Source organism: Aquincola agrisoli, assembly GCF_036621135.1.
Classification (GTDB): Bacteria; Pseudomonadota; Gammaproteobacteria; order Burkholderiales; family Burkholderiaceae_C; genus Aquincola; species Aquincola agrisoli.
Genome location: NZ_JAZIBG010000036.1, coordinates 1 through 451,182 on the forward strand (window position 1 = coordinate 1; position 451,182 = coordinate 451,182).

Consider the following 451,182-nt stretch of genomic DNA (forward strand, 5'->3'; position numbering starts at 1 on the left):
GAAGCGCGGCGCGGCGCGGCGCGGCGGCGCCCGGGCCGCCGGGCGGCGTGGGGCGTGCGCGGCCGCCCTTCTCGGCCCAGGTGCGCGTCCAGCGGATCTGCACGACACGCAGCATCCCGAGCATCGCCACCGCCAGCAGCGTGAAGGCGACGAAGCCCCACAGGTACGTGCCGGTGAACTGCTTCGACAGCCCCATCGCGTTGGGCAGGAACCCGCCGCCGAGCGCGCCGACCTCGCCGATCATCGAGCCGGCCACCGCGGTGGTGAGCGGCCAGCGCAGCGGCACGAGCTGGAAGAGGGCGCCGTTGCCGGCCCCGAGCGCGGCGAAGCACAGCATGAACAGCAGCGTCGTCACCGGCAGCGAGCCGCCCGCGAAGCCGCAGGCCAGCAGGCTGATCGCCACCATCACCAGCACGCCCGACAGCGTGGTGATGCCGCCGAGCCGGTCCGACACGTGGCCGCCGATCACGCGCACGCCCGAGCCCATCAGCGTGGCGAGCATCGTGAGCTGGCCCGCCTCGACCTTGGTGACGCCGAACTGGTCATGGAAGTAGGTGGGCAGGAAGCTCGCGAGGCCGATGAAGCCGCCGAAGGTCACCACGTAGATCAGGCTGAAGGCCCAGCCGTCCTTCTCGAACAGGCAGGCGACGTGCTCGCGGAAGGTCTGGTGCTCGCGGTCGGGCGGCTCCTTCGCGGCCCACCACATCACGGCCAGCGGCAGCAGCATCGTCAGCGCGGCCAGGCCGTACACGGCCTGCCAGCCGAACTTCATCGCCAGCGGCGGCGCGAAGAGCACCGCCAGCACGGTGCCGCTGTTGCCGGCGCCCGCGATGCCCATGGCCAGGCCCTTGTACTGCGCCGGGAACCAGCCGCTGCCCAGGCTGAGCGCCACGCCGAAGCTTGCGCCGGCGATGCCCAGCAGCACGCCCATCGCCAGCACGCCGTCGTAGCTGTCGACGAAGAAGTAGCCGAAGCCGAGCGCCAGCACGATCAGCCCCATCTCGACCATCGCGGCGTTCTTGCGGCCGATGTACTGCGCGAGCACACCCAGCGGGAAGCGCATCAGCGCGCCGGCCAGGATCGGCACCGACACCATGAAGCCCTTCTGCGCCGCCGAGAGCCCGTAGGTCTCGCTGATGAACGGCCCCATCGCGCCATTGAGCACCCAGACGGCGAAGCAGAAGTCGAAGTAGAGGAACGAGGCGGCGAGCGTCGGCCAGTGGCCGGCGCGCAGGAAGGTCTTGAAGCCTGCCATGGCGTTCACGCCTGCGGGGCACCACAAGCCGGTGCGGCGGGACGGGGCAGGCGGGTGGTGCTGCGCTGGGGCAGCGGCGACGGGCTTGCAAAAGCCCCCATGGCAGGTGACAACGACGACGGCACGATGCTCCTCCGAGAGCGGAACGGGATCGGCGAACGGATTCGCCGGGAGGGTCATGGCTGCGCACGTCGGTGTGCACGGCAACCGCTGCAGGACAGCGGCCGGGGCGCTTCACTGCGCCTTGCACGGAAAAAAGCAGGTTCCATGCCAAACGCCCAGCCCTGGGACGGCGCCAGCGTTTTCCCTGGTGTGGTGCCGTCATCGCGCTTGCAACCATGGTCACGCCGCATCGCGGTGCGCACAATGCACGTCGATGGGACGCGGGAAGCGGGAGGGCCGGTGAAGAAGTTTCAGGCACGAGGCCGACCAAACTGCTTCAAGCTAGGGAGAATGGGCGCCGCATATGCTTCGGTGCTTGCTTCGCCCGCACCTGCCATTCACCATAGACCGACGCCCGCGGGCCGCATACGAACGGCGCGCAGAATGCTTCGATGGATTTGTCCAGCCTTCGCCCACCCGATCCCCAGCCCCCGGCGTTGACGGCGCCTGCGCCCGCAACCCCGGCCCTGGAGGCCGCCTTCGCGCTGGTGCTCCCCGCGTTGCTGGAGCGCCAGGGTGCGCTGTTGGCCGTGAAGGACCTCGCCAGCGGCGCCTACCTGCACGTGAACGACGCGATGGCCCAGTGGCTGGGCGCCGAGCCGGCGCAGGTGCTGGGCCGCACCGATGCCGACCTGCTCGAGCCCGCGCTCGTCACCCCGCTGCGGGCGGCGGAGCAGACCGCCGTCGCCCAGGGCCAGCCCCTGACCAGCGAGCACCGCTTCGAGCGCCAGGGCAACAAGTTCGACTACCGCGTGCTGCGGCTGGTGACGCCGCCCGACGCCGAAGGCCGGCGCCTGCTGTGCAGCATCTGGACCGACCAGGCCGCGCAGAAGGCCAAGGACGCCCAGCTGCGCGCGGCGCTGGAGCAACTCGAGAAGATGCAGCGCGGGGCCGAGGCGCTGCGCCGCGAGCTGCAGGACCAGACGCTGCGCGACACCCGCACCGGTCTCTACACGCGGGCGCACTTTGACGACCAGCTGCGCCGCGAGGTCGATCTCTCGACGCGGGAGCACCGCGAGTTCGCCTTGGTGGCCGTGGCGATCGATCCGCCATCGGGCCGGGTGGCCGAACTGGGCGCACCCGCGCAGGCGCGCATCTTCGAGACCCTGGGCCGCCTGCTGCGCGGCAACACGCGGGCGATGGACGCCTCCTGCCGGGTCGACGAAACACGTTTCGCGGTGCTGCTGTCCGGCGTGGGCCTCGCCACGGCGCACGCCCGTGTCGAGAGCCTGCGGCGCGAATGCGCGACGCAGATCGTCGTGCTGGATGGCGAGGAGCTGCGCTTCAGCGTGTCGATGGGCGTCGCGAGCTACCCGCACACCGCACACACCCAGGACGAACTGCGCGAGGCCTGCGACGCCGCGCTGGCCGAGGCGCAGCGCCGCGGCGGCAACGTGGTGACGCTGGCCGGCATCAAGTTCGAACGGGCCGGCTGAGGGCCGCGCGGCGCGCAGCCGGCCGGCGTCAGGCCGTCAGGCCGCGGTAGAGCATGTAGGCGGCCAGCACGTAGAGCACCAGCGCGAAGACCCGCTTGAGCCGGGCGACGTCCATGCCGTGCGCCACCCGCGCCCCGACCGGGGCCGTCACCACGCTGGCGACGGCGATGACCGCCAGCGCCGGCAGGTAGAGGTAGCCCAGCGCACCGGGCAGCGGCGCGGGCATCGACCAGCCGCCCACCACGTAACCCGCCGTGTTGGCCAGCGCGATCGGGAAGCCCAGCGCGGCGCTGGTGGCGACGGCGTTGTGCATCGACACGTTGCACCAGGTCATGAAGGGCACCGAGACGAATCCTCCACCCGCGCCGACCAGCCCCGAGAGGAAGCCCACCACGCCGCCCGCAGCACCCAGCCCGAGCGGCCCGGGCAGCTGGCGTGTCGGCTTGGGCTTGCGGTTGCGCAGCATCTGCGTGGCCGAGAAGCCGACGAACGCGGCGAACGACAGCGCCAGCGTGCTGCCCTTCAGCACCGCGAACACACCTGCGCCCGCGACGAGGCCGCCGAGCACGATGCCGGGCGCCAGGCCGCGCACGACGTCCCAGCGCACCGCGCCGCGGCGGTGGTGGGCGCGCACGCTCGACAGCGAGGTGAAGAGGATGGTCGCCATCGAGGTCGCGATGGCCATCTTGACGGCGAGCGCGGCGGGCACGCCGCGGGCCGACAACAGGTAGGTGAGGAAGGGCACCATCAGCATGCCCCCGCCCACGCCGAGCAGGCCGGCCATGAAGCCGGTGAAGGTGCCCAGCAGGAGCAGGGCGGCGACGAGCGTGATGTCCATCGGGTCTACGCGGGTTGCAGCAGCGCGCATACCGCGTGCCATTCGGTGTCGGTGACCGGCGTGATCGACAGCCGGTTGCCGGGCTTCAGCACCCGCATCGAGGCCAGCTCGGGGCGTTGCCGCATGTCGGGCAGGCTCAGCAGGCGGGTCTTGCGGCCGCGGTGCACGTCGACGTGCAGCCAGCGCGGCTGGTCCGGGCTCGATTTGGCGTCGTGGTAAGGACTGGCCGGATCGAACTGCGTGGCGTCCGGGTACGCCGCGCTGGCCACCTCGGCGACGCCGGCGATGCCCGGCTGGGGGCAGGACGAGTGGTAGAAAAGCACGCCGTCGCCGATGCGCATCGCGTCGCGCATGAAGTTGCGCGCCTGGTAGTTGCGCACGCCGGTCCAGGGCACGCGGCCCAGGCGAACGAGGTCGTCGATCGAGCACTCGTCGGGCTCGCTCTTCATCAGCCAGTAGCCCACGGCGGAGTGCGTCGAAGAAGAAAGGGAAGGGTGTCCGCCACGAGCCGCGAGCCGCATTCCCGAACCCCAAAGGGAAGTTCAGGTGGGCGAGGTCAGCGAGGCTTCGGGTTCATCTGACGCGAGACGATCACACCAGCCAAGCGATGTTCCAAGCCCTTGGTCATAGACCATCGGTTCGAGGAAATATAGGACCCGCGCGAACGCGGCGGACAAATCCATTCTAAGGCGCTCAGGCCCCGCAGGCCGTAGGACTTCGCCGCCATCTCCATGGCGCCCGGCGGGTCTCGACGGTTTGTCTTGCGCTGGCCGCCGAAGCCGTGTCAGAGGAGGTGGCCGTCGTCGCCCAGTGCGGTGTCGATGCGCCGCACGAGCTGCCCGATGTCGATGGCCGGTGCGGGGGCCTCGCCCTCGGCGGGGGGTGCCGGCGGACGCTCCGCCAGCTGGTAGGCGAGGTTGAGCGCGGCGAGCACCGCGATGCGCTCGCGCGCCTTGACGCGGCCGGCGTCGCGGATGGCGCTCATCTCGCGGTCGACGCTGGCCACCGCGGCCATCAGCGAGCTTTCGCCGCCGTCGGGGCAGCCCAGGATGTAGCTCTGCCCGAGGATGGTGACTTCCATCTGCTTCATGGTGCGTCGCCTCCGGCGCCGGCGTTGTTGGCGGGCAGGCGGTCGAGCAGGGCATCGATGCGCGCGCGTGCCGCGTTCAGGCGCGAGCGCAGCTGGTCGCGCTCGGTGGTGACCGATTCGAGCTGTTGCATCAGCAGGGTGTTGGTGCGCTTGAGTTCCTCGTGGCGCAGCACGAGTCGTTCGATCCGCTCGGCGAGGTCTTCGAGGGTGGGCATGGCAGGGGACGGTCGGGGGGCGGTCCTGATTGTAGGCGGCGGGCTGGTAGCATCCGGCCCGTTGGTGCCTGGTCCGCGCGTCGTCGCGGCCCGGGGTAAACGGGAAGCAGGGAGGCTCGGTCCGCAACGGTCCGCACCCAACCTGCGCTGCCCCCGCAACGGTAAGCGGACGGAAGGTTGATGTCGTCAACGTTCCGCGTCGGTGCCTTCTGCCACTGGGATGCCGGTTCGCGCCGCGCCTGGGAAGGCTGCACGGACGGTCCGCCAGCCCGGATACCGGCCAACGAGGTGGCCCGCGCCGTGTGCGCGGGCCGTAAGGTGCGAAGCTGCGGGGAAGCGGCTGCGCACGTTTGTCCCCTATTCCCTGTCGTGAACTCCCCATCCAACCTCGGCTGCCGCGCACGCTGGCGCAGCCATGCCCTTGCGGCCACCTCGATCTGCCTGGCCTCCCCGGCCGTCCTGGCGCAGTCCCCGGCTCCGGCCGATACCGTCGTCGTGACCGCCTCGCGCATCGCGCAGCCGCTGTCGCAGGTGCTGGCCGACATGTCGGTGCTCGATCGCGTCGACATCGAGCGCAGCGGCGCCGCCTCCGTGGCGGACCTGCTCGCCCGGCTGCCCGGCATCGAGATCTCGCGCAGCGGCGGCCCGGTGGGTACCACCGGCGTCTTCATCCGCGGCAGCGAGACGCGCCACGTCGCGGTGTTCATCGACGGCCAGCGCATCGATTCGCAATCCACCGGCGGCGCCCTCTGGGAGCAGGTGCCACTGGAGCAGATCGACCGCATCGAGGTCGTGCGCGGGCCGGCCGCGGCGGTGTACGGCTCCGATGCCGTGGGCGGCGTGGTGCAGTTCTTCACCCGCCGCGGCGAGGGCAAGCCGCTGGTGAGCGCTGGCGTGAGCCTCGGCTCCCGGCAGGCGGCGAAGGTCCATGCCGCGGTGAGCGGCGCGGCCGGGGCGCTGGACTACGCGCTGTCCGCTTCGCACGACCGCAGCGACGGCTTCAACTCGCGGCCCATTCCCACCGCCAACCCCGACGACGACGGCTGGCGGCGCAGCGCGATGCATGCGCGTGTGGGCGCGCGTGTCGCCGAGGGCCACCGCGTCGAGGCGACGCTGACGGCCAGCAACATCCGCAGCCAGTACGACGCCTTCGGCACCACGACCGACGACGACACCGGCCGCCACATGCTGCGCAGCGGCGCGCTGTCGTGGCAGGGGCGCTGGTCGCCGGCCTCGCAGACGCGGGTGCAGCTCGGCGAATCGCGCAGCACCTACGAGACGCGGCCCTCGTTCTACCGCACCGAGACGACGCTGCGCGACCTGACCGTGCAGCACGAGCAGCGCTTCGGCGTCCACACGCTGACGGTCACCGCGGAGCGCAAGGAGGACCAGCTGCACAACCCCGCGACGGAGTTCGTGCCGACGCTGGACGGCGACCGCTCGCAGGACGCGCTGGCCCTGGGCTGGCGCGCCGACCTCGGCGCCCACGCGCTGCAGGTCCATGTGCGGCACGACCACGACAGCGAGTTCGGCAACAAGGGCACCGGCAGCGTGGCCTGGGGCTGGACCTTCGCACCGGGATGGCGGGCCAGCGCCTCGGCGGCGACCTCGTTCCGCGCGCCCACGCTGTACCAGCGCTTCAGCGAGTACGGCGTGGCGTCGCTGGTGCCCGAGAGCGGGCGCAATCTCGAGCTGGCCCTGCGCTGGTCGGATGCCGTGACCGAGGTCAGCGCCACCGCCTGGCGCAACCGCGTGCGCAACCTCATCGTCTTTGGGGCGGCCGGCGCGTGCCAGTCCACCTTCGGTTGCTACGAGAGCGTCGGCCGTGCGGAGTACGAAGGGCTGACGCTGGCCGCGCAGCACCGCGCCGCGGGCCTGGCGCTGCGCGGTTCGCTCGACTGGCACGACCCGCGCAACACGGACACCGACAAGATCCTCGCCCGGCGTGCCCGGGTGCTGGCCACCTTCGGTGTCGACGGCCAATGGGCCGGCTGGGGTTGGGGCGCGGAGGTCCAGGCAGCGGGCAAGCGCTACGACGATGCGGCCAACACCCGCCGGCTCGGCGGCTACGGCCTCGTGAACCTGCGCGCGGAACACCGGCTGGCCCGCGGCCTCTCGCTGGAAGCGCGCATCGACAACGTGGCCGACAAGGACTACGAGCTGGCGCGTGACTACGCCACGGCCGGCCGCGTGTTCCAGGTGGGGCTGCGCTGGACGATGGAATGACGGGCGCGGCGCGATGCACGAGCTGATCCTCGGCGGACAGAAGAGCGGCAAGTCGCGCACGGCGGAAGCCCGTGCCGCGGCCTGGCTCGCCGTGCCCGGCCGCGAGGCGGTGCTGCTGGCGACCGCGCTCGCCGGCGATGCCGAGATGGCCGAACGCATCGCGCGCCACCGTGCCGACCGTGCGCTGCGCGTGCCCGGCCTGCGCACGCTCGAGGAGGCGGCCGACCTGCCCGGCGCGCTGGCCGGCGCCTCGGCGCCGCAGCGCCTGGTGGTGGTCGATTGCCTGACGTTGTGGCTGACGCAGGCCGCGATGCCGCTGCCGCCGCACGGCCCCGCGCCCGACGCGGCGGCGCTGGCCGTGCAGCGTGCGCGGCTGTGCGATGCGCTGGCGGCCGCCCCGGGGCCGGTGGTGCTGGTGTCCAACGAGATCGGCCTGGGCGTGTCGCCGATGTCGCGGGAAGTCCGCGCGTTCATCGATGCCCTGGGCCTGCTGCACCAGGCGGTGGCGGCGGCGTGCGCGCGCGTCACGCTGGTGGTGGCGGGCTGCGAGCTGCACGTCAAGGGAGCGCCGGCATGACGGGCTCGCCCCAGCCGCGGCGCGCCGGCGTGCGCCGCGGCCCGGCCAGGCTGGCGGCGGCGCTGGCGCTGCTGGTGGCGGCGCAGGCGCTGGCCGCCGACGTGGTCGACGACCTCGGCCGCCGCTTCCGCTTCGAGGCGCCGGTGCAGCGCATCGTCTCGCTGCTGCCGTCGCTGACCGAAACGGTGTGCGTGCTCGACGCCTGCGGCCGGCTGGTCGGCGTCGACCGCTTCTCCAACTGGCCCGCGGCGGTGCACGGCGTGCCGCAGGTCGGCGGGCTGGAGGATGCGCAGATCGAGCGCATCGTGACGCTCTGGCCCGACGTGGTGCTGGCCGGGTCGTCGTCGCGTGCGATCGACCGCCTGGAAAGCCTGGGCCTGCGGGTGGTGGTGCTGGAGCCGCGCACGCATGCCGACACGCGCCGCACGCTGGAGGCGGTGGCGCAGCTGCTGGGCCGGCCGGGGGCCGGCGAGGCGCTGTGGCGCCAGATCGACGCGCGCATCGACGCCGCGGCCGCGCGCGTGCCGCCCGCGCTGCGCGGCCAGCGCGTGTACTTCGAGGTCGGCGGCGGCCCTTATGCGGCGGGCGAGGTGTCCTTCGTCGGCGAGACGCTGCGGCGGCTGTCGCTGGGCAACATCGTGCCGGCGGCGCTGGGGCCGTTCCCGAAGCTGAACCCCGAGTTCATCCTGCGTGCGCGGCCCGACATCGCGATGGCCCCGCAGTCGAGCATCGACGAGATGTCCGCGCGCCCCGGCTGGTCGACGCTGCCGATGGTGGCGGCGCGCCGTTGGTGCGGCTTCGATGCCGCGGGCTACGACGTGCTCGTGCGCGCCGGCCCCCGGCTGGGCGAAGCGGCCGAGCGCATGGCCGATTGCCTGCAGGCCCTGGGCCGCAAGACACCATGACGGCCATGCCTGCCCCGCGCATGTCCGCTGCACGGCTGGCCGCTGGGCTGCTGGCGGCGATGCTGGTGCTGCTCGCGGCCGGCCTCGCGGCGGGCAGCGAGGGCTGGTCGCTGGCCTGGGCCGACGAGTGGCCGCTGGTCAGCGAGATCCGCGCGCCGCGCACCGTCGGTGCCCTGTTCGCCGGCGCGCTGCTGGGGCTGGCCGGGGCGCTGGCGCAGGGCCTGTTCCGCAACCCGCTGGCCGATCCGTACCTGCTGGGCTCGGCGTCCGGCGCGGGGCTGGGCGTGGTGCTGGTGCTGGCGGCGGGCGGCCTGCTGGGCGTGACGATCGGCATGGCCAGCGTCGGCTGGCTGCTGCGCCTGGGCCTGGTGGGTGCCGCCTTCGTGGGCGCGCTGGCCGGCGTGAGCCTCACGCTGATGTTGTCGCGCGGTGCCGGCCAGCCGCTGCAGCTGCTGCTGTCGGGGGTGGTGGTCGGTGTGCTGCTGGGGGCCGTCGCCGACCTGGTGATGCTGGTGTCGCCCGAGGCGCTGCGCGGCAAGCAGGTGTTCCTGCTGGGCACGACGAGCTTCCTCGGCTGGCCCAGCGTCGGCATGCTGGCCGGCGCGCTGGCGGTGGGCTTGCCGCTGGCGCAGCGCTTCGCCCGCGCCCTGGACGCGCTGGTGCTGGGCGAGGCGAGTGCATCGAGCCTGGGGCTGAACTTGCCGCAGGTGCGGCTGCTGCTGGTGGTGCTGATGGCGCTGGCCACCGGCACCGCGGTGGCGCAGGCGGGCCTGGTGGCCTTCGTCGGCCTGGTATCGCCGCACCTCGTGCGGCGCTGCGTGGTCGTCACGCACGGCGGGTTGCTGGCCCTGTCGGCGCTGTCCGGCGGCGTGCTGCTGCTCGCGGCCGACGTGGCGGCGCGCAGCGTCATCGCGCCGCAGGAGCTGCCGGTGGGCGTGCTGACCGCGGTGGTCGGCGGCTGCTACCTGATGCTGCTGCTGCGGCGGCGGGCGGGGGGCTGAGATGCCGCCGACCGATGTGGTGCTGGCCGCCGAGGGCCTGCAGGTCCGCCGCGGCGGCCGGGTCGTCGTCGACGGCATCGGGCTGCGCCTGCGCGCGGGCGAGTGGCTGGCGATCGTCGGCCCCAACGGCGCCGGCAAGAGCACGCTGCTGTCCGCCCTGGCCGGGCTGCTGCCGGTGCAGGCCGGCAGCGTGCAGCTCGAAGGCCGGCCGCTGCCGGCCTGGCCGGCGCGCGAGCGGGCACGCCGGCTGGCCTGGCTCTCGCAGCAGGGCGAGGCGGACGGCGACATCGCCGTGCGCGACGTGGTCCGCCTGGGGCGGCTGCCGCACCAGGGCCTGTTCGGCGCCGCCACGGCCGCCGACGACGCCGCGGTCGAGGCGGCGATGGCGGAGACGGAGTGCCTGGCGTTTGCGGGACGGCGCCTGAACGCGCTGTCGGGCGGCGAGCGGCAACGGGTGCTGCTGGCCCGCGCGCTGGCCGTGCAGGCGCCGGTGCTGCTGCTGGACGAGCCGACGAGCCACCTGGACGCCCCCCACCAGCGCGCGCTGGTGCGCAGCCTCATGGCCCGGGCCCGCGCCGGCACGGCGGTGGCTTCGGTGCTGCACGAGCTGACGCTCGCGCTGGCGGCCAACCGCCTGCTGGTGATGGCCGCCGGCCGCGTGCGCGCCGAGGGCCCGCCCGCCGACCCCGCGGTGCGTCAGGCGCTGGTCGAGGTGTTCGACCATGCATTCGACATCGAGCGTGTCGCCGGCGGGCGATGGGTGGCGGTGCCCATCCTCTGACGCGGCGCCCCGGCCGGCCGCAACCCCTTGCAGGAGACCCCATGGAGATCGAGTCACCCCCCGTCGACCGCGACACCCCCCGGCCCACCGGCGAGCGCCGCGGGCTCGTGATCGTGCACACCGGCCACGGCAAGGGCAAGAGCACGGCTGCGTTCGGGCTGGCGCTGCGGGCGCATGGGCGCGGCAAGGCGGTGAAGGTCTACCAGTTCATGAAGGTGCCGTCGGCGCGCTTCGGCGAGCACCGGCTCTTCGAGCAGCTCGGCATCCCGATCGAGGGCCTGGGCGACGGCTTCAGCTGGAAGAGCCGCGATCTCGAGCAATCGGCCGCGCTGGCGCGCGAAGGCTGGGAGCGGGCACGGGCCACGCTCCAGGCCGGCACGCATTTCCTCGTCGTGCTCGACGAGATCATGTACCCGCTGCGCTACGGCTGGCTGCCGCTGGCGCCCGTGCTGGAAGCGCTGCGCACCCGGCCGCCTCACGTGCACGTGGTGCTGACCGGCCGCAACGCGCCGCAGGAGCTGATCGACCTCGCCGACACGGTGACCGAGATGGCGCTCGTCAAGCACCATTTCCAGGCCGGGGTGCCGGCGCAGCGGGGCATCGAGGATTGAGCGCCGCCTGGGCCTGGGCCGTGCCCCCGATGGCGATGGGCGTGGCGCTGCTCGCCGACCGGCTGTTCGGCGAGCCGCCTGCGCGCTGGCATCCGGTCGTCGGCATCGGGCGCTACCTGGCCTGGTCCGGCCGCCGGCTGCCGGAGCGGCCCGCGGGCCGGGCCTGGGCGGCGGGCTGCCTCGGCTGGGCCGCGGGCGCCTGCGCGGTGACGGCGGCGGCTGCCGCCGCCGAGCACCTGCTGCGCCGCGGGCTGCCGGACGGCAGCCCGGCCACGGCGCTGGCGCTGGCCGCGGTGCTGGGGCTGCTGCTCAAGCCGATGCTCGCATGGCGGCTGCTGCGCGAGGAGGTGCAGGCGGTGGAAGCGGCGCTGGCGCAGGGGCTCGATGCGGGGCGGGCGCAGGTGGCACGGCTGGCCAGCCGCGACACCGCCGCCTTGAGCGCGGCCCAGGTGCGCGAGACCGCCATCGAGACGCTGGCCGAGAACCTCAACGATTCCGTCATCGCGCCGCTGTTCTGGTTCGCCGTCGCCGGCTTGCCGGGGGCGGTGCTGTTCCGCTACGCCAACACCGCCGACGCCATGTGGGGCTACCGCGGACGCTGGGAATGGGCGGGCAAGTGCGCCGCTCGGGCGGACGATGCGCTGGCCTGGCTGCCGGCGCGGCTGTGCGCGCGGGCCTTGCTGCCGTGGCGCATGGGCTGGCGCCGCCTGGCCGCCGAGGCACGCCGCACGCCGTCGCCCAACGGCGGCTGGCCGATGGGCGCGATGGCGCTGGCGCTGGACGTGCGGCTGCGCAAGCCGGGTGTGTACACGCTGCATGCGCAGGGCCGCGAGCCCGTGGCCACCGATGTGGCCGCGGCCGTGCGGCGCGGCGCCCGCGGCCTGGCAGGGTGTGCCGCGGCGCTGGCCGTGCTGGCCGCTGCGGTCCGCTCGTTCGGGGGCGCGGCATGACGCAGGCGGCGCGGCCGTTCGGGCGATGGGCGGTGCCGCGGCATCCGCCGCGTGTGCATGGCGGCGTCGATGCCGCCGGGCCGCTGCCGCACGATTTCTCGAGCAATGCCAATGCCGCCGGGCCGCTGCCCAGCGTGGCGGCTGCGGTGCGCCGCGCCGACCGCACGCGCTACCCGGACCCCCAGTACCACGCGCTGCGGCAGGTGCTCGCCGGCTGGCACCGGGTGGCGTTCGAGCGGGTGCTGCCGGTGGCGAGCGGCAGCGCGTTCATCCAGCAGTTCACCCGGGCCGCGGCGGCCTGGGCGGGGGTGCGTCGCGTGGTGCTGCCCGTGCCGGGCTATGGCGACTACGCCGCGGCCGCGCGGGCCGAGGGGCTCGCGGCCTGCGCTTACCGGCGCCTGGCGCAGGCGCCGCCGCCGCAGCCGGGCGAGCTGTGGTGGATCACCGAGCCGGCCAGCCCCGAGGGCACGACCGCCGCGCCGCTGCTTGGCGGTTGGCTGCATGCCGCCCATGCGGCGGGCGCCATCGTGGTGCTCGACCTGGCCTACGAGCCGCTGCGGCTGGACCGGGCCGCGCCGGGGCCGGTGCGCACGGATGCCACCGCATGGCAGCTGTGGTCGCCCAACAAGGCCTGCGGCCTGACCGGCGTGCGCGGCGCCTATGCCATTGCGCCGCCGGGCGCCGAAGACACCGCGCAGGCCCTGCTGCGCGACGCTGCCTCGTGGCCGCTGGGCGCCGATGGCGTGGCCCTGCTGCAGGCTTTCGGGACGCCGAAGGCGCAGGCGGAACTGGCGGCGTCCCGCGAGGTGCTGCGTGCATGGCGCGCCGGCCTGGCATCGCTGCTGCGCGGCCGCGGATGGGCGGCCGGCGATGCGGACAGCGTCGTGCCGTTCTTCTGCGCCCGGCCCGCCGTGCCGCCCGATGCGGCCGCCCTGCGGGCGCACGGCGTGCGGCTGCGCGATGCGGCGTCGATGGGCCTGCCCGGTGCGTGGCGCCTCAGCGCACAGCCGCCGGCCGCGCAGCGCGCACTGGCCGACGCCCTGGCGCCGGCCGACATGGAGGCACTGCGATGACGGCGCGGGCGGTGATGGTGCTGGGCTGCACCAGCGGGGCGGGCAAGAGCTGGCTGGCGACGGCGCTGTGCCGCTGGTATGCCCGCCAGGGGCTGGCGGTGCGGCCCTTCAAGGCCCAGAACATGAGCAACCATGCGCGGGTGGTGCAGGGGCCGGGCGGCGAGCCCGGCGAGATCGGCAGCGCGCAGTACTTCCAGGCGCTGGCCGCGGGGGCCGAACCCGAGGTGCGCATGAACCCGGTGCTGCTGAAGCCGGAGGCCGACACCCGCAGCCAGGTCGTGCTGATGGGCCGCGTGCGGCCCGACCTCACCACCATGCCCTGGCGCGAGCGCAGCGCCCACCTGTGGCCGACGGCGCTGGCTGCGCTCGGCGCGCTGCGCGACGAGGCCGAGGTGCTGGTGATCGAGGGCGCCGGGTCGCCGGCCGAGATCAACCTCGCCGCCAGCGACTACGTCAACACCCGTAGCGCGATCGCCGCCGAGGCGGCCTGCCTGCTGGCGGCCGACATCGACCGCGGCGGTGCCTTCGCCCACCTCTACGGCACCCACGCGCTGATGGATGCGCAGGTGCGCGGCCAGGTGCGCGGCTTCGTGCTGAACCGGTTCCGCGGCGATGCCTCGCTGCTCGCGCCGGCGCCGCAGCGGCTCGAGGAACTGACCGGCGTGCCGACCCTCGCCGTGGTGCCGATGCACCGCGACCACGGCCTGCCCGAGGAGGACGCGGTGCCCGGCGCGAGCGCCGGCAGCGGTGCGCCGGACGCACCGCGCGTCGTGGTGCTGGCCACGCCCCACGCCAGCAACCTGGACGAGTTCGAGCCGCTGCGCGCCGCGGGCGTGGCACTGGCCTTCAGCCGCGACGCGGCCGTGCTGCGCGCGGCCGACTGGCTGGTGCTGCCGGGCAGCAAGCACACGCGCGCCGATGCCGAATGGCTGCAGGCCACGGGCCTCGATGGGCCGGTGCGCGCGCACGCCGCGGCCGGCCGGCCGCTGCTGGCGGTGTGCGGCGGACTGCAGCTGCTCGGCGCGCTGCTCGACGATCCGCTGGGCCTCGAAGGCGGCCTGCCCGGCCGCACGGCTGGGCTGGGCGTGCTGCCGCTGGCCACGCATTTCGAGCCCGCCAAGCGGCTGGCGCGTGCACGGCACCGCTTCGGCGGGCTGCAGGGCGCCTGGGCGCCGTTGTCGCACCTGGCGTTCGAAGGCTACGAGATCCACCTCGGCCGCACCGTGCCGATGCCCGGCGCCGGCCCCGCGCTGCAGCCCGCGCTGGCGGGTGCGCCGCACCTCGGCTGGCAGCAGGGCAACGTGCTGGCGCTGTACCTGCACGGGCTCTTCGAGCAGCCCGAGGTGCTGCAGGCGCTGTTCGGCCGTCGGCCGCCGGCGCTTGAGGCCGTGTTCGACGGCCTGGCCGATGTGGTCGACGCCGCTTTTGCGCCGGGCGCGCTGATGGGCCTGCTGCGCCCCTGAACTTCCTCCAACCCCGCATGAACGTTCCAGAGATCCTCCCCATCGCCGATGCCGCACTTGCCGCCCGGCTGCAGCAGCGCATCGACCGCAAGACCAAGCCGCTGGGCGCGCTGGGCCGGCTGGAGGCGCTGGCCTTGCAGCTGGGGCTGGTGCAGCGCACCGAGGCGCCCGTGCTCACCGCACCCCAGCTCGTCGTGTTCGCCGCCGACCACGGGCTGGCGCGCCGCGGCGTCTCGGCCTACCCGCAGGACGTGACCTGGCAGATGGTCGAGAACATGCTGGCCGGTGGCGCCGCGGTGAGTGTGTTCGCGCGGCAGGCGGGCCTGCCGGTGACGCTTGTCGACGCCGGCGTGGCGCACGACTTCGCGCCGCGCGAGGGACTGCTGCTGCGCAAGATCGCCGCCGGCACGGCCGATGCGAGCCAGGGCCCCGCCATGACGGCCGCGCAGTGCGAGGCCGCGCTCGCGGCCGGCGCCGAGGTGGTGCGCAGCCTTCCAGGCAACGTGCTGCTGCTGGGCGAGATGGGCATCGGCAACACCTCCAGCGCGGCGCTGCTGCTGGCTCGTCTGGCCGGCGTGCCGCTGGAGGCGGCCGTGGGCCGGGGCACCGGGCTGGACGCGGCCGGCGTGGTGCGCAAGCGGGCGCTGCTGGCGCAGGTGCTGGAACGCCACGCCGCGCTGCGGGCACCCGCCGACCTGCTGGCGGCGCTGGGCGGTTTCGAGATCGCGATGCTCGCGGGCGCGATGCTGCAGGCGGCGCACGAGCGGCGCGTGATCGTCGTCGACGGCTTCATCGTCGCGGCGGCGGCGCTGGCCGCACGGGCGCTGCGGCCCGCGGTGCGCGACTACTGCGTGTTCTCGCACCGCGGGGCCGAGGCCGGCCACGCCGCCCTGCTGCGCACGCTGCAGGCGCAGCCGCTGCTCGACCTGGAGATGCGCCTCGGCGAAGGCTCGGCCGCGGCACTGGCCTGGCCGCTGGTGCAGGCGGCCGCCGGCATGCTCAACGAGATGGCGAGCTTCGAATCGGCCGGCGTGTCCGACCGGGAAGGTCGCTGACGATGCCACGCGCCGGCCTGCGGCACGAACTGCGGCTCGTGGCGGTCGCCCTGCAGTTCCTCACCCGGGTACCGGTGCGGCTGCGCGATTTCGATCCGGCGTGGCTGCATGCCTGCGCGCGGCACTTCCCGCTCGTGGGGGCGGGGGTCGGTGCCCTCGGCGCGGCCGTGCTGTTCGGTGCCCTGCAGCTGTGGCCGGCGCCGGTGGCGGTGCTGCTGTCGATGGCCGCGACCGTCTGGCTGACCGGCGGCTTCCACGAGGACGGCCTGGCCGACACCTGCGACGGGCTGGGCGGTGCGGTGGCGCGCGAGCGCGCGTTGGCGATCATGAAGGACTCGCGGCTGGGCAGCTACGGCGCGCTGGGGCTGGTGCTGACGCTGGCGCTGAAGGCCGCGGCCCTGTGCGTGCTGGCGTCCGCGGGCTCGGCGGGCGCCGTGGCCGCGGCGCTGGTGATGGCGCACGGCGTGTCGCGGGCGGCCGCCGTCGCGCTGCTCGTGGCCTTGCCCTATGCGGGCGATCCGGACCACGCGAAGGCCAAGCCTTTCGCTCAGCAGGTGGGGGCGGGCAGCCTGGGGGTGGCGCTGGGCTGGGCGGCGCTGCTCGCGGCGGGTGCCGTCGCGGCCGGCTGGCCGCCGGCGAGGGTGGCGGCGTCGCTGGCCGCGGTGGCCGGCGTGGCCTGGGTGTGCGCAGGCTGGCTGCGCCGCCGGCTCGGCGGCTACACCGGCGACGGCCTGGGCGCGACGCAGCAGTGGACGGAGCTGGCCGCCTACCTGGCGCTGGCGGCGCAGGTCGCTTGAGGCGGCTCGTGTCGTCCGTCGCGCACGACGATCCGGGCGGCGCTGGCGCTGCCTGCGCGGCGGCGAGCCTGTGGCTGTGGCGGCATCCGCGCCCGGAGGATGCCGTCGGGCGCTGCATCGGGCGGACCGACCTGGCGATCGATGCCCGCCGGGCCAAGCGGCTGGCGCACCGCATCGAGCGCATCGCCCGCCGCGAGCGCCTCCCGCGCGAGGTGTGGACCTCCCCGCTGCGGCGCTGTGCCGACGTGGGCCGCGCGCTGGCCCGGCGCGGCTACGCCCACCGGATCGACGAGCGGCTGCTGGAGCTGGATTTCGGTGCCTGGGACGGCCTGCCCTGGTCGGCGATCGGGCCCGAGGCCTTTGCACCCTGGGACGCGGATTTCCTGCACCACGGCCCCGGCGGCGGCGAGACGGTCGCGGCGCTGCGTGCCCGCGTGGCGTCGTTCGCGGCGGAGGTGGCCGGCAGGCCGGTGATCGTGGTGGCGCACGCGGGCTGGGTCAATGCGTTGCGGCTGGCGGCCCATCCCGCCCCGACGCCTGCCGACTGGCCGCGGCCCGTGCCCTACGGCGCAGGGCTGGTCATTCCCAACCCGTGTCGTTCCAGGCCTTGCCCTCGCTAGGCCGGCGGTAGGCCACGCCCAGCGCCACGCTGGCCTCGCGCAGCGTGAGCCCGGCGCGGGAGACGAACTGCCGCACCGTCTGCAGCTGCCGGGCCGACCAAGTGATCGGCCGCCCGACCTGCTCGCAGGTGACGACGCCGAACAGCTCGCCGTTGACCGAGTGGCACACGTCGAGCAGCGAGTACACGTCTTCGGGCACCAGGTAGTCGCGCAGGAAGCTGAGCGTCGACGGATGGCTGCGTGCGTCGTCGGCCACCACGCAGCCTTCGTTGAGCAGCGAGGTGAAGTACTCGGGGTGGTCGACGCCGATCATGTCGGTCGGCAGCGCGATCGGTGCGGCGATGCGCTGCGCGGTGCTCGCCCCCACCATGGCCACGCAGTGCAGCGCCGGCCCGCGGTCCGTCTCGACGAAGATCCACAGGCCGGCCCGTGAACAGCCGACCCACCGGGTGAGCAGCTGCGCGATCTCGGTGAGGTAGCCGCGTGCGTCGATCTCACGGTCGCTCAACCGCAGTGCAAGCGTGTGGAGGATGGCGAGATCGACGGTCATGCAACTTCCCTAGCAGCCCCCTGGTGGTCGAGCGCCCGGCCGTGATCGCACCAGGGTCGCACACGGCAGGTTTCGCACAGCGGCCGGCGGGCTTGGCACACGTAGCGACCATGCAGGATGAGCCAGTGGTGCGCATCTGGCAAGTAGTTCTCGGGGACACGTGCGAGCAGTTGTTCCTCGACTTCGAGCACGTTGCGGCCGGGCGCCAGGCCGGTCCGGTTGCTGACACGGAAGATGTGCGTGTCGACCGCCATCGTCGGCTCGCCGAAGACGACGTTGAGCACCACGTTGGCCGTCTTGCGGCCGACGCCCGGCAGCGCCTCCAGGGCCTCGCGCGTGCGCGGCACCCGGCCGCCGTGGCGTTCGACCAGCAGCCGGCAGGTCTCCAGCAGGTTCCTGGCCTTGGTGCGGTACAGGCCGATGGTGCGGATGTGCTCGGTCAGCCCGTCGAGCCCGAGGGCCAGGATCTTCTGCGGCGTATTGGCCACCGGGAACAGCTTGCGCGTCGCCTTGTTGACGCCGACGTCGGTGGCCTGGGCCGACAGCAGCACGGCGGCCAGCAGCTCGAACGGGTTGGTGTATTCCAGCTCGGTTTCCGGCTGCGGGTTGGCGGCCTTCAGGGTGGCGAAGAAGAGCTCAATGTCGGTGGAGTTCATGCCGGGTCGAACGGCGGCGGGGCCGGTGGGGTCTGCGTGCGGGCGCGTGCACGGGCCAGCGCGGCCTCGACCAGGGACCGCTTGCGGTCCAGTGCCTGCGGGTCGGCGAGCCGGCTCGCCGCGGCCAGGTCGGCGAGCTTGGCTTCGGCCTTGGCCGCCAGGCGCGCATCGTTCTCGCGTTCGGCGCGGGCGGTGCGCAACAGGTGGAAGGCGTAGCGCTCGCGCGATTCGCCGGCCTGCTGGGGCGTCCAGGCGGCCCAGCCGCTGCGCCCGCCGCTGGCGTCGACCAGCGCGATGCAGTCGACCGGGCACGCCGGCACGCACAGCTCGCAGCCGGTGCACTGGTCGGCCACCACGGTGTGCATCAGCTTCGGTGCGCCGACGATGCAGTCGACCGGGCAGGCCTTGATGCAGAGCGTGCAGCCGATGCACCAGGCCTCGTCGATCACGGCGCGCAGCAGCGGGCCCTCGGTGCCATGGGCGGGGTCCAGCGGCAACGCGGGGCGGCCGGTGAGCGCGGCCAGGCGCTCGACGCCTTCGGCGCCGCCGGGCGGGCAGCGGTTGATCTCGGCCTCGCCGGCGGCGATGGCCTCGGCGTAGCGCCGGCAGTCGGGGTAGCCGCAGCGGGTGCACTGCGTCTGGGGCAGCAGTGCGTCGATGGCGTCGGTGAGGGAGGCGGCGGTCACGGGACGATTATCCGGCCCGGGCGCCGGGCGGCGCCGCGGGCGGACGGTGCCCGTCAGGCACTGTTGCGCACGCGCACCGGCGCTTTCCTGGCCGCGCGCTTCGGGGCGCCGGCGGGGGCCGGCGTGTCGGCGGTGAGCTGGCGCGGCGCGGGTGCGGCGGCCTGCGGATCGGAGAACCGGGCGATGAAGTCGCGCACCTCGGGGTAGACCTTCTCGCGCCAGCGGCGGCCCGAGAAGATGCCGTAGTGGCCTGCGCCGGCGACGTCGTAGTGGAACTGGCGGTCACGCGGGATGCCGGTGCACAGGTCGTGCGCGGCACGGGTCTGGCCGGCGCCCGAGATGTCGTCGAGTTCGCCTTCGACCGTCAGCAGCGCCGCCTGCTTGATGTCCTGCGGGCGCACCAGCTCGCCGTCGACCTTCCAGGTGCCGTTGACCAGCGCGAAGTCCTGGAACACGACCTTGATGGTCTCGAGGTAGTACTCGGCCGGCAGGTCGAGCACGGCGTTGTATTCGTCGTAGAACGCCCGGTGGCCCTCGGCACTGTCGTCGTCGCCGCGCACGAGGTCGAGGAAGAAGTCGTAGTGGGAGGTCAGGTGGCGGTCCGGGTTCATCGCGACGAAGCCGGTGTGCTGCAGGAAGCCCGGGTACACGCGGCGCCCGGCGCCCGGGTAGTTGACGGGAACGCGGTGGATCACGTTGTTCTCGAACCACTCGAAGCTTTTGTTCATCGCGAGGTTGTTGACCGCGGTGGGCGAGCGGCGGGCGTCGATCGGGCCGCCCATCATCGTCATCGTGCGGGGCACGATGTCGCCGTTGCTGGCCTGCAGCGACACCGCCGCGAGCACCGGCACCGTGGGCTGGCACACCGAGATCACGTTCACCTCGGGGCCGATGTGGCGGATGAACTCCCGCACGTAGGCGACGTAGTCGTCGAGGTGGAAGGGGCCCACCTCGGTCGGCACCATGCGGGCGTCGGTCCAGTCGGTGATGTAGACCTTGTGGTCCTGCAGGAGGCTGCGCACGGTGTCGCGCAGCAGCGTGGCGTGGTGCCCGGACAGCGGTGCGACGACGAGCACGGTGGGCTGCTGCTTCATCCGCTCGAGCACCGGGCCTTCGTCGGTGAAGCGCTTGAAGCGCAGCAGCCGGCAGAACGGCTTGGTGACGGCCACCTGCTCCTGCACGGCCACATCGGTGCCGCCCACGCGCACCGTGGTGATGTTGAACGCGGGCTTCTCGTATTCCTTCGACAAGCGGTGCAGCAGCTCGAACCCCGCCGAGACGCGCTGCGCCAGCGGCGTGTGGGTGAAGGGCGACAGCGGGTGGTCGTAGAGCTTGGAGGTGGCGCTGGCGAATTCGGAGAACGGTGCGAGCAGGGCTCGCTGCGATTCATAGAGCTGGTAGAGCATCGGAAGCAACCTCGGATAGGAGTCTGGGGAGAGCAGACGGCGACAACTGCTGAGCCGACGACCTGTGGAAACGATGGAACGTCGCTGGAACGGGCGCCGTGGACAGGATACCCGTCCACGGCACGCAACGGTGTTCCGCTGAACGGCCTATGCTGTCACCTATGCGACAGCGCCGTACAACGCAAAAGGCCCGGCAAGCCGGGCCTTTTCAGTGCGGGTGAGTTTGGATCACGCCACCTTGGCGATGGCCGAGACCACCGCGTCGATGTTGCGGCTGTTGAGCGCCGCGACACAGATGCGCCCGGAATCGATGCCGTAGACGCCGAATTCGTTGCGCAGGCGGACCATCTGGTCCTTGTTCAGGCCGGAGTAGCTGAACATGCCCTGCTGCCGGGTGATGTAGGACAGGTCGCCCTTCACGCCGGCGGCGGCGAGTTTCTCGACCAGCGCGGTGCGCATCAGCTTGATGCGCGCGCGCATGCCGGAGAGTTCTTCTTCCCACATCCGGCGCAGCTCGGGGGTGGTGAGCACGGTGGCGACCACCTGCGCGCCGTGCGTCGGCGGGTTGGAGTAGTTGGTGCGGATGACGATCTTCAGCTGGCTCAGCACGCGGGACGCCTCCTCGGCGCTTTCGCACACCACCGACAGCGCGCCCACGCGCTCGCCGTAGAGCGAGAAGCTCTTCGAGAACGAGGTGGAGACGAAGAAATCGATGCCGGCGGCCAGGAACTGCTGGATCACCGCGCCGTCCTCGGCGATGCCCTGCCCGAAGCCCTGGTAGGCCATGTCCAGGAAGGCGACGAGGTTGTTGCCCTTGACGACCGCGACGACCTTGTCCCACTGGGCGGGCGTGATGTCGTAGCCGGTCGGGTTGTGGCAGCAGGCGTGCAGCACGACCACCGTGCCGGCGGGGGCGGCCTTCAATGCGGCCAGCATGCCGTCGACGTCGACGCCGCGCCGTTCGGCGTCGTAGTAGGGGTAGGCTTCGACCGCGAAGCCGGCGTTGGTGAACAGCGCGCGGTGGTTCTCCCAGCTCGGATCGCTGATCAGCACCTTGGCCGACGGGCTCAGGCGCTTGAGGAAGTCCGCGCCGATCTTCAGGCCGCCGGTGCCGCCCACCGCCTGCACGGTGGCGACGCGGCCCGACTTGACGGCCTCGCTCTCGGCGCCGAACACCAGGCCCTGGACGGCCTTGTCGTACTGCGCGATGCCGTCGATGGGCAGGTAGCCGCGGGCCTTGGGCGCCTCGACCATCTGCTTCTCGGCGGCCGCCACGCAGGCCAGCAGCGGCAGCTTGCCGTTGTCGTCGTAGTAGACGCCGACGCCGAGATTGACCTTGTTGGGGTTCGGGTCGGCGTTGAACTGTTCGGTCAGTCCCAGGATCGGATCCCGGGGGGCCATTTCGATGGAGGCGAAGAGCGACATTGTGTTTTCCTGAAAAGGCCCGACCTGTTCGGGCTGAAACCTGCGCCGCCGTGCTGCTGTACCCTGCGGGGTTGGCCGGCGCGGCCGTTTGACGGCGCCCGTCATTTTAGGAGATGGCCCCATGACCGCATTGGCGGAAACCGAAGCCGCCACCCCGCCAGCGGGTGAATTCGTCAGCTTCCCCGACTCACCTTTCCAGCTGTTCCAGCCCTATCCGCCGGCGGGCGACCAGCCGCAGGCGATCGCCGAACTGGTGGAGGGCGTGAACGACGGGCTCACCTTCCAGACGCTGCTGGGCGTGACGGGCTCGGGCAAGACCTTCACGATGGCCAACGTCATCGCGCGGCTGGGCCGGCCTGCGATCGTCTTTGCGCCGAACAAGACGCTGGCGGCACAGCTCTACAGCGAGTTCCGCGAGTTCTTCCCGAAGAACGCGGTCGAGTACTTCGTCAGCTACTACGACTACTACCAGCCCGAGGCCTACGTGCCTCAGCGCGACCTGTTCATCGAGAAGGACAGCTCGATCAACGAGCACATCGAGCAGATGCGGCTGTCGGCCACCAAGAGCGTGCTGGAGCGGCGCGACGTGGTGATCGTGGCCAGCGTGAGCGCCATTTACGGCATCGGCAAGCCCGAGGACTACACGCAGATGCGCTTCATCGTGCGGGTGGGCGACAAGGTCGGCCAGCGCGACGCGATCGCGCAGCTGATCCGCATGCAGTACACGCGCAACGAGACGGATTTTTCGCGCGGTACCTTCCGCGTGCGCGGCGACCGCATCGACGTGTTCCCGGCCGAGCACTCGGAGCTGGCGATCCGCCTGGAGCTGTTCGACGACGAGATCGAGTCGCTGTCGCTGTTCGACCCGCTGACCGGCCAGATCCGGCAGAAGATCCCGCGCTTCGTGATCTACCCGTCGAGCCACTACGTGACGCCGCGCGAGAGCGTGCTGCGCGCGATCGAGGGCATCAAGGAGGAGCTGCGCTGGCGGCTGGACGAACTGGTCAAGGCCGGCAAGCTGGTGGAAGCGCAGCGGCTGGAGCAGCGCACGCGCTTCGACCTCGAGATGCTGCAGGAGGTGGGCCACTGCAAGGGCATCGAGAACTACACGCGCCACCTCTCGGGCGCCGCGCCGGGCGATCCGCCGCCGACGCTGGTCGACTACATGCCGAAGGACGCGGTGATGTTCTTCGACGAGTCGCACGTGCTGATCGGCCAGTTCGGCGGCATGTTCAACGGCGACCGGGCGCGCAAGTCCACGCTGGTGGAGTACGGTTTCCGCCTGCCGAGCGCACTCGACAACCGGCCGCTGAAGTTCGACGAGTTCGAGCGCAAGGTGCGGCAGGCGGTGTTCGTCACGGCCACGCCGGCCGACTACGAGAAGCGCAACGCCGGCCAAGTGGTGGAGCAGCTGGTCCGCCCCACCGGCCTGGTCGACCCGATCGTCGAGGTGCGGCCGGCGGCGCAGCAGGTCGACGACGTGCTGCAGGAGATCCGCGACCGCGTGGAGATCGGCGAGCGGGTGCTCATCACCACGCTGACCAAGCGCATGGCCGAGCAGCTCACCGACTACCTCAGCGACAACGGCGTCAAGGTGCGCTACATGCACTCGGACATCGACACCGTCGAGCGGGTCGAGATCCTGCGCGACCTGCGGCTGGGGAGCTTCGACGTGCTGGTGGGCATCAACCTGCTGCGCGAGGGGCTGGACATCCCCGAGGTGTCGCTGGTGGCGATCCTCGATGCCGACAAGGAAGGCTTCCTGCGGGCCGAGCGCAGCCTGATCCAGACCATCGGCCGCGCGGCGCGCAACCTCAACGGCAAGGCCATCCTCTACGGCGACCGCATCACCGACTCGATGCGCAGGGCGATCGACGAGACCGAGCGCCGGCGCGCCAAGCAGATCGCCCACAACGAGGCGATGGGCATCGTGCCGCGCAGCGTGAAGAAGCAGGTGCGCGAGCTGATCGACGGCGTGGTCTCGGACAAGACCGCGAAGGACGACCTGAAGAACGCGCAGGCTGCGGCCGAGGTCGAGGCGATGAGCGAGAAGGACCTCGGCAAGCGCATCAAGCTGCTGGAGAAGCAGATGCTCGAGCATGCGCGCGGCCTGGAATTCGAGAAGGCGGCGCGGGTGCGCGACCAGTTGGCGCTGCTGCGGGAGCAGGCGTTCGGCGCGGCCGGCCACGACAGCAACGTGGTGACGCTGCCGGTGGGCGGCAGGCGATGACGGCGGACGCGGAGGGCGCTGGCGCATGGTGATCCGGCTGGCCAAGGCACTGCTGGGGCAGCACGAGGCCCGGCGCCTCGACGCGGCGGCGCGTTATCGGGTGCTGATGGTCTGCATGGGCAACATCTGCCGTTCGCCCACCGCCGAAGCCGTGTTGCGCCACAAGCTGGATGCGGCCGGCCTGGGCGGCGCGGTGGCCGTGGCTTCCGCCGGCACGACCGGCTACCACGCCGGCGAACGCCCGGATGCACGGGCGATCCGCCATGCCCTGCAACGCGGCTACGACCTCAGCAGCCTGCGCGCCCGGCAGGTGACGGCGGAGGACTTCCGGCGCTTCGACCTGATCCTCGCGATGGACCAGGACAACCTGCGGGCGCTCGGACGGATGCGGCCGCCCGATGCCACCGCCGAAGTGCTGCTGCTGATGTCGCACGCGACCGATCCGCAGCGCTCGAACGCCGAGGGCGTCGTTCCCGACCCTTACTACGGCCCCGCGGGCGGCTTCGACCACGTGCTCGACCTCGTCGAGCACGCCTGCGACGGTGTCGTCGAGCACGTCCGGGCGCGCCTCGCGGCGGTGCCTCGGTAGCAGGGCGGGGTGTTCACCCCTCACGGGGAACTTCGGCCGGCAATGCCGACCGAAATACTCGACTTAGGGTATACTTGAGTAACCCACTCGGAATCAATCGAGGGTTATCCCCCCTGGTCATCCCGCCGGAACTACCCGCCGGTGAATTCCGAAGCAACAGGAGTGATCAATGCGTCTCACCACCAAAGGCCGATTTGCCGTTACCGCGATGATCGATCTGGCCCTGCGGTCGAACAACGGCCCGGTGGCACTCGCGGCCATCAGCCAGCGCCAGCAGATTTCCTTGTCCTATCTTGAGCAGCTGTTCGGCAAGCTGCGCCGTCATGAACTGGTCGAAAGCACCCGCGGCCCGGGCGGCGGCTATTCACTCGGCCGCAAGTCCGACGAGATCACGGTCGCCGACATCATCGTCGCGGTCGACGAGCCGATCGATGCCACCGGGTGCGCCGGCAAGGAAAACTGCATGGGCGACGACTCGGGCCGCTGCATGACGCACGACCTGTGGGCCAGCCTGAACACCAAGATGATCGAGTTCCTCGACTCGATCACGCTGAAGAAGCTGGTCGACGACCAGATCGCCAAGGGCATCTCGATCGAGGAGGCGCCCGTCAAGCGCGCCATCTCGAGCGTGCCCGTCGTCAAGCCGATCAAGGTCACCGCGCCGAATTCCGTCTTCGCGCTCGGTTCCGCGTTCACCAAATAACCCTTCGATTCGAGAGGCTCCGGCCCGCCGCCCGGCGGCGGCCCGCCCACAGCAGCACGCCATGGACATGACCCCGCATTTCCCGATCTACATGGACTACGGCGCCACGACGCCCTGCGACCCGCGCGTGGTCGACGTGATGGTGCCCTGGCTGCGCGAGCACTTCGGCAACCCGGCATCGCGCAGCCATGCATGGGGCTGGGAAGCGGAAGAGGCTGTCGAAAAGGCGCGCCAGCAGGTGGCCGACCTGGTCGGTGCCGATCCTCGCGAGATCATCTGGACTTCGGGCGCCACCGAGTCGAACAACCTGGCGCTCAAGGGCGCGGCGCAGTTCTACAAGACCCGTGGCAAGCACATCGTCACGGTGAAGACCGAGCACAAGGCCGTGCTCGACACCGTGCGCGAACTGGAGCGCCAGGGTTTCGAGGCCACGTACCTCGACGTCCAGGAAGACGGCCTGCTCGACCTGGAGGCGTTCAAGGCCGCGCTGCGGCCCGACACCATCCTGGTCTCGGTGATGTTCGTGAACAACGAGATCGGCGTGATCCAGGACATCCCGGCCATTGGCGCGATCTGCCGCGAGAAGGGCATCATCTTCCACGTGGATGCGGCGCAGGCCACCGGCAAGGTCGCGATCGATCTGAAGACGCTGCCCGTCGACCTGCTGAGCCTGGCCTCGCACAAGACCTACGGCCCCAAGGGCATCGGCGCGCTCTACGTGCGCCGCAAGCCGCGCGTGCGCATCGAGGCGCAGATGCACGGTGGCGGCCACGAGCGCGGCATGCGTTCGGGCACGCTGCCGACGCACCAGATCGTCGGCATGGGCGAGGCCTTCCGCATCGCCAGGGAAGAGATGGGCGCCGAGAACGAGCGCATCCGCATGCTGCAGCAGCGGCTGATCAACGGCCTGTCGGACATCGAGCAGACCTTCCTCAACGGCCATGCCGAACAGCGCGTGCCGCACAACGTCAACATCAGCTTCAACTTCGTCGAGGGCGAGTCGCTGATCATGGGCATCAAGGGCATCGCCGTCAGTTCCGGCTCGGCCTGCACCTCGGCCAGCCTGGAGCCCAGCTACGTGCTGCGCGCGCTCGGGCGCAGTGACGAACTGGCGCACTCCAGCCTGCGCATGACGATCGGCCGCTTCACGACCGAGGAAGAAATCGACTACGCAGTGACCACGCTGAAAGACCGCGTGGCCAAGCTGCGCGAGCTCTCCCCGCTGTGGGAGATGTTCAAGGACGGTGTGGACCTCAGCACGATCCAGTGGTCGGCACATTGAGATTTCAGGAGAACGGACATGGCATACAGCGACAAGGTCATCGACCACTACGAGAACCCGCGCAATGTTGGCGGCTTCGACAAGGGTGACGACACGGTGGGCACCGGCATGGTCGGTGCACCGGCCTGCGGCGACGTGATGAAGCTGCAGATCAAGGTGAACCCGGCCACCGGGCTGATCGAGGACGCCAAGTTCAAGACCTATGGGTGCGGCTCCGCCATCGCCTCCAGCTCGCTGGTGACCGAATGGGTCAAAGGCAAGTCGCTCGACGAGGCGCTGACGATCAAGAACACGCAGATCGCCCAGGAACTGGCGCTGCCGCCGGTCAAGATCCACTGTTCCATCCTGGCCGAGGATGCGATCAAGGCCGCCGTCGAGGACTACCGCAAGAAATTGCAGTGAGGACGGGGACGATGGCTGTCACGCTCACCGAAGCCGCCGCGCGGCACGTCTCCCGTTATCTGGCCCGGCGCGGCAAGGGCGTGGGCGTGCGGCTGGGGGTCAAGACCACCGGCTGTTCGGGCTTGGCCTACAAGCTCGAATACGCCGACGACGTCGCGCCGGAGGACGTGGTCTTCGAGGGCCACGGCGTGAAGGTGTTGATCGACCCGAAAAGCCTGCCTTACATCGACGGGACCGAACTGGACTTCGTCCGCGAGGGGCTGAACGAAGGGTTCAAGTTCCACAACCCCCGCGAGAAGGACCGCTGCGGCTGCGGGGAATCCTTCCGGGTCTGACGCCCGTGGAAAGCGACGCGCGGCTGCCGAGGCGGCCGCGTTTTTTTTGCCCGATGCCTGCTGTATGGCCGTGACCGACATCCAGATCCGCCCGACGCGCCCCGATCATCCCGAGGTCGTCGCGCTGCTCGACGCGCTCGACACCTACCTCGCGAGCCTCTACGCCCCGGAGGACAACCACATCCTCGACGTGCAGGCGCTGCTGGCGCCGCAGGTGCATTTCGTCGCCGCCTGGCAGGGCGGCCGCATCGTCGGCTGCGGCGCGGTGCGGCGCATGCCGGGCGAGCGGGACACTGCCGACCGGCCCTACGGCGAGATCAAGCGCATGTACGTCGACCCCGCGGTGCGCGGCCAGCGCCTGGCCGAGCGATTGCTTGATGCGCTGGAGCAGTCCCTGCCGCCGGCCGGTGTCGGCCATGCCCTGCTGGAGACGGGCCGCGACCAGCATGCCGCGGTGCGCCTCTATGAGCGCTGCGGCTATCGGCGGCGCGGGCCGTTCGGGGGCTACCCCGACAACGGCCTGAGCGTCTTCTACGAGAAGCAGGTGAGCCCATGAACCTCGGCGACGACGACTTCACCCTGTTCGGCCTGCCGCAGCGTTTTGCGATCGACCGCGCCGACCTCGACCAGCGCTGGCGCCGTTTGCAGGGCGAGGTGCATCCCGACCGCTTCGCCGCCGAAGGCGCGGCTGCTCAGCGCGTGGCGATGCAGTGGTCGGTGCGGGTCAACGAGGCCTATGGCCGGCTGAAGGATCCGCTGGCGCGCGCCGCCTACCTGTGCGAGCTGCGGGGTGCACCGATCGACGCCGAGAACAACACCGCGATGCCGGCCAGCTTCCTGATGCAGCAGATGGCCTGGCGCGAATCGCTCGACGATGCGCACGGCGTGGCCGAGGTGGAGGCGCTCGACCGCGAGGTGCGTGAGGCGCAGGCGGCGCTGCACGGGGAACTGGACGCCCTGCTGGGCCCGGCCGGCCCCGAGGCCGGCGCGCAGGCCCTGCAGGCGGCGCAACGGGTCAGAGCCCTCATGTTCGTTGCGCGCTTTCGCCAGGACATCGACCGCAGGCTGGACGCGTTGGGACAATAGGCGTACTTATGGCACTGCTCCAGATCTCAGAACCCGGCCAGGCGCCCGATCCCCACCAGCGCCGCGTGGCCGTGGGCATCGACCTCGGCACCACCCACTCGCTCGTCGCGGCGGTGCGCCACGGCGTGGCGGAATGCCTGCCGGACGAGTCCGGCCGCGCGATCCTGCCTTCGGCGGTGCGCTACCTCGAGGGCGGCCGTCGGCACATCGGTGCCGCCGCGCTCGCGGCACAGGCCGACGACCCTGAAAACACCATCGTCTCGGTGAAGCGTTTCATGGGCCGCACGCTGGCCGACATCGACGGCCACGGCAAGCTGCCGTACCGCTTCGTCGACCGGCCGGACATGGTGTCGCTCGAGACGCGAGACGGCGTGAAGTCGCCGGTGGAGGTCTCGGCTGAGATCCTCGCCGCGCTGCGGCAGCGTGCCGAGGACACCTTCGACACCGACGAGCTCTTCGGCGCGGTGATCACGGTGCCTGCGTATTTCGACGATGCCCAGCGCCAGGCCACGAAGGACGCGGCGCGGCTGGCCGGGCTGAACGTGCTGCGGCTCATCAACGAGCCGACCGCGGCCGCCGTCGCCTACGGGCTGGACAACGGCAGCGAGGGCCTCTACGCGGTGTACGACCTGGGCGGCGGCACCTTCGACATCTCGCTGCTGCGCCTGGCACGCGGGGTGTTCGAGGTGGTCGCCACCGGCGGCGATGCGGCGCTCGGCGGCGACGACTTCGATGGCGCGCTCGCCGACTGGGCCTTGCAGCAGAAGGGGCGCAGCGTGCAGGGCGCGCAGGACAAGCGCGCGCTGCTCGTGGCGGCTCGCGCCGCCAAGGAGGCCTTGACGGACGCGCCTGAGGCCCGGCTCGTCGCCGAGTTGGCCGATGGCCCTTTGGCGGTGGACGTGACACGTGCGCAATTCGACGCGCTGACGCGGCCGCTGGTCGACCGCACGCTCGCGTCGGTGCGCCGCGTGCTGCGCGATGCGAAGGTGCAGCGCGAGGAGGTGCAGGGCGTGGTGCTGGTGGGCGGCTCCACCCGCATGCCGTGCGTGCGGTCGGCCATCGGCGAGGCCTTCGGCCGCGAGCCCCTGACCAACGTGAACCCCGACGAGGTGGTGGCGGTCGGCGCGGCGCTGCAGGCCAATCAGCTGGCGGGCAACGCGCCCGACGGCGAGATCCTGCTGCTCGACGTGATCCCGCTGTCGCTCGGGTTGGAGACCATGGGCGGCCTGGTCGAGCGCGTGATCGAGCGCAACAGCACGATCCCGACCGCCAAGGCGCAGGAGTTCACCACCTTCCAGGACGGACAGACCGCGATGGCGATACACGTCGTCCAGGGCGAGCGCGAACTGGTGAGCGACTGCCGGTCGCTCGCCCGCTTCGAGCTGCGCGGCATTCCGCCGATGGTGGCGGGCGCGGCGCGCATTCGCGTGACCTTCCAGGTCGATGCGGACGGCCTGTTGAACGTGGCGGCGCGCGAGATGCATTCCGGTGTGGAGGCGGCCATCGCCGTCAAGCCGAGCTACGGCCTCGCCGACGACGACATCGCGCGCATGCTCAGCGAAGGGTTCGCCCAGGCCGAAACCGACATGGCGGCCAGGGCGCTGCGGGAATCGCGGGTCGAGGCCGAGCGCATGGTGCTGGCCACGCGCTCGGCGCTGGCCGCCGACGGCGACCTGCTCTCCGATGCCGAACGTGTTGAGATCGACCACCTGATCCAGCGCACCGTCGAGACGGCCACGCAGGACAACCACCACGAGATCGATGCGGCCGTCGAGGCGCTGGCGCACGGCACCGAAGCCTTCGCGGCCCTGCGCATGAACCGCGGCATCCGCCAGGCCCTGGCCGGCCGCAGCATCGACGACGTCTGACCCGAAGCCCCCATGCCTGTCATCAAGATCCTTCCCCACGCCGAGTACTGCCCCGAGGGCCGGTCGATCGAGGCGCCCGCCGGCACGTCGGTGTGCGAAGCGCTGCTGGAAAACGGCATCGAGATCGAGCACGCCTGCGAGATGAGCTGTGCCTGCACGACCTGCCACGTGATCGTGCGCGAAGGCTTCGATTCGCTCGGCGAACTGGACGAAAGCGAGGAGGATCTCCTCGATCGCGCCTGGGGGCTGGAGCCCACGTCCCGGCTGTCTTGCCAGGCGATCCTGGCCGCACAGGACGTGACGATCGAGATCCCCAAGTACACGATCAACCACGCGCGCGAAAAGCACTGATGCGCCTGCGCTGCAACCTGGTGCGCCCGCCCCTCGATCGGGCAAAAAAAAACCTCCCGCTGAACGGGAGGTTGGACAAAACGGGCTGCTCGTGGCCCTGCTGAGGAGATAGACAGACACCGACCGGTGTCGCGTTCACTGCAAGCAAGAGCCATACCGGCTGCTTTTCGTGGGTGCCGGCCGGCCAGGAGCCTCGCCATCGCGCGCCCAGGTGGCCAGCACGCGCGGAACCATCGGCTTGCCGAACAGGTAGCCCTGGAGTTCGTCGCAGCCCAGCCGGCACAGGATCGCCCGCTGGGACTCCGTCTCGACGCCTTCGGCCACCACTTTCAAGCTCAGTGAGTGAGCCAGCCGTATGACCGCATCGACGATGGCGCAGGCGTCGCTCGCCGCTTCCAGGTCGTGTACGAAGCTGCGATCGATCTTCAGTTCGGAGGCCGGCAGGCGCCGCAGGTAGCTGAGGCTGGCATAGCCGGTGCCGAAGTCGTCGATCGACAGCTGCACCCCTGCGGCCACCAGCTCGTGCACGATGGCGAGCGTCGTGCCGGTGTCGTCCATCGCGGCCGATTCGGTGATCTCGCAGGTGAGCTGCGCCGGGTCGACCTGGTGGCGCACCAGGGCTTCGCGGATGCGGCGCACCAGGTCCGGTTGCCGCAGCTGATGCGCCGACAGGTTGATCGACACCCGCATGCGCATGCCTTCCTGGCGCCACGCCTGCATCTGCCGGCAGGCCTCTTCGATCACCCAATGGCCGAGCGCGCCGATCAGGCCGGCCCGTTCGGCCAGCGGCACGAACACCGCCGGGCTGACGACGCCGCGGACCGGGTGCCGCCACCGCAGCAGCGCCTCGGCGCCGGTGACATGGCCACCGGTGGCATGGATCTTCGGTTGGTAGAACAGCGCCAGCTGCCGCCGCTCGACGGCGCGGCGAAGGTCGCGCAGCAGTTCGACGTCCTCCCGCGTGCCCTCCAGCATGTGGGCCTCGAAGAAGCAGTAGGTGCCGCGGCCGTTGCGCTTGGCGTTGCGCATGGCGGCCGCTGCGCGTGTGGGCAGCGACGACATCGCGCCGTCCTCCGGGTACATCGACACGCCGATCGAGCAGGAAGCGCCCAGTTCGCGGCCGTCGAGCAGCATCGGCTCGCCCAGCCGCGCCGCCACGTGGGCCGCGGCGCGGGCGGCCGTCTCGCGGTCCGGGTTGCCGCCGAGCAGCAGCAGGAACTCGTCGCCGCTGGCGCGTGCCGCCATGTCGCTGGCGCCGAGCACCCGCTGCAGGCGCCGGGCCATGGCCTGCAGCAGCGCGTCGCCTGCCGGCGGACCGAAGGATTCATTGATCGCCTTCAGGCCATCGACGTTGATGCACAGGACGGCCACGCGTTGCTGTTGCCGGTCGGCGCGCATCGCAGCCACCTGCAGCCGCTCGTCGAAGCGGCTGCGGTTGGACAAACCCGTCAAGGTGTCGGTGGTCTCGGCATGCGCCAGGTCGTCCCGCATGCACTGGAGCAGCTGGCCAAAGCGCTGCTCGAGCGAGACGGCGACCATCAGCAGGGCCCACACCGCGGGCACGGCCACCAGTGCCAGCGCCGTGGTGCTGTCTCCGTGCATCGTCCAGCCCGTGTGCGGCTCGGCTGACTGCGGTGACTGCGCCGCCGCCAGCATCGCGATCTCCATGCCCAGCATCGCCAGGGCCAATGCGAGGGCGCCGAGCGCCGAGCGGGGCATCGTCGGCCGCTGCCGGAAAACACCGCTCGTGTGGACACCGAGGTAGACCAGGGCGGCGACAGTCGCGCACGCAGCGGCGACGCCCGCGGGCGCGATACGCCACGCTCCGGGCTGTGCACCCGCCGCGGCATGGATCCCCAGCAGCGGTACGGCCACCAGGCCGGCGGCGAGCACGGGTACGCCGAGCGCGAAGCGGAGCGGGGCGGAGGGCGCCCCGGGGCGCTGCAAGGCCAGCGCGGCCACGCCGCACAGCACGGGGGGTATCAGCGCAGCCAGCGCACGCCAGGGCTCGTAGGCCGGCTGTGCGGGCAGCCCGGCCATGGCGATGAAGTGCACGCACCAGGCGCTCGTCGCCAGGGCCAGCGCGCCGCCCCAGCGAGCCCAGCCTGCGCGTTGGCCGGGCCGCAACGGAAGGCTGCGGCAGATGGCCACCGCCACGTACGCGCCCACGAAGGCGTAGGCGGCCAGCAGGGGGGACAGGGGGATGCCCTGCATCCCCGCCGCCGTCTCAGCACCCATCCGATCCTCCCGCCGATGTATCAGGATGGCCGGATGTTAGATATGAAAGACAATGATCAAAGATTCATTAATGCGGTTTTCAGGCCGCAATCCTGTCGGTTCGGCCATGCCGGGTGTAGAGGAAGTCCAGCACTTCCTTGCGGTAGTGCACGTAGCGTGCATCCTCGGCCAGCGCCACGCGGTCCCGCGGGCGGGGCAGTTCCACGTCGAGGATCTCGCCGATGGTGGCCGCCGGCCCGTTGGTCATCATCACGATGCGGTCGGAGAGCAGGACGGCCTCGTCGACGTCGTGCGTGACCATCACGACGGTGCTCTTCGTGCGCGCGACGATCTTGAGCAGCTCGTCCTGCAGGTGGGCGCGGGTGAGGGCGTCCAGCGCGCCGAAGGGTTCGTCCATCAGCAGCACCTTGGGCTCCATCGCCAGCGCGCGGGCGATGCCCACGCGCTGCTTCATGCCGCCCGACACCTCGTGCGGCCGCTTGCCGACGGCGTGGCCCATGCCGACCAGCTCCAGCGCCGCCTGGGTCCGCGCCTGCAGCTGTGCCTTGCGTTCGCTGGCGCCGAATACGCGCTCGACACCGAGGTAGACGTTCTCGAAGCAAGTGAGCCATGGCAGCAGCGAGTGATTCTGGAAGACGACCGCCCGCTCGGGGCCGGGCGCCGCGATCTCGCGGCCGTCGCACAGCAGCACGCCGCTGGTGGGGCGGGTGAGCCCGGCGATCAGGTTGAGCAGCGTCGACTTGCCGCAGCCCGAGTGTCCGATGAGCGTGATGAACTCGCCCTGCGAGACCGCAAGGTCGATGTCGCGCAGCGCATGAAAGCGGCCCTTGCGCGTGTCGAAGACCATCTCGGCCTGCTGCACCTGGATGAAAGCGTTCATGGTGTGCTCCCGGGGATCAGTGGTCGAACGAGAAGCGCTTTGCCACGGCCACCAGCAGTTGCTCCAGCAGCAGCCCGACGATGCCGATGACGAAGATCGCGACCAGGATGTGCTGCACGTTGAGGTTGTTCCACTCATCCCACACCCAGAACCCGATGCCCACGCCGCCGGTGAGCATCTCGGCGGCGACGATGACCAGCCAGGCCGTGCCCACCGACAGCCGCACGCCCGTCAGCATGTAGGGCAGCACGGCGGGGAAAAGGATGCGCGTGATGACCTTCCATTCGCTCAGGTTCAGCACGCGCGCGACGTTCAGGTAGTCCTGCGGTACACGCTGCACGCCCACGGCGGTGTTGATCACCATCGGCCAGATGGAGCATATGAAGATCGTCCAGATGGCGGCGGGGTTGGCCGCCTGGAAGACCAGCAGGCCGATCGGCAGCCAGGCCAGCGGCGACACCGGCCGCAGCAGGCTGATCAGCGGATTGACCATGCGGCTGAGGAACTCGAAGCGCCCGATCAGGAAGCCCAGCGGGATGCCCACCAGCGCCGCCAGGCCGAAGCCCACCGCTACGCGCTCGAGCGAGAACAGGATGTTCCAGCCGATGCCTTGGTCGTTGGGGCCGTTGCTGTAGAACGGGTCCGCGAAGAGCTTGGCGGCGGCCTGGAAGGTGGCCCAGGGCGTGGGGAAGGTGGTACTGCCCTGCGTCAGCAGCGCCCACGCGCCCACCAGCAGGCCGACGCCGAGCACCGGCGGCAGCACGGCCAGCCACAGCGCGCGGGCATCGAACCTCGGCGCGGCGGGGGCAGCCGGTGCAGCCGCGGCAGCGGAGGAGGGGGCGCTGGCCACGGCCTGCGGCGGCTGGCTGGCCTCGAGCGGGGAATGGAAGACGGCACTGACCATGGTGGAGGTCCTTTCTGCGCGTGAGGCTGTTCAGGCCTTGATCTTGAAACCGTCGGCGTACTTGGCGGGGTCCTTGCCGTCCCACACCACGCCGTCGATGAACTTGCTGCTGCGCATCGGCTCCTTGGGCACGCTGATCTTCATCGCGCCGGCCACCTGCTTGTACAAGTCGATCTGGTTGATCTGCCTGGCCACGCCCAGGTAGTCGGGGTGCTCGCGCAGCAAGCCCCAGCGCTTGTGCTGCGTGAGGAACCACATGCCGTCCGACAGGTACGGGAAGTTCACCGCGCCGTCGTTGAAGAACTTCATGTAGTTCGGGTCGTCCCAGGTCTTGCCCAGGCCGTTCTGGTAGCGCCCGAGGATGCGCTGGTTGATGGCGTCGACGCTGGTGTTGACGTAGGACTTGTCGGCCACCGTCTCGGCCATCTTCATCTTGTTCTGCAGGCCGGCGTCGATCCAGCGGCTGGCCTCGAGCACGGCCATCATCACGGCCCGGGTGGTGTTGGGGTACTTCTTGACGAACTCGCCGGTGGTGCCCAGCACCTTCTCGGGGTGGTCCTTCCAGATGTCCTGCGTGGTGACCGCGGTGATGCCGATGCCGTCCATGATCGCGCGGTGGCCCCAGGGCTCGCCCACGCAGTAGCCGTCCATGTTGCCCACGCGCATGTTGGCCACCATCTGCGGCGGCGGCACGGTGATGACCTTGGCGTCCTTCATCGGGTTGATGCCGACGCTGGCGAGCCAGTAGTAGAGCCACATGGCGTGCGTGCCGGTGGGGAAGGTCTGGGCGAAGGTGTAGTCGCGCTTCTCGGCGGCCATGGCCTTGGCGAGCGATGCGCCGTCCACCGCGCCCTTCTCGGCCAGCTTCTTCGACAGCGTGATGGCCTGGCCGTTGTTGTTGAGGGTCATCAGCACGGCCATGTCCTTGCCCTTGTTGCCGGGCATGCCGACGCCGAGGTGCACGCCGTAGACGAGGCCGTACAGCACGTGCGCCATGTCGAGCTCGCCATTGACGAGCTTGTCGCGCACGCCGGCCCAGGAGGCTTCCTTCGTGGGGATGATCTTCACGCCGTACTTCTTGTCGAAGCCCAGCACCGAGGCCATCACGACGGAAGCGCAATCGGTCAGCGGGATGAAGCCGATGCGGACCTCCTCCTTCTCGGGCTTGTCGGAGCCTTGCGCGTACACGGCGGATTGAAGGCCCGGCACGACGCCGGCGGCCGTGGTGGCTGCGGCTGCGGCGACGAGGTTGCGGCGTCCCATGTTGATCTGATCCTTGGCTGGCATGTGGTCCCCGATATTGGCAGGCAAAAACAAAAAAGGCGCCCTCACAGACCCGGGCGCTTCGCCTCGGGGTGTGGGGACGCCTTCGTCCTTTTCGCGGCGCGCCAGCGTTGGTGCACCACGATGTGATCAGGAGATCGCCGTTGACCTCTTGCTGCCCAGGTATTTGCAAGCCCCGTGCCACTGCGGGGCGGCACGCCGCGGGGGTGAAACGTCGCCGGATGCACCAAAGCCGGTGTGCCCGCCTGCCGTGCCGCGCCGACATGGTGCCGGCGCGTTGCGCCGCACGGCCTAGCCGAGCAGGTCGGAGACGTCGACGATGCGCTGCGCCACCTCGGCGAGCTTCAGGCCCTTGTCCATCGCCGTCTTGCGCAGCCGGGCATAGGCTTCTTCCTCGCTGATGGACTGGCGCTTCATGAGGATGCCCTTGGCGCGCTCGATGACCTTGCGCTCGCTGAGCTGGCTGCGCGCTTCCGCCAGGTCTTGGCGCATGCGCTCCTCGTGCTCGAAGCGGGCGAGGGCGATGTCGAGCACCGGCTTGATGCGCTCCGGGGCGAGGCCGGCCACCACGTAGGCGGTGACCCCCGCGGCGATCGCGTCGCGCACGTGCGTGGTGTCCTCGTCGTCGGTGAACAGCACGATGGGCCGGCGCGCATCGCGCGTGGCCATCACCACATGCTCCAGCGTGTCGCGGGCCTCGCTCTCCGCGTCGACGACGATCATGTCGGGCTGGATCTGCGCCAGCCGGTCGGGCAGGAACACATCGACCGGCAGCACCGCCACGATGTTGTAGCCCGCCTCCAGCAGGCCGATGCGCAGGCTGCGCGAACGCTCCGCTTCCCACCAGGCGTCCACGTCGGAAGGTTCGGGGGACAGCGACTCCGGCGCAACGATGACGATGCGCAAGGGCGAGGGCGGCGGCTGCATGGGACGGTGGGCGAGCAAGGTTCGCGCCACGGAAGGAGCGCTGACTACACTGGGCGGCATGAATGTACTCGGCATCGAATCGTCCTGCGACGAAACCGGCGTGGCGCTGGTGGCGGACGACGGCGGCGCCGCGCCGCGCCTGCTGGCGCATGCGCTGCACAGCCAGATCGACATGCACCAGGCCTACGGCGGCGTGGTGCCCGAACTGGCCTCGCGCGACCACATCCGCCGCGTGCTGCCCCTCACGCGGCAGGTCATGGCCGAGGCGGGGCTGGCCCTGGCTGACATCGATCTCGTGGCGTTCACGCGCGGCCCGGGGCTGGCGGGGGCGCTGCTGGTGGGGGCGGGCGTGGCCTGCGCACTGGCTGCCGCGCTGGACCGTCCCACGCTGGGCGTGCACCACCTCGAAGGCCACCTGCTGTCGCCGTTCCTGTCGGCCGATCCGCCGGAATTCCCGTTTGTCGCGCTGCTGGTGTCGGGCGGCCATACGCAGCTGATGCACGTGGCCGGCGTCGGCGACTACGCCCTGCTCGGCGAGACGATCGACGATGCGGCCGGCGAGGCCTTCGACAAGTCGGCCAAGCTGCTGGGGCTGGGCTACCCGGGCGGGCCGGCGTTGTCGCGCATGGCCGCCTTCGGCGATCCGGCGGCGTTTGCGCTGCCGCGGCCGCTGCTTCACAGCGGCAACCTCGATTTTTCGTTCGCGGGCCTCAAGACGGCGGTGCTGACGCAGGTGCGCAAGCTCGGCAGCAACGTCTGCGAGCAGGACCGCGCCAACCTCGCCGCATCGACGCAGGCCGCCATCGTCGAGGTGCTGGTGCGCAAGTCGATGCGGGCGGTGCGCGATGCCGGCACCCGGCGCCTCGTCGTGGCCGGCGGCGTGGGTGCCAACAGCGAACTGCGCGCGCAGCTCGGCGCCGCCTGCCGCAAGGAACGCGTCCGCGTGCACTACCCGGAGCTGGCGCTGTGCACCGACAACGGCGCGATGATCGCGATGGCGGCGGCGATGCGGCTGCGGAGCGGCCGCGCCCAGCCGGCACACGACTACGCGTTCGACGTGCGGCCGCGCTGGGCGCTGGCCGAGGCCTGACGGCACTTTCCCCACTCCTAAAATCCCGCCCCCGCGGCCGGCGGCGCCCCTGGCGCCCCGTTGTCCTCTCCGTTGTCTGGTGATCTTGAAAAGGCGCGTCTCCATGCGTTGGTCTGCGTTGCGTTTCTGTCGGCTGGCGGGGCTTGCCCTGGCTGCCACCCTGGTCGGCCATGGCGCCGTGGCTCAGCCCGCGAAGGAGCCCGTGCGCATCGCGCTGATCGAAGGGCTCTCGGGCCCGTTCGCCAATGCCGGGGAGGCCGTGTTCCGCAACCTGCTGTGGGCGGTGGAGCGCGTCAACGCGCGCGGCGGCGTCCGGCTGCAGGACGGGGCGCATCCGCTGGAATTGGTGCGGCTGGACAGCAAGGGCAACACCGAGGAAGCGCTCGCGATGTTGCGGGCCGCGCTGGACCGGCGCATCGTCTTCGTGGCCCAGGGCAACAGCTCGGCCACGGCCGCGGCCATCGTCGCGGCGCTGGACAGGCACAACGAGCGCGAGCCGACGCGGCGTGCGCTGTTCCTCAACTATTCGGCCGTCGACACGGCACTGACCAACGAGAAGTGCAGCTTCTGGCATTTCCGCTTCGACGCGCATGCCGACATGCGGCTGGCCGCACTCACCGACGCACTGCGCGACGACGCGTCTGTGAAGAAGGTCTATCTGATCGGGCAGGACTACAGCTTCGGCCAGCAGGTGCTGAAGCAGGCGAGGGCGATGATCCAGGCCAAGCGGCCCGACATCGAGTTCGTCGGCGACGAACTGCATCCGATGGGGCGCGTGAAGGACTTCCTGCCCTATGCGGCGAAGATCCGCGCCAGCGGTGCCCAGGCCGTGCTCACCGGCAATTGGGGCAACGACCTGACGCTGCTGGTGAAGGCCGTGCGCGACGCGGGGGCGCCGGTCAAGTTCTACACCTTCTACGCCAACGCACTCGGGGCGCCCGCGGCCATCGGCGACGCGGGCGTCGGCAGTGTGCTGGCCGTGGCCGAATGGGTGCCCAACCTCGGCGGCGCCGGCTCCGACGACTTCTACCAGGCGTTCCGCCAGCGCTTCCCCGATCCGCGCGACGACTATGTGCACGCCCGCATGCAGTCGATGATCGAGATGCTGGCGCGTGCGCTCGAGCGCGCAGGAACGGTCGACGCCGTCGCGGTGGCGCGTGCGCTCGAGGGCGCGAAGCTCGATTCGCAGCCCTTCGGCGGTTTCCACACCGGCACCATGCGTGCGGCCGATCACCAGTTCCAGCAGCCGCTGGTGGTCAGCATGATGGAGAAGGCGGGCACCAGCGGGGTGCGTTTCGACGTCGAGGGCTCGGGCTACGGCTTCCGTGTTGTGCGGCGCCTGGCGCCGTCCGAGGTCGAGCAGCCGACGACGTGCCAGATGGCCCGCCCCTGAGCCGTGGCCGCCGGGAGCGGCCCGCTGGCCTGCCCTCGTGGCGCGTCGCGGCCGGCGGCGGCGCTTGCCGTATAATCGCCGGCTCCGTAGTGCTGTGGCTTGCTGCAGTGTGCGGGACCAGGCACGGCATGGGTTGGTTTCACCCGTGACCGCAAGTGAAACGGCTGCACACCGTCCATTCCATGTGCAGCACATTCGAGACCGTCTTGCCGATGTTGCACAGGGTGCGCGCGCATGGCGTCTCGACCACGAGGAACTCGTCATGGCAATCGCCGATATCAAGAAGGCAGACATCATCCAGGCCCACGCACGGGGCGCCGCCGACACCGGCTCGCCCGAAGTGCAGGTGGCACTGCTCACCAGCCGCATCAACGAGCTGACGCCCCACTTCAAGCTGCACGCCAAGGACCACCACGGCCGCCGCGGCCTGCTGAAGATGGTCAACCAGCGCAAGCGCCTGCTGGCCTACCTGAAGAGCAAGGATGCCGATCGCTACACCTCGCTGATCCAGAAGCTGGGCCTGCGCAAGTAAGCACCGAATGCAAGCAAAGAGCCTGTCTGGAGCCTCCAGCACAGGCTCTTTGCGTTTTGGAGCCGGTTCGTCCACGGCGCTGCTGTGTCATTCCAACGAGGCTGCGGCCTTGCGTTTCGCTGGAATGGCATTGCGCCACCCCGATGAGCCTGCCCCGGGCACCCGGCGCCGCCCGTGAGGCGCCCATACCGGAGAAGAACAGATGAGCCTTTTCAACAAAGTCACCAAGACCTTCCAGTGGGGCCAGCACACCGTGACGCTGGAGACCGGCGAGGTCGCCCGCCAGTCGACCGGCGCCGTGCTGGTCAACATGGACGACACCGTGGTGCTCGCCACCGTCGTGGCCAAGAAGGAGCCCAAGCCGGGCCAGGACTTCTTCCCGCTGACGGTCGACTACATCGAGAAGACCTACGCCGCCGGCAAGATCCCCGGCAGCTTCTTCAAGCGTGAAGGCCGTCCGAGCGAGCTCGAGACCCTGACCAGCCGCCTGATCGACCGCCCGATCCGCCCGCTCTTCCCGGAAGGGTTCATGAACGAGGTGCAGGTCGTCATCCATGTGCTGTCGCTGAACCCCGAAGTGGCGGCCGACATCGCCGCGATGATCGGCACCAGCGCGGCGCTGGCCGTCAGCGGCATCCCGTTCAGCGGCCCGATCGGCGCTGCGCGCGTGGGCTACATCAACGGCGAATACGTGCTGAACCCCAACAAGTCCCAGCTGGCCAACAGCCAGATGGACCTGGTCGTCGCCGGCACCCAGGCTGCCGTGCTGATGGTCGAGTCCGAGGCGCAGCAGCTGTCGGAAGAAGTCATGCTCGGCGCGGTGGTGTTCGGCCACGAGCAGGGCAACGTGGCGATCCAGGCGATCAACGAACTGGTCCGCGACGCCGGCAAGCCGGAGTGGCAGTGGTCGGCGCCGGCCAAGGACGAAGCCTTCATCGGCAAGGTCACCGCGCTGGCCGAAGGCCCGCTGCGCGAGGCCTACCAGATCCGCAGCAAGCAGGCCCGCACCCAGGCGACGCGTGATGCCTACGCCAGCGTGATCGCTTCGCTCAAGGCGGAAGGCGCCGACTTCGACGCGGCCAAGGTCGAAGGCCTGCTGTTCGACATCGAGGCGCGCATCGTGCGCGGCCAGATCCTGTCGGGCGAGCCCCGCATCGACGGCCGCGACACCCGCACCGTGCGCCCGATCGAGATCCGCACCGGCGTGCTTCCGCGCACCCATGGCTCGGCGCTGTTCACGCGCGGCGAGACGCAGGCGCTGGTCGTCGCCACCCTCGGCACCGACCGCGACGCACAGCGCATCGACGCGTTGGCGGGCGAGTTCGAAGACCGCTTCATGCTCCACTACAACATGCCCCCGTTCGCCACCGGCGAAACCGGGCGCGTGGGCTCGCCGAAGCGCCGCGAGATCGGCCACGGCCGCCTCGCCAAGCGCGCGCTGGTCGCGGTGCTGCCCAGCAAGGAAGAGTTCCCGTACGCGATCCGCGTGGTCAGCGAGATCACCGAGTCGAACGGTTCGTCGTCGATGGCCTCGGTCTGCGGCGGCGCGCTGAGCCTGCTCGACGCCGGCGTGCCGCTGAAGGCGCACGTCGCCGGCATCGCGATGGGCCTGATCAAGGAAGGCAACCGCTTCGCCGTGCTGACCGACATCCTGGGCGACGAGGACCACCTCGGCGACATGGACTTCAAGGTCGCGGGCACCACCGGCGGCATCACCGCGCTGCAGATGGACATCAAGATCCAGGGCATCACCAAGGAGATCATGCAGGTCGCCCTGGCGCAGGCCAAGGAAGCGCGCCTGCACATCCTCGGCCGGATGAGCGAATCGGTGGGCGAGGCCAAGGTCGAGGTGTCGCAGTACGCCCCGCGCCTGTACACGATGAAGATCAACCCCGAGAAGATCCGCGACGTGATCGGTAAGGGCGGCGCGACGATCCGTGCGCTGACCGAGGAGACCGGCACGACGATCGACATCGGCGAGGACGGCACGATCACCATCGCGTCGGCCGACGCCGACAAGGCCGCCTATGCACGCAAGCGCATCGAGGAGATCACGGCCGAGGCGGAGATCGGCAAGGTCTACGAAGGCGCCGTCACCAAGATCCTGGATTTCGGTGCGCTCGTGAACATCCTGCCCGGCAAGGACGGCCTGCTGCACATCAGCCAGATCGCGCACCAGCGCGTCGAGAAGGTGACCGACTTCCTGCAGGAAGGCCAGATCATCAAAGTCAAGGTGCTCGAGACCGACGAGAAGGGCCGCATCAAGCTGTCGTTGAAGGCGCTGCTCGACAAGCCGGAAGGCTACGTCGAGGAAGAGCGTCCGCGCCGCGAGTACGGCGACCGTGGTGACCGCGGCGAGCGCCGTGACCGTGGCGATCGTCCGCCGCGCCGCGAGCGCGAGCCGCGCGAGCAGCGCGACGAGGTGTCCGGCGCGTCCGATGCTGCGCCGTCGAACGGCGATTTCGCCAAGCCTTCGCAACCCGAGTGATGCCACTCGCTGCCGCGGCGCCGGCCGGTGCCGCGGCGTTGCACGGAGTTTTTCGATGAATGCAATCGAGATCGCGCAGCCTGGCGGTCCCGAGGTCCTGACCCTCGTGCAGCGGCCCGACCCGGTGCCGGGCGCTGGCGAACTGCTGATCGCGGTGACGGCTTCGGGCGTCAACCGTCCCGACGTGGTGCAACGCAAGGGCCACTATCCGCCGCCGGCGGGGGTGTCCGATCTGCCGGGGCTGGAAGTCGCTGGGACGGTGGTCGCGGGTGCGCAGGCGGACCTGGCGGCGGCAGGTCTCGCGCTGGGCGACCGTGTCTGCGCGCTGGTGGCGGGCGGAGGCTACGCCGAGCTGTGCGTGGCGCCTGCCGGCCAGTGTCTGCCGGTGCCCAAGGGGCTGACGGACGTGGAGGCGGCCTGCCTGCCTGAGACGTTCTTCACCGTCTGGCAGAACGTGTTCCACATCGCCGGCCTGAAAGCGGGCGAGACGCTGCTGGTCCAGGGCGGATCGAGTGGCATCGGCACCACGGCGATCCAGCTGGCCAAGGCGCTGGGCGCCAGTGTGATCGTCACCGCCGGCACCGACGACAAGGTCGGCGCCTGCCTGCGGCTTGGTGCCGACCACGGCATCAACTACCGCACGCAGGATTTCGTCGCCGAGGTGCAGCGCATCACGGGCGGGCGCGGCGTGGACGTCGTGCTCGACATGGTGGGCGGCGACTACGTGGGCCGTGAAGTGGAATGCCTGGCCGTGGACGGCCGGCTGGCGCTGATCGCGGTGCAAGGCGGCACGAAGAGTGCGATCGACGCCGGCCTGGTGTTGCGCAAGCGCCTGTCGATCGTCGGCTCGACGCTGCGTCCCCGGTCGATCGACTACAAGACCCAGCTCGCACGCGCGTTGCGCGGCACCGTTTGGCCGCTCATCGAGGCGGGCCGCATCAAGCCGGTGATCCACAGCGTGTTCCCGGCCGCGCAGGCGGCGCAGGCGCATGCCTTGATGGAGTCCGGTGCCCATGTGGGCAAGATCGTCATGACTTGGTGAGCGCGATGACTACACGACGCAAATTGGTGGTGGGCAACTGGAAGATGCACGGCACCCACAAGGCCAACGCCGAACTCTTCGAGGGGCTCCTGGCGGCAGGTCCGAGCAATGCCGACGTGGCGGTGTGCGTGCCGTTCCCGTTCCTGGCGGAAGCGGCCGTGGCCCTGGCTGCGAGCGATGTCCGCTGGGGTGCCCAGGACTGCTCGGCCCACGAGCAGGGTGCCTACACCGGCGAGGTGTCATGCGGCATGCTGCACGAGTTCGGTTGCCGCTACGTGATCGTTGGACATTCCGAACGGCGCGCCTACCACGCCGAAAGCGATCAACTCGTGGCCGACAAGGCCAAGGCGGCCCTGGCCAAGGGCGTCACGCCCATCGTCTGCGTCGGCGAAACCCTCGCCCAACGCGAATCGGGCGAGACCGAGGCCGTGGTCAAGCGCCAGCTCTCGGCGGTGATCCACACGCTGGGGCATTGCGTGGGCGAAATGGTCGTGGCCTACGAGCCGGTCTGGGCCATCGGCACGGGCAAGACCGCATCGCCGGAGCAGGCCCAGGCGGTGCATGCGCTGCTGCGTGCGCAACTGCAGGCGGCGACGCCGCATGCCGCCGCCATGAAGATCCTCTACGGCGGCAGCGTCAAGCCGGACAACGCCGCAACCCTGTTCGCGCAGCCCGACATCGATGGCGGGCTGATCGGAGGCGCCTCCTTGAAGGCCGCCGACTTCGTGGCGATCTGCCGCGCTGCGCCCTGAAAACCTGGAGTCAAGAAGCATGCAAATCTGGATGAATATCGTTCTGGCAATCCAGCTCATCACGGCGATCGCCATGATCGGCCTGGTGCTGATCCAGCACGGCAAGGGCGCCGACATGGGCGCGTCGTTTGGCAGCGGTGCGTCGGGCAGCCTGTTTGGCGCCACGGGCAGCGCCAACTTCCTGTCGCGTTCGACCGCCGCCTGCGCCACGGTGTTCTTCGTGTGCACGCTGGCGCTGGCCTACCTCAGCAGCAACACGGCCAGCCGTGCTCCGGACGCCGGTGGCTCCATCTTCGAACGTGCCATTCCCACCGCGCCCGCGGTCGAAGGTTCCGTGCCTGCCGCCCCGAGCGCTTCGGAGGCCGCATCTTCTGCGGCCCCGGCGGCCTCCGGGGCCGTCATTCCCAAGCCCTGACGAAGTTTCGATGCATCATGTTGGTGAGAACCCTCGTAGTGCATCGAATTTCGGGCTAGAATACGAGGCTGTTCAGCGAGCAACACCTCACGCAAACTGAGCAGCAAAGCAACAAACACCGCCGACGTGGTGAAATTGGTAGACACGCTATCTTGAGGGGGTAGTGGCGAAAGCTGTGCGAGTTCGAGTCTCGCCGTCGGCACCAGACACAACTAGATAGGTTGCAGGCAAGGTCCTCATCCGGCACTTTGCAAGACAGCGCCCTGACAGCGAGAGCGAACAGGGGACATCGGGCGCGCTAGGGAGCCTTGGCGGTTCCGGCGCGCTTTTTGCTGCCCGGATGGGAGTCGCCGACAACCTAAGCCAAGAGCCATGGACCTGCAACAGTACCTGCCTGTCATCCTGTTCATCCTGGTCGGCGTCGGCGTCGGCATCGTGCCCCAGGTTCTGGGATTCCTGCTGGGGCCGCAACGGCCCGACATGGCGAAGAACTCGCCCTACGAGTGCGGCTTCGAGGCGTTCGAGGACGCACGCATGAAGTTCGACGTGCGCTACTACCTCGTGGCCATCCTCTTCATCCTTTTCGATCTCGAGATCGCCTTCCTGTTTCCCTGGGCCGTTGCGCTCAAGGAGATCGGTCCTGCCGGCTTCTGGGCGATGATGCTGTTCCTCACCATCCTCGTGGTGGGCTTCGTCTACGAGTGGAAAAAGGGCGCCCTCGACTGGGAGTAACTGCAAATGGGTATCGACGGCGTTCTCAAGGAAGGCTTCGTCACCACGTCGGTCGACAAGCTGATCAACTGGTCCAAGACGGGCTCCCTGTGGCCGATGACCTTCGGTCTGGCCTGTTGTGCGGTCGAGATGATGCATGCGGGCGCTGCGCGTTACGACATCGACCGCTTCGGCATGCTGTTCCGCCCCAGTCCGCGGCAATCCGACCTGATGATCGTCGCGGGCACGCTGTGCAACAAGATGGCGCCTGCGCTGCGCAAGGTCTACGACCAGATGGCCGAACCTCGCTGGGTGCTGAGCATGGGTTCGTGCGCCAATGGCGGCGGCTACTACCACTACAGCTACTCCGTGGTTCGTGGGTGCGACCGCATCGTGCCGGTCGATGTCTATGTGCCTGGCTGTCCGCCGACGGCCGAAGCGCTGCTTTACGGCATCCTGCAACTGCAGGCCAAGATCCGGCGAGAAAACACCATCGCGCGCTGATGCGCGCGGCCTCTTACGCGCACGCCATCGCATGACCCAGAAATTAGACCTCCTGCAGTCCACGCTGGAAGCCGTGTTGGGCGACCAGATCAAGGCATTCAAGCGAGAGCGCGGCGAAATCACCGTCACCGTTTCGGCAGCCGCCTATGCGGACGTGGCGAAGCGCCTGCGTGACGAGCCCTCGCTGCATTTCGAGCAATTGATCGATCTGTGCGGGCTCGACTACAGCAGTTGGAAGGACGATGGCAGCTACGAGGGCCCGCGGTTTGCGGTGGTCTCGCACCTGCTGTCGATCAAGCACAACTGGCGCCTGCGGTTGCGCGTGTACTGCCCGGACGACGAACTGCCGCTGGTCGCCTCCGTCAACGACGTCTGGAACTCGGCGAACTGGTTCGAGCGTGAGGCGTTCGACCTCTACGGCATCCTGTTCGAGGGCCACCTCGACCTGCGCCGCATCCTCACCGACTACGGTTTCATCGGCCATCCGTTCCGCAAGGATTTCCCGACCTCCGGCCATGTGGAGATGCGCTACGACCCCGAGCAGAAGCGCGTGATCTACCAGCCCGTGACGATCGAGCCGCGCGAGATCACGCCTCGGATCGTGCGGGAAGACAACTACGGCGGGCTGCACTGAGCGCCGGAAGGCGCGGACAGGTTTTCTCATGGCAGAGATCAAGAACTACACGCTGAATTTCGGCCCCCAGCACCCTGCCGCGCACGGCGTGCTGCGGCTGGTGCTGGAGCTCGACGGCGAGGTGATCCAGCGGGCCGACCCGCACATCGGCCTGCTGCATCGTGCGACGGAAAAGCTCGCGGAGAGCAAGACCTTCATCCAGTCCCTGCCGTACATGGACCGCCTCGACTACGTGTCGATGATGTCCAACGAACACGCGTATTGCCTGGCCATCGAGAAGCTGCTGGGCATCGAGGTGCCGGAGCGGGCGAAGTACATCCGCGTGATGTTCAGCGAGATCACGCGCCTGCTGAACCACCTGCTGTGGCTGGGTTGCCATGGCATGGACTGCGGCGCGATGAACATGCTGATCTACTGCTTCCGCGAGCGGGAAGACCTGTTCGACATGTACGAGGCCGTGTCCGGCGCGCGCATGCATGCGGCGTACTTCCGTCCGGGCGGCGTGTACCGCGATCTGCCCGATGTGATGCCGCAGTACAAGGTTTCGAAGATCCGCAACGCCAAGGCGATCGCGGCGCTGAACGACAACCGTCAGGGCTCGCTGCTCGATTTCATCGAGGACTTCGTCAAGCGTTTCCCGATGATGGTCGACGAGTACGAAACGCTGCTCACCGACAACCGCATCTGGAAGCAGCGCACCGTCGGCATCGGTGTGGTATCGCCGGAGCGCGCCCTGAACCTCGGTTTCACCGGCGCGATGCTGCGCGGCTCGGGCTTCGCCTGGGACCTGCGCAAGACGCAGCCTTACGAGGTGTACGACCGGATGGACTTCGACATACCTGTCGGCGTCAACGGCGATACCTACGACCGCTATCTGGTGCGCATCGAGGAGATGCGCCAGTCGAACCGCATCATCCAGCAGTGTGTCGACTGGCTGCGCAAGAACCCCGGCCCGGTGATCACCGACAACCATAAGGTGGCGCCGCCCTCGCGCGTGGACATGAAGTCCAGCATGGAAGAGCTGATCCACCACTTCAAGTTGTTCACCGAGGGCTTCCATGTGCCCGAAGGGGAGGCCTATGCGGCCGTGGAGCATCCGAAGGGCGAGTTCGGCATCTACCTGGTCAGCGACGGCGCGAACAAGCCTTACCGGCTGAAGATCCGCGCGCCGGGATTCGCACATCTGGCGGCGCTGGACGAAATGGCGCGCGGCCACATGATCGCCGACGCCGTCGCGATCATCGGCACCATGGACATCGTGTTTGGCGAGATCGATCGATGAGTCTGAGCACTGAGATCACCGAGGCCACCTTGGCCCGTTTTGCGAAGGAAGTCGCCAAGTACCCGGCCGATCAGAAGCAGTCCGCCGTGATGGCCTGCCTGTCGATCGTGCAGCAGGAACAAGGCTGGGTATCTCCCCAGAGCGAGTCGACCATCGCCCACTACCTGGGCATGCCGGCGATCGCCGTGCACGAGGTGACGACCTTCTACAACATGTACAACCAGCAGCCGGCGGGGCGTTTCAAGCTCAACGTCTGCACCAACCTTCCTTGCCAGCTGCGAAACGGTCAGCACGCGCTGGAGCATCTGTGCTCTCGGCTAGGCGTGGAAGAGGGTGGGACCACGTCGGACGGTCTGTTCACCGTGCAGAAGACGGAATGCTTGGGCGCCTGCGCGGATGCACCCGTGATGCTGGTCAACGACCGGCAGATGGTCAGCTTCATGTCGGACGAGCGTCTCGATGACCTCGTCGATACCCTCAAGTCGCAGGCGAAGTGAACATGCTCGATCTTTCGAAGTTCCAGGCGACGGGCGGCGAAACCTGCTTCCACGACCGCCACATCGAACCGCAGATCTATGCCGGACTGAACGGCGCGAACTGGTCGCTGAAGGACTATGAGGCACGTGGCGGCTACCAGGCGCTGAGGAAGATCCTCGGTGCCGATGGCGGTGCGGGGATGACGCCGGACCAGGTGATCGCCGAGGTCAAGCTGTCGGGCCTGCGTGGCCGCGGAGGCGCCGGCTTCCCGACGGGATTGAAGTGGAGCTTCATGCCCCGGCAGTTCCCGGGCCAGAAGTACCTCGTCTGCAATTCCGACGAGGGCGAGCCCGGGACGTGCAAGGACCGAGACATCCTCGCCTACAACCCGCACATCGTCATCGAGGGCATGGCCATCGCCGCCTATGCGATGGGCATCAGCGTGGGCTACAACTACATCCACGGCGAGATCTTCGAGGTGTACGAGCGCTTCGAGGCCGCGCTGGAGGAGGCGCGGGCGGCCGGCTACCTGGGAGCCAACATCCTTGGCAGCAGCTACAGCTTCCAGCTGCACGCGCACCACGGCTTCGGCGCCTACATTTGCGGCGAGGAAACGGCACTGCTGGAGTCGCTCGAAGGCAAGAAGGGCCAGCCGCGCTTCAAGCCGCCATTCCCGGCGAGCTTCGGCCTCTACGGCAAGCCGACGACGATCAACAACACCGAGACCTTCGCCGCGGTGCCGTGGATCATCCGCAACGGCGGCCAGCCGTATCTCGACATCGGCAAGCCCAACAACGGCGGCACCAAGATCTTCTCGGTGGTCGGTGATGTGAACCGGCCGGGCAACTACGAGGTTCCGCTGGGCACGCCTTTCACCAAGCTGCTCGAGCTGGCCGGTGGGGTGCGTACGGGCCGCAGGCTGAAGGCGGTGATCCCGGGTGGATCGTCGGCGCCCGTGTTGCCGGCAGCCATCATGAACGAGTGCACCATGGACTACGACTCGATCGCCAAGGCGGGGTCAATGCTGGGTTCGGGGGCGGTCATCGTGATGGACGACTCCCGCTGCATGGTGCGCAGCCTGCTGCGCCTGTCGTACTTCTACATGCATGAAAGCTGCGGCCAGTGCACGCCGTGCCGCGAGGGCACGGGCTGGCTGTGGCGCATGGTCGACCGCATCGCGAACGGCCAAGGCCGTCCGGAAGACGTCGATCTGCTGAACTCCGTGGCGGACAACATCCAGGGCCGCACGATCTGCGCGCTGGGAGATGCCGCGGCCATGCCGGTGCGCGCCATGCTCAAGCACTTCCGCGACGAGTTCGTCCACCTCATCGAACACAAGACTTCCAAGGTTCCGCAGCCGGCTTCGGCCGTTCATGCCTGACGGCCGCGGGGCATCCCAACATGGTTGAAATCGAACTCGACGGCAAGAAGGTCAACGTTGTCGAAGGCAGCATGGTGATGCATGCCGCCGACGCTGCCGGCACCTACATTCCGCACTTCTGCTACCACAAGAAGCTGAGCATCGCGGCCAACTGCCGCATGTGCCTCGTGGAAGTGGAGAAAGCGCCCAAGCCGATGCCGGCCTGCGCCACACCTGTCACCAACGGCATGATCGTCCGCACCAAGAGCGACAAGGCGATCAAGGCGCAGCAGGGCGTCATGGAGTTCCTGCTGATCAACCATCCGCTGGATTGCCCGATCTGCGACCAGGGCGGCGAGTGCCAGTTGCAGGATCTGGCGGTCGGCTATGGCGGCTCCTCGTCTCGCTACCAGGAAGAGAAGCGCGTCGTCTTCCACAAGGACGTCGGCCCGCTGATCTCGATGGAGGAGATGTCGCGCTGCATCCATTGCACCCGCTGCGTGCGCTTCGGCCAGGAAGTGGCCGGCGTCATGGAACTGGGCATGATCCATCGCGGCGAGCACTCCGAGATCACCACGGTGACGGGCAACACCGTCGATTCCGAGCTCTCCGGCAACATGATCGACCTGTGCCCGGTCGGCGCGCTGACGAGCAAGCCTTTCCGCTACAGCGCGCGTACCTGGGAACTGTCGCGGCGCAAGAGCGTGAGCCCGCACGATGGCGTCGGCGCCAACCTGATCGTGCAGGTCAAGTCGAGCAAGGTCGTTCGCGTGGTGCCGCTGGACAACGAGGCGGTCAACGAGTGCTGGCTTGCCGACCGCGACCGCTTCTCGTATGAAGCCGTCAACAGCGAGTCGCGCCTCACCACGCCGATGATCAAGCAGGGCGGCCAATGGCAGGCCGTCGACTGGAACACCGCACTCGGCTACGTGGCCGACGGCTTGAAGCGCGTGAAGGCCGAGTTCGGCACGTCCGGCATCGGTGCGCTGGGCTCCGCGCATTCGACCGTCGAGGAACTGCACCTGCTGGCCAAGCTCGTGCGTGGCCTGGGCAGCGAGAACATCGACTATCGCACCCGGCATGCGGATTTCGGCCTGGAGCAGGGCGGTGTCCGATGGCTGGGCACGTCGATCGCTTCGCTGTCGAAGCTGCAGCGGGCCCTCGTGATCGGATCGTTCCTTCGCAAGGATCAGCCGCTGTTCGCGCAGCGGCTGCGGCAGGCCGCGCGGCACGGCGCTCACGTCCACAGCCTGGGCGCCGTCAATGACGACTGGTTGATGCCGATGGGTACGCGCCTCGTCGCCGCGCCGAGCGCGTGGGTGTCGGCGCTGGCCGAAGTGGCTGCAGCCGTCGCCGACGCCACCGGCGCTGCCTGGCCGCTGCCCGAGCAGAACAAGGTGGATCCGGGCGAGGCGGCGCGTGCGATCGCGACGTCGCTGCTGTCCGGCCAGCAGAAGGCCGTTCTGCTCGGCAACGCCGCCGCACAACATCCGCAGGCGTCGCAACTGCTGGCGCTGGCGGGCTTCATTGCACGCCACACGGGTGCCACGGTCGGCTACCTGACCGAGGCCGCCAACTCCGTAGGGGCCCAGCTGGTGCATGCGATGCCGCGCGAAGGCGGCCTGAACGCAGGGCAGATGCTTTCGCAACCGATGAAGGCGTTGCTGCTGCTGAACGTGGAGCCGGCGCTCGACGCAGCCGATGCCGCGGCAGCGACTGCTGCGCTGCAGGCCTCCGGCCTCGTGGTGGCCCTGACGCCGTTCAAGGATGCGCGGGTCGAGAACGCGGATGTGCTGCTCCCCATCGCGCCTTTCACCGAGACGTCCGGCACGTTCGTCAATGCCGAAGGCCGTGCGCAGAGCTTTCACGGCGTGGTCAAGCCGCTGGGGGATGCACGGCCCGCCTGGAAAGTGCTGCGTGTGCTCGGCAACCTGCTGGGGCTGGACGGCTTCGACCACGAGACCAGCGAAGCGGTGCGTGGCGAAGCACTCGGTGATGCGGAGGCCGTGGTGTCGAAGCTCAGCAACGAAGCGACGCCCAGCGCCGGCTTGGCGAGCGGCTCGGCCGATGGCCTCGAACGACTGGCCGACGTGCCTATCTACAGCACCGACTCGCTGGTCCGTAGGGCCACGTCGCTGCAGTTGACGGCCGATGCTCGCCCGCCGGTGGCGAGCCTGCCTTCGGCCCTGTGGTCCGCACTGGCATTGAAGCCGGGCGACCGCGTGCGCGTTTCGCAAGGTGCCGCCACTGCGGTGCTCCCGGCGGTCGAAGACGCCACGCTGTCGTCGTCGACGGTCCGCGTGCCCGCAGGCCACGACCACACCGCGACCCTCGGCGCCATGTTTGGCGCGCTGACCATCGAAAAAGCCTGACCATGCTGGATTCCCTCCAACAAGCCGGCACCTCGCTGCTCGGTCCGACGCTCTGGCTGGTGGTCTGGAGCCTCATCAAGATCGTCGTCGTCGTGGCGCCGTTGATGGGCTGCGTCGCCTACCTCACGCTCTGGGAGCGCAAGGCCATCGGCTGGACACAGATCCGCCCGGGCCCGAACCGGGTCGGCCCCTTCGGCCTGCTGACGCCGATCGCCGATGCGGTCAAGCTGATCTTCAAGGAGATCATCCGTCCGACGGCGGCCAACAAGGGCCTGTTCTTCCTGGGCCCGATCATGACCATCATGCCGGCGCTGGCCGCGTGGGCCGTGGTGCCGTTCGGTCCGGAGGTGGTGCTCGCGAACGTCAACGCAGGCCTGCTGTTCCTGATGGCGATCACCTCGCTCGAGGTCTACGGCGTCATCATCGCCGGCTGGGCGTCCAACTCGAAGTACGCCTTCCTCGGCGCGCTGCGGGCTTCCGCGCAGATGGTCAGCTACGAGATCGCGATGGGGTTCTGCTTCGTCGTGGTGCTGATGGTGTCCGGCACCCTCAACATGAGCGACATCGTGCTGGGGCAGGGCAAGGGCATCTTTGCCGACAAGGGCCTGGGCATCCTGTCGTGGAACTGGCTGCCGCTGCTGCCGATCTTCGTCGTCTACTTCATCTCGGGCTTGGCCGAGACCAACCGCCATCCGTTCGACGTCGTGGAAGGTGAGTCGGAGATCGTCGCCGGCCACATGATCGAGTACTCGGGCATGTCCTTCGCGATGTTCTTCCTGGCCGAGTACGCCAACATGATCCTCGTCTCCACGCTGGCGGTGATCCTGTTCCTCGGCGGTTGGCTCAGCCCCTTCGCGTTCCTCGACTTCATCCCCGGCTGGATCTGGCTGGCGATCAAGGTCTTCGTCGTGGTCACGATGTTCCTGTGGGTGCGCGCTACCTTCCCGCGCTTCCGCTATGACCAGATCATGCGCCTGGGCTGGAAGATCTTCATTCCCGTCACGCTGGTCTGGCTGGTCGTGATCGGCCTGTGGATCCAGTCGCCCTGGAACGTCTGGGCCTGACGGCGCCCATCCTGCATACAGAGGTCAACCCCATGTCTGCTGTCAAAGACTTCGTTTCCAGCTTCATGCTGCTGGAACTGCTGAAGGGCCTGAAGCTCACCGGTCGGCACTTCTTCCAGAAGAAGATCACCATCCAGTTCCCTGAAGAGAAAACGCCGCTGTCGCCGCGCTTTCGCGGCCTGCATGCATTGCGCCGCTACGACAACGGCGAAGAGCGCTGCATTGCATGCAAGCTGTGCGAGGCCGTGTGCCCAGCGATGGCGATCACCATCGAATCTGATGTCCGCGACGACGGCTCGCGCCGGACCACGCGCTACGACATCGACCTGACCAAGTGCATCTTCTGCGGCTTCTGCGAAGAAAGCTGCCCGGTCGACTCGATCGTCGAAACCCACATCTTCGAATACCACGGCGAAAAGCGCGGCGACCTTTATTTCACGAAGGACATGCTGCTGGCTGTCGGCGACCGCTACGAGCGTGAAATCGCCGCCAACAAGGAGGCCGACGCGAAGTACCGCTGAAGCTTCGGCCGCACCGGCGGCCCGAGGCTCGCGAGTGTCCGCGCGAGAAACATGAATACGACGACCGCTCTCTTCTACGTCTTTTCAGCGGTACTGCTGTTTGCCGCGTTCCGTGTCATCACGGCGCGCAGCACGGTGCATGCTGCGCTGTTCCTGGTCCTGGCCTTCTTCAGCGCATCCTGCGTCTGGATGCTGCTGAAGGCCGAGTTCCTCGCCATCACCCTGGTGCTGGTCTACGTCGGCGCCGTGATGGTGCTGTTCCTGTTCGTGGTGATGATGCTGGACATCAACACCGACGCATTCCGGCAGAACTTCTGGCGCCACTTCCCCGTCGCCGGCCTCATCGGCGCGGTGATCGCTCTGGAGATGGCCGCCGTGCTGTACCAGGGCTTCTACGTGCCGGAGGCACCGGCGTTGAGTGAAGCGGCCATCCAGGCGGGCAACACGAAGATGCTTGGCATCGAGATGTACACCAAGTACCTCTACCCGCTCCAGATCGCGGCCGTGCTCTTGCTGGTGGCCATCATCGCGGCGATCGCGTTGACACTGCGCCGGCGCAAGGATTCGCGTGCCATGAATCCGTCCGAGCAGGTCCGTGTCAAGAAGGCGGATCGTGTGCGCCTCGTCAAGATGAAGCCCACGATCGAAACGCCGGCCGCCGCGGCCGTCCAGCCTGAGGGGAAGCAGTGATGCTGGGTTCTGTCTCTCTCGGCCACTACCTGTCGCTGGGCGCCGTGCTGTTCGCGTTGTCGGTGATCGGCATCTTCTTGAACCGTCGCAACCTGATCGTGCTGCTGATGGCGATCGAACTGATGCTGCTGGCCGTCAACCTCAACTTCGTGGCGTTTTCGCACTACCTGCCTGTTGCTGCCGACCAGATGGCGGGCCAGGTGTTCGTCTTTTTCATTCTGACGGTGGCGGCCGCCGAGTCGGCGATCGGGCTTGCGATCCTGGTCGTGCTCTTCCGCAACCGTGCATCGATCAATGTCGAGGAACTCGACACCTTGAAGGGCTGATGAGCATGTCGGCAACCCTGTCCCAGAACATGCTCGTTGCGGTGCCGTTGGCACCGCTCGTGGGCTCCATCATCGCCGGCTTCTTCGGCAAGGCCGTGGGGCGCCGTGGCTCGCACATCGTCACCATCCTCGGAGTCGCGATCGCGTTCGTGCTGTCGGCGCTGGTGTTGAAGAGCGTCGTCGTCGACGGCGCGCGGTTCAACGCCACCATCTACGAGTGGATGCGGCTCGGCGATCTGAAGATGGAGATCGGCTTCCTCGTCGATGGCCTCACTGCGATGATGATGTGCGTCGTGACCTTCGTGTCGCTGATGGTCCACATCTACACGATCGGCTACATGGAGGAAGACCCGGGCTACCAGCGGTTCTTCTCGTACATCTCGCTGTTCACGTTCTCGATGCTGATGCTCGTGATGAGCAACAACTTCCTCCAGCTGTTCTTCGGCTGGGAGGCCGTGGGCTTGGTCTCCTACCTGCTGATCGGCTTCTGGTTCAAGAAGCCGACCGCGATCTTCGCCAACATGAAGGCTTTCCTGGTGAACCGGGTCGGCGACTTCGGTTTCATCCTGGGCATCGGCCTGCTGCTGGCGTTCACCGGCACGCTCAACTACGGCGAGACCTTCGCGAAGAGCGGTGAACTGGCGCAGCTGACGCTGCCGGGTACGAACTGGATGCTGCTGTCCGTCGCCTGCATCTGCCTGTTCATCGGTGCGATGGGCAAGAGCGCCCAGGTCCCGCTGCATGTCTGGCTCCCGGACTCGATGGAAGGCCCGACGCCCATCTCCGCGCTGATCCACGCGGCGACGATGGTCACGGCCGGCATCTTCATGGTGGCTCGCATGTCGCCGCTGTTTGAACTGTCGGACACGGCGCTGTCCTTCGTGCTGGTGATCGGTTCGATCACTGCGCTGTTCATGGGGTTCCTGGGCATCATCCAGAACGACATCAAGCGCGTGGTGGCGTATTCCACACTGAGCCAATTGGGCTACATGACCGTCGCGCTGGGCGTGTCCGCGTACTCGGTGGCGGTGTTCCACCTGATGACGCATGCCTTCTTCAAGGCCCTGCTCTTCCTGGGTGCCGGCTCGGTCATCATCGGGATGCACCACGATCAGGACATCCGCAACATGGGCGGCCTGCGCAAGTACATGCCCATCACGTGGATCACGTCTCTGCTGGGATCGTTGGCGTTGATCGGCACGCCGCTGTTCTCTGGCTTCTACTCGAAGGACAGCATCATCGAGGCGGTGCACGAAAGCCATCTGTGGGGGGCGGGTTTCGCCAACTTCGCGGTCTTGGCGGGCGTGTTCGTGACGGCTTTCTACTCGTTCCGGATGTATTTCTTGGTCTTCCATGGCAAGGAGAATTTCCGCCACAAGCCGTTCCCCGGGGAGCACGACCACCATGACGACCATGAGGGGCATCACGAGCCCCATGTGCCGCACGAGTCGCCGTGGGTGGTGACGGCGCCGCTGGTGCTGCTTGCCATCCCGTCCGTGGTCATCGGCTACCTCACGATCGAGCCGCTGTTGTACGGCGAGTTCTTCAAGGATGCGATCTTCGTGGACAGCGCCCGGCACCCGGCCATGGCCGAGCTCAAGGAGGCATTCCATGGCGCTTCGGCGATGGCCTTGCACGGCCTGTCGACGGCCCCGTTCTGGCTCGCGCTGGGCGGCGTCGTGGTGGCTTGGTGGTTCTATCTGATTCAGCCCGCGATTCCGGCGGCGATCAAGGCGCGTTCAGGCTTCCTCTACAAGCTGCTCGAGAACAAGTACTACATGGATGCCTTCAACGAGAAGGTCATCGCTGCGGGCGCCCGCATGCTGGGCATCGGCTTGTGGAAGGGCGGCGACGTCGGCCTGATCGACGGCGCGGTCGTCAACGGTTCGGCACGCCTGGTGGGCGGCATCGCTTCGCTGACACGCTTCCTGCAGACAGGCCATCTCTACTGGTATGCGTTGGTGATGCTGCTGGGTGTCTTCGGCTTGATGACCTGGCAACTGTGGCCCACGCTGGGCGGCCTCTTCGGGCGCTGAGGCAGGGCGGAGAACAAGAACATGGGATTGTTGAGTGTTGCCATCTGGCTGCCGATCGTCTTCGGCACCGTTCTGCTCGCGTTGGGCAGTGACAGGCATGTACAGGCCGTGCGGTGGCTCGCCCTGATCGGTGCCGTCCTCGGCTTCGTCGTCACGTTGCCGCTGATCACCGGATTCGATGCAGGCACTGCAGCCATGCAGTACCAGGAAAACCTGGCCTGGATCGACCGGTTCAATGTGCGTTACCACCTGGGCGTCGACGGACTGTCCGTGTGGTTCGTCCTCCTCACGGCCTTCATCACCGTGATCGTGGTCATTTCCGCGTGGGAGGTGATCACGGACCGCGTGAACCAGTACATGGGTGCGTTCCTGATCCTGTCAGGGATCATGATCGGCGTCTTCTCGGCGCTGGACGGCCTGCTGTTCTATGTTTTCTTCGAGGCGACGCTGATCCCGATGTACATCATCATCGGCGTGTGGGGTGGCCCGCGGCGTGTCTATGCGGCGTTCAAGTTCTTCCTCTACACGCTGCTCGGTTCACTGCTGATGCTCATCGCGCTGCTGTACCTGTACTACAAGTCGGGCGGCAGCTTCTCGATCCTCGACTGGCACCGGTTGCCGCTGGGTGATACACCCCAGACCCTGCTGTTCTTCGCCTTCTTCGCGGCGTTCGCCGTCAAGGTGCCGATGTGGCCGGTGCACACCTGGCTGCCCGACGCGCACGTGGAGGCGCCGACGGGTGGCTCGGTCGTGCTGGCGGCCATCATGCTGAAGCTCGGAGCCTACGGCTTCGTCCGCTTCTCCATGCCCATCGCGCCCGATGCGTCGCACGAGTGGGCGTGGCTGATGGTCGCGCTGTCGCTCGTCGCGGTGATCTACGTCGGCCTGGTGGCGCTGGTGCAGCAGGACATGAAGAAGCTCGTCGCCTATTCGTCCATCGCCCACATGGGTTTCGTGACGCTGGGATTCTTCCTCTTCAGCGAACTCGGCGTGGCCGGCGGCATCGTGCAGATGCTGAGCCACGGCTTCGTCTCGGGTGCAATGTTCCTGTGCATCGGCGTGCTCTACGACCGTGTGCACTCGCGTGAAATCAAGGCCTATGGCGGCGTGGTCAACACCATGCCCAAGTTCGCTGCATTCGCGGTGTTCTTCGCGATGGCCAATGCGGGCCTGCCAGGCACGAGCGGCTTCATCGGCGAATGGATGGTGATCCTGGCGGCAGTGAAGTTCAGCTTCGTGATCGGCCTGCTGGCCGCAACCGCGCTGATCCTCGGGGCGGCTTACAACCTGTGGATGGTCAAGCGGGTCTATTTCGGAGAGGTCGCCAACGACGACGTGCGGGCGCTCACGGACGTCAACACCCGGGAATTCCTGATGCTGGCGATCCTGGCGACCGCGACGCTGGCGATGGGCGTGTACCCGAAGCCGGTGACTGATGTCATGCACGTCTCGGTCAACGAACTTCTGAAGCATGTGGCAATTTCCAAACTTCCCTGACGGACGGCCACAACCATGATGCATATGAACTGGCCGGTCATCTACCCCGAACTCCTGCTGCTCGTGCTGGCTTGTGCCGTCGCGCTCGTCGATCTGTTCGTTCAAGACCCGAAGCGGCGTCCAACCTTCTGGCTGGCGCAGGTCTCGCTGGCCGTGGTTGCTGCCTTGCACTTGCTGCAGGCACATGAGGGCGTGACGCTCTACGGCATGCAGGACATGGTCGTCGCCGACCCGATGGGCCATCTGCTGGCGTTTTTCTCTGCGGTGGCCGTGATGGTCACGCTGGCCTATGCGCAGCCGTACATCGGCCCGCGCGACATGCTCAAGGGCGAATTCTTCACGTTGGCGATGTTCGTGTTGCTGGGCATCTGCGTGATGGTCTCCGCCAACAATTTCCTGGTCGTGTACCTTGGCCTGGAGTTGATGAGCCTGTCGCTTTACGCATTGGTGGCACTGCGCCGTGACAACGCCACCGCGACAGAAGCCGCGATGAAGTACTTCGTGCTGGGTGCGCTGGCCAGCGGCTTCCTGTTGTACGGCCTGTCGATGATGTACGGGGCCACCGGCACGCTGGAGATTCCCGGCGTGCTCGCCGCCATCAGCACCGGGCAGGTCAACGACACGGTGCTGGTTTTCGGGCTGGTGTTCGTCGTGGCCGGCCTCGCGTTCAAACTCGGGGCAGCGCCGTTCCACATGTGGGTGCCCGATGTCTACCACGGTGCTCCCACGGCCGTGACGCTGCTGATCGCCGGGGCTCCCAAGCTGGCGGCGTTTGGCATGACGATCCGCGTCCTGGTCGACGGCCTGTTCGGGCTGGCGGTCGAGTGGCAGCAGATGCTGATCGTGCTGGCGCTCGCTTCGTTGGTGCTGGGCAACCTGGCCGCGATCGCGCAAAGCAATCTCAAGCGCATGCTGGCGTATTCGGCGATCGCGCAGATGGGTTTCATGCTGCTGGCGCTGGCCTCCGGCGTGGTGGGGCAGGAAGACGCCGATCGGGTGCACAACGCCTACAGCTCCGCCATGTTCTACATGGTCACCTACACGCTGACCACGTTGGGCACGATGGGCCTGGTCATGCTGTTGTCCCGTGAAGGCTTCGAGAGCGAGGAGATCACCGACCTGGCCGGGCTGTCCCGCCGCGCGCCGTGGATGGCGGGCGTCATGGCCGTCTTCATGTTCTCGCTCGCCGGCATTCCGCCCACGGTGGGCTTCTACGCCAAGCTTGCCGTGCTGCAGGCGCTGGTGACCACGGGCGTGTCCGGTTACGTGTGGCTGGCGATCATCGCCGTGCTGCTGTCGCTCATCGGTGCCTTCTACTACCTGCGGATCGTGAAGGTGATGTACTTCGATGAGCCGCCGCAGGGGGCTCCCGCGGTGCTGCAAGGTTCGGGCGTCAATGCGCTGCTCGCGGTCAACGGTGCTGCGGTGCTGGTGCTGGGCATACTGCCCAGCGGCCTGATGGCGATGTGCCGCGACGCCATCGTCAAAGCATTGACCAGCTGAGCATTGGCCCGTGACGGGACACTCGGCCGAGGTCTGGCTGGTCTTGCTGGTGGCGGCAGTTGCTGCCAACCTGCCGTTTCTGACCGACAAGCTGCTGTTTGTCGGGCCGCTTCGGGTGCCGAAGCCTTGGGCTTGGCGCTTGCTCGAGCTGGCCTTGATGGCCGCACTGGCGTTGCTGGTGGGCCTGGCGCTCGAGTCGCGGGTCGGGCAGCGGCAGCCGCAGGGCTGGGAGTTCTATGTCGCGGGGATCTGCCTGTTTCTGACGCTGGCTTTCCCCGGCTTTGTCTGGCGCGTCCTGCGCCGCCACCACGGATAGCGCATGGCTGACGAAGACCGGCATCTGATCGAGACGCGCTTGTCTAGCCAGCAGGTATATCGAGGCAACTTCCTCGATGTTCGACGCGATGTCATCGGTCTGCCCGGCGGGGGCACCGCGACGCGGGAATACATCGTCCATCCCGGTGCCGTGGTGGTGGTACCGATGCTGGATGACGGCAGGCTCGTTCTGGTCAGGCAGCATCGCTATCCGTTGAGCCGCGTGTTGCTGGAGTTCCCCGCAGGCAAGATCGATCCTGGCGAAGACACGATGAGGTGCGGGCTTCGAGAGCTGGCCGAAGAAACGGGTTATCGCGCTTCCGAATGTGCGCGTGCCGGCGTCCTCCACAACGCGGCAGCGTATTCCAACGAGCACATCGAGATCTTCTTTGCCCGGGGGTTGGTGGAGGGCAGCCAACGCCTGGACCATGGCGAACTGATCGATGTGCACGTGCATGCCCCAGAGGAACTCGATGCGATGGCCGGCCGGGGGGAGCTCACGGATGCCAAGACGCTGATCTGCCTGTTGTGGCTGCAACGCTGGAAGGCGGGTGCCTGGGCGCTGGACTGGCAGGCGGTGCGCTGAGGTACCCTCGGTGCACCACTATCATCATCAAATGAAGGTACTCGATCTTTGCTGTGGCCGAGGCCATGGGTTCGAAGGCTGGTTCGCGTCCGATGAGGACTTCGTTGATCAACACGACCGGCAGCTGATCGAGTGCCCGCTCTGCGCAGACAAGTCGATCTCCAAGCGGCCCAGCGCACCGAGGCTGAACCTCTCCGGCGCACGGGAATCGGTCGCCGCACCAGGCATGGCTGGTGAACCTCAGGCGCTAGGCAGCGTCCTGCAGGCCGCGTGGATGAAGGCGGTTCGGCACGTGGTGCAGAACACCGAGGATGTCGGCGAGCGGTTCTCCGACGAAGCGCGCCGGATGCACTATGGGGAAGTTGCTGCGCGCAGCATCCGGGGTCTGGCAACCGCCGCACAACGGGAAGCGTTGGCGGACGAGGGCATTCCCATCGCCACCTTGGCCATCCCCGAAGCGCTCAAGGAGCCGCTGCAGTAGCGCAGGCCGTCCATCACTTCAGGCTGAGCAGCGACATGACCCGGCTGCGGTTCACGCTGACCAGCGCTGGAGCGACCGCGGCATAGACTTCGTAGTCCGGCGCCTGCGCCCGTGCCCCGAATTCCTCGGCGAATGTTGCTGCCCACGCCGCATCGGCCGCCCGCACCGTGCTTTGCTTGGCGCGCTCCAGCGCCTCTCGGACTTGCTGTGCCACACGCCGGACGTGCTCCAGCGCCTGGGTCACTTCTTGCAGCGTGCTGCGCAAGGCGGCTGCGTCGCCGGTGCCCCATGCTGCGGGTGTCAGCGCTTCTTCCTGCGCTTCGGCCTTTGCACGATGCGCCTGCCCTGCAGGAAGGCGAATGCCGCCGCCCTTGATGGCGAGCGTGTCGCGCACCTGCGTCCAGGCCGTCTCCGCAACGCTGAAGATCGTCTCGCCGGCACCGTTGAGGGATACGCCCACGCCCATCGGAGCGAGCGCGCGATCGAGCTTGCGGACGTTGTCTTGCAGCGAAGCACCTGCTTCGAGCGTGATGCTCGCGGTGCTCTGCCGGCCTTGACCGATGGAGAAGGTAAGCGTTTCGCGCTCGCCGGTGGCCAGGGTCGAGCTGTCGAGCCCTCGGACGGAGAAGTGGCGCGTAGCCGGCGCAGCAATGTTGAAGCGCAGCTGGCTGTCGAGGCTGCTGCCGGTCATCGGATCGCGCTGGCGCCACAGGTCGTCGAGCGACTGCAACTGGCGGTCCAAGGCGGACGTCGTGCCGTTGTTGCTGCCCGCTGTGGCGCGCTGGCTGATCAGTTGCGCGCTCAGCGTGCTCTTCAGCTGCTGCAGCTGCGCCGTCATGCGCTCGAGGTAGTCGAGCGTGCGTTGCGTATCGGCTGTCTGCTGGTTGCGCTGCGGATTCCAGTCCTGCCGCGTGATGCGCAGGGGTTGCGCTTCGCGAAGGCCTTCGGCCATCGACGACGTGCCGGACGAGCGCGTGGCCGTCGCGCCGGTCGCCCGAGAGGCCGGTGCGTTGACGCTGGACGAAACCGGTTGCATGGCCTGGACCGGCGGTTAGATCACGTCGAAGAGCGACAGGCCGCTGACCTTCGCATAGGCCTTCTGCGTGGCCTGCAGCGCGGTGGTGTAGCCCTCCAGCTTCACTGCCGCCTCGCTGTAGTCCAGGGCACCCAGACTCAGGCCCGCCTGCTGGTTCGACAAGCTGACGTTGGCATGGTTGTCGCCCAGCGTCTGCAGTGTGTTCTGTGCGCCGCCCAGGCGGGCGATGTGGGTGGTGATCGTCTCGATCCCGTTGTCGATGGCGGTCAGCGTCGCCGTCGTCTCGGCGCGCACGGCCGCATCGTTGATGTTGATGCCCGGTGTCTCGAACGTGCCGATGATGCGGTCGAGCTGGTTCAGCAGCGCGCCCATCTCGTCCAGGTTGACGTTGGCTGCCTGCGTGATGCCGTTGCCCACGACCACCAACTGCTCACCGGTGTTTCCTGTCCACGTGTAGCGCGAACCGACGGCGGCGGTGGCATCGTGGGTGACGGTTGCCGTGCTCGTGGCCGTGCCCGAGAACATGTAGCGGCCCTCCTGATCGCGGCTGTTGGCGGTGTAGAAGAGGCTGTCGCGCAGCGACTTCAGCGAATTCGCCATCGCCGCGACGTCTTCCGCCGTGTTGCCGCCATCGGCGCCCCAGACCATGAGATCGCGTGCTTCGAGCAAGTCCGTGCTCATGCCGTCGAGCAGAGCCTCGTTCTGCTGGAGCCGCGTGGACAGTGCGCCGATGTTGTCGCGGTACTGGGTGAGGGCTGCTTCCTCGCGGGTCAACCGGGACAGGCGCACCGCCCTGACCGGATCCTCCGACGGCACGCTCAGCCGCTTTCCGCTGGCAATGCGTTCGAGCATCTCCTGGGCGCGTGCGGAGGCGTTCTGCAGCGCGGTATTCATCGTGCTGTGGTACTGGGTGCTGGCGATGCGCATCGTGCTGTTCCTGTCAGATCATCGCCAACGTGCTGTCGAACAGCTCGTTGGCCACGGCGATGACTTTCATGTTGGCCTGGTACATCTGCTGGTACTGCAGGAGGTTCACCGCCTCTTCGTCCTGATTGACCCCGCTGGTCGATTTCCAGCTCGATTCGGCCTGGTTTCGTACCGTCTGCGCGGTGTTCAACGCGGCCTGGTTCTGCTGGCTGTCGGTCGCGAGCTTTCCCACGAGTTGCGAGTACACATCGCCGAGCAGCACGCTGCCCAGAGAGGTGAGGGTGATCGGCTGTTGCTGCAGCTTGATCACGTCGAGCAGATTGTCGCTGGCACCCGGCTGGGCCGGATCGCTCGAAAAGCCGAGCTTTTGCGGCAGCACGGCGGGGTTGATCTTCAGCATGCTGGTTGCGCTCGTCGGATCGAAGACGAAGAGGGGCATCCCTGCCAGGCCGTCCAGGCCGTAGCCCGCGGTGAACTTGCTGTTGACGCCGGCGGACAGTTGGTCCGCCATCTCCGTGATCGACTTCGCCAGCGGGGCCAGTACCTTGGCCTGCAGGTCGTCGAGTCCGCCCAACTGACCGCCGAAGGCGGTGCCGGCCAGCGAGAAGGTCTGTGAGGCGAAGTCGAGCTTGAGCGTCTGCGAGCCGTCGGGGTTGACCTCTGCACGCAGCGTCGAGGCGGTCGATCCCACCACCAGCGGCTGGCCGCCTTGCAGCGACAGGCTGCGCGATCCGTCCGGCTGGTTGACGACCTGCAGGGAGACCAACGACGCCATCTCGTTGATCTTCTTGTCCCGTTCGTCGATCAGGCCGGAGGCATTCACGCCGATGCCCGTGGCCGCTGCAATCTTGTCGTTCAGGCGGGCCACGTCGAGCGACAGGCTGTTCACCTGATCGAGGATGGTGCTGCGCTGCTGGTAGATGGCCGTGCGTTGGTTGGACAGCACCGTCTGCAGGCTGTTGAACCGTTGCGCCAGGGCGTCCGCGGCCGTGATCACCTGCTGGCGAAGGGGAGAAGACCCCGGCTCGACGCTCGCGGCGTTGAGCGCGGCGAAGAACTTGTCCAGGCCGCCGCTGATGCCCGATTCGTCGTCGCCCATCACCTGCTCGAGCTGCGTGAGGTAGGGCTGCGCGACGTCCCGTTTTCCGACCTCCGACGCCGCAGACCACATCTGCAGGTTCTTGTAGCTGTCGCTGAAGCGGATGAGCGCCGGTACGTTGACACCGCTGCCCACCGAGGTCGCACCGGAGCGGTTGGGTTGCACCGTCGTCAGGTTGACGCCCTGGCGGGTATAGCCGGCCGTCATCACGTTGGCGATGTTCTGGCTGGTCACATCCAACCCGATCTGGGCTGCACGCGTGCCGGAAAGGGCGGTCTGGATGATGCTCATGGCTTGCCTGTTGTGGATGGCAGGCCGCGCTGAGCCTGCTCGTCATGAAAGGGCGACCGCTGCCAGGGGTTACTTAAGCGGGCGGCTGGGGAGGCACCTCGGGCGCCGTGGGCAGCAACTGTCGGAGCAAGGCGTCGGCGATGCCGAATGCGCGCTGGCTCGCGAGCTGGTCGCCCAGCAAGCCGTCCGCCAGGTCCAGCATGTCGTCGTTGACCTTGTTCTTCAGCGGGCTGTCCTCGTCGGCCAGTTCGCGCATGCTCCGGCGCATCTGCCGCAGCATCTGCGTGATCATGTGGGCCTCGAACTTCTCGGCCGCCTTGCCCGCCTGGGCGCGGATGGCGTCGTCCTCGCTCGAGGAACTTGCAGGGGCGTGGGAGGGTGTCAGGGGGGTGATCATGCTGCGTGCTCCAGGTCAGATGACCACGAGTTCCCCATCGATCGCGCCGGCCTGGTCGAGTGCCTGCAGGATCGACATGATGTCGTCCGGCGTCGCGCCGATGCTGTTGATGGCGTCGATGATGGTTTGCAGGTTGGCGCTGGCCGGCCACTGGAACATGTGGCCCGAGCCCTGGTCCACGTTCACGCGCGACTGCGGCACCACCTGGGTATTGCCGCGGCCGAACGCGTTCGGCTGGCTGACCTGCGGGCTCTCGGAGATCACGACCTTCAAGGAACCGTGCGACACGGCCGCCGGCTTCACGGTGACGCCGTCGGCGATCACCACCGTGCCGGTGCGCGAATTGAAGATGACCTTGGGCACCTCGCGGCCCACGTCGATGGGCAGTGCTTCCAGCGCAGCCACGAAGGCCACGCGCTGCGTCGGGTCCTGGGGCGCCACCACCTCGACGCTGGTGGCGTCGCGGGTGCTCGCCACGGTGCCGTAGGCCCGGTTGATCGATTCGACGATGTTGGTCGCGGTCTGGAAGTGCGGACGCTTCAGGCTCAGCCGCACCGTGGGGCGGGTGTCGAAGTCGGTTTCGATCTCCCGCTCGATCGACGCGCCGTTTGGTACGCGGCCGGACGTGGGGGTGTTGATGGTCACGCTCGAGCCACTGTTGCCGCTGGCGTTGAGCCCGCCCACGACCAGGTTGCCCTGGCCCAGCGCGTACACCTCGCCATCGGCGGCGCGCAGCGGCGTCAGCAGCAGCGTGCCGCCGCGCAGGCTCTTGGCGTCGCCCAGCGAGGACACGGTCACGTCGATCGTCTGCCCCTTGCGGTAGCCCGGTGGGAACACGGCGCTCACCATCACGGTCGCGACGTTTTTCGACTTGGCATCGACCTTCTCGGGCAGCTTCACGCCGAACTGCTTCAGCAGGTTGTTCATCGACTGGCCGGTGGCCTTCGACTGCGTGCTGTCGCCCGAGCCGTTCAGGCCGACGACCAGGCCATAGCCGATGAGCTGGTTCTCGCGCACGCCTTCCACGCTGACCAGGTTGCGCAGCGCGCGCAGGTTCTTCGCGGGCAGCGCCTCCGCCGGCACCTTGGTGCGAGGCGTCGTCGCGGACACGGAAGGCCCCGGCAGCACGAGCAGGGCGGACATGCACAGTGCGGCGAAGCGGATGGCGAGGCGGGTGGGCTGCATGGCGGTGGTTGTCAGAAGGGCATCCAGGGGCTGGTGAAGAAGCGCGTCAGCCACCCGGCGTTGTTGGCGTCGGCCAGGGTGCCGCGGCCGGAGTACGCGATGCGCGCATTGGCGATGCGCTGCGACGACACGCGGTTGTCGGTGTCGATGTCGGCACTGCGCACGTAGCCGGCCAGGCGCACGAACTCCTCGCCCTGGTTGAGGTAGAGGCTCTTTTCGCCCGCGACCCGCAGCAGGCCGCCCGGCATGACCTCGTGCACGATCACCGTGATCGCGCCCTGCAGCGTGTTCTGCTGGCTGCTGGTGGCCGAGCCGTTGAAATCGCGCGATGCGCTCGCGCCGATGTTGCTCTTGATCGTCTTGGTGCCGAAGATCGTCGGCGACACCGCTACATTGCTTTCCTTGCCGAACTGCGTGTCGGCCGACTTGCTCGCCTGCGTGGTCTCGTTGAGCACCACGGTGAGCACGTCGCCCGGCCGGAAGGCCCGGCTGTCGCTGTGCAGGCTCCAGGCCGCATCGGGGGCGAACACGCCGCCTGACTGGCCCTTGCGCGCCACCGCCTGCAGCATCGGCAGCGGCTTCTCTTCCGCCAGTGCAGGCGCCTGCGGCGGCTCGATGTGCGCGCAGGCGGACAGCAGCAGTGCGGCGAGCGCCGTGGTCAGTGCGGTCGCGTTCATGGTCAGCGGGCGGCCTGTGCCAGGTACTGCAGCATGTTGTCAGCGGCGGACAACACCTTGGTGTTCATCTCGTAGGTGCGCTGCGCGGCGATCATCTCGACCATCTCCTCGACGACCTGCACGTTGGAGCCTTCGAGCGCGTACTGCTTCAGCTTGCCCAGGCCTTCGTCACCGGGGTTGCCGACGGTCGGCGCGCCGCTGGCGGCGGTCTCGGTGTAGAGGTTGTCGCCCATGGCGAGCAGGCCCGCCGGGTTGACGAAGCCCGCGATCGTCAGCTGGCCGATCTCCTGGGGTGCCGTCTGGCCCGGCATGGTGACCGACACCATGCCGTTCTCCCCGATCGTCACGCCGGTCGCGGTGGCGGGGATGGTGATTTCGGGCATCACCGGCAGGCCCTGCGCGGTGACGATCTGGCCCTCGGGGCTGCGCTGCAGCTGGCCGGCACGGGTGTAGGCGGTGTCGCCGTTGGGCATGGCCACCTGCAGGAAGCCCTGGCCGACGATCGCCACGTCCAGCGGCTGGCTGGTCGTCTGCAGGTTGCCGGTGGTGAACACCTTCTGGGTGCCCAGCACCTTCGTGCCGTTGCCCAGCTGCGTGCCTGACGGCGACATCGTGTTGTCGTCGCGCTGGGTGCCGGGTTGCTGGTCGACCTGGTAGAAGAGGTCCTGGAACATCACACGGTCGCGCTTGAAGCCGACCGTGTTGACGTTGGCGAGGTTGTTCGCAATCGCCTGGAGCTTGGCGTCCTGGGCCTGCACACCGGTCTTGCTGATCCACATTGCGGGGTTCATCGCAGCTCTCCTTACTCTCTGATCAATCGGTTGCCGGCCTCGGCCATCGCGTCGGCGGACTTGTAGAGCTTCATCTGCACCTCGAAGTCGCGGTTCAGGCTCATCGTGGCCACCATCTCCTCGACGGCCGACACGTTGCTGCCCTCGAGGTGGCCGCCTTGCACCTGCACCGTGTCGTCGACCGGCAGCGGCTGGCCGTCGCGCGCCACGATCAGCCCGGCCTCGTTCTTGGCCAGCTGGCCGGCTTCGGGCCTGACGAGCTTCAGGCGATCGACCGCCTGCATCTCGACCTCGCCCGGCGCCTGGATCGACAGCGTGCCGTCCACGCCGATGGCGAGCTTCTCGTAGGGCGGCAGGACGATCGGGCCGCCGTCGCCCATCACGGCGCGGCCATCGATGCGCAGCGCACCGTCCGCGTCGATCTGGATCGCACCGGCGCGCGTATAGGCCTCGCCGTCCGCCCACTGCACCGCCAGGTAGCCATTGCCGTGCACGGCGACGTCGAGATCGCGGCCCGTGGCCTTGATGGCGCCGGCCCGCGAGGTCACCGCACCCGTCTCCAGCTTGGCCATGTGGCGCGCGTCGAAGCCCGTGCCGGGCACGGCTTCGCTCAGTGCGATGTCCAGGTCGGCCCGGAATCCGGCCGTATCGAGGTTGGCCAGGTTGTTTGCATGCACCTGCTGAGCGCGCATCGAGCGCTCGGCGCCGCTCATCAGGGTGTAGATCAAGGCGTCCATGGCAGCTTGCTTTCAGCGTCCTGCGTCAGACGGCCTGCATCAGGGACTGCATCATCTCGTTCTGCGTCGAGATCACCTTCGTGTTGGCCTGGTAGTTGCGCTGCGCGGACATCAGTCCCACCAGCTCACCCGTCATGTCGACGTTGGACTGTTCGATCGCACCCGTGGTCAGCTTGCCCGTCATGCCGGTGCCGGCCGCGAACATCAAGGCTTCGCCGGAGGCGGATGACGAGATCCAGCTCGTGTCGCTGACCGGCGTCAGCGCGCCTTCGGCCGGGAAAGCTGCCAGTGCCAACGTGCCCACGCGTTGCTTCTCGCCGTTGCTGTATTGCGCGAGCACAGCGCCGTTCTCGTCGATCGACGTGGAGATCAGCGTGCCGGAGGCGTAGCCGTTGGACGCGTTGACGGTCGGGACCGACTCGCCTGCGTACTGCGTCGTGCCGGTGTAGTCGATCGCCACGGTCAGTGCATTGGCGCCGGCGGGGGTGCCCAGGCCGAGCGAGACCGCCGTGGTCGGCGACGTCAGCACGCCGTTGGTGTCGAAGGTCAGGGCCTGCGTGCTGGCGACCGGGGCCCCGTCGAACGCGTAGTGCACGTTGATGGCGTTGGTGCCGGTCTTCACGAAGTACTGCGTGACGGAGTGCTTGGTGCCCAGCGAGTCGTAGACCACCGAGACATTGGAGCTGTTGAAGCTCAGAGGATCGGCCGCGTTGAACGGCGCGACCGTGGGCACCGTCCAGTCGCGCGACAGGTTGCTCACGTAGTTCAGCTTGTCGGTGGCCTTGGCGGCGATCTGGCCGTTGGGCACCTTCAGGTCTCCCAGCACGCCGAGGGCGTCGCTGCCGGGCAGGGCGGCATAGCCCTGGACCTTGCGGCCGTTGCCGTCGATGACGAAGCCGGTCTTGTCGACCGAGAACATGCCCACGCGGCTGTAGACCATCTGGCCATTCGTGTCGCGCGAGACGAAGAACCCGCGGCCGCTGATCGCGGCGTCCATGCCGCGGCCTGTCGTCAGGATGCCGCCGCCCTCATCGATCGACTGCGTCACCGAGGAGACCTCCACGCCGGTGGCCTGCGTGCCGGCGTACATCGACGAGAAGTTGGCCCGCCCGGACTTGAAGCCGTAGGTGCCGGAGTTGGCGATGTTGTTCGAGATGGTGTCCAGCTCGGAGTTGATGGCGTTGATGCCGGACAGTGCGATGGCGAAGCTCATGTCTTGTTCCCTCGTCTAGAAGTGTTCAGGGTGTCGCGGTGGCCGGTCGGCCATGGAAGGCGGTGATGGCGTCCGGGGCGGTCTGCCCGACGTTGGACACGTCGACCACGACGCTGCCGTTGGATCCCAGGCGCACGCTGCCCAGCGTGCCGATCACGCTGGCGGCCGGGGCGGCCTGGTCGGCTGCTTCGATGCGCAGGCCGTATGTGCCGGCCGCCAGGCCCAGCGTGCCGCGATCGAGGCTGAAGTCGACCTTGCCGGCGGCCTTGGTGCCCAGTTCAATGCGCCGCTCCGCGCCGTCGCTGGCCGTCAACACGAGCGTGGTCTTCGTGCTTGGCGAACCCAGCTCGAAGCTGCCGGCCACGGCGGTGTCGCCGAGCTGCACTTCGTCGGTGCCGACCGTGACCAGCGAGCCCACCTGGCCGCCCAGCCCCAGCGTCTGCAGGCTTTCGAGCAGGGCGCCGTTGAGCGCGGTCTGGCTCGACAGGCCCTGCAGCGTTTCCATCTGGCTCAGCTGCGTCAGCTGCGCGACGAACTCCGCCGGGTCCGTGGGTTCGAGCGGGTTTTGATTCTTGATCTGCGCGACCAGCAGGGTGGTGAAGAGCTGCGAGACCTCGCCGTTGCCGCCGATCGCGCTTGCGAAGGCGCCGGTGGGCTGGGAGGTGCCGGTGTCGTTGGTGACGAGCGATGCCATGGTGGTCAGGCCTCGCCCAGCTTCAGCAGCGACTGCTGCATGCCCTTGACGCGTGCGAGCACCTCCACGTTGGTCTCGAAGGCGCGCGACGCGGACATCATGTCCGTCATCTCCGCCACCGGGCTCACGTTCGGGTAGAACACCATGCCCTCGTCGTTGGCGAGCGGGTGGTCCGGCTCGTAGGACTTGCGCAGCGGCTCGGTGCTCTGGACCACGTCCAGCACCTGCACCGAACTGCCACCCGCCTTGCCGATGGCGGCGAAGACCGGCTTGCGCGCGTGGTACGTCGCCTCTTCGCTGCCGGAAGCGGACTGCGCGTTGGCCAGGTTGCTGGCGATGGTGTTCAGCCGCACGGTTTGCGCCGACATGGCGGAACCGGCGATCTCGGCGATGTTGCGGAATGCCATCTCAATGCCCCTCGATGGCCTTGGCCAGGCCGCGCAGCTTCATGTTCACGAACGTCAGGCTGGTCTGGAAGTCGGACGCGTTCTGCGAGAACGCTGCCTGCTCGACGCCGAGTTCGACCGTGTTGCCGTCCTGCGTGGCGTGGAACGGAACGCGATACTTCGGGTCTTCCGCACCGGTGTCTAATGACAGCCCGCCTTCGTCCTCGCCTGCCGCTGCCTGGCTCAGTGCAGCGGCGAAGTCGACGTCGCGGGCCTGGTAGCCCGGCGTACTTTCGTTGGCGATGTTGGATGCCAGGATCTTTGTGCGCTCGGCACGCAGGGCCAGCGTGTTGGCGTGCGTGCCCAGCGCCTGTTTGAAGTCGATGCTCATGCTGCTCCTTTGCCTTTCGAAAAAGTGGATACCTGCCGGGCTGGCGGCGGCCTTCGCGGCGGTGGTGTCCGCCGCGCCCGCCGTGCCTTCCATGGAGGCCGCGGTGGCCGATGCCGCACGCGAGGCGCTGGCCCAGCAGGCCGAACGCGACGGCTTGCTGGCGCCTGAAATCGGGGTGAGCGTGGCCGCCAGCGGCGGCAAGGAGGCGCCGCGCTGCGCGCAGGCGCCGGTGGTCGATGCGGTCGACACGCGCTTCGCCAGCCGCATGCGCTTCGCCGCGCGCTGCCCAGGCATGGATGACACGCGCAGGGTGTTCGTGGTGCGCGGTTCGCTCAGCGCCGACGTGGTGGTGGCCGCGACCTCGGTGCCCTCGGGCAAGCCGCTGGCGGCGGCCGATCTCACGCTCGACCGGCGCGACGTGTCGTCGCTGGCCGATCCGCTGTCCGACATCGACGAAGCCTCAGGGCAGGCGCCGCTGCGTCCGCTGCGCGCAGGCCAGGTGCTGCAGAAACGGCTGCTGACCGCGCCGGTGCTCGTCAAGCGCGGCGATTCGGTGCTGATCGATGCCCGCAGGGGGCCCGTGCAGGTCACGGCCAGCGGCGAGGCCTTGGAGCCCGGCAAGCGCGACGAGGTCGTGCGGGTGCGCAACGTCAACACCGGCAAGGTGATCCGCGCCCGCATCGTCGATGCCGGCGTGGTCGAGCCGGCCGACATGCCCTGAGGGCGCGCAGTCGTCTTCATCGGCCGCCTGCTCATGGCGCCTCCGCGGCGGAAGGCCGGCTGCGCAGGCGGTTCACGACGCTCACCAGCTTGTTGGCGTAGTTCGGGTCGGTGGCGTAGCCGCCGCGCGCCAGCGCATCGGCGTAGGCGCGGACGTCGGTGCCCGTGTTGAGCGCCGCTTCGTAGCGCGGATTGTTCTGGATCAGCTTCGCAAAATCCTGGAAGGCCGAGGCGGTGTCGGCGTAGCTGCGGAAGCGTTCCGTCCGCTTGGTGGCGACACCCTGCTCGTATTCCGTGGTCATGGCATCGGCGCTGTCGCCGCGCCAACTGCTGCCGGCCTTGATGCCGAACAGGTTGTTGGTGCTGCTGCCGGCGGCCTGGCGCAGCGGACGCTGGCCCCAACCGGATTCCAGCGCTGCATGGGCTGCCAGGATGTCCGGCGCCACGCCGAGTTGCTGGCCCGCCTGGGCAGCCCACGGCGCGATCGAGCCGAGAAACGCCTGGTGCTCCGGTGTGCTCGCCGCGGCATCGGCGAGCGAGCCACTGCCTTGGATGGCGGCGAGCGCGCTGGCCGTCGTCAGGCCGCCGCCGGCGTCCTGCAGGCTGGCCATGTAGGCACGGCCGGCCGCGCTGAGTGCAGGCACGCCGTCGCCCTCGGGCGAACCGTTCGCGATGTAGTCGCGGATCTCGCCGTCGACGCGAGCGAAGTGCTGGCTGAACCGGCCGCCGCCCAGGGTGGGCAGGGCAGGCGCCACGGCAGACAAGGGCGCCGTGGCCTGCGTCGCCGGCGTGGCCGCGGGGAAGGCGAGCTCAGGTCGGAGCATAGGTGTCCGTCTCTCCGTCGAGCACGCGCTGCATCATCGCGTGCTGTTCCATCATCAGCCGGCAGTTGCGGGTGTTGAGCGCCTTGCACTCCACCACCAGCGCTTCCAGCGCATTCCACAACTGTGCGACGGCATCGCGGGTGTTCTGCGCGAACAGCGCGATCACGTGCTCCATCGAGGCCGGTGCGCGCAAGCCCAGCAGCGCCACCTGGCGCATGCGCTCGCGGCGGCTCTCGTCCAGCAGCGCGACCTGCGTCGAGATCCTGGTGCCGAGCTCGGCCAACGCCTGGGTGTCGTGGCGCAGTGCCGCGTCGAACTGTTCGTCGAGAAGGCGGCGCAGCGCCTGGTAGCCCGCGTGGTCGGTATGCACGCCGGAGATCACGCTGCGCAGGACGTCGGATCGCTTCACGACCGCCCTCCGTGGTAGCGCTGGATCAGGCCAGCCAGCTTGGCCGCGTCGAAGTGCAGCTCGCCGCGGGCGATGGCATCGCGCAGCTCGGCGACCTTGGCATGGTCGATCTCGGGCATCGTGGCCATGGCGGCCATCGCCGGTCCCAGCACGGCCGACTGCAGCGCCTGGCCGCGGGTGGCCGCGCCGGCACTTGCCGTGGCCGCCGCGTCCGCGGGAGATGCCTGCGCCACAGGGCTCAGGCCGGTGGCTGCAGCCAGCGCCGTGGAGCCGTTGGAGCTGATCCTCATCGGTGCACCTTTGGAAGAGGAGGACTTGGTGGTTCTCATGGCGTGCTCGTGCGAAGAGGTGCCAGCGTGGCCGTGGTGCCGCCGTCGCGGCCGGCGGCCAGCAGCTGGCTGCGCAGCGCCGAGACACCTTGTTCGAGCCTGGCGGGCAGCGCCGACAGGCTGCCCTGCACCAGCGGCTCGCTGCGCGTGGGCATGCCGTACATCGCGCTGACGTTGCGCGCCTGCTCGGGCGTCAGCACCATCAGCTCGATCCGGCGGTTCACGTCGGCGCGGGGGTTGTCTGGCGTCATCGGTGCGCGGTCGGCCATGCCGACGACCTGCAGCACGCTGGCCTCGGGCATGCCGCCGGTCAGCAGGTGGGTGCGGGCGGCCGCGGCGCGGTTGTTCGACAGCGCCCAGTTCGAGAATGCGGTCGGGCTCTTCTCGACGTACGGCAGCGAGTCGGTGTGTCCGACGATCATCAGCTGGTTCTCGATCTGGGCGAAGAGCGGCCCCAGCTCCTGCATCAATGCGCGGAAGCGTTCGGTGGGAATCGCGCTGCCGCGCTTGAACATGCCCTCGCGCTCGGTGTCGTGCAGCATCACGCGCAGCCCGAAAGGCGTGATCACCGAGGAGAGGTTGTCTTCCAGCCCGGCGCGGCGGCTGACGTCGGCCAGCACGCGCGCCAGCTCGTTCATGTCGGAAGCCGACTCGTAGCGCGACTTGGACAGCTTGGGCGTCGGGCCCGCGCCTTCACCGGAGGAGCGCGCGCCGGGGTTGCCGTGGCGGTTGTCGGGATCGTCGCCTCGGCTGGGCACCGGTTCGCGCGAGATCAGGCTGCCCAGGGGGTTGCCCGACTCCGCCGGCACGCGGCCGCCGCCGCCGCCGTCCATCGGCGTGCCGCCCTGCGCCATGCGCAGCTGCTCGGCGGTCTCCTGCTGCTCGCGGGAGGCCATCAGCCACAGCACCAGGAACAGGCACAGCAAGGCCAGGCAGAAGTCGGCGAACGCCACCTTCCAGGCGCCGCCGTGCTCGTCATGGTGCCCCTTGCCGGAGACACGCTTGACGACGGTTTCGCCGTGGCCGTTGCCGTGCGCGTCAGGCTTGGGCACGCTTGTCTCCTGCGCGCCGCTGCGGCGTGGCGTCCGGGTCGCCGGCGTTCTGCATCTTGTCGATCCAGCCTTCGAGGCGGGCGAAGCTCGGCTTGATATTGAGCTGCACCAGGCGGCGGCCGGCGTCGATCGCCAGCAGCGGGGGCTTGCCGGCCACGTGCGTGACCAGCACGACCTTCACCGATTCGAAGGCCTGGAGCTCCTCGGCGACCAGCTGCTTCATCATGCTGCTGATGGGATCGAGCAGGCCGTAGCACATGAAGATGCCGATGAAGGTGCCGACCATCGCGGCCCCCACGCGCACCGCGATCTCGCCGATGCCGGCGCCGTCGGCCACCACGTTCATGGTCATCACGATGCCGAGCACGGCCGCGAGGATGCCGAAGCCGGGCATCGCCTCGCCGATCTTGGCGAGCGACTTGGCCGGTTGGGACATTTCTTCGTGGATGGCTTCGATCTCCTGTTCGAGAACGCCTTCCAGCTCATGTGAGTTGATCTTGCCCATCGCCATGAGGCGAAAGTTGTCGACGATGAAGTGGAGCAGCTTGGGCTCTTCGAGGATCAGCGGATAACGCTTGAAAAGAGCGCTTTCATGCGGCGCTTCCACGTGCGCGTCGAGCGCCTTGAGGCCGCCGGCGGCCGTCTGCAGCAGTTCGTACATCAGCAGCAGCAATTGGCGCTGGAATTCCTCGCCCTGCTTCTTGCGCAGCATGACCTTGCGGACCTGCAGCCACATCTCCGACAGCACGTGGCCCGGATTGCCGAGCACGATGGCGCCAGCGCCGGCGCCCACGATGATCACCAGCTCGACCGGCTGCCAGATGGCACCCAGGTTGCCTCCGTGGAAGGCGAAGCCGCCGAAGACGCAGCCCAGGATGATGAGGATGCCGACGATGGATTGCATGGCAGTGAGCCCGGTTGATGCGGTGTTTTGAGTCAGGCGGGCTGCAGGAAGCTCTTCATCTTCCGCAGCGCGCCCTTGTTGATCTGGCAGATGCGGGCCTCGGTGACGTCGAGGACCGCAGCGATTTCCTTGAGGCTCAGCTCGAACTCGTAATAGAGCTGGATCACGCGCTGCTCGCGCGCGTCGAGCGACTTCAGCGCCTGCTCGAGGCTGCGGCGCAGCACGTACTGCTCTTCCGGCGAGCGCTGGTCGCTGGGCACCAGGCTCAGCTCGGCGACCAGTTCGTCGAAGCTCGACAGCTCCTCGGCGTTCTCGTCGAGCTGGTGCTCGTGCCATTGCTCGGACGTCAGGCGCAGCGCGGCGATGACCTCGGCATCGCTCGGCTCGCGGCCGAGCTTGCGGGTGAGGGCGCGCACGCCGTCCCGGATCTTGTGGCTGTCCTGGCGGACGCCGCGCGGCCGCCAGTCCTGGCGGCGCAGTTCGTCCAGGATGGCACCGCGCACGCGCACGGCGGCATAGCTGCCGAACTTCTCGTCGGGCGGGCCGTAGCGCCGCAGGGCGTCGAGCAGGCCCATCAGGCCGATCTGTTCCATGTCGTCGCGGCCCATGGTCACGCTGACCTGTGCATTGAGCTGCCGGACGATGCGCTTGACCAGGGGGGCGTACGCCATCAGCTGCGCACCTTCGTCGAGCGCACCGTGCGCGATGGCGCCCGACGCTGCACCGTAGGCCGGATCGCCATAGGTGGCCAGGTAGGTCATGCGGCTACTCGATGATGAGCTTGCCGATCATCGCGACCTTGAAGGGCATCTCGCGATGGTCCGCTTCGTAGCTCTTCGCGAAGGCGGCGTTGATCTCGTCGGTGTACTGGTCGATGGTCAGCTTGCCGGCCGTCTCCAGCGTGTGCGCCGACAAGGCCTTCACCGCGACGCTGCGCAGCAGGGGAAGGTGGTCCTTGATGGTCTTTTCCTGCTCGGCCGGCGTCTTGAAGACGAGATCGACCGCCAGGTAGTGCGACAGCGGCTCGCCTTCGCGTCCCCGCAGCATCACGATGATCTTGTCGAGGTTGACGTACTTGTAGACCGTCTTGTCGGTCTTCTTCGCCTCTTCGACGTGTTCGGCCTTGGGCTTCATGTACCACCAGGCGGCGGCGCCGCCACCGCCCAGCAGGAGCACGCTCGCGACGCCGGCGGCCACCAGGACTTGCAGTTTCTTCATCGTTTACTCCAGGATCGATGCGAGGGTGAAGCCGCCTGGCGCGGCGCCTCGTTCGGCTTCGGCCAGCGCCTGGCCGGGACGTTCTTCGGGTTCGCTGCCGTGGCCCTGGCGGCGGCGGCCGTCGGCATCACCCGGCTGGGCGGCGACGTTCACCGATACATCGGTGTATTGGCGCTGCGACAGGTCCTGGCGCAGAGCGTCGCTGATGTGCTGCAGCTGGCGCTGCACATCGGGGTTCGACGCGGTCAGCTGCACGTGCAGCGCGCCCGCCTCGTGGCGCAGGACGATCTCGACGCTGCCCATCATGGGCGGGTCGAGGCGGATCACCGCGTGTTCGCTGCGCTGCGCGATCTGCACGCGCACACGATCGCCCAGGGCCTGCAGGAGCGGTTGGCTCTCGGCGGGCACGGCAGTGGCGGAGGCCTTCTGCACCGCGCTGGTCGATTCGCCTGCCGATGTGGCCGGCATTGCCGCGGCCGCAGCGGTGGCGGCGGGCGCCGCGACGGCCTCTTCGCGTGCCCCGGAGCGCGCCGTCGCATCGGCGATGGCGGCACCCGTGGCGGGCTTGGCCTCGCGCAGTGCGGCGACGCCGGCTGCCGGCGGAAGTTCGGCTCGCGTCGCCGTGGCGGGCGCTGCCGTGGTGGGCGGGGTGGCCTTCGCCACGTCGCCGAACGGGGTGGCCGGTGCGGCCCGCGGTGCCGCGGGTGCTTGTGCCGCAGGCGTTGCAGCCGTGGCGGCGAGGGGCAGCTCGGCGTGGTCCACCGGCAGGGCGTCTTGCGGGGCCGGGGCCGCCATGGACACCGGTGCGGGCAGGCTGACCAGCAGCGTCGCGGCATCGGGTGTCAGGGCGGGCGGCAGCGGAGGCACCGGGGGCGCAGCCGCCAGCACGTCCGGCGCGGCGAGGCCGGCGGTTTCGTGCGCATCGGGCGTGGTGCCGGCTTGCGGATCGGCGTCCGCCGCATCGGCCTCGCCGGCCTCCAGCTCGCCGGAGGCCGCCGGCGGCAGCAGCCCCAGGCTGGCCAGCAACGCATTGAAGGCGGTCGGCGCCGATGCCTCGCCGGGCGCGGCCGCAGCGGCGCCAGCCTGCGCCGTGTCGCGGGGCAGGCCGCCCGTGGCCGGCGCCACGCGTGCCGGCGCTGCCGTGGCGGCAGCGGCGGCCGCGGTGTCGAGCGGAAGGGTTGGGGCGAAGGTGTTCATTCGGTGTCCCAGGCATTGCCGCCGGCATAGGCCAGCCAGCCTTCGCGCTGCTGGCGCATCGCATCGAGCTGGCCACCGATCCGTGACAGCGTCGCAGCGCAGCGTCGCCGTGCGCGCTCGTGGGTGGCCTGCAGCTGCTGCAGGGCCGTGCGTTCGGGGGTGGACCAGGGGCCGGCCGCCGCCAGCGAGGGCAGGCCGGCGGCCAGTTCCTGGTCGGCCTGGGCCAGGGCGGTCCAGTCGTCGTTCTGCGCCGCGGCTTCGAGCCGCTGGCGCCAGCCGACCAGGGTCGGGCGCCTATCCATGGCGTGCCTGCAGGCCGACCCAGCCATGCTTCAGCGTCGTCAGCAGGCCGCTCACCTCGTCGATGATCTGCGGATCCAGCTGCGTGCCGGCGTGGTAGAGCCGGTCCGCGCAGTAGTCGTACAGGCGGTCGAGGTTCTGCACGATGTCGCCGCCGTTGTCGAAGTCGAGCGAGCTGGCCAGGCCGTGCAGGATGTCGATGCACTTGTCCAGGCTGCGTGCCTTCATCTCGTAGCGGCGCGCGACGACGTGCGCCCGCGCCCGCGCCAGCTCCTCCAGCAGGCCGTCGGTGAGGATCAGCACCAGCTGCACCGGCGAGGCCTGTGCAGTCTGCGCACCGAGGTTGACAGCGTGGTAGCTGCGGTAGGCGTCTTGGTTCAGGTTCATGGCTTGCGTCAACTCGACAAGGAGGTGAAGAGGTTGGTGGTCTGGCCCATGCTCTCCTGCAGCGTCTGCAGCTTGGTGAACTGGGCGAGGTACCGGGCGTACAGGCTGTCGTACTGGGCGTCGAGCCGCGTCTGGCGCGACGTGAGGGATTTCTGGGAGAGCGCCAGCGAGTCCTGCCGCTTCTTGATCTGGCCGTTGGTGCTGTTGGTCCACTGCTCGACGTAGGCGTCGAACTTGCCGAACAGTCCGCTGGGTGCGGTCGTGCTGGCGCTGCCGAAGACCTTGTCCAGGCCCGTGGGGTTCGCGGCCAGCGCCTTTTCGAGCTTGGTCTGATCGAGCTGCAGTACGCCTGAACGGTCGATCGTGATGCCGTAGGTGCGCAGGCTGTCGCCCCCGACTTCCTCGCGCAGGATGCTGGCGAGTCTGCTGCGCAGCGAGCGGATGCTGGCGTCGCTGGCGAAGGCGCCGGCCGCCGTGCCCGCGTCGGGCTTGGCGGACTTGGTCATGTCGGTCAGCGTGTTGTTCAGCGCGTTGTACGCGTCGACGAAGCTCTTGACGTTGCCGGCGGTGCCGCTGGCGTCGTTGGCGACCGTCAGCGTGACCGGCGCGTCGCCGGGCGCCATCGCCTTCGTGAAGTTGATCGACACGCCGTCGACCGGCGTGAAGGTGTTCGTGGCCTGCTGCAGCTTGATGCCGGTGGTCTGCGCGCCGAGCCAGACGATCGCGTCCTGCGCGGCCACGAGCGGGTTGCCGCTATCCAGCTTGGCCTTGAGGGCGGCGTCGTTGAGGCCGGTGGTGTTCAGCGTGACCTCGCCTTCTGCACCCGACTTGCCTGACGACAGCACCAGCTGCGACTGGCCGCCGGAGGTGATCACGCTGGCGGTCACGCTGCCCTTGTTGTCGGCATCGTTGTTGATGGCACGCGCCAGTTCGGCCGGCGACAGCTGGCCGTTGCCATCCGCGTCCGCGGCGGCGAAGCTGACGTTGAAGCTGGTGCCGTCGGCCAGCGACAGGCCGAGCGTGCCGGTTTCGGTGGAGTCCGTCAGGTTGGCATAGGCCACCTGGTGCGTCGTCGCCAGCTGCTCGACGAAGAACGAGTACTTGCCCGGCTGCGCGGTCGCGGAGGCGGTGGCGGTGCCGTGGGTGGTCGCGTCGAACGTGGCGCTGTACTTGATGACGCTCTTCTTGCCGGAGAGCGACGCCACCGCGGTGTCGAAGCTCGTCAGTGCCGAGCGCAGCTTGGTCAGTGCGGTCGACGTCGACTGCGCGACGGTGTTCTTGGCCGTCAGCAGGCTCTGGGCGTTTTGCGTGTACGCCGTGGCCAGTTGCTGGGCGGTGGTCGCGGGATCGAACGTGGTGGCCATTGAAATTCTCCTAGGCAGGCAGACGGGCAGGGTTGCCTTGCAGAAGGCGACCGGCTGCGTGCATCACTGAAATCGGCCGCCCGGCGGCGTTCATGAGCGCCCCCGCAACCAGACCTGCGATGCGAGGTCGTCCACGCGCTTCTGCTCGCGCACGCCCTCGGCGCGCTGCAGGGCGTGGGCCTGCTTCTCGACGACCTGGCGCAGCACCTCGTGGCCGCGGGCGGCCTGGTGTAGCGCCTGCTGGGCCACCACCATCTGCGCCTCGTGCGCAGCCAGGTCCGTGCGGTGCGATTCGGCCAGCTGGATCAGCGATTCCTTGTAGCCGGCGAAATTCGCCGCCAGCGCGGGCGAGACGCTGCCGCTGGCACCGCTCTCGCGGCACAGGGCCTGCATGCGCTCGATGTTGCCGACGTAGCGCTGGCGCATCGCCTCGCGGGCGGCGAAGTCGGCCGTCAAGCGGTCGACCTCGCGTTCGCGCAGCTCGACCAGCCGGTTCAGCGGCAGGGCCCTTGTCGTCATGCGGTCACCTCGGCGAGTTGGGCGATGCTGTCGGCCAGCGGCGCGGCCTCGCGCACGCCCTGGTGCAGGAAGCCTTCGATCCGCGGCCAGGCGGCCACGGCACGGTCGGTGACCGGGTCGGCGCCGGGCACGTAGGCGCCCAGCGGCAGCAGGTCGCGCACCTGCGCGTGGCGGGCGGCCATGGCCTTGAGGGTGCGGGCGGCCTGCTGGTGTTCGTGCGTCGTCACCAGCGCCATGCAGCGGCTGATCGACTGCGCGATGTCGATGGCGGGGTAGTGGCCGCGCTCGGCCAGCTCGCGTGACAGCACGATGTGGCCGTCGAGGATGGCGCGGGCGGTGTCGACCACCGGGTCCTGCTGGTCGTCGCCTTCCGCGAGCACGGTGTAGATCGCGCTCATGCTGCCGGCGGCGTTCTCGCCGTTGCCGGCGCTCTCGACGAGCTGCGGCAGCATGCTGAAGACGCTGGGCGGATAGCCTCGCGTGGCCGGCGGCTCGCCGAGCGCCAGCGCCACCTCGCGCCGCGCCATTGCGTAGCGGGTGAGCGAGTCGACGAGCAGCAGCACGTCCTGCCCCTGGTCGCGGAAGTGCGCGGCGATGGCGTGGCACAGCTCGGTGGCGCGCACGCGCATCAGCGGCGATTCGTCGGCCGGCGCCACCACCACCACCGCGCGCGCCAGGCCGGCCTCGCCGAGCGACAGGTCGATGAACTCGCGCACTTCGCGCCCGCGCTCGCCGATCAGGCCGACCACGACGACGTCGGCCACGGTCTGGCGGGTGATGAGGCCCAGCAGCACGCTCTTGCCGACGCCGCTGCCGGCCATCAAGCCGACGCGCTGCCCCTTGCCGAGCGTGAGCATGCCATTGATCGCACGCACGCCGACGTCCAGCGGCTCGTCGACCGGGCGCTTCTTCAGCGGATTGACCCGCGGCGGCTGCGTCTCGAGCACCTGGTCGCCGCCCAGGCGGCCCAGGTCGTCGACCGGTTCGCCGAGGCCGTTGACGATGCGGCCCAGCCACGAGGGGCCGATCTGCAGCGCGCTCTGGTCGGGCTGCGGGAGCACGCGCGCGCCGGTGGCCAGGCCCTCGGGCTGCTTGAACGGCATGAGGTAGGAGACGTCTTCGCGGAAGCCGATCACCTGCGCGTCGATCCAGCTGCCGGTGCCGGTCTCGATGCTGCAGCGCTGGCCGGTGCGCAGCGGGCAGCCGACGCTCTCGAGCAGCAGCCCGGAGGCGCCGACCAGCCGGCCCGTGGGCGTGGCCACCGGCACGGCGCCGAGCTGGACCTGGCGAAGCGCCGCGCCGATCATGCGGCCACCTGCGCGGCGGTGGCCGCCTTGCTGCCGGCCTTGCGCGGGGCGCCCGCCTTGGCGGCGGTCTTGGCTGCCGGGGCGGGGCTGGCGGCTTCGGGCACTGCATCGGCCGCCGGTGCGGCCGCAGCCTTCGGCGTGGCGGCCTTCTTGCGGGCGGCGGCCTTCGGCGGTTCGGCGGATGCGGCCGGGGGCACGGGCGAGGGCCCGGCTTCGGGCTGCGCGGCACCGCGCGGTGGGAGGGCGGCCTCGGTGGCCAGCGCAGCCGCCACCGGGATCGCCACCGGGACCGCGACGGGCGCAGGCGCGAGGCCGGGGCCGGGAGCGGCCGCGCTGCCAGCCGAAGCCGTGGCCGGCTCCGCTGCAGGCGCGTCGTCGAGCAGCTGCGAGCGCACCTGCTCCATGCAGGCGGCCAGGCGCTGGCGGCAGCCTGCGTCGGCTTCGCGGCGGCCAGCGCGCACGCGGCACTCGCCGGCCTCGAGCTGCGCATCGGCCACCAGCGTCCAGCGGGCGGCACGCTCGGGGTCGACTTCGCGGATGCGCTTGAGGTCTTCGACGTTCAGGTGCACTTCGACGCCCTGGTGCGGCGGCGGCATCGTCGCCAGCGTCTCGTCCACCAGCTGCAGCAGCTGCACCGGCTGCAGCGCGAGCTCGCAGCGGATCACCTGGCGTGCCACGCGGGCGACCAGGTCCACCACTTCCTCGCGCAACGCGGTCTGGTAGTCGGCCTGGGCCTGCTGCAGCGCGGCCAGCACGGCATCCACCGGTGCCGCGAGCTTGTCGAAGCGCGCCAGCACTTCGCGCTTGCCTTCCTGCGCGCCGGTGCGGCGGCCCTCGTCGCGGCCGATCGCCTGCCCGTCGTCGCGGCCGCGCTGCAGGCCGGTCTCGTAGCCCTCGCGGTAGCCGAGCTGCTGGCCGTGCTGGAAGCCGTCGGCCAGCGCGGCCTGGGCATCGGGCGAATGGCCGTGGCCTTCTCCCAGCGCCTTGACCACGTTGACCTTGGCCAGCGGCGGAAAGCGGTGCGGCCGATTGATCATCGAAGCACCCCGCGGGCCGGTCCGGGTTGTCCCAGGAGGCGGATCATTCGACCGTCGCCTCGGCGAACAGCTGGATCTCGATCTCGCCGTCGTCGACCAGCGCCTTGACCTGCGCCATGATCTCCTGGCGCGTCTGCTCCACGCGCGACAGCGGCACCGGGCCACTGCGGCGCATGGTGTCCTCGAAGGCCTGGGCCTGGCGGCGGGGCATGGTCTGCAGGATCGCGTCGCGCACGGCCGCCTCGGCGCCCTTGAGCGCGATGGCCCACTGTTCGAGCGGCACGGCCTCGATGATGCGCAGCAGGTTGGGTTCGCTCTGGCGGCCCAGCACGCCGAAGTCGTACATGCTGATCTCCAGCTCGGTGACGACCTCGGGATCGTGTGCGCGCAGCAGCTCGACCATCTGCTGGCGGTTGCCCGGCAGCCGGTTCAGGATCTCGGCGGCCTGGCGGAGGCCCTCGACGCTGGTGCTCTGCGTCGACAGGGTGTCCAGGCAGCGGTCGACCAGCAGGTCGAGCTCGACCAGCAGCTCGCGGTCGATCTCCTTCAGCCGGGCCACGTTCAGCAACACGAGGTCGCGGCCTTCGGCCGGCAGCGCGTCGATCACGCCGCCGGCCATCGCCGACGGCAGGAAGGCGAGGAACACGGCCTGCATGCGCACATGCTCGTTGGCGATCTGGTCGGCCAGCCACTTGGGCGTGGCCCATTGCAGGCGGGCCATCTTCGGGCGGATCGCGTCGCCGTAGATGTTGTTGAGCACGCTGCTGGCGATCTCGCGGCCCAGCGCGAGGTCCAGCGAGCGCTGCAGGTACGAGCGCGATGCGCCGTGCACCCCGCTCTGCTCGCGGTAGTCCTCGAAGAAGTGCTGGATCGAGTGCTTGACCGACTCCACCTTGATGCCGCTCATGCGCGACATCACCTGGGTCACCTCGAGCAGCTCGTCGCGCGACAGGCAGCGCAGCACCGCCGCGGCGGGCTCCTCACCCATGCTCAACAGCACGATGGCCGCCTGCTCCACAGGGCTCATGACGGCGGACTCAGACATCTTGTTCTGCTCGGTCATTTCTCTGCACCCACTGTTTGACGACTTCTGCGACGCGCTCCGGCTCCTTGGCCGCCAGCACCTTCAGGTGGTCGACCAGCACGTCGACCGGCGAGCCGGGCGGCGGGAGGTCGTAGTTCTCGAGGAGCGGGCGCACCGACATGTCGGCCGCGGCCGCCCCCGGGGTGCCCGCCGCGGACGCGGCGGCGTTGGCGATGGCCGCGGCGGCCGGCTCGGCGGATTCCCCGGCGCCCGGCTGCGGCAGTGCGGCGATGGCGGCGTTGCCTGCCGTGCCCAGCGCGGAGGGGCGGTCCACGGTGGCTGCGGCCTGCGGCGCCGGCGGTATCGGCGTGACTGGAGTCACCGTCGACGGCGTGTAGCGGTGCTGCAGCAACTTGAGCACCGGCCGCACCACGAGCAGGAAGCCCAGCAGTGCTGCCAGCGCATAGCCCACGTAGCCGCCGATGTCGACGATGTTGTCGCGCTGCTGCCACCAGGGTTCCGCGGCAGGCCGCGTCGGGAAGGGCAGGGCCGAGACCACGAGCGTGTCGCCGCGGTCGGCGTTGATGCCGAGGCCGCTGCGCAGCATCTTCTCGATGCCGGCGATTTCCTCGTTCGTCCACGCGCCCTTGCCACTGGGCGAGGCCGCGTTGTTCAGCACCACGGCCACGTTCAGCTTGGCCAGGCGGCCGCGGGCCCGCTTGATCTGCGTGATGTTGCGGTCGTAGGCGTACTGGCGGGTCGTCGCGTTCTTGCTGGCGGTGCCGGCGTCGGCGGGTGCGGAGGCAGCCACGGCGACGGGGCGGTTCGACAGCGAGCCCGGGATGCCGAGTGCGACGCCGTCACGGTCCATCTCCTGGCGCATCGCCTCGTTCGTCACCTTCGGCGTGGCGCCGTAGGTCTCGTGCGTTTCCTGGATGCGGTCGTTGTCGACCTCGGCGGTCACGCTGGTCTTGTAATTGTCCTCGCCCAGCACGGGGGCGAGCAGGTCGCGCACGTTGCGGCGGGCTTCTTCGGTGAAGCGCTTGGCCGCATCGCTGACCTGCGCGGTGCCGTCGAAGGTCTCGGCCAGGTCGATGCGCGCGGACAGCAGGTTGCCCGCCTGGTCGACCAGGCTCACGCGCTGCGGGTCGAGGCTGGCGACGCTGCCGGCCACCAGGTTGATGGCCGCGGCGATCTGTTCATGGCTGAGCGTGCGGCCGGGCTTGAGCGCCACCACGACCGAGGCGGAGCTCTTCTCGCCGTCGCTGACGACGAAGGAGGACGACTTGGCGATCGACAGGTGCACCCGCGCCGAGTCGACCGCATCGAAGGTCATGATGCTCTGCGCCAGCTCGCCCTCGAGGCCGCGGCGGAAGCGCACGTCCTGCACGAACTGGCTCACGCCCAGGGGATCGTTGCGGTCCATCAGCTCCAGGCCGCTGGGCAGCTTGGCCACCACGCCCTTGGAGGCCAGCAGCATGCGGATCTTGCCGAGCTGCGCTTCCGGCACCAGCACCTGGCCGCTGTCGGGGTGGATGCGGTAGGGCACGCCCTCGGCATCGAGCACGGCCATCATGTCGGCGGCGGCGATCTTCTCGCGGGCGCCGAACACCGCCTTGTAGCCGGCCTGGTCGCGCCACAGGAACATCAGCACCAGCAGCGTGACGCCGACGGCCAGCGCCAGCAACGGGCCCAGGCTCTTGACGAGGCCGGGCGGCAGCGAGCCGGCGGGGCGCAGGCGGTTCAGAACGGGCTTGAGCGTGGTGATCACGGCGTGGGTGCGGTAGTGGTGCAGTCGGTTGCGGCGGCTGCGGTGACTACAGCTGCAGCTTGATCAGGTCGTCGAAGGCGCCGACGACCTTGTTGCGCACCTGCATCAGCATCGAGAACGACAGGCTGGCCTGCTGGCTGGAGAGCATCGCGCCGACGAGGTCGTCGCTTTGTCCAGCGTCGACGGCGGCGGCCTTGGCGGCGGCTTCGCGGTCGCGGTCGTCGACGGCGTGCAGCATCTGCTTAAAGCTCGCGGCGAAGCCGTCGCCTTGTGAGGAGGCGGCGGCCTCGAAGCCGCCGAAACCGTCGTCGAACGACGTGGCAGGCTGCACGGGCATCGACGGCGTGAGCCGCTCGACGTCACCGGCGATGCGGGTCAGGTCGGCCTGGATCGAAAGCAGTGCAGAGGACATCGGTTCGTGTTCCTTGGCTGGAGACCATGCGGCAGCACAACTCGCCGCGATGGCGGGTTGAACTGAATCGGTTTGGAGGATGCGCTGTGTGCGCTATCGTCAGTCGGCTCGCTGACTTGAGGACTGATTGCGCTCGGGCGCTGAAAACAGGCGCTGCAGGTCGGTCAATATCGGCGCCAGGGTTTTGCCGTCGAGTCTTTGATATTCCTGCATGGGAGGCTTCGGGTGAATTTGGCGCCGGTTTTGGTGCCAAAGAATCAGTCGTGTCGTTGGAGCCAAATGTTACGGAGGCGGCCGGCCTGGGGCAAACCCGAGAAAGGCCCGAACAACCGGCCAATTGCGGCGTTAGGCGGGCGACGTCGGCTGAAGGGGCGGGGTGGGTGGCGGGGCTCAAAGTGCGCTCGGAAGGGGCTGGAAGCCCAGGCGCACGGCCACACGCAAAAGCAGGTCTCCGGGGCGTGCCACACACGCCCCGGACAGCCGGGTCGCACGTCACGCCGCCCGGGAGCGGTGATCGGTGCACCACGCGCTCGGCGTGGCAGGTCCCGTCTGGCGGCCCCGCTGTCCTGTTCACCCGCCGCGGCGGAAGAAGGTAGACCGGAAGCTTTGCGACCCCGGCTTTCGCGCGGGTGTGCCCTGAGGGGGCCGATCCTAGGGCTCTGCCGCCTCGGGCTGCAACCGGCGTTGCCGATGCTGCGCTGCAACGTGTGACTGAATGCACTGCATTCGCAAAAGATCCCAGGCAGGCCGAGAAAACCGGGCCGAGCCGCCACTGGAGATCTTCTGAAATATTCCTGTCATATTGAGGCAGGGCCGAACTCATATTGGTGCGCACCTGCACGGATACGGTGCCGGGCAGCCGGGTGGAGTAGCGGGTTGTCCGGATTTCCGGTCCATATCCGGCGTTCGGCAATGCAGGGCATTCCTAGAATCGAATGGACACCCCCGCCATGCCCGTGACGACATGACCGAATCCACCAACGCCCCCCGCGCCGAACCGCCCATGGTCCTGGACGCGGGCACGCTCGGCCGCCCGGTGCACCTGCTCGCGCGCTTTTCGAAGCAAGTGCGCGAGGACCTGGCCGAGCTGCTGCGGCTGCGCCTGAACGTGCGCTACCGGGCCCGTTTCGAAGTCGAGCACGTCGCAATGCGCCGGCTCGACACCCGGGCGCCGGACGTGCCGTGGCTCACCTTCGACGCCGAGACGGGCGAGATGGGCTGTGCCGTCGATCGCCAGGTGCTGATGAGCGTGCTGGCCTACCGCTACGGCCTGCGCACGCCGCCGGCCGACGAAGGCACCGACGCGCCGCGGGAAACCGCCACCGAGGAGCGGCTGGCCGCCTTGCTCGGGCAGCAGTTCGTGGAACTGCTCGCCGCGCGCATCGATGCCGGCGCCGGCCCGCTGCCGCAGCGCGTGCCGGCCTTCCGCCCGGTGGGCCGCCTACCGCCGGCACGCGGCTCGTGGCTGCTGGAGGCGCGGGTGGTCGAACGCCATCACAACATCACCGGCGGCGTCTGCCTGGCGGTGGGCGAGGGCTGGATGAGCCGCCTGTGGCACCAGCTGACGCCGCTGCGCGCCAAGGCCGGCGAACAGCTCGAGCAGGCCGCGCCGCTGTCCACGCGCCTGTCGCTGACGCTGGTGGCGCGCCTGCTGCAGAAGGACATCCCGCTGGGCCAGCTCGCCGACCTCGCGGTGGGCGATGTGATCCCGATCAGCCTGGGGGCGACCGACGTGCTCGTCGACGACTCCCGGCTCTTCACCGCCACCGTGGCGGAGCACCAGGGCAAGTTGTGCCTGACCTCTTTTGCCGATGTGGATTGACCCATGGACATGACCGACAAGAACGCCATCGACGAGCTGCTCGCCTCCGTGCCCGAAGGGCTGGACGACGAGGAGATCGCAGCGCCCGCGCCGGCCGCGCGCCCGCGCCGCAACATCCCGCAGATGATGCGCAAGATCCCCGTGACGCTGACGCTGGAGGTAGGCTCGGCCCGCGTCTCGCTGCAGGAGCTGATGGACATCCAGACCGACAGCGTCGTGCCGCTGGACACGCTGGCCGGTGAGCCGCTGGTCATCAAGGTCAACGGCACGCCCGTCGGCCGCGCCGAGGTGGTGGTGGCCGGCGAGAAGTACGGCCTGAAGGTCGTCGAACTGGCCGGCCTCGACCTCGACACGCTGGAACACTGACCCGTCCATGAGCATGCAGCGCGCGGTTCTGCGGGCCGCCGTCGGCGGCGCCATGCTCGGCCTGGCCTGGGCCGGGCCGGCCTCGGCCGCGGAGGGCATCCCGATCTTCGGCACGACCACCGGCGGCGTGGCGACCGACTTCACGGTCAAGACGCAGGTCCTGATCATCATGACCCTGCTGGGGCTGCTGCCCTCGCTGGTGCTGATGATGACGAGCTTCACCCGCTTCGTGATCGTGCTGTCGCTGCTGCGCCAGGCGCTGGGCCTGCAGCAGGGCCTGCCCAACCGCATCATGACGGGCATCGCGCTGATCCTCACGCTGCTGGTGATGCGCCCGGTCGGGCTGCAGGTCTGGAACGAGGCCTTCCTGCCCTACGACCAGGACAAGATGGGCCTGCAGGAGGCGCTGAAGACGGCCGAGGTTCCGCTCTCGCGCTTCATGATGGCGCAGACCAGCAAGACGGCGCTCGCGCAGATCTCCCGCCTGGCCGGCGAGCAGAACATCGAGAAGCCCGAGGACCACGCCTTCACCGTCAAGCTCGCCGCCTTCGTGCTGAGCGAGCTGAAGACGGCCTTCCAGATCGGCTGCATGCTGTTCATCCCGTTCCTGGTGATCGACATGGTCGTCGCCTCGGTGCTGATGGCGATGGGGATGATGATGCTGTCGCCGCTGGTCATCTCGCTGCCGCTCAAGCTGCTGCTGTTCGTCCTGGTGGACGGCTGGACGCTGACGGTCAACACGCTGGTCACCAGCATCCAGGGCTACTGACCCCGCCACGACATGATCACGCCTGAAGTTGCCGCGGACCTCGTCGGCGAATCGCTGCAGATCGTGACGCAACTCGTCATGGTCCTGGTGGTGCCCAGCCTCGTCGTCGGGCTGCTGGTCGCGCTGTTCCAGGCGGCGACCTCGATCAACGAGCAGACGCTGAGCTTCCTGCCGCGCCTGCTGGTCACGCTGCTGGTCATCGGGCTGCTGGGCCGCTGGATGGTCGGGCGGCTGATGGACTTCTGCGTCTCGATCTTCGAGCGCGCAGCCACGCTCATCGGCTAGCACGGCCCTTCCTCGGCGATGGAACCCGTCTTCAACCAGCTCCTCGGCCTGCTCGGCGCCTTCTGGTGGCCGTTCTGCCGCGCGATGGCGGTGTTCAGCGCCGCGCCGGTGCTGGGCGAGAACATGACCCCGGTGACCGTGCGAATCCTGCTGTCGCTGGTGCTCGCCGTGATCCTCATGCCGACGGCGCAGACGGCCGTGGCGATCGATCCGTTCTCGCTGCACGGCATCGTCGCGACGATGGAACAGGCGCTCATCGGCTTCGTGATCGGGCTCGCCTTCCACCTGACGATGAGCACGATCATGGTGCTGGGCTTCATCGTGTCGTCGCAGATGGGCCTGGCCATGGCGGTGATGAACGACCCGATGAACGGCACCTCGTCGGACGTGATCTCCACGATGCTCTACATGATGTGCATCCTGGTGTTCTTCTCGATCGACGGCCACCTCGTCGTGACGGGCGTGCTGGCGGCCAGCTTCAAGGCCTTCCCGGTGGGCGCGGGCATCGCCGCGCTCAGCCTGAAGACGCTGCCGCTGGCGATCGCCTGGGTGTTCTCGGCCGCGCTGCTGCTGGCCGTGCCGGTGGTGTTCTCGACCATCGTGGTGCAGTTCGGCGCCGGGCTGCTGAACCGCGTGGCACCGTCCCTCAACCTCTTCTCGCTGGGCTTCGCGGTGGTGACCGTGTTCGGCCTGTTCATGCTCACGCAGGTCGTGCGCTTCGTGCCCGAGCACTACATCCGGATGACCGGCCAGGTGCTCGACCTCATCCACCGCGGCCTGAAGGCCGCCTGAAGGCCGCGCGATGTCCGACAACAGCAGCAGCGGCGACAAGACCGAGCAGCCCTCGGCACAGAAGCTCTCCAAGGCGCGGGAGCAGGGCCAGATCCCGCGCTCGCGCGACTGGTCCACCGCGGTGGGCATCTTCGTCAGCCTGAAGGTGTTCCTGCTGCTGGTGCCGAGCTACCTGGAGGACTTCCGCGCGCTCTTCCACATGGCCTTCGTCGACGTGGGCGGCGACGGCGGGCTGGACAACGCCTGGTCGGACGCCTTCATGTCCGTGCTGGTGCTGATCGCCAAGATGGTGGTGCCGCTCGCGATGATCCCGCTGCTGATCGTCCTGGCATCGCTGTACCCGGGCGGCTGGGCGGCCAGCGCCAAGAACCTGATGCCCAAGCTCAGCCGCATGAGCCCGATCGCCAACCTCGGACGGCAGTTCAGCGGCAAGCACTGGGCGGACTTCGCGACCTCGCTGGCGAAGTGCAGCGTGGTCATCGCCGTGCTGTGGCATGCGACCACGGCGTCCATGCACGACTACATCGGCCTGCAGGCGCAGACCTTCGACCAGGCCCTGATCCAGGGCGCCGGCCTGATGCTGGACGGGGTGATGGCGGTCGCGATCGTGTTCGTGGTGTTCGCGTTCATCGACGTGCCGGTGCAGAAGTTCTTCTTCATGCGCCAGCAGCGCATGACCAAGCAGGAAGTCAAGGAAGAGCACAAGTCGGCGGAAGGCCGGCCCGAGGTGCGCCAGCGCATCCGCCAGGTGCAGCAGCAGCTCTCCCGGCGCAGCGTGCGCAAGACCGTGCCGACGGCCGACGTGGTGGTGGTCAACCCCGAGCACTACGCCGTCGCGCTGAAGTACGACGAGGCGCGTGCCGAAGCGCCGTTCCTCGTGGCCAAGGGCGTCGACGAGATGGCGTTCTACATCCGCCAGGTGGCGCGCGAGCACGGCATCGAGGTGGTGCCGCTGCCGCCGCTGGCACGGGCCATCTACAACACCAGCCAGGTCAACCAGCAGATTCCCGCGCCCCTGTACAAGGCGGTGGCGCTGGTGCTGCGCTATGTGATGCAGATACGTGCCTTCCAGGCCGGGACGCGCAAGGCGGCCCCGGTGCTGCCCGATGACCTGGACATTCCGGCGAAGTTGAGCGAAGCCAGACCATGAACTACCTGAACCGCATGGTGGCGGAACTGCGCCGCCACAAGATCGCGACGCCGCTGTTCCTCATGGCCCTGCTGGCCATGATCATCCTGCCGCTGTCGCCCATCGTGCTGGACGTGCTGTTCACGTTCAACATCGTGCTGGCGTTGATCGTCATCCTGGTCAGCGTGGCGAGCAAGCGGCCGCTGGACTTCAGCGTCTTCCCGACCATCATCCTCACCACCACGCTGATGCGGCTGGCGCTGAACGTCGCTTCGACGCGCGTGGTGCTCCTGCACGGCCACGAGGGCACGCACGCGGCCGGCCAGGTGATCGAGTCGTTTGGCAACGTGGTGATCGGCGGCAACTTCGTCGTCGGCCTCGTGGTCTTCGTCATCCTGATGATCGTGAACTTCGTGGTCGTCACGAAGGGCGCGGAGCGCATCTCGGAGGTGTCGGCCCGCTTCACGCTGGATGCGCTGCCCGGCAAGCAGATGGCGATCGACGCCGACCTGAACGCCGGCGTGATCAGCCAGGAGAAGGCGCAGGAGCGCCGCCGCGACGTGGCGATGGAGGCCGACTTCTACGGCGCCATGGACGGCGCGTCGAAGTTCGTGCGCGGCGACGCGATCGCCAGCATCCTGATCCTGATCATCAACATGATCGGCGGCGTGGCCATCGGCGCGCTGATGTACGACCTGTCGTTCGGCGACGCGTTCAAGCAGTACGCGCTGCTGACCATCGGCGACGGCCTGGTCGCGCAGATCCCGGCGCTGCTGCTGTCGGCCGCGGCCGCCATCATCGTCACCCGCATCAGCGACTCGGGCGATTTCGAGCAGCAGATCGGCTCGCAGCTGCTGGCCTCGCCGGCGGTGCTCGGCAGCGCCGCGGGCGTGATGGTGCTGCTGGCCATCATCCCCGGCATGCCGTGGATCCCGTTCCTCGGATTCGCGGCGGCGCTGGGCTTCGTCGCCTGGCGCATGAGCCAGCGCGTGGACAAGCCCAAGCCGGCCGACACGGCGGCCATTCACCAGGCGCTGGTGGCCGAGCGCAATGCCGACATCGACTGGCAGGCCCTGCCGTTCACCGAGCCGCTGGGCATCGCGGTCGGCTACAAGCTCGTCGGCCTGATCGACCAGGCGCAGGGCGCACCGCTGACCAAGCGGCTGAAGGGCGTGCGCCAGACGCTGAGCGAGAGCATGGGCCTGCTGCTGCCGCCGCTGGGCCTGCGCGACGACCTGGCCCTCAAGCCCTCGCAATACAGCGTGCTGCTCAGCGGCACCGCCATCGCGCAGGCCGAGGTGCACGCCGACCGGCTGATGGCGATTCCCGGCCCGCAGGTGTTCGGCGAGGTGGACGGTGCCCCCGGCATCGACCCCGCCTACGGCCTGCCGGTGACCTGGATCGATCCCGACGACAAGGCGCATGCGCTCGGCCTGGGCTACCAGGTGGTCGAGCCGGCCAGCGTGATCGCCACGCACGTCGCGAAGCTGGTGCGCGACCACCTGCCCGAGATCATCCGCCACGAGGACGTGCCGGCGCTGATGGAACGCCTGGGCGCCCAGGCCCCCAAGCTGGCGGCGGCGCTGGACAAGGCGCTGAACCACAGCCAACTGCTGAAGGTGTTCCGCGTGCTGCTGGCCGAGGGCGTGTCGCTGAAGGACATCGTGCCGATCGCGACGACGCTGCTGGAGAACGCCGAGACCACGAAGGACCCGATCCTGCTCGCGGCCGAGGTGCGCTGCACGCTGCGCCGGCAGATCGTGGCCGGACTCGTCGGCCCCACGGCGCCGATGAACGCCTTCAACCTGAGCGGCGAGCTCGAGAACCTGCTGCTCGGCGCGCTGAACCAGGCCCGCGCCGGCGGCGCCAAGGTGGCGCTGGACAACTACCCGGTCGACCCCAAGCTGCTGTCGCAGCTGCAGACCCACATGCCGATCGCGCGCGACCAGATGAAGCAGCAGGCCGCCACGCCGATGCTGCTGGTGATGCCGCAGGTGCGCCCGCTGCTCGCCCGCTATGCCCGCCTGTTCGCGCCGGGCCTGGCCGTGCTGTCCTACAACGAGATCCCCGAGCAGCGCGAGGTGAACGTGGTCGGTTCGCTCGGCTAGCGCGCGGGTGCGGCGGCGGTGCCGCCTGCGCAGACAATCCGCCGATGAGTACCGAAGCACCCGTCGTGATCGTCGGCGCCGGCCTGGCCGGCCTGAGCGTGGCCTTGACGCTGGCCGAACACCGGCCCGTCGTCGTCCTGGCCAAGCGCCCCTTCGAAGAAGCCGCCACCGCCTGGGCACAGGGGGGCATCGTCGGCGTGCTGGGCGCCGACGACAGCATCGACAGCCATGTGCACGACACGCAGGATGCCGGCGCCGGCCTGGTCGACGAGCGCACCGCGCGTTTCATCGCCGAGCGCAGCGCCCGGGCCGTCGAATGGCTGGTCGCGCAAGGCGTGCCCTTCACCGCCGACCCCGAAGGCCCGCTGGGACTGCACCTCACGCGCGAGGGCGGCCACTCGGTGCGCCGCATCGCGCATGCGGCCGACGCCACGGGCCGGGCGATCCACGAGACCCTGCTCGCGCAGGCCCGGCGCCACCCGCGCATCACGCTGCGCGAACGGTGGATGGCGCTCGACCTGATCGCCCCGCCGCCCGCGCACAGCGGCGAGCCCCGCCGCTGCCAGGGCCTGTATGCGCTCGACATCGACCGCCAGCGCGTCGAGACGCTGCCGGCGGCGGCGGTGGTGCTGGCCACCGGCGGCGCGGGCAAGGTCTACCGCTACACCAGCAACCCCGAGACCGCGACCGGCGACGGCATCGCGATGGCGTGGCGGGCCGGCTGCCGTGTCGCGAACATGGAGTTCGTGCAGTTCCACCCGACCTGCCTCTACCACCCGCAGGAGCGCAGCTTCCTGATCACCGAGGCGCTGCGCGGCGAGGGCGGCCACCTCAAGCTGCCGGGCGTGGCAGGCGAGGGCGCCCGCTTCATGGCGGCGCACGACGTGCGCCTGGAGCTGGCGCCGCGCGACATCGTCGCCCGCGCGATCGACTTCGAGATGAAGAAACACGGCCTCGACCATGTGTGGCTCGACGCCACGCACCTGGGCGAAGCCTTCCTGCGGGAGCACTTCCCCACCATCCACGCGCGCTGCCTGGCGCTGGGCATCGACATCGCGCGCCAGCCCATCCCGGTGGTGCCCGCCGCACACTACACCTGCGGCGGCGTGGTGACGGACCTCGCGGGCCGCAGCGACCTGCCGGGCCTCTACGCCGTCGGCGAGAACGCCTGCACCGGCCTGCACGGTGCCAACCGGCTGGCCAGCAACTCGCTGCTGGAGTGCGTGGTGCTCGGCCATGCCTGCGCGGCCCACATCGCGGCGCAGCCGGCCGCGGCGCCGGCCGGGCTGCCGGCCTGGGACGAGAGCCAGGTGCACGACGCCGACGAGCAGGTGGTCATCGCCCACAACTGGGACGAACTGCGCGGCCTGATGTGGAACTACGTCGGCATCGTGCGCAGCACCAAGCGGCTGGAGCGGGCGCTGCGCCGCATCGAGCTGCTGCGCGGCGAGGTCGACGACTACTACGCGCACTTCCGCGTCAGCCGCGACCTGCTGGAGCTGCGCAACCTGATCGACTGCGCGTCGCTGATCGTGCGTTCCGCCCTGGCGCGGCACGAGAGCCGCGGCCTGCACTACAGCCGCGACCACCCCCACACCCAGCCGGCCAGCCTGCCGACGGTGCTGGTCAACGACCGCGGCATCCGCGCGCGATGACGCGCGGGCCGGTGGAGGTCGATGCCTTCGTCAGCTTCACGCTGGCGATCCTGCTGCTCTTCGCGGGGCGGGAGCTGACACGGCGCATCACGGCGCTGCGCCGCTACAGCATCCCCGAGCCGGTGGTGGGCGGCGTGCTGTGCGCGGCCGTCGTCGGCGTGCTCGACCTGGCGGCCGGCGTGCGGGTGAGCTTCGAGCTCGGTGCCCGCGACATGCTGCTGCTGTACTTCTTCGCCGCGATCGGGTTGAAGTCCGACGTGCGCACGCTGATCGACGGCGGACGGCCGCTGCTGGTGCTGCTCGTGCTGGCCTGCGTGTTCATCGGCCTGCAGAACGGCGTGGGCATGGCGATGGCGGCGGCGTTCGGGCAGGACGCCCGGGCCGGGCTGCTGCTCGGCTCGATCGCGCTGGTGGGCGGCTTCGGCACCACGCTGGCCTGGGCGCCGGACTTCGCCTCCCGCCTCGGCATAGCCCATGCGCTGGAACTGGGCGCGGCGGCCAACATGGTGGGGCTGGTCGCCGCCTGCGTGATCGGCGGCCCGGTCGCGAGCCACCTGATGCGCCGCCACCGGCTGCAGCCGTCGGGCGCGGCCGAGCAGGACGTCGGCGTCGCCAACGATGCGGCCGATCCGCCGCTCGACTACTACGGTGTGCTGCGCGCGTGGCTCTGGCTGAACGTGACGCTGCTGCTCGGCCAGGGCCTGGCTGCGGCGCTGCGCCAGGCCGGGCTGAACCTGCCGGACTTCGTCGGCTGCCTGCTCGCCGGCATCGCGCTGCGCAACCTGCTGCCGCTGGCGTGGCCGAAGGCGCTGGCGCGGCAGTGGGCCGGCACGCGCCGGGGGCTGGCGCTGATCTCCGACATCTGCCTCGGCATGTTCCTGACGATGGCGCTGATGGGCCTGCAGCCGTGGGCACTCGACGGCGTGCTCGGCTTCGTGGCCGCGGTGATGGCGGTGCAGATCGTGCTAGCGGTCGCCTACATCCTCTGGGTCGTCTTCCGCTGCATGGGCGGCGACTACGAGGCCGCCGTGGTCTGCGCGGGCTTCGGCGGCATCGCGCTCGGCTCCACCTCGACCGCCGTGGCCAACATGAGCGCGGTGACGCGCCAGCACGGCGCCGCGCACCGTGCGTTCATCGTCGTGCCGCTGGTGTGCGGCTTCTTCGTCGATGTGGTGAATGCGTTCGTGATCGGCTGGCTGGCGCGCTGAGCGGCCCGCCGCCGCCGTTGCTCAGTTCGCCGGCACGCCACCCGCGCGGGCACGCACGAACTCGAACGCCTCGCGCACCGCGGTGTTCACGGTGCGTGCATGCTCGTTGCGTTCCTTGTCGGTCAGGTAGAAGTGGAAGTCCGCCTGGTGGCGGATGTAGCGCGGCGTCACGCGGTTGAGCGCGAGGCAGGCCACGTCGATCAGCCATTCCTCGTTGCGGGCGATCTCCGGATAGGACTTCGACAAGTCCAGCACCGCCTGGAAGACGCCGTGCTCGTGGTGGTTGTGGACGGAGGAGAAATCCATGGTCGCGCTCCGCGCTGCTGTGAAATCGCGTTCATTGTCAGGAGCGCCCCGGCTGGCAGTGATTGGAACAGGCCGGTCCAGGCTGCGCTTTTCCGAGCGCGGCCCGTTACCACATCGCCGTGTTGCTGCTGCATTGCGGTGATGGGGAACCCCCTTGACTCTGGGGATGGAGACCCTGTGCGCCACCGTGTGAAATGCCGCATTCAAAGAAGCGGTACGTTGCTTTTTTTCGATAAGCCGCAAACGCAGTACCTTGGGACGGGTCGACCGTGTTCCGTATTGCGTGTCCACACGCTCTGTCTCGGGGGGATACCCCATGGTCGACAACCGCCTGCTGTGCGTCATCGCCAGGGGTGTCGCATCGCCGGCCCGGTTGCTTGAGTCGATCGGCTGGGAGGTGTGCGCCATCTCGGATTCGCGCCTGCTCCCCGAGGCGTCCGCGCGGGGCCGCTGCCGTGTCGGGCTGGTGATCGGGCGGGGCCTCGACGACGCCGCCTGCGCCGAGCTCGATGCGCTGCTGCGCGACCACGCTGGCATCGAGTGGGTGGGCGCCTTCGATGCCGCATCGCTCTCGCTGCCGGCCTGCCGCGACCTGATCTTCGAGCACCTGTTCGATCACCACAGCCTGCCGCTCGACATGGAGCGGCTGCGCGTCACGCTGGGCCATGCGCACGGGCGCGGACTGCTGCGCCAGGGGCGTACCCAGCCCGCGCGGCACGACAATTCGCCGCTGATCGGATGCAGCGACGCGAGGGCGCAGCTGCTGCAGCAGGTCAGGCGCATCGCGAAGGTCGACGCGCCGGTGCTGATCTCGGGCGAGAGCGGCAGCGGCAAGGAACTGGCCGCCCGGGCGATCCACGAGGGCTCGGCGCGGGCGGCCGGCCCCCTGGTCACGGTCAACTGCGGCGCGATCCAGCCCACGCTGGTGCAGTCCGAGCTGTTCGGCTACGTCAAGGGCGCCTTCACTGGCGCCGTGCGCGACAAGCGCGGCTTCATCGAGGCGGCCAACGGCGGGACCATCTTCCTCGACGAGATCGGCGACCTGCCGCTCGACATGCAGATCAACCTGCTGCGCTTCCTGCAGGAGGGCACCGTCAACCGGGTCGGCTCCACGCAGCCGATGCCGGTCGACGTGCGGGTGATCGCCGCGACGCACATCAACGTGGAGCAGGCGGTGGCCGCGGGCAAGTTCCGCGAGGATCTCTTCTACCGCCTCAACGTGCTGAGCCTGCACGTGCCGCCGCTGCGCGAGCGGCGCCGTGACGTCGCGGTGCTGGCGCAGCATTTCTTCGAGAAGTTCTCGACCGAGAAGCAGGCCAGCGTCAAGGGCTTCAGCCAGCGCGCGATGCGGGCGATGGACGCCTACGCCTGGCCGGGCAACGTGCGCGAACTCATCAACCGCGTGCGCCGCGCGATGGTCATGTCGGACGGCCGGCTGATCACGGCCGCCGATCTCGGACTGCCGGAAAGCGAAGTGCGCAAGCCCCCCGAAAGACTGGATGCCAGCCGCATGCGGGCCGAGCGGGAGGCCATCCAGGCCGCTCTGCAACAGGCTGGCAACAACGTGAGCCATGCCGCCCGCGAACTCGGCGTTTCGCGCATCACGCTGTATCGGCTGATGGCCAAACACGGCCTGGCGCACTGAGCGTTGCCGCCGCCACGGGGCAGCGCCCCGGAACCGGGGTCCGGCGCATCGCCGGATGCACTTCCGTCCTAGAACTAGGGCCTCCTGAACGGGGGGTGGGTTGCCCCGCGGGACGTGTGCCCTGGGACGTTTCCGTTCATCGGAACCGTGCCTCCGGAGACCCGTCTGGGGCCTCGAACGTCTCAGGCCTGAGACACCTGCCGCGGGCAGGCTCCCGGATGCAGCGCCGGCTGCAAGTGATTGATTTCAAACGCCACCCTGACCAGGGCACCGCCCAGGCAAGGGGTTGCCCCCTGTTTCACGGCTGTGACGCATACACAAAGCGGATTTCGTTACGACTTGTTTGCGCAGGGCCGAATCGCGAGGCGATTCAAGGACTTAGCCGTGATGGCACCCCTTTCGCAATGGTGCAGACGGATCGGCACGACGCCGATCTTGATGTGTCCGACACCAACTCCATCGAGGAGACATAGATGAACAGAACCCTGCTGGCAACTGCGGTCGCCCTTGCCTTTGGCTCAGGCGCGGTCTGGGCAGACCCCAACAACGACAACGATGCCCGGAACACCGGCACCCTCAACCAGACTGCGACGGCCAACAACACGCAGACTGGCAACAGCGGGCCCACCGCGAATGAATCGTCCAGGGCGGTCCAGAAGTCCGATTCGTCGAACAACTCAGACCAGAACAACAACAAGAGCACCGGCGACAACCGCGACAACCGCGGACGCGCCCGGGCCGATGGCTACGGCACGACCGCGGCCAACAACGGCTCCTCCGCCACCGCCAACTTCAGCAACGCGTTCAACAAGAGCGCCGCGGTGGCGATGAGCAAGCTCGAAGGCTCGGTGACCAACATCCGCGTGCACGGCATCGGCAACCAGGCCTACAACAACGGCGACGCCAACGGCGGCGACGGTGGCAAGGGCGGGGCCGGCTACGGCGGCCATGCGAAGGGCGGCGAAGGCCGCGGCGGCAGCGGCGACGGTGCGTCCGGCGGCCGTGGCGGCAGCGGCGGCGACGGCGCCCGGGCCGGCTCGGGCGGCGACGCCCGCAACGGCAGCGTGATGGCCGGTGCCAAGAATGGCAGCGCCACGGGTGCCAACGGCGGAGAAGGCGGCAGCGCACGCGATGCCGACGGTGGCCGCGGCGGCAGTGGCATGGGCATGGGTGGCTCGTCGATCTCTGCCAACCTGCAGAAGAGCGGCTCGGCCACCGCGGACAGCGAAGCCAAGGGCGCCAACGCCGACGCCTACAACAAGTCCTGGGCCGGCGACGGCGCGGGCCTGGGGGCGGGCAAGGGCGGCGGCTCCGACGTGGCCGGCAAGGGCAGCGGCGGCGATGCGATGTCGCACAGCGGCGCGACCGGCGGCAGCGCCGACGGCGGCAATGGCGGGCGTGATCGCGGCGCCGGCAATGCTGGCAACGGCGGGGCGGGCGGCACGGGCGGCGCAGGCACCGACACCGGCGGCGCCTCCTCCGGCGGCGCAGGCTCGTCCACCGGCACGTCCACGGCCGGCAGCGGTACCGGCACCGGCACCGGCACGGGCGGCGCGAGCACCGGCACGGCCACGGCGAGCGGCGGCTCCGCCACCGCAGGTGCATCCACCTCCACCTCCGGCAGCAACACCGGCACGAGCACGAGCACGGCCGGCAACGGCAGCGGCACCGGCGCGGCGGGTGGATCGGCCAGCAACACGGCGGGCAACGGCGGCACGGGCGGCAGCGCCACCAACGGTAGCGCGACCTCGACGGCGAGCAACGGCAATTCCACCGGTGGCAACGGCGGCAACGGCGGCAGCGGCGCGGCCGGCGGCAACGGCGGCGCGGGCGGCAGCGGCACGGGCGGCAACGGCATGGGCGGCACCGCCACGGCCGGCAACGGCAGCGGCGCAGCGGGCGGCACCGGCGGCGCGGCGGGCACCGTCAGCGTGAGCGCAGGGACCTTCAACCTGTCGAACACGATGAGCGGCACGGCGCAGTCGGCGGCCGGCATCCTGGTGATCAGCCAGAACACCGGCATCGCAGCGCTCACGCAGCAAAGCGTCAACGTCCAGGCCAACATGAACCTGGGCCGGTAGCCCGGCCTGTCGCGCCCGCGCGCCTCGTGCGCGCGGGCGCTCCGTTCATCAGCAGGTCGGAGGAGACATGAGAACCAAGACGCGATTGCGCATCGCCAGCGTGCTGCTGGTGGTGCTGGCGAACGGTCCGAATCCGGCGCGTGCCGACGGCCCGCCGGCACAACGTCCTGCACTGTTCGACATGAAGCCCGTCGGTGAATCGGCGCTGGCCGGGCGGCGCGGGGGCACCCAGACCGTGAACGACGTGAAGCTGCGCGGCGTGGTGGCGAACAACCAGGCCGTGGACGTCGTGACCGGCGGCAACAGCATCTCCGACGGCGCCTTCTCGGGCGCCGCGGGCTTGCCGATGGTGATCCAGAACACCGGCAACAACGTGCTGATCCAGAACGCCACCGTGGTCAACGTGAAGGTGCAGTGAGGTGGCCATGCGAAACGCCGCAGCGCTTCTGATCGCCGCGTGGGCGCTGCCGGCGTGGGCAGGGTCGGTGGATCTGCCGATCCAGGTGGGGGGCGCCTTCTCGGTGCCCACCACCAGCCTGAAGGAGGCGCGCAACCGCAGCACCGTGCTGCAGCAGTACGACTTCAGCTGCGGCTCGGCCGCGCTGTCGACGCTGCTGACGCACCACTACCGGTTCACCGCCAGCGAGCAGGCGGTCTTCGAGGCGATGTACCGCCAGGGCGACCAGGAGAAGATCCGGCGCGAGGGCTTCTCGATGCTGGACATGAAGCGCTTCCTCGAGTCGCACGGCTTCCAGGCAGACGGCTTCGAGGCGTCGCTGGACACGCTGGCCAGCGCCAACGTGCCGGCGATCGTGCTCATCAACGAAAACGGCTACGACCACTTCGTGGTCATCAAGGGCCTGCAGCCGGGCCGCGTGCTCATCGGCGACCCCGCCGGCGGCACCCGCGCGCTCCCGCAGGCGGCGTTCGAGTCGATGTGGAAGAACGGCATCCTGTTCGTGATCGCCAACCGGCAGGACCAGGCGCAGTTCAACCAGGCCACCGACTGGGCCGTGGCGCCGAGGGCGCCGCTGGGCGGCGGCGTCAACCGCGAGGGCCTGGCCGGCGTGGTGATGCCCAAGCTGGGCGTCTCGGACTTCTGACGAGGGGAGCCGCGTATGTACACCCCCGGCCCCAAGCTCGCACAGGCCGTCTCGATCGTCGGGATCGGCCTGGCTTCCGCCGCGCCGGCGCTGGCGGCGGCCGAGGACGTCGGCATCGCCGATGCCGCCTCGCTGCCCGCGGCGGCAGCGGCGAGCCCGCTGGCGCCGGACGCCCGCGACGGCGGCGGCGCGCAGGCGCTGCCGCAGGGGTGGACGGAGTCGACGCTTGTCCTTGCGTGCGGCGGCACTGCCTGCGCGCTGGAGACCCTGCGCATCGCGCAGGCGCAACTGCCCGCTGCCCCGGAGATGCCGGCCGCTGGGTCGGCCATGGCGGCGGCCGACGAGCCCGTGCTGGGCGGCTGGGAGGCTCCGCCGCCGGAGATGCCGGTCACCGCCGCGCTCTCGCCGCAGGTGCCCGGCATCGACGCGCCTGCGCTGCGGTCGATGAAGGGATCGCTGGCGCCCATCGCGACGCTGGAGGACGCGGGCGATCCGGCCGGGATGCCGCTCGCTTCCACGCATGCACGGCGTGTGCTCACGGGGCTGCATGAACTGCGGGCCATCGCGCCCGTGCAGGAGCCGGCGGGCGCGGCATCTTCCGTGCTGCCGGAGCGGGCCCCCGTGCCGGTGCAGGTCGCAAGCACGGTCGACATCGAACTCGAGGTCCCCGTGCATGCGCTGCGCAGCACCCTGGTCGACATCCCGCTGGAGCTGTCGGTGGATGTACCACTGGACATGCTGGTCGATATCCTTTTGGATACGCATGTGGACATTCCGCTGGAGATGGCCGTCGACATCGCCCTCGAAGTTCCCCCCGCACCGCTGCCCCAGGCCGAGCCCGTGGCGCCGGCGGTGCCTGCCGCATCGGGCTGGGTGGCCGTCGGAGACAGCCGCCTCGACCGCGTGCGCGGCGGCTTCAGCAACGGCAACCTGAACATCTCTTTCGGCATCGAGCGCGCCGTCTACATCAACGGCAACCTCGTCACGACGACGCGGCTGAACCTCTCCGAACTCGGGGCGATCTCCGGCGGATCCGCCGCGCCGGCCGCCCCCATCGACACCGGCGCGCTCACCGTGCTGCAAAGCGGCCCCGGCAACGTCTTCCAGCCCGGCCGGCTGTCGGGCAACGCGATCGGCACGGTGATCCAGAACACGCTCGACAACCAGAAGATCCAGAGCATCACGGTGATTGACGCCACCGTGAACAGCATGCAGATTCTCAAGGGGCTCAATCTCCAGTCGTCGCTGCGCAGCGCGGTCACCGACTCGCTGCGCCGCTGAAAGCACCCTGCGGTCCGATGCATTGCATGAGGAGGAACCACGATGCCGAATCACTTGATCCCCGGGTGGGGTGCCGGCGCCTGCGCGCTGGCCCTGGCCCAGGCCATCTCCCCGGCGGCGGCCGAACAGGCGGCCGGCGCGGCGCAAGACGATGCCTTGCAACGCCGCGTGGAGGAGCAGGCGCGCGAGATCGAGATGCTCAAGCGGCTCGTCAACGAGCAGGCCGCCAGCCTGCTCGAGGTGCGCCGAGCGATGGGAGTGGACCGCCTGGCGACCCAGCGCGGCACCGGGTTCGGCGCGGCGCCGGCCGCAGCCGCGGTGGCCCAGGCCACGGCGGCGCAGGACGCGACCCAGCAACAGCAGCAGCAGCAACAGCCGGTCGGCCAGGCGCCTGACCGCGACAACCGCGCGCTCGATGTGGCGCCGATCTTCGAACAGCCCGGCGTGCTGACGCCCAAGGGCAAGCTTACGCTGGAGCCGTCGCTGCAGTACTCGTACTCGTCGAGCAACCGCGTGGCGCTCGTGGGGTACACCATCATTCCGGCGATCCTCATCGGCGTGATCGACGTGCGCGAAGTCAAGCGCAACACCTTCACCGCGGCGCTCACCGCCCGCTACGGCCTGACCAACCGCTTCGAGGTCGAGGCGCGCGTGCCCTACGTCTACCGCTCCGACACCAGCGTCGGCCGCGAGATCCTGCAGGGCTCGGCCAGCAGCACGGCCTTCGACGCCAGCGGCAGCAACATCGGCGACATCGAGCTCACCGGCCGCTACCAGTTCAACGACGGCGGGCTCGACAAGCCGTACTACATCGGCAGCCTGCGCTTCAAGAGCCGCACCGGCAGGGATCCGTTCGAGGTCGAGACCGATACCTCCATCCTCGGCCTTCGCGACGGCGTGCAGACCTCGCTGCCCACCGGTTCCGGCTTCTATGGCCTGCAGCCCGCGATCACCGTGCTGTACCCGTCGGACCCGGCGGTGCTGTTCGGCTCGGTCAGCTACCTCTACAGCTTCAAGCGCGACGGCATCCAGCGCCGCACCAGCGACGGGCCGCAGGACCTCGGCTCCATCCAGCCCGGCGGCGTGTGGGGCTTCAACTTCGGCATGGGGGTCGCGCTCAACGAACGGTCGTCGTTCAGCATCGGCTACGACCACAGCTCGGTCGGCAAGACCAAGCAGAACGGCCGCGCCGCGGCCGACTCGGTCCGGGTGCAGCTCGGCACGCTGCTGCTGGGCTATTCGTACCGGCTGAACTCGCAGCGCACGCTGAACGTGTCGATCGGCGCCGGGCTCACGCGCGATACGCCCGACGTCACGCTGACGGTGCGCGTGCCGATGACGCTGTAGGCGCTCGGCCGGTGGCCCCGGCTACAGCGCGTAGCCGAAGAAGCGCGCCGGCGGCATGCCCACCGAGCGCCGCACCATCGCCGTGAAGGCGCTGGCGCTGGCGTAGCCGAGGTCGGCCGCGATGCGCTTCATCGGCTGCCGGTGCGCCGCCATCGCCACCGCCTTGGCCAGCAGCACCTGCTGGCGCCATTGGCCGAAGCTGGTGCCCAGCTCCTGCTGGAAGAGCCTGGCCACCGTGCGTGCGCTGGCGCCGGTGCCGCGGGCCCAGCCCGCCAGCGTCGCGTGGCGCGTCGGATCGTCGATCACCGCTTCGCACAGCGCGCGCAGGCGCTTGTCGGCCGGCAGGTCGACGCCCAGCGGGATGGGCTGCGCCCGGCGCAGTTCGTCGAGGATCAGCGCGCTGAGCCGCGCCTCGCGCTGCAACGTCTCCCGCGGGGGTGGCACGGGGCCGCCGTCGGCATCGGGCACCACGTCCATCGACATCACGAGCGCGCGCAGCAGGTCGGACACCTCCAGCACGCGGCACTGGCGCCACGGTGCCTCCTCGGCGCGCGGCACCTGCGGCCCGCAGCGGCCGGAGGGCTGGAGGAAGTAGAGCGTGAAGAGGTCGGTCTCGCTCAGCACGGTGACGGCGTGCTCGACCCCCGGCGGCACCCAGACCGAGCGCGACGGCGGCACGATGTAGGAGCCGTGCGCGGTGGTCAGCCGCGTGACGCCGGTGCTGGAGAAGACGAACTGCGCCCACGGGTGCGAGTGCGGCACCACGAACTGCTCGGGCGTCAGGCGGTGCCGCTTGGCGCGCACCGGGCGCTCCGCGGTAGGCGTGTACAGGTGCGGCGTCAGCGGCCCGATGCGCCGCTGCGCGGCCCGGTGCGGCGCGGGCGGGGATTCGCGCTGGGGCGTCCGTGGCATGTTCTCGATAGAAGTTGGCCCGCTATCGTAATCCTGCCGGCCGGCCAGCGCCTATCATTTCGGCCATGAGCACACTTGCCGCACCGCCTGCCTCCGCCCCCACGCCGCTGCGCCAGGACGCCGCGGTGATCGGCCTCGTCGGCATCGCCCACCTCATCAGCCACTACAGTCAGCTGCTGCTGGCGCCGCTCTTTCCGTGGCTGAAGACGGAGTTCGCGGTCAGCTACACCGAACTGGGCTTCCTGCTCACCGTGTTCTTCGTCGTCTCGTGCGTCGTGCAGGCGGTCTCGGGCTTTGCGGTCGACCGCTTCGGGCCGCGGCCCATCCTGTTCGCGGGCCTGGGCCTGCTCGGGCTGGCGGCGGTGGGTTATGCCAGCAGCCAGAGCTACTGGATGCTGGCGGCCTGTGCGGTGGTGGCCGGCATCGGCAACGGGGTGTTCCATCCGGTCGACTACACGCTGATCAACCGCAAGGTCGGCAAGGCTCGGCTGGGCCATGCCTACAGCGTGCACGGCATCACCGGCAGCCTGGGCTGGGCGCTGGCGCCGGCCATGCTGGTGCCGCTGGCGGTGGCGTTCTCGTGGCGCGTGGCGCTGCTGTGCGCCGCCGCGCTGATCTTCGGCGTGCTGGCGCTGCTGTTGCTCAACCGCGGGCAGCTGTCGCTGCCGGCCGCGCCGCAGGCTGGCCCCGCGCCGGCTGCGGGCGCGGCCGCGGCGCCGGCGAGCACAGAGGGGCCGTTCGACTTCCTGAAGATCCCAGCCGTGTGGATGTGCTTCGGGTTCTTCTTCTTCTATGCCATTTCGCTCAGCGTGGTGCAGAGCTTCGCGCCCGAGGCCGCGCGGCAGCTGCATGCGGTGCCGGTGCACCTGGTGGCCATGTGCCTGACGATCTACATGGTGTGCAGCTCGGGCGGCATGGTGGTGGGGGGCTTCCTCGCGTCCGACCCGGCGCGCTCCGAACGTGTGGTGGGCCTCGCGTTCGGCACGGCGGCGGCGCTCGCGCTGGTGGTGGGGCTGTCGCGTGTGCCCTCGATGGCGGTGCCGGTGCTGTTCGGCGCGATGGGCTTCTTTGCCGGCATCGCCGGGCCCTCGCGCGATCTGCTGGTCAAGCGCTCCTCACCCGAGAACGCGACGGGGCGGGTGTACGGGGTTGTCTATGCAGGCCTGGACATCGGCCAGGCCCTGTCGCCGCTGTTCTTCGGCGCGCTGATGGACAGGCACCACTACGTGGGCGTGTGGATCGGCTTGGCGGTGGTGCAGGGGGTGTTGATCGTCAGCGCGTTCAATGTGCGGCGGGTGAGGCGGACTAGCAAGGCCATTGGGACTCCCGTACAGGCGTGACCGAGTGGCGGAGGGCAAAGTCCGGTGACTGGGTTCCTGGGATGAGGACCCCATAAAGCAGGGATTGCAAAAAGCAGAATTGAAATTCTAAAAACACAATTGTAACAAAAATATGACGGCAACTTGCAATTTGCGTTTCATTTCAATCATAATTGACGCACATCCTGCTTGATAGCGCAGAGGGGCGTCGCTGCAGGATGGATTTACTCGAACAACAGGAGGATCCATGCATCGAGTCCCATGTAGCGCGGCCGCAGCGAGAAGCGCTCAACGCGGCCAGGGTATGACGGAGTACATCATCATCGTTGCGCTGATCGCGGTGGCGGCCATCGCCACTTATCAGTTCTTCGGTCAAACCATTCGCAGCCAGACTGCGGGTATTGCGCAAGAAGTGTCGGGCCAAACGGCCGACACGGCGATCCGTGAGTCGCAAACGACGGCCGATTCGGCTGCCACCGAGGGTACGACGGTCAAGGGTCTTGATGCGTACTCCAACAACAACTCGCGCGACTGATTTGACGTGAGTTTCGCCAGCCCCAGCAGGGGCTGGCCGGGGATTCGCTCCAGGCAGCGGCAAAAAGGGCAAGCGCTCGTCTACGGGATTTTTGTTCTCGTGGGCGGGTTGGCTGCGCTCTTTTTCTTGTTCAACACCGGTCAGCTTTCTCGCGAGAAAACCAAGCTCGTCAACACTGCGGACGCTGTCGCCTACAGCGCCGGTGTGATGCATGCGCGTGCGCTGAATTTTGATGCCTATACCAATCGTGCGCTGGTGGCCAACGAGGTGTTGGTTGCGCAGATGGTGAGTATTTCATCTTGGGCCCAGTACATGGGCACCCACGCCCAGAATTTTCTTACTCTATTCCCTGGCTGCGCTAGCGTGTACACCTCGTGGGTGGAGGCCCTTCGCGTTGGCGAGTATGCGGCCATGTGCGTTGGGCTCTTCTATGCATATGAATACGTTGCAGATGTCATGGAGCTTGTGCCGGACGTGACGCATGGGATTGTTGCAATTGTCGAAGGTAATAAGCGGATCATCCTCGGTGCCCAGTCCGTGCTTCATGGAACGCTGCCTTTCATGCGGGCACGCGTCATGGATGAAGTCGCCCGGGCCAATTACGCCGCCGTAGAGCGCGGAGATGTGAGCGTGGAACCGAGGATCGTTGCAGCGCCGATGCTTACCAACGAATGGAATGGCTTTACTCGGCAGTATGCCGATGACGACCGAGACCGGTTTGCGGAGGTGGCCCGGCTCGCCGCATATAGCGACGATTTCGTGAAGGCGCGCACTTGGACTTCTCGTGGTCTCGTGCCCGAAAGTGGCGGTGCATGTCTTGCCCGCTGGCGTGTCAGCGAGGTTCGCCGAAGAGGTGGTACAGAGTTGATCGGATTCGATGAATGGAAAGCGGAAGACACTGCTTCGTACCACTCGTGGCGCAGCAAGGGCTTGAGCTGCCGGGCCCGGTCGGACGTGCCGATCGGCTGGGGCGAACAGCAAGCCCACCCCGCGGGCGCTGATCAAGACGAATCGTCAGCCCGCCTGGGTGGCTCGCCGTCCACTAACCCCCGTGCCCATGGCCGAGCGTCGTCGGCAGCCTGGGAGGTCTACAGTGGCCTGCCGCCGTTCTACGAGCTGTCCCCCGCTGCCCTGGCGGAAGAAGACCCGCGCCTGCGCTTCGCGGTGCGTGTGACGCGTGATCGCACCGAGACGGTGGCGTCCGAAGGTCGATCGGCCATGCCGGTCACCGATCGGCTCAACAACTACAGATCGGACATGCCGCGCGATCTGATGGCCGCTGTTGCGACGTCGGAGGCCTATTTCGAACGCCCGGTCGCACACCGCGACAACGTCCATGGCGCAGCCCGCGGCACGCCGCGGGAGCTGGGGAGCCTCTTCAATCCGTACTGGCAAGTCCACTTGGTCGAGTCGCCGACCGACGTGCTGCGTGCCCGCCTGCAGCAAGCGGGCTTTTGATGCAGGGCGAAGTTATGAGGACCAGCAAGCGGACAACGACGGCCAGGCGGCGGGTCACCTGCGTGGCCCGACAGGGGCGATGGCAACGTGGCCAGGCCTACGTCGAGCTCATCGTGATGTCGCTGGCCGTCGTGCCGCTGTTCATGCTGATGCCGATGATCGCCAAGTACCAGGACATCTCGCATGCCGCGCAGATGGCCAGCCGCTACGTCGCGTTCGAGGCGATGAACAATCACCCGGGCAGCACTGGATGGCGCAGTGAAGCGGCCCTGGCAGCGGACGTGCGCCGCCGCTTCTTCGGTGAGTCCTCGGCGCCGATCAAGACCGGCGATACAGCCGGCGAGTTCGATGCGCATCGCAACCTGTTCTGGCGGGCACCCGGTGGCGCGCCGTTGATCACTCGCTTCGATGACGTCACCGTGCAGACCGCCAATGCTGGGAGCCAGGACGGAACGCCGTATCTGCTGCATTCGGCAATGGGGTTGCGTGCCCACGGCATCCATTCGGGCACGGTGATCGTAGCGCTGGCCAACCTGCCGGCGGGCATCCGCAGCCTGGAGCCCTTTGATCGCATCGATCTCTCGATCGTCCGACGGACGAGCCTCGTCCCCGATGCCTGGGCGGCAACATCCCCCGCGCAGGCGGAAAGCCGCTTCGGCGGTTTGGCGCTGGTCAACGAGCTGTTCGATTCCGGCATCGGCGATGTGGTGGGGTTCGGCATCACCGCCTCCGAACTGCTCGGCCGAGTGGCTCCTCCAGCGTTCGGCCAGCTCGACGAGTGGCGCGACGTGGTGCCCGCGGACCGTCTCAAGCCAGCGGAGTGATGATGGCATCGCGTGATCGGAGGCGCAGTACCTTGCCCCAGGCGCTGGTGTGTGCGTGGATGGTGCTCGCGCCCGCGCTGGCTGCTGGCGCCGAATGGCCGGCGGTGCCCTTGCCGGCGGGCCTGCAGGCCTTCGACATCGGCCAGCAGATGAGCGTCAACGGTGTGCCGATGCAGCTTCGTGGCTTTGTCTCCGAGGCTGCCCCCAAGGTGGTTGCCACGGAGTTTGGCAAGGTGCTGGGCGAGCCGCTGGTGCGCAACGAGATGGGCGGCAAGATCGTGCTCGGCCGTCGTGTGGGCGCTGGCGGTGCCGGCGAACTACGCTACCTCACCGTGCAGATCGAAGCGGCCCCCGGCGGCAGCCGCGGCGTCATCGCGATCAGCGACCTGGCAGGGGCGGCCAGCAGCAGCGATCGCAGCCGCGACGACCGTGCGCGCTGGATGGACCGGTTGCCGTCGGGCAGCAAGGTGGTCAACCAGATCCAGTCCCGCGATGGCGACAAGCTCTCGACCTACCTGGTCGCCACCAATCGCCATGCGCTCCGCCTCAATGCAGACCGCTTGATCACCCTGATGGAGCAGGACGGCTATGCGCTCGAGCGCGAGTCCGAGTCGAGCCAGCCCCCTGGCGTGGCGCTGTTCTTCAGGGGCGAGGGCCGTGAAGGCATGGCTGTCGTCAGCCGATCCGGCCCCACCCATTCCACGCTGGTGCTCAACACCATCACCTTGCTGAAGGATTTTCGATGAAGCGCGGCGCACAAGCCGGGCAGTCCATGGTCGAGTACCTCGTCGTCTGTGCGGCGCTGGCCTTGGCGCTGGGTGTCGGCATGACCGATGACGACTCGGTGCTGCGCCAACTGCTCGATGCCTTTGCAGAGGCTTATGACCGATTTGCCTTCGCCCTTTCCTTGCCGTCCTGAGCCATGAAGCGGTTTCTCATCCCCCTCTCCAAAATCAGGCCCAGCAGAACCTGGGCCATCCTGGGCGTTGCCGTGGGCATCGGGTTGCTGGCTGCCATGGCTGCGCGCAACTACTTGTCCAACCAAGTTGCGGCGCTCGAGGCCGGCAAGAAGGGTGCAACGGTCAGCGTCGTCGTTGCGAAGACCGATTTGCCCAAAGGCACGCGGCTGAGCACCGACAACCTGGCCGTGCGGTCGATTCCGAAGGACTATGCCCATTCCGCCGCAGTGATGCCCGAGCAGTTCGAGCATGTCGCGGGCCAGCCGCTGGCCTACCCCGTCAAGGGTGGCGAGATGGTGATCTGGAGCATGCTCGAAGGCAGGAAGGTGCCTACCTTTTCTGCCCGCATCGAAGCGGGGCGGAGGGCAATGACGGTGCCGGTCGACGAGATCAGTTCCATCTCGGGGTTGCTGGAGCCCGGTGACGTCATCGACCTGATGGTCACCGTCGACCGGGCTGATCGCAAGGTCACCATCCCCCTGCTGCAAAGCGTGGTGGTGATGGCCACCGGCCAGCGTTCGGTCGACGATCCCAAGAGCGGCGAACGGCGCCAGTACTCCACCGTGACGCTGGACACCACACCGGAGCAGGCGCAGCACGTCATCGTTGCGCGCGAGGCCGGAAAGATCACCGCCTTGCTGCGCAACCCGGAAGACAAGACGGCGCTGCGGGCGCGCGAAGCCAACCTCGCCGATCTGTGGGGCGGAGGCGCCGGGCCGACGCAACGGCCCATGCTTTCCGGCCCTTCTGATATCCCGGTGCTGTATGGCGGCCAGAGCGGCAAGCTCGTGGGCCCGGCATTGCGGCTCGGCGGGCAGGCGGCCGAGTCGGCAGAGGGGGCGCAACTCATGGTGCCGAACGCCGAACTGTCCGCATCTGCCGCGCCGCTCCCAGTCTCCCGCCGTTGATCCGCCATCGATCGATCCACATGTCATCCTGTCTGCTCCCGTCAACCGGAATGCCGGCCGCCTCTTGCAGGGCGTATGCCGCGAGTACCGTGCTCACCCTCATGGCCTGCGTCGGCGCGGCTTCGGCGCAGAGTGCCACGCCGCCCCCCAACGACATGCCGCCGGCCCCTCGCGTGGTGGCCCCGGTCAACGGTTATGCCGAACACCTGAAGCCCACGGTGCGTCCCGCCGCCCGATCCAAGGAGCCTTACGCGCCAATCCGCATCGATCACGACGCCGGCCCCATGCCGGAGATCGAGATGTTCGTCGGTGAGTCGCGGGTGTTCCCCGCGCCCGGCGTCGCGCGCATCGCGGTCGGCAATGGCTCGCTGATGACGGCCGCGGCGCTCGACGGCCGCGAAGTCATCTTGTTCGCCAATGGCGCGGGCACCTCCTCGCTGTTCATCTGGAACGAGGACGGCCGCTACCAGCGCGTCAAGATCAATATCGTTCCAGGCGATACCTCACGCTACGCGCGGGAGATCTCCTCTTTCCTCGCTGCGATCCCCAATGCGAAGACCTCGGTCATCGGCGACAAGGTCATCGTCGAGGGCGACCAGTTGTCGGACGCCGACCTGGCCAAGATCGGCCAACTGAGCAAGATCTATCCGCAGATCGTCAACTTCACCAACTCGGTCGGCTGGGACCAGATGGTGCTGATCGACGTCAAAGTCGTCGAATTTCCGGTCAACTACCTGCGGGAGGTCGGCTTGCGCTGGACGCCCGTCGGCGGCGCAGCGGTGGGCGCGATCTGGTCACCTGGCCGTCGCGGCCATGCCGGGCCGTACCAGATCGACATCCAGACGGGTGAAGGCAATCCGCCTCCCATCAGCAATCCCGAGGGCGGTGGCGTGATACTGCCCGATGGCCTGAACGTGCTCAGTGCCATCAACCTCGGCCTCAGTGCCCAGCTCGATCTCCTGGCCCAGGAAGGCAAGACGACGGTCCTGGCGCAGCCGCAGCTCTCCACGCGCAATGGCTCCAGCGCCAAGTTCCTGGCGGGCGGCGAGTACCCCTACGTGGTGAGCACGAACAACGGCCCCACCGTCAGCTTCAAGCCCTATGGCATCAAGCTCGACATTTCCCCACGTGTCGACCGCCATGGCGTGATCCGCGCCGACGTGCTGACCGAAGTCAGCCAGATCGACAACTCGGTCACCACGCTCGCCGGGCCGGCCCTGTTGACCCGCCGCACGGAAGCGACGTTCAACGTGAACGGCGGCGAAACGATCGTGCTCAGCGGGCTGATCCAGCGCGAAACCTCCAACACCGTCGACAAGGTGCCTTTCCTGGGCGACATCCCGGTGCTGGGTGCGCTGTTCCGCTCCAAGCGCTATCAGAACAAGGAAACGGAACTGGTCATCTTCCTGACGCCCACGGTGGTGGACAGCCGCACGCCCGCGTTGGCCGGCCGCATCGAGCAGACCCATGAGCGGCTGCGCCAGCGGCTGGGCGAGGCCCCGTACCTGTCGGACCGGGTGCAGCCGGCTGTCGACGGCACGCAGCCCTGAACGGCGAACACCGCCATGCTGCAGATCGAAATCACCGGGCCCGACGGTCGCGTGCAAGTCATGCAGGCACCCGACGAAAGCGTCATCGGCAAAGGAGCGAGCAACGAGGTCCGGCTGGATAGCTGGCGTGTTGCGAAGGAGCACGCGCGGCTCTTTGCAACGCCGGCAGGCGTGCTGCTCGAGGACATGGGCAACGCCTTCTCGGGCGTCCAGGTCAATGGCCGCCGCATCGATACCCAGCATGGCCCGCTCCAGCCCGGCGACCTCATCGGCATCGGCCCTTTCAAGCTCCAGGTGACTTGGCTGCCGGCACCGGATGACGGGTCGGCGCGGGCAGCCTCGCCGCACAGCCGTTCGAGCACGGCGGCGCATCGCAACCAGGTGGCGGCGCAGGACATCGCGCAATCCCGTCAGCGTGCAGAACGGGCAGCGGCCCAGGCGCAGGCCCAGCGACCACCTCGTACGGATCCCGCGTCTGACGGCTATCCGCTCGTGCCGGCGCCCCAGCCGCAGCGGCAACAGCTCGAATTCGAATGGCGCCGCCGCCTGCATGGCCGCCTGCTCGAGACCATGGACCTGCGTCGGCACGACATCTCGGCCATGACCGACGAACAGCTGCGGGGAGAAACCGACGCACTGATCGGCAGCCTGATCGAGCAGCTCAAGTCCGAGATACCGGCCGAGCTCGACCACGGGGTGCTGCGCCTGCAGGTGCTGAACGAAGCCGTCGGCTTGGGCCCGCTGGAGGAGTTGCTTGCAGATGAGTCGGTGACCGAAGTGATGGTGAACCGCTTCGACGAGATCTATGTCGAGCGGGCCGGCCGGCTGCAGCGGCACCCGATGAGCTTCACCGGTGACCGCACCGTGATGGGCGTGATCGAGCGCATCGTCGCGCCGCTGGGGCGCCGGATCGACGAATCGTCGCCGATGGTCGATGCGCGCCTCAAGGACGGCTCGCGCGTCAACGCGATCATCCCGCCACTGGCGTTGAAGGGCCCGACGCTCACGATCCGCAAGTTTGCGAAACACAAGCTCGGGTCGGACGACCTCGTGCGCTTCGGCTCGCTCAGCCCCGACATGGCCGAGTTCCTGCGGGTGTGCGTCGCATCGCGCAAGAACATCATCGTCTCAGGTGGTACCGGGTCGGGCAAGACGACGCTGCTCAACATCCTGTCGAACTTCATCCCGGCCGGCGAGCGGGTGATCACCGTCGAAGACGCGGCCGAACTCCGGCTGCACCATGAGCACCTGATCAGCCTGGAGTCTCGGCCCTCCAATGTCGAAGGCAAGGGCGCCATCACGATCCGCGAGCTGGTTCGCAACACCTTGCGCATGCGGCCGGACCGCATCGTCGTGGGCGAATGCCGGGGTGCCGAAGCACTGGACATGTTGCAGGCGATGAACACGGGCCACGAAGGCTCGCTGACCACGCTGCATGCCAATACGCCGCGCGACGCGCTGGCCCGGCTCGAGACCATGGTGTTGATGGCCGGGATGGAACTCCCGCTGGTCGCCATCCGCGAACAGATTGCGTCCGCGGTGGACGTCATCGTGCAGCAGACCCGGTTTGCCTGCGGCAGCCGCCTCGTCACCAGCATCACCGAACTGACGGGCATGGAGTCCGGAAAGATCCAGGTGCAGGAGCTGTTCCGCTTCGACAACCAGGGCTATGGCGGCCCGGGTGGCCGGGTGCGCGGCAGCTTCAGCGGCTGCGACATGGTGCCCAGCTTCTACGAGGAACTGCGTGCTGCCGGCATGCAGCTCGACATCGGCATCTTCAAGCCGGCAGGCGTGCAGCACTAAGCGGCCATGGAAGACAACAACCTGCTCCTGCTGACTGGCGTGGTGGCGATCAGCGCCGCGATGCTCGTGTGGTTCGTCATCGATGTCGGCACCACGACATTGGCGCGTTACCGCGCCAGCTTCACGGAACGCACCAGCTTCCAGGCGCGAGAGTTCTTCCTCTTCATCGATCCGCGCAAGCTGTTTGTCTTCAACCTCGCGCTGATGGTGCTTGGCGCCTTGGCGCTGTGGTTGCTGACGGGCAGTGCGGTCCTCGCGATTCCGGCGTTCTTTGCGCTGGCCTGGGTGCCGCGCATGCTTTACGCCTGGATGCGCAAGCGGCGCCTGCAGCAGTTCGAGAGCCAACTGCCCGATGCCTTGATGATGCTGTCCGGGGGTATGCGGGCCGGTGTGGGGCTGAACGCCGCCATCTCGCAGTTGGTGCGCGAATCACAGCCGCCGCTGAGCCAGGAGTTCTCGCTGATGCTGCGTGAACAGCGGCTCGGGGTGACGGTGGAGCAGAGCCTCGGCAACCTGAACCGTCGCGTCCCGACGCAAACCACCACGCTCGTCGTGTCGGCCCTGCGCATCGCCTCGGAAACCGGCGGCAGCCTGGCCGAGACGCTGGAGCGTACCGCGCACACCATCCGCAGCCGACTGCAGATGGAGGGCAAGATCGGCGCGCTCACCGCGCAAGGCAAGCTGCAGGCGTGGGTCGTCGGTCTGCTCCCGATGGTGTTGATGTTCATCCTCAACCGCATGGAACCGGAAGCCATGTCCATGCTGTGGAACACCCGGATGGGTTGGGGCGTGCTGGCGGTCATCGCCTTTCTCGAAGTGATGGGCGTCTACGTGATCCGCAAGATCATCGCGATCGACGTCTAGCCATGGCAGGAGACCGCTTGATCTCGCCCGACGTCGCCATCTACCTGTTTGCTCTGGCGATTGGCCTGGCCGCCGCATTGGTCGGCTGGCTGGTCAGCCGCTCCGTCTCCGACGTGCCGCAGGAGGACCGGCAGTACAAGGACCCGCCGCCGCTGGGCTTCAGGTTGATGTGGTTGCCGGTTCAATGGGTCAGCCATCACATCGGCGCGTTCGTGTCGCAGCGCTCGCGGGAGCAGACCGCATCGAAGCTGCGCAAGGCGGGGCTGGACTATGCGCTCAGCCCATTGCAGTTCGTCGCCGCACGTTGGGTGGCGGCTTGTTGTGCGGCTGCCGTGGGCTGGTGGGTGCTCGGATCGTTCGACAACCCCACAGGCGCGGCTGCGCGGCCGGGCATGTCGGGCGCCGCATACTGGCAGGCCGCACTGGCAGGCGCGGCGATGGGCTGGGCCTATCCCGGCATCTGGCTGCGCGACCGGCTCGAGGCGCGGCGCCGCGAGCTGCTCAAGACCTTGCCGTTCTACCTGGACATCATCACGCTGTGCGTCGAGGCGGGGCTCAACTTCCAGGGGGCGATGGGCCAGGCCGTTGCCAAGGGACCCAAGGGAGCGCTGCGCGATGAGTTCCAGCGCGTGCTGCGTGATATCCGTGCTGGCAAGGGCCGGGCCGATTCGCTGCGGGCCATGGCCGATCGCCTCAGCGAGCCCAGCGTGACCAGCTTCATTGCCAGCGTCATCCAGGCCGAGAGCATGGGCATGAACCTCGGCCCCGTGCTGCGGGCGCAGGCCGACCAGCGGCGTACCGAGCGCTTCCTGCGCGCCGAGAAGCTCGCGATGGAGGCACCAGTGAAGATGCTGCTGCCGCTCATCGCCTTCATTTTTCCCTGCACGTTCATCGTGCTGTTCTTCCCGATCGTCATGAAGTTCATGGCGTCCGGCATCTGAGCCGGCGCCTGTGTGGCGGACCTTGTTTCTCACCAACCTTGATTCTCATGACAACAGTCGACCTGTCCCTTGTGTTCCGGCCGTGCCTTCGCCTGTGTGCCGCTGCTGCGCTGGCCGCCATGGTCTCCGCGTGCGGCGGAGGCGGAGGTGAAGGCAGTGGCTCCGATGGGGAGCCGAACGCCAGCACCGTCTTCGCCGCACCGTCCGGGGCGCTGTGCGCCGCGAAGGATGACCGCGGCCACTGCCTGCAGCCGACGGCCAGCGCGGTGACGGCGGAGCAGATGCTGGCCGTGCTCAACGATCCGGAAGGGCCGCAGGTCAAGTTCGAGGGGGTTGGGCAGGTGCTGGGGGGCGCGTGGCGAGTCACCTCCGGGGAGATCCCCGAATACACACACTACACGTATGACCTGGCACGCAAGACTATGGTGATCGGCCGCCACCGGGTGGAGATGGACGGGGAGGTGTATCGCTTCAAGGAATTCGACGGCGAGCGCAAGTACAAGTACGTCAACGATGCCAATACGGGCCTCGTGGAACTGACGCTGTTCAGCGAGGAAGTGCTGACAGTTCTGCGGTCGACCGGTGCAGGCTATGTCACCGGCAGCATTACCACCGGGATAACGTCTGAAGTAGACGACGAGGTCTGGCTGGGTGAGGTCGGACTGCTCACCGACAGGGCAGACGCCGTCACCGGCGACGCCGTGCGATACAAGGGTGTCATCTTTGCCCTCGCCGGGCCGGGTACGCCCATACCGCTGGCTGAGGACAATTTTTACTACAACGCCACATCCGACGGCTGTGAGATCGACCTGGAGTTCAACGCGGTCACCGGCGTGCTGCGGGCCGACCCGACGGCGTGTGCGCCAACCGGCGTGCAATTCACGTTGGCTGAGAACCCCGCCTTCGAGAATTCGGAGCCCAAGCTCAAATCGTCAGACCGCAGCACGGGCGTGGTGACCTATTACGCCAGCCGCAACCTCGACGACCCGATCGTGAGCCTCCCGTTCGGAGCGACCAAGTTCGACGGCGCATTCTTTGGCCGGGGCGCCAAGCGCCTGCACCTGAGCGGCAGCGACGCCAACGGCAGCTTCTACATCAAGGCCGAGCGCCAGTAGACCTTCCCGGGATGCGGCTGGCCGCGGCGCCCGTGGGCGCGCGGCCAGCTTCGCCCTTTCCGTCTCTCCAGAACGACGCCCATGTCTCCAGACAGACAGGCCGATCCCGGCCATGGCCTGGCCATTCGCGTGGCCGATCGCTTCTTTGCGCGCTTCAAAGGCTTGATGCTCAGCCCACCGCTGGCGGCGCACGAGGCGCTGCTCATCACCCGCTGCAAGAGCGTGCACACGGCGTTCATGCGGCAAGCCATCGACCTGGTCTGGCTCGATGCACGGGGCCGCATCGTGGGCTGCGCGCCGCGGCTGGCGCCGTGGCGTGTCGGCTTCGGCGAGCGGGGCGCCGTGCAGGTGCTGGAACTGGCCGCTGGCAGCATTGAGCGCCTCGGTTGGCGCGTGGGTGACGTGATCGCCTTGCCGCGGGCCGTGCCGCCGGCATCACCGCGCCCGCTGCGCCGGCAGCAGGGCTCGGCGATGCTGGAGTTCGTCTTCGCGGGCCCGCTGCTCACGGGCATGGGCCTGGCGGTGCTGCAGTACGGCATGCTGTTCTTCGCGAAGAACCAGTACAACCATGCCGCGTTCATGGCCTCGCGCGCGGGTTCGATGGCGAATGCCAGCCTCGACAGCGTGCGCAACGCCTACGCCGAAGCGCTGGTGCCGGCCTACGGCGGCGGGCGCAATGCGATGGAGCTGGCCGCCTCGCAGCTCTATGCGCGCGATGTCATCAACGGCACGAACCTCAGTGGGCGCAATGCCGACAGCGAGGGCCGGGTGCCGCCCGGGGCGGTGCGCATCGAGCTGCTCAACCCCACGCGAGAGAGCTTCGAAGACTGGAACGACCCCGCGCTGCAGGAACGCATCGGCGGTGGCCGGCGCGTGATCCCGAACACCGGGCTCAGCAGCAACGCGGCCGCCACCGTGAAGGGCAACTCGGGTCAGAACCTTCAGGACGCCAACCTCATCAAGCTGCGCATCACGCACGGCTATGAGCCCAAGGTGCCGCTGATGGGCAACCTGTACGCGCGCATGCTGAGCTGGCTGGATGCGGGCAACGACGGCTTCCACACGACGCTGGTCAACGCGGGGCTGATCCCCGTGGTCACGCACGTGACCTTGCAGATGCAAAGCCCGGCGATCGAGCCGGACAACCCGGTCTCGTTGCCGGGACTGGGCAACGGCGGGGCGCCGAGCGATCCGGGCGATCCGCCGAGCGTGACCGATCCGCCACCCCAGTGCAGCACCTTCGGGTGCAGCGGCGGCGGATCGGGCGGCGGCGGATCGTCCGGCGGTGGCGGCAGCGGCCAGGGCGGCGGTGGCTCCGATGGCGAGGAGCCGGCATGTCCTTGAACAACACGGCGGGGCGTGCCGTTCGCAGCCTGTGGTTGTGGTGGCTGATCGTGGTGATGGCGCTCGTGCCGCTGATGCAGGCGAAGGCAGACCCGCTCGCGGTCGGTGGGGCGGCTGGAGTGGGCACGAGCGCGACGGCCGGCATGTGCCGTCCGCAGACGTGTTTTGCGAACGAGGCTGCGAAGCGGGATTACGCGGCGCGCAACAACTGCTGGTTTGCGGAGGATGTCTGCGAGGGCCCGCGAGATGATGCGCCGCCGCCGGACGCGGACAGGGGTTTCTGGGGCCGCATGTGGGATGGCGTCAAGTCGGGGATGACGCAGGGCTACCAGTTCGTCAAGGGCCTGGTGGCCGGGATGAAGGACCAGGTGGAAGGCCTGATCTCGCTGGTCACCGATTTCGGCGACATCCTCGACGGCCTGATCGCATTGGGCAAGGCCTTCGTCAACGACCCGGAAGGCACGCTGCAAAAGCTGGCTGAGCTGATCGGCCAGGAAGTCGTCGACACCATCCGCCGCGCCACGCAGTGCGGCGCCTACGACACGGGCAAGGTGATCGGCGAGAACGTGAGCCCGGTGCTGGTGTTGAAGCTGGCTGGCAAGCTGGGCAAGTACGCTGGCGACCTGGGCCGTGCGGTTCGAGAGACCAAGCATGAACTGGGCTGTGCCAGCTTTGCAGCGGGCACGCCGGTGCACACCGATGCCGGGACATTGGCCATCGAGCAGATCGTGGCCGGCCAGTGGGTGCGCTCGCGCCATGACGGCGAGTTCTCGGACGCGTTGCAGAAGGTAAGCCGAACCTTCGGGCGCACTGCGCCGTACTACCACGAGTTGCGGACCGAAGCCGAGCAACTGAAGGTCACCGATGAGCATCCGCTATGGTTGCAGGGCAGGGGCTGGACGCCGGTCAAGGACATTCGGCGTGGTGACGTGGTGGCCGCGATCGGCGGCGATGTCACCGTGCTGGCCAACGAGCGGGTGGACCGCCCGCTGCAGGTATTCAACTTCAGCGTCGAGCATACGCCCAGCTACTTCGTGGGCGAGGGGGTTTGGGTTCACAACTCGAAATGTGCCCTGCACGAGCGTTGGGACGAGCTGGACAACAAGCACAAGGGGTTTGCTGCTGAACTGGAAGTTGCTGCGCTGCTGGAAGCAAAAGGCTACACCCCTGTCGGGAAGACGTTCAATATCCGAGATTATCCCGATGTGGAGACTGCATTCCGTTCCTGGGATGGTCAAACAGGAATCGATGGCATCTATAAGAATGCACGCGGGGAATACATAATTATTGAATCCAAGGGGAAGGGAACCTTTGTCAAGGATGAGGTGGAAGGGTGCAGGGACAGGCTATGTGGCACCCAGTTAGACGGTCGGCAATTGAGTATGGTCTGGACTCAGCGGAGACTGGAGAAGCTGATCCCTGACGTTGGAGAAAGAAGGCGTATTCAGTTCGGTCTTCAAAATAACAGTGTCAAAAGAATATACGCCCAAACTGACGGGAATAGAACGATTTTTCACGAAGTTTTAACACCTTTAAAAAACGGCGAGCCAAATTTGATGGACGCTGTGATTGGAGGGCTGTGGCAGCCATGACTATGAGGATGAATAGCTTTTCGAGTGAGCTTGCGGGGAGACTTCTCTGCGATGTTGAGGGGACCTTGTTATTTTATAAGAGGGAGTTTCCTGGTGTGGAAAATGCGGAGGGTGCCAAGAATACGCGCCGGACTTACGTCAACTTGGCCGGCAAGCGGATAAGCATCAAATACATCTCTGGATGTCCGTTGGATGAAATGCAGGCGTTGGTCAAGGAGTCACTGCAGGAAGTGAGTGAGATCCAGCAATGGATTCAGCGGCACGTTCCCCGGCACCCTGATGATCATGTGCTGGTCAACCGACCGCTTTACGGCTTGGACGAAGCCCTTGCCTGGTTGCTGCACGTGTTTTGCCTGCTTCCTGATCGGGCGGACACGGTGGCAGTGGTTCGGCTGTGGCGCCCTTTGCCGAACGATGGAAATGCCCTGATCGACCACTTCTGCCTCGTCCTTGATCCGGAGTACCGGCCGCTCACGCCAATCGATTCGAAGAGGCCCCAACATACCCGGACTTTTCCGGTACTCGCCGCCATCGCGTGCCCGCCCGCCGAACGCGCGCAGGCGCTGGCCACGCACATGAACGGCCGGAACAAGCTGATGGCTCGCTGCGTGGGCTGGAAGCCGAACGTGACGGAGACCTACGACGCCTATCCGTACATGGCCTATGACGTGGCCCTGGCGGTCTGCCTGTACGACATCGACGACAGCAGCTTCCGCGACCACGACAGCTACCCGCGTGACCTTGTCGATCACTACCGCGCGCACTGGCGCCATACCCGCGACGCGGACCGCCCGATCGCGATGGACAGCGGCTTGCCGCCGATGGAGCTGGCTGTCTCCCCCAAGGCAGACCTGTCCAAGAGCAAACGCAAGGGGATCGCTCGTTGGGTGGAACTGGTGTGCGACGGGGACGACAGCGCAGCCGATGCGGTGTTGGAGCAGATTGGCAAGCCGCGCAAAGTCGAGGATCTGTGGGAACTGACCTGCGCACTGTCCGAGCAAACGCCACCGCAGGCGATTCATGCCGACGTGCGTGATGACGAGACCTTGGTAGCGCAGGCAGGTGAACTGTGCATCGCTCGCGCCGAACTGGGCGGTTTCGAGGCCCCGGAGGGGCCCCCGCATGGCGGCATCCGTTGTACCGCTGCACTGCGTGCGCTCGACGGCTGGGCTCGCGCGCGCGGCTACCGGTTGATCGACCTCGACGGGCAGGACGATGCCTGGCACGCCGTGCTGGTGCGCGAGATCTACGCCGCAGAGTTGCTGACACTCAGCCAAAGCCTGGGCCTCGTTGCGCGCGACTCCCGGCAGACCTACACCGACTGATCACCATCATGTTCAACAAGCTTTTCAAGAAGAGCCCGGCCGCGGCCGCCGCCCCACAATACAGCGCAGGCTGCCTGCTGCCTCGCATCAAACACATCGCGTTCTTGCAGGCGTTGCGCGATGCTGGTGTGCCGGCCGAACAGCAGCCGGCGACCTCCGCGCTGTGCGGCGAACTGCTGGTGACCTACGCATTCGACCAGCCCGAGCAGTTCGTGATGGCGACTCCGGGGCTGCTCGCGCGCACCGGCATAGCGCCGCAAGACGCCGCCGCCGTGGCGCTGACCAACCTGCGGCGGCAACTGCCCGAGCCCAAGTACTTCATGAAGGGCGGCTGCATCGCGGCCTACACCGGTGGCGGACTGGAGGCGACGCTATTGCTGCTGGACGACTTGTGGCTGGATCTCCAGCCGCGGTTTCGCGGGGACATCGTGGTGGCAGCGCCGCACCGCGACCGGCTGCTGATGTGCGACAGCGGCGACACGCAAGCACTCGCCACGCTGAGGGACGACAGCCGCCAGTTCCTGGCCGAAGCGGATGATGGGCATGGCTTGTCTGCACAACTGATGGTGCGTCGTGGTGGGCGCTGGCAGTTGCTGGACGCGTCATGACGGCGACCAGCTACGTTCTCGGCAACCTGCTCGGCCGCCTGGTGGCGAGCTGGGTGATCGTGTGGCTGGTGTGCTGGGTGTTCTCGCGCTTTGACTGGCGCGTGGCGCTGCGGCGCAGCCGGCGCTGGCCGGCCTGGCTGGCAGTGGCGGTGCTGTTTGCGCTTGGCCTGGGGCAACTGTTCGGCAAGGGCGCGTCATGACAAACGCAACAAGGGATGCTGGCAACCGTCGCCAGGCCCTGCGGCGGCTGGCGACGGCGATGTGCGCAGGCGTGGCGGCCCCGGTCATCGCGCAGGACAAGGCGCGAGCGCTGCGCGAGATGCAGATCCACCGTGTCGAGGCGCTGGGCCTGGAGATTTGGGTGGAGAACCAGCCACCGTGGGAAACACAATTGATCCAGGGCAAGAGCCTGCCGGTGTTCGCGGCACAGAGCCCGGATCACTACCACCCGCCATCGGTGATGACCTGGGTGAGCCATGCTAGGGCGCAGTCGCCCGGCGAGTTGTTCCCCGCCATGGCCCTGGGGGCGATCCGGGCGGCTGCGCAGAACTACGGGGCGCCCAAGGCCGTGTGGCGGGCACTGTCGCCGGTGGAGGCCCGGCACGGGCTGCTGCAAGGCTTCGAGGCCACGTTTGCAGGCAAGGCGCAGGGCGATGCGGTGGACGTGCGGGTGTTCATCGGCCAGTCGCCTGGGCGGTTTCCGGTGGCGATGCAGGCCTACACGCTGCGCGGCAAGCTCGATCACCTCGACGAGCCGATCCGGCGCTCGTGGGGCAAGGTGAAGTACCTGGGCTGATGGCGCTGGCCCAGGCTTGTCTAGACATTTGTTCCCGATCGTCATGAAGTTCATGGCGTCCGGCATCTGAGCCGGCGCCGGTGTGGCGGACCTTGTTTCTCACCAACCTTGATTCTCATGACAACAGCCGACTTGTCCCTCGTCTTCCGGCCATGCCTTCGCCTGTGTGCCGCTGCTGCGCTGACCGCCATGGTCTCCGCGTGCGGCGGAGGCGGAGGTGAAGGCAGTGGCTCCGATGGGGAGCCGAACGCCAGCACCGTCTTCGCCGCACCGTCCGGGGCGCTGTGCGCCACCAAGGACGATCGCGGCCACTGCCTGCAGCCGACGGCCAGCGCGGTGACGGCCGAGCAGATGCTGGCCGTGCTCAATGATCCGGAAGGGCCGCAGGTGAAGTTCGAGGGCGTGGGGCAGGTGCTGGGCACGGTGTCGCGATCCGTTGGCACTGCCATTCAGCACTTCCAACGGACGTACGACCTGGCCCGCAAGACCGTGGTGATCGGTCGCCAGCGTGTGGAGATCGATGGGAAGGTGTATCGCTTCACGGAGTTCGACGGCGAGCGCACCTACAAGTACGTCAACGATGCCAACACCGGCGGGGTGGAACTGGTGCTGTTCACCGAGGAGGTGCTGGCGATCACCGAATCCACCGGCACGGGCAGCACCACCGGCAGCGTTCCCCACTTGGTCGTTGAGGCAGACACGACGGTCTGGGTGGGCGAGATCGGCCTGCTGACGGACAGGGCGGACGCCGTCACGGGCGACGCCGTGCGCTACCAGGGCGTCGTGTTCGCCATCGGCGGACCGGGCACACCGTTGCCGGAGGGCAATGGCGGCCAGTACCTCAATGGCACGTCCAATGGCTGTGACATCACGCTCGAATTCAACCCGGTGACGGGCGTGTTGCGGGCCGAGCCGACATCCTGCGTTGGCTCCGGCGCACAGTTCACGCTGGCGGATGACCCTGTCTTCGAGAATTCGGAGCCCAAGCTGAAGTCAGCGGCCCGCAGCACCGGCGTGGTGATCGGGCACGCGTTCAGTGATCCGGATGACCCGACGGTGAGCGCCACGTTCGGAGCGACCAAGTTCGACGGCGCATTCTTTGGCCGGGGCGCCAAGCGCCTGCACCTGAGCGGCAGCGACGCCAACGGCAGCTTCTACATCAAGGCCGAGCGCCAGTAGGTCGCCAGCCGCCACCACTGCCTGCGCGCCCCGCATGGAGCGGGGCTTGCGCCGCCATTGTCAGCAGATTCAAGCCTTCGCGGATTTGCTGCCTTTGTCGGCCGCAGCGCCTCCCCGCCTCAATCTGAACGTTCCTTTCATGTACCCAAGAAGCCCGGATGCGCTGCTCGCTGGCTCGGCCCGCCGGGTGGCCGCCCCAACCGGAAGTGCCATGCGCAGCCTGTGGCTGTGGTGGCTGGTCGCGGTGATGGCGCTCGTGCCGCTGATGCAGGCGAAGGCAGACCCGCTCGCGGTCGGTGGGGCGGCTGGAGTGGGCACGAGCGCGACGGCCGGCATGTGCCGTCCGCAGACGTGTTTTGCGAACGAGGCTGCGAAGCGGGATTACGCGGCGCGCAACAACTGCTGGTTTGCGGAGGATGTCTGCGAAGGAAAACGCACAGACCAGGAATCCAGTGCTGCTTCCTATGGACGCAGCTTTTTCAGCGGATTGATCGATGGTTTTCTACAGCAGGCAGTGGACCTGTGGGAGCTGATTGCAAACCCCCTGGAAACGATCAACGGCTTGATCGAGATCGGAAAATCGTTCTACAGGGATCCTGAAGGGACGTTGCAGGCCATCGGTGAAATGTTGGGCGCCGAGGTGCTGGACACCATTCGTCGAGCAACGCAGTGCGGTGCCTATGACACGGGCAAGGTAATCGGGGAAAACGTCAACCCTGTGGTCCTGTTGCGCTTGGGAACCCGACTGGCCAGGTATGGTGGGCGGCTGGAAGACGCTGTCCACGCCACGAAGCGTGATTTCGGTTGTGCGAGTTTCGCGGCCGATACGTTGATTCTGACGCCGCAAGGGGCCCTGCCCATCAAGCAGCTCCAGGTCGGGCAACAGGTGTTATCCCGCGACGAACGGGAGTTCTCGGATGGCCCGCAGGCGATCGAACGCGTATTTCGACGAACAGCGCCGACCCACAGGATATTGCTCACGGAATCGCAGCAACTGCGCGTGACCGATGAACACCCTCTGTGGGTACAGGGGAAGGGCTGGGTTGCAGCGGAGCAGGTGCAGATCGACGACGTGCTCGCCGCTCGGCACGGGGACGAACTGGTTCGTGGCAACGACGTTGTGCCCAGGTCGCTGGAGGTGCACAACTTCAGCGTTGAGAAGACACCGAACTACTTTGTCGGCGAGGTCGGCATATGGGCCCACAACGCCCGGTGCGATCCATCGGTGCCCCGCACAACCGTCGAGGTAAACGTCGTCAACGGACGCGCGCCTGAGTTGAACGATCCCAAACCGAATACCACCTACCGCGTGAACGGGGGGCAACAGGTCTTCGAAGTGGACGAATTGGGCCGTACCACGAAAGCGGAGGCCACCATCACGGAGCATACGCTCGACGCCACGCTACGCAATTGCTACCAGCAGCGGAAAGCGGTTTCTGTCTGCGAAGGCATTCAAGGTGACGACGGCGGGCATATGATTGGCCACAAGTTGGGCGGTGTAGGTGAGCGGGTTAATATATTGCCGCAACTTGCTTCGGTGAATAGGGGTGAGTGGAATCGTATGGAGCGGGAGTGGGGCCGGCTTGCTGCCGATGGGAAAACCGTCAAGGTGACCGTCGTGCCTATTTACGGGTCGGGTGAGGCCAGAAGGCCTATTCGCTTCGAGGTACAGTACGTGGTGGATGATGTGGTTTTTAGAAAGGTCTTTAACAATGAATGATGCATTGCTTCTTAACGTCGTTGACGATGCGCTGACATACTGCCCTACGAACCTCGGTCATGTGCAAATTCATGCTGAGTGGTACTGCTCTGGGGTGCAAGTGGGTCCTGATATCAGTTATTTTGACGTCTCTGGAGGGCGGATCAAAGACGGTTTGGCGGTGGACAAAAGAAGCTCTATAAATCGGCGTCTTGAAATGTTTTTTGGTGATAATAGCTTGGAAAATCACGGAATATTATTGCAGGACGGCGCTACTGCAAATTATTTTATGATGAGAATATGGCCAAATCGCAAGTATGAGTTGGATATTCGTTGTGACCGCGATTTGGACAGACGTAGGCAAGAATTGCTCCGTGCCGAGTTAAGCCCCGCGGAGTTCGATGAGTACTTGAGGGAAACTGAAGAATATTTGGCTCGACGGCGTCAGCGCATGGATCGTAAAGCGGGTGAAATTTCTGAGCATAAACCCCTTGTGCTGAGAGAATCGGATGAACGACCAACGCCGCCGCAACTCTTCAGCGCTATTGTTCAGCAAGTCCAACAAGACGCACCGGCGGACTGGCAAGAACTGGTGATCGACGGCGAGGTCTGGACAGAGCCGAATGCCCAAGGCAAACCCCAGACGCATATCGACGCACATTTCTGGGCTCGCACTGCCGACGGGCAATTACGGCAGGTAAATCCCAAGAATGTGTTCGGGCCGATGAATGCACTGCAAGCCTTGCAAGGCTGCTGGTTCAAGGACGACGGCACACCGTGGCGGCGTATTCGCATCACTTTTGCTCAAGGGGCTTCCAGCGTCGATGTCGACTATGAGCAGCCCGGCCCGCCGCCCGCTACGGCGTGACGCTGGCTGTCCCTGGATGAAGAGTCCCTGGAAGAAGAGGATCTGAACGCATGACGACTTACATCGCAGGCAACCTGCTGGGCCGCCTGGTGGCGAGTTGGGTGATCGTGTGGCTGGTGTGCTGGGTGTTCTCGCGCTTTGACTGGCGCGTGGCGCTGCGGCGCAGCCGGCGCTGGCCGGCATGGCTGGCGGTGGCGGCGCTGTTTGCGCTTGGCCTGGGGCAACTGTTCGGCAAGGGCGCGTCATGACAAACGCAACAAGGGATGCTGGCAACCGTCGCCAGGCCCTGCGGCGGCTGGCGACGGCGATGTGCGCAGGCGTGGCGGCCCCGGTCATCGCGCAGGACAAGGCGCGAGCGCTGCGCGAGATGCAGATCCACCGTGTCGAGGCGCTGGGCCTGGAGATCTGGGTGGAGAACCACGGGGTGCTGCAAGGCTTCGGGGCCACGTTTGCAGGCAAGGCGCAGGGCGATGCGGTGGACGTGCGGGTGTTCATCGGCCAGTCGCCTGGGCGGCTTCCGGTGGCGATGCAGGCCTACACGCTGCGCGGCAAGCTCGATCACCTCGACGAGCCGATCCGGCGCTCGTGGGGCAAGGTGAAGTACCTGGCGTGATGCGTTGGCTGGTTTGGATGCGCCACTGGCTTGTCGCACTGGCGGCCGCCTCGCTGGCTCAGTTGGCCGGTGCGTGGCCCACCACCGTACTCGAGCAACCGCCGTCGGCGCCAGACGCTTGCGCGCTGTTGCCAGTGGCGGCGCTGTGCCCTGGCTCGGGCCCGGCGGTGCTGGGCGCCATGCCGGGCACGCAGGCGATGCTGGGCGACGCCGTCAACCTGGTGGACGGCAGCCTGCGCTGGCGGGAAACCGATCTGCCGGCGTTGCCGGGCGTGCTGGGCCTGGAGATCGTGCGCCACTACCGCAGCGACGCGGCCGGGCGCGTCGGCGCACCGGCCGTTGAAGATGCGCTGGGCCGGGGCTGGCGCCTGAGCTACGACACGCGGTGGCGCCGCGGCCCGGCCGGGCTCGAGATCGAGCAGGCCGATGGCCGCGTGCTCGTGTTTCAGCGGGAAGCCTCGCGCCCCCGTCGCTGGCGGGCCGCACAGGCGGAGTTCGGCGAAGTAGTGCTGCACCCCACGCCGCGCGGCGACGAGCCGGTGTGGCACTGGCCGAACGGTCGGCAACTGCGCTTCGCCGCCGGGGGCTGGCTGGAGCAGATCTTGGCGCCGGGCGGCGGGTTCGTCCGCCTGCAGCACGACCGCGACGGCCGGCTGGTGGCGGTCACGGATCCGCAGGGCCGCAGCCTGCAGCTTCGGTACGAAGCCACGGGCGAAGACGCGCGTGGTGTGCCCGTGGTGCGCCACATCGACAGCCCGGTCGGGCGTTTCAGCTTCGAGTACCAGCCTGTGGCCGGCGACGTGCGGTTGCTGGCCAAGGCGTCGTGGCCCACGCAGTACGACGCCGCGCGACGGCCGCATGCCTTCGCGAACCGCGTCGAAAGCCTGAGCGCCGCCGCTCGCCTGTATCACCACGAGGATCGGGCACACCCTGCGCGCCTGACCGGGGTATCGCACCAGGCGCAGCAGGGGAAGGGGCAATGGACGTCGCAGCGCCTGCAGCGCTGGGCGTTCGATGCGCAGGGTCGCGTGTCGCACATGGAAACGACGCTGCCGGCGCAGCAGGGCCGGTGGGCTCTGCGATGGTCAGCCCCGCCCGAAGGCGATGTGCGGGGCGTGGCCGTCGAAGGCGGGTGGCATGGCGAGGCGGCGCCTGCCGAACGATGGACCAGCCGGCACGAGGCGGGCGCGTGGCGCGTCGTCGAGCGGCTGCAGGGGCGCGCCGACGCAGAGCGCCGCCTGTGGCGCTACGGCCCGGCCGGTGAACTGGTGGGTGAACGCAGGCAGCGCGGAGGCCGGGAACTCGACATTGCGGCCACGCGGGATGCCTTGGGCCGGCTGCGGCAGGTGCGGCTCGTGACGCGCGCGCCCCCCATCTGGCCCCAAACCGCATCGCGCGCGCAGGTGGCGGATCTGGCGTTCGACGGTAGCAGTGCCCGGCCGGCCCGGTTGGCATGGACGAGCACGGTGGCAGGCCGGCGTGCCGAGATCGCGCTGCACTACGGCCCGGCCGGCCAGCCCGTCCGGCTGGACATGGCCGGCTTTTCGCCGGTGGATGGCGAGCCGCTGCGGCAAGGCTGGCGCTGGCGTTATGACACCCAGCAGGGCTCCGACGTGCTGGCCGGCTGGTCGATCGCGGCGCCCGGCGCGCTGCTGCACGAGCATGTGCTGGAGCACGACCTGCAGGGCCACCGGGTGACCGCGATCGTCGCTTTGCCGGGCGGCGACGGGCGCTGGGAACTGCAGGCGGACGCCGTCGGTCGCGTGGCGGGCTGGGTCGATCCAGCGGGCGTGCAGACCGCGGTCGACTTGTCGCCCCGAGGGGAGTGGCTGGCACTCAGGCGCGCGGGCCTGCCGGTGCCGATCGACCCCCCGGCGCTGCGGCCACCGCCCGCCATTGCCGGCCCGGCCGACGAACTGCTGGCCATCGCCGGGCGGATGGCCTGCGATCTGGCCGCCACCGACTGCGACGACTTCGGACGGCCCGTGCGCGATGCGCAGGGCACGCGTGCCTTCGACGCGGCAGGCCGGCTCGCCTGGTCGCGGCAGGCCGACGGCAGCGAGACCCGGTACCGCCGCGACAGGCTGGGCCGGGCCGTGCGCGTCGACCACCGCAGTCCTGGGCGGGAGCCCACGGTCGAGCACTTCCTGTACGACGGCGCCCGCCGTATCGCCCATGCGCGCGTCGCGGGTGGCCGCATCGAGGCCGAGGGTGTCCGGTTGGACGCTGCCGGGCGGCCCTGGGTGCAGGCCAGCCTGCGTCAGGGCCTGGCCGTGCCGTTGACGCGGGCATGGCGTTACCACCCGCAGGGCGGCGTGTCGCACACGTACCTGCCGGACGGCTTGGCCGTGCTGCATGCGCCGGCGGCCGAGGCAGGCTTGCCATGGCCGGCCGTGAGCGTTCGGCATCCCGATGGTTCGACCGAGGCGTTCCCGCTGCGACCGGGGCAGGTGTGGCGTTGCGACGCGGCCTGCGACGACCTGCCGCTGTTCGACCTCGACGCGCAGGGCCGCGTCGCAGCCCATCGCGTGCGTCTGGATGCGCGGCACTGGTTCCGGCTCGAGACCGCGCACGCCGGCGCCGGAGCGGTGGATGCCAGCGGGGCCTGGTCGGCCGTGCGGTCGGCCGACGGGTGGGTGCGGGCGGGTGCGTGGTTGAAATCGTGGTGGCAAAGCCCGGAGGTGACGGGTGCCGGCGGCGCCGCGCCGCCGCTCGCGTGGCGCGTCGCGCCCTGGCGCTGAGCAGCCTCCGTCAAGCCCGCCGCGGGCGCCGGGCGGCCGCTCCCAGCACCAGCGCCGCGCAGATCATCAGCACCGGCCACTCGCGCCATCGCGTCAGAGGCGTTTGCCCCTGCATGCCTTGCACGCTGCCGGCCAGCACGGCTTCCTGCTGCAGCGGCAGCGCGCGCAGTACGCGGCCGCGCTCGTCGATGTGGGCAGTGATGCCAGTGTTGGCCACCCGCAGCACGGGCCGACCGGCTTCGAGGGCGCGCATGCGCGCGATCTGGTGCCGCTGCGCGATGGCGGCGCTGCCGTCGAACCAGGCGAGGTTGCTGGGGTTGATCAGCACCGATGCCGCCTGCGGCCCCGCGCTGGCCCAGCGCAGCGCTTCGCCTGAACCCAGTTCTTCGTGGCAGATCAGGGTGCCGATGCGCTGGAGCCAGCCGTCGTGTTCGAGCACGAACGGTGGTTGGTCCGGTGGACCGGGCGTCAGGTCTTTCAAGGCGATGTCGAGTTCGTTGCCGAACCAGCCGAAGCCGGCCGGGTCGTACTCGCCGAACGGCATCAGGCGCACCTTGTGGTACTGCTGCCAGACAGCGCCGTGGGGCGGTACGTGCACCACGCTGTTGTGGCCCCGGCCTTGCGCCGAGGTGGTGGCGATGCCCAGCATCACATGGCTGCCGCTGCGCTCGACGAAGCCGCGCAACTCGGCAACGGCGTCGGCCGGCAGGTCGGCGAGCATCACGGGCAGGGCGGTCTCGGGCGTGACGACCAGCGTGGCCGCTTGTGTCGTCAGCGCGTGCAGGCTGCGGCGCATCTGCGCGGCCTGCGTCTCGGCGCGGAACTTGTCTTCCTGCGCGACATTGGTCTGCACCAGTGCATAGCGCATGGGCGTGCCGAAGGGCTGCACCCACGCCATGGACTGCAGCAGCGCCCCGGCGGCGGCAGATGCCAGCGAGACGGCCCCGACCTTCCACAGCCGAGCCCCGGGCGCGGTAGCCGCCCATGCCAGGCCGGCGGCAATGGCCAGGCCGACGAGGCTGAGGGCGTACACCCCGGCCACCGGGGCCAGGCCTGCCCAGGGTGTGTCGATCAGCGCATAGCCCAGGGTCAGCGATGTGAAGCCGTTGAACGGCACGCCGCGGGCCATCTCGCCCAGGACCAACAGCGCCGGCAGCGCCGCCCAGGCCCCACGGCCCGTGCGCTGCCGAAGCGCACCCCAAGCCAGGCAGGGCACGGCGGTGAACAGGGCCAGGTACAGCACGAACAGCAGCGTGGCCGCCGCTGCGGCAGGCACGGGCACGCCCGCTTGGCGATGCAGCGCCTCGTAGGCCCAGCCGTGGCCCGTGAGGTGCAAGCCGAGCCCGAACGCCAGCCCGGCCAGGCCGGCCGACCCGACATGACGCGTACGTGCCGCGCAAAGCGCCAGCACGGCATAGCCTGCAATGGCAACGTGCCACCAGCCGGACGGCGCCCAGCCCAGCGGCGCGGCCGCGCCGGCCGCAGCGCACGCCGCCAGCCATGCCATCAGCGGGAGGCCGCGGCCAGATGGATCCGATGCAGGCACCGCGGGTTTCATGTATCAGAGCGATACAAAAAGGAAACAGTCATGGCTCAGCCTGGCGATTTGTGTTGATATCCCATTGTCGATTGCCCCACGGCCACTCGACGACGTATCGACGGCGCTGCTGCCGTTGTCCATCCGCCATCCCTGTCTGCTTCTTCGATCGTCCTGAAGTCCGATCGAGGCACCCGGCGTGCAAGCCGGCGCCGGTCCGGCGAGCCTGACGTTCTTCTTTCGTTACCGTTATGACGATCCGTGTTGCCCGCTCCACCCTCCGTTCCGCCGTTCCGCTGTTGGCCGCAGCTTCGCTGATCATGGTGGTCAGCGGCTGCGGTGGAGGGGGTGGCGGTGGTGATGAAGCTCAGACAGGCGCGGCGGCCAACACCGTCTTCGCCGCTCCCTCCGGGGCGCTGTGCGCCGCCAAGGACGAGCGCGGCTACTGCCTGCAGCCGACCGCCAGCGTCGCGACGGCCGCACAGATGCTGGCGGTGCTCAACGATCCCAACGGGCCCCAGGTGAGGTTCGAGGGTGTGGGGCAGGTGCTGGGGTTCGCCTGGCGCTCGCCCGGCGGCGGTCTCTTCGATGTGTATCGCCAGACCTACGACCTGGCCCGCAAGACCGTGGTGATCGGTCGCCAGCGGGTGGAGATCGATGGCGAGGTGTATCGCTTCACCACGTTCGACGGGACGCGCACTTACAAATTCGTCAACGACGCCGACACCAGCGACGTGGAGGTGGTGCTGTACACCGACGAGGTGTTGTCGATCGTGCAGTCGGCCGCGGTCGGCCAGACCGTTGGCAGCGTCTCCCAGGTGGAGGGCACGGCCTGGAAGGGCGAGATCGGCCTGCTCGCCGACCGGGCGGACGCCGTCACCGGCAACGCCGTGCGCTACAAGGGCGTCATCTTCGCCCTCGGCGGGCCCGGCACGCCCATGCCCGGCGGCCATGGCGGTCAGTACCTCGACGGCACATCCAACGGCTGCGACATCACGCTGGAGTTCAACGCGATGACCGGCGTGCTGCGGGCCGAGCCGACGCCGTGCACCGGCACCGGCGTGCAGTTCAACTTGGTGGAGGAGCCGACTTTCGACCGTTCCGAATCGCAGCTGAAGTCGGCACCCCTCAGCACCGGCGTGGTGACGGGGGCCGCCATCAGCGATGCGGAAGACCCGGCCGTCAGCGCCACCTTCGGGGCGACCAAGTTCGACGGCGCCTTCTTCGGCCGGGGCGCCAAGCGCCTGCACCTGACCGGCAGCAACGCCAACGGCAGCTTCGTCATCCAAGCCGAACGCCAGTAGCGTCCGTCACCTGGCGCGCCGCGCCACCGCGCGGCGCGTGGACGGCCCCGCCAGCGCCCTAGAACCGGTAACTCGCCGTCGCCCCCACCGCCCAGGTGCGCCCGGGCGCCGGCTCGTAGAAGCGCTGGTTCGATTCGTTGACGATCACCGAGCCGACGTAGGCCACGTCGAACAGGTTGTCGATGCGTGCGAACTGGCTGAACTGCCAGCTGCCCACCTTCTGCTCGAAGCCGCCGCGCAGGTTGGCGATCACGTAGCCGGCGGCCGAGGCGGTGTTGGTGTCGTTGGCGATCAGCCGGCTCGCCGCACGCACCTCGGTGGCGCCACTGAAGCCGCTGCCGGCGTGCTTCCAGCCCAGCTCCGCGAACAGCACGTGCCGCGGCACGCCCGGAATGCGCTTGCCCGACAGGTCCACGCCCGCGGGCGTGACCAGGTCGCGGTAGGTGGCCAGCGTCTGCGTGTAGGCCATCGTGGCGTTGAAGCCGTGCGGCAGGGAGGCGTCGAGCGACAGCTCCACGCCCTCGCGCTTGGTCTTGCCGGCGTTGGCGTAGATGGTGCGGCCACCCGACGATCCGGCCGAGACCAGCTCGTTGCGCGTGTCGGCGCGGAACAGCACGGCCGTGGCGCTCACCGCGTTACCCAGCCTGGCCTTCAGCCCGGCCTCGTAGTTGCGGCTGGTCGCGGCCGACAGATCGAAGTTCAGCCCCGGCTCGCCGCCCGGGCGGTAGGCCAGTTCGGCGAAGGTGGGGGTCTCGAAACCGCGGCCGAGCGAGGCGAAGAGGTGCAGGTCGGGCGAGACCTCGTGCAGCACGCCCAGCACCGGGCTCGTGCGCGCGTACCGGGCGCTGCCGCTGTCGTCGGGGTTCTGCGCGGTGATGAAGCGGTCGTCCGATTTGAAGCGCACCACGCTGTGGCGCAGCCCGCCCGAAAGCTTCCACCCCGGCGCGATGCGCCAGTTCGCGATGGCGAACTGGTCGAAGTTCGACACGGTGTCGATCTCGTTGCGCCGCGGGTCGCCGGTGACGCCGGCGTTGTTGACGAAGCCCTGCCGATGCTCGCGCATGCGGTCGTAGGCGATGCCCACCGTCAGCGTGTGACGCTCGCCGGTGTAGCGCCACTGCAGGCCAGTGCCCGCGAACTCGCGGTCGAGGTCGACGACGCCGCCCGACGACGTGGGGCCCTGGTTGGCCACCGGCAGCCCCAGGTGCTGGGTAAGTTGCCGCTGCCCGCCGTACACGCTGGCCTCCAGCGCGCCGCCGGCCACCTGCGGCTGGCGCCACACCACGCCGCCCTGCTGGTGCTTGATGCTCTTGCGCGTGTTCTGCGCGACCGCGTTCGTGCCGGCCTGCCGCGGGTCGTCCTTCAGCTGCGCGGCCGTCAGCCCCAGCGGGTCCTGCGTGTCGGGCTGATCGAGCAGGTTGGCGATCACCACCACGCTGCCGCCGCCCGACAGCCCCAGGCGCAGCCGTGCGTTGGCCAGGTCGCGCCGCGCGGCGCTGTGGTCGCGCCAGCCGTCGGTCTCGAAGCGCGAGACGTTGCCGGTGGCGCCGAAACTGCCGCTCGCGACGCCGAATCGCACGCCGGTGCGCCAGGTGCCGTCGCTGCCGCCCATCACGCTGCCCTCGACCATCGGCGAGCGCGGCGCGTCGTCGCCGATCACGTGGATCACGCCGCCCGAGGCGTTGCCGTACAGCGCCGCGAAGGGGCCGCGCAGCACCTCGATCGATTGCGCGCCGTCCAGGTCGAGCAGCGCGGTCTGGCCCTGGCCGTCGGGCATGGTGAGCGGGATGCCGTCCTGGATCAGCCGCACGCCGCGCACGCCGAAGGTGGCGCGCGCGCCGAAGCCACGCGACGAGACCTGCAGGTCCTGCGCATAGTTCTGCCGGTTGCTCACCACGAGGCCCGGCACGCGGGCGACGCTCTCGGACAGGTTCACGCGCCACTGCTGGCTGCGCAGGGTGTCGCTGTCGACGGTGTCGATCGAGGCGGCGACGTCGAACGCGCGCTCCGGGGAGCGGGTGCCGGTGACGACGACCGATTCGACCGCCTGCGCGGCCGCCGGCGAGGGCAGCAGCGCGGCGATCGCGATGGCGAGCGCGCCTTGCGACAACGGCAGGGCGCAGGGGGCGGGGCGGCGGCGCGCCCGGCGGGCGGCGGCGCGGAGAACGGACATGCTTGTCTCCATGAGGATCGGCCGGGGTGAGCGCCGGTCAGGCGGCTTCCTCGGCTCGTGTGAGCGGGAAATTGAAGGCCGGCCGGAGGTTATCGCAAAGAGGCCGCCAAACGGTACGGGATTCTGTCCTTCGGTACGGCAGGGCCTTGGCTGACAAGCGGTGCGGAACCCTGGCGGCGCGCGGCGGTCCGACCAGCGTGCATCACTCGGAGAAAGCAAGTCCATGCAGGTTCAACTGAACACCGATGACCATGTCCAGGGCGAGGAATCGCTGGCGGCCTGGGCCGAGGGCGAACTCACCGAGAAGCTCAAGCGCTTCCGCGACCACCTCACACGCGTCGAGATCCACCTGAGCGATGCCTCTGCCGCGCGCGAGGGCGCCGCCGACAAGCGCTGCAAGCTGGAGGCCCGGCTGGCGGGCATGCAGCCGATCGTCGTGAGCCACGATGCCGCGAAGGTGGCCGAAGCCTTCCTCGGGGCCGTGGGCAAGCTCCAGCATGCGCTCGACACGGCCGTGGGCCGGGCGCGCGACGCCCATGGCCGCGAGTCGATCCGCGGCGCCGCGGAAGGGCCCGCGGGCTGAACGTCAACCCCGCCCGGCCTGCGTGGCCGGGCGGACCGGCGCATGGGCCTCCAGCCAGGCCCACTCGTCGTCGCTGTAGAGGCGCGAACGGGTGAGGAAGCGCAGGCCGTGCGGCCCCTCCAGCGAGAACATGCCGCCGCGCCCCGGCACCACGTCGATGGTGAGCTGGGTGTGTGCCCAGTACTCGAACTGCGACGCGCTCATGTAGAACGGCACGCCGCCGATCCGGCCCAGCAGCACGTCGCTGCCGCCCAGCAGCAGGTCGCCCTCGGGGTAGCACATCGGCGAGCTGCCGTCGCAGCAGCCGCCCGACTGGTGGAACATCGGCGGGCCGTGCAGGCCCCTGAGCTTGTCGATCAGCGCCAGCGCTGCGGGCGTGGCTGTCACGCGTTCGACCATGGCTGTCTCCTGCGGCCTGAGGCGGCCGTTCAACCGAACACCAGCTTGCCCTTCATCACCGACCAATGGCCGGGGAAGGAGCAGAAGAAGGTGTAGTCGCCGCCCTTGGCGAGCCTGTCGGTCGAAAAACTGATGCGCGTGCTGCCGCCGCCACCGATCACGGGCGTCGAGGCGATCACACGTTCGTCGCCCGGCTTCACGTAGGCCGACGCGGCGCCGGCGTTCATGCCGGCCAGCGCCACCGCGCGTGCGGCGGCCGTTTCGGTCAGCACCCAGTTGTGGCCCATCGCCGAGACGGGCAGTGTGCCGCTGTGCTTGAGCGTCAGGTCGACGGTCTTGCAGTCGGCCGCCACCTTCAGTTCGGCCTGGTCGAACTGCATCTGGTCGTTGGAGCTGATGGTGAGGGCGCAGGTCCTGGCCTGCGCGGCGGCCGTGGCGAGCAGCAGGCAGGCCGCGGCGGCCGCCGATCGGAAGGGGTAGGAACGGGTCATCGTGGGGTCCTTGGGAGGGGGTGTCACCAGTCGGCCGGGCAGCCGGTGCAGCCGTCGAACTGCGCTTCGGAGAACACCGCGAAGCGCACCTTGGTGCCGCGCAGCGAGGCGTTCTTGAAGCTGGCGGCGCTGAACTTGGTTTCCTGCGCGTCGGCGGCGTCGAGCACCGCGCCTTCGTAGCGTGTGCCGACCGACCAGGCGCCCGACAGGTTGGCGGCGGTGAGGTCGGCGCGCGTGAAGTCGGCCTTGCTCATGCGGGCCGATTCGAAGTCGGCACCGGTCAGCTTGGCATCCACGAAACGGGCCTGGGCCAGGTAGGCCTTGCCGAACTGCGCCGCAGGCGCCCTGGCCCCGGTGAAGTCGGCGCCGACCAGGTTGGCGGCCCGCAGGTCGGCACGGCTCAGGTCCGCGCCGCGGAAGTCGGCGCCCTGTAGGTCGCGGCCCACGAGGTCGGCGAAGCGCAGGTCGGCGCCTGCGCACTGGGCCTTGGGTCCCGGCTGGCAGGCCGCCTGCGCGGCAGCGGCGAGCGCGAAACCGCAAGCGCACAAGAGGGATTGGATGATGGTCACAAGGCAGCTCCAACACAGTGGCTTCGCCGAGGCTCGGCCGGGATCCGGCAGCCACCGCGGATCCGGCTTCGCCGGTCCGCTGGTGGCGCCCCCTCGAGGGGGTGCGCCGAAGGCGCTACGGGGGTGGTCAAGATTTCGGCAGCTTGAAGACCCAGAACGAGCCGCCCTGCGTGACGGTCTTCGTCAGGTCGGCCATGTCGCCGCCCCACAGCGGCACGGCGCCGCCGTAGCCCGAGGCGATGCCGATGTACTGCTCGCCGCCCTGCTCCCAGGTGATGGGGATCGAGATGATCCCGGAGCCGGTCTGGAACTTCCACAACTCCTTGCCGTCCTTGGCATCGAAGATCTTCACGTAGCCGTTGGACGTGCCGGTGACGACCAACCCGCCCGCGGTGGCGAGCGTGCCGGCCCACAGCGGGTAGGTCTCCTTGTGCTCCCAGGCGATCTTGCCGGTCTGAGGGTCGAGCGCACGCAGCGTGCCCACGTGGTCGTCATGCAGGCGCTTGATGCGAAAGCCCATGCCCAGGTAGGCGGAGCCCGGCTTGTAGGCCAGGTGCTCGGCCCAGTAGTCCATGCCCCAGTGGTTGGCCGCGATGTAGAAGAGGCCCGTGTCGGGGCTGTAGCTCATCGGGTTCCAGTTCTTGCCACCCAGGAACGGCGGCGACACGAAGACCGACGGACCCTTGTCCTGCCCTTCGGCCGGCTGCCTGGGGCGCTGGCCGTCGTTCTCGATCGGCCGGCCGGTCTTCAGGTCGAAGCCCTTGGCCCAGGTGATGCCGTCGACGAACGGGTAGGCGGCCAGCAGCGCGGTGGGCTTGTTGGGGTAGCCGCTGCCGGTGGCGAGCTTGTCGACGTCGGTGACGAAGAAGAAGCCGTTGCGGTCGGCGTGGGCGCCGGCCTTGACGGTCTTGCCGCTCTTGTCCTTGTAGTCGAACAGCACGATCTCGTTGTTGCCCGAGAAGTCCCAGGTGTCGTTCGGCGTGTGCTGGAAGAAGCCCTTCAGCTCGCCGGTGGAGGCGTCGACGTAGGCCTGGCCGGAGGTGAACAGGCTGTCGTACTTCTTCGGGTCGCCGCCTTGCGGCGTGCGCAGGTTGCCGTTCCACGGCGCGGGGTTGCCGGCGCCGATCACGATGGTGTTGGTCTCGGGGTCGAACGACGCGCTCTGCCAGGGCGCGCCGCCGCCCTGGCTCCAGGGCTGGGCCTTGCCGGTGGCGCTCTTCGCGTCGTCGGGCCACGAAGGCGCCTTCCTGTCGCCGGTGTAGGTGCTCGGCTGGCCGTTCAGGCGGCCCTGGTGGCCCTCCACGAGCGGGCGCGCCCACACTTCCTCGCCCGTCTCCGGGTCGCGCGCGAAGAGCCAGCCCACCACGCCGAACTCGTCGCCCGAGCTGCCGTGGATCAGCAGCACCCGGCCGTTCTTTTCCTTCACCAGCGTGGGCGCGCCGGTCATCGTGTAGCCCACCTTGTGGTCGCCGAACTTCTTGTTCCAAACGACCTTGCCGGTGTCCTTGTTCAGCGCCACCACGCGCGCATCGAGCGTGCCGAAGTACACCTTGTCGCCGTAGATGGCGGCTCCGCGGTTGACCACGTCGCAGCAGGGGCGGATGTCGTCGGGCAGGCGGTGCTCGTAGGCCCAGAGCTGCTTGCCCGTCACCGCGTCGAGCGCGAAGAAGCGCGAGTACGAGGCTGTCACGTAGACCACGCCGCCGTGCACCAGCGCCTGGGCTTCCTGGCCGCGCTGCTTCTCGCCGCCGAAGGAGAAGCTCCAGGCCGGCACGAGCTTGCCGACGTTGTTCCTGTCGATCTGCTTGAGCGACGAGAAGCGCTGGCTCTTCGGGCCCAGGCCGTAGCTGAGCACGTCCTTCGGGGTGGCCTGGTCGTTGGCGATGTCGTCCCAGCTGACCGCCGGGCTGTCGGTCACGTCGTTGGCGGCGGTGGCGAACATCGGCGCCGCGCCGGCGAACAGCAGGGCCAGCGCCACGGCGCGTGCGATCGAGGTCTTCTTCATGGGCTTGTCTCCAGTGGATGGGCGAGGAAAAAGGAGGCCGGGAGCGGTGCCGTCAGTCGGGGCTCTTGGTGTCGACGTAGCTGCGGATCGCCCAGATGGCTTCCTGGGTGAAGATCTCCTTGAACGGCGGCATGTAGACGCGGCCGTCGCGGGTGCGGCCCTGCTGCACCGTGCTCAGGAAGTACTGGTCCATGTCGGCCAGGCAGGCCTTGTCGGGCGACTTGGCGTCGCCGCAGTCGGCGTTGAGCTTGCGCAGGTCGGGGGCGATGCCGCCCGACTTGGCTTCCAGCCCGTGGCAGCGTGCGCAGTTCTGGTTGTAGGCGGAGCTGCCGATGCGCACGGCCTCGGTGTTGGCGGGGCCGGTGCGGTAGGGGTTGGTGCTGTGCGCCTGGGTCCCCAGCTGCGGCAGCGTGTGGGTGTCGACGGCCTGCGGCACCGTGTCGCCGTGGGCCTGTGCGCTGCCCGCGAAGGCCGCGGCCAGGCAGAGGAACAGGCAGGCAGGCAGCGCATGCAGCTTCGTGCGCGGGGTGTTCATGGGTCTTGTCTCCGGAAGATCGGCAATGCAGCGGCCCGGCCTGCCCCTGCGGGCGGGCAGGCGGGGCGTCAGTCGGTTGGGTTCAGGCGCGGCCGGTCAGAAGAAGCCGAGCGCCTTGTCGCTGTAGCTGACCAGCAGGTTCTTGGTCTGCTGGTAGTGGTCGAGCATCATCTTGTGGTTCTCGCGGCCGATGCCCGACTGCTTGTAGCCGCCGAACGCCGCGTGCGCCGGGTAGGCGTGGTAGCAGTTCGTCCACACGCGGCCGGCCTGGATGCCGCGGCCCATGCGGAAGGCGGTGTTCATGTCGCGGCTCCACACGCCGGCGCCCAGGCCGTACAGCGTGTCGTTGGCGATGGCGAGCGCCTCTTCCTCGTCCTTGAAGGTCGTCACCGACACCACCGGGCCGAAGATCTCCTCCTGGAAGATGCGCATCCTGTTGTGGCCGAGGAAGACGGTGGGCTGCACGTAGTAGCCGTCCTTCAGGTCGCCGTCCTGCACCTGGCGGCCGCCGCCGATCAGGCAGGCCGCGCCTTCCTGCTTGCCGATGTCGATGTAGCTCAGGATCTTCTCGAGCTGCTCGCTCGAGGCCTGCGCGCCGATCATCGTGTCCATCTCCAGCGGGTTGCCCTGCTTGATGGCGCGCACGCGTTCCACCGCGCGCTCGATGAAGCGTTCGTAGATCGATTCCTGGATCAGCACGCGCGACGGGCAGGTGCACACCTCGCCCTGGTTCAGCGCGAAGAGCGCGAAGCCTTCGAGCGCCTTGTCGAGGAAGGCGTCGTCCTTGGCCATCACGTCTTCGAAGAACACGTTGGGCGACTTGCCGCCCAGCTCCAGCGTCACCGGGATCAGGTTCTGGCTGGCGTACTGCATGATCAGCCGGCCGGTGGTGGTCTCGCCGGTGAAGGCGATCTTGGCGATGCGCTGGCTGCTGGCCAGCGGCTTGCCGCATTCCAGCCCGAAGCCGTTGACCACGTTGACCACGCCCGGGGGCAGCAGGTCGCCGATGACCTCCATCAGCACGAGGATGGACACCGGCGTCTGCTCGGCGGGCTTGAGCACCACGCAGTTGCCGGCGGCCAGCGCGGGCGCCAGCTTCCACACCGCCATCAGCAGCGGGAAGTTCCACGGGATGATCTGCCCGACGACGCCCAGCGGCTCGTGGAAGTGGTACGCGTAGGTGTTGGCGTCGATTTCGCTGATGCTGCCTTCCTGCGAGCGCACGCAGCCCGCGAAGTAGCGGAAGTGGTCCACCGCCAGCGGCAGGTCGGCAAAGGTCGTCTCGCGGATCGGCTTGCCGTTGTCCCAGGTCTCGGCGGCGGCCAGCATCGGCAGGTTGGCCTCGATGCGGTCGGCGATCCTGTTCAGGATGTTGGCGCGCTCTGCCGGCGAGGTCTTGCCCCACGCGGCCTTGGCGTTGTGCGCTGCGTCCAGCGCGCGCTCCACGTCCTCGGCGCCGGAGCGGGGCACTTCGCAGAAGGCCTTGCCGGTGATGGGCGTGATGTTCTCGAAGTACTGGCCGCCGGCCGGCTCGACCCATTGGCCGTCGATGTAGTTGCCGTAGCGCTTCTTGAAGGCGACGGGGGTGCCGAATTGGCCGGGCTCGAACATGTTCATCGGTGTCTCCTTGAAAGGCGGTGCGCCTGCCTTCCCTTCTGCAGGGCGTGTGCCACGATCCTTGGGGTTTTCACCAGAAGGCGCAGGCCGCCCGAGGCATCGCCATCGTCGCGATCCGATCGCACAATGCGCCCGCCAGCGGCTGTTCGGGGTGCTGCGACAGCGCGGCGGGCGGATTTGTCGCAGGCTGCGACAAACCGTTGCGGCAGGCGATGCGAAGAGCGACAAGGGCGGCGACAACGGCGCGACGACAACGGAGACAGCGGGATGTCCAACCACCACACCGAGGCCGCCGACGTGCATGCGGCACGGCGCCGGTTCTTCGAGGAGGGTGCCGTGCCCGCGGGCGGGCTGTCGCACCACATCGAGCGGTCCTGGCAGCGCTGCCGGGGCCAGGTGCCGGGCCCCGAGCCGCTGGCGCGCGCGGCCTTCGCGAGCCGGCTCGAGGCCTCGCGCCGGTTCATCGACCACGCGCTGCCCGAGATGGACATGCTGGCCGAGCAGATGTCGCACACGCGCAGCGTGCTGATCCTCACCGATGCCCAGGGGCTGATCCTGGAGGAGGGCGGCAGCAGCGAGTTCCTGCGCCGTGCGCAGCGCGTCGCGCTCCAGCCGGGGGTCGACTGGTCGGAGCGCCAGTGCGGCACCAACGCCATCGGCACCGCGCTCGTCGAGCGGCAGGCACTGGAGGTGCGCGGCGCGGAGCACTACCTCGACGAGCACCGCATCCTGCATTGCGCCGCCGCACCCATCCTGTCGCCGCGCGGCGAGGTGCTGGGCGTGCTCGACGTGTCGGGCAGTGCCTCGGAGATGCACCAGCATGCGCTCGCGCTGGTCAAGCTCGCGGGCGAACAGATCGAGCACCGGCTGATCCACGCCGACGGTGCCGCGCCGGCCTGGGGCCGCCGGCTGCTGCGCTTCCATGCCAAGGCGCCGATGCTGGGTACGGCGCGTGAGGCGGTGTTCCTGGTCGACGACGACCGCGTGGTCGGCGCGAACACGATCGCGCTGCGCATGCTGGGCCTGCCCTGGGGCGCGGTGCTCGACCGGTCGATGGACGAGCTGTTCGACCGGCAGTGGCGCACGTTGGGCCAGGGCCGCGGCACGCTGATCACCCAGGGCGGCATCGGCTTCGCGGCAGCCTGGCAGGCGCAGGCCTCCGCGGTGGCCGTGTCCGCACCCCGCCATGCAGCAGCCCGGACGCCCCCGGCCTTCGAGAGCGACGAAACGCTCGAGCCGCTGCTGGCGCGCGCGGTGCGGGTGCTCGACGCGGGCAGCTCGGTGCTGCTGCAAGGGGAGACGGGGTGCGGCAAGGACGTGTTCGCCGGCCTGCTGCACCAGCGCAGCGCGCGTGCGCGCGGGCCGTTCGTTGCGCTCAACTGCGCGGCGCTGCCCGAGACGCTGGTCGAGGCCGAGCTGTTCGGCTACGCGGAGGGCGCCTTCACCGGCGCGCAGCGCAAGGGGCAGCTCGGGCGCGTGCGCGAAGCCGACGGCGGGGTGCTCTTCCTCGACGAGATCGGTGACATGCCGCTGCTGCTGCAATCGCGGCTGCTGCGCGTGCTGCAGGAGCGCAGCGTCACGCCGCTGGGCGGCGGGCGCGCGGTGCCGGTGGACTTCGCGCTGGTCTGCGCGACGCACCGCGACCTCGCGGCGATGGTGGAGGCCGGCAGCTTCCGCGCCGACCTGTTCTACCGGCTGCAGGACTACATCGTGCAGCTGCCGGCGCTGCGCGAGCGGCAGGACATCCCCGCCTTGGTCGAGCGCCTGTTCGTGCACGCCGGCGGCCGCGCAATGGGGCTGACGCTCGCGCCGGAGGCGGTCGCCGAGCTGGCGTCGAGGCCGTGGCCGGGCAACCTGCGGCAGCTGGCGAGCACCTTGCGCACGCTGGTCGCGCTGGCCGATCCGGGCACGGTGATCCATGCCGCGCAGTTGCCGCCGGGCCCACGCACGGCGACGCGCGACGCCTGGCCGCAGCCGGCGCCCGCCGGCCCGCACGAGGCGCCGGCGGCGCCGGTGCCCGACGGCATCGACCTGCGCAGCCTCACCGCCGAGGCGATCGACCGTGCCCTCGCCGCCCACGGCGGCCGCGTCAGCGCGGCCGCACGTGCACTCGGCGTGCATCGCAGCACCGTGTACCGCCACCTCCTGCAGAAGGCCGCGCCGCGCGGCTGACGCACGCGGCCGGCGCGGTGCTCAGCGGCCGCCCGCGGCGCGGGCCGGGGCGGCAGGCGGCGGGGCGGCCGCCGGGCCGAGTTCCCTGCGCGCCTGCGCCAGGCATTCCTCCCTGACCGCGCGCACCGTATGCGCGGCGCAGCGCCGCTGCGCCTGCACCCAGGGATCGCCCGCCGCGCTGGCCGCCGACGCCGGGCGCGCCGGCGCCGATGCCGCGGGGACCGGCCCGGTGCCGTGCGACGGCGCCGCCTGCAGCGGCCCGCAAGCCAGCCACACGGCCACGGCCAGCAGGCACGCCGACCAGTAGGGCCACGTCCCCGAGCGCATCACCGTTCCCGCTGCAGCGTGGAGCGGCGGCGCGCCAGGCTGGCGACGGCGGCGAGGCCGGCGAGGCACAGGGCCCAGGTGGACGGCTCGGGCACGGCCGTGACCTGGCTGAAGCCGGACACGGTGAGCGTTGTGTCGACCGCGCCCACGCCCGCGAACGTGAGGAAGCGGCCCGACACGGCCTGCCCGGTGTCCGACAGCGCCAGCCGCACGACGAAGCTCTCGTTCGGGTTCAGCACCGCGGCGTTCCACTGCAGGCCCATCACCGCGTCGCAGCCCGAGGCGGCCAGGCAGGCCGCGTCGGGCGCGGCGTCGGTGAGGTTGTTGTTGACGGCGAAGCGCGCGCCGATGGCGTCGAACGGGTCGGACGGGAAGGCATGCACCTCGCGCCGCACCGGGTCGCCGGCCACCGCCGCGTCCCACTTCTCCGCCACGGTGTCGAGGAAGTTGAGCTGCTCGCCATCGGGGTTGGCGAACACCATGAAGCGCAGCTGGTTGAAGCTGTCGGTCGTGCTCTTGTTGGTGATGCGGTAGTCGATGGTCAGCAGGCCCGTGCCGCCGCCCGACAGGGTGACGTCGTAGCTCAGCGCCGCGTTGCCGCCCACGACGCTGTTGGGCGCGCCGGCTGCGCCCAGGCCGTTGATGAACAGCATGGGTGCGACCTGGAACACGTTGCCGCTGCCGCCGTAGGCGATGTCGGACAGGTTGCCCGCGATGTCGGGGCCGCTGCTGGGCGTGAGCACCGCGTGCGCCGGCAGCGCAGCGGCACAGGCCAGCGCCGCGGCCGCGGCGAGCGGGCGCCAGCCAGGCCGGCGCTGCGGGATCGAGGCGTGAAGGGATGTCATGGGAAGGCTCCTCCTGGTCATCGGCTCAGCGCGCCGCGCGCTCGGATTCGATCTGCTGAACGAGGTCGTATTCGCGCACCAGGCCCGGTGCTGCGAAGGCCTTCTCCGACGTCTCGATGCGCGTGGCCGGGGCCTGCGAGACGATCACCTTGAGGGCCGGCCGCAGCACGCCGCAGACCGGGCACAGCGGCGGATTGGGGTCGTCGGGATGGGGGTAGGCCTTGCGCAGGGAGATCAGGATCGACATCGAGCCGATCTGGCGCACGCCCTCGTTGTACAGGTCTTCGGCGATCTCGCCGGTCAGCGTGCTGAGCGACTTGGCGAGCTTGGCATCGAGCTTCGGGTCCATCTGCGCATCCGACCAGCCGTCGACCCGCGCGAACTGGATGCCGGCGTCGTCCACCGCGATCACCGCGCTGCCCGGGGCGATGACGTGGTTGAGCTGCCGGCCGGTGGCCGGATCGCGCAGCAGGCCACCAGGCACCGCGAACGCGCGCGGCAGCGTCACCACCTTCTGCAGCGCGTACTGCCGCGCTTCCTTGCCGCGGTCGAGCTCGGTGCCGGCCACCAGCGTCTGCACCGGGAAGAGCCGGGTGGCGCCGGGGGGCGGCAGCGGGATCTCGGACTTCGGGATGCCGACCAGCTCGGCGAAGGCCAGCGCCTGCTTGTAGGCGTCCTCGTCGGTCAGCCTGATCGGCTTGGGCTCCTCGCTCGCCCCGGGCTGGAAGGCCGCGCGGCGGAAGTACTTGATGTTGCCCATGCCGATGTTCTTGCTGTACGACAGCGCCACGTAGCCGCCGGACGGATCGTCGCGCGAGCCGAGGTCCAGCGTGCACAGGCCTTCGTCGGCTTCCTTCGCGGGTGTGGTGGTGATGCGGCAGTCGGGTGCGACGGAGGGCGTGTTGCGGCCGAACACGGCCTGCGACACGCGCCCGGGGACGAACCCGCGCGAGATCGCGCCGTCGGGGCGCACGTTCATCAGCCGGTTGACGACCTCGGAGGGGCCGTTGGGCATGATCGCGGACAGCGAGGCCGCGACCTGCTTCTGCACTTCGTCGAAGCGGCTCTGGGCCTGGGCGGGGACGGCGGCGGCCAGCGCTGCGGCCAGGACGGCCAGGGCGTAGGGTTGCTTGCTCATGGTGTCGAGTCCTTCAGGGGTTGAAGCCGTTCTGGCCCAGCGGGTCGCAGCCCAGGTAGCCCATCCAGGCGTAGTAGCTGCGGCCGGTGGGCGAGCCGAAGGCACCGCTGTTGTTGTAGCGCTCGTGCAGCAAGCGGTTGAGCGCGTTGCCGGCGGTGGGGCCGATCGTCATCGCGGTGGGACACTGGTCCTGGCAGGTGCCGAACCAGTTGAACGGGTCGTAGGCCGCGCAGGCGAACTGGTTGGACTTGTAGTGGTTGGTGACCCAGGCCTTGGCCACCGGCATGAAGTGGCCGTCGAACGCGGTCTCGGCGTAGTTGCCGTTGAAGCTGGAGCTGATCCACATGATCCCGTGGAAGCCCGTCATCACGTGCAGGCCCTTCGCGCTGCCCGTCTCCTTCATCGCCACGCGCATGTTGCTGAAGTAGTTGTCGTTCAGGCTCAGGCAGGACGAGGCGTGCAGGAACTTGAGGTTGCTGTCGCCGACGAAGGTGCTGCTGGCGCCGCCGCCCATGGTCAGGCTGCATTGGTTCTTCCACGAGTTGCGCATCAGCGCGCCCCAGCGGTCGCCCGCGTCGTAGCCGTGGGCGGCGACGATGGCCGCGTCGGGCCAGTCGACGTAGGCGAAGTCGGCGCAGGCCGCGTCGTAGCTGGGGTCGCAGAAGCGGCGCAGCGTCATGTTGCCGTCGACGAACTTGCCGGTCTTGGCATGGCCCATCAGCCCCATCCAGTCGTACCAGGCCGAGGCCATGCCGGGCCAGGAGCCCCGGTCGCTGTCGGTGTCGCCGGGGGCGCAGGTGCCGCCGCTCCAGTTGCCGATCGCGTACATGTCGACCTTGAAGGCGAGGGCGGTCGAGAGCCCGGTGGAGACGGCGGCCGCGGCGAGGAGCCGGATGAGGAGCCGCTGCTGTGGGGGTGCGATGATCTTTCTCAAGGTGGCCTCCTGGGCAGATCGACCACCGGCCGGGGTGCGCGGTGGACGTGCAGCAAAGGTAGGCCGGGGCCTCGCCACCGCCCATCCCCCACGGGCTTCAAGCATGGGAGCCCGGACAGGGGCGCTCTTTGGGGGGAGCCCGCATAAACTGGCCCGCATGAACACACGTCCCGCGGGCCATGCCCTGGTCGAGGCGCTCATTGCGCAAGGTGTCGATACCGCCTTCGGCGTGCCGGGCGAGAGCTACCTCGCGGTGCTCGACGGCTTCCACGAGCACCGGGAGCGCATCCGCTTCATCGCGTGCCGCCACGAAGGGGGCGCGGCCTTCATGGCCGATGCGCAGGGCAAGCTGACGGGGCGCCCGGGCATCTGCTTCGTCACCCGCGGGCCGGGCGCGACCAACGCCAGCATCGGCGTGCACACGGCCTTCCAGGACTCGACGCCGATGGTGCTGTTCGTCGGCCAGGTGGCCAGCGACCAGCGCGACCGCGAGGCCTTCCAGGAGCTGGACTACCGCCAGGTCTTCGGCCCCGGCACGCTGGGGATGGCGAAGTGGGTGGGCGAGGTGCACGACCCCGGCCGCATCCCCGAGTACGTGGCGCGGGCCTTCCACACCGCGCTGCAGGGCCGGCCGGGCCCGGTGGTGCTGGTGCTGCCCGAGGACATGCTGGCCGCCCCGACCGCGGCGCCGGTGCTGCCGCGCATCGAGCCCGCGACGGCCTGGCCCGCCCCCGGTGCGCTGCGCGGCCTGCGTGCGATGCTCGCGGCGGCCGAGCGCCCGCTGGTCATCGCCGGCGGCAGCGGCTGGACGCCGGAGAGCGCGATGGCGCTGCAGCGCTTCGCCGAGAACTGGCAGCTGCCCGTCGGCTGCGGCTTCCGCTTCCAGGACACCTTCGACAACCGGCACCCGCTCTACGCGGGCGACGTGGGCATCGCGATCAACCCCCAGCTCGCGCAGCGCGTGCGGGAGGCCGACCTGGTGCTGGCCGTCGGCGTGCGGCTGGGCGAGATGACGACGAGCGGCTACACGCTGCTCGAGGTGCCGCGGCCCCGCCAGAAGCTGGTGCACATGCACGCCGGCGCGGAGGAACTGGGCCGCGTCTATGCGGCGGACCTGATGCTGCAGAGCGCGATGTCCAACGCCGGCAAGGCACTGGAGACGCTGGCCGCGCCCGCCGGCACGGCGCGCTGGGCCGGCTGGACGGCCGCGGCCCACGCCGACTACGAGGCCAACCATGCGGCGCCCGAAGTGGTGCCGATGGACATGGCGCAGGTGATGAAGACCATCCAGCGGCTGGCGCCCGCGGACACGGTCTACACCAACGGCGCCGGCAACTACGCCGGCTGGCTGCACCGCTACGTGCGCTACTTCGGGCTGCAGCACCACGGCCGCACGCAGCTCGCGCCCACCGCGGGCGCGATGGGCTACGGCGTGCCCGCGGCCGTGGCGGCATCGCTGCTGCAGCCGCAGCGCACCGTGGTCAACATCGCGGGCGACGGCGATTTCCTGATGACCGGACAGGAACTCGCCACGGCCACCGGCTACGGCGCGGCGCGGCTGGTCAGCGTGGTGGTGGACAACGGCACCTACGGCACGATCCGCATGCACCAGGAGCGCGACTACCCGGGCCGCGTGAGCGGCAGCGACCTCTTCAACCCCGACTTCGCCGCGCTGGCCCAGGCCTATGGCTGGCGGGCCGAGCGCATCGACCGCACCGCGCAGTTCGAGCCGGCGTTCCAGGCCGCCCTCGACAGCGGCCGGCCGACGCTGCTGCACGTGAAGCTGGACGCCGACGTCAGCACCACGCGCAGCACGCTGACCGCCATCCGCGAGGCGGCGCGCGCGCGCCGGTAGCCGCGCCCGCCGTCAGCGCGCGCGCGGCCTGCACATCAGCAGCACCACGCCCGCGAGCACGACCGACACCGCGCCCCATTCGTAGCCGGTGACGGTCTCGCCGCCGATCGCCACGCCCAGCAGCATCGCGATCACCGGGTTGACGAAGGTGTAGCTGGAGGCCAGCCCCGCGGGTGCACGCGCCAGCAGCACCATGTAGGCATTGAAGGCGATCAGCGAGCCGGCGACGACGAGGTACAGCCAGGCCGCCGCGGCCTGCGGCGTGGGCGGCCATCGGGGCGTCTCGGCGGTCAGCCAAGACAGCGCCATCAGCACCGCGCCGCCGCACAGCATCTCACTGGCGAAGCCCATGGCGCCGGGGGCCAGCGGCAGGCTGCGCTGGCTCAGCACGCTGCCGACCGACCAGGTCACGCAGGCGATCGTGATGGCCGCGAGGCCGGCCGGCGAGGCCTGGAAGCCCCGGCCCTGCGTGAGCATCAGCACGCCGGCCAGCCCGACCGCGATGCCCGCGGCTTCCAGCGTGCGCGGCCTGACGCCGAAGCCCAGATTGACCAGCGCGATCATCAGCGGCACCACGGCGATGAAGGCCACCACGAGGCCGGAACCCACCGTCAGCTCGGCATACGCGGTGCCGCCCATGCCGCCGCCCAGCATCAGCGTGCCCACCACCAGCGCGTGGCCCCACTGGCGGCGCGAGGGCAGGGGCGCGCCGCGCCAGCGCATCCACGCCAGCAGCAGCCCGCCTGCGGCGAGGAACCGCGTGCCCATCTGGAAAAAGGGCGGGAAGCTCACCAGCGCGAACTTGATCGCGAGGTAGGTCGAGCCCCAGACCAGCCAGGTCGCGGCCAGGCAGGCGAGGATCAGCGGCGAGAGCGTTGCGCCCGGCGCCGGGGAGGAGCTTGCGGCGGTCGTCATGGGCGTCGATGTTAGAAGGCCGCGCCGCGGGTTTCGAGAGGCGGTTCAACGTCTTCACGTTGCAACGCCTTGCAAATCATCGTCTTGTGCGTGCTAGGCTTTGAAGATGTCTTCCGACCTCGACGCGTACGACACCCGCATCCTGGCCGAACTCCAGGCCGATGCCCGGCTCACGATGGCGGAGCTGGGCCGGCGTGTGCACCTGTCGCAGCCGGCCGTGAGCGAGCGGGTGCGCAAGCTCGAGGCATCGGGCGTGATCACCGGCTACCGGGCGAAGGTCAACGTCGGCGCGCTGGGCTACGGCATCCGCGCCGTGATCCGCGTCGGGCGGGCCGAGTACGCGCGGGTGGTCCAGCTCATCCAGGAGACGCCGGAAGTCATCGATGCCTACAACGTGACGGGCGAGGACAGCTGGATCCTGCAGATCGCAGTGATCGACGTGGCGCACCTCGATGCGGTCGTCACCCGCTTCTGCCTGCTGACCGAGACCTCGACGTCCATCATCCTGAACGCCGCCCGCGAGGACAACCCGATGCTGCCGGCGCGGCGCGAGAACATCCGCCCGCCGCTCGTCAAAGTGGAGAATGCCTGATGCCCCCAGCCCCCCGTGATCCGTGCGATCCGCATGATCGTTTCCAGGAGGTCGAGCGATGACGCACAACGACATGAACGCGTGGGTCGCCGTCCCGACCACGCCGCAGCAGCTCGAGACTGCGGCGCGCGCCGCGCGCCGGCTCGTCAACAAGCGCGCAGCGATGGCGGCGGGCGTCGCCACGCTGCCGATCCCCGGCCTCGACTGGGTGACCGACGTGGGCATGCTGGTCAAGCTGCTGCCCGACATCAACCAGATCTTCGGCCTGACGCCGGAGCAGATCGAGCGGCTGGCGCCCGACCGGCAGGTGGTCGTCTACAAGGTGCTCTCGGCAGGCGGCGGCATGGTGGTCGGCAAGCTCGTGACGCGCGAGCTGGTGATCAGGCTGCTGAAGATGGTGGGCGTGCGCCTGACGGCGCAGCAGGCGGCCAAGTACGTCCCGCTCGCGGGCCAGGCCGTCTCGGCCGCACTGACCTTCGCGACGCTGCGCTACGTGTGCGAGCAGCACATTCAGCAGTGCATTGCCGTGGCACGCCAGCTGCAGCTGCCATCACCCACGGTGAGCGTGGGGGAGTGAGCGTTGCCGCAGGCTACAATGCGCGGTCAGTCGGGGCGTAGCGCAGCTTGGTAGCGCGGCTGCTTTGGGAGCAGTAGGTCGCACGTTCGAATCGTGTCGCCCCGACCAGAAGAGATGTTCGGAATCAACGGGTTGACTGCGAAGGCGGTTAGCCCGTTTTTCGTTTTTCGGCACTGCCGGCGCGTCTGGGGAACAGTTGGCGCGTCAACCGGCAGAGCACACTCCGCGTGGTGCTCGGCGTGCGCGAGTTGGCGCGGCCCCGAATCGGTACTGCTGGCGTCGACAAGGTCGTGGCGAAGGCGGTCACGCTCAGGCGGTCGACGCCAGCTGGTGGGCGATGGCGGCTTTGTCGATCAGCGACCAGACGGTGCGAATGCGCAAATCCTCGAACTCATAGAGCACATGCTCGCTGAACGACACTCGCCGTCCGTTCACATCCATGTCAAGAAAGCGGCCCACCGGCCGGCAATCGAAATTGAGCCGGCTCGCCACCGTCGCGGCGTCTGCAACCAGCAGCTGGATATGAAAGCGCAGGTCCGGTATGTCGCGGTAGTTGCCTTGCAGCATGGCGCGGTAGCCGGACAGGCCGATGCGTCTTCCGTTGTAGTGGACGTCGGAATGTACGAAGTCTTCGAGGCGGTCGAGATCGCGGGCGTTCAGGCAGTCGATATAGCGGCGGTAAAGCGAGGACAGGTCGATGTTTGTCATGGCTGGATTGAAACGCGTCGTCTGGGTGATTTTGCGAAGAGATCGTCGCTCGCCGCGCACCGGCTGACGGCACACGCGGCGCAGCGCGAATCGACTGGTGCCTTCTTCCGGCCCAGGCCGCTGCCGTCTGCCGGCCTTTCACATCCGGTCATCGTAATCACCGACTCACCGACCGGCGCTGCCTCGCGACGCGCCCGTTCATCGTTGAGACGCGACGATGGACAGCACGGCTGCGCCTGCGAGGCTGGCAGCGATGCACAGCATGGCCGCACCCAAGGCCTCGGCCATGGCGGCCGGGCTTGGTGAGGGTCCCGCGACGCTGAAGAAGACACCCCCGATGACCGCGACGCCCAGCGACGCGCTGACTTGCAGCGCGGAGTTGGTGACGCCAGAGATCATGCCGGATTCACCCGGCGGGGCACGGTCGATGACGGATCGCACCAGCGTCGGCAAGGCCCAGCCCTGGCCGAAGCCCAGCAAGCCGACGGCGACCGTGACGGCGGACAGGTCGGGCATCCTGGCGGGTGTGTGCCACACCAGCGCCGCCAGAAGCACGCAGCCGGCGACTTCGAGCCACATGCCGATCGCAGTCACCCAGCGGCCGAACATGCGCGTGGCCCACGGCGTGGTCAGCGGGCCGATGAAGAACCCGAGGCCGAACGGCAGGAAGACCAGGCCCGTCGCCAGGGCGTCGATGCCCAGCGCCGATTGCAGGTAGACGGAAAAGACCAGGAAGAAGGCGGACACCACGTAGAAGCAGAGCACGCTTGCCAAGCCGGCCCTCAGCCCCCGCACGCGCATCAGGTCGACGCTGACGAGCGGCACACCGCCCTGGCGCGCATAGGCCTGCTCATGGCGCCAGAAGTGCATGCCGACGAGGGGGGCAGCGACCAGCATGGCACACGCCCACCACGGCCATCCGCGCTCGCGGCCCTCCACCAGCGGCGCGATCAGAAAGCCGAGCGTGCAAGCGCACAGCAGCACGCCGATGCGATCGATCGGCGCCGGGCTGTCCGCGCGTGCATCGGGCAACAGGGGCAGCCCGCCGGCCAGCACCACCGCAACGATGGGCAGGTTCACCAGAAAGATGACGCGCCACGCCAAGTCCAGGATGTTCGCGGCGATCAACGCACCGCCCAGGGCTTGCGCGACCACCGCGGCCAAGCCGATCGTCGCGCCGTAGATGCCCAGGGCGCGTGACCGCTCGTGCAGCGGGAACAAGGCATGGATTGATGCCAGGCCCTGCGGCGCCATGGCGGCGGCGCTCAGGCCTTGCAGCACCCGACCGATGATCAAGACCTGCGGCGACGGCGCCAGCCCGCACATCAGGGACGTCGCCCCGAAGCCGCTGAGGCCGAGCAGGAAGACCCGTCGTCGCCCGAAGAGGTCGCCGAGCCGGCCGCCGGTGATCAGGAACACCGCGTAGGCAGCGGCGTAGCCGGAGATCACGAGCTGCAGTTCGGCGGCACTGGTGTGAAGGCTGCCGCGGATGGACGGCAGCGCCACGTTGACGATGAAGAAGTCCAGCGGTGGCAGGAACGCGCCCACCAGCAAGACCGCGAAGGCGAGCCATCGGCGCTGCTGGGAGGTGGAAGCGTCTGATCGTGCTGAGAGTTGCGCAGACATGGGCATCCTCAGCGACCGTGCTCGAAATCGGTGGCGATCGAAAGGTCGCGCCAGGCGGCGATGTCGGCTCGGAATGCATCGAGTTTGCGCGTCGCGGCCCGGTGGGCCGCAGGGCCCAGGGGCAGGTGCAGGGGTGGGTGCTCGGCGTCGATGGCCCGCAACATCACGGCGACGGCCTTGGCCGGATCGCCCGCCTGCCGGCCATCGTTGCGCTCACGGTAGAGGTGTCGTGCGTGCGCCGTCTCGGCATACGCAGCGATCCTGCGCGCGGCCGAGGCCATCGACCGGCCCAGGAAGTCGGTGCGAAAGGGGCCCGGCTCAACGATGAGCACCCGCACGCCCAGCGGTGCCAGCTCCTCGGCCAGCGCTTCCGAAAGCCCCTCCACCGCAAACTTGGTCGCGTTGTAGAAGCCGGAGCCGGCGGATCCGGCAATGCCGGCGCTGGACGACAGGTTGACGATGCGGGCGCCCCTGCGCCGGCGCAAGGCAGGCAAGGCGGCGCGTGTGGTCTCGATCAGACCGAAGACGTTGGTGTCGAAGAGGGGCCGGTACTCGTCAGGTTCGCCTTCTTCGATGGCGCCGATGAAGCCCGTGCCCGCGTTGTTCACCAGCACGTCCAGGCCGCCAAAGGCCTGCTCGGCCATGGCCACCGCCCTCTGCGCATCACCGGGTCGTGTCACGTCGAGCGACACCGCCCTGACCGTGTCGGGGTGGCGGTCGCACAGAGGCTGCAATGCCGAGGCGCGGCGCGCCGTGGCCACCAGCCGGTCGCCGCGCGCGGCGACGGCATTGGCCAGTGCGCTGCCCAGTCCGGCTGAACAGCCGGTGATCAGCCAAGTCTTGCTCATGGGATCCTTTCAGTGCCGCCCGGTGCCATGCGCCAGCCGCCAGTGGCTGACGAGCCCGGGTGTGGGAGGGTCGGCGGGGCGCCGGGATGCAGCCAATGTCCCAGCTTCAGCTCTGTTCGCCAACTGACAGTGCTGTACGCTCGCCGTTCACTATTGAAGGGGCCGTCGCGTGGAGTGGAGCGACATCCGCATCTTTCTCGCCGTCGCCCGGTCGGGCACCCTGGGGGGTGCAGCCCGGTCCCTGCAGCTGAGTCATCCGACGATCGGGCGCCGTCTGCGTGCGCTCGAGCAGGCGGTGGGCCACACGCTGTTCCAGCGCACCGCCGACGGGCTCGTGCCAACCGACGAAGGCGCCGGCATCATCGCGCTGGCCGAGCAGATGGAAGAGGGCGCGCTGGCAATGGCCCGCCGCCTGGAAGGCCGGGAAGAGAAGCTGCAGGGGCGGTTGCGGATATCGTGCGCCGACTGGTTCGGCGCCTATGTGCTGCCAGCCATCATCGCGGACTACAGCAGGTCATATCCGCACGTCGACGTCGAGATATTGACAGGCACGCGCCTGTTCAATCTGGCGCAGCGCGAGGCGGACATCGCCTTCCGGATCGTGCCTTTCGAAGGGCCTGACGTGGTGCAGCGTCGGCTGGTTCGCCTGCCCTACGGGGTCTACATCGCGGAGGGATCGCCCGACCCGGTGCTGGGGGATGGCGCGGGGTTCAGGCTCATCATGCACGACACGTCGACGGGGCACTTTCCCGACATCGAGTGGCTCAAGGCCAGCTTCCCCAAGGCATGGCCGCTGCTGTCGTCCAACAACCGCCATGTGCAGGCACGCATGTGCCTGCGCGGCATCGGCATCGCCGTGTTGCCGCGGGTGGTCGGCAACCACGTGCAGGGGCTGCGGCGGCTGCAGTTGGCCGACGAACCTCCGAGCCGGGAGATCTGGATGGGCTACCACCGGGACCTGCGCCGGCTGAACCGCTTGCGTGCGTTCATCGGGGTTGTGAGCGATCATGTCGAGGCGATGCACGCCTAGGATCAGCGGCCTGATCGCCAACGCTGACGGCGTGAAGGTGACTTGGCAGGACTCATGCGTCGCACGCGCTGAAGCTACGCTCGACGGGCCGCCTTGACACGGGTGGCCGGTGCATCCGCTGCTGCGACCGCTACTTGAGAGGGTGGTCCATTCGACGGCAAGGCGACGGGTCCCGCCGTCAACTGATCCAGGCTGGCGATGAGATCGGCAAAGCGCTCGCCCTGAACCAGCACGTGACCACGCAAATGCAAGGTAGCTGCCTCGGCGTCGCCATCTCGCAGTGCGTCCAGGATGGCCTGGTGTTCTTCGAAAGAGCCGTTGACACGGTTGCGTACCCTCAACTGCAGGCGGCGGTACGGTCGCAGCCTGCGCTGAAGCGCGACAGCTTCCTCAACGAGGAAGCTGTTATGCGAACCTGCGTAGATCGCGAAGTGAAAGCGTTCATTTGCGTAGAAGTACGCGTCCGTATCACGGCTTGCGGCTGCCTTTCGGCATTCCTCATGAGCGGATTCCAGGGCCGCAATCTCCTGGTCCGTCATGCGACGCGCCGCCAACCGCGCGCACATCGCCTCGAGCTCGGCCATGACCTCGAACATCTCGATCAGGCGCGTGGGCGAAACCTGCGTGACGACCATCCCCCGTGCGCCGGATTCGACGAAGCCCTCGCCGAGCAGCAGGGACAAAGCCTCCCGCACCGGCGTACGGGAGACACCAAAGCGTTTTGCGAGCTCGATCTCTTCAAGCCTCGTCCCGGGAGGCAGCTTTCCGGTTGCGATCTCTGCCTCGATCGACTCGCGCAGACGCTCGGACATTCGGCTCATAACGCGATCTTAGTCCCACGTCGCGCAAGCTGGCACGAGACATCGGCTCACGTCCCGAGGGTCGTGTGCACGCTTCGGCTCAGTGACGACGGATGCGTCTGCGTGCGTACAGAAGCGCCCCCACGCCGGCAAGCATCAGTGCATACGTGCCTGGTTCAGGGACGGCGGTCACCGCCACGTTGTCAAGCTCCATGAAGCCGAGATCATTGCGGAAGTTGAAGCTGAGCAGCGAACTTGAACTGTTAGCGGTGGCGATGAATTCGAAGGCTTGGAAACCAACGGTGGCCGCCGCCGCATCAGACCGGCTCAACAGCGTCACCCCGCCGAAGTCCACAATGAATTGGCCAGGCGCGCTCCCGTCACCGAGGAATGAGAAGCTGATCGTGTACTGTCCGCCGGGGACCGTCGCGATGGCCTGCTGAATCCCGCCCAACGATCCAATGGGGCCGAAATAGGCACCACAGATGCCCTGAGGCACCGCGCCAGCGCCGGGACACTGGACGCCATTGAATGCGCTGTTGCCGACTTCGGTCCAACTGGCGAAGCTGCCGCTTTCGAAGCTGCCGTTGTTCACCAGGTTGGCCTGGGCGAACGTCGAGGCGGACGCGGCGAAAAGCCCGATGTACAAGGCCGACTGGACGCGATTGATTCGTTGCAGTGTCATGGAACCTCTCCTTCAAACCCAGAAAGTTGGTAGTCCGAGTGCACAGCGGCACCCGGTTGTCGTCGTTCAGGGGAGCAAGGGCAACACGCCGCCATTGGTCATCTGCGTTTTCATCGTGTTGACCAGCATCGTCGCGTCGGACGGCAGGAGAAGACGCTGCGCGACCAGGCTCTTGGCGACTTTGTTGGCCTGGAAAAGGTAGTTGCCCAGCGAACCATAGCGCTCGACGATGGACAGGCGCGGGTCGCCGAGTGCAAGGCGCTCGGCCGCTGTACGTGGGAAGGGGATGGACCCGCCGGCGAGCGACTGCTCGCGCCCGGCGAGCGGCCCGCTCTGAATCGGGTTCCAGCCGGTGTATGTGCTCAACGGCATGCGATGGAGCAGCGACCTGAGACCTGCGACCTCGTTGCCGTCGGCGTCAACCTTCGGTGCCAGCGAAGCAATGACTCCCAAGATCGGCGGCGGTACTTTGCTGATCACGCCCGAGCCCAGGCTGTTGCTGAACCCAGGGCCATAGTCGTAGTTGAGCACCGGATTCATCACCCCGTCGGGCGTCGGCGAGCCGGGGATGGCTGGCCAACCCAAGGCTGCCGAATTCGCGGGGACCAGCGTACCGTCACTCACGCGGGGGTATGCACTGGGCGGAGGCAGGGTCCCGTTGCGCACCCATTCGATCATCGCCACGTGGAGCGCACGGTTCGTCTCTCTCTGGCCGTTGGGGTTGTTGATGTGCCTGAGGGGGTTGGTGGAGCGCGCGGCCAGATTCCAGCTCGGCGTGCCGCCGCCGTGGGCGGTGCCCGCGTGGTAGTAGCGCCGGACGTTGGCGGGCAGCGGAAGATCTTCCGACCCGAGGGTACCTGTGATGCCGGGGCTGCCATGGCTGTACCACATTTCGGCACCGCCGTAGGTCTCCATGATCTTTGGACACGTGTTGGTCATGCGGCAGCGGGTGAGAAAGCCCCACGGCTGCCCGCCGCGCACCGGGTCGGCATAGTCTTCCCACCACAAGGTGCCGTTCGCGCCCGGGTCGTACATCTCGGCGATGTCGCCGGGGATGGCGAAGCGGATATTGAAGCTCCCCATCATGCCGGCGATGTTCGGGTTCATGCCGTCGAAGACGATCCTGCCTACCGTGCCGCTGTCGTCTTCATTGAAGCCGTTGTTGAGGAAATGCTTTCCCAGACGCCCTGACTGCGAATTGCCGAAGTTGAGCGCATGTTGGATTCGGCCGGCGACAGGGTTCGCAGTGCCGAAGTCGTCGGCAGCGGCGTAACGGAAAAATGAACTGACATCACGCATCGCTGCCTCTCCTACGCCGAGAACGTAGGGATCCTTGGCAAGGCGCACGAGTTCGTAGCCGCGCTGGCTGTCGAAGCCGCCTCGGATGCAAAGCTGCGTGGCGCTTGGAGTCCCAGGGAAGGGGTTCGCAGCGGAGCAGCTTGCGAAGGCGAAGTCGGCACTCGGAATCTCAACCACATCGGCCTTCACCCCTTCTGGCGACTCGCTGGCGAACGAGATCAAACGCGCCTGCGTCGTGTCCATCGTGGCCAGCGGCCGTGTCGCGATGTCGTCGATGGTCACCTGCAGGCCGCTGGGGCCTATGAAGCGGTCCCAGACCGGGCCCACCACGCCTGTCGCCCGGGGAACGTTGATGCCCAGACTTCCTGTTGTCCCGGTGATCGGAATGTCGCCCTGCCAAGCGACATTGAGGAGCACCTGCCCGTACGCAAAGATCAGGTCGGTGCCGTACGGATTGGCGTTGTTGCCACGGTTCGGTATGAGCTGCATCAAGATGCCGCCGGCCTTACCCATGTCGACCGGCATGAGTAAGGTGAACTGCGTGGCGTAGGTCACCTTGCCATTGGCATTGCGGGGTGCGAGTTCGATGTCGGTGATGACCGCATTGCGTCGATCGAACGGGTCTATCTCCCCTTCCGCTACGCCCCTCCACTCCACATAGGGTCCGACTGGACCTGAGTTGGGCACATTGGTAGAGGTCTGAAAGGTGATCTTCGTGACGCGAGCATCGGCGGCGCTGGTCGCCGTCAGGGCGAGCGTGACCGCTGCGAGCGCAACTGTCCGATGAGAGCGCTGTGGTATGGGCATGGGGCTCCTCCGGTGAAAAGACGGGCGTCGGAACTTGTTGGCCTACGCGGCGGCAGGCGCGCGAGCCCCGAGGACCGCAATTCCCGGGTCGAGGACTCATACATGAATCTATTGCCTGTATACATCCCGGCCATTGGGGTATGCGCGTTATCGGGTTTGACCTAGGGAATGCTGGCGCTGTCGGCGCTGGGATGGGAACCAAGCGCATCAGCCGGGAGCTGGGTTGTAGCGGCAACACGGTGCGCGAGGACCTGCGGCTTGGCGGCTGGCGGCCCAAGGATGTCGCTGCGCGGTGCGGTGTGCTGCAAGTTCACCAGGCGTGGCTGGCCGAGCGGCTGCAGCGCCACCGCGGCAACGCCGATGTGGTGCGGGTCTGGCGCGTGAGCTGGGCATCAGCGTCAGCCCGCGCACGGTGCGAAGTTGAGGTCGCATGGAAGAGGTGTTGTTCCAAGCTCCGCAGGTCGCAACAGGCCTGGGGAGCGAGAGGCAGCGCGCCGTGGTCCCGCTGCGGCGCGAGCTGCGCGCGCAGGCGGAGCCCCCGTGCGCTACGAGACCGCGCCCGGCCAACAACTGCAGATCGGTCACGTTCAACGAACGCTTCCAGGCCTTCTGCCGCCACTGGGGCGTCACGCCGCGGGCCTGCGCGCCGTACCCGGGCGCACCAAGGGCAAGGACGAGCGTGGCGTGGGCTACATCAAGCGCAACGCCAGCGCCGGCCATGCCTTCGAGCACCTGGAGGCGCTGCACGCGCACTTGGCGCGCTGGATGCGCGAGATCGCCGATGCCCGGGTGCACGGCACCACCGGCGCGCATGCCGAGGGCCGGCTGGAGGACAAGCTGCTGCACTTCAGCAAGCCCAAGCTGCTGGTGGTCGATGAGCTGGGCGCTACCTGCCGTTCGAGGCCAATGCGGCGCATCTGTTTTTCCAGCTCGTCAGCCGGCGTTACGAGCGCGGCTCGATGCTGGTGATCGGCAACCGCTCGGTGGCCGAATGGGGCGGCGTGTTCGGCGATGCTGTGGTCGCCACCGCCATCCTTGACCGGCTGCTGCACCACAGCCACGCCGCCACCATCCGGGGCGACAGCTACCGGCTGCGCACGAAGCGCAAACGGTGCACCTGCATCGACTACCAACTGGTCATCAACTGGGGGTCAGTTCTAGATGTCGATTGACAGTGCCCGACGGCACCACGCTGCTTGTTCAACGTTGCCCTAACCCGTTTTCATTGCCATGGCAGGGATCCCACCAGCCGACGAGGGGCCGTGGCCGCCGCCTCGCGTGCACGAGGCCGCGCGCCGGCTCAACCTGCGGACGCGCGGCGCCGGCTCTTCCCTTCCGCCGCCACGCCACCTTCCTTGAGCCGCTGCTCACCACGTTGATGGTGGCGAATGGCGGCGCGGCGTGCGCCTTCCGGGTCGCGCGCGGCGATCGCATCGACGATGGCGCGGTGCTCGCCGCGCACCTGCTCCACCCACTCCTCGCGGCGCGCCTCGTTCGACTTGGTGACGCGCATCCCGTCGAGCAGGTACTGCTCGATGAAAGCGAGCAGCCGCACGAACTGCGGGTTGTGCGTCGCCGCGCCGATCGCACGGTGCAATTCGAAGTCCTCGGTCAATCCCAGCTCGCCCTTCTCGTTGGCGGTGTCGATCGCCTTCAGCGCGCGCTTGAGCGCGGCGATCTCGGCGCGTGTCGCACGCGTTGCAGCGAGCGCCGACATCTCGCCCTCGATCACACGCCGCAACTCCAGCACCTGCAGTACGGCCTCCACCGACTCGAGCACCTTGGGGTCGAAGGTCAAGCCGCGCGGCGGCGGCGCGGCCACGAACATGCCCGAGCCTTGGCGCGAGACGAGCAGGCCTTGCGAGCGCACCTGGTGCACCGCCTCACGGACCACCGAGCGCGAGACGCCGTGCTCGCTCGCCAGCTGGGCCTCGGTGGGCAGCCGATCGCCCGGGCGCATGCGGCCGGCCTCGATCTGCTGGGCCAGCAATGCGGCAAGCCGATCGGACAGTCGCTCGACGGGGGCAAGGGTGAGTGGTTCCATGATTCGTCAGGTTATCAGACAACTTTTAGAAGATCAAACGGGGTATGTCCGCAGGCCGATCGCGGGCAGCGGGGATAGCATCACCGCGTTCACTAAGGAATACGTAGCGATGGCCAATGTCTCGATCGCGTCAGTGAAGAAGCGCTTTGGCGGCGTCGGGGTGCTGCATGGCGTGGGCATCGAGATCCCCGACGGCTCGTTCACCGTGCTGGTCGGTCCCTCGGGCTGCGGCAAGAGCACGCTGCTGCGCATGATCGCGGGGCTCGAGAGCATCAGCGAAGGCGACATCCTGATCGGCGGCAAGGTCGTGAACCAGATGCCGCCGAAGGAGCGCGACATCGCGATGGTGTTCCAGAACTACGCGCTCTATCCGCACATGACGGTGCGGCAGAACATGGCGTTCTCGCTCTCGCTGGCCAAGGTGGATCCGAAGGTCGCCGAGGCGAAGGTGGCGCGCGCGGCCGAGATCCTGGCGCTGGGCGCGCTGCTCGACCGGTATCCGCGCCAGCTGTCGGGCGGCCAGCGGCAGCGCGTCGCGATGGGACGCGCGATCGTCCGCGACCCGCAGGTCTTTCTCTTCGACGAGCCGCTGTCGAACCTCGATGCCAAGCTGCGCGTCGCGATGCGCAGCGAGATCAAGGAGCTGCACCAGCGGCTGAAGACCACGTCGATCTACGTGACGCACGACCAGATCGAGGCGATGACGATGGGCGACCAGATCGTCGTCATGCGCGACGGCCGCATCGAACAGACCGGCAGCCCGCTCGACCTGTACGACCATCCTGCCAACCAGTTCGTCGCCGGCTTCATCGGTTCGCCGGCCATGAATTTCCTGCCGGGCACCTTGCGCCGCCATGGCGGCGAGGTGCAGGTCGAACTGGCCGGGGGCATCGCGGTGCCGGCGCCCCCGGACGCCGGCGGCGCCGACGGCCAGCCGGTGATTCTCGGCACGCGGCCCGAGCACCTGGCGCTGGTGGGCGAGAGCCCGGGCGCCATCGCCGCGGTCGTCGCGGTCACGGAGCCGACCGGCATGGACACCTTCGTGGCCTGCCGGCACCACGGCGTCGACCTGGCAGCGGTGTTCCGCGAACGCCACCAGCTCGCCCCGGGTTCGACGATCCACCTGCGCCCCGACGCGCAGCGCGCCCACGTGTTCGATGCCGCCACCGGGCAGCGGCTGGTCGCCTGATTCACTCACCCGCAGAGGAGACATCACCATGACGTTGCCCATCAACCGCCGTCGATTTCTCGAAGGCTCCGCGGCCACCGCTGCCGCGACGCTCGGCGGCGGTGCCGCCGCAATCTGGGCGCCGGCGGTACACGCCCAGGCGCTGGCGTTGAAGCCCGAAAAGGGCGCCAAGCTCCGGGTGCTGCGCTGGAGCCGCTTCGTGCAGGGCGACATCGACGCCTACATGGCCAACGTCAAGAAGTTTACCGAGAAGACGGGCGTGGAAGTGCGCGTCGACAACGAGAGCTGGGAAGACGTCCGGCCGAAGGCCGCGGTGGCGGCCAACACCGGGGCCGGCCCGGACATCGTGCTGTCGACCAACGACGACGCGAACCTGTATCCCGAAAAGCTGCTGGACATGACGGACGTCGCCGAATACCTGGGCAGGAAGTACGGCGGCTGGTATCCGGCGGTGCATCAGTACCTGAAGCCCGACGGCAAGCGCTGGCTCGGGCTGGGCCTGGGCGCTTCGGGGTCGCTGCTCGTCTATCGCGAAAGCCATGTGAAGGCGGCCGGCTTCGATGCTTTCCCGAAGGACACCGCGGGGTTCCTCGCGCTTCACAAGGCCTTGAAGGAGAAGGGGACGCCGGGCGGCTACGCGCTCGGCAACGCGACCGGCGACAGCCTGTGGACGAACTGGCTGATGTGGTCGCACGGCGCCCAGCTCGTCGACAAGAACAACAAGGTCATCATCGACAGCCCGGAGACGCTGAAGGCGCTGGAGTACGCGAAGGAGCTCTACGCGACCTTCGTGCCCGGCACGCTGTCGTGGCTCGATCCGAACAACAATAAGGCCTTCCTCGACGGCCAGGTCAGCTGCACGAACAACGCCATCTCGATCTACTACACGGCGAAGAACTCGCAGGATGCCAAGGTCAAGGAGCTGGCGTCGGACATCAACCACGCAGCGTTCCCGATCGGGCCGATCGGGGTGCCGACCGAATCGCACCTGTTCTTCAACCAGATGGTCTTCAAGTACACGAAGTACCCGCAGGCGGCCAAGGAGTTCCTGCGTTTCATGATGGAGGAGGAGCAGTTCGATCCTTGGCTCACGGCTTCCAACGGCTACGTCGCCCACCCGCTGGCGGCGTACGAGAAGAGCGCCATCTGGACGTCGGATCCGAAGAACACTGCCTACCGCGACTGCGTGAAGAACATGCGGCCGGCCGGATACGCCGGGCGGCTCGGCTACGCCTCGGCGGGGGCAGGGGCGGACTTCATCATTCCGAACATGGTGGCCGAGGCCGCCAGCGGCTCGAAGAGCCCGAAGGAAGCCGCCGAGCGCGCGCAGAAGCGCGCCGAGCGCTACTACAAGGTCTGAGCGACCGCTCCCGAGCCACCCCCTGCGGTGCGAAAGCCCATGCTTCAGAAACTCCAAGACAGCCGCAACGGCCTCGGCTTCTTATTCATGCTCCCGGCCGCGGTCCTGCTGCTGGTGTTTCTGACGTATCCGCTCGGCCTGGGTACGTGGCTCGGCTTCACCGACGCCAAGGTCGGCCGCGCCGGCGAATGGGTCGGGCTGGAGAACTACCGCTACCTGTGGGGCGACAGCGTGACCCGGCTGGCGCTGTTCAACACGCTCTTCTACACCACGATCGCCAGCGTCCTGAAGTTCGTGCTCGGCCTCTGGCTGGCGCTGCTGCTGAACCGCAACCTCAGGATGAAGACGTTCTTCCGGGCGGTGATCCTGCTGCCCTACATCGTGCCGACGGCGCTCTCGGCCCTGGCGTTCTGGTGGATCTACGACGCGCAGTTCTCCGTGATCAGCTGGGTGCTGGTGAAGCTCGGTGTGATCGACACGTACATCGATTTCCTCGGTGAACCGTGGAACGCGCGCTTCTCGACCATCGCCGCCAACGTGTGGCGCGGCGTGCCGTTCGTCGCCATCACGCTGCTGGCCGGTTTGCAGACGATCTCGCCGTCGTACTACGAGGCATCGGCGATCGATGGCGCGACGCCGTGGCAGCAGTTCCGCCACGTCACCTTGCCGCTGCTGACGCCGATCATCGCCGTGGTGATGACGTTCTCGGTGCTCTTCACCTTCACCGACTTCCAGCTGATCTACGTGTTGACCCGCGGCGGGCCACTGAACGCGACCCACCTGATGGCGACCCTGTCGTTCCAGCGTGCGATCTCGGGCGGGGCGCTCGGCGAAGGCGCGGCCATCTCCATCGCAATGGTGCCGTTCCTCCTGGCGGCCATCATGTTCAGCTACTTCGGCCTCCAGCGCCGAGCATGGCAGCAAGGCGGAGCCGATCGATGAACGCGAACAGCGCCCCCAACGCGACGGCCGCGGCCTCGTCCGTCCGCGCCAGCAGCGCCGTCGCGCGCGCGGCCGCGGCCGAAGACTCGGTCGGCATGGAGTTCCTCGAGAGCCGCTCGCGGCGCATCTTCAAGGTCTACCTCCCGCTCGGCGCGTTCATCTTCACGCTGCTGTTCCCCTTCTACTGGATGGCGATCACGGCGTTCAAGCCGAACAACGAGCTGCTGTCGCGCGAAGGCAATCCGTTCTGGATCTCCGCACCGACGCTGGCGCACGTCAAGAAGCTGCTGTTCGAGACCTCGTACCCGCAGTGGATGTGGAACACGGTGCTGGTCTCGGTCGTGGCCACCTTCGTGTCGCTTGCGGCGTCCGTGTTGGCGGCCTATGCGATCGAGCGGCTGCGTTTCAGCGGCTCGAAGCAGACCGGCCTGGCGATCTTTCTCGCCTACCTCGTGCCGCCGTCCATCCTGTTCATTCCGCTGGCCTCGGTGATCAACAACCTCGGCATCTTCGACACCCGGCTGGCACTCATCCTGACCTATCCCACCTTCCTGATTCCGTTCTGCACCTGGCTGCTGATGGGCTACTTCCGCTCGATCCCCTTCGAGTTGGAAGAGTGCGCGCTGATCGACGGTGCGACGCGCTGGCAGATCCTGTCCAAGATCATCCTGCCGCTGGCGGTGCCGGGGCTGATCTCTGCCGGCATCTTCGCCTTCACGCTGTCGTGGAACGAATTCATCTACGCACTGACGTTCATCTCTTCGAGCGAGATCAAGACCCTGCCGGTCGGCGTCGTCACCGAGCTCGTCGAGGGTGACGTCTACCACTGGGGTTCGCTGATGGCGGGCGCGCTGTTCGGTTCGCTGCCGGTGGCCTTCGTCTATTCGTTCTTCGTCGAGTACTACGTTTCGGGCATGACGGGGTCGGTCAAGGAATGAGCGCTCGCCGCCGCGCTCGCTGCGCGATGGATTCGAGGCGTCGACCGCTCTGCTGATGGAGGCTGGAAGTTTTGTTGCCACACAGTCGCGTTGACAGCGTGTTCGCTGACGCATACGCTATTCTGTCAACCATGGCAGCGCCATGTCCGGCGCCGTCTCGAACAGATTGGTGCTACATGACTACCGTTGAACTATCGAAGTCGCTGCTGGATGCGGGTGAACCATCGAACACCCGTCCGAAGTCGTCGCCGGGCGCTGCGGCCCCCTCGCTGGTCGACCGCGCGTACCACACGATACGCCGCCGCATTCTCGACAACGTCTACCCTCCGGGTGCGCAGGCGCTCGAAAGCGACCTGGCCGTCGAGCTCGGCATCAGCAGAACGCCGTTGCGCGAGGCGTTGATACGTTTGCAGAACGAAGGCCTGATCGAGATCGTCCCGCGGCACGGCATGAGGGTGCTGCCCGTGTCGGCCACGGACATGAAGGAGATCTACGAAGTCCTGACCGCCCTCGAATCGTGCGCGGTCGAGCTCGTGGCGCGCCGCAAGCCGACGCCGGCCGAGATGAAGCCCTTGGTCGATGCGACACGCGAGATGGCGCGCGCGCTCAAGGTCAAGAATCTCGATGCCTGGGCTCAAGCCGACGAGTACTTCCACAAGTTCCTGATCGAGGCCGCCGGCAACCGGCTGCTCGTCGAGGCGATCCAGCAGTACCGCGACCGGGCGCACCGCGCGCTGATGTTCTCCCTGCGCCTGCGGCCGAAGCTGGAGACATCGACCCGAGAGCACCTGGAACTCGTCGATCTCCTGTGCAAGGGGGATGCGGCGGGAGCGGTCCAGGCCAACCGTGCGCACCGCGAGCGCGCCAGTCAGGAGCTGCTGGACATCTTCGAGCGGTACCGGCTCCAGCACCTTTGACCGGCAGCGCAACCGTCGCCTTCCCCATCCTCACTCCGTCCGATTGATCCCCGATGACTTTGCCGCCTCGAAAGCTCCGGTCCGCCGCTTGGTTCGGTACGGCCGACAAAAACGGTTTCATGTACCGCAGCTGGATGAAGAGCCAGGGCATTCCGGACCATGAGTTTCAGGGCAAGCCCATCATCGGGATCTGCAACACCTGGTCGGAGCTGACCCCGTGCAATTCGAATCTCCGCAAGCTGGCGGAGCACGTCAAGCGCGGCGTGTCGGAGGCCGGCGGCTTCCCGGTGGAGTTTCCGGTGTTCAGCAACGGCGAGTCGAATCTGCGGCCGACCGCCATGTTCACGCGCAACCTGGCCAGCATGGACGTGGAGGAGGCGATCCGCGGCAACCCCATCGACGGTGTCGTGCTCCTGGTCGGCTGCGACAAGACGACGCCCGCCCTGTTGATGGGCGCTGCCAGCTGCGACGTGCCGACCATCGCGGTCAGCACCGGGCCGATGCTCAACGGCAAGCATCAGGGGCGTGACATCGGATCGGGCACGGCGGTCTGGCAGCTGTCGGAGCAGGTCAAGGCCGGCAGGATCACGTTGCACGACTTCCTGTCGGCGGAGGCGGGCATGTCCCGGTCGGTCGGCACCTGCAACACCATGGGCACGGCCTCGACGATGGCCTGCGCGGCCGAGGCACTCGGTGTCACGCTGCCGCACAACGCAGCCATCCCTTCGGTCGATGCACGGCGGTACGTGCTGGCCCACATGTCCGGGATGCGCATCGTCGACATGGTGCTCGAAGACCTGACGCTGTCGAAGCTGCTCACGCGCGCTGCATTCGAGAACGCGATCCGCACGATCGCGGCGATCGGCGGCTCGACCAACGCGGTGATCCACCTGAAGGCGATCGCCGGCCGCATCGGCGTGCCGCTCGAACTCGAAGACTGGACGCGCGTCGGCCGCGGTACGCCGACCCTGGTCGACCTGCAACCCTCGGGCCGCTTCCTGATGGAGGAGTTCTACTACGCGGGCGGCCTGCCCGCGGTGCTGCGCCGCCTGGGTGAAGCCGGCCTGCTGCCGCACGCCGAGGCACTCACGGCCAACGGGCGCAGCCTGTGGGACAACGTCAAGGACGCGCCCATCCTCAACGACGAGGTCATCCGGCCCCTCGACAGGCCGCTGGTCGCCGATGGCGGCATGTGCATCCTGCGCGGCAACCTGGCGCCGCGCGGCGCGGTCCTGAAACCCTCGGCGGCCACCGAGAGCTTGCTGCAGCACCGCGGCCGCGCCGTGGTCTTCGAGAACCTGGATGACTACAAGGCGCGCATCGCCGACCCCGAGCTCGATGTCACGCGCGACTCGGTGCTGGTGATGAAGAACTGCGGGCCGCGCGGCTACCCGGGCATGGCCGAGGTCGGCAACATGGGCCTGCCGCCCAAGCTGCTGGCGCAGGGGGTGACCGACATGGTGCGCCTGTCCGACGCCCGCATGAGCGGCACCGCGTACGGCACCGTCGTGCTGCACGTCGCGCCCGAGGCGCGCGCCGGCGGGCCGCTGGCAATCGTGCGGGACGGTGACCTGATCGAACTCGACTGCGCTGCCGGGCGCCTGCACCTGGCCATCAGCGACGACGAGCTGGCGTTGCGCCTCGCGGCCTGGCGCGAGGCCCAGCGCCCCGACCCTCGCGATGCCAGCGGTTACCGGGGGCTGTACGTCGACCGGGTACTGCAGGCCGACGAAGGCTGCGATTTCGACTTCCTCGTCGGCTGCCGCGGCGCCGAAGTCCCGCCTCACTCGCACTAAGCAACCGACATGAATAAAGCTCGCTACAGGGGTGTCTTCCCCGTCGTTCCGACCACGTTCACGGACGCTGGCGAGCTGGACCTCGAGAGCCAGAAGCGCTGCGTCGACTTCATGATCGATGCCGGCTCGAACGGGCTGTGCATCCTCGCCAACTTCTCCGAACAGTTCGTCCTGTCCGATGCCGAGCGCGAGCAGCTGACACGCACGATCCTCACGCACGTGGGCGGTCGGGTGCCGGTGATCGTCACCACCACCCACTTCTCCAGCCGCGTCTGCGCGGAACGCAGCCGCATGGCGCAGGACCTGGGCGCGGCCATGGTGATGGTGATGCCGCCCTACCACGGCGCGACGATCCGCGTGGGCGAGCCGCAGATCCACGAGTTCTACGCCCGTGTGTCGGACGCGATCACGATCCCGATCATGATCCAGGATGCACCGGTCGCGGGCACGCCGCTCAGCGCGGGTTTCCTCGCACGCATGGCGACCGACATCGAGCACGTGGCCTACTTCAAGATCGAGACGGCCGGCGCGGCGTCCAAGCTGCGCGAGTTGATCCGCCTCGGAGGCGATGCGATCGAAGGTCCGTGGGACGGCGAGGAAGCCATCACGCTGATCCCGGACCTGGATGCGGGCGCCACCGGCGCAATGACCGGCGGGGGCTATCCCGACGGCATCCGCCTGATCGTCGACGCCTACGCCGCGGGCCGGCGGGAGCAGGCCTGCGATCTCTATCAGCGCTGGCTGCCGCTCATCAATTACGAGAACCGCCAATGCGGCCTGCTCGCATGCAAGGCCTTGATGAAGGAAGGCGGCGTGATCGAGTGCGAAGCACCGCGCCATCCGCTTCCTGCCATGCATCCCGCGACGCGCGCGGGGCTGATCGAGCTGGCCAGAGGCCTCGACGCCCAGGTGCTGCGCTGGGGCCGCTGATCCTGCGCGCATAGGGGATTCCGCGCTGGCCGGCCTGCGGCCAAGCGCTTGACTGACGCCGGCGTCAGCGCATACATTGTCAAATACGTCATGGCGTACGCGAGATGCGTCAGGCGCTCGAGCTTTTTCGATTCCACCAAGAGGAGACGACAATGCACGGAGTGCATCACCGCGTTCTATCGTTCATCATGTTCATGACGCTGTTCATGAGCAGTTCCTTGGCCTTTGCCGTCACTGCGGCAGATCTCAGAGCTTCGATGCGGGACGCCAATGCGCTGCCCTCGCCAACGGACGTCGAGGAGAGGGCAGCGAGAGGCAACTACCTGCCCTACACCGGGTACTTCGAAGAGACCTACACCACCGGCGCCGCGGCCGGTCGGAAGGCGAGGTTCTATATTCCCCAGGGCGCGTTCGTGCGGGACTACTTCCTGGCGATCGCGCTGCCGAACGGCACGAACGTCGAGGACTTCCTCGTGAACAGCGGGTGGGTCGACGTTGCCGAGGCCAGGCGCATGTCGCTGATCATCCTGATGCCGGACGGCGCCCAATGGGGCTCCTACGCGCAGGAGCAGGGCTACCTGGGGCGGGTGCTCGACGGCTACACCTCGGGCCGCAGGTGGTACTCCGTCCACGGCGTGTTCTATCTCGCCGGGTACGGCAACGGCGGGGACATCCTGCAGCAATGGGCCGGCGAGAACCCCCTGTTCGTGATCAGCCAGGCCTACTTCGATTCCTCGCTGGACGGGGCCACCCTGGCTGCCGCGGGCGAATACTTCTACGTGCCCAGCGGGCAGACGGCGCTGACCTCGGAAGCACCGGGCGTGAGCGCCCCGGGTGCGGGCGTGCCGTGCGGCAGGACCTTCCAGTGCGTCAAGAAGAAGGACATCCCGGTGCCCACCGACCTCTTCGGCACGAGCACGTCGCAGAGCGCGATCAACTACTGGAAGTCCGCCAACGAATGCGGCTTCACCGTGACGCCCGGCGCCGGCGCGCTGGGAAGCGACGTCTGCACGCAGAACAAGGTGAATTCGAAGGCCATCGCCACCGGCGTGAGCAACGTGGTCTCGCGGGTGTCGGTGCTGAATGCCAACGTCAACTACGTTGACCCGCGCGTCACGCAGCAGGTGTACGACAGCCTCACGACCTACACGCGCTACACGAACTCGTCGGCGTGGAGCAATGCGCTGGGCTTCCGGTCCAATTACCAGAAGCTCGGCGTCGAAGTGGTGGACATGTGGCGCATGGAGAACGGCAGGAACGTCAAGCGCCACTACATCGCCTACGTGCCCGCGAAGGTGAAGGACAAAAAGGCCTATCCCAACGGCGCCCCGGTGATCTACGCATTCGGCGGCAACGGCAACAACGCCTTCAACTTCTTCGAGGCCAGCCAGTTCGTCGAGCTGGCCGACACCTACGGCTTCACCATCGTCATGCCCGGCGAGCACACCTCGAACAACGGCGTCACGACGACGTGGAGCATCAACGAGGCCGACTACCAGTTCGTGCTTGCGGTGATGGAAGAAATGAAGGCCAAGCATGGCCAATATTTCGACCCGAAGCGGGTCTACGCCGTCGGGCACTCGCAGGGCGGCGGGATGACGAACTTCCTGTCCGAGCGGGATCCGGACCTGTTCACGGCCTATGCGGTCATGGCCGGCGTGGCGCGCAACTTCGCGGCGGGCACGCCGCCGGCGCCGATGTACGCGATCTACGGCGAGTACGACTCCGTGAGCCCCACCGGCAACAGGACGAACTGGCTGCGCCGCAACAATTTCGAGGCCCCCAATGGCATCGTCACGGATCCGTTCGACCTGCCCGCCAGGTACGACAACCCGATCCAGTACCTGATCTACCCCAACACGCCCGCCTACCCGGGCAACAAGTTCGAAACGACCACGTGGTACACCCCGGAAGGCATCCCGATGTTCGCCGACACCACGGCGTACGGTCGCGAGCACAACAACACCGTTCCTGATGCACGGCGGATCTGGACCGAGTGGTTCTCCCGGTGGGGGCGGGATGAAAGCGGCAACCGCGTGTACGCGCGCACCACGCCGCCGGCGCCCACCCTGCAGGTGGTGCCGGGCGTCTTGAACCTGCGCACGACCGCGGGCCTCGTCACGGCGGTGATCAGCGTGCCTGCGGGCGCCGATCTGCGCGAATGGAGCGTCACGGGCATCTCGGCGGCTGGTGCGCCTGCGGTGTCCACCGCCTACACGGCCGACGGCCGGTCCCTGGTGGTGACGTTCAACAAGGCCCAGCTGAGCAGCCTGCAGGCCGGCGACGTGTCGTTCACGGTGACCGGACATTTCAACCGCTACGGCATGCAGTGGCCCATCAGCGCGGCCGCTGTCGTCAAGGTCGTGAAGTAGAGGGGCGGCGCTCATGAAGACGTTGAGAACGACGATCGCCGCCGCGCTGCTGGCGTGTGCGGCACTGGGCGCACACGCTGCGCCTGGCCCCTACACGAGCAGCTCGTTCGCGAGCGATGCGGTGGCGGTCGCGGGGGCCGTGGCCGACGTGGATTCGAAGGCGAGTCCGCTGGACACGCCACCGTTGATCAGCACCGCGGTGGCCATCAGCGGCGCGGACTTCGCGTCCGCCTCGGGCTTCGCGGGCGGCGGGTTGCTGGTGGCGCAGGCCGAAGCGAGCAGCGCCAGCGAAGCGGTGAGTGCCGTGGGCACGGCGTTCTTCGAGGGCATGTTCAGCATGACCGGCGTGGGGGCGGTGGCGTTCAAGATCGATCTGCTCGAGCAGAACTTCACCGACGCGGGGCAATTCTCGGATGCGTCCCTGTTCTTCAAGCTGACCTTCGAAGGCACGACGTACGCCGATGTGGTGCTCACGGGGGACGACGGCCCGTACGTCCTGAATTTGACCCTCCCTGGCGCGGGCACCGGCATGTTCAGCTTGCTGCTGGCGAGCGAGGCCAACGCGCTGCGGGGCGATGCCTCGAACTTCGCGCAGGCCGAGTTCATGGCGGCCGTGCCGGAGCCGGGCCAGCTGTCTCTGCTGCTGGCGGGCCTCGGGCTGGTTGGCGTGGTCATCCGGTCGCGGCGGCGCATTGGCGCTCCGTCCGCCGCCTGACCTCGCGGTGGCTTGCCGCGCGGCGCGCCCCGCAAGGGCGCGCCGCGTCGATGTGCTGAAGCCCGCGCCTTGCTGCCGTCAGCGCCGCGGCTTCAGGTTCAGCGCCACGCCCGACACGCACAGCAGCATGGCCAGGCATTCGTAGCGCCCCAGCGGATCGCCGTCGACGACGGCACCGGTCACCATGGCCACGACCGGCACGAGCACGGGGCTCAACGCGGCCACATGGGCCGGCACCTTGCGAACGATCGTGAACCACGCGGCGTTGCCGATGGCCATGGGCACGATGCTGATGTAGCCGATCACCGCCAGGCTCGGCCAGGAGGGCACGAACCACTCGCGGTTGCCCAGGGCCAGGGCGACCGTGCCCAGCGGAACGCCGATGCACAGCAGTTGCCACCCGGTGAGCACCGTGCTGCTGACCGGGACCGGGAAACGCTTGAGCAGCAGGGTCCCGCAGGCCCAGCCGATCGCAGCCAGCAAGCCGAGCGCAAAGCCCAGCTGGGTCGACAGGCGGTTGTCCCAGCCGATCAACCCCAGCAGCAGAACGCCCGATCCCCCCAGCGCCAGTGCGGCCAGCGCCCGCCGGTCGAGCCGCTGGCGCAGGAACAGATGTGCCCCCATGGCCGCCCACAAGGGCATCGTGAAGCCGAGCACCGCGGCCTGCCCGGACGGGATGAGCACCGCCGCGTAGGTGCTGGCGACGTTCCACACGCCGAGGTAGACGAGCGCGGCCGAGGCCGTGGTCAGCCAGTAGCGGCGCGGAATGCGCAGCGACTCGCCGCGGCTGTGGCTCCACAGGAGCAGCAGCACGCCCGAGATCACGACGCTGACGGCGCGGAAGGTCCATACGGAGACCTCCTGCACCGCCATCGCGAACAGCGGCCAGTTGGTGCCCCATACGAGGGTCAGCACGGCGACCAGCGGCAACGGTGCGACGGCTTTCGACGCAGAAGGAGGGGAGGGCTGGGTTTGCACGAGCCGAGGTTACCTCGGCGCCGGGGCATTGCGGGGTTGTCCAGACAAGCCGGGCTTCCGGCTGAGCGCGGCGGCGTCGTAGGGCGCATGGACTTTCACGTCCCCGCTTTCCGGAGCCACTTCCCGGCGGAGTCGGCCACAACGATGGCGTTGCGCTTCTGCCGCGGCAGGGCAACGAACTGCGCGCCTCAGCGCCCCGCGGCCGGGTCGCCGGTGTCCGGGCCGGGGGAGGGGTCGCCCGGCCGGCTGGCCAGCCCCGCGCCCCACGCCATGCCCAAGCCCCCGCCGCCGTCCGCTCCCGCGCGCCCGCCCCGGTTGCCGCCCCCCTGGCCCGCGGCACCGCCCTTGCCGCCCGTCCCGCCGAGCCTCAGCGGACCCTGCTTGGGCACCTGGAGTGATGCGGGGATGGGCGCCAGCTCCAGCACCTCGCGGATGAACTGGCGCAGCGAGGCCACCAGGGCGGCCGTTTCCACCGGCCGGCCCGCGACCATCTCCTGGGCGGCGTGGACCGCCAGCCGCACTTGCTCGTCGGTGCCCAGCAGGATGACGTCGGACAGCGCCGCCTCGACCGCGTCGCGCACGCGGCGCGCACGGTCGGAGCCGCCGCCACCGGCCGCCGCATCGGGCGGCAGCTGGCGCAGCTCGCGCAGGTGCCGGGGGTCGACCGCCAACTGGCCGGTGAAGGAGCTGCCCAGCGTCTTGTAGGCCGCTATCAGGGTCTTCAGACGTTCGTTGATCTGGCGGTTCTCCCGCTCGCGCCGCTGCTGCACGGTGTGCATCACCAGCAGCCGGACGCCGACGGCGACCAGCGAGACCAGGGCCAGTCCCAGCACGGTGGACACCAGGGCCTGCCAGGAAGTGAAGTCGAGGGCGTTGCGCATGGGAAGCTGCGGGGCGGGGGATCGGCCGCCTGCACCGCGAGTATCCGGGAAGCCGGGCGATGCAAGGTGTATCTCAGCGGACGTCCTACAGCCCCTGCGCCCTGCAGCCTACGGCCGCCGCGGGCACCCGGTCCTAGATTTGGAAGGCGGCGCAAGGTCGCGCCGCGCATCCGGAGACAGCCATGCAGAACCAGCAAAGCAACCAACCCGGCCAGGGCAACAACCCGAAGCCCGGCCAGCAGCAGGACCAGCAATCGCGTCCTGGTCAGCAGCAGGATGACCAAGGCGGGCGCCAGGGCGGCCAGCAGGGCGGACAGCAGGGCGGCAACCAGAACCCCGGCCAGCAGGATCCGTCGCAGGGCCAGAAGAACCAGCGTCCGTAAGCACGCGCGTTGACCCCTGTGCAGGGCGGCCCCCGAGGGGTGCCGCCCTCTTGGCCGTCTACGGGGCGAGCGGCGCCAGCAGGCGCTCCGTCGCCGGCCGCCGGCCGTTGGCGTAGACGAAGCCCTTGGTCAGGCCGGCTTCGGGCGTCATGCCGTAGAGCGGCTCGCCCGGCAGCCCGTTCGCCAGCGCCGCGCGCCCCGCCGCCAGGCGGCCGAGGTCCACGCCGGTGTCCACACCCATCGACTCGAACATGAAGACGAGGTCCTCGGTCACCACGTTGCCGGATGCGCCGGGCGCATACGGGCAGCCGCCCAGCCCGCCCTGCGAGGCGTCGAAGGTGCGCACGCCGGCCTCGTAGGCGGCCAGGCAGTTCGCGAGGCCAAGGCCACGCGTGTTGTGCATGTGCGCGGCCCCGGCATGCTCGCCGAGCGCGGCGCGCAGCCGTTTGAACAGGCGCTGCACCTGTGCGGGGTTGGCCATGCCGGTGGTGTCCGACAGCCCCGATTCGTCGGCGCCCGCCGCGATGGCCTGCTCGGCCATCCAGATCACGTCGTCCTCGGCGACGGCGCCCTGGATCGTGCAGCCGAAGGCGGTGGAGATGCCGGCCTCGATCTTCACGCCGGGCGCGCGCTCGTCGCGCAGCGCGGCGATGTTGCGGATCTCCTCGATCATCTGCTCGCGCGTCTTGCGCACGTTGGCCAGCGAGTGGGCGGCGCTGGCCGACACCGGCAGGGTCAGCTTGTGCACGCCTGCCGCCAGGGCTGCTTCGGCGCCGCGCAGGTTGGGCACCAGGGCCATCACCGTCAGGCCGGGCTTGCCCAGCGCATGGCGCACGACCTCGGCCGCGTCCGCCATCTGCGGCAGCAGCTTGGCCGGGACGAAGGAGCAGACCTCGATCTCGCGCAGGCCGGCGCCGTGGAGGGCATCGATCCACGCGAGCTTGGCGGCCGTCGGCATCGTCCGGGACACGCTCTGCAGCCCGTCGCGCGGGCCGACTTCGCTGATCAGGACGGAAGGCGGGAGGGCGGTGGTCGTGGGCATCGTCGTGACGGAAGTATGTTCTGTGAAGTAGAACATTATTCTGTCAGACGACCAAACCGGGCGTCCATCGCCCGGCCTGCCTCAATGCCCGATCTGCAAGGCCACCAGGAAGCGCGAGACCATGTTGTAGGCGCCGATGGTCACCAGCGCGTCGACCACCTGCCGTTCGTCGCAGTGCCGGCGCACCTCGTCGTACAGCGCCTGCGGCACCTCGATGTCGCGGGTCATCGTGTCGGTCAGGCGGATCAGCGCCTGCTCCGCCGCCGTGAGGCCCGGCCCGATCGTCGCCGGATCGGCCAGCGCGTCGATCTTGGCCTGCGTGGCGCCCGCCGCCAGCGCGATCGGCACGTGGGCGTCGTACTCGAAGCGCGCCCGGTTCAGCACCGCGACCCGCACGATGACGAGTTCGCGCACGTCCTCCGGCAAGGTGTTGTGCCGGCGCACGGCGGTGAGCATGCGCTCCCAGCCCTGTGCCATGGGCGGGCTGTTGAGCAGCACCTGGTAGAGCGGGGAGACGCGGCCGCGCTGGGCGGTGATGCCGGCTTCGAGCTCGGCGAGGTCCGGGCGGGTGCCGGGCGGAATGGGGGCGATGCGCATGGGGCGGGCGGTCAGATCAGGGGGGTGTTGGCGCCGTCCATCGGCACGATGGCGCCATTGACGTAGCTCGCGCGCGGCGAGGCGAGGAACACGGCCACCGCGGCGATCTCCTCGGGTTGCGCCACGCGGCCGAGCGGCAGCAGGGCGCCGGGGTCCGGGGGCGGCGGACGGCCTTCGGACGCGGCCAGCCGGCGGTCGGCCTCGATGCGTTCGGCCAGCCGCTCGGTCAGCACGGGGCCGGGGTTGATGCCGTTCACGCGCACGCCGCTGCGGGCATAGGCTGCCGCCAGGCCGGCGCTGGCCAGCATCAGCGCCGCGTTGGCGGAGCCGCCGGCCAGGTGCACCGGGTTGCCCACCTTGCCGCCCATGCCGATCACGTTGACGACGGCGCCGGCGCCGCGCGCAGCCATGCGCTTGACCGCCGGGTCCAGCATGTGGATGTAGGTGAAGTACTTGGCGTCCATCGCGGCGCGCCAGGCGGCAGGCGTCAGCTCGGCGGCCGGCATGCGGCGCGCCGCGCCCGCGCTGTTGACCAGCACGTCCAGCGGGCCGAAGCGTTGCTCGGCCGCGTCGAGCGCCGCCGCGGCGGCCTCGGCGTCCTGCAGGTCGGCCGGAAAGGCGGCGGCGCGCCCGCGCTGCGCCGCATCGAGCGTGCCGATGGCCTGCTGCAGCCCCTCGGCGCCGCGGGCCACGAGGCTCACGCGGGCCCCTTCGTCGAGGAAGGCGCGCACGCAGGCGAGCCCGATGCCGCGGCTCGCGCCGGTGACCACCACATGCTTGCCGTCGAGTTGCAGGTCCATCGGCTACCCCCGCTTCAGCAGCAGCCCGCCGTCGACGGGCAGGACCACGCCGGTGATGTATTTCGCCTCATCGGACGCGAGGAACACCGCGGCGTTGGCGACGTCCCAGGCGCTGCCCATGCGGCCCATCGGCACCATCGCGTCGCGCTCCGCGCGCACCACCTCGCGCGGCACCCCGCGTTCCTGCGCGCGGCGCTCGATCGCCATCGGCGTGTCGATCAGCCCGGGCAGGACCACGTTGGCGCGCACGCCGTGCGGCGCGTTCTCGAACGCGATGTGCTGGGTCAGCGTGTTCACCGCGCCCTTGCTGGTCTTGTAGGCGACGGTCTGGCGGCCGGCCAGCGCGGAGGTGGACGAGATGTTGATGATGCTGCCCGAGCGCTGCGCCACCATGTGCGGCAGCGCATGCTTGCAGGTCATGAACATGCCCTTGAGGTTCATGGCCATCAGCGCGTCCCAGGCGTCGGCGTCCATCTCCGCGGTCTTCTTGTCGCCCTTGGAGCGGCCGACGTTGTTGTGCAGCACGTCGATGCGACCGTAGCGCTCGATGCAGGCCGCGACGAGCGCCGCGCAGTCCGCCTCCTGCGTGATGTCGGCGCGCAGCGTGGAAGCCGGATGGCCGTGCGGCCGGACGGCGGCCAGCGTGTCGTCGGCCCATTCGGGGTTGATGTCCACCAGCAGCAGCGTGGCGCCTTCCTGCGCGAAGCGCTCGGCCGTGGCGCGGCCGTTGCCGAGCGTGCCGCCCGGCTGCTGGCCGGCGCCGACGATGACGGCGACCTTGCCTTCGAGTCTCTTGCTTGTCATGGGTGTCCTGGATGGCTGTGTTCTGTCTTGACCGGGGGCGGGGCCTTCAGTCCACGCTGACGTTGCCCTCGACGACCACCTTGCGCCAGCGTGCTTCCTCGGCGCGCAGGAAGCGCGTCATGTCCTGGGGCGAGTTCACCGCGACGTTGAGGCCTTCGTTGACCAGGCGGGCGCGGTACGCAGGCGCCTCGGCCGCCTTGCGCAGCGCGGCGTTCAGCCGGTTCAGCGCCTCGGGCGGCGTGCCGGCCGGCGCAAAGAGGGCATACCACACTTCGGCCTCGTAGCCCGGCACCGTTTCGCCGATGGTCGGCACGCCTTCATAGGCCGGCGTGCGCTTGGCCGAGGTGACGGCGATCGCGCGCATCTTGCCGCCGTCGACCAGCTTGGCCACGCCGCCGGCGGTGCCGAAGACCAGGTCGATCTGGCCGCCCATCAGGTCGTTGTAGGCCGGGCCGGCGCCGCGGTACGGCACGTGGGTGAGGTCGATCTTGGCCAGGTTCTTGAAGAGTTCGCCGGCCAGGTGCACCGCCGAGCCGTTGCCCGACGAGCCGTAGTTCAGCTTGCCGGGGTTGGCCTTGGCGGCCTGGATGACGTCCTGCACCGTCTTGTACGGGCTGCCCGGGTGCGTGACCAGCACGTTGGGGCCGCTGCAGATGAGGCCCACGCCGGTGAAGTTCTTCTGGGTGTCGTAGGGCAGCTTCTTGACGAGCGAATCGTTGATCGCGAGCGCCGAGGTGGTCAGCAGCAGCGTGTAGCCGTCGGGCGGCGCCTTGGCGACCATGTCCGAGCCGATCACCGTGCCGGCGCCCGGCTTGTTGTCGATGATCATCGGCTGGCCCAGCTCGCGCGACATGTCGTCGATCAGCGCGCGGCCGACCATGTCGGTCCCGCCGCCGGGCGTGAAGGGCACGATCACGCGGATCATGCGCGAGGGGTAGGCGTCGGCCGCGCGGGCGCTGGGGGCGGCGAACGAGAGGCCGGCGGGCACAGCGGCGCCGAGCAGGCGCAGCGCATTGCGCCGGGAGGGGGAGTGAAGGGCCACGGTCATGTCTCCTGCGGTGAAGCGTGCGCGCGTCGAGGCGGCATCGCGGTACAGGGGCAGTCTAGGAACCGGGGCGGCACGAGCTTTGAATTTTCGGAAAAGCTCCGTTTCCCGTTCATGCGCGGCCCGGCGACCGCTCAGCCCTTGTCGCCGGCCTGCAGGTGGTCGAGGAAGGCGCGTGCCGGCGCGGAGAGCTTCTGGATGTCGCGCACGCAGACCCAGAGCTGCCGCAGCGCCCAGGGGTCTTCCAGCGGGATCACCACGAGGCCCATCGACGCCTCGTAGTGGCGCGCGATCCCGATCGGCACGATGGCCAGCCCCAGGCCCTCGCGCACGAGGTTGCAGCGGGCCTCGGGGTTGGAGACCTGCGCACGCACGCGCAGCGGCCTCGAGAGCGTCGGGCCGGCCAGCAGCAGGAACTCCTCCAGGCTGTGGCGCGGGAAGTAGCCGAGGAAGTCGTAGTCCAGCGCCTCCTCCAGCCGCACCTGCGGGCGCGACGCGAGCGGATGCCCCGCCGGCACGACGAGGCCCGAGCGGTCGCGCCGGTACGGCATCGAGACCACGCCCGAGGCGGGGTGGGCCGCGTGGTAGATGCCGATGTGGGCCTCGTCGTCGGCGACCCTGCGCGGCACGTCGTAGCTGTAGGCCTCGGTGAGGTCGACGCGCGCGTCGTCGCTGATGCGCGAGAAGGTGCTGATCTCCCTCGGCAGGAACTGCTGCACCGCCGACAGGTTGGCCACCAGCCGGATCTGGGGCACGCCGCTGGCCGAGAACGAGGCGAGCGAGCTGCGCGCCTGCGCGATGTTGCGCAGGATCACCTTGGCCTGCTGGTAGAGCATCGCGCCGGCGGGCGTGGGCTCCACGCCGCGGCCGTGGCGGTGCAGCAGCTGCGTGCCGAGGCGGCGCTCCAGCTCGGCGATGCGCTTGCTGGCAGCGGAGGTCACGAGGTGCATGCGCTCGGCCGCGCGCGACAGGCTTTTTTCCTCGATCGCGGCGACGAGGATTTCCAAAGAAGAAAACTCCATGGTCCGCGGATTGTGACCGTGCGCGCTCGCCGCCTGCGTCAGTCGTCGGCGTCGAACAGCGCTTCGGCCGCCATCGCCTGGGCGGAATCGGGGTCCGGGTCGTCGGCCGTCGGATCGGTGCCGTCGTGCTCTTCCTCGTCCTCGCCCAGGATCGGCAGCGGGTCGAGGTGGCGCCAGCTCGGCGTGGTGGCCAGCATGCTCGCGACCAGGCCGCCTGCACGGCTGGCCCACCACAGCAGCCCGGTCGACATCGCCACGTAGCTGGCCTGCAGCCCGACCTGCAGCGTGTCGAGCTCGGGCGCCGAGGCGCCGTCCGACGGGGCATCGGCCCGGCCGCCGTCGCCCGGCGCGAGCGATCCCCGCGCGGAGGCGCCGTCGATCTGCACCGCGAAGAGCGGCGGTACCGGCGTGGTGTCGAACAAGGCGAGCATGCCGTCGCTGGCGACGCCGTCCAGCAGCCCCTGGAGCTGCGCCACGCTGTCGCGCAGGATGCCGTCGCGCCAGCGTGAGGCGGCCGGTTCGCCCCGGGCGCCGTTGTCCGCGCCTGCGGGCCGCGGCGCGGCGGCCGGCGGCGGCAGGGCGGGCGGCAGCGTGGCCTCGGGAACCGGGGCCGATGGTGCGGCGGGAGCGCCGGTTTCGGCCGGCGGCGCGGGGGACAGCGCGGGGTCGGGCGCGGGCGGCAGCGGTGGCGGTGCGGAGGCGCCGGGATCGACCGGCGGCCAGGCCGGCGGCGGCAGGGCCGGTGCGGGTTCGGGCGCCGGTTCGGGCGCCGGCGGCGGCGAGGGCGGCGCCGCACGGAAGCTGACCGCACCCGCGGTCGGCGACGAATCGACCTGCCCGTCATGCGCGACGATGAGGAAGCCGGGCGCCTCGGCGGAGCCGTCCTGCACGAACCGCACGCTGCCGGCGGTCAGCTGCCGTGCGGTGAAGGTGGTGACCGCCTCGCCGGGCGCATCCAGCAGTTCGAAGCGGCCATGCCGGACCTGGAAGACCGTGAACGACAAGTCCTCGAAGGCGCCGTCCGGGTCGCTCGCCACGATCTCCGTTGCGGAGAGCAGCACCGCCTCGCCTTGCGCGACCGCGAACTGCGCATGCGCGACCACCGGCGCCTGGTTTGCGGCCGGTGCCCGCAGCACCAGGCTGCGGGCCTGCGGATCCGTGTCGGCGCCGCCCCAGGCCGTGCCCCCGTCGTCCTGCACACGGAAGCCCAGCACGGCGTCCTGGCCCGGGACGGCGGTGTAGACGAGGCGGCCCGCATCCAGGTCCGCCGCCGTCACGGCCGTGCCCACGCCGACGGCCTGCCCGCCGAGGGTGAGGCGCCCGGTGGCCGGCAACCGGTCGACGACGACCGCGAGCAGGTGGTGGGCGGGCAGGTCGACCGGGTCCCTGAAGCCGAAATCCTCCCGCGTGAAGGCACGCCCCTCGGCCGGGATCGCCAGCATGCCGTCACGGCCCTGCGGTGCGTCGTTCACCGCGATCACCTGCACCTGCCGTGTGGCCTCGGTGCTGTGCGCGCTGCCATCGTGGGCGCTGAACGCCACCGTGCGCACGAGCGTGCTGGGGCTGTCGCTCGTGTTGGCATAGGCGACGCTGCGCAATGCGGCCTGGTAGTGCGCCAGCGTGGCCGTGCCGCTGAGCGTGAGCGTGCCGGTGGCGGCATCCCAATGGCCGGTGATGCCGTTCTGGTCGACGAAGGCCAGCCGATCCTGGCCGGCAACGTAGTTCGTGCTGATGCGCACCGTCGCGCCGGCCAGCGTGCCGCTGTCGGCATCGCTCACCGTCAGGCCGGGGTCGATCGGCACCGGTGCTGCGTTCTCGACATGGGCGACGATGCCGCCGCTGGCGCCGACGACCGGCGCGGTGTCGTCGACGTCGGTCACGCTGATCGAGATCGCCTGCGTGGCCGTGCGTGCGCCGTCGGTGGCCTGGACGATCACCTCGTAGACGTTGTCGCCATCGGCATCGCCGGGCGCTTCGTGGTCTGGCGCGCTGATGAACGACAGGGCGCCGGTTGCCGCATCGATGCGCAAGCGTGCCTGGTCGGCGCCGCCGACGATCGCGTAGCCGAGCGACTGCGCGGGCAGGTCGGCATCGGTGGCCGCTACCGTGGCCACGGCGGCCGTGTTCTCCGCGACGCTGGCCGCCGCGGTGGCGCCGCCGCCCAGGCTGGTGATCACCGGATCGTTGTCGTTGACCGGCGTGACCGTCACGGCGATGGCCTGCGTATCGGTCAGCGTGCCGTCGCTGACCTGCACGATGACGTCGTAGACGTTGTTCCTTCCCGCGTCGGCGGGTGCCTCGAAGTCCGGTGCCGTGATGAACGACAGCGCACCGGTCACGCCGTCGATCGTGAACAGGCCGCCGTCGGCGCCGCCGCTGATCGAGTAGGTGAGCGAGGGGCCGTCGGGATCGGCCGCGGTGACCGTCGCGACGGCCATGGTGTTCTCGGCCACGCTGGCGGAGGCGCTGCTGCCGCCGCCGTGGCTGGTGATGACCGGGGCGTCGTTGACGGCGCCGACGTTGATCGTCGCCGTGCGCGGCACCGGGTCGGTGTCGACACCGCCGTGGGCCGTGCCGCCGTCGTCGTGCAATTGCACCGTGAAGGTGGCGTAGGGCTCGCCGTGGCCGCCCGCGGCAGGGGTGTAGCGCAGCAGCCCGGCGGCGATGTCCGCCGCCGAGACCGTCTGCCCCGCGGTGATCGCCACGCCGGACAGCGTGATCGTGCCTGCCGTGGCCAGCGAGGTGAAGGTGACGGCGGCGAGCGCGTGGGCCGGCGTGTCGACAGGGTCGATGAAGTTGAACGTGGCCACCGTGAAGACGTGGCTGCCGCCTTCGGCCACGTCGATCACGATGCCGCCAGTGGCCGGTGCATCGTTGACATGCACGACCGAGATCGACGCCTGGTCGGCGGCGTCGCTGAAGACCGTGCTGCCGCCGTGCAGGGTGGCGTCGACCTTGTGGCCGGCGGTGCCGCTGCTGCCGTCCCAAGCGCGGTAGGTGAACGATGCGTCGGTGCCGTTCTTCGTGTCGGGCTCGAACCGGATCAGGTCGCTGCCGCGCAGCAGCAGGGCGGCGCTGTCGCTGACGGGCCCGAGCGCCTGCCATGTCGCGCCGTGGTCGATCGAGACCTGCCAGGCGCCGTTGCCGGCATCGGCCCCGGTGATCGCGATGCCGACCTGCCCGCCCGCATCGACGTCGGTGATCGATGTGCCGATGAACGAAGCCACCGTCTGCCCGCCGTTGCCGACGTCGTCCTCGGTGATCGGCGCCAGGGCGGGAGCCGCCGGCGCCAGCAGCGGCGCGTCGTTGACGGACGTGACATCGACCGTCATCGTGCGCGGTGTCGGATCGGTGTCGGCGCCGCCATTGGCGGTGCCGCCGGCGTCCTGGACCTGGAAGGTGAAGCTGGCGTAGCCGGTGCCATTGGCATCGGCCGCGGGGTTGAACTTCAGGTTGCCGGCGGTGATGTCGGCGGTGCTGATCGTTTGGCCGGCCGAAACGGTCACGCCGTTCAAGGTGAGGCTGCCAGTCCCGGGGGGCGTCGTGATCCTGACGCCCTGCAGGCTGTTGCCATCCACGTCGCCAAAGCCGAAGTCTGCGACGGTGAAGGTGTAGGCCGTGTCTTCGAGCGTGGTGACGGTCTTGGTCGTGCCATTCGGCGCATCGTTGACCGAGGTGACCGCCACGCCGCGCGTGGTGTCTGCGCTCCAGGCCGCGCCGTCGGTGACACGGAAGCTCACCGTGCGCATCGCCGTGCCGGGCGCCTCGCTGCTGTTGGCGTAGCTGACGCTGCGCAGCGCGGCCTGGTACTGCGCCAGCGTGGCGGTGCCGGTCAGCGTCAACGTTCCGGTCGAGGCATCCCAGCTCCCCGTGATGCCGTTCTGGTTGGTGAAGCCGAGCACGTCCTGGCCGTTGGCGTAGTTCGCACTGATGCGGACGATGGCGCCGTGGAACTGCGCGCTGTCGACGTCGTCCAGCGTCAAGCCGGCGTCGACGGCCGCGGCCGGGGCGTTCTCGGTGTAGCCGGTGGTGCCGCCCGTGGCCGTGGCCACCGGCGCGTCGTTGACGGCCGTGACGGTGATCGTGGCGGTGTCCGTGGCCGTGCTGAACGCGGTGGTGCCGCCGTTCGATGCGGTCGTGACCTTGCTGCCGGCGCTGCCGCTGGTCCGGTCCCAGGCACGGTAGGTGAGCGAGCCGGTGGTGCCGTTGGCGCCGTCGGGCACGAAGCGCACGCGGTCGGTGTCGCGCAGCAGCAGCGCGGCGCTGTCGCTCACGGCGCCCACGTCCGTCCAACTGCCGCCGCCGTCGGTCGAGTACTGCCAGGTGCCGTTGCCTTCGGCGGCCGCGGTGATCGCGATGCCCTGTATGGCGCCGGTGTCCACGTCGGTGATCGACGCGCCGACGATGGAAGCCACGGTCTGGCCGCTGTTGCCGGTGGCGTTCTCGTCGATGGTGACCAGCGAAGGCGCTGCGGGTGTGAGCACCGGCGCGTCGTTGACGGCGGTCACGGTGATCGAGGCCGTGTCGCTGGCCGTGCTGAACGCCGTGGTGCCGCCGTTGGTGGTGGTGCTCACCTTGCTGCCGGCCGCGCCGCTGGTCTGGTCCCAGGCGCGGTAGGTGATCGAGGCGGTGGTGGCGTTCTGTCCGTCGGGCACGAAGCGCACGAGGTCGGTGGCGCGCAACAGCAGGGCCGAGCTGTTGCTGACGGCACCCACCGCCGTCCAGGTGCTGCCACCGTTGGTGGAGTACTGCCAGGTGCCGTTGCCGCTGCTCAGCGCCGTCAGCGCAATCCCTTCCAATGCGGCGGTGTTGGCGTCGCTCACGCTGCTGCCCAGGAACGAGGCGACCGTCTGGCCAGCATTGGCCGTTGCATCCTCGTTGATCGCCGCCAATGCCGGGCTGGAAGGTGTCAGCACGGGCGCGGCGTTGGCTTCGGCGATGGTCAGCGCGGCGGAGAACTCCGAGGTGTCGGTGAAGCTCGCGTAGCTGCTGTCGGACCGGGTGGTCGTGGCCGAGACGACGTGACCCGCAGGCACGGCCAGGCCGGTGAGCGTGGCCGAGAAGCTGGCGTTGCCGGAGGCGTTGGTGGCGACGTTGACGTAACCGAGGTAGATCTGGCCCTCGCCGTGGCCGCTGGCGTTGGCGGTGGCACTGGCGAAGAACTCGATGCGGAAGAAGCTGTTGGCCGTGCTGTTGAGCGTGCCGGCGACGTTCACGCTGTTCGTGCTGTCGGTGCTCGCCTGCGTGAGCACCGCGAAGTTCTGCAGGTTGTTGGCGCCGGTGTCGGCGTCGCCCGCGTCGTTGGCCGTGGCGCCGCTGGTGCCCAGGTCGATGCCCAGGCCGCTGGTGCCGGCCACCGTGCCGTAGATGCGGTTGCCCAGGATGGCGTTGCCGGTGCCGCCGCTCACCGCGATGCCGTCGTAGGTGGACGCGGCCTGGTTGCTGTGGGCGACGATGTTGCCCCGGCCCCCGCCGGTGCCGCCGATCAGGTTGTTGCTGCTGGCCACCTGAATGCCGTTCTGTTGCGCACCCCAGTTGGCCGTGCCGGCCGCGTCGGTGCCGATGCGGTTGCCCTGCACGGTGACACCGCTGGCCGATGCGTCCAGGCGGATGCCGGACGCGCTGGCACCCGCGATCACGTTGTTTGTGATGACGGTGCCGACGCCCACCTGCACTGCACGGATCCCGTTGATGGGTGCACTGACCACGGCGGTGCCGGCCGCATTGGTGCCGATCAGGTTGTTGTGCACCACCGTGCCGCTGCCCGAGGTGTTGATGTACACGCCGTGGTCGCCGTCGGCTGCGATCACGTTGCCTTCGATGCGGTTGGAGGCGCCGTCGAACACGGTGATTCCGTCCTGTACGCCGCTGAACGCCGTGACGCCGTCGGCACCGATGCCGATGTAGTTGCCCAGGATCTGGTTGCCGTTGGCGGTCGCGCCCGAGATGATCAGGCCGTACGTATTACCGTCTCCGTTGGTGCCCAGCACGTTGCGGTCTGCGGCGGTGCTGCCGCCCACGGTGTTGTTGGCCCCCCTGATGTACACCGTGTAGGACCCGTTGACTGCTGCCGCCAGGTTGCCCGTGGCATCGACCGCACCCAGGTAGTTGCCGGCGATGGTGTTGCCGTCCGAGCCTGCGTCGATGTAGATGGCCGCGCCGAAGAAGTTGCGGACCACCAAGCCGCGGATGGTGGAGCCGCCGGCGGTGGAGGTCAGTGTCAGGCCATCGACGTTCTGGCCGTTGCCATTGAGCACGATGGCTGGCCGTCCACCGTTGCCGGTCACGCTGGCGGTGTCGGTCGTGCCGTCGATGACCACGGGCCGCGTGATCGCCGGCAGCGCCGAGCCCAGCGTGATGGTGTGCACGCCGCTGCCGGCAATGGCGAAGTCGATCTGCGTGGGCAGGCTGCCGGCGGGCGTGTTGTTGATGGCCGTGATGGCCTCGCGCAGCGAGATGAGCCCGTCGGCCCCCTTGCTGGCGAGCAGCGTGGAGATGCTGGTGGTGTCGCCGTTCACCGTGTCGGCGTTGGTGTCGACGACCAGCACCGCCTGGGTGCTGGAGATCGCCACCACGTTCTTGGCGAACTCCGAGGTGTCGGTGAACGCGGTGTAGGCAGCGCTCGTGGCCCGGGTGGCGGTGGCCGAGACCACGTAGCCCGCCGGCATGGCCACGCCGTTGAGCGTGGCCGCGATGCTGGCATTGCCCGAGGCGTTGGTCGCCACGTCGGCATGGCCCAGGTAGATCTCCCCCAGGCCGTAGCCGCTGCTGTTGCCGCTGGCGGAGGCGAAGAACTCGATGCGGAAGTAGCTGTTGGCGGTGCTGTTGAGCGTGCCGGCCACCGTCACCTGGCCGGCCTCGTCCGTGCGGGCCAGCGTCAGCACCGGGAAGTTCTGCAGGTTGTTGACGCCGGTGTCGCCGTCGCCGGCGTCGTTGGCCGTGACGCCGTTGGCGCCCAGGTCGATGCCCAGCCCGGCGCTGCCGTACACGAGGTTGCGCGACAAGGTGTTGCCGGTGCCGGTGGTGTTGTACGCCTGGATGGCGACGGTGTAGACGCCGCCCTGGCCGCTGAAGGCCACGATGTTGTCCAGGATCTGGTTGTTGGCCGGTCCGCTGATGGGGGCCGAACCGTCCTCGAGCAGGATGCCGTTTTGCTGCGTCCCCCAGTTGGCGGTGCCGGCCAGGTCGGTGCCGATGCGGTTGCCCTGGACCAGCGTGCCGCTGGAGGCGCCATCGAGTTCGATGCCGACGCGGCCCGCGGCGGCGACCCAGTTGCCCTCGCCCGTGGTAGGCCCGCCGATCACGGTGTTGTCCGGGCCGTCCTCGAGGTAGATGCCGTCGCCGCCGTTGCCCAGCACCGCCGCGCCGTCGGCGCCCACCCCGATCCAGTTGCCCTTGACGATGTTGCCGTCGCTGGCCTCGCCGTTGATCAGGATGCCGTCGTCGCCGTTGCCCGAGATGATGTTGCGCTGGTTGGCGTTCGCGCCGCCGATGGTGTTCGCGCTGGCGCCGCCCGCCAGATGCACGCCGTCGTAGGTGTTGGCGATGGCGGCGGTGCCTGCCAGGTTGGTGCCGATGTGGTTGCCAATGATCTGGTTGCCGGTGGCGGAGGCGCCTTCGATGAAAAGCCCGTTGGCATTGCCGGACAGGACGTTGCGGTCCGCGGCGGTCGTTCCCCCGATGGTGTTGTTGCCGCTCAAGACATAGATGCCGGCATCGCGGTTGCCCGTGCCTTGCGCGTTGCCACTGTTGCCCAGGCTGCCGATGTAGTTGCCCGCGATGGTGTTGCCGTCGGAGCCGGCGTCGATCTGGATGCCGTCGCCCCGGAAGTTGCGGATTACCAGGCCGCGGACGGTGCTGCCGCCGGAGCCCGACGCCAGCTGCAACCCGTCGGCATTGAGGTTGTCGCCGTCCAGGATGATGGCCGGGCGGCTGCCGTTGGCCGCAAAGCTGTCGTCGGTGCTGGCGTCGAGGACCACCGTGCCGGTGAGGGTGGGCAGGGCCGAAGACAAGGTGATGGTGTGCACCCCGGTGCCGGCGATGTTGAAGTGGATGGTGTCGGTGCCGGCGTTGCCGTTGGCCTGATGGATGGCCCAGCGCAGCGTGCCGCTGGTGTTGGTGTCGGCGGTGCTGGTCACCGTGTAGGTGGCGAGCACGCCCTGCCACTGCGCCTGCACCTGCATCCCGAAGGCGAGCTCAGCTTCGATGCGGCCGGTGTGCATCTCCAGCGTCCAGTCGCCGCCACGCGTGACCGCGCCGGTGCGGTTGTCGGAGGCGGCCACGTCGGCGCCTGTCAGTTCGGCCAGGGTCTTGACGAACGCGCGCCCGGCGGCGCCTTCGGCGACGTCGCAGCCGTAGACCAGCAGGTCGGCGTCGTCCGCCAGGGCGCTGCGCCAGCCGGCGATCTCGCCGGCACGCTGCTGCAGCGCGACCGCGTCGAGCACGCCATTGCCGACGATCAGCCGGCCGGCGCCGCCGTGGGTCAGGAAGTGCAGGGCGCCGACGCCGCTGCGGCCGGCCAGGGCTTCGGTGACCTGCGCGATGCCGTCGCGGCGGCCGTCGAGCACGATGGCTTCGATGCGCCGCCCGTCGGCCGCCTGCCGGGTGATGTCGGCCAGCAGCTGCTCTGCGTCGTCCACGCCGGCGTCGATGAAGACGAGGTCGGTCGCGGCCTCCCGCACGGGCCCGATCGACGTGGCCTGCGCCAGGCTGCCCACGCCGCGGGTGCCGAGTTGCACGCCGCCTTCGCCGGGGTGGCCGATCACGTGCCACCCCGTGCCGCGCGGCTGCTGCGCCAGCACTTCGGCGATGCGCTCGCTGCCGTCTTCGCCGGCCTCGATGGTGACCACGTCGAGGTCGACGCCGTCGCCGCGCTGTGCGGCGAGTATCGCCACCTGGCCGTCGGGGTCGGCGACGCGCTCGTCGACAAACACCACTTCGTGCGGCCGGGCTTCGGCAGGCATGGCGCCGGTGCGGGTGGCGGCATCGAGGCTGCGGTGCTCGGCCGTGGCGGCCTGGAGGTGGGCCGGTGCGAAGTCGGCGGAGTAGAGAACCCGCGCTTCGAGCTCTTCGATCAGGGGCCGCGCCGGCCTGGGGAATGGTTTCATCGGGACTGCGATCCAGGAGGTCAGCCGGCGAACCCCCAGGGCCCGCTTCCAGGAAGCATTCTCGATGTCGGCAAATGTGCCTAAATATGAAACTAAATCCCTAAAAGTGCGTTGTTTTGCGTTTCTTCATCGGTGCGTTGTGCCGGATCGTGGTGCCGGTTCGCGCACTTGGTGTGACCCGCCCGCGCCCCGTCCGGGCCTCAGGTGTTGGGCTTGATGCGCCCCTCCGCGATGACGCGGCTCCACTTGTCGATCTCGGCCTCAATGCGCGCCTTGAACTCCGCCGGCGTGCTGCCGACCGGGATGAACCCCATGCCGGTGAGCTTGCTGTTCAGCGGGCCGGCCTTCACGGCCGACGAGGCGGCCTGGCCGATCTGCTGGAGTCGCTCGGCCGGCATGCCGGCCGGCGCAACGAGGCCAAAGAGCGGCGACGCATCGACGCTGGACAGCCCGGCCTCGGCCATGGTGGGCACCTGCGGCAGCTGGGCCGCCCGCACCGGCCCCGTCACGGCCAGCGCCCGCAGCGTGCCCGCGCGGATGTGCTCGATCATCGTGGGCACCGTGGTGAAGCCGAAGTCGATGTGGCCCGCGATCATGTCGTTCAGCACCGTCGAGCCCCCGCGGTAGGGGACGTGGGTGGCGGGGATGCCGGCGGCCACGCGCAGCTGCTCGCCGGCGAGGTGGGGCGCGCTGCCGATCCCGGCGGAGCCGTAGTTGAGGCCGTCGGGTTTCGACTTCGCCAGCGCGACCAGTTCCTGCACCGATGCGGCGCGCACGCTGTGGTGCACCAGCAGCACGAAGGGCGCCGTGGCCATCAGCGACAGGGGCACGAAGTCCTGCCGCGTGTCGTAGGGCAGGCTTTTGCCGAACAGCCCCGGGTTGATCACGAAGGCGGTGTCGACGAAGCCGAGCGTGTGGCCGTCGGGGGGGGCCGTGGCGATGGCCTTGGTGCCGATCTGCGTGCCGCCGCCGGCCTTGTTCTCGACGATGAAGGTGCCGCCGAGGGCGCCTTCCAGCGCCTGGGCCATCAGGCGCGCGAGCGCGTCGGTGGCGGCGCCGGGCGCATACGGCACGATGACGCGCGAGGCCGTGGCCTGCGCCCACGCCGGCCCGGCCGCCGCCAGCGACAGGGCGGCCGGCAGGGCGCCGGCCTGGATCAGGAAGTGTCGTCTGCGCAAGGTGTCCATCGCTGTCTTTCGGCGCTGCGGGTTCATGGCCGGCTCACGAAGGGGCCGTCGATCAGCGCGGGCTCGGGATCGGCGCCCAGGCCGGGGCGGTCGGTGAGGGTGAAGTGCCCTCGCTGCAGCGGCACCGCGGTGCCGTAGGGCACCGCGCCCAGCTCGCAGTACAGGCGCTCCACGGCGCATTCGGCCTCCTGCGCCGCCAGCACGTGCAGCGTGGCGAGGAAACCGGGGCCGAAGAAAGCCGATTGCGGCGAGAACCGCACGGCGGTGCCCTCGCACTGCCGGGCGAGCTGCCACAGCGCGGTGACGCCGCCGCACTTGATCGCGCTGGGCTGCAGGTAGTCCACCCCCGCGTTCGCGACCAGCGATTGCAGCTCGAACAGGCTGCTGGCGTTCTCGCCGACGGCGACCGGGATGCCGGTGGCCGCCCGCAGCGCGGCGAGCGAGCCGCCGTCCTCCGGCGGCCAGAGCGGCTCCTCGATCCACAGCGGATCGAAGGGCGCCATCTCGCGCACCGTGCGGACCGCCTCGTCGAGCTGCCAGGCGCAGTTGGTATCGACCATCAGCGGCAGGCCGGGCCCGAGCGCCCGGCGTGCTGCCGCCACCGCTGCGGCTGTCCGCTCGTGCAGCTTCACCCGGCCGAAGCCGTCTTCCAGCGCACGCGCGGTATGGCAGGCCACGAGGCCGGCATCGCCGTAGTACTGCAGCAGCGACGCGTAGGCCGGGATGCGCTGGCGCTTGGCGCCGCCCAGCAGCGCATGCAGCGGTACGCCCTCGAGCTTGCCGCGGAGGTCCCACAGCGCGATGTCCAGCCCGCTCAGCGCATGCAGCAGCACGCCGGATCGGCCGAGGTTGTGCAGCGTGCGCTCCAGCGCCGGCGTGAGGCCGGGTTCGAGGGCATCGCGGCCGCAGGCGAGCGGGGCGACGCGGTGGGCGAGGACGGCGGCCAGCGCATCCAGCTCGCCGCCGTAGGCCTCGCCCCAGCCGACGGCGCCGTTGTCCAGCTCGACGCGGACCAGGACGCTGTCGAGCGTGGTGCGGGGGCGGCCGGCGAACAGCGGCGGCTCCGCGCCATGGCGGAAGGGCAGCCGGAGCTTCAGGCAGTCGATCGAGCGGATGGTGGTGCGCGGCACGTGATGACCTGTTCTGGCGCTGCGTCCCGCGGCCCACCAGCACGTGCGGCGCCGGGCGACGGAACTGGTAGCGCTACCAATCTAGGCAAGATGGTACGGGCGGCGATGCGCCGAAGAATGCGCATTTCTACCTACCGTGTTCACACTAAGCCGTTTCCCGGACGATGAGGCTGAATCCCACGTCGACGACGGCGTTGGCCACCTCGCGCCCCTCGGCACGCTCGACGATGCAGTGCGCCGCCTTGCGCCCGATGGCCTCGCTGTCGACCCGCACCGTGGTCAGCGCCGGGCGGATGTCGGCCGAGAACGACGCGTCGCCGAAGCCGACGATCGCGATCTGCCCCGGCACCGCGATGCCGCGGGCCTGGGCTTCGGTCACCATGCCCAGCGCCAGCATGTCGGAGCTGCAGAACACTGCGCTGGTCTTCGGCTGCCGCGCAAGGATGCGCCGCAGCGCTTCGCGGCCGCCCCGCACGGTGCCCGGCGTGGGCGCGGTCTCCAGCACGATGGACACCGGCTCGTTGCGGCTCTTGCCGCCGGCCTGGATCGCCGAGGCGAACGCCTTGCCGCGCCGTCGCGCGCGTTCGTGGTCGCCGCCGACGAACGCGAACTGCCGGTGGCCGTGGCGCAGCAGGTGCTCGGCCACCGCGCGCGCGATGCTCTCGTGCGAGAAGCCGACGACCATGTCGATCGGCGAGGCCACCATGTCCCAGGTCTCGACCACCGGCAGGCGCGCGGCGGCGAGTTGCCGCGCGCCTTCCGCGGAAGGCACCACGCCGCACAGCACCAGCCCGTCGGGCCGCCGGCCGATCAGGGCTTCGAGGAAGCGGTGGTCCTGCTGGACGCCGTAGCCGCTCTGGCCCAGCAGCAGCTGGTAGTCGGACTGCGCGAGCGCCACGAACAGCGACTGCACCATCGGCTCGAACACCGAGCCGGCCAGCGAAGGCAGCACCGCGGCGACCAGCCGGCTGCGCCGCGAGGCCAGTCCGCCGGCGACCCGGTTGGCCACGTAGCCGGTGGACGCGACGGCCGCCTGCACCTTCGCGAGGATGGCTGGCGAGACCAGCGCCGGGGCGTTGAGCGCGCGCGAGGCGCTCATCGGCGAGACCCCGGCGATCTGCGCCAGCTCGCTCAGCGTCATGCCGCCGCGGCTGCGGTGCCGCCGGCCGGGCGGGGGCGTTTCGGCCGGGCCGGGGTCTGCGGGCTTGCGAGGGGGGCGTGCCATCGGGTGGAAGCGGTCGTGCCGGGGGTGGCAGGCAGTCTATGCGGCCGGGCCGCAGCCGCTGCGCCACCGGCAGCACCCCGGGCTAACCCCTAGGCTGGATTGATTGCGCTAACACGAAGGTATCGTTAACAATCGACGCCCGAGACGATCCTTTCGACCCAGGACACGCCATGAACAAGCTGATTTCCACCCTCGCCGTGGGTTTGACCTTCGCCGCCGCCGTGCACGCGCAGACCTGGCCGACGAAGCCCGTGAACATCGTCGTGCCGTTCCCGCCCGGCGGCTCCACCGACGCCGTCGCGCGCGCCATCGCCGGCAAGGCCAGCGAGAAGCTGGGCCAGCAGTTCATCGTCGACAACAAGGCCGGCGCCACCGGCACCATCGGCGCCACGCAGGTCAAGCGTTCGCCGGCCGACGGCTACACCTTCCTGGTCACCTCCCTCGGGCCGCTGGTCATCGCGCCGCACCTGATGAAGTCGCTGCCCTACGAGGCGCTGAAGGATTTCGATCCCATCACCGTCGCGGTCCAGGCGCCCAACGTGCTCGTCGTGCCCGCGTCGTCGCCGCACAAGACGGTGGCCGACGTCATCGCCTTCCAGAAGGCCCACCCGGGCAAGATGACCTTCGCGTCGTCGGGCAACGGCTCGAGCGACCACCTGACCGCGGCGCTGTTCTGGCAGCAGACGGGCACCAGCGGCCTGCACGTGCCCTACAAGGGCGGCGCCCCGGCCATCACCGACCTGCTCGGCGGGCAGGTCGACGCCTCGTTCCAGAACGTCAACGCGGTGGTGCAGCACGTCAAGGCCGGCAAGCTGAAGGCGCTGGCCGTCACCGGCAGCAAGCGTTCGCCGGTGCTGCCCGACGTGCTGACGGTCGCCGAGGCCGGCGTGAAGGGCGTCGACGTGTACTCGTGGCAGGCGATGGTGGCACCCAAGGGCTTGCCGGCCGACGTGCGCGACCAGGCCTACGCCGCGGTGGCTGCCGCCCTGAAGGACCCGCAGGTGCAGCAGCAGTTCACCTCGCTCGGCTTCGAGATCGTCGCCAGCACGCCGGCGGAGTTCGCCGCCTTCCAGCAGCAGGAATACGCACGCTGGAAGAAGGTGATCGAGTCCGGGAACATCACCGTCGACTGACTGGCGCAACGGTCTCGCCGCACCGCCGCCATGCCGCCGCAAGGGCCCTTTCCGCCCGACCGCGCCACGAGGCCGGCGCAGCTGTACGGCGAGCTGGCCAGGCGGCTGCGCGACGGCCGCCTGCCGCCCGGCAGCCGGCTGACCGAACGCCTGCTGTCGCAGGAGTTCGGCGCCAGCCGCACCGTCGTGCGGGAGGCCGTCTCCAAGCTGCAGGCCACCGGCCTGGTGCGCTCGGTGCGGGGCGTGGGCACCCTCGTCGTCGAGCCGCAGGAGGCCGGCATGCCGCTACCGATCCTTGCGGCGGGCGCAGACCGCGTGCGGCTGCACGAACTGCGCGCGGGCTTCGAGAGCGAGGCCGCGGTGCTGGCGGCGCGACGGCGCACCACCGACGACCTGGCCGCGATGAAGGCGGCATTGGAGGCCACGGGCGGCGACATCGCCTTCCACCTGGCGGTGGCGCGTGCGACGCACAACCCGCACTACGGGCACATCCTCGCCCGCATCCTGAGCGCCACGGGCGACGACGGCCACGATCCGGCGGCGCACGAAGGCATCTTCCGCGCCATCGAGCAGCGCGACGGCGACACGGCACGGGCCTACATGCGCATGCACCTCGCGGCGCCGTCGCACCACCTCCCCGCCGCGCAGCGCGGCTGAAGGGCCGGCGCCCTCGCAAGGCTCACAGCTCGAAGCGGCTGCCGGGCACGGGCGCCTCCGCACGCCAGCCAAACCGTTCGGCGATGGCCTGCGCGAAGCCGCAGGCGGTGGCCTCCTCGCCGTGCACGACGAAGGTCCGCTGCGGCGGTGTGGTGAAGCGGCCCAGCCAGCCCAGCAGCGCGTCGCGGTCGCCATGGGCCGACAGCCCGCCGATGGTGTGCACGCTGGCCCGCACCGCGTGCTCCTCGCCGAACAGGCGCACGTGCTTCTGGCCGTCGACCAGCCGCCGCCCCAGCGTGCCTTCGGCCTGGAAGCCGATGATGATGATCGCGCATTCGGGCCGGCCGAGGTTGTGGCGCAGGTGGTGCTTGATGCGGCCTGCGTCGCACATGCCGCTGGCCGCGACGATGATCGCCCCGGCCTTGACCTGGTTGAGCGCCATCGATTCGTCGACGCTGCGGGTGAAGCGCAGGCTCAGCCCCGCGGGCGGCGCGCGCCGCAGCGACAGCATCTCGCGCGTCTCGTCGTCGAGGAACTCCGGGTGCTTCAGCGTGATGGCGGTGACCTTGTCGGCCATCGGTGAGTCCACGAAGACCTGCATCGGCGGCAGCCGCCCTTCGCGCCGCAGCTGCGCCAGCAGGAAGAGCAGCTCCTGCGTGCGCCCGAGCGCAAACGCCGGGATGACGATGTTGCCCTGCCGGCGCTTCAGCGTGTCGTCGATCACCTGCACCAGCTCGTCGATGGTCGCGTCCAGCGGGCGGTGCAGTCGGTTGCCGTAGGTCGACTCGACCACCAGCACCTCGGCCTCGGCGATGGGCGTCGGATCGCGCACGATGGGCCGCCCCGGCTGCCCGATGTCGCCGGAGAACACGAGCTTGCGGGTGCGGCCCGCATCGGTGATCCACACCTCGACGATGGCCGACCCCAGGATGTGGCCGGCATCGCGGAAGCGGCAGCGCACCGAGGCGTGCGGCCGGACCTCGGTGTCGTAGGCCGCCCCTTCCAGCTGCTCCAGGCAGGCCTGGGCCTGCGCCACGGTGTACAGCAGCTCGGCGGCCGCGGCCTGGCGCTGGCGCTGGCGGCGGTTGCCGCGCTGCGCGCGTGTCCACTCGGACTCCTGGATGAAGGCGCTGTCCAGCAGCATCACCGACAGCAGGTCGGCCGTCGCCGTCGTCGTGTGCACCGGCCCGCGGAAGCCCAGCGCGCACAGGCGGGGCAGCAGGCCGCTGTGGTCGATGTGCGCATGCGTCAGCAGCACGAAGTCGATGTCCTCGGGCGCGAACGGCCACGGGGCGAGGTTGCGCTCGCGCGCTTCGCGCCCGCCCTGGTGCATGCCGCAGTCCACCAGGAAACGCGCGCCGCCGGCTTCGACGAGGAAGCAGGAGCCGGTCACCTCCCGTGCAGCACCGATGAAGCTGATGCGCATGCCGATCCTCCGCACCCATGGTGCGCCCATCGTCGCACACCGGGGCCTCAGGACCACATCGGCAGCGTCGGGCCGGTGCCCGCCGGGTCGTTGCTCTCCGCCAATTGCTCCGACAACGCCGACGCGCCCGCCGGCGTGCCCATCTCGTGCACGAAGCCGACGAAGTGGAAGATGCTGCCGAAGGCGCCGAGGTTCAGGTTGTGGCCGGCCTCGTGGTCGAGGTGCCAGCCCGAGGAGTTGCTGTCGACGTAGGCGAAGGCGCCCATGTTGTAGGCGGTGTCGATGGTGTTGAGGTTGGCGATCCAGCCGCCGCGCGTGGCCAGCATGCCGGTCGACCAGTCCATCCGGAAGCCGGTGATGCGGAAGAACTGGATGCCGCCGCCCCACAGACTCGGGATCGACCAGAAGATCAGGTGCCCCAGCCCGTTGAGCACCCACATCACCGCGCCCAGGCCGAGCACCAGCCACGACATCGGCATCAGCCAGTTCGACCAGCCGAGGATGCCCTGGTAGATCTCGTTGCCCGCCACGCTGTCGATCGAGGCCATGAAGACCACCACGCCGACGAAGAGCCCGACGACGCCGAAGCCCATCATCGTCAGGAAGGCCGCGTTCATGCCGGCGTTCAGCCCGATCATGAAGCCGCGGAAGAACTCGCCCAGCGCCGTGCCCTGGTTGTTGTGCGCGACGACGTAGCTCACCGTCACCAGCCCGATCACGCCGACCACCGCCAGGATGCCGAAGCCGATGCCGGTGGCGAAGGCCGCGACGATGGCCACCGCGACGACCACCCCGACGATGACGCCGACGATCGCCCCCACCACGCTCCAGAACGACAGGCCCTCCGGGTCGACGTGGTTGGCCGGGTTGTTGCCCGCATAGGCATAGAGGTGCAGCGGCGCCGGGTCGCCATCGCTCTTCTCGGGCTGCAGCAGGTACAGCGGGTCGGGCGTGAGGAAGCGGCCGGTCTGCGGGGCATACCAGCGGTGGCCCATGTAGACCAGGCCGGTCTCGTCGTCCACGTCGTGCAGCGCGAAGATGCGCAGCAGCGGGGCCGCGGCCAGGTGGCGCCGCTCGGTGCCGAAGGGCAGGTAGGCGGTCTGCGCGATGCGGGTGCCGGCCTCGTCGCTGAACAGCGTGGCGCTGCCCAGCGGGTCGGCATGGATCCAGCGCGTCGCGCCCCCCTGGCGCAGCGCGATGCGGCGCCGGTTCAGGATGACGTAGTTGGTGTGCAGGCCGCCGCGGATCTCGGCCATGCGCCCGAGGTGGATGGTCTCGACCGTGGCGCCCTGGCGCGTGACGCGGCGCCGCACCCGGTTGCCGCGGTAGTCGTAGCCGTAGTCGATCACCGTGCCGTCGTCCAGCGTCACGCGGCGCAGGTGGTTCTTGAAGTCGTATTCGCAGCGGCGCCCGGGCATCTGCAGCAGGTTGCCGTTGGCGTCGTACGTCACCGCGGCGGCGGCCTCGCCGGGGCGGGTGGCGGCGGTCAGCCGGTCGGGCCGCAGTGGGTCGTCGTAGCCGAGCAGCCAGCCCGATTCGCCGTGGCGCTCGAGCCGGCCGCGGCCGAGGTAGCCGTAGCCGTGGTCGAAGGCCCCGCCGGGATCGCTGCCGTGCACGCGGGTCAGCTGCTGCAGCGCGTCGTACTCGTAGGCGAGCTGCCGGGCCTGGCCCGGCGCGGTGTCGTCCAGCGTCAGCAGCTGCATCAGCGCGTCGTAGCCGTAGCGCACGTCCTCCAGCACCGTGCCGCCGGGGCCGGTGCTGCGCTGCTGCGCCACGTGCCCCACGCCCGGCGCGTAGGCGATCTCGGTCTGCACGCCGTTCGTGAAGGCGATGTGCGTGGGCAGGTTGCGCGGGCCGTAGCGCAGCTCGTCGACGATGCCGTCGATGCGGCGCACCAGCCCGCTGTCGTCGTGCGCGCGGGCGATGCGCATGCCGTCGGGGTAGGTGAGGGCGGTCTGGTGGCCCAGGTCGTCGCGCTCGTAGCGCAGCGTGAAGGGCTGGCCGGCCACCTCGATGAGGTGCTCGACGAGGAAGCCGCGGGCGCTGTAGCCGTAGCGCTGGCGGCCCTCGGCGTAGTGCGCCTCGACCAGGCGGCCGTCCGCGCCGGGCGTGAGGTCGTCGTAGGTGAAGCGCTCGGCCACCGCGCCGTTGTGCCGCACCTCGGTGATGCGGCCTTCGCCGTCGCGGCTGACCTCGACGTCGTTGCCGGCGGCGTCGCGGGTGCGCACGATCTCGCCCTGGCTGTTGAACCACTGCTCGCGCCGCCCCGCGTCGCGGTGCACCACCGCCAGGCGCTGGCCGCGGCGGTCGTAGGTGTAGCGGGCGATCTCGCCGCCGGCGCCGTCCAGCAGCGCGAGCAGCTCGCCGAAGAGGCCGACCTCGTAGCGCAGGGGCTGTGCGCCGCCCGGCGTGGATTCGATCACCGCGGTGCGGTGGTTCCAGACGTCGACCTCCTCGATGCGGGGTGTACCGGCCAGCGGATGCGCCGGGTCCAGGTCGTGCGCATCGGCCAGGCGGATCTCGAAGGGCGTGTAGCGGCCTTCGCTGCGTGCGCCGTTGAAGTTGACGCTGGCGACCGGCCGGCCCTCGCCGTCGAACAGGGTGCGCCGCACGGGGCCGGCGAGCGCGGGCACCGCGAACGCCAGGTCCGCCGCGATCTGCGGCTCGAACTCCGCGCGGGTCTGGCGCCAGGGGTTGTGCACGAGCCAGGCGCTGACCAGCACCTCGCCGGGCAGGCGCTGCACGCGCCGCTGCACCTCCTGCGCGCTGCCGTCGTAGTAGGCGACCGACAGCGCCCGCCGCGCCGCATCGATGCGGTAGCTGGTGTGCACCGCGTTCGGCACCCGGGTGTCGTCGTAGGCGAGGATGCGTGTGGCCGTCTCGGGGGTGTCGTCGGCCTGCATGAAGTGCGTCAACCGGCCGAACGCGTCGTAGGCCATGCGCACGGTGGCACCGCCGGGCGATCGCAGTTCGAGCGGCTTGCCGGTCACGCTGTCGGGCACGCGCTGGCTGGCCAGGCCGTTGGCGATCTCCTCCACCACGTGCAGCCCGATCGTGTCGTAGCGCTTCTCGGTGCGCCGGCCGGTGCCGGTGGTCTCGCTGGCGACGTTGCCGTGGGCGGTGTAGGTCAGCCGCTTGTCGATGGCGAATACCGCCGGCGTGCCGTCGGCATCGGGCTGCATCACGTGGCCGAGCGCCGCGGCGTCCATCGCGCCGTAGTGCGCGTCGTAGGCGTCGCGGGCCAGCACCAGGTGCTCCTCGCGCACCATGCGTCCGCGCGTCAGCTCGCCCAGCGGCAGGCCGGCATCGGCCGCGCCGTCGTAGTGGCGGCGCAGCTCGAGCAGCAGCCTGCCCGCTGCGTCACGCTTGACGGTGCGTGCCATCTTGAAGATGCGGCCGTCCGCGTCGTGCGCGTATTCGATGTGCGTGTCGACCAGCTTCTCCGGCATCGCGGCGCCGGCCCGCGTGCCGAAGCCGCGCATGCGCTCGTGCACCAGGTTGCCGGCGGCGTCGTACGCGAACAGGCGCTCCTCGACCCGCTCATCCTCGCTGCGGTCGATGTGGCGCTTGCGCGTAGCCCGGGCGTGGACAAAGACGCGCGTGTCGCCGTCGGGCAGCGCCTCGAGCTCGGTGACGCCGTAGTCGCTCTCCTCCACGCGCCAGGGCCGTGAGGCCTCGGGCGTGCCGTCCTCGCTGTAGACCTCGACCCGCGCGAGCAGCCGGTCGAGGTGGGCGTGCAGGCGGCTGTGGCCGGGCACCGCCGCCTGGTCGGCCAGGAAGTGGTGGCGCGTGCGCACCGCGGCGCGGCTCTCGTCGCCCAGCTCGGTCTTGTCGACGACGGCGAAGCCGAGGAAGCGGCGCTGCCGCGTGTCGTAGCGGCCGTCGTGGTAGCGGTACTGCAGCTCGGTGCGGCGGCCGCGCACGTGGTCGGTCTCCAGCGTGCGCTCCACCACCCACAGCGGGAAGGGCAGCGCCGCCGTCCAGGGCCGGCCCTCGTCGCGGTCCTGCAGGGCCATGTCGACCGCGCTGCGGTAGTGGATCTCGCTCGCGAGCCCGTTGCCGTTGTCGACCGTGCGCAGGCCGTAGGCCGGCCCGCCGCGCTGCCAGCCCAGGTGCACGCAGGCGCTGCGGCCCTGGCGCAGGCTGTTGTAGAAGAGGCCTGCGCTGCCGTTGCCGAAGAAGTCGAGCAGGCGCGCGCTGCCGGCCAGCGCGGGCGGCAGCGTGTCGATCACCACCGGCTCGGCAAAGCCGGCGCCCGAGCGGTTGAGGTACAGCTCGAGCCGGTCGGGCAGCAGGCGCACGAGGTCGCTGCAGCCGTCGCCGTCCACGTCGGCCAGCAGGATCTGCTCGGCCTGGCCGCTGCGGCTGGCCAGGCGGGGGCTGCCGGCCATCACCACCGGCGCGCCGAAGCGGCCGTGGCCGAGGTTGAGCCGGTAGCTCACCGCGCCCGAGCGCACCTGCACCAGGTCGGGCAGGCCGTCGCCCGTCATGTCGGCCAGGAAGGTGAGCGCGTCGGCGAAGTCGGCGTCCGGCGCGCCGTGGCCGGCCACCGGCTCGGCCCAGCCCGCGCGGCCGAGGTTGCGGTAGGCGACCAGGCCGCGGCGCGTGCTCAGCAGCGCATCGACCACGCCGTCGCCGTCGAGGTCGGCCAGCCGCGCGCGGCCGGTCTCGAACGGCGGGCGCTGCGGTGCGCTGCGCGGGTACGCGACGAACTCGCCGAAGCCGCTGCGCTCGCCGCCGCCGTCGTTCGGGTAGTAGCCCTGCAGCGGTGCCTGCCCGACGCCCACCAGCATGTCGGCCGTGCCGTTGCCGTCGATGTCGATGAACTGCACGCCGTCGGCGGCGAACGACGCGGCCTGGGGCACCGTGCGGGCGAGCGGCCGCGCCGCCGCCCAGCCGCCGCGGCCGTCGTTGGGCCAGTGGTAGAGGCGGCCACCGCGGTTCTCGACGATGCCCGGCAGCGGCAGGCCGCCGAGCGCCAGCAGCGCGGTGTCGGGGTCGGTGAGCGGCCGCGGCGCCGGGTCGCCCGCCGCGGGCTCGATGAAGCGGATCCGCGGGGCGCCGGCATCGAAGGTCTCGTAACCGAGCACGAGCGGGTTCTTCACCACCGGCGGCAGCCCCGGCGCAAAGCCGGACAGCTGCAGCGAGCCCAGCAGCGAGACGCCGGTGCCCGGCGCCTGCACGTAGGCCAGTGCCAGCCGCCGCACCTCGCGGTCGTCGGCCGCCAGGTGCAGCGAGACGCTGCGGCAGCGCCGCGCGACCCGGCGCTCGAAGCCGGCGCGCCCGTTGCGCAGCACGTCGGGCCGAGCCTCGTAGGCCAGGCGCACCACGAAGTGCGCATAGCGGATCTCGGCGAGATAGGGGTGGCCGTCGTGGCGCTCGTACACGTAGTCGATCGTGTTGCCGTTGACGTCCTCCTGGCGCTCGAGCAGCCAGCTCTGCACCCGCTCGGGGTGGTCGGGGTCGGCGACGCGGGCGTTGGCGCTCAGGCCGAGCAGGCAGCGCGAGCCGTCGCGTTCCTCCACCGTCCAGTGGCCGGCGTCGAAGACGTAGCGCGAGAAGGCCGTCTCGCGCAGCGGGCGGTAGCGGCCGTCAGCGCAGCGGCGCAACTCGGTGCCGCTGTCGAGGAAGGCCTCCGCGGTGCCGCCGCCGGGCACGCCCAGGTCGAGCCGGCGGTCGATCTGGCGCAGCGGCAGGCGCCAGCCGAGCCCGAAGGGGCCGTTCGACTGGCCGTGGGCGTATTCGAGCTTCAGCCGCGGCCGCAGCCCGGCGATGCCTTCGGGCAGCTCGAAGGGCACGCTGAAGTTGCCCTGGCCGCTGTTGAGGTCGAGCGAGAAGGCCTCGCCCATGCCGGCGACGTTGCCCGACCCGGCGGGCGGCGAGATGGCCGTCTGCGCATCGGATGCCTTGCTGTGTGCCATGGTGTGCTCCCGGCCGGCCGTCAGCCGCGGTAGGTGAAGCCGTAGTCGACGAAGAGCGCCAGGTCCTGCAGGCCGGCGAGGTCGAGCACGCCGTCCTTCACCAGCTGCGGGTTGTCGGCCGCGTCGACGCGGAACTGCAGCGTGTCGAACAGCGTGCGGCCGGTCGGGGCGGCGAAGGCGGCGCCGTCGGCATTGCCCTGCGCGTCGAACTCGAACAGCTGCCCGGCCCCGAGGCCGGCCCAGTCCACCCGCAGCTTCAGGCCTGCGGCGGCCGGGCCGCGCGCCTGCAGGAAGTAGCTCCTGAGCTGCGGATCGGCCTGGTTGGCGGGCAGCAGGCCGGCGTCGAGCACGAGCCGGGCCTCGCCCTGGCTGCGCAGGAAGAACAGCTCGTCGGGCGCGGTGAGCCGCAGCGCGAACGAGCGCGTGCCGGTGCCCTGCGCGGGCAGCGCGGCCACCACGCTGCGCTCCAGGTTCGGATCGAAGAAGCCGTCGTAGTACATCACCAGCTGCACGTCGAGGATCTGGCTCAGCTCGAAGGTGTTGGAATGCTTGGGCACCTCGATCTGCCAGACGGTGGCGATGCCGTTGTTCTCGAACAGCCGCAGCTCGTTGGCGCTGAGCTGGAACACGACGGCGTCCTGCCGCACGTCGTAGTCGGTCAGCGGCATCACGTCGGCCGGGTAGACCTGGTCGGCGACCGTGCCGTCCCGGCGCCGGAACTTCGACAGCCCGATGTTGCGCAGCGTGCCGTGCACGCCCTCGGTGCCGGCCAGGCCGACGAACAGCAGCTCGACCTGCTTGACCTTCTGCAGGTAGAAGCCCGGGTAGCGGCGGTCGAAGTGCTCGAGCGTGGTCTCGAACAGCGCGCGGCCGCTGCGCACCAGCTGGTCGAAGGCCATCGGGAATTGGTCGGCCAGCGACAGCGTCTGCTTCATCGGCGCCTTCTTCGACTTGGTGCGCACGAAGTCGAGGCTGAAGTAGTCGATGTCGAGCAGCAGCGCATCGGCGGCCAGCAGGCCGTTGAGCTGGTCGAGCCCGTAGTCGAGCTTGATCTTGCGCAGGTCGCGCCCGGTCTCGGCCTCGTAGGCCTTCTCCATCAGCACCGCGACCTCGACGGCCATGTCCTGGTAGCGCTGCGCGATGCGGCGCGCCTCGCGGGCCAGGTCGTACCACATCGTCGCGCTGAACTCGCGGCCCTTCAGGAAGGCGAGGTTCTCCTGCGCGTACTGCGCCTGCAGCGCGGCGATCTGCACCCGCTGCTGCGCCACCGCCACCCGGGCCTGCGCCTGCTCGACCTGCTGCTGCGCCATGCCGCGGTAGGCGTTGGCGGCGTCGATCTCGTTCTGCAGCCGCGCGGCCTCCAGGTCATGGCCGATCTGCGCGCGCCGGTTGGCCAGGTCGAACAGCACGTGGCTGCGCGGCTTGCTGTCGGCGCTGTAGTAGGTGGCGTTCTTGACGTTGAGCTTGACCTCGTCGTTCGACGCGGAGCCGGCCCAGGCCTGCAGGCGCTCCAGCTCCTGCAGCTCCCAGCGCACGGCGTTGAAGCGGTCGCGCATCTCGGTGGCGTTGTCGCGCTGCACGGTGGCGTAGTTCAGCCCGGCGTTGGCGACGTCCACGCCCTCGCGCGTCTCGGCCAGGCCGCGCCGCTCCAGCTCGACCGAGGCCGCGGCCACGCTGGCCTGCTGCGCCATCTGCTGCTCGCGCAGCGTCTCGTTCTCGCCCGAGCTCTTGAACTGGATGTAGCTCTGCTCGACCTGCGCCGCGTGCTGCGCGAAGTAGCGCGCGAGGTTCTGCAGGTGCTCCCAGCTGAAGGGCGGCACGTGCAGCGACATGCCGAGGAAGTTGAGCCCCGCGGCGATCTTGCCAAGCTGCATGCGCGCCCGGGCCAGCACCATCGTGACCCGCGGGTTCTCGTCGTGCGCCTCGCCGGCGATGAGCGCCTTCTGCACCGCGAGCGCGGCGCGTTCCTTCATCGGCGCGAAGGTGGGGTGGCTGTACAGCGGCGAGCCGGCGTCCAGCGTGCCGTCGAGCGCCAGCACCTTCTGGTAGACGGCCTTCGCGGCGTCGAACTCGGCCACCACGTTGGCGGCGTTGCGGTAGAGCCGGTCGCCCCAGTCGAGGTACAGCTCGCCCAGCCGCAGCCACAGCACGACGGACTCCACCGCGACGTTCAGGTACTTGTAGCCGAGCGTGGAGAGGTACTCGTCCTCGGCCTCCTCGTAGGCACCGAGCGCGGCGCGGCAGTCGCCGATCGCCATCGGCAGCACCCAGCCCACGATGTGGCCGAGGTAGGCCACGGTGACGGTGTGGTGGCTCAGGTAGCCGGTGAGCAGCGCCACGTCCCGGGTGTCGCGCAGCGTGGCGTAAAGCGCGTCCATCCCCGCGCCGCCGTCGCCCACCGCGGCCGAGACCGGCTGGCGCTTCGCGTCGAACACCGTGACCGTCTTGGCCGTGCGCCGGGCGGCGAAGGCCTGGTTCGCCATCAGCTGCACCACGCCGGCCTCCAGCGGCTGCGCGGCGGCGGCCGCCTCGGCCGGCGCGGGTGCGGGAGCCGGTGTGTCGCGGCGCGGCAGCGGCCTGACGGCGCCCACGGCGGTGAGCGACGGGCCGACGCGCGTGGCCGTCAGCGAGGGGCGGATGCGCGTGGGGCCGGCCTGGTCGAGCGCGAGGCGCCCGCCGGTCACCACCGGGAAGACCGAGAGCTTGCGCCGCAGCTCGTCGGCCTGCGCCAGCGTGGCCTTGGCCGCATCGGCCTGGCCGGCGCGGGCCTGCATGCCGGCCAGGGCCGCCATCGCGTCCAGTTGCGGCTCGGGCTTCTTGGCCTCGGCGAAGGTGTCGATGCTCTGCTGCATCACCTGGGCCGCCTTGGCGCCCTGGCCACCGCGTTCCATCAGGATGGCCTGGTCGTGCAGCAGCGCGGCGCGCAGCTGCGCATCCTGCGACTGCTTCGCGGCGACCGCGGCCGTCTTGGCCGCGGCGGCGAAGTCGCCGGCCTCGAAGGCCGACTGCATCTCCGCCATCGAGGCGGCCAGCGCGCCGTCGGCATCGGCGAGCCCGGCCTGTTCCACCTGGGCGAAGAGCTGGCCCGCGTCGGCGCTCATCGCGGTCGTGGCGCCGAAGGCCTTGGGCACGGCCGTGCTCAGCGCGGGCGTGCGCTCCAGCATCTGTGCGCCCTTGACGATCGCCGCCTCGGCGATGCCGGCCCGCACCAGCCGCGGCCAGTCGGCCTGGCTGCCGACGAAGGGCGGGATCCGCGGGTAGAGCACCGCGGCGATCACGCCGCGCAGGCTCAGGTAGTCCTCGAGCGCAGCGGCCGGCCGGCCCGAGGCGAGCAGGCGGTTGGCCACGGCCAGCCGGCGCTGCACGTCGCGCTCGAACGCGGTCTCGGGGGTGTCGATCTCGTAGCTGCTGCGGTCGATCTCGCGCGCGGCGTCGATCACGAAGGCATAGCGGTTCTCGGCCAGATATTTCGGTGCCATGTGCCTGCTCCTCAAGGGGTGGAGCAAGCTTAGGCAGCGGCCCGGGCGATCGCCTCCTACCTATAGGTGCACCCCTTTCAACGTGGGACGGCCGGCGCCTACGGCTTGTTCGAGGCCGCGTTGGCGGCAGGATCGGATGGCGGGGCGGCCGGCGCGGCGTGGTCGGCGCCGCCATGGGCCTGCGTCGGATCGGCGATCTGGAAGGCCTGGCCGCGTTGCCATGCGTCCGCGCCCGGGTCGATGGCCGGCGCCGCGATGGCCGCCCGGTCCTCGCGCTTGCGGCCGCTGTCGACGCCGAAGCGCTGGTCGCGGGCCGCCACCATGGCGGGGTCGGCCTGGCCGTCGGCGGTGAAGCCCATCATCAGCTGCGGGACGCCCAGCGGCAGCTGCCGGTGCAGGTCGGTGTGCCAGGTGTGCCAGGTCTTGCCATAGGTGCGCACGAGCTTGTCCATCAGCGCGTTCTCGGCGACCTGCGGGATCCCCGGGGCGATCAGCTGCCCCGACTTCACCTCGTGGGCATGGCTGTGCCACAGCGCCTTCTCGGCCGGCGGCAACGTGGCGAACAGCGTCTCGCTGACGATGTACTCCACGCCCATGAGCTTGGCGTCCTCGACGTTGCCGTCGTAGATGACGCACTGGATCACGTCCTCGTTGAGGGTGGCGCAGTAGTGGTGGGCCTCCATCTGGGCCTGCGGCCGGCCGCTGTAGAAGTGGAAGCCGTCGAGGTAGGCGTTGAGGGCCTCGATCGGCGGCTTGTCCTGCAGGGCGGCGGCGCTGGCGTCGAGCACCTTCGTCGTCGCGGACTCGGCCTGGCCCGGCGGGGTGACCGGCGATGCCGTGGGGCGGTCGCCGCAGGCGGCGAGCAGGACGGCCGTCATCAGGCTCCAGGGGGTGGCGGGCTTCATCGCGGCTCCTTGCATCGGCAACCGCGCCGATCGGCAAGCGGCATGCCGGGCCTACTGCCGCGCGGGGTCGGTCCCGGCGCCGACCGCGGCCGACAGGTCGTCGACATGGACCATCAGCGCCCGCACCTGGCACAGCGTCGGGTACTGCCGCAGCACCTGCTCGAAACGCGGCGACGCGAGGAGCTGCCGCCACAGCGGCACGAGGGCCTGCAGGTCGGCCGGCTGGCCGTCGGCCACCCGGCCCGCGAAGGCCAGGCTCTGCGGCGCGGACAGCAGCTGCATCCGGCTCGCCGCGCTCAGCAGGCGCGGCGCCGGATCGGCGGGCCCGTCGCAGCAGTAGAGGACCGCGCGGTGCAGGTCGGCCTCGGCGGCCAGGGCACGCAAGGAGGCGCCCCGCAGCTGCAGCTCGCCCTGGCGGGAGGCGAACGGCAGCGCGGCCGCGGCATCGGCACCGGCCAGCAGGGCCAGGCCGCGCAGCAGGCGCGGGAAGTCCGAGGTGGCGGCGTCGGCCGATGCCTTCACCTCGACGAGCAGGCACAGTTCCCACGCCGGGGCGTCGCCCACCGGCGGCGCCTGCCGAAGCACGGCCAGGTCCCACTCGGTCTTGGCCCGCTCTGCATGCGCGGCGAGGCGGCCCGGAACGAGCAGCGAGCCCACGGCCCGGTAGCGCGCCGACGCGGGCGCGGTGGTGTTGAGCCGGTCGACCAGCGCCTGCAGGGCCGGCGCGGCCTGCGCCTCGGCCACGGCACCGCGGCGCCGGGTGTCGGCCCCATGCGCCGCGGCCGCGTGCGTCCCGGCGGCCGGGCCCTGGCGCGCCTGCAGCCCCTGGTGCCGGCGCACGGCGGCATCCGAGGCGAGGGCGTCCAGCCGCTGCAGGCGCTGCAGCGCCGGGGCGTCGAGGATGCGTTGCAGGCCGGCCCCGATGCCCGGCTGCTGCCATGCCACCGGCGCGTCCAGCAGTCCGCGCACGTCGGCGGCGAGCGCCTGCCATGCGCCGCTGGACGCCAGGGCATGCAGCCGCTCCAGCGCCTGTCGCTGCGGCTGCGGAGCTTCCGGCCGCGGCTTGGCGGGGTGGGCCACCGCATCGACCGCCGACCGGATCGCGCGCCGGTCGCGGTCGGCCTGCGCCGCCAATGCGGCGTGTTCGCGCACGCACGGCACGTGATGGCGCAGCACGAGCGCCTGGACGGCGGGGTCGCCGCCCTCGGGGCGCAGCGCGTCCCGGATCATGCGCGCCAGGGCGTCGATGAACAGTGCCTGCAGGGCCGGCGGCGGTGCGGCCTGTTGCGCCATGGCAGCGCGGGCGTGTTCGATCGCGAAGGCGAGCGCCGCCGCCGGCGCTGCCTGCCGCGCCTCGTCCTCGCTGGCCGGCAGCGCCGGCACGGGATAACGGCGGGGGACGGCGCGCAGGACGTCGATCGGGCACAGCGGACGGGCAGGGGGCATGCGACGTGGCGGGCGGGCGGCCCGCGGAACCTGCCGCCAGCCTAACGGAGCGGCCGGCCCGCCGGGAACGTGGCTTGCCGTGCGGCGGGCCCACCACCCCTGCAGGAGCCTTGCCATGCCTCGCGGAGCCGTCGCCGCCAACGATCCCCGCCGTCCTCCCCTCGTCACGGCCGGGCTGGTCATGGTCGCCGGCCTGCTGCTGCTGGGCGCCGGCGGCTGGCTGGTGGCGCTGGGGGGCTCGGGCTACTACGCCGCGGCCGGCGTGGCGCTGATGGCCACCGCCTGGCTGCTGTGGCGGGGCCGCAGCAGCGCGCTGCTGCTCTACGCGGGGTTCACCGCCGCCACGCTGGCCTGGGCACTGTGGGAGGTCGGCCTCGACTGGTGGCCGCTGGCGGCCCGCGGCGATCTGGTGTTCCTGCTCGGCCTGTGGCTGCTGTCGCCATGGGTGGCGCGGCGGCTCGGGCCGGCCCGCCCGGCGCCTGCCGACGCGCCGCGCAGCCCGGCGGCATGGCGCGGGCCGCGTGGCCTGCTGGGGGGTGTGCTGCTGGTGTTCGCCGCGGTGGCCATCGTGTCCGGGGCGGTCGACAGGCACCGCACGGAAGGCACGCTGCCGCCGCCCGCGGCCGCCGGTGGGGCCGCGGCGTCGACGGTGCCCGACGGGGAGTGGCATGCCTACGGCCGCACGGGCGAGGGGCAGCGCTACTCGCCGCTGTCGCAGATCACGCCGGCCAATGCGGGCGAACTGGAAGCGGCATGGCATTTCCGCACCGGCGATGTCCGCGGCCGCCCCGGCGATCCCGAGGAGACGACCTTCGAGGTCACGCCGCTGAAGGTCGGCAACCGGCTCTTCCTCTGCACCCCGCACCAGCTGGTGATCGCGCTCGATGCCACCTCGGGCCGGCAGCTGTGGCGCTTCGATCCGCAGATCAAGGGCGAAGGCACGCTGGCCCTGCAGCACCTCACCTGCCGCGGCCTGGCCTACCAGCCGCCGCCGTCCGCCGGCGCTGCGGACGCCACGCCGTGCCGCAGCAAGCTCTTCATGCCGACCGCCGATGCCCGGCTGGTGGCGCTCGATCCCGCCACCGGCACCCGCTGCCAGGGCTTCGGGGTCAACGGCGAGATCGACCTGTGGACGCAGATGCCCAACGTGCAGCCCGGCTCGTACTACGCGACCTCGCCCGTCGTCGTGACCGAGCGGCTCGTGATCGTCGGCGGCACGGTGCTCGACAACGTCTCGACGAAGGAGACCTCCGGCGTCATCCGGGCGTTCGACATCGCCACGGGGGCCCTGGTCTGGAACTGGGACGCTGCCCGCCCGGACGACACCGCCCCCCTGCCGCAGGGCCGCACCTACACGCCCAATTCGCCCAACAGCTGGTCGATCTCCAGCGTCGACCCGGCGCTGGGGCTGGTCTACGTGCCGATGGGCAACCAGCCGCCCGACCAGTGGGGCGCCGACCGCAGCCCGGCGGTGGAGCGCTACGCCTCCGCCGTGGTGGCACTGGAGCTGGCGACGGGCCGCGTGCGGTGGGCCTTCCAGACCGTGCACCACGACCTGTGGGACTACGACGTGCCGGCCCAGCCGTCGCTGGTCGACCTCACGATCGGTGGCCGCCGCGTGCCGGCGCTCGTGCAGCCGACCAAGCAGGGCGAGGTCTTCGTGCTCGATCGCCGCACCGGCGAGCCGCTGCTGCCGGTGCAGGAGCGGCCAGCGCCGCAGGGCGCGGTGGCGGGCGACCGCACGGCGCCCACGCAGCCGGTCTCCGCGATCTCGTTCGATCCGCCCCCGCTGCGCGAGCGCGACATGTGGGGCGCGACGATGTTCGACCAGCTGGCCTGCCGCATCGCCTTCCGGCAGCTGCGCTACGAGGGCCGCTACACGCCGCCGTCGCTCGAAGGCACGCTCGTGTACCCCGGCAACTTCGGCGTCTTCAACTGGGGCGGCGTGGCCGTCGATCCGGTGCGGCAGATGATGTTCGCGACGCCGACCTACCTGGCCTTCACCTCGCAGCTCGTGCCGCGCCCCGACGACAAGACGCTGCTCGTGCAGGGCGACGAGCGGCCGCACGACAACCTGCCCTCGCTCAACGAGAACTTCGGCGCTCCGTTCGCGGTGAAGCTCGGCGCCTTCACGTCGCCGCTGGGCATCCCGTGCCAGGCGCCGCCCTGGGGCTATGTCGCGGGCGTCGACCTCACCACCGGGAAGGTGGTGTGGCAGCACAAGAACGGCACCGTGCGGGACAGCTCCCCGCTGCCGCTGCCGTTCGCGATGGGGGTGCCCAACCTGGGCGGCCCGGTCATGACGGCCGGGGGCGTGGCGTTCCTGTCCGGCACGCTGGACCAGTACGTGCGTGCGTACGACACGGCCACCGGCCGCCAGGTCTGGCAGGGCCGGCTGCCGGCCGGCGGGCAGGCCACGCCGATGACCTACCTGGGCGACGACGGCCGCCAGTACGTGGTGGTCGTCGCCGGCGGGCACGGCTCGCTGGGCACCCGCGCGGGCGACCACGTGATCGCCTATGCGCTGCCGCGCCGCTGAGCCGGGCCAGGCCCGGTACTGCAGCGCCACCGCGCCCGCCTCGGCTTGCTGCAATCGGCGACCCGCGGGCGGCAAGAAGCACTGGCCGGGGTGGCCGTTCCAGCGCCTTGCACGGGGGAAGGCCCCGTCGGCGTGCACCGGCACGAAAGCTGCGGAGTGGAGGCTGCCGCCCCGGCGAGGAGGGCGGGTGTTCACAGTGAAGGAGACCTCCCCATGGCTTTTCTGTCGATGCGTGCCACGACCCAGCAATCGCAGGTGATGTCGCCGAGGCTGCAGCATGCGGTGCGGCTGCTGCAGATGTCGTCGCAGGACTTCGAACAGACGGTGACCGACTGCCTGGGCAGCAACCCGTTCCTCGAGCAGGACGACGAGGGCAGCCTGCTGCAGGGCGGCCTGGCGGCCCTGGTGGCGCCGGCCGCCGCGGGCGCGGCCTTGCACGCCGAACCGTCCGCGTCGGCACCCGAGCCCGCCGGTGGCCCGGAGCTGCCGGAGCCCGCGGCCCCGGCCGATGGCGACGCATGGGACCTGGGATCGCCGGCGTCGCCTTCGCGCGGCGAGCGCGACGACCTGTCGGCCTGCGATTTCCTGGTCGAGGCGCCGACGCTCAACGCCCACCTGCACGGCCAGCTCAACCTGCTGCCGCTGGGCGCGCGCGACATGGCGCTCGCCAAGGCCGTGGTCGAGTCGCTGGACGACGACGGCTACCTGCGGTCCGATCCGGCGGAGCTGGCCGCGTGGACGGGACTCGACGAACCGGCGAGCGGCGAGGAGATCCGCATCGCGGTGTGCCGGGTGCAGTCGCTCGACCCGGCGGGCGTCGGCGCCCGCACGGTGCAGGAGTGCCTGGCGCTGCAGGCGCGCGAGGTGCCCTGCGCGGCGCAGCGCGCGCTGATCGAGGCGATCGTGGGTGAGCACCTGAAGCTGCTGGCCTCGCGCGACGTCGAGGCGCTGGCCCGCGCGACCGGGCGCCCGGCGGCCGAGGTGGCGGCGGCCTGTGCGCGCATCCGCCGCTTCGAGCCGCGGCCCGGCTGGCGCCACAACGCACCGCCGGTGCAGTACGTCACGCCCGACGTCATCGCCCGCCGCGTGCGCGGCCGCTGGGTCGCGCAGCTGAACCCCGAGGTGGTGCCGCGGGTGCGGCTCGACCGCACGATGGCCACGCTGTTCCGCCACGACGCGGGCGGCGCATCCCCCGCGATGGCCAGCCACCTGCAGGAGGCGCGCTGGACGCTGCGCAACGTGGAGCAGCGCTTCACCACCATCGTCGGCGTCGCGCAGGCGATCCTGGATCGCCAGCACCACTTCCTCGATTACGGCGAGATGGCGATGAAGCCGCTGGGGCTGAGCGAGATCGCCGAGGCCGTGGGGGCGCACGAGTCCACCGTGTCGCGCGCGACGAGCAACAAGTACCTCGCGACGCCGGCCGGGGTGTTCGAGCTGAAGCACTTCTTCTCGCGGGCCATGGTGATGCCCAACGGCAACCATTGCTCGTCGATCGCGATCCGTGGCCTGCTGCGCGACCTGATCGCCGAGGAGCCGCCCGATCACCCGCTGTCGGACACGGCGCTGATGACGCTGCTCGCGCGCCAGGGGCTGAACGTCGCGCGCCGCACGGTCACCAAGTACCGCCAGTCGCTGAAGATCCAGCCCGCCGCGCAGCGCCGCGCGGCGGCCTGAGGGGCAGGGGCGCCGCCTTCAGTGCGACGGCGGCGAGCCCACGGCGTCCTGCACCGCCGCATCCTCGCGGGCGTATTCCTTGAGCCGGTTGTAGAGCGTCTTCATGCTCATGCCCAACACCGCCGCCGTGCGCTCCTTGTGCTGATCGAAATGACGGAACGTCGCCAGGATCAAGCGCTTCTCCGCCTCGGCCATCGAGACCCCGAGCGGCAGCACCAGCGAAGGCTCCGCGGGCGCGGCCGGCGGCCGTGCGGCCTCGGCCGGCACGGGCACGCCGGCATTGCGCGGCAGCCATTCGGCGGAGATCTCCTCGCCGTCGGCCATCACGTAGGCACGCTGCACGACGTTGCGCAGCTCGCGCACGTTGCCCGGCCAGCGGTAGGCCTGCAGCGCCTCGAGCGCGGCCGCGCCGAAGCGCTTGGCGCGGCCCTCGCGCTGGCCCACGTCGGCCAGGAAGCGGCTGGCCAGCAGCGGCACGTCCTCGGCACGCTCGCGCAGCGGCGGCAGCTCGATCGGGAAGACGTTCAACCGGTAGTACAGGTCGTCCCGCAGCTTGTGCTCGTCCACCGCCTGCAGCGGCGAGCGATTGGTGGCGGCGATCACGCGCACGTCCGCCTCGCGCAGCTGCGTGGAGCCCACGCGCATGAAGGTGCCGGTCTCCAGCACACGCAGCAGCTTGACCTGCAGCTCCATCGGCATCTCGGTGATCTCGTCGAGGAACAGCGTGCCGCCGTGCGCGCGCTCGAAGAAGCCCTGGTGCTGCGAATCCGCGCCGGTGAAGCTGCCCTTCTCGTGGCCGAAGATCTCGCTCTCGATCAGGTTGGCCGAGATGGCGCCGCAGTTCACCGCCAGGAAGGGCCGCTGCCGGCGCCGGCTGAGCTCGTGCACGGCACGGGCCACCACCTCCTTGCCGCTGCCGCTCTCGCCGGTGATCAGCACGCTGATCGAGGTCGCGGCCACGCGGGAGATCTGCTTGTACACCCGGCGCATCGGCGCGGAGCGGCCCCACATCGGGCCGAAGCGGCCCTGTTCGTCCACCTGCCGCTCCAGTTCGCCGAGCTCGGTCTGCAGCGCGCCCGGCTTCATCATCCGCGACAGCACGCCTTCCAGCGAGCGCGGGCTCACCGGCTTGATCAGGTAGTCGGCCGCACCGAGCCGCAGCGCCTGGATCGAGGTGTCGAGGCTTGCGTGGCCGGTGATCAGCACCACCTCGGAATGCGCGATCAGCTCGGGGCTCTTGAACAGCTCCATGCCGCTGCCGTCGGGCAGCTGCAGGTCGAGCAGCATCACGTCCGGCCGGTGCAGCGCCAGCTGCTTGCGGGCATCGCGCAGCGAACCGGCCGTGGCGACCGTGAAGCGCTGCTGCTCGACGAGCGTGGCCATCATCCTCGCGGCGTCGGGATCGTCCTCGACGATCAGTGCGTGGCTCATCGGTTGCATCCTCCTGTACTGCAAGAAGCCCCGGGCTCGATGACGCGCGGGGCGACCGGCAGGATAAGCTGTCCTTCACACGGCGCCCGCCCCGGCGGCCCGCCGCATACAACTTGTCGCAATTCGGGCGCCGCGCCTCGATCCCCATGCTGTTGAACCTGCGCCGGCGCGCCATCTCCCTGCGGACCTGCCTCGTCGCGCTGATGATGGTCGCGAGCGTGCCGATGGCGTTGTTCATGTCGGTGCAGATCGTGCGCGATGCGCAGGGCGAGATGCAGCGGATGGCGGCGCAGCTCGAGGCCACCACCGCCGCGGCCGCCGCGGCCGTGGAGCGCGAGCTGACCGCCTCCGCGGAATCGCTCGCCCTGCTCGCGCATGCCAGCGTGCTGCGCGCCGGCGACGTGGAGGGCTTCGGCGCGATGCTGCGCAGCTGGCCGCAGCCGCTGCTGCGCCGGAGCTGGGACGCCGTCTTCGTGCTGGACGAGCGCCTGCAGCGCAGCGTCTACAGCAGCGGGCCCGCGCCCTGGCAGTGGCCGGACGGCGGCGGCACGGCGGACGGCGGCCGGCTGCGCGTGACCGGGCTGGTGCGCTCGCCCGACGGCACCTGGGCCATGGCGGTGGCCGTGCGGGTGGGCGACGGGCCCTACTGGCTGGGCGCCTGGATCGAGGCGGCGTACTGGCAGGCGCTGCTGGAACGCACGAGCCTGCCCGAGGGCGGCTTCGCGACGCTGTACGACGGCGAGCACCGCATCATCGCGCGCACCATGTCGCCCGGCCGCTTCGTCGGCGGCATGCTGCCGCCCGGCGCCGTGGCCCGCATGGGCACGCGGGCGTCCGGGGTGCACCGCGCCGAGCTGCTGGAAGGCGGCGACACCTACGCGGCCTGGCAGCGCCTGTCGCAGGGCGGCTGGGGCGTCGGGGCCGGCGTGCCGGCGCAGCCGCTGGAGGCCCGGGCCACGCAGTCGATGCTGCGGGCCTTCGGCATCGCCGCGGCCTGCCTGCTGGCCGGCGTGTTCATCGCGCTGCGCCTGGCCCGCCAGGTCACGCGGCCGCTCGCGGCGCTGGGCGCCGGGCAGCCCTGGGACGGCGTGCTCGCGGTCCGCGAGGTGGCCTCGCTGCGCGATGCGCTCGGCGAGGTGCGGGCCGGCGAGGCGGCCGCGCGGCAGCGCCTGCAGCACAAGGCCGACGAGTTCGCCGCGGTGTTCGACGGCAGCCCGATCGGCCTCGCGTTCGCGCAGGACAGCAGCGCCCGCCAGCGTCGCTTCAATCCCGCGCTGCAGTCGCTGCTGCAGCCGCCCGAAGGCGGCGGGGCGGTGCAGGTATCGCAGGACGGGCAGGTGATCGGCTTCGAGCAGACGCCGCTCGCGGTGGCGGCCTCGACGGGTCGCCCGGTCGGGGCGACGACGCTGGAGCTGCGCTGGGAGGGTTCGGACGCCCTGCGCATCGTCGTCGTGCAGGCCGTGCCGCTGCGGGATGCCGACGGCCGCCCGCGTGGCGCCATCGCGGCGGTGGTCGACGTCACCGACCGCCAGCGGGCCGAGCAGGCCGCGCAGCGCGCCAACGAGGCGAAGGACCGCTTCCTCGCCATGCTCAGCCACGAGCTGCGCAACCCGCTCAACGCGATCACCTCGGCGGCCGAGGTGCTGCAGCTGCTGGGCGACGCCGGCGCCCAGCGCACGGAAGCGGCCGACGCGCGGGGCATCATCGCGCGCCAGACGCGCCACCTGGCCCACCTGGTGGCCGACCTGCTGGACATGGCCCGCGTCGTGGCCGGCGACGTGACGCTGGCGCCGGCGCCGCTGGACCTGGCCGCGCTGGCCGCGGAGCAGGCGGCCCGGCAGGCGGCCGCCCCGGGCCTCGCCGCGCACCGGGTGGTGCTGGACCTGCATGCGGCGTGGACGGTGGCCGACCGCGCGCGCATGGCGCAGGTGCTGCTCAACCTGCTCGAGAACGCCCGCAAGTACACCCCTGCCGGGGGCTCCATCACGCTCACGACGCGGTCGGAGCACGGCCGGGCCGTGCTGGAGGTGAGCGACACCGGCCGCGGCATCCCGGCCGAGCTGCAGGCGCAGGCCTTCGACGCCTTCGTGCAGGGCGAGCGCAGGCTGGACCGCCAGGAGGGCGGGCTCGGCCTGGGCCTCGCGCTGGTCCAGCGCATCGTGCAGCTGCACGGCGGCACCGTGGGCGTGCGGAGCTCCGGGCAGGGCAGCGTGTTCCGGGTCGAGCTGCCGGGCGCCGAGCCGCCCCGGTCCGACGAACCGGCCGGCAACCCGCGCCGCGCGACGCCGCGCCACGTGCTGCTGATCGACGACAACGCCGATGCCCTGCAGGCGCTGCGCTCCGCGCTCGTGCTGGAGGGCCACGAGGTGCATTGCGCGTCCGACGGCGACCAGGGCCTGCGGCGGCTGCTGGCGCGGCGGCCCGAGGTGGCGGTGATCGACCTGGGCCTGCCGGGGCTCGACGGCTACGAGGTGGCGCGCCGCAGCCGGGCCGCGGGTTTTGCCGGCTGCCTGGTGGCGCTGTCCGGCTACAGCAGCCAGCGCGACGTGCGCACCGCGATGAAGGCCGGCTTCGACGTGCAGCTGCCCAAGCCGGTCGACTTCGCCCGGCTGCGCGAGGTGCTGGCGCGTCCGCTGTAGCGCACCGGCCCTCAGCCCGCCGCCCGGTGCGCGGTGCACCAGCGCAGCACCTCGGCGCGCAGGCAGGCCGGGCGTGCCGGCTTGGCGAGGAAGCCGTCGAAGCCGGCCTGCATCGCCCGCTGCCGTGCCAGTGCGTCGCTGCTGCCGCTGTGGGCGACGATCCGGCACGGCGCCATCGCGCCGCTGCGCTGCAGCGCGCGCAGGCGCCGCGTCGCCTCGTAGCCGTCGAGCACCGGCATCTCCAGGTCCATGAGCACCAGCGCGGGCGCCGACCGGCGGCACGCGTCGATGGCCTGCTCGCCGTCGGAGGCGGTGTGCACGGCGTAGCCCATGGCGGACAGCAGCTTCTCGCCGACGAAGCGGTGGTAGTCGTCGTCGTCGACCACCAGCACGCGGACGCGGTCGGCCGGCTCCAGCGGCAGCGGCCGCGTCAACCCCGAGGGCGTGTCCGCGTCCGGCTGCAGCCGCGCCGACCAGCCGGCCCATTCGTCGTGGCACAGCGGATGGCAGTGCAGGTCGTAGCCGGCCAGCGCCTCGGGATCGGCGAGCCAGGCCGAGCCCGTGGCGGCAGCGGCGATGCATGGCACCCGGGGCGGCAGCGCCAGGCGCAGGGCGGCCAGGTCGGCGGCCGGCCATCCCGCGGCGGCGGCCGGCGAGGGGTCGACGAACACGATGGCCAAAGCCGGCCAGGCCTGGCCCTCGGCGTGGTGGCGTGCCCGGCGCAGGGCTTCGGCCAACGTGCCCATCGGCACCACGGCCCAGCCGTGGTGCTGCGCCTGGCTGGCGACGCAGGCGGCGTTCACCGCGTCCCCGTGCACGAGCCACAGGCGCGGCGCCGGGCGGACCGGCGGGGCGGGCGGCACGCCGTGGGGCACGGCGCGCCGCAGCGAGCAGCTCGCGCTGAACATGAACCCGGCCAGCGGCAGGCAGCCGAAGTCCACCCGCGCGCCCGACGCGGGGCACACGCCGTGGGCGCGCTGCAGGCGTGGCAGCGACGCGTCGGCCGAGGCGTCCGGCGCGAGGTCCAGCCCCTGCAGCACCTGGGCGATGCGGCCGTGCAGCCTCATGCGGCCGGTGCCGCCGATGCGCACCCGCAGCGCGCAGCCGCCCGAACGCAGCGGCTTCGCCGCCAGGTCGAAGGCGATCGCGCCGTGCGACACCATCGCCGCGGCGGCGCAATACAGGCGGTGCAGCATGCGGGCGAGGGCGTCGGCATCGCCATCGTCCTCCAGCAGCCATCCGCCGCCCTTCTCGGCGAAGGTGTAGCCCAGGTGCGCTGCCTGCAGCAGCGGCACGACCTCGCGCACGCTGCCGGCGAAGAGTCTCGAAACCGACACTGCCATCGCCCACCCCGCCGTTCCATCCCGACCTGGCCCGCGAAGGGCAATCGGCGGGCCATCGCACACGCCCATAATGCCGCGCGGCGCGCCGCGTGGTTCGAGCGACGAAGAGGAGTGAGTTCATGGACGAGCAGGGCCCGGGCGAGGACCAATCCGGCGCGGCCGACGAGGCCGACGATGCGATTCCCACCCAGGGCTACCGGATGCAGCCGGTGGTGGGCCTCGGCGGGTCCGCCGGGGCCATCCAGGCGATCCAGAACTTCCTGCGCGAGACCCCGCCCGACACCGGCCTGGCCTTCGTGGTCGTGCTGCACCTGTCGCCCGAACACGAGAGCACGCTCGATGCCGTGCTGCAGGCCGCGACCTCGATGCCGGTGGTCCGCGCCGCCGCCACCCAGCGCATCGAACCCGACCGGGTGTACGTGATCCCGCCGCGCAAGGCGCTGCGGACGCTGGACGGCCACCTGCAGCTCACCGAGCTGCCGCGCGAGCGCTACCGCCATGTGGCGGTCGACCTGTTCTTCCGCACGCTTGCCGACAGCCACGGCCCGCATGCCACCGCGGTCGTGTTCTCGGGCATGGACGGCGACGGCGCAGCCGGCATTAAGCGCATCAAGGAACGTGGCGGCCTCACGATCGCGCAGGAGCCGGAGGAGGCCGAGTACAGCGGCATGCCGCGGGCCGCGATCCTCACCGGCATGGTGGACTGGGTGCTGCCCGCGGCCGAGATGCCCAGGCGCATCGTCGACTACCAGCGGCTCGAGCGCCAGCTGCTGCTGCCGCCCGAGCAGCCCTCGATGGTCCCGCAGCGCCCGCGGACGCTGGGCGCGGTGGAGGAGGGTTCGCTGCGCGACGTGCTGGCCTACCTGCGCTCCCGCACCGGGCGCGATTTCTCCTGCTACAAGCGCGCGACCGTGCTGCGCCGCATCGGCCGTCGGATGCAGGTCAACGGCATCTCGGACCTGCCCAACTACCTGTCCTTCCTGCGCACGCACTCCGGCGAGGCCGGCGCGCTGCTGCAGGACCTGCTGATCAGCGTGACCAACTTCTTCCGCGACGGCGACTGCTTCACGGCGCTCGCGGCCTGCATTCCGCAGCTGTTCGCCGGCAAGAGCGCATCGGACACCCTGCGCATCTGGGTCGCCGCCTGCGCCACCGGCGAGGAGGCCTATTCGGTCGCGATGCTGCTGGCCGAGCATGCCCGCACGCTCGATGCGCCGCCGCAGGTGCAGGTCTTCGCGACCGACCTCGACGATGAGGCGATCCGCATCGCCCGCGATGGGGTCTATCCGGCGGCGATCGAGGCCGACGTGTCGGAAGACCGGCTGCGCCGCTTCTTCATCAAAGAGCACCACGGCTACCGCCTGCGGCGCGAGATCCGCGAGATGGTGCTCTTCGCGGTGCACGACGTGCTGAAGGACTCGCCGTTCTCGCGCGTCGAGCTGGTGGCGTGCCGCAACCTGCTGATCTACCTCGACCGCGAGGCGCAGGCGCAGGTGCTCGGCACCTTCCACTTCGCGCTGCAGCCGTCCGGGCTGCTGTTCCTGGGCTCGTCGGAGTCGGTGGACGATGGCAGCCAGCTGTTCACCGTGCACGACAAGAAGCACCGCATCTACAGGCACCGCGCCACGCCCCGCATCGGGCTGCCGGTGCCGGCCGGCTCCGGCACGCTGGCGCTGGAGGCGCAGCACGCCGGCCGCGTGGTGCTCGTCGTGCCGGGCGCCAGCCTCCTGCAGCCGCCGCCCACCGGCGCACGCAGCAGCGCCGGGGACGGCCGGGTCGTGTCCTGGGGCGAGCTGCATTTCAGGCTGCTGGAACAGCTGGCACCGCCGTCGCTGCTGGTCGATGCGGAGCACGAGCTGGTGCACCTGTCGCCGGGCGCGGGACGTTTCCTGCAGTTCGCGGGCGGCGAGCCGAGCCGCAACCTGCTGCGCACCATCCACCCGTCGCTGCGCATCGAGCTGCGCGCAGCGCTGTACCAGGCGGCGCAGACCGGCCAGCCGGTCGACGTGGACCCGCTGCCGATCGACATGGGCGGCGAGCAGACGACGGTGGCGATGTCGGTGCGCCCGGTGGGTGAGGCGGCGCCGGGGCTGCTGCTGGTGCTGCTGCGGTCCGGCCCGGCATCGGCCGGCGGCGACAGGGGCCAGGGCGTGCCGCTGCGCGAGGAAGGCGATCCCGTGGCGCGCCACCTCGACCGCGAGCTGGAGCGCCTGAAGCTGCACCTGCGCGACACGGTCGAGCAGTACGAGGTCTCGACCGAGGAGCTGAAAGCCAGCAACGAAGAGCTGCAGGCGATGAACGAGGAGTTGCGTTCCGCGACCGAGGAGCTGGAGACCAGCCGCGAGGAGCTGCAGTCCATCAACGAAGAGCTGACCACCGTCAACCATGAGCTGAAGAACAAGGTCGACGAGCTCGGCCACTCCAACAGCGACATGCACAACCTGATGGACGCGACCGCGATCGCGACCGTCTTCCTCGACCGCGAGCTGCGCATCACGCGCTACACGCCGTCGGCCGTGTCGCTGTTCAACCTCATTCCCACCGACGTGGGCCGGCCGCTGGCGCACCTGACGACCCAGCTGGACTACGCCGACCTGACGCACGACGCCCGCCGGGTGCTGGAACGCCTCGTGCCGGTCGAACGCGAGGTGAGCGAGGCGGGCGGCAATGCCTACCTCGTGCGCATGCTGCCGTACCGCACGCTGGACGACCGCATCGCCGGCGTGGTGCTGACGCTGGTCGACATCAGCGAGCGCAAGCGCGGGCAGGAGGCGCTGCGCCTGTCGGAGGAGCGCTTCTCGACGATCGTCAACCAGACCTCGGTGGGCGTGACGCAGGTGAGCCTGGACGGCCGCCTCACCTTCGCCAACAGCGGCTACTGCGACCTGCTGGGCTACACCGAGGCCGAGCTGGTCGGCCGCCCGCTGGCCGACCTGGTGCACCCCGACGACCGCGCCCGGGCCGGCGAACTGTTCAGCCGCCTGGCTTCCACCGGCGAGCCGATGCAGATCGAGAAGCGTTGCCTGCGCAAGGACGGCAGCGTGATCTGGCTGCACAACAGCCTGAGCTTCCTGACGGACGGGGAGGGCCGGCCGCGCTCGGCGCTGGTGGTCAGCACCGACATCAGCGAGCGCAAGCTGGCCGAGGAGGCGCTGCGCAGCAGCGAGGAATGGATGCGGCTCATCATCGAGAACGCGGTGGAGTACGCCATCTTCTCGGTGGACAACGAACGCAACGTCACGACCTGGAACACCGGCGCCGAGCGCCTGCTCGGCTACACCGAGGCCGAGGTGCTGGGGCGCAGCTGCGACGTGATCTTCACGCCGGAGGACCGGCAGGCCGGCGTGCCGCAGCAGGAGGTGGCCCGCGCCCGCGCCGAGGGCCGCGCCAGCGACGACCGGCTGCACGTGCGCAAGGACGGCAGCCGCTTCTGGGCCAGCGGCGCGATGATGCCGATGCACGACGGCTCGGGCGAGGCGGTGGGCTTCGTGAAGATCCTGCGCGACCAGAGCGATGAGCGTGCGATCCAGCAGGCGCTGGAGGACAGCCGTGCCGCGCTGGAAGCGGCCGACGCGGCGAAGGACCGCTTCCTCGCCGTGCTGTCGCACGAGCTGCGCAACCCGCTGGCCAGCGTCGGCGTGGCGTCCAGCCTGCTCGCCACCGGACACCTCACGCCGGCCGAGCGCCAGCACGCCGCGCACGTGATCGAGCGGCAGTCGGGTGCGATGCGCACCCTGCTCGACGACCTGCTCGACGTGTCGCGGCTGCGGCTGGGCCGGCTGACGCTGCGGCCGCGCGCCACGACCGCGCGCGAACTGATCGAATCGGCCATCGAGACGACCCGCCCGCTGATCGACGGCGCCCAGCACCGGCTGTCGATTGCGCTGCCGCCGGAGGCGATCGGGCTGAGGGCCGATCCGGTGCGCATCAGCCAGGTGCTGTCGAACCTGCTGTCGAACGCGGTGAAGTACACGCCGCCGCCGGGGCACCTGGCGGTCGCCGCCGAGGTGCAGGGCGACGCCGCCGTCTTCACGGTGTCGGACGACGGCATCGGCATGGAGCCGGAGGCCGTCGAAGGCATGTTCGAGATGTTCTCGCAGAGCGCGCAGCCCGAGCACCGCGGGGGCGGGCTGGGCATCGGGCTGGCGCTTGCGCGCAGCATCGTCGAGCTGCACGGCGGCCGGGTGACCGGGGCCAGCGAAGGCCGCGACCGCGGCAGCCGCTTCACGGTGACGCTTCCCTTGGCAGGGCCGCCGCAGGCGGCCGCGGCGGCAGAGCCCGCCGCGCCGGCCTCCCCGCCATTGCAGGCACCGCCGATCCGCGTGCTCGTCGCCGACGACAACATCGATGCCGCCTGGGGCCTGGCGAAGCTGCTCGAGATCTGGGGCTGCGCGGTGAGCACCGTGGGCGGCGGCAAGCGCACCCTCGCCGAAGCGGAGCGGCACCGCCCCGCGGTCATCGTGCTCGACATCGGCATGCCCGATCTCAGCGGCCTCGAGGTGGCCCGCAGGCTGCGGGCCGAGCCGTGGGCCGCCGGCGTGCTGCTGGTGGCCGCGACCGGCTGGGGCCAGCAGGCGGACCGCGACGAGGCCCTGGCGGCGGGCTTCGACGCCCACCTGGTCAAGCCGATCGTCTTCTCGGAACTGCAGGCGCTGATCGTGCAGCACCATGCCGCCGGCGGCGCGGACGCCGCCTGACGGCGGCGGCGTGGTGGATCAGTACGGCTGCGTCGACGGCATCGCGTCGGTGTCGGGCGCCGCGTTGTCGGCTTGCGGGCTCAGCTCGCCGTTGGCGCGGGCCTGCTGCAATTCCTGCAGCACCTCGCTGCGGCTCTTCTGCGAGACCAGCGTGTCCTCGGGGATGCGGTAGGTCTGGGTGTCGCCGTTGACGATGGTGTTCTCCTCGCGGGCCTCGCGCGCGTCGGCCTGCACCTCGCTGCGGCTCAGCGGGGCCTGCATCGAGGTGTCGGGCGTCGCGTAGGTCTGGGTGTCGCCCATCACGAGCGTGTTGTCCTCGCGTGCCTGCTGCAGTTCGGAGCGCACCTCGGCGCGGGATGCCGGGCCGTGCTCGGCATCGGTGCCCATCGGGGCCTGGGCCCAACCCGCGGTGCTCACGAGCGCGGCGACGGAAGCGGCAATGAGGGACTTGCGGTTCATGGCGGATTCCTTTCCAAAGTGGCAGAGGCCCGTTGGTGCACGCCGTCCGGGTGCGAGTTGCAGCGATGATGCAAGCGGTTGTCAAGGGTGCAGGCGCAGGCCTACACCGCGGCGTGCCTCGGCGGAAGCGATGCCGCGGCGGTGTCTGAAGCCCCGGCCCGCACCAGGGGCGCGAGCAGGCGCCGGACGGTCTCGACGCCGTCGTCCCACGACATGCGCGCCACGGTCGCGGCCATCGCGGCCCGGCGCTGCGCCCGCGCCGCCGGCGCCTCGGCGAGCGCGTCGCGGCAGGCGGCGATGAAGGCCGGCGTGTCGTGCGCGACGCGCACGGTGTCGCCGTACAACATGGCGACGTCGTGCACCGCGGTGCTCACCACCGGGCGGCCGGCGGCCATGTACTCCAGCGTCTTCGTCGGGCTGATGAAGCGCGTGGAGGCATTCAGCGCGAAGGGCAGCAGGCAGACGTCCCATGCCGCGGCCAGGTAGGGCAGCACCGCGTAGGGCTGCATGCCGAGCCAGTGGAGGTTGGGGCGCTGCGGCAGCGTCGCGGGGTCGATCTTCACCACCGGCCCGGCCATCACCACCTGCCAGGCCGGGTCGGCGTCGGCCAGCGCCGCCACCAGCCGCACGTCGAGCCGTTCGTCGATCACGCCGTAGAAGCCCAGCCGCGGGCGGCCGACCGCGCGGTGCAGCGTGGCGGCGGTGGCGGCCTCGGCGCTGTCGGGCAGCAGCCGCTCGGGCGAGAAGTGCGCGGCATCGACGCCGCTGGGCAGGCAGTGCAGCGCCGCGTGCCGGCCGCGCCGCGCCTCGTAAAGCGAGGGCCCGCCGGTGAACACGAGGTCGGCGAGCTTCAGCAGCTCGGCCTCCCATGCACGCAGCGCGGCCGGGGCGCCCTGGAAGGCGGACAACTCGTCCATGCAGTCGTAGACCACCGCGCCGGGCCGCAGCACCTCGACCAGCGGCAGCGCCATCGGCGTGTACAACCAGGCGATGGGATGCACGATGTGCTGCGCCGCCAGCCACGAGGCGAGCAGCGGCGCGATGCGCGGGCGCTGCTCGTCGTTGAAGCCGGGGGCGTCGCAGCCGGTGACCGGGCACAGCACGTCGACGCCCGGCAGCGGCTGGTGGTGTTCCATCCGCGGCGGCCCTTCGGCACGGACCGGCTCCTCGACGAAGACGATGCGGTGGTCGCGCGCGAGGCGCGACATCAGCTGCTGCGGCCGCTGGTAGACGAAGCCCCAGCGCAGGTGGGAGAGCACGACGATGACGGGCATGGTGGAGTCCTGGGGTTGGGGAAGTCGGGCCTGCCAGCGCGCCAGGGCGGCGACGCTGGCAGGGTGGGGGCTGCGGCGCCAGGCGCCTGGCGGGGCGGCGGTGCCGTCCGCCGGGGGCGGCAGCACGTCGAAGAGGCCGCTGCGGTGCCAGCGCGCCGCCTCGTCCCAGTCGGGCCGGTCGACCAGCGGATAGAGGCACAGGCCCAGCAGCGGGACGCCCGCCTGCATCGCGCCGGCGGCCTGCCGCGCCATGTCCTCCAGCCAGGCGGCGCGCCCCTCGCCGACGTGGCTGGTCTCGGCGATGACGAGCGGCCGGCCGTAGCGCTGCCACGCGTCGGCCAGCAAGTGCGCGGGCGGGCGGCGGCGCGGATCGCCCAGGTGCCAGTCGAGGCGGCGCTCGGTGCCCACCTCCCATTGCCCGCTGTGGTAGTGGTTGACGCCCACCAGGTCGAGCTGCCCGGGGCTGCCGCCGAGGCCCGGCTCGCACCGCCCGGCGATCAGGTCCCACGCCTGCCACTGGTAGCCGGCCACCTGCTGCGCGAGCGGCTGCAGGTCCGGCCGGTCCTGGGGGGCCACCACATGCACCAGCGGCTCGACGTGCAGGAAGCGGGCGCGCGGGTCGACCTGCCGGATCGCCGCCATGCCGGCCAGGGCCGCACGCGCCAGCCGCCGCTTGACCTCGTAGCCGCTGCGCCGGCTGTCGTCCTCCGCGCCGCCGCCGTGGCGGTGGGGCCAGAAGCGCGAGGTCTGCGACACCCCCCAGGCGAGGAAGCCGATCTCGTTGACCGGCGTGTAGACCGGTGCATCGTCCGACAGCGGCGCGAGCACGCGGGCGGCTTGGCCCGCGAAGGCGGCGAAGCGGTCGATGAGGGCGTCGTCGAACAGGTCCACGTCGGGCGGGGTCCCGTAGTGCATCAGCGTCCACAGCACCTGCAGGCCGTGGCGCCGCGCGGCGCGGGCCATGCGTTCGGCCCGCTGCAGCGCATAGCGGCGGGGCGCGGGTTCGGCCAGGCGCCAGCCGATGCTCTCGCGCACGGTGCGCAGCCCGAGCCGCGCGGCGGCGGCATAGTCCTCGTCGAGGCGCGCCAGGTGGCCGGTGGCGGCGGCCATGTCCAGCGGCCGGGCGTGCATGTTCACGTGGTCGGCGCCCTCGAAGCCGCCGATCCAAAACGAGCGGATAGGGCGTTCCGCGTGGCCCGCGCTCACGCGCCGCCGATCCCGACGTTGACCTTGCCGCTGCCGGCGCAGGCCGGGCAGGCGCCGCCCGCCGCGTCGCGGCCGCTGCCGCCGCAGGCAGGGCAGGGCCCTTCGCCGGTGCCCGGCGTGCCGGGCGGGGCTTCGTCGCCCGGTGCAGGGGCCGGCGCGGGCTCGGGCGCCGCTGCGGCGGACGGGGCGCCTGCCGCGGTGGCGCCACTGGTGCCGGCTGCGCCGCCCAGCGTCGCGCCGAGCAACGCGCCGGCCAGGCTGCCGACGGGCCCCGCCGCGATGCCGGCCACGGCGCCTGCCGCGGCGCCCGCCGCCGCGCCGGCCGCGGTGCCGACCGGGTGGTTCAGCGCCCGCTCGGCGCCGGGTGAGGCAGCGGGCGCAAACGCCGGCCGCGCCTGCGGCTTCACCGAAGGGGGCGGGCTGGGGGCATGCGCGGCATCGCGCGGGTCGTCGTGCGCTTGGGTCATCACGGGCTCCTCGAATGGCATGGGGATGCCCTGGCCCGGCAAGCGGGATGCCGCGCCGGCGGCGGGAACCATCCTTGCCCCTGCACGGCATCACCATCAAGGAGCAGGGCATGGACAAGGCAGGCCACGAAGTCGAAGCCGTTGCGTGGGCCGCGTCTGGAGGAACGGGCTTCGACTGCCTGATCGTCGGCGCCGGCTTCGCCGGCAGCGTGCTCGCCGAGCGGCTGGCGCGCGGGCTGGGGCAGCGCGTGCTGGTCGTCGAGCGCCGGGCGCACGTCGGGGGCAACGCGTACGACTGCCACGACGCGGCCGGGGTGCTGGTGCATCCCTACGGGCCGCACGTCTTCCACACCAACTCTGCCGAGATCTTCGGCTACCTCTCGCAGTTCACCGCTTGGCGGCCCTACCAGCACCGCGTGCTGGCGAGCGTCGAAGGGCAGCTCCTGCCGGTGCCGGTCAACCTGGACACGGTGAACCGGCTCTACGGCATGCAACTGGACGCCGAGGGCATGAAGCGGTGGATCGCATCGGTGGCCGAGCCCTGCGAGCGCGTGCGCACCGCCGAGGACGTGGTGGTCAGCGGCATGGGCCGCGATCTCTACAACAAGTTCTTCCGTGGCTACACGCGCAAGCAGTGGGGCATGGACCCGTGCGAGCTGGACGCGAGCGTGACCGCGCGTGTGCCGCTGCGCACCAACCGCGACGACCGCTACTTCACCGACACCTTCCAGGCCATGCCGGTGCACGGCTACACCCGCATGTTCCAGAAGATGCTCGACCACCCGAACATCAAGCTGATGCTGAACACCGACTACCGCGAGATCGTGCAGCTGGTGCCCTGGCGACACATGGTCTACACCGGCCCCATCGACGCGTTCTTCGACCACCGCCACGGGCACCTGCCGTACCGCAGCCTGCGCTTCGAGCACGTCACGCTGCCGCAGGCGCAGGTGCAGCCGGTGGGCACCGTGAACTACCCCAACGACTACGGCTACACCCGCAGCACCGAGTTCAAGCACCTCACCGGCCAGGTGCACCACTGCACGTCGCTGGTCTATGAGTACCCCTGCGCCGACGGCGACCCCTACTACCCCGTGCCGCGCGAGGAGAACGCGGCGCTCTACCGGCGCTACCAGGCCGATGCGGCGCTGCTCGACAACGTCACCTTCGTCGGCCGGCTGGCGACCTACCGCTACTACAACATGGACCAGGTGGTCGGCCAGGCGCTGGCGGCCTTCCAGCGCCTGAGGCAACGCCAGGCTGCCGGTGCCAGTGACGTGGCTGCCGGCGCGACCTGAGTGCGGCCGCACGGCCGCTGGCACGGTGGTTGCCGCTGCCAGGGCCCGGGCCGCGCGACGGCCCTGCCACGTCGAAGGAGATCGGGATGGAAGAGCAGAGAAACCAGGAGGCCCGCGGCTACTACGCCGGCACCGGCACCGGCACCGGCAGCGCGCAGCAGCCGCTGCCGCTCGGCGACGCGATGCACGAGATGCTGGAGCTGTGCCGCCAGTGCGTGCGCGAGCATCCGTTGACCTCGGTGGCGGTCGGCTTGCTCGTGGGCCTGGCGATCGCGCGCCGCTAGGGCCGCGCGCTTGGCCGCCGCCTTCCCGCCGCCGCGGCCTGGCCTGCGCGCCAGCGTGGTCGTGCCGGTGCGCGACGAGGCGCGGCGGCTGCCGGCAGCGCTGCAGGCGCTGGCCGACCAGCACGGCGCGCCGCCGTTCGAGGTGCTGGTGCTGGTCAACAACACGCGCGATGACAGCGCGGCGATCGCCCGCCGGTTCGCGGCGCAGCGGCCGGACTGTGTGCTGCATGTGGCAGAGCTCGACTTCGCGCCGCAGGACGCCCACGTCGGCCACGCCCGGCGCTGGCTGATGGACGAGGCGAGCCACCGCCTCGCGGCGGCCGGCGCGGTGCGCGGCGTGATCGCCAGCACCGATGGCGACAGCCGCGTCGCACCCGGCTGGCTGGCCGCCACGCTGGCCGCCGTTGACGCCGGGGCGGACGCGGTCGGCGGCCGGCTGCTCGCCGATGCGGATGCGCAGGGGCAGCCTGCGCGGGCGCAGCGCTGGGACACGCTCTACCGGCTCGCCCGCGAACGGCTGGCCAGCCTGCTCGATCCGGAGGACGGCGACCCCTGGCCGCGGCACCACCAGCACTTCGGCGCGAGCCTGGCGGTCACCGCCGAGGCCTACGGCCGGGTCGGCGGCGTGCCGCCGGTGCGGTGGCTGGAGGACGAAGCCCTGGTCGAGGCGCTGCGCCGGGCCGATGCCCGCGTGCGCCACAGCCCGGCGGTGCGGGTCGTGACGTCGAGCCGCCGGCAGGGCCGGGTCGACGTGGGGCTCTCGTGGCAGCTGCGCGAGTGGGACCGGCAGGCACGGCAGCACCTGCCGCTGTGCGTCGAGGGTGCCGGGGAACTGCTGCGCCTCGTCCCGGCGCGCCGCAGGCTGCGCCGGCTGTGGCGCCACGCCTGGCCCGCGGGCGACCCGGCCTGGCCCGCGATCGAGGCGCTGCTGGCCCTGCGCCCGGGCACGCTGGGGCCCTTGTGCCGCGCCGCCGGCGGGGCCTTCGGCGCGGCCTGGGCGGCCGTGTGCGGCGCCCGGGCGGCAGTGGCGCCCGCGCCGGTGCCCGTGCCGATCGACCGGGCGGTGGGCGAGCTGCGCCGGCTGATCGCGGCGCACACGGCGCACGCGGCGGGCGGCGCCGGGGAGGAACGGTGGTTGCCCCTTCCCCGTGTGGACGCCGCGGCCGACGGCGGCGTCGCGACGCCGAGCCTTGTGTCCCCACTGCAGGAGAACGCCATGACCCGTCCGCCCCGCAATCGTTGCGGCAATTCGCAACCCGGTCCCGGGAGCCCCGCATGAAGGCCCTCTGCTGGCACGGCAAGCACGACGTGCGCTACGAAACCGTGCCCGACCCGAAGATCGAGGAGCCGCGCGACGCCATCATCAAGATGAGCTGCTGCGCGATCTGCGGCTCCGACCTGCACCTGTTCAACGGCTACATGCCGACGATGGAGTCGGGCGACATCCTGGGCCACGAGTTCATGGGTGAGGTGGTGGAGGTCGGCTCGGGCAACAGCCGGCTGAAGGTCGGCGACCGTGTGGTCGTGCCCTTCACCATCTGCTGCGGCGAATGCGAGCAGTGCCGGCGCGGCAACTTCTCGGTGTGCGAGCGCAGCAACCGCAACAAGGAGATGGCCGACAAGGCCTTCGGCCACGCCACCGCCGGGCTGTTCGGCTATTCGCACCTCACCGGCGGCTATCCCGGGGGCCAGGCGGAGTACGTGCGCGTGCCCTACGCCGACGTGACGCCGGTGAAGATCCCCGAAGGCCTGACCGACGAGCAGGTGCTCTTCCTCGGCGACATCTTCCCCACCGGCTGGCAGGCCGCCGTGGCCTGCGACATCCAGCCCACCGACACCGTGGCTGTGTGGGGCGCCGGGCCGGTGGGCCAGTTCTGCATCCGCAGCGCGGTGCTGCTGGGCGCCAGGCAGGTCGTGTGCATCGACCACGTGCCCGAGCGCCTGGCGATGGCGGCCGCGGGCGGCGCCCTCACCATCAACTTCGACGAGGAGAGCGTGCTCGACCGGCTGAAGGAGCTGACCCAGGGCAAGGGCCCGGAGAAATGCATCGACGCGGTGGGGCTGGAGGCGCACGCCACGCGTTCGCTCGATTCGCTGTACGACAAGGCCAAGCAGGCGGTGATGCTGGAGACCGACCGCCCGCACGTGCTGCGCGAGATGATCTACGTCTGCCGGCCGGCCGGCATCCTCTCGATCCCCGGCGTGTACGGCGGCATCATCGACAAGCTGCCGATCGGTGCGCTGATGAACAAGGGCCTGACGGTGCGCACCGGCCAGACGCACGTCAACCGCTGGACGGACGACCTGCTGCGCCGCATCCAGGAGGGTCAGATCGACCCGTCGTTCGTGATCACGCACGAGGTGCCGCTTTCCGAAGGCCCGGGCATGTACAAGACCTTCCGCGACAAGCAGGACGGTTGCATCAAGGTGGTGATGAAGCCATGAACACGACGACTTCCGACCGGGCGGCGACGCTGAAGAGCGCGCCGCCGCGCGACCCGGCGCTGCACGCGCTGGCCCGGGGCCTCGGCTTCTTCAGCCTGGCGCTGGGCCTGGCCGAGCTGGCGATGCCCGGGCGCATGCGCAAGGCTGCCGAGATCGCGCGGCGGCCGGCCGCCCCGGCGCTGCCCGACATGGACTACGCCGTGCGCGCCTGCGGGCTGCGCGAGGCCGCCACCGGCGCCGGGCTGCTGACCGCGGCCGACCCGGAGCCCTGGGTGTGGGGCCGCGTGGCGGGCGACGTCGTCGACCTGGTGGCGGTGGCGGCCAGCCCGCGGCAACGCCGGCTGTTCGGCAGCGGCGACGGCTCGCGCGCCGGGGCGCTGGTGGCGCTGCTGGCGGTCACTGCGCTCGACGTGTACTGCGCCTCGGCGCTGCGCGAGGAGCGGCACCGCCGCGAAGGACGGCCGCGCGACTGGGGCGGCCGCACGGGCTTTCCGCAATCGGCCGAGTGCATGCGCGGCGCGGCGGCCGACTTCGTGGCGCCCGCCGACCTGCGCACGCCCGAGGCGCTGCGGCCCTGGCACGACGGCCGGCCGGCCGGTTGACGCCCCGGCCGGCGCCGCCCCGGCGCGGCCCCGGCGGCGCCGGCCTACGGCGCGGCTGCAGCAGCATCTGCTGCGGGCCGGGCAAGGGCACGACGGCATGCGGTGCCGGGCCATGGCCACCTGCAGCCGGGCGTGCAGATCCTCGTCAAGCCGGCTGCGGTGCGCACGCGGGCGCGCCAGGTCGACGCGCTGCCGAAGGGGTGAGGGCGCACCTCCCGGCCGCGGCATGGGGGTTGCCCTTGCAGGGGGCGGCGGCTGGCCGCCTTCATGGAGTCGAACGATGGTCCCTTCCCGTCCCCCCCTGCGCCCCGTGGCCCGCCGCTGCGGCACGGGCCTGGCCCTCGCCGCCGCGCTGCTGCTCGCGGGCTGCGACCGCGACCCGCCGAACACCGATGGCCAGGGCATGGCTCCGAACGTGCCGGCCGCCTCGGGCACCGATCCCGGCGCGGGCAACGCGCCCGTCGACGCCGGCCGGCCTGCTGCGGACAGCAGCCCCAACCCGCGCACCGGCAACCCCGTCGGCGTGCCCTCGGCCGGGCCGACCGACAGCCCGATGCCGCAGGGCGGCGTGCCGTCGGCCGCGCCGGCGGCCAGCGAAGCAGCCGCCCGGTCCGGACCGGCGTCGCCCACGGCGCTGAGCAGCGCCGACACCGCCTTCATGGCCGAGGCCCACGTCTCGGGGCTCTTCGAGGTGGCGCTCGGCGCGATCGGTGCCGAGCGTGCGCGCCACCCGCAGGCCAAGGCGCTGGCGGGCCGGCTGGTGGCGGACCACGGCGTCGCCAACGACGAGCTGCGCGCCCTGTCGCTGCAGCGAGGCGCCACGCTGCCCACGGCACTGCCGGCCGACCGGCAGGCGGTGCTGGACCGCCTGAAGGCCACGCCGCAGGCGCAATTCGACGAGGCGCTGGTGCAGGGCGTGATGATCCCGGCGCACCAGGAGGACATCGCGCGTTTCGAACGCGCTGCGCAGTCCACGCAGGACGACGCCTTGAAGCAGTGGATCGAGCGCACGCTGCCCGTGCTGCGCGGGCACCTGAAGGCTGCCCAGACGCTGGCGCTGCCGGTGCAGCGTTGAAGGCGCGGGCGGCGGCGCCGGCTCAGCCCGCCACGGGTTCCAGCATCTCGTGGGCGAGGGCCTGCCTGACCGCCGCCCGCCCTTCCAGGCGCCGCAGGTAACCCTGCAGGGCCGCCGGCACGGGACGCTTCGACGACACGGTCCAGCGCAGCACCACGTAGAGGTAGGCGTCCGCGACGTAGAAGTCCTCGCCGCACAGGTAGCCGTCCGCCGCCATGCGGTCGGCAAGGAAGTCGAGCCGCTGGCCGATCTTCTCGAAGGCCTGCTGCTTCTCGGCGTCGCTCGTCGGCTTGAACACGCGGCCGAACTGCTTGTGCAGCTCGGTGGAGATGAACGCCAGCAGCTCCAGCTGGCGGGTCCGGCCGAGCTCGGAGGTGGGTGCCAGTTGTGGCGCACGCTGGCTGATCCAGTCGAGGAGGGCGACGTTCTCGGTCAGCACCTCGCCGCCTTCGATCTCCAGCGCGGGCACGTAGCCCTTCGGATTGATCTGCAGGAAATCACGGCCGTCGTCGGTGCGCTTGCTTTGCAGATCGACCTTGACGCGATCGACGTCGATGCCGGCCTCGTGCAGGGCGATGTGGCTCGCCAGGCTGCAGGCACCGGGGGCGAAATAGAGCTTCATGGCGGCTTTCTCCTGGCTGCGAGGTCAGCGGGCCGGTACCGGCTTCAGCTGCGCCGGCGTGCGGCCCGCCACCGCCGGCCGGCCCGTTGCGGGCGCGAGGCCTGCGGCGATCCCGCTGATCTCGGTGATGACCGCGCACAGGCGCTCGCCGGCCTCTTGCAGCCGCTGCAGTTCCTGCGCCGAAGGGCGGGGGAGGCGCTCGTCCTGCAGCAGCAGGGCGGCGCCCACCGGCGCCATCGCGCTGATGTACTCGGTCTGCGCGGCCAGGCGCGCGTGCTGCAGCGCTCGCCAGCGCTGCGCATCGGCGGCGGCCGGCAGGAAGGAGGAGGGATCCGCTTCGGGGGCGGGCGGCGTGGGGGACAGCAGGGCCAGGCGCATCGGGGGTTTGCAGAGGAGGAAGGGCAGGAGTGCCATCCCCACGGGGCAATCGCCGTGCCACGCGCGCCCCGGCCTTCGGCACCGCGCTTGCCGGACGTTTCCACCCCAATGAGGAGCAGCGCCGTGGCCTTCGAGACGAACTGTGTGATGTTGATCCGCCATGCGGAAAAGCCGGCGGGCGGCAGGGTCGGCATCGGCCCTCAGGGGCTGGTCGACCCGCAGTCGTTGAGCGTCGTGGGATGGCAGCGAGCGGGTGCGCTGGTGCCGTTCTTCGCGCCGGTCGGCCACCGCGGCCACGTGCCCGGGATCGAGCGGCCCCTCCACCTGCTCGCGGCGCGGCCGGTGCAGGCGCATCCGTCCACCCGCCCGCGCGACACGCTGCTGCCGCTCGCGGAGGCGCTGGCCCTCGACGTCGACGAGCAGTGGAGCACCGACGATCCACCGTCTAAGGTGGCCGAGCACCTGCGCACGCTGCAGGGCCCGGCGCTGGTGTGCTGGCGCCACGAGGCGCTGCCCGCGCTCGCGCGCGAGCTCCTGCAGCGCGACGAGGCGCCCGCCGCCTGGCCGGAGGCGCGCTTCGACGTGGTGTGGGTGTTCAGGCGGGCCGGCGTGCGCTGGACCTTCCAGCAGGTGGCGCAGCAGCTGCTGGCCGAGGACCGGGGCCAGCCGATCCCGCGGCGCGTCAGCGCCCGGGCGGCGTAGGCGGCGGGCGGGGCGGCGGGTGCCGCCCCACCCGCCGGGCCGTCACTTGGTGGTCTTCGACGACGAGGAGGAACCCGTCAACGAGCTGTCGGAGGAGAGGCCGCCGGAGGCCGCCCCGGACTTCGACGAGGTCGACGAGGCGGTGCTGCCGCCGTCCGCGCGTTCGCCGAGGTCGCTGGTGCCGCTCGACGTGCCGCTCAGCGACGAGGCGCCGGTACCGGTCTGTCCGCTGCTGCCCGCGCCCTGGCGGCCGCCGCGCCAGCGGCTGAACTCGTCCGAGAAGCGGTTGTAGCGATCCTGGCGCCAGGCGTGGTAGTCGTCATCCAGGTTGCGCAGCTGCTCGTTGCGCCACTGCTGGTAGTCGGGGTCGTGGGCATACGGCGAGCGCTGCTGGCCGCCACCGCCGTAGCTGCCGCCCTGGCCGTAGTCGCCTTGCCCGGTGTCGCCCTGGGTGCCGTACGCGCCCTGGCCCCGCCAGCCCTGCGACGACAGGCCGCCACGGCCGCCGTAGTCGTCGCGCCGTTCGTTGTAGCCACTGCCGTAGCCACGGCCCTGGCTGCCGTAGCCACCCTGGCCACCTTCGTTGCCGTAGCCGCCCTGGCTGCCATAACCGCCCTGGCCGCCGTAACCGCCCTGGCCGCGGTAGCCGGCTTGGCTGCCGTAACCGCCTTGGCCGCCATAGCCACCCTGGCTGCCGTAGCCGCCTTCGTTGCCATAGCCCCCTTGGCTGCCTTGGCTGCCTTGGCCGCCGTAGCCACCTTCATGGCCGTAGCTTCCCTGGCCGCCCTGCCGGCCGTAGCCGCCCTGGCCCGCGCCGAACGTCCGTTCGTTGCCGTAGCCCTGGCCGCCGTAGTCCCGGCCGCCGCGCTGCCCGCTTTCGTCCTGGCCGCCGTAGCCGCCCCGCGGCCCGTAGCCCGAGCCGTAGGACCCGCCTTGCTGGTCGCGCCCGGGGTCGTAGGCGGACTGTTGTCCGCCGCCCGGCTGGCCACCGTAGCCGCTGCCTTGCTGCCGGCCCTGCTGGCTGCCGCCGCCCTGCCAGTGGTCGTCGGAGGAGCTGCCACGGTAGTCGCGGTCCTGGTCGTCACGCTGGTGTCTCATCTCCATTCCTTTCAAAAGTGGTTGCATGCTCGGCGGCCCCATGGCTGCCTGCACCCGATACGGCAAGTGCCGTACCGGCCGTGCCCGGGCGGGCGGGCCCACGTCGGCAAAAAGCACAGCCGGCGCCGCCCGCGATTGCAGCAAGCCGGAGCCGGGGCCGGCCGTGCCGGTTCATACCACCGGCGGGTCCATGTCCCGCTGCAGGTGGCGGTGCTGGCCCACCGCCGCGATGAAGACCTCCGCCGCGGTGGTCGCGGTGTTCGCGGAGGCGGTCAGCACGCCCGGATCCACGTCGCCCGACGGCAACTGCTGCGCGACCCCCGCGGCCACCAGCAGCGACTGCGATGCGCCCAGGGCCAGGATCGTCTTGCAATGCCGGTACTGGTTGACGATGAACTCGTTCGTCTGGCCCAGCGCGGCCAGCGTGGCGACGGCCGCCTCGCCATCGGGCAGCACCAGCGCGTCGAAGAGCACCGGGGGCGAGTTCTCCATCGTCGCCACCGCCTCCAGCGTGGCGCCGTCCGACGCCGCCACGGCGCCCAGGCGCGGCGCCACCAGCACGGGCACCGCCCCGGCGGCCAGCAGCGCCTGCTGCAGCACGCGCAGCGAACTGCCCTCCACGCCGTCGGCCGCGAGCAGTGCGATCTTGCGGGTGCGGATGCCGCCGTCCCCCGGCCGCGCCGTCAGCGACAGCGCGGGCGAGGCCGTGACCTCGGGCAGGGCCGGGTTCTCCAGCGCCAGCGGCATCGGGGCCGGTACCGCCATGCCCAGGCCGGCGGCAACCTGCGCGGCCAGGTCGGTGTGCACGTTGACCAGCGAGGCCAGCATGCGCTCGCGGATCGCCGGGATCGTGACCTTGGACAGCTCGAACCGGAAGGCGCCGACGATGTGCTGCTGCTCGACCGGCGTCTGGCTCGCGAAGAAGAGGCTGGCCTGGGTGTAGTGGTCGGCGAACTTCTCGGGCTTGCCGCGCACCTTGTCTTCCTGCACCGGCTGCGGGAAGGACATGAAGCCGCGCGCGCCCGCCTGGAAGGGGCAGCCGCCGCCGATCGAGTTGGGCTCGTAGGCCACGCGGCCGCGATGGATGGCCTGCCGGTGCAGGCCGTCGCGCTGGTTGTTGTGCACCTGCGCGATCGGCGCGTTGATCGGGATCTCGTGGAAGTTCGGGCCGCCCAGGCGCGAGATCTGCGTGTCGACGTAGCTGTGGATGCGCCCGGCCAGCAGCGGGTCGTTGGTGAAGTCGATGCCGGGGATGACGTGCGCCGCGCAGAAGGCCACCTGCTCGGTCTCGGCGAAGAAGTTGTCTGGGTTGCGGTTGAGCACCATGCGGCCCACCGGCGTCACCGGCACCAGTTCCTCCGGCACGATCTTCGTGGCGTCGAGCACGTCGAAGCTGAAGGCCTCGGCCTGCGCCTCGCTGAAGATCTGCAGGCCCAGCTCCCACTCGGGGTACTCGCCGGCCTCGATCGCTTCCCACAGGTCGCGCCGGTGGTAGTCGTTGTCGGCGCCCTGGATCTTGGCCGCCTCGTCCCACACCAGCGAGTGCGTGCCGAGCTTCGGCGACCAGTGGAACTTGACGAAGTGCGACCCGCCCTCGGCATTGACCAGCCGGAAGGTGTGCACGCCGAAGCCCTGCATCATCCGGTAACTGCGCGGGATGGCGCGGTCGCTCATCGCCCACATCAGCATGTGCGTCGACTCGGGCATCAGCGAGACGAAGTCCCAGAAGGTGTCGTGCGCCGACGCCGCCTGCGGCATGCCGTGGTGGGGCTCCGGCTTCAGCGCGTGCACGAGGTCCGGGAACTTCATCGCGTCCTGGATGAAGAAGACCGGGATGTTGTTGCCCACGAGGTCCCAGTTGCCCTCGTCGGTGTAGAACTTGACGGCAAAGCCCCGCACGTCGCGCGGGGTGTCGACCGAACCGCGCTCGCCGGCCACGGTGGAGAAGCGCACGAACACCGGCGTGACCTTGCCCGCCGCCTGGAAGGGCGCTGCCTGGGTGTACCGGGCCAGCGAGTCGTAGGCCTCGAAGAAGCCGTGCGCGCCGGAGCCCCGCGCGTGCACGATGCGCTCGGGGATGCGCTCGTGGTCGAAGTGGGTGATCTTCTCGCGGAGGATGAAGTCCTCCAGCAGGGCCGGGCCGCGCAGGCCGGCCTTCAGCGAGTTCTGGTTGTCGGCGACCGGCACGCCCTGGTTGGTCGTCAGCACGCGGCCGGCCGCGTCGGCGCGCACGCGGTCGAGGGCGCCGCCGGCGCGGTTCTCGCCCGGCGTGGGGGCGGCGCCCGTCTTCGCCGAGGCGTTGGCCTCGGTCAGCGTGCTGCCGGTGACGTCGGGCGACGCGGGCTGGGCCGTCTGTCCCTCCACGGGCTGCAGCGCGCTGTCATGGCCGAACTCGGCGGGCTTGGCGGTGTTGTGCGGGAAGGCGGCCGCGAGCGCCTGCACGCCGGCGGCCTTGCCGGCCAGGGCGTCGTCCTGCGGGGCGGTCGAGGGATGGGCCGGGCCGGTATGGGTCACCCGGCCGGCGGCTTGTGCGGTCATCGCGTCGGCCGCGGCAGGCGAGGGCGAAGGGGAGGAGGGAGAAGGAGGAGAGGTGCTCATGGTGTGGGGGCCGGTTGTTTGGAGTCGAACGGTGGAACCGGGCAAGGGGCAACCGGCGTTCCACCGTGCGGCCGCTCGCCGGAACGCCGGTTGCCCCTGCAGGGCCTCACTGACTTGCCTTACGAGGACACCCACGATGAGCCATCTCCCCCACAGCGCGGGCGGCGCCGACGCCCAGGCCTCCCGCCAGCAGCATGAAGACCCCGCGGCGCGCCAGCGGGAGCAGAGCGAGGCCGCGCTCAGCAATGTGCGCCGCGACTACGACAAGACGCCGGGGCTGGGCCACCTCGTGCCCGAGCCGGGCGAGGAGCGCGTCGACGGCGGATCCGACCCGGCCGGCGCCGGGCGCTGAAGGGGCGCCGGCGTCAGGGGAGGGAGGCCGGCAGCGGCCGCACGCGGATCGGGATGGACTTGGCGGCCGGCACGTGGCTGCCCTCGGCGTGGTGCCACAGCGGCAGCAGCGGATTGCATTCGGGGTAGTAGCCCGCCGCGCAGCCGGGCGGGATGTCGAACGGCGTGACACGCAGGCCGCCGACCTCGCGCCGCACACCGTCGTCCACCGCCGTCTCGGCGACCACCTGCATGCCCTCGGCCAGGCCGAGCCGCTCGATGTCGGCGCGGTTCATCAGCAGCACGCGGCGGGTGCCGTAGATGCCGCGGAAGCGGTCGTCCAGCGTGTAGACCGTGGTGTTGAATTGGTCGTCGCTGCGCACCGTCATCAGGCGCAGCACGGCGGGGTCGGACGGCTGCGCGCCGGCGTCGGCCGGCGGCCGGTCGGGCACGATGAAGTTGGCCTTGCCGGTCGGCGTCTTCCATTCGCGCTGCCGCGCCGGGATCGGCCGGTGGAAGCCGCCCGGGGTGCGAAAGCGCTCGTTGAAGGCACGGAAGACGTCCGGCCACGTCGCCTCGATCGCATCGCGCACCTTCGCGTAGTCGGCGCTCCACTCGGCCCAGGGCACGCCGGGGTCCGGGCCCAGCACCGCCTGCGCCAGCGCTGCGACGATCGCCGGCTCGGAGCGCAGGGTCGCCGCGGCGGGCTCGGCCACGCCGTCGGACGCATGCATGAAGCCGGTGGAATCCTCGACCGACACCGTCTGCGGCACGCCGCGCTGCCGGTCGATCTCGATGCGGCCCAGGCAGGGCAGCAGGTAGGCGGCCTGGCCATGCACGACGTGGCTGCGGTTGAGCTTGGTCGCGACCTGCACCGTCAGCGGCAGGCGGCGCCACCCCGCCTCGACCAGCGCCGTCTCCGGCACCGCGCGCAGGAAGTTGCCGCCCAGCCCGATGAAGGCGTGCAGCCGGCCGTCGCGGATGGCCTCGCAGGCCCCCACGGTGTCCAGCCCCTTGCCGCGCGGCGGCTCGAAGCCGTAGAGCTTCTTCAGCTGGTCGAGCGGCGCGAGCTCGGGCTTCTCGGTGATGCCCACGGTGCGCTGCCCCTGCACGTTCGAGTGCCCCCGCACCGGGCAGATGCCCGCGCCCGGGCGCCCCACGTGGCCGCCCATCAGCAGCAGGTTGGACACCATCTGCACGTTCAGCACGCCGTGCCGGTGCTGCGTGAGGCCCATGCCGTACACGCAGATCACCGAGCGCGCGCGTGCGAACACCGCCGCGGCGGATTCCAGCGCCGCGCGGGCGAGGCCCGATTCGCGCTCGATGTCCTCCCACCGGCAGGCGCGCAGGTAGGCCTCGAAGGCCGCGAAGCCGTGCGTGTGCTCGGCGATGAAGGCGGTGTCGATCCGGCGCGCCTCGCCGCGGGCGCGGGCCTCGTCGTCCGCCTGCAGCAGGGCCAGGCACAGCCCGGTGATCGCGGCGATGTCGCCGCCGATCCTGAGCTGGTGGTACTGCGTGCTGATGTCGGTGGTGGCCGGCGTCAGCATCTGCAGCGGCGACTGCGGGTTGGCGAAGCTGACGAGCCCGCGCTCCTTCAGCGGGTTGAAGGTGACGATGGGGATGTCGCGCTCGCGCCGGGCAGCCTGCAGCTGGTGCAGCATGCGCGGGCTGCTGACGCCCACGTTCTGGCCGAAGAAGAAGATCGCGTCGGTGTGCTCGAAGTCGTCGAGCGTCACGGTGCCCACCGGCACGCCCAGCGTCTGCGGCAAGGCCACGGAGGTCGACTCGTGGCACATGTTGGAGCTGTCGGGCAGGTTGTTGGTGCCGTAGCGGCGGGCCAGCAGCTGGTACATGTAGCTCGCTTCGAGCGAGGCGCGGCCCGAGGCGTAGAAGACGACCCCGTCGCGCGCCTGCGGCGGCACGGCGCGCAAGGCCTGGCCGATGGCCTCGAAGGCTTCGTCCCAGCCGGTCTCGACGTAGCGGTCGGTGCGCGCGTCCCAGCGCATCGGCACCGTCAGGCGGCCCGCGGCCTCCAGGTCATGATCGCTCCAGGTCTCCAGCTCGGTGAGCGTGTGGCTGCTGAAGAACGCCGGCCCGGCGCGCTGGTCGGTCAGCTCCCAGGCGGTGGCCTTCGCGCCGTTCTCGCAGAATTCCGCGGCATGCGGCTGCGCGGGCTTGGCCCAGGCGCAGCTGACGCAGGCGAAGCCGCCGGGCTTGTTCTGGCGTGCCAGCGCCTGCGCCCCGGCGATCGGGATGCGGGCCTGCCGCAGCGCGGCCGCGACGGCCTTCAGGGAGCCCCAGCCGCCGGCGGGGTGCTCGTAGGGTTCGAAGCGGGGGGTGTCGTCGTTGCTCATCGCTGCCTCACTTCGGCGGGCGGACGGCCTGGGCGAAGCGGCCCACCAGCTCGCCCCGCGCCAGCACATGCCCCCGCATCGCCGCGAGCACCTGGTCGCGGTCGGCCCCCGGCGGCACGTCGAGCACCGCGTCGAGCGCGAAGAGCTGGAAGTGGTAGCGGTGGGGCGGATCGCCCGCGGGGGGCCGGGGCCCGTAGTAGCCGGGCGAGCCGCGGCTGGTCCGGCCCTGCAGCAGGCCGTCCGGCTCGGTGAGGCGGATCTGCTCCTGCAGCCCTTCGGGCAGCGAGGTCGCGGTGCCGGGGATGTTCCAGGCCACCCAATGCACGAACGGGGTGACGGGCCTGGCGTCGGGATCCTCCATCACCAGCACGTACGAGCGGGCGCCCGCCACCGGCTTCCATTGCAGCGCGGGCGACACGCCGTCGGCGTATTCGCTGTGCCGCGGCGGGATCGTGCCGTCGGGGCCGAACGCGGGGCTGGCCAGGCGCAGCGTTTGCGGCGCGGCGCGGACCTCCTCGCGCTGCAGGGCCAGCGGCACGCCGTTGCCGCGGGCGGCCTGCGCGAGCATCGCCGCGGGCGGCGCGGAGGCCGGCGCCGCGGCGCCGGGTGCGGCTGCGGCGTTGGCGCCGCCGCCCGCGGCGGCGATGCGGTAGATGACGCCGTTCGCGTCGTCGGCCATCAGCAGGGCGCCGTCCGCGGCGACCGCCAGGCCGACCGGGCGCGCGATGTGGGTGCGCCCGCCGTCGGTCAGGAAGCCGGTGGCGAAGGGCTCGAAGCCGGCCGGCCGCCCCTGGGCGTAGCGCACCCGCACGATCTCGTAGCCGCTCGCCGGCTTGCGGTTCCAGGAGCCGCGCATCGTGACGAAGGCATCGCCCGTGTACTCGGCCGGGAAGCTGCCGCCGCGGTAGAAGAGCATCTGCATCGGCGCCGCGTGGGCGGTGTAGCCCATCACCATCGGCGTGCTCAGCGCGCGCCACTGGGCCTTGCCGATGTCGCCGACCGGGGTGCTCTGCGGGTTCTCCGCGCCGTCGCCCCAGATGTGCGGCCAGCCGTACTGCCGGCCCCGCTCGATGCGGTTGAGCTCCTCGGGCTGCACGTCGCCGCCGAGGTGGTCGATGCCGTGGTCCATGCCCCACAGCTCGCCGGTCACCGGGTGCCAGTCGAAGCCGATGGTGTTGCGCAGGCCGCTGGCGAAGATGGTGCGGCTGCTGCCGTCGGGCGCGGCGCGCAGCAGCGCCGCGTTCTCGGGGTTGCTCTCGTTGCAGGCGTTGCAGGTCGAGCCCACGCTGATGTAGAGCATGCCGTCGGGGCCGAAGGCCAGCGTGCGGTTGGGGTGCTGGCCGCTGTCGGGCAGGTCGCCCATCAGCATCTCCATCGTGCCGAGCGTGCCGTCGGGCCGGATCGGCGCGGCGAACACCTCCTTCACCGTGGCGAGGTACAGCCGGCCGCCGTGGATGGCAAGGCCGTGCGCGCCCGCCCGGCTGGCCACCTGCAGCGGGGCGCCGTCGGCGCGGCCGTCGCGGTCGGCGTCCTGCAGCATCAGCACGTCGCCCTGGTCGCGCCGGCTCGCGTAGACGCGGCCATCCGGCGCCACCGCCAGCATGCGCACGTTCTTCAGGCCGGAGGCGAAGACGTTGACGGTGAAGCCCGCCGGCACGCGCAGCCGCGCGAGGTGCTCCGCCGTCGGGGGCACCTTGTCGGGCTTGTACACGTGCGCCTGCACGGCGACGTCGGTGCCGTCGCCCTGCTGGGCGATGGCGGGCGCCGCCAGGGCGGCCGCGGCGAGGAGGGTGGCGGCGCGCACGCGGCGCGGCCAGGGGGCGTGAAGGTGCATGAGGCGTTCCGGTCGGTGGTCGCGAGCGCATGGCAATGCATGTGCCTCCGTCCCGCGGCGCGCTGCCGGGCCGCCGGCGTGGCGCCGGGTATCCCGCTTGCCATTGCAGGCCGTCCGCATCCCTTTTCCGTCGAGGTTTTTCCATGGCTAGCCAACGTCCCCTCGCCGTCGTCACCGGCGCGTCTTCCGGCATCGGGTTCCATCTCGCGCACGAATGCGCGCAGCACGGCTTCGACCTGCTCGTCGCGGCCGACCGCGACATCGAGAACGCCGCACGGCGCCTCGGCGCCAGCGGTGCCACCGTGCAGGCCGTGCACGCCGACCTCGGCACGCAGGGCGGGGTCGATGCGCTGATGGCTGCCGCCGGCGAGCGGCCGGTCGATGCGCTGCTGGCCAACGCCGGCCACGGCCTCGGCAAGGCCTTCCTCGACCAGTCGTTCGACGACGTACAGGGCGTGATCAACACCAACATCACCGGCACCCTCTACCTCCTGCACCGCCTGGGCGCCCGCATGCGCGCGGCCCAGCGTGGCCGCATCCTCATCACCGGCTCCATCGCCGGCTTCATGCCCGGCACCTTCCAGGCCGTCTACAACGGCACCAAGTCGTTCATCGACTCGTTCTCCTGGGCGCTGCGCAACGAGTTGAAGGACTCGGGTGTCACGGTCACCTGCCTGATGCCGGGCGCGACCGACACCAACTTCTTCAGCCGCGCCGGCATGCTCGACACCAAGGTCGGCACCGAGAAGAAGGACGATCCGGCCGACGTCGCCCGCGTCGGCTTCGAAGCCATGATGAAGGGCGAGGGCGACGTGGTGTCGGGCTGGAAGAACAAGCTGCAGGCGGCGCTGGCGTCGGTGACGCCCTCGGCCGTGCTGGCCGAGCAGCACCGGCGCCTGGCCGAGCCCGGCAGCGCCGATCCCTGAAGGCAGGCCCCGCCGCGCAGGCGGGCCTCGGCACCCGCCTTGCCGCGGCGAGGGCCCATCCCTTCCGGAGCTTCACCCATGATCACCTTGGGCATCAACGCGGCGTTCCACGATTCGGCGGCCGCCCTGGTCATCGACGGCCGGCTGCACGCCGCCGCGGAAGAAGAGCGGTTCTCGCGCATCAAGCACGCCAAGCGGCCGGTGCCCTTCAGCGCGTGGGAGCTGCCCTTCGACGCGATCGACTTCTGCCTGGCGCAGGCCGGCGTGCGCCTCGTGGACGTGGATGCGGTGGCGTACAGCTTCGACCCGATGCTCTTCCTCGGCGGGCGCCTGCAGGGCGGCAGCTTCACGCTGCCGCTCGTGCAGCCGGCGCAGCCCGAGCCCCCTTGGGAGAACCCGTGGGACCCGCTTTTTGCCAGCCACGTCCTCAACGCCTCGCGGCAGCTGGTCGACGGCGTGCCGCACCACCTGGCCAAGCGCTGGCGCGGTGCGCGCTTCGACGGGCCCTTCGCCTTCCATCATGTGGCACACCACCTGTGCCACCAGGCCAGCGCCTTTCTTGCAGCACCTTTCGACCGCTGCGCCGTGATGACGCTGGACGGCCGCGGGGAGCGGGCGACGACGGCCTACGGCGTCTACCGCGACGACGGCTACCGCACGCTCGGCGAGGTGCAGGTCCCGCACTCGCTGGGGCTGCTGTACGAGCAGGTGACGACGCACCTGGGCTTCCTGTCCTCGTCGGACGAATACAAGGTGATGGCGCTCGCCGCCCAGGGCCGGCCGCGCTGGCTGGGGCTGCTGCAGGAGCACCTGCACCTGCTGGACGACGGCCAGTACCGGCTCGATCCGATCGACCTCGCGGCGGTGGCCGGCCCGCCGCGGGAGCGGGGCGGCGCGCTGGGCCCGCAGCACCTGGACCTGGCCGCCTCGCTGCAGGCGCTGCTGGAGCAGGCGGTGTTGCAGCTCGGCGCCTGGCTGCGCGAGGCGAGCGGCGAGCGCCGGCTGGCGATGGCCGGCGGCGTCGCGCTGAACTGCGTCGCCAACGCCCGGCTGCGCGACAGCGGCCTGTTCGACGAGGTCTGGGTGCAGCCCGCGGCCGGCGACGCGGGTACGGCGCTGGGCGCGGCGCTGTGGCTCGACGGCCGTGCCCGGGCCGAGGGCGGCGGCGCGCGCGGCGCAAGGCTGGCAGCGCCGCCGCAGGGCGCGCCGGCCCGACTCGCGCCGCGGACCTGGCACATGGCGCATGCCTACTGGGGCCCGGCGTGGAGCGACGCGCAGATCGAGGCCGAGCTGCGCTGGGCCAAGCTGCCGCACCGCCGCATGGCCGATCCGGCGGCGGAGGTGGCGCAGCTGCTGGCGCGCGACCAGGTCGTCGGCTGGTTCCAGGGCCGCATGGAGTTCGGCCCCCGGGCGCTGGGCGCACGCTCGATCCTGGCCTCGCCGATGAACGCGGCGATGCAGGCGCGCATCAACGACCTGAAGGACCGGGAGGATTTCCGCCCGGTGGCGCCGGCCGTGCCCGAGGAGCGCCTGGGCGAGTGGTTCACGCCGGCCGCCGCCAACGGCGGCAGGTCGCCCTTCATGCTGTTCATCTACGACGTGGTGCCCGGCCGCCAGGCGCGCATCCCGGCCGCCTGCCACACCGACACCACCGCCCGCGTGCAGACCGTGAGCGCCGACAGCCAGCCGGCCTTCCACCGCCTGCTCACCGCCTTCGGCGAGCTGACCGGCGTGCCGGTGCTGATCAACACCTCGTTCAACGTGCGCGGCGAACCGGTGGTGTGCTCGCCGCGCGACGCGATCCATGCCTGGTCGAGCACGCCGGTGGATGCGCTGGTGATGGGGCCGTTCCTGCTCGAGAAGCAGCCCGTGCGCGCGCCGGCGTGAGCCGGAACGCCGCTTGCCCTTCCGAGTGCATCGGAACCCACACGAAACACCATGACCACCGTGCACGACGCCAGCCTGCGCATCGGCCTCATCAGCGAACACGCCTCGCCGCTCGCCCACGCCGGCAGCGTCGATGCGGGCGGCCAGAACGTCTACGTCTCGCAGGTGGCGCGTGCGCTCGCGGCGATGGGACACCAGGTGGACGTGCTGACGCGCCGCGACGCGCCGGGCCTGCCGGCGGTGGTCGACGTGCGGCCCGGCATGCGCGTGGTCCACATCGACGCGGGGCCGGCCGAGTTCGTGCCGAAGGAGGCGTTGCTGCAGCACATGCCCGCCTTCACGCGCGCGTGTCGGCAGCTGATGCAGCGGCGCGCCGGCTACGACCTGCTGCACGCGAACTTCTTCATGTCGGGCTGGGTGGGGCTGGCGCTGCGCAACATCTTCGAGGTGCCGCTGGTGGTGACCTTCCATGCGCTCGGGCTGGTGCGGCGCGAGCACCAGGGCGCCGCCGATGCGTTCCCGCCGGCGCGGGTCGACATCGAGCGGCGCATCGTGCAGTGCGCCGACCGCCTCGTCGCCGAATGCCCGCAGGACCGCGAGGACCTGCTGCGCCTCTACGGCGCGCGGCCGGGCACGATCGCGACGGTGCCCTGCGGGGTCGACCTGTCGACCTTCGGCCCGCGTGACCGCCTGCAGGCGCGCCGCCGGCTCGGCCTGCGCGAGGACGAGTTCGTCGTGCTGCAGCTGGGCCGGATGGTGCCGCGCAAGGGGGTCGACAACGTGGTGCGCGCGGTCGGCCTGCTGGAGCGTGCGCTGAAGCCGCGGCTGCTGGTGGTGGGTGGTGAATCGGTGGTGCCTGACGAGCGGCGCACCCCGGAGATCGCCCGGCTGCGCGCCGTGGCCCGCGGCTGCGGCGTGGAGGACCGGGTGAGCTTCGTCGGCCGGCGCGAGGCGGCGGAGCTGCCCGAGTACTACGCGGCCGCGGACGTCTTCGTCACCACGCCGGCCTACGAGCCCTTCGGCATCACGCCGCTGGAGGCGATGGCCTGCGGCACGCCGGTGGTGGGCAGCGCGGTGGGGGGCATCCAGTACAGCGTGGTCGACGGCGTCACCGGCTACCTCGTGCCGCCGAAGGATCCCCCCGCACTGGCCGCGATGCTGCGCCGGCTGCAGGCGAACCCGGCGCTGCGCCTGGCCCTCGGCCGCGCGGGCATGGCACGGGTGCGCTCGATGTTCACCTGGGACCGTGTGGCCCGCGAGCTGGAGGCGGTGTACCGATCGGTGGGCGGGGCGCAGGCCGCGGCGCCGGCCGCCGCCGCGCCGGGGAGCGTGGGCGCATGACGGCCCGGGCCCCTGTCGCGGCGGTGTTTCTCGACAAGGACGGCACCCTGGTCGAGGACGTGCCCTTCAACGTCGATCCCGCGCTGCTGCGGTTCACGCCGCGCGCGCTGCCGGCGCTGCGGCGGCTGGCCGAGGCCGGCTACCTGCTGGTGATCGTCACGAACCAGTCGGGCCTGGCGCTGGGGCGGTTCACGTCCGCGCAGTTCCTGCGGCTGCGCGACGCGCTGCTTGCCCGGCTGCGCGACGAGGGCGGCATCGACGTTGCCGGCGTGTTCGCCTGCCCGCATGCACCGGCAGCGGCGGGGGACGCGGGCTGCGCTTGCCGCAAGCCGGCGCCCGGCCTGCTGGCACTGGCCGCGCGGACGCACGGCATCGACCTGTCGCGCAGCTGGATGGTCGGCGACATCCTCGACGACGTGGAGGCCGGGCGCCGGGCCGGCTGCCGCACCGTGCTGCTCGACCGCGGCGGCGAGACGCGATGGCAGCTGTCGCCGCTGCGCCTGCCGCACCGCGTCTGCACCGACCTGGCGCAGGCGGCACAGGCCATCCTGGAAGCCGATGCCGTCGCGACGCGCGGCGCGGCCTGCAGGGGCTGCGCATGACGGCCGCCCTGCTGCCGGCATGGCGCGGCGTGCGGCGCCTGCTGGCCGTGCGGCTGGACAACCTCGGCGACGTGCTGATGACGACGCCCGCGCTGGCCGCCGTGCGCCAGGCCCTGCCGCACGCCCATGTGACGCTGCTGGCCTCGCCCGCCGGGGCGGCGCTGCAGCCGCACCTGCCCGACGTCGACGAGGTCGCGGTGTTCGAGGCGCCCTGGGTGCAGTCGGCCTGCACCGCCGAGCAGGCCGGTCCAGCGACCGCCGCGCTGGCGGCGCGGCTGGCGGCCGGCCGCTTCGACGCGGCCATCGTCTTCACCGTGTGCACCCAGAGCGCGCTGCCGATGGCCACGGTGCTCCTGCTCGCAGGCATTCCGCTGCGCCTGGCGCATTGCCGCGAGAACCCGTACCACCTGCTGAGCGACTGGGTGCGTGACCGGGACACGCCGGGCGACGGCCTGCGCCACGAGGTGCAGCGGCAGCTCGACCTGGTCGCGGCCGTCGGCATGGCGCCGCCTTCGGCGGGATGGCGCGGGCGCCCGGCCGCGGCGCTGCGCTTCGTGCCGCAGCCCGGGGACGGCGAGCGCCTGGCCGCGCGGCTGCGGCGGGCGGGCGTGGACCCGGGGGCGCCGTACTTCGTCGTGCACCCGGGCGCCTCGGCGGCGTCCCGCCGGTACCCGGCTGCACGCTTCGCGCAGGCGGCGCAGGCGGTGGCCGAGGCCGGGGGCGGCCATGCCATCGTGGTCGGCGGCGCGGGCGAGGCCGATCTCGTCGAGGCCGCGCGCCCCGCGGCGGCCCCCAGCACGGCGCTGGTCGGCGGCCTGTCGCTGGGCGAGCTCGCCGCGCTGATCGGCGGCGCGCGCGTCACCTTGTGCAACAACAGCGGGCCGGCCCACGTGGCGGCGGCGCTGGGCGCGCCGGTGGTGGTGCTGTACGCGTTGACCAACCCGCAGCACACCCCGTGGCTGGCGCCCGCGCGGGTGCTGAGCCACGAGGTGCCGTGCCGCCACTGCCTGCGCAGCGTGTGCCCGATGGGCCACCACGCCTGCCTGCTGGGGGTGCCGGCCGGCGAGGTGGCGGCCGCGGCCGTGCAGCTGATGGGCGCCCACCCGGCGGCGGCCCGCCGCGAGGCGGGGCGTCCGGCATGCAAGGAGAGCCGATGAAACGAGAGGATCCTGACCGGGGGGCCGGCGGCGGCGGCGGGCAGTCGCGGCCGCAGGTGTCCGTGGTGGTGGCGACCCGCGGGCGGCCGGCGCTGCTGCGGCGCTGCCTCGAGGCGCTGGTGCGGCAGCGGCTGGCCGGCGGGCGCTACGAGGTGCTGGTCGTCGACGACGGCCCCGACGACGCGACGCGGCGCACCGTGGAGGCCTTCGCCGCGGCCGCCGGCGCGCCGGCGCTGCGCTACCTGCGCAACACCGCGGCCCCGGGCCCGGCCGGTGCGCGCAACGTCGGATGGCGGGCGAGCACGGCACCGCTGATCGCCTTCACCGACGACGACACGGTGCCCGATGCCGGCTGGCTGCACCACGGCTGCGCCGCGATGGCCGGCGGCGCGGCCGCCGCCAGCGGGCGCGTGCGCGTGCCGCTGGAGGGCACGCCGACGGACCACGCCCGCATGACCCAGGGGCTGGAAACCGCCGAGTTCGTCACCGCCAATGCCTTCGTGCGGCGCGACGTGCTGGCGCGCATCGGCGGCTTCGACGAACGCTTCCGGCGCGCCTGGCGCGAGGACTCCGACCTGCACTTCGCCATCCTGTCGCTGGGCGGCGAGGTGGTGCGCGCCGAGCAGGCGGTGGTGCTGCACCCGGTGCGGCCGGTGCGCTGGGGCGTCTCGCTCGGGCAGCAGGCCAACGTGGTCTTCGACGGGCTGCTCTACAAGAAGCACCGGGCGCTGTTCCGGCAGAAGGTGCGCCGGCAGCCGCCCTGGCTGTACATCGCCATCGTCGGGCTGGCGGCCGCGGCGGCGGCGGCCCTGGCGGGCGGGGCGCCCCGCGTCGCGGCGGGCTGCGCTGCCGGGGCGCTGGCGGGCATCGGGCGCTTCGCGGCGGTGCGGCTGCGCGGCACCTCGCATGCGCCCTCGCACGTCGGGGAGATGCTGTGCACCTCCGCGCTGATCCCGTTCCTCGCGCTCGGGTGGCGGGTGGTCGGCGCGTGGCGCTTCAAGGTGCTCTACCCATGACGGCGGCGCTGCCGCAGGCGCCGCGGCGCATCGGGGTCTTCCGCGCGCTGATGCTGGGCGACATGCTGTGCGCGGTGCCGGCGCTCAACGCCGTCGCGGCCCGGTGGCCGCAGGCGGAGCTGGTGCTGATCGGCCTGCCGTGGGCGCGCGAATGGGCCCGCCGGCTGCCGATGGTGCAGCGCTTCGTCGAGTTCCCGGGCTGGCCGGGCCTGCCCGAGCGCGCGCCCGAGCTCGCCGCGCTGCCGGGCTTCCTACAGGCGATGCAGGCCGAGCGCTTCGACCTGCTGCTGCAGCTGCACGGCAGCGGCAGCATCGTCAACAACCTGCTGGCCGCCTGCGGCGCGCGCCAGCTGGCCGGCTTCGCCGAGCCGGACGACTGCGCGCCGGACCCGGCCCTCTTCACACGCTGGCCGCGCGAAGGGCACGAGATCGAGCGCCTGCTGCACCTGACCGACCACCTGGGCCTGCCGCGGCAGGGCACCGCGACCCTGCTGCCGCTGACGCCCCAGGACCGGCAGCGGGCGGCGGCGCTGGCCGACCCGGCGCTGCCGTACGCCTGCGTGCACGCCGGCGCGCGTTTCACCTCCCGCCGCTGGCCCGCCGAGCGTTTTGCCGCGGTGGCGGACCGGCTGGCCGGGCAGGGCCTGCGCATCGTGCTCACCGGCAGCAACGGCGAACGGGCGGTGGTGCAGCAGGTGCGGCAGGCCATGCGGCAGCCCGCGCTCGACCTGGCCGGGCGCACGGACCTGTGGACGCTGGGCGCGCTGGTCGAAGGCGCGCAGCTGCTGGTGAGCAACGACACCGGCGTGTCCCACGTGGCGGCCGCCGTGGGCACGCCCAGCATCGTCGTCAGCGCGGGCAGCGACGTGGCGCGCTGGGCGCCGCTGCAGGCGCAGCGCCACCAGGTGCTGTGGGCCGACGCCGCCTGCCGGCCGTGCGCGCACGAGCATTGCCCCACCGGCCATGAATGCGCACGCGCCATCGAAACCGACGCCGTGGCGCGGCTGGCGCTGCAGCGCGTGGCCGCGCCACGGCCGCGCCGCACCGAGGACGCCTACCCATGACCGAACGCCACCGACCCCGCCGCCTACGCGTGCTCACCTGGCACGTGCACGGCAACTACCTCTACTACCTGAGCCAGGCGCCGCACGACTTCTACCTCGCAACGCTGCCCGGCCACCCGCCGGGGCATGCCGGCAAGGTGGGCGTGCTGCCCTGGGGCGCCAACGTGCACGAGGTGCCCGCCGACGCGCTGCACGGCCACGCCTTCGATTGCGTGCTGTACCAGCACGAGCGGCACTGGCATGACGACCGCCTGCACCGCCTGACGGCCGCCCAGCGCGCGCTGCCGGCGCTCTACGTGGAGCACGATCCGCCGCAGGGCCACCCCACCGACACCCGGCATCCGGCCGCCGACGGCGGCGCGCACATCGTGCACGTCACGCCGTTCAACGCGCTGATGTGGGACAACGGCGAGGCGCCGGTGAGCATCGTCGACCACGGGGTGCTGCTGCCCGCGGACGCCTGCTACAGCGGCGTGCGCCCCGAGGGCATCGTCGTCGTCAACCACCTGCAGCAGCGGGGGCGGCGGCTGGGGGCGGACGTGTTCGAGCGCGTGCGCAGCCGCGTGCCGCTGCAGCTCGTCGGCATGGACAGCGCGCGCATGGGCGGGCTGGGCGAGGTGTCCAACCTCGCGCTGCCCGCGGCGATGGGCGAATACCGCTTCTTCTTCAACCCGATCCGCTACACCAGCCTGGGCCTCGCGGTGGTCGAGGCGATGATGGTCGGCCTGCCCATCGTCGGCCTGGCCACCACCGAGCTCGTCACCGTGGTGCGCAACGGCGTCAACGGCTACCTCGACACCCGCATCGACCGCCTGGTGGAGGTGATGCGCATGCTGGTCGACCAGCCGGAGACGGCCCGGCGGTGGGGCGCCGCCGCGCGGGAGACGGCGCTGGGCCGCTTCGGCATCCGGCGGTTCGCCGACGACTGGGACCGGGTGCTGACGGCGGTGTGTGCCGGCGTGCCGGTGCCGCGCGCCGCGCACTGAGCCTGGCGGCGCCGCGCCGCGTTTTTGTAAGCGTGTCGGGGAAACCCTTACAGCGCGTTTGGACGGGCCCCGACTGCCTGCGCGGGGCAGCGCTTCCTACAGTGGCGGACCACCTCGGGACGCCATGACCACGACCGCCTCCGCCGCCGCCTCGCCCGCCACCCTGGCCGCGCTCTACCGACACGTCTGGCAGCACGCCGAGGGCGCCCGGGCGCGCTTCGCGCTGGCGCTGTCGATGCTCGGCAGCTCGCAGTTGCTGAAGCTCGCGATGCCGTGGATGGCCGCGCAGGCGATCAACGGCATCCAGGCCGGGGGTCGGGCCGGGCTGGCGCCGGCCTGCACATGGATCGCCGGCATCCTCGCGTGCTACGTGGGCTGCTGGCTGCTGCACGGCCCCGGGCGGGTGATGGAACGCTCGGTGGCGCTGCGCGTGCGCCGCAGCGTGGCCGATGCGCTCTACGCGCGGCTGCTGGGCGCGCCGCTCGGCTGGCACGAGCAGCACCACTCCGGCGACCTGCAGCACCGCATGGCCCAGGCGAGCGGCGCGCTCTTCACCTTCACGCAGAGCCAGTTCATCTACCTGCAGAACGCCATCAACCTGTGCGGGCCGGTGCTGGCGCTGTGGTGGCTGTCGCCCACGACGGGCGGCGCGGCCGTGGCCGGGCTGGTGCTGATCTCCGCGGCGATCGTCGGCTTCGACGGCGCCCTGATGGGGCTGGCGCAGCGCGAGAACCAGGCCGAGCGGCGGTATGCGGCGCGGCTGCTGGACTTCGTCGGCAACGTGTCGTCGGTGTTGAGCCTGCGGCTGCAGCACAGCACGCGCCGCCTGCTGGACCACCGCCTGCAGGCAGTCTTCGAGCCGCTGCGGCGCAGCATCGTCCTCAACGAATGGAAGTGGTGCACGGTCGACCTGTCGGGCGTGCTGCTGTCGTGGGGGCTGGTGGGCCTCTACGTGGTGGCGGCCACCGGCCAGGCGGCCGGCGCCGGGGCCGCGGCCGGCGGCACGCTGCTGCTGGGCAGCCTCTTCATGGTGTACCAGTACGCGCAGCAGGCCGCGGGCGTGCTCGGCACCATCGCCTCCCAGTACCAGCAGATCTCCCGTACGCGCACCGACTTTGCGAGCGCCGACGTGGTCTGGCAGGCGCCGCGGCGGCAGGCGGCGCAGGCGGCGGCACCTGCGGGGTGGCAGCGGATCGACGTGCAGGACCTGGCGTTCCGCCGGCCCGCGCAGGCCGAGGCCGACGAGCGCGGCGGGCTGCAGGCGGTGTCGCTGTCGCTGCGCCGCGGCGAGCGGCTGGCGCTGGTCGGCCCGAGCGGCGCCGGCAAGAGCACGCTGCTGCGCTGCCTGGCCGGCCTCTACGAGGCCCGCGCCGGCAGCATCGTGGTCGACGGCGGCACGCTGCCGGGCGTGCGCCACCTCGGCGGGTTCGCCACGCTGATCCCGCAGGAGGCCGAGATCTTCGAAGCGTCGGTGCGGGAGAACATCGCCTTCGACGAGGACGTGCCCGCCGACGACCTCGCCCGTGCCGTGCATGCCAGCGCGTTCGACACGGTGCTGGCCTCGATGCCCGGCGGGCTGGACGCCCCGCTGGCCGAGCGGGGCACCAACCTTTCCGGCGGCCAGCGCCAGCGCCTGGCCCTGGCCCGCGGGCTGCTCGCCGCGCGCGGCAGCGGCGTGCTGCTGCTCGACGAGCCGACCAGCGCGCTGGATGCGCTCACCGAGACCCATGTGCATTCGCGCATCGCCGAGGCCTTCCCCGAGGCCTGCATCGTCGCCTCGGTGCACCGGCTCGGGCTGCTGGCGCACTTCGACCGCGTCGTGTTCATGGCGGGCGGCCGGGTGGTCGACGTCGGCACCGTCGACGAGCTGGCGCAGCGCCAGCCTGGCTTCGCGCTGATGCTGGCGGCGGCGGGGCCGCTGCAGGCGGCCAGCGCCGCCGGCCTGGGCGAGGCGGCCACGGCGGCCTGAGCGGCCGCGTTCGCCACGGCGCGGCGGACGGTTCAGAGGGCCCCGGGCACCAGCGGGCCGCCGTGCGCCAGGCCGGTGGTGTAGCGCTCGAGGCCGCGCAGGAAGTCCGCGAAGCCGCCGGGCGCACGCGCGATGCGGCGCGCACTGGTCACGACACGGGGCGCCGCGCTCCAGGCGATGCGCGCCCCGGTGCGCTCCAGGTCCTCGACGAGCCGCACGTCCTCCGAGCAGCGCAGCGGCCGGAAGCCCCCGGCCCGGCGGTAGGCGTCGGCCGAGACGCCGAGGTTGGCGCCGTGCACATGGCGGTGGCCGTCGGCGTCGCGGTAATGCGCGGCATACTGCCGTTGCACCTCGGGGCCGAACACCCCCCAATCGTCGACCGCTACGCAGCCGCAGACTGCATCGGCCTGCAGCGCCAGCTGCGCGGGCAGCCAGTCGGCCGCGACCCGGGTGTCGGCGTCGGTGAAGGCCAGCCAACGCGCGCCCTGGGCCAGCAGCGCCGCCGCGCCGGCCGCGCGGGCCGCGCCCACGCTGCGGGCGCCGACCTCGATGGCGGCAACGCCGGCCGCCGCCACGGCCGCGGCACTGCCGTCGGTGCAGGTGTCGAGCACCACCAGCAGCTGCACCGCCTCGCCCTGCAGCGCGGGGTGGCCCGCCGCCTGCCGCAGCGCCGCCAGGCAGCCGGCGAGCACCGCCTCCTCGTCATGGGCCGGGACGACGACGCCGATCATCGGACGGCGCGCGCGGCGGCCGGGACCTCGGCGGGAGGGCGGGGCGGTTGCGGCAGGAAGGGGGCGGTCGCTGGCATGCGGCAAGGAGGGAGGGAAACTGGATGAGGCAGCCTATCCAGCCGGGCCGCGCGAACGGCCGCCTCGGCGCCGCGGGGCGCTGTAGGACGCCGCCCCGAGATCCTCGGCACGCCGATTGCCTACGTGGGTTCGGCACGCCGGCTGGCGCGCTTGCGCGGCGGCCATGCCCTGGCGGCCGTTAGACCCTCTTTCACCTGTCCAGACATGATCAGAATCGCCATCGTCGACGACCATGCCATCGTTCGCGCCGGCTTGCGGCAGTTCTTCTCCGACCAGGTCGACCTGCGTGTCGTCGGGGAGGCGAGCAACGGGCGGGAGGCGCTCGAGCTGGTGCGCAAGGGCGAGATCGATGTGCTGCTGATGGACCTGTCGATGCCCGACCAGAGCGGCATCGACGCGCTCATCGCGATCAAGGCGCGGATGCCGGACCTGCCGGTGCTGATCCTCAGCGGCTTCCCGGAGGAGCACTACGCGACGACGCTGCTGAAGCAGGGCGCCAGCGGCTACCTCAACAAGGAGTGCGATCCGCAGGACATCGTCAACGCGATCCGCACGGTGCACCGCGGCCGCAAGTACGTGTCGCCCGGCGTCGCGCAGCTGCTGGCGCTCGGCCTGCAGGCCGGCGGGACCGACAAGGCCCCGCACGAGACGCTGTCGGAGCGCGAACTGCAGGTCTTCCTGCGGCTGGCCAAGGGCGAGACCGTCGGCCACATCTCGGACGGCATGGCGCTCAGCGTCAAGACCGTCAGCACCTACCGCTCGCGGGTGATGGAAAAGATGAACCTCGCGTCGAACAGCGACCTGACCTACTACGCGCTGAAGCACGGCCTCATCCAGTAGGGTGCGGCGCGCCCGGGCGGGGCGCCGGCCGGCGCTTCAGGCCAGGCCTTCCTCCTGTGCGACGGCCGGCTGGCTCGACCACACGTCGAGCCGGAAGTCATCTTCCCGGTGGCAAGCCAGCACCGGCAGCGCCAGCGCCCGCGCGAGGATGCGGTGCACGCCGTCGCCGTCGAGCACGCAGCCGTCGATCGGCCGGCGCCAGTGGCAGCCGATCACGGTGCCGCCGGCCTCCAGCGTCTCCCGGCAGCGCCAGGCCATGGCGGCCAGCGCGTCGCCGTCGAGGTAGTAGCCGAATTCGCTGAGCACCACCAGGTCGAAGCGGCCGCCGTCCGCCGCGGCCGCCGGCCACTCGTCGGGCATGCGGGCCTCGGCCACGCGCACATGCGGCTGGCCGGCGAGGCGCTCGCGTGCGGCCGCCAGGGCCACCGGATGGAAATCGGCGGCGAGATAGCTGTCGCAGCGCGCCGCCAGGGCCGCGGCGAGTTCGCCGTTGGCGCAGCCCGGCTCGAAGCCCGCGCGGTAGCGCTGGCGGGGCAGGCAGGCCAGCATCAGGGCCCGCTTGCGGGCCTCGTACCAGCGTCGCCGGTAGTCCCAGGGATCGCTGCCGCGGGCATAGAGGCTGTCGAAGTAGGCTTTCATGGTGCGGGCTCGAAGACGTACTCGTGCGGGCGTAGCCAGCGCTTCAGCGCCCAGCGCGGCAGCGTGGGCGCTTCGCCGCCGAACGGCAGCACCTGCGAACGGTGGCGCAGGATGGCCTTGGCCTTCGGCAGCCGATGCTGCACGCCGATGCGCCGCAGGCGGGCCCACGGCACCCGCGGATCGCCGGGGGCCGCCCAGTGCCACATCCAGATCGGCAGCTCGTGCAGCGTCGCGCCGGCCCGCCGGCAGGCCCGCGCCGCGGCCTCGCCCACCGCCTCATGGTCGGGGTGGCCGTCGTGGCGCCAGGGCGCGAAGACCTGGTCGCCCGGGCCCAGCAGCGCGGCAAGGCGCCCGGCCAGCGCCGGCAGGCAGCCGCCGACGCCGCCGTCGGGCAGGGCGAGGCAGTGGAGTTCGGCGCGGCCCAGCACGCCCAGGCAGCGCAGGCCGGCCTCGCGTTCCCGCCGACGCCGCGCGGCCAGCTCGGCGGGCGCGCAGCCGCGGGCCGCCGGCAGGCTGGCTTCGCCGTCGGTCACGCAGACGACGGACACCGGATGCCCTGCGGCGACCCACTGGGCCAGCAGCCCGCCGCAGGCCAGCACCTCGTCGTCCGGATGCGGCGCGAGCACGACGGCGCGGGCGCCCGGGGGCAGCAGGCCACCGGCGCTGCGCTGCGGCATGGCGTGCAGGCCGCCCCAGCGCTGCCAGGCGGATTCCGGCGTGCCTTGGCCTTCGATGGCGCGCTCGGCGGCTACAGGGTCCATGGTTCGGGCAAGCCGGGGGAGGAGGGGGCGGCATCGCGGCGCACGTCGTCGCCGAGCGCCGCGAAATCGCGGTCGCCGTGGGTCTGACGCACGAACACCGGCAGGTCGGCCACCAGGTTGGCGAGCCGGGCGTCCCGGCACAGCGGGCCGGCGCCGAGCGCCGGGCCCGCGAGGTCGAGCAGCTGGCGGGCGGCGCTGTCGGCGGCCATGCGCAGGCGCAGTGCGGGCACCCGCGCGTCGTCGGCCGGATGCCGGTCGATCCACTGCGCGGTGGCGCGCAGCAGCGCGGCCAGGGGCTGCAGCAGGGCATCGGCCCGGCCGAGCGCGGCCAGCCGCGTGCGGCCGTCGGCGCCCTGGGGCTCCGCCCGCGACGCGGCCTGCTGCAGGGCCGCGGCCACGCCCACGCAGCCGCCGTACCAGCAGGCGGCCACCCCGGCGCCGCCCTGCCAGAAGCCCGGCCGCGTGAGGTACTCGCCCGCCCGCGGCCAGATCCGGGCCGGCGTGCCTTCGAACCGCACGTCGACGCTGCGGCTGCGGCCCATGCCCGCGGCATGCCAGTGGCCTGGCTCGGTCTGCACCGTGGGCAGCCGCATGTCCACCAGCACCAGCCAGGGGTGGTCGCCCCGGCCGTCCTCCCAGGCGGTGAGCAGGCCGTGGGTCACGTGCTCGGCGCCGGAGCACCACTGCTTGGTGCCGCGCAGCTCGACCGCGCCGTCCGCCTGCCGCACGAAGCTGACCCGGCCGCCCGGCGCCTCGGCGGCCCACATGCCGAGGCGCGCGCCGCGGGGCGGCACCGGGCCGTCGAGTTCCTGCAGGATCGCGAGCGCATCGGTGTGGCCCTCGAACCATTTGGCGAGGGCCAGGTCCTCTCGGGCCACGGCGGCCAGCGCACGCCAGCGCGCGAGCGTCTGCCCGGCGCCGGGCAGGGGCAGCTGGTCGTCGCCCTGCGCGACGAGTGCGGCGAAGCGCGCGTGCAGCGGGGGATCGCCGGCGGTCGGGTTCGGGGTGGTGGTCATCCTCGCGGGGGTGGGACCGGGCGGTCCGTGATCGGGGTGGGGCGAAGCCTATCGAGGGCGGGCCGCCGCGCGGCGGGGGCCTCGGCCGCGAGCGCGTGTAGGAGAACGGAGCGTGCGCGCAATACCTGCCTGCCGTCCGGGAGCGCAGCGGGCGCCGGCGGGTGCCGATCCCACGCTGAGCGCCGAGGAGATCGCCGACACGGTCCAGGGCCTCGTGCGGTGCAAGTTCGGCCTGCCGCCCGAGGATGCCGTGACCGACTGGCTCGTCGACCGGCTGGGGCCGTGAGGCGCGCCGCCGCGCGCTAGGTGTCGGCCCCCCGGCGGCGGCGCTGCAGGCAGGCCCGCCGGTTGCCCCTTTGCCGGGACATCCATTCCCGAGGGGCCCCGACGATGACCGAGCGATCCATGCCGACACGCAGCACGCGCCCCGGCTGAGCATGCCGCGGCCTTCCTCCGTGCAGACCTCGCCCCGGCGCGTGATCGGTGGCCTGGTCTTCTGCGCCGGTGCCTGCGCGATGCTGTGGCTGCTCGGCCGGCGCCTGCCCTGGTGGGACGATCCCGCCGTGACGGGCGCGCTGCTGGGCGGCGGCATGGCCGCCGTCGCCACCGCGCTCGGCACCCTGCCGGTGCTGCTGCGCCAGGACGTCTCCCAGCGCACCTCCGACACGCTGCTCGGGTTCGGCGCCGGCGTGATGCTGGCCGCATGCTCGTTCTCGCTGATCCTGCCGGGCATCGAGGCCGCGCGCCTGATGGGGCAGGGCGCGTGGGGCGCGGCGGGCATCGTGGGCGGCGGCATCGTGCTGGGCGCGCTGATGCTGCAGGTGCTCGACCGCCTGGTGCCGCACGAGCACTTCATCAAGGGCCCGGAAGGCCACCAGGCCCGGCGGCTCAAGCGTGCGTGGCTCTTCGTCATCGCGATCGCGCTGCACAACCTGCCGGAGGGCCTGGCGATCGGCGTGGCCTTCTCCGGCCACGACCTGGCCGGTGCGCGCTCGCTGGCGATGGGCATCTCGGTGCAGGACGTGCCGGAAGGGCTGGTGGTCGCGCTGGCGCTGCGCGGGGTCGGCTACGGCCGCGGCGTGTCGGCCGGCCTCGGCGCGGCATCGGGGCTCACCGAACCCGCGGCGGCGGTGCTCGGCGCGGTGCTCGCGGGCCTGTCCGCCACGCTCCTGCCGTGGGGCCTGGCCTTCGCGGCGGGGGCGATGCTGTACGTCATCAGCCACGAGATCATTCCCGAGTCGCACCGCCAGGGGCACGAGCGCTTCGCCACCAACGGCCTGATCGCCGGCTTCGTGCTGATGATGGTGCTGGATACGGCGCTGGCCTGAGCGCCACCCGCCGGCCCGGCTGCACGCCTGGCGGGCACGGGCGCCGTCGGGCCGATCGGCATGTCGATTGCCCGGACACCCGGCATTGCAACGACATCGACGGCGGCGGGTGACATGGGGCTCAAGGTATTCCTGGTCGAGGACAACACGGACACGCGGCGGCTGCTGACGTGCCTGCTGGAGCTGTCCGGCCACGAGGTGCGCAGTGCCTCCAGCGTGCAGTCGGCGCTCGCCGCCCTCGGGCGGTGGCCGTGCGACGTGCTGGTGTCCGACATCGGGCTGCCCGACGGCAGCGGGGTCGAGCTGGCCGAGGCGCTGAAGCGCAGGGGCGAACTGCCCTTCGCGATCGCGGTGAGCGGCTTCGGCACGGCGGCCGACGTCGCGGCCAGCCTGGCGGCCGGGTTCGCGCACCACCTGGTGAAGCCGATCGAGCTGGAGATGCTCGACCGGCTGCTCCAGGAGGCGCCGGGGGCCCGCTGAGGATCCGCGACGCAGCGCCACGCCGGGCCGGGCACCGACGAACACGCAGCCGCGCCTCCCGGTCTGCCGCCCCGCAGCCCGGACCAGGCGGAGAGCGGGCGGCCGAGCAGACCGAGGGCTACCGCGAGCCGCCGATCGTCGGGCTCGGCGGCTCTGCCGGCGGCATCGATGCGTTGCAGCGGTTCTTCCAGGCAACCCCGGCGGCCACGGCCCGGCCTACGTGGTGGTGCTGCACCTCTCGCCCGAGGACGACCGCCTGCTGCCGGCGCTGCTGCAGCGCCATGCCGCGATGCCGGTGCAGGCGGCGCGCGACGGCGACCGGGTGGAGGCCGACCGCGTTTACGTGGTCCCCGCGGGCAGGCAGCTGTCGAGGAAGAGGCGGTCCGGTCGGCCCGCGCGGGCCGGCACCCCGACACGATCGCCGCCGACGTTTCCGTTTCCGAGGAGCGGCCGCGCCGCTTCTTCACGAGATCTTCAACTTCGCGCTCAACCCCGGGGGGCTGCTGCTGCTGGGCGCCTCCGAGTCGGTCGAGGAGGGCAGCCCGCTGTTCCTGCCGGCGCACCAGCCGCATCGCCTCTATCGCCAGCGCCCGGTGCAGCGGCGGGGCGTGCCGGTCGGGCCCGGGATGGGCGACGGCGCCCTGCAGCGCCTCGTGCGGCACCAGGATCGGTTCAGGCACGCCGGGCCCGCGCTGCCGGGCCGGGACTACCGCGCGGCCGACATGTCGGCGCAGGCGCTGCACTTCACCTTGCTCGGGCGCTTCGGGCCCGCGTCGGTGGTGCTCGGCGCGCAGCACGAGGTGATCCATCTCCCGGACAACGCGTACCGCTTCCTGCGGATGCCCGAGCGCGAGCCGACGTGCAGGCTGGTGGACATGGTGCTGCCGGCGTGCAGAGGCCCGTACCTGGTGCGGGGCGGTGGACGTGCGCTCGGTGGCGGCGGTGCCGATCGCCAGGCAGGGCGCGCTGCTCGCGGCACTGATCGTCGCCGACCCCGCGCCGCGGGGCTGGAGCGCCGGCGTCGACCTCCTGCGCGAGACTGCCGAGCGCACCTGGCGGTCGTCGAGCGTGCGCGAGCCGAAGCCCGGCTGCGCGACAGCGAGGCCCGGCTGCGCCACGGCGAGGGCCCGGCCCGGCCGGATGCCGCAGGGGGCGATGGCACTGCCGGTGAACATCCGCCGCCTGCGCAGGGAACTCCGGGGGCGATCGCGTGACAGACAGGGATGCGGTCGTCCCCCTTCCGGCGCCTTGCTGCCGCGCTGCACGCGGCGGCCGCTGCCGTTGCCGCGCCGCTGCTGGCCGCAGCGGGCATGGCCGGCGCACAGGCGCCCGCGGCATCCGCGCCCACGGCGCGCGTGGCCATGGTGGCGACGGTGGAAGGCGTCATCGGCCCGGCCACGAGCGACCACCTGCAGCGCACGTTGCGCCGTGCGGCCGAGGCGGGCGCCGCGGTGCTGGTGCTGCGCATCGACACGCCCGGCGGCCTCGATACCTCGATGCGCGAGATGATCCGCGGCGTGCTGGCCTCGCCGGTGCCGGTGGTGGCCTACGTGGCGCCCGGCGGCGCGCGTGCCGCGAGCGCCGGCACCTACCTGCTGTATGCCAGCCACATCGCCGCGATGGCGCCCACGACCCACCTGGGCGCCGCGACGCCCATCGCGCTCGGCGGTGCTGCGCCGCGGGGCGGGCCGACCGCCGGCGCCTCGGCACCGCCGTCGGCGCCTGCGGCGGCCACGCCCGGGACGGCCGAGGCCAAGGCCGTCAACGATGCGGTGGCCTACATCCGCGGCCTGGCCGAGCTGCGCGGCCGCAACGCCGACTGGGCCGAGCGCGCGGTGCGCGAATCGGTCAGCCTGCCCAGCCACGAGGCCGTGGCCCAGCGTGTCGTCGACCTGCAGGCCGCCAGCGTGGAAGAACTGCTGCAGCAGATCCACGGCCGCACGGTGCAGCTGCCGCAGGGCAGCGTCACGCTGGACACCGCCGGGCTGGCGCTGCAGGAGCTGCCCACCGACTGGCGCACCCGGCTGCTCGGCGCCATCGGCAACCCGAACCTGGCGCTGATCCTGGTGACGCTGGGCTTCTACGGCCTGTTGTTCGAGATCATGAATCCCGGCACGCTGTTCCCCGGCGTGCTGGGCGGCATCAGCCTGCTGATCGGCCTGTATGCGCTGTCGGCGCTGCCGCTGAGCCTGGCCGGCGCCGCGCTGCTCGTGCTCGGCCTGGCGTTGATGGTGGCCGAGGGCTTCATGCCCTCGTTCGGCGTGCTGGGCATCGGCGGCCTGCTGGCCTTCGTATTCGGTGCCGGCATGCTGATCGATACCGACGTGCCGGGGCTGGCGCTCTCGATGCCGCTCGCGGCGGGCCTGGCGGCCGCCGCACTGGGCTTCCTGCTCGTCGCGGTGCGGATGGCGGTGGCCTCGCGCAGGCAGCCGCCGCGCAGCGGCATCGACCGCCTGGTCGGCCGCACGGCGCGGGTGCTCGACTGGTCCGGCAGCGGCGGCCACGTGCTGCTCGACGGCGAGCGCTGGCAGGCCCTGTCGGCCGGCGGCGACACGCTGGCCGCCGGCCAGGCGGTGCAGGTGCGGGCCTTCCAGGGCCTGCGCGTCGTGGTGGCCCCGGGGGCCACCGCACCTGGGGCGCAGCGCCCTCCCTTTGACGACAGGAGATGACCGATGTTCGGCAGCTTTGTGTTCTTTCTTCCCCTGCTGGTGCTGGCCGTCGCGGTCATCGGCGCTTCGGTGCGCATCCTGCGCGAGTACGAGCGCGGCGTGGTCTTCACGCTGGGCCGCTTCACCGGCGTGAAAGGGCCGGGGCTGATCCTGCTGGTGCCGGTGCTGCAGCAGATGGTGCGCGTCGACCAGCGCACCCAGGTGCTGGACGTGCCCGACCAGGACGTGATCTCGCGCGACAACGTCTCGGTGCGCGTCAGCGCGGTGATCTACTTCCGCGTGGTGGGCCCCGAGCCGTCGGTGATCCAGGTCGAGAATTACCGCCAGGCCACCAGCGAGCTGGCGCAGACCACGCTGCGCTCGGTGCTGGGCCGGCACGACCTCGATTCGATGCTGTCGGAGCGCGACAAGCTCAACACCGACATCCAGACCATCCTCGACGCGCAGACCGAAGCCTGGGGCGTGAAGGTCGCCAACGTGGAGCTCAAGCACATCGACCTGGGCGAGAACATGGTGCGGGTGATGGCACGCCAGGCCGAGGCCGAGCGCGAACGGCGCGCCAAGGTCATCAATGCCGAAGGGGAGGAGCAGGCCGCGCGCAAGCTGCTCGAGGCCGCGCAGGTGCTGGCGCAGCAGCCCGAGGCGATGCAGCTGCGCTACCTGAGCACCCTGGCCAGCATCGGCAGCCAGAACAGCTCGACCATCGTGTTCCCGTTCCCGACCGAGCTGGCCGGCCTGCTGCGCGGGCTGGGGGAGCGGCGGGGCTGACGAAGCATCCGGCAAAGCAAGAAGCCCCTGAACACCAAGTCATTGATCTGACTCGACTTTCAGGGGCTTGCAGGTACTGGCGGAGAGAGCGGGATTCGAACCCGCGGAGGGCTATTAACCCTCACACGCTTTCCAGGCGTGCGACTTAAACCGCTCATCCATCTCTCCGGGAAGCCCGCGATTCTAGCCGACTGCGGGGCGCTTTCGGCAAGCGGAATCAGCGGGTTGCTGCCGGCGGCCGGGACGCCGGCGTTTCGCTGCGCTGGAACAGCGTCATGGCCGTGCCGATCAGGCCCGACACCTCGCTCAGGTTGCTGGGCACGATCATGGTGTTGTTGGTCTTGGCCAGCTGGCTGAAGGCCTCGACGGCCTTCTCCGCCACCTTCAACTGCACCGCCTCGGGGCCGCCCGGCTCGCGCAGCGCGCCCGCGATCTTGCGGATCGCGTCGGCGGTGGCGTCGGCCACCGCGATGATCGCCGCGGCCTCGCCCTGGGCCTTGTTGATCTCGGCCTGCTTCTCGCCTTCGGATCGGGCGATGAAGGCCTCGCGCTCGCCGGTGGCGATGTTGATCTGCTCCTGGCGCCGCCCCTCCGAGGCTGCGATCAGCGCCCGCTTTTCGCGCTCGGCGGTGATCTGCGCCTGCATCGAGCGCAGGATCTCCGCCGGCGGCGCCAGGTCCTTGATCTCGTAGCGCAGCACCTTGACGCCCCAGTTGAGCGCGGCTTCGTCCAAGGCATTGACGACCGAGGCGTTGATCGCCTCGCGCTCCTCGAAGGTCTTGTCCAGCTCCATCTTGCCGATCATGCTGCGCAGCGTGGTCTGGGCGAGCTGGGTGATCGCGACGATGTAGTTGCTCGACCCGTAGCTCGCGCGCATCGGATCGGTCACCTGGAAGTACAGGATGCCGTCGACGGTCAGCTGCGTGTTGTCCTTGGTGATGCACACCTGGCTCGGCACGTCGAGCGGGATCTCCTTCAGCGAGTGCTTGTAGGCCACCCGGTCGATGAAGGGCACGAGGAAGTTGAGGCCGGGCGTGAGCGTCGCGTTGTAGCGGCCCAGCCGTTCGACGACCCACGCGTTCTGCTGCGGCACGACCTTCAGCGTGCGCACGACGAAGACGACGGCGACGACGAGCAGGACGAGGGCAATGATTTCCATGCAGGGCTTTCGTTGGCTTGGGTGATCGATCAGCGGGCCGCCACGCGGTCGAGCAGCAGCATGCTGCCTTCCACCGCCCGGATCACATGCAGTCCGGGTTGCGGATCGCCTGCGCCGATGTAGCGTGCGCTCCAGAGGGAGCCGCGGTAGGGAAGGCGGGTGGCGCCGTCGGCGTGCCACGCATCGACCTGCACCTGCTCGCCGATGTCGAGGTTGAGGTCGCGGTTGGCGGAAGGGGTGCCGCGGCCGCGGCTGCGGCGCAGCAGGTGCAGCGCGGCGACGGCGCCGCCCCCGACGAAGGCCGCCGCGGCGATCTGCGCCGGAACGCCCAGGCCCATGTGCGCGGCCAGCGCACCCGCCACGGTGCCGAGCGCCATCATCAGCAGGTAGAACGTCGTGGTCGCCAGCTCGACGGCCACCAGCACGCCCGCGGCCAGCCACCACACGGTGGTTGCGCTCCAGTCCATCTCCGTCTCCTCTTCTTTCGAGGTCAGTGTAGCGACACGTTCACGCCCTACACTGCGCGGCTTTCGAGGTTCGGCCGGTCCGCGAAGGGTGGCGGCCGAGGGTGCAACGAGGAGTCCCGCGCATGCTGCGTTTTCACTTTCCCATCGTCATCATCGACGAGGACTACCGGTCGGAGAACACGTCCGGCCTCGGCATCCGCGCGCTGGCCCAGGCCATCGAGCGGGAGGGCTTCGAGGTGCTGGGCGTGACGAGCTACGGCGACCTGTCCTCGTTCGCGCAGCAGCAGAGCCGCGCTTCGGCGTTCATCCTGTCGATCGACGACGAGGAATTCAAGGACGGGCCCGAGCTGGACCCGGCGGTGCTGAGCCTGCGCAAGTTCATCGGGGAGATCCGCTTCAAGAACGCGGACATCCCGATCTACCTGTACGGCGAGACACGCACGTCGCAGCACATCCCGAACGACATCCTGCGCGAGCTGCACGGCTTCATCCACATGTTCGAGGACACGCCGGAGTTCGTGGCCCGCCACATCATCCGCGAGGCCAAGAGCTACCTCGACGGCCTGGCGCCGCCGTTCTTCAGCGCGCTGATGGACTACGCGCAGGACGGCTCCTATTCGTGGCACTGCCCCGGCCACTCGGGCGGCGTCGCGTTCCTGAAGAGCCCGGTGGGGCAGATGTTCCACCAGTTCTTCGGCGAGAACATGCTGCGCGCCGACGTCTGCAACGCGGTGGAGGAGCTGGGCCAGCTGCTGGACCACACCGGCCCGGTCGCGCAGAGCGAGCGCAACGCCGCGCGCATCTTCAACGCCGACCACTGCTTCTTCGTCACCAACGGCACCAGCACCTCGAACAAGATGGTGTGGCACCACACGGTGGCGCCGGGCGACGTGGTGGTGGTCGACCGCAACTGCCACAAGAGCATCCTGCACTCGATCATCATGACGGGCGCGGTGCCGGTGTTCATGTCGCCCACCCGCAACCACTACGGGATCATCGGCCCGATCCCGGAGAGCGAGTTCTCGCCGGAGACCATCCGCAAGAAGATCGCGCGCAACCCGCTGCTGGCGGGGGTCGATCCGGAGAAGGTCAAGCCGCGCATCCTGACGCTGACGCAGAGCACCTACGATGGGGTGCTCTACAACACCGAGACCATCAAGGCCAAGCTCGACGGCTGGATCGACACGATCCACTTCGACGAGGCCTGGCTGCCGCACGCGGCGTTCCACAAGTTCTACGGCACGTACCACGCGATGGGCAAGAACCGCCCGCGGCCGGAGCAGGCGATGGTCTACGCCACGCAGAGCACGCACAAGCTGCTGGCGGGCATCAGCCAGGCCTCGCAGGTGCTGGTGCAGGACGCGCAGAACCAGAAGCTGGACCGGCACCTCTTCAACGAGGCCTACTTGATGCACACGTCCACCTCGCCGCAGTACGCGATCATCGCGAGCTGCGACGTCGCCGCCGCGATGATGGAGCCGCCGGGCGGCACCGCGCTGGTGGAGGAGAGCCTGCTGGAGGCGCTCGATTTCCGCCGTGCGATGCGCAAGGTCGAGAAGGACTACGGCCGCGACTGGTGGTTCACGGTGTGGGGCCCCGACAAGCTCGCGGCCGAAGGCATCGGCCGCCAGGAAGACTGGGTGCTGAAGGCCAACGCGAAGTGGCACGGCTTCGGCAACCTGGCGCCGGGCTTCAACATGCTCGACCCGATCAAGAGCACGATCATCACGCCCGGGCTCGACATGAGCGGCAAGTTCGCCAAGACGGGCATCCCGGCCAGCATCGTCACCAAGTACCTGGCCGAGCACGGCGTGGTGGTCGAGAAGACCGGCCTGTACTCGTTCTTCATCATGTTCACGATCGGCATCACCAAGGGCCGGTGGAACACGCTGCTGACCGCGCTGCAGCAGTTCAAGGACGACTACGACAAGAACGCGCCGCTGTGGCGGATCCTGCCGGAGTTCGTCGCGGCGCAGCCGGCCTACGAGCGCATGGGCCTGCGCGATCTCTGCCAGGCGATCCACGAGGCCTACGCGAAGGGCGACATCGCCCGGCTGACGACGGAGATGTACCTGTCGAACCTCGACCCGGCGATGAAGCCGGCCGATGCCTATGCGCGCATCGCGCACCGCGACACCGAGCGGGTGTCGATCGACGAACTCGAGGGGCGCATCACTACGTCGCTGCTGACGCCGTACCCGCCGGGCATCCCGCTGCTGATCCCGGGCGAGCGCTTCAACCGCAAGATCGTCGAGTACCTGAAGTTCGCGCGCGATTTCAACGGGCGCTTCCCGGGCTTCCACACCGATGTGCACGGCCTCGTGGAGCAGGACGGCGACGCAAGCACGAAGGCGTACTACGTCGACTGCGTGAAGGTCGGCTGACCGGCCCTCGTTCGGCGGACAGCAGCGTTGCGCTGCCGTCCGCTCGCCGGCTCGTCCCGTCGTTCAGGCAGCCGGCGTTTCCGGAACGCCGCTCATCACACGGCTGAAGCCGCCGTCGACGTAGGTGATCTCGCCGGTCACGCCGGCGGCCAGGTCGGACAGCAGGAAGGCGGCGACGTTGCCCACGTCGTCGATCGTGACGTTGCGGCGCAGCGGCGCGTTCTGTTCCACCACTTCCAGCATTTTCCCGAAGCCCTTGATGCCGGAGGCGGCCAAGGTCTTGATGGGGCCGGCGGAAATGCCGTTCACCCGCACGCCCTTGGGGCCCATGCCGGCAGCCAGGTAGCGCACGCTGGCCTCGAGCGAGGCCTTGGCCAGGCCCATGGTGTTGTAGTTGGGTACCGCGCGTTCGGCGCCGAGGTAGCTCAGGGTCAGCAGCGAGGCATTGGCGCGCAGCTGGCCGGCGGCAGCCTTGGCCAGCGCGGGGAAGCTGTAGGCCGAGATGTCGTGGGCGATGCGGAAGGCCTCGCGGCTCAGGCCTTCGAGGAAATCGCCCGCGATCGCTTCGCGGGGCGCGAAGCCGATGGCATGCACGAAGCCGTCGAGGCCTTCCGGCCACGCCTGGCGCAGACCCGTGAAGAGGTTGTCGATCTGCTCGTCGCTTCCGACGTCGCATTCGAGGACCAGCGACGAATCGAAATGGCTCGCCAGTTCGGTGATGCGCTCCTTGAAGCGCTCGCCCACATAACTGAAAGCCAGTTCGGCGCCTTCGCGGCGGCAGGCACGGGCAATCCCGTAGGCGATGGAACGGTTGGACAGCACGCCCGTGATCAACAGCCGCTTGCCGGCGAGAAAACCCATGGTGTCTCCGTAGAGTCGGTCAGTAAGGGGCGGTGATTCTGGCACGTCAGGGGGCGGCTTCGAACAGACCCCTGGCGGTGGCGCGATTGGCGCAGTACAATCCGCATTTCCCTGGAAACACCCCAACGGGCGGATTCTCTTCCTGCCCTTTTTTTTTGCTCGATCGCTTTCAGATAGATGACTTGGCAGTCCGCCGTTGAACGCACCGTCACTGGCCTGGGTTACGACCTGGTCGACCTCGAACGCACGGGGGGTGGCTTGCTGCGCGTAACGATCGACAGGATGCCGGGTCACGCCTATCCGGAAGGGCTGGGGGCCAGCGAATTCGTGACGGTCGAGGATTGTGAGGCTGTCACGCGGCAATTGCAGTATCTGCTCGAGGTGGAAAACGTCGACTACGCACGGCTGGAGGTCTCCTCGCCGGGGTTGGATCGCCCGCTGAAAAAGGCGGCCGACTACGAGCGGTTCGTCGGGGAGGCCATCGAGGTGACGCTCAAGCTGCCGTTCCAGGGGCGAAAGAAATACCGTGGCACGTTGGCGTCCCGCGAAGGCGGATGGCGTTTGCTGTTGGACGACAACGTGGGCGAGCGAGTGCGTCCGGGCGGCAAGCGGCCCGCGGCGAAGGCCAAGGTGAAGGCTGCCGACGCTTCTGCGGTCGCAGAGGCCCAGCCGGCACTCGATTTCTTGCTCGACGAGGTGCGCGAAGCGCGGCTAGTACCCGTCGTCAATTTCAAAGGTCGCCAGGCTGCCCCGACGCAGCCCGAGGCGCATGGAGGTCCAGAAGAATGAACCGCGAACTGTTGATGCTGGTGGATGCGATCTCGCGCGAGAAGAGCGTGGATCGCGAAGTGGTGTTCGGTTCCGTCGAGGCGGCGCTGGCCTCCGCGACCAAGAAGCTGCATGGCGGCGAAGTGGACATCCGCGTGCAGATCGACCGCGAGACGGGTGAATACGAGACCTTCCGTCGCTGGCACGTGGTTCCGGATGAGGCGGGCCTTCAGATTCCCGATGCGGAGATCCTGTTCTTCGAAGCGAAGGAGCAGATCGCCGACATCGAGATCGACGACCACATCGAGGAGCCGATCGAGTCGGTGCCGATCGGCCGCATCGGCGCGCAGGCGGCCAAGCAGGTCATCCTGCAGAAGATCCGCGACGCCGAGCGCGAACAGCTGCTGAACGACTTCCTCGCCCGCGGCGAGAAGATCTTCGTCGGCACCGTCAAGCGGCTCGACAAGGGCGACATCATCGTCGAGAGCGGCCGCGTCGAAGGGCGCCTGAAGCGCAGCGAGATGATCCCCAAGGAAAACCTGCGCACGGGCGACCGGGTGCGGGCGTTCATCGCCGGCATCGACCCGACCGTGCGCGGCCCGCAGATCATGCTGTCGCGCAGCGCGCCCGGCTTCATGGTCGAGCTCTTTGCGCAGGAAGTACCGGAGATCGAACAGGGCCTGCTCGAGATCAAGAGCTGCGCCCGCGACGCCGGCTCGCGCGCCAAGATCGCCGTGGTCTCGCATGACAAGCGCGTCGATCCGATCGGCACCTGCGTCGGCGTGCGCGGCTCGCGTGTCAACGCGGTCACCAACGAGCTGGCCGGCGAGCGGGTCGACATCGTGCTGTGGTCGGAAGACCCGGCGCAGTTCGTGATCGGCGCGCTGGCGCCGGCCAACGTGCAGTCGATCGTCGTGAACGAGGAGCCGCACGCGATGGACGTCGTGGTCGACGAGGAGAACCTCGCGATCTCGATCGGCCGCGGCGGCCAGAACGTGCGCCTGGCTTCGGAGCTGACCGGCTGGCGCATCAACATCATGACGGCCGAGGAATCGCAGGCCAAGCAGGCCGCGGAAAGCGACGTCATCCGCAAGCTGTTCGTCGAGAAGCTCGACGTCGACGAGGAGGTCGCAGAGATCCTCATCGCCGAAGGTTTCACCAGCCTCGAGGAAGTGGCCTACGTCCCGATGCAGGAAATGCTCGAGATCGAGAGCTTCGACGAGGACACCGTCACCGAACTGCGCAACCGGGCCAAGGATGCGCTGTTGACGATGGAAATCGCCCGTGAGGAAAAGGTCGACGAGGTGTCGCAGGATCTGCGCGACCTCGAGGGCCTCAGTTCGGAATTGATTGCGAAACTGTCCGACGGCGGGGTTCATACACGCGACGACCTGGCCGACCTGGCCGTCGACGAACTCACCGATATCACGGGCATGGATGCAGACCAGGCGAAGGCGCTGATCATGAAGGCGCGTGAACACTGGTTTAACGCCTGAACACGCCGCACGGAATCCGATTGATCGCCCACCGACTGCACGCCACCTGCGCCCCCGTTACCCAAGGATCTTCACAATGGCAGTGACCACCGTCGCCCAATTTGCCGCCGAGCTGAACCGCCCGGCCGCGACGCTGCTCGAGCAGCTGCAATCCGCCGGGGTGCGCAAAGTCTCCACCGACGACCAACTCACCGACGCTGACAAGGAACGCCTGCTGGGCTTCCTTCGCAGCAGCCACGGCACGGCCGCCGGCGACCGCAAGAAGATCACGCTGACGCGCAAGAGCACCAGCGAGATCAAGCAGGCGGATTCGACCGGCAAGGCCCGGACCATCCAGGTCGAGGTTCGCAAGAAGCGCACCTTCGTCAAGCGCGACGATGCGCCGGCCGTGGAAGAAACCGCGCCCGCCGCGCCGGCCGTCGATCCGGCCGAACTGCAGCGCCGCGAGGAAGAAGCCGAGCGCCAGGCCGAGCAGCTGCGCCGCCAGGAGGAAGAACTGGCCGAGAAGCGTCGCCAGCGAGAGGAACAGGAACGCCTCGAGCGCGAAGCGGCCGAGGCCCGTGCGCGTGAGGCGGCGGAAAAGGCCGCGGCCGAAGCCGCCGCCGCCAAGGCTGCGGCCGAGGCCGCAGCGGCGACCGCCAAGGCCGCGGCGCCCGTGGCGCCGGCCAAGCCGGCCGTTGCGCCTGCCGCACCGGCCGCTGCTGCCGCGCCGGCTGCCGCCGCCGCCAAGCCCGCAGAGGCTGCCAAGCCTGGCCTGCGGGTGGTGAAGGCTGCCGACACGGACGCCGCCGAGAAGCAGCGCATGGCGGATCTCGAGAAGCGCCGCAAGGCAGCCGAGGCCGAGGCCGCTGCCATCCGCGCGATGATGAACGCGCCGAAGAAGGTGCTCGTCGCGAAGAAGCCCGAGGAACCCAAGCCCACCGCGGCCGAAGGCGCCATCAAGGGGACGATCCACAAGCCGGCCGCCAAGCCCGGCGCACCGGCGCCCGCGGCTGCCGGCGCCCCCGGCGCCAAGCCCGGCGAGAAGAAGTCCGTCAAGTCGGAAAAACTCTCGTCGAGCTGGGCCGACGACGCGAAGAAGCGCACCGCGGCCGCCAAGGGCCGTACCGACGGCCCCGGCGCGGGACGGCCGGGCTGGCGTGCGCCGCGTGGCCGCGGCGGACGCGACCGCAACGACGGCGGCGGCTCCACCTTCACGCCGCCGGCGGAGTTCGTGCAGCAGGAAGTGCACGTGCCCGAGACCATCAGCGTGGCCGACCTGGCGCACAAGATGTCCGTCAAGGCGGCCGAGGTCATCAAGCACCTGATGAAGCTGGGCCAGATGGTCACCATCAACCAGCAGCTCGACCAGGAAACGGCCATGATCCTCGTCGAGGAAATGGGCCACAAGGCGCTGGCTGCCAAGCTGGACGATCCGGAAGCCTTCCTCGAGGAAGAGCACGCCGCGACGCAGTCCGAGATGCTGCCGCGTGCCCCGGTCGTGACCGTGATGGGCCACGTCGACCACGGCAAGACCTCGCTTCTGGACTACATCCGCCGCAGCCGCGTCGCCGCGGGCGAAGCGGGCGGCATCACGCAGCACATCGGTGCCTACCACGTCGAGACGCCGCGCGGCATGATCACCTTCCTGGACACCCCGGGCCACGCGGCGTTCACCGCGATGCGTGCCCGCGGCGCCAAGGCGACCGACATCGTCATCCTGGTGGTGGCGGCCGACGACGGCGTGATGCCGCAGACGAAGGAAGCCATCCACCACGCCAAGGCGGCCGGCGTGCCGCTGGTGGTGGCGGTCAACAAGATCGACAAGCCCGACGCCAACCTGGAGCGCGTGAAGAGCGAACTGGTGGCCGAAGAAGTGGTGCCGGAAGAGTTCGGCGGCGAATCGCCGTTCGTGCCGGTGTCGGCCAAGACCGGCCAGGGCATCGACGACCTGCTGGAGCAGGTGCTGCTGCAGGCCGAGGTGCTGGAGCTCACCGCGCCGCAGGACGCCGCCGCCAAGGGCATCGTCATCGAGGCGCAGCTCGACAAGGGCCGCGGCCCCGTCGCGACCGTGCTGGTCCAGTCCGGCACCCTCAAGCGCGGCGACGTCGTGCTGGCGGGTTCGAGCTATGGCCGCGTGCGCGCCATGCTCGATGAGGACGGCAAGCCGACGCAGGAGGCCGGTCCGTCGATCCCTGTCGAGATCCAGGGCCTGACCGAGGTGCCCCAGGCCGGCGACGACTTCATGGTGCTGACCGACGAGCGCCGCGCCCGCGAAATCGCCACCTTCCGCCAAGGCCGCTACCGTGACGTGAAGCTGAACAAGCAGCAGGCCGCCAAGCTCGAGAACATGTTCGAGAACATGGGCGAAGGCCAGGCGCAGACGCTGGCGCTGATCGTCAAGGCCGACGTGCAGGGCTCGCAGGAAGCGCTGGCGCAATCGCTGCAGAAGCTCAGCACCGCCGAAGTCAAGGTGCAGATCGTGCACGCGGCGGTCGGCGGCATCAGCGAGAACGACGTCAACCTGGCGATCGCCTCGAAGGCCGTGGTCGTCGGCTTCAACGTGCGGGCCGATGCCGGCGCGCGCAAGCTGGCCGAGAACAACGGCGTCGACATCCGCTACTACAACATCATCTACGACGCGGTCGACGAGATGAAGGCGGCGATGAGCGGCATGCTGGCGCCGGAACAGCGCGAGGAAGTCATCGGCACGGCCGAGATCCGCACGGTGTTCGTGGCCTCGAAGATCGGCACGGTCGCGGGCTGCATGATCACCGCCGGCGTGGTGCGACGCGATGCGCGCTTCCGCCTGCTGCGCGAGAACGTGGTCATCTACACCGGCGAGGTCGATTCGGTGAAGCGGATGAAGGACGACGTGCGCGAGGTCAAGGAAGGCTTCGAGTGCGGTATCAAGCTGAAGAACTACAACGACATCGCCGAGGGCGACCAGCTCGAGTTCTTCGAGATCAAGGAAGTGGCGCGCACGCTGTAAGCCTCCGCTCGGGCCGCGACGCCGCGCCAGCGAGCGGCGCGGCCGGCAGTGGCGAACCCCGCCGTCCACAAGATGGCGGGGTTCGTGCTTGTGGGGTCGAAAGGAAAGTTCCATGCGACACAAAAAAGCGATACCCAACCGCGGGCTGCGGATCGCCGACCAGATCCAGCGCGATGTGGCGGAGCTGATCCGCGACCTGAAGGATCCGCGCGTCGGCCTGGTGACGATCACCGGCGTCGACGTGACGCCCGACTACGCCCATGCGACGGTGCGGTTCTCCCTGTTGGTCGGCGAACCGGCCGAGTGCGAAGCCGCCCTGAACGAGGCGGCGGGCTTCATCCGCAACGGGCTGTTCAAGCGCCTGCAGATCCACACCGTGCCGACGCTTCACTTCCAGTTCGACCGCACCACCGAACGTGCGGCCGAACTGAACGCGTTGATCCGCCAGGCGAACGCCACGCAGGCCAAGGACTGAAATGACGCCCCCAGGCTCGCTGGCGCTCGCTACCCCCCGAGGGGGCCGCCCGCTGACGGACCGGCAGAGCCGGATCCGTGGCGGGAAGCTGGATCGGGCGGGACGCTGAAATGAACCGCCAGACCCGCTCCCGCATCGTCCGCCGCGCGCTGCACGGCGTGCTGTTGCTCGACAAGCCACTCGGCCTGTCGAGCAACGACGCGCTGCAGAAGGCGAAATGGCTGCTGCGAGCGGAGAAGGCGGGCCACACGGGCACGCTCGACCCGCTGGCCACCGGCCTGCTGCCCTTGTGCTTCGGCGCCGCCACCAAGTTCTCGCAGATCAGCCTCGACGCCGACAAGGCCTACCGCGCCACGCTGGCGCTGGGCCGCACCACCACGACCGGCGACGCCGAGGGCGAGGTGCTGCAGCAGCGGCCAGTGGCGGTCGACCGGGCGGCCATCGATGCCGCGTGTGCCCGCCTCACCGGCGCGATCGCGCAGTTGCCGCCGATGCACTCGGCGCTCAAGCGCGACGGCAGGGCGCTGTACGAATACGCCCGTGCGGGCATCGAAGTGGAGCGCACGCCGCGCACCGTCACGATTCATCGCATCGACATCGTCGAATGGCAGGCTGACAGCCTGGTGATCGACGTGCGCTGCAGCAAGGGCACCTACATCCGCACCTTGGCGCAGGATCTGGGCGAAGCGCTCGGCTGCGGTGCGCACCTGTCCGCGCTGCGGCGCACCGGCAGCGGGCCGCTGCAGGTGGAGGACGCGGTGACGCTCGACCAGTTGACCGCGCTCGACGAGCCGGCGCGCGAGGCGCTGCTGAAGCCCGTGGACTGGCTGTTGTCGGACTGGCCGCGCGTGGCGCTGCCGCACGACGAGGCCGGCCGCTTTCTCACTGGCCTGCGCCGCCGCGTGCGGATGGCCGATGCCCCGGCCGTGCGTGTGTACGGACCGCAACCCAGCGCGTTCCTCGGCAGCGCGCACATCACGTCGGGCGAGCTGATCGCCGACCGCCTGCTCAGTCCCGTCGAGGTGCAGGGCCTGATTTCCTGAAAGAACGTTATGACCAAGCAGATTCGCAACATCGCCATCATCGCCCACGTCGACCATGGCAAAACCACCATGGTCGACCAACTGCTGCGCCAGAGCGGCACCTTCGCCGAACACGAGAAGGTCGTCGACACGGTGATGGACAACAACGCCATCGAACGCGAGCGCGGCATCACCATCCTGGCCAAGAACTGCGCGGTCAGCTGGGAAGGCACGCACATCAACATCGTCGACACCCCGGGCCACGCGGACTTCGGCGGCGAAGTGGAGCGCGCGCTGTCGATGGTCGACGGCGTGGTGCTGCTGATCGACGCCCAGGAAGGCCCGATGCCGCAGACGCGCTTCGTGACCAAGAAGGCGCTGGCGCTGGGCCTGAAGCCCATCGTCGTCGTCAACAAGGTCGACAAGCCGGGCGCCAAGCCCGACGCGGTGATCAATGCGGCGTTCGACCTGTTCGACAAGCTCGGCGCCACCGACGAGCAGCTCGATTTCCCGGTCGTGTACGCCTCGGGCATCAACGGCTGGTCGTCGCTGGAAGAGGGCGCGCCGGGCGAGAAGTGGGGCGAGGACATGTCGGCGCTGTTCAACACGGTGCTCAAGCACGTGCCGCCGCAGAAGGGCGATCCGGCCGCGCCGCTGCAGCTGCAGATCTCCGCGCTTGACTATTCCACCTTCGTCGGCCGCATCGGCGTGGGCCGCATCAGCCAGGGCACCATCAAGCCCGGCATGGACGTGCTCGTGATGGAAGGCCCGGACGGCAAGAGCACCAAGGGCCGCATCAACCAGGTGCTGACTTTCCAGGGCCTGGACCGCGTGCAGGCGACCGAAGCGGGTCCCGGCGACATCGTGCTGATCAACGGCATCGAGGACATCGGCATCGGCGTCACGGTCACCAGCCCGTCCAATCCGGCGCCGCTGCCGATGCTGAAGGTCGACGAGCCCACGCTGACGATGAACTTCTGCGTCAACACCAGCCCGCTGGCCGGCCGCGAAGGCAAGTTCGTCACCAGCCGCCAGATCTGGGACCGCCTGCAGAAGGAGCTGCAGAGCAACGTCGCGCTGCGCGTCAAGGAAACCGACGAGGACGGCATCTTCGAGGTCTCGGGCCGCGGCGAACTGCACCTGACCATCCTGCTGGAGAACATGCGCCGCGAAGGCTACGAGCTGGCCGTGAGCAAGCCGCGCGTGGTGTTCCACGACGTCGACGGCGAGAGGCACGAGCCGATCGAACTGGTGACGGCCGACGTGGAAGAAGGCCACCAGGGCGGCGTGATGCAGGCGCTGGGCGAACGCAAGGGCGAGCTGGTCAACATGGAGCCGGACGGCCGTGGCCGGGTGCGCCTGGAGTACCGCATCCCGGCGCGCGGCCTGATCGGTTTCAGCAACGAGTTCCTGAACCTGACGCGTGGCTCGGGCCTGATCAGCAACATCTTCGACGGCTACGAGCCGCACAAGGGCGAGATCGCCGGCCGCAAGAACGGCGTGCTGATCTCGATGGATGCCGGTGAGATCTTCACCTACGCGCTGGGCAAGCTGGACGACCGCGGCCGCATGTTCGTGAAGCCGAACGATCCGGTCTACGAAGGCATGATCGTCGGCATCCACAGCCGCGACAACGACCTGGTGGTCAATGCCACCCGCACCAAGCAGCTGACGAACTTCCGCGTCAGCGGCAAGGAAGACGCGATCAAGATCACACCCCCGATCGACCTCACGCTGGAGTACGGCGTCGAGTTCATCGAGGACGACGAACTGGTCGAGATCACGCCCAAGTCGATCCGCCTGCGCAAGCGCCACCTGTCGGAACACGAGCGCAAGCGCGCTTCGCGCGAAAGCGCCTGACGAGCGTCCGATGGCGATGACGCATCGCGGGGCCGTGGCCACCATGCTGCTGGTGACGCTCCTGTGGAGCATCGCCGGCGTCGTGACCCGGCACCTCGATTCGGCGGCGTCGTTCGAACTGACGTTCTGGCGCAGCGCGGCCAACGCGGCGGCGCTGGCGCTGCTGCTGGGCTGGCAGCAGGGCGCGACACCGCTCTGGCGTGCCATCCGCCACGGCGGCCGCACGATGTGGTTCTCGGGCCTGTGCTGGACGGTGATGTTCACGTCGTTCATGGTCGCCCTCACGCTGACCACCGTGGCCAACGTCCTCATCACGATGTCGCTGGCGCCGCTGTTCACCGCGGTGATCGCGCGGGCCGTCCTGGGGCAACGGCTGCCGGGGCGTACCTGGGCCGCGATCGTGGTGGCCGGGGCGGGCGTCGCCTGGATGTACGGTGAGCAGATCGGCGGCGGCAGCCGGCGCGACCTCATCGGCACGCTGGTGGCGCTGTCGGTGCCGCTGGCCGCGGCGACGATGTGGACGCTCCTGCAGCACAACACGCGCGGCCGTCCCGAACAACGTGTCGACATGACGCCTGCGGTGCTGATCGGCGCGGCCTTGTCGGCGCTCCTGACGCTGCCCCTGGCATGGCCGTTCCAGGCCTCGGCCAGCGATGTCGGCTGGCTGACCCTGCTGGGGGTCGTGCAGCTGGCCATTCCGTGCGTGCTGGCGGTGGCGGCGGGGCGGGTGCTGCGCGCACCGGAGGCGGCGCTGCTCGGCCTGCTGGAGATCGTCTTCGGCGTGGCCTGGACTTGGCTCGGCACGCAGGAGTCGCCGACGCCGGCGGTGCTGGGCGGCGGTGCGCTCGTGCTGGGCGCCCTGGTGGCCAACGAGGCCATGGCGCTGAGGCGGACGCCGGCCGTCCCGGCATGAAGCTGTCGGCCAACGGCATCGCCATCGAGGTGGATGACCAGGGCCCGCCCGGCGGGCCGGCGCTGCTGCTGGTCATGGGCTTGGGCATGCAGCTCATCGCCTGGCCGCAGCCGCTGGTCGATCGTCTCGTCGGCGCAGGGTTTCGTGTCATCCGCATCGACAACCGCGACGCGGGGCTCAGCGAGGGCTTCGATCGACACGGCGTGCCCAACCTGGCGTGGGCCGGCCTGCGGTACATGATGCGGCTGCCGGTCGACGCGGGCTACCGCCTCGCCGACATGGCTGCCGACGCATGGGGCGTGCTCGATGCGCTCGGCGTCGGCGAGGCGCACCTGTGCGGCGCCTCGATGGGGGGCATGATCGTCCAGCACATGGCCGCGGCCCAGCCTCGGCGTGCCGCGAGCCTCGCGCTGATGATGACCACCTCTGGAGCCCGCCACCTGCCGCGCCCGACGCTGGCGGTGCAGCGCGCACTGTTGTCGCGGCCGCCGCGGGCCGAGGACGCCGGCGCGGTGGCGGCACGCCTGGAGGCGATGTTCAGGCTGATCGGCAGCCCGGCCTATCCGGCGTCGGCGGAAACGCTGCGTGCGCAGGTGGCGCAGGCCCTGCAGCGCGCCTACCGGCCGGCCGGCGTCGCACGGCAGCTGGTGGCCGTGGTCGCCGATGGCGACCGTTCGGGCCTGCTGCCGCGCATTGCCGCGCCGGTGCACATCGTGCATGGCGAGGCCGATCCGCTGATTCCGCCGGCGGCGGCGCGCGACCTGCATGCCAAGCTGCCGGGATCGACGCTCGACCTGGTGCCGGGCATGGGCCATGACCTGCCGGCCGAATTGCTGGCGCGCTTTGCGCAGGGGATCGCCACGAACGCGGCGCGACAATCGACAGCGTGAATTCACCGATGCAGCACTCTCCCTGGCGCTTGAACGTGGCGCCGTGCATGGACTGGACGGACCGGCACTGCCGCTACTTCCACCGCCTGATCACACGCCACACCCGCCTTTACAGCGAAATGGTGACGACCGGCGCGCTGCTGCATGGCGACGTGCCGCGCCACCTGGACTACAACCCTCAGGAGCATCCCGTCGCGCTGCAACTCGGCGGCAGCGAGCCCGACGCGCTGGCCGTCGCCGCGCGCCTGGGCGCCCGGTGGGGCTACGACGAGATCAACCTCAACTGCGGCTGCCCGAGCGAGCGGGTGCAGCGCGGCGCGTTCGGGGCCTGCCTGATGGCAGAGCCGGCGCTGGTGCGCGACGGGGTGAAGGCCATGCGGGACGTCGTCGACATCCCCGTCACCGTCAAGCACCGCATCGGCATCGACCAGGAGGAGAGCTACGCCTTCGTGCGCGACTTCGTCGGCACGGTGGCCGAGGGCGGCTGCAACGTCTTCATCGTGCACGCACGCAACGCCTGGCTGCAAGGCCTGAGCCCGAAGGAGAACCGCGAGATCCCGCCGCTGCGCTACGAGCACGTGTACCGGCTCAAGCGCGACTTCCCCGCACTGACGATCGTGCTCAACGGCGGCGTCAAGACGGCCGCGGAGGTCGAGTCCCACCTGGCGCACGTCGACGGGGTGATGCTCGGCCGACAGGCCTACCACGAGCCCTGGTCGATGGCGGAGTGGGATGCACGCTTCTTCGGCGCATCAGGCCCGGCGCCGGTGCGTGAGGAGGTCGAGGCGTCGATGGTCGAGTACATGGAGCGCCATGTGGCGGCGGGGGGTGCCTGGTCGCATGTGGCGCGGCACTGTATGGGCCTGTGGAACGGCACGCCCGGCGCCCGCCGCTGGCGCCAGGCCTGGAGCGATCACTCGCTGAAGGCGATGTCGCCGCGGGGCGTGGCGGCGCGTGCCGCCGCCTCCAGGATGGGATCGCCGTCGACGGCCTGAGCGGGCGGCGCGGTGGGTGAAGGCGCCAGTTCCGGAAACTTCAGCGGCAGGATCTCCATGACTGTGTCCAGCCCGCGCTGGAACAGTTCGGCCTTGTCGTCGCGAGACAGGCGGAAGTTGACCGGCGAATGCCGCCCGACGTCGATGACGACCGTGCGTGGCCAGTGGCGCGCATTCACGAATTCGCGCGACAGCGTGGTCATGAAGGTGCGGATCAGCATCTGGATGTAACCGGGCAGGGGGAACCACGGGCGCCTGGGCGCCGCCTCGTCGACGGCTGCGCGTTCGCCGCGCAGGCGGAACAGGCACACCGGGGTGCTGTCGCCGGCCCAGTCCCGGTGCAGCGCATCCTCGCTGAGGATGCTGCCGTCCACCAGCAGCTTGTCCCCGTGCGACTGGAAGGCGAACAGCAGCGGGATGCCCATGGAATGGCGCACCGCACGCGCCACCTTGTAGTCGGGCGTGGTCTCGCGATCGAACACCACGGGTTCGCTGCGGCGCACGTCGGTCGCGACCACCGCCAGGTCCAACGGCAGATCCTTGAAGCAGGCCCCTTCGAGCAGGTCGTCCAGCCAGTGCTCGAAGGTGTCGCCCGAGGTCAATCCGCCGTGGAAGAAGAGCTGGTACAGCGAGAAGCCCCGGAAGCGCCCGAAGTCGATGTCCAGCGCCAGCGTCTGCAGCCGCTCCGGCGACCAGCCCGCCGCGTGCAGCGCCGCCACGATGCTGCCCCCCGACACACCGACCAGGCGAGGCGTCTGCACCCCGAGGCGCTGAAGGGCGGTGAGCACACCCACGTGCGCCGGAAGGCGCGTGCCACCGCCGGCGAGCACGGGTACCAGCCGCAGCGCTTGCAGGGGAGGGGTGCAGGTCATGCCGCCAATTTGCCGGTTTTCGCAGATTCCTGATCGAAAGAAAAGCAGGCACCTGGCGTGTTACAACCCGGCGCCGCGACGGCCAGCGTGTCAGGCGGGGGCCGACGGCAGGGGAGCCGGCGAGCGGCCGGGCCACGTGGCCAGCACGAGGCCGGTCAGGGCCAGCGCGAAGGCGCCGGCCTGGGCCACCGAGAAGCGCTCGCCGAGGAACAGCACACCGATCGCCGCGGCGCTGATCGGCAGCATCACGGTGAAGACGCCCGCCCGCGAGGCGGGCACGTGCTTCAGCCCTGTCATCCACAGCCAGACCGTCCACATGCTGGCGGCCAGCGCGTAGAAGACCAGCAACGCCCAGGTGGGCATCCCGACCGCCCCGAAATCGAACTGCAGCGCCTGCCACAGCCCCAGGGGCGTGACGAGGACGAGGCCCCACAAGTTCACCAGGGCACTGATGCGCTTGGCAGAGACGTTGCCCGTGAGTTGCTTGCCGATGACGACGTAGCTGGCCTCGCAGACCACCGCACCGAACAGCAGCAGGTTGCCCAGGAGGGAACCTCCGCCCTGGTCACCTGCGTCGCCCTTCTTCAGCGACACCATCGCGATGCCGAGCACCGCGCATGCAATACCGGCGGCCACACGAGGGGCGATGCGTTCCCGCAGGAACACGCGCGACAGGATCGCCACCGCCGCCGGGATGGCGGCCATGATCACCCCCGCCGCCAGCGCGGTGGACAGGTGCACGCCGAACAGCATGCAGACGGAGAACAGGAAGTTGCCGAGGAAGGATTCGAGAAACAGCAGCCGGCGGTCATTGCCCGACAGCGGCAGCTCGCCGGGCCGGCGCTTCACCCAGTGCGCCATCGCGAGCGCGGCGATGCCGAAGCGCAGCCATGCCAGCAGGAAGACCGGCAGCACCGCCACCAGCAGCTTGGACAGCCCCACGTAGCTGCCGACCAGCGTCATGCTGGCGGCCAGGCAGAGGTAAGCGGCCCAGTGCGGCATGTTCAGAACGCCGCCGCATAACGTTGGCGTTCCCAGTCGCTGACGTGCCGGGCATAGGCCAGCCATTCGTCGTGCTTGAGCGCAGTGAACTCCCTCATGAGCGTCTCACCGAGTGCCGACGCGACCACCCGGTCGGCCCGCAGGGCCGCCACCGCCTCCGCCAGGCTCTGGGGCAGCACGCCGATGCCGCGCTCCTGGCGCGACGCGGCCGGAAGCTCGAACAGGTCGTCCTCGCAGGCGGGCCCCGGATCGAGCGCACGCTCGATGCCGTCGAGGCCGGCGGCCACCAGGCCGGCCAGCATCAGGTACGGATTGGCGCTGGCATCGGGCAGCCGCCACTCGAACCGCCCCGGCAGCGTGCGCAGCAGCGCACTGCGGTTGTTCGGTCCGTACGCCACGTACGCAGGCGCCCAGGTGGTGCCGGACAGGGATTCGCCGACCGTCAACCGCTTGTAGGAGTTGACGGTGGGTGCCGCGAGGGCACACAGCGCCGCGCTGTGCAGCAGCACGCCGGCCAGGAACTGCCGGCCGAGCGGCGACAGGTGGCCGCCGTCGGTGCCGCCATCCGCCGCGCCGTCGAACAGGCAGCGTGCGTCGGGACCTTCACCGTCCCACAGCGACACATGGCAATGCATGCCGCTGCCCGGCTGGTCGGCGAAGGGCTTGGGCATCATCGACGACACCATGCCGTGGCGCTCCGCCAGCGTATGGGCCGCGAGCTTGAAGAGCATCAAGCGGTCGGCGCTCGCCAGCACGTCGGCATGGGCGAAGTTCACCTCGTACTGGCCGTGTGCATCCTCGTGATCGATCTGCAGCACGTCGAGCCCGGCCGCCTGCAGGGCCTCGCGCAGCTGGTGCAGGAAGGGCAGTTGCCTGGGCAGGCTCTTCAAGTCGTAGGAGGGCTTGTCGAGCCGATCCGCGTCGTCCGCGGGATGCCAGCGCCCGTCCACCGTCTTCAGCAGGAAAAACTCGGGCTCGATGCCGACCTGCAGCGTCCAGCCCCGTTGTGCCAACCGCGCTACGGCGCGCCTGAGCACCTGGCGCGGACAGGCTTCGAACGGCGCACCGTCCACGAAGCCATCGCCGACGATGCGTGCGACGCCCGGCATCCACGGCAGCGCCTGCAATGTGCCGGCATCGCCGCGGGCCCAGTAGTCCGACCTGGGGCCCGTGCGCGGCAGCCCGGTGCCGGCGATCGACGGGCCGGAGAAGCCGGCACCGTGCAGGAGCACGCTGCGCAGCTGTGCCAGCGGCACGAACTTGCCCTTCGCCACGCCGTGCAGGTCGGTGAACTGCACGAGCAGCGTGTGCACACCCTGTACGGCGAGCTGAGCCTGCAGCGCCTCGGTGTCGGCGGCGGCCACCGCGGGAGTCGGGGCCATGTTCAAGGCTCGATGCGCAGCCAGGTGGTCTTCAGTTCGGTGTACTTGTCGAACGCGTGCAGCGACTTGTCCCGGCCGTTGCCGCTCTGCTTGTAGCCGCCGAAAGGCACGGTGATGTCGTCCTCGTCGTACTGGTTGACATGCACGGTGCCCGCACGCAGCGACCTTGCGACGCGGTGCGCACGATTGATGTTGTCGCTCCACACGCTGGCCTGCAGGCCGTAGTTGCTCTGGTTGGCCAGTGCGACGGCTTCCGCCTCGTCCTTGAATCGGATGACCGAGACCACTGGGCCGAAGATCTCCTCGCGCGCGATCTTCATGTCGTTCGCCACGCCGTCGAACACCGTCGGCTGAACGTAGAAGCCGCCCGTGTCGCTGCGCGCACGCTGCCCGCCGGCCACCAAGCGCGCCCCTTCGCTGCTGCCGGCCTCGATGTAGCCGATCACCGTGCGCAGCTGGCCCTCGTCGACAAGGGCCCCCATCACCGTGCGGTCGTCGAGCGGATCGCCCGGCTGGTAGGCCGGCGTCTGCGCCGCGACGAGGCGCACGAATTCGTCGGCGATGCTGTCGTGCACCAGCACACGCGACGGCGCGTTGCAGCTCTCACCCTGGTTGAAGAAGATGCTGCCGGCGAGTGTCTCGGCTGCCCGAGGAAGATTCTCGAAATCGGGGAACACGACAAACGCCGACTTGCCGCCGAGCTCGTTGAACACCCGCTTCAGGTTGCTGCGGCCGGCGTACTCCAGCATCTTGCGGCCGACCCGCGTGGAGCCGGTGAAGCCCACCGCGTCGACGTCCATGTGCAGCGCCAACGCCTCGCCGGCTTCATGGCCGTAGCCTGGCACGACGTTGAACACGCCCGGCGGCAGGCCCGCCTCGGTGGCCAGCTCGGCCAGCCGCAAGGCCGTGAAGGGCGATTTTTCGCTGGGCTTGAGCACCACCGAGTTGCCCGTGGCCAGCGCAGGCCCCAGCTTCCAGGCCGCCATGATCATCGGGTAGTTCCACGGCACGATCGTGCCGACGACCCCCATCGGCTCGCGCGTGATCAGCGCCAGCGCGTTGGCGCCGGTCGGCGCGATCTCGTCGTAGACCTTGTCGATGGCCTCCGCATACCAGGCGATCGTGCGCGCCGTGGCCGGCACGTCGACGGCCAGCGCATGGGCGATCGGCTTGCCCATGTCCAGCGTTTCGAGCAGGGCCAGCTCGTCTTTGGCCTCGAGGATCTTGGCGGCGAAACGCTGCAGCACCTTCTTGCGCACGGCCGGCGCCAGGCCGCACCAGCGGCGGTCTTCGAAGGCGGCGCGCGCGCTCCTGACGGCGGCGTCGACGTCGGCCTCGCGGCCCCGCACCACCGCGCCGAGGCGCCGGCCGTCGATCGGCGAGTGCTTGTCGAAGGTTTCGCCACTGGCGCCATCGCGGCGCTGGCCGTCGACGACGCTGCGGCCGTCGAAGCGGGCGGCCTGCGCCCGCGCGTGCCAATCGGCAACGGTCTTGCCCATGGTATGTCTCCTGGTACGTCCTGCGGGCCGCCCCGCCGCCTCAGAAGGCGACGACGAGCGAGGTCCCGAGCAGGTGGTTGCGCTTCTTGAATTCGCCGTTCTTCACGTCCTCGAACACCGCACGGTCGGCGCCATCGAGTCGGTACTCGACCTTGAAGGTGGTCGTCGGGTTGACGGCGTATTTCAGGCCGAAGGTCAGCGCGTAGCGATTGGCACCGCGGTCGAGGTTGCCCTCGGGAGCCGGGCCGATGCCGTTGCGGCTGTCGTTGTAGACGCCTTCATCCGGAAGGTAATAGCCGTTGTAGGTGTACAGCCCACCCCCGTTCTTCTTGTTGTTCAGGTAGTCCGCCCGCACCAGGCCTTGCAGCCGGGGCGTGAACGCGTAGCCTGCCAGGCCGGACACGCCCCACCAGCTGGCGTCGCGCCAGTTGCCGTCTGCGTCGGGTGTGATGGCCGCGTCCTTTTGCCGGCCGAAGCTCAGCTGCCCCTGCAGCGTCCAGTCGCCGCGGATGTAGTAGCCGTCGACCTCGAAGAGGTGGGCGGTCGAGCCTTCGCCCGTGTTGTAGTTGGGCGACTTGCCATGCAAGCCTGCGAAGCCGAAGCCGTCGAACTCGCCCTTCGAGTAATCGACGCGGTACACCAGCACCGGCGACTTTTCTCCCGGTGCCTTGATCGGCGTGTTGACGTTGGCCAGCATGCCCTTGATCGCCCACTTGCCGACCGTGTGCATGAGCCCCACGCCGGTGTAGCCGGCCGGCAGCGTGAAGTCGTAGAGCAGGTTGTGGGTGGTGAAGGGGTTGAGCGTGGGTTGCTGGTACTCGTAGCCAGACCAGTCGGGAATCTGGCCGGCGATCAGCCGCGTCTGCAGGCTGCCCAGCGGCACCGAGACGCTGGCCTCCTGGATGATGCTGTTGCCGTCGATCAGCGCGCCGACGCCGCGGTTGGGCGCCAGCGTCAGCTTCCAGATCGTGCCGCCTTCCATCTCCTTCGTGATGTCGAGCACCGCGGCGCCCATGTAGGAGGTGTCGTAGAAGTAACCGTCCGACTGCTGGTTCAGGAACTGGAAGCCCGAGCGGTTCTGCAGCTTGTTCCAGATGTAGGTCGGCTCGATGTAGCCGCTGATCTTCAGATCCTTGAAACCCCAGGTCTCGCTGTTCTCCTCCAGCGCATCGGTCTTGACGGTCAGGCGGTTGAGTTCGGCCGCCTGGTCGGGTGTCATGCCCCAGCCGGTGCCGGCCGGCGGCAGCTTGGCCTCGGTGTCCTTCAGCTTCTTCTCGAGCTCCCCGACCCGCGCCTTCAGGTCGCGCAGTTCCTGCAGCAGTTGCTCGTTTGTGGTCTGCGCGCTGCCCATCGCCGGAAAGGCGAGGGCGACGGCAGCCGCCAGCAGGGTCAAGGGGCGATGGGCGACGGTCATGGGGGTTCTCTCCTACGCTCGGGTCTTGTTGGCTTGTTCTGGACGGACAGGGCGCTCAGCCTCCCTCGCTGCGCGCCTTGTTGACGGCTCGGATGCGCTCGCGTTCGGCGCGGGCGATCAGGTAGCTCGCGGTGAGCACACCGATCGCGACGACCACGATGATCACGGTGGCCATGGCGTTGACGCTCGGATTCACACCCAGCCGAGCCCGCGAGAAGATCACCAGTGGCATCGTGGTGGATCCGGGCCCCGACAGGAAGGCCGACAGCACGACGTCGTCGAGCGAGATCGTGAAGGTCAGCAGCCAGGCCGACATCAGCGCCTGCGCGATCATCGGCAGCGTGACCAGCATGAAGACTTGCGATGGGCGTGCCCCCAGGTCCATCGCCGCTTCTTCGAGTTGCGGATTCAGGTCCTGCAGCCGTGACTGCACCACCACGGTGGCGTAGGCCATGCCCACGAGCAGGTGGCCCATCCAGATCGTCAGCGCGCCGCGGTCGGGCCATCCGGTGCCGAACAGGCCTTCGGTCAGCCGCTGCACCGAGACCAGGAAGAGCAGGAGCGACAACCCGACGATGACTTCCGGCATCACCAGCGGCGCGCTCACCATGCCGGAAAAGGCCGTGCGGCCGAAAAAGCGCCGGTACTTGACCAGCGTGAAGGCGGCCAGCGTGCCCAGGATGACCGCGCCGGTGGCGGTGAAGAAGGCGATCTTCAGGCTGAGCCACAGGCCGCCGAGCATCTCGCTGTCCTTGGCGAGCGCGCCGTACCACTTCACCGTGAAGCCGGCCCACTGGTTCGGCACCGGCGAGTCGTTGAACGAGTAGACGACCAGCGCGACGATGGGCATGTAGAGGAAGACGAAGCCCGCCACCAGCCAGGCCTTGCCGACGTGCCGCGCCAGGCGGGGTCCGAGCGCGGCCCTCATGCCCGCCGCTCCTGCGCCTCGGCCTGGTACCGATTGAAGAGCGCCAGCGGCACGATGATCAACAGCACCATCACGACCGCCACCGCGGACGCCATCGGCCAATCGTTGTTGCTGAAGAACTCGTCCCACAGCACACGGCCGATCATCAGCGTCTCGGGCCCGCCGAGCAGTTCGGGAATCACGAACTCGCCGACGCAGGGGATGAACACCAGCATCGAGCCGGCGATGATGCCGGCCTTGGAGAGCGGCACCGTCACCTTCCAGAACGCCACCCACGGCGTGGCGCCGAGGTCGGTGGCGGCCTCGAGCAGCCGCAGGTCCATCTTCGACAAGTTGGCGTACAGCGGCAGGATCATGAACGGCAGGTACGTGTAGACCATGCCGACCACCAGCGAGAAGGGCGTGTTCATCAGTTTGCCGGGAGAAGCGATCAAGCCAGCGGCCGCCAGGAACTGGTCGACGCCGGTGGAAATCAGCAGGTTGGCGATCAGCCCGCCTTCGCCCAGCAGGCCTTTCCACGCATAGACCCGCAGCAGGAAAGAGGTCCAGAAGGGCAGCATCACCAGCATCACCAGCGCAGGCTGCGCGGTGGGCTTGGCACGTGCCATGAAGTAGGCAAACGGATAGCCGATCGCCAGGCACAGCAGCGTGGTGACGGCTGCGTACTTGAGGCTGCGCAGATAGGTCAGGAAGTAGAGGTCGTCCTGCGCGATGAACAGGTAGCTGCCGAGCTTGATCGTCACCTGCAGCACGCCCTCCGCATAGGTGACCAGATCCTTGAAGGTCACCGTCTCCATCTCGGAGACGCTGATCTTCAGGACGATCAGGAACGGCATCAGGAAGAAGATCAACAGCCAGGCATAGGGCACCCCGATGACCGCGCTGCGCCCGCGCAGGCCCAGGCGCTGCCACCAGTGCAAGGGCAAGTGGTTGCTCATGCGTCCCCCGCCGTCATTGCGTCAGCACGACCTGGGCCGAGGGCGTCCAGCTCGCCCAGGCTTCATCGCCCCAGGTCAGCGGATCTTCGGCATGGCGCTCGCTGTTCATCTGGCTTGCCTTGAGCACCGCGCCGCTGGGCAGCGCCAGGCGGTAGACGGTGTAGCTGCCGAAGTAGGCCATCTCCTTGACCGTGCCACGCACCTTGTTGTGCGGATCCTGCGGACTGGAGGGTTCGTCACGGGTGACGCGGATCTTTTCCGGGCGAAGCGCGACGGTGACGGACATGCCTTCGGTGCCCGTGATGCCGTGGCCGACGAGGTGGCTGCAGTCTGCGCAATCGATGATCACGCGGTCGGGCTGGTCGTCGGTCAGCGTGCCGGGCATCAGGTTGACGTTGCCGATGAAGTCGGCCACAAAGCGTGACGCAGGGGTCTCGTAGATGTCGCCGGGCGCGCCGACCTGGGCGATGCGTCCTTCGGTCATCACCGCGATGCGCGAGGCCATGGTCATCGCTTCTTCCTGGTCGTGCGTCACCATCACGCAGGTCACACCCACCTCTTCGATGATGTTGACCAGCTCGATCTGCGTTTCCTCGCGCAGCTTCTTGTCGAGGGCGCCCAGGGGCTCGTCGAGCAACAGCAGCTGGGGACGCTTGGCCAGGCTGCGGGCCAGCGCGACCCGCTGTTGCTGACCGCCCGACAACTGGTGGGGCTTGCGCTTCGCGAACTTGCCCAGCTGCACCAGCTTCAGCATCTTCTCGACGCGTTCGGCGATCTTGTCCTTGGCCATGCCGTCGCGCCGCAGGCCGAACGCGATGTTGTCCCAGACCGTGAGGTGGGGGAAGAGCGCATAGCTCTGGAACATCATGTTGATCGGGCGTTCGTACGGTGGCAGGCCGGCGAGATCCTGGCCATTCAGCACGATCCTGCCGGAGGTCGGCGTCTCGAAGCCGGCGAGCATGCGCAGCAGCGTGGACTTGCCGCAGCCCGACGATCCGAGCAACGCGAAGATCTCGCCTTTGGCGATGGACAAGCTGACGTGGTTGACGGCAACGGTGCCGCCGAAATCCTTCACCACGTCTTCGATGCGCAGGAAGTCTGCCTGCGCGGGCGCGTCGCCACTCATGGGTCCGGCTCCTGGGAGTTCTTATGTTTTGTGTTGGCGGCGCGGGCGCAGGCCCGCTGCCGCCTGGCGATCACATGCCGGTCTTGAACGATGTGTACAGCCGGGTCATCGTGCGGCGGATGTCGCCTCCGATCGCGTCGGGCGCCTGCATCTTGGCCATGTCGGCGGCACTCAGGAACACCGCCGGGTTGTTGGCCACTTCGGGCTTGACCAGCTTCTTCGACTCCAGGTTGGGATTGGCGTAGTTGACCTTGTTGGTCAGGCTGGCCGCGACCTCGGGACGCATCATGTAGTTGATGAACTTGTGTGCGTTGTCGGGGTGGGGTGCATCGGCGGGAATCACCATCATGTCGAAGAACAGGATGCCGCCGGTGCTGGGGATCAGCGTTTCGATCTTCTGGCCGGTCTTGCCGTCGATGGCGCGTTGACGCGCGATGCCGATGTCGCCCGACCAGCCCAGCGCGAGGCAGATCGAGCCGTTGGCCATGTCGTTGATGTAGCCCGACGAGCTGAAGAGGGTCACGTATGGCCGGACGCTCTTCAGCAGCGGGCCGACGGCGGCATAGTCGGACTGGTTCTTGCTGTAGGCCGGCTTGCCCAGGTAGTGCAGCGCGGCCGGCACGACCTCGGTCGGGGAATCGAGGAAGCTGACGCCGCAGCTCTTGAGCTTAGAGATGTATTCGGGCTTGAAGACCAGGTCCCACGCGTTCTCGGGCATGGGCATGCCGCCGAGCGCCGCCTTGACCTTGTCGACGTTGATGCCCACGGTGGTGTAGCCCCACAGCCAGTTGACGCCGTACTGGTTGCCCGGATCGAGCTTGGCCAGTTGCGCCTGCAGGGCCGGATCGAGGTTCTTCAGGTTGGGCAGCTTGCTCTTGTCGAGCTTTTGCAGCAGGCCGCCGTCAGCCTGCAGCTTCGCCCAGTAGGAGGAAGGGACGACGACGTCGTAGCCCGTCTTGCCTGCGACCAGCTTCGCATGCAGCACCTCGTTGCTGTCGAAGTTGTCGTAGCGGACCTTGATGCCGGTTTCCTTCTCGAAGTTGGCCAGCGTGTCTTCGGCGATGTAGTCCGACCAGTTGTAGACGTTGAGCACCTTCTCTTCCTGCGCGTGCGCGCCTGGGAGGCCCATGGCCAGCGCCAGGGCGCTCAGGATGGGCAGCAGGGGGAAGGCGGGTCGTTTCATCGAGTGGTCTCCGGAGGCGGGGAGGGCGAGGGGGGGTTGGGCGGACATGCGAGCAAGATGCGGGCCGGAAAGTTCGATCCGGCCCGCCCGGGTTGCCGATCAGGCAGGCATCAGCGGTTGGCCTTGAAATTGGTGTAGGTGCGGGTGATCAGGCGGCGTGTGGCCTGGTCCGGCGAACCGGGCGGGATCATGCTGTCGAGCCCGGCCGCATCGGGGAACACCGCCTTGTCCTTCGCGATCTCCGGCTTGACGTACTGCAGCGAGGCCTTGTTCGGATTGGCGTAGAACACCGCGTTCGTCAGCGAGGCATGCACCTCGGGTTTCAGGATGTAGTTGATGAAGGCCAGCGCGTTGTCCATGTTGGGCGCGTCCTTCGGGATCGCCATCGTGTCGAAGAACAGCAGGCCGCCCGTCTTGGGCAGCAGCACCTGCAGGTTCTGCGGCTTCTTGGCCTGGGCCGACTTGTTCTTCGCGATCATGATGTCGCCCGACCATCCCACCACCGCGCAGATGTTGCCGCGGGCCATCTGCTCGATGTAGTCGGAGCCCGAACCAGCGAAGCGGGTGACGAACGGGCGGATCTTCTTGAGCATCGCCCCCGCCTCGGCATAGTCGGCCGCTGCGTTGCTGTAGGGATCCTTGCCGATGTACTTCAACGCGATCGGCAGCACCTCGGAGGCCGAATCGAGGAAGGTGATGCCGCAGCCCTTGAGCTTGCCGGCGTACTCGGGCTTGAAGACCAGGTCCCAGGCGTTGTCCGGCATGGGCGTGCTGCCGAGGGCAGCTTTCACCTTGTCGGCGTTGATGCCCACGGTGGTGTAGCCCCACAACCAGTCGACCAGGTGCTCGTTGCCGGGATCGACCTTCGCCAGTTGCGCCTGGATGGCGGGATCGAGGTTCTTGAGGTTCGGCAGCTTGCTCTTGTCGAGCTTGGCGAGCAGGCCTGCCTGGATCTGCATCTTCGCGAAATGCGAGCCGGGCACCACGACGTCGTAGCCCGACTTGCCTGCCACCAGCTTGGCGTGCAGGGCCTCGTTGCTGTCGAAGTTGTCGTACCGGACCTTGATGCCGGTTTCCTTCTCGAAATTCTTGATCGTGTCTTCGGCGATGTAGTCGGCCCAGTTGTAGACATTGACGACTTTTTCTTGCGCACCGGCGGCGGTGGCAAGGATGGACAGCGTCAACGCGCACAGGCTGTGGCGGAACACGGACTTCATGGCAGCAGTACTCCTGAGGGAAAAAGCATTGCGCAGAAGTTTAGGCGGTCCGGTTCACAGCCAGCCGTTGCGATGGCAGTCGGCGAGCGTCAGGTCGAGGCAGCGGCGGATCAGGGCCGCCATCTCGTCGATCTGCGCCCGGGTCATCACCAGGGGAGGCGCGATGATCATGCGGTCTCCGACGGCACGCATGATCAGGCCGTTGGCGAAGCAGTGGCCGCGGCAGACCATGCCGATCCCCACCTCCGGGGCGAATGGCCGCGCCCTGCCGCCCTTGGCGTCGCGCCGCGCCAGCAGCAACGCACCCATCAGGCCGCAGGTCTGCGCCTCGGCCACCAGGGGATGGTCTGCGAGCTGGGTGTAGACCTGCGCGAGGTAGGGGCCCGTATCGTCGCGCACCCGCTCCACGAGCTTCAGTTCCTGGATCAACCGGATGTTGGCCAGGGCGACCGCGCAGGACACCGGGTGGCCCGAGTAGGTGTAGCCATGCTCGAACTCGCCGCCCTGCTCGATCAGCACCTTGGCGATGCGGTCACCGACCATCACGCCGCCCAGTGGCACGTAGCCGGACGTCACGCCCTTCGCAAAGGTCATCAGGTCGGGCCGGGTACCGAAGCGTTCGCAGCCGAACCAATGGCCGGTGCGCCCGAAACCGCAGATCACCTCGTCGCTGACCAGCAGCACGCCGTACTTGTCGCAGATGCGCTGGATCTCGGGCCAGTAGGTGTCGGGCGGGACGATGACACCACCCGCGCCCTGCACCGGCTCGCCGATGAAGGCAGCCACCTTGTCGGGGCCGACGGCCAGGATCTTCTGTTCCAGCCAGCCGGCCGCCACGCGCCCGAACTCATCGCGGCCGAGGTCGCCGCCGTTGGCGAACCAGTAGGGCTGCTCGATGTGTTCGATGCCGGGGATGGGCAGGCCGCCCTGTGCGTGCATGCCGCTCATGCCGCCCAGCGATGCGCCGGCCATCGTCGAGCCGTGGTAGGCGTTGTTGCGGCTGATGATGACCGAGCGCTGCGGGTGGCCGAGGATGTCCCAGTAGCGCCGCACCATGCGCACCACGGTGTCGTTGCCTTCGGAGCCGGATCCGGAGAAGAACACCCGGCTGAACTGGGGCGGGGTGACTTCCGACAGCAGTTCGGCCAGCTCGATCGCCGGCGGCGTCGCCGTCTGGAAGAACGCGTTGTAGAAGGGGAGCTCCTTCAGCTGCCGCGTGGCCGCGTCGATCAACGCCTGCTGTCCGTAGCCGACGTTGACGCACCACAGGCCGCTCATCGCATCGAGGATGCGATGGCCGTCGCTGTCGGTCAGGTAGATGTTGTCGGCCTTCGTGATGATGCGCGAGCCCTTCTTGGCCAGCGATTGGAAATCGGTGAAGGGGTGCAGGAAGTGGGCGGCATCGGCGGCCTGCCATTCGCGGGTGGTGCGCGGGGGGACGGTGGACGTCATGGTGTTTTCCTCACAGACGGTAGCTAAGTCGCGCGCTTAGCACGGATCGCGCAGACGGTGATCAAGCTTCCCGCCACGGATCCGGCTCTGCCGGTCCGTCGGCGGACGGCCCCCTCGGGGGGTAGCGAGCGAATGCGAGCTTGGGGGCTCCATCACACGTGCAGCAGCAGGTGCTCGCGCTCCCAGGGCGAGATCACCTTCATGAATTCGGCATGCTCGATCTCCTTCACCTCGGTGTAGACCGTGACGAAGGCTTCGCCGAGCACGGCAGCCAGGTCGTGCTCGGCGCGCAGGAGCTGCAGCGCCTCGCCCAGGCTGCGCGGCAGCTGGAACTCGCCCAGGTAGGCATCGCCCTTGCACTCGGGCGTGGGTTCCAGGCGGTTCTTGATGCCGAGGTAGCCGCAGGCCAGCGTCGCGGCCAGCGCGACGTAGGGGTTGGCATCGGCGCCGATCACTCGGTTTTCGATGCGACGCGCGTTGGGCTGCGCCACCGGCGAGCGAATGCCCACCGTGCGGTTGTCGGTCCCCCACTGGATGTTGATCGGCGCCGCGTTGGAACGCACCAGCCGGCGGTACGAGTTGACGTAGGGCGCGAAGAGTGCCATCGCGGCCGGGATGTACTTCTGCAGCCCGCCGATGTACCAGAAGAACTCCTGGCTCGGCGAGCCGTCCTCGTTGCTGAAGAGGTTGCGGCCGGTGGCCTGGCTGACAAGGCTCTGGTGGATGTGCATCGCGCTGCCAGGCTCGCCGGCGATCGGCTTGGCCATGAAGGTGGCGAACATGCCGTGGCGCATCGCCGCCTCGCGCACCGTGCGCTTGAAGAAGAACACCTCGTCGGCGAGCCCCAGCGGGTGGGCGTGGAAGAAGTTGATCTCCATCTGGCCCGCGCCCACCTCGTGGATCAGCGTATCCACGTTCAGCTCCATCTTCTCGCAATAGGCGTAGACGTCTTCGAAGAGCGGATCGAACTCGTTGACGGCGTCGATGGAGTAGGCCTGGCGCGAGGTCTCGGCACGGCCGCTGCGGCCGATGGGCGCCTTCAGCGGCACATCGGGGTCGGTATTGCGGTCGACGAGGTAGAACTCAAGTTCAGGGGCGACGACCGGGTCCCATCCTTCGGCAGCGTAGAGGTCACATACGCGCCTGAGCACAGAACGCGGTGCGAACGGTACCAGCGTACCGTCGCGATCGAAGCAGTCATGGATGACCTGGGCCGTCGGGTCGGTCGCCCACGGCACGATGCGCACCGTGGTCGGGTCCGGGCGCAGGTGCATGTCGCGATCGGTCGGGTTGATGACGTCGTAGTAGGGGCCTTCCTCGGGGAATTCGCCCGTCACGCCCATCGCCACGACGGCTTCGGGCAGCCGCATGCCGCGGTCCTCGGTGAACTTCTCGCGCGGCAGGATCTTGCCGCGCGCCACGCCGGTGAGGTCGGGCACGAGACATTCGATCTCGGTCACCCGGTTCTTGTTGAGCCACTGTTCGAGCTCGCTGAAGGTGTAGTTGTCGCGTACCACCATGGGACACCCTTTCGGTGAGGCGTGCCGCCTTGCGGGCGGCGGCACAAAGGCCCTGGGGAGTGGACGAGCTGTCCGGCTTCAGCGGCGTGGGGGTGGGCGGTGGCGGTCGCGGTAGGCGGTGCAGGCTTCCCCGAACGCGCCGAAGAGCCGCCGGGACACCGGGTTGTCGGCGGCCTGCCATTCCGGATGCCATTGCACGCAGAGGTTGAAGCCGGGCGCCTCGGCAGAGAAGGCTTCGATCAGGCCGTCGGGCGCTCGCGCCTCGACACGCAACCCGGGCGCGAGACGGCGGACCGCCTGGCCGTGGACCGAGTTGACGCGAAAACGCGGCTGCCCCACCACCGTTGCCAGCAGGCCGCCCGGCTCCGCGATGACGTCGTGCGCCGGGCCGTACTGCACATCGGCCGTGGCCTTGTCATCGGCCCGGTGGTCCGCATGCGGCTCGACCGTGTGCACCGCCTGGTACAGGCTGCCGCCGAGCGCCACGTTGGTTTCCTGCGCACCGCGGCAGATCGCCATGAGCGGAATGCCGCGCGCCAGGATGCGCGGGATCATCGGCAGGGTCCAAGCGTCGCGGGCGGCGTCGAGCGGCAGGGTGTCGTCGAGCACCGCTTCCCCGAAGTGGCGGGGGTGCACGTTGGAGGGTGAGCCGGTCAGCAGGACACCATCGGCCAGATCGAGCAGCGCCTCGATCTCCTCCAGCTCGGCAGTGGGCACGATCAAAGGCTGGCAACCGGCGAGACGAACACCGTCGATGTATTTCTTGCCGGCGATGTGGAAGGGGTGGTGGCCCAGCATGCGATTGCACGCCGGGACGAGGACCACCGGCTTGGCTGGATGGGATGCAGCGTGCAGAGGCTGACTCATAGGCTGGGGCGATGCATGCAGTGTGCCAATGTGGGCCGCAGCGTCAATGCGGCGTGCTCCCGATGATCGGGCGGGAACTGCTTCAAAGGAGATCCTTCAGCCGGTAGTACGCCATGCCCAGCGCCAGCGCGGGCATCCGCAGCAGCCGACCACCGGGGAATTCGCGGTGCCTGAGCTTCGCGAAGACATCGAAGCGGGAGGCATCGCCGGCCATCGCCTCAGCGACCACACGACCGGCCAGGCCCGTCAGCGCCAGGCCGTGGCCGGAGAAGCCCTGCAGGTAGTACACGTTCGACCCGAGCCGCCCGAAATCGGGTGCGCGGCTGAACGAGATGTCGACGAAACCGCCCCAGGCGTATTCGACCCGCGTGCCCGCCAGTTGCGGAAAGGTGGCCGCCATCCGGCGCTGCATGCCGTCGGCGAGGTGCGCCGGCGTCTGCGTCGTGTAGCTGGCGCGGCCGCCGTAGAGCATGCGGTGGTCGGCGGTGGGGCGGAAGTAGTCGAGCACGAAGTTGTTGTCGCACACCGCGGCGCCGCAAGGCACCAGCGATGCGGCCAGCGCCGGATCGAGCGCCTGAGAGCAGGTGATGTACGTGCCGACCGGCATGATGCGGGGCGACAGCGGGCGCGCCAGCAGGGGAGAAAACTCCTGGAGGTACACGTTGCCGGCCAGGAGCACCTGGCGCGCGCGAACGGGACCGTGCGGCGTAGCCAGTTCGGCGACCGCACCAGGCTTCAGGGCCGTCACCGTCGTCCGTTCGTGCAACCGCACGCCCAGCGATACCGCGGCGCGCGCCAGTCCCAGGGTGTACTTCAGCGGATGCAGGTGGCCGGACCGTCCGTCGTACGCCGCTGCCACATAGCGGGGGCTGGCGATCCAGCGCGGCAGGTCGGGCTGGTCGATCCAGGTCTGCTCGAAGCCGTAGTGCGTGGCGAGGTGGTCGACCCCCTCCCGCAGCGCCCGCGCCTTGCGTGCATTGACGGCGACGCCGAGGTAGCCGTCGCGCCAATCGCAGTCGATGCCGAACGCCTTGCAACGCGCCCGGATCAGGTCGATCGCTTCCAGCGACATGGCCCAGGTGCGGCGGGCCTCCTCGATCCCGAGTTCCGCCTCGATCGTGGCCTGATCGCAGGCCAGGCCGTGGATGGCTTGCCCACCGTTGCGCCCGCTCGCGCCGAAGCCGACTTGCTGTGCCTCGAGCAGCACGACGTCCATGCCGCGTTGGCGGAGTTCGATCGCAGCGGACAGCCCCGCCAGCCCCCCGCCCACGATCGCCACGTCCGCCTGCGTGGCGCCGGGCAATGCGGGGAAGGAGACACCGCGCGGAGCGGTCGCGTCGTAGTACGACAGACGCGTCAGTTCGCGATCGATCTCCAGGAAGCGCATGCGCTCTCAGGCGACCCGCTTGATCGCCGTGGCCAGCGTGTCCACGATCTTGTCGATGTGCTCCGCCTGGATGATGAGCGGCGGCGACAGCGCGATGGTGTCGCCCGTGGTCCGGATCATCAGGCCCTGTTCCCAGCAGTCGAGGAAGACGTCGAAGGCCCGCTTGCCCGGCTCACCGGACCGCGCCGCCAGTTCGATGCCGCCGACCAGCCCGATGTTGCGGATATCGATGACGTGCGGCAGGCCCTTCAGGCTGTGCAGCGCTTGCGAAAAATGGTCCTGCATGTCGGTCGCCCGCGTGAGCAGGCCGTCGTCGGCGTAGGTCTCGAGCGTGGCGAGCGCGGCAGCGCAGGCCAGCGGGTGAGCGGAGTAGGTGTAGCCGTGGAAGAACTCGATCAGGTGCTCCGGGCCGTTCATGAAGGCGTCGTGGATCGCCTGCTTGGCGAACACCGCCCCCATGGGTACGCAGCCGTTGGTGAGGCCCTTGGCGACGGTCATCAGGTCGGGCGTGACGCCGAAGGTCTGCGCGGCGAAGGGCTGGCCGGTCCGGCCGAAACCGGTGATGACCTCGTCGAAGATCAGCAGGATGCCGTGCTTGTCGCAGATCTCGCGCAGGCGCTGCAGGTAGCCTTGCGGTGGAAGCAGCACGCCCGTCGAGCCTGCCACCGGCTCGACGATCACCGCGGCGATGGTCGAGGCGTCGTGCAGGGCCACCAGTCGTTCGAGATCGTCGGCCAGGTCGGCGCCGTGCGCTGGCTGGCCCACGCTGAAGCTGTTGCGTGCGGGATCGTGCGTGTGGCGGATGTGATCCACGCCGGTCAGCAGCGTGCCGAACATCTTCCGATTGGCGACGATGCCGCCCACCGAGATGCCGCCGAAGTTGACCCCGTGGTAGCCGCGTTCGCGGCCGATCAGCCGGGTGCGCGAACCTTCGCCGCGCGCACGGTGGTAGGCCAGGGCGATCTTCAATGCCGTCTCGACCGCCTCGGAACCTGAATTGGTATAGAAGACCTTGTTCAACCCCTTGGGGGCGATCTCCACCAGCCGGTCCGCCAGCTCGAACGCCTTGGGGTGGCCCATCTGGAAAGGCGGTGCGAAGTCCATCTCGGCGGCCTGTTCGGCGATGGCCTTCACGATCTTCGGCCGGCCGTGGCCGGCGTTGACGCACCACAGGCCCGCCACGCCGTCGAGCACCTCGCGCCCCTCGGGCGTCCGGTAGTACATGCCTTCCGCCCGAGCCAGCATGCGCGGCGCCTTTTTGAACAAGCGGTTGGCGGTGAAGGGCATCCAGTAGGCATCGAGGCTTGACGTGCTCATGGGGAACTCCGGGGAACGTGGATCGAGAGGCAGCGTGTATCGACTGCCGACGCTCGAAAGTCTAGAGAGGGCGGTGCGCAATGTGCTTGCGCAATGGTGACGCGTAAACCCGCAGGTACGCAATATGATTCGAAAATCATTGAACTTGATGAAACTTCATGCGAAGCGGCCCCAGTCTCGTGCAACTTGATGCGGTAGACCGCGCCATCCTCACCGAGTTGCAGGCCGAGGGCCGCCTCACCAACCTCGAACTGGCGCAGCGGGTGCATCTGTCGCCTTCGGCCTGCCTGCGCAGGGTCAAGCATCTCGAGGAAAGCGGCGTCATCGCCCGCTACGTCGCCTTGCTGAACCCGAAGGCGGTCGGCCAACCGGGCACGAGCTTCACCATCGTCAACCTCGAATCGCTGAGCAAGGCGGTGATGGACGCCTTCGAGCGCGCGGTACGCGACGAACCGCAGATCCTCGACTGCCACTACGTGGCTGGCTCGAACGACTACCTCATCCGTTTCACGTACCACGACGCCGAGGACCTGGAGCGGTTCCACACCGACGTGCTCGGCCGCCTGCCCGGCGTGACGCGATCGAATTCGATGCTCGTGCTGCGCACGGTGAAGAAGACGACCGCGCTCAATCTTTGACGGCGGCAGCGCGGCGCGAGATCTGCGCGCAGAGGTAGGTCCAGACGAAGGCCGCCGCGGCCTGGCTGCTGAGTTCGGCATGGTCGAACGGCGGCGACACCTCGACGCAGTCCATACCCACGCAGTCGAGCCCGGCGAGGTCCTCCAGCACGCTCAGTACCTGGTGGCTCGCCAGGCCGCCCGGCTCGGGGGTGCCGGTGCCGGGCGCGAAGGCGGGATCGAGGCAGTCGATGTCCAGGCTGACGTAGAGCGGCGGATCGCCGTGCGCGGCCAGGCGGCGCCGGAGTTCAGCGGTGATCGGGGCCAGCTGCTCGGGGCTCTGGAGGCCGCGGAGTTCGCGGGCGGAGACGATGGCACCGCCTTGGTCGCGCACGTAGTCCCGCGCCTCGCGCCGGGCGGCCGACCGGATGCCCAGCTGCATGAAGCAGGGCTTGATGACCAAGCCTTCCTCCATGGCTTCGTACACCCACGTGCCGTGGCCGCTCGGCTCGCCGAAGTGGTCTTCCCAGGTATCGCAATGTGCATCGAAGTGCAGCACCGCGAGAGGCCGGCCGAGGTGCTCGGCGTAGCTGCGCAGCAAGGGCAGGGTGATCGAATGGTCGCCGCCCAGCCAGGCCATGTGATGACGCGCGATGAGGGGCGCGACGAGGGCCGGCATGGCACGGCGCATCGCATCGAGGCCGGTGTTGGGCAGCGCCAGATCGCCCGCGTCGCCGAGCAGGCCGTCCGGCGTGACGTCGAAGTGCGGGTGGATGCCGTCGCAGAGCATGTGGCTGGCCTCGCGGATCGCCCTCGGGGCCAGCCGGGCGCCGGGCCGGTTGGTCGTGGCACCGTCCCACGCGATGCCGGCGACGGCAAAGGGCTGGTCGGTGGCGGGCGGCGCCTTGAGGAAACCGCTGTCCGAAAGGTACGCGAAGCTCATGTCGACGATAGAAGGCAAGCTGTTTGCTTGAAGCACACTCGGCTTCATCATACGAACAGGCTGGATTGACATGCTTCCCGTCCTCGTCCTTCAGAACCTCACCAGCGACGGCCCCGCCTACCTCGGCACCTGGCTGCGCGAGCACGGCATTCCGGTCGACGTGCGCAACAGCCAGCAGGGCGATGCCTACCCGGAGCGGATCGACGGGTACCGGGCCCTGGCGCTCCTGGGGGGCGAGATGAGCGCCAACGATCCGCTGCCGTCCCTGCGGCAGGCCGAAAGCCTCTTCCTCCAGGCGCACCATGCCGGCCTGCCGGTGGTCGGCCATTGCCTCGGGGGCCAGCTGATGGCGAAGGCGCTCGGGGCGCGGATCACCGCGTCGCCCGCGCCGGAAATCGGCTGGCAGCAGATGGTGGTGAACGAGACCCCGGAAGCCCGGGCGTGGTTGGGCGAGGGTGCCGAGCACACGGTGATGCACTGGCACGGCGAAGCCTTCGAGTTGCCGGCCGGAGCCACCCCATTGGCCACGAGCAGCGCATGTCCCGTGCAGGCCTTCTCGTACGGCCGCCACCTCGCGATGCAGTTCCATGTGGAGGTCGACGAGGAGAAGCTCATGCGCTGGTCCGCGTCGGTCGATCCCGCCTACCTGCGGGCACAGGGGGAGTTTCCCGCGACGGTGCACAGCGGCAGCCGCATGCGTGCGGACGCCAAGCGTTGCCTTCCGCTGCAGCAGGCGCTGGCACGCCGGATCTACGAGCGCTGGATGGCTGCCGCGCCCGAGGGCTGACGGCATTTCACGAAGCCAAAAATTGCTTCCGCATCGTGAAATGACGGGCTGCTGCAATGCAGCAAAATTTTCCATGACGAAAGATGATATTCCACATTGAGAAATTCTAAGGGCAAGTTGTTGATTTAAAAAGAATTAAATTTATGTCTTATATAAGACATAAGTGTTCTGATGCGAGAGCGTGCGGGCTACGCTAGAGCCGTCTTCCGATCCTCGTTCACCTCTCCAAGGAGCCACCCATGACGACGCTGACCCGAGAACAACAAATCGCCGCCCTCGAGAAGGACTGGGCCGAAAACCCCCGCTGGAAGGGCATCAAGCGCGGCTACAGCGCCGCCGACGTGGTGCGCCTGCGCGGCTCGCTGCAGGTCGAGCACACGCTGGCCAAGCGCGGCGCCGAGAAGCTGTGGAACCTGATCAACAACGAGCCCTTCGTCAACGCCCTCGGCGCGCTGACCGGCAACCAGGCCATGCAGCAGGTCAAGGCCGGCCTGAAGGCCATCTACCTGTCGGGCTGGCAAGTGGCCGGCGATGCCAACAGCAACGGCGAGATGTACCCCGACCAGTCGCTGTACTCGGTGGACTCGGTGCCGAAGGTGGTGAAGAAGATCAACGCCACCTTCGCCCGCGCCGACCAGATCCAGTGGAGCGAAGGCAAGAACGACATCGACTACTTCGCGCCGATCGTGGCCGATGCCGAAGCCGGCTTCGGCGGCGTGCTGAACGCGTTCGAACTGATGAAGGCGATGATCGAGGCGGGTGCCGCCGGCGTGCACTTCGAAGACCAGCTGGCCGCGGCCAAGAAGTGCGGCCACATGGGCGGCAAGGTGCTGGTGCCGACGCGTGAAGCCGTCAGCAAGCTGGTGGCCGCGCGCCTGGCCGCCGACGTGATGGGCACGCCCACCATCCTGCTGGCCCGCACCGACGCGGAAGCCGCCGACCTGGTGACCAGCGACATCGACCCCAACGACAAGCCGTTCTTCACCGGCGAGCGCACCGTTGAGGGCTTCTACCGCTCCACCAACGGCATCGAGCAGGCCATCAGCCGCGGCCTGGCCTACGCCGAGTACGCCGACTTGATCTGGTGCGAAACCGGCACGCCGGACCTGGCCTTCGCGAAGAAGTTCGCCGACGCCATCCACGCCAAGTTCCCCGGCAAGATGCTGTCGTACAACTGCTCGCCGTCGTTCAACTGGAAGAAGAACCTCGACGACGCGACGATCGCCAAGTTCCAGCGCGAGCTGGGTGCGATGGGCTACAAGTTCCAGTTCATCACGCTGGCCGGCTTCCATGCGCTGAACTACTCGATGTTCAACCTCGCCCACGGCTACGCCCGCAACAACATGACGGCCTTCGTCGAGCTGCAGCAGGCCGAGTTCGCCGCCGCGGAGAAGGGCTTCACCGCCGTGAAGCACCAACGCGAAGTCGGCACCGGGTACTTCGATGCCGTGACCACCACGATCGAAGCCAACGCCTCCACGGCCGCGTTGAAGGGCTCGACCGAAGACGAGCAGTTCTTCGACAAGCACTGATCTGTCGACGAGCGACGGTCGCGGACCCCGCCGCGGCTGGACATGGCCCGGAGCGCACCCGCGCTGCCGGGCCTTTTTGATGGGCACTTCGGCGTCGAGGGCGGGATGGCTATGCTTGGCGCCCCCTTGTTGCCGATCCGCTTGCCCACCGGGTCCTGCCGCGTTGAACGCTCCGTCCCCCACACCCCAGATGGCCGCGCTGCTGGAGCGCATCCGCCGCGCCAACCGGCCGCCGTTCCGCTCGATGTCGCCGGTCGAGGCGCGCGCCGCCTACACCACCGCGGCCGAGGTGCTGGAGCCGCCGCGCGCACCTCTGCCGCGCGTGGTCGATCTCCAGGTGCCCGGCGGCGACGGCACCCCGCTGCCGGCGCGCCTGTACGCGCCGTCGACCGACGCCGGCCTGCCGGTGCTGCTCTACCTGCACGGCGGCGGCTTCACGATCGGCAACCTCGAAACGCACGACAGCCTGTGCCGCCAGCTCGCACTGCGCAGCGGCGGTGCCGTGCTGGCGCTCGACTACCGCCTCGCGCCCGAGCATCCCTTTCCCGCCGCGGTCGAGGACGTGTGGTCCGCCTTGCGTTGGCTGGCCGACGCAGGGGGACGCCTGCTGGAGCTGGACGCCCGCAGGCTGGCGATCGGCGGGGACAGCGCGGGCGGCACCCTGGCCGCCGTCGGGGCGCTTCACGCGCGCGACATCGGGCTCGCGCTGGCCCTGCAGGTGCTGATCACGCCCGGGACCACCGCGCACGCCGATACCGATTCCCACCAGCGGTTTGCGAAGAGCCTGCTGCTGGAGGCCGAAGACATCGCCTGGTTCTTCGATCAATACATCCCCCATGCGCAGCGCACCGACTGGCGCTTCGCTCCCTTGCTTGCCGACGAACTCGAGGGTGTCGCGCCCGCCTTCGTCCTGCTGGCCGAATGCGATCCGCTGGTGGATGAAGGGGTGGCCTACGCCGACAGACTGCGCCTGGCCGGCGTGCCCGTCGAACTCGACATCGTCCGCGGGATGACGCACGACTTCATCAAGATGGGCCGTGCGTTGCGCGAGGCCGGCGTGGCGCAGCAAGCCATCGGCGACGCGCTGCATGCGGCATGGAGGCCATTCCCATGAAACGAACCGAGTTCCGCTTCCTCGAGCGTCTTCGGGTGCGCTGGGCCGAGGTCGACCTGCAGCAGATCGTCTTCAATGGCCACTACCTGATGTACTTCGACACGGCCGTGGCGGGCTACTGGCGCGCGATGGCCTTGCCGTACCAGGACACGATGGCCGCCCTGGGGGGCGACCTGTACATGCGCAAGACGACGGTGGAGTACCTTGCGTCGGCCCGCTTGGACGAGCTGCTCGACGTCGGTGTGCGCTGCGGCCGCATCGGCAACTCGTCGCTGGTCTTCCATGCGGCGGTGTTCCGGGGCGAGCAATGCCTGGTGCATGGCGAACTGGTCTACGTCTTTGCGGATCCCCAGACGCAGACCAGCCGGCCACTGCCGCAGGATCTGCGTGGCGCGCTGGACGCGTTCGAGGCCGGGCAGCCGATGGTGGAGGTGCGCATCGGCAGCTGGGCCGAACTGGGCGAGCATGCGCAGCGCATCCGCAGCCGGGTGTTCGTCGACGAACAGCGGATCCCGGCCGCGCTGGAGTGGGACGCCGCCGATGCCGCCTGCACCCATGCGCTGGCCGTCAACCGCTTCGGCTGCCCGCTGGCCACCGGCCGGCTGCTGGAGCATGTGCCGGGCGTGGCCAAGATCGGCCGGATGGCGGTGCTGCCGGTGGCACGAGGCAGCCACGTCGGCCGTGCCGTGCTCGATGCGCTGCTGGCGGCCGCACGCGCGCGGGGCGACCATGAAGCGCTGTTGCACGCGCAGCTGAGCGCCGCGCCCTTCTACGCGCGCGCCGGGTTCGTTGCCCGTGGCCCGGTTTTCGAGGAGGCCGGCATCCCGCACGTCGAGATGGTGAAGGCCCTGTAGCTCAGGCGGGGAGCGGCGACGGGTACTCGGTTTCGGTCATGCGGGCCGAGTCGACCGACCAACGCGGCGCGTTGGGGGCAGGGGGCCAATCGGGCAGCACGGCATGGCGGAGCGCCTCCAGGCTGCCGTCCGACCGCCAGCTCCGTTCGTACAGGTGCGTGACGGTGCGGGCGCCCGTTCGCTCGACGATGACGACGATCGAGCTGCGTGTGCCATAGCCAAGCTCAGGCGTCGGCCCGGGCATGCGCACAAAAGCGCTGGACAGGCTGCGTTCACGGTCCAGCGGGATGCCCGTGCGGGGCAGGTCTTCGTCGGCGCACGGGGCAGGGTCGGCGAGCGCGGCAAAGAGGCGATCTGCCAGGCCTTGCGGGCTCCGGGTCGCGGCCAGCGCTGAACGCGTCGCGGCCTTCAAGGCGACGACCTTGGGCCAAGGGGTGTCGAGCAGCGCGTTCGACACGCCGAACAGCCCCGAATCGAGCCGCCGAGGCGCCGCCTCGGCGCCGCACCAGAAGCGCTCGTCGCGGGTGAAATCGAACGCGACGAGGTTGAACGGGTTGTAGCCTTCGAGGCCGATCTGCACCCAGAAGCGGGACGAGGGTTCGTCGCCTCGCAGCCAGCGGGCCACGATGGCACCGCGCGAGGGGGCGCCAGGATCCATGCTGCCCGGGCGCCGTACGTTGGTGACCAGGGCCAGCCGGCCCTCGGCGGAGAGCGCACACCAGCTGCCCCCGGCCTGCAGATCCCGCCCACCCAGGACGACCGGGCCGCCGCCGTCGAGCAGCCACCAGCCCATGCGCGCCGTCGGGCGCCGGTAGTACTCGTCGCGGTTCGCGGCGAGCACGAAAGGGTAGCGGCGGTGCTGGTCGACGGAAAGCGCGGCTAGGCACATGGCTCGAACCACTCCGCGTGGCGCACGCCGTCGATCCAGCGCCCGAGGCAGGACGCGGCCTCGCGCTCGATCTCGCCGGCCAGCGCCTGGATCAGGTCGCCGCCCGCGGGAGCGGTGTCTTCAGCGGCGTAGATCTCCATCAGCGTGGCGTGCGATGCGGCGGACGAGGGCGCCGTTGCCGGTGCGCGCTTGACGAGCAGTTGCACGGCGAGGCCCGGATGGCGCCGTGCCAGGTCGGACTGCATCCGCCCGGCAGCGGCGAGGCTCTGCGCCAGGTCGTCGCAAGCCACGCGGTAGTAGATGTAGAGCTGAAGTGATCGGGATGACAGCACCGCGATCACTTTAATGGATGTTCGCGAGCGATGTCAGTCCGATACGGCTGGAAACGCATACGGCAGTGCCTGCTTGTGCAATGCCGGTCCCTGCGGCGAGCCCAAGTGCAGGTCGGCATCGGCGAGCGCAGCCAGTTTCACTTCGACCAGCGCAAGCGCGGTGTCGCCCGCCATGCTGCCGTTGACCACCATGCCGGCGGGCTGCCCCGGGTCCTTCGCATCAAAAACCTCCTGCCCCGGTTCGGCCGGCGAGCCGAGCGAGAACAAGGCGGCCCGGCGCTTGAGCGTGCCGCGGTACTGGCTGCGCGCGACGATTTCCTGCCCCGGATAACAGCCCTTCTGGAAGCTCACGCCGCCGACCAGTTCCAGGTTGACCATCTGCGGAACGAACTGCTCGACGGTCGCGGCGACGATGCGGGGCACCCCGCTGCGAACCTCCAGTGCATCCCACACCGATGCCGCCAGCGCCGGCAGGGCAGGCTGCGCGGCGCCGGGCGGACCGACCCACAAGGCCCGGGGGGTGCCGTCCACATCGGGCAGGCGCAGCACGTCGGCCGGGCCGTGTGCGGTCACCGCCCAGGCCGCGGCGGGCCAGGCGGCGCCGAGCGACTCGGCCGCCGAAGCGCCGGCCAGCCCATGGACGGCCAGCTCTGCGCTGGCGTCGGTCAACTTGCACTTGGCGCGCAGCACGAACATCGACAACCGCTTGAGCGTGGCAGGGAGCAGGTCGGCGCTGCAGGCGAGCAGCAGTTCGTCTGCCTGGTTGCGCCACACCACGAAGCTCGCCAGCAGGCGGCCCTTGGCCGAGCAGTACCCGGCCAGCCGCGCCTGGCCGGCGGCCAGCTGGGCGACATCCTGCGTCAGCTGACTGTTCAGGAAAGCGGCGGCGTCAGGACCGGCCGCGCGGATCACGCCCCAATGCGGCAGTGCCACGGCGCCGTTTGCATCGGGTGGGGAAAGGGTGGTATCCATGGCCCATTATCATCAGCCGCTGGGCCGGACAGGCGTGGGGCTGGGCATACCGGATGAGAGCGGTTCGGCGGATCTTGGCGATGGGCGTGCTGCTGGCCGCCCTCGCAGCGGCAGGGGTGGCGGGCGCTGTGGCATGGTGGCTGAATCGGCCCTTGCCGCTGATGCAGCCCAGCGTCGAGTTGTCGATCGAGCCGGGCACACCGCCTCGCGACGTCGCCCAGGCGTGGGTGGCCGCCGGCGTGGCGACGCACCCCCGGTTGCTCTACGAGTGGTTCCGCTGGTCCGGCGACGCCCGGCGCATTCGCGCGGGGAGCTACGAGATCGAAGCCGGCACCACGCCGCGCCGGCTGCTCGACAAGATGGTGCAGGGCGACGAGGTGCTCGAGACCGTGCGCCTGATCGACGGCTGGACCTTGCGGCAGTTCCGCGAGGCCCTGGCACGGGCGCCGTCACTCAAGCCGCTGACGCAAGGGCTGTCCGACAGCGAACTGATGGCAGCCATCGGCGCCCCTGGCGTGCCCGGGGAAGGGCGGTTCTTCCCGGACACCTACGCCTACAGCCGCGGCGTGAGCGACCTGACCGTGCTCAAGCGCGCCCACGCCGCCATGCAGCGCCGGCTCGCCGAAACCTGGGCCGAGCGCGCCCCCGGGCTGCCGCTGAAGAGTGCGGACGAGGCCCTCACGCTGGCCTCCATCGTGGAAAAGGAAACAGGCGTCGCTGCCGACCGACCGCTGGTGGCCGGCGTCTTCACCAACCGCCTGCGCATCGGCATGCCGCTGCAGACGGACCCGACCGTGATCTACGGGCTCGGCGCGGCCTTCGACGGCAACCTGCGCAAGCGCGACCTCCTGGCCGACACGCCCTACAACACCTACACCCGCGCCGGCCTGCCACCCACGCCGATCGCGATGCCGGGGCTGGCCTCCCTGCGCGCGGCCGTGCAGCCCGCGCCGACGAAGGCGCTGTACTTCGTGGCGCGCGGCGACGGCAGCAGCGCCTTCAGCGACAACCTCGCCGACCATAATCGGGCCGTCAACCAGTACCAGCGCCAGCGCAACAGCAAGTGAGCAGCACTCCAGGGCGATTCATCAGCTTCGAAGGCATCGATGGCGCGGGCAAGTCTTCGCACATCGAATCGGCCGCCGCATGGGTCCGCGATCGGGGCCAGACCGTGGTGGTGACGCGCGAGCCGGGCGGCACGCGCCTGGCCGAGCAGTTGCGCGGCCTCGTGCTCGGCGAAGCGATGGACCCGCTGACCGAGACCCTGCTGGTGTTCGCTGCCCGCCGCGATCACCTGCAGGTGGTCATCGAGCCTGCGCTGGCCCGTGGCGACTGGGTGCTGTGCGACCGCTTCACCGACGCGACGTTCGCCTACCAGGGCGGCGGCCGGGGATTCGACCTGACGGTGCTCGATCGGCTGGAAGACTGGGTGCAACAGGGCCGGCAGCCGGACCTGACGGTGTGGTTCGACCTGCCGCCACCGGTCGCCGCCGAACGCCGCGCCGCCGCGCGTGCGCCGGACCGTTTCGAACGCCAGGACGAGGCCTTTTTCACCCGGGTGCGTGACGGCTATGCCCGCCGCTGCATGCAGGCGCCGCATCGCTTTGCGCGCATCGACAGCGAGCACCCCCGCGAGGCGGTCTGGCAATCGATCCGCGAGTTGCTGGAAACCCGGGCATGGTGACCGGGCCCGACGGTGCGCTGAGCCTGCCCTGGTTGCGGCCCGTGCTCGACCGTGCCCTGGCGCAGGTGCGCGGGCATTCGACACTGGTACACGGCCCCGGCGGCGTGGGGCAGTTCGAGCTGGCGATCGCGCTGGCGCAGGCCTGGCTGTGCGAGGCGGAAGGCCCCGGCCAGCGGCCCTGCGGACGCTGTGCCGCCTGCCACCTGATGCAGGCGCGCATGCACCCTGACTTCCACCTGCTGCTGCCCGATGCGCTGCGCGAGCCGCTGGGCTGGGGAGGCGACGCCGAGGGCGGCGCAAAGGAGGGCGGCGAGGGGAAGAAGGCGAAGCCCAGCCGCGAGGTGCGCGTCGAGGCCGTGCGCGCCGCCATCGACTGGAGCCAGCAGACCTCGTCGCGGGGGAAGGGCAAGGTGGTCGTCATCCACCCCGCCCAGGCCATGAACGCCATCGCGGCCAACGCCCTGCTGAAGACGCTGGAAGAGCCCCCGGGCTCGGTGCGGTTGCTGTTGTGCACGCACGACCCCGAAAGCCTGCTGCCGACGATCCGCAGCCGCTGCCAGCGGCTGGCCGTTCCCCGGCCGGAGCGGGCCGTGGCGCTGGCCTGGCTCGAAGCGCAGGGCGCCCGGGAGGCCGACGTGCTCTATGACGCGTCCGGCGAGCAGCCGCTGGAGGCCGTGGCGATGCTGCGTGTCGGCATCGATGCCGCGGCCTGGCGCCGCCTGCCTGCCTCGCTGCAGCGCGGCGAGGCATCGGCGCTGACGCCTTGGCCGTTGCCCCGTGCGATCGATGCGCTGCAGAAGCTGTGCCACGACCTGATGGCCGCGGCCGTCGGCGCGCCAGCCCGCTACTTCGCGGCGGCCGACCTGCCGCCGGGCGCGGCGCTGCCCGCGTTGGCCGGCTGGCAAGCCAGCCTGCGCCGCGCCGCGCGTCACGACGAGCATCCTTGGAATGCACCGCTGCTGGTCGAGGCGCTGGTGGCCGAGGGCCGCGCGCTGTGGCCGCCGGCGCGCGCCGGCACGCCCCATCGCTTGGGTACACTGAGCTCTCGATGAACGAGCCCGCTTCGCGCAACGCCCCGCTGGCCCCGGCGCCGCTGGGCAGCACCGCCGCCAGCGCCACCCGGCCGAGCGTCATCCAACTGGTGTTCCGCGACAAGGCGTCCCTCTACGCGGCCTACGTGCCGCTGTTCTCGGAGGGCGGCCTCTTCGTGCCCACCACGCGCGACTACCGGCTCGGCGACGAGATCTACCTCCTGCTGTCGCTGCCCGACGATCCGCAGCGTTACCCGGTGGCCGGCAAGGTCGGCTGGATCACGCCGGCCAACGCCTCTGGCGGGCGCACGCAGGGCGTGGGCGTGCGTTTCCCGACCGACGAAAAAACCCGCGTGATGCGGTTGAAGATCGAGGAACTGCTCGGCACCTCGATCCAATCGGCCAAGCCCACGCAGACCATCTGAATCCGTGTACGTCGATTCCCATTGCCATCTCAGCATGGCCGAATTCACCGGCCGCATGCCCGAAATCCGCGCGGCGATGGCCGACGCGCAGGTCGATCGCGCGCTCGTCATCTGCACCACGCTCGAAGAATTTGACGCCGTGCATGCGCTGGCGCTCCAGCACGACAACCTCTGGGCCAGCGCCGGCGTGCACCCGGACACCGAAGGCCTTCGCGAGCCGACGCTGGACGACCTGCTCGAACGGGGACGCCTGCCGCGTGTGGTCGCCATCGGGGAGACCGGCCTCGACTACTACCGGCTCAACGGCCGCAGCGTGGCCGACATGGCGTGGCAGCGCGACCGTTTCAGGGTGCACATCCACGCTGCCCGCATGCTGGACAAGCCGCTGGTCGTCCACACGCGCAGCGCCAGCGAAGACACGCTGGCGGTGCTGCGGGAGGAGGGGGGCGGCGCGGTGCGGGGGGTCTTCCACTGCTTCACCGAGACGGCCGAGGTCGCCCGCGCGGCGCTGGACCTGGGCTTCCACATCTCCTTTTCCGGCATCCTGACCTTCCGCAACGCGCAGGATCTGCGCGACGTGGCGCGCTGGGTACCGATGGACCGCCTGTTGATCGAGACCGACAGCCCCTACCTCGCCCCGGTGCCTTTCCGAGGCAAGGTGAACCAGCCAGCTTACGTGCCGCGGGTCGCTGCGCAACTGGCCGAGCTCAAGGGCTGCACGCCGGAGGAGATCGGCCATGTGACGAGCGCCAACTTCGAGCGCCTGTTCGCGGTGCCCCCGTGCGATCGGCAGGGGACCGCATGACGCGCCATCCCACAGACCGCCGGGACGCGCTGCGCCTCACCGTCGCCGCGGTGCTGGCGGGGGCGGGCCTCGCCGCACGCGCCGGTTCCTACGACGACTACTTCCGGGCGATCGATATCGACGCGCCGCACATCGTCGCCGACCTGCTGCGCCGGGGCTTCGATCCCAATGCGCGCGACGAGCGCGGCCAGGTCGGCCTGTACCTGGCGCTGCGCTCGCCGTCGCCCAAGGTGGCCGAGGTACTCTGGTCCCATCCCCAGCTCGACTTCGACGCACCCAACAACGCCGGCGAAACGCCGCTGATGATGGCGGCCATGAAGGGCGAGGTCGACTGGGTGCGGCGCTTGATCGCGCGCGGCGCCCGCATCAACAAGCCGGGCTGGAACGCGATGCACTACGGTGCGATTGCCCCCGACCAGCGGGTGATGCAGCTGCTGCTGGCCAACGGCGGCGACATCGCCGCGCGCAGCCCCAACGGCACCACGCCGCTGATGATGGCCGCCCGCAACGGCGACGAGCGCACCGTCGATCTGCTGCTGCAGCGCGGGGCCGATCCGACAGCACGCAACGACCGCAACTTGTCGGCGGCGGACTTGGCCTTGAGCCAGGACCGCGACAACCTCGCAGCGCGGCTCCAGAAGCTGACCCGCTAGAAGTTGCGCCTGACACGGGTGTCGGTGTTTGTCCGACGCGTGCTTTGGCGAGCGGACGACTGTCGTCGCCGAGCGGCCATTTCTACAGTAGCTTCATCGTGAGCGCGTCGCTCGCGGCGTTGGAGATGAAGATGCTGAAGACGATCGCTGCCAATCCGTTTGCGCTCATGGTCCATCCCGAAACCGTTCTCCAGGCCGTGGAGCGTTCCGAGCGCTTGGCCCGGCTGCACAGCCGGGTGTGCCGCCCGCTGGACAAACCGTTGATCCCGAAGAGCGGCGAAGTCGGTGCATTCGACCAGGACATTGATGCGGAACTGGACGAGGTCGAGACGTCCTGACTTTCGACAATGAAGATTATGTCAATAAGTTGAGGTGGGAATCCGCAGCCCGCGTTTCCGTGCTGCCCACCTCGCTGCGGGCTACCTAGCCCACCCCTTGCTCATCCAGCGTCGCGTTTGTCAAACGTCGAACGTCCACGCGAGCAGTTCCGCCGTACGCCGAACCACCCAGACCGCCTCCTGCGGCGTCACGGTATCGGGCGAAGCCTGCAACCCTTGCAGGGTGCGGCGCAAGACGATGTCCTCTGGGAGATCGTCGCGGAACTGAACTGCCTGGCACTGCTCGGTGAGCAAGGTGGCCAGGTCTTCGCACAGCTCGTAGCGCGCCGTGAGCTCGGTGCGCGGCAGCGATGGGCGCTTGCCCGGTCCGCTCACGTACAGCGCGATGAACGACTCGGGGATCACGATCTGGCTGGTGTCGTCCATGGACGGCTTTCGACTGCATAAACAGCGCTCGATTGTCTCAGCCCAACGCGCGCACCACCTCCGGCGGTGCCTGCACCAGCTCGATCAGCACGCCCTCGCCGCCGATCGGGAACTCCTCGTTGCCCTTGGGATGGATGAAGCAGATGTCGTGGCCCGCCGCGCCGCGGCGGATGCCGCCCGGTGCAAGGCGCACGCCGTTGGCGTGCATCCACTCGACGGCCTTCTGCAGGTCGTCGACCCAGAGCCCCACGTGGTTCAGCGGCGTGATGTGCACCGCCGGCTTCTTCTCGGGGTCGATCGGCTGCATCAGGTCGACCTCGACCTTGTGCACACCGCTGCCCAGCGCGCAGATGTCCTCGTCGACGTTCTCCCGCTCCGAGACGAAGTTGCCGGTGATCTCCAGCCCCAGCGTGTCGACCCACAGCGCGCGCAGGCGCTGCTTGTCGGTGCCGCCGATGGCGATCTGCTGGATGCCCAGGATGCGGAAGGGTTTGGAGGTCATTCGAAGCTCACGATGGGTTGGTCGACCGACAGGCTCTCGCCCTTGCGGGCCAGCACCTCGCGCACGGTGGCGTCCTGCGTGGCGACGAGGATGTTCTCCATCTTCATCGCCTCGATGACGGCCAGCTTCTCGCCGGCCAGCACCTTCTGGCCCGGCTGCACCGCCACGTCGGCCAGCAGGCCCGGCATCGGCGCCAGCAGGAACCTGCTGGTGTCGGGCGGCGCCTTGTAGGGCATGAGCTTCTGGAACTCGGCCGCGCGCGGCGTGAGCACCAGCGCGTCGATGCGCGTGCCGTGGTGGCTGAGGCGCAGCGACAGACCTTGGCGTTCCACCTGCGCGGTGAACGGCCGGCCGTTGCAGCGGCCGGCGATGCGGATGTCGCGCAGCGTCCAGTCGCACGTGAAGTCGTAGCGCCGGTCGCCGATCGACACGACGATCGTGCCGTTGCTCTTCACCAGCACCGGCGTCTGCGTGTCGTTCCCTTCCTGGCCCTTCACCACCACGACGAAGTCCTCGCGCACGACGAAGCCATGGCCCGGCATCTGGCCCGAAAGCCCCTGCGCACGGGTGAGGTAGCGCACGTTCACCGCCGCGGCCAGCGCGACGAGGAACTGTGGATCGTCGTGCGCGACATCCTCGGCGCGGAACCCCTTTGGGAACTGCTCGGCGATGAAGCCGGTGTTGAAGTCGCCCGACACGAAGCGCGGGTGCGCCAGCAGTGCCGCCTGGAACGGGATGTTGCTGTTGATGCCGCGGATCACGAAGCCGTCGAGCGCCTCGCGCATCTTGGCGATGGCGTCGTTGCGGTCCTTCCCGTGCACGATGAGCTTGGCGATCATCGAGTCGTAGAACATCGGGATCTCGCCGCCCTCGTACACGCCGGTGTCCACGCGCACGCCGCCGAAGCGGCCGTCTTCGTACGGCGCGCCGCGCAGCGTCTCGGTGCCCTGCTCCAGGTCGGCCACCGGCGGGCGGTACTTCACCAGCCGGCCGGTCGAAGGCAGGAAGTTGCGGAACGGGTCTTCCGCATTGATGCGGCATTCGACCGCCCAGCCCTCGCGCTTCACGTCGGCCTGCGCCAGCGGCAGCGGCTCGCCGGCCGCCACGCGGATCATCAGCTCCACCAGGTCGAGCCCGGTGATGCATTCGGTGACCGGGTGCTCCACCTGCAGGCGGGTGTTCATCTCCAGGAAGTAGAAGCTCTGGTCCTTGCCGACCACGAACTCCACCGTGCCCGCGCTCTGGTACTTCACGGCCTTGGCCAGCTGCACCGCCTGCTCGCCCATGGCCTGGCGCGTGGCTTCGCTGATGAAGGGGCTGGGCGCCTCCTCGATCACCTTCTGGTGGCGGCGCTGGATGGAGCACTCGCGCTCCCACAGGTAGATCACGTTGCCCTGCGCATCGCCCAGCACCTGGATCTCGATGTGGCGCGGCTCCTCGACGAACTTCTCGATGAACACGCGGTCGTCGCCGAAGCTGTTGCGCGCCTCGTTGCGGCACGAGCTGAAGCCCTCGAAGGCCTCCTTGTCGTTGAACGCCACGCGCAGGCCCTTGCCGCCGCCGCCGGCGCTGGCCTTGATCATCACCGGGTAGCCGATGTCCCTGGCGATCTGCACGGCCTGCTCGGGCGTCTCGATCGCGTCGTTCCAACCGGGAATGGTGTTGACCTTGGCCTCGTTGGCCAGCTTCTTCGAGGCGATCTTGTCGCCCATCGCGGCGATGGAGTGGTGCTTCGGGCCGATGAAGACGATGCCCTCCTCTTCCACGCGCCGTGCGAACTCGGCGTTCTCGGACAGGAAACCGTAGCCGGGATGGATGGCCTCGGCACCGGTCTGCTTGCAGGCCGCGATGATCTTGTCGGCCACCAGGTAGCTCTCGCGCGACGGCGCGGGCCCCAGCAGCACGGCCTCGTCGGCCAGCTCGACGTGGCGCGCGTCGCGGTCGGCCTCGGAATAGACCGCGACCGTGCGGATGCCGAGCTTCTTCGCCGTCTTGATCACGCGGCAGGCGATCTCGCCGCGGTTCGCAATGAGGATCTTCTTGAACATGTCGGCGCCTTACAGGGGGATGTTGCCGTGCTTGCGCCACGGGTTGTCGAGCTTCTTGTCCTTCAGCATCACCAGCGAGCGGCAGATGCGCTTGCGGGTTTCGTGCGGCTGGATCACGTCGTCGATGAAGCCGCGCGCGCCAGCCACGAACGGGTTGGCGAAGCGGGCCTTGTATTCGGCTTCCTTGGCGGCCAGCTTGGCCGGGTCGCCCTTGTCTTCGCGGAAGATGATCTCCACCGCGCCCTTGGCGCCCATCACCGCGATCTCGGCATTCGGCCACGCGAAGTTCACGTCGCCACGCAGGTGCTTGGAGCTCATCACGTCATAGGCGCCGCCGTAGGCCTTGCGCGTGATCACGGTCACCTTGGGCACCGTGCACTCGGCATACGCGTACAGCAGCTTGGCGCCGTGCTTGATGATGCCGCCGTATTCCTGGCTGGTACCGGGCATGAAGCCGGGCACGTCGACGAAGGTGATGACCGGGATGTTGAAGGCGTCGCAGAAGCGCACGAAGCGCGCCGCCTTGATGCCGCTCTTGATGTCGAGGCAGCCGGCCAGCACCAGCGGCTGGTTGGCGACGATGCCCACCGTCTGCCCTTCCATGCGCGCGAAGCCGATGACGATGTTGGCCGCGTAGTCGGGCTGGAGTTCGAAGAAGTCGCCGTCGTCCACCACCTTGGTGATCAGCTCCTTCATGTCGTAGGGCTTGTTCGGGTTCTCCGGCACCAGCGTGTCGAGCGAATGGTCGAGCCGGTTGGCCGGATCGCCGCTGGGCCGCACCGGCGCCTTTTCCTTGTTGTTGAGCGGCAGGTAGTTGAAGAAGCGGCGCAGCATCAGCAGCGCCTCCACGTCGTTCTCCAGCGCCAGGTCGGCCACGCCGCTCTTGGTGGTGTGGGTGATGGCGCCGCCCAGCTCCTCGGCGGTCACCTCCTCGTGCGTCACGGTCTTCACCACCTCGGGGCCGGTGACGAACATGTACGAGCTGTCCTTCACCATGAAGATGAAGTCGGTCATCGACGGGCTGTACACCGCGCCGCCGGCGCAGGGGCCCATGATCATGCTGATCTGCGGGATCACGCCCGAGGCCATCACGTTGCGCTGGAACACGTCGGCATAACCGCCGAGCGAGGCCACGCCTTCCTGGATGCGCGCGCCGCCCGAATCGTTGAGGCCGATCACCGGGGCGCCGACCTTCATCGCCTGGTCCATCACCTTGCAGATCTTCTCGGCATGCGCCTCGCTGAGCGCGCCGCCGAAGACGGTGAAGTCCTGGCTGAACACGAACACGAGGCGGCCGTTGATCATGCCGTAGCCGGTGACGACGCCGTCGCCCGGCGGGCGGTTGGCTTCCATGCCGAAGTCGGTGCAGCGGTGCTCGACGAACATGTCCCATTCCTCGAACGTGCCGTCGTCGAGCAGCAGGTCGATGCGCTCGCGCGCGGTGAGCTTGCCCTTGCCGTGCTGCGCGTCGATGCGCTTCTGGCCGCCGCCCAGGCGGGCCTTGGCGCGCTTGGCTTCGAGCTGTTCGATGATGTCGTGCATGAGCTTCTGGCCTCTCGGTTGGATTCGGTTCGTGGCGGTGCTTCAGTTCATCAGGTCGAGCAGGCGCCGGGCCGCGACCGATGCCGCGAGCCGGCCGGCGCGCACCTCGGCGGTGACGGCGGGCAGCATGTCGCGCACGCCGGGGTGATGGCGGAAACGGTTCTTCAGCCCGGCCTCGATGCGCTCCCACATCCAGGCCTGGTCCTGCGCATGGCGCCGTGCGGCCAGCCGGCCGTTGGCGGTCTGCAGTTCGCGGAAGCGGCTCACCTGCGCCCAGAACTCGGGCAGGCCCTGGCTCTTCAGCGCACTGAGCTGCATCACCTGCGGATGCCACAGCGATTGATCGTGCATCGCGTTGCCGTGCTGGCCGAAGAGCCGCAGCGCCGAGGTGATCTGCGCGCGCGCCCGCGTGGCCGCGGCCTCGTCGAGGTCGGCCTTGTTGATAACCACCAGGTCGGCCAGCTCCATCACGCCCTTCTTGATGGCCTGCAGGTCGTCGCCGGCATTGGGCAGCTGCAGCAGCACGAACATGTCGGTCATGCCGGAGACCGCAGTCTCGCTCTGGCCGACGCCGACGGTCTCGACGATCACCACGTCATAGCCCGCGGCCTCCGCGACCAGCATCGATTCGCGCGTGCGCTCGGCCACGCCGCCCAGCGTGCCGCTGGCCGGGCTGGGGCGGATGAACGCGTTCTCGTTGACCGACAGCATCTCCATGCGCGTCTTGTCGCCCAGGATCGAGCCGCCCGACACGCTGGACGACGGGTCGATCGCCAGCACCGCCACACGGTGGCCCTGCCCGATGAGGTACAGCCCCAGCGCCTCGATGAAGGTCGACTTGCCCACGCCCGGCACGCCCGAGATGCCCAGGCGGAACGAGCGCCCGCTCTTCGGCAGCAGCGTGTTCAGCACCTCGTCGGCACGGCGGCGGTGGTCGTCGCGGGACGATTCGAGCAGCGTGATCGTCTTGGCGATGGCGCGGCGCTGGGCCGGGCCGGGCGCCCCGATCACGGCATCGACCAGCGCCTGGTCGGCGGTGGGCAGCATGTCGTCGGCAGCCCTCAAGCCGCGGCGGCCAGCGACCGCTTGATCTGTTCCAGCACGTCCTTCGCGCTTGCTGGGATCGGCGTGCCCGGGCCGTAGATGCCCTTCACGCCGGCTTCGTACAGGAAGTCGTAGTCCTGCCGCGGGATCACGCCGCCAACGAAGACGTTGATGTCCTCCGCGCCCTGCGCCTTCAGCGCCGCGACGATGGCCGGCACCAGCGTCTTGTGGCCGGCAGCCAGCGTCGAGACGCCCACCGCATGCACGTCGTTCTCGATCGCCTGGCGCGCGCATTCCTCCGGCGTCTGGAACAGCGGGCCCATGTCGACGTCGAAGCCCAGGTCGGCGAAGGCGGTGGCCACCACCTTCGCGCCACGGTCGTGGCCGTCCTGGCCCAGCTTGGCGATCATCACGCGCGGCCGGCGGCCCTGTTCCTCGGCGAACTGGTTGATCTCGTCCTTGAGCTTGTCCCAGCCCTCGGCCGAGTCGTAGGCCGCGGCGTACACGCCGGTCACCTTCTGCGTGTCGGCGCGGTGGCGGCCAAACACCTTCTCCAGCGCGTCGGACACCTCGCCCACCGTGGCTCGCAGGCGGATGGCCTTCACCGTCAGGTCGAGCAGGTTGCCTTCGCGGGTTTCGGCGCAGGCGGTCAGCGCGTCGAGCGCGGCCTGCACCGCGGCGCCGTCGCGCTTCGCCTTGATCTGCTGCAGGCGCGCGATCTGGCTGTCGCGCACCTTCACGTTGTCGATGTCGAGGATGTCGATCGGGTCTTCCTTGGCCAGCTTGTACTTGTTGACACCGACGATCACGTCCTGCCCCGAATCGATGCGCGCCTGCTTCTCGGCCGCGCTGGCCTCGATCTTCAGCTTGGCCCAGCCCGAGTCGACCGCCTTGGTCATGCCGCCCATGGCCTCGACCTCTTCGATGATGGACCAGGCCTTGTCGGCCATGTCCTGGGTGAGCTTCTCCATCATGTACGAGCCGGCCCAGGGATCGACCACGTTGGTGATGTGCGTCTCTTCCTGGATGATGAGCTGCGTGTTGCGCGCGATGCGGGCGCTGAACTCGGTGGGCAGCGCGATGGCTTCGTCGAAGCTGTTGGTGTGCAGGCTCTGCGTGCCGCCGAACACCGCGGCCATCGCCTCGATGGTGGTGCGCACGACGTTGTTGTATGGGTCCTGCTCGGTGAGGCTCCAGCCCGAGGTCTGGCAGTGCGTGCGCAGCATCAGGCTCTTGGGATTCTTCGGCTCGAACTCTTTCATGATCCGCCACCACAGCAGGCGCGCGGCGCGCATCTTGGCGATCTCGAGGTAGAAGTTCATCCCGATCGCCCAGAAGAAGCTGAGGCGACCGGCGAACTCGTCGACGTCCAGGCCCTTGGCCAGCGCGGTCTTCACGTACTCCTTGCCGTCGGCCAGCGTGAAGGCCAGCTCCAGCGCCTGGTTGGCGCCGGCTTCCTGCATGTGGTAGCCGCTGATCGAGATCGAGTTGAACTTCGGCATGTGCTTGGCCGTGTACTCGATGATGTCGCCGATGGCCCGCATGCTCGGCTCGGGCGGGAAGATGTACGTGTTGCGGACCATGAACTCCTTGAGGATGTCGTTCTGGATGGTCCCGCTCAGCTTGTCCTGGCTCACGCCCTGCTCTTCCGCCGCCACGATGTAGCCGGCCAGCACCGGCAGCACCGCGCCGTTCATCGTCATGGAGACGCTGACCTTGTCGAGCGGAATGCCGTCGAACAGGATCTTCATGTCCTCCACGCTGTCGATCGCCACGCCGGCCTTGCCGACGTCGCCCGTGACACGCGGATGGTCGCTGTCGTAGCCGCGGTGGGTGGCCAGGTCGAAGGCCACGCTCACGCCCTGCCCGCCGGCGGCCAGCGCCTTGCGGTAGAACGCGTTCGATTCCTCGGCGGTGGAGAAGCCCGCGTACTGGCGAATGGTCCACGGCCGCACCGCGTACATGGTGGCCTGCGGGCCGCGCAGATACGGCGCGAGGCCCGGCAGCGTGTCGGTGTAGGGCAGCCCCTGCACGTCGGCCGCGGTATAGAGGGGCTTCACGACGATGCCCTCGGGCGTGTGCCATTGCAGCGCAGACAGATCACCACCAGGGGCCGACTTCGCCGCGGCCTTCTCCCAGGCCGGCAGGCCGTTGGCGGAGGTCAGCGTGTCGGTCGCGGGCGTGGGCTTGGAATCGGACATGGGAGGCTCTCCAGGCGCGGGCGGAAGGCCGCGGCGGCTCGATGGACGGCGGGAAGCAGGGGTTGCCACGCACTGGACATCCGGCTCTGCGCCACGCCATAATTCAGAATTGAATTATGGATGTCGGCGCGCCGTGATGTCAAATCCTGCCGAGATGTCAGAGACCTTGATTCCCACCCGCAGCACCGCCGCCCGGCCGCTGTACGAGCACGTCGCCGAGCGCCTGCGCGGCGGCATCCTGTCGCACCAGCTCGCTCCGGGCAGCTGGATCGACGAGCAGCGCCTGTGCGGCGAGTACGGCATCAGCCGCACGCCGCTGCGCGAGGCGCTGAAGGTGCTGGCCACCGAAGGCCTGATCACGATGAAGCCCCGGCGCGGCGCCTACGTCACCGAGATGTCGGCCCGCGACGTGACCGACGTCTACCACCTGCTGTCGCTGCTGGAGAGCGACGCCGCCGGCGACGTGGCACGTCGGGCCTCGGCCGAGCAGCTGGAGGAGCTCGGCCGGCTGCACGCCGAGCTGGAGACGGCCGTCGACGACCGCGAGCGCTTCTTCCGGCTCAACGAAGCGTTCCACATGCGCATCCTCGACATCGCCGACAACCGCTGGCGCACGCAGATCGTGGTCGACCTGCGCAAGGTGATGAAGCTCAACCGCCACCACTCGCTGTTCCGCGAAGGCCGGCTGGCCGATTCGCTCGCAGAGCACCGCGCGGTGATGGACGCCCTGCGCGCCCGCGACGCCGCCGCGGCCGAGGCGCTGACGCGCGAGCACTTCCGCAACGGCCTGGCCGCTGCCACGCAGCGGGCGCCGACCCTGCCGTGAGCCGCCGGCGATCCCGCCGCCGGGGCGGGCGCGCGGCGGCTACATCCGGTTGACCAGGTAGATGCCTGCGAGCACCAGCGCCATGCCGGCGGCGTGGAAGGCCTGGAGCGGTTCGTTCAGCACCAGCCACGCCATGCCGGCCGCGTACAGCGGCCCCAGGTAGATGACCACCGCGACGCGGGCAGCGCCCAGCTCACGCTGCATCACGGAATAGGACAGGTAGGCCGCGAAGCCCGGGATGCCCGCCGCCAGCAGCGCGAGGCCCAGCCCGGCGGCCGTCAACGGCGGGTGCGTGGTGGCCTGGATGATCTCCCACGCGGCGAACGGCACCAGCACGGCCACGCCCCCGGCGCAGATGACCGCGAGCCGCGCCATCGCCGACAGCGGGCTGGACCAGCGCCGCATCAGCACGGAGTAGAGCGTCCACGACAACGTGGCGCCGAAGATCCACGCATCGCCGGGCACGAAGGCCACCTGCCCCAGCGACGACCATTGCCCTTTCAGGATCACGTGGACCACGCCGGCGAGCGAGAGCACCACGCCCACCATCTGCAGCCGGTTGAAGCGCTCCTTCAGCCACAGCGCCGAGACCAGCGCGATCAGCACCGGCGACAGGGCGTAGATCAGCGCGATGTTCACCGCCGCGGTGGTGCGCCCGCCGATGTAGACCCAGGCCCCGCAGATCCACATGCCGAGCGCGCCCAGCACCAGGTAGCGGCGCCAATCGGCCGCGATGTGCGCCCGGTGCTGCAGCAGCTCGCGCCAGGTGGGCACCACGAAGAGCAGCCCCGCCGCGAACCAGCGCAGCAGTGCCAGCAGGTGCGGCTCGATCACGCCCGGCGCGCCGCGCGCGACGAGGTAGTTGACGCTCCAGAAGGCGGGAGTGACGAAGATGAGGAGGAGAGCGAACTGCCGGCGCGCCTGGGGTGACATTCGCGCGATGGTAAGGGCCGCCGCGCGGCGGCGCGGCTCAGGACGGGAACGTCAGCCGGTAGCAGGTGGCGAAGCCTGGCGGCGGCGGCGCCGGGCCAAAGGTGGCGCCGTGCAGGGCCGCCACCTTGGCGACCACGCGGTGCCCCAGGCCGAGGCCCAGCGAAGGGCCGGCATGCCGTGCACCGGCGCCGCCCTCGGCGGGGGCGCCTCCGCTGTCGCACACCTGCAGCCAGCGCGCCCGGGCGTCGAGCTGCACTTCCACCAGCGCGCCGCGCGGCGTGTGGGCCAGGGCGTTGTCGATCAGGTTGCGCAGCGCCAGTTCCAGCAGCAGCGGGTGGCCCGGGAGCGGGAACGGCCCCGCGCTGTCCAGCGCCAGCTCGTGCCCGCTGTCCAGCGCGGCCTGCGCATACTCCGCCACCACCGCACGGCCCAGGGAGTCGAGGTCCACCGGCTGCGCGGCCTCGGCCATCTCGGCCCGGCTGGCCCGCGCCAGCGCGAGCAGCTGCTGCACCACCTGGCCGGCCCGCACCGCATCGTGCTCCAGCCGCTCGAGCGACGCGCGGCGCGCGCCTTCGTCGAGCGGGCCCTGCAGCGAGCGCGCGTGCAGCGCGATCGACGCCAGCGGCGTGCGCAGCTCGTGCGCGAACTCGCTGGCCAGCTGCCGCTCGCGCGTCAGCGCCGCGTGCTGGCGCGCCACCAGCGTGTTGATCGAATCGACCACCACCTTGAACTCCGCATGCGGATGCTGGCGCGACAGCGGCTGCGGCCGGTGGACGTCGAGGCTCAGCACGTCCTGCGACAGGTCGTGCAGCGGCTTCAGCCCGCGACGGATCGCCAGGCCCAGCGCCAGCGCGATCACCGGCAGGACCCACAGCCCCGGGCTCGCGACCTGCAGCGCGATGTCCCACGCGAGGTCGTCGCGCTCCTCGATGCTCAGCATCACCATGATCTTGCGGTCCTGCGCCGGCCCGGCCCAGCGCGAGAAGGTGCGCCAGGCGGCGGGCGGATCGCCCAGCCACAGGTCGGCGAAGCCGGTCTCGCGGTCGAACGCCGGCAGCGGCGCGCCGCCGGTGCGTGTCAGCAGGCGGCCCTCCCCGTCCCACACCACGACGCTCATCGACTGCTGGTAGTCGTGGCTCTTCAGCGCCGGCCCGACGGCCTGCGCCGCGTCGAGCGCGTGCTGCGGATCGAAGCGCCCGTCGCGCAGCGCCGCCTGCAATGCGGCCACGCTGGCGAGGTGGCCGTCGGTCAGCTCGTCGGCTTCGTGCACGCCGGTGGTGAAGCCGACGACGATGAAGCTCGCCCACACCAGCGCCAGCGCGCCCAGCGTCCACGCCAGCAGGTGGCGCAGCAGCGTGCGAGGCGCCTCCTTGGGCATCGCCTCGGCCTTCATGCCGCGGGATCGGACGGCACGAAGTAGCCGACGCCCCGCATCGTGCGGATGACGCCCTCCCCGAGCTTGCGGCGCAGGTGGTGCACGTGCACCTCGATCGCATTGCTTTCGAGCGCCCCGTCGAAGGTGTAGAGCTGCGACTCGATCTGCGTGCGCGACAGCACGCGCGGCCGCGCCTCCACCAGCGCCAGCAGCACCGCGAACTCGCGCGCCGACAGCTCCACCGGCCGGCCGCCACGCAGCACGGTGCGGGCCGCCGGGTCGATCGCCAGCTCGCCGCAGCGCAGCAGCGGCTGCGCGCGGCCCGCGGCGCGGCGGCGCAGCGCCCGCATGCGCGCGGCCAGTTCGTCGGCATGGAAGGGCTTGATGACGTAGTCGTCCGCGCCGAGGTCGAGCCCCGCGATGCGCGAGGTGATCTCGTCGCGGGCGGTCATGATCAGCACGGGCATCGCGGCGTCGGGCAGCCTGCCGGCGGGGCTGGCACGCACGCGGCGCAGCAGCTCGGTGCCGTCGCCGTCGGCAAGGCCCAGGTCGAGCAGCAGGAGCTCGAACGGCTCGGCCTGCAGCAGGCGCCAGGCGCCGGCGACCGTGGCCGCCGCCTCCACCGCATGGCCATGCTGCCGCAGCGCCGCTGCCAGCCCGGCGGCAATGCCCTCGTCGTCCTCGGCCACCAGTACGCGCATGGCCGGCATTGTGGCGCCGGCTTAAGGCGGATTTAAGCCGCGCTGCCTATCGTGCGCCGCGTGCCCTATCCCAGCCCCCCACCCTGCCCGCCCTCCTGTTCCGTGCCCCGCCTCGCCGCCCTGCCGCGGCCGGCCGCCCGTTCGCCCATCGTCCTGCTCGGCTGGACCGCGCTGGCCCTGGCCGGGGTGCTGGCCTGGGACGCGAGCGCCCTCGACCTCGCCGCCGCCCGGTGGTTCGGCGACCAGCATGGATTCCCGCTGCGCGACCACTGGCTGCTGTCGGCCGTGCTGCACGAAGGTGGCCGGGCGGCCGCCTGGCTGCTCGCCCTTGGGCTGTGCGTCGGCGCGTGGTGGCCCGTCGGGCCGCTGCGGCGGATCGGCATGGCGCGCCGGCTGCAGCTGGCCGGGAGCACCCTGGCCGCGGTGCTGGCGGTATCGCTGATGAAGGGTTTCAGCCTGACCAGCTGCCCCTGGGAGCTGGACGTGTTCGGCCGCACGGCCCACCTGGTCTCGCACTGGGCCTGGCTGCACGGCCCCGACGGCGGCAGCGGCCACTGCTTTCCGGCCGGGCATGCGTCGGCGGGCTTTGCGTTCCTGGGCGGGTTCTTCGCGTTCCGGACCGAAGCGCCCCACATCGCACGGCGCTGGCTCGCCGCGGCGCTGGCGGCAGGCTTCGTGTTCGGCGCCGCGCAGCAGGCACGCGGCGCGCACTTCATGAGCCACACCCTCTGGACGGCCTGGCTGTGCTGGAGCGTGGCGCTGGCGATCGACCTCGCCGTCCGCCGTCGCATGCCGGCGCCCCTTGCGAGGGAATCCACATGACGCTGCTGTCCCTGCCGCTGCGCCGGGCCTGGCTCGGCCTGCGCCCCGTCGCAGACGCCGGCACGCCGGCGCCGCCGCGCGCCCACTCGCCGGCGCTGGCCGTCTCCCTGAGCAGCCTGTGGATGGCGACGGCCGGCAACCTCGCGCTGTGGCACGAGATGTCGGCGCTCGGCATGCTGGGCGGCCTGCGCGGCGTGCTGCTCGGCATCGGCACCGCCCTCGTCATCGCCGCGCTGGCCACGGCCTTGTGCAGCCTGCTGGCATGGCGGTGGACCTTGAAGCCGGCACTGGCGCTGCTGCTGGTCGCCGCCGCCGGGGGCACGCATTTCATGCTGGCCTACGGCATCGTGATCGACCCGTCGATGCTCACCAACGTACTGCAGACCGACACGCGCGAAGCCGCCGACCTGATGAGCCTGCGCCTGGCCGCGACCCTGCTGCTGATCGGCGTGCTGCCGGCCGTGCTGGTGTGGCGCCTGCCGCTGCGCTACGGCAGCGCGCCGCGGCGCCTGCTGGGCAACCTGGGGATGCTGCTCGGCGGCATCGCGGTGGCGGTGGCGCTGCTGTTGGCCTGCTTCCAGCCGCTGTCGTCGATGCTGCGCAACCACAAGCAGGTGCGCTACCTCGTCAACCCGCTCAACACCGTCTGGGCCGCCACCGATGCGGTGGCCAAGCCGCTGCGCCGCGACGGCGGCGTGCTCGAGCCGATCGGCCAGGATGCGCGGCTCGGCAGCAGCTACGCGGGCCAGGCCAAGCCGCCGCTGGTGGTGCTGGTGCTGGGCGAAACGGGCCGCAGCGGCAATTTCGGCCTCAACGGCTACGGCCGCGACACCACGCCGGAGCTGGCCAGAGAGCACGTGGCCAGCCTGCGCAACGTGTGGTCGTGCGGCACGAGCACTGCGGCCTCGGTGCCCTGCATGTTCTCGCACCTCGGCCGCGAGGGCTTCGACGCCCGGCCGCACGACTACGAGGGCCTGCTCGACGTGCTGCAGCGTGCCGGCCTCGCCGTGTTGTGGGTCGACAACCAGTCGGGCTGCAAGGGCGTGTGCAGCCGGGTGCCGAACGTCGACACTTCCAAGCTGCAGGATCCCGCGTTGTGCCCCGGCGGCGCCTGCCTCGACATGGTGATGCTCCAAGGCCTGGACGAGCGCATCGCGGCCCTGCCGGCCGAGCGGCGCGCCCGGGGCGTCGTGGTCGTGCTGCACCAGATGGGCAGCCACGGGCCGGCCTACGGCAAGCGCTCGCCCGCGGCGTTCAAGCGCTTCCAGCCCGAGTGCGAGACCGCGTCGCTGCAGGCCTGCAGCCAGGAGCAGCTCGTCAATGCCTACGACAACAGCATCGCCTACACCGACCACTTCCTCGCCTCGACGATCCGCTGGCTGAAGGCCCGCGGCGACCGTGCCAGCACGGCGATGGTCTACCTGGCCGACCACGGCGAATCACTGGGCGAGAACAACCTCTACCTGCACGGCCTGCCCTACGCCCTGGCGCCCGACGTGCAGAAGCGGGTGCCGTGGATCACCTGGCTGTCGCCGGCCTACGAGCGGCGCGCGGGGATCAGCACCGCCTGCCTGCAGCGCGGCGCGGACGAGCGGCGCTCGCATGACCACTGGTTCCATTCGGTGCTGGGCCTGCTGGACGTGCGCACCGCGGTCTACCAGCCGGCGCTGGACCTCTACGCGGCCTGCGGCGCAGGCTGAGCGAGGCCCGTCCGGCCCCCCGCGGGTGCGCCGGACGCGGGCATCAACGCGCCGCCTGGGGTGCCGGCGCTTCGGTCCAGCCGCCGCCGAGGACCTGGTACAGCGTGACCTGGTTCTGCAGCTGCGCCAGCCGGGTCTGCAGCGCGGCCTGCTGCACGGTGAACAGCGAGCGCTGCGCATCCAGCAGGTCGAGGTAGCTCGCCACGCCGTTGCGGTAGCGCAGGTCCGACAGACGGAAGCGCGCGTTCTCGGCATCGGCCTGCGCCTGCTGGGAGCGCAGCTGCTCGCCCAGCGTGGCGCGGCCGGCCAGCGCGTCGGCCACCTCGCGGAACGCCGTCTGCACCGCCTTCTCGTACTGCGCCAGCGCGATGTCGCGGTTGGCGTTCGCCACGTCCAGGTTGGCCCGGTTGCGGCCGGCGTCGAAGATCGGCAGCGTGATCTGCGGCATGAAGGTCCACGCGCCCGACCCGTCCTTGAACAGGCCCGACAGCTCGTTGCTCGCGGTGCCGGCCGAGCCGGTCAGCGTGATGCGCGGAAAGAACGCCGCCTTGGCCGCGCCGATGTTGGCGTTGGCCGAGACGAGCAGCTGCTCCGACTGCCGCAGGTCCGGGCGCCGCGCGAGCAGATCGGCCGGCAGTCCGGCGGGCACGTCGTCGACCAGCCGGGTCTGCGCGAGCGGCGCGACCGGGGGCAGGTCGGCGGGCAGCGGCTGGCCGACCAGCAGCACCAGCGCGTTTTCGTCGAGCTCCCGCTGGCGCTGCTGCTGCGCCAGCGTGGTGCGGGCCGCTTCCATCAGCGAACGGGCGAGCTGCAGGTCGAGCTCGGAGGCCACGCCGTTGTCGAAGCGCAGCTGCGCGAGCTTCAGCGAATCTTCACGCGTGGCCAGCGTCTGGCGCGTCAGCGCGAGCAGCTCCTCGTCCGCCTGGATGGCGAGCGCCGCGCGCGCGACCGAGCCGACGAGGCTGATCTGCGCCGCCTTGCGGCCTTCCTCGGTCGCGAGGTACTGGCCCAGCGCGGCATCCGACAGGCTGCGCACGCGGCCGAAGAGGTCGAGTTCGTACGAGGTGACGCCCAGGCCCACCGAGTAGAGGCTGGTCTGGTCGCCCTGCGCGTTGGGCTCCCGCGTCAGGCTGGCCACGCCGCTGACGGAGGGCAGCCGGTCGGCGCGCTGCACCTGGTATTGCGCCCGCGTGCGCTCGATGTTGAGCACCGCGACGCGGAGGTCTCGGTTGTTCTGCAGCGCGAGCTCGATCAGCCGCCGGATGCGGGCGTCCTCGAAGAAGCGCTGCCATTCGATGTCCGCGGCCGGCGTGCCGCCGATCGCACCGGCCACCGTGGCCGGGTAGGTGGGCGACACCGGCGCCGCCGGCCGCTCGTAGTGCGGGGCCATCGATCCGCAGGCGGCCAGCAGGGCGGCCGCGGCCAGCACGGTCAGGCGGGAAGTGAGGTTCATGGCGATCGCTTTCACGGGCGGCCCTCCGGCGCGAGGTCGGACGAGGGCGGGGGCAGCGTGTCCTGGTCGAGTTCGTGCGCATACATGCGCCGCTGGCGCTCGCTGCCCTTGAACAGGCCGCGCACCACCACGAAGAACAGCGGCACGAAGAACACAGCCAGCGCCGTGGCCGCGATCATCCCGCCCATCACGCCGGTGCCGATCGCGCGCTGGCTCGCCGAGCCCGCGCCCGAGGCGATCACCAGCGGCAGCACGCCGAGGATGAAGGCCAGCGAGGTCATGATGATCGGGCGGAACCGCAGGTGCGCAGCCTCCAGCGCCGATTCGACGACGCCCTTGCCCTGCGCCTGCAGGTCCTTCGCGAACTCGATGATCAGGATGGCGTTCTTCGCCGCCAGCCCGATCACCGTGATCAGGCCGACCTTGAAGTACACGTCGTTCGGGTAGTCGCGCAGGAACACCGCGGCCAGCGCCCCCAGGACGCCCAGCGGCACCACCAGCAGCACCGAGGCCGGGATCGACCAGCTCTCATACAGCGCGGCAAGCGCGAGGAACACCGCCAGCAGCGAGAACGCGAACAGGATGGTCGCGGTCGAGCCCGAGAGCTTCTCCTCGCGCGACTGGCCCGTCCACTCGAAGCCGAAGCCGGCCGGTAGCTGCGACGCGAGCCGCTCCATCTCCTCCATCGCCTGGCCCGTGCTGACGCCCGGGGCCGGTTCGCCGGCCAGGCGCATCGTCGGGTAGCCGTTGTAGCGCACGGTCTGCATCGGGCCGGTGATCCATCGCGTGGTGGCGAAGGCCGACAGCGGCACCGGCTGGCCCCTCGCGTTGGACGCATTGAGGTTCAGCAGGTCGTCCGGCTGCATGCGGCGCGGCGCGTCGGCCTGCACGATCACGCGCTGCAGGCGGCCCTGGTTCGGGAAGTCGTTGACGTAGCTCGAACCGAGCGAGGTCGACAGCGCCGAGTTGATCGCGTCGAAGCTCACGCCCAGCGCGTTGGCCTTGTCGCGGTCGATGTCGATCTGCAGCTGCGGCGCATCTTCCAGGCCGTCGGGCCGCATGTTGGCGAGCAGCTTGCTGCCGTGCGCCATGCCCAGGATCTGGTTGCGCGCGGCCAGCAGCGCCGCATGGCCGTTGCCGGCGCGGTCCTGCAGGCGGAAGTTGAAGCCGGTGCCGGTGCCCAGCTCGGGGATCGGCGGCGGGCTCAGCGGGTAGATGAAGGCATCGCGGATGCCCATCAGCGCGCCGAAGGCCCGCCCGGCCACGCCGGCGGCGCTGTGCGCCTGGCCTTCGCGTTCATGCCAGTCCTTCAGCACCACGAACGCGAGCGCGGCGTTCTGGCCCGTGCCCGAGAAGCTGAAGCCCAGCACGCTGACCATGCTGTCCACCTCCGGCTGCTTGAGGATGTAGTCCTCGACCTGCTTCATCACGTCGAGCGTGCGGTTCTGCGCCGCGCCCGGGGGCAGCTGCACGTTGACGATGATGTAGCCCTGGTCCTCGTTGGGCAGGAAGCTGCCCGGCAGCCGGGTGAACATCCAGCCCACGCCGACGACGATCGCGAGGTACACCACCATGAAGCGGCCGCTGCGGCGCAGGATGCGGCTGACCCAGCCCTCGTAGCCCTTGGCGGTGCGCGAGAAGCCGCGGTTGAACCAGCCGAAGAAGCCGCGCTTCTCGTGGTGGTGGCCGGCTTCCACCGGCTTCAGCAGCGTGGCGCACAGCGCCGGCGTGAGCGACAGGGCCAGGAAGGCCGAGAACGCGATCGACGCCACCATCACCGCCGAGAACTGGCGGTAGATGTTGCCCACCGAGCCGGCGAAGAACGCCAGCGGCACGAACACCGAGATCAGCACCACCGTCACGCCGATGATGGCGCCCGAGATCTGGCCCATCGCCTTGCGCGTGGCCTTGCGGGGCGAGAGCCCCTCCTCGCTCATGATGCGCTCGACGTTCTCGACCACGACGATCGCGTCGTCCACCACGATGCCGATCACCAGCACCATGCCGAACATCGTCAGCACGTTGATCGAGAAGCCCAGCGCATAGAGCACGGCGAAGGTGCCCAGCAGCGCCACCGGCACCACGATGGTCGGGATGACCGTGTAGCGCCAGTTCTGCAGGAACAGGAACATCACCAGGAACACCAGCACCACCGCCTCGAACAGCGTGTGCACCACCTGCTCGATCGAGATGCTGACGAAGCGCGAGGTGTCGTACGGGATCTCGTACTCGACGCCCTGCGGGAAGAACTTGGACAGCTCCTCCATGCGCTCGCGCACCGCCTTGGCGGTGGCCATCGCGTTGCCGGTGGGCGAGAGCTGGATGCCGATGCCGGTGGACGGCTGGCCGTTCAGGCGCGCGGAGGTGGCGTAGGCCTGCCCGCCCAGCTCGATGCGTGCGACGTCCTTCAGCCGCACGGACGAGCCGTCGGTGTTGGCACGCAGCACGATGTTGCCGAACTGCTCCACAGTGGAGAGCTGCCCCTCGACGACGACGGTCGCGAAGATCGACTGGCTCGGGATGTTCGGCAGGTCGCCGATCGTGCCGGACGAGACCTGCGCGTTCTGCGCGCGGATCGCGGCGTTGACCTCGGCCGCCGACAGGTTGAAGCCGACGAGCTTGTTCGGATCGATCCAGATCCGCATCGCGCGCTCGGTGCCGAACAGCTGCGCCTGGCCGACGCCGGCCACGCGCTGCAACTCGGGCAGCACGTTGCGCGAGGCGTAGTCGCCCAGCGCCACCGGGTCGTAGCGCGGATCCTTCGACGACAGGATCGTGAACATCAGGAAGTTGTTGCGCGACTTGTCGACGCGCACACCTTGCTGCGTCACGGCCGCGGGCAGCCGCGGCGTCGCGCGCGACAGGCGGTTCTGCACGTCCACCTGCGCCAGCTCCGGATCGGTGCCGGCCTCGAAGGTGATCGTGATCGCGCCCGTGCCGTCGGCCTGCGCGACCGATTCCATGTAGATCAAGCCGGGCGAGCCGTTCATCTCGCGCTCGATGACGCTGAGCACGGACTCCTCGAGCGTCTGCGCCGACGCGCCGGGGTAGGCGGTGTTGATGACGATGGCCGGCGGGGCCACCGTCGGGTACTGCGCGACCGGCAGCTGGGAGATCGCCACGCCGCCCATCACCATGATGAACAGCGCGATCACCCAGGCAAAGATCGGGCGGTCGATGAAAAATTTGGCCATGTAGTGCGCCTTGCTTTTCTAGCGTTCGGGGACGGCGTGCTGTCAGTTGCCGGCAGAAGCGGCCGACGCAGCGGGCGCTGCCGCCGCGGGGGCGGAGGCGCCACCGGCCGGGGCGGAGGCCGCCGAAGCCGGGCCGGCCCACGGCACCGCCTTCACCGGTGCGCCCGGCACCATCATCTTCTGGAAGCCGTCGACGATGACCTGCTCGCCGGGCTTCAGGCCGTCGAGCACCACCCACTGGTTGTTCTGGCCGCTGCCGATCTTGATCTGGCGGGTCACCGGCTTGTTGTCCGCGCCGACCACCAGCACGGTGTCGCCCTGGTTCGAGCGCGTCACCGCCTGCTGCGGCAGCAGGATGGCGTTGTTGACCTGCGCCTGCTCCAACCGCACGCGCACGTACATGCCGGGCAGCAGCAGGCCGTCAGGGTTGGGCACCTCGGCGCGCAGCGTCACCTGGCCCGAGGTGGCATCCACCGTCAGGTCGGAGAACAGCAGCTTGCCCGGGCGGCCGTAGGTGGAGCCGTCTTCCAGCACGACCTGCACGGTGGCCGCATCGGTGCCGGCCTTGGCCAGGCTGCCGGCGGCCATCGCCTTGCGCAGGCGCAGCACCTCGGTGGTCGACTGCGTGAAGTTCACGTACATCGGGTTGATCTGCTGCACCACCGCGAGCGGTGTCGCCTCGCCCTGCCCCACCAGCGCGCCTTCGGTCACGAGCGCGCGGCCGATGCGGCCGGAGATCGGCGCGGTCACCTGGGCATAACCGCGGTTGATGCGCGCCGTCTGCACCGAGGCGCGTGCGGCGGCCAGCTCGGCCTCGGCGGCCTTCTGCGCGGCGACGGCGTTGTCGTAGTCCTGCTTGCTGACGGCGTTGGCCTCCACCAGCGGCTTCAGGCGCTGCGCCTGGGCGCTCGCCTGCACCAGCGTCGACTCGGCACGCGCGACGGACGCCTGGGCGCTGGCCAGCGCGGCCTCGTACGGCGCCGCGTCGATCGTGAACAGCGGCTGCCCGGCCTTGACGTCGCTGCCTTCGCGGAAGAGCCGCTTCTGCAGGATGCCGGCCGCCCGGGCGCGCACCTGCGCGACACGCGAGGCCTCCAGCCGGCCGGGCAGCTCGTTCACCAGCCCGACGGACTGCGGCTGCACCGTGACGACACCGACGGTCGCCGGCGGCATGCCGCCGCCCGCGGGGGCGCCACCGCCCTCTTCCTTCTTGCCGCAAGCCGCCAGCAGCACTGCTGCTGCGGCCAGCGCCACGGCGGCACGCAGGCCGATGCCGTGAGCCGGCGAACGGGAAATTTGAGCAATAGCAGACTCTCGTCGGATCACGATGGACGTCCTTGCAGGTGTTTATTGGAGCGCCGCCTGCGGGTTAACCCGCAAACGCAAGGCGGCGAGTATACATACAGCCTAGAATGTATGGAAGTTGGCCCCATCTGGGCGGGCCCGGGACTCGCAGCCGCACACGATGGTAAGGAAGACGAAAGAGGACGCCCTCATCACCCGCAACAGCATCCTGGATGCTGCCGAGCTGGTGTTTCAGCGCCAAGGCGTGTCGCGGACCTCGCTGCACGACATCGCGCAGGCCGCCGGCGTGACACGCGGCGCCGTGTACTGGCACTTCAAGGACAAGGCCGACGTCTTCATGACGATGATGGACCGCGTCTGCCTGCCCCTGGAGGAAGACACCGGGGAACGCGAGCCGGTGGGCCCGGGCCTGGCCCTGGAGAAGGTGCGCGAGAAGGTGCGCACGGTCTTCCGCCTGGTCAGCGAGGACGAGCGCGCGCGCCGAGTGATCGAGATCGCGACCCAGAAGGTCGAATACGTCGACGAGCTCAGCGCGGTGCGCGACCGCCACTTGCAGTGCCGCGGCGACCATGCCGGCCGGCTCGAGTACCTGATGCAGCAGGCGCAGTTGCACGGTGAGATCGGCCGCGCCGTGTCGCCGGCGCAGATCGCGCTCGGCCTGCACGCGCTGGTCGACGGGCTGCTGCAGAACTGGATCATGGATCCGCAGGCCTTCGACCTCGTCGAGACCGGGATGCTGACGCTGGACACCTACCTGGCGGGCCTCTCCGCGAGCCGCCCGGCGTGAGCGGCGGCCTGTTCGGCGACGCCGGCGGCCTGGCCGCGGCCGAGGTGCCGGCGGAGCTCCATGCGCTGGCGAGCGACCTCGACCGCCGCTTCCGAGGCCGGCTGCACCTGGGCACCTCCTCCTGGAGCTTCCCCGGCTGGAACGGCCTGGTCTGGGGCCGGGCCTACGGCGAATCCACGCTCGCCAAGCGCGGCCTGACCGCCTATGCCCGCCATCCACTGCTGCGCACCGTCAGCCTCGACCGGGCTTTCTACCGGCCGCTCGAGGCGGCCGCCTATACGGGGTTCGCGGCGCAAGTGCCCGAGGGCTTCCGCTTCATCGTGAAGGCCCCCGCGCTGGTGACCGACGCGACCGTGCGCGATCCTGCCAACGGCAAAGCGTTGCGGGCCAATCCGCTGTTCCTCGATCCGCGGGTGGCACTCGCCGAGGCGGTGACGCCCGCCGTGCAGGGCCTGGGACCGGCCTTCGGCGTGCTGGTGTTCCAGCTCTCGCCGTTGCCGCTCGAATGGCTGGCCGACGAGGCTGCCTTCCATGCCCGGCTCGATGCGTTGTGGCGGGCCGTGGTGCCTGCCCTGCCCGCCTCGGCGCGGGCCGCGCTCGAAGTGCGCGACCCCGAGCTGCTGACACCGGCACTGGCCAAGCTGCTCCAGCGGCATGGCGTGCGCTACTGCGCAGGGCTGCACGATCGCATGCCGCCGGTGTCGACGCAGCTGCCGATGCTGCGGGCGATGTGGCCGGGCGACCTGGTGTGCCGCTGGAACCTGCAGCGCGGCCTGCGCTATGCGCAGGCCAAGGGGCTGTGGGAGCCGTTCGACCGCATCCAGGCCCCCGACCTGCCGACGCGCGAGGCGCTCGCCCGCGTGATCGCCGGGACGCTGGCCGCCGGCTTCGATGCCTACGTCGGCATCAACAACAAGGCCGAAGGCTCGGCGCCGTGCTCGGTGATCGAGCTGGCGCGCGAGGTCCTGCGGCAGGCCCCGGCTGATTAGCCGAAGTTCTTCTCGGCGAACGACCAGTTCACCAGCTTGTCGAGGAAGGTCTCGACGAACTTCGGGCGCAGGTTGCGGTAGTCGATGTAGTACGCGTGCTCCCACACGTCGACCGTCAGCAGCGCGGTGTCGGCGGTGGTCAGCGGGGTGCCGGCGGCGCCGGTGTTCACGATGTCGACCGAGCCGTCGGGCTTCTTCACCAGCCAGGTCCAGCCCGAGCCGAAGTTGCCGACCGCGCTCTTGACGAACGCTTCCTTGAACGCGGCGTAGGAGCCCCACTTGGCGTTGATCGCCGCGGCCAGCGCGCCCGACGGCTCACCGCCGCCCTGCGGCTTCATGCAGTTCCAGAAGAAGGTGTGGTTCCAGATCTGGGCCGAGTTGTTGTAGATGCCGCCGGAGGATTTCTTGATGATGTCCTCGAGCGACATGTTCTCGAACTCGGTGCCCTTCTGCAGGTTGTTGAGGTTCACCACGTAGGCGTTGTGATGCTTGCCGTGGTGGTACTCGAGCGTCTCTTGGCTGTAGTGCGGCGCCAGCGCGTCGATCGCGTAAGGCAGGGGGGGCAGCACGTGTTCCATGAAGATGTCCTCGTTGTTGAGCCGGCTCGTGCCGACGGGTTGAGCTAGTGGCGGCGCATTGTAGGCAGCGCCCCGCCGCGCAGGCCGCGGCCAGGTGCCATGGTCACACGAGCGAGTCGGGAGATGCGGGCTGCACCGCTTCGACGACCGCCTGGGCGCTGCCGTCGCGCCATACCGCGGCAATCCGCGCGCCCGGCGCCAGCGTGGCGGCCGAGACGATCGCGCGGCCGTCCTCGCCCGTCACCCAGGCGTAGCCGCGCTGCAGCACACGCCGGGGATCGAGCGCGGTGAGCCGGGCCGAGAGCGTCTGCAAGCGCGTGTCGGCCGAGGCGAGCCGCACCGCCTGGGCCCGCTGCAGCCGGGCCTGCAGCTGCTCCTGCGACTGCACCGCCCGCTGCAGCCACTGCCGCAGCGCCTGCTGCCGGCGTGCGTCGAGCAGTTCGAGGCGCTGCGCGTGCCGCGCCAGGGCCTGGGCCGGCCGCGCCAGCTGCATCGCACGGCGGTCGAGGTGCTGGGCCTGGCTGTCGAGCCGGCGGTGCACCAGCGTGCGCAGACGGTGCGCGATCGCCTCGAGCTGCGCCAGCGACTCGGCCTGCGCAGGCGCGACGAGCTCCGCCGCCGCCGTCGGCGTGGGGGCCCGCAGGTCGGCCGCGAAATCCGCGAGCGTCACGTCGGTCTCGTGCCCGACGCCGCACACCAGCGGGATCGGCGAGGCCGCCACCGCCCGCACGACCTGCTCGTCGTTGAAGGCCCACAGGTCCTCCAGCGAGCCGCCGCCGCGCGCCAGGATCAGCGTGTCGACCTCCGCGCGCTGCGCGGCCCGGCCCAGCGCCGCCACCAGCGCGGCCGGCGCCTCGGCGCCCTGCACCAGGCTCGGGTACACCACCACCTCGACGTGCGGCGCGCGCCGCGCCAGCGCCGTCAGCACGTCGTGCAGCGCCGCGGCCCCCAGCGAGGTGACCACGCCCACGCGCCGCGGGAAGCGCGGCAGCCGCCGCTTGCGCGCCGGGTCGAACAGGCCCAGCGCTTCCAGCCGTGCCTTCAGCCGCAGGAACTGCTCGTACAGCGAACCCGCACCCACCGACTGCATCGCCTCGACGACGAGCTGCAGCTCGCCGCGTGCCTCGTACACCGCCATGCGGCCGCGCAGCTCCACCTCCTGCCCGTCGCGCGGCGTGAAGTCGACCATCGCCGCGACGCGGCGGAACATCGCGCAGCGCAGCGCACCCGCGGCGCCGTCGGCGTCCTTCAGCGTGAAGTAGCAGTGCCCGCTCGGCGCGCGGGTGAAGCCCGACAGCTCTCCCCGCACCGACACCGCGCCGAAACGCGCCGCGAGCGCATCGCCCGCCGCCAGCAGCAGCGCGGCCACGCCCCAGACCTGCCGCGCCGGCGCGGCCCGCGCGGGCGTGTTCATCCGGCAAACGCCCGATCGGCGAGGCCCGAGAACTCCACAACCGCGCCAATGCTGGGCTCGCGGGCCGGTGCACTGGTCACCGTGCTGACATCTTCAGTTAAGTTATTGATTTTCAATGGAATTTTCGTGCTCAAAACTGCAGCAAACTGTGCCGGGCCCAGTGTTTTTGCGCCTTGGCGGGCCGCGGCCTCCAGTTGCCCACAAAGTTATCCACAGCGTTCGTGGATTGAAGGCTTGTCAAGTCCGGCACCCCAAGAACAGGGGGTGCGCCGGTCGGGTTTCGCACGGCACGCGGGTGTCCGGGACGCCCCGCAGGCATGGCCCATAATCCCGCCTCGCTTCACGGCCGGCCCCTGCGGAACCGGCGTCAATCCCCTGGAAGACAGTGATTTCGATCATACAAGCCGCAGGTTGGCCAATCTGGCCGCTGATCGCCTGTTCCGTGGTGGCGCTGGCCCTGGTCATCGAGCGCATCGCCAGCCTGCGGCCGCTGCGCGTCGCGCCCCCCCGCCTGCTCGACGAGGTGCTCACCCTCACCCGCTCCAACCTGCCGGGGCATGACGTGGTGAACAAGCTCGCCGCGAATTCCGCGCTGGGGCAGGTGCTGGCAGCGGGCCTGCGCAGCGTGATCGCCGAGCCGCGCATCACCGAGGAAGCGCTGCGCCAGTCGCTGGAGAATGCCGGCCGCGTGGTGCTGCACCGGCTGGAGCGCTACCTGAACACGCTCGGCACCATCGCCACCGCCGCGCCGCTGCTCGGCCTGCTGGGCACCGTGGTGGGCATGATCGAGATCTTCGGGGCGCAGGCGCCCGGCGCCGGCAACCCGGTGCAGATGGCGCATGGCATCTCGATCGCGCTCTACAACACCGCGTTCGGCCTGATCGTCGCGATCCCCTCGCTGATGTTCTACCGGTACTTCCGCGGCCGCATCGACGAATACGCGATCGACCTCGAGCAGGCGGCCGAGCGCCTGGTGCCGCACCTGATGCGGTTCGCGGTGCGCAGCCCCGCATGAACTTCCGCCGCGCCCGCCGCGAGGAACCGGAGATCAACCTGATCCCGTTCATCGACGTGCTGCTCGTGGTGCTGATCTTCCTGATGCTGTCGACCACGTACTCGAAGTTCACCGAGCTGCAGGTCTCGCTGCCGGTGGCGCAGGCCGAGCCGCTGCGCGACCGGCCCCGGGAGATCGTCGTCACCGTCGCGGCGGACGGGCGGTACGCGCTCGACGGCCAGGCCCTCGACGGACGCAGCGTCGACCTGCTCGCCGCCGCCATGGCCGCGGCCGCCGGCACCGCCGCGGGCGGGCCCGACGGCGGTCCGTCCGTGGTCGTCTCGGCAGACGCGACCGCGGCACACCAGGCCGTGATCAACGTGCTCGACGCGGCGCGGCGCGCCGGCCTGACACGCGTGACCTTCGCGACCCAGGCCGGGACCGACACCGCAGCGCCCGGCCGCTGAGACGGCGCCCCATGGCCGCAGCCCCGTCCTCGCGCATCGCCGCCTGGGTGCAGCGCCAGTGGTGGCGCCGGCCGCCCACGGCGGGCGCGCGGCTGATGCAGCCGCTGTCGTGGCTCTACGCCACCCTGGCCGCGTGGCACCGCCAACACACGCCGGCAGGCCCCGCGCCCGGCGTGCCGGTGGTCGTCGTCGGCAACCTGATCGCCGGCGGCGCGGGCAAGACGCCGACCGTCATCGCCCTCGTGCGCCTGCTGCGCGACGCGGGTTGGACACCGGGCGTGATCTCGCGCGGCTACGGCCGCCAGGCGGCCGGCACGGCCCCGGTGCGCGCCGACCGGCCGGCGGCGGAGACCGGCGACGAGCCGCTGCTGATCCACCTGCGCACCGGCGCGCCGGTCTGGGTGGGGCGCGACCGCGTCGCCGCGCTGCAGGCCTTGCGCCAGGCCCATCCGCAGGTCGACATCGTGGTGTCCGACGACGGGCTGCAGCACCACCGGCTGCCCCGTGATGCGCAGGTGATCGTGTTCGACGAACGCGGCGCCGGCAATGGCCTGCTGCTGCCCGCCGGGCCGCTGCGCGAACCCCTGCCCGGCGAGGTGCCGCCGCGCTCGCTGGTGCTCTACAACGCGGCCGCCGCGAGCACGCCGCTGCCGGGCTGGACCGCGCAGCGCCGGCTGGCGGGGGCCACGGCGCTGGCGGACTGGTGGGCAGGTGCGCCGGCGCAGCCCTGGTCGGCGTTGCTGGGCCGGCCCGTGCTGGCAACGGCCGGGATCGCGGCGCCGGAGCGCTTTTTCACGATGCTGGAGCGGGAGGGCCTGTCGATCCGGCGCCTGCCCCTGCCCGACCACCACGGCTTCGCCGAACTCCCGTGGCCCCCCGGCACGGCCGATGTCGTCCTCACCGAAAAGGACGCGGTGAAGCTGCGCCCCGAGCGCCTCGCGGGCGCCCCGCGCGTGTGGGTCGCCACGCTAGACTTCGAGCCCCCGCCCGGCTTCGCCGCGGCCCTTTCCGCCCTGCTCCCCCCGCCCCCCACGCCATGACGCTCGACCACCGCCTGATCGACCTGCTGGTCTGCCCCGTCTGCAAGGGCCCGCTCGAAATGCTGCGCGACGAAGCGGGCCAGCCCGTCGAGCTCGCCTGCCGCGCGGACCGGCTGGCCTTCCCGGTGCGCGACGGCCTGCCGGTGATGCTCGAAGGCGAGGCGCGGAGCCTCGAATGAGCTTCTCGGTCCTGATCCCGGCGCGGCTGGCATCGACCCGCCTGCCGCGCAAGCCCCTGGCGGACATCCGCGGCGTGCCGATGGTCGTGCACGTGGCCCGGCGCGCCCTGCTGGCCGGCGCCGCCCAGGTGGTCGTCGCGGCGGACGATGCCGAGATCGTCGCGGCCTGCGAGGCGCACGGCATCCGCGCGCTGCTGACCCGCACTGACCACGCCAGCGGCAGCGACAGGCTGGCCGAGGCCTGCGGGCTGCTGGGCCTCGACGGCGACGACATCGTCGTCAACGTGCAGGGCGACGAGCCGCTGATCGACCCGGCGCTGGTCGTCGCCTGCGTCGCGCAGCTGCGCGCGCGCGGCGACTGCGTGATGAGCACGGCCGCGCACCCGATCGACACGCAGGCCGACTTCGCGAACCCCAACGTCGTGAAGGTCGTGCTCGATGCGCAGTCGCGGGCGCTGTACTTCAGCCGCGCACCGCTGCCCTGGTGGCGCGACGGCAGCCAGCCGGGCACGCCGGCGCTGCCCACGCCCGCGCCGCTGCGGCACGTCGGCCTGTACGCCTACCGTGCCGGCTTCCTGCGCCGCTTCCCCACGCTGCCGCCCTCGCCGCTCGAAGGCATCGAGGCGCTGGAGCAGCTGCGGGTGCTGTGGCATGGCGAACGCATCGCCGTGCACTGCAGCGACGCCTTGCCGGCGCCCGGCGTGGACACGCCGGAAGACCTCGAACGCGTGCGCGCGCTCGTCGGCCGCTAGGCCGCGCCGCGTCAGCTTCGCGCAGGGTGTGCGTGTTATCTTCCATCACTGAGGACCGAGGGTAGGAGACCAAGAACCCCGGCGACAGAACACTGCAACACGAGGACACCGATGAGATTGATCCTGCTGGGGGCGCCGGGCGCCGGCAAAGGAACCCAGGCCACCTTCCTGTGCCAGAAGTACGGCATCCCGCAGGTCTCGACCGGCGACATGCTGCGCGCGGCCGTCAAGGCCGGCACGCCGCTCGGCATCGAAGCCAAGAAGGTGATGGACGCCGGCGGCCTCGTCAGCGACGACCTCATCATCGCCCTCGTGAAGGAGCGCATCCAGCAGCCCGACTGCGCCAACGGCTTCCTGTTCGACGGCTTTCCCCGCACCATCCCGCAGGCCGACGCGATGCGCGCCGCTGGCGTCAAGATCGACGCCGTGCTCGAGATCGACGTGCCGCACGAGGCCATCATCGAGCGCATGAGCGGCCGCCGCACCCACCAGCCGTCGGGCCGCACGTACCACGTCAAGTACAACCCGCCCAAGGTCGAAGGCAAGGACGACGTGACCGGCGAAGACCTGGTCCAGCGCGACGACGACAAGGAAGAAACCGTCAAGAAGCGCCTCGACGTGTACCAGAGCCAGACCCGCCCGCTGGTCGACTACTACTCCCAGTGGGCCGCCACCGGCGATCCCCAGGCGCCGCGCTACCGCAAGATCAGCGGCACCGGCAGCGTCGACGAGATCACCGCCCGCGCGCTCCAGGCGCTGGGCTGACGCCCGGCGCGCACGGCACGACGAGCACCGCATGCCGCCCCTGGGCGGCTTTTTACTTTCAGGAGATCGAGATGGAGATCGCGGGCAAGGTATTCATCGTCACCGGCGGCGCATCGGGCCTGGGCGAAGGCACGGCGCGCATGCTGTCGGCCCACGGCGCCAAGGTGGTCATCGCCGACCTGCAGGTCGACAAGGGCGAGGCGCTGGCCGCCGAGCTGGGCGGGGCCTTCGTCAAGTGCGACGTCAGCCAGGAGGCCGACGGCCAGGCCGTCGTGGCCCAGGCCGTCTCGCTGGGCAAGCTGATGGGCCTGGTCAACTGCGCCGGCATCGCGCCGGCCGCCAAGACGGTCGGCAAGGACGGCCCGCACGCGCTGGCCTTGTTCGCCAAGGTGATCAACGTCAACCTGGTCGGCACCTTCAACATGATCCGCCTGGCAGCCGAGGCCATGAGCCGCAACGAGCCCGAGCCGACCGGCGAGCGTGGCGTGCTGATCAGCACCGCCAGCGTCGCCGCCTATGACGGCCAGATCGGGCAGGCGGCCTATTCCGCCAGCAAGGGCGGCGTGGTCGGCATGACGCTGCCCATCGCACGCGACCTGGCGCGCAGCGGCATCCGCAACATGACGATCGCGCCGGGCATCTTCGGCACGCCGATGCTGTTCTCGATGCCGCAGGAGGTGCAGGACGCGCTCGCCGCCAGCGTGCCCTTCCCGTCGCGCCTGGGCACGCCGCAGGACTACGCCAAGCTCGTGCACCAGATCGTCACCAACGACATGCTCAACGGCGAGGTGATCCGCCTCGACGGCGCCATCCGCATGGCGCCGAAGTGAGCGCCGTCAGAACGCGTACTGCGCGTTGAGGTACAGCGTGCGGCCGCGTGGATCGGTGTAGCGGTTGTCGTAGCCGATCTGGTGGCCGCCGTCGATCTTCAGCGACAGCGGCGGGTCGCGGTCGAACAGGTTCAGGATGCCGGCCGTCAGCGTCAGCGCCTTGCTGGCGGCATAGCGCGTCTGCAGGTCCACCGTGGTGTAGCTCGACACCCGGCGGCCCGTCATGTCGACCACGTCGCCGAGCGAGCCGTCGGGGTTGAGCTCGCGCACCAGCCCGCAGGCATCGGCCGTGCAGTCCGCATCCCGGTAGCCCGAGCGGTAGTTCAGCGTCAGCGTGTTCTGCCAGGCGCCGCTGTACAGCGTGCCCGACAGGCGCACCAGGTTGCGGAAGGTCGTCTTGCCGTCCTCGTAGCGGCCCAGGCTGGAATGCCAGGCGCCGCCGGACTCGCGCTGATACTTGTAGCTGAAGATGTGTGACCACTTCAGCGTGTTGACCAGCCGGCCGAACGGCGTGTCCAACGTCAGCCGCCCGTCCCAGTCGATGCCGGTGTAGCGCTCCTCGCCGAGGTTCTCGTTGGGCAGGTACAGCGCGACCAGATGACGGTTGGTGCCGGGGTCGACGAAGACGGTGAAGTTCTTCAGGTACGCGGCATCGTCGGCCATCACCGCAGACTCCGACAGCTCCAGGATGCGGTCCTTGATGCGCACGTGCCAGAGGTCGGCCCCGACCGAGGCCCAGGCCACCGGCTCGAAGCGCAGCCCGACGCTCAGCTGGCGCGACTTCTCCGGCTGCAGGTCCTTGGCGCCGCCGGCGATCACGTCGTACTGCGAGCCGTCGGGGGCGCAGGCCACCAGCGGATCGACCGCCTTCAGCGCCGCGAGCGCCGCCTGCGGGCAGTTGTAGGCCCCGCCCGTCTTGCCGAAGTACTGCCGGCCCGCCGCGAGCTGCGGTGGCTCGGGCGCCCGGAAGCCGGTGCTGAACGAGCCGCGCAGCAGCCACTGCCGGCTCGGCTGGAAGCGCACCGCCAGCTTGGCGTTGTCGGTGGTGCCGAAGTCGCTGTAGTCGTCATGGCGCAGCGCGGCGGTGAACTCGAGCGTGCGCGTCACCGGCAGCACCAGTTCGCCGTAGAGGCCCCACACGTTGCGCGCGGCGTCGTAGGGCCGGTCCTGCGCGGTGTCGCCCGCGATGGCGTTGGTGACGCCCTGCGCGATCTCGCTGGGCCGGTACTCGATCGACTCGCGGCGGAAATCGGCCCCAATGCCCAGTTGCGCCCGGCCGCCGGGCAGCGAGAACAGCGGCCGCGCGCCGCGCAGCTCCGCCGAGGTCAGCGTCGACCAGCCCTGCGCGAAGGTGCCGAGGTACTGCATGCCGGCCAGGGCCTCGTTGCCCGCGGCGCCCTGCTGCCCGGGCAGCAGGAACGGGTCCAGCGCGCCGCTGCCCACGGCGGCCGTCAGCTCGTTCTGCTTCAGGTAGCCGCCGAGGTACTCCTTCGTCCACCGGCTTTGCGAGCGGGTCAGCGCGCCGGTGTACTCCCAGGCGCCGGCCGTGCCGCTCAGCGAGGCCGACAGGTGCAGCGTGCGGGTCCGGTCGTCGACCGTGCGCTTGCCGGTGTCGATGCCGCGCCAGTACGCGTAGAGGTCGTCGCCGTAGGTGGCGGTCGGGTCCAGGGCCTGGGCGCCACCGGGCATGTACAGGTCGTAGAGCGCGCTGCCCGTCGGGATCTGCGCGCCCACGGGCGCCGGCGCGATGCGCGAGGTCACGCTCAGCTCGGAGTACACGGCATCGAACTGCAGCAGCTTCGTGCCGCCGAGCGACTTGCTGAACGAGCCGAAGAGCGAAGTCTGCTCCGCCTCGGGCAGCGTCTCGATCGTCGGGACGAAGTCGAACTGGCAGAAGCCGTCCACGGCGACGTGTCCCCGCGCGCAGGCCTGGTTCTGGTTCAGGTAGCCGTTGCCCGCGTTGAATCGCACCCCGCCCTGCGTCTCGGGGTCCACGATGATGTAGTTGGCCGGCGCGCCGTAGACGCTGCCGTTGAAGAACACGTAGCGCTTGCCGTCCTGGCCGAACGGGATGGTGCCCCGCCGCGAGAAGCTGCGCTCGGGCGCCAGCAGGTGCTGCTGGCGCTCGTGGCTGATCGACAGCAGCGTATTGTGGCCGTCGCGTTCCAGGCTGCCGAAGCCCTTGGTCGCGCTCAGCACCGTGTTGCGGCCCGCGCCCCCCTTGGGGATCGAGTGGTTGAGGCTCGCGGTGCCCGTCTCCAGGTCCTTGCGCAGGATGAAGTTGACGACGCCGGCGATCGCGTCGGCGCCGTAGATCGCCGAGGCGCCGTCGGTCAGGATCTCCACCCGCTCCACCGCCGCCAGCGGGATGGTGTTGAGGTTGGTCCCCGCGGTGAAGCCGGTGAAGTTCTGGCCGGCCCAGGCGGCCATGCGCCGGCCGTTGAGCAGCACCAGCGTGCGCTCGCCGCCGATGCCGTGGATCGAGGCATCTGCATAGCCGCCGCCGCCGCCGCCGACCGACTGCGACAGGTTCACGTGACCCTGCATCGCCGGCAGGTTCTGGATCAGCTCGGCCAGCGAGGTGGCGCCGCTGCGCTCGATGTCGGCACGGTGGAGGATCTGCACCGGCAGCGCCGTTTCCGCGTCGATGCGCCGCACGGCCGAGCCGGTGACCTCCACGCGCTGGCTGCCGTCCTGCGCCCACGCGGCCACCGTCGCCAGCATGCAGCCGGCAGCGGTGCTCCGGAGGACCGTTCTCTTCAACATGCGTGCTCCTCTGATGACTGCCAAGGTGCCTGTCTTTTCGGACATCCGCAGCCGCGCTCAAGGCCCCGTGCGGTGCAAGCGCGGCACCGCGGCGAGCAGGCGGCGCGTGTAGTCGTGCCGCGGGGCCGCCAGCACCTCGGACGCCGCCCCCTGCTCCACGATGCGCCCGGCCTGCATGACGGCCACCTCGTCCGCGATGTACTCGACCACGCCGATGTTGTGGGTGATGAAAAGATAGCTCACGCCCAGCGTGCGTTGCAGGTCTTTCAGCAGGTTGAGGATCTGCGCCTGCACCGACACGTCGAGCGCGGACGTCGGTTCGTCGCAGACGATCAGGCGGGGCTCCACCGCCAGCGCCCGCGCAATGGCGATGCGCTGGCGCTGGCCGCCGGAGAACTCGTGCGGAAAGCGCAGCAGCGCGTCGGCACGCAGGCCGACCTGCCCGGCCAGCTGCTCGACGCGCGCGCGCCGGGCCGCCGCGTCCATCTCGGGCCGCAGCGAGACCAGGCCCTCCTCCAGCACCTCGAACACGCGCATGCGCGGGTTCAGCGAGGCAAACGGGTCCTGGAAGATGATCTGCACCTGCCGGCGCGCGGCGCGCAGCGCGTCGCCCGTCAGCTCGAAGAGGTTGCTGCCCTCCAGCAGCGCCGTCCCTTCGATGCGCGCCTGGCCGCGCAGCAGCTGCACGATGGCCTTGCCCGCCGTCGTCTTGCCGCAGCCGGATTCGCCCACCAGCGCCAGCGTGCGGCCCGCGCCGATGCGCAGGCCGATGCCGTCGACCGCGTCGAACCAGCCCGCCGTGCGCTGCAGCGCCCCCTTTCGGATCGGGAAGCGCACCCGCAGGCCGGCGACGTCGAGCAGGGGAGCGGCGGGTTGCGCCCGCGCCTGCGGCGAGACGGCCGGGCCGGCGGCGGGCTCCTCCTCGGGCAGCGGGCCCGGGCCTGCGGCTTCGGGCCCGTCGACGTAGAGCAGGCAGCGCACCGGGTGCGGCGCCCCGCCCGGCTGCGCCGCTTCCACCAGCGCCGGCGGCGTCGTTGCGCAGTGCGGCATCACCCGGTCGCAGCGCGGCGCGAAGCGGCAGCCGGCGAAGGCCTGTGTCAACGGCGGCACCGTGCCGCGGATCGCCTGCAGCGGCTGCCCGCGCCGCTGCGCGTCGGGCAGCGCCTTGAGCAGCGCCCGGGCATAGGGATGGCGCGGGTGCGCGAAGAAGTCGCGCGCCTCGGCCACCTCGATGATCTGGCCCGCATACATCAGCGCGACGCGGTGGGCCATGCCCGAGACCACGGCCAGGTCGTGGGTGATCAGCAGCAGGCCCAGGCCCTGCTCGCGCTGCAGGTCGCGCAGCAGGTCGAGGATCTGCTTCTGGATGGTCACGTCCAGCGCGGTGGTCGGCTCGTCGGCGACCAGGAGATCGGGCTCGGTGGCCAGCGTCATCGCGATCATCACGCGCTGCTTCTGGCCGCCGCTCATGCGGAAGGGGTAGTCCCCGGCGCGCCGCTGCGGCTCCGGAATGCCGACGCGGCCCAGCCATTCCACCGCCTTCGCCCACGCGGCCGCGCCGCGCAGCGGCGTGTGCGCCTCGATCGCCTCGACGATCTGGTCGCCGACCTTCATCACCGGGTTCAGGCTGGTCGAGGGCTCCTGGAAGATCATGCCGATGCGCCCGCCGCGCACCCGCCGCATGCGCGACTCGGGCAGGCCGAGCAGGTCGATGCGCCCGCCGGCGGCGCCGGCTTCGTCAAGCGCGACGTGCCCGGCCGTCACCGCGCCGTTCTCCGGCAGCAGGCGCATCAGCGCCAGCGCCGTCATGCTCTTGCCGCAGCCGGACTCGCCCACCAGCGCGAAGGTCTCGCCGCGGCGGATCGCCAGGTCCAGCCCGTCGATCGCCCGGACGATGCCGGCCTCGCCGTCCAGTTCGACCTGCAGGTTCTCGGCACTCAGCATCTCAGGCCCCCTTGCCTGCCGGCTGGCGCACGGCACGTGCGCGGAAGGTGCGGGCCCGCGGATCGAACGCATCGCGCACGCCATCGGCGAACAGGTTGGCCGCCAGCACCACCGTCACCATGAAGCCGAAGGCCGCGGCGAACGACCACCACACCACCGGGTCGCGGCTCATCTCGCTGCGCGCCAGGTTGATCATGCCGCCAAAGCTGTTCATCGACGGGTCGACGCCCACGCCCACGTAGGACAGCACGGCCTCGTAGAGGATCAGCGACGAGAACTCCAGCACCGTGACGATGAGCATCAGGTGCGCCACGTTCGGGAAGATGTGCCGCACCATGATGCGCGCAGGGCCGACGCCGAAGGCGCTGGCCGCCTGCACGTACTCCAGCTCGCGCAGCTTCAGCGTCTCGCCGCGCAGCAGCCGGCACAGCCCCGCCCAGCCGGTGGCGCCCAGCACCACGCACAGCAGGAAGAGCTTCAGGTCGGCACGCTCCGCGCCGGTCTCGAACAGCTCGGGGTGCTTGTCGAGGAAGACCTGCACCATCAGCACGCAGGCCGCGATCAGCAGCACGTTGGGCACCGACGACAGCACGGTGTAGACGTACTGGATCACCTCGTCGATCCAGCCCTTGAAGTAGCCCGCCATGATGCCCAGCACCACCGCCAGCGGCAGCGTGGCGATCGTCGCGAGCGAGCCGATCACGAAGGCGGTGCGGATGCTCTTGAGCGCCTGGTAGAGCACGTCGTTGCCGGTGCGGTCGGTGCCCATCAGGTGGTAGGGCCCCGACAGCATCACGCTCGGGCCGGCCACCAGCGCCACCGCCAGCACCGTCCACAGCAGCGCATGCCAGGGCACCGGCCCTTCGCGGTGCAGGATCGAGCGTGCGGTCTCCGCCGCGCCGGCGCGGCGCGCCCGGGCGAGCGCCAGCACCAGCAGCGCCGACAGCGCCAGCGCCACGGCCGCGCCCGCCGCCAGGCCGGCGAGCGCGAGGCGGGCCACGTCGCCCACGTGCTCGCGGGCCGGGTCCTGCAGGTGCGCGCCGCCGAACTTCAGCCGCGGCGCGGTGCGCACCACGCGGCCGTCGACCTCAACCGATTCGCGGTTCCAGCTCTCGGTGGCGAGCGGATGCGAGTACGTCGACTCGCGCGACTCGACCAGGTCCCAGAGCCAGGCGTCGAGCAGCGAGCGCACGCGCGCCTCGTAGGCGGGCGCCGCGCCTTCCACGCCGGGCGCCGGCGGCAGCAGCGGGCGGTAGTGGATGCTGTCCACCAGCGTGACGCCCAGGCACAGCACGAGGACGACCGACGACGACAGCGCCGCCGGATCGCGGAACACCTTGCGCCAGTTGACGGCCAGCGCGGGCTTGCGCAGCACCATCACCGCGTACGCGGCCAGCGCGGCGAGCATCAGCCACACGGCGACGTCGGTCCACAGCGGTACGAACTTGGGCATGTCGGGCGCCTTCCTCAGCCGAGCCGCACCCGGGGGTCGGCCCAGGTGTAGGCGATGTCGATGAGCACGTAGGTGGCGATGTAGAGCAGCGAGCCGAGGAACACCATCGTGCGCACGATCGCGAAGTCCTGCTTGCCGATCGCCTCGATCACGTAGGCCCCCAGCCCCGGCAGCCCGAAGAAGCTCTCGAACACCAGGCTGCCGAGGAACACGTAGGGCAGGTAGCTGCCGGCGCTGGTGATGATCGGGATCAGCGCGTTGCGCAGCACGTGCCGGTACAGCACCCGCATCTCCGACAGCCCCTTCGCGCGCGCGGTGCGCACGTAGTCCTTGCCGATCTCCTCCAGGAACATCGCGCGGTAGAGCCGCGCCTCGCCGCCCAGCCGCGCCACCAGCGACAGCAGGATCGGCAGCAGCAGGAACTTCACCGCGTCGAGCCCCGGCGCGTAGCCGGAGATGGGCGCCAGCTTCAGCACGCGCGAGAACAGGAACTGCCCGACGATGATGTAGAAGAGGCTGGAGATCGACAGCATCACCACGCAGGCCACCACGCCCCACACGTCGAGCCGCGTGCCGCGCAGCATCACCAGCAGCAGCGCGAACGCGGTGCTCGCGATCACCTGCAGGATGAACAGCGGCAGCGCCATCTGCAGGCTCACCCACATGCGTGTCGCCACCTCGGCGCCGATGTCGCCGGCGCTCTCGGAGTCGGCCCGGCCGAACTCCAGCGCGAACAGCGAGACCGAGCGGTCCCAGAAGATCGTCTCGGTGAGCTGCGCCGTGCCGGACGCCTGCGTGTTCCAGTACAGCGGCTTGTCGTAGCCGCGCTCGACCTTCCACTTCTCGACCGCTTCCTGCGTGATGCGCTTGCCGCCGAGGTTCAGGCGCGCCATGTCGTCGGGCGTGTTGACGGTGAAGAACAGGAAGAAGGTCGCCAGGTTCACGCCCAGCAGGATCAGGGCGCCGTAGGCGATGCGGCGCAGGATGTAGGACAGCATGGAGGCGGGACCTGCTCTTTCGCTTCAAGCCAGCACGTCGCCGCGTGCGTTCGTCCGCTCGCGGCGGCGCAGGCTGCGCGCGGCCACCAGCACCAGCGCGGCCAGGCCGCCGGCGATCAGCAGCAGCGGCCACCAGACGGGCTCGTTCCACGCCTTCTGCCGCGCCGCGCGCTCGGGCACGTCGAGCCGCAGGTAGCGCCCCTGGTCGCGCACCAGGATCGCCGGCTTGGAGTTGTGCACCCATCGTTGCACCGCCGCCGAGGCGTGCGGGAAGTAGCCCATCGTCCACGGCGCGTCGACCTGCACGGTGCGCACGGCCTCGTCGATGACACGCTGCTTCTCGGGGCCGTCGTCGAGCGACTTCATGCGCGTGAAGAGCCGGTCGAACACCGGGCTGGCGTAGTTGGAAGTGTTCTCGCCGTCGTGCCTGGTCTTGCCGTTCGGGCCGTACAGCAGGAAGAGGAAGTTCTCGGCGTCGGGGTAGTCGGCGTTCCAGCCCAGCCAGTAGATCTGGTAGGTGCCCTTGCGCACCTTGTCCTGGAACTGGTTGTTCTCGGTCGCGCGCACCTCGAGCTGGATGTCGATCTTGGCGAACTGCCGCACCACCCAGTCGATGCCCGGCTTGCGCTCCGGCGTGGCCGGTGCGTAGAAGTCGTAGTTGAGCACCAGCGGGCGGCCGGTCTTCGCATCGCGGCCGTTGGGGTAGCCCGCCTCGGCCATCAGGCGCTTGGCGTCCTCGATCGGCCGGCGCTCGACCCGGCCGTCGACCAGCCGGTGCGTGACCGGGTTGTGGTAGCCCGGCTGGCCCTCGTGCGAGCCGAAGATGCCCGGCGGCAGCGGGCTCATCGCGGCGTCGCCGGCGCTCTTCGGGAAGACCTTGGAGTACTCCTCCCAGTCGATCGCGATCGAGATGGCTTGGCGCAGCTTGCGGTTGCGCTCGGCCTGCGCCGGCGAGTCGCCCTCGCCCACCACCGGGTCGAGCATGTTGAAGCCGATGAAGTAGCTGTTGACGTCGGAGAAGCTCTCGAGCCGGAAGCCCTTGTCGGTGTACTCGCGACGCACGTCGTCGGAGTCCTGCATGTCGATGAGGTAGTCCTTGCCGGTGTCGGTGCGCTCGAACACCTCGACGTCGTAGTAGCCCTGGCGGAACTTGTTCTTCAGCGGCACGCCTTCGCGTTCCACCGTCAGCACGATGGTGTCGATGAAGGGGGTCGGCTTGCCGCAGTCGTCGAGCAGGCCGGCCTCCTTGTCGCCGGGCATGCCTTCGCACGGGTACGGCTCGCCGCGGTAGTTCGGGTTGCGCTTCATCACGTGCAGCCGGTCCTGCACGAACTCCGTCATCATGTACGGGCCGGTGCCCACCGGCCAGCGGTCCAGCGAGATGCCGCGCTCGGCCATGCCGGGCTGCGCGTAGAACGCATCGGCCTCCCACGGCAGCGGCGCCGTGAAGGTCATCTGCATCCAGTAGCTCCACTGCGGGTACTTGCCCTTGATCCGGATGCGCAGCAGGTGCTTCTCGGGCGCGGTGGCACCGGCCAGCGGCCAGCGGCGGAAGTCGAGGAAGGGCTTGTCCAGGCTCGCCGGGTCCAGCCCCTCGCGCAGCCTGGCATCCTCGGCGCGCACGCGTTCGCCGTACTCGCGCAGCCCGACGACGTACTCCGCGAACAGGCCGAAGATCGGGGTCGTGGTGCGCGTCGTCGCGTGGCGCTTGAGGGCGTAGACGAAGTCCTCGGCCACCAGCTCGCGCGTGCCGGTGTGCTCGAAGTCCATCGGCGTGCGGCGCGCGCCGAGCTCGCCGGGCGCCATCGGGTGGTCGGTGTGGTAGCGGTAGCGGCCCTGTTCGTCCTTGGCGAAGGCCGGGTGCGGCTGGAACAGGATGCCGGGCTTGATCGGCACGTCGTAGATGCTCTCGGCGATCAGCGTGCTGTCCGCGTCGTCGGGCAGCGGGCGGCCGTCCTTGTCGACGTAGCGCGGATGCACGACCTGCGCCGCCGTCTTGGGCACCAGCTCGAACGGCCGCTTCAGGTAGTGGTAGCCGTAGGGCGGCTCGTAGATCTGGTAGGTGAACGGCGTGTCGTTCGACCAGTACGACGCGGTCGGATCGAGGTGCCGGGGCGAGCTCTGCAGCGCGGCCGAATAGAGCGTGTTCGAGGCCGCGGCGCCCGCCGGCCAGGGGTTGTTGTCGCACGCGGCCAGCAGCACCGCCGCGGCCACCGCCCACCCCCAGCGCAACCCACCCACCAGCGCCATGCACCACCTCCTGCATCCCGGGCCAGCGGCCCGGCGGGAAATTCTAGAAGCGCCCATGCCCAGGCCCCGCAGCATCCGTGCCAGCGCCGGCGGCATGCGGCGGGCCGCCCGTCACCAGCCGATGAAGGCGTCGCGGCCCTGCACGGCCAGCGTCACCTTGGCGCCCACGGGCAGGCAGACCTTGGTCGGCACGTGGCCGAACGGCAGGCCCGTCAGCAGGGGCACCGGGCACACCGAGCGCAGGTGTTCGACGACCGACTTGAGGTTGTAGCCGCGGTCCAGCGGCGACTTCTTCCAGCCCGTGAACTCGCCCAGCAGCACTGCCTTCTGCTGCGCGAGCACGCCGGCCTGGTGCAGCTGCAGCAGGCTGCGCTCGATGCTGTAGGGGTGTTCGTTGACGTCCTCCAGGAAGAGGATGCCGCCGCGGATGCGCCGCGCCGCGGGCCAGTGCGGTGTGCCCAGCAGCGTGGTGACGATGCGCAGGTTGCCGCCCCACAGCGTGCCGCGCACGTCGAGGCCGTCGAAGCCCTCGGTGGTGCGGAAGCCCAGCGCCTCCAGCTCGCCGGACATCGCCTCCAGGAAGCAGGCCTCGGTGACGTCGTCGACGCCGCCCGCCTCGTCGGTCGCGCCGAAGTCGCCGCAGGCCATCGGGCCCGCCCAGGTCACGCCGCTGCCGGCGTGCGCCAGCAGGCCGAGCTGCAGCGCGGTGATGTCGCTGTAGCCCACCCAGCGCGTGCCCTGCTCGACGCTGCGCGCCAGCACCGGCCAATCGATGCGGTCGAGCAGCCGCGTCAGTCCGTAGCCGCCGCGCGCCGCCATCGCGACCGAAGGAGCGGACTCGGCCACGCGGTGCAGCGCGGCCAGCCGCGTGTCGTCGTCGCCGGCGAAGCGCTGGTGCCGCGCCAGCACGCTGGGGTCGAGCGTGACCTGGAAGCCGTGGGCGGCCAGCCGCTTCGCGGCACGGCGCAGCGCGGCGGCCTCGGCGACCACGCCGGCGGGCGACAGCAGCGTCAGCGTCCGCGGGCCGTCCGCGCGGGGGTCGTGATGGTGATGGTCGTGGCCGGGTTCGTCATGGCCAGGGCCCTGCGCAGGGCGGGAACGTCGTGTCGCGGTCATCGGGGTTCGAAGGGAGGATCGGCGGGCAGCTCGGTCGCCTCGCCGGTGGGGATCGCCGGGAGCCGCTGCGCGCGCTGCTGGGCGCGGCGCTCGGCGAAGAAGGCGCGCAGCAGCTGCGCGGAGGACTCGGCCAGCACGCCGCCGACGACCTCGGTGTGGTGGTTGAGCTGGCGCTGGCCGAACAGGTCGAGCACCGAGCCGGCCACGCCGGTCTTCGGGTCGGCCGCGCCGAACACCACGCGCCTGACGCGCGCGTGCATCAGCGCCATCGCGCACATCGCGCAGGGCTCGAGGGTGACGTACAGCTCGCAGTCCGGCAGGCGGTAGTTCTCCAGCAGCTGCGCGGCGTGGCGCAGCGCCACGATCTCGGCGTGCGCGGTGGGGTCGTGCGTGGTGATGGGGCGGTTGTAGCCGGTCGCGATCACCTGCCCTGCGCGCATCACGACCGCGCCGACCGGCACCTCGCCAGCGAGCTGGGCGTTCAGGGCCTGGTCGAGCGCCAGGCGCATCGCGTAGTCGTCGGCAGGGGTGGACATGCCGCTACGTTAACAGCCCGCTTCCGAGACAAAGCGCAGCCGCGTGATCTCCGAGGGCGCACCCAGGCGCAGCGGCGGGCCCCAGTAGCCGGTGCCGCGGCTGGTGTAGACCCACAGCTGCCCGTGGCGGTGCAGGCCCGCCGTGTACGGCTGCTGCAGCGGCACGAAGAGGTTCCACGGCCAGAACTGCCCGCCGTGCGTGTGGCCCGAGAGCTGCACGTCGAAGCCCGCGGCCGCGGCCGCCGGGGCGCTGCGCGGCTGGTGGGCCAGCAGCAGCCTGAGGCCCGCATCGGCGGGCGCGCCCGCCAGCGCGGCCAGCGGATCGCTGCGCTGCCCGGGCTGGACCTGGGCCGCGTTGTAGTCGGCGACGCCGGCCATCACCAGCGCCGCGCCGCCCTGCCGCAGCACCACATGCTCGTTGACCAGCACCTGCAGGCCCAGGCTGCGCAGCTGCGCGATCCATTCGGCGGCGCCGCTGTAGTACTCGTGGTTGCCGGTGACGAAGAACGTGCCGTGGCGCGAGCGCAGCCCCGCCAGCGGCGCGACGTCGCCGTGCAGGTCGGCGACGCGGCCGTCGACCAGGTCGCCGGTGATGGCCACGGCATCGGCCTGCAGCCGGTTGGCGGCATCGACGATGGCCTGCACGTAGGCGCGCTTGACCGTCGGGCCGACGTGCACGTCGGTGATCTGCACGACCGTGAACCCGTGCAGCGCGGCCGGCAGCCCGGCGATCGGCACCTCGACCTCGCGCACCCGCGCGGTGCGCCGCGCCGCGGCGAAGCCCAGCACGCACGCCGCCAGCGCCAGCAGCGGCACCGCCGCCGCCGTCGGTGCGGCCAGCGGCGGGAGCGTCCACGGCAGCAGCCAGGCCACCAGCAGCACCACCTCGCGCACCAGCGTCAGCACCAGCAGCATCGAGAACGCGCCCAGCGCCAGCATGCCCGCCCAGGTCCAGCGGTCGGCGCTGGCGCGCTGCCTTGCCCGGCGGCCGAACACCGCCGCGGGGATCAGCAGCAGCGATGCGGCGAGCCAGGCCGCGAACACCCCCGGCGCGACGGCCCCGGGCAGCGACGGCGCGATGCGCCAGCCGATGTAGAGGTGCAGCAGGGCGAGCAGCCAGAGCGCGGGCATCGCGGCTACAGCTGGAAGCCCACCCAGAGCACAAGGCCCTCGCCCACGTCGCGCAGCAGCCCGGCCCGCGCCGGCGCGGCGGGCCGGGCGAGGGCCTTCTCCTGCTCGAACCACCGCGCGAAGGCGTCGATCGCCGGCGTGTCGTGGAAGGCCACCATCAGCTCGTAGTTCAGGAAGAGGCTGCGGCTGTCGATGTTGGCCGAGCCCGCCATCGCCAGCACGTCGTCGACGATCGCGAGCTTGGCGTGCAGCATGTGCGGCGCCAGCCAGACCCGCGCGCCCGAGCCCAGCAGCGCCCGCAGCGCGCGTCCGCGCGCGATGTCGGACATGCGGTGGTTGGAGCGGGCCGGCAGCAGCAGGTCGACCGCCACCCCGCGCCGGGCCGCCAGGCACAGCGCGGACAGCAGCGCGGCGTCGGGCACGAAGTACGGCGTGACCAGCAGCAGCCGGCGGCGGGCGCGGTAGGCCGCCGTCACCAGCATCGACTGCACGGTGTCGTCGCCCTGGTCGGGGCCGGACGCCACGAGCTGGGCCCGCCCGGCGCCGGCCTCCTGCGGCGCGGAGAGCGCGGCGCCGGGCAGCGAGGGCAGCATCGGCGCGGGCAGCCGCGGCCGCCCGCCGGCAAAACGCCAGTCGTGGCGGAACAGCGCGTTGGCCTGCTGCACGAACGGGCCCCGCAGGTCGAAGCTCAGGTCGTGCCACGCGGGCTTGCCGGGCTCGCCCTCGAAGTACTCCGAGGCCAGGTTGCGCCCGCCGCACCACAGGCGCTGGTGTTCGCGGCCGGCGTCGGCGATCAGCAGCTTGCGGTGGTTGCGCAGGTTGGTGCGCCCGCGCAGCGGCGAGCGCAGCGGCGGCACGAAGGTCACCACGTTGCCGCCAGCGGCCAGCAGCGGCGCGAGGTCGGCCCGGCCGCCCATCAGCGCGCCCATGCCGTCGAGCATCAGGCGCACCGCCACGCCGGCGCGTGCGCGCGCGGCGAGGCGTTCGACGACCGCCTCGCCGAAGCGGTCGCGGCCGATGATGAAGGTGCACAGGTCGATCGAATGCCGGGCGCCGTCGATCACCGACCACAGCGCCGCCTGCGCCGCGGCGCCGTCGGCGTGCACCGCGAGCGCGTGGTAGGCGGCCGGCGCCGGCTGGCGCAGCGCCACCGCGGTCTGCTCCGCCCAGGAGGCGCCCTCGGCCAACGGGTGCCGGCCGGACAGCCGCAAGGCGCGCACGCGCTTGCGCGATCCGAAGACCAGGAAGGCCGGCAGCGCGAGGTAGGGGATCAGCAGGATGAACAGCACCCAGGCCACCGCCGCCGCCGGCTGCCGCCGCTGGCCGAGCACGTGCGCGGTGATCACATAGATGAGCAGCGCGATCGCGGTGACCAGGCCATGCAGGCTCAGCCAGTGGGCAAGCGTGAGGACGGGCAGCATCGGGCGGACGGGCTCTCCGGCAGGCGTGGAGGCGCAAGGATACCGGCCGTGGCCTGCGCCTGGCGCGCCGTCAGGCCAGCCGCAGCGCCATCACCCCCGCGACGATCACCACCGTGCCGGCCGCGCGCTGCCAGCCGAAGCGCTCGCGCAGCAGCAGCGTGCCGAACACCGCCGCAAACAGCACCGAGGTCTCGCGCAGCGCCGCGACGGTGGCAACCGGCGCGCGGGTCATCGCCCACAGCGCGATGCCGTAGCTGCCGAGCGACGCAACGGTGCCCACCGCCGCCACCGGCCAGCGCAGGGCCATGTAGCGGCGCACTGCGGGCAGGTCGGCCCGCCGCTGCCACAGCACCAGCGCGAGGTACGGCAGGCCGTCGATCAGGAACAGGGCCGCCACGTAGGCCCCGGCGTTGCCGCTGGCGCGCACGCCCAGCCCGTCGACCACGGTGTAGGCCGCGATGATGGCGGCGTTGCACAGCGCCACGCGCATCGCCTTGCGCCGCTGCGCCTCGGAGCCGCCATGGCCGCTGCGCGCCAGGCCCAGCAGCACCACGCCGGCGCTCACCGTCAGCACGCCGGCCCAGGCCGACGGCGACAGCGACTCGCCCAGCAGGGCGTGGCTGCCCAGCGCCACCAGCAGCGGCGCGCCGCCGCGCATCAGCGGGTAGGTCAGGCCGAGGTCGCCGTGCCGGTAGGCCGAGGCCAGCGCCACGTAGTAGCCGATGTGGATCAGCGTCGACAGGCCGATGTACGGCCACGCCGCCACCGGCGGCAGGCCCAGCACCAGCAGCAGCGGCACGGCCAGCAGCGTGCCCATCGCGTGGATCAGCGCGGTGTCGAGCGACTTGTCCGTCGCGGACTTGATCAGGGCGTTCCAGCCCGCATGCAGGCAGGCGCCGAACAGCACCGCCAGCAGCACCGGCCCGCCCAGCTCCCCCACGCCGCGGCCTCAGGCCGCGCGCAGGCAGCGCCGCGCCCGTGCGAGGTAGTGCGCCAGCGGCGGCGTGGCCAGCCCGGGCTGCTTGGCCAGGTCGTCCCACAGGCGCAGCTGCACCGCCTCCTTCGCGTGCGGCTGGGCGATGAAGGCCTGCGCGGCCGCGGGCGCGAACACGCCGCCCTGCAGCACCAGGCTGCGCTGCGAATCGGCCGACAGGCCCGCGTGGTAGCCGGGGCGCACCGCGCACAGCCAGCGCTTGGCATCGACGTGCCGTGCGACGGCGCCCACCAGCCGCGGCCCGAACAGGCTGCGCAGCAGCGGCACGGCGGCGTACTCGTGGCGGTCGTCGATGCCGCGCAGCGTGGGGGTGTCGCCGTGGTCGCCGAGCAGGTGCCCCAGGTCGTGCAACAGGGCCGCGGTGACGAGCTCGTCGTCGGCGCTGCTCTGCTCGGCCAGGTGGGCCGCCTGCAGCGCGTGTTCGAGCTGCGACACCGCCTCGCCGCTGTACTGCTCCGCGCCGCGGCGCTGGAAAAGCAGCGCGATGTCGTCCAGCGCCGGCGCCATCACGCGGCCTCGGGCGCCGCCAGGCGGCGCTGGTGGTTCTGCAGCGTGCGCTCGCGGCTGGCCATCACGTGGCGGAACATCGCCTCGCCCGCGGCCTCGACGTCGCCCGACGCGATGGCCTTGACGATCTGCCGGTGCTCCCTGGCGAATACCACCATCGACTCGCCGGTGAGGTTCTGCCGGCGGTACAGGGTGAGCTCGTTCGTGAGCTTGCGGTAGGTGGCGGTGAGCTTGGCGTTGCCCGCGAGCTGCAGCAGCCGGTCGTGGAACTGCAGGTTGAAGAGGTGGAAGGCGTTGGCGTCGCCGGCCTTGGCGGCGCGGTCCATGTCGTCGGCCATGCGGCGCAGCTCGCGCACCTGGGCGGTGCCCAGGCTCTGCGCCAGCTTGCGGCCGACGAACTGGTCCATCACCGCGCGCACCTCGAAGATCTCCAGCACCTCCTCGATCGGGATGCTGCGCACGAACACGCCGCGGTTCTTCTCGGTGCGCACCAGGCCGGCTTCTTCCAGCATGCGGAAGGCCTCGCGCACCGGGCCGCGTGACACGCCGAGCTGCTCGGCCAGCGTCGCCTCGGTGAGCTTGGCGCCGGGCTCCAGGCGGCCTTCCAGGATCAGGCGCTCGACTTCGGCCTGCACCAGCGCGGACAGCGAGGTGCCCTGCAACTGTGCAATCGTCGGGTGGGTGGACGCAGTGCTGTTCATTGCCGTGCCAGTATGCCCCAGAGTGAAGATTGTCAACAATCTTCAATCGACAAACAACGAAAGACGATTGGCCCCGTTCTTGCGACGCCGATTCACGAGCTTGTCATCCAGGCCGCGGATAAACCGGGCATTCGCACAACGGAGGTACCCATGGCATTTTTGAGATCGACGGTGGCCGGCCTGATCGGGCTGGCGTTCGCGGCGGCCGCGCTGGCCGACAAGACGACGCTCACCGTCTACACCGCGCTGGAGACCGACCAGCTCAAGGCCTACCAGACCGCCTTCAACAAGGCCCACCCGGACATCGACATCAAGTGGGTTCGCGACTCCACCGGCGTCATCACCGCCAAGCTGCTGGCCGAGAAGGCCAACCCGCAGGCCGACGTGGTGTGGGGCGTGGCCGCCTCCAGCCTGGCGCTGCTCGACCGCAACGGCATGCTCGAACCCTACGCCCCGATGAACCTCGACGCGATCATGGGCAAGTACCGCGACGCCAAGAACCCGCCGGCCTGGTGGGGCATGGACGTGTTCGGCGCGGTGGTGTGCTTCAACACGGTGGAAGCCAAGAAGAAGAACATCCCGGTGCCCGCCACCTGGAAGGACCTGCTGAAGCCCGAGTTCAAGGGCCAGGTGGTGATGCCCAATCCGGCCTCGTCGGGCACCGGCTACTTCGACGTGGTGGCCTGGCTGCAGCTCTGGGGCGACGACAAGGGCCAGGGCGGCGGCTGGAAGTACATGGACGCGCTGCACCAGAACATCGGCCAGTACACGCACAGCGGCTCCAAGCCCTGCAACATGGCCGCATCGGGTGAGTACGTGGCCGGCATCTCGTTCGAGTACCGCGGCCACACCAACAAGAGCAAGGGCGCGCCGATCGAGCTGGTGTTCCCGAAGGAAGGCCTGGGCTGGGACCTGGAGTCCTTCGCGATCCACAAGGGCACGAAGAACGCCGCCGCCGCGAAGAAGCTGGCCGACTGGGCGTCGAGCAAGGACGCGATGGTGCTGTACGGCAAGAACTTCGCGCTCACCGCGCAGCCGGGCGTGGCGCCCAAGCTGGAGAACATCCCGGCCGACTACGAGTCGCGCCTGATCAAGATGGACTTCAACTACGCGGCCGGCGAGCGTGACCGCATCCTGGCCGAATGGTCCAAGCGCTACGACGCCAAGAGCGAAGCGAAGAAGTGAACGCCACCCCCTACCTCGACCTGCGTGGCATCGGCAAGCGCTTCGGTGCCTTCACCGCGCTCGACGGGGTGGACCTGTCGATCCGGCGCGGCGAGTTCGTCTGCTTCCTCGGCCCTTCCGGCTGCGGCAAGACGACACTGCTGCGCATCATCGCGGGGCTGGAGCAGCAGACCGCCGGCACGCTCACGCAGGCCGGCCGCGACATCTCCGTGCTGCCGCCGGCCGAGCGCGACTACGGCATCGTCTTCCAGTCGTACGCCCTCTTCCCCAACCTGACGATCGCGGCCAACGTGGCCTACGGGCTCGTCAACCGCCGCCAGCCGAAGGCGCAGGTGGCCGCGCGCGTGGAGGCGCTGCTGCAGCTCGTCGGCCTGCCGGGCAGCGGCGGCAAGTACCCGGCGCAGATGTCGGGCGGCCAGCAGCAGCGCGTGGCGCTGGCGCGGGCGCTGGCCACCTCGCCGGGGCTGCTGCTGCTGGACGAGCCGCTGTCGGCGCTCGACGCCATCGTGCGCGTGCGGCTGCGCAACGAGATCCGGGCGCTGCAGCGCCAGCTCGGCGTCACCACCATCATGGTCACTCACGACCAGGAAGAGGCGTTGTCGGTCGCCGACCGCATCGTCGTGATGAACCAGGGCGTGATCGAGCAGGTCGGCACGCCGATGCAGATCTACCGCGAGCCGGCGTCGGCCTTCGTCGCCGACTTCGTCGGCAAGGCCACGCGGCTGCAGGCCGTGGCCGAGCCCGACCGCTGGTTCCGCGCCGGCAGCCTGCGGCTGCAATGCCCGCAGGCCAACGGCGCCGAGTTCCGCCCCGGGGCGCCGGTGTCGCTCTACCTGCGGCCGGAAGACCGGGTGATGGACCGCGTGGGCGCGGACCACCCCGGTGCCTGCCGCGGGACGGTGCAGCGCGTCGAATTCGTCGGCAGCAACTGCCTGGCGGAGGTCGAGGTCGAAGGGCTGCCCGGCCAGCCGGTGCAGCTGCAGTTCTCGTTGAACCAGATGGACGAGTTCGGCGTGCGCGAAGGCGCGGCGCTGCAGTTCGCGCTGCGCACCGACCGCCTGCGCGTGTTCCCCGCGAGGGCCGCTTGACCGCACCCGCCGCGACGATGGCGCACGAGGCCCTGGTGAACGGACGGCCGCAGCCCGCGCCGCTGCGCCAGCGTGTGCACTGGACGGACCGCATCGCGCACCTCGCGCTGCTGGGCGTGCTGGCGCTGCTGGGCGTGGGCCTCGTCGGGCCGCTGGCGGCCATCCTCTCGCAGGCCTTCGCGCCCGCCGCCGAAGGCTCGCGCTGGGCGCACTTCGCCGCCTACCTCGCCTCGCCGGCGCTGCGCCAGAGCCTGTGGAACAGCGTCTGGGTGTCGGCGCTGGTCACCGCCGTCGTGGTGCCGCTGGCGTTCACCTTCGCCTATGCGCTCACGCGCAGCTGCCTGCCGGCCAAGGGCCTCTTCCGCACCATCACGCTGCTGCCGCTGCTGGCGCCCTCGCTGCTGTCGGCCATCTCGCTGATCTACTGGTTCGGCAACCAGGGCGTGGCCAAGGACGTGTGGCTCGCGCTCGGCTTCGACGGCCTCTACGGCGCACCGGGCATCGTGCTGGCCGAATGCTTCGCGGTGTTTCCGCACGCGCTGATGATCCTCGTCAGCGCGCTGTCGATGGCCGACGCGCGGCTCTACGAGGCGGCCGACGCGATGGGCACCGGCACGCTGCGCAAGTTCGCCACCATCACGCTGCCGGGCGCCCGGTACGGCCTCATCTCTGCCGCGCTGGTGAGCTTCACGCTGGTCGTCACCGACTTCGGCATCCCCAAGGTCGTCGGCGGCAACTTCAACATGCTGGCCACCGACGTCTTCAAACTGGTGATCGGCCAGCAGGATTTCCAGCGCGGCGCGGTGGTCGCGCTGCTGCTGCTCGCACCGGCCGCCCTCACCTTCGCGCTCGACGGCTGGGTGCAGCGGCGGCAGACGGCCATGCTCACCGCGCGCGCGGTGGCGCTGGTGCCCCGGCCCGCCCGCGGCTTCGATGCGGCGATGACGGCCTACTGCGGCCTGGTCTGCGCGCTGATGCTGGCGATGTTCGGCATGGCGGTGTTCGCCTCGTTCGTGAAGCTGTGGCCCTACAACCTCACGCCCAGCCTCGACCACTACATCGCCGGCCTGGTCGACGCCGAGCTGGGCGACGCGGTGGTCAACAGCCTGAAGCTCGCCGCCGGCACCGCGCTGGTCGGCCCCGCCGTGGTCTTCGTCGGCGCCTACATGCTGGAGAAGACCCGCGGCCTGGCCTGGGCTCGCCCGCTGGTGCGGCTGATGGCGATGCTGCCGATGGCCGTGCCCGGCCTGGTGCTGGGCCTGGGCTACATCTTCTTCTTCAACGCGCCGGCCAACCCGCTGAATTTCCTCTACCAGACGGGCGCGCTGCTGGTGCTGTGCACGGTGGTGCACTTCTACACCACCGGCCACCTCACCATCGTCACCACGCTGAAGGCGATCGACCCGGAGTTCGAGGCCGTTTCCGCCTCGCTGAAGGTGCCGTTCTACAAGACGTTCCTGCGCGTGACGCTGCCCATCAGCCTGCCCACGCTGCTCGACGTGTCGCGCTACTTCTTCATCAACGCGATGACGACGATCTCGGCGGTGGTGTTCCTCTACTCGCCCGAGACCAAGCTGGCTTCGGTGGCCATCCTCAACCTCGACGAGGCCGGCGAGATCGGCGCCGCCGCGGCGATGGCGGTGCTGATCGTCGGCGTCTCCGGCACGGTCACGCTGCTCTACCTGCTGCTCGGCCGCGTGGTCACACGCCGCACACAACGATGGAGGCACCCGGCGCCATGAGCACCGGCCGATGCCAAGCCCCTTGACCCGCCCCCCACCGCCACCCATGGACCGCGACAACATCCTCCTCACCCCCGGCCCGCTCACCACCACCCTGCGCACCAAGCTCGCGATGCTGAAGGACTGGGGCTCGTGGGATGCCGACTTCAACGCCCTCACCGCCCGCGTGCGCGCCGGCCTGCTCGCCATCCTGAACGCGCAGGAGAGCCATGCCGTCGTGCCCCTGCAGGGCAGCGGCACCTTCAGCGTGGAGGCCGCCATCGCCACCGTGGTGCCGCGCGACGGCCACCTGCTGGTGCTGGACAACGGCGCCTACTGCAAGCGCATGGGCCGGGTCGCTTCGCTGATGGGCCGGCGCACCACCATCGCGAGCCGTGCCGAAGACGCGCCGATCGAGCCCGCCGACGTCGAGCGCCTGCTGGCGGCCGACTCGAGCATCACGCACGTCGGGCTGATCCATTGCGAAACCGGCACCGGCATCGTCAACCCGCTGCCCGAGATCGCCGCGATCTGCGAGCGCCTCGGCCGCGGGCTCATCGTCGACGCAATGAGCTCCTTCGGCGCGCTGCCGATCGACGCCCGCGCGCTGCGCTTCGACGCCCTGGTCGCCGCCAGCGGCAAGTGCCTGGAAGGCGTGCCGGGCATGGGCTTCGTCTTCATCCGCCACGAGGTGCTGGCGGCCTGCGCCGGCAACAGCCACTCGCTGGCGATGGACCTGCACGACCAGCACACCTACATGGCCCGCACCGGCCAGTGGCGCTTCACGCCGCCCACGCACGTGGTGGCCGCCCTCGCCGCGGCGATGGACCAGTACGAGGAAGAAGGCGGCCAGCCCGCGCGCCTGGCGCGCTACACCGGCAACTTCGACACCCTGGTCGGCGGCATGGCCGCGCTGGGCTTCCAGACCTTCCTGGCGCCCGAGCACCTCTCGCCCATCATCGTGACCTTCCTCGCGCCGGACGACGCCCGCTACGACTTCAAGGCCTTCTATGCCGGCGCCAAGGCGCGCGGCTTCATGCTCTACCCCGGCAAGCTGACCGAGGTGGAGACCTTCCGCGTCGGCTGCATCGGCGCCATCGGCCGCGCGCAGATGCAGCAGGCGGTCGACGCCGTCGCGCACACGCTGCGCGAGATGGGCGTCGCACCCGCACGCACCGTGCGGGCGCACGGGGGGACGATGGCATGAACGCGCCGCTTCCACCCTCCGCGCTGACGGCCGTCGTCTTCGACTGGGCCGGCACCATCATCGACTTCGGCTCCTGCGCGCCGATGGGCGCCTTCGTGCGGCTGTTCCAGCAGTTCGGCATCGAGCTCGGCATCGCCGAGGCGCGCGGCCCGATGGGCATGGCCAAGTGGGACCACATCCGGGCCCTGGGCACGCTGCCGCGCGTCGCGGCGCAATGGCAGTCGCGGCACAGCCGGCCCTTCACCGACGCCGACGTCGACCACCTCTACGAAGTCTTCACGCCGATGAACGCCGCGGTGGTGCCCGACTACGCCGGCTTCATCCCCGGCGCGCTGGAGACGGTCGCCGCGCTGCGCGCGCGCGGGCTGAAGATTGGATCCACCACCGGCTACAACCGCCCCATCATGGACGTGGTGACGCCCATCGCCGCACGCGGCGGCTACCTGCCCGACAACCTGGTGTGCGCCGGCGACCTGGCCGCCGGCCGGCCCAGCCCGCTGATGATGTACCGCTGCTTCGCCGACCTGGGCGTGTGGCCGCCGCACACCGTGGTCAAGGTCGACGACACCGGCGTGGGCCTGGAAGAAGGCCTCAACGCCGGCACCTGGGCGGTGGGCCTGTCGGTCAGCGGCAACGCCAACGGGCTCACGCTGGCCGAGTGGGAGGCGCTCGATGCCGCGCAGCAGCAGGCCCGGCGCGAGGCCGCCACCGCCGCGCTGCGCGCCGCCGGCGCGCACTACGTGATCGACAGCGTGGCCGGGCTGATGCCGGTGATCGACGACATCGCCGCGCGGCTGGCCCGCGGCGAACGGCCCTGACGCGGCGGCGCCTCAGCCGCCAGGGTTGACGGCGCGGTACAGCGCCCGCACCAGGTCGGACTGGGTGATGATGCCGACCAGCCGCTTGTCCTCGTCGATGATCGGGATGTGGTGGTGCCCGCCCTCCGAGAACAGCGGCACCAGCTCGATCACGTGCCGCTGCGCGCTGGCCACGCGCACCTGCCGCGTCATGATCTGCCCCACCACCTCGGGCTTGTCGGAATGCGATGCGCCCGTGCGCCGCACGAAGGCGCGCAGCCGCTCGCCCAGGCCCTGGTGCGAATCGAGGTCGGCCTGCCGCATGAAGTCGGCCACGGTGACGATGCCCACCACGCGGCGCGCCCGGTCGGTCACCGGCAGCGCCTTGATGCGGCGCTGGCGCATCAGGCCCCAGGCCTCGGCCAGCGGCGTGCCGAACGAGACCGCCAGCGGCTCGCGCGACATGATGTCGCCGCAGCGCAGGTCGCCGAGGTTGCGGCGGTAGGCCGCCAGCTCGGCCTCGTGCAGCAGCGCCTCCAGGTCGTCGCGGCTGACGTCGAGCACCTGGTTGTAGTGCGCGAGCGCGGCATCGAGGTCGGCGGCGCTGAAGCGCGAGCGTGCGTCGGCCGGCGCCGCCGGGGCCGCCTGCTGGCCGTGCGGGTAGCGGCGGCCGGTGAGGCTGTTGTAGGCCACGCCCGCCAGCACCAGCAGCACCGAGTTGGCGAGCATCGGGAAGGCGGCGAACTCGTAGCTCGATGTATGGGCCAGCACCGCGAACAAGGCCGTCGCCCCGCCCGGCGGGTGCAGGCAGCGCAGGCCGAACATCACGCCGATGGCCAGCCCCACCGCCGCGGCGCCGGCCCAGGCCGGATCGCCGATGTACAGCGCGCAGGCCGTGCCCACCAACGCCGACAGCGTGTTGCCGCCGATCACCGCCCAGGGCTGGGCGAGCGGGCTGGCCGGCACCGCGAACACCAGCACCGCGCTGGCGCCGAGCGGCGCCACCAGCCACGGCCCGGCGGCGCCCGGGCCGGCGAGCCAGCGGCTCACCAGCGCGGTGAATAGCACGCCCACCGCCGCCCCGGCCACCGCGCGCCAGCGCTCGGCGGCGTTGACCCGCACCGGCGCCGGCCAGAAGCGCCCCAGCAGCGCCTGCAGCCGCAGGCCGCCGAACCCGCCGCGCTTGTTGTCGTCTTCCGCCGTCTCCATGCCGCCCACTTCCCGTCCACGAGCCGGGTATTGGATCACCGGCGCCCGGGCATGGCCTGGGGGCGGACGGGCGGGGTCAGGCGCCGAGCTGGGCCTTGGCCTGCTCCAGCGCCGCGTTCGCGCACTGCTCGTCCAGGTGGCCGCCCGGCGCGCCGCCGACGCCCACCGCGCCGATCACCTCGTTGCCGGCCTTGATCGGCACGCCCCCGCCCAGCAGCAGGAAGCCGGGGATGTCCACCAGGTTGGCGGCGCCGGGGTTCTTCTGCGCGCCTTCCATCATCGCGAGCGTGGTGTTCTTGGCCGAGGCCGAGGTCCAGGCCTTGCGTTCGCTCGCGCCCAGCGTGTGGGCGCCGGCGTTGTCGGCGCGCTGGACGGCGCGCACCACGCCGGCACGGTCGACCACGGTGGCGCTCACCGCGTAGCCGTTGGCGGCGCAGGCGGCCACCGCCCCGGCGGCGATCTGGTTGGCGAGCGCCAGCGGCAGCGCCTTCTCGGTGCGCAGCGCCGGTGCGGCGGCGGCCGCGGCGGGGGTCTGCGCGTGGGCCGCGGCGGCGGCGGCCAGGGCCAGCGTGAGGGCGGCGAGGCGAAGGGTGCGGCGATGGATGGACATGGGGTTCTCCGTTGTGCTGTGAGGCTCGGCGAGCCGTTGCTCGACCGTGCCGCCACTGTAGGAAACGGGGGGCACGGCGCCCATTCGTACGGCTACGCGCGGCCTTCCGTAGAACTACGGAGCGCCGCCCGGCGCGGCCTCGTCGACCAGCGCCGCGTACTGGCGGATCAGCTGCGCCAGCGACTCGCAGTCCAGCTTGGCGAACAGGTTGGCGCGGTGCGTTTCCACCGTGCGCGGCGACAGCCCCAACACGCGGGCGATCTCCTTGTTCGTGAGGCCCGCGACGATGAAGCCGAGCACCTCGCGCTCGCGCTCGGAGAGCTGCCCGAAGCGCATGCGGGCGGCCTGGTCGGCCTGGCTGCGGCCGCGGGTGGCCACGTGCTGGCGCACCGCCTGCTGCACGGCTTCGAGCAACTGGTCGTCGTCGACCGGCTTCTCGAGGAACTCCGCCGCGCCGGCCTTGAAGGCCCGGCGGCACATCTCCACCGTGCCGTGGCCGGTGAGCATGATGACCGGCTGGTCGACCCGCTCGGCCACCAGCGTCTCCAGCACCGACAGGCCGCTGGTGCCCGGCATGCGCACGTCGAGCACGACCGCGCCGATGCCCTGGCGGTCGAACCCGGCCAGGAAGTCCGCCGGCCGCGCCCAGGCCTGCACACGCAGCCCGATGGTGCCGATCAGCAGCGCCAGGCCGTCGCGCACGGCCTGGTCGTCGTCGACGAGGTGGATCAGCGGCGATTGATAACCCGTCATGCCTGCTGCCCCTGCTGCCCCGGCGCCAGCGGCAGCCGCAGCTCGAAGCGCGCGCCGCGGGGCACGCGGTTGGCGGCGGCGAGGCTGCCGCCCATCGTGGCGGCCTGCGTCTCGCACAGGCTCAGGCCCAGGCCGAGCCCGCCGTCGCGGGTGCTGAAGAAAGGCTCGAACAGCCGCGGCAGCGCCTCGGGTGCGATGCCGCGGCCGGTGTCGTCCACCGCCAGCAGGCCCTGGCCGCCCTCCCGCGAGACCGACAGCGCCAGCCGCCGCTCGGCCGCCGGCACGCCGTCCAGCGCCTGCAGCGCGTTCATCAGCAGGTTGTGCACGATCTGCTCCAGCGCGACCGGATCGGCCTGCACCTGCACCGCCGCGTCCTGCGCGACCACCGGCACCGCCACGTCGCGGCGCCGGCATTCGGGCTCCAGCAGGTCCAGCACGCGCTCGGCGGCCTCGTGCAGCGCCACCGGCTGCAGCGCCCCGGCGCCGGCCGGCTGCTCGATCAGCCCGCGCAGCCGCCCCACCACGTCGGCCGCGCGGCGCGCCTGCGCGGCGGCCTGCGCCATCGCGCCGCGCGCGGTGTCGAGCTCGGGCGGGTCCTCGTCCAGCAGCCGCCGCGCGGCCTGCGTGTTGGCCATCACCGCGGTGAGCGGCTGGTTCAGCTCGTGGGCCATGCCGGCCGCCAGCTCGCCCAGGCTGTTGAGCCGCGCCACCTGGCCCAGCCGCAGCAGCTCCTCGGCCCGCCGGCGCGCGACACGCTGGCCCCACCACGCCTGCAGCCCACCCGCCAGCACCGACACGCCCAGCACCCAGCCGGCCATGGCCGCCCAGGGCAGCTCCTGCCAGGCGACCACCCGCGCCGCCTCGACGTCGAAGGCCTGGCTGGCCGAGGCCAGCGGCTTGCTGAAGCTGTACACCCAGCGGCCCCAGGCCAGGCCGGCGTCCTGCCGCCCGGCCTGCACCACGTACGACTGCCCGCCATGGGCGATGGCCAGGCGCACCGGGCTGGCGGCCGGGTCCATCGGCCAGTCGCGCCACACCATGGCGGCGGCCAGGTCGATGCGCAGCGCATAACTGCCGCGGCGGCCGGCCTTCAGCAGCTGGTAGCGGCCCTGGTCGAGCCGCGCGTTGACGACCACCGCCCGGCGCAGGCTGCGCGACTCGCCCTCCGCGAGCTCCAGCGCGCTGTCGGGCCACTCCTCGCCGTCGAGGCGCCGGTTCACCTCCAGCACCGACTGGTAGACCGTGGGCAGCCGCGTCTCGGGCCGGTCGTCGCCGGAGGGCGCCAGCATCGCCAGCGTCGACAGCACCGCGTCGTACTGCACCACCTGCTGGCTCAAGAGCCGGTGCGCGATGCGGGCCTGGGTCTCGAAGTCGTCGCGCAGGCTCGACAGCTCGGCGCGCGCCAGCACCAGGGCGCCGCCGGCGGCCACCACCGCCCAGACCAGCCACCCCGCCCAAAGCACCCGCCCTCGTCGCTGCATGGGGCGATTGTGCGGGGCGGCCGCGGCACGCCGGCGTCTTGATGCTTTCTTGATGCCCCGCGCCGCAATCTTGCGGCCGTCTTGATGCGGCGATTCCTAGCATTTCTCCATCCGGTTTTTCGGAGATGCCTTGGACATCGCCATGACAGAAGCCTTCGATGTGCTCGCCGCCGTGCTGGCGAGCCTGTTGTTCGTCTACCTGGCCGCCGCGCTGCTGCGGCCGGAGGACTTTTCATGACCACCGCGCAATGGCTGCTGCTGGGCGCCTTCGTGGCGGCCCTGCTCGTCATCGCCTGGCCGCTGGCCCGGTGGATCGACGCGGTGATGGCCGGGCGCTTCGCGCTCGGCCGCCGGCTGGAAGCCCCGCTCTTCCGCCTGGCGGGCGTGCGGCCCGAGGAAGAGACGGGCTGGCTGCGCTACGCCGCGGGGCTGCTGCTCTTCAACGCCCTGGGCATGCTTGCGGTGTATGCGCTGCAGCGCCTGCAGGGCGGCCTGCCGCTGAACCCGCAGGGCTTCGGTGCGGTACCGGTGGATTCGGCCCTCAACACCGCCGTCAGCTTCGCCACCAACACCAACTGGCAGGGCTACGGCGGCGAGACGACGATGAGCTACCTCACGCAGATGCTCGCGCTGACGGTGCAGAACTTCCTCTCCGCCGCCACCGGCATCGCGGTGGTGGTCGCGCTGGTGCGCGGCTTCGCCCGCCACGGCGCGCAGGCGATCGGCAACGTCTGGGCCGACCTGACCCGCGCGACGCTGTGGGTGCTGCTGCCGCTGGCCTTCGTGTTCGCGCTGGCGATGGCCGGGATGGGCGTGATCCAGAACCTCGCGCCGTATGCGGTGGTCGGCACGCTGGAGCCCGGCGGCGCGCAGACGCTGGCGATGGGCCCGGTGGCCTCGCAGCTCGCCATCAAGATGCTGGGCACCAACGGCGGCGGCTTCTTCAACGCCAACTCGGCGCACCCGTTCGAGAACCCGACGGCGCTGACCAACTTCCTGCAGATGCTGGCGATCTTCGCGATCCCGGCGGCGCTGTGCTGGGTGTTCGGCCGCATGGTCGGCGACCTGCGCCAGGGCTGGGCCGTGCTCGCCGCGATGGGCGTGGTGTTCGTGCTCTGCGTCGTGGCGGCCACCGCCTTCGAGCAGCAGGGCAACCCGCAGCTCTCGGCGCTGGGCGTCGATGCGGCGGCCGGCCCCGGCCAGCCCGGCGGCAACATGGAAGGCAAGGAGGCGCGCTTCGGCATCGGCGCCTCGTCGCTGTTCGCGGTGATCACCACCGCGGCGAGCTGCGGCGCGGTCAACGCGATGCACGACTCCTTCACGCCGCTGGGCGGCGCGGTGCCGCTGGTGTTGATGCAGCTCGGCGAGGTGATCTTCGGCGGCGTCGGCTCGGGCCTCTACGGCATGCTGGTGTTCGCGATCCTGGCGGTGTTCATCGCCGGGCTGATGATCGGCCGCACGCCGGAGTACCTCGGCAAGAAGATCGAGGTGTTCGAGATGAAGATGGCGGCCATCGCCATCCTCGTGACGCCGCTGCTGGTGCTGCTGGGCACCGCGGTGGCCGTGGGCGTGGCGCCGGGCCGCGCCGGCATCCTCAACCCCGGGCCGCACGGCTTCACCGAGGTGCTGTACGCACTGAGCTCGGCGGCCAACAACAACGGCAGCGCCTTCGCGGGCCTGTCGGCCAACACCCCCTTCTACAACGGGCTGCTGGCGGTGGCGATGGCGATCGGCCGCTTCGGCGTGATCCTGCCGGTGCTGGCCATCGCCGGCGCGCTGGCCGCCAAGAAGCGCCTGGCCGCCACCGAAGGCACCCTGCCCACGCACGGCCCGCTGTTCGTCGTGCTGCTGATCGGCACGGTGCTGCTGGTCGGCCTCCTGAACTACGTGCCGGCGCTGGCCCTCGGGCCCGTCGCCGAGCACCTCGCCCTGTGGACGCGCTGAAGAGAAGGCCCAGCCCATGACACGCAAGACCCTGCCCCTGTTCGACCCCGCGCTGGTGGGCCCCGCCTGCCGCGACGCGCTGCGCAAGCTCGACCCGCGCGTGCAGTGGCGCAACCCGGTGATGTTCGTCGTCTACGTCGGCAGCGCCTTCACCACCGCGCTGGCCGCGGCGCAGCCCGGCGGCTTCGCCATCGCGGTGGCGCTGTGGCTCTGGTTCACGGTGCTGTTCGCCAACTTCGCCGAGGCGCTGGCCGAGGGCCGCAGCAAGGCGCAGGCGGCCAGCCTGCGCGGGCTGAAGAAGCGCACCATCGCCAAGAAGCTCGACAAGCGCCACGAGCGCGGCACGCCGCGCACGGCGATGGCCTGGCTGCCGCACGAGGCCGACGGCCTGCGCAAGGGCGACCTCGTGCTGGTGGAGGCCGGCGACACCATCCCCGCCGACGGCGAGGTGCTGGACGGCGTGGCCTCGGTCGACGAGAGCGCCATCACCGGCGAATCCGCGCCCGTGATCCGCGAATCCGGCGGCGACTTCTCCGCCGTCACCGGCGGCACGCGCGTGCTGTCGGACTGGATCGTCGTGCGCGTCGCGGTCAACCCCGGCGAGACCTTCGTCGACCGCATGATCGCGATGGTCGAGAACGCCAAGCGGCAGAAGACGCCCAACGAGATCGCCCTGACCATCCTGCTGGTCGCGCTCACGCTGGTGTTCCTCGGCGTGGTGGCGACGCTGCTGCCCTTCTCGGCCTTCGGCGTCGCCGCCAGCGGCGCCGGCAGCCCGGTGGGGCTGGTGGTGCTGGTCGCGCTGCTGGTGTGCCTGATCCCGACCACGATCGCCGGGCTGCTCTCGGCCATCGGCGTGGCCGGCATGAGCCGCCTGATGCAGGCCAACGTGATCGCCACCTCGGGCCGTGCGGTGGAGGCCGCCGGCGACGTGGACGTGCTGCTGCTCGACAAGACCGGCACCATCACCCTCGGCAACCGCCAGGCCGCCGCCTTCCTGCCGGCGCCCGGCGTGCGGCTGCCCGAGCTGGCCGACGCGGCGCAGCTCGCCTCGCTGGCCGACGAGACGCCCGAGGGCCGCAGCATCGTGGTGCTCGCCAAGCAGCAGTTCGACCTGCGCGGGCGCGACGTCGAGGCGCTCGGGGCGCAGTTCGTCCACTTCACCGCGCAGACCCGCATGAGCGGCGCCGACCTGCCCGCCGCCGGCGGCGGCACGCGCATGCTGCGCAAGGGCGCAGCCGACGCGATCCGCCGGCAGGTCGAGGCGCTGGGCGGCAGCTTCCCCGCGGCGCTGCAGGCCCTGGTGGACGACACCGCGCGCCGCGGCAGCACGCCGCTCGTCGTCATGGAATGGCACCTGCGGCCCGCCGGGCAGGCCGAGGGCCTGCGGGTGCTCGGCGTCGTCGAGCTGAAGGACGTGGTCAAGGGCGGCATCAAGGAGCGCTTCGCCGAGCTGCGCCGCATGGGCATCAAGACGGTGATGGTGACCGGCGACAACCGCCTGACCGCCGCCGCCATCGCCGCCGAGGCCGGCGTCGACGACTTCCTGGCCGAGGCCACGCCCGAGGCCAAGCTCCGGCTGATCCGCGAGCACCAGGCCGCGGGCCGGCTGGTGGCGATGACCGGCGACGGCACCAACGACGCGCCCGCGCTGGCGCAGGCCGACGTGGCGGTGGCGATGAACACCGGCACGCAGGCCGCCAAGGAGGCCGGCAACATGGTCGACCTCGACAGCAACCCGACCAAGCTGATCGAGATCGTCGAGACCGGCAAGCAGATGCTGATGACCCGCGGCTCGCTGACCACCTTCAGCATCGCCAACGACGTGGCGAAGTACTTCGCGATCGTGCCGGCGGCCTTCGTCACCACCTACCCGAAGCTGGCCGCGCTGAACGTGATGCAGCTCGCCAGCCCCGCCTCGGCCATCCTGTCGGCGGTGGTCTTCAACGCGCTGGTCATCGTGGTGCTGATCCCGCTGGCGCTGCGGGGCGTGGCCTACCGCGCCGTCGGCGCCGCCGCGCTGCTGCGCCGCAACCTGCTGCTCTACGGCCTGGGCGGCATGCTGGTGCCGTTCATCGGCATCAAGGCGATCGACCTGCTGATCGCCTCGGCCGGCCTGGCCTGAGTCCCCTTCAAGGAACGCTCGAATGGACACCTCCTCCTCCCCCCTCGCCGGCCACACGCCGGCCCCGTCCGCCCAGCCCGCGCAGGCCGCCGGCGCCGCCCGGCACGCCGGGCTGCTGCGGCCCGCGCTCGTGCTCTTCGCGGCGCTGTCGGTGATCACCGGCCTCGCCTACCCGCTGGCCGTCACCGGCATCGCGCAGGGGGTGTTCCCCGCGCAGGCCAACGGCAGCCTGGTCGAGCACGGGGGGCGCGTCGTCGGCTCGCGCCTCGTCGGGCAGGCCTTCAGCGCGCCGGGGCACTTCTGGGGCCGCCCCTCGGCCACCGCGCCCGCGCCCTACAACGCCGGCGCCTCCGGCGGCGCCAACCTCGGGCCGAGCCACCCCGCGCTGCGGGAGGCCGTGCAGGCCCGCATCGCGGCGCTGCGCGCGGCCGACCCGGGCAACACCGCGCCGGTGCCGGTCGACCTGGTCACGGCCTCGGCCAGCGGGCTCGACCCCGACATCAGCCGCGCAGCGGCCGACTACCAGGCCGCCCGCGTCGCGCGGGCGCGCGGGCTGCCGCTCGCGCAGGTCACCGCGTTGATCGAGCGCCACGCGCAGGCGCCCTGGCTCGGCTGGCTGGGCGAGCCGACGGTCAACGTGCTGGCGCTGAACCTGGCGCTCGACGCGATGGCCGCCCCGGCGGCGCCCGGGCGGTGACGGTGGAGGTGCTGCTGGGTGCGCTCGGCGCGCTGCTCGCCCTGGTGCTGCCGCTGGCGCTGGCGCGCTGGCTGCTGGGGCGCCGCGGGCGGGCGCCGCGCCGCCGGGATGCGACCATACGCCGATGACTGCCCCGCGGCTCCCCCGCCCTGCGCCCGATGCACGCTGACCGCCCCGACCCCGACGCGCTGCTGCAGCAGGTGCAGGCCGACGACGCCCGCGCGGCCCGCGGCCGGCTGAAGGTGTTCTTCGGCGCCTCGGCCGGCGTCGGCAAGACCTACGCGATGCTGGCCGCGGCCCGCGCGGCCGCCGATGCCGGCGTGCCGGTCACCGTCGGCCTCGTCGAGACCCACGGCCGCGCCGACACCGAGGCGATGGCCCGCGGGCTGCCGCGGCTGCCGCTCAGGCCCATGGCGCACCGCGGGCGCACGCTGCCCGAGTTCGACATCGACGCGGCGCTGGCCTTCGGCGCCGCGCACCCGGGCGCGCTGGTGCTGCTCGACGAGCTGGCGCACAGCAACGCGCCGGGCTCGCGCCATCCCAAGCGCTGGCAGGACGTGGAGGAGCTGCTCGACGCCGGCATCGACGTGTGGACGACGGTGAACGTGCAGCACCTGGAGAGCCTGAACGACATCGTCAGCCGCATCACCGGCGTGCGGGTGTGGGAGACCGTGCCCGACCGCGTGTTCGACGATGCCGACGAGGTGGTGGTGGTCGACCTGCCGCCCGACGAACTGCTGGCCCGGCTGAAGGCCGGCAAGGTCTACCTGCCGCAGCAGGCCGAGCAGGCCGCCGCCCACTTCTTCCGCAAGGGCAACCTGCTGGCCCTGCGCGAGCTGGCGCTGCGCCGCACCGCCGACCGCGTCGACGACGAGGTGCTCGCCTGGCGCCGCCGCAGCGCGGTGCACGGCGCGCAGCCGGTGTGGCCCCACCGGGAGGCGCTGCTGGCCTGCATCGGCCCCGGCGGCGGGCAGGAGCAGGTGGTGCGCAGCTGCGCCCGGCTGGCCGCCCAGCTGGAGGTCGGCTGGCACGCGGTGCACGTCGAGACGCCGGCGGCCGCGCAGGCCGCGCCCGGCGGCCGGCCGGCCGCGCTCGCGGCGCTGAAGCTGGCGCAGGAACTGGGCGCGCAGGTCGGCACCCTGACCGCCCCCGACCCCGCCGCGGCCCTGGTGCGCTACGCCGGCGAGCACAACCTGCCGCGCCTGGTCCTCGGCCGCCCCGCCCGGCGCCGTGGCCGCCTGCCGCGCTGGCGCAGCACCCTGGCCGAGCGCATCGCCCGGCTGTCCGACGAACTCGACGTGCTGCAGGTCGCCCTGCCCGCCGCGGGACGGGCCTCGGCCAACACGCCGTCCGCCGCCCGGCCCCTCGCCCAGCCCGCGCTCTGGCCCTGGCGCGGCCACGCCGCCGCGCTGGCGGTGTGCGGCCTCACCGCGGTGGCGGCGATGCCGCTGGTCCGGGTGCTGGAGCTGAGCAACATCGTGATGCTCTTCCTGCTGGCCGTGGTGGGCGTGGCACTGGCGTTCGGCCGCGCGCCGGCGGTGCTGGCGGCGTTTGTCGGCGTGGGCCTGTTCGACTACCTCTTCGTGCAGCCGCGCTTCTCCTTCGCGGTGAGCGACGTGCAGTACCTCGTGACCTTCGGCGTGATGCTGGTCGTCGCGCTGGTGATCGGGCAGCTCACCGCCGGGCTCAAGCAGCAGGCGGCGGTGGCCTCGCAGCGCGAGCACCGGGTGCGCAGCCTCTACGAGATGTCGCGCGACCTCTCCGCCGCGCTGCTGCCGTCGCAGGTGGCCGAGATCGGCGCGCGCTTCCTCGCCGCCGAGTTCGGCGCCCGCAGCGCGCTCCTGGCCGCCGACGCGCACGACCGCCTGCAGGTGCTGCCCGGCGCCACGGCGACCGTGGACGACGGCGTCGCGCAATGGGCCTTCGACCGCGGCGAGGCCGCCGGCCGCGGCACCGGCACGCTGCCGGCCAGCGCCTGCCTCGTGCTGCCGCTGAAGGCGCCGATGCGCCTGCGCGGGGTGCTGGCCGTCGAGCCCGGCGACGCGCGCCCCATCGGCCCCGAGCAGCGGCGCCTGCTGGAGACCTGCGCGTCGCTGCTGGCGATCTCGCTGGAGCGCATCCACTACATCGAGGTCGCGCAGGCCAGCACGGTGCAGATCGAATCGGAGCGCCTGCGCAACTCGCTGCTGTCGGCCATCTCGCACGACCTGCGCACGCCGCTGGCGGCGCTGGTCGGCCTGGCCGAGACGCTGGGCCTGACCCGGCCGCCGCCGTCGCCCGAGCAGCAGGCCGTGGCCGAGGCGATCCGCCAGTCGGCGATGCGCATGAACGCGCAGGTCAACAACCTGCTCGACATGGCGCGGCTCGAATCGGGCGCGGTGCAGCTCGACCTGCAGTGGCAGCCGCTGGAGGAAGTGGTGGGCAGCGCGCTGTCGGCCTGCGCTCCCTCGCTGGCCGGCCGGCCGGTGCAGGTGGCGCTGGCCGACGACCTGCCGCTGCTGCACCTGGACGCGGTGCTGATGGAGCGTGTGTTCGTGAACCTGCTGGAGAACGCCGCCAAGTACACGCCGCCGGGCACGCCGGTGGCGATCGGCGCGCGGGTCGACGGCGACAAGGTGCGGGTGCAGGTCGACGACCACGGCCCCGGCCTGCCGCCGGGGCGGGAGGAAGCGATCTTCCAAAAGTTCGAGCGCGGCGCGCGCGAGAGCGCCACCGCCGGTGTGGGGCTCGGGCTGGCGATCTGCCGCGCGATCGTCGAGGCGCACGGCGGCACCCTGCACGGCGCCACGCGCCCCGGCGGCGGCGCGCGCTTCACGCTCTTGCTGCCGCGCGGCGAGCCGCCGCGCGATGATGGCGGCGAGGCGGCAACTTGACGGGGCAGGCATGACGGAGCTGCGCGCGCGCGTGCTGGTGGTGGAAGACGAGGCCGACATCCGCCGCTTCGTGCGGATGGCGCTGGAGGCGGAGGGGCACGAGGCCTTCGAGGCGGACGGCGTGCGCCGCGCGCTGATCGACGCCGGCACGCGCCGGCCCGACCTGGTGGTGCTCGACCTCGGCCTGCCCGACGGCGACGGCGTCGACTTCATCCGCGGGCTGCGCGGCTGGTCGGCGGCGCCGGTGATCGTGCTCTCGGCCCGCAGCGCCGAGGCCGACAAGATCGCCGCGCTCGATGCCGGCGCCGACGACTACCTCGTCAAGCCCTTCGGCGCCGGCGAGCTGATGGCCCGGGTGCGCGCCCAGTTGCGCCGCCACGCCCGCCAGGCGCCGGGCAGCGAGCCGGTGCTGCGCTTCGGCGACGTGCGGATCGACCTGGCACGCCGGGTGGTCGAGCGCGCCGGCGAGCCGCTGCACCTCACGCCCATCGAGTACCGGCTGCTGACCCACCTGGCCGGCGAGCCCGACCGCGTGCTGACCTACCGGCAGCTGCTGCAGGCCGTGTGGGGCCCCGGCCATGCACAGGACACGCACTACGTGCGCGTGCACATGGCCAACCTGCGCAAGAAGGTGGAGCCCGATCCGTCGCGGCCGCGGCACCTGCTGACCGAATCGGGCATCGGCTACCGCTTCGTGCCGGGCTGAACCCGGCGTGGCATGACGCAGGTCAAGCCGTGCCGCCGCAGCCGGTGCGAGCATCCCGCATGCCCCACAAACTGGCAGAGCACGCCCTGCAGGAAACACGCCGCCTCGGCGTGCGCCCCATCCCCTCGGCCCAGCCGCTGCGCTGGCTGGCCCGCGGCTGGCACGACCTGATGCGCTGCCCGGCGCCGGGGCTGCTGCACGGGCTACTGCTGGCGCTCTTTGGCGGCACGCTGCTCGTGCTGGCCCGCCACCACTTCTGGCTGCTGACAGGCGCGTTCACCGGCTTCCTGCTGGTGGCGCCCATCCTGGCCACCGGGCTCTACGCCATCAGCCGTGCGCTGGAGCGGCGGCAGCCCGCCACGCTGCGCACCGCGCTGCGCACCTGGTACCCGGACGACGGGCGGCTGGTGGTCTTCGGCGTGCTGCTGGCCTTTGCCGGCACCGGCTGGGTGGTGACCTCGGCCTCGCTGATCACCGGCTTCGCGCCGGCGCGCATCGACAACCCGCAAGACTTTCTGCGCCACGTCGTGCTCGCCGAGAGCGGCCTGCTGTTCGAGGCCTGGGTGCTGCTCGGCGCGCTGCTGGCCGCGCCGGTGTTCGCGTCGAGCGTGGTCGCGATCCCGCTGCTGCTCGACCGGCGCATCGGCATCCTCGGCGCGGTGCTGACGAGCTGGCGCGTGGTGATGGCGCACCCGGTGCCGATGGCGCTGTGGGCGCTGCTGCTGGTGGCGCTGACGCTGCTGGCGATGCTGCCGCTGCTGCTGGGCCTGGTGGTCGTGGCGCCGTGGCTCGCGCACGCGAGCTGGCACGCCTACCGCGACCTGGTGGACCCCGCCGGCGCGCAGGAGCGCGGCTGATGTTCGGCTACACCGAGGAACAGTTCGCCTGGTTCGGCATGACCTTCGGCCTCGGGGCCTTCATGCTGTACATGGTGTTCATCATCCTGCAGCTCGCGCGCGAATCGAAGGCCGGGCGCTTCGGCACCTTCGTGCTGCTGCTGGGGCTGGGCCTGGGGCTGGTGGGCTTCCTGGCCAAGGGCGTCATCAAGTACTTCCTCAAGGGCATCGCCGAATGACCGTGGCGCGGCGGCGGCGATGAACGCCGCGCCGGCCGTCAAGCCGCCGCGTCCTTGGTCAGCACGTACAGCCCGACGTCGACGCGGCCGGTGCGGAAACCCGCCTCGCAGTAGCCGAGGTAGTACGCCCACAGCCGCTTGAACGGCTCGTCGAAGCCCAGGGCCTCGATGGCGGGCCAGGCCTGCAGGAAGCGGCGGCGCCACTCCGCCAGCGTGGCGGCGTAGCTCGGCCCGAAGCTCTCGGCCACGGTGAACGAGAGCCCCGCCCGCCCCGCCTGCGCGCGCAGCGCCGCCACCGAGGGGAGCATGCCGCCGGGGAAGATGAAGCGCTGGATGAAATCCGCCCCGCGGCGGTAGTGCTCGAAATGCGCGTCGGCGATGGTGATCACCTGCAGCACCGCGATGCCCCCCGGCCGCAGCCGCTCGCGCAGCGTCTCGAAGTACACCGGCCAGTAGCGCTCGCCCACGGCTTCCAGCATCTCGATCGAGACGATGCGGTCGTGCTCGCCCTCCACGTCGCGGTAGTCCTGCAGGCGCAGCTCGACCTGGCCGTCGAGCCCCTCGCGGCGCAGCCGCGCGCCCGCATGCGCCAGCTGTTCGGCCGAGAGCGTGAGCCCGGTGATGGCGGCCGGATGGCGCCGCGCCATCGCCGCGGCCAGCGCCCCCCAGCCGCAGCCGATCTCCAGGATCGAGGCCGGGCCCGGCAGGCGGTCGAGCTGCAGCAGCGCCAGCACACGCTCCAGCTTGGCGGCCTGTGCTTCTTCCAGCGACTGCACGCCCGGCGCGTAGAGCGCACTCGAATAGATCAGCTCCGGATCCAGCCACTGCGCGTAGAAGCCGTTGCCCAGGTCGTAGTGGAAGGAGATGTTCTGCCGGCTGCCGCGGCGGGTGTTGGCCCGGGCGCGGTGGGCCAGGCGGAAGAGCGCGCGCACCGGCCACGGCGCATCGAGCGCCCCGCCCCAGGCGGCCTCGTTGCGCAGGCCGAATTCCAGCAGCGCCGGCAGGTCGTCGGTCGACCAGTCGCCGTCGCGGTAGGCCTCGGCCAGGCCGATGTCGCCCGCCAGCGCCAGCCGGGCCAGCGCCCGCCAGCGGTGCAGCGTGAGGGCCGCATGGGGGCCGTCGGCCGCGCCGCGCGCCTCCAGGCGCCGGCCATCGGGCAGGTGGACCACGAGCGCGCCGCAGTGCACCGCCCGCAGCAGCCGGCGCAGCAGGCGATGCAGGGGGCGCCGCAGCAGCGCGGCGAGGGGGCGGCGGCCGGTGCCGGCGGCCAGCGCGGCGGTGGAGTGCGGAATGTTCATGGGCTCCCGGGCTTGATGACGGTGACGGGCCGTGCGGGCGCGGCCGGCTGCGGCTGCACGCGCGCGCCCTTGGCCCACAGCCGCAGGGCTTCCCAGTGGATGGCGGCGATGACCTTGAGCGTCAGCAGCGGATGGGTGAGGAACACGCGGGCCAGCGCCGCATCGCCCAGCGGCCGGCGGCGGGCGCCGTAGTGGGCGACGAGCACCGGGCCCTCGTCGTCGTGTGCGGTGACGCCGATGCGTAGGCCCTCGCCCTCGGCCTTGGGCGGCCGGATGTCGAAGCGGTAGCCCATCGCCAGCCCGAGGAACGGCGAGACGTGGAACTGCTTGGCGCAGCCCTGCGTGATGCGCCCGGCCCCACGCTGGCCTTCGTCCACCTCGATCAGGTAGCTGTGCCGCTGGCCGAAGGTGTTGTTGACCTCGTAGAGGATGGCGCGCAGCGTGCCGTCCGGCCCGTCGCAGAAATACACGCTCAGCGGGTTGAAGGCGTAGCCGAGGATGCGCGGCATCGTCAGCAGGCGGATCGCCCCGCCCGCCTCGATGCCCGCCTCGTGCAGCCGGCCCTCCACGTAGGCCCGCAGGCCGAGGCCGCTGCCGTCGCCGTGGTCGCGCTCGTGCAGGCTGAAGAGGTTGAAGCGGTTCAGCGAGAAGAGCCGCAGCCGCCTTGAGAGCGCCGGCAGTTCGTCGACGTCGAGCAGCAGCGAGTAGACGCGGTAGCGCAGGCGGTGCCGCATCGGCCGCAGGCGCTGGTGGGTGACCACGCCCGTGTACAGCGCGGAGCCTGCGCTCATGACGTTTTCTCGTGCGACGAGGTGCAGGCCGGCGCCGCCGCGGCCAGGTGCTCGGCCCCCACGAGCGCCAACCCGTGGTGCACGTGGATGCGGCCCGACTCGTCGGGCACCGACCAGGGCCGGCGCACGCCGCCCAGCCCCTCGGCCACGGCCAGGCCCGCCTGCAGGCCGTCTTCATGGAAGCCCGCGCCGAAGTACGCGCCGCAGAACCAGGTGCGGTGCCGGCCCTGCAGGGCCCACAGGTGCTGTTGCGTGCGGATGGCGGTGGCGTCGAAGAGCGGGTGCTCGTAGACCTCGGTGTGCAGCACGGACTCGGGCCGCGGCGCCTGCGCCGGGTTGAGCGTGAGGAAGAGCGGCGCATCGCCCCCCACGCCCTGCAGCCGGTTCATCCAGTAGGTGACACACGGCGCCTCGTGGCGGCGGCGGTCGGCCAGGTAGTTCCAGCTCGACCACACCGCGCGGCGCCGCGGCATCAGGCGCTCGTCGCCGTGCAGCACCGCGAGGTTGCGGCTGTAGCGGTAGGCGCCGAGCAGCCGGCGTTCGTCGGCATCCGCATCGGGCAGCAGGCGCAGCGCCTGGTCGGCGTGCGTGGCGATCACCACCTGGTCGAAGCGCTGGGGCGGCCGGCCGTCGGTGGTGGCCACGCGCAGGCCGTCGGCGCCGCGGTGCACGGCCACCGCGCCGCAGCCCGGCCGCACGCCGGGGCCGATGGCCTGCGCCAGGCGGCGCACGTATTCGCGGCTGCCGCCGGCCACCGTGCGCCACGCCGGCCGGCCGCTGAGCTTGAGCAGGTGGTGGTTCTCGCAGAAGCGCACGAAGGCCTCGGTGGGGTAGCGGCCCACCTGCGCGGCCGGCGTCGACCAGATGGCCGCGGCCATCGGGTAGAGGTGGTCGTCGCGGAAGGCGCGGCCGTAGCCGTGGCGGTCGAGGTACTCGTCGAGCGACAGGTTCCCGGCCGAGGCGGCGTCGCCCGGCGCCTCGCGGTAGAAGCGCAGCAGTTCCAGCAGCATCGCCCAGAAGCGCGGGCTGACCAGGTTGCGCGGCTGCGCGAAGAGCCCGCGCAGGTTGGTGCCCGAATACTCCAGCGCGCCGTCGTCGAGGCTGACGGCGAACGACATCTCGGTCGGCCGCGTCTCGACGCCGAGGTGCCGGAACAGCGCCGTGAGGTTCGGGTAGGCGGGCTCGTTGTAGACGATGAAGCCGGTATCGACCGCCACCCGGCCGCCCGGCGCCCCGGCTGCCGCCGCCTCCACCGTGTTGCTGTGGCCGCCCAGGCGCGCATCGGCCTCCAGCAGCGTGACGCGGTGGCGCCGCGACAGCAGCCATGCGGCCGAGAGGCCCGAGATGCCGCTGCCGATGACGGCGATGTCGAGCACCGGGCCGTCGGGTCCGGTGGCGGGGGGAGGCGCGCTGGCGGTCGTCATGGATGGAGGTCTGCTGGCCGTTTCTACGCAGCGCCGCGCGCTTTGGATCACGCGGGCGGTGCTGTGATCCAATCCGCCGCGCGGTACGTAGAAGCAGCATGGACATCGCACGACGCCACGCGGCACCGGTACGGCGCACCCCTGCGGCGCGCATGTCCCGGTTGTCGGTCGTCACGCTGCAGCAAGGGCGGGGAGCGATGCCGAAGAGCGATGAACTGAACGAACTGGCGAGCGCCGTCGCCACCCACGGGGACCGGCAGGCGTTCGCGGCGCTGTTCAAGCATTTCGCGCCGCGCGTCAAGGCCTACCTGATGCGCTCGGGCAGCGCCGAGGCGCTGGCCGAGGAGCTGGCGCAGGAAACGATGGTCAGCGTGTGGCGCAAGGCGGCGTCCTTCGATCCGGCGCGAGCGCAGGTCTCGACCTGGATCTTCACCATCGCGCGCAACCTGCGCATCGACCACCACCGCCGCCAGGGCGGCGCGCTGGCCGAGGGCATCGCGGCCACCGCGGCCCCTGCCGCCGACGAAGCCGATGCCCCCGGCCTCGAGCCGCAAACCCCCTGCCCCCTGCCGGCGCTCGACGAGCAGGTGGGCGCCCGCGAGCGGGAGCACGGCGTGCGGCAGGCGCTGGCACAGCTGCCCAGCGAGCAGGCGCAGCTGCTGCGGCTGTCGTTCTTCGAGGGCCAGCCGCATGCGTGGATCGCGGGCGAGCTGCAGATCCCGCTGGGCACCGTCAAATCACGCATCCGGCTGGCGGTGAAGCAGCTGCGCCGCCTGCTCGACCGGTTCGAACCATGATCCACCACCACCCCGGCGACGAACTGCTGCTGGCCCATGCGGCCGGCACGCTGCAGGCCGGCCATGCGCTGGTTGTCGGCGCCCATGCCGAAGGCTGCGCGCATTGCCGCGCCCGGCTCTGCACCTTCGAGGCGCTGGGCGGCGCGATGCTGGAGACGCTGGAGCCCGCCCACCTGGCGCCGGAGGCGCTGGCGCGCACGATGGCGCGCATCGACGGCACGGCGCCGCGGCGCACCGCCGCGGCGCCTGCCCCGGCCCCCGCGGCCACCGCGGCGCCGGGCGGCTGGCCCGACCTGCCGGCCGGCACGCCCTGGCCGAGCAGCCTGGCCGGCTGCGTGGTCTCACGCTGGCGCTGGCTGGGGCCGGGCATGCGCTGGAGCCGCGTGACGCTGCCGCACGACCCGGCGGCCAACGTCTTCCTGCTGCGCATCGGCGCCGGCAAGTGCCTGGCCACGCACACGCACAGCAACTCGGAACTCACCCAGGTGCTGTACGGCCGCTTCGACGACGGCCGGGCGCTGTTCGGCCCCGGCGATTTCGACGAGGCCGACGGCAGCATCCACCACCAGCCCGTGGTGCAGGCCGGCAGCGAATGCATCTGCCTCGCCTCGGTGCAGGGCAAGGTGGTGTTCGACAACTTCCTGGCGCGCTGGCTGGGGGCCGCGGTCGGGATGTAGGGCGCGGGGCCGCCGCCCTGACGACCCGTTGCCGGACTACATCTTCGACAACACGGCGTCCATCGCGGACACCAGCGCGCTGGCCTGCGCGGCCACGTTGTCGACCGGCCGCTTCAAGAGCTTGGCAGGCAACGGCGCGGCGCAGTGCGCCAGCGCATGCAGCCGCTGGCCTTTGACCGTGATGACAGGGCACAGCGCCGTGGGCGCGTTGATCGCAACGTCGGGCACCGCCAGCGGCAAGGTCAGCCGAGTGACCCTGTCCCGATTTCACGTACAGCAAGAAGTTGATAACTTCAGAGGTACGGAGAATCGAGATGAAAGAAGGCAGGCTGCCCAAGAGGCAGTACACGGAAGAGTTCAAGGTCGAGGCGATCAGGCTTGCGGCGTCGGTGGGCGCACACGAGGCGGCACGCCGGCTGGGTGTTCCGGTTGCCACGTTGGGCAACTGGTCGAGGCGAGGTAGCGCGTCGAGCGTTGCTGGAGGGGTACCGGTGGTCTCAGAAGGCCCGGTGCGCCGACCCGTCAGTGAACTGGAGGCGGAGAACAGCCGCCTGCGCCGGGAGCTGGCCGAAGCGAAGCAGGATGTAGAAATCCTGCGAAAAGCAACGGCGTACTTTGCCAAGGGGTCGCGATGAAGTACGCCTGGATCGACAAGCATCGCGACCAGTACGCCGTCAGCCGGTTGTGCCGGGTGCTGCAGGTGTCACGCAGCGGGTACTGCCAGTGGCGCGTGCGCCCACCCAGCGCCAGGGCACTGGCCGACAAGAGCCTGGATGCCAAGGTGGCAGCCATCCATCAGGGCAGCGGCCGCAGCTACGGACGTCCGCGGATCCTTCAATCCCTGCGGCAACAAGGCGAGAACGTCGGTGCCGAGCGGGTTCGCAAGAGCCTGCAGCGCCAGGGTTTGCGGCCGGTGTACAAGAGGCCCTTCGTGGTGACCACCGACTCCGGCCATGGTCTGCCGGTGGCGCCCCACCTGCTGGATCGGCGTTTCGACGGGTGGGGCCCCGATCAAGCCTGGGTCGCGGACATCACCTACGTGCCCACCGGCCAGGGCTGGCTGTACCTGGCGGCGGTGATCGATCTCGCGGGCCGGCGTATCGTGGGCTGGTCGATGTCCGAGACCATCGACGCTGCGCTGGTGTGTACGGCGCTGCAATCGGCGTGGTGGCAGCGCAAGCCGGGCCGTGGCTTGCTGGTACACACCGACCGCGGGTCGCAATATGCCAGTGGGCGCTACAGGGCATTGGTCGGCAAGCTGGGCATCACGATGTCGATGAGCAGGAAGGCAAATGCCTGGGACAACGCGCCGATGGAGAGCTTCTTCAAGACGCTGAAGGTCGAGCGCATCCACCAGCAGCGTTATGACACGCGGGCACAGGCCAGGCTGGACATCGTCGATTGGATCGAGGGCTGGTACAACCGACGACGCTTGCACTCAGCCAACGGCTTCCTTGCTCCCGTCACATGGGAGAACGCCCGCTTGGCTGCGTGACTTGATGTACGTGGAAACAAGACAGGGTCACCGTATATGCGGTAGTTCCGCACGTACGGATCTGTGCGGGGGGCGGGGAGCAATCTCCGTCCCTACCGCGACCTTTGCGGCATCTCGGCTCCCTGCTCGATGTGGTCAGTTTCAAGGTCTCCAAGGAAAGCTGCGGCTCGAGCAAGAACCTGCGAAGCACTGCCAATTCGGCCCCGGAACTTGACTGACGACCTCGTGCGCTTCTGACAACCAGCGAGGCGACTAAGGCCTCAACGGGACAGCTTGCTCGGACGAGTGATGTTCCCCTGGATGACGAGCGTGATGACCGCCACGTTGGCTGGCGGTGCTGACATCAAAACGTCGATGCCGTCGGCCGCCGACCAAGGCGCAGAATTTTTGGCGCTGGTATCCAGAATGCATAACAAAGCTACGCGCCTGCCTTTGGCCACCGCGTAGCTGGCAGCTTGCTCGACATATTTGCGGCAGTCTTCCATCTGCTTGATCCGCTTATCCGTCTCCTTGAGCTCGATCGTGATTCCGCGAAGGCTCAAGTCAGTGAAGCCCCCTGCGGCCGCGGCGTGCTCTTCCAAGTCCGACCCGATACGGGGCGACTGGCGAAGGTCTCTTCGAACGTAGGCTTGGAATTCCTTCTCGCCCCACGCGCCATCGAACACGGCGTCTTGAACTGCTCTCCCAGCAAGATTGCCCAGACTGGTCAGTAGCTCAAGGATGTCCGAGAGCTCCTGGGCATTCGCCCAGCCTTCCCGTCGCAGCAGATCGCGGATCAACAGGATTTTCTCGTCGACAGGCTGATAGCCTGTGATCGAGTTGGCCCGTATGTCGAAACCCTCCACCAAGAGCGTGCGGTGGCCGACGACAGCAACGGGCTGCTCTGCGCTGGCAGGTTGGAATGCCGCCGTGTACTTGAACTCGAAAGGCCTCGATTTCAATCCTTGTGCGATCTGGAGAGCCGCACGACCCGTCTGGATGAGCGTGTACGGCGGCTCCGTGGACGGCTTCGTGAACGTGAACTCGGAGAGCTCGTAGGTGCTCCTGGGCTCTGCCGAGATCGGTGTCAGCACCAGATGAGTGGCACCTTCTGGCCATCGAGAGACTCTGACCTCGATCTCCATGTCATGCAATTCGCGCGGAACCAAGTGGTGAATGTTGGCCGCTGGTTGGCCACCAAGCTGGAACTTCACGAAAGCTACCGAGAGCTCCGTAGGCCGTGGGCGCTCTTCAACTTGTTTCGGCCCGGCCGGAATGCGTAGGCGCTCCTCAGAGAACACACCGATCGGCAACGGGATGCCAGCCAGCGTTTTGCAGATCGACTCGAAATCGGCGATGGTGGCGACGGACTGCAATAAGGCTGACGCATCCACGAGGCTCTTGGCGACGTCTTTCTCACCAAACTCTTTGAGCCAAAGACGATGGCGCTCCACTGCACTGCGCAGGAACCGATCACCGTCTGGAGCTGCGTCGAGAACTGCTTGCCGCCACTCCGCCAGAGAAAGCACGATGCGCAAGAGCGCCGCAAACGCGCCGTAGAGCGTTGCGGTCGAAGCGCGCCCATACCTGAGAGACGCGTCATCCAACTCGGTGCAGATTTGGCGTAGAAGCTCTGCGCTGAAGACTTCGCCTCCGCCGAGCTTGCGGAGCGCCTCAACTGCCTGGATTCGGGCGAAAAACACCTGGGAAAGGATTGCGTCTCTCTGCATATTCCTCTTGGTCTTCCTTCAACAATTGATAGAGGCCTTCCCACTCTGCCTTCAGCGCATCCTGCCGAGACAGATCTCCTGCAGCAACGGCGGCCTCGAACTGCACCGCCACAACGTGGAGCCGCCTGGACCACTTCATGCGCCTCATGGGAACGGTATCGGGGATCGCCTCCCAAGAAGATTCAATGGCCTCGACGGCTTCATCCCAAGCCCCGACGCGCGTGAGGACTTCAACGACGGCGCCCACGTACCAGCCGCGATCCGCCCGGCGCACCGATAGGCTGCTGAGATCCGCGGATCGCCTGCTCACCTCGGTATCAGGTATCGAGTACAGCAATCGGATGACGTCCTCCTGTCCATGGTCGCTGACCTGTGGATCTTCCAAAGCCCTGATCACCAAGTCAACAAAGGTCGGCTGGTCCTTCAGATACTTGGAGATTGAAGTGAGGTCTCTGAGGTGCAAGTGGATCGAGACATCCATCAGGACTTTCAGGCACCACCGGGCCAGATTTGCACGGGATGCATCGTCAGTCGCGTACCGACGGAAGTACAGCTGCATCCAATCCAACAGGAAACTCTCAACTTTTCCCTTATTGCCATAGATGCCCAAAAGCATCAGGAGTGCCCTGCCGGCTCGCTGCTCCAGAGCACCAGTGAGCGAGATGCTCTCAAGCGCCTTCGCTGCAGCCTTGTGGACGATCACGTACTGGTCTTCCAGAAGCAGGATGAATGCCTCAAGAACCAGTTGCGGGAGATCGTCGGAGCGCTTTCTTCCGGCGCGTCCCAACGTCTCGGCAGCACTTGCACGCACCAACGTTGAGGTACCTACCAGGGCCGTGTAAAGCTCAGGCAAGACGAGACGCAAACCTTCTGGTGTTGCGACGAGCTTGCTTGACTCCTCCAAAAGGACCGCGATCAGGGTGTCACGGCCGCCGTCAATCTTTGACAAGAAGTCGACGTATGACTCGGCCGCAGCCGGACTCCTGCTGGCTGCGGTCGCCGCTATCGCCGCGAACACTTCTCGTGAGTAATAGAGCGCTGTTCGAGAGTTTTGAGCTTCCAGCACTTCGAGGAAGTTTTCCGGCTTGCTGAGCGATCGCTCGGCGTCAAACGCTTCGAGACGGGCGTCCATGACGGCAGCTGCGCCCAGTGCAATGTCCAACACGTCATCAACAGACTGAGCGGTCTCTTCGCTGTATGACCTCAGCGTTTGAGTGATTTCGGTCAGCACAGTGAAATTCTTCGAAGTGCTCGACCACGCTACGAACCGCTTCAGAGCGGTGGCAGCAACGTCGCCATCCAACGCTTCTTCATCGGTGCGGCTGGTCCTGAAGATTTCGCCATATGCCCTCACGAGGTGAGCTTCACCCTCCGCTGTCGCTCCTTCGAAATAGGTGGCGATCAATTTGTCGGTCTCAGAAGGCGCATGGCGGAGGGCAGCAGCAATTGCACGTTGCAGATCGCTGCACACCATCCGCCTTTCTCGGTCGGCATCGCTGTCGTCGATCAATAGATGCGCACGCGTCAGCTTGGTCACAAGCGAGCGTGAGAACCGGTCTAGGAGATCCGGAGCTTGCACAGAGAGAACCTTGAGCCCGGCGGTTCCCATCCGAATGGCATAGGAGCTCCGTGAATCGAGCAGGCGCTGAATTGCGCGACAAACGGCCTCTGGCCAGACTGCAAAAACGGCCTTCAAGGGATCGGGATGGAAGACCCGCTCGCCATGGCCAAACTCGGAGCGAGGGGCTCGTGCGAGGCGAATCAGCGCTGGAGCTGCCGCCTCCATTGTCAGTTCATCTGCTAGCTCAGGCGTCTCCATCACGATGTAAGCAGCAGTTTGAACCGCGGCGCGTTTCGCTAGGCACCGCAGCGCTGCATCCGCAAGGCGGGTCGGATCAGCTTTTGCATACTTCAGAGCCTGTAGAGCCACGTCTTGGCATCCAGCCTCCGGGGATGCGGTCAACTCAAAAAAGTAGTCAGTGAGCGATGGCGTTAGGACTTCGGGAGCGAGCCGCACCGTTTCGACGACTCGTGTCTTCGCGTCGTCGGCGTGTGTGGCGTCGAGGGTGTCCAGATCGTCGAGCAGGGCTCGAACTGCTGCGTTCTGACCGACGCGTAGGGCCTCTCGTTGCTTTTTCCGTGCCTCAAGAGCCGCTTGTAGTTCCGCCTCAGCACGATCAGCCTCCTCCTGCTGGCGGATTGCCTTGCGGTCGCGTTGACCTACCAGGATGGAGAGATTCGGCATGCGTACCGCTTGGCGCTTGTCGCAATGCGCGCAGTTGCGGTCGTGAAAGTCGAGGGCACACGATTCCAGGTACCAGCCGGCGAAGCCGCTGGCTGGGGCGAAGTCGCACTCCATGGCGAAGTGACCAATGGGCAATCCAGTTTGCTGAGCAATCAAGCCAACTCCGCCCTGGTTGCTCACGCGCGCGTGAGAGCACCAGTTGTGGATGAGCTCCGCAACCTCCTTGTTCCGCTCGCCGTCCCTGATCATCTGACCATATCTAGCTTCGTCCATGCCGTCCGAACTCCTGATCGCTGCGCGAGCGCCCCGTCGAGCGAAACTCCGCATGCGCGGAACCCCGCTGTTCAAATTCTTTGGTTTGAAGACGAGCTTACCGCCGCCATAGGGCCGTGATCCTCGGTTAAAACCCAAATCGGCGCGCCGCGAGGGACGTCAGCGACGCATGCCGACATCGGCTCGGCCAGCAGCGCTCCTGCTGTGATGGCCACTTAGGATGACGGGTGCGCGACACGCAGCGGACGGCTTAGCCATCTGCTGAACTCAGGCGTCGAACTACCGCTTGTGGACGCCGCGTTCCGCACAGGTGAAGTCAGCTACCGCTGCACAGCTGTGAACACCGATTTAAAGCTGACCGTTGTTGCAGATTCCTAAGTACATAGACCCTCGCACGCTTCGATTGAAGACTGACTGTGTCGATTGCCCACAAGTAGGCCGATCACAAATCCGGCGCGTTGAACTGAACGAACCGCTGTGACGACGCGATCGTCAGCGTTCGCGTAGCCCTGGAAATCGCGACGTAGAAGAGCTTCGCTTGGGCTTGTCGTTCGTTGCCGAAGTGGGTCGCGTCGGGGATGACGACATGGTCGAATTCCAGCCCTTTCAAGAGGAGCGGTGTCGAGACGGTGCGCTTCGGCATCTTTCGGCCCGAGTTGCTCACGCGATGGCGGACGCTGAGAGTGGCCGCCGCCATCGTCTCAGCGCGGCCTGTGGCGACCTCATTGGCCGCCCGTTCGGCGTCCCGCCAGAGCTCGTTGCGGTAGAGCCTCCATTGCGGGCGCTTGCGAGCCAGGGAGAACAACTGAACTACGGCTTCTGCTCCGTTGCCTTCGCCAACATCTGGGATCAAGTCCCTCATCGCTTGCTGAACCACGGCGTCTTCCGGATCAGGGATCCCCCCGCCGCCGAGCGTCTTCTTGTGAAAGCAGTCCTCGCTGAGAGCAAGGAAGGCTTGGACTCGAGCGCGGCCGTCGGCAGCGCGATCCCAAGCGGACGCGAATTCTCGCAGTCGGTTGGCCGCCACTTCTTCGATTGCCTGGTATCCACCATTTGCTGCCTTCGCGAGTCGATAGCAGATGGTCTTGTTGCAATGGATGGCGGCGAAACTTCCTTCTTTGCCATCAATGCCTTCAAACAGCGTGCCCATGTCGAAGGCGTCGTCGGATTCGCGGTAGCCAACACGAGGGTCGGCCAGGTCGATAGCCTCGCCGCGCATCAGCTTCTCGCGCGTCTCGCGATCCATTGCCCTAGCTCAGGATTCTTGCCGGCCCAGCGGTGAGGTGTTTCGAGCGTTCCCGCGAGTGGGAAGCCTGGATGGATTTCACCGTCCCAACTCAACGTCGCTCCGGCGAACTCGAAGATCCCCTGCATCGGGTCGCCGAAGATTAGCGTGGGAACGATGCTGGAGAGCGCGACCGCGAGCTCGTGCTGCAAGCCATGGCAGTCTTGATACTCGTCGATCAGGATGCGGTCGTAGGAGGACGCGACGACCTCGCGGATTGCCTGGACGCGCAACGCCCACGCCGCGCCGCGATAGAGCTGATTCCATTGCTCGCCGGTCTGCGGCATGCCATCAGGCGGCTGGGCCACGCCAGGGAAGGCATGGGCGTAGCGCATGCACCAGCCGGCGATGGTGTCGACCGCTACTTGGGCGTGGGGGATGCCGAGGCGCTTCAGCCTTGAGCGGATCGCGTGGACGCCAGCATGCGTGTGCGTCAGGATCAAGGCGCGGCGGCCCAAAGCTGCCACGTTAGCGATGATTTCGGTCTTGCCGTGGCCCGCGGGAGCGACGACGGCCGCATTCCCGAGCCCAATCAGTTCTGCCGCGTTAGGCATACAGCCACGCTTCGACTTGGCCCAGCGTGGTCGCCAGCGGAGACGCTGCGTTTGCCGCCGCAACCCGAGCGACAAGCGGGGCAAGCCCTCGTCCGATACGTTGATCCTTGAACCACTTCTTGCGGGCAGCGACTTCCGCAACAGCCTCGCGAAGCTGCGCGTCATTCAGCTCGGACAGGAGGAACCAATTACCAAAATCTCCGCGAATAAGCTCAAGGCCAAGATCCGGCATGCGAATGTTCAGGTTGTCGTCGACGACGGCATCGCCACGCTCTTCCCGCGCATAGACGAGAAGCGCCTGAACGAGTTCGTCGCTTGCGGCGGTGAAGATCGCTTGCTCAGTGTTCAGGCTGCCGCCGTATTCGAAGACGGGGACGCCTGCTGCCGCTAGCGCGGCAACCGTTGCCGGCGCGAGGACGGTGTCGGAATCCCGGAACATGGCCGTCGGATAGCCTAGCCCTGCTAATGCTAGAGCCAGCGAACTGGCTTGCTCCCCGTTGCCATCGGCGATCGCCGCTCCCAATTGTTCGATGGGCCGACCTCCATGACGCGCTGGCCAGCCCTCGCGCAGTCCCAGCAGCATGCCAAGTTCCGTGTTTCCCTCGGACACGAGAATGCGTCGGGCGAACAACGCCCGGGGCGTGAAGCGCATCAACGGCCGGATGGCATCGAGCGAGCACGGGCGGCCGATCAACGTCGCGCGGCCCGGCCGAGCGGTTTGAACTACCCGCAGGCTCTCCGCACCGGCCTCTCCCAAAGCGACATCCGAATGCGTCGTCATCAGGATCTGGCCGGTGGGCTTGCGCTGCTCAAGCGCATTGGCTTGGTCGGCCTTGAGCTGGGCGATCGACCCGATGATCCGGTGCGGTTCGAGTCCGTGCTCGATCTCGTCGATCAACACGATGGCGCCCTCAGCGACCGCGGATTTCTGGATCGCGAGAGTCGCCAGGCGCCGAGTGCCCAGCCCGGCCAGCCGAAGCGGCACGCCGCTGTCATGCAGAGCGATCGAGCCGGAGGACAGTCCCGAACGCCCCAGCTCCAACCCCGGTTCGTATGCGCCCTCGACGTAGGCGCCAAGCCCCTTGGCGAAGCGCTCGGCCAAAGCCGCCGCGTCGGCCAGCGATTCGATCTCTCCCAGGTTCGCGCTCGCTCGGGCTGCACGGTAGGCCTCCGCTAGGCGCGCCGCGGCTTCCTTGTTATCGCCGGTCAGCCGCGCCAACACCGAGCCTTGCCCCCAAGCAAGGTGGCGGGCGTCTTCTCCAGCGAGCCGGACTAGCCCGAACAAAGCGCGGTCGCGGTTCGACAGGGTGCGTGGATCTTCGAATCGGTCGCACACCAGCTCCCAGGCTGGCTCCATGGTTGCGTCGACGGTGAGGCGAACGGTCAAGACAGGCTCATCGGTATCCACCGGCTCGTCGCGCAGCTCGCCAGCCGTCGTCCACCCCCGGATGTAGAGGCCTAGGCGCTCATCGGACTTGAGGGCCCTGGACAGCTCGCCGACCGTCGCCTCGATGACGATGGAGTTGGAGGTGTCGCAGTTCAGGAAGTCCGGCTCGCTGAACGAGAACCAGCGCGAGGAAAGGGCGGCCTCCACGGCGTCGAGCAACGTGGACTTGCCTGAGTCTCCCGCGCCAATCAGGCAACAGAAAGGGGAGCCTGGCTTCCAGTCCAGAGCGGAAACGCCTCGGAAGTTCGAGACCTTGAGCTGCCTGATTTGCATGCGCTCCCTTTCAATGCGCGCCGGGTTGACCTTTGTTTTCCAGCTTAAGAATGGTATCCAATCTCGCGCAGCGGTCCATTTCCATTATTCGTATTCACTCGTTCTAATTGGTCAGTCGCAGGCTGGCGAGTCGACCTCGCACGATTTACTAATATTGCCGCCTCACCCCACGACATATCGGAAACCCGCTGCAGCCCCAAAACTCCGCACCCGCCCTGCTCCCACGCCGCGCCACCCGCCGAACCATGGGCTGAGCGCACACCGGACACGCTGGCACCTCCGATGGCATCCCGACCTCCGGCTCCAGCCTCCCCAGCCCGACCACCCCCGTCAACCCGACCCGCCGCTGCGCGCCCCGCGGATCATCCGCACCAACTCCGCCCCCTCCACCAACACCACATTCCGCCCCTCCGCAAACCTCACCGCCTCGTCCGTGAACCGCCCCGCCGTCACCACATACCCACCCGCCGCGCCGGTCGCCGCCATCACGCCGTACAGCTCGCGCACCACCCCCACGCCCACCTTCCAGGCGCGCCAGTGCTTGCACTGCACGAGGTACTTTTCGCTGCCGTTTGCGCCGGGCTTGGCGAGCAGCAGGTCGACGCCGCCGTCTGGCCCGCCGCCGCCGGTCTCGGCGACCCGGTAGCCCTGCTGCCTGAAGGCCTCGCCCACCAGCAGCTCGAACTCGCGCCAGCTCATGCCGTTCACGGCGTCCATGGCGGGCCGCTGGGCCGCATCGCGTGCAAGCCCGCGGCGCTGTCGGCGCCGCCAGGCCGAAACGCCGGCGCCCGCCAGGCAGAGTAGGGGTAGCGCGATCTGGCCGGCCGCGGCCAGGCCCTGCACCATCGCCGGCATCGCGATCGATGTGCCGGGCGTGTATGGCGGCAGAGGCCGCTGCGCCAGGGGGCGCAGCAGCAGGTGGCTCACGATGGCCAGCAGCACGCCCAGCCACCACGGCAGGCGGGCGACCCTGTCCATCACGTCCTCGGCCAGGCTGCTCCTTCTTCGGGCCATGCACTTACCTTCACTGCAACGTGACGCGTTGTAACCGCGGATCTCCGCGGCGCTGCTGGTAAATAGTGACGCGGCCCGGCGGCCGCCGCCTTGGGCGTGGTCAGGGCTCGCCGCGCATCGCGCGTTGCCAGCTCGCCGGCTTGCCGACAAACGCGGTCAACGCGTCGACAAAGGCTTTCAGGCGTGCGCTGGGGCGCGGCAGCGCCCGCACGAGCTGGATGCCCGTCACCTTGGGCGGTGGCAGCCCTTGCGGCTGCAGTTCCACCAGCGCACCTTGGCCGATGTCGTGCCCCACCACCCAATCCGGCAGTCGCACGATGCCGGCGCCGGCCACGGCCGCCTGCCGCTGGGCGTCGAAGTCGTCCGCCTCGAACACACAACGGCCGTAGTGCAGCAGGTCGTCTCCCAGCACCTCGCGCCAACCCAGCGGGCTCTGGCTGCGGCGCTTGTCGATGAGCCGGTGGCCCGCCAGCGCCTCCAGCGTCGGCACCGGGCCGTGCTGCCGCAGGTAGGCCGGTGCCGCGCACACCACGTAGGCCTGGTCGGCCAGCTTGCTGCTGATGAGCGCGCTGTCGGGCAGCGGGCCGAAGCGGATCGCCAAGTCGAGCCGCTCCGTGGCCGGGTCGGCCAGCCGCTCCGTCAGGTCCAGGTCGACGCTCAGGCCCGGGTGGGCCTGGAACAGCGGCGCCAGGCAAGGCACCACGTAGCGGCGGCCGAAGGTGGGCAGGCAGCTCACGCGCAGCACGCCCTCCACCGCCACCTCGAAGGAGCTGACTTCGCTGCGCGCGTCGGCCAGGTCGCTCAGGATCTGCACGGCGCGGCGGAACAGCATCTCGCCCGCATCGGTAGGCCGCAGCGCGCGCGTCGAGCGCGTGAAAAGCGATGCGTTCAGCTCCTGCTCCAGCGCGTCGATCTGCCGCGCCACCGACGAGACGGCCACCCCCCTGCGCCGCGCCACCGCGGAGAACGAGCCGGCACGCACCGTGTCGACGAAAACCTCCAGGTTCTCCATCGTCCGGGCTTGGCTCATATTTGCGTTCTCCGCAAAAACGTTTCGCGTGCGTGAGGATTTTTCCTCAGGAGAGGCCTCCCTACGATGCCCCTGCTTCATCGATTTGAGCATGCAAGGCAAAGGAGATCAAATGCCCCCGCAATTCGACACGCTCCATCTCTTCATCGACGGCGAGTGGATCGACGGCACCGGCCGCGACAAGTCGGCCGTCCTCACAACCGCGCGGGTGCCGGCGGCAACTTGGTGCTGAGGTAGCTCTGGATGCCTTCGGCCCGCCTTCGGACCCATGGCCGCTGTCCTTGATGCCGCCGAACGGCAGCTCGCAGACGATCATCTGGGCGTGGTTGATGCGGATCATCCCCGCTTCGAGCTCGTTGCCCACACGCACCGCGGTGCGCGCCGATTCGGTGAAGGCGTAGGCCGCCAGGCCGTAGGGTAGGCGGTTCGCCTCGGCCAGCGCCTCGTCGCAACCTGGTCAACACGCCCGGCGCCCTGATCGCGGCGCCCGACACGCCGTTCAACAGCTTCGCGGAGCTGGTCAAGCACGCCAAGGCGCACCCCGGCAAGGTCACCTATGCCACCGTGGGGCCGGGTTCCATCCCGCACCTGACGGCGGAGATCCTCGCGAAGGCGGTCAAGGTCGACATGGTCCACGTGCCCTACAAGGGCGCCGCGCCGGCGATGCAAGACCTGCTCGCCAGCCATGTCGACCTCTCGTTCGAGACCTCGCTGGCCACCACCATGACGTACCACGCCGGCAAGCGCATCAAGGTGCTGGCGATCACGGGGCCGAACCGCGTGCCGGTGCCGCCGGACGTGCCGACCGTGGCCGAGGCCGGGTACCCGGGCTTCGGCGTGCAGGGCTGGTTCGGCTTCTTCGGCCCGCGCGGCCTGCCTGCCGCCCAGGTCGACAAGCTCAACAAGGCCGCCGTGCAGGCCTTTGCCGACCGCGCGGTGCGCCAGCGGATGGAACAGCTGGGCATGCAGCCCGACACCGGCAGCCCGCAGCAGTTCCGGCAGTTCCTGGTGCAGCAGGACAAGGCCTGGGCCGATGCGGTCAAGGGCCTCAACATCACGCTGGAATGACAGGGGAATACAGGATGCAAGCCATCGTCTTCGACGACTTCGGCGGACCTGAAGTGCTGGTGGCCCGCGAGGTCGCCAGCCCGGCAGCCCGGCCCGATGACCTGCTGGTGCGCAACGCCTCGATCGGCGTCAACCGCGCCGACATCTCGCACCGCAAGGGCGCCTACGGCCGGGCCTACTTCGGCGACTCGGACATCATGGGCCTGGAGATCGCCGGCACGGTGGTGGAGGTGGGGTCGCAGGTGCGCGGCTTCGCCGTGGGCGACCGCGTCATGGGCATCGTGGGCGGCGGCGCGTACGCCGAGCTCTCGCGCATCGATCACCGCATGGCGATGCACGTGCCGGCCGGCCTCTCGCTGCACGATGCCGGCGCGGTGGCCGAGGTGTTCGTCACGGCGCACGAGGCCCTGTTCCACCTGGCCCGCCTGCAGGCCGGGGAATCGGTGCTCATCCATGCGGCAGCCGGCGGCGTGGGCTCGGCCGCGGTGCAACTGGCGCATGCCGCGGGGGCCCGGGTGTTCGCCACCACCGGCGGCGACAAGCGCGAGGCCGTCCGCGGCTTCGGGGCGGACGAGGTCATCGACTACCGCAGCGAGGACTTCCACGCGGTCGTGGCCGGCAAGACGGACGGCCAGGGCGCGGACGTGGTGATCGACTTCATCGGCGCGCCGTACCTGGAGCGCAACGTGCGTTCGCTGGCGGTGGGCGGGCGCATGGTGGTGGTCGGCCTGCTGGGCGGGGCACAAGGCGCCGCGCTGCCGATCGACCTGCTGCTCTACCGCCACCTGCAGATCTTCGGCACGGTGATGAAGTCGCGCCCGCCGGAGGTCAAGCAGGCCATGGTCCAGCGGTTTGCGCAGCGATGGCTCGGGGCTTTGGGCAGCGGTGCGATCCGGCCCGTGATCGACAGCACCTACCCCCTCGCCGACGCCGCAGCGGCGCACCGGCGGATGGAGACGGGCGAGAGCGTCGGCAAGATCCTGCTGCAGCCGGCGCCGGCCGCGGCGTAGCGTGGCCCGCGCAATCTGGCAGACACCCTGGGGGCATCAGCCCCCGCGGCCCCCTTCCGGCCTAGACTCGCCCCCATGCTTCGCCCCTTCCACCTCTGCGCGCCTGCCCCCACCGCAGGCCGCGCGGGCCACGCGGCTTCCCAGCCCGCTGCCCCGCGCCGCACCGCCGGCCATTCCTGAGCCCGGCGGTCCGCACTTCGAAGCTTCTTCCCTCCTTCCCTGCTGCTGATCTCCGGGCCCTCCGTCCCGAGGCCCTGGCGCGCCTGCGCCGGGGGGTGATCACTGCGTGCGCACGGTGTGTGCGCCGAAGGAGCGTTGCATGAGCTTGCGGCAGGTTCTGGCCGTCGTCGATCTTTCTCCCGCGGGCATCCACGCCGCCTGGCGGGCCGCGCGCGTGGCGTGGGCCCAGGGCGCCGCGTTGCGGCTGCTGGCCCTGGTGGAGCTGCCGTACCGGCATCCGCTGTTCGGCCCGGGCTCGGCCGCGCCGTTCGAGCGGGCGCGCGCCGAGCTGTCGCACCTGGCCGATGAGATCGCAGCCTCGATCGGCCTGCGGCCGGAGGTGGTGGTGGGCACGCATGAAGACGAAGCCGCGGCCTGGCGCGCCCATGCGCGCGGCGCGGGCCTCGTCGTCGTGCCGGGCGAGCCGGCGGGCCTGCGCCTGGCCGGCTGGCTGCACGGCGGCCTGGCCGAGCGGGTGCTGCGGCAGGCGGGCACGCCGGTGTTCATCGCACGCCGTCCCTCGGGCACGGTGCACCGCCGCGTGCTGGCGGTCGTCGATGCCGACCTCGAGACGGCCGGGCCGGTGCTGCGTGCGGCGCAGTGGTTCTGCCGGCCCGAGGCGCTGCTCGCCTGCCACGTGCTCGATCCGGCGATCCAGCGGCACCTGGCGGCGGCCGACCTGCCGCTGCCCGCCATCCACGCGTGGATGGACACCGCCGTGCTGCGCGCCCGGGCGGCGCTGGCCGACCAGCTGGGCCGCGCCGAGCTGCCGGCCGCACGGGCCGTGGTGCTGCGCGGCCCGGCGCTGCCGCAGCTCGTGGGCGAGCAGCAGCGCAGCGGCGCGTCGCTGGTGGTGGTGACCAAGCCGCGGCGGGCGTGGTGGGCCGATCTGGCGCGGCCCAGCCTGGGCCGGCAGCTGGCCGACCGGGTGGCCTGCGACGTGCTGTGGCTGCCCACCCCCGCCCCCAGCGCGCGCGCGGCCCGCCAGCGCCTGGCGCTGCATGCGGCCTCGGAGTGAGCGGCGGCCAAGGCATGCAGATCGTTTTGAAGTCCGGGGCGCAGCGCCGGGGCAGGCAGTTGTGCGCCCTGGGGCCGGTGGCTGGCGCCCGCGCCCCCCATGGTCCGTTCGGCCCCCTCGGGCGGCGCCGGCGCCCATTCGCCCGTCATCCGCCGTTCCTAGAGTGCGCTTCTCGGCCGGCCAGGGGGGCCGGCCTGCAAGGCACTCCGAAGAGAACGACGATGAAGATCACATTGCTGCGCGGCGCCGGCATGGCCGCCGTCACCCTGGCGCTGTCGCTGGGCGCCGGCCTGGCCCAGGCGGCCAAGGTCCTGGGCGACTGGACGCCCGTGTTCCAGGGCATCGACTACCTGACCGCCTACGAGACCGATGTGCAGTACCCCGGCGAAGCCGGCCTGCGCCGCCTGGCGGTCAACGCCATGCGCATCGACCTCACCGATCCCGGCATCCGCTTCATGACCACGCCGGGCAACGGCACGCTGGCGGGCGACACGCAGAGCCAGACCACCGGCGCCTTCCTGGAGCAGCACGACCTGCAGGTGGCCGTCAACGCCAACTTCTTCAGCCCCTGCTGCGCCGCCGCCACCCAGCCCAAGGACCTGACGGGCCTGGCCATCAGCGAGGGCCAGGTCGTCTCGCCGGCCGACTACAACAGCATCCCGCCCGGCGGCACCGCGGATTCGCTGGTGATCACGCAGGACAACCGCGCCGCCATCACCCATGTGGCGCCGGGCAGCGACGTCTCCTTGTTCTACAGCGCCGTCTCCGGCGGCCCGGTGCTGGTGAATGCCGGCGAGATCGCGGTGAGCCTCGCGCCGGCCGACAGCTGGTCGGCGCAGAACCCGCGTACCGCGGTGGGCATCTCCGCCGACGGCTCCTTCCTGCTGCTGATGACGATCGACGGCCGCCAGCCCGGCTACAGCGAGGGCGCCACGCTGTACGAGACCGCCAGCTGGCTGCTCGCGCTGGGCGCCTACCAAGGCCTCAACCTCGACGGCGGCGGCTCCACCAGCATGGTGATGGCCGATGCCGACGGCGATGCGCAGTACCTCAACCGCCTCTCGGCCGGCGCGCCGCGCTTCAACGGCAACCACCTCGGCGTGTATGCCGCGGCGCTGCCGGTGCCCGAGCCGTCCACCTACCTGATGCTGGCCATCGGCCTGCTGGTGCTGGCCGCGGCCACGCGCGGCCGCCGCATGCGTTGAGCCCGACCGCCATGAACCAGTTCAAGACGACGGCGTGAGCGCCGACAGCACCTTCGAGAACGCCCAGCTTGACGGTGACGGCCGGCTACACGGCCGGTGCCTTCGACCGCGGCGACCTCACGGTGCGCCTGGCGCGCGGCGCCGGCGGCAGCAACGGCCGCTGGCTGGGCTTCGACAACGTCACGCTGGTGGCGGCGCCGGTGCCCGAGGCGTCGACCTTCGCGATGTTCGGCGCCGGCCTGGCCGGCCTGGTGCTGGCGGCGGGCAGGCGCCGCCGCCAGGGGGACGGCACGCGGCCGTCAGTGCAGGGGTGAGCGCACGGGCGCTTCTTCCCTCAAGGCCTGCGTGTAGTCGCGGTTCCGCGCCTGCTGCTTGAGCGGCGTGTCGCGCGATGCCGAGCCCGCCGTGCTGCCCGCCGCAGCGGCGGGCTTCTTGTTCATGTAGTGCTGGTAGGCCTTCTTGGCCAGGCCGGAAGTGATCGCGAAGAGGATGATTTTGCGCAGCATCTGGGGCTCCGTGGGTGGGTGTGCGGCGTGCCGCCGTCGGCCTGCAGAGCATGGCCGCAACCGCCCGCAGGCGGCGTAGGCGAAGGCCCACACGGGCGGTCGGCGGCCGCCACGATCTGCGCCTCAGCCGCGGATGTAACAGCCCCGCGGCGCGCCGCGGCCAGGTAACGGCGCTCAAGCCGCCCGGTGGGCGACCGAAAGCCCTCGGATGGATTTGCTGCGCGTGTTTTATGTCAGCCGCCCCGTCGGCGACGCCCACCAGTTCGTTCGCCAGTTGCTGGCGAAATGCCAACTCAACAACCGGCGCCGCGACGTGACCGGCATGCTGGCCTTCTCCGGCGCGCACTTTGCGCAGGTGCTCGAAGGCCAGGCCGGCGAGGTACGGCCCTTGATCGAGGCCGTCGCCCGGGATGCCCGCCACACCGGCATGCGCATCGTCTTCGAAGAGCCGACGGCGACGCGGGACTTCGGCAGCTGGTCGATGGGCTACGTCGAGGGCTTCGGCGCGGCCGACCGCATCGAGGCCCTGCTGACCGACCCGGCGGGGCCCGACGTGCGCGAGTTCGCGCAGCGGCTGTTCGCCGAACCCCGGCTGTGAGCCGGGGGCGTCACAGGACGTAGCCGCCGTCGATCGTGAGGCTGGCGCCGGTCATGTAGCCCGATTCGTCCGATGCCAGGTACGACGCCAGCCCCGCGATCTCCGCCGGCTGGCCGACACGCTGCAGCGGCACGATCGCCTTCAGGCCTTCGACCATCGATGCCGTCATGTCCGTCTCGGTGGGACCGGGCTGGATGTTGTTGACGGTGATGCGGCGCGGCGCCAGGTCGAGCGCGATGCCCTTGACCATCGCGGCGACGGCCGCCTTCGTCATCGCGTAGACGCTGCCGCCCGCCGAGCCGGTGCGGATCGCGGTGTTGCTGCCGATCGTGATGACGCGCCCGCCGTCCCGCATGGCCGCCGCGGCCGCCTGGATGGCCAGGAACACGCCGCGCACGTTGACCGCGAGCATCGCGTCCAGGTCGTCGAGCGTGAACGCGTCGATCCGCGCGATGCGCAGCAGCCCGGCATTGACCACCACCGCCTGCAGCGGGCCGAACGCCGCCGTGGCCTCGGCCACCGCGTCGCGGATCGCCGCGGGGTCGGCGCTGTCCGCGCGGATCGCCAGGCCGCTGCGGCCGGCGGCCTCGATGCCGGCGACCACCGCGTCGGCCGCCTCGGGCTGCGACACGTAGGTCAGTGCCACGTCGAAGCCGTCCTGCGCGAGCCGGCTGGCAATCGCCGCGCCGATGCCGCGCGAGCCGCCGAACACCAGGGCCGCCCGACGGGCGGAAGGGGAATGATTCACTGTCGATGCCATCGTGCGATTCCGTTCGCGGCAGCGATGGCTGCCGCACACCGCCAGTGGACGCGGCGGGCGTATCGGCGGTGTGTCACCGCGGCGCGCTTTTGCATGCCCGTGTGCCGGCCCCGGGCCGCGATACACGGGCATACAAACGGCCGCCGGCCGCCGCCGGGGCGTGCCCGGTCAGCCGTCCACCGGCTCGACGCGCACCGAGAACACGTAGCCTTCGCTGCGCACCGTCTTGATGTAGCGCGGCTCGCGCGCGTCGTCGCGCAGGCAGCGGCGCAGGCGGCTCACCAGCAGGTCGATCGAGCGCTCGAACAGCTCGGCGTCGCGGCCCTGCGTGATGCCCAGCAGCTGGTCGCGGTTGAGCACCTTCTGCGGATGGTCGAGGAACACGCGCAGCAGCCGGTACTCCGCCCCGCTGAGCGGCACCACCACGTCGTCGGCATCGAGCAGGTGGCGCTCCACGGTGTCGAGCCGCCAGTCGCCGAAGGCGAGCCGGCGCGCCTCGTCGGTGCTGCGCATGTTGGGCGGCAGCATGCGGGTGCGCCGCAGCACCGAGCGCAGCCGTGCGAGCAGCTCGCGCGCGGAGAACGGCTTGGCGAGGTAGTCGTCGGCGCCCATCTCGAGGCCGAGGATGCGGTCGGCCTCGTCGCCGCGCGCCGTCAGCATCAGGATCGGCAGGTGCTTGTGCTTGCCGGCGCGCAGGTCGCGGCAGAGCGTGAGCCCGTCCTCGCCGGGGAGCATCAGGTCGAGGATCACGAGGTCGAACGGGCCGGAGGTCTCCAGGGCCGCCCGCATGTGCCGGCCGGTGGGCACCGCCGTGGCCCGCAGGCCGTTCTTCGCCAGGTAGGCGCTGAGCAGCTCGCGGATCTCGCGGTCGTCGTCGACGATCAGGATGTGGTCGCTGGGCGGGATGTCTGGCATGGGGTGTGTCGGGCGCGGGCCGTCGCGCAGCAGGCTAACCGAAGGTGAAGGCGTAGGCGCGCGCACCGGGGTCGAGGAACTCGATCTCGAACAGCCGCTCGCGCGCCCCCTCGCGCTGGCGCACGAGCTGGTAGAGGCGCTGCGCGTCGATCCGCCCGCTGCCCTCGGCGTCGGTGTCGGTGCCGTGGTCGGCGCCCGGCGCGCCGCCGTCGATGCGCACGCGAAAGCGCACCGGCCGGCCGTCGTCGCCCGGGCCGAGCACGAGGTGCAGGTCGCGGGCGCGGAAACGGTGGACGATGCGCCCGCCCGGCCGGCCGGCCTGCGCGCTTTCGTCGCCGACCGTCCACTCGCCAGCCAGCGTCCACTGGCCTTCGTGCAGCCGGGCGGCGGGGGCGTAGCGCGTGCCGGGGCCGTCCTGCAGGCGGCCGCCCGCGGTGGTGAAGCCGCTCGCCTGGCGCCGGCCGAGGTAGGTCTCGTGCGACGACGGCGGTTGCGGACCCCCGGCGGCCTGCGTGCCTTCGCCGCGCGGGGCGGCCACGCCGGCAGGCACCGCGTCGCGGCCCGCCTCGTGCAGCAGCGCCTGGATGAACCGCTCGGTCTCGGCATAACCGCCTTCGCCGAACTGGTGGTGGCGCACGCGGCCCTGCGCATCCACCAGGTACATCGCCGGCCAGTAGCGGTTGCCGAACGCCCGCCAGACCGCGTAGTCGCTGTCGACCGCGACCGGGTAGCCGATGCCCAGGTCGCGGGCCGCGCGCTGGACGTTCGGCGTGCGGCGCTCGAAGGCGAACTCGGGCGTGTGCACCCCCAGCACGACGAGCCCCGCCTCGCGGTATTTCTCGTGCCACGCGCGCAGGTAGGGCAGCGTGCGCAGGCAGTTGATGCACGAGTAGGTCCAGAACTCGACCAGCACCACCTTGCCGCGCAGCGATTCGCGCGTCAGCGGCGGCGTGTGGAGCCAGGCGGTCGCGCCGTCGAGCGACGGCATCCAGCCCTCGACCGGCGGCGAGCGCAGGCCGGGCCGCCCCGGGGCCGCCGGCCCTGCGGCCGACACCCGTTGCACGAGGCCTCCGGCCGCGGCGCCCGAATCCCCGGCGGCCGGGGCGATGCCGACCCGCTGCAGCAGCGCCTGCTCCAGCGCCGTGGTGCGGTCGAGCGACAGCGGGGCGAGCAGCCGCGCGTCGAGGCCGAGCGCGATGCATGCGACGGCGGCGAGCACGGCGGCGCCGGCCGCGCGGCGCAGCCCCTCGGCGGCGCGCAGCGGCAGCCGGCGGCGCGCCAGCAGCCGGCTGCCGGCCAGCCGTGCCAGCCCGAGCGAGGTGGCGGCGCCGAGCGCATAAGCCAGCAGCGCGGCCGGGGTGGCGGCCTGCACGCCCTGCAGCGCCGCACCCGCGAAGACCAGCGCGAGGATCGGTCCGGCACAGGGCGCCCAGACAAGCCCCGTGGCGATGCCGAGCAGCAGGGGCGCTGCCTTGCCGGCACGGGCGCCGGCCCCTGCCCCGCCGATGCGCTCGCCCAGGGCGACGAGCGGCCGGCCCAGCCGCGAGGCCAGTGCGGGCCACGCCAGCGCGAGCCCGAACAGCCCGAGGGCGGCCAGCGCGGCGTGCCGTGCGCCGTCGTGCGCCACCGCGGCCCATGCCCCGGCCACGCCGCCCAGCGTGCCGACGGCCGCGAAGGCGAGCGCCATGCCGGCCAGCATCGGCAGCGCCTGCGCGCGCCACGGCCGGCCCGAGGGCGCGAACACGATGGGCAGCACGGGCCACACGCAGGGGCTCGCGAGGGTGAGCAGGCCGCCGAGGTACGCGGCCACGAGCAGGGGAATCAAGGTGGCGTCCATTCGAGCCTCAGGCGGGCAAGGTGAGGCGGGCCTCGAGGCCGCCCGCTGCGCGGTTGTGCAGTTCGAGCCGCGCACCGATCGAGGCCGCGAGCTGCTGCGCGATGGCCAGGCCCAGCCCGGTGCCGCCGGTGCCGCGGTTGCGCGAGCCCTCGACGCGGTAGAAGGGCTTGAACACCGCTTCGAGCTGGTCGGGCGGAATGCCCGGGCCGTCGTCCAGCACGCGCAGCACCAGCGCCGCGCCCTCGGGCTGCACGCGCAGCCGCGCCTGCGTGCCGTACTTCAGCGCGTTGTCGACCAGATTGGCGAGGATGCGGCGCAGCGCGTGCGGCCGCGTGAGGATCGGCGGGCCCGCGCGGCCCTCGACCTGCACCGCGGCGCCGGTGTCCTGGTAGTCGCCCGCGAGGCTCGCGAGCAGCGCGTCGATGTCGAGCCGGCACGGCGGCTCGGCGGCGCCGTGCAGCGTGCGGGCGTAGGCGACGCCCTCGGTCACCAGGGCCCGCATCGCATCGAGGTCCTGGCGGAACTTGTCGCGCTCGGGCTCGCTGTCCATCAGCTCGGTGCGCAGGCGCATCCGGGTGATGGGCGTCTGCAGGTCGTGCGAGATCGACGCGAGGATCTCGACCCGTTCGCGCATGTAGCCCGCAATGCGGCGCTGCATCGCGTTGAAGGCCCGGGCGGCGCGCGCCACCTCGGCCGGCCCGCGCTCGTCGAGCGCCTCGGCCTGCAGATCGGGGCCCAGGCCGTCGGCCGCGGTGGCGAGCTGCGCGAGCGGCCGCGTCACCAGCCGCACCGCGAACCACACGCACGCCGCGAGCACGGCGAGCTGCAGCAAAAGCGCCCACGGCACCCACGGCGACAGCGGCATGTCGACCCGGCGCGCATGGACCACGACGTCGCTGCCGTCGCCGAGCCGCACCTGCAGCTGCAGCGCCTCGTGCGCACCGGGCACCTGGACCAGCCGCGTGACGGGGTATGGCGCGAGCGCCCGCACGATCGCCTCGCCGAACGGGCGCAGCGACGGCGACCGCAGCGGCCCGCCTTCCAGTTCGCCGCCGAGCGCGAAGCGGTAGTTGCGCCGCTCCAGGCGGTCGAGCCACGCGCCGCGCTCGGCCGCGGGCAGCCGGTCGAGGATGGCGACCGAGCTGGCGATATCGCGCTCGATGCCGATCATCATCAGCTCGCGCATCGCGATGCCGCGCTCGTAGCGGACCGACGCGAAGGTGAGCAGCTGCGCGACCGCGAGGCCGGCGACGATCACCAGCGTGACGCGGGCGAACAGCGTGCGCGGCAGCAGGCGGCGCCAGCCGGCGGCGTTGCGGTCGGCGGTAGGGGTCTTGCCTGCGTCGGCAAGCTCGTCGGTGCGCGCCATGGCAGTCCCTGCGGGAGGGCGGTGGTGAAGCGATGCGCGGATTGTTCGCAGCGTCGGCCGCGGTTGCCAGGGTTTTTGTGCGGCCCTGTACGGACCGCACGCGCCGGCTACACAGTGATACCCGGCCCCGAGGCCGGCGGCGCCTGCGGCGGCGCCACCGGCTCGCCCTCGGCGGTGAAGAAGGGCGTGGCGCGCCACGCGCCGCGCAGGCGGCCGCCGCCGATGATGCGCATCAGCCGCCCCATCGCGAGCAGGTTGCGCCAGGGCGAGTGCGCCACCGGGCCGGTGGCCGAGCCGGTGTTGAGCTGCGCGCGGACCGGGCCGTAGGCCGCGGGCAGCGTGCCGCCGGCGTCGCGCAGGCAGGTGTGCACCAGGCCGGCATAGGGCAGCTTCATCTCGCGCGCGGTGTTGGCGATGGGGGTGCGGCAGCAGCTCGAGAACCAGCGCAGCGGGCCCTTGTGCGTCAGCGACATGCAGGCCAGCCGATCGGCGCCCTGCGTGAAGCGCACGTGGCCGGGCAGCGTGGCGACGATGGTGGTGCCGCCCTGCGCGTCCAGCACCGATGCCGCGTCGCCGAGCAGGCGGGCGTAGGCCTGGCAGTGGCGGCAGTAGCAGACGGCGCGCGTGGCCTGCGCGGGATGGGACACCAGGCCGCGGAGCGCACCGCAGCGGCATTGCAGGGCAAGTTCCATCGCGCCGATTGTGCGGCCGGCTGCGTGCGGCCGGCACAATCGGCCGATGGCTCAAGGCAAGCGCATCTCCCAGGACATCGGCAGCGACGCCCTCCAGGCGATCAAGGACATGGGCGCCGCCGCCAGGCGGGCGCGCACCGCGGCCGGCGAAGGCCAGGCCGCGGCGGCCGCGCGGCTGGGCGTCCATGTGCAGACGATCGGCCGCATCGAGGCCGGCGAGCCGGGCGTCACGATCGGCCACGTGATGGGGCTGCTGGCGCTCTACGGCATCGCCGTGCGGCTGCCGGCGCCGGACGGCGGCCCGACGCCGTAGGCCGGCCCGCACCACCCCCATGACGGGGCCTCCCCTTGGCGCGCTCCGCAGGGGGGACGCCGGTGGCGCGGGGCTCGCCTACTGTTGTCTGCATCCCGCCCGATGCAGTCCCCAGGAGCACGCCATGACCACGCCCGCCGCCTTCCGGTACCTCGGCGTCTCGCTCGGCTCCGCCCTGCTGGGCTGGTGGCTCAACCTGCCGCAGGCGCCGCGCGCCGTGCTGCCCCCTGCCGCGCAGCCCGCGCCGCAGGCCCAGCCGCCGCGCCCCGCCGCGCTGCCCACGATGGTGGCGGTGCTGGACGGGGGCAACGTGACCCTGCGCGTCGAGCGCGAGCCGCTGGAGTGGGTCATGTCGGAGATCGAACGGCAGGGCGGCTTCGCGGCGCTGCCCGGCGGCAGGCCGGGGGTGCAGCGGCCGCAGGCCGCCGCCAGCGGTGCGCTCCCGCCCCCCGCGCAGCCCTGCACCGAGGCGCCGCGGCATGAGCGCCGCGACGGCGAACGGCTGCTGCAGACGATCCGCCAGGGCTCCGAGGCCGACCGCTTCGACGGGCTGCTGCAGGCGCGCGACGCCTCGCTGCCCGTGCCGAGCGCCCTGCTGAAGACGCTGTTCGAGACGGACGCGTCCGACGCCGTGCGGCAGCTGGCCTTCGAGGCCTACCTCGAGGCCGAGGCCGTGCAGCCCGCCGCGCTGCGCAGCGCGCTCGAGGCGGCGCTGTACGTGCCCCACGCCGGGGTGCAGCAGGAGGCGCGCCGGCGGCTCGACGAGCTGGCCGAGCGCGAGCGGATCGACGCCGCGTCACCGCAGGCGGGCGCGCCCTAGCGCCCCGCCCTGCCCCGCCACCCCCGCCGATCGGCGCGCCTGGTCCTCCAGGCGGCCCGGGCCCGGGTGCGCGCGGAGGTTTCCAGAGACAGCGCCTGCCGGGGCCCGGCGCCGTCCCATCCGTCCATGCCCCACCGTAGGAGAGCGAGATGAACATTCCTTGCAACTGGCGCGCCGCCGCTGCCGCCGCCGCCCTGGGCTTCGCCGCGATCGGCCCGGCCTCGGCCCATTCGATCGCCGTGATGGCGGACATCAACAACTACACCTTCGTCGGCGCCGCCGTGGTGGTGCTGCCGAGCATGACCTCGCCGCTGTTCGCCAACGCGGCAGGCCAGCGGATCATCGCCAGGTTCTCGTCGGAGTGCGCGGTGAACGCGGCGGCGGGCAACACCTCGGCCTGGACCGATGTCGACATCGTGGTGCTGAATGCCGTGGGCGCCGTCGTGCAGACGATGACGCCGACGGCCGGCGCGGGCGACGCGTTCTGCGCCTCCAACGGCACCGCGGGCTTCGACGGCTGGGAGACCAACTCGGTCACCGCCTTCGGCGGCACGGGGCTGCCCGCCGGCAACTACCGCGTGCAGGTGCGTGCCCGCCTCAACGGCGGCGCCACTGGCGGGTGGTTCGGCGAGCGCTCGCTGGTGATCGAGCGCTGACCGCTTGGCGCCCCCGCCAGGCCGGGGGCGCCAAATATAAATGGGCGCCCCCTGGTTTTAGGGGTACTATGGCCTTGCTGATATGCACAAGACCATCCGCTCGTAGGTCTTTCCACCCGCACCGGTATTTCCCGGTGGTCAGAGTCGAACTCCCCTTGAAGATTTTCTTGGCGTCTCTTCGCTGGGCGCAATCTCGCGTTTGGCAACTTCAAAGGCATTCGACATGACGACACAAACCGGCACCGTGAAATGGTTCAACGAAGGCAAGGGCTTCGGGTTCATTGCCCCTGACGACGGCGGCAAGGATCTTTTTGCGCATTTCAAGGAAATCCAGGGCGGTGGTTTCAAGACCCTCAATGAAAACCAGCGCGTGCAGTTCGAAGTGACCCAAGGGCAAAAAGGCCCGCAGGCATCGAACATCCGCACCCTGGGTTGACCCCGGCAGGATCAGGGGTTTCAGGCAGCGCCTGACGCCCCCCCGATGAAAAGCGCGGCCTGGCCGCGCTTTTTTCTTTTCTGCGCCAAAAGGGGCTCCCCATGAAGAACCTGCAAGACGCCACCGAACGCATCTGCGAGTTGAAGGGCAGCCTCGTTGCGCTCGATGCCCTCCTGCCCGCCGTCATCGACACGCTGTCCGCGGCGGCGCTCGCCCGGCTGGCGGACTCGTTCGATGCGCACGCCGAGGCGGCGCGCATCGTGATGCTGCATTCCGACATCTCCGACGTGGTGCTGACGACGTTCGAGCGCGAGATCGCACGCAACCGGGCCCTGCTGCAGCGCAGCCAGGAACCCCTCGGGCGCGCCACGCGGACCGGCGTGGTCGACGAGCTGCTGCTGACCACCACGCGGATCACCACCTTCGTCGGATCGCAAGTCCAGACACGCGCGAGCGGCTTCTTCTTCCGGCGCGGCGACCAGCTGTTCCTGGTGAGCAGCAGGCACGTCTTCGCCGACGCCACCCGCTCGCACTTCCCCGACCGCATCGAGATCGGGCTGCACACCGATACGCACGACCTGACGCGGCACGAGACCGTCTCGCTGCCCCTCTATCGCGACGGCCTGGGCCAATGGCGCGAAGCCGTCGACAGCGGCGGCAAGGTGGACGTCGCGGTGCTGGCGATTCCGGCCACGCGCCTGCCGGCCGATGCGGTCGTGCTGGCCTTCGACGACAGCCACCTGGACGCACGCGGCGAGGACGTCGCGATCGGCGACGCCTTGACGATCGCGGGCTTTCCGTTCGGCTTTCACGACACCGCCCATCACCTGGCCGTGGCGCGCAGCGCCTGCGTCGCGTCGGCCTACGGCGTGCGCTTCCGGCAACAGGGCTGCTTCCTGATCGATGCACGCTCCCATCCGGGCAGCAGCGGCTCGCCCGTCGTGCGGCGGCGCAGCGGCGGGCACCCCGGCGCGAGCGCCGTCCGCTGGCGGTTGCTGGGCGTGCATTCCACCCGCGTGGACATGGGCGACCGCGACCCCTTGCGAGACGACGGCCTGGCGCTGACCTGCACCTGGTACGCCGACGTCCTGCCCACACTGACCGCCGAGGGCTGAACTGCCATGAACCGAACCGTCACACCCCGGCCTGCGGGCGAGCGTTCGCCGTCCCCGGAGCCCAGCCTGTCGAATGCCGAGCGATCGGAGCTGGAGCGCCAGGGCGCCAAGGCGGCCGCGCGCGGCGAGCCCCACGACGCCAATCCGCTCAGCCAGCCCCGCAACAAGCCGCCCGCCACGGGCGAATCGGCCGAACGCTGGTCGCAGCGCAGCGAGGCCTGGGAGCACGGCCACGTGGTCCAGTCCGGCGCCCGGCGAAAGCGCGGCGCCTCCCGGCCGCCGAAAGGGCAACGATGACCCGGGACGGCGCGGCCGTCGACGCATCGGCATCGGCCGCGCCGCATCGGCTGGTGTACGCGGCGATCCGCGGCGGCCGGAGCTTCGCCTTCCCCTGCGACGCCGCGGGCACCGTCGAGCTCAACCTGCTGAGCGACCGTGAACGCTGCAACTACCTGCTGGCGCGTGCGCTGGTCGGCCGGGACTTCCACCCGCCCGCCGTCGAGCCCGCGCCGTCCTCCTTGGAGGCCTAGCAGGCCGCGGCCGCTCAGGCCGGCGGCGCGGCGCCGGCCCACCAGCGCGTCGCGGCGTACCCCGCCGTCGCGGCTGCCGCGGTGACGAAGGTGCCCCAGGCCAGGTCGGCCAGCGTCAGGTGCAGCGGCCAGTCGTGCAGCGTCGCGTGGTTGGTCAGGTCGTAGGCCGCGTAGGCCACCAGGCCCAGCAGGGCACCGCGGCCCAGCGCCGTCGTCCACTGCCCGCTGGCCAGGGCCGGCGACACCGCGAAGACCAGCACGCCGACCACGTAGATCGCGTAGAACACCACGGCCGGTGCCATGCGGAAGCCGTCCGCCATCAGGTGCCCGATGGCCGGGCGGTACAGCCGGTCGGCCATCGTCGAGAGCCACACGCCGTCGAGCGCGAGGAACACCACCGCGGTGGCGGCATAGGCCACGGCCAGCTGGCGGATCGTCATGGCAAGGGTCCTTTCTTGGCAGGGTGCGGGGTGGCGCCCGGCGCGCTGCGGCGCGGCGGGCCGGGGAAGAAGGCGTTGGTGCGCGCCACATAGTCGCGGTACGCCGGCCGGCGATCGGCGATGTCCTGCTCCAGCAGCGACACGCCCGAGACCTTCAGCAGCAGCACCGTCATCAGCAGCGGCGACACGATGCTCCAGGCGCCGGCCCAGCCCGCGCCCGACACCGCCGCCAGCCACAGGCCCCACCACACGCAGGCTTCGCCGAAATAGTTGGGGTGCCGGGTGTACGCCCACAGGCCGCGGTCCATCACCTGGCCGCGGTGGGCCGGATCGGCCTGGAAGCGGGCCATCTGCGCATCGCCCACCGCCTCGAACACGAGGCCGAACACCGCCAGCGCCAGCCCCGCGGCATCGAGCGGCCCCAGTGCCGACGGCGACGCCGCGCCCACCAGCAGCGGTGCCGAGACCACCCACGCCAGCACCGCCTGCAGCCCGAACACGAGGTAGAGGCTGCGCAGGCCGAAGCCGGGCTGGTTGCGCGCGCGGATGGCCTGGTAGCGGCGGTCTTCGCCGTGGCCCCAGTTGCGCCAGGTGACGTAGGCGGCCAGCCGCACGGCCCAGGCCAGCAGCACCGCGAGCATCCAGGCGCCCCGGCTGCCCCCGCCTTCATCGCCGGGCGCGCCGGCCTGGGTCAGCATCACGACGTACGCCACCGCGGGCGCCGCGATCATCAGCGACCAGACGCGGTCGACGAGGCTCGCATCGCGCCGCACCAGGCTGGCCAGCCACGTCAGCGCCGCCAGCCCGGCCGCCAGCACCAACCCGACCAACGCCGCCTGCACCATGCCCGTCACCGCGGCTCGAACAGGTAGTGGCCGACCCACCACCGCTGCCCGTCCTCGAAGCCGAACAGCTCCTCCACCGCCATGAAGAAGAGCCGCCAACGCATCCACCACTGCTGCGCCTGCACGCCGTAGGTGGCCACCATCAGCGGCATCAGCTCTTCGCTGCGCTCGTCCATGTTGCGCAGCCAGGCCTGCGCGGTGCGCTGGTAGTGTGTGCCGTCCCAGCGCCAGCGGCGCAGCAGGCGCAGGTCGTCCTGGCAGTGCAATGCGAGGTCGTCGCTGGGCATCATGCCGCCGGAGAAGAAGTGCCGGCTCATCCAGTCGCTCGCATCGCGGTCCTCGAACGGATACGGCGCGCCGCGGTGCGCGAACACGTGCATGAAGAACCGGCCGCCCGGCTGCAGCCAGCGGGCCACGTTGGCGAACGCACGCGGCCAGTTGCGCAGGTGCTCGAACATCTCGACCGAGACGATGCGGTCGAAGCGATCGGGGGTGTCGAAATCGTTGATGTCGCGCGTGACGACGCGCAGGTTGGACAGGCGCTGCTCGCGCGCCTGCGCCTCGATGGTCTCGCGCTGCGAGCGCGAGTTCGACAGCGCGGTGATCTCCGAGCGGGGGAACCGCGCGGCCATCCAGAGGCTGAGCGAGCCCCATCCGCAGCCCAGTTCCAGTACCCGCTGCCCGTCGGCCAGGCCGGCGCGCTCGGCCGTGGCCTGCAGCGCGGCGTCCTCTGCCTCGTCCAGCGTCCGCACCCCGTCGGGCCACCAGCAACTGCTGTACTTGCGGCGGCGGCCCAGCACCTGGGCGAAGAAGGCGGCGGGCAGCTCGTAGTGCTGCTCGTTGGCCTTGTGCGGCAGCGGCGCCACCTCCGCGGCGCGCATGCTGTCGAGGAAGCGTTGCGTCAGCTCGGCCTGCGCCGCGGCGTCGCCGTCCTGGAGATCGGCCAGGCGGTCGCGCAGCAGGCGGCGGATGCCCAGCCGCACGACGCGGTCGGGCACCAATCCCTGTTCTGCCCAATGGACAGCCTTGGCGCTGCTGCTCGGCATTGCGCGATCCCTTCGACGTGGCCGGGGCGATTCCCCCCTGCTTGTACGCAGCGCGCGGCGATCCGGATCATCGCGGCGGCCGTCAGCCCGCGAGCGGCCAGCGTGCGAGGTGCAGGTGCGTCGACCGGCCCAGCAGGCTGTGCACGAGCACGAACTCGCGCACGGTCCACTGCACCGGCGCCACGGCCTGGTGGGTGACGAACCGGCCGTCGTACAGCAGCGTCACGTGCGGCGTGAAGTGCGGCGTGACCCAGTGGCCCAGGCCGGCCCGGCGCATCGCCGCCCCGAGCTGCCGCTGCAGCGCGCCGAGCGGGGCCAGGGCTTCGTCGCCGCCGCGCAGCACGAATGGCCGGTTGCGGGGCCGGCCGAGGAAGCTCTCGGCATGGTCGAAGCCCGCCTCGAACGGGGCGGCCACCACGGCATCGCCTGCCCGGCAGGCCAGTTCGGCCAGGCCCGGCGGCAGGCCGGCATGGTTGCCGAGGTGGTGCAGGGTCGCGTGCAGCCGCGTCGCGGCGAGCGGCTTGCCGCGCAGGCCAAGCTCGCCGCGCAGCCGGTGGGCGAGCGCAGCGATCCGCTCGGCCGTGGCCGCATCCGGCAGCACGGCGAAGAAGAGGCCGTCGGTCAGCGGGGGCGGCGGCTCGAAGCCTTCCAGCGGCAGCTGCACGGGCATGGGTGGTGCCTCACAGTTCGTGGAGCGCGCTGTAGCTCGACTCGATGCGCTGCAGGCGCTCGCGCTCCTGCGGGCCGGCGAGCTCGATCACGCGGGAGACCAGCAGGTGGCATACCCCGATCACGGCGGCGTGGTCGTCGAGCAGGCCCTGCGAGGCACAGCGGCACTGGAGGTGCCAGGTGACGCCGGGATGCCGCGCCACCTGGTCGTCGGTGACGTACAGCACCTTCGCGCCGGAGTCGACCATCAGCGACACCACGTCGCGCAGCCCCGCGGGCCGCCGGCGCAGCCCGAACACCACGACGACGTCCTGCCGCACGATGCTGGCGGCGTACTGGCCGAGCGTGTCGCCCGCGTGGGGCACGACGTGGCAGTTCTCCTTGACCTGGAACAGCTGCCAGCGGAAGTACGTCGCGAACGAATGGCTCGACCGGAAGCCGGCGATCCACACCTTGCGGGCCGACAGCAGCGCCTTGGCGATGCGGTCGACCTCGGCCTCGTGCAGCCGCGCCATCGTGCGGCGCAGGTTGTCCTGGCTCGCCTCGCACTGCGCGGCGAAAAGGCCCTCGACGCCGGACGCGCGGCTCGCGAGGAACAGCGGCGAGCCGGATTCCTTCTCCTCGCGCACGCTGCGCCGCGCGTCCTCGTAGTGCTGGTAGCCCAGGCGCTTGATGAAGCGCGAGACGGTGGCGTTCGACACCCCGGCCAGCGACGCCAGCTCGGTGGCCGAATAGCTGGCCAGGTCGCCGGGGAAGTCGATCACGAAGTCGGCGAGCCGCCGCTCCACCGGGTGGAAGTGCTGCAGCTGCTGGCGCACGCGCGCCAGGAACGACGGATTCTCAGGGCTTGCCATGAAAAATTCTGTTCTTCATCCCGGCTCGCATCTTCACACGAACACGCGCCATCCCGGCGCCCGGTTGTGGCGCAGCGGATGCCACCTGGCGGTGCACGGCGCACATCGGCGGCGCACGTGAAAAGGACCGTTCACAGGGAACGCGGCATGGCACAGCGCTTGCAACGGGCTCTCGCGTGAAATGATTGTTTCACGCAGCGTCCTTCGTGAAATCTCTCGATCACGCGCACCGCCCACCGCCTTCCTCCCTCCCCTGCTGCCAGGAGCCTCGCCATGACATCGCTTGCCCGCCGTACCACCCTCGGCCTTGCCGCCGCCGTCCTGCTGTGGGGCGGCGCCGCCCAGGCGCAGAACACGCTGGACCACATCACGAGGACGAAGAAGGTACGCATCGCCATCCCGACCGACTACCCGCCCTACGGCTTCGTCGGCGTCGACCTGAAGCCGCAGGGCCTGGACATCGACATGGCCCGCTACATCGCGGCCAAGCTCGGCGCGACGCCGGAGCTCGTGCCGGTGACCAGCGCCAACCGCATCCCCTACCTGCAGACGAAGAAGGTCGACATCGTCATCTCCACGCTGGGCAAGACGCCGGAACGCGAGCAGGTCGTCGACTTCACGCATGCCTATTCGCCGTTCTTCCAGGCCGTGTTCGCGGCCAAGTCGGTGTCGATCAAGTCCTGGGCCGACCTGAGCGGCAAGACGGTGTCCGTCACGCGCGGCGCGATGGCCGACACCGAGCTGGGCAAGGTCATCCCGGCGGGCGTCGACGTCAAGCGCTTCGAGGACCACGTGGGCACCGTCTCCGCCTTCGTCAGCGGCCAGGTGCAGGTGATCGCCACCAGCGCCGCGGAGGGCGCGACGATCATGAAGCAGAACCCGAAGCTCGACACCGAGTACAAGCTGCTGCTGAAGGAGAGCCCCAACTACATGGGCGTCGGCAAGGGCGAGACGGCCCTGAAGGACCGGCTCAATGCCCTGATCCTCGAGGCGCGCAGGAACGGCGAGATCGACAAGCTCTCGACCCGGTGGCTCGGCCGCGGCGCCGGCGACCTGCCGATGTGAGTGCCGCATCGCCCACGCCATGAAGAAGACACCCCGCATCCTGCTGATCAACCCGAACACCTCCGCCGCGACGACCGGCATGATGGTGCGCATCGCCGCCGCCGCGGCCGGCAGCGGCGCCGCGATCGAAGGCGTCACCGCGCGGCGCGGCGCACCGATGATCGTCGACGAGGCCGAGATGGCGGTCGCCAGCGCCGAAGTGCTGGCGGCCTGGCACGCCGCGGACGACGGCGGCTGGGACGGCGTGATCGTCTCGGCCTTCGGCGATCCGGGGCTCGACGCGGTACGGGCCGCGGCACGGGTGCCGGTGGTCGGCATCTGCGAGGCCTCGATCCTCGACGGCGCGCAGGGCGGACGGCGCTTCGGCATCGCGACGGTGACGCCGGCGCTCGCCGAGCTGCTGCGCCAGCGCGTGGCCGCGCTGGGCGCCGGCGCGCACTACAGCGGCATCCGGCTGACAGCGGGCGAGCCGCGTGCACTCGCGGCCGAGCCGGCCCGGCTCGAGGCCGAGCTGGCGCAGGCCGTGCGCCGCTGCATCGACGACGACGGCGCCGAGGCCGTGGTGATCGGCGGCGGGCCGCTGGGCCAGGCGGCCGAGGCGCTGCAGGCACGCTGCCAGGTGCCGCTCATCGCGCCCATCCCGAGCGCGGTCGCGCGCCTGCTGGCACGGATCGACGGCTGACGATCCTCACTTACACTGCCCGCTGGGTGCTCGCCGCAGTCCGCGGTGGGGCAGGTTCATCGCGCTGGTCGGGCCGCCACGCGGCATGTCCGCAACCACCCCTTCGATGCAAGCCACCACGATCCAGCTCGTCGGCGCAGCGCTGTTCGCTGTCGCCCTGATCCACACCTTCTCGACCACGGTGTTCCAGCGCCTGGCGCACCGCTACCACCGCCACGAGGGTCTGCTGCACCTGCTGGGCGAAGTGGAGGTCGTCTTCGGCTTCTGGGCGCTGGTGCTGGTGCTGTTCTTCTTCGCCACCGATGGCAAGGAAGCCGCCATCGCCTACGTCGACAGCCGCAACTTCACCGAGCCGCTGTTCGTCTTCGCGATCATGGTGGTGGCGGGCAGCCGGCCCATCCTGCAGCTGTCGATGCTGATGGTACAGGGGCTGGCGCGCCTGCTGCCGGTACCGCGCTCGCTGGCGGTGTATTTCCTGGCGCTGTCGTTCCTGCCGCTGCTGGGCTCGTTCATCACCGAGCCCGCGGCGATGACGCTGGCGGCGATGATGCTGCGCGACCGCATCTTCGCGACGGGGATCCCCGAACGCGTCAAGTACGCGACCCTCGGCGTGCTGTTCGTCAACGTGTCGATCGGCGGCACGCTCACCCCCTTCGCCGCGCCGCCCGTGCTGATGGTGGCGGCCAAGTGGAACTGGGACATGGCCTTCATGCTCACCCACTTCGGCTGGCGCGCCGCGCTGGCGGTGCTGGTGAACGCCCTGGCGGTGACGATGCTGTTCCGCCGCGAGATCCTCGCGCACGCGCGCCCCGGCGAGACCGACGCGCGGCGCATCGTGCCGGTCGCGGCGATGGTGATCTGTACGCTGTTCCTCGCGGGCGTGGTCGGGTTCGCGCACCATCCGGCGGTGTTCATGGGCCTGCTGCTTTTCTTCATCGGCTACAGCGCGGCCTACAAGCGCCACCATGACCCGCTGATCCTGCGCGAAGCGCTGCTGGTCGCCTTCTTCCTGGCGGGCCTGGTGGTGCTGGGCGGGCAGCAGCAATGGTGGCTGCAGCCCGTGTTGACCTCGATGAGCCCGGACGCCGTGTACTACGGCGCCACCCTGCTGACGGCCATCACCGACAACGCCGCGCTGACCTACCTGGGCTCGCTGGTCGAAGGCCTGAGCGACGAGTTCAAGCTCTCGCTGGTGGCCGGCGCGGTGACGGGCGGCGGCCTGACGGTGATCGCCAACGCGCCCAACCCGGCGGGCTTCTCGATCCTGCGCGGCGGCTTCCGCGACGGGGCCATCAACGCGGGCTGGCTGCTGCTGGCGGCCCTGGGGCCGACCCTGGTGGCGGTGGCGGCATTCCGGATGCTGTGAACCGGAGTCGATGAACCGCGAGCCCGACATCCTGGAGAACCTGCGGACCGAGCTGTCCAACGGGCGGATCTGGCTGGACCGGGCGATCGTGCTGGGCTATGCCGTGGCCGCCGGGCTCTTCGTCGTCGGCTTCACGATCGCGGCGGAGTGGGCCTTCGGGATGTTCGAGTGGCTGTACCACCGCCACCCGTGGGCCATCCTGCTGTCGACGCCCGCGCTGACCGCCGCCATCGTGTGGGCCACCCGGCGCTGGTTTCCGGGGGCCGCGGGCTCCGGCATTCCGCAGATCAAGGCGGCGCTGCACCCCGAGCTGCACCCGGCCCACCTCGGCCTGTTCGCCTCGCTGCGGCTGACGATCGCCAAGATCCTGCTGGGCACCGCCGGCTTCGCCGCCGGGCTGTCGATCGGCCGGGAGGGGCCGTCGGTGCAGATCGCGGCCGGCGTGATGCAGCATGCGCGCCGCTGGCTGTCGCCGCGCAGCACCACCGACACCCGGGCGCTGCTGGTGGCGGGCGGCGCGGCCGGCATCGCGGCGGCGTTCAACGCGCCGCTCGCCGGCGTGGTCTTCGCGATCGAGGAGTTGTCGGGCCGGCTCGAAGCCCGCGCCAGCGGGATCATCATCACCGCCATCGTGCTGGCCGGCCTGGTGGCCATCTCCGCCTTCGGCAACCTGAGCTACTTCGGCATCATCCGCGTGCCTTCGCTGGGCTGGCAGGCGCTGGGGCCCGGGCTGCTGGTGGCCGCGGCCTGCGGCGTGGCCGGCGGCCTCTTCGCCCGGCTGATGATCGCCTCGCTCACCGGCGCGCCGGAGCGCCTGAACCGCTGGCGCGCCCGCTGGCCGGTGCGCTTTGCCGCGGCGGGCGGGCTGGCCGTCGCGGTGCTGGGCCTGGCCACCGGGGGTGCCACCTTCGGTGCCGGCTCCGACATGGTCAAGCAGCTGCTGGCCGGCCATGACGAACTGTCGCCGCTGCACACCCTGCTCAAGTTCATCGCCACCTGGCTGACGGCCTGGTGCGGCGTGCCGGGCGGCATCTTCGCGCCCTCGCTGTCGATCGGCGCCGGGCTGGGCGACGGCATCGCGCAGCTGGCTGGCCCCGAGCTGCGGCCCGCGCTGATCGCGATGGGCATGGCCGGCTTCCTCGCCGCGGTGACGCAGGCGCCGCTCACCGCCTTCATCATCGTGATGGAGATGATCGACGGGCATGCCATGGTGCTGAGCCTGATGGCCTGCGCGATGCTGGCAAGCCTCATCTCGCGGATGATCAGCCGCCCGCTCTACACCGCCCTGGCCGAGCACATGCTCGGGGGCGCCGCAGCGCAGGCACCGCCCCCAGTGCCGGCCCCCGAGCAGCAAGCGTCGTCGGAGCGCTGATCAGGCGACCTGCGCCTCGTCGGCGCGTGTCTCGCCCCGGTTGTCGGTCCACGCGATGCGCACGGTGTCGCCCGGCTGGGCACCGCGGATGCTGAACTGCAGGAAGGGGTTCCTGGCGACGGAGGGCCCCCATTGCGCCGTCAGCACCGTGGTGCCGTTGAGCTGCACGACGACCTCCTGGATGAACCAGGCCGGCACCGTGCGGCCCTCGGCATCCCGGCGCTGGCCCGATTCCATCTCGTGGGCCATCAGCACCCGCACCGTGGCCCTGCCCTCGCCGGCCCGGGCCCGGATCAGGATCGGATCTGGCATGCCGGTGGCCTCCCGCGCCGTGCCCGTCAGCCGCAGCCGCCGAGGATGACCTGCACGTCCTTGCGTGCGAACAGCGCCTCGCCCCCGGCCGTCAGCGCGACCGCGAAGACGCTGGACGACTGCGCCATCTTCAGGCGCAGCGAGAAGTCCGGGTCGACGGCTTCACCCGGCTCGAACATCGCCGAAAGCACTGCTGGGTTGCGCTCGACCAGCACCAGCAGGCGCCGCACGCCGGTTAGCGAGGTCGACACGCCGACGGGCACCACGGCGCCGTTCTCCGCGATCTCGGGTGCGGCGAGGCTCACCGCCCGGCTCTCGACCGGGGCGGCGATGCCCAGTGCCTGCAGCAGCCCCGGCAACGTCGTCGCGCCGAACGCGGCGGCCTCGTAGCGGCTGGCCCGTGCGATGCCCGGCAGCACGCCGGCGGCCGCCATCAGCAGCGCGACCCGGGCCGCGCCGGACAGCAGGCCGCGGCGGCTCGGGGCCGTCTCGCAGGGATCACGGGGGACGGTGGACAGCATGGCGAGCTTGCGTGGAGGCACCTTCGCGACTATCGCCAAAACCCGCGGCCGCCGCCATCCCCGCCGGCCCCTCTTACGCCAAAGGTATCGGCGCGAACCTATTTGGAATTGGCGTTTTGCACCTGCCTTGCCCACACTCCGCCCCGCTGCCACCGGTCGCCCGAAGAGGCGACCGCGATGGCAGTTCGGTTTTTTATCAGTGGACAGGAGACGACAGTGACGAAGACGATTCGCTTCAGGCAGACCGCGATGGCGCTGGCCATCGGCGCCGGTTCGGCCGGTGTGGCGACGCTCGCGGGCTGCGGCGGCAGCGACGACGAGATCCGGCAGCCGGTGATCTCGGCCCGCGCCAAGGCGGTGATCACCGTGGACGGCAAGCAGTTCAAGGACGCCAACGCCAACGGCCGGCTGGATGCGTACGAGGACTGGCGCCGGCCGGTCGATGAACGCATCGACGACCTCGTCGCCCAGATGACGCTGGAGGAGAAGGCCGGCCTGATGCTCATCGACACGATGAACGCCGGCACCGCGGGCGCCCCGCCCGCCTCGGCCGCCAACTTCATCGAGACGCAGAAGATGCGGCGCTTCATCTTCCGCAGCGTGGTGACGGCCTCGCCGACCGGCTCGCAGGTGACGCCGGAACAGGCCGCGAACTTCACGAACGCGGTGCAGGAGATGAGCGAGGCCTCGCGCCTGGGCATCCCCGCGCTGTTCAAGTCCAACGCCCGCAACCACTACGACAAGGATCCGCGCGTCGGCATCAACGAGGCGTCCGGCGCCTTCACCGAGTTCCCGAAGGAGGCTGGCCTGGCGGCGGCCGCGCTGGGCGCCGGCGACATGTCGCTGGTGAAGGACTTTGCGCAGGTCATGGGCAGCGAGTGGAAGTCGATCGGGCTGCGCGGCATGTACGGCTACATGGCCGACCTGTCCACCGAGCCGCGCTGGTACCGCGTGCACGAGACCTTCACCGAGGACGCCGACCTCAACGCCGACATCATGAAGACGCTGGTGCGCACGCTGCAGGGCACCCGGCTGAAGGACGGCACCTCGGTGAGCCCGGACTCCGCGGTCGCGCTGACGCTGAAGCACTTCCCCGGTGGCGGCCCGCAGGAGATGGGCCTGGATCCGCACTATGCGCACGGCAAGAACCAAGCCTATCCCGGCGGCAACTTCGGCTACCACCTGAAGCCCTTCAAGGCCGCGCTGGACGCCGGCGTCTCGGCCGTCATGCCCTATTACGGCGTGCCGATCAACGTGACCTACGAAGGCGTGACCTACGAGCAGACCGGCATGGCCTTCTCGAAGCAAATCGTCACTGACCTGCTGCGCGGCAAGCTGGGCTTCCAGGGTTACGTCAACTCCGACACCGGCATCATCAACGACCGCGCCTGGGGCCTCGAGAAGAAGACGGTGGCCGAACGCGTGGCGGCGGCGATCAACGGCGGCACCGAAACCCTGTCCGGCTTCAACGTCAACAAGACCATCATCGACCTGGTGACGGCGGGGCTGGTACCGGAGGCGCGTGTCACCGAGGCGGCGAAGCGGCTGCTAAAGGAGCAGTTCCAGCTCGGCCTGTTCGAGAACCCCTACGTCGACGCCACGCTGGCCGCCGCCGTCATCGGCAGCGACGCGCACCGGGCCACGGGCATGGACATCCAGCGCAAGTCCGTCGTCCTACTGCAGAACCTGGACCAAGGCGGCACGAAGACGCTGCCGCTGAAGGCCGGCGCCAAGGTCTACACGATGGGCCTGGCCAAGTCGGACACCGACAAGTACGGCTACGCGGTGACCGACGGCGAGGCGCTGGTCGGCGGCGTGCGGCCCAGCGCGGCCGGGCACGACTACGCGGTGATCCGCATCGAGGTGTCGAACAACAAGCTGGTGCCGGGCACGACGACGCGCTACACGAGCACCTACCGCAGCAACGACCCGGCCACGGGCGGCCGCATCAACCCGGCAACCGGCCAGTCCTGGGGTTCGCCGGACCGCTGCGTCTCCAAGGCCGACTACTCGGCCGAGGACGCCGTCAAGGCCTGCCTCGACAACGGGCTGAACTTCGGCGGCTCCTTCCCGTGGGAGAACGGGATGATGTCGTTCACCGAGATGGACGCCGCCCAGTCGTGGTTGATCTCGCCGCCGCTCGACCAGATCAAGGCGGTGATGAACGAGGTGGGCGCCCGCAAGACCGTGCTGGCGATCTACTTCCGCCAGCCCTACGTGCTGGACGACGCAAGCGGCCTGAAGAACGCGGGGGCGATCGTCGCGGGCTTCGGCGTCAGCAACACCGCGCTGCTCGACGTGCTGAGCGGCAAGGTCCTGGCGACGGGCGCGCCGTTCAAGCCGCAGGGCAAGCTGCCGTTCGCGCTGGCCAACAACTCGAAGGCCATCGTCGACAACCAGCCGGACGTGCCGGGCTACCCCGCGGCCGACACCTTGTTCCCGTTCGGCTTCGGGTTGACGTACTGACGGCGAGGATGGGCCGGGGGACGGCCACCGGCACGCGCTTCAGTCGGTACTGCGCGAGCAGACGAGGATGTCGTAGCGGCCGCTGCCGTCGGCATGGGGCGGCCGGTCGACCAGGAAGCCGTCCCCGCCGCGGTGCTCCCAGGCCTGGCGGCACAGCGCATCGAAGGCCTGGGCATCCATGCCCAGGTCGCTCGCCTTGATGTATTCGGGGGTGCCGAGTTTCACCCGCCGTTCTTCGAGAAACTGCTTCACGCTCATCATGCCGCGCTCCCGGGAGGCCACCAGGGCGGCCATTGTGCGCCTGCGCGTCAGCCCGCGAGGTACTTCTTCAGCGGCACGGCGGTGTCGCAGGCTTCGGCGGGGCTCAGGCTGCGGCCGGCTTCCAGCAGCTTGCGCAGTGGCATGTGGTCCAGCGGCGCGTTGACGCTTTCCACGCACACGAGGCGCCCGCCGGCATAGTGCAGCAGCGAGAAGCTGGCGTCGCTGGCGCCAGGGCGGCGGTGCAGTTCGACGCCGGGGGCGTCGGGCGCCGGCACCAGGCCGGCCATCTGCAGGCGCAGGCTGCCCTGCTCGGACCAGAACCACGGCAGCGCATCATGCAGGCGCGGCTGGCCGGCCAGCGTCGCGGCGGCCGTGCGGGCCTGGTCCAGGGCGTTCTGCACGGCCTCCAGCCGCATCCGCCGCCCGCTCGCCGCCTGCGGGAAGCTGGCGCAGTCGCCGATGGCGAGGATCGCCGGGTCGGAGGTGCGCATGAACGCGTCGACCACGATGCCGTTGTCGCATTCGAGCCCGGCCGCGGTGGCCAGCGCATGCTCGGGCGCCGCGCCGATGCCGAGCACCAGCAGCTCGACCGGCGTGCGCGTGCCGGAGACGTCCAGCGCCGCCAGGCGGTCGCCGTCCACCTCGAAGTGCCCGGCCGAGGCGCCGAGCCGCACCTCGATGCCGGCGGCGCGATGCGTCTGCAGCACATGCTGCGAGACCTCCGGCGACACCGCGCGCATCATCAGCCGCGGGGCCGATTCGATCACCACCACCTCCTTGCCCATGGCACGTGCGGTGGCGGCGATCTCCAGGCCGATGAAACCGCCGCCCAGCACCGTGAGCCGCGGGGCCGCGGCCAGTCGCTCGCGCAGCTGCACCGCATCGTCGGCGCTGCGCAGCACCATCACGTTGGCGAGGCCGTCCGCGAGGTGCAGCGGCCGGCGGGCACGGGTGCCCGTGGCGAGCACCAGCTGGCCGTAGCCGAGTTCGGCACCCGAGGCCAGGCGCAGCGTGCGCCGGCCGCGGTCGATCGAGACCGCCGCATCGCCCAGGTGCAGCGTGATGCCGCTGTCGGCGTACCACGCATCGGGGCGCAGCGGCTGCGGCTCGTCCTCGGGGTGCTTCAGGAAGCCCTTGGACAGCGGCGGCCGGTGGTACGGCAACCGGCGCTCCTCGCAGACGAGGTGGACGCGCGCGCCCAGGCCGGCCTCCGCCAGGCTGGCACACAGTTGCGCGGCGGCATGGCCGCCGCCGACGATCACGATGGGTTCTGACATGGGAGGCTCGATCTGCACGGCGGCCCGCTGCCGCCCGTGCCGGGACGCTGGGCAGGGATTGCGGAACCGCCGATGGTAGCGATCAGTCCGTCCAGCTCACGGCGGCGTCGGCCCGCGACGTCCGGAAGCCGTTGGCGGGGTGGGCACGATCGGCGTAGCCGAACGAGATGCCGCAGACGACGAGCCTGTCCGGCCCGAGCCCGAAGAAGTCGCGCACGCGCTGCGGCCGGGCCGCCAGCGCCGCCTGCGCGATGCTGGCCACGCCGAGGCTGGTGGCGGCGAGCATGAAGTTGGCGACGTAGGCCCCGCAATCGACCGCGCCGTACACGCCCAGCGCCTCGTCGGTGGTGACGAGGGCGACGTGCGGGGCGCCGAACAGTCGGAAGTTCTCGCGCGCCTGCCGCGCCGAGGCCTCGCGGTCGCCGCGCGTGATGCCCACGCTGTCGTAGAGGGCGAAGCCGCAGGCGCGCCGGCGGGCCTGGTAGACGCCGCGGTATTCGCGCGGCCAATCGAAGTCCGGGCCGGGCTCGCCGTCTTCTTCCGGGGCGAGCAGCGCCTGCCGGAAGCGCTCGGTGGCGCCGCCGCGCGTGATGTGCACCTGCCACGGCTGCGCGTTGCACCAGGAAGCCGTGCGCTGCGCCATGGCCACGATGCAGTCCATCGTGGCCTGCGGCACCGGTCGGGGCAAGAAGCCGCGGCAGCTGTGCCGCTGGGTCAGCAGGTGCGCCAGCGTGGTGGCGTCGGCGGCATCGGTGGCTTCGGTCGCTTCAGTCATGGCAGCCTCGACGGGCTTCGTTGCAGGTCACCGAAGCAGTATCGATCAGCCGGCGACGGCCAGCGGCGCCGGCGCGGCCGCTGCATCCCCCTGCCCCAGCCGGCCGGCCGCCGCGTCGAGCACCCGTCCGATCACCAGCACGGCCGGGCTGCCGATGCCCTCGCGTGCCAGGGTCTCGACCAAGGTGTCGAGCGTGGCGACCGTGCGCCGTTCGGCAGCGGTGCTGGCGTGCTGCACCGCGGCCGCCGGCAGGCTGCCGGGCAGGTGGCGGCGCAGCGACGCGACGATGCGCGGCGCGTGCATGACGCCCATGTAGACGACCAGCGTCACGCCGCCGGCGGCGACGGTACCGATCGCGTCCCAGTCGGGGCCCTCGCTGCCCGCCTGGGCGTGGCCGGTGACGAGCATCACGCCCTGGGCGCCGGCGTCGCGGTCGGTCCAGCCGGCGCCCAGCGTGTTGGCCGCGGCCAGGCCCGAGGTGATGCCGTTGACCACCGCCACCGGCACGCCGGCCTCGCGCAGCGCCGCCATCTCCTCGCCGGCCCGGCCGAAGACCAGCGGGTCGCCGCCCTTCAGCCGCACCACCTTCTCGCCGGCCAGCGCCTCGCGCACCAACAGCTTGCAGATGAAGGCCTGCGGGGTGGAGGCGCAGCCGCCGCGCTTGCCGACGTGAACCAGCCGCGGCGCCGGCACGACGCCGTCGAGCACCGTGGCCAGCACCTGCTCGCCGACCAGGTCGTCGACCAGGATCACGGTGGCCTCGCGCAGCACGCGCACGGCCTTGAGCGTGAGCAGTTCCGGATCACCGGGGCCGGCGCCGACGAGGTGGACGGGGTGCACGGCGGCAGCAGGGTTCGCGAGGACGGTCATGGCGGTTGCTTTCGAGGACGGGGCGGCGAGGCAGCGGCTCAGCAGGCGACGGATCGCGTCGCTGCGGGGCGGACGGTGCGCTGGCCGGCGTCGGGCAGCGGTGGCAACGATGCGGGTCACACGCACGGGCGCCCGGGGGCGGTCCGTCGGAAGCGGTCCCGGGGCGGGGACACCCATCGCAAGGCGGCGGTGCGTCGTTGCACCGCACACCGTCTCAAGCATGCTTCGTGCCCGGCGCTTGCGCATGCTGCGCGGGTCTGTCCGCGCGGGACGGGGTCACCCCGGACGGGCGTGGAGACACCGGCGTCCCAGCTTGGTGCATCGCGGCCTCCCGCCGCCCCGCATCAGGTCACCGTGCCCGCCGACCTGAACACCAGCGGCGCCATGCGCGTCATGTGCGCATTGCCGAAGATCGTGGCAAACGGCAGGTCCGCCGCGTCCTGGCCGGTGCCGATGCGGATGACGTCCAGCGGATCCGCCATCTCCGTCGGATCGAACAGCACCCAGCGGCCGTCGAGCCAGGCCTCGAACAGCGCATGGAAATCCGGCGGCGGCGTGTCCCACTCGACATGGCCCACGACGAAGCGCGCCGGGATGTTGAGCGCCCGGCACAGGCCGATGGCCACGTGCGCGTAGTCCCGGCACACGCCCGTGCGCGTCGTCAGCACGTCGCGGGCGGTGCCATAGGGCTTGGAGGTGCCCACCTCGTACTTGACGTTCTCGCGCACCCATTGGCAAATGCGCTCGACCCGCCGGAAGCCGAGATCGGTGGTGCCGATCCAGCGCACCGCGTCGTTGAAGATCAGCTCCGACTCGACATAGCGGCTGCCCGTCAGGTAGGGCAGCACGTCCAGCGGCAGGTAGGCGATGGGCGTCTCGCGCTGGTTGGGGGCACCGGGCAGGCGCCGCACCGTCGCCTGCGTGCGGTAGCGGATGCTGAACGGGCCGGGGCCCACGTTGACGCGCAGCGTGCGGTTGCCCAGCGGATCGGTGTAGCGGCCGATCGGCAGGGCGGGCAGCGTGGTGAGCGTCTCGTCGCCGATGGACTGCTCCGCGGTGAACGCGGCCTCGATCTTGAACACAAAGGTGCTGGGGGACTGCACCTCGTAGTTGAGTTCGCAGTCGATCTCGAAAGTCCTCGATGTGTCGGCCATGTCGATACCTCCGCGGCGCAACGGCGCCCGCCCTTCACTGCCCGAGAAAGAACCGCACGATCTCCGCCGACGCGTCGGGCCCGCTCGCATCGGTGTACGAACCTGCGGGGCTGCCGCCGAACCACGCGTGCGCCCCGCCCTGCACGACCCACTCGCGCACGGCGATGCGGCCCGACGGGTCGAGGAAATCGGTGCTCGCGGCCTTGCGGCCGCCGACGACGGCGGCTGCACGGGGCGCCTGGCGCAGCGGCAGCTCGGCCCGCTCGAAGGCGGCCACCGCCTGCTCGACGATCGCCCGCCCGTTGGCCGGGTTCACCGTCGCATCCGCGTCGCCGTGGAAGACGATGGTGCGCACGTGGGCGCTGGTGGCCCGGGGCGTCCCGCCGGCGGGCTGCGGCGGGGCGGCACGCATCGCGGCGAACGCCGACCCCATGTCGTGCGCCGCGCCGCGCGGCAGGCCGGAATGGGCCGCCACGCCGGCGAACACCTCCGGATAGGCCGCCCCGAGGATGACGGCCATGGCCGCCCCCGCCGACAGGCCGGCCACGAAGACGCGGGACGGGTCGACGGCATGGTCGGCCGCGATCGCGTCGACGATGCCGGCGATCAGCGAAGGCTCGGCCCCCGTGCGCACCTGCTGGTCGGCTTCGAACCAGTTCCAGCAGTTGCCGCCGTTGGCGCGCGGGTGCTGCGCCGGGTAGGCGACGAGGAAGCCGTGCGTGTCGGCCAGCGCGTTCATCCCGGTGCCTGCCGCGAAGTCGTCGGGATCCTGCTTGCAGCCGTGCAGCATGACGATCAGCGGCGCCGGCCGGCCGGATTTGTACGAGGGCGGGACGTAGAGCTTGTAGTCGCGGCTGCCCGCGCCGTTGGCGTGCGTGCATGCGAGGAATTCGCCCGGGTAGGAGGCCGGTGCCGCGGTGCGGGCCCGGGCGCTGGCGCCCGGCAGCACGCCGGCGGAGCCCAGCGCCTTGGCGATGGTGGCCCGCGCTTCCGCCAGCGAGGGCAGGTCGCGGTCGAGCCCGGCCGCCGCGAGGGCACGATCGATGGTCTGGGAGATGTCGGAGGGATTCACACGGGTCCTTGATGCTGATGCTGCAGCGCAGCATCTTGCGCCTTTTCCGTGCGTCGTGCGGGCCTCCGACGCGCCAATCGCACGTGGGAACCAGCCTACAACCTACAACCGGCCCAGCAGTTCGGCCTTCTTCGCGTTGAATTCTTCCGCAGTGAGGATGCCCTTGGCGGCCAGCGCTGCGAGCCGCTCGATCGTCGCGAAGACGTCGGCGCCCTCGCCCGCCGCGGCGGCAACGGCCGCCGGTGCGGGCGCCGGGGCATAGGATGGCGACGGCGCGGCCGGCGTGTTGCCGTCGCTGCGCCAGACCACCGGCAGGCTCGCGACGTCGACCAGCCCGTGCTGGCTGTGGAAGCTCAGCGAGCCCCCGGACGACTGCTGCTGCGAGAAGCCGCCGATGTCGTGGTCGAGCGTGTCGTACACGGTCACACGGCCGCCGAGGTCGATCGCCAGGCGGTGCGCCTGGGCGAAGTGCGCATAGCGCACCTGGTTCTGGGTGCCAGTGCTGCTCGGCCAGCGCAAGTCCGCCGGCCACCAGTCGCCACCGGTGCCCGGCGACGGCGGCACGAAGAGGCTGGCTTGCCCGGCTGCGCCCCGGTCGCCGCCGTGGCCGCCCTGGCTCTGGAACTGTGGCGGCTGGCCGCCCTGGCTCTGCGACTGGAAGCTGCCCCCCTGCAGCAGGCCCGGCTCGTTGGCCACCAGGTTCGACAACTCCGCGCACAGGCCGTCGACGCGGCCCTTCAGGTGGTTGTTGAACATGTCGGACACCATCGTCATGCCGCCGCGCATCCATTGGCCGGAACCGGCGAACTCGGGATGGTTGAACTGGGCCATGCCGCCGTTGCCGTTGGCCACGGCTTCGAGCATGTGGACGACGGCATCGACGCTGAAACCGTGGCGCATCGCAATGCCTTCGATGGCAGCACGGCCCTCGGGCGAGAGTTGTCGCATGGGAGATTCCAGGGGAAGAGGTGGGGGTTCGCGCGGCTCCAGCAGCCAGCATGCCTGCGCGTGGATGCCCGGGTAGTGAAGGCGCGGGGCCCGGTCCAGCGTAACACGGTGCAGGCCCGCAACGGCCCGGGCCGCCGGCACCGTCATTCAGCGACAACGATAGATTCGCACCGGCACAAACAATTAAAGTGGCATTGCAACAATTGAAGTCGGTTTGTTGCACGCATTCAAACCATTTGGAGATGACATGACCATCGACAGGAACGACAGCGATGCGCACGGCCGCGCAGGCTTCCGGCAAGTCGTCGGCTGGGCGGCCCAGGGCAATGGAACCACCGGGGGTGGGAGCGGCCGCCTGTTCATCGTGGACACCGTCGCGCAGCTGCGCGAGGTGCTGCGCAGCATGGGCGACGCGCCAAAGATCCTCATGGTCCGCGGCACGATCGACGTCAGCGAAGGCAGGCCCTACGCCAACCGCGCGGACCAGAGCGCGCGCGGCACGGTGCGCCTGACGTCGAACACGACGCTCGTCGGTGGGGGTCCCAACGCGAAGATCATCGAGGGCGCGCTCTTCGTGCAGGACGTGCACAACGTGATCGTGCACAACCTCTTCATCGAGAACCCGGTCGACGTGGACCCGCAGTTCGAGGACGGCGATGGCTGGAACGCCGAGTGGGACGGGCTGAGCATCGTCGGCTCGCACCACGTGTGGGTCGACCAGGTGACGTTCAGCGACGGCCGCTTCACCATCGACCAGTACAAGGAGGTCAACGGCTGGAAGTTCGTGCAGCACGACGGCGCGCTCGACATCAAGCGCGGCGCAGACTACGTGACGGTGTCGCACTGCCGCTTCGAGCTGCACGACAAGACGATCCTCATCGGCCACAGCGACAGCAACGGCCCGCAGGACCGGGGCACGTTGCGCGTGACCTTCCTGAACAACCACTTCACCCGTGTCATGCAGCGCACGCCGCGGGTGCGTTTCGGCAACGTCCACCTGTTCAACAACGTGTTCGAGCACGACCGGAATGACGGCATCTATCCCTACCAATACTCGTACGGCATTGGCGTGGAATCGACGACCCGCTCGGAGCGCAACGCCTTCCTCGTCGGCGGACTGAGCACGCCGTGCAGCGTCACCCGGGCCTACGGCGGCTCGCTGATGCGGGACACCGGCTCGACGCTCAACCATGCCGCGGTCGACCTGAACAGCTGCGGCTTCAATCCCCACATCGGCACGCCGCCGCCGTATCCCTACGTCGCCCGGGAGATGAGCCCCGCCGTCGTGGAGCAGATCCGGCGCGAGGCGGGCGTGGGCGTGGTGCGGATCCCGCTGCCACGCGATTGATGCGGGCGAAGGCCCAGCGGCAACCCGTCAGCGCATGCGCACGGCGAGTGCCGCGAGGGCCGACAGCGTGGCCAACCCGGCCACGCCCATCCAGCCCCATTGGGCCAGCAGCACGGCACCGAGCGCCGAGCCGGCGGCCATGCCGACGAACACCCCGGTGAACAGCACCGCATTCAGCCGGCTGCGCGCAGCGGGCTCGATGCCGTAGACGATCGTCTGGTGCGCGACCAGCGTGGCCTGGATGCCGAGGTCGAAGCCGATGGACGCGGCGACGAGCAGCCCGATCTGGCCCTGCACCGTCAGCCAGGGCGCCAGCGCCAGGGACGCGAACGACAGGACCACCAGGCCGGCGCCCAGGCGTGTCACCCGCTCGGGCCCGCGGCGATCGGACAGCCGCCCGGCGATGGGCGCGGCGAGCGCGCCGGCCGCACCGGCCAGGCCGAACGCGCCGGCCGCGGCCGCCCCGAGGTGGAAGGGTGCGCCATGCAGCATGACCGCCAGCGTCGACCAGAAAGCGCTGAAGCCCACCGACAACAGCCCCTGCGACCAGGCCGCGCGCCGCAGTGCGGGATGCCGCCGCCATAGCCCGCCGAGCGACGCGAGCAGCGCCCGGTACGGCAGGTGCGTGGTGGGCGTAAACCGGGGCAGCCGCCGCCACGCCATCGCGCCGATGGCGGCGATGCTGCCGGCTGCCGCGAGGAACATCGCCCGCCACCCCCAGTGCTCCGCGACGAAGCCGCTGACCACGCGCGACAGCAGGATGCCCAGCAGCAGGCCCGTCATCACCGTGCCCACGGCCTTGCCGCGGCCCGACTCGGGCGCCAGCGTCGCCGCGGCGGGAACGATGTCCTGCGCCATCGTCGCGGCGAGGCCGACGGCCAGGCTGGCGGCGAGCAGCACCTCCACAGAGGGCGAAGCGCCCGCCAGCAGCAGCGCGGCGCACAGTGCGCCGGCCTTCAGCAGGATGATGCGCCGCCGGTCATAACGATCGCCCAGCGGCGCAAGCAGCAGGAGGCCGAGCGCATAGCCGAGCTGCGTCAGCGTCGGGACGAAGCCGAGCAGGCGCGCCGATGCGCCGATGTCCTCCGCCAGGATGCCGAGCATCGGCTGGCTGTAGTACAGCGAGGCGACCGCGAGGCCCGCGCCCGTGGCGAGCAGCATCAGCAGCGAGAGCGGCAGCTGCGCGCCGGCGGCACCCGCGGCAGCGGACAGCGCCGGCTTGGTTGCATGCATTGATGGAATGGTAGGCACAGTGAAAACCCTTGGTAATGGCCGTGTGCGTGCAGTGTCGATCGCCGGGCCTTCGCCGTGTAGGCCCACGGGTTGCACAATGGACATGCACACCGCGCATAAACGACCGGAATGACGCACATACCGATCGACCCCCCGCCACCGGCTGCGCCTGCCGACCGGCTGACGCTGATGCAGACCTTCGTGCACATCGTCGAAGCGGGCAGCCTCTCCGCCGCGGCCGCGCAGATGGGCGCGACCCAGCCGACGGTGAGCCGCCGCCTGCAGGCGTTGGAGCGATCGCTGGGCTTGCGGCTGCTGCGCCGCTCGACGCACACCATGCAACTCACCGACGACGGCGAGCGATGCTTCGTGCGGGCGAAGGAACTGCTGGCCGACTGGGCGGCATTCGAGGCGGACCTGAAGGGCGCGGGCGACGAGCCCGAAGGCACGCTGCGCGTGGTGGCGCCGCATGCGCTGGGGCAGCATCTGCTCGTCGAACCGCTGGCCGGTTACCTGGCGGCCTGCCCGAAGGTGAACGTCGAATGGCTGCTGCACGACCGGCGACCCGACTTCGTCGCCGAAGGAATCGACTGCGCCATCCAGGTCGGCGAGGTCACCGACCCGTCGGTGGTGGCGCTGAAGCTGTCGGAGGTGCCGCGGATCGTCGTGGCCGCACCGTCGGTCCTGGCAGGCCGCGCGCCGACCACGCACGCGGCCGATCTCAAGGCCCTGCCCTGGCTGGCCCTGCAGACCTTTTACCGGACGGAGGTGCTGCTGACGCATGCGGGCAGCGGCGAGGCCCACCGTGTTGCCATCCGCCCGCGCATGAACACCGACAGCCTCTACGCGCTGCGCAGCGCAGCGGTGCTGGGCCTGGGCGTGTGCGTCGCCTCCGCGTGGCTGCTGAAGGACGACCTGGCGCAGGGCCGGCTCGTACAACTCGTGCCGGATTGGCAGGCGTCACCGCTGCCGGTGTACCTGATCTACCCGCACGCCCGGTTCTATCCCGCCAAGCTGCGGCGCTTCATCGAGACCATGCGGCTGGCCGTGGCCGTGAGCGTCGATCGGCTCTAGAGCCAACCCCACAGCTTGCGCAGCCAACGGGGGGTGCGGTCTCGTGCGGGGAGGTAGTGCTGGCGCCAAGCTGGGTTCATCATGCATCTCCAGTTTTGGATACTGTATGTCCATACAGTCATCCGCGCAAGCCTTGCTGTGCTGAAGCGCGCGGCTATCCTCGCGGGCCCGCCGGACCGACCGATGACGACGACACACCTCGCCCCCCTGCCCTCCACGCCGCTCGGCCGCTACCGCCACTACAAGGGCGGCGAGTACGAGGTGATCGGCGTTGCGCGCCACAGCGAGACCCACGAGCCGCTGGTCGTCTACCGGCCGCTCTACGGCGACACCGGCTGGTGGCTGCGGCCGCACGCGATGTTCTTCGGGACGGTCGAGGTGGGCGGTGTTCGCCGGCCGCGGTTCGAACCCCTGCCGGGCCTTTGACGCAGCGGGTAGCGCCCGATCAGCTACGGTTCCGCACCCGCTTCCGGCCTGATCAGCGCCAGCAACTGAGGCAGCCGTTTGGCCACCGCGCGTTCGGCGTCGCGCTCAATGGCCCGGTAGATCGCCAAGGCCTGGGCGCCCGTGTGGCTCAGCACAGCCCCGCCGCCGGCCGCGCCGCCGCGCTGGGTCAGGACCAGCGGCTCGATGAAGTCGCCGTTCATCGCCCGCACGAGCGACCACACCCGTTGGTAGCTCATGCCCAGTTGGCGCCCGGCCTCGGAGAGGGAACCGGTCTCGGCGACGGCCTGCAACACATCGGCCTTGCCCGGGCCGATGGCCACCGCGTGCTTGACCTGGACGCGGAAGCGCGTCTTGGGATCGAGTGGAGAGACGCTGAGCGTGGTCTTCATGGCGGTCCGCATTCTCGCCTGCCGGCATCACCGACAGCCGCCACCGCCGGGCCTCACCGATATACTCCGCGTGCGATATCCCTTTCCGTAGATATCGCCTCGGCACACCCGCATTCCGCACCCCCGCCCGGAGCCCTTCCATGTCCGTGATCCGTCGCCGCGTCCTCACCGTGTTGGCTGCCGCGCCGCTGTGCCTGTCCTCGCTCTCGCCGCTGCAGGCGCAGACCGTGCCGACCGTGGCCGCGGCGTCCGACCTCAAGTTCGCCATCGAGGAGGTTGCGGCACGCTTCGAGCAGGAGACCGGCACCCGGCTGCGGCTGGTGTTCGGGTCGTCCGGGAACTTCAAGACACAGATCCTGCAGGACGCGCCGTTCCACCTGTTCATGTCGGCCGACGAGAGCTTCGTCCATCAGCTGGCCGACGCGGGCAAGACCGAAGACCGGGGCCGCGCCTACGCCGTCGGGCGCATCGGCATCCTCGTGCCGCCGGGCTCGCCGCTCAAGGCCGACGGCGAGTTCAAGGACCTGGCCGCCGCGTTGAAGGATGGCCGGCTCCAGAAGTTCGCCATTGCGAACCCCGAGCACGCCCCGTATGGCGCGCGGGCGAAGGAAGCGCTGCAGCACGCCGGCCTGTGGGATGCGATCCAGGGCAAGCTCGTGCTGGGCGAGAACATCTCGCAGGCAGCGCAGTTCGCCACTTCGGGCTCGGCGCAAGGCGGTGTGATCGCGTATTCGCTGGCACTGGCCCCTGCGATGAAGAACCTGGGCAGCTTTGCGCTCGTCCCCGAGAGCTGGCACCGGCCCCTGAAGCAGCGCATGGTGCTGGTCAAGGGTGCGCCACCCGCCGCGCGCGCCTTCTACCAGTACCTCTCGTCACCGGGTGCCCAGGAGGTCATGGTGCGCTACGGCTTCGCCATGCCCAAGGAATAGGGCCCGCGGCCGTGGACTGGCAAGCCCTGATCCTGTCGCTGGAGCTGGCGGCCGTCACGCTGCTGGTGCTGCTGCCTGCCGGCCTGTGCCTGGGCCGCTGGCTGGCCTACACGCGCGTGGCCGCCAAGCCGTGGATCGAGGCCCTGGTCGTGCTGCCGCTGGTGCTGCCGCCGACCGTGCTGGGCTACTACCTGCTGGTCTCGATGGGGGGCGCCTCGCCCATCGGCGCGTGGGTGCAGCAACACCTTGGGTTGCGCTTGACCTTCAACTTCCTCGGTCTGCTGATCGCGTCCATCCTCTTCAACATCCCCTTCCTCGTGCAGCCGGTGCAGCGCGCCTTCGAGGCGATCCCGCGGCAGCTGGCCGAAGCCGCGGCGGTCAGCGGCTTGTCGGCCTGGCAGACGTTCTGGCGCATCGAGCTGCCGCTGGCCTGGCCCGGCGTGCTCTCGGCCTGCGTGCTCACCTTCGTGCACACGCTGGGCGAGTTCGGCGTCGTGCTGATGGTGGGCGGCAGCATCCCGGGCGAGACCAAGACCATCGCCGTCTCGATCTACGACCGCGTGCAGGCCTTCGACCTGTTGAGTGCCCACCAGATGGCCTTGCTGCTGTTGCTGTTCTCGCTGGGCGCGGTGGGTGCCTCCTTCTTCGCGTCCGCGCGACTGGCCGTGCGGCGGTGAGCGGGCCGGACGGTCAGGCCAGCCCGGCGCTGGTCGTCGACGTCGAGCAGGCGCAGCCGATGCCGCTGCGCGGCAGCCTGCGCTGCGAGGGGGGCGAACTGCTGGCGCTGGTCGGGCCCTCGGGTGCCGGCAAGACCTCGCTGGTGCGCGTGTTGGCCGGCCTGATGCGGCCCCAGCAAGGGCGTGTGCAGGTCGGCGGCGAGGTCTGGTGCGACACGGCCCGCGGTGTCTTCCTGCCGCCGCAGCGCCGTCATGTCGGGCTGGTGTTCCAGAACTACGCGCTGATGCCGCACCTGGACGCCGTGGGCAACGTGGCGCTGTCGCTGCTGCACCTTCCGCTCGACGAGCGGCTGGTGCAGGCGCGCCGCTGGCTGGACCATGTGCACCTCGGCGCCGATCAGCAGACGCGCCGGCCGGCGGCGCTGTCGGGCGGCGAGCAGCAGCGCGTGGCGGTGGCCCGGGCACTGGCGCGCGCGCCACGGCTGCTGCTGCTGGACGAACCTTTCTCGGCGGTGGACCAGATGAATCGGCAGGGTCTCTACCGGCTGCTGGCCGACCTGCGCCGCGAACTCGCCATCCCCATCGTGCTGGTGACGCACGACCTGAACGAAGCCCGCATGCTGGCCGATCGGCTGGTCGTGATGGATGCGGGGCAGGTGCTGCAGCAGGGTTCGCCCGCGCACATCCACAACGCGCCGCGCAACGCGCGCGTGGCCGACCTGATGGGCATCCAGAACCGCTTCCAGGGGCAGTGGCTCGGGCCGTCCGACACACCCGGCCAGGGCCTGCTTCGCTGGACCAGTGAAGGCGGCAGCAGCGAGATGGCGCCGGTGCTGAAGGTGCGCGACAAGGGCAAGATTCCCGCCGGGCAGGCGGTGAACTGGGTCGTCCCCAGCGACGGCATCTCGCTGTGCGACGCCGGCGCTGTCGGGCCGACCGACTTCAGCGCCGAGGTCATGGAGGCCAGGCACCTCGGCGAGATCACCCTGGCCACGCTGAGCCTGAACGCGGTGCCCGGGGCGCGGCTGGTGTTGACGCTGTCAGGCGCGCGGCGACAGGGCTTTGCATTGGGCGCGCGCATCGGCGTGCGGCTGGACCCTGCCCTGGTCCATGTGATGCCCTTGCGCACCGGCTGACGATTGGCGCACGAGGCAAACGAGGGTCACTCCCACTCGATGGTTTCCGAGGCCCGGAAACCCGCATGAACACTAGCTTTGTCAGTCTGGACCATCGAGCTTTACCGTCACTTCTACCGTCAAAAACCCAGCGCTTTAGCTGGCGCGGGAGATGGACTCGGTTTGACGGGCGGCTGCTCCAGCACATCAATCGTCAACTATCGCGGGCCATCTGAGCGCGTGATCGACGGCCGGATTCCCTATGAAAACGACCGCGAAACGTCACTATACGGGGTCTCGCATCCGGCACGCTTTTACCGCCTCGACGCTGCACGCTCGAACACCATGCGCTTTACGTCAGGGCGGAGCAGGCCGCGGGCGCGAGTTGATGCGCGGAAGTCGAGCGACAACGTCGGGCAGCCCGTTGCTTGGACACCTCACCTGACGTCACATCACGAGGATGTGTTCGTGGATGCGATTGAGCAGGTCTTCGAACGGCGGCTGGCCAAGGTAGTAGAGCGCCGCAGTCTTCTGGTACTCGCCGCTGAATAGCTGCCGCTGGGCTGCGTCTTCGAGCCGGAAGGCCGCGTTCTTCGCAATCTTCAGTTCGTCGCCGCTGCGGAAGCGCTGCTGCTTTCGCTCTTCGTACGCGGCCTGGCCTAGGAATTCCTGGACCTCGGGCAAGTCGAGCAGGCAATAGACATCGTAGTAGTGCCGCAGGAAGTTCTTGGGGAACTCCTGGGCAGCATCGAGGCGTCGGTACTTGGTCGAAATCGTCTGCAGCTTCTCGACGAAGGTGTGCGTCGGCGCATAGCAAGGCACCTGCTGAGCGCGGTTGTCCGCAACCTTCACCCCTCGGGCCACCGCCGTGTCGTAGGCCCAAGACGAGATCGTCACCGCGCGATTTGGCGCCGTGTCGTCGAACCCCAACTCCAGCAGGATGCCGGTCTTCACGCCTTCCAAGGCTCGGCTGACGGTGGGATAGATGAGGCGGACGCCGGCGCTGCGCAGCTTTTCGTCGTCGAAGGCGGTGTCGCGCTCCCCGCTCAAGACTCCTGGAATCTTGATCTCTACCGCCAGCCAATCGTAGAAAGCACGCCGCGATTCAACATGCGCGGGCTTGTCCTGGTTCCTCCCTGTTCGCACCTCCATCGACTCCGGTGGCTCAATCCGGATGTCGATGTCTTCCGAGAATCGGTGGATGACACCGAAGCCTTTGGAGAGCGAGGTACCGCCCTTCAGCTCGAACCGGAAGCCCTGGGACTGCAGGCCCCAGAGGCAATGCATGATCCAGTAGTCCTTCTCGACGAGTACAGGATCGATGCCTCGTTCGTCGGCCACGATCGAGACGAGCTGCGTGAAGTCGCGTCGGTCGTGCAGGAAGTTAGGCATGCAGCCAGGCCGCGAGGCGCTTCTTGGTTGCCATCGAGCCGTAGCTTTCGACGGCCCGCAGTAGCCGCTGTCGATCAAAGGAACCCGCTCGGGCCTGGGCGCGCTGCAACAACGCAGCCTGGTCTTCCGCAAGATCGCCGAGGTTGTTCAGCGCATCGACGAACAGAAACTCGGGCGAAAGCTTCTTTGGGAATCGCGGCTTCATGCGGAAGTCGAACTGCCGGTTGCCAAGCTTGAACACACCGTGGCGCTTGTGGTTGTAGACCAAGGTGCGGTTGTAGAGCTGGGTGGTGCCCAACCCCACAGCGTTGTAGGCCGAGGGAGAGAACACCAGGAAGCTCTTGTCGCGCAGGAAGCCGCCCACGACTTGTTCATCTGCGGGCGGCAGCGGCCCAAAGCTGGATTGCTTCGGCGCGTGGTACAGGCCTTGAGCGAGCTTTTTCAACCTGCCGGAAGCCACCAGCTCACGCAGATGTCTGTCCACGGCGGTGGACATGCGTGCCAGGTCTTCCCGCCGGTAGACGCGCCCGGCCTGCAGCTCGTCTGCAAGATGCGCAACTGCGCCTCGCAGGGAAGACTCGGAACGTTGAACGGTGGCCGACATGGTTCAATTTTCATTGAAATTCCATGCATTCTACAGCTATTGACGGCGGCGTGCATGCGGCCGCGAGAGGCCACTGGTCGGCGCCACAGCCTTCGTTGGCTTCAGGGACGCCAGAGGGACGCGCCAGAGGCGCGGTCAGCGTCCACAACGGCTCATCTTGTGGTCGACAACAAGATGACTGGAATTTACAATTAAACTATGCTAAGGCTTACCCCCCAACAAGTCGCCGAAGTGGCGCAACTGTCCGACCAGACGCTGCGGCACTGGCGCAGCGTGCTGCCGCCGCTTGCGGGCCTCAACGGCTACACGCCCTGCTTCACACCCGGCGACGCGCTGGCGCTGCTCGTGGTCCGCCATCTGGTCAAGGTTATGGGCATCGGCGTCGGCGCGCTCGCCGGCGCCTCCATCGACCTGTTTTCCCTCTGCCGCAGCACTAGTTGGCCGCAGCTCGCGGACCGCCGACTCCTTGTCCAAGTTGAACAAGGCAAGGCGATTCTGCTGACCGGCGAACCCGACCTCGACACACCGGCAGTCCTGGTTCCCATGAGGCCTTTTGCCGAGCAGCTGCAGGCCGCTTGGGCCAGCAGCTTCCCAGCGCTGGAGCAACTCCCCCTCCAGTTTGGAGCCGCCATCGTTCCTCCACGGCTAGCGCGGAGGGCTGGGGCATGAGCACCATGAGCGTAGAACTGACCGCATCCGACGTTGCATTCGAGCCCCAAGTCCTGGCGGGTGTCGGCGCCGCAACGGCCGACCTGGGCCCAGTGTGGATTCTCGAAGAGGTTGCAGGCCATCTGCGCGCCCAAGGGAGGAAGGGGGGGGTCCCGCGCATGCGGCTCTACCACCTCGTCGGCGATGTACTCAAGGCTGCCGGCGAGCAGGAGTTGGGCGAGGACGCCTCGCGCATCGATACCGCGATGTCGCTGCTCGAAACCGCAAAGGCGCGCACGGGGGTTGTCGTCTGCAGCTTCCGCACGGTTGCCGCCGCTCAAATGGTGGAGCGCCTGGAGGCGGACAGCCCCGCATCCCTCCACTACGTGATCGAGATCGACCCGACGCGAAAGCTGGAGTTCGCGCGCGCGCGGGACGGCGTGCGCACCTCTCCTGCCCAAGAGCGCGTCGATGCAGCGAGCTGGCAGCAGGTGAGCCTGAGCAAACCCGCCGGCGCCTCCGAGTGCTACGCAGCAAACCTTGGCAAGACGGCGCTCGGCGGCGTAGAGGAGCTGACCTGCTTTGCTCTGTCCATCGGAGGCATCACGGGGTACCGCCGGGGCGTCCTCGTGGGGGTAACGTCACTCGGCCTTGACGACGGGCTCAAGAAGCTGGCGCAGTTGCTGGCCTGGACGCGATGGGTTCGGCTCGCTGCCCGCAAGGCTAAGCGGGAGCGCGCTGCGACAGGCGCAGAGACTGCCCGAAGGACTGAGGCCGCAGACCGCACAGCTCCTCTGAAGATCCTCGTGCGGGCCAACCGCAAGATTGCTGCAGGTCACGACGCGAAGGCCGCCAGCCAGCGCTCGCAGTGGCTCGACCAGCCTGTGCAATTCAGGCAGCGCCTGACGGAGGGCAAGAACACGCTGAACATCGTGGAGCTTTTCGCGGGCGCCGGAGGCATGGGGCTGGGCTTCCTGAGCGCGCGAACGGCCGATGGGCGCGGCTATCGCATCGCAGGCTCGGCCGAAATCCATCCCATCTACACGCAAACGCTGAGGCAGAACCATGCCTATATGCAGAAGGCAGGGCTTACGCCAGCCGACACTACGCCGGCCGCGTACGCCCCGATGGATCTTTGTTCGGCCCAGGTCAGGTCTCATCTTGGAGCGATGGCAAGGGAACGCGGAGACGTCGATGTTCTGATCGGCGGCCCACCATGCCAGGGGTTCTCCAGCGCCAACCGCAACAGCTGGTCGAGTTCCAACCCCAACAACCGGCTGGTGGACGCCTTCCTGGACTGCGTGTCGCAGATGGCACCCAGGGTGCTCTTGATGGAGAACGTGCAGGGAATACTGTGGACGCCCAGAGAAGAGGCCGACGCCGATCTGAGCGTGGCTGCGCACGTGCTGGAGCGCCTCGAAGGCATGGGCTACCTCGTTTTTCCCAAGCTGCTTGATGCAGTTTGGTACGGCGCCCCCCAGAACCGCAATCGGTTCTTCCTGCTCGGCATCCACAAAGACGTGGGCTATTCGTCGGAAGACTTTGGCAAGTGGGGACCGTTCCCAAAGCCCAGTCATGGGCCCGGTACAAACAAGGCGTTTGTGACGGTGCGCGATGCCATTGCAGATCTGCCGAAGCTGGGCAATGGGGAAGCACTGACGGAGCGCAGCTACGAGGAGGATGCGAACCGCCTTCAGCAGAACGCGTTCCTCCGAGCCATGCGCGCCGGCGCTCCGAGGGGAATCATTTGGGACCACGTCACATCACGGCACGCGGAGTACGTCATCGAGCGGTACAAGGGAATTGGCCAAGGGCAGAACTGGCAGGCGGTCCGCGATCTGATGACCAACTACGCCGACGTGGAGCGAACGCATAGCAACATCTATCGTCGACTTGCCTGGACGGAGCCGGCGATCACGATGGGCCACTACCGCAAGAGCATGATCATCCACCCGGCGCAGCATCGAGGCCTTTCGCTTCGGGAAGCGGCGCGGCTGCAGTGCTTCCCCGACTGGTTCCGTTTTTCCGGCACAGCCTCCGGAGCAGAAGGCGGGTTGATGCACAAGCAGCAGCAGCTTGCGAACGCTGTCTGCCCCAATGTCACGAAGGCGGTTGCAGAGTTCATCCTCAAACTCTGACCGATACCAATAACTTCAGGGGGACTTTCATGCCGTTGAGCGATGGTGCCAATGACCAGGTCGGGCAGCTGGCCGAGCAGATTCACGATTCGGTGCGAGCTGGGAGAACACCGGAGGAGGCTGCAGCGCGCCTTGCAACTCTGCTGCCCCAGGCTCTGGTTGAACAAGCCCTTCAGAAGTACCGCGATGCCAGCCGTCGCGTGTGGACGATGAAGGAGCCCGGGAGCATCTACAACAAGCACATCGACCCCTGGTACCTGGGCCCCGACCCATCCGACCGCCTATGGCATTCGTACGAAAAGCACCTCAGAACCAAGGGGTGGGACGCCGAATCCATCAAGGACATTGATGCTGCGTCGACCCGTGTGGTTTCCCTGCTCGACCCTCCGGGCAAAGCACAGATTCGCACGCGCGGGCTCGTACTGGGGCACGTGCAAAGCGGCAAGACCGCCAGCTTTACAGCAGTGATCGCGAAAGCCGCCGACGTCGGCTACCGATTCATCATCGTGCTCTCCGGGATGAACAACGTCCTGCGCTATCAGACTCAGCTGCGCATCGACGAAGACCTGATAGCCGCCAACCTGGAGCACTGGATCACCGTCACGAACGTAGAAGACGATTTCGCAGCCAGCACCAACGTCAATTCCTTTCTGACTGAAAAGCACTCGACCAAAGTGCTTGGCGTCGTCAAAAAGAACAGCGCCAGGCTCAAGCGGCTGCACAGATGGCTGACGGGTGCTCGACCCGAGGTGCTTCGCGCCTGCCCCGTCCTGATCATCGACGACGAGGCAGACCAGGCCAGCCCGAACTCGCATCCAAAGCCGGATGAACGGACCAAGATCAACGAGTGGATCGTCAAGCTCCTCGCGGACCTGCCAAAGGCGGCATACGTCGGCTACACCGCCACCCCCTTCGCCAACCTGTTCATCGACCCCACCCTGCCGGAGGATCTGTATCCCAGGGACTTCATCGTCGACCTGCCGCGCGGAAACGGCTACTTCGGCGCGGAGCAGCTGTTCGGACGCGCTCCTCTCGATGAAACAGAAGACCCCGTAGACGGCCTGAACGTAATACGCCTGGTCCCCGAAGCCGAGGGCGCGCAGCTCAAGCCGCCGAACAGAGACGCCCGGTTCACCTTCGTCCCTGACATCGTGCCTACGCTCCGCGAGGCGATGCTGTACTTCTGGATGGCAGCCGCCGCACGGCGCGTGCGAGGTCAGCGCGGCAAACACGCCTCCATGCTCATTCACACCACCCAGTACGCGGCGGTGCACCGAAACGCCAAGGGCGTTGTAGACGCGTTTCAGAACACCGTGCTCAAGCAGCTTCAAAAGGGCGACGCTGCATTGATCGCTGAACTCGAGGCGCTGTGGCTGCGCGAGCAGGCAGCCCTGCCTCCGGAAGATCTTGGGTTGAAGCCGGTTGCCTTCGGCGATCTGATGGGGCACCTGGCGGCTGTAGTCAAGCTGACTGAAACCAAGGTGGAAAACGGCACCAGCCCGACCCTGGACAGAGTGGACTATCAGCCGGACGCCGATGGCAACGGCCGCATCTACATCGTGATCGGCGGCAACGTGCTGTCCCGCGGTTTGACTCTCGAAGGTCTGACGGTCAGCTTCTTCATCCGCTCGGCCTCTGCCTACGACACGCTGCTCCAGATGGGGCGCTGGTTCGGCTACAGACCAGGCTACAGCGATCTTGCCCGCGTGTGGATGACTCAGGAGCTGCGCGACTACTTCTACGACCTGGCAAGCGTTGAACGAGAAATTCGCCAGGACATCTCCCGGTACAAAAACGGAGACGTCACGCCCATGGAGTTCGCGGTCCGCGTTCGGCAGCATCCGGCGCTTGCCATCACGGCGAAGCTCAAGATGCAGCATGCGGTTTCCGCCAAGATGGCGTTCAACGCGCGGGAAGTTCAAACCATCGTCTTCCGCCACGAAGACGCCGCCTGGCTGAATCAAAACCTCGCCGCAGCGCGCGCCCTGATCGCGCGCATTCGTGCGGCCGGCATTCAGCAGAAGACTGTGGAAGACAAGCCGCACAAGGTGTTCTTCGATGTCCCTTCGACCCAGGTTCTCCAGTTTTTGAACGAATACGCCATCGACATCAACAACAGCGAGATGCCCAGCGGACTGCTCCAGAGCTACATCCGCGAGCAAAATCAGCGCGGCCACATTACGACCTGGACCGTTGGCGTCGTCACGCGGTCCGACCCGCGGCCCGAGCTGGGAACAATTGACCTCGGCCTGGACGCGGAGGTGCCGCTGGTCAATCGCGCGCGCTCGCTGCGCGAGAGAAGCCCCCAGGTGGTTGACATCAAGGCTCTGATGTCGGAGACCGATGTCGCCCTCGATGTGCCCCAGTCCGCGTCCGAACTTCGCGGCAAGGACCGCGAAGCCCTGCGGGCCCTTCGCGACGAAGCTGCCCCGGACCGCGGGTTGCTGCTGCTGTACCCCATTGGCAAGGATTCGATGCCGCGCAAGGGGAGCAGCGAACGCGCCCCGCTTGGCGCGGTCCAGCACGTCATCGGGATCGCACTGGTCTTCCCGGACGTCCCGCAGAACGATCTGACCCCGCAGAACTACATGACCGTCGAACTCCCTGACGTCGGCAGCGAGATGATCGACATCGACGACCTCGAAGACATGGTCGAGGCTGACGAATGACGGAGGGCGGTGCTCAGAAATCTCAAGACGGATGGCGCCAGCTCGAACTCAGCCCCGATGTGCCCACCCGCGGGGAGTTCCGCGTCTTCGACACGGGGCTGTCCACCGCTCACGGCGCAGCGCTGCTGGCAATCGACGCGTCCGGGCTCCGGCACGTCTTGGTTCCGGTTGCCGCGGACTTTCCTGCTGCGCACGACCGGCGAAGCGGCGGCGTGCATCTGACTACGCGTCCGCTCGTAGACGCGTCGGGCCAGCGCCAGTATCTCGATCTTGCCTGCCGAAAGGCCCACCTCAACAACGTCTTCACTCATCTGGCAGACGAGGTGCTGGGCTTGCTGCGGGACGGCTCGGCTCCACCGCTGCAGGCCTGCCGCCAAACGCTTCAGCGCTGGCGCGAACTGCTGGACCGCGAATCCTCCAACATTCTTTCAACCGAAGCCCTTTGCGGGCTGTTCGGCGAGCTGTGGCACTTGGCGCGGATTGCGGCACTGAATGCCCAAGGCGTTTCGGCGTGGCACGGCCCTCACGGTGCACGGCACGACTTCGCTGTCGGCGGCGCCGCGCTCGAAGTGAAGACCACACTGCGCCGAGACGAATGGAAGTTCCGCATTCACGGCCTGACTCAGTTGGAACTGCCGCCCGACGCCCAGCTCCACCTGTGCGCGATGCGGCTGGAGGCAAACGGCGCGTCGGGTTCCACCGTGCCGGATCTGGTCCAGGCCGTGCTGTCTGCGGGCGTTGATCGGCGCGATCTGACCGACCGGCTCCTGCAGGCGGGGTATGACCAGCGTGATGAGGCGCACTACCGGCAGCTTCGGCTCGACGTTGTCGACTGGCGGCTCTACGAAGTCTCGTCATCGTTTCCGCGGCTGACGCCGGCCTCCTTCAACCCGCCGGGGACTCCGCAAGGGGTGTCGGATGTTCACTACACCGTAGATCTGGCCGCATCGTCCGGCGCCCCCCTCCAGCCCGATAGGCTGGCCAGCCTTCATGCGACCCTTGCAGGAGGCGGTAATGCCGGCACCGCTGGACCTGCAGTCTGAGCCGTTTTCTGCGACGGGCGGCGCAGCTGCCGAAGGGGTGTCGAATCAGCTCGGCCGGCCGCGTGCCGATAGATTCACGCTGCTGGTTCGAGAGGCGGTTCAAAACAGCTGGGATGCGCGGCTGGGAGACGACGCCGGGGTGCAGTTCCACATTGACGGGGCGCTTCTCGACCAGGCTGCGCGGCGGCAGCTGGCCGCGCAGGTTTTTGCGAACGTCCCCGCTGCGGTCGACGTGCGGGCGCGCCTTCTCGCCGACGGCGACCTCCCAATACTTGCCGTCAGCGACTTCGGCACGCGCGGACTGAGCGGCCCCACTCGCGGGAACGTGGTTCCGCTGCCCGGCGAATCGACAAACTTCGTCGACTTTATGCGCTACATCGGCCGGCCGCCGAACCGTACGCACGCGGGCGGAACCTACGGCTTTGGCAAAGCCGCCTACTTCCTAGCCAGCTCGCTCAAGACCATCTGCATCCATACCCGCTTCATGAACGGGCACGGCGTCGAATCCAGGTTCATGGCTGCCGCACTGGGGCCGCAGTTCGAAAGCAGCGGCCCCGACGCCCGGCGATTTACCGGGCGCCACTGGTGGGGCCGGCTGGCGCCGGACGATGTCGTCGATCCTGTCGTCGGCCATGAAGCCGACGCACTGGCGCAGCTGCTGGGCGGCATCCAGCGCGCCCCGGATGCGCTGGGCACCACGGTCTATGTACTCGCGCCCGACTTTGAAGGGTCCAGCCCTTTGCAGGTCCTGCAGCAAATGGGACGCGCGGTCATCGACTACTTCTGGCCGAAGCTCATCGACGGCCCAGGCCAAACGCCGACCATGATGTTCAGCGTCCGCTGGCAGGGCGTCGAACTGCCGCTGCCAAAGCTGCACGAAGAGCCTGAGCTGGCGCTGCTTGCGCAGGCTTTTGCCGCAGCTGCATCCGGAGTCGCTGCTGCGGGCGCGGTGCTGGAGCCTATTGCTTCTCAGAGGCCGAAGAAGCTGCTGGGGCGCCTTGCGCTTGTTCGGCGTCCAGGAGATTCGGTGCCCTCGCCGCCTGCGGAGGGCGGTGCTGACGGAAATGGAGCCGAGCTGTACCAGCGGCAGCTCAGGCGTCCCATGCGCCAGATTGCCTTGATGCGTGCGCCCAACTTCGTCGTGAAGTATGTCGACGGCCCGTTGGTCCCATACGAACTGGCTGAATACGCGGGCGTGTTCCGCGTCGATGCCGACGCAGACGCTGCATTTGCCGGTGCAGAGCCGCCGACCCATGACGACTGGGTTCCCGATCTGCTTTTGAACGCCTCCGAGAAGACCTACGTGCGGGTCGCGCTTCGCCGGGTGAAGGAGGCTGTCGAAGCATTTACCGCCCCGCCGCCCATCGCAGCCGCCGCGTCGGGCGTTCACTCGGTTGCCGGCTTCGCGCGCCTGCTCGGCGGACTCGTTCCTTCGCTGGGTCACGCAGCCTCCGGACCGGCCGGTCCTGCGGGCGGCGGAGCGGGATCCAACGGGCAAGGCCGGTCGGGCGCACGGCGCGGCGGCGCCGGAGCGCCGAGGACGTCGTTCGTCGGCGAGCCGGCAATAGAGCTCGTGGACGGCATCGCATCAATGGTCGCTCGATTCGAAGCGACAAGCCCGAGCGGTGAGGCCGTCCGGGTTGTAGCGCTGCCCAAAGTGCTCATTGCCGACGGCTTCGAAAGCGAACCGCCGCAGGGAGCGCAGCAACCGAGGGTGCTGAAGTGGATAGATCCAGCCGGGGCAACAGCGGCGAGCGGCACAGCCAGCTGCGTGATTCCAGCCCGCAGCGGAACATGGACCCTCGTGGTCAGCATTCCCCCCGACGCCATGATTTCCGTTGAACTCAAGGCGGAGGCGGCGGGATGAGGACAGCGACCGCATCTCCCTACAGGAGAGCAGCAGCCCATAGGCTGACCGCTGGAAGATGGGAACTGTTGTCCGCAGACGCGGCTGCGCCCCTTCCCCTCGCGCTGCCTGGCCTGGACTACGGCTCGATCCTTCGACTGCGCAGAGAAGTCATCATCGACGCCGCAGGAATCCGCGCCGACTGCGGCCTGGCCAGCGACGCGCCGCTGCTGGCCGCAGCGAGCTGGTCAAGCCCAGGCACGATGCTGCGCCGCAGATTGACCAGCACTCCTGTATCCGAAGAAGACGGCGTGTGCATCGTTGAACTGACAGGCGCCATCGCCGGCACCGACATCTCCACGTCGCTGCACATTGACACTGCGGTCTTGGCTGCCTCACGCCCGGCCTCCCCCGCCCCGCTTTCTCCACGGCACGCGGGTGCAGTCCTGCTGCAGGAGCGGCAGACGATTCAGCTGGACACGCCCCACTCCCTCTTTCCGATTGAGGTCACCGACTTCAGCAGGGGCTTTTGGGCAAATCCAGAGGCCGGCTGGCGGCTGTCTTGGAACGTGTGTGCGCTGGATCAGCCCTTTCTCGGCTCCGTGCGCTTGTTCGTCAACGCAGCGCATCCGCGAGTAGTGCATGCGGTCTCAGGCGAGGCCCCCAGCGCCGAGGCATCCGCAATCCGCTCGGCGATCTACTTTGACACCGCCCGGGCGCTGGTTCTGGGTGCACTGGCCAACGAGGATTTCGTTGAACGCGACGGCGACTACGCTGAGGGCAGTTGCGGCAGGATCATCTACGCGATGATCCAAATGCTGTTTCCAGGCGACGGGGCTGCGGGCTTGGCGGCCGCGGCAGGCCAGCGGCCGGACTACTTCAACACGGACCTGCAGGCCCGGCTGCGACTGTTTTGGAGCTGAGAGTGTTTCTGTTCCCTCAGCTCCCCCATCATGTTGCACTTGAGATCGTCGGCACTGCCCGCTCGGCATCTGTTCAAGCCCTTGCCGCTGCGTCGGCTGTTGAGCACGCTGCATGCGTGTACACGCCGACGGGCGGAGTGCGGGCTGCACCAGCGGCGCTGACCAAACTGCGCAGCGATGTCCTGGAGCTGGCGGCGGCCCAAGGCTACCCCGATTCTCCGGATCAACAGCAGGCCGCCGACTTCGACGCAGCAGCGGCGGTCGTGCTTGCCGAACAAATGCAAATCGCGCCCGCCGAGGCGGCGAAGGGCGGCGTGTGGGAGTTCTTGTCCTGCGTTCTCCTGCCGGACGTGGTTCGCTGGCGGTTCGGCGGAACCGGAGGGTCTGCGACTCCGCTTGAGCGATTCGTTTCAGGCCGCCGCAACGTCTTTCAGCGTCTTTGGTGGCGGGCCTTTCACCTTTCGCCTCATGTGCCCGAGGGCGGCCTTCTGGAGGAACTTCTGCGCGCCCTGGGAGAGGATGAGCTGGTGCAGTTAATGGAGCGCCCGTCGCTGGCGGGGATACAAGGCCTGCCCGGCGCCGTCGCAGCCGGACTTCTCGCTGCCTCGCAAACCTACTCCGACCTCACCCGGCGACAGTTGATCCGGGAGGCGCAAAAACGCCTTCTACGGCTGTCCTCATTCGTATCGTTCGAGTCAATCGATGCGAGTGAAGTTGACCGCCACGTTCACACCGTCTTCGAGCAGGTGGCGGATTCGCTGCCCCGCCACAACTCGCCGCCCTAGCTGCAGGCTCACCGCCATGGCCGACAACATGACGATCGAGCAGCGGAGCATGACCATGTCCCGCATTCGCGGCCGGGACACCAAAGTCGAGCTTGCGGTTCGCCGGGAGCTCCATAGACGCGGATACCGCTTCCGCGTCAATGCTGCGTGGCTTGCGGGCAAGCCCGACATCGTCTTCACGAAAATCAAACTTGCGGTCTTCGTGGACGGCGACTTTTGGCACGGCTGGGAATTCGAGCGCCGGGGCGGAAAACTTGCCCCCTATTGGCGGGAAAAGATCGCCGGAAACATGGCTCGGGACCGCAGGCATGCAGCGGCACTGCGGGCCGAAGGCTGGGCGGTGATGCGCATCTGGGAGCACGAGGTCGAGAAGAGCCTGCAGCGCTGCATTGCACGCATCGAAAGGAAAGTAGCACAGCTGCGGAAGGCGAGTCAGTCGTGAGCTTGCGCGTTCTTGCCAACAATCATGCTCGCCGCGTTCAACCTACTGAGGCGATCCTCCTGCATGCAGCATGCTGCATGCTGCATCCTGCCCGGAGGGTGCGGTACTTTCGCCGAAAGAGTTCGCGCACCTGGGCAACCCCTCCGTCCTGTACCGAGCACTCTGAAGGCTCACGCGCGATGGAAAGCTGGCACGCGTGGCGCGGGGAACATACGTCGCGGCGGTGTCGAGCCGCTTCGGCGTGCGAATGCCATCGGCCGAGAAGGTCGTGCAAGCCCTGGCCGCCCAAGCCGGGGAAATGGTGGCGCCTCACGGCGGCAGCGCGGCAAATGCGCTGGGCCTGACACAGCAGGTCCCCATCCGAGAGGTATACGTGACCACGGGGCGCACCCGGGTGCTCAAGCTCGGTCGCGCCGAAGTCGTGATCAAGCACGCCCCGGTCTGGATGTTCTCGTTGGGGTCCGGTGCGGCCGGCGCTGCAGTTCGAGCCTTGGCGTGGATGGGTCCTGCCCATGCCGCCCCATCTTTGAAGAAGCTGCGACGGACGCTTCCTTTGAAGGAATGGCGGGCTTGGTTTGTGGGCGCGCCGCCCTGCCTTTATGGATGGCGCAGGCGATCAGCGAAGAAGCGCTTCGCGCCTGACCAAACCCGCAATATTCGGCGGACGCCGGATATTTACTGTGCAGTGAATATCGTCGGACGCCAATCCTTGTGATCGGTATGCGACCTCTCAGCTGGATATAATCACAGTCCAACGCTCTGATGCGTTTGGAGAATTCGCGATGACTCGCAAGCTCTTTCGGCCTGGCGGTGAACTTGGTGTTCGCGACTTGGGCGGCGACCGTTACAAAATGAGCATCGCTGTTCCGAAGGATGCCGACGGCCGCATCGCGCGGGAGTGTCCGGACCAGCAGTGTTCACCGGGGTACTTCAAAGTCACCCCGGGTACAGGCATCACGAATCACCACGGCCGAGCCTACTGCCCCTGCTGCCGCTGCGCGGCCGAGCCCAACGACTTCGCCACGCGAGAGCAGCAGCGCTACGCGAAAGACCTGGTGATGCGAGAGGTGCAGAAGAACGTCAACGGCGTCATCAAGGATGCGTTGGGGCTGGGCACGAACGGCCGGAGAAAGTTCGGCGGCGGGCTGATCTCCTTTGAAATGAGCTTGAAGGAGTCGCCGTTGCCGCACGTCCGCCGCCCATTCGAGGACGAGGTGCGGCGCGACGTTGTTTGTCCGCACTGCACGCTGGACCAAACCGTTTTCGGCTTGGCTGTGTGGTGCGCGGACTGCGGGGCCGACATATTCGTCGAGCATGTGGATGCTGAGATTGCGGTTGTGCGTCGGATGCTCGACGACGTCCAGCGCCGACGTGAACTGCTTGGAAGGCGCGTCGCCGCAAAGGACCTGGAGAACTGTGTCGAGGACGGCGTTTCGCTCTTCGAGGCGGCAATGCGAGCCCTGGCCCGCGTTGGCCTGAAAGAGCGCGGCATTTCGGCTGAGGATGCCGATCAGCGGGTGTCGAAGCTGGGAAACGCCTTCCAGAACATTGGTCGCACACGGCAGCAGCTTGCTGATCTTTTCTCCATTCCTTTTCCAGAGACGGGACCCTGGACGATCCTTGCGGCAGCCTTCGAGAAGCGGCACCCGATAGCACACAACCTCGGCGTCGTTGACCGCAAGTATCTGGAGCGCGCGCAGGCTGCAGAGCGGCATGGCCGCGAGGTGCGGATTACTGCCGCAGAGATTGAAACCATGCTGGCAGCGATCCGCGAGGCGGTTGCGTTCGTGCATTCGGGCATCAGGTCATTGGCCGCAACCGACGCGCAGCCGGATCAGGCTGCAGAGCAGCTTTCGAGCGAGTGAAATTGAGGTGCGCGCTGTGTGGCCTGCGCCGCGTGCCCGGTTCCGAGCAGGCCTGTGGAGTCTTCTTCTCAGAAAGGGTTCGATATGGCCACACTGCCGAAATTCACATTGGGGTACGACAAGAAGCAAGACGAGTGGCAGCTGAAGAACGGGGCGAAACAAGTGGTCCAGACGTTTGATGCCAAGGCCGATGCATTGCAGGGCGGCGTTCTTCAGAAGGCGGTCGGAACGGGCGGCGGCTCGGTGCAGATTCGCAAGCAGGACGGCACCATTCAGCAGGAGCGCACGTATCCCCGCTCTGCAGATCCGAAGCGTTCACCCGGTTGATCGAACCATCTGATTGAGCGTCTCGGCTTCGCCGCCGGGCTCGCGGGCTGCGCCCCGGGCTTCGTGCCGAATCCCGACCATCCGGCTTTGATCCCTGACGCCTTCGCGGCGATGCCGCTGCGCGGTGCGCTTGCCGGGGTGCGGTGGTCTGCGATGGGGCGGTCTTGCTGTGCCCTTTCAACCTATCACGCCGTTCTTGCCGTCAAAGGCTGCGCGTGCGCTGCACGCTGGCGTCCTGGCAGCCGTCTGTCGGCTGCGCCTTCGACCCCTGACCGCTTGCGCTGCGGCGTGAGGGGCCGGTTCCGGGCAATCCCGCCCGATTCCGAACCGGAGCCGATCATGTCGCAGCTGTCTTCTTCCTCTTTCTTCGATTCCTCCCTGCTCGTTCGCGACGTTGCGGGCAGCTACCGGCCAGCCGATGCCGGCGAGGTGCTGCAGGCGGCGCTGCGCGTGCTGGCAGGCCAGCTGCGCGGCACCCAGATAACCCTCCGGAACCCCGCATGAATCCTAGCTTCTTGAGGATTTTTTACCGTCAAGACCAGTCGGAGGGCTGACGGTAGAAATTCTAGCGCGCCAGGCTGCAATCTGCCTACCGTCAGATCTACCGTCAAATCGGTCCGCTTGCCAGCGAATAATGTCGATAGACTCCGAGAGATTAATCTTTATAAATCAACGGCTTATATTCGATTCTCGATAGTCGCGGATAGCCTCGGAACCTATGCTGACTATTCCCACTCGATCGTCGCCGGCGGCTTGCTGCTCACGTCGTAGGTCACCCGGTTGATGCCGCGCACCTCGTTGATGATGCGGCCCGACACCTTCTTCAGCAGGCCGTAGGGCAGCTCGGCCCAGTCAGCGGTCATGAAGTCGCTGGTCTGCACGGCACGCAGCGCGACGACGTAGTCGTAGGTGCGGCCGTCGCCCATCACGCCCACGCTCTTCACCGGCAGGAAGACGGTGAAAGCCTGGCTGGTGAGGTCGTACCAGCTCTTGCCGGTGGCCTCGTCCTTCCACGCCCGCAGTTCGTCGATGAAGATGGCGTCGGCGCGGCGCAGCAGGTCGGCGTATTCCTTCTTCACCTCGCCGAGGATGCGCACGCCCAGGCCTGGGCCGGGGAACGGGTGGCGGTACACCATCTCGGGCGGCAGGCCGAGCGCCACGCCCAGCTCGCGCACCTCGTCCTTGAACAGGTCGCGCAGCGGCTCCAGCAGCTTCAGGCCGAGCTGCTCGGGCAGGCCGCCCACGTTGTGGTGGCTCTTGATGGTGACGGCCTTCTTGGTCTTGGCGCCACCCGACTCGATCACGTCGGGGTAGATGGTGCCCTGGGCCAGGAAGGTCGCGCCCTTGTGGCCGGCGCCACCCGCCTTCAGCTTGGCCGCCTCGGCCTTGAAGACCTCGACGAACTCGCGGCCGATGATCTTGCGCTTCTGCTCCGGATCGCTGACGCCGGCGAGCTGGCCGAGGAACTGCGCGCTCGCATCGACGTGGATGACACGCGCGTGCAGCTTGCCAGCGAACATCTCCATCACCATCTTGCCTTCGTCGAGGCGCAGCAGGCCGTGGTCGACGAACACGCAAGTGAGCTGGTCGCCGATGGCACGGTGGATCAGCGCGGCGGCCACGCTCGAATCGACACCGCCCGACAGGCCGAGGATCACTTCCTCGTCGCCCACCTGCTCGCGGATCTTCGCGACGGCTTCGGCGATGTGGTCGCGCATGACCCAGTCGGGCTGCGCCTTGGCGACCTGCAGCACGAAGCGCTCGAGCATCGCCTTGCCCTGCAGCGTGTGCGTGACCTCCGGGTGGAACTGCACGGCGTAGTAGCCGCGCGCCTCGTCGGCCATGCCGGCGATCGGGCAGCTCGGCGTGCTGGCCATCAGCTTGAAGCCGGGCGGCAGCGTGGTCACCTTGTCGCCGTGGCTCATCCACACCTTGAGCATGCCGTGGCCTTCGGGCGTGCCGAAGTCCTGGATACCCTCGAGCAGCTTCGTGTGGCCGTGCGCGCGCACCTCGGCGTAGCCGAACTCGCGGTGGTCGCTCCACTGCACCGCGCCGCCGAGCTGCACGGCCATCGTCTGCATGCCGTAGCAGATGCCGAGCACCGGCACACCCAGGTCCCACACGGCCTGCGGCGCCCGCAGCTGGTGGTCCTCATAGGTGCTGGCATGGCTGCCGGAGAGGATCACGCCCTTGGGCGCGAACGCACGGATGAAATCGTCGCTGACGTCGTTGGGGTGGATCTCGCAGTAGACGTGGGCTTCGCGCACGCGGCGCGCGATGAGCTGGGTGACCTGGGAGCCGAAGTCGAGGATGAGGATCTTGTCGTGCATGGCATGGACCATTCAGGGGTGGACGTCGGCGCGCCGCGGGGCGCCCACGGGGGCGGCGGGCCGGCGCGCGAAGTGCCGCCAGGCCAGCAGCGTGGCGATGGCCTGCAGCAGCGCGCAGAAGTAGAACGGGGCGCCGATGCGCCAGTCGCCCCGTGGAAGGTGGGAGACGAAGCCGAGCATCGCCGCGCCGATGACGGGCGCGGCCACGGCCATGATGCTGTTGATGGAGGCCATCGCGCCCATGGCCTTGCCCTGCATGTCGGCGCCCGCGGCGTTGGAGACGATGCTCTGGATCGCCGCGGTGACCGCATAGCCGGCCACGTTCACGATGATGAAGAGGTACATCATCCAGCCCTCGGTGGCGGCGCCCCAGCCGATGTAGCACAGCGCGGAGGACACCATGCCGGCCAGTGCCAGCCGCTGCGGCGAGAAGCGCTTGAGCAGCACCCGCATCAGGCCGCCCTGCACGATGGCCATCATCATGCCGATGGCGAAGAGCGACCAGCCGTTCTCCCGCGGGCCCCAGCCGAACTTGAAGTCGGTGTAGAGCACCCAGGTGGCATGCAGCATCAATTGCGCGAGCAGCGCAAAGGGCATCGCCGCCACGAGCAGGCCGACCCCTTCGAGCTGTGACAGCCCGCGCAGCGCACCGACCGGGTTGGCCTTGCGCCACTCGAAGGCGCTGCGCCGTTCGGGCGGCAGCGACTCGGGCAGCACGAAGAAGCCGTAGAGCCAGTTGCACACGGCCAGCGAGCCGGCGACGTAGAACGGCAGGTGCAGGTCGATCGCGCCCAGCAGGCCGCCCATCACCGGCCCCAGGATGAACCCGACGCCGAACATCGCCCCCAGCAGGCCGAAGCGGCGCGCGCGGTCCTCGGGCGGCGTGATGTCGGCCACGTAGGCGTTGGCCACCGCCGCGTTGGCCTGCAGCGCCCCGCTGACCAGCCGCACCGCGATCAGCATCCACAGCGCATTGGCGAGGCCGGTGACGAAGAAGCTCAGCGCCAGCCCGCTGAAGCCCAGCAGCAGCACGGGCCGGCGGCCGAAGCGGTCGGACAGCGCGCCCAGCACCGGCGCACCGAAGAAGTTGGCGATGCCGAAGGCGAACGACACCGCGCCGAACCAGAAGGCCTGGTCGGCCTGGCTGCCCGTGAAGGTGCCGACCAGCGGCGCAAGCACGGGGATGATCAGGCCGATCGACACCATGTCGATCAGCACCGTGATCAGGATGAAGGGCATGGCCGCAGCGCGACGCGAAGCCTTCGGCCCGCCGGCCGGCGTGCCCGGCTCGCGCGCGTCGGTCGCCATGGTCACTCCGCGCGGTAGTTCGGCGCTTCCTTGGTGATCTGCACGTCGTGCACGTGGCTCTCGCGGATGCCGGCGGTGCTGATCTCGACGAACTCCGCCTTGGTCTGCATCTCCTCGATGGTGCTGCAGCCGCAGTAGTGCATCGAGGCGCGCAGGCCGCCGGCCATCTGGAAGATGATGCCGACCACCGAGCCCTTGTAGGGCACCTGGCCTTCGATGCCTTCCGGCACGAGCTTGGCGGTGTTGGGGTTGTTGCCGCCTTCCTGGAAGTAGCGGTCGGCCGAGCCCTGCTGCATCGCGCCGATGGAGCCCATGCCGCGGTAGCTCTTGTAGCTGCGGCCCTGGTAGAGGATGACCTCGCCCGGCGCCTCCTCGGTGCCGGCGAAGGCGCCGCCCATCATCACCGTGTCGGCGCCCGCGGCGATGGCCTTGGCCAGGTCGCCGGAGAAGCGCACGCCGCCGTCGGCGATCAGCGGCACGCCCGTGCCCTTGAGCGCCTTGGCGACCTGGTCGATCGCAAAGATCTGCGGCACGCCCACGCCGGTGACGATGCGCGTGGTGCAGATCGAGCCCGGGCCGATGCCGACCTTGACCGCATCGGCGCCGGCCTCGACCAGCGCCAGCGCGGCGGTGCCGGTGGCGATGTTGCCGCCGATCACGTCGACCTGCGGATAGTGCTTCTTGACCCAACGCACGCGGTCGATCACGCCGGCGCTGTGGCCGTGCGCGGTGTCGACCACCAGCACGTCGACGCCGGCCTTGACCAGCAGGTCGACACGCTCTTCAGTGCCCTCGCCCACCCCCACCGCGGCACCCACGCGCAGCTTGCCTTGCGCGTCGCGCGCGGCGTTGGGGAAGGTGGTCTGCTTGGTGATGTCCTTGACCGTCATCAGGCCGCGCAACTCGAAGTTGTCGGCGACGACGACCACGCGCTCCAGCTTGTGCTGGTGCATCAGCGCCTTGGCTTCGGCGAGCGAGGCGCCTTCCTTGACCGTGACGAGACGTTCGCGCGGCGTCATGATCTGCCGCACCGGCAGGTCCATGCGGGTCTCGAAGCGCAGGTCCCGGTTGGTCACGATGCCGATGACCGTCTTGCCCTCGACGACCGGGAAACCCGATACGCCGTGCTGCTCGGACAGTGCGATCACTTCGCGTACGGTGGTGTCGGGGCCAATGGTGATGGGGTCTCGCACCACACCGGACTCGTAGCGCTTCACCCGGGCCACCTCGGCCGCCTGCTGCTTGGCGGTGAGGTTCTTGTGCACGATGCCGATGCCGCCTTCCTGCGCCAGCGCGATGGCCAGGCGGGCTTCCGTCACGGTGTCCATCGCCGCGGAAACGAGCGGCAGGTTCAGCGTGATGTGGCGGGTGAGGCGGGTCGAGAGGCTGGTGTCGCGCGGCAACACCTGGGAGAACGCTGGCACCAACAACACGTCGTCGAAGGTGAGGGCTTTGCCAAGAAGGCGCATGAGAAAGCTCCAGTCGCAAAGCGCGATTATAGGGAAGCCCGGCGCATTTCCGCCGCGCACCGGATCGGGCCGCTACACTGCGCGGTTATCCGTTTCACGGCTTCCGCCCAGAGCGCCATGCACAGCTGCTCCCTGTTCGCGATTGCCGGCCTGCTGTTGGCGTTGAGCAGTCCGGCGGCCCATGCCCAATGGGTGTGGAAGGACAACAGGAACCAGGTCCACGCCAGCGACCTGCCGCCGCCGCGCGACATCCCCGACAAGAACATCCTCCAGCGGCCCACGCCGGGCAATCCGCCGCGTGCAGCCGCCGCAGCGCCTGCGCCGTCGGCCGTGGCCAGCGATGCCCGGCCCGAGCCCAGGCAGCGGGTCGACCCCGAACTCGAAGCGCGCCGCCAGCGCGCCGAGCAGGAGCAGGCGGCACAGCGCAAGACCGAGGAGGCGCGCCAGGCGGCCCAGCGCATCGAGAACTGCAACCGTGCCCGCGATGCCCTGCGCCAGCTCGAAAGCGGCATGCGCATCGCGCGCATCAACGAAAAGGGCGAGCGCGAGATCCTCGACGACCAGGCCCGTGCCGCGGAGACGCAGCGCGCCCGCGACGTGGCCGCGTCGGAGTGCCGCTGACACGGCCCCGCTGAGCCGGGCGCCGCGCCGTCAGCGGACGCGGTTGCCCCGATAGCGCAGCCTGCGCGCTTCCTTCGGATCGACCTGCAGGGGCCTGTAGACCTCCACCCGGTCACGGTCGCGCAGGGGCTGCGCCAGCGTGGCCGGCCGCCCCCATACGCCGATCCGGGCGTCCTCGATCACCAGCCCGTGGCGCTGTGCGAACCCGCTGCGCTCCAGCGCCTGCCGCACCGTGGCGCCCTGCGGCAGGTCGAGCGCGATGCGGTCGACCACGTCGGCCGCCGGGCTGTAGGCCAGCTCGATGCGCATCGGCAGGTGCCGGGCTCAGCGGCCGCCGTACACCGCTTCGGCACGCTTGACGAAGCTGTCGACGAAGGTGTTGGTGATGCGGTCGAACATCGGGCTCACCGCGAGTTCGAGCGTGCGGCTGCTGAAGGCATAGCGAATGTCGAACTCCACCTTGCACGCAGTGCCCTGCGCCTGCGCCAGCGGCTTGAACAGCCACAGGCCCTCCAGCGACGAGAACGGCCCGTCCACCAGCTGCATCTCGACCGACTCGCCGGGCACATGCACGTTGCGTGTTGTGAATGCGTGGCGCACCCCCAAATACCTGAGGTGCAGGCGGGCCGTCATGCTCGTGTCGTCGCTCGCGAGCACCTCGGCCCGCTCGCACCACGGCAGGAACTTCGGGTAGTCCGCCACCGCCACCACAAGCTCGTACATCTCCTGCGGCGAGTACCACAGCAGGACCGACTTTTTCACGTGCTTCATAGAATGCAAGGATTGTAGAGAAGCCTCCCTGATGAGCAACATCGCCGAGAACCGCCGCGCCCGATTCGAATACCACCTCGAGGAACACTACGAGGCAGGCATCGTGCTGGAAGGCTGGGAAGTCAAGGCCGTGCGGGCCGGGCAGGTGCAACTCACCGACGGCTACGTGCTGATACGCGACGGCGAGCTCTTCCTCATTGGCTGCCGCATCAATGCCCTGCGCACCGCCAGCACCCACGTGCACCCCGAAGCGGACCGCACGAAGAAGCTGCTGATGAAGAAGGAGGAGATCAAGCGGCTGGTGGGCAAGGTCGAGCAGCGCGGCTTCACGCTGGTGCCGCTCAACCTGCACTACAAGGGCGGGCGCGTGAAGGCGGAGATCGCGCTGGCCAAGGGCAAGGCCGAACACGACAAGCGCAACACCGAGAAGAAGCGCGACTGGGAGCGCGAGAAGGGCCGCCTCATGCGGCACAAGGTGTCCTCCAAGCCCGCCAAGGACTGACGACCCCGCCCCGCTGGGCCGCTGCGGCGCCTCAGCCCAGCGCCCGCAAGGCCTGCGTCGCGTCGGCGATCAGGTCGTCCACCGCCTCCAGCCCCAGGCAGAAGCGCACCAGCGTGCCGCGGTACGGCGTCGGCAGGCCGCGCATCTCGGCGGCCTGGTACGGCACGGCCAGGCTCACCGGCCCGCCCCACGACCAGCCGATGCGGAAGCGCTCCAGCGCATCGACGAACGCATCGACCTGCTTCGCGCTGTAGCGCGGGTCGAACTCCACCGTCACCAGCCCCGCGGCCGCCTTGCACAGCGCCGCCCAATGTGCATGCCCCGGCGAGCCGGGCATGGCCGGGTGCAGCACCCGCGCGAACTCGCCGCGCGTGCCGCACCATTGCGCGAAGCGCCGCCCGGCGGCGTCCTGCGCGGCGTAGCGCAGCGGCAGCGAGGGCAGTGACCGCAGGATCGCCTCGACGTCGTTGAGGCCCACGCCGAACCCGAGCCGGCTGTGCGCCCAGGCCAGGCGGTGGTGCAGCGCATCGTCGCGCGAGACCACCGAGCCCATCAGCACGTCGCCGCCGCCGGACGGGTATTTGGTCAGCGCATGCACGGTCAGGTCGACGCCGAGCGCAAACGCATCGAACGCCAGGCCGGCACCCCAGGTGTTGTCCATCGCGATGACCGCCTGCGGCGCCTGCTCGCGCACCGTGCGCACCAGGGCCGGCAGGTCGGGGAACTCCAGCGTCACCGAGCCCGGCGCCTCCAGCCACACCAGCCGCGTCGCCGGCGTGAGGGCCGCGGCGAGCGACGCGGCATCCATCGGGTCGTAGATGCCGTGGGTGATGCCCCAGCGCGACAGGTCTTCCTTCGCGAAGCGGCGGCCCGGGCCGTAGGCATTGTCGGGCAGCAGCAGGTGGTCACCCGACTTCAACAGTGCGATGTCGACCAGGGTGATCGCCGCCAGCCCGCTGGGCGCGAGGATGGCGTGCCGGCCGCCCTCCAGCGTGGCCAGGCGCTCCTCGAGCACGAAGGTCGTCGGCGTGCCGTGCAGCCCATAGGTGTAGGCCGACTTGTCGATCCAGCGGCTGCTGCGCATCGCCGCGGTGTCGGCGAAGTACACGGTCGACGCCTTGAAGACGCCCTGCGTGGGTGCCTCGAATGCGGCCGGGGGCCGGTAGGGATGGTGGATGAGGCCCGTGGAACGGCAGGTGATGGAGTCGTCTTGCTCGCTCATGGTGTCGACCGCCTCAGACCGGCATGGCGATCAGGTCATGGCCCTCGGCCGCGATGATGCGGGCCTTGGTGAACTCGCCGACCTTCAGTGTCTTGGACGCCTTCTGCGGCGGCAGCAGGCGCACCGTGCCGTCGATCTCGGGTGCATCGGCATAGCTGCGGCCCGTACCGCCCTTGCGGCCGAGCGCCGGCGCATGGTCGACCAGCACCTGCATCGTGGCGCCGACGCGGCGCTGCAGCCGCTCGATCGACACCCGCTCGGCCACCGCCATGAAGCGCGAGCGGCGCTCCTCGCGCAGCGCATCGGGCACCGGATCGGCCAGCGTGTTGGCGGTGGCGCCCTCCACCGGCGAATAGGCGAAGCAGCCCGCACGGTCGATGCCGGCCTCCTGCACGAACTGCAGCAGGTGCTCGAACTCGGCCTCGGTCTCGCCCGGAAACCCGGCGATGAAGGTGCTGCGCACCACC

The 451,182-nt window shown here is 70.0% G+C and carries 416 protein-coding genes, 3 tRNA genes, 1 other RNA gene, 3 pseudogenes and 2 riboswitches (1 of these 425 only partly in view); of the genes and pseudogenes, 228 read left to right on the forward strand and 195 right to left on the reverse strand.

The genetic code is table 11. The annotated features are described in order from the left end of the window. Positions 1-1,255: MFS transporter (locus V4F39_RS16575; RefSeq protein WP_332290818.1), on the reverse strand; the 1,255-nt coding region annotated here is incomplete at its 3' end. Between the two features lie 554 nt (positions 1,256-1,809). On the opposite strand from V4F39_RS16575, the gene V4F39_RS16580 reads away from it, so the two are divergent. Then, complete coding sequence (locus V4F39_RS16580) at positions 1,810-2,853, forward strand: GGDEF domain-containing protein (RefSeq protein WP_332290819.1); 1,044 nt, start codon at positions 1,810-1,812, stop codon at positions 2,851-2,853. A 28-nt stretch (positions 2,854-2,881) separates the two neighbouring features. Here V4F39_RS16580 and V4F39_RS16585 read toward each other — a convergent pair whose 3' ends face one another. The 5 genes from V4F39_RS16585 to V4F39_RS16605 all read right to left on the reverse strand — a co-directional run bounded on the left by V4F39_RS16585 (position 2,882) and on the right by V4F39_RS16605 (position 4,996). Beyond that, positions 2,882-3,691 (reverse strand): sulfite exporter TauE/SafE family protein, encoded by an 810-nt coding sequence (locus V4F39_RS16585; protein WP_332290820.1) that lies wholly within the window; start codon positions 3,689-3,691, stop codon positions 2,882-2,884. 5 nt (positions 3,692-3,696) lie between these two features. After that, on the reverse strand, positions 3,697-4,140 hold the full coding sequence (locus tag V4F39_RS16590; RefSeq protein WP_332291539.1) for an EVE domain-containing protein: 444 nt from the start codon (positions 4,138-4,140) through the stop codon (positions 3,697-3,699). Positions 4,141-4,182: 42 nt separating this feature from the next. Further along, positions 4,183-4,370, reverse strand: a non-coding RNA gene (gene ssrS / locus V4F39_RS16595) — 6S RNA. A 105-nt stretch (positions 4,371-4,475) separates the two neighbouring features. Then, entirely contained in the window at positions 4,476-4,781 is a 306-nt protein-coding gene (locus tag V4F39_RS16600; protein WP_332290821.1) for a cell division protein ZapA, read from the reverse strand. Further along, positions 4,778-4,996 (reverse strand): DUF904 domain-containing protein, encoded by a 219-nt coding sequence (locus tag V4F39_RS16605; protein WP_332290822.1) that lies wholly within the window; start codon positions 4,994-4,996, stop codon positions 4,778-4,780. The genes V4F39_RS16600 and V4F39_RS16605 overlap by 4 nt, the downstream gene beginning before the upstream one ends. Before the next feature lie 45 nt (positions 4,997-5,041). Beyond that, a riboswitch (cobalamin riboswitch) is annotated at positions 5,042-5,295 on the forward strand. Between the two features lie 70 nt (positions 5,296-5,365). Between V4F39_RS16605 and V4F39_RS16610 the strand changes: the two genes are divergently transcribed. From V4F39_RS16610 to V4F39_RS16665, 12 genes are read left to right on the forward strand one after another with little or no spacing between them, the layout of a single operon-like run. Next, a complete protein-coding gene (locus V4F39_RS16610; protein WP_332290823.1) occupies positions 5,366-7,222 on the forward strand; it encodes a TonB-dependent receptor domain-containing protein in 1,857 nt (618 codons plus the stop codon). Between the two features lie 13 nt (positions 7,223-7,235). Next, a complete protein-coding gene (locus V4F39_RS16615; protein ID WP_332290824.1) occupies positions 7,236-7,799 on the forward strand; it encodes a bifunctional adenosylcobinamide kinase/adenosylcobinamide-phosphate guanylyltransferase in 564 nt (187 codons plus the stop codon). Continuing rightward, positions 7,796-8,704: an ABC transporter substrate-binding protein gene (locus V4F39_RS16620; protein WP_332290825.1), complete on the forward strand. Its 909-nt coding sequence runs from the start codon at positions 7,796-7,798 to the stop codon at positions 8,702-8,704. Before V4F39_RS16615 ends, V4F39_RS16620 begins: the two co-directional genes overlap by 4 nt. Beyond that, positions 8,701-9,705: a FecCD family ABC transporter permease gene (locus tag V4F39_RS16625; RefSeq protein ID WP_378234975.1), complete on the forward strand. Its 1,005-nt coding sequence runs from the start codon at positions 8,701-8,703 to the stop codon at positions 9,703-9,705. The genes V4F39_RS16620 and V4F39_RS16625 overlap by 4 nt, the downstream gene beginning before the upstream one ends. A 1-nt stretch (position 9,706) precedes the next feature. Then, the gene (locus V4F39_RS16630; protein WP_332290826.1) at positions 9,707-10,486 is read left to right on the forward strand and encodes an ABC transporter ATP-binding protein; all 780 of its coding nucleotides are present in this window, start codon (positions 9,707-9,709) and stop codon (positions 10,484-10,486) included. A 41-nt stretch (positions 10,487-10,527) separates the two neighbouring features. Then, positions 10,528-11,097 carry a cob(I)yrinic acid a,c-diamide adenosyltransferase gene (gene cobO, locus V4F39_RS16635; RefSeq protein WP_332290827.1) on the forward strand — a complete coding sequence of 190 codons (570 nt, stop codon included), beginning with the start codon at positions 10,528-10,530 and terminating at the stop codon, positions 11,095-11,097. Next, positions 11,094-12,047 (forward strand): adenosylcobinamide-phosphate synthase CbiB, encoded by a 954-nt coding sequence (gene cbiB, locus V4F39_RS16640; protein ID WP_417281689.1) that lies wholly within the window; start codon positions 11,094-11,096, stop codon positions 12,045-12,047. The genes cobO and cbiB overlap by 4 nt, the downstream gene beginning before the upstream one ends. Beyond that, a complete protein-coding gene (locus V4F39_RS16645; RefSeq protein ID WP_332290828.1) occupies positions 12,044-13,120 on the forward strand; it encodes an aminotransferase class I/II-fold pyridoxal phosphate-dependent enzyme in 1,077 nt (358 codons plus the stop codon). The genes cbiB and V4F39_RS16645 overlap by 4 nt, the downstream gene beginning before the upstream one ends. Next, positions 13,117-14,583, forward strand: coding sequence for a cobyric acid synthase (locus V4F39_RS16650; RefSeq protein WP_332290829.1), 1,467 nt, complete (start codon positions 13,117-13,119; stop codon positions 14,581-14,583). Before V4F39_RS16645 ends, V4F39_RS16650 begins: the two co-directional genes overlap by 4 nt. A 17-nt stretch (positions 14,584-14,600) precedes the next feature. Further along, entirely contained in the window at positions 14,601-15,638 is a 1,038-nt protein-coding gene (gene cobT / locus V4F39_RS16655; RefSeq protein WP_332290830.1) for a nicotinate-nucleotide--dimethylbenzimidazole phosphoribosyltransferase, read from the forward strand. 2 nt (positions 15,639-15,640) lie between these two features. Then, positions 15,641-16,435 carry an adenosylcobinamide-GDP ribazoletransferase gene (gene cobS / locus V4F39_RS16660; protein WP_332290831.1) on the forward strand — a complete coding sequence of 265 codons (795 nt, stop codon included), beginning with the start codon at positions 15,641-15,643 and terminating at the stop codon, positions 16,433-16,435. A gap of 8 nt (positions 16,436-16,443) precedes the next feature. Next, entirely contained in the window at positions 16,444-17,055 is a 612-nt protein-coding gene (locus tag V4F39_RS16665; RefSeq protein ID WP_332290833.1) for a histidine phosphatase family protein, read from the forward strand. Here V4F39_RS16665 and V4F39_RS16670 read toward each other — a convergent pair. The 5 genes from V4F39_RS16670 to V4F39_RS16690 form a co-directional block, all read right to left on the reverse strand. After that, entirely contained in the window at positions 17,015-17,605 is a 591-nt protein-coding gene (locus V4F39_RS16670) for a GAF domain-containing protein (protein WP_332290834.1), read from the reverse strand. The genes V4F39_RS16665 and V4F39_RS16670 overlap by 41 nt on opposite strands. Further along, complete coding sequence (gene nth / locus V4F39_RS16675; protein ID WP_332290835.1) at positions 17,602-18,261, reverse strand: endonuclease III; 660 nt, start codon at positions 18,259-18,261, stop codon at positions 17,602-17,604. Before nth ends, V4F39_RS16670 begins: the two co-directional genes overlap by 4 nt. Continuing rightward, positions 18,258-18,947, reverse strand: coding sequence for an electron transport complex subunit RsxB (gene rsxB, locus V4F39_RS16680; protein WP_332290836.1), 690 nt, complete (start codon positions 18,945-18,947; stop codon positions 18,258-18,260). Before rsxB ends, nth begins: the two co-directional genes overlap by 4 nt. 53 nt (positions 18,948-19,000) lie before the next feature. After that, positions 19,001-20,353 (reverse strand): polyhydroxyalkanoate depolymerase, encoded by a 1,353-nt coding sequence (locus V4F39_RS16685; RefSeq protein ID WP_332290838.1) that lies wholly within the window; start codon positions 20,351-20,353, stop codon positions 19,001-19,003. 228 nt (positions 20,354-20,581) lie between these two features. Continuing rightward, positions 20,582-21,778: an amino acid aminotransferase gene (locus V4F39_RS16690; protein ID WP_332290839.1), complete on the reverse strand. Its 1,197-nt coding sequence runs from the start codon at positions 21,776-21,778 to the stop codon at positions 20,582-20,584. A 121-nt stretch (positions 21,779-21,899) separates the two neighbouring features. On the opposite strand from V4F39_RS16690, the gene uvrB reads away from it, so the two are divergent. The 10 genes from uvrB to fdx all read left to right on the forward strand — a co-directional run bounded on the left by uvrB (position 21,900) and on the right by fdx (position 30,624). Further along, positions 21,900-24,008 carry an excinuclease ABC subunit UvrB gene (gene uvrB, locus V4F39_RS16695; RefSeq protein WP_332290840.1) on the forward strand — a complete coding sequence of 703 codons (2,109 nt, stop codon included), beginning with the start codon at positions 21,900-21,902 and terminating at the stop codon, positions 24,006-24,008. Positions 24,009-24,114: 106 nt separating this feature from the next. Next, a complete protein-coding gene (locus tag V4F39_RS16700; RefSeq protein ID WP_332291544.1) occupies positions 24,115-24,597 on the forward strand; it encodes a low molecular weight protein-tyrosine-phosphatase in 483 nt (160 codons plus the stop codon). A gap of 169 nt (positions 24,598-24,766) precedes the next feature. Continuing rightward, the gene (gene iscR / locus V4F39_RS16705; protein WP_332290841.1) at positions 24,767-25,300 is read left to right on the forward strand and encodes a Fe-S cluster assembly transcriptional regulator IscR; all 534 of its coding nucleotides are present in this window, start codon (positions 24,767-24,769) and stop codon (positions 25,298-25,300) included. A 61-nt stretch (positions 25,301-25,361) separates the two neighbouring features. Next, positions 25,362-26,582 (forward strand): IscS subfamily cysteine desulfurase, encoded by a 1,221-nt coding sequence (locus V4F39_RS16710; RefSeq protein ID WP_332290842.1) that lies wholly within the window; start codon positions 25,362-25,364, stop codon positions 26,580-26,582. Between the two features lie 18 nt (positions 26,583-26,600). Continuing rightward, positions 26,601-26,984 carry a Fe-S cluster assembly scaffold IscU gene (iscU, locus tag V4F39_RS16715; RefSeq protein ID WP_332290843.1) on the forward strand — a complete coding sequence of 128 codons (384 nt, stop codon included), beginning with the start codon at positions 26,601-26,603 and terminating at the stop codon, positions 26,982-26,984. 11 nt (positions 26,985-26,995) lie between these two features. Beyond that, a complete protein-coding gene (iscA, locus tag V4F39_RS16720; RefSeq protein ID WP_332290844.1) occupies positions 26,996-27,319 on the forward strand; it encodes an iron-sulfur cluster assembly protein IscA in 324 nt (107 codons plus the stop codon). Positions 27,320-27,383: 64 nt separating this feature from the next. After that, on the forward strand, positions 27,384-27,875 hold the full coding sequence (locus tag V4F39_RS16725; RefSeq protein ID WP_332290845.1) for a GNAT family N-acetyltransferase: 492 nt from the start codon (positions 27,384-27,386) through the stop codon (positions 27,873-27,875). Next, a complete protein-coding gene (gene hscB, locus V4F39_RS16730; protein WP_332290846.1) occupies positions 27,872-28,405 on the forward strand; it encodes a Fe-S protein assembly co-chaperone HscB in 534 nt (177 codons plus the stop codon). The genes V4F39_RS16725 and hscB overlap by 4 nt, the downstream gene beginning before the upstream one ends. A gap of 8 nt (positions 28,406-28,413) precedes the next feature. Further along, positions 28,414-30,273, forward strand: a complete 1,860-nt coding sequence (gene hscA / locus V4F39_RS16735) for a Fe-S protein assembly chaperone HscA (protein ID WP_332290847.1) — start codon at positions 28,414-28,416, stop codon at positions 30,271-30,273. Between the two features lie 12 nt (positions 30,274-30,285). Further along, positions 30,286-30,624, forward strand: coding sequence for an ISC system 2Fe-2S type ferredoxin (gene fdx / locus V4F39_RS16740; RefSeq protein WP_332290848.1), 339 nt, complete (start codon positions 30,286-30,288; stop codon positions 30,622-30,624). A gap of 135 nt (positions 30,625-30,759) precedes the next feature. Here the strand turns inward: fdx and V4F39_RS16745 are convergent, their stop codons facing one another. The 5 genes from V4F39_RS16745 to V4F39_RS16765 form a co-directional block, all read right to left on the reverse strand. After that, positions 30,760-32,862, reverse strand: coding sequence for a putative bifunctional diguanylate cyclase/phosphodiesterase (locus V4F39_RS16745; protein WP_332290849.1), 2,103 nt, complete (start codon positions 32,860-32,862; stop codon positions 30,760-30,762). 79 nt (positions 32,863-32,941) lie between these two features. Continuing rightward, positions 32,942-33,742 carry an ABC transporter ATP-binding protein gene (locus V4F39_RS16750; RefSeq protein ID WP_332290850.1) on the reverse strand — a complete coding sequence of 267 codons (801 nt, stop codon included), beginning with the start codon at positions 33,740-33,742 and terminating at the stop codon, positions 32,942-32,944. A gap of 16 nt (positions 33,743-33,758) precedes the next feature. Then, complete coding sequence (gene ntrB, locus V4F39_RS16755) at positions 33,759-34,646, reverse strand: nitrate ABC transporter permease (protein ID WP_332290851.1); 888 nt, start codon at positions 34,644-34,646, stop codon at positions 33,759-33,761. A gap of 30 nt (positions 34,647-34,676) precedes the next feature. Further along, positions 34,677-35,909 carry a CmpA/NrtA family ABC transporter substrate-binding protein gene (locus tag V4F39_RS16760; RefSeq protein ID WP_332291545.1) on the reverse strand — a complete coding sequence of 411 codons (1,233 nt, stop codon included), beginning with the start codon at positions 35,907-35,909 and terminating at the stop codon, positions 34,677-34,679. A gap of 312 nt (positions 35,910-36,221) precedes the next feature. Continuing rightward, positions 36,222-36,857, reverse strand: coding sequence for an ANTAR domain-containing response regulator (locus tag V4F39_RS16765; RefSeq protein WP_332290852.1), 636 nt, complete (start codon positions 36,855-36,857; stop codon positions 36,222-36,224). A gap of 58 nt (positions 36,858-36,915) precedes the next feature. Between V4F39_RS16765 and tsaD the strand changes: the two genes are divergently transcribed. From tsaD to V4F39_RS16890, 25 genes are all read left to right on the forward strand, one after another. After that, positions 36,916-37,947: a tRNA (adenosine(37)-N6)-threonylcarbamoyltransferase complex transferase subunit TsaD gene (tsaD, locus tag V4F39_RS16770; RefSeq protein WP_332290853.1), complete on the forward strand. Its 1,032-nt coding sequence runs from the start codon at positions 36,916-36,918 to the stop codon at positions 37,945-37,947. A gap of 103 nt (positions 37,948-38,050) precedes the next feature. After that, entirely contained in the window at positions 38,051-39,340 is a 1,290-nt protein-coding gene (locus V4F39_RS16775) for a branched-chain amino acid ABC transporter substrate-binding protein (RefSeq protein ID WP_332290855.1), read from the forward strand. Between the two features lie 262 nt (positions 39,341-39,602). After that, positions 39,603-39,872, forward strand: coding sequence for a 30S ribosomal protein S15 (gene rpsO / locus V4F39_RS16780; RefSeq protein WP_332290856.1), 270 nt, complete (start codon positions 39,603-39,605; stop codon positions 39,870-39,872). A gap of 202 nt (positions 39,873-40,074) precedes the next feature. Further along, a complete protein-coding gene (gene pnp, locus V4F39_RS16785; protein ID WP_332290857.1) occupies positions 40,075-42,360 on the forward strand; it encodes a polyribonucleotide nucleotidyltransferase in 2,286 nt (761 codons plus the stop codon). A gap of 55 nt (positions 42,361-42,415) precedes the next feature. Beyond that, complete coding sequence (locus V4F39_RS16790) at positions 42,416-43,402, forward strand: NAD(P)H-quinone oxidoreductase (RefSeq protein WP_332290858.1); 987 nt, start codon at positions 42,416-42,418, stop codon at positions 43,400-43,402. Between the two features lie 5 nt (positions 43,403-43,407). Next, complete coding sequence (tpiA, locus tag V4F39_RS16795) at positions 43,408-44,154, forward strand: triose-phosphate isomerase (protein WP_332290860.1); 747 nt, start codon at positions 43,408-43,410, stop codon at positions 44,152-44,154. A 19-nt stretch (positions 44,155-44,173) separates the two neighbouring features. After that, complete coding sequence (secG, locus tag V4F39_RS16800; protein ID WP_332290862.1) at positions 44,174-44,569, forward strand: preprotein translocase subunit SecG; 396 nt, start codon at positions 44,174-44,176, stop codon at positions 44,567-44,569. A 120-nt stretch (positions 44,570-44,689) separates the two neighbouring features. After that, positions 44,690-44,774, forward strand: a tRNA-Leu gene (locus tag V4F39_RS16805). A 167-nt stretch (positions 44,775-44,941) separates the two neighbouring features. Beyond that, a complete protein-coding gene (locus V4F39_RS16810; RefSeq protein ID WP_332290864.1) occupies positions 44,942-45,301 on the forward strand; it encodes an NADH-quinone oxidoreductase subunit A in 360 nt (119 codons plus the stop codon). 6 nt (positions 45,302-45,307) lie between these two features. Beyond that, complete coding sequence (locus V4F39_RS16815) at positions 45,308-45,784, forward strand: NuoB/complex I 20 kDa subunit family protein (protein ID WP_332290866.1); 477 nt, start codon at positions 45,308-45,310, stop codon at positions 45,782-45,784. A 31-nt stretch (positions 45,785-45,815) separates the two neighbouring features. Then, positions 45,816-46,418: an NADH-quinone oxidoreductase subunit C gene (locus V4F39_RS16820; protein ID WP_332290867.1), complete on the forward strand. Its 603-nt coding sequence runs from the start codon at positions 45,816-45,818 to the stop codon at positions 46,416-46,418. Positions 46,419-46,446: 28 nt separating this feature from the next. Next, positions 46,447-47,700, forward strand: coding sequence for an NADH-quinone oxidoreductase subunit D (locus tag V4F39_RS16825; protein WP_332290868.1), 1,254 nt, complete (start codon positions 46,447-46,449; stop codon positions 47,698-47,700). Then, a complete protein-coding gene (locus V4F39_RS16830) occupies positions 47,697-48,197 on the forward strand; it encodes an NADH-quinone oxidoreductase subunit NuoE family protein (RefSeq protein WP_332290869.1) in 501 nt (166 codons plus the stop codon). The genes V4F39_RS16825 and V4F39_RS16830 overlap by 4 nt, the downstream gene beginning before the upstream one ends. Positions 48,198-48,199: 2 nt before the next feature. Continuing rightward, complete coding sequence (gene nuoF / locus V4F39_RS16835) at positions 48,200-49,558, forward strand: NADH-quinone oxidoreductase subunit NuoF (protein WP_332290870.1); 1,359 nt, start codon at positions 48,200-48,202, stop codon at positions 49,556-49,558. A 20-nt stretch (positions 49,559-49,578) separates the two neighbouring features. Beyond that, entirely contained in the window at positions 49,579-51,909 is a 2,331-nt protein-coding gene (nuoG, locus tag V4F39_RS16840; protein WP_332290871.1) for an NADH-quinone oxidoreductase subunit NuoG, read from the forward strand. Positions 51,910-51,911: 2 nt separating this feature from the next. Continuing rightward, the gene (nuoH, locus tag V4F39_RS16845) at positions 51,912-52,973 is read left to right on the forward strand and encodes an NADH-quinone oxidoreductase subunit NuoH (protein ID WP_332290872.1); all 1,062 of its coding nucleotides are present in this window, start codon (positions 51,912-51,914) and stop codon (positions 52,971-52,973) included. A 32-nt stretch (positions 52,974-53,005) separates the two neighbouring features. Beyond that, a complete protein-coding gene (nuoI, locus tag V4F39_RS16850) occupies positions 53,006-53,494 on the forward strand; it encodes an NADH-quinone oxidoreductase subunit NuoI (RefSeq protein WP_332291546.1) in 489 nt (162 codons plus the stop codon). A gap of 51 nt (positions 53,495-53,545) precedes the next feature. Then, positions 53,546-54,184, forward strand: a complete 639-nt coding sequence (locus V4F39_RS16855) for an NADH-quinone oxidoreductase subunit J (protein ID WP_332290873.1) — start codon at positions 53,546-53,548, stop codon at positions 54,182-54,184. Next, positions 54,184-54,510 carry an NADH-quinone oxidoreductase subunit NuoK gene (gene nuoK / locus V4F39_RS16860; protein ID WP_332290874.1) on the forward strand — a complete coding sequence of 109 codons (327 nt, stop codon included), beginning with the start codon at positions 54,184-54,186 and terminating at the stop codon, positions 54,508-54,510. Before V4F39_RS16855 ends, nuoK begins: the two co-directional genes overlap by 1 nt. A gap of 5 nt (positions 54,511-54,515) precedes the next feature. Next, on the forward strand, positions 54,516-56,546 hold the full coding sequence (gene nuoL, locus V4F39_RS16865; protein ID WP_332290875.1) for an NADH-quinone oxidoreductase subunit L: 2,031 nt from the start codon (positions 54,516-54,518) through the stop codon (positions 56,544-56,546). 21 nt (positions 56,547-56,567) lie between these two features. Next, complete coding sequence (locus V4F39_RS16870; RefSeq protein ID WP_332290876.1) at positions 56,568-58,043, forward strand: NADH-quinone oxidoreductase subunit M; 1,476 nt, start codon at positions 56,568-56,570, stop codon at positions 58,041-58,043. A gap of 15 nt (positions 58,044-58,058) precedes the next feature. Next, positions 58,059-59,546, forward strand: coding sequence for an NADH-quinone oxidoreductase subunit NuoN (gene nuoN / locus V4F39_RS16875; protein ID WP_332290878.1), 1,488 nt, complete (start codon positions 58,059-58,061; stop codon positions 59,544-59,546). Positions 59,547-59,556: 10 nt separating this feature from the next. Then, positions 59,557-59,862 carry a DUF2818 family protein gene (locus V4F39_RS16880; RefSeq protein WP_332290879.1) on the forward strand — a complete coding sequence of 102 codons (306 nt, stop codon included), beginning with the start codon at positions 59,557-59,559 and terminating at the stop codon, positions 59,860-59,862. Between the two features lie 3 nt (positions 59,863-59,865). Further along, positions 59,866-60,447, forward strand: coding sequence for an NUDIX hydrolase (locus tag V4F39_RS16885; protein WP_332290880.1), 582 nt, complete (start codon positions 59,866-59,868; stop codon positions 60,445-60,447). A 31-nt stretch (positions 60,448-60,478) separates the two neighbouring features. Continuing rightward, the gene (locus tag V4F39_RS16890) at positions 60,479-60,928 is read left to right on the forward strand and encodes a DUF1178 family protein (protein WP_332290881.1); all 450 of its coding nucleotides are present in this window, start codon (positions 60,479-60,481) and stop codon (positions 60,926-60,928) included. Between the two features lie 13 nt (positions 60,929-60,941). On the opposite strand, the gene V4F39_RS16895 is transcribed toward V4F39_RS16890, so the two are convergent. The 12 genes from V4F39_RS16895 to flgB all read right to left on the reverse strand — a co-directional run bounded on the left by V4F39_RS16895 (position 60,942) and on the right by flgB (position 70,752). Then, positions 60,942-61,964, reverse strand: a complete 1,023-nt coding sequence (locus V4F39_RS16895) for a hypothetical protein (protein WP_332290882.1) — start codon at positions 61,962-61,964, stop codon at positions 60,942-60,944. 15 nt (positions 61,965-61,979) lie between these two features. After that, positions 61,980-62,891, reverse strand: a complete 912-nt coding sequence (flgL, locus tag V4F39_RS16900) for a flagellar hook-associated protein FlgL (RefSeq protein ID WP_332290884.1) — start codon at positions 62,889-62,891, stop codon at positions 61,980-61,982. Positions 62,892-62,904: 13 nt separating this feature from the next. After that, positions 62,905-64,281, reverse strand: coding sequence for a flagellar hook-associated protein FlgK (gene flgK / locus V4F39_RS16905; protein WP_332290885.1), 1,377 nt, complete (start codon positions 64,279-64,281; stop codon positions 62,905-62,907). Between the two features lie 73 nt (positions 64,282-64,354). Beyond that, on the reverse strand, positions 64,355-64,678 hold the full coding sequence (locus V4F39_RS16910) for a hypothetical protein (protein WP_332290886.1): 324 nt from the start codon (positions 64,676-64,678) through the stop codon (positions 64,355-64,357). A 15-nt stretch (positions 64,679-64,693) separates the two neighbouring features. Next, the gene (locus V4F39_RS16915; RefSeq protein ID WP_332290887.1) at positions 64,694-65,863 is read right to left on the reverse strand and encodes a flagellar basal body P-ring protein FlgI; all 1,170 of its coding nucleotides are present in this window, start codon (positions 65,861-65,863) and stop codon (positions 64,694-64,696) included. A gap of 11 nt (positions 65,864-65,874) precedes the next feature. Continuing rightward, entirely contained in the window at positions 65,875-66,540 is a 666-nt protein-coding gene (gene flgH, locus V4F39_RS16920) for a flagellar basal body L-ring protein FlgH (protein ID WP_332290888.1), read from the reverse strand. Positions 66,541-66,542: 2 nt separating this feature from the next. Continuing rightward, on the reverse strand, positions 66,543-67,331 hold the full coding sequence (flgG, locus tag V4F39_RS16925) for a flagellar basal-body rod protein FlgG (RefSeq protein ID WP_332290889.1): 789 nt from the start codon (positions 67,329-67,331) through the stop codon (positions 66,543-66,545). Between the two features lie 11 nt (positions 67,332-67,342). Next, entirely contained in the window at positions 67,343-68,068 is a 726-nt protein-coding gene (locus V4F39_RS16930) for a flagellar basal body rod protein FlgF (RefSeq protein WP_332290891.1), read from the reverse strand. Positions 68,069-68,093: 25 nt separating this feature from the next. Next, positions 68,094-69,281, reverse strand: coding sequence for a flagellar hook protein FlgE (locus V4F39_RS16935; protein WP_332290892.1), 1,188 nt, complete (start codon positions 69,279-69,281; stop codon positions 68,094-68,096). Between the two features lie 25 nt (positions 69,282-69,306). After that, positions 69,307-69,975 (reverse strand): flagellar hook capping FlgD N-terminal domain-containing protein, encoded by a 669-nt coding sequence (locus V4F39_RS16940; RefSeq protein WP_332290893.1) that lies wholly within the window; start codon positions 69,973-69,975, stop codon positions 69,307-69,309. Positions 69,976-69,980: 5 nt separating this feature from the next. Next, positions 69,981-70,382: a flagellar basal body rod protein FlgC gene (flgC, locus tag V4F39_RS16945; RefSeq protein WP_332290894.1), complete on the reverse strand. Its 402-nt coding sequence runs from the start codon at positions 70,380-70,382 to the stop codon at positions 69,981-69,983. A 1-nt stretch (position 70,383) separates the two neighbouring features. Beyond that, positions 70,384-70,752, reverse strand: a complete 369-nt coding sequence (gene flgB / locus V4F39_RS16950) for a flagellar basal body rod protein FlgB (protein WP_332290895.1) — start codon at positions 70,750-70,752, stop codon at positions 70,384-70,386. Here flgB and flgA point away from each other — a divergent pair. Further along, on the forward strand, positions 70,751-71,473 hold the full coding sequence (gene flgA / locus V4F39_RS16955) for a flagellar basal body P-ring formation chaperone FlgA (RefSeq protein WP_332290896.1): 723 nt from the start codon (positions 70,751-70,753) through the stop codon (positions 71,471-71,473). The two genes, flgB and flgA, sit on opposite strands and share 2 nt — an antisense overlap. Before the next feature lie 31 nt (positions 71,474-71,504). On the opposite strand, the gene flgJ is transcribed toward flgA, so the two are convergent. The 17 genes from flgJ to fliE form a co-directional block, all read right to left on the reverse strand. After that, complete coding sequence (flgJ, locus tag V4F39_RS16960) at positions 71,505-72,296, reverse strand: flagellar assembly peptidoglycan hydrolase FlgJ (RefSeq protein ID WP_332290898.1); 792 nt, start codon at positions 72,294-72,296, stop codon at positions 71,505-71,507. Beyond that, on the reverse strand, positions 72,283-72,705 hold the full coding sequence (flgN, locus tag V4F39_RS16965) for a flagellar export chaperone FlgN (RefSeq protein ID WP_332290899.1): 423 nt from the start codon (positions 72,703-72,705) through the stop codon (positions 72,283-72,285). Before flgN ends, flgJ begins: the two co-directional genes overlap by 14 nt. Further along, a complete protein-coding gene (flgM, locus tag V4F39_RS16970) occupies positions 72,702-72,995 on the reverse strand; it encodes a flagellar biosynthesis anti-sigma factor FlgM (RefSeq protein ID WP_332290900.1) in 294 nt (97 codons plus the stop codon). Before flgM ends, flgN begins: the two co-directional genes overlap by 4 nt. 35 nt (positions 72,996-73,030) lie before the next feature. Beyond that, a complete protein-coding gene (locus V4F39_RS16975) occupies positions 73,031-74,086 on the reverse strand; it encodes a flagellar motor protein MotB (protein ID WP_332290902.1) in 1,056 nt (351 codons plus the stop codon). Further along, on the reverse strand, positions 74,073-74,990 hold the full coding sequence (motA, locus tag V4F39_RS16980; RefSeq protein WP_332290903.1) for a flagellar motor stator protein MotA: 918 nt from the start codon (positions 74,988-74,990) through the stop codon (positions 74,073-74,075). Before motA ends, V4F39_RS16975 begins: the two co-directional genes overlap by 14 nt. 32 nt (positions 74,991-75,022) lie before the next feature. Continuing rightward, positions 75,023-75,751, reverse strand: a complete 729-nt coding sequence (gene fliA, locus V4F39_RS16985; protein WP_332290904.1) for an RNA polymerase sigma factor FliA — start codon at positions 75,749-75,751, stop codon at positions 75,023-75,025. 4 nt (positions 75,752-75,755) lie between these two features. Next, entirely contained in the window at positions 75,756-76,208 is a 453-nt protein-coding gene (locus V4F39_RS16990) for a flagellar basal body-associated FliL family protein (protein WP_332290905.1), read from the reverse strand. A 3-nt stretch (positions 76,209-76,211) separates the two neighbouring features. Further along, a complete protein-coding gene (locus tag V4F39_RS16995) occupies positions 76,212-77,405 on the reverse strand; it encodes a flagellar hook-length control protein FliK (RefSeq protein WP_332290907.1) in 1,194 nt (397 codons plus the stop codon). Beyond that, a complete protein-coding gene (gene fliT, locus V4F39_RS17000) occupies positions 77,402-77,707 on the reverse strand; it encodes a flagellar protein FliT (RefSeq protein WP_332290908.1) in 306 nt (101 codons plus the stop codon). The genes V4F39_RS16995 and fliT overlap by 4 nt, the downstream gene beginning before the upstream one ends. After that, on the reverse strand, positions 77,700-78,092 hold the full coding sequence (gene fliS, locus V4F39_RS17005; RefSeq protein WP_332290910.1) for a flagellar export chaperone FliS: 393 nt from the start codon (positions 78,090-78,092) through the stop codon (positions 77,700-77,702). Before fliS ends, fliT begins: the two co-directional genes overlap by 8 nt. 8 nt (positions 78,093-78,100) lie before the next feature. Then, positions 78,101-79,456 (reverse strand): flagellar filament capping protein FliD, encoded by a 1,356-nt coding sequence (fliD, locus tag V4F39_RS17010; protein ID WP_332290912.1) that lies wholly within the window; start codon positions 79,454-79,456, stop codon positions 78,101-78,103. A gap of 90 nt (positions 79,457-79,546) precedes the next feature. Beyond that, positions 79,547-79,975: a flagellar export protein FliJ gene (gene fliJ / locus V4F39_RS17015; protein WP_332290913.1), complete on the reverse strand. Its 429-nt coding sequence runs from the start codon at positions 79,973-79,975 to the stop codon at positions 79,547-79,549. Then, positions 79,972-81,282 (reverse strand): flagellar protein export ATPase FliI, encoded by a 1,311-nt coding sequence (gene fliI / locus V4F39_RS17020; protein WP_332290915.1) that lies wholly within the window; start codon positions 81,280-81,282, stop codon positions 79,972-79,974. Before fliI ends, fliJ begins: the two co-directional genes overlap by 4 nt. Further along, entirely contained in the window at positions 81,279-82,319 is a 1,041-nt protein-coding gene (gene fliH / locus V4F39_RS17025; protein ID WP_332290916.1) for a flagellar assembly protein FliH, read from the reverse strand. Before fliH ends, fliI begins: the two co-directional genes overlap by 4 nt. A 43-nt stretch (positions 82,320-82,362) precedes the next feature. After that, positions 82,363-83,364 carry a flagellar motor switch protein FliG gene (locus tag V4F39_RS17030; protein WP_332290917.1) on the reverse strand — a complete coding sequence of 334 codons (1,002 nt, stop codon included), beginning with the start codon at positions 83,362-83,364 and terminating at the stop codon, positions 82,363-82,365. Further along, positions 83,357-85,114 (reverse strand): flagellar basal-body MS-ring/collar protein FliF, encoded by a 1,758-nt coding sequence (fliF, locus tag V4F39_RS17035; protein WP_332290918.1) that lies wholly within the window; start codon positions 85,112-85,114, stop codon positions 83,357-83,359. Before fliF ends, V4F39_RS17030 begins: the two co-directional genes overlap by 8 nt. Before the next feature lie 46 nt (positions 85,115-85,160). Continuing rightward, positions 85,161-85,526 (reverse strand): flagellar hook-basal body complex protein FliE, encoded by a 366-nt coding sequence (gene fliE / locus V4F39_RS17040; protein ID WP_332290919.1) that lies wholly within the window; start codon positions 85,524-85,526, stop codon positions 85,161-85,163. Between the two features lie 548 nt (positions 85,527-86,074). Further along, positions 86,075-86,172, reverse strand: a riboswitch (cyclic di-GMP riboswitch). Between the two features lie 318 nt (positions 86,173-86,490). On the opposite strand from fliE, the gene V4F39_RS17045 reads away from it, so the two are divergent. The 9 genes from V4F39_RS17045 to gltS are packed head-to-tail and all read left to right on the forward strand — an operon-like array spanning position 86,491 to position 95,660. Beyond that, positions 86,491-87,348 carry a FliM/FliN family flagellar motor switch protein gene (locus tag V4F39_RS17045; RefSeq protein WP_332290920.1) on the forward strand — a complete coding sequence of 286 codons (858 nt, stop codon included), beginning with the start codon at positions 86,491-86,493 and terminating at the stop codon, positions 87,346-87,348. A 3-nt stretch (positions 87,349-87,351) separates the two neighbouring features. Next, positions 87,352-87,714 carry a FliM/FliN family flagellar motor switch protein gene (locus tag V4F39_RS17050; protein ID WP_332290922.1) on the forward strand — a complete coding sequence of 121 codons (363 nt, stop codon included), beginning with the start codon at positions 87,352-87,354 and terminating at the stop codon, positions 87,712-87,714. A gap of 7 nt (positions 87,715-87,721) precedes the next feature. Then, entirely contained in the window at positions 87,722-88,483 is a 762-nt protein-coding gene (gene fliP / locus V4F39_RS17055; protein WP_332290923.1) for a flagellar type III secretion system pore protein FliP, read from the forward strand. 12 nt (positions 88,484-88,495) lie between these two features. Then, a complete protein-coding gene (fliQ, locus tag V4F39_RS17060) occupies positions 88,496-88,768 on the forward strand; it encodes a flagellar biosynthesis protein FliQ (protein ID WP_332290925.1) in 273 nt (90 codons plus the stop codon). An 18-nt stretch (positions 88,769-88,786) separates the two neighbouring features. Then, positions 88,787-89,560: a flagellar biosynthetic protein FliR gene (locus V4F39_RS17065; RefSeq protein ID WP_332290926.1), complete on the forward strand. Its 774-nt coding sequence runs from the start codon at positions 88,787-88,789 to the stop codon at positions 89,558-89,560. A 10-nt stretch (positions 89,561-89,570) separates the two neighbouring features. Next, on the forward strand, positions 89,571-90,710 hold the full coding sequence (locus V4F39_RS17070) for an EscU/YscU/HrcU family type III secretion system export apparatus switch protein (protein WP_332290927.1): 1,140 nt from the start codon (positions 89,571-89,573) through the stop codon (positions 90,708-90,710). Next, the gene (locus tag V4F39_RS17075) at positions 90,707-92,797 is read left to right on the forward strand and encodes a flagellar biosynthesis protein FlhA (RefSeq protein ID WP_332290928.1); all 2,091 of its coding nucleotides are present in this window, start codon (positions 90,707-90,709) and stop codon (positions 92,795-92,797) included. Before V4F39_RS17070 ends, V4F39_RS17075 begins: the two co-directional genes overlap by 4 nt. 44 nt (positions 92,798-92,841) lie before the next feature. Further along, the gene (gene nadB / locus V4F39_RS17080; protein WP_332290929.1) at positions 92,842-94,452 is read left to right on the forward strand and encodes an L-aspartate oxidase; all 1,611 of its coding nucleotides are present in this window, start codon (positions 92,842-92,844) and stop codon (positions 94,450-94,452) included. Next, entirely contained in the window at positions 94,449-95,660 is a 1,212-nt protein-coding gene (gltS, locus tag V4F39_RS17085) for a sodium/glutamate symporter (RefSeq protein WP_332290930.1), read from the forward strand. The genes nadB and gltS overlap by 4 nt, the downstream gene beginning before the upstream one ends. A gap of 21 nt (positions 95,661-95,681) precedes the next feature. Here gltS and V4F39_RS17090 read toward each other — a convergent pair whose 3' ends face one another. Continuing rightward, positions 95,682-95,966 (reverse strand): late competence development ComFB family protein, encoded by a 285-nt coding sequence (locus tag V4F39_RS17090; protein WP_332290931.1) that lies wholly within the window; start codon positions 95,964-95,966, stop codon positions 95,682-95,684. A 316-nt stretch (positions 95,967-96,282) separates the two neighbouring features. Here V4F39_RS17090 and V4F39_RS17095 point away from each other — a divergent pair, with 316 nt between their 5' ends. The 6 genes from V4F39_RS17095 (at position 96,283) to V4F39_RS17120 (ending at position 103,423) form a co-directional block, all read left to right on the forward strand. After that, the gene (locus V4F39_RS17095; RefSeq protein WP_332290932.1) at positions 96,283-97,611 is read left to right on the forward strand and encodes a sigma-54 dependent transcriptional regulator; all 1,329 of its coding nucleotides are present in this window, start codon (positions 96,283-96,285) and stop codon (positions 97,609-97,611) included. A gap of 473 nt (positions 97,612-98,084) precedes the next feature. Then, a complete protein-coding gene (locus V4F39_RS17100; protein WP_332290933.1) occupies positions 98,085-99,692 on the forward strand; it encodes a hypothetical protein in 1,608 nt (535 codons plus the stop codon). Between the two features lie 67 nt (positions 99,693-99,759). Further along, the gene (locus V4F39_RS17105) at positions 99,760-100,110 is read left to right on the forward strand and encodes a hypothetical protein (protein ID WP_332290934.1); all 351 of its coding nucleotides are present in this window, start codon (positions 99,760-99,762) and stop codon (positions 100,108-100,110) included. A 7-nt stretch (positions 100,111-100,117) separates the two neighbouring features. Continuing rightward, on the forward strand, positions 100,118-100,795 hold the full coding sequence (locus V4F39_RS17110; RefSeq protein WP_332290935.1) for a C39 family peptidase: 678 nt from the start codon (positions 100,118-100,120) through the stop codon (positions 100,793-100,795). A gap of 15 nt (positions 100,796-100,810) precedes the next feature. Further along, on the forward strand, positions 100,811-102,076 hold the full coding sequence (locus tag V4F39_RS17115; RefSeq protein WP_332290936.1) for a hypothetical protein: 1,266 nt from the start codon (positions 100,811-100,813) through the stop codon (positions 102,074-102,076). A 42-nt stretch (positions 102,077-102,118) separates the two neighbouring features. Next, complete coding sequence (locus V4F39_RS17120; RefSeq protein WP_332290937.1) at positions 102,119-103,423, forward strand: acetate kinase; 1,305 nt, start codon at positions 102,119-102,121, stop codon at positions 103,421-103,423. 21 nt (positions 103,424-103,444) lie between these two features. Here V4F39_RS17120 and V4F39_RS17125 read toward each other — a convergent pair whose 3' ends face one another. Beyond that, complete coding sequence (locus V4F39_RS17125; protein WP_332290938.1) at positions 103,445-104,335, reverse strand: AraC family transcriptional regulator; 891 nt, start codon at positions 104,333-104,335, stop codon at positions 103,445-103,447. A 65-nt stretch (positions 104,336-104,400) separates the two neighbouring features. Here V4F39_RS17125 and V4F39_RS17130 point away from each other — a divergent pair, with 65 nt between their 5' ends. From V4F39_RS17130 to V4F39_RS17245, 24 genes are all read left to right on the forward strand, one after another. Further along, entirely contained in the window at positions 104,401-105,675 is a 1,275-nt protein-coding gene (locus V4F39_RS17130; RefSeq protein WP_332290939.1) for an MFS transporter, read from the forward strand. Positions 105,676-105,958: 283 nt separating this feature from the next. Continuing rightward, positions 105,959-106,189: a hypothetical protein gene (locus tag V4F39_RS17135; protein ID WP_332290940.1), complete on the forward strand. Its 231-nt coding sequence runs from the start codon at positions 105,959-105,961 to the stop codon at positions 106,187-106,189. A 6-nt stretch (positions 106,190-106,195) separates the two neighbouring features. Continuing rightward, complete coding sequence (locus V4F39_RS17140) at positions 106,196-107,647, forward strand: pilus assembly protein TadG-related protein (RefSeq protein ID WP_332290942.1); 1,452 nt, start codon at positions 106,196-106,198, stop codon at positions 107,645-107,647. A gap of 14 nt (positions 107,648-107,661) precedes the next feature. Beyond that, entirely contained in the window at positions 107,662-108,471 is an 810-nt protein-coding gene (locus V4F39_RS17145) for a hypothetical protein (RefSeq protein ID WP_332290943.1), read from the forward strand. Between the two features lie 32 nt (positions 108,472-108,503). Further along, positions 108,504-109,217 carry a hypothetical protein gene (locus V4F39_RS17150; RefSeq protein WP_332290944.1) on the forward strand — a complete coding sequence of 238 codons (714 nt, stop codon included), beginning with the start codon at positions 108,504-108,506 and terminating at the stop codon, positions 109,215-109,217. Then, positions 109,214-109,390: a hypothetical protein gene (locus V4F39_RS17155; RefSeq protein ID WP_332290945.1), complete on the forward strand. Its 177-nt coding sequence runs from the start codon at positions 109,214-109,216 to the stop codon at positions 109,388-109,390. The genes V4F39_RS17150 and V4F39_RS17155 overlap by 4 nt, the downstream gene beginning before the upstream one ends. A 3-nt stretch (positions 109,391-109,393) precedes the next feature. Beyond that, positions 109,394-110,338, forward strand: coding sequence for a Flp pilus assembly protein CpaB (gene cpaB / locus V4F39_RS17160; protein ID WP_332290947.1), 945 nt, complete (start codon positions 109,394-109,396; stop codon positions 110,336-110,338). Between the two features lie 101 nt (positions 110,339-110,439). Beyond that, on the forward strand, positions 110,440-111,888 hold the full coding sequence (locus V4F39_RS17165) for a type II and III secretion system protein family protein (RefSeq protein WP_332290948.1): 1,449 nt from the start codon (positions 110,440-110,442) through the stop codon (positions 111,886-111,888). A 15-nt stretch (positions 111,889-111,903) separates the two neighbouring features. Continuing rightward, complete coding sequence (locus V4F39_RS17170; protein WP_332290950.1) at positions 111,904-113,691, forward strand: TadA family conjugal transfer-associated ATPase; 1,788 nt, start codon at positions 111,904-111,906, stop codon at positions 113,689-113,691. A gap of 6 nt (positions 113,692-113,697) precedes the next feature. Then, complete coding sequence (locus tag V4F39_RS17175; RefSeq protein WP_332290952.1) at positions 113,698-114,555, forward strand: type II secretion system F family protein; 858 nt, start codon at positions 113,698-113,700, stop codon at positions 114,553-114,555. A gap of 17 nt (positions 114,556-114,572) precedes the next feature. Next, positions 114,573-115,496 carry a type II secretion system F family protein gene (locus V4F39_RS17180; protein WP_332290954.1) on the forward strand — a complete coding sequence of 308 codons (924 nt, stop codon included), beginning with the start codon at positions 114,573-114,575 and terminating at the stop codon, positions 115,494-115,496. Positions 115,497-115,543: 47 nt separating this feature from the next. Beyond that, a complete protein-coding gene (locus V4F39_RS17185; protein ID WP_332290956.1) occupies positions 115,544-116,611 on the forward strand; it encodes a hypothetical protein in 1,068 nt (355 codons plus the stop codon). 81 nt (positions 116,612-116,692) lie between these two features. Then, positions 116,693-117,955, forward strand: a complete 1,263-nt coding sequence (locus tag V4F39_RS17190; RefSeq protein WP_332290957.1) for a DUF192 domain-containing protein — start codon at positions 116,693-116,695, stop codon at positions 117,953-117,955. Next, positions 117,946-119,547 (forward strand): polymorphic toxin-type HINT domain-containing protein, encoded by a 1,602-nt coding sequence (locus V4F39_RS17195; protein ID WP_332290958.1) that lies wholly within the window; start codon positions 117,946-117,948, stop codon positions 119,545-119,547. Before V4F39_RS17190 ends, V4F39_RS17195 begins: the two co-directional genes overlap by 10 nt. 8 nt (positions 119,548-119,555) lie before the next feature. After that, entirely contained in the window at positions 119,556-120,872 is a 1,317-nt protein-coding gene (locus V4F39_RS17200; RefSeq protein WP_332290959.1) for a DUF6630 family protein, read from the forward strand. An 8-nt stretch (positions 120,873-120,880) separates the two neighbouring features. Continuing rightward, on the forward strand, positions 120,881-121,480 hold the full coding sequence (locus V4F39_RS17205) for a DUF1444 domain-containing protein (RefSeq protein WP_332290960.1): 600 nt from the start codon (positions 120,881-120,883) through the stop codon (positions 121,478-121,480). After that, on the forward strand, positions 121,477-121,680 hold the full coding sequence (locus V4F39_RS17210) for a hypothetical protein (RefSeq protein ID WP_332290961.1): 204 nt from the start codon (positions 121,477-121,479) through the stop codon (positions 121,678-121,680). The genes V4F39_RS17205 and V4F39_RS17210 overlap by 4 nt, the downstream gene beginning before the upstream one ends. Continuing rightward, positions 121,677-122,276, forward strand: a complete 600-nt coding sequence (locus V4F39_RS17215; RefSeq protein WP_332290962.1) for a hypothetical protein — start codon at positions 121,677-121,679, stop codon at positions 122,274-122,276. The genes V4F39_RS17210 and V4F39_RS17215 overlap by 4 nt, the downstream gene beginning before the upstream one ends. 132 nt (positions 122,277-122,408) lie before the next feature. Continuing rightward, entirely contained in the window at positions 122,409-123,455 is a 1,047-nt protein-coding gene (locus tag V4F39_RS17220; RefSeq protein WP_332290963.1) for a hypothetical protein, read from the forward strand. Between the two features lie 34 nt (positions 123,456-123,489). Then, complete coding sequence (locus tag V4F39_RS17225; protein ID WP_332290964.1) at positions 123,490-125,175, forward strand: DNA/RNA non-specific endonuclease; 1,686 nt, start codon at positions 123,490-123,492, stop codon at positions 125,173-125,175. Further along, positions 125,168-126,022, forward strand: coding sequence for a hypothetical protein (locus tag V4F39_RS17230; RefSeq protein WP_332290965.1), 855 nt, complete (start codon positions 125,168-125,170; stop codon positions 126,020-126,022). The genes V4F39_RS17225 and V4F39_RS17230 overlap by 8 nt, the downstream gene beginning before the upstream one ends. A 50-nt stretch (positions 126,023-126,072) precedes the next feature. Beyond that, on the forward strand, positions 126,073-126,270 hold the full coding sequence (locus V4F39_RS17235) for a hypothetical protein (RefSeq protein WP_332290966.1): 198 nt from the start codon (positions 126,073-126,075) through the stop codon (positions 126,268-126,270). Further along, a complete protein-coding gene (locus V4F39_RS17240) occupies positions 126,267-126,635 on the forward strand; it encodes a hypothetical protein (RefSeq protein ID WP_332290967.1) in 369 nt (122 codons plus the stop codon). The genes V4F39_RS17235 and V4F39_RS17240 overlap by 4 nt, the downstream gene beginning before the upstream one ends. Next, positions 126,635-129,376 (forward strand): DUF6531 domain-containing protein, encoded by a 2,742-nt coding sequence (locus V4F39_RS17245; protein WP_332290968.1) that lies wholly within the window; start codon positions 126,635-126,637, stop codon positions 129,374-129,376. Before V4F39_RS17240 ends, V4F39_RS17245 begins: the two co-directional genes overlap by 1 nt. Positions 129,377-129,386: 10 nt before the next feature. Here V4F39_RS17245 and lnt read toward each other — a convergent pair whose 3' ends face one another. Continuing rightward, entirely contained in the window at positions 129,387-130,883 is a 1,497-nt protein-coding gene (gene lnt, locus V4F39_RS17250; RefSeq protein WP_332290969.1) for an apolipoprotein N-acyltransferase, read from the reverse strand. A 281-nt stretch (positions 130,884-131,164) separates the two neighbouring features. On the opposite strand from lnt, the gene V4F39_RS17255 reads away from it, so the two are divergent. Continuing rightward, complete coding sequence (locus V4F39_RS17255; protein WP_332290970.1) at positions 131,165-132,217, forward strand: hypothetical protein; 1,053 nt, start codon at positions 131,165-131,167, stop codon at positions 132,215-132,217. A gap of 58 nt (positions 132,218-132,275) precedes the next feature. Here the strand turns inward: V4F39_RS17255 and V4F39_RS17260 are convergent, their stop codons facing one another. Next, positions 132,276-134,390 carry a TonB-dependent receptor family protein gene (locus V4F39_RS17260; RefSeq protein WP_332290971.1) on the reverse strand — a complete coding sequence of 705 codons (2,115 nt, stop codon included), beginning with the start codon at positions 134,388-134,390 and terminating at the stop codon, positions 132,276-132,278. Between the two features lie 223 nt (positions 134,391-134,613). On the opposite strand from V4F39_RS17260, the gene V4F39_RS17265 reads away from it, so the two are divergent. After that, positions 134,614-134,973, forward strand: coding sequence for an HPF/RaiA family ribosome-associated protein (locus V4F39_RS17265; RefSeq protein ID WP_332290972.1), 360 nt, complete (start codon positions 134,614-134,616; stop codon positions 134,971-134,973). 3 nt (positions 134,974-134,976) lie between these two features. Here the strand turns inward: V4F39_RS17265 and V4F39_RS17270 are convergent, their stop codons facing one another. The 6 genes from V4F39_RS17270 to adh all read right to left on the reverse strand — a co-directional run bounded on the left by V4F39_RS17270 (position 134,977) and on the right by adh (position 140,589). Beyond that, positions 134,977-135,372, reverse strand: coding sequence for a DUF779 domain-containing protein (locus V4F39_RS17270; protein WP_332290973.1), 396 nt, complete (start codon positions 135,370-135,372; stop codon positions 134,977-134,979). Between the two features lie 29 nt (positions 135,373-135,401). Further along, complete coding sequence (azu, locus tag V4F39_RS17275; protein WP_332290974.1) at positions 135,402-135,863, reverse strand: azurin; 462 nt, start codon at positions 135,861-135,863, stop codon at positions 135,402-135,404. Between the two features lie 23 nt (positions 135,864-135,886). Then, entirely contained in the window at positions 135,887-136,432 is a 546-nt protein-coding gene (locus tag V4F39_RS17280; RefSeq protein ID WP_332290975.1) for a pentapeptide repeat-containing protein, read from the reverse strand. Between the two features lie 127 nt (positions 136,433-136,559). Further along, positions 136,560-138,437: a methanol/ethanol family PQQ-dependent dehydrogenase gene (locus tag V4F39_RS17285; protein WP_378234981.1), complete on the reverse strand. Its 1,878-nt coding sequence runs from the start codon at positions 138,435-138,437 to the stop codon at positions 136,560-136,562. A 52-nt stretch (positions 138,438-138,489) separates the two neighbouring features. Next, positions 138,490-138,972 (reverse strand): cytochrome c-550 PedF, encoded by a 483-nt coding sequence (gene pedF / locus V4F39_RS17290; protein ID WP_332290976.1) that lies wholly within the window; start codon positions 138,970-138,972, stop codon positions 138,490-138,492. A gap of 96 nt (positions 138,973-139,068) precedes the next feature. Then, a complete protein-coding gene (adh, locus tag V4F39_RS17295; RefSeq protein ID WP_332290977.1) occupies positions 139,069-140,589 on the reverse strand; it encodes an aldehyde dehydrogenase in 1,521 nt (506 codons plus the stop codon). 267 nt (positions 140,590-140,856) lie between these two features. Between adh and V4F39_RS17300 the strand changes: the two genes are divergently transcribed. Next, on the forward strand, positions 140,857-142,761 hold the full coding sequence (locus V4F39_RS17300; protein ID WP_332290978.1) for a sigma-54-dependent Fis family transcriptional regulator: 1,905 nt from the start codon (positions 140,857-140,859) through the stop codon (positions 142,759-142,761). Between the two features lie 21 nt (positions 142,762-142,782). Here the strand turns inward: V4F39_RS17300 and V4F39_RS17305 are convergent, their stop codons facing one another. Genes V4F39_RS17305 through V4F39_RS17320 form a run of 4 tightly spaced genes read right to left on the reverse strand, consistent with a single transcriptional unit; the run spans position 142,783 to position 146,005 of the window. After that, entirely contained in the window at positions 142,783-143,088 is a 306-nt protein-coding gene (locus V4F39_RS17305; RefSeq protein ID WP_332290979.1) for a hypothetical protein, read from the reverse strand. After that, positions 143,088-143,933: a PEP-CTERM sorting domain-containing protein gene (locus tag V4F39_RS17310; RefSeq protein WP_332290980.1), complete on the reverse strand. Its 846-nt coding sequence runs from the start codon at positions 143,931-143,933 to the stop codon at positions 143,088-143,090. Before V4F39_RS17310 ends, V4F39_RS17305 begins: the two co-directional genes overlap by 1 nt. Before the next feature lie 25 nt (positions 143,934-143,958). Further along, a complete protein-coding gene (locus V4F39_RS17315; RefSeq protein WP_332290981.1) occupies positions 143,959-145,071 on the reverse strand; it encodes a hypothetical protein in 1,113 nt (370 codons plus the stop codon). Positions 145,072-145,084: 13 nt separating this feature from the next. Next, positions 145,085-146,005 carry a DUF6345 domain-containing protein gene (locus tag V4F39_RS17320; protein ID WP_332290982.1) on the reverse strand — a complete coding sequence of 307 codons (921 nt, stop codon included), beginning with the start codon at positions 146,003-146,005 and terminating at the stop codon, positions 145,085-145,087. A 157-nt stretch (positions 146,006-146,162) separates the two neighbouring features. Between V4F39_RS17320 and V4F39_RS17325 the strand changes: the two genes are divergently transcribed. Continuing rightward, a complete protein-coding gene (locus V4F39_RS17325; protein WP_332290983.1) occupies positions 146,163-147,860 on the forward strand; it encodes a thiamine pyrophosphate-binding protein in 1,698 nt (565 codons plus the stop codon). 12 nt (positions 147,861-147,872) lie between these two features. Here the strand turns inward: V4F39_RS17325 and V4F39_RS17330 are convergent, their stop codons facing one another. Then, positions 147,873-148,775, reverse strand: coding sequence for an EamA family transporter (locus V4F39_RS17330; protein WP_332290984.1), 903 nt, complete (start codon positions 148,773-148,775; stop codon positions 147,873-147,875). 106 nt (positions 148,776-148,881) lie between these two features. On the opposite strand from V4F39_RS17330, the gene V4F39_RS17335 reads away from it, so the two are divergent. The 3 genes from V4F39_RS17335 to V4F39_RS17345 all read left to right on the forward strand — a co-directional run bounded on the left by V4F39_RS17335 (position 148,882) and on the right by V4F39_RS17345 (position 150,052). Continuing rightward, positions 148,882-149,367 carry an Lrp/AsnC family transcriptional regulator gene (locus V4F39_RS17335; protein ID WP_332290985.1) on the forward strand — a complete coding sequence of 162 codons (486 nt, stop codon included), beginning with the start codon at positions 148,882-148,884 and terminating at the stop codon, positions 149,365-149,367. 58 nt (positions 149,368-149,425) lie between these two features. Further along, the gene (locus V4F39_RS17340) at positions 149,426-149,944 is read left to right on the forward strand and encodes a hypothetical protein (protein WP_332290986.1); all 519 of its coding nucleotides are present in this window, start codon (positions 149,426-149,428) and stop codon (positions 149,942-149,944) included. A gap of 31 nt (positions 149,945-149,975) precedes the next feature. Then, positions 149,976-150,052: transfer RNA gene (locus tag V4F39_RS17345), tRNA-Pro, on the forward strand. A gap of 201 nt (positions 150,053-150,253) precedes the next feature. Here V4F39_RS17345 and V4F39_RS17350 read toward each other — a convergent pair. The 3 genes from V4F39_RS17350 to V4F39_RS17360 form a co-directional block, all read right to left on the reverse strand. Further along, positions 150,254-150,652, reverse strand: a complete 399-nt coding sequence (locus tag V4F39_RS17350; protein ID WP_332290987.1) for an ester cyclase — start codon at positions 150,650-150,652, stop codon at positions 150,254-150,256. Between the two features lie 198 nt (positions 150,653-150,850). Further along, positions 150,851-152,284: an MFS transporter gene (locus V4F39_RS17355; RefSeq protein WP_332290988.1), complete on the reverse strand. Its 1,434-nt coding sequence runs from the start codon at positions 152,282-152,284 to the stop codon at positions 150,851-150,853. A 2-nt stretch (positions 152,285-152,286) separates the two neighbouring features. Next, positions 152,287-153,126 carry an oxidoreductase gene (locus tag V4F39_RS17360; RefSeq protein WP_332290989.1) on the reverse strand — a complete coding sequence of 280 codons (840 nt, stop codon included), beginning with the start codon at positions 153,124-153,126 and terminating at the stop codon, positions 152,287-152,289. Positions 153,127-153,295: 169 nt separating this feature from the next. Between V4F39_RS17360 and V4F39_RS17365 the strand changes: the two genes are divergently transcribed. Continuing rightward, complete coding sequence (locus V4F39_RS17365; protein ID WP_332290990.1) at positions 153,296-154,156, forward strand: LysR family transcriptional regulator; 861 nt, start codon at positions 153,296-153,298, stop codon at positions 154,154-154,156. Between the two features lie 74 nt (positions 154,157-154,230). Here the strand turns inward: V4F39_RS17365 and V4F39_RS17370 are convergent, their stop codons facing one another. The 3 genes from V4F39_RS17370 to V4F39_RS17380 form a co-directional block, all read right to left on the reverse strand. After that, entirely contained in the window at positions 154,231-154,977 is a 747-nt protein-coding gene (locus V4F39_RS17370) for a GntR family transcriptional regulator (RefSeq protein WP_332290991.1), read from the reverse strand. A 79-nt stretch (positions 154,978-155,056) separates the two neighbouring features. Further along, positions 155,057-155,641 (reverse strand): PEP-CTERM sorting domain-containing protein, encoded by a 585-nt coding sequence (locus V4F39_RS17375; protein ID WP_332290992.1) that lies wholly within the window; start codon positions 155,639-155,641, stop codon positions 155,057-155,059. A 66-nt stretch (positions 155,642-155,707) separates the two neighbouring features. Then, entirely contained in the window at positions 155,708-157,747 is a 2,040-nt protein-coding gene (locus tag V4F39_RS17380; protein ID WP_332290993.1) for an alpha/beta hydrolase domain-containing protein, read from the reverse strand. A gap of 574 nt (positions 157,748-158,321) precedes the next feature. Between V4F39_RS17380 and V4F39_RS17385 the strand changes: the two are divergent. Then, positions 158,322-158,584: pseudogene (locus V4F39_RS17385) on the forward strand (IS21 family transposase); the annotation flags it as partial. 80 nt (positions 158,585-158,664) lie between these two features. Next, entirely contained in the window at positions 158,665-158,919 is a 255-nt protein-coding gene (locus V4F39_RS17390) for an ATP-binding protein (RefSeq protein ID WP_332291549.1), read from the forward strand. Positions 158,920-159,047: 128 nt separating this feature from the next. On the opposite strand, the gene V4F39_RS17395 is transcribed toward V4F39_RS17390, so the two are convergent. Next, positions 159,048-159,791, reverse strand: coding sequence for a FadR/GntR family transcriptional regulator (locus V4F39_RS17395; RefSeq protein WP_332290994.1), 744 nt, complete (start codon positions 159,789-159,791; stop codon positions 159,048-159,050). Positions 159,792-159,900: 109 nt separating this feature from the next. Between V4F39_RS17395 and V4F39_RS17400 the strand changes: the two genes are divergently transcribed. The 9 genes from V4F39_RS17400 (at position 159,901) to V4F39_RS17440 (ending at position 170,950) form a co-directional block, all read left to right on the forward strand. Then, entirely contained in the window at positions 159,901-160,980 is a 1,080-nt protein-coding gene (locus tag V4F39_RS17400) for an ABC transporter ATP-binding protein (RefSeq protein WP_332290995.1), read from the forward strand. Between the two features lie 28 nt (positions 160,981-161,008). Then, positions 161,009-162,340 carry an ABC transporter substrate-binding protein gene (locus tag V4F39_RS17405; RefSeq protein ID WP_332290996.1) on the forward strand — a complete coding sequence of 444 codons (1,332 nt, stop codon included), beginning with the start codon at positions 161,009-161,011 and terminating at the stop codon, positions 162,338-162,340. A 39-nt stretch (positions 162,341-162,379) separates the two neighbouring features. After that, a complete protein-coding gene (locus V4F39_RS17410; RefSeq protein ID WP_332290997.1) occupies positions 162,380-163,282 on the forward strand; it encodes a carbohydrate ABC transporter permease in 903 nt (300 codons plus the stop codon). 95 nt (positions 163,283-163,377) lie between these two features. After that, positions 163,378-164,220 carry a carbohydrate ABC transporter permease gene (locus V4F39_RS17415; RefSeq protein WP_332291551.1) on the forward strand — a complete coding sequence of 281 codons (843 nt, stop codon included), beginning with the start codon at positions 163,378-163,380 and terminating at the stop codon, positions 164,218-164,220. A gap of 176 nt (positions 164,221-164,396) precedes the next feature. Next, positions 164,397-165,137 (forward strand): GntR family transcriptional regulator, encoded by a 741-nt coding sequence (locus V4F39_RS17420; protein ID WP_332290998.1) that lies wholly within the window; start codon positions 164,397-164,399, stop codon positions 165,135-165,137. A 53-nt stretch (positions 165,138-165,190) separates the two neighbouring features. Then, entirely contained in the window at positions 165,191-166,933 is a 1,743-nt protein-coding gene (locus V4F39_RS17425) for an IlvD/Edd family dehydratase (RefSeq protein ID WP_332290999.1), read from the forward strand. A gap of 9 nt (positions 166,934-166,942) precedes the next feature. Beyond that, complete coding sequence (locus V4F39_RS17430; protein WP_332291000.1) at positions 166,943-167,863, forward strand: dihydrodipicolinate synthase family protein; 921 nt, start codon at positions 166,943-166,945, stop codon at positions 167,861-167,863. Positions 167,864-168,015: 152 nt separating this feature from the next. Next, positions 168,016-170,235 carry a CE1 family esterase gene (locus V4F39_RS17435; RefSeq protein WP_332291001.1) on the forward strand — a complete coding sequence of 740 codons (2,220 nt, stop codon included), beginning with the start codon at positions 168,016-168,018 and terminating at the stop codon, positions 170,233-170,235. A gap of 13 nt (positions 170,236-170,248) precedes the next feature. Beyond that, positions 170,249-170,950: a PEP-CTERM sorting domain-containing protein gene (locus tag V4F39_RS17440; RefSeq protein ID WP_332291002.1), complete on the forward strand. Its 702-nt coding sequence runs from the start codon at positions 170,249-170,251 to the stop codon at positions 170,948-170,950. Between the two features lie 78 nt (positions 170,951-171,028). On the opposite strand, the gene V4F39_RS17445 is transcribed toward V4F39_RS17440, so the two are convergent. Then, positions 171,029-171,865 carry a DMT family transporter gene (locus V4F39_RS17445; protein ID WP_332291003.1) on the reverse strand — a complete coding sequence of 279 codons (837 nt, stop codon included), beginning with the start codon at positions 171,863-171,865 and terminating at the stop codon, positions 171,029-171,031. A gap of 251 nt (positions 171,866-172,116) precedes the next feature. Next, a complete protein-coding gene (locus tag V4F39_RS17450; protein WP_332291004.1) occupies positions 172,117-172,809 on the reverse strand; it encodes a hypothetical protein in 693 nt (230 codons plus the stop codon). Between the two features lie 182 nt (positions 172,810-172,991). Between V4F39_RS17450 and V4F39_RS17455 the strand changes: the two genes are divergently transcribed. After that, positions 172,992-173,192 carry a hypothetical protein gene (locus V4F39_RS17455; protein WP_332291005.1) on the forward strand — a complete coding sequence of 67 codons (201 nt, stop codon included), beginning with the start codon at positions 172,992-172,994 and terminating at the stop codon, positions 173,190-173,192. 58 nt (positions 173,193-173,250) lie between these two features. Here V4F39_RS17455 and V4F39_RS17460 read toward each other — a convergent pair whose 3' ends face one another. The 10 genes from V4F39_RS17460 to V4F39_RS17505 form a co-directional block, all read right to left on the reverse strand. Next, complete coding sequence (locus V4F39_RS17460) at positions 173,251-174,234, reverse strand: hydroxymethylglutaryl-CoA lyase (protein ID WP_332291007.1); 984 nt, start codon at positions 174,232-174,234, stop codon at positions 173,251-173,253. A gap of 81 nt (positions 174,235-174,315) precedes the next feature. Then, the gene (locus tag V4F39_RS17465) at positions 174,316-174,831 is read right to left on the reverse strand and encodes a carboxymuconolactone decarboxylase family protein (RefSeq protein ID WP_332291009.1); all 516 of its coding nucleotides are present in this window, start codon (positions 174,829-174,831) and stop codon (positions 174,316-174,318) included. An 11-nt stretch (positions 174,832-174,842) separates the two neighbouring features. After that, positions 174,843-175,631 carry an SDR family oxidoreductase gene (locus tag V4F39_RS17470; protein WP_332291011.1) on the reverse strand — a complete coding sequence of 263 codons (789 nt, stop codon included), beginning with the start codon at positions 175,629-175,631 and terminating at the stop codon, positions 174,843-174,845. Positions 175,632-175,634: 3 nt separating this feature from the next. Beyond that, a complete protein-coding gene (locus V4F39_RS17475) occupies positions 175,635-176,435 on the reverse strand; it encodes an SDR family NAD(P)-dependent oxidoreductase (protein WP_332291012.1) in 801 nt (266 codons plus the stop codon). Positions 176,436-176,481: 46 nt separating this feature from the next. After that, positions 176,482-177,483 carry a tripartite tricarboxylate transporter substrate binding protein gene (locus V4F39_RS17480; RefSeq protein WP_378234985.1) on the reverse strand — a complete coding sequence of 334 codons (1,002 nt, stop codon included), beginning with the start codon at positions 177,481-177,483 and terminating at the stop codon, positions 176,482-176,484. 131 nt (positions 177,484-177,614) lie between these two features. Beyond that, a complete protein-coding gene (locus tag V4F39_RS17485; protein WP_332291013.1) occupies positions 177,615-178,502 on the reverse strand; it encodes a LysR family transcriptional regulator in 888 nt (295 codons plus the stop codon). A 38-nt stretch (positions 178,503-178,540) separates the two neighbouring features. Further along, the gene (locus tag V4F39_RS17490; protein WP_332291014.1) at positions 178,541-187,609 is read right to left on the reverse strand and encodes a DUF4347 domain-containing protein; all 9,069 of its coding nucleotides are present in this window, start codon (positions 187,607-187,609) and stop codon (positions 178,541-178,543) included. A 200-nt stretch (positions 187,610-187,809) separates the two neighbouring features. Next, positions 187,810-188,787 carry a tripartite tricarboxylate transporter substrate binding protein gene (locus V4F39_RS17495; protein WP_332291015.1) on the reverse strand — a complete coding sequence of 326 codons (978 nt, stop codon included), beginning with the start codon at positions 188,785-188,787 and terminating at the stop codon, positions 187,810-187,812. 32 nt (positions 188,788-188,819) lie between these two features. Further along, complete coding sequence (locus V4F39_RS17500) at positions 188,820-189,926, reverse strand: mandelate racemase/muconate lactonizing enzyme family protein (protein ID WP_332291016.1); 1,107 nt, start codon at positions 189,924-189,926, stop codon at positions 188,820-188,822. Positions 189,927-190,071: 145 nt separating this feature from the next. After that, the gene (locus tag V4F39_RS17505) at positions 190,072-191,151 is read right to left on the reverse strand and encodes a LacI family DNA-binding transcriptional regulator (RefSeq protein ID WP_332291017.1); all 1,080 of its coding nucleotides are present in this window, start codon (positions 191,149-191,151) and stop codon (positions 190,072-190,074) included. Between the two features lie 170 nt (positions 191,152-191,321). Between V4F39_RS17505 and V4F39_RS17510 the strand changes: the two genes are divergently transcribed. Beyond that, complete coding sequence (locus tag V4F39_RS17510; RefSeq protein ID WP_332291018.1) at positions 191,322-192,284, forward strand: Bug family tripartite tricarboxylate transporter substrate binding protein; 963 nt, start codon at positions 191,322-191,324, stop codon at positions 192,282-192,284. Positions 192,285-192,314: 30 nt separating this feature from the next. Further along, complete coding sequence (locus tag V4F39_RS17515; protein ID WP_332291020.1) at positions 192,315-192,941, forward strand: FadR/GntR family transcriptional regulator; 627 nt, start codon at positions 192,315-192,317, stop codon at positions 192,939-192,941. 22 nt (positions 192,942-192,963) lie between these two features. Here V4F39_RS17515 and V4F39_RS17520 read toward each other — a convergent pair whose 3' ends face one another. The 5 genes from V4F39_RS17520 to V4F39_RS17540 all read right to left on the reverse strand — a co-directional run bounded on the left by V4F39_RS17520 (position 192,964) and on the right by V4F39_RS17540 (position 206,118). Further along, the gene (locus V4F39_RS17520) at positions 192,964-194,367 is read right to left on the reverse strand and encodes an MBL fold metallo-hydrolase (protein WP_332291021.1); all 1,404 of its coding nucleotides are present in this window, start codon (positions 194,365-194,367) and stop codon (positions 192,964-192,966) included. Positions 194,368-194,414: 47 nt separating this feature from the next. After that, positions 194,415-200,288 carry a SpvB/TcaC N-terminal domain-containing protein gene (locus V4F39_RS17525; RefSeq protein WP_332291023.1) on the reverse strand — a complete coding sequence of 1,958 codons (5,874 nt, stop codon included), beginning with the start codon at positions 200,286-200,288 and terminating at the stop codon, positions 194,415-194,417. Positions 200,289-200,308: 20 nt separating this feature from the next. Beyond that, positions 200,309-203,767: a Tc toxin subunit A-related protein gene (locus V4F39_RS17530; RefSeq protein WP_332291024.1), complete on the reverse strand. Its 3,459-nt coding sequence runs from the start codon at positions 203,765-203,767 to the stop codon at positions 200,309-200,311. A gap of 98 nt (positions 203,768-203,865) precedes the next feature. Continuing rightward, positions 203,866-204,672: an OBAP family protein gene (locus tag V4F39_RS17535; protein WP_332291025.1), complete on the reverse strand. Its 807-nt coding sequence runs from the start codon at positions 204,670-204,672 to the stop codon at positions 203,866-203,868. Between the two features lie 51 nt (positions 204,673-204,723). Beyond that, complete coding sequence (locus V4F39_RS17540; protein WP_332291027.1) at positions 204,724-206,118, reverse strand: 3-deoxy-D-arabino-heptulosonate 7-phosphate synthase; 1,395 nt, start codon at positions 206,116-206,118, stop codon at positions 204,724-204,726. A 115-nt stretch (positions 206,119-206,233) separates the two neighbouring features. On the opposite strand from V4F39_RS17540, the gene V4F39_RS17545 reads away from it, so the two are divergent. Then, a complete protein-coding gene (locus tag V4F39_RS17545; RefSeq protein ID WP_332291028.1) occupies positions 206,234-208,657 on the forward strand; it encodes a glucose/quinate/shikimate family membrane-bound PQQ-dependent dehydrogenase in 2,424 nt (807 codons plus the stop codon). A 213-nt stretch (positions 208,658-208,870) separates the two neighbouring features. Beyond that, positions 208,871-210,334 (forward strand): RNA polymerase factor sigma-54, encoded by a 1,464-nt coding sequence (rpoN, locus tag V4F39_RS17550; RefSeq protein ID WP_332291029.1) that lies wholly within the window; start codon positions 208,871-208,873, stop codon positions 210,332-210,334. An 18-nt stretch (positions 210,335-210,352) separates the two neighbouring features. Here rpoN and V4F39_RS17555 read toward each other — a convergent pair whose 3' ends face one another. After that, positions 210,353-211,765 carry a sigma-54-dependent transcriptional regulator gene (locus tag V4F39_RS17555; RefSeq protein ID WP_332291031.1) on the reverse strand — a complete coding sequence of 471 codons (1,413 nt, stop codon included), beginning with the start codon at positions 211,763-211,765 and terminating at the stop codon, positions 210,353-210,355. A 146-nt stretch (positions 211,766-211,911) separates the two neighbouring features. On the opposite strand from V4F39_RS17555, the gene V4F39_RS17560 reads away from it, so the two are divergent. Then, complete coding sequence (locus V4F39_RS17560) at positions 211,912-214,404, forward strand: ATP-binding protein (protein ID WP_332291032.1); 2,493 nt, start codon at positions 211,912-211,914, stop codon at positions 214,402-214,404. An 11-nt stretch (positions 214,405-214,415) separates the two neighbouring features. Here V4F39_RS17560 and V4F39_RS17565 read toward each other — a convergent pair whose 3' ends face one another. Continuing rightward, positions 214,416-215,747: a response regulator gene (locus V4F39_RS17565; protein WP_332291033.1), complete on the reverse strand. Its 1,332-nt coding sequence runs from the start codon at positions 215,745-215,747 to the stop codon at positions 214,416-214,418. Between the two features lie 119 nt (positions 215,748-215,866). Between V4F39_RS17565 and V4F39_RS17570 the strand changes: the two genes are divergently transcribed. Continuing rightward, positions 215,867-220,444 (forward strand): PAS domain S-box protein, encoded by a 4,578-nt coding sequence (locus V4F39_RS17570; protein WP_332291035.1) that lies wholly within the window; start codon positions 215,867-215,869, stop codon positions 220,442-220,444. An 18-nt stretch (positions 220,445-220,462) separates the two neighbouring features. On the opposite strand, the gene V4F39_RS17575 is transcribed toward V4F39_RS17570, so the two are convergent. From V4F39_RS17575 to V4F39_RS17585, 3 genes are all read right to left on the reverse strand, one after another. Then, a complete protein-coding gene (locus tag V4F39_RS17575; RefSeq protein WP_332291036.1) occupies positions 220,463-220,903 on the reverse strand; it encodes a DUF4148 domain-containing protein in 441 nt (146 codons plus the stop codon). Between the two features lie 101 nt (positions 220,904-221,004). Further along, positions 221,005-223,308, reverse strand: coding sequence for a glycosyltransferase (locus V4F39_RS17580; protein WP_332291553.1), 2,304 nt, complete (start codon positions 223,306-223,308; stop codon positions 221,005-221,007). 71 nt (positions 223,309-223,379) lie between these two features. Then, the gene (locus V4F39_RS17585) at positions 223,380-223,850 is read right to left on the reverse strand and encodes a hypothetical protein (RefSeq protein WP_332291037.1); all 471 of its coding nucleotides are present in this window, start codon (positions 223,848-223,850) and stop codon (positions 223,380-223,382) included. A 110-nt stretch (positions 223,851-223,960) separates the two neighbouring features. On the opposite strand from V4F39_RS17585, the gene glf reads away from it, so the two are divergent. From glf to V4F39_RS17615, 6 genes are all read left to right on the forward strand, one after another. Then, the gene (glf, locus tag V4F39_RS17590) at positions 223,961-225,148 is read left to right on the forward strand and encodes a UDP-galactopyranose mutase (protein ID WP_332291554.1); all 1,188 of its coding nucleotides are present in this window, start codon (positions 223,961-223,963) and stop codon (positions 225,146-225,148) included. An 86-nt stretch (positions 225,149-225,234) separates the two neighbouring features. Continuing rightward, on the forward strand, positions 225,235-225,432 hold the full coding sequence (locus V4F39_RS17595) for a DUF883 C-terminal domain-containing protein (RefSeq protein ID WP_332291039.1): 198 nt from the start codon (positions 225,235-225,237) through the stop codon (positions 225,430-225,432). A 10-nt stretch (positions 225,433-225,442) separates the two neighbouring features. Next, positions 225,443-226,711: a glycosyltransferase family 2 protein gene (locus V4F39_RS17600; protein ID WP_332291041.1), complete on the forward strand. Its 1,269-nt coding sequence runs from the start codon at positions 225,443-225,445 to the stop codon at positions 226,709-226,711. Beyond that, entirely contained in the window at positions 226,708-227,877 is a 1,170-nt protein-coding gene (locus tag V4F39_RS17605) for a zinc-dependent alcohol dehydrogenase (RefSeq protein WP_332291042.1), read from the forward strand. The genes V4F39_RS17600 and V4F39_RS17605 overlap by 4 nt, the downstream gene beginning before the upstream one ends. Further along, entirely contained in the window at positions 227,874-228,479 is a 606-nt protein-coding gene (locus V4F39_RS17610; RefSeq protein ID WP_332291043.1) for a hypothetical protein, read from the forward strand. Before V4F39_RS17605 ends, V4F39_RS17610 begins: the two co-directional genes overlap by 4 nt. Positions 228,480-228,759: 280 nt before the next feature. Next, positions 228,760-229,554 (forward strand): DUF4142 domain-containing protein, encoded by a 795-nt coding sequence (locus tag V4F39_RS17615; RefSeq protein WP_332291044.1) that lies wholly within the window; start codon positions 228,760-228,762, stop codon positions 229,552-229,554. A gap of 22 nt (positions 229,555-229,576) precedes the next feature. Here the strand turns inward: V4F39_RS17615 and V4F39_RS17620 are convergent, their stop codons facing one another. Together V4F39_RS17620 and V4F39_RS17625 are read right to left on the reverse strand one after the other, a co-directional pair. Then, on the reverse strand, positions 229,577-230,176 hold the full coding sequence (locus tag V4F39_RS17620; RefSeq protein WP_332291045.1) for a glutathione S-transferase N-terminal domain-containing protein: 600 nt from the start codon (positions 230,174-230,176) through the stop codon (positions 229,577-229,579). A gap of 24 nt (positions 230,177-230,200) precedes the next feature. Next, entirely contained in the window at positions 230,201-230,554 is a 354-nt protein-coding gene (locus tag V4F39_RS17625; protein WP_332291046.1) for a hypothetical protein, read from the reverse strand. 123 nt (positions 230,555-230,677) lie between these two features. Here V4F39_RS17625 and V4F39_RS17630 point away from each other — a divergent pair, with 123 nt between their 5' ends. Then, positions 230,678-231,256, forward strand: a complete 579-nt coding sequence (locus V4F39_RS17630) for a histidine phosphatase family protein (protein ID WP_332291047.1) — start codon at positions 230,678-230,680, stop codon at positions 231,254-231,256. 42 nt (positions 231,257-231,298) lie between these two features. Here V4F39_RS17630 and V4F39_RS17635 read toward each other — a convergent pair whose 3' ends face one another. Both V4F39_RS17635 and V4F39_RS17640 read right to left on the reverse strand, forming a co-directional pair. Further along, the gene (locus V4F39_RS17635; RefSeq protein ID WP_332291048.1) at positions 231,299-232,354 is read right to left on the reverse strand and encodes a hypothetical protein; all 1,056 of its coding nucleotides are present in this window, start codon (positions 232,352-232,354) and stop codon (positions 231,299-231,301) included. Between the two features lie 171 nt (positions 232,355-232,525). Beyond that, entirely contained in the window at positions 232,526-234,952 is a 2,427-nt protein-coding gene (locus V4F39_RS17640) for a catalase (RefSeq protein ID WP_332291049.1), read from the reverse strand. Positions 234,953-235,088: 136 nt separating this feature from the next. Here V4F39_RS17640 and V4F39_RS17645 point away from each other — a divergent pair, with 136 nt between their 5' ends. Next, positions 235,089-235,304 (forward strand): hypothetical protein, encoded by a 216-nt coding sequence (locus tag V4F39_RS17645; RefSeq protein WP_332291051.1) that lies wholly within the window; start codon positions 235,089-235,091, stop codon positions 235,302-235,304. A 13-nt stretch (positions 235,305-235,317) separates the two neighbouring features. On the opposite strand, the gene V4F39_RS17650 is transcribed toward V4F39_RS17645, so the two are convergent. Beyond that, complete coding sequence (locus V4F39_RS17650; RefSeq protein ID WP_332291052.1) at positions 235,318-237,636, reverse strand: FdhF/YdeP family oxidoreductase; 2,319 nt, start codon at positions 237,634-237,636, stop codon at positions 235,318-235,320. 7 nt (positions 237,637-237,643) lie between these two features. Further along, entirely contained in the window at positions 237,644-239,470 is a 1,827-nt protein-coding gene (locus V4F39_RS17655) for a YbhB/YbcL family Raf kinase inhibitor-like protein (protein ID WP_332291053.1), read from the reverse strand. Positions 239,471-239,613: 143 nt separating this feature from the next. Here V4F39_RS17655 and V4F39_RS17660 point away from each other — a divergent pair, with 143 nt between their 5' ends. From V4F39_RS17660 to V4F39_RS17700, 9 genes are all read left to right on the forward strand, one after another. Further along, positions 239,614-240,396 carry an SDR family NAD(P)-dependent oxidoreductase gene (locus V4F39_RS17660; protein ID WP_332291054.1) on the forward strand — a complete coding sequence of 261 codons (783 nt, stop codon included), beginning with the start codon at positions 239,614-239,616 and terminating at the stop codon, positions 240,394-240,396. A gap of 78 nt (positions 240,397-240,474) precedes the next feature. Beyond that, positions 240,475-242,283: a carbamoyltransferase family protein gene (locus V4F39_RS17665; RefSeq protein WP_332291055.1), complete on the forward strand. Its 1,809-nt coding sequence runs from the start codon at positions 240,475-240,477 to the stop codon at positions 242,281-242,283. A 75-nt stretch (positions 242,284-242,358) separates the two neighbouring features. Further along, a complete protein-coding gene (locus V4F39_RS17670; protein ID WP_378235006.1) occupies positions 242,359-243,624 on the forward strand; it encodes a glycosyltransferase family 4 protein in 1,266 nt (421 codons plus the stop codon). Beyond that, positions 243,621-244,226 (forward strand): D-glycero-alpha-D-manno-heptose-1,7-bisphosphate 7-phosphatase, encoded by a 606-nt coding sequence (locus V4F39_RS17675; protein ID WP_332291057.1) that lies wholly within the window; start codon positions 243,621-243,623, stop codon positions 244,224-244,226. The genes V4F39_RS17670 and V4F39_RS17675 overlap by 4 nt, the downstream gene beginning before the upstream one ends. After that, the gene (locus tag V4F39_RS17680; protein WP_332291058.1) at positions 244,223-245,383 is read left to right on the forward strand and encodes a glycosyltransferase family 9 protein; all 1,161 of its coding nucleotides are present in this window, start codon (positions 244,223-244,225) and stop codon (positions 245,381-245,383) included. The genes V4F39_RS17675 and V4F39_RS17680 overlap by 4 nt, the downstream gene beginning before the upstream one ends. Then, complete coding sequence (locus V4F39_RS17685) at positions 245,380-246,399, forward strand: glycosyltransferase family 2 protein (RefSeq protein ID WP_332291059.1); 1,020 nt, start codon at positions 245,380-245,382, stop codon at positions 246,397-246,399. Before V4F39_RS17680 ends, V4F39_RS17685 begins: the two co-directional genes overlap by 4 nt. Next, positions 246,396-247,463, forward strand: a complete 1,068-nt coding sequence (locus tag V4F39_RS17690) for a glycosyltransferase family 9 protein (RefSeq protein ID WP_332291060.1) — start codon at positions 246,396-246,398, stop codon at positions 247,461-247,463. The genes V4F39_RS17685 and V4F39_RS17690 overlap by 4 nt, the downstream gene beginning before the upstream one ends. After that, a complete protein-coding gene (locus V4F39_RS17695; protein ID WP_332291061.1) occupies positions 247,460-248,449 on the forward strand; it encodes a glycosyltransferase in 990 nt (329 codons plus the stop codon). The genes V4F39_RS17690 and V4F39_RS17695 overlap by 4 nt, the downstream gene beginning before the upstream one ends. A 124-nt stretch (positions 248,450-248,573) precedes the next feature. Continuing rightward, positions 248,574-250,418 (forward strand): ABC transporter ATP-binding protein, encoded by a 1,845-nt coding sequence (locus tag V4F39_RS17700; protein ID WP_332291063.1) that lies wholly within the window; start codon positions 248,574-248,576, stop codon positions 250,416-250,418. 32 nt (positions 250,419-250,450) lie between these two features. Here V4F39_RS17700 and V4F39_RS17705 read toward each other — a convergent pair whose 3' ends face one another. After that, positions 250,451-251,149 carry a glycosyltransferase family 2 protein gene (locus tag V4F39_RS17705; RefSeq protein ID WP_332291064.1) on the reverse strand — a complete coding sequence of 233 codons (699 nt, stop codon included), beginning with the start codon at positions 251,147-251,149 and terminating at the stop codon, positions 250,451-250,453. 282 nt (positions 251,150-251,431) lie between these two features. Here V4F39_RS17705 and V4F39_RS17710 point away from each other — a divergent pair, with 282 nt between their 5' ends. Beyond that, positions 251,432-252,067, forward strand: coding sequence for a response regulator transcription factor (locus tag V4F39_RS17710; RefSeq protein WP_332291066.1), 636 nt, complete (start codon positions 251,432-251,434; stop codon positions 252,065-252,067). 36 nt (positions 252,068-252,103) lie between these two features. On the opposite strand, the gene V4F39_RS17715 is transcribed toward V4F39_RS17710, so the two are convergent. From V4F39_RS17715 to V4F39_RS17725, 3 genes are read right to left on the reverse strand one after another with little or no spacing between them, the layout of a single operon-like run. Beyond that, positions 252,104-252,706, reverse strand: coding sequence for a methyltransferase (locus tag V4F39_RS17715; RefSeq protein ID WP_332291067.1), 603 nt, complete (start codon positions 252,704-252,706; stop codon positions 252,104-252,106). Beyond that, a complete protein-coding gene (locus V4F39_RS17720; RefSeq protein WP_332291069.1) occupies positions 252,703-253,467 on the reverse strand; it encodes a PIG-L deacetylase family protein in 765 nt (254 codons plus the stop codon). The genes V4F39_RS17715 and V4F39_RS17720 overlap by 4 nt, the downstream gene beginning before the upstream one ends. After that, positions 253,455-254,483 (reverse strand): acyl-CoA dehydrogenase, encoded by a 1,029-nt coding sequence (locus V4F39_RS17725; protein ID WP_332291070.1) that lies wholly within the window; start codon positions 254,481-254,483, stop codon positions 253,455-253,457. The genes V4F39_RS17720 and V4F39_RS17725 overlap by 13 nt, the downstream gene beginning before the upstream one ends. 112 nt (positions 254,484-254,595) lie before the next feature. Between V4F39_RS17725 and V4F39_RS17730 the strand changes: the two genes are divergently transcribed. The 7 genes and pseudogenes from V4F39_RS17730 to V4F39_RS17755 all read left to right on the forward strand — a co-directional run bounded on the left by V4F39_RS17730 (position 254,596) and on the right by V4F39_RS17755 (position 259,728). Beyond that, the gene (locus V4F39_RS17730) at positions 254,596-254,769 is read left to right on the forward strand and encodes a hypothetical protein (RefSeq protein WP_332291071.1); all 174 of its coding nucleotides are present in this window, start codon (positions 254,596-254,598) and stop codon (positions 254,767-254,769) included. A gap of 151 nt (positions 254,770-254,920) precedes the next feature. Continuing rightward, on the forward strand, positions 254,921-255,811 hold the full coding sequence (locus V4F39_RS17735) for a ZIP family metal transporter (RefSeq protein WP_378234988.1): 891 nt from the start codon (positions 254,921-254,923) through the stop codon (positions 255,809-255,811). 114 nt (positions 255,812-255,925) lie between these two features. Next, entirely contained in the window at positions 255,926-256,291 is a 366-nt protein-coding gene (locus tag V4F39_RS17740; RefSeq protein WP_332291072.1) for a response regulator, read from the forward strand. Positions 256,292-256,475: 184 nt separating this feature from the next. Further along, positions 256,476-256,655 (forward strand): annotated as a pseudogene (locus V4F39_RS27210) (chemotaxis protein CheB); the annotation flags it as partial. A 262-nt stretch (positions 256,656-256,917) separates the two neighbouring features. Continuing rightward, on the forward strand, positions 256,918-257,505 hold the full coding sequence (locus V4F39_RS17745) for a hypothetical protein (protein ID WP_332291073.1): 588 nt from the start codon (positions 256,918-256,920) through the stop codon (positions 257,503-257,505). Between the two features lie 9 nt (positions 257,506-257,514). Beyond that, on the forward strand, positions 257,515-258,960 hold the full coding sequence (locus V4F39_RS17750; protein ID WP_332291074.1) for an NfeD family protein: 1,446 nt from the start codon (positions 257,515-257,517) through the stop codon (positions 258,958-258,960). Positions 258,961-258,963: 3 nt separating this feature from the next. Continuing rightward, a complete protein-coding gene (locus V4F39_RS17755; protein WP_332291076.1) occupies positions 258,964-259,728 on the forward strand; it encodes a slipin family protein in 765 nt (254 codons plus the stop codon). Positions 259,729-259,805: 77 nt separating this feature from the next. Here V4F39_RS17755 and V4F39_RS17760 read toward each other — a convergent pair. The 3 genes from V4F39_RS17760 to V4F39_RS17770 all read right to left on the reverse strand — a co-directional run bounded on the left by V4F39_RS17760 (position 259,806) and on the right by V4F39_RS17770 (position 261,354). After that, a tRNA-Ser gene (locus V4F39_RS17760) sits at positions 259,806-259,896 on the reverse strand. A gap of 49 nt (positions 259,897-259,945) precedes the next feature. Continuing rightward, complete coding sequence (locus V4F39_RS17765; RefSeq protein ID WP_332291077.1) at positions 259,946-260,887, reverse strand: SPFH domain-containing protein; 942 nt, start codon at positions 260,885-260,887, stop codon at positions 259,946-259,948. A 29-nt stretch (positions 260,888-260,916) separates the two neighbouring features. Then, positions 260,917-261,354: an NfeD family protein gene (locus V4F39_RS17770; protein WP_332291078.1), complete on the reverse strand. Its 438-nt coding sequence runs from the start codon at positions 261,352-261,354 to the stop codon at positions 260,917-260,919. A gap of 122 nt (positions 261,355-261,476) precedes the next feature. On the opposite strand from V4F39_RS17770, the gene V4F39_RS17775 reads away from it, so the two are divergent. Beyond that, positions 261,477-263,738, forward strand: a complete 2,262-nt coding sequence (locus V4F39_RS17775; RefSeq protein ID WP_332291080.1) for an arginine/lysine/ornithine decarboxylase — start codon at positions 261,477-261,479, stop codon at positions 263,736-263,738. 63 nt (positions 263,739-263,801) lie between these two features. Here the strand turns inward: V4F39_RS17775 and fabI are convergent, their stop codons facing one another. Continuing rightward, complete coding sequence (gene fabI, locus V4F39_RS17780) at positions 263,802-264,599, reverse strand: enoyl-ACP reductase FabI (protein WP_332291081.1); 798 nt, start codon at positions 264,597-264,599, stop codon at positions 263,802-263,804. Between the two features lie 177 nt (positions 264,600-264,776). On the opposite strand from fabI, the gene rimP reads away from it, so the two are divergent. The 9 genes from rimP (at position 264,777) to dusA (ending at position 275,989) form a co-directional block, all read left to right on the forward strand. Continuing rightward, positions 264,777-265,388 (forward strand): ribosome maturation factor RimP, encoded by a 612-nt coding sequence (gene rimP, locus V4F39_RS17785; RefSeq protein WP_332291082.1) that lies wholly within the window; start codon positions 264,777-264,779, stop codon positions 265,386-265,388. Beyond that, the gene (gene nusA, locus V4F39_RS17790; RefSeq protein ID WP_332291083.1) at positions 265,385-266,863 is read left to right on the forward strand and encodes a transcription termination factor NusA; all 1,479 of its coding nucleotides are present in this window, start codon (positions 265,385-265,387) and stop codon (positions 266,861-266,863) included. Before rimP ends, nusA begins: the two co-directional genes overlap by 4 nt. A gap of 76 nt (positions 266,864-266,939) precedes the next feature. Next, positions 266,940-269,834, forward strand: coding sequence for a translation initiation factor IF-2 (gene infB / locus V4F39_RS17795; protein ID WP_332291084.1), 2,895 nt, complete (start codon positions 266,940-266,942; stop codon positions 269,832-269,834). Between the two features lie 112 nt (positions 269,835-269,946). After that, a complete protein-coding gene (rbfA, locus tag V4F39_RS17800; RefSeq protein ID WP_332291085.1) occupies positions 269,947-270,309 on the forward strand; it encodes a 30S ribosome-binding factor RbfA in 363 nt (120 codons plus the stop codon). Between the two features lie 110 nt (positions 270,310-270,419). Then, positions 270,420-271,352: a tRNA pseudouridine(55) synthase TruB gene (gene truB / locus V4F39_RS17805; RefSeq protein ID WP_332291086.1), complete on the forward strand. Its 933-nt coding sequence runs from the start codon at positions 270,420-270,422 to the stop codon at positions 271,350-271,352. Positions 271,353-271,361: 9 nt separating this feature from the next. Continuing rightward, positions 271,362-273,191: a translational GTPase TypA gene (gene typA / locus V4F39_RS17810; protein ID WP_332291087.1), complete on the forward strand. Its 1,830-nt coding sequence runs from the start codon at positions 271,362-271,364 to the stop codon at positions 273,189-273,191. Between the two features lie 10 nt (positions 273,192-273,201). Next, complete coding sequence (locus V4F39_RS17815) at positions 273,202-274,104, forward strand: DMT family transporter (RefSeq protein WP_332291089.1); 903 nt, start codon at positions 273,202-273,204, stop codon at positions 274,102-274,104. Then, a complete protein-coding gene (locus V4F39_RS17820) occupies positions 274,101-274,994 on the forward strand; it encodes an alpha/beta fold hydrolase (protein ID WP_332291091.1) in 894 nt (297 codons plus the stop codon). The genes V4F39_RS17815 and V4F39_RS17820 overlap by 4 nt, the downstream gene beginning before the upstream one ends. Before the next feature lie 8 nt (positions 274,995-275,002). Beyond that, complete coding sequence (gene dusA, locus V4F39_RS17825) at positions 275,003-275,989, forward strand: tRNA dihydrouridine(20/20a) synthase DusA (protein WP_332291092.1); 987 nt, start codon at positions 275,003-275,005, stop codon at positions 275,987-275,989. On the opposite strand, the gene V4F39_RS17830 is transcribed toward dusA, so the two are convergent. The 15 genes from V4F39_RS17830 to aptA all read right to left on the reverse strand — a co-directional run bounded on the left by V4F39_RS17830 (position 275,908) and on the right by aptA (position 294,093). Beyond that, positions 275,908-276,861 (reverse strand): patatin-like phospholipase family protein, encoded by a 954-nt coding sequence (locus tag V4F39_RS17830; protein WP_332291093.1) that lies wholly within the window; start codon positions 276,859-276,861, stop codon positions 275,908-275,910. The two genes, dusA and V4F39_RS17830, sit on opposite strands and share 82 nt — an antisense overlap. 90 nt (positions 276,862-276,951) lie before the next feature. Then, positions 276,952-277,863, reverse strand: a complete 912-nt coding sequence (locus tag V4F39_RS17835) for a DMT family transporter (RefSeq protein WP_332291095.1) — start codon at positions 277,861-277,863, stop codon at positions 276,952-276,954. A gap of 2 nt (positions 277,864-277,865) precedes the next feature. Beyond that, the gene (gene glnT, locus V4F39_RS17840; RefSeq protein WP_332291097.1) at positions 277,866-279,245 is read right to left on the reverse strand and encodes a type III glutamate--ammonia ligase; all 1,380 of its coding nucleotides are present in this window, start codon (positions 279,243-279,245) and stop codon (positions 277,866-277,868) included. A 2-nt stretch (positions 279,246-279,247) separates the two neighbouring features. Beyond that, entirely contained in the window at positions 279,248-280,744 is a 1,497-nt protein-coding gene (locus V4F39_RS17845) for an aldehyde dehydrogenase (RefSeq protein WP_332291099.1), read from the reverse strand. A gap of 40 nt (positions 280,745-280,784) precedes the next feature. Further along, complete coding sequence (locus V4F39_RS17850; RefSeq protein WP_332291100.1) at positions 280,785-282,158, reverse strand: DUF3138 family protein; 1,374 nt, start codon at positions 282,156-282,158, stop codon at positions 280,785-280,787. Positions 282,159-282,213: 55 nt separating this feature from the next. Next, positions 282,214-283,086 (reverse strand): ABC transporter permease subunit, encoded by an 873-nt coding sequence (locus V4F39_RS17855; RefSeq protein ID WP_332291101.1) that lies wholly within the window; start codon positions 283,084-283,086, stop codon positions 282,214-282,216. After that, the gene (locus tag V4F39_RS17860; RefSeq protein WP_332291103.1) at positions 283,083-284,024 is read right to left on the reverse strand and encodes an ABC transporter permease subunit; all 942 of its coding nucleotides are present in this window, start codon (positions 284,022-284,024) and stop codon (positions 283,083-283,085) included. The genes V4F39_RS17855 and V4F39_RS17860 overlap by 4 nt, the downstream gene beginning before the upstream one ends. A gap of 13 nt (positions 284,025-284,037) precedes the next feature. Further along, positions 284,038-285,150, reverse strand: coding sequence for an ABC transporter ATP-binding protein (locus V4F39_RS17865; RefSeq protein ID WP_332291105.1), 1,113 nt, complete (start codon positions 285,148-285,150; stop codon positions 284,038-284,040). A gap of 70 nt (positions 285,151-285,220) precedes the next feature. Further along, complete coding sequence (locus V4F39_RS17870; protein ID WP_378234989.1) at positions 285,221-286,333, reverse strand: polyamine ABC transporter substrate-binding protein; 1,113 nt, start codon at positions 286,331-286,333, stop codon at positions 285,221-285,223. 110 nt (positions 286,334-286,443) lie between these two features. After that, on the reverse strand, positions 286,444-287,550 hold the full coding sequence (locus V4F39_RS17875) for a polyamine ABC transporter substrate-binding protein (RefSeq protein WP_332291106.1): 1,107 nt from the start codon (positions 287,548-287,550) through the stop codon (positions 286,444-286,446). Positions 287,551-287,604: 54 nt separating this feature from the next. Beyond that, positions 287,605-289,002 carry an aspartate aminotransferase family protein gene (locus V4F39_RS17880; RefSeq protein ID WP_332291107.1) on the reverse strand — a complete coding sequence of 466 codons (1,398 nt, stop codon included), beginning with the start codon at positions 289,000-289,002 and terminating at the stop codon, positions 287,605-287,607. A 152-nt stretch (positions 289,003-289,154) separates the two neighbouring features. Further along, entirely contained in the window at positions 289,155-290,522 is a 1,368-nt protein-coding gene (locus V4F39_RS17885) for a glutamine synthetase family protein (protein WP_332291108.1), read from the reverse strand. Positions 290,523-290,600: 78 nt separating this feature from the next. Next, positions 290,601-291,320 carry a gamma-glutamyl-gamma-aminobutyrate hydrolase family protein gene (locus tag V4F39_RS17890; RefSeq protein WP_332291110.1) on the reverse strand — a complete coding sequence of 240 codons (720 nt, stop codon included), beginning with the start codon at positions 291,318-291,320 and terminating at the stop codon, positions 290,601-290,603. Between the two features lie 151 nt (positions 291,321-291,471). Further along, positions 291,472-292,776 (reverse strand): NAD(P)/FAD-dependent oxidoreductase, encoded by a 1,305-nt coding sequence (locus V4F39_RS17895; RefSeq protein ID WP_332291112.1) that lies wholly within the window; start codon positions 292,774-292,776, stop codon positions 291,472-291,474. Positions 292,777-292,782: 6 nt separating this feature from the next. Beyond that, complete coding sequence (gene aptA, locus V4F39_RS17900) at positions 292,783-294,093, reverse strand: omega-aminotransferase AptA (RefSeq protein ID WP_332291113.1); 1,311 nt, start codon at positions 294,091-294,093, stop codon at positions 292,783-292,785. Positions 294,094-294,251: 158 nt separating this feature from the next. Between aptA and V4F39_RS17905 the strand changes: the two genes are divergently transcribed. Then, positions 294,252-294,731 carry an Lrp/AsnC family transcriptional regulator gene (locus tag V4F39_RS17905; protein ID WP_332291114.1) on the forward strand — a complete coding sequence of 160 codons (480 nt, stop codon included), beginning with the start codon at positions 294,252-294,254 and terminating at the stop codon, positions 294,729-294,731. Here the strand turns inward: V4F39_RS17905 and V4F39_RS17910 are convergent. Continuing rightward, complete coding sequence (locus V4F39_RS17910; protein ID WP_332291558.1) at positions 294,721-295,653, reverse strand: agmatinase; 933 nt, start codon at positions 295,651-295,653, stop codon at positions 294,721-294,723. The two genes, V4F39_RS17905 and V4F39_RS17910, sit on opposite strands and share 11 nt — an antisense overlap. A 70-nt stretch (positions 295,654-295,723) precedes the next feature. Here V4F39_RS17910 and V4F39_RS17915 point away from each other — a divergent pair, with 70 nt between their 5' ends. The 4 genes from V4F39_RS17915 (at position 295,724) to V4F39_RS17930 (ending at position 299,940) form a co-directional block, all read left to right on the forward strand. Continuing rightward, a complete protein-coding gene (locus tag V4F39_RS17915) occupies positions 295,724-296,440 on the forward strand; it encodes a type 1 glutamine amidotransferase (RefSeq protein WP_332291115.1) in 717 nt (238 codons plus the stop codon). A gap of 239 nt (positions 296,441-296,679) precedes the next feature. After that, complete coding sequence (gene aceA, locus V4F39_RS17920; RefSeq protein ID WP_378234990.1) at positions 296,680-297,972, forward strand: isocitrate lyase; 1,293 nt, start codon at positions 296,680-296,682, stop codon at positions 297,970-297,972. 190 nt (positions 297,973-298,162) lie between these two features. Beyond that, entirely contained in the window at positions 298,163-299,086 is a 924-nt protein-coding gene (locus V4F39_RS17925) for an alpha/beta hydrolase (protein ID WP_332291561.1), read from the forward strand. Beyond that, complete coding sequence (locus V4F39_RS17930) at positions 299,083-299,940, forward strand: YbgC/FadM family acyl-CoA thioesterase (RefSeq protein ID WP_332291117.1); 858 nt, start codon at positions 299,083-299,085, stop codon at positions 299,938-299,940. Before V4F39_RS17925 ends, V4F39_RS17930 begins: the two co-directional genes overlap by 4 nt. 1 nt (position 299,941) lies before the next feature. Here the strand turns inward: V4F39_RS17930 and V4F39_RS17935 are convergent, their stop codons facing one another. Genes V4F39_RS17935 through ygfZ form a run of 3 tightly spaced genes read right to left on the reverse strand, consistent with a single transcriptional unit; the run spans position 299,942 to position 302,133 of the window. Further along, entirely contained in the window at positions 299,942-300,829 is an 888-nt protein-coding gene (locus tag V4F39_RS17935) for an NRDE family protein (protein ID WP_332291119.1), read from the reverse strand. Further along, positions 300,820-301,161 carry a DUF4936 family protein gene (locus tag V4F39_RS17940; RefSeq protein ID WP_332291120.1) on the reverse strand — a complete coding sequence of 114 codons (342 nt, stop codon included), beginning with the start codon at positions 301,159-301,161 and terminating at the stop codon, positions 300,820-300,822. The genes V4F39_RS17935 and V4F39_RS17940 overlap by 10 nt, the downstream gene beginning before the upstream one ends. 33 nt (positions 301,162-301,194) lie before the next feature. Continuing rightward, entirely contained in the window at positions 301,195-302,133 is a 939-nt protein-coding gene (ygfZ, locus tag V4F39_RS17945) for a CAF17-like 4Fe-4S cluster assembly/insertion protein YgfZ (protein WP_332291122.1), read from the reverse strand. A 53-nt stretch (positions 302,134-302,186) separates the two neighbouring features. Between ygfZ and mltG the strand changes: the two genes are divergently transcribed. From mltG to V4F39_RS17980, 7 genes are all read left to right on the forward strand, one after another. After that, positions 302,187-303,200, forward strand: a complete 1,014-nt coding sequence (gene mltG / locus V4F39_RS17950) for an endolytic transglycosylase MltG (protein ID WP_332291123.1) — start codon at positions 302,187-302,189, stop codon at positions 303,198-303,200. Then, positions 303,197-303,817, forward strand: coding sequence for a dTMP kinase (gene tmk / locus V4F39_RS17955; RefSeq protein WP_332291124.1), 621 nt, complete (start codon positions 303,197-303,199; stop codon positions 303,815-303,817). The genes mltG and tmk overlap by 4 nt, the downstream gene beginning before the upstream one ends. After that, positions 303,811-304,869 carry a DNA polymerase III subunit delta' gene (gene holB / locus V4F39_RS17960; protein ID WP_332291125.1) on the forward strand — a complete coding sequence of 353 codons (1,059 nt, stop codon included), beginning with the start codon at positions 303,811-303,813 and terminating at the stop codon, positions 304,867-304,869. Before tmk ends, holB begins: the two co-directional genes overlap by 7 nt. Beyond that, positions 304,866-305,273: a PilZ domain-containing protein gene (locus V4F39_RS17965; RefSeq protein WP_332291126.1), complete on the forward strand. Its 408-nt coding sequence runs from the start codon at positions 304,866-304,868 to the stop codon at positions 305,271-305,273. Before holB ends, V4F39_RS17965 begins: the two co-directional genes overlap by 4 nt. 4 nt (positions 305,274-305,277) lie before the next feature. Beyond that, a complete protein-coding gene (locus tag V4F39_RS17970) occupies positions 305,278-306,078 on the forward strand; it encodes a TatD family hydrolase (RefSeq protein ID WP_332291128.1) in 801 nt (266 codons plus the stop codon). After that, positions 306,075-306,731, forward strand: coding sequence for an ankyrin repeat domain-containing protein (locus V4F39_RS17975; protein WP_332291130.1), 657 nt, complete (start codon positions 306,075-306,077; stop codon positions 306,729-306,731). Before V4F39_RS17970 ends, V4F39_RS17975 begins: the two co-directional genes overlap by 4 nt. Before the next feature lie 131 nt (positions 306,732-306,862). Next, a complete protein-coding gene (locus V4F39_RS17980; protein ID WP_332291131.1) occupies positions 306,863-307,069 on the forward strand; it encodes a hypothetical protein in 207 nt (68 codons plus the stop codon). Positions 307,070-307,189: 120 nt separating this feature from the next. Here the strand turns inward: V4F39_RS17980 and V4F39_RS17985 are convergent, their stop codons facing one another. Genes V4F39_RS17985 through scpA form a run of 6 tightly spaced genes read right to left on the reverse strand, consistent with a single transcriptional unit; the run spans position 307,190 to position 314,832 of the window. Then, a complete protein-coding gene (locus tag V4F39_RS17985; protein WP_332291132.1) occupies positions 307,190-307,495 on the reverse strand; it encodes an ATPase with chaperone activity in 306 nt (101 codons plus the stop codon). Positions 307,496-307,532: 37 nt separating this feature from the next. Beyond that, on the reverse strand, positions 307,533-307,997 hold the full coding sequence (locus V4F39_RS17990; protein ID WP_332291133.1) for a VOC family protein: 465 nt from the start codon (positions 307,995-307,997) through the stop codon (positions 307,533-307,535). Then, positions 307,994-310,045, reverse strand: a complete 2,052-nt coding sequence (locus V4F39_RS17995) for an acetyl/propionyl/methylcrotonyl-CoA carboxylase subunit alpha (RefSeq protein WP_332291135.1) — start codon at positions 310,043-310,045, stop codon at positions 307,994-307,996. Before V4F39_RS17995 ends, V4F39_RS17990 begins: the two co-directional genes overlap by 4 nt. A 9-nt stretch (positions 310,046-310,054) precedes the next feature. Continuing rightward, on the reverse strand, positions 310,055-311,587 hold the full coding sequence (locus tag V4F39_RS18000) for an acyl-CoA carboxylase subunit beta (protein ID WP_332291136.1): 1,533 nt from the start codon (positions 311,585-311,587) through the stop codon (positions 310,055-310,057). Between the two features lie 42 nt (positions 311,588-311,629). After that, positions 311,630-312,634, reverse strand: coding sequence for a methylmalonyl Co-A mutase-associated GTPase MeaB (meaB, locus tag V4F39_RS18005; RefSeq protein WP_332291138.1), 1,005 nt, complete (start codon positions 312,632-312,634; stop codon positions 311,630-311,632). A 14-nt stretch (positions 312,635-312,648) separates the two neighbouring features. Then, complete coding sequence (gene scpA, locus V4F39_RS18010; RefSeq protein WP_332291139.1) at positions 312,649-314,832, reverse strand: methylmalonyl-CoA mutase; 2,184 nt, start codon at positions 314,830-314,832, stop codon at positions 312,649-312,651. A gap of 154 nt (positions 314,833-314,986) precedes the next feature. Here scpA and V4F39_RS18015 point away from each other — a divergent pair, with 154 nt between their 5' ends. Beyond that, positions 314,987-315,658 (forward strand): GntR family transcriptional regulator, encoded by a 672-nt coding sequence (locus V4F39_RS18015; RefSeq protein ID WP_332291140.1) that lies wholly within the window; start codon positions 314,987-314,989, stop codon positions 315,656-315,658. Positions 315,659-315,697: 39 nt separating this feature from the next. Here the strand turns inward: V4F39_RS18015 and V4F39_RS18020 are convergent, their stop codons facing one another. The 3 genes from V4F39_RS18020 to V4F39_RS18030 are packed head-to-tail and all read right to left on the reverse strand — an operon-like array spanning position 315,698 to position 318,667. Next, a complete protein-coding gene (locus V4F39_RS18020) occupies positions 315,698-316,591 on the reverse strand; it encodes a DMT family transporter (RefSeq protein WP_332291141.1) in 894 nt (297 codons plus the stop codon). 37 nt (positions 316,592-316,628) lie between these two features. After that, positions 316,629-317,984 (reverse strand): histidine kinase dimerization/phospho-acceptor domain-containing protein, encoded by a 1,356-nt coding sequence (locus V4F39_RS18025; RefSeq protein WP_332291143.1) that lies wholly within the window; start codon positions 317,982-317,984, stop codon positions 316,629-316,631. After that, on the reverse strand, positions 317,981-318,667 hold the full coding sequence (locus V4F39_RS18030; protein ID WP_332291144.1) for a response regulator transcription factor: 687 nt from the start codon (positions 318,665-318,667) through the stop codon (positions 317,981-317,983). Before V4F39_RS18030 ends, V4F39_RS18025 begins: the two co-directional genes overlap by 4 nt. A 102-nt stretch (positions 318,668-318,769) precedes the next feature. On the opposite strand from V4F39_RS18030, the gene V4F39_RS18035 reads away from it, so the two are divergent. Both V4F39_RS18035 and V4F39_RS18040 read left to right on the forward strand, forming a co-directional pair. Then, entirely contained in the window at positions 318,770-319,489 is a 720-nt protein-coding gene (locus V4F39_RS18035) for a phosphatase PAP2 family protein (protein ID WP_332291145.1), read from the forward strand. Continuing rightward, a complete protein-coding gene (locus V4F39_RS18040) occupies positions 319,486-321,189 on the forward strand; it encodes a phosphoethanolamine transferase (RefSeq protein ID WP_332291146.1) in 1,704 nt (567 codons plus the stop codon). Before V4F39_RS18035 ends, V4F39_RS18040 begins: the two co-directional genes overlap by 4 nt. 43 nt (positions 321,190-321,232) lie before the next feature. Here the strand turns inward: V4F39_RS18040 and V4F39_RS18045 are convergent, their stop codons facing one another. The 3 genes from V4F39_RS18045 to V4F39_RS18055 are packed head-to-tail and all read right to left on the reverse strand — an operon-like array spanning position 321,233 to position 327,159. Continuing rightward, the gene (locus V4F39_RS18045) at positions 321,233-322,642 is read right to left on the reverse strand and encodes an efflux transporter outer membrane subunit (RefSeq protein WP_332291147.1); all 1,410 of its coding nucleotides are present in this window, start codon (positions 322,640-322,642) and stop codon (positions 321,233-321,235) included. Between the two features lie 11 nt (positions 322,643-322,653). Beyond that, positions 322,654-325,836, reverse strand: a complete 3,183-nt coding sequence (locus tag V4F39_RS18050) for an efflux RND transporter permease subunit (protein WP_332291148.1) — start codon at positions 325,834-325,836, stop codon at positions 322,654-322,656. Positions 325,837-325,878: 42 nt separating this feature from the next. Beyond that, positions 325,879-327,159, reverse strand: coding sequence for an efflux RND transporter periplasmic adaptor subunit (locus tag V4F39_RS18055; RefSeq protein ID WP_378235007.1), 1,281 nt, complete (start codon positions 327,157-327,159; stop codon positions 325,879-325,881). A gap of 142 nt (positions 327,160-327,301) precedes the next feature. On the opposite strand from V4F39_RS18055, the gene V4F39_RS18060 reads away from it, so the two are divergent. After that, positions 327,302-327,928, forward strand: coding sequence for a TetR family transcriptional regulator (locus tag V4F39_RS18060; RefSeq protein ID WP_332291149.1), 627 nt, complete (start codon positions 327,302-327,304; stop codon positions 327,926-327,928). Then, positions 327,925-328,917, forward strand: a complete 993-nt coding sequence (locus V4F39_RS18065) for a DUF72 domain-containing protein (RefSeq protein WP_332291150.1) — start codon at positions 327,925-327,927, stop codon at positions 328,915-328,917. Before V4F39_RS18060 ends, V4F39_RS18065 begins: the two co-directional genes overlap by 4 nt. Here V4F39_RS18065 and V4F39_RS18070 read toward each other — a convergent pair. Together V4F39_RS18070 and xseA are read right to left on the reverse strand one after the other, a co-directional pair. Continuing rightward, the gene (locus V4F39_RS18070; RefSeq protein ID WP_332291151.1) at positions 328,914-329,495 is read right to left on the reverse strand and encodes a superoxide dismutase; all 582 of its coding nucleotides are present in this window, start codon (positions 329,493-329,495) and stop codon (positions 328,914-328,916) included. The two genes, V4F39_RS18065 and V4F39_RS18070, sit on opposite strands and share 4 nt — an antisense overlap. Positions 329,496-329,598: 103 nt before the next feature. Beyond that, positions 329,599-330,909: an exodeoxyribonuclease VII large subunit gene (xseA, locus tag V4F39_RS18075; protein WP_332291153.1), complete on the reverse strand. Its 1,311-nt coding sequence runs from the start codon at positions 330,907-330,909 to the stop codon at positions 329,599-329,601. 385 nt (positions 330,910-331,294) lie between these two features. On the opposite strand from xseA, the gene V4F39_RS18080 reads away from it, so the two are divergent. From V4F39_RS18080 to V4F39_RS18110, 7 genes are all read left to right on the forward strand, one after another. After that, complete coding sequence (locus tag V4F39_RS18080) at positions 331,295-331,924, forward strand: MotA/TolQ/ExbB proton channel family protein (protein ID WP_332291155.1); 630 nt, start codon at positions 331,295-331,297, stop codon at positions 331,922-331,924. Then, on the forward strand, positions 331,921-332,370 hold the full coding sequence (locus V4F39_RS18085; protein WP_332291156.1) for an ExbD/TolR family protein: 450 nt from the start codon (positions 331,921-331,923) through the stop codon (positions 332,368-332,370). The genes V4F39_RS18080 and V4F39_RS18085 overlap by 4 nt, the downstream gene beginning before the upstream one ends. 11 nt (positions 332,371-332,381) lie before the next feature. Further along, the gene (gene lpxK, locus V4F39_RS18090) at positions 332,382-333,410 is read left to right on the forward strand and encodes a tetraacyldisaccharide 4'-kinase (RefSeq protein WP_332291157.1); all 1,029 of its coding nucleotides are present in this window, start codon (positions 332,382-332,384) and stop codon (positions 333,408-333,410) included. Beyond that, positions 333,407-333,589, forward strand: a complete 183-nt coding sequence (locus tag V4F39_RS18095) for a Trm112 family protein (protein ID WP_332291158.1) — start codon at positions 333,407-333,409, stop codon at positions 333,587-333,589. Before lpxK ends, V4F39_RS18095 begins: the two co-directional genes overlap by 4 nt. Further along, positions 333,586-334,341, forward strand: a complete 756-nt coding sequence (gene kdsB / locus V4F39_RS18100) for a 3-deoxy-manno-octulosonate cytidylyltransferase (RefSeq protein WP_332291159.1) — start codon at positions 333,586-333,588, stop codon at positions 334,339-334,341. The genes V4F39_RS18095 and kdsB overlap by 4 nt, the downstream gene beginning before the upstream one ends. Before the next feature lie 111 nt (positions 334,342-334,452). After that, complete coding sequence (gene adk / locus V4F39_RS18105) at positions 334,453-335,106, forward strand: adenylate kinase (RefSeq protein ID WP_332291161.1); 654 nt, start codon at positions 334,453-334,455, stop codon at positions 335,104-335,106. Between the two features lie 71 nt (positions 335,107-335,177). Then, a complete protein-coding gene (locus V4F39_RS18110; protein WP_332291162.1) occupies positions 335,178-335,936 on the forward strand; it encodes a 3-hydroxyacyl-CoA dehydrogenase in 759 nt (252 codons plus the stop codon). 6 nt (positions 335,937-335,942) lie between these two features. On the opposite strand, the gene V4F39_RS18115 is transcribed toward V4F39_RS18110, so the two are convergent. The 12 genes from V4F39_RS18115 to V4F39_RS18170 form a co-directional block, all read right to left on the reverse strand. Continuing rightward, complete coding sequence (locus V4F39_RS18115) at positions 335,943-338,702, reverse strand: TonB-dependent receptor domain-containing protein (protein ID WP_332291163.1); 2,760 nt, start codon at positions 338,700-338,702, stop codon at positions 335,943-335,945. Positions 338,703-338,759: 57 nt separating this feature from the next. After that, the gene (locus V4F39_RS18120) at positions 338,760-340,646 is read right to left on the reverse strand and encodes an ABC transporter ATP-binding protein (RefSeq protein ID WP_332291164.1); all 1,887 of its coding nucleotides are present in this window, start codon (positions 340,644-340,646) and stop codon (positions 338,760-338,762) included. A gap of 1 nt (position 340,647) precedes the next feature. Further along, the gene (locus V4F39_RS18125) at positions 340,648-342,099 is read right to left on the reverse strand and encodes an ABC transporter permease (protein WP_332291165.1); all 1,452 of its coding nucleotides are present in this window, start codon (positions 342,097-342,099) and stop codon (positions 340,648-340,650) included. Positions 342,100-342,113: 14 nt separating this feature from the next. Further along, on the reverse strand, positions 342,114-343,097 hold the full coding sequence (locus V4F39_RS18130; protein WP_332291166.1) for an ABC transporter permease: 984 nt from the start codon (positions 343,095-343,097) through the stop codon (positions 342,114-342,116). Between the two features lie 24 nt (positions 343,098-343,121). Next, positions 343,122-345,347, reverse strand: a complete 2,226-nt coding sequence (locus tag V4F39_RS18135) for an ABC transporter substrate-binding protein (protein WP_332291167.1) — start codon at positions 345,345-345,347, stop codon at positions 343,122-343,124. Between the two features lie 111 nt (positions 345,348-345,458). After that, positions 345,459-346,463 (reverse strand): LD-carboxypeptidase, encoded by a 1,005-nt coding sequence (locus tag V4F39_RS18140; protein ID WP_332291168.1) that lies wholly within the window; start codon positions 346,461-346,463, stop codon positions 345,459-345,461. Next, positions 346,460-346,999 carry a tRNA adenosine(34) deaminase TadA gene (tadA, locus tag V4F39_RS18145; RefSeq protein WP_332291169.1) on the reverse strand — a complete coding sequence of 180 codons (540 nt, stop codon included), beginning with the start codon at positions 346,997-346,999 and terminating at the stop codon, positions 346,460-346,462. The genes V4F39_RS18140 and tadA overlap by 4 nt, the downstream gene beginning before the upstream one ends. Before the next feature lie 9 nt (positions 347,000-347,008). Beyond that, complete coding sequence (locus V4F39_RS18150) at positions 347,009-348,130, reverse strand: metallophosphoesterase (protein WP_332291170.1); 1,122 nt, start codon at positions 348,128-348,130, stop codon at positions 347,009-347,011. Positions 348,131-348,135: 5 nt separating this feature from the next. Further along, positions 348,136-349,551, reverse strand: coding sequence for a phospholipase D-like domain-containing protein (locus V4F39_RS18155; RefSeq protein ID WP_332291171.1), 1,416 nt, complete (start codon positions 349,549-349,551; stop codon positions 348,136-348,138). Positions 349,552-349,621: 70 nt separating this feature from the next. Next, on the reverse strand, positions 349,622-350,491 hold the full coding sequence (locus V4F39_RS18160; RefSeq protein WP_332291172.1) for an EamA family transporter: 870 nt from the start codon (positions 350,489-350,491) through the stop codon (positions 349,622-349,624). 9 nt (positions 350,492-350,500) lie between these two features. Further along, complete coding sequence (locus V4F39_RS18165; RefSeq protein ID WP_332291173.1) at positions 350,501-351,052, reverse strand: phosphonate degradation HD-domain oxygenase; 552 nt, start codon at positions 351,050-351,052, stop codon at positions 350,501-350,503. Beyond that, positions 351,052-351,753, reverse strand: a complete 702-nt coding sequence (locus tag V4F39_RS18170; protein WP_332291175.1) for a phosphonate utilization associated transcriptional regulator — start codon at positions 351,751-351,753, stop codon at positions 351,052-351,054. The genes V4F39_RS18165 and V4F39_RS18170 overlap by 1 nt, the downstream gene beginning before the upstream one ends. Before the next feature lie 150 nt (positions 351,754-351,903). On the opposite strand from V4F39_RS18170, the gene V4F39_RS18175 reads away from it, so the two are divergent. The 5 genes from V4F39_RS18175 to phnX are packed head-to-tail and all read left to right on the forward strand — an operon-like array spanning position 351,904 to position 357,772. Beyond that, positions 351,904-352,938: a putative 2-aminoethylphosphonate ABC transporter substrate-binding protein gene (locus tag V4F39_RS18175; protein WP_332291176.1), complete on the forward strand. Its 1,035-nt coding sequence runs from the start codon at positions 351,904-351,906 to the stop codon at positions 352,936-352,938. Then, positions 352,896-354,026, forward strand: coding sequence for a putative 2-aminoethylphosphonate ABC transporter ATP-binding protein (locus V4F39_RS18180; protein ID WP_332291177.1), 1,131 nt, complete (start codon positions 352,896-352,898; stop codon positions 354,024-354,026). Before V4F39_RS18175 ends, V4F39_RS18180 begins: the two co-directional genes overlap by 43 nt. 17 nt (positions 354,027-354,043) lie before the next feature. Next, a complete protein-coding gene (locus tag V4F39_RS18185; RefSeq protein WP_332291565.1) occupies positions 354,044-355,768 on the forward strand; it encodes a putative 2-aminoethylphosphonate ABC transporter permease subunit in 1,725 nt (574 codons plus the stop codon). Between the two features lie 46 nt (positions 355,769-355,814). Then, on the forward strand, positions 355,815-356,954 hold the full coding sequence (locus tag V4F39_RS18190) for a 2-aminoethylphosphonate--pyruvate transaminase (RefSeq protein ID WP_332291178.1): 1,140 nt from the start codon (positions 355,815-355,817) through the stop codon (positions 356,952-356,954). Beyond that, positions 356,951-357,772, forward strand: coding sequence for a phosphonoacetaldehyde hydrolase (gene phnX, locus V4F39_RS18195; RefSeq protein WP_332291179.1), 822 nt, complete (start codon positions 356,951-356,953; stop codon positions 357,770-357,772). The genes V4F39_RS18190 and phnX overlap by 4 nt, the downstream gene beginning before the upstream one ends. A gap of 12 nt (positions 357,773-357,784) precedes the next feature. On the opposite strand, the gene V4F39_RS18200 is transcribed toward phnX, so the two are convergent. The 4 genes from V4F39_RS18200 to V4F39_RS18215 all read right to left on the reverse strand — a co-directional run bounded on the left by V4F39_RS18200 (position 357,785) and on the right by V4F39_RS18215 (position 361,804). Continuing rightward, a complete protein-coding gene (locus V4F39_RS18200; RefSeq protein ID WP_332291180.1) occupies positions 357,785-358,960 on the reverse strand; it encodes an HPP family protein in 1,176 nt (391 codons plus the stop codon). Positions 358,961-359,036: 76 nt separating this feature from the next. Next, on the reverse strand, positions 359,037-359,570 hold the full coding sequence (locus V4F39_RS18205) for a GlcG/HbpS family heme-binding protein (protein ID WP_332291181.1): 534 nt from the start codon (positions 359,568-359,570) through the stop codon (positions 359,037-359,039). A gap of 114 nt (positions 359,571-359,684) precedes the next feature. Further along, entirely contained in the window at positions 359,685-360,323 is a 639-nt protein-coding gene (locus tag V4F39_RS18210) for a response regulator transcription factor (protein WP_332291182.1), read from the reverse strand. Then, positions 360,320-361,804 (reverse strand): sensor histidine kinase, encoded by a 1,485-nt coding sequence (locus tag V4F39_RS18215; RefSeq protein WP_332291183.1) that lies wholly within the window; start codon positions 361,802-361,804, stop codon positions 360,320-360,322. The genes V4F39_RS18210 and V4F39_RS18215 overlap by 4 nt, the downstream gene beginning before the upstream one ends. Positions 361,805-361,934: 130 nt before the next feature. Between V4F39_RS18215 and kdpF the strand changes: the two genes are divergently transcribed. The 9 genes from kdpF to V4F39_RS18260 are packed head-to-tail and all read left to right on the forward strand — an operon-like array spanning position 361,935 to position 371,224. Beyond that, on the forward strand, positions 361,935-362,042 hold the full coding sequence (gene kdpF, locus V4F39_RS18220; RefSeq protein WP_332291184.1) for a K(+)-transporting ATPase subunit F: 108 nt from the start codon (positions 361,935-361,937) through the stop codon (positions 362,040-362,042). Then, a complete protein-coding gene (gene kdpA, locus V4F39_RS18225) occupies positions 362,039-363,748 on the forward strand; it encodes a potassium-transporting ATPase subunit KdpA (protein ID WP_332291186.1) in 1,710 nt (569 codons plus the stop codon). The genes kdpF and kdpA overlap by 4 nt, the downstream gene beginning before the upstream one ends. Positions 363,749-363,764: 16 nt before the next feature. Beyond that, positions 363,765-365,873: a potassium-transporting ATPase subunit KdpB gene (kdpB, locus tag V4F39_RS18230; RefSeq protein ID WP_332291187.1), complete on the forward strand. Its 2,109-nt coding sequence runs from the start codon at positions 363,765-363,767 to the stop codon at positions 365,871-365,873. A gap of 22 nt (positions 365,874-365,895) precedes the next feature. Then, the gene (kdpC, locus tag V4F39_RS18235; protein WP_332291189.1) at positions 365,896-366,570 is read left to right on the forward strand and encodes a potassium-transporting ATPase subunit KdpC; all 675 of its coding nucleotides are present in this window, start codon (positions 365,896-365,898) and stop codon (positions 366,568-366,570) included. Next, positions 366,567-366,698: a hypothetical protein gene (locus V4F39_RS18240; RefSeq protein ID WP_332291190.1), complete on the forward strand. Its 132-nt coding sequence runs from the start codon at positions 366,567-366,569 to the stop codon at positions 366,696-366,698. The genes kdpC and V4F39_RS18240 overlap by 4 nt, the downstream gene beginning before the upstream one ends. Before the next feature lie 30 nt (positions 366,699-366,728). After that, positions 366,729-369,443, forward strand: a complete 2,715-nt coding sequence (locus tag V4F39_RS18245; protein WP_332291192.1) for a DUF4118 domain-containing protein — start codon at positions 366,729-366,731, stop codon at positions 369,441-369,443. Positions 369,444-369,453: 10 nt separating this feature from the next. After that, positions 369,454-370,149: a two-component system response regulator KdpE gene (gene kdpE / locus V4F39_RS18250; protein ID WP_332291193.1), complete on the forward strand. Its 696-nt coding sequence runs from the start codon at positions 369,454-369,456 to the stop codon at positions 370,147-370,149. A gap of 59 nt (positions 370,150-370,208) precedes the next feature. After that, positions 370,209-371,006: a DUF2189 domain-containing protein gene (locus V4F39_RS18255; protein ID WP_332291194.1), complete on the forward strand. Its 798-nt coding sequence runs from the start codon at positions 370,209-370,211 to the stop codon at positions 371,004-371,006. Next, positions 371,006-371,224, forward strand: coding sequence for a DUF2788 domain-containing protein (locus tag V4F39_RS18260; RefSeq protein WP_332291196.1), 219 nt, complete (start codon positions 371,006-371,008; stop codon positions 371,222-371,224). The genes V4F39_RS18255 and V4F39_RS18260 overlap by 1 nt, the downstream gene beginning before the upstream one ends. Positions 371,225-371,262: 38 nt before the next feature. On the opposite strand, the gene V4F39_RS18265 is transcribed toward V4F39_RS18260, so the two are convergent. From V4F39_RS18265 to V4F39_RS18275, 3 genes are read right to left on the reverse strand one after another with little or no spacing between them, the layout of a single operon-like run. Continuing rightward, on the reverse strand, positions 371,263-372,522 hold the full coding sequence (locus tag V4F39_RS18265) for a cyclopropane-fatty-acyl-phospholipid synthase family protein (protein ID WP_332291197.1): 1,260 nt from the start codon (positions 372,520-372,522) through the stop codon (positions 371,263-371,265). Then, the gene (locus tag V4F39_RS18270; protein ID WP_332291198.1) at positions 372,519-373,313 is read right to left on the reverse strand and encodes a DUF1365 domain-containing protein; all 795 of its coding nucleotides are present in this window, start codon (positions 373,311-373,313) and stop codon (positions 372,519-372,521) included. Before V4F39_RS18270 ends, V4F39_RS18265 begins: the two co-directional genes overlap by 4 nt. Beyond that, on the reverse strand, positions 373,310-374,737 hold the full coding sequence (locus tag V4F39_RS18275) for an NAD(P)/FAD-dependent oxidoreductase (protein ID WP_332291199.1): 1,428 nt from the start codon (positions 374,735-374,737) through the stop codon (positions 373,310-373,312). Before V4F39_RS18275 ends, V4F39_RS18270 begins: the two co-directional genes overlap by 4 nt. A 98-nt stretch (positions 374,738-374,835) precedes the next feature. Here V4F39_RS18275 and V4F39_RS18280 point away from each other — a divergent pair, with 98 nt between their 5' ends. Beyond that, the gene (locus V4F39_RS18280) at positions 374,836-375,534 is read left to right on the forward strand and encodes a sigma-70 family RNA polymerase sigma factor (protein ID WP_332291200.1); all 699 of its coding nucleotides are present in this window, start codon (positions 374,836-374,838) and stop codon (positions 375,532-375,534) included. After that, a complete protein-coding gene (locus tag V4F39_RS18285) occupies positions 375,531-376,211 on the forward strand; it encodes a ChrR family anti-sigma-E factor (RefSeq protein WP_332291202.1) in 681 nt (226 codons plus the stop codon). Before V4F39_RS18280 ends, V4F39_RS18285 begins: the two co-directional genes overlap by 4 nt. Before the next feature lie 36 nt (positions 376,212-376,247). Here V4F39_RS18285 and V4F39_RS18290 read toward each other — a convergent pair whose 3' ends face one another. Next, positions 376,248-376,451, reverse strand: a complete 204-nt coding sequence (locus tag V4F39_RS18290; RefSeq protein WP_378234993.1) for a CcdB family protein — start codon at positions 376,449-376,451, stop codon at positions 376,248-376,250. Positions 376,452-376,525: 74 nt separating this feature from the next. Here V4F39_RS18290 and V4F39_RS18295 point away from each other — a divergent pair. Further along, positions 376,526-377,706, forward strand: a protein-coding gene (locus V4F39_RS18295; RefSeq protein ID WP_332291203.1) for an IS3 family transposase whose coding sequence is annotated in 2 segments (ribosomal slippage) — positions 376,526-376,814 and positions 376,814-377,706 — 1,182 coding nt in all. Because the reading frame shifts where the segments join, the coding sequence is not laid out codon by codon here. Positions 377,707-377,966: 260 nt separating this feature from the next. On the opposite strand, the gene V4F39_RS18300 is transcribed toward V4F39_RS18295, so the two are convergent. The 8 genes and pseudogenes from V4F39_RS18300 to V4F39_RS18335 all read right to left on the reverse strand — a co-directional run bounded on the left by V4F39_RS18300 (position 377,967) and on the right by V4F39_RS18335 (position 387,975). Next, a complete protein-coding gene (locus tag V4F39_RS18300) occupies positions 377,967-379,388 on the reverse strand; it encodes a hypothetical protein (RefSeq protein WP_332291204.1) in 1,422 nt (473 codons plus the stop codon). Beyond that, a complete protein-coding gene (locus V4F39_RS18305) occupies positions 379,360-381,933 on the reverse strand; it encodes a hypothetical protein (protein WP_332291206.1) in 2,574 nt (857 codons plus the stop codon). The genes V4F39_RS18300 and V4F39_RS18305 overlap by 29 nt, the downstream gene beginning before the upstream one ends. 442 nt (positions 381,934-382,375) lie before the next feature. Continuing rightward, positions 382,376-383,179, reverse strand: a complete 804-nt coding sequence (locus V4F39_RS18310) for an ATP-binding domain-containing protein (protein WP_332291208.1) — start codon at positions 383,177-383,179, stop codon at positions 382,376-382,378. Continuing rightward, positions 383,152-383,772 carry a UvrD-helicase domain-containing protein gene (locus V4F39_RS18315; RefSeq protein ID WP_332291210.1) on the reverse strand — a complete coding sequence of 207 codons (621 nt, stop codon included), beginning with the start codon at positions 383,770-383,772 and terminating at the stop codon, positions 383,152-383,154. Before V4F39_RS18315 ends, V4F39_RS18310 begins: the two co-directional genes overlap by 28 nt. Then, on the reverse strand, positions 383,765-385,378 hold the full coding sequence (locus V4F39_RS18320) for an ATP-dependent nuclease (RefSeq protein ID WP_332291212.1): 1,614 nt from the start codon (positions 385,376-385,378) through the stop codon (positions 383,765-383,767). Before V4F39_RS18320 ends, V4F39_RS18315 begins: the two co-directional genes overlap by 8 nt. 262 nt (positions 385,379-385,640) lie before the next feature. Further along, positions 385,641-386,506, reverse strand: a pseudogene (locus V4F39_RS18325) (restriction endonuclease). 100 nt (positions 386,507-386,606) lie between these two features. Then, positions 386,607-387,536 carry a LysR family transcriptional regulator gene (locus V4F39_RS18330; protein WP_332291216.1) on the reverse strand — a complete coding sequence of 310 codons (930 nt, stop codon included), beginning with the start codon at positions 387,534-387,536 and terminating at the stop codon, positions 386,607-386,609. 61 nt (positions 387,537-387,597) lie between these two features. Next, positions 387,598-387,975 (reverse strand): aldehyde dehydrogenase family protein, encoded by a 378-nt coding sequence (locus V4F39_RS18335; protein ID WP_332291567.1) that lies wholly within the window; start codon positions 387,973-387,975, stop codon positions 387,598-387,600. Positions 387,976-387,989: 14 nt separating this feature from the next. Here V4F39_RS18335 and V4F39_RS18340 point away from each other — a divergent pair, with 14 nt between their 5' ends. The 5 genes from V4F39_RS18340 to V4F39_RS18360 all read left to right on the forward strand — a co-directional run bounded on the left by V4F39_RS18340 (position 387,990) and on the right by V4F39_RS18360 (position 392,370). Beyond that, positions 387,990-388,604 (forward strand): Bug family tripartite tricarboxylate transporter substrate binding protein, encoded by a 615-nt coding sequence (locus tag V4F39_RS18340; protein WP_332291568.1) that lies wholly within the window; start codon positions 387,990-387,992, stop codon positions 388,602-388,604. Between the two features lie 14 nt (positions 388,605-388,618). After that, on the forward strand, positions 388,619-389,614 hold the full coding sequence (locus V4F39_RS18345; RefSeq protein WP_332291218.1) for an NAD(P)H-quinone oxidoreductase: 996 nt from the start codon (positions 388,619-388,621) through the stop codon (positions 389,612-389,614). A 319-nt stretch (positions 389,615-389,933) separates the two neighbouring features. Further along, on the forward strand, positions 389,934-390,851 hold the full coding sequence (locus tag V4F39_RS18350) for a universal stress protein (protein WP_332291220.1): 918 nt from the start codon (positions 389,934-389,936) through the stop codon (positions 390,849-390,851). Positions 390,852-391,072: 221 nt separating this feature from the next. Beyond that, positions 391,073-392,056 carry a phosphodiester glycosidase family protein gene (locus V4F39_RS18355; RefSeq protein ID WP_332291222.1) on the forward strand — a complete coding sequence of 328 codons (984 nt, stop codon included), beginning with the start codon at positions 391,073-391,075 and terminating at the stop codon, positions 392,054-392,056. A gap of 74 nt (positions 392,057-392,130) precedes the next feature. Next, entirely contained in the window at positions 392,131-392,370 is a 240-nt protein-coding gene (locus V4F39_RS18360) for a PEP-CTERM sorting domain-containing protein (RefSeq protein WP_332291569.1), read from the forward strand. On the opposite strand, the gene V4F39_RS18365 is transcribed toward V4F39_RS18360, so the two are convergent. Beyond that, complete coding sequence (locus V4F39_RS18365; RefSeq protein ID WP_332291225.1) at positions 392,356-392,562, reverse strand: hypothetical protein; 207 nt, start codon at positions 392,560-392,562, stop codon at positions 392,356-392,358. The genes V4F39_RS18360 and V4F39_RS18365 overlap by 15 nt on opposite strands. Positions 392,563-392,770: 208 nt before the next feature. Here V4F39_RS18365 and V4F39_RS18370 point away from each other — a divergent pair, with 208 nt between their 5' ends. After that, positions 392,771-393,160 (forward strand): BLUF domain-containing protein, encoded by a 390-nt coding sequence (locus V4F39_RS18370; protein WP_332291227.1) that lies wholly within the window; start codon positions 392,771-392,773, stop codon positions 393,158-393,160. A 10-nt stretch (positions 393,161-393,170) separates the two neighbouring features. Here V4F39_RS18370 and V4F39_RS18375 read toward each other — a convergent pair whose 3' ends face one another. The 5 genes from V4F39_RS18375 to V4F39_RS18395 form a co-directional block, all read right to left on the reverse strand. Next, complete coding sequence (locus V4F39_RS18375; RefSeq protein ID WP_332291229.1) at positions 393,171-393,920, reverse strand: SDR family oxidoreductase; 750 nt, start codon at positions 393,918-393,920, stop codon at positions 393,171-393,173. 168 nt (positions 393,921-394,088) lie between these two features. After that, positions 394,089-394,835 (reverse strand): response regulator, encoded by a 747-nt coding sequence (locus tag V4F39_RS18380; RefSeq protein ID WP_332291231.1) that lies wholly within the window; start codon positions 394,833-394,835, stop codon positions 394,089-394,091. Between the two features lie 34 nt (positions 394,836-394,869). Beyond that, on the reverse strand, positions 394,870-396,657 hold the full coding sequence (locus V4F39_RS18385; RefSeq protein ID WP_332291570.1) for a cytochrome c biogenesis protein DipZ: 1,788 nt from the start codon (positions 396,655-396,657) through the stop codon (positions 394,870-394,872). A 22-nt stretch (positions 396,658-396,679) separates the two neighbouring features. After that, positions 396,680-398,041, reverse strand: coding sequence for an ATP-binding protein (locus V4F39_RS18390; protein WP_332291233.1), 1,362 nt, complete (start codon positions 398,039-398,041; stop codon positions 396,680-396,682). Positions 398,042-398,148: 107 nt separating this feature from the next. Further along, positions 398,149-398,733, reverse strand: coding sequence for a DUF6151 family protein (locus V4F39_RS18395; protein WP_332291235.1), 585 nt, complete (start codon positions 398,731-398,733; stop codon positions 398,149-398,151). A gap of 46 nt (positions 398,734-398,779) precedes the next feature. Here V4F39_RS18395 and V4F39_RS18400 point away from each other — a divergent pair, with 46 nt between their 5' ends. The 7 genes from V4F39_RS18400 (at position 398,780) to V4F39_RS18430 (ending at position 402,603) form a co-directional block, all read left to right on the forward strand. Further along, a complete protein-coding gene (locus tag V4F39_RS18400; protein ID WP_332291237.1) occupies positions 398,780-399,046 on the forward strand; it encodes a helix-turn-helix domain-containing protein in 267 nt (88 codons plus the stop codon). A 124-nt stretch (positions 399,047-399,170) separates the two neighbouring features. Next, complete coding sequence (locus V4F39_RS18405) at positions 399,171-399,866, forward strand: hypothetical protein (RefSeq protein ID WP_332291238.1); 696 nt, start codon at positions 399,171-399,173, stop codon at positions 399,864-399,866. Positions 399,867-400,015: 149 nt separating this feature from the next. Beyond that, the gene (locus V4F39_RS18410) at positions 400,016-400,522 is read left to right on the forward strand and encodes a hypothetical protein (RefSeq protein ID WP_332291240.1); all 507 of its coding nucleotides are present in this window, start codon (positions 400,016-400,018) and stop codon (positions 400,520-400,522) included. A 223-nt stretch (positions 400,523-400,745) separates the two neighbouring features. Further along, complete coding sequence (gene cspE, locus V4F39_RS18415) at positions 400,746-400,958, forward strand: transcription antiterminator/RNA stability regulator CspE (protein ID WP_332291242.1); 213 nt, start codon at positions 400,746-400,748, stop codon at positions 400,956-400,958. A 101-nt stretch (positions 400,959-401,059) separates the two neighbouring features. Beyond that, positions 401,060-402,073, forward strand: a complete 1,014-nt coding sequence (locus V4F39_RS18420) for a trypsin-like peptidase domain-containing protein (protein ID WP_332291243.1) — start codon at positions 401,060-401,062, stop codon at positions 402,071-402,073. A gap of 6 nt (positions 402,074-402,079) precedes the next feature. Next, positions 402,080-402,370, forward strand: a complete 291-nt coding sequence (locus V4F39_RS18425) for a CrpP-related protein (protein ID WP_332291244.1) — start codon at positions 402,080-402,082, stop codon at positions 402,368-402,370. Then, positions 402,367-402,603: a hypothetical protein gene (locus tag V4F39_RS18430; protein WP_332291245.1), complete on the forward strand. Its 237-nt coding sequence runs from the start codon at positions 402,367-402,369 to the stop codon at positions 402,601-402,603. Before V4F39_RS18425 ends, V4F39_RS18430 begins: the two co-directional genes overlap by 4 nt. Positions 402,604-402,617: 14 nt before the next feature. Here V4F39_RS18430 and V4F39_RS18435 read toward each other — a convergent pair whose 3' ends face one another. The 5 genes from V4F39_RS18435 to V4F39_RS18455 all read right to left on the reverse strand — a co-directional run bounded on the left by V4F39_RS18435 (position 402,618) and on the right by V4F39_RS18455 (position 406,457). Further along, positions 402,618-403,043, reverse strand: a complete 426-nt coding sequence (locus V4F39_RS18435; RefSeq protein WP_332291246.1) for a DUF2177 family protein — start codon at positions 403,041-403,043, stop codon at positions 402,618-402,620. After that, positions 403,040-403,888 carry a DUF1295 domain-containing protein gene (locus V4F39_RS18440; protein WP_332291572.1) on the reverse strand — a complete coding sequence of 283 codons (849 nt, stop codon included), beginning with the start codon at positions 403,886-403,888 and terminating at the stop codon, positions 403,040-403,042. The genes V4F39_RS18435 and V4F39_RS18440 overlap by 4 nt, the downstream gene beginning before the upstream one ends. A 5-nt stretch (positions 403,889-403,893) precedes the next feature. Continuing rightward, positions 403,894-404,934, reverse strand: a complete 1,041-nt coding sequence (locus V4F39_RS18445) for an SAM-dependent methyltransferase (protein WP_332291247.1) — start codon at positions 404,932-404,934, stop codon at positions 403,894-403,896. 82 nt (positions 404,935-405,016) lie between these two features. After that, a complete protein-coding gene (locus tag V4F39_RS18450; RefSeq protein WP_332291248.1) occupies positions 405,017-405,604 on the reverse strand; it encodes a 2'-5' RNA ligase family protein in 588 nt (195 codons plus the stop codon). A 10-nt stretch (positions 405,605-405,614) separates the two neighbouring features. Beyond that, positions 405,615-406,457, reverse strand: a complete 843-nt coding sequence (locus tag V4F39_RS18455; protein ID WP_332291249.1) for a MurR/RpiR family transcriptional regulator — start codon at positions 406,455-406,457, stop codon at positions 405,615-405,617. 273 nt (positions 406,458-406,730) lie between these two features. On the opposite strand from V4F39_RS18455, the gene V4F39_RS18460 reads away from it, so the two are divergent. The 4 genes from V4F39_RS18460 (at position 406,731) to V4F39_RS18475 (ending at position 410,942) form a co-directional block, all read left to right on the forward strand. Beyond that, positions 406,731-407,522, forward strand: a complete 792-nt coding sequence (locus V4F39_RS18460; protein WP_332291250.1) for a transporter substrate-binding domain-containing protein — start codon at positions 406,731-406,733, stop codon at positions 407,520-407,522. Positions 407,523-407,541: 19 nt separating this feature from the next. Then, a complete protein-coding gene (locus V4F39_RS18465) occupies positions 407,542-408,204 on the forward strand; it encodes an aspartate/glutamate racemase family protein (protein ID WP_332291251.1) in 663 nt (220 codons plus the stop codon). 106 nt (positions 408,205-408,310) lie between these two features. Further along, complete coding sequence (locus tag V4F39_RS18470; RefSeq protein ID WP_332291252.1) at positions 408,311-409,570, forward strand: putative Na+/H+ antiporter; 1,260 nt, start codon at positions 408,311-408,313, stop codon at positions 409,568-409,570. A 10-nt stretch (positions 409,571-409,580) separates the two neighbouring features. Then, the gene (locus V4F39_RS18475; RefSeq protein ID WP_332291253.1) at positions 409,581-410,942 is read left to right on the forward strand and encodes a chloride channel protein; all 1,362 of its coding nucleotides are present in this window, start codon (positions 409,581-409,583) and stop codon (positions 410,940-410,942) included. Here the strand turns inward: V4F39_RS18475 and soxZ are convergent, their stop codons facing one another. Continuing rightward, entirely contained in the window at positions 410,943-411,254 is a 312-nt protein-coding gene (soxZ, locus tag V4F39_RS18480) for a thiosulfate oxidation carrier complex protein SoxZ (protein WP_332291254.1), read from the reverse strand. Positions 411,255-411,280: 26 nt separating this feature from the next. Further along, entirely contained in the window at positions 411,281-411,775 is a 495-nt protein-coding gene (soxY, locus tag V4F39_RS18485) for a thiosulfate oxidation carrier protein SoxY (protein ID WP_332291255.1), read from the reverse strand. A 216-nt stretch (positions 411,776-411,991) separates the two neighbouring features. Here soxY and V4F39_RS18490 point away from each other — a divergent pair, with 216 nt between their 5' ends. Beyond that, positions 411,992-414,241: a glycoside hydrolase family 3 protein gene (locus V4F39_RS18490; RefSeq protein ID WP_332291256.1), complete on the forward strand. Its 2,250-nt coding sequence runs from the start codon at positions 411,992-411,994 to the stop codon at positions 414,239-414,241. Between the two features lie 39 nt (positions 414,242-414,280). Here V4F39_RS18490 and V4F39_RS18495 read toward each other — a convergent pair whose 3' ends face one another. The 7 genes from V4F39_RS18495 to V4F39_RS18525 all read right to left on the reverse strand — a co-directional run bounded on the left by V4F39_RS18495 (position 414,281) and on the right by V4F39_RS18525 (position 420,598). Further along, complete coding sequence (locus V4F39_RS18495; RefSeq protein ID WP_332291258.1) at positions 414,281-414,535, reverse strand: hypothetical protein; 255 nt, start codon at positions 414,533-414,535, stop codon at positions 414,281-414,283. A 14-nt stretch (positions 414,536-414,549) separates the two neighbouring features. Next, positions 414,550-415,779 (reverse strand): NAD(P)/FAD-dependent oxidoreductase, encoded by a 1,230-nt coding sequence (locus V4F39_RS18500; protein ID WP_332291260.1) that lies wholly within the window; start codon positions 415,777-415,779, stop codon positions 414,550-414,552. Positions 415,780-415,861: 82 nt separating this feature from the next. Further along, the gene (locus tag V4F39_RS18505; protein WP_332291261.1) at positions 415,862-416,554 is read right to left on the reverse strand and encodes a nitroreductase; all 693 of its coding nucleotides are present in this window, start codon (positions 416,552-416,554) and stop codon (positions 415,862-415,864) included. 45 nt (positions 416,555-416,599) lie between these two features. Further along, positions 416,600-417,424 (reverse strand): uroporphyrinogen-III C-methyltransferase, encoded by an 825-nt coding sequence (gene cobA / locus V4F39_RS18510; protein ID WP_332291262.1) that lies wholly within the window; start codon positions 417,422-417,424, stop codon positions 416,600-416,602. A 344-nt stretch (positions 417,425-417,768) separates the two neighbouring features. Continuing rightward, positions 417,769-418,578 (reverse strand): transglutaminase-like domain-containing protein, encoded by an 810-nt coding sequence (locus tag V4F39_RS18515; protein ID WP_332291263.1) that lies wholly within the window; start codon positions 418,576-418,578, stop codon positions 417,769-417,771. A 34-nt stretch (positions 418,579-418,612) separates the two neighbouring features. Next, a complete protein-coding gene (locus V4F39_RS18520) occupies positions 418,613-419,650 on the reverse strand; it encodes an extracellular catalytic domain type 1 short-chain-length polyhydroxyalkanoate depolymerase (RefSeq protein WP_332291264.1) in 1,038 nt (345 codons plus the stop codon). Positions 419,651-419,752: 102 nt separating this feature from the next. Continuing rightward, positions 419,753-420,598: an SHOCT domain-containing protein gene (locus V4F39_RS18525; protein WP_332291265.1), complete on the reverse strand. Its 846-nt coding sequence runs from the start codon at positions 420,596-420,598 to the stop codon at positions 419,753-419,755. A gap of 247 nt (positions 420,599-420,845) precedes the next feature. On the opposite strand from V4F39_RS18525, the gene V4F39_RS18530 reads away from it, so the two are divergent. Then, a complete protein-coding gene (locus tag V4F39_RS18530) occupies positions 420,846-421,946 on the forward strand; it encodes a pectate lyase family protein (RefSeq protein WP_332291267.1) in 1,101 nt (366 codons plus the stop codon). A gap of 27 nt (positions 421,947-421,973) precedes the next feature. Here V4F39_RS18530 and V4F39_RS18535 read toward each other — a convergent pair whose 3' ends face one another. Further along, positions 421,974-423,179 carry an MFS transporter gene (locus tag V4F39_RS18535; protein ID WP_332291268.1) on the reverse strand — a complete coding sequence of 402 codons (1,206 nt, stop codon included), beginning with the start codon at positions 423,177-423,179 and terminating at the stop codon, positions 421,974-421,976. Positions 423,180-423,308: 129 nt separating this feature from the next. Here V4F39_RS18535 and V4F39_RS18540 point away from each other — a divergent pair, with 129 nt between their 5' ends. Both V4F39_RS18540 and V4F39_RS18545 read left to right on the forward strand, forming a co-directional pair. Then, positions 423,309-424,253, forward strand: coding sequence for a LysR family transcriptional regulator (locus V4F39_RS18540; RefSeq protein WP_332291269.1), 945 nt, complete (start codon positions 423,309-423,311; stop codon positions 424,251-424,253). 183 nt (positions 424,254-424,436) lie between these two features. Next, positions 424,437-424,679: a DUF1653 domain-containing protein gene (locus V4F39_RS18545; protein ID WP_332291270.1), complete on the forward strand. Its 243-nt coding sequence runs from the start codon at positions 424,437-424,439 to the stop codon at positions 424,677-424,679. 23 nt (positions 424,680-424,702) lie between these two features. Here the strand turns inward: V4F39_RS18545 and V4F39_RS18550 are convergent, their stop codons facing one another. After that, positions 424,703-425,089, reverse strand: a complete 387-nt coding sequence (locus V4F39_RS18550; RefSeq protein ID WP_332291271.1) for a winged helix-turn-helix domain-containing protein — start codon at positions 425,087-425,089, stop codon at positions 424,703-424,705. 140 nt (positions 425,090-425,229) lie between these two features. Here V4F39_RS18550 and modA point away from each other — a divergent pair, with 140 nt between their 5' ends. The 3 genes from modA to V4F39_RS18565 are packed head-to-tail and all read left to right on the forward strand — an operon-like array spanning position 425,230 to position 427,831. Continuing rightward, positions 425,230-426,018, forward strand: a complete 789-nt coding sequence (gene modA / locus V4F39_RS18555; RefSeq protein ID WP_332291273.1) for a molybdate ABC transporter substrate-binding protein — start codon at positions 425,230-425,232, stop codon at positions 426,016-426,018. An 11-nt stretch (positions 426,019-426,029) separates the two neighbouring features. Next, the gene (gene modB / locus V4F39_RS18560) at positions 426,030-426,695 is read left to right on the forward strand and encodes a molybdate ABC transporter permease subunit (RefSeq protein WP_332291274.1); all 666 of its coding nucleotides are present in this window, start codon (positions 426,030-426,032) and stop codon (positions 426,693-426,695) included. Further along, complete coding sequence (locus V4F39_RS18565; protein ID WP_332291275.1) at positions 426,692-427,831, forward strand: ABC transporter ATP-binding protein; 1,140 nt, start codon at positions 426,692-426,694, stop codon at positions 427,829-427,831. Before modB ends, V4F39_RS18565 begins: the two co-directional genes overlap by 4 nt. 426 nt (positions 427,832-428,257) lie before the next feature. Here V4F39_RS18565 and V4F39_RS18570 read toward each other — a convergent pair whose 3' ends face one another. Both V4F39_RS18570 and V4F39_RS18575 read right to left on the reverse strand, forming a co-directional pair. Further along, positions 428,258-429,202 (reverse strand): nucleotidyl transferase AbiEii/AbiGii toxin family protein, encoded by a 945-nt coding sequence (locus V4F39_RS18570; protein WP_332291276.1) that lies wholly within the window; start codon positions 429,200-429,202, stop codon positions 428,258-428,260. Next, complete coding sequence (locus V4F39_RS18575) at positions 429,195-429,806, reverse strand: hypothetical protein (protein ID WP_332291277.1); 612 nt, start codon at positions 429,804-429,806, stop codon at positions 429,195-429,197. Before V4F39_RS18575 ends, V4F39_RS18570 begins: the two co-directional genes overlap by 8 nt. Positions 429,807-430,037: 231 nt before the next feature. Here V4F39_RS18575 and V4F39_RS18580 point away from each other — a divergent pair, with 231 nt between their 5' ends. From V4F39_RS18580 to V4F39_RS18635, 12 genes are all read left to right on the forward strand, one after another. Continuing rightward, on the forward strand, positions 430,038-430,475 hold the full coding sequence (locus V4F39_RS18580; RefSeq protein WP_332291278.1) for a hypothetical protein: 438 nt from the start codon (positions 430,038-430,040) through the stop codon (positions 430,473-430,475). Then, positions 430,472-432,592 carry a DNA cytosine methyltransferase gene (locus V4F39_RS18585; RefSeq protein WP_332291280.1) on the forward strand — a complete coding sequence of 707 codons (2,121 nt, stop codon included), beginning with the start codon at positions 430,472-430,474 and terminating at the stop codon, positions 432,590-432,592. Before V4F39_RS18580 ends, V4F39_RS18585 begins: the two co-directional genes overlap by 4 nt. Before the next feature lie 29 nt (positions 432,593-432,621). Next, positions 432,622-435,261, forward strand: a complete 2,640-nt coding sequence (locus V4F39_RS18590) for a Z1 domain-containing protein (RefSeq protein ID WP_332291282.1) — start codon at positions 432,622-432,624, stop codon at positions 435,259-435,261. Beyond that, positions 435,258-436,304, forward strand: a complete 1,047-nt coding sequence (locus V4F39_RS18595; protein WP_332291283.1) for a PD-(D/E)XK motif protein — start codon at positions 435,258-435,260, stop codon at positions 436,302-436,304. Before V4F39_RS18590 ends, V4F39_RS18595 begins: the two co-directional genes overlap by 4 nt. Beyond that, positions 436,276-438,171 carry a hypothetical protein gene (locus V4F39_RS18600; RefSeq protein WP_332291284.1) on the forward strand — a complete coding sequence of 632 codons (1,896 nt, stop codon included), beginning with the start codon at positions 436,276-436,278 and terminating at the stop codon, positions 438,169-438,171. Before V4F39_RS18595 ends, V4F39_RS18600 begins: the two co-directional genes overlap by 29 nt. 68 nt (positions 438,172-438,239) lie before the next feature. Next, on the forward strand, positions 438,240-439,073 hold the full coding sequence (locus V4F39_RS18605) for a hypothetical protein (protein ID WP_332291285.1): 834 nt from the start codon (positions 438,240-438,242) through the stop codon (positions 439,071-439,073). Between the two features lie 2 nt (positions 439,074-439,075). Next, complete coding sequence (locus tag V4F39_RS18610) at positions 439,076-439,858, forward strand: DUF6339 family protein (RefSeq protein WP_332291287.1); 783 nt, start codon at positions 439,076-439,078, stop codon at positions 439,856-439,858. Between the two features lie 16 nt (positions 439,859-439,874). Then, on the forward strand, positions 439,875-440,300 hold the full coding sequence (locus V4F39_RS18615) for a very short patch repair endonuclease (protein WP_332291288.1): 426 nt from the start codon (positions 439,875-439,877) through the stop codon (positions 440,298-440,300). Between the two features lie 223 nt (positions 440,301-440,523). Next, positions 440,524-441,015, forward strand: coding sequence for a DUF6088 family protein (locus tag V4F39_RS18620; RefSeq protein ID WP_332291289.1), 492 nt, complete (start codon positions 440,524-440,526; stop codon positions 441,013-441,015). Positions 441,016-441,082: 67 nt separating this feature from the next. Further along, on the forward strand, positions 441,083-442,165 hold the full coding sequence (locus tag V4F39_RS18625; RefSeq protein ID WP_332291290.1) for a hypothetical protein: 1,083 nt from the start codon (positions 441,083-441,085) through the stop codon (positions 442,163-442,165). A gap of 84 nt (positions 442,166-442,249) precedes the next feature. Beyond that, entirely contained in the window at positions 442,250-442,492 is a 243-nt protein-coding gene (locus tag V4F39_RS18630; RefSeq protein ID WP_332291291.1) for a DUF2188 domain-containing protein, read from the forward strand. A 339-nt stretch (positions 442,493-442,831) separates the two neighbouring features. Then, positions 442,832-442,996, forward strand: a complete 165-nt coding sequence (locus V4F39_RS18635) for a hypothetical protein (RefSeq protein ID WP_332291293.1) — start codon at positions 442,832-442,834, stop codon at positions 442,994-442,996. A gap of 221 nt (positions 442,997-443,217) precedes the next feature. Here the strand turns inward: V4F39_RS18635 and guaA are convergent, their stop codons facing one another. From guaA to guaB, 3 genes are read right to left on the reverse strand one after another with little or no spacing between them, the layout of a single operon-like run. Next, positions 443,218-444,822, reverse strand: coding sequence for a glutamine-hydrolyzing GMP synthase (gene guaA, locus V4F39_RS18640; protein ID WP_332291295.1), 1,605 nt, complete (start codon positions 444,820-444,822; stop codon positions 443,218-443,220). A 12-nt stretch (positions 444,823-444,834) separates the two neighbouring features. Next, positions 444,835-446,130, reverse strand: coding sequence for an MFS transporter (locus V4F39_RS18645; RefSeq protein ID WP_332291297.1), 1,296 nt, complete (start codon positions 446,128-446,130; stop codon positions 444,835-444,837). 2 nt (positions 446,131-446,132) lie between these two features. Then, the gene (gene guaB, locus V4F39_RS18650; RefSeq protein WP_332291298.1) at positions 446,133-447,599 is read right to left on the reverse strand and encodes an IMP dehydrogenase; all 1,467 of its coding nucleotides are present in this window, start codon (positions 447,597-447,599) and stop codon (positions 446,133-446,135) included. Between the two features lie 117 nt (positions 447,600-447,716). On the opposite strand from guaB, the gene V4F39_RS18655 reads away from it, so the two are divergent. After that, positions 447,717-448,220, forward strand: a complete 504-nt coding sequence (locus V4F39_RS18655) for a DUF4124 domain-containing protein (protein WP_332291299.1) — start codon at positions 447,717-447,719, stop codon at positions 448,218-448,220. A gap of 30 nt (positions 448,221-448,250) precedes the next feature. Here V4F39_RS18655 and V4F39_RS18660 read toward each other — a convergent pair whose 3' ends face one another. Together V4F39_RS18660 and V4F39_RS18665 are read right to left on the reverse strand one after the other, a co-directional pair. After that, entirely contained in the window at positions 448,251-448,529 is a 279-nt protein-coding gene (locus V4F39_RS18660; protein WP_332291301.1) for an RnfH family protein, read from the reverse strand. A 15-nt stretch (positions 448,530-448,544) separates the two neighbouring features. After that, positions 448,545-448,991, reverse strand: coding sequence for a type II toxin-antitoxin system RatA family toxin (locus tag V4F39_RS18665; protein ID WP_332291302.1), 447 nt, complete (start codon positions 448,989-448,991; stop codon positions 448,545-448,547). A gap of 31 nt (positions 448,992-449,022) precedes the next feature. Between V4F39_RS18665 and smpB the strand changes: the two genes are divergently transcribed. Beyond that, on the forward strand, positions 449,023-449,493 hold the full coding sequence (gene smpB, locus V4F39_RS18670; RefSeq protein ID WP_332291303.1) for an SsrA-binding protein SmpB: 471 nt from the start codon (positions 449,023-449,025) through the stop codon (positions 449,491-449,493). A 31-nt stretch (positions 449,494-449,524) separates the two neighbouring features. Here the strand turns inward: smpB and V4F39_RS18675 are convergent, their stop codons facing one another. Then, positions 449,525-450,715, reverse strand: coding sequence for a PLP-dependent transferase (locus tag V4F39_RS18675; protein ID WP_332291304.1), 1,191 nt, complete (start codon positions 450,713-450,715; stop codon positions 449,525-449,527). 13 nt (positions 450,716-450,728) lie between these two features. Next, positions 450,729-451,182, reverse strand: partial view of a 30S ribosomal protein S12 methylthiotransferase RimO gene (gene rimO / locus V4F39_RS18680; RefSeq protein ID WP_332291305.1) — the 3' portion only. Its footprint extends 944 nt past the window's final position; 454 of the gene's 1,398 nt are visible here — the last part of the coding sequence; its start codon lies off the right edge, out of view; the stop codon is at positions 450,729-450,731.

Excerpts from the sequence above, each read along its gene's own strand:
- V4F39_RS17530 (WP_332291024.1), bottom strand. The coding sequence starts at position 203,767 with ATGGCACCGAAATATCTGGCCGAGAACCGCTATGCCTTCGTGATCGAC.
- ntrB (WP_332290851.1), bottom strand. The coding sequence starts at position 34,646 with ATGGTCAGTGCCGTCTTCCATTCCCCGCTCGAGGCCAGCCAGCCGCCG.
- azu (WP_332290974.1), bottom strand. The coding sequence starts at position 135,863 with ATGACCCGTTCCTACCCCTTCCGATCGGCGGCCGCCGCGGCCTGCCTG.
- V4F39_RS18455 (WP_332291249.1), bottom strand. The coding sequence starts at position 406,457 with ATGGCAAGCCCTGAGAATCCGTCGTTCCTGGCGCGCGTGCGCCAGCAG.
- V4F39_RS18515 (WP_332291263.1), bottom strand. The coding sequence starts at position 418,578 with ATGGCCGACACATCGAGGACTTTCGAGATCGACTGCGAACTCAACTAC.
- flgJ (WP_332290898.1), bottom strand. The coding sequence starts at position 72,296 with ATGCTCCGACCTGAGCTCGCCTTCCCCGCGGCCACGCCGGCGACGCAG.
- V4F39_RS18420 (WP_332291243.1), top strand. The coding sequence starts at position 401,060 with ATGAAGAACCTGCAAGACGCCACCGAACGCATCTGCGAGTTGAAGGGC.
- V4F39_RS17595 (WP_332291039.1), top strand. The coding sequence starts at position 225,235 with ATGGAAGAGCAGAGAAACCAGGAGGCCCGCGGCTACTACGCCGGCACC.
- V4F39_RS17935 (WP_332291119.1), bottom strand. The coding sequence starts at position 300,829 with ATGTGCCTAGCCGCGCTTTCCGTCGACCAGCACCGCCGCTACCCTTTC.
- V4F39_RS18060 (WP_332291149.1), top strand. The coding sequence starts at position 327,302 with ATGGTAAGGAAGACGAAAGAGGACGCCCTCATCACCCGCAACAGCATC.
- V4F39_RS17425 (WP_332290999.1), top strand. The coding sequence starts at position 165,191 with ATGACTTTGCCGCCTCGAAAGCTCCGGTCCGCCGCTTGGTTCGGTACG.
- V4F39_RS17050 (WP_332290922.1), top strand. The coding sequence starts at position 87,352 with ATGGACATGACCGACAAGAACGCCATCGACGAGCTGCTCGCCTCCGTG.
- V4F39_RS18590 (WP_332291282.1), top strand. The coding sequence starts at position 432,622 with ATGCCGTTGAGCGATGGTGCCAATGACCAGGTCGGGCAGCTGGCCGAG.
- V4F39_RS17835 (WP_332291095.1), bottom strand. The coding sequence starts at position 277,863 with ATGCCGCACTGGGCCGCTTACCTCTGCCTGGCCGCCAGCATGACGCTG.
- flgM (WP_332290900.1), bottom strand. The coding sequence starts at position 72,995 with ATGAGGATCAGCTCCAACGGCTCCACGGCGCTGGCTGCAGCCACCGGC.
- V4F39_RS16935 (WP_332290892.1), bottom strand. The coding sequence starts at position 69,281 with ATGAGCTTCGCCATCGCACTGTCCGGCATCAACGCCATCAACTCCGAG.
- V4F39_RS17240 (WP_332290967.1), top strand. The coding sequence starts at position 126,267 with ATGACAAACGCAACAAGGGATGCTGGCAACCGTCGCCAGGCCCTGCGG.
- cobT (WP_332290830.1), top strand. The coding sequence starts at position 14,601 with ATGAACGTTCCAGAGATCCTCCCCATCGCCGATGCCGCACTTGCCGCC.
- V4F39_RS18275 (WP_332291199.1), bottom strand. The coding sequence starts at position 374,737 with ATGACGACCGCCAGCGCGCCTCCCCCCGCCACCGGACCCGACGGCCCG.
- V4F39_RS16625 (WP_378234975.1), top strand. The coding sequence starts at position 8,701 with ATGACGGCCATGCCTGCCCCGCGCATGTCCGCTGCACGGCTGGCCGCT.
- V4F39_RS17455 (WP_332291005.1), top strand. The coding sequence starts at position 172,992 with ATGCAGAACCAGCAAAGCAACCAACCCGGCCAGGGCAACAACCCGAAG.
- V4F39_RS17255 (WP_332290970.1), top strand. The coding sequence starts at position 131,165 with ATGACGATCCGTGTTGCCCGCTCCACCCTCCGTTCCGCCGTTCCGCTG.
- V4F39_RS18615 (WP_332291288.1), top strand. The coding sequence starts at position 439,875 with ATGGCCGACAACATGACGATCGAGCAGCGGAGCATGACCATGTCCCGC.
- fliT (WP_332290908.1), bottom strand. The coding sequence starts at position 77,707 with ATGGATAGGCGCCCGACCCTGGTCGGCTGGCGCCAGCGGCTCGAAGCC.
- gltS (WP_332290930.1), top strand. The coding sequence starts at position 94,449 with ATGACGCGCGGGCCGGTGGAGGTCGATGCCTTCGTCAGCTTCACGCTG.
- V4F39_RS18405 (WP_332291238.1), top strand. The coding sequence starts at position 399,171 with ATGACCACGCCCGCCGCCTTCCGGTACCTCGGCGTCTCGCTCGGCTCC.
- V4F39_RS17605 (WP_332291042.1), top strand. The coding sequence starts at position 226,708 with ATGAAGGCCCTCTGCTGGCACGGCAAGCACGACGTGCGCTACGAAACC.
- V4F39_RS17095 (WP_332290932.1), top strand. The coding sequence starts at position 96,283 with ATGGTCGACAACCGCCTGCTGTGCGTCATCGCCAGGGGTGTCGCATCG.
- V4F39_RS18630 (WP_332291291.1), top strand. The coding sequence starts at position 442,250 with ATGGCCACACTGCCGAAATTCACATTGGGGTACGACAAGAAGCAAGAC.
- motA (WP_332290903.1), bottom strand. The coding sequence starts at position 74,990 with ATGCAATCCATCGTCGGCATCCTCATCATCCTGGGCTGCGTCTTCGGC.
- V4F39_RS18190 (WP_332291178.1), top strand. The coding sequence starts at position 355,815 with ATGGACCGCGACAACATCCTCCTCACCCCCGGCCCGCTCACCACCACC.
- iscR (WP_332290841.1), top strand. The coding sequence starts at position 24,767 with ATGCGTCTCACCACCAAAGGCCGATTTGCCGTTACCGCGATGATCGAT.
- V4F39_RS16605 (WP_332290822.1), bottom strand. The coding sequence starts at position 4,996 with ATGCCCACCCTCGAAGACCTCGCCGAGCGGATCGAACGACTCGTGCTG.
- V4F39_RS18185 (WP_332291565.1), top strand. The coding sequence starts at position 354,044 with ATGGCGCACGAGGCCCTGGTGAACGGACGGCCGCAGCCCGCGCCGCTG.
- V4F39_RS16890 (WP_332290881.1), top strand. The coding sequence starts at position 60,479 with ATGAAGGTACTCGATCTTTGCTGTGGCCGAGGCCATGGGTTCGAAGGC.
- V4F39_RS17360 (WP_332290989.1), bottom strand. The coding sequence starts at position 153,126 with ATGAGCAAGACTTGGCTGATCACCGGCTGTTCAGCCGGACTGGGCAGC.
- nuoF (WP_332290870.1), top strand. The coding sequence starts at position 48,200 with ATGCTCGATCTTTCGAAGTTCCAGGCGACGGGCGGCGAAACCTGCTTC.
- V4F39_RS18270 (WP_332291198.1), bottom strand. The coding sequence starts at position 373,313 with ATGAGCGCAGGCTCCGCGCTGTACACGGGCGTGGTCACCCACCAGCGC.
- nadB (WP_332290929.1), top strand. The coding sequence starts at position 92,842 with ATGAGTACCGAAGCACCCGTCGTGATCGTCGGCGCCGGCCTGGCCGGC.
- V4F39_RS17725 (WP_332291070.1), bottom strand. The coding sequence starts at position 254,483 with ATGACCACCACCCCGAACCCGACCGCCGGCGATCCCCCGCTGCACGCG.
- V4F39_RS18095 (WP_332291158.1), top strand. The coding sequence starts at position 333,407 with ATGACGCTCGACCACCGCCTGATCGACCTGCTGGTCTGCCCCGTCTGC.
- V4F39_RS18645 (WP_332291297.1), bottom strand. The coding sequence starts at position 446,130 with ATGGCGACCGACGCGCGCGAGCCGGGCACGCCGGCCGGCGGGCCGAAG.
- V4F39_RS17235 (WP_332290966.1), top strand. The coding sequence starts at position 126,073 with ATGACGACTTACATCGCAGGCAACCTGCTGGGCCGCCTGGTGGCGAGT.
- V4F39_RS18315 (WP_332291210.1), bottom strand. The coding sequence starts at position 383,772 with ATGCCTAACGCGGCAGAACTGATTGGGCTCGGGAATGCGGCCGTCGTC.
- V4F39_RS16630 (WP_332290826.1), top strand. The coding sequence starts at position 9,707 with ATGCCGCCGACCGATGTGGTGCTGGCCGCCGAGGGCCTGCAGGTCCGC.
- V4F39_RS17700 (WP_332291063.1), top strand. The coding sequence starts at position 248,574 with ATGACCACGACCGCCTCCGCCGCCGCCTCGCCCGCCACCCTGGCCGCG.
- V4F39_RS18175 (WP_332291176.1), top strand. The coding sequence starts at position 351,904 with ATGGCATTTTTGAGATCGACGGTGGCCGGCCTGATCGGGCTGGCGTTC.
- flgL (WP_332290884.1), bottom strand. The coding sequence starts at position 62,891 with ATGCGCATCGCCAGCACCCAGTACCACAGCACGATGAATACCGCGCTG.
- V4F39_RS17355 (WP_332290988.1), bottom strand. The coding sequence starts at position 152,284 with ATGCCCATGTCTGCGCAACTCTCAGCACGATCAGACGCTTCCACCTCC.
- V4F39_RS18040 (WP_332291146.1), top strand. The coding sequence starts at position 319,486 with ATGACGCTGCTGTCCCTGCCGCTGCGCCGGGCCTGGCTCGGCCTGCGC.
- flgK (WP_332290885.1), bottom strand. The coding sequence starts at position 64,281 with ATGAGCATCATCCAGACCGCCCTTTCCGGCACGCGTGCAGCCCAGATC.
- V4F39_RS17860 (WP_332291103.1), bottom strand. The coding sequence starts at position 284,024 with ATGAGCAACCACTTGCCCTTGCACTGGTGGCAGCGCCTGGGCCTGCGC.
- V4F39_RS16870 (WP_332290876.1), top strand. The coding sequence starts at position 56,568 with ATGGGATTGTTGAGTGTTGCCATCTGGCTGCCGATCGTCTTCGGCACC.
- V4F39_RS18285 (WP_332291202.1), top strand. The coding sequence starts at position 375,531 with ATGATCCACCACCACCCCGGCGACGAACTGCTGCTGGCCCATGCGGCC.
- V4F39_RS17300 (WP_332290978.1), top strand. The coding sequence starts at position 140,857 with ATGTCCAACCACCACACCGAGGCCGCCGACGTGCATGCGGCACGGCGC.
- V4F39_RS18170 (WP_332291175.1), bottom strand. The coding sequence starts at position 351,753 with ATGAACAGCACTGCGTCCACCCACCCGACGATTGCACAGTTGCAGGGC.
- V4F39_RS18440 (WP_332291572.1), bottom strand. The coding sequence starts at position 403,888 with ATGGTGCAGGCGGCGTTGGTCGGGTTGGTGCTGGCGGCCGGGCTGGCG.
- V4F39_RS17415 (WP_332291551.1), top strand. The coding sequence starts at position 163,378 with ATGGAGTTCCTCGAGAGCCGCTCGCGGCGCATCTTCAAGGTCTACCTC.
- V4F39_RS18530 (WP_332291267.1), top strand. The coding sequence starts at position 420,846 with ATGACCATCGACAGGAACGACAGCGATGCGCACGGCCGCGCAGGCTTC.
- glf (WP_332291554.1), top strand. The coding sequence starts at position 223,961 with ATGGACAAGGCAGGCCACGAAGTCGAAGCCGTTGCGTGGGCCGCGTCT.
- V4F39_RS16670 (WP_332290834.1), bottom strand. The coding sequence starts at position 17,605 with ATGACCGTCGATCTCGCCATCCTCCACACGCTTGCACTGCGGTTGAGC.
- V4F39_RS17370 (WP_332290991.1), bottom strand. The coding sequence starts at position 154,977 with ATGAGCCGAATGTCCGAGCGTCTGCGCGAGTCGATCGAGGCAGAGATC.
- V4F39_RS17490 (WP_332291014.1), bottom strand. The coding sequence starts at position 187,609 with ATGAAACCATTCCCCAGGCCGGCGCGGCCCCTGATCGAAGAGCTCGAA.
- V4F39_RS17660 (WP_332291054.1), top strand. The coding sequence starts at position 239,614 with ATGGCTAGCCAACGTCCCCTCGCCGTCGTCACCGGCGCGTCTTCCGGC.
- V4F39_RS17305 (WP_332290979.1), bottom strand. The coding sequence starts at position 143,088 with ATGCGCTCGGGGACGTGGCCCTACTGGTCGGCGTGCCTGCTGGCCGTG.
- V4F39_RS16700 (WP_332291544.1), top strand. The coding sequence starts at position 24,115 with ATGGTCTGCATGGGCAACATCTGCCGTTCGCCCACCGCCGAAGCCGTG.
- V4F39_RS16760 (WP_332291545.1), bottom strand. The coding sequence starts at position 35,909 with ATGGGACGCCGCAACCTCGTCGCCGCAGCCGCAGCCACCACGGCCGCC.
- V4F39_RS18675 (WP_332291304.1), bottom strand. The coding sequence starts at position 450,715 with ATGAGCGAGCAAGACGACTCCATCACCTGCCGTTCCACGGGCCTCATC.
- V4F39_RS18660 (WP_332291301.1), bottom strand. The coding sequence starts at position 448,529 with ATGCGCATCGAGCTGGCCTACAGCCCGGCGGCCGACGTGGTCGACCGC.
- kdpB (WP_332291187.1), top strand. The coding sequence starts at position 363,765 with ATGACACGCAAGACCCTGCCCCTGTTCGACCCCGCGCTGGTGGGCCCC.
- V4F39_RS18210 (WP_332291182.1), bottom strand. The coding sequence starts at position 360,323 with ATGACGGGTTATCAATCGCCGCTGATCCACCTCGTCGACGACGACCAG.
- V4F39_RS17580 (WP_332291553.1), bottom strand. The coding sequence starts at position 223,308 with ATGCACGCCCGGCCGCTGGACATGGCCGCCGCCACCGGCCACCTGGCG.
- V4F39_RS17310 (WP_332290980.1), bottom strand. The coding sequence starts at position 143,933 with ATGACATCCCTTCACGCCTCGATCCCGCAGCGCCGGCCTGGCTGGCGC.
- secG (WP_332290862.1), top strand. The coding sequence starts at position 44,174 with ATGCAAATCTGGATGAATATCGTTCTGGCAATCCAGCTCATCACGGCG.
- V4F39_RS18135 (WP_332291167.1), bottom strand. The coding sequence starts at position 345,347 with ATGGCGCTGGTGGGTGGGTTGCGCTGGGGGTGGGCGGTGGCCGCGGCG.
- V4F39_RS17640 (WP_332291049.1), bottom strand. The coding sequence starts at position 234,952 with ATGAGCACCTCTCCTCCTTCTCCCTCCTCCCCTTCGCCCTCGCCTGCC.
- V4F39_RS17380 (WP_332290993.1), bottom strand. The coding sequence starts at position 157,747 with ATGCCCATACCACAGCGCTCTCATCGGACAGTTGCGCTCGCAGCGGTC.
- V4F39_RS16820 (WP_332290867.1), top strand. The coding sequence starts at position 45,816 with ATGACCCAGAAATTAGACCTCCTGCAGTCCACGCTGGAAGCCGTGTTG.
- V4F39_RS18380 (WP_332291231.1), bottom strand. The coding sequence starts at position 394,835 with ATGCCAGACATCCCGCCCAGCGACCACATCCTGATCGTCGACGACGAC.
- V4F39_RS17470 (WP_332291011.1), bottom strand. The coding sequence starts at position 175,631 with ATGGACCTGCAACTCGACGGCAAGCATGTGGTGGTCACCGGCGCGAGC.
- V4F39_RS16600 (WP_332290821.1), bottom strand. The coding sequence starts at position 4,781 with ATGAAGCAGATGGAAGTCACCATCCTCGGGCAGAGCTACATCCTGGGC.
- V4F39_RS17855 (WP_332291101.1), bottom strand. The coding sequence starts at position 283,086 with ATGAGGGCCGCGCTCGGACCCCGCCTGGCGCGGCACGTCGGCAAGGCC.
- V4F39_RS16710 (WP_332290842.1), top strand. The coding sequence starts at position 25,362 with ATGGACATGACCCCGCATTTCCCGATCTACATGGACTACGGCGCCACG.
- V4F39_RS17335 (WP_332290985.1), top strand. The coding sequence starts at position 148,882 with ATGTCTTCCGACCTCGACGCGTACGACACCCGCATCCTGGCCGAACTC.
- V4F39_RS17075 (WP_332290928.1), top strand. The coding sequence starts at position 90,707 with ATGAACTACCTGAACCGCATGGTGGCGGAACTGCGCCGCCACAAGATC.
- V4F39_RS17130 (WP_332290939.1), top strand. The coding sequence starts at position 104,401 with ATGAGCACACTTGCCGCACCGCCTGCCTCCGCCCCCACGCCGCTGCGC.
- V4F39_RS17560 (WP_332291032.1), top strand. The coding sequence starts at position 211,912 with ATGCTGTTGAACCTGCGCCGGCGCGCCATCTCCCTGCGGACCTGCCTC.
- V4F39_RS17925 (WP_332291561.1), top strand. The coding sequence starts at position 298,163 with ATGGCCGCGCTGCTGGAGCGCATCCGCCGCGCCAACCGGCCGCCGTTC.
- V4F39_RS17695 (WP_332291061.1), top strand. The coding sequence starts at position 247,460 with ATGACCGAACGCCACCGACCCCGCCGCCTACGCGTGCTCACCTGGCAC.
- V4F39_RS17430 (WP_332291000.1), top strand. The coding sequence starts at position 166,943 with ATGAATAAAGCTCGCTACAGGGGTGTCTTCCCCGTCGTTCCGACCACG.
- V4F39_RS18370 (WP_332291227.1), top strand. The coding sequence starts at position 392,771 with ATGGATTTGCTGCGCGTGTTTTATGTCAGCCGCCCCGTCGGCGACGCC.
- V4F39_RS17615 (WP_332291044.1), top strand. The coding sequence starts at position 228,760 with ATGGTCCCTTCCCGTCCCCCCCTGCGCCCCGTGGCCCGCCGCTGCGGC.
- V4F39_RS17865 (WP_332291105.1), bottom strand. The coding sequence starts at position 285,150 with ATGAGTGGCGACGCGCCCGCGCAGGCAGACTTCCTGCGCATCGAAGAC.
- V4F39_RS17100 (WP_332290933.1), top strand. The coding sequence starts at position 98,085 with ATGAACAGAACCCTGCTGGCAACTGCGGTCGCCCTTGCCTTTGGCTCA.
- V4F39_RS18085 (WP_332291156.1), top strand. The coding sequence starts at position 331,921 with ATGAACTTCCGCCGCGCCCGCCGCGAGGAACCGGAGATCAACCTGATC.
- V4F39_RS17195 (WP_332290958.1), top strand. The coding sequence starts at position 117,946 with ATGTCCTTGAACAACACGGCGGGGCGTGCCGTTCGCAGCCTGTGGTTG.
- V4F39_RS18130 (WP_332291166.1), bottom strand. The coding sequence starts at position 343,097 with ATGCTGTCCTACATCCTGCGCCGCATCGCCTACGGCGCCCTGATCCTG.
- V4F39_RS17465 (WP_332291009.1), bottom strand. The coding sequence starts at position 174,831 with ATGCGCATCGCCCCCATTCCGCCCGGCACCCGCCCGGACCTCGCCGAG.
- fdx (WP_332290848.1), top strand. The coding sequence starts at position 30,286 with ATGCCTGTCATCAAGATCCTTCCCCACGCCGAGTACTGCCCCGAGGGC.
- V4F39_RS18000 (WP_332291136.1), bottom strand. The coding sequence starts at position 311,587 with ATGCACGACATCATCGAACAGCTCGAAGCCAAGCGCGCCAAGGCCCGC.
- V4F39_RS18435 (WP_332291246.1), bottom strand. The coding sequence starts at position 403,043 with ATGACGATCCGCCAGCTGGCCGTGGCCTATGCCGCCACCGCGGTGGTG.
- V4F39_RS17030 (WP_332290917.1), bottom strand. The coding sequence starts at position 83,364 with ATGTCTGAGTCCGCCGTCATGAGCCCTGTGGAGCAGGCGGCCATCGTG.
- V4F39_RS17120 (WP_332290937.1), top strand. The coding sequence starts at position 102,119 with ATGCCGAATCACTTGATCCCCGGGTGGGGTGCCGGCGCCTGCGCGCTG.
- V4F39_RS18110 (WP_332291162.1), top strand. The coding sequence starts at position 335,178 with ATGGAGATCGCGGGCAAGGTATTCATCGTCACCGGCGGCGCATCGGGC.
- V4F39_RS17830 (WP_332291093.1), bottom strand. The coding sequence starts at position 276,861 with ATGACCTGCACCCCTCCCCTGCAAGCGCTGCGGCTGGTACCCGTGCTC.
- V4F39_RS17480 (WP_378234985.1), bottom strand. The coding sequence starts at position 177,483 with ATGACCGTGGCCCTTCACTCCCCCTCCCGGCGCAATGCGCTGCGCCTG.
- V4F39_RS17850 (WP_332291100.1), bottom strand. The coding sequence starts at position 282,158 with ATGACCGTCGCCCATCGCCCCTTGACCCTGCTGGCGGCTGCCGTCGCC.
- V4F39_RS16765 (WP_332290852.1), bottom strand. The coding sequence starts at position 36,857 with ATGCAGCCGCCGCCCTCGCCCTTGCGCATCGTCATCGTTGCGCCGGAG.
- cobO (WP_332290827.1), top strand. The coding sequence starts at position 10,528 with ATGGAGATCGAGTCACCCCCCGTCGACCGCGACACCCCCCGGCCCACC.
- rpsO (WP_332290856.1), top strand. The coding sequence starts at position 39,603 with ATGGCAATCGCCGATATCAAGAAGGCAGACATCATCCAGGCCCACGCA.
- V4F39_RS17875 (WP_332291106.1), bottom strand. The coding sequence starts at position 287,550 with ATGAAGTCCGTGTTCCGCCACAGCCTGTGCGCGTTGACGCTGTCCATC.
- V4F39_RS18430 (WP_332291245.1), top strand. The coding sequence starts at position 402,367 with ATGACCCGGGACGGCGCGGCCGTCGACGCATCGGCATCGGCCGCGCCG.
- V4F39_RS17575 (WP_332291036.1), bottom strand. The coding sequence starts at position 220,903 with ATGAACCGCAAGTCCCTCATTGCCGCTTCCGTCGCCGCGCTCGTGAGC.
- kdpA (WP_332291186.1), top strand. The coding sequence starts at position 362,039 with ATGACCACCGCGCAATGGCTGCTGCTGGGCGCCTTCGTGGCGGCCCTG.
- V4F39_RS17740 (WP_332291072.1), top strand. The coding sequence starts at position 255,926 with ATGGGGCTCAAGGTATTCCTGGTCGAGGACAACACGGACACGCGGCGG.
- meaB (WP_332291138.1), bottom strand. The coding sequence starts at position 312,634 with ATGCTGCCCACCGCCGACCAGGCGCTGGTCGATGCCGTGATCGGGGCG.
- V4F39_RS17655 (WP_332291053.1), bottom strand. The coding sequence starts at position 239,470 with ATGCACCTTCACGCCCCCTGGCCGCGCCGCGTGCGCGCCGCCACCCTC.
- V4F39_RS18260 (WP_332291196.1), top strand. The coding sequence starts at position 371,006 with ATGTTCGGCTACACCGAGGAACAGTTCGCCTGGTTCGGCATGACCTTC.
- V4F39_RS17155 (WP_332290945.1), top strand. The coding sequence starts at position 109,214 with ATGAAGCGCGGCGCACAAGCCGGGCAGTCCATGGTCGAGTACCTCGTC.
- V4F39_RS18375 (WP_332291229.1), bottom strand. The coding sequence starts at position 393,920 with ATGGCATCGACAGTGAATCATTCCCCTTCCGCCCGTCGGGCGGCCCTG.
- modA (WP_332291273.1), top strand. The coding sequence starts at position 425,230 with ATGTCCGTGATCCGTCGCCGCGTCCTCACCGTGTTGGCTGCCGCGCCG.
- uvrB (WP_332290840.1), top strand. The coding sequence starts at position 21,900 with ATGACCGCATTGGCGGAAACCGAAGCCGCCACCCCGCCAGCGGGTGAA.
- V4F39_RS18505 (WP_332291261.1), bottom strand. The coding sequence starts at position 416,554 with ATGACTGAAGCGACCGAAGCCACCGATGCCGCCGACGCCACCACGCTG.
- V4F39_RS17610 (WP_332291043.1), top strand. The coding sequence starts at position 227,874 with ATGAACACGACGACTTCCGACCGGGCGGCGACGCTGAAGAGCGCGCCG.
- V4F39_RS17270 (WP_332290973.1), bottom strand. The coding sequence starts at position 135,372 with ATGGTCGAACGCGTGACAGCCACGCCCGCAGCGCTGGCGCTGATCGAC.
- V4F39_RS18030 (WP_332291144.1), bottom strand. The coding sequence starts at position 318,667 with ATGCGCGTACTGGTGGCCGAGGACGACGAGGGCATTGCCGCCGGGCTG.
- V4F39_RS18475 (WP_332291253.1), top strand. The coding sequence starts at position 409,581 with ATGAACCGCGAGCCCGACATCCTGGAGAACCTGCGGACCGAGCTGTCC.
- V4F39_RS17720 (WP_332291069.1), bottom strand. The coding sequence starts at position 253,467 with ATGGACCCTGTAGCCGCCGAGCGCGCCATCGAAGGCCAAGGCACGCCG.
- mltG (WP_332291123.1), top strand. The coding sequence starts at position 302,187 with ATGAGAGCGGTTCGGCGGATCTTGGCGATGGGCGTGCTGCTGGCCGCC.
- V4F39_RS17215 (WP_332290962.1), top strand. The coding sequence starts at position 121,677 with ATGACAAACGCAACAAGGGATGCTGGCAACCGTCGCCAGGCCCTGCGG.
- V4F39_RS18395 (WP_332291235.1), bottom strand. The coding sequence starts at position 398,733 with ATGGAACTTGCCCTGCAATGCCGCTGCGGTGCGCTCCGCGGCCTGGTG.
- V4F39_RS18465 (WP_332291251.1), top strand. The coding sequence starts at position 407,542 with ATGAAGAAGACACCCCGCATCCTGCTGATCAACCCGAACACCTCCGCC.
- dusA (WP_332291092.1), top strand. The coding sequence starts at position 275,003 with ATGCAGCACTCTCCCTGGCGCTTGAACGTGGCGCCGTGCATGGACTGG.
- V4F39_RS17260 (WP_332290971.1), bottom strand. The coding sequence starts at position 134,390 with ATGTCCGTTCTCCGCGCCGCCGCCCGCCGGGCGCGCCGCCGCCCCGCC.
- V4F39_RS17645 (WP_332291051.1), top strand. The coding sequence starts at position 235,089 with ATGAGCCATCTCCCCCACAGCGCGGGCGGCGCCGACGCCCAGGCCTCC.
- V4F39_RS17475 (WP_332291012.1), bottom strand. The coding sequence starts at position 176,435 with ATGACAAGCAAGAGACTCGAAGGCAAGGTCGCCGTCATCGTCGGCGCC.
- V4F39_RS17090 (WP_332290931.1), bottom strand. The coding sequence starts at position 95,966 with ATGGATTTCTCCTCCGTCCACAACCACCACGAGCACGGCGTCTTCCAG.
- V4F39_RS17535 (WP_332291025.1), bottom strand. The coding sequence starts at position 204,672 with ATGAAGCCCGCCACCCCCTGGAGCCTGATGACGGCCGTCCTGCTCGCC.
- V4F39_RS17135 (WP_332290940.1), top strand. The coding sequence starts at position 105,959 with ATGACGGAGTACATCATCATCGTTGCGCTGATCGCGGTGGCGGCCATC.
- V4F39_RS18050 (WP_332291148.1), bottom strand. The coding sequence starts at position 325,836 with ATGGCCAAATTTTTCATCGACCGCCCGATCTTTGCCTGGGTGATCGCG.
- V4F39_RS17735 (WP_378234988.1), top strand. The coding sequence starts at position 254,921 with ATGCCGCGGCCTTCCTCCGTGCAGACCTCGCCCCGGCGCGTGATCGGT.
- V4F39_RS17965 (WP_332291126.1), top strand. The coding sequence starts at position 304,866 with ATGAACGAGCCCGCTTCGCGCAACGCCCCGCTGGCCCCGGCGCCGCTG.
- V4F39_RS18665 (WP_332291302.1), bottom strand. The coding sequence starts at position 448,991 with ATGAAGCACGTGAAAAAGTCGGTCCTGCTGTGGTACTCGCCGCAGGAG.
- infB (WP_332291084.1), top strand. The coding sequence starts at position 266,940 with ATGGCAGTGACCACCGTCGCCCAATTTGCCGCCGAGCTGAACCGCCCG.
- V4F39_RS16775 (WP_332290855.1), top strand. The coding sequence starts at position 38,051 with ATGCGTTGGTCTGCGTTGCGTTTCTGTCGGCTGGCGGGGCTTGCCCTG.
- V4F39_RS17625 (WP_332291046.1), bottom strand. The coding sequence starts at position 230,554 with ATGCGCCTGGCCCTGCTGTCCCCCACGCCGCCCGCCCCCGAAGCGGAT.
- V4F39_RS17710 (WP_332291066.1), top strand. The coding sequence starts at position 251,432 with ATGATCAGAATCGCCATCGTCGACGACCATGCCATCGTTCGCGCCGGC.
- V4F39_RS18425 (WP_332291244.1), top strand. The coding sequence starts at position 402,080 with ATGAACCGAACCGTCACACCCCGGCCTGCGGGCGAGCGTTCGCCGTCC.
- fliA (WP_332290904.1), bottom strand. The coding sequence starts at position 75,751 with ATGACCTACCTGGCCACCTATGGCGATCCGGCCTACGGTGCAGCGTCG.
- V4F39_RS18310 (WP_332291208.1), bottom strand. The coding sequence starts at position 383,179 with ATGGATCGCGAGACGCGCGAGAAGCTGATGCGCGGCGAGGCTATCGAC.
- V4F39_RS16585 (WP_332290820.1), bottom strand. The coding sequence starts at position 3,691 with ATGGACATCACGCTCGTCGCCGCCCTGCTCCTGCTGGGCACCTTCACC.
- V4F39_RS16790 (WP_332290858.1), top strand. The coding sequence starts at position 42,416 with ATGAATGCAATCGAGATCGCGCAGCCTGGCGGTCCCGAGGTCCTGACC.
- V4F39_RS16690 (WP_332290839.1), bottom strand. The coding sequence starts at position 21,778 with ATGTCGCTCTTCGCCTCCATCGAAATGGCCCCCCGGGATCCGATCCTG.
- fliI (WP_332290915.1), bottom strand. The coding sequence starts at position 81,282 with ATGATCGGCGCGGCGCTTCGCCAGGTCCAGCTCGGCGCCGTGCCGGTG.
- V4F39_RS17895 (WP_332291112.1), bottom strand. The coding sequence starts at position 292,776 with ATGCGCTTCCTGGAGATCGATCGCGAACTGACGCGTCTGTCGTACTAC.
- V4F39_RS16620 (WP_332290825.1), top strand. The coding sequence starts at position 7,796 with ATGACGGGCTCGCCCCAGCCGCGGCGCGCCGGCGTGCGCCGCGGCCCG.
- V4F39_RS18410 (WP_332291240.1), top strand. The coding sequence starts at position 400,016 with ATGAACATTCCTTGCAACTGGCGCGCCGCCGCTGCCGCCGCCGCCCTG.
- V4F39_RS17420 (WP_332290998.1), top strand. The coding sequence starts at position 164,397 with ATGACTACCGTTGAACTATCGAAGTCGCTGCTGGATGCGGGTGAACCA.
- cpaB (WP_332290947.1), top strand. The coding sequence starts at position 109,394 with ATGAAGCGGTTTCTCATCCCCCTCTCCAAAATCAGGCCCAGCAGAACC.
- V4F39_RS17585 (WP_332291037.1), bottom strand. The coding sequence starts at position 223,850 with ATGACCCAAGCGCACGACGACCCGCGCGATGCCGCGCATGCCCCCAGC.
- V4F39_RS16895 (WP_332290882.1), bottom strand. The coding sequence starts at position 61,964 with ATGCAACCGGTTTCGTCCAGCGTCAACGCACCGGCCTCTCGGGCGACC.
- truB (WP_332291086.1), top strand. The coding sequence starts at position 270,420 with ATGAACCGCCAGACCCGCTCCCGCATCGTCCGCCGCGCGCTGCACGGC.
- kdsB (WP_332291159.1), top strand. The coding sequence starts at position 333,586 with ATGAGCTTCTCGGTCCTGATCCCGGCGCGGCTGGCATCGACCCGCCTG.
- V4F39_RS17325 (WP_332290983.1), top strand. The coding sequence starts at position 146,163 with ATGAACACACGTCCCGCGGGCCATGCCCTGGTCGAGGCGCTCATTGCG.
- iscU (WP_332290843.1), top strand. The coding sequence starts at position 26,601 with ATGGCATACAGCGACAAGGTCATCGACCACTACGAGAACCCGCGCAAT.
- tpiA (WP_332290860.1), top strand. The coding sequence starts at position 43,408 with ATGACTACACGACGCAAATTGGTGGTGGGCAACTGGAAGATGCACGGC.
- aptA (WP_332291113.1), bottom strand. The coding sequence starts at position 294,093 with ATGAGCACGTCAAGCCTCGATGCCTACTGGATGCCCTTCACCGCCAAC.
- V4F39_RS18330 (WP_332291216.1), bottom strand. The coding sequence starts at position 387,536 with ATGAGCCAAGCCCGGACGATGGAGAACCTGGAGGTTTTCGTCGACACG.
- V4F39_RS17190 (WP_332290957.1), top strand. The coding sequence starts at position 116,693 with ATGTCTCCAGACAGACAGGCCGATCCCGGCCATGGCCTGGCCATTCGC.
- flgG (WP_332290889.1), bottom strand. The coding sequence starts at position 67,331 with ATGAACCCCGCAATGTGGATCAGCAAGACCGGTGTGCAGGCCCAGGAC.
- V4F39_RS17285 (WP_378234981.1), bottom strand. The coding sequence starts at position 138,437 with ATGAAGAAGACCTCGATCGCACGCGCCGTGGCGCTGGCCCTGCTGTTC.
- V4F39_RS18200 (WP_332291180.1), bottom strand. The coding sequence starts at position 358,960 with ATGGAGACGGCGGAAGACGACAACAAGCGCGGCGGGTTCGGCGGCCTG.
- fliQ (WP_332290925.1), top strand. The coding sequence starts at position 88,496 with ATGATCACGCCTGAAGTTGCCGCGGACCTCGTCGGCGAATCGCTGCAG.
- fliP (WP_332290923.1), top strand. The coding sequence starts at position 87,722 with ATGAGCATGCAGCGCGCGGTTCTGCGGGCCGCCGTCGGCGGCGCCATG.
- V4F39_RS18470 (WP_332291252.1), top strand. The coding sequence starts at position 408,311 with ATGCAAGCCACCACGATCCAGCTCGTCGGCGCAGCGCTGTTCGCTGTC.
- V4F39_RS17245 (WP_332290968.1), top strand. The coding sequence starts at position 126,635 with ATGCGTTGGCTGGTTTGGATGCGCCACTGGCTTGTCGCACTGGCGGCC.
- V4F39_RS18355 (WP_332291222.1), top strand. The coding sequence starts at position 391,073 with ATGAAGATCACATTGCTGCGCGGCGCCGGCATGGCCGCCGTCACCCTG.
- soxZ (WP_332291254.1), bottom strand. The coding sequence starts at position 411,254 with ATGCCAGATCCGATCCTGATCCGGGCCCGGGCCGGCGAGGGCAGGGCC.
- V4F39_RS17225 (WP_332290964.1), top strand. The coding sequence starts at position 123,490 with ATGGAGCGGGGCTTGCGCCGCCATTGTCAGCAGATTCAAGCCTTCGCG.
- V4F39_RS18345 (WP_332291218.1), top strand. The coding sequence starts at position 388,619 with ATGCAAGCCATCGTCTTCGACGACTTCGGCGGACCTGAAGTGCTGGTG.
- V4F39_RS17915 (WP_332291115.1), top strand. The coding sequence starts at position 295,724 with ATGCTTCCCGTCCTCGTCCTTCAGAACCTCACCAGCGACGGCCCCGCC.
- V4F39_RS17565 (WP_332291033.1), bottom strand. The coding sequence starts at position 215,747 with ATGGCAGTGTCGGTTTCGAGACTCTTCGCCGGCAGCGTGCGCGAGGTC.
- V4F39_RS16990 (WP_332290905.1), bottom strand. The coding sequence starts at position 76,208 with ATGAAGAAACTGCAAGTCCTGGTGGCCGCCGGCGTCGCGAGCGTGCTC.
- V4F39_RS17685 (WP_332291059.1), top strand. The coding sequence starts at position 245,380 with ATGAAACGAGAGGATCCTGACCGGGGGGCCGGCGGCGGCGGCGGGCAG.
- V4F39_RS18390 (WP_332291233.1), bottom strand. The coding sequence starts at position 398,041 with ATGGCGCGCACCGACGAGCTTGCCGACGCAGGCAAGACCCCTACCGCC.
- V4F39_RS17045 (WP_332290920.1), top strand. The coding sequence starts at position 86,491 with ATGACCGAATCCACCAACGCCCCCCGCGCCGAACCGCCCATGGTCCTG.
- V4F39_RS17505 (WP_332291017.1), bottom strand. The coding sequence starts at position 191,151 with ATGGCACGCCCCCCTCGCAAGCCCGCAGACCCCGGCCCGGCCGAAACG.
- xseA (WP_332291153.1), bottom strand. The coding sequence starts at position 330,909 with ATGAACACGCCCGCGCGGGCCGCGCCGGCGCGGCAGGTCTGGGGCGTG.
- V4F39_RS17980 (WP_332291131.1), top strand. The coding sequence starts at position 306,863 with ATGCTGAAGACGATCGCTGCCAATCCGTTTGCGCTCATGGTCCATCCC.
- V4F39_RS17675 (WP_332291057.1), top strand. The coding sequence starts at position 243,621 with ATGACGGCCCGGGCCCCTGTCGCGGCGGTGTTTCTCGACAAGGACGGC.
- V4F39_RS17410 (WP_332290997.1), top strand. The coding sequence starts at position 162,380 with ATGCTTCAGAAACTCCAAGACAGCCGCAACGGCCTCGGCTTCTTATTC.
- V4F39_RS18280 (WP_332291200.1), top strand. The coding sequence starts at position 374,836 with ATGGACATCGCACGACGCCACGCGGCACCGGTACGGCGCACCCCTGCG.
- V4F39_RS18070 (WP_332291151.1), bottom strand. The coding sequence starts at position 329,495 with ATGGAACACGTGCTGCCCCCCCTGCCTTACGCGATCGACGCGCTGGCG.
- V4F39_RS17485 (WP_332291013.1), bottom strand. The coding sequence starts at position 178,502 with ATGGAGTTTTCTTCTTTGGAAATCCTCGTCGCCGCGATCGAGGAAAAA.
- V4F39_RS17165 (WP_332290948.1), top strand. The coding sequence starts at position 110,440 with ATGGCCTGCGTCGGCGCGGCTTCGGCGCAGAGTGCCACGCCGCCCCCC.
- V4F39_RS16580 (WP_332290819.1), top strand. The coding sequence starts at position 1,810 with ATGGATTTGTCCAGCCTTCGCCCACCCGATCCCCAGCCCCCGGCGTTG.
- V4F39_RS17770 (WP_332291078.1), bottom strand. The coding sequence starts at position 261,354 with ATGGACTGGAGCGCAACCACCGTGTGGTGGCTGGCCGCGGGCGTGCTG.
- V4F39_RS18015 (WP_332291140.1), top strand. The coding sequence starts at position 314,987 with ATGTCAGAGACCTTGATTCCCACCCGCAGCACCGCCGCCCGGCCGCTG.
- hscA (WP_332290847.1), top strand. The coding sequence starts at position 28,414 with ATGGCACTGCTCCAGATCTCAGAACCCGGCCAGGCGCCCGATCCCCAC.
- V4F39_RS16995 (WP_332290907.1), bottom strand. The coding sequence starts at position 77,405 with ATGAACACCTTCGCCCCAACCCTTCCGCTCGACACCGCGGCCGCCGCT.
- V4F39_RS17995 (WP_332291135.1), bottom strand. The coding sequence starts at position 310,045 with ATGTTCAAGAAGATCCTCATTGCGAACCGCGGCGAGATCGCCTGCCGC.
- V4F39_RS17885 (WP_332291108.1), bottom strand. The coding sequence starts at position 290,522 with ATGGTGGTACGCGACAACTACACCTTCAGCGAGCTCGAACAGTGGCTC.
- V4F39_RS17890 (WP_332291110.1), bottom strand. The coding sequence starts at position 291,320 with ATGCTGGGCCACCACCCCTTCCACATCGCCGGCAAGAAATACATCGAC.
- cspE (WP_332291242.1), top strand. The coding sequence starts at position 400,746 with ATGACGACACAAACCGGCACCGTGAAATGGTTCAACGAAGGCAAGGGC.
- V4F39_RS18215 (WP_332291183.1), bottom strand. The coding sequence starts at position 361,804 with ATGCAGCGACGAGGGCGGGTGCTTTGGGCGGGGTGGCTGGTCTGGGCG.
- V4F39_RS17515 (WP_332291020.1), top strand. The coding sequence starts at position 192,315 with ATGCCGCCGCAAGGGCCCTTTCCGCCCGACCGCGCCACGAGGCCGGCG.
- V4F39_RS18445 (WP_332291247.1), bottom strand. The coding sequence starts at position 404,934 with ATGCCGAGCAGCAGCGCCAAGGCTGTCCATTGGGCAGAACAGGGATTG.
- V4F39_RS17520 (WP_332291021.1), bottom strand. The coding sequence starts at position 194,367 with ATGCGCATCAGCTTCATCGGTGCTGCACGGGAGGTGACCGGCTCCTGC.
- V4F39_RS17635 (WP_332291048.1), bottom strand. The coding sequence starts at position 232,354 with ATGAGACACCAGCGTGACGACCAGGACCGCGACTACCGTGGCAGCTCC.
- V4F39_RS18595 (WP_332291283.1), top strand. The coding sequence starts at position 435,258 with ATGACGGAGGGCGGTGCTCAGAAATCTCAAGACGGATGGCGCCAGCTC.
- V4F39_RS17070 (WP_332290927.1), top strand. The coding sequence starts at position 89,571 with ATGTCCGACAACAGCAGCAGCGGCGACAAGACCGAGCAGCCCTCGGCA.
- V4F39_RS16910 (WP_332290886.1), bottom strand. The coding sequence starts at position 64,678 with ATGATCACCCCCCTGACACCCTCCCACGCCCCTGCAAGTTCCTCGAGC.
- rbfA (WP_332291085.1), top strand. The coding sequence starts at position 269,947 with ATGCGACACAAAAAAGCGATACCCAACCGCGGGCTGCGGATCGCCGAC.
- V4F39_RS16750 (WP_332290850.1), bottom strand. The coding sequence starts at position 33,742 with ATGAACGCTTTCATCCAGGTGCAGCAGGCCGAGATGGTCTTCGACACG.
- V4F39_RS16725 (WP_332290845.1), top strand. The coding sequence starts at position 27,384 with ATGGCCGTGACCGACATCCAGATCCGCCCGACGCGCCCCGATCATCCC.
- V4F39_RS17775 (WP_332291080.1), top strand. The coding sequence starts at position 261,477 with ATGCTGCGTTTTCACTTTCCCATCGTCATCATCGACGAGGACTACCGG.
- typA (WP_332291087.1), top strand. The coding sequence starts at position 271,362 with ATGACCAAGCAGATTCGCAACATCGCCATCATCGCCCACGTCGACCAT.
- cobA (WP_332291262.1), bottom strand. The coding sequence starts at position 417,424 with ATGACCGTCCTCGCGAACCCTGCTGCCGCCGTGCACCCCGTCCACCTC.
- tadA (WP_332291169.1), bottom strand. The coding sequence starts at position 346,999 with ATGTCCACCCCTGCCGACGACTACGCGATGCGCCTGGCGCTCGACCAG.
- V4F39_RS18150 (WP_332291170.1), bottom strand. The coding sequence starts at position 348,130 with ATGCCCGCGCTCTGGCTGCTCGCCCTGCTGCACCTCTACATCGGCTGG.
- nuoK (WP_332290874.1), top strand. The coding sequence starts at position 54,184 with ATGCTGGGTTCTGTCTCTCTCGGCCACTACCTGTCGCTGGGCGCCGTG.
- V4F39_RS17620 (WP_332291045.1), bottom strand. The coding sequence starts at position 230,176 with ATGAAGCTCTATTTCGCCCCCGGTGCCTGCAGCCTGGCGAGCCACATC.
- V4F39_RS17110 (WP_332290935.1), top strand. The coding sequence starts at position 100,118 with ATGCGAAACGCCGCAGCGCTTCTGATCGCCGCGTGGGCGCTGCCGGCG.
- V4F39_RS18635 (WP_332291293.1), top strand. The coding sequence starts at position 442,832 with ATGTCGCAGCTGTCTTCTTCCTCTTTCTTCGATTCCTCCCTGCTCGTT.
- V4F39_RS17230 (WP_332290965.1), top strand. The coding sequence starts at position 125,168 with ATGAATGATGCATTGCTTCTTAACGTCGTTGACGATGCGCTGACATAC.
- V4F39_RS17715 (WP_332291067.1), bottom strand. The coding sequence starts at position 252,706 with ATGAAAGCCTACTTCGACAGCCTCTATGCCCGCGGCAGCGATCCCTGG.
- V4F39_RS16915 (WP_332290887.1), bottom strand. The coding sequence starts at position 65,863 with ATGCAGCCCACCCGCCTCGCCATCCGCTTCGCCGCACTGTGCATGTCC.
- V4F39_RS17375 (WP_332290992.1), bottom strand. The coding sequence starts at position 155,641 with ATGACACTGCAACGAATCAATCGCGTCCAGTCGGCCTTGTACATCGGG.
- nth (WP_332290835.1), bottom strand. The coding sequence starts at position 18,261 with ATGAACTCCACCGACATTGAGCTCTTCTTCGCCACCCTGAAGGCCGCC.
- V4F39_RS17750 (WP_332291074.1), top strand. The coding sequence starts at position 257,515 with ATGCGGTCGTCCCCCTTCCGGCGCCTTGCTGCCGCGCTGCACGCGGCG.
- aceA (WP_378234990.1), top strand. The coding sequence starts at position 296,680 with ATGACGACGCTGACCCGAGAACAACAAATCGCCGCCCTCGAGAAGGAC.
- V4F39_RS16940 (WP_332290893.1), bottom strand. The coding sequence starts at position 69,975 with ATGGCATCGCTCGTCACCAACGACACCGGCACCTCCCAGCCCACCGGC.
- rimP (WP_332291082.1), top strand. The coding sequence starts at position 264,777 with ATGACTTGGCAGTCCGCCGTTGAACGCACCGTCACTGGCCTGGGTTAC.
- hscB (WP_332290846.1), top strand. The coding sequence starts at position 27,872 with ATGAACCTCGGCGACGACGACTTCACCCTGTTCGGCCTGCCGCAGCGT.
- adk (WP_332291161.1), top strand. The coding sequence starts at position 334,453 with ATGAGATTGATCCTGCTGGGGGCGCCGGGCGCCGGCAAAGGAACCCAG.
- V4F39_RS18625 (WP_332291290.1), top strand. The coding sequence starts at position 441,083 with ATGACTCGCAAGCTCTTTCGGCCTGGCGGTGAACTTGGTGTTCGCGAC.
- V4F39_RS17315 (WP_332290981.1), bottom strand. The coding sequence starts at position 145,071 with ATGAGCAAGCAACCCTACGCCCTGGCCGTCCTGGCCGCAGCGCTGGCC.
- V4F39_RS18265 (WP_332291197.1), bottom strand. The coding sequence starts at position 372,522 with ATGAACATTCCGCACTCCACCGCCGCGCTGGCCGCCGGCACCGGCCGC.
- V4F39_RS16650 (WP_332290829.1), top strand. The coding sequence starts at position 13,117 with ATGACGGCGCGGGCGGTGATGGTGCTGGGCTGCACCAGCGGGGCGGGC.
- V4F39_RS16930 (WP_332290891.1), bottom strand. The coding sequence starts at position 68,068 with ATGGACGCCTTGATCTACACCCTGATGAGCGGCGCCGAGCGCTCGATG.
- V4F39_RS17330 (WP_332290984.1), bottom strand. The coding sequence starts at position 148,775 with ATGACGACCGCCGCAAGCTCCTCCCCGGCGCCGGGCGCAACGCTCTCG.
- V4F39_RS18495 (WP_332291258.1), bottom strand. The coding sequence starts at position 414,535 with ATGGCCGCCCTGGTGGCCTCCCGGGAGCGCGGCATGATGAGCGTGAAG.
- V4F39_RS18305 (WP_332291206.1), bottom strand. The coding sequence starts at position 381,933 with ATGGACGAAGCTAGATATGGTCAGATGATCAGGGACGGCGAGCGGAAC.
- V4F39_RS16685 (WP_332290838.1), bottom strand. The coding sequence starts at position 20,353 with ATGCTCTACCAGCTCTATGAATCGCAGCGAGCCCTGCTCGCACCGTTC.
- V4F39_RS16825 (WP_332290868.1), top strand. The coding sequence starts at position 46,447 with ATGGCAGAGATCAAGAACTACACGCTGAATTTCGGCCCCCAGCACCCT.
- V4F39_RS17400 (WP_332290995.1), top strand. The coding sequence starts at position 159,901 with ATGGCCAATGTCTCGATCGCGTCAGTGAAGAAGCGCTTTGGCGGCGTC.
- nuoI (WP_332291546.1), top strand. The coding sequence starts at position 53,006 with ATGTCTGCTGTCAAAGACTTCGTTTCCAGCTTCATGCTGCTGGAACTG.
- V4F39_RS16810 (WP_332290864.1), top strand. The coding sequence starts at position 44,942 with ATGGACCTGCAACAGTACCTGCCTGTCATCCTGTTCATCCTGGTCGGC.
- V4F39_RS18400 (WP_332291237.1), top strand. The coding sequence starts at position 398,780 with ATGGCTCAAGGCAAGCGCATCTCCCAGGACATCGGCAGCGACGCCCTC.
- ygfZ (WP_332291122.1), bottom strand. The coding sequence starts at position 302,133 with ATGGATACCACCCTTTCCCCACCCGATGCAAACGGCGCCGTGGCACTG.
- V4F39_RS18020 (WP_332291141.1), bottom strand. The coding sequence starts at position 316,591 with ATGTCACCCCAGGCGCGCCGGCAGTTCGCTCTCCTCCTCATCTTCGTC.
- V4F39_RS18140 (WP_332291168.1), bottom strand. The coding sequence starts at position 346,463 with ATGACCGCGACACGACGTTCCCGCCCTGCGCAGGGCCCTGGCCATGAC.
- V4F39_RS18550 (WP_332291271.1), bottom strand. The coding sequence starts at position 425,089 with ATGAAGACCACGCTCAGCGTCTCTCCACTCGATCCCAAGACGCGCTTC.
- V4F39_RS18245 (WP_332291192.1), top strand. The coding sequence starts at position 366,729 with ATGCACGCTGACCGCCCCGACCCCGACGCGCTGCTGCAGCAGGTGCAG.
- fliS (WP_332290910.1), bottom strand. The coding sequence starts at position 78,092 with ATGAACCTGAACCAAGACGCCTACCGCAGCTACCACGCTGTCAACCTC.
- V4F39_RS17545 (WP_332291028.1), top strand. The coding sequence starts at position 206,234 with ATGCCTCGCGGAGCCGTCGCCGCCAACGATCCCCGCCGTCCTCCCCTC.
- fliH (WP_332290916.1), bottom strand. The coding sequence starts at position 82,319 with ATGATCAATCGGCCGCACCGCTTTCCGCCGCTGGCCAAGGTCAACGTG.
- V4F39_RS17200 (WP_332290959.1), top strand. The coding sequence starts at position 119,556 with ATGAATAGCTTTTCGAGTGAGCTTGCGGGGAGACTTCTCTGCGATGTT.
- V4F39_RS18025 (WP_332291143.1), bottom strand. The coding sequence starts at position 317,984 with ATGAAGGCCGAGGCGATGCCCAAGGAGGCGCCTCGCACGCTGCTGCGC.
- V4F39_RS18540 (WP_332291269.1), top strand. The coding sequence starts at position 423,309 with ATGACGCACATACCGATCGACCCCCCGCCACCGGCTGCGCCTGCCGAC.
- V4F39_RS17440 (WP_332291002.1), top strand. The coding sequence starts at position 170,249 with ATGAAGACGTTGAGAACGACGATCGCCGCCGCGCTGCTGGCGTGTGCG.
- V4F39_RS17435 (WP_332291001.1), top strand. The coding sequence starts at position 168,016 with ATGCACGGAGTGCATCACCGCGTTCTATCGTTCATCATGTTCATGACG.
- V4F39_RS17765 (WP_332291077.1), bottom strand. The coding sequence starts at position 260,887 with ATGGAAATCATTGCCCTCGTCCTGCTCGTCGTCGCCGTCGTCTTCGTC.
- pnp (WP_332290857.1), top strand. The coding sequence starts at position 40,075 with ATGAGCCTTTTCAACAAAGTCACCAAGACCTTCCAGTGGGGCCAGCAC.
- V4F39_RS17985 (WP_332291132.1), bottom strand. The coding sequence starts at position 307,495 with ATGGACGACACCAGCCAGATCGTGATCCCCGAGTCGTTCATCGCGCTG.
- V4F39_RS17880 (WP_332291107.1), bottom strand. The coding sequence starts at position 289,002 with ATGACGTCCACCGTCCCCCCGCGCACCACCCGCGAATGGCAGGCCGCC.
- V4F39_RS16745 (WP_332290849.1), bottom strand. The coding sequence starts at position 32,862 with ATGGGTGCTGAGACGGCGGCGGGGATGCAGGGCATCCCCCTGTCCCCC.
- V4F39_RS17650 (WP_332291052.1), bottom strand. The coding sequence starts at position 237,636 with ATGAGCAACGACGACACCCCCCGCTTCGAACCCTACGAGCACCCCGCC.
- V4F39_RS18450 (WP_332291248.1), bottom strand. The coding sequence starts at position 405,604 with ATGCCCGTGCAGCTGCCGCTGGAAGGCTTCGAGCCGCCGCCCCCGCTG.
- V4F39_RS18365 (WP_332291225.1), bottom strand. The coding sequence starts at position 392,562 with ATGCTGCGCAAAATCATCCTCTTCGCGATCACTTCCGGCCTGGCCAAG.
- V4F39_RS17340 (WP_332290986.1), top strand. The coding sequence starts at position 149,426 with ATGACGCACAACGACATGAACGCGTGGGTCGCCGTCCCGACCACGCCG.
- V4F39_RS16615 (WP_332290824.1), top strand. The coding sequence starts at position 7,236 with ATGCACGAGCTGATCCTCGGCGGACAGAAGAGCGGCAAGTCGCGCACG.
- smpB (WP_332291303.1), top strand. The coding sequence starts at position 449,023 with ATGAGCAACATCGCCGAGAACCGCCGCGCCCGATTCGAATACCACCTC.
- kdpC (WP_332291189.1), top strand. The coding sequence starts at position 365,896 with ATGGACACCTCCTCCTCCCCCCTCGCCGGCCACACGCCGGCCCCGTCC.
- flgA (WP_332290896.1), top strand. The coding sequence starts at position 70,751 with ATGCTGCTCCTTTGCCTTTCGAAAAAGTGGATACCTGCCGGGCTGGCG.
- V4F39_RS17990 (WP_332291133.1), bottom strand. The coding sequence starts at position 307,997 with ATGACCTCCAAACCCTTCCGCATCCTGGGCATCCAGCAGATCGCCATC.
- cobS (WP_332290831.1), top strand. The coding sequence starts at position 15,641 with ATGCCACGCGCCGGCCTGCGGCACGAACTGCGGCTCGTGGCGGTCGCC.
- V4F39_RS17170 (WP_332290950.1), top strand. The coding sequence starts at position 111,904 with ATGCTGCAGATCGAAATCACCGGGCCCGACGGTCGCGTGCAAGTCATG.
- V4F39_RS18205 (WP_332291181.1), bottom strand. The coding sequence starts at position 359,570 with ATGTCCATCCATCGCCGCACCCTTCGCCTCGCCGCCCTCACGCTGGCC.
- V4F39_RS17395 (WP_332290994.1), bottom strand. The coding sequence starts at position 159,791 with ATGGAACCACTCACCCTTGCCCCCGTCGAGCGACTGTCCGATCGGCTT.
- V4F39_RS17705 (WP_332291064.1), bottom strand. The coding sequence starts at position 251,149 with ATGATCGGCGTCGTCGTCCCGGCCCATGACGAGGAGGCGGTGCTCGCC.
- scpA (WP_332291139.1), bottom strand. The coding sequence starts at position 314,832 with ATGTCCGATTCCAAGCCCACGCCCGCGACCGACACGCTGACCTCCGCC.
- V4F39_RS17065 (WP_332290926.1), top strand. The coding sequence starts at position 88,787 with ATGGAACCCGTCTTCAACCAGCTCCTCGGCCTGCTCGGCGCCTTCTGG.
- V4F39_RS17145 (WP_332290943.1), top strand. The coding sequence starts at position 107,662 with ATGAGGACCAGCAAGCGGACAACGACGGCCAGGCGGCGGGTCACCTGC.
- V4F39_RS16815 (WP_332290866.1), top strand. The coding sequence starts at position 45,308 with ATGGGTATCGACGGCGTTCTCAAGGAAGGCTTCGTCACCACGTCGGTC.
- V4F39_RS17905 (WP_332291114.1), top strand. The coding sequence starts at position 294,252 with ATGCGAAGCGGCCCCAGTCTCGTGCAACTTGATGCGGTAGACCGCGCC.
- flgC (WP_332290894.1), bottom strand. The coding sequence starts at position 70,382 with ATGGCATTCCGCAACATCGCCGAGATCGCCGGTTCCGCCATGTCGGCG.
- V4F39_RS17820 (WP_332291091.1), top strand. The coding sequence starts at position 274,101 with ATGAAGCTGTCGGCCAACGGCATCGCCATCGAGGTGGATGACCAGGGC.
- V4F39_RS16885 (WP_332290880.1), top strand. The coding sequence starts at position 59,866 with ATGGCTGACGAAGACCGGCATCTGATCGAGACGCGCTTGTCTAGCCAG.
- pedF (WP_332290976.1), bottom strand. The coding sequence starts at position 138,972 with ATGAACACCCCGCGCACGAAGCTGCATGCGCTGCCTGCCTGCCTGTTC.
- V4F39_RS17555 (WP_332291031.1), bottom strand. The coding sequence starts at position 211,765 with ATGAGCCACGCACTGATCGTCGAGGACGATCCCGACGCCGCGAGGATG.
- fabI (WP_332291081.1), bottom strand. The coding sequence starts at position 264,599 with ATGGGTTTTCTCGCCGGCAAGCGGCTGTTGATCACGGGCGTGCTGTCC.
- V4F39_RS17210 (WP_332290961.1), top strand. The coding sequence starts at position 121,477 with ATGACGGCGACCAGCTACGTTCTCGGCAACCTGCTCGGCCGCCTGGTG.
- V4F39_RS17525 (WP_332291023.1), bottom strand. The coding sequence starts at position 200,288 with ATGGCACACAGCAAGGCATCCGATGCGCAGACGGCCATCTCGCCGCCC.
- V4F39_RS18155 (WP_332291171.1), bottom strand. The coding sequence starts at position 349,551 with ATGCTGCCCGTCCTCACGCTTGCCCACTGGCTGAGCCTGCATGGCCTG.
- V4F39_RS17975 (WP_332291130.1), top strand. The coding sequence starts at position 306,075 with ATGACGCGCCATCCCACAGACCGCCGGGACGCGCTGCGCCTCACCGTC.
- V4F39_RS18255 (WP_332291194.1), top strand. The coding sequence starts at position 370,209 with ATGCCCCACAAACTGGCAGAGCACGCCCTGCAGGAAACACGCCGCCTC.
- rpoN (WP_332291029.1), top strand. The coding sequence starts at position 208,871 with ATGGCTTTTCTGTCGATGCGTGCCACGACCCAGCAATCGCAGGTGATG.
- V4F39_RS17350 (WP_332290987.1), bottom strand. The coding sequence starts at position 150,652 with ATGACAAACATCGACCTGTCCTCGCTTTACCGCCGCTATATCGACTGC.
- adh (WP_332290977.1), bottom strand. The coding sequence starts at position 140,589 with ATGAACATGTTCGAGCCCGGCCAATTCGGCACCCCCGTCGCCTTCAAG.
- V4F39_RS17910 (WP_332291558.1), bottom strand. The coding sequence starts at position 295,653 with ATGAGCTTCGCGTACCTTTCGGACAGCGGTTTCCTCAAGGCGCCGCCC.
- V4F39_RS18525 (WP_332291265.1), bottom strand. The coding sequence starts at position 420,598 with ATGCGACAACTCTCGCCCGAGGGCCGTGCTGCCATCGAAGGCATTGCG.
- V4F39_RS16645 (WP_332290828.1), top strand. The coding sequence starts at position 12,044 with ATGACGCAGGCGGCGCGGCCGTTCGGGCGATGGGCGGTGCCGCGGCAT.
- nuoG (WP_332290871.1), top strand. The coding sequence starts at position 49,579 with ATGGTTGAAATCGAACTCGACGGCAAGAAGGTCAACGTTGTCGAAGGC.
- V4F39_RS18570 (WP_332291276.1), bottom strand. The coding sequence starts at position 429,202 with ATGCCTAACTTCCTGCACGACCGACGCGACTTCACGCAGCTCGTCTCG.
- V4F39_RS18180 (WP_332291177.1), top strand. The coding sequence starts at position 352,896 with ATGGTCCAAGCGCTACGACGCCAAGAGCGAAGCGAAGAAGTGAACGCC.
- flgH (WP_332290888.1), bottom strand. The coding sequence starts at position 66,540 with ATGAACGCGACCGCACTGACCACGGCGCTCGCCGCACTGCTGCTGTCC.
- V4F39_RS18120 (WP_332291164.1), bottom strand. The coding sequence starts at position 340,646 with ATGCTGAGTGCCGAGAACCTGCAGGTCGAACTGGACGGCGAGGCCGGC.
- lpxK (WP_332291157.1), top strand. The coding sequence starts at position 332,382 with ATGGCCGCAGCCCCGTCCTCGCGCATCGCCGCCTGGGTGCAGCGCCAG.
- nuoL (WP_332290875.1), top strand. The coding sequence starts at position 54,516 with ATGTCGGCAACCCTGTCCCAGAACATGCTCGTTGCGGTGCCGTTGGCA.
- V4F39_RS16830 (WP_332290869.1), top strand. The coding sequence starts at position 47,697 with ATGAGTCTGAGCACTGAGATCACCGAGGCCACCTTGGCCCGTTTTGCG.
- V4F39_RS17405 (WP_332290996.1), top strand. The coding sequence starts at position 161,009 with ATGACGTTGCCCATCAACCGCCGTCGATTTCTCGAAGGCTCCGCGGCC.
- V4F39_RS17570 (WP_332291035.1), top strand. The coding sequence starts at position 215,867 with ATGGACGAGCAGGGCCCGGGCGAGGACCAATCCGGCGCGGCCGACGAG.
- V4F39_RS18115 (WP_332291163.1), bottom strand. The coding sequence starts at position 338,702 with ATGTTGAAGAGAACGGTCCTCCGGAGCACCGCTGCCGGCTGCATGCTG.
- holB (WP_332291125.1), top strand. The coding sequence starts at position 303,811 with ATGGTGACCGGGCCCGACGGTGCGCTGAGCCTGCCCTGGTTGCGGCCC.
- V4F39_RS17745 (WP_332291073.1), top strand. The coding sequence starts at position 256,918 with ATGGGCGACGGCGCCCTGCAGCGCCTCGTGCGGCACCAGGATCGGTTC.
- V4F39_RS17125 (WP_332290938.1), bottom strand. The coding sequence starts at position 104,335 with ATGCCACGGACGCCCCAGCGCGAATCCCCGCCCGCGCCGCACCGGGCC.
- V4F39_RS17105 (WP_332290934.1), top strand. The coding sequence starts at position 99,760 with ATGAGAACCAAGACGCGATTGCGCATCGCCAGCGTGCTGCTGGTGGTG.
- V4F39_RS17185 (WP_332290956.1), top strand. The coding sequence starts at position 115,544 with ATGACAACAGTCGACCTGTCCCTTGTGTTCCGGCCGTGCCTTCGCCTG.
- guaB (WP_332291298.1), bottom strand. The coding sequence starts at position 447,599 with ATGCGCCTTCTTGGCAAAGCCCTCACCTTCGACGACGTGTTGTTGGTG.
- V4F39_RS17665 (WP_332291055.1), top strand. The coding sequence starts at position 240,475 with ATGATCACCTTGGGCATCAACGCGGCGTTCCACGATTCGGCGGCCGCC.
- V4F39_RS18585 (WP_332291280.1), top strand. The coding sequence starts at position 430,472 with ATGAGCACCATGAGCGTAGAACTGACCGCATCCGACGTTGCATTCGAG.
- V4F39_RS17540 (WP_332291027.1), bottom strand. The coding sequence starts at position 206,118 with ATGCCCCCTGCCCGTCCGCTGTGCCCGATCGACGTCCTGCGCGCCGTC.
- V4F39_RS17460 (WP_332291007.1), bottom strand. The coding sequence starts at position 174,234 with ATGCCCACGACCACCGCCCTCCCGCCTTCCGTCCTGATCAGCGAAGTC.
- V4F39_RS17690 (WP_332291060.1), top strand. The coding sequence starts at position 246,396 with ATGACGGCGGCGCTGCCGCAGGCGCCGCGGCGCATCGGGGTCTTCCGC.
- flgB (WP_332290895.1), bottom strand. The coding sequence starts at position 70,752 with ATGAGCATCGACTTCAAACAGGCGCTGGGCACGCACGCCAACACGCTG.
- glnT (WP_332291097.1), bottom strand. The coding sequence starts at position 279,245 with ATGGCCCCGACTCCCGCGGTGGCCGCCGCCGACACCGAGGCGCTGCAG.
- V4F39_RS18600 (WP_332291284.1), top strand. The coding sequence starts at position 436,276 with ATGCCGGCACCGCTGGACCTGCAGTCTGAGCCGTTTTCTGCGACGGGC.
- V4F39_RS17870 (WP_378234989.1), bottom strand. The coding sequence starts at position 286,333 with ATGAAACGACCCGCCTTCCCCCTGCTGCCCATCCTGAGCGCCCTGGCG.
- V4F39_RS18045 (WP_332291147.1), bottom strand. The coding sequence starts at position 322,642 with ATGAACCTCACTTCCCGCCTGACCGTGCTGGCCGCGGCCGCCCTGCTG.
- V4F39_RS18575 (WP_332291277.1), bottom strand. The coding sequence starts at position 429,806 with ATGTCGGCCACCGTTCAACGTTCCGAGTCTTCCCTGCGAGGCGCAGTT.
- V4F39_RS17115 (WP_332290936.1), top strand. The coding sequence starts at position 100,811 with ATGTACACCCCCGGCCCCAAGCTCGCACAGGCCGTCTCGATCGTCGGG.
- V4F39_RS17175 (WP_332290952.1), top strand. The coding sequence starts at position 113,698 with ATGGAAGACAACAACCTGCTCCTGCTGACTGGCGTGGTGGCGATCAGC.
- fliD (WP_332290912.1), bottom strand. The coding sequence starts at position 79,456 with ATGGCCACCACGTTCGATCCCGCGACCACCGCCCAGCAACTGGCCACG.
- V4F39_RS17265 (WP_332290972.1), top strand. The coding sequence starts at position 134,614 with ATGCAGGTTCAACTGAACACCGATGACCATGTCCAGGGCGAGGAATCG.
- phnX (WP_332291179.1), top strand. The coding sequence starts at position 356,951 with ATGAACGCGCCGCTTCCACCCTCCGCGCTGACGGCCGTCGTCTTCGAC.
- V4F39_RS18655 (WP_332291299.1), top strand. The coding sequence starts at position 447,717 with ATGCACAGCTGCTCCCTGTTCGCGATTGCCGGCCTGCTGTTGGCGTTG.
- V4F39_RS18535 (WP_332291268.1), bottom strand. The coding sequence starts at position 423,179 with ATGCATGCAACCAAGCCGGCGCTGTCCGCTGCCGCGGGTGCCGCCGGC.
- lnt (WP_332290969.1), bottom strand. The coding sequence starts at position 130,883 with ATGGCATGGCTGGCGGCGTGCGCTGCGGCCGGCGCGGCCGCGCCGCTG.
- V4F39_RS17680 (WP_332291058.1), top strand. The coding sequence starts at position 244,223 with ATGACGGCCGCCCTGCTGCCGGCATGGCGCGGCGTGCGGCGCCTGCTG.
- V4F39_RS17450 (WP_332291004.1), bottom strand. The coding sequence starts at position 172,809 with ATGCGCAACGCCCTCGACTTCACTTCCTGGCAGGCCCTGGTGTCCACC.
- fliE (WP_332290919.1), bottom strand. The coding sequence starts at position 85,526 with ATGTCCTCTGCACTGCTTTCGATCCAGGCCGACCTGACCCGCATCGCC.
- V4F39_RS18350 (WP_332291220.1), top strand. The coding sequence starts at position 389,934 with ATGAGCTTGCGGCAGGTTCTGGCCGTCGTCGATCTTTCTCCCGCGGGC.
- V4F39_RS17510 (WP_332291018.1), top strand. The coding sequence starts at position 191,322 with ATGAACAAGCTGATTTCCACCCTCGCCGTGGGTTTGACCTTCGCCGCC.
- V4F39_RS17205 (WP_332290960.1), top strand. The coding sequence starts at position 120,881 with ATGTTCAACAAGCTTTTCAAGAAGAGCCCGGCCGCGGCCGCCGCCCCA.
- V4F39_RS17815 (WP_332291089.1), top strand. The coding sequence starts at position 273,202 with ATGGCGATGACGCATCGCGGGGCCGTGGCCACCATGCTGCTGGTGACG.
- iscA (WP_332290844.1), top strand. The coding sequence starts at position 26,996 with ATGGCTGTCACGCTCACCGAAGCCGCCGCGCGGCACGTCTCCCGTTAT.
- V4F39_RS18500 (WP_332291260.1), bottom strand. The coding sequence starts at position 415,779 with ATGTCAGAACCCATCGTGATCGTCGGCGGCGGCCATGCCGCCGCGCAA.
- V4F39_RS16590 (WP_332291539.1), bottom strand. The coding sequence starts at position 4,140 with ATGAAGAGCGAGCCCGACGAGTGCTCGATCGACGACCTCGTTCGCCTG.
- guaA (WP_332291295.1), bottom strand. The coding sequence starts at position 444,822 with ATGCACGACAAGATCCTCATCCTCGACTTCGGCTCCCAGGTCACCCAG.
- V4F39_RS17845 (WP_332291099.1), bottom strand. The coding sequence starts at position 280,744 with ATGGGCAAGACCGTTGCCGATTGGCACGCGCGGGCGCAGGCCGCCCGC.
- tsaD (WP_332290853.1), top strand. The coding sequence starts at position 36,916 with ATGAATGTACTCGGCATCGAATCGTCCTGCGACGAAACCGGCGTGGCG.
- V4F39_RS18460 (WP_332291250.1), top strand. The coding sequence starts at position 406,731 with ATGACATCGCTTGCCCGCCGTACCACCCTCGGCCTTGCCGCCGCCGTC.
- V4F39_RS17930 (WP_332291117.1), top strand. The coding sequence starts at position 299,083 with ATGAAACGAACCGAGTTCCGCTTCCTCGAGCGTCTTCGGGTGCGCTGG.
- V4F39_RS18545 (WP_332291270.1), top strand. The coding sequence starts at position 424,437 with ATGACGACGACACACCTCGCCCCCCTGCCCTCCACGCCGCTCGGCCGC.
- kdpE (WP_332291193.1), top strand. The coding sequence starts at position 369,454 with ATGACGGAGCTGCGCGCGCGCGTGCTGGTGGTGGAAGACGAGGCCGAC.
- nuoN (WP_332290878.1), top strand. The coding sequence starts at position 58,059 with ATGATGCATATGAACTGGCCGGTCATCTACCCCGAACTCCTGCTGCTC.
- V4F39_RS18165 (WP_332291173.1), bottom strand. The coding sequence starts at position 351,052 with ATGGCGCCGGCGCTGGACGACATCGCGCTGCTTTTCCAGCGCCGCGGC.
- nusA (WP_332291083.1), top strand. The coding sequence starts at position 265,385 with ATGAACCGCGAACTGTTGATGCTGGTGGATGCGATCTCGCGCGAGAAG.
- V4F39_RS16855 (WP_332290873.1), top strand. The coding sequence starts at position 53,546 with ATGAATACGACGACCGCTCTCTTCTACGTCTTTTCAGCGGTACTGCTG.
- V4F39_RS18125 (WP_332291165.1), bottom strand. The coding sequence starts at position 342,099 with ATGCCCAAGTTCGTACCGCTGTGGACCGACGTCGCCGTGTGGCTGATG.
- soxY (WP_332291255.1), bottom strand. The coding sequence starts at position 411,775 with ATGCTGTCCACCGTCCCCCGTGATCCCTGCGAGACGGCCCCGAGCCGC.
- fliJ (WP_332290913.1), bottom strand. The coding sequence starts at position 79,975 with ATGACGACAAGGGCCCTGCCGCTGAACCGGCTGGTCGAGCTGCGCGAA.
- nuoH (WP_332290872.1), top strand. The coding sequence starts at position 51,912 with ATGCTGGATTCCCTCCAACAAGCCGGCACCTCGCTGCTCGGTCCGACG.
- V4F39_RS17755 (WP_332291076.1), top strand. The coding sequence starts at position 258,964 with ATGTTCGGCAGCTTTGTGTTCTTTCTTCCCCTGCTGGTGCTGGCCGTC.